This is a genomic window from Vibrio sp. 10N.286.45.E10 (assembly GCF_002874195.2).
GTDB classification, from domain to species: Bacteria; Pseudomonadota; Gammaproteobacteria; order Enterobacterales; family Vibrionaceae; genus Vibrio; species Vibrio crassostreae.
In genome coordinates, this window is record NZ_MCWD02000002.1 from 865,070 (window position 1) to 1,326,442 (window position 461,373).

The 461,373-nt window shown below is 43.8% G+C and carries 375 protein-coding genes, 19 pseudogenes and 1 riboswitch (2 of these 395 only partly in view); of the genes and pseudogenes, 233 read left to right on the forward strand and 161 right to left on the reverse strand.

Going from position 1 to position 461,373, the window contains the following annotated elements; genetic code table 11:
• Positions 1–39, reverse strand: partial view of an alkyl/aryl-sulfatase gene (locus tag BCU34_RS16915; protein WP_102432577.1) — the beginning only. 2,034 nt of this gene lie to the left of the window's left edge; the window shows 39 of its 2,073 coding nt (coding positions 1–39); its start codon is at positions 37–39; the stop codon falls past the left edge of the window.
• A 188-nt stretch (positions 40–227) separates the two neighbouring features.
• Here BCU34_RS16915 and BCU34_RS16920 point away from each other — a divergent pair, with 188 nt between their 5' ends.
• Positions 228–1,130, forward strand: a complete 903-nt coding sequence (locus BCU34_RS16920) for a LysR family transcriptional regulator (protein ID WP_048660913.1) — start codon at positions 228–230, stop codon at positions 1,128–1,130.
• On the opposite strand, the gene BCU34_RS16925 is transcribed toward BCU34_RS16920, so the two are convergent.
• Positions 1,127–2,005 carry a DMT family transporter gene (locus BCU34_RS16925; RefSeq protein WP_102480611.1) on the reverse strand — a complete coding sequence of 293 codons (879 nt, stop codon included), beginning with the start codon at positions 2,003–2,005 and terminating at the stop codon, positions 1,127–1,129. The genes BCU34_RS16920 and BCU34_RS16925 overlap by 4 nt on opposite strands.
• 230 nt (positions 2,006–2,235) lie before the next feature.
• Between BCU34_RS16925 and BCU34_RS16930 the strand changes: the two genes are divergently transcribed.
• Both BCU34_RS16930 and BCU34_RS16935 read left to right on the forward strand, forming a co-directional pair.
• Complete coding sequence (locus BCU34_RS16930) at positions 2,236–2,625, forward strand: VOC family protein (protein ID WP_048660915.1); 390 nt, start codon at positions 2,236–2,238, stop codon at positions 2,623–2,625.
• A 51-nt stretch (positions 2,626–2,676) separates the two neighbouring features.
• Positions 2,677–3,201, forward strand: coding sequence for a hypothetical protein (locus tag BCU34_RS16935; RefSeq protein WP_102480601.1), 525 nt, complete (start codon positions 2,677–2,679; stop codon positions 3,199–3,201).
• An 85-nt stretch (positions 3,202–3,286) separates the two neighbouring features.
• On the opposite strand, the pseudogene BCU34_RS16940 reads toward BCU34_RS16935, so the two are convergent.
• Positions 3,287–4,202 (reverse strand): annotated as a pseudogene (locus BCU34_RS16940) (DMT family transporter).
• 779 nt (positions 4,203–4,981) lie between these two features.
• Here BCU34_RS16940 and BCU34_RS16945 point away from each other — a divergent pair.
• The 8 genes from BCU34_RS16945 to BCU34_RS16980 all read left to right on the forward strand — a co-directional run bounded on the left by BCU34_RS16945 (position 4,982) and on the right by BCU34_RS16980 (position 17,343).
• Entirely contained in the window at positions 4,982–6,109 is a 1,128-nt protein-coding gene (locus BCU34_RS16945; RefSeq protein WP_102480548.1) for a hypothetical protein, read from the forward strand.
• 63 nt (positions 6,110–6,172) lie between these two features.
• Entirely contained in the window at positions 6,173–9,865 is a 3,693-nt protein-coding gene (locus BCU34_RS16950; protein ID WP_102480549.1) for an RHS repeat protein, read from the forward strand.
• Positions 9,855–10,985, forward strand: coding sequence for an RHS repeat-associated core domain-containing protein (locus BCU34_RS16955; RefSeq protein ID WP_102480550.1), 1,131 nt, complete (start codon positions 9,855–9,857; stop codon positions 10,983–10,985). Before BCU34_RS16950 ends, BCU34_RS16955 begins: the two co-directional genes overlap by 11 nt.
• Before the next feature lie 279 nt (positions 10,986–11,264).
• Positions 11,265–12,704, forward strand: a complete 1,440-nt coding sequence (locus BCU34_RS16960; protein ID WP_102480551.1) for a 6-phospho-beta-glucosidase — start codon at positions 11,265–11,267, stop codon at positions 12,702–12,704.
• A 95-nt stretch (positions 12,705–12,799) separates the two neighbouring features.
• The gene (locus tag BCU34_RS16965; protein ID WP_102480552.1) at positions 12,800–13,798 is read left to right on the forward strand and encodes a LacI family DNA-binding transcriptional regulator; all 999 of its coding nucleotides are present in this window, start codon (positions 12,800–12,802) and stop codon (positions 13,796–13,798) included.
• Between the two features lie 174 nt (positions 13,799–13,972).
• On the forward strand, positions 13,973–14,533 hold the full coding sequence (locus tag BCU34_RS16970) for a sugar O-acetyltransferase (protein WP_102480553.1): 561 nt from the start codon (positions 13,973–13,975) through the stop codon (positions 14,531–14,533).
• A 214-nt stretch (positions 14,534–14,747) separates the two neighbouring features.
• Positions 14,748–15,896: an S-(hydroxymethyl)glutathione dehydrogenase/class III alcohol dehydrogenase gene (locus BCU34_RS16975; protein WP_017631496.1), complete on the forward strand. Its 1,149-nt coding sequence runs from the start codon at positions 14,748–14,750 to the stop codon at positions 15,894–15,896.
• 166 nt (positions 15,897–16,062) lie between these two features.
• On the forward strand, positions 16,063–17,343 hold the full coding sequence (locus BCU34_RS16980) for a dicarboxylate/amino acid:cation symporter (RefSeq protein WP_102480554.1): 1,281 nt from the start codon (positions 16,063–16,065) through the stop codon (positions 17,341–17,343).
• 120 nt (positions 17,344–17,463) lie between these two features.
• Here the strand turns inward: BCU34_RS16980 and BCU34_RS16985 are convergent, their stop codons facing one another.
• Positions 17,464–18,030, reverse strand: a complete 567-nt coding sequence (locus tag BCU34_RS16985; RefSeq protein WP_102431537.1) for a dihydrofolate reductase family protein — start codon at positions 18,028–18,030, stop codon at positions 17,464–17,466.
• Between the two features lie 61 nt (positions 18,031–18,091).
• On the opposite strand from BCU34_RS16985, the gene BCU34_RS16990 reads away from it, so the two are divergent.
• Positions 18,092–18,661 (forward strand): TetR/AcrR family transcriptional regulator, encoded by a 570-nt coding sequence (locus tag BCU34_RS16990; protein WP_102480555.1) that lies wholly within the window; start codon positions 18,092–18,094, stop codon positions 18,659–18,661.
• Positions 18,662–18,866: 205 nt separating this feature from the next.
• Positions 18,867–20,399 (forward strand): phospholipase D family protein, encoded by a 1,533-nt coding sequence (locus BCU34_RS16995; RefSeq protein WP_102480556.1) that lies wholly within the window; start codon positions 18,867–18,869, stop codon positions 20,397–20,399.
• Positions 20,400–20,517: 118 nt separating this feature from the next.
• Here the strand turns inward: BCU34_RS16995 and nfsA are convergent, their stop codons facing one another.
• Positions 20,518–21,240, reverse strand: coding sequence for an oxygen-insensitive NADPH nitroreductase (gene nfsA / locus BCU34_RS17000; RefSeq protein ID WP_102480557.1), 723 nt, complete (start codon positions 21,238–21,240; stop codon positions 20,518–20,520).
• A gap of 279 nt (positions 21,241–21,519) precedes the next feature.
• Here nfsA and BCU34_RS17005 point away from each other — a divergent pair, with 279 nt between their 5' ends.
• The 5 genes from BCU34_RS17005 (at position 21,520) to BCU34_RS17025 (ending at position 26,995) form a co-directional block, all read left to right on the forward strand.
• On the forward strand, positions 21,520–22,764 hold the full coding sequence (locus BCU34_RS17005) for an NADH:flavin oxidoreductase/NADH oxidase family protein (protein ID WP_102480558.1): 1,245 nt from the start codon (positions 21,520–21,522) through the stop codon (positions 22,762–22,764).
• A 242-nt stretch (positions 22,765–23,006) separates the two neighbouring features.
• Positions 23,007–23,990, forward strand: a complete 984-nt coding sequence (locus BCU34_RS17010; protein ID WP_102480559.1) for an HAD family hydrolase — start codon at positions 23,007–23,009, stop codon at positions 23,988–23,990.
• 160 nt (positions 23,991–24,150) lie between these two features.
• A complete protein-coding gene (locus BCU34_RS17015; RefSeq protein ID WP_102431542.1) occupies positions 24,151–24,846 on the forward strand; it encodes an aspartate/glutamate racemase family protein in 696 nt (231 codons plus the stop codon).
• 361 nt (positions 24,847–25,207) lie between these two features.
• Positions 25,208–26,358 (forward strand): IS3 family transposase gene (locus tag BCU34_RS17020; protein WP_102480628.1). Its coding sequence is split into 2 segments (ribosomal slippage): positions 25,208–25,451 and positions 25,451–26,358, totalling 1,152 coding nucleotides; the frame shifts between segments, so codons are not numbered across the junction.
• A gap of 400 nt (positions 26,359–26,758) precedes the next feature.
• Positions 26,759–26,995, forward strand: coding sequence for a YdcH family protein (locus tag BCU34_RS17025; RefSeq protein WP_012600119.1), 237 nt, complete (start codon positions 26,759–26,761; stop codon positions 26,993–26,995).
• A 269-nt stretch (positions 26,996–27,264) separates the two neighbouring features.
• Here BCU34_RS17025 and glpD read toward each other — a convergent pair whose 3' ends face one another.
• From glpD to BCU34_RS17050, 5 genes are all read right to left on the reverse strand, one after another.
• Positions 27,265–28,824: a glycerol-3-phosphate dehydrogenase gene (gene glpD / locus BCU34_RS17030; RefSeq protein WP_048669081.1), complete on the reverse strand. Its 1,560-nt coding sequence runs from the start codon at positions 28,822–28,824 to the stop codon at positions 27,265–27,267.
• 270 nt (positions 28,825–29,094) lie between these two features.
• The gene (locus BCU34_RS17035) at positions 29,095–29,880 is read right to left on the reverse strand and encodes a DeoR/GlpR family transcriptional regulator (RefSeq protein WP_004732237.1); all 786 of its coding nucleotides are present in this window, start codon (positions 29,878–29,880) and stop codon (positions 29,095–29,097) included.
• Between the two features lie 275 nt (positions 29,881–30,155).
• Complete coding sequence (glpK, locus tag BCU34_RS17040) at positions 30,156–31,676, reverse strand: glycerol kinase GlpK (RefSeq protein ID WP_102478795.1); 1,521 nt, start codon at positions 31,674–31,676, stop codon at positions 30,156–30,158.
• A gap of 59 nt (positions 31,677–31,735) precedes the next feature.
• Positions 31,736–32,590, reverse strand: a complete 855-nt coding sequence (locus BCU34_RS17045) for an MIP/aquaporin family protein (RefSeq protein ID WP_102478794.1) — start codon at positions 32,588–32,590, stop codon at positions 31,736–31,738.
• Between the two features lie 450 nt (positions 32,591–33,040).
• Positions 33,041–33,472 (reverse strand): PACE efflux transporter, encoded by a 432-nt coding sequence (locus tag BCU34_RS17050; RefSeq protein WP_055319949.1) that lies wholly within the window; start codon positions 33,470–33,472, stop codon positions 33,041–33,043.
• 111 nt (positions 33,473–33,583) lie between these two features.
• Here BCU34_RS17050 and BCU34_RS17055 point away from each other — a divergent pair, with 111 nt between their 5' ends.
• Positions 33,584–34,471 carry a LysR family transcriptional regulator gene (locus tag BCU34_RS17055; protein WP_102478793.1) on the forward strand — a complete coding sequence of 296 codons (888 nt, stop codon included), beginning with the start codon at positions 33,584–33,586 and terminating at the stop codon, positions 34,469–34,471.
• A gap of 92 nt (positions 34,472–34,563) precedes the next feature.
• Here the strand turns inward: BCU34_RS17055 and arsB are convergent, their stop codons facing one another.
• The 3 genes from arsB to BCU34_RS17070 form a co-directional block, all read right to left on the reverse strand.
• The gene (arsB, locus tag BCU34_RS17060) at positions 34,564–35,619 is read right to left on the reverse strand and encodes an ACR3 family arsenite efflux transporter (RefSeq protein ID WP_102478792.1); all 1,056 of its coding nucleotides are present in this window, start codon (positions 35,617–35,619) and stop codon (positions 34,564–34,566) included.
• Between the two features lie 102 nt (positions 35,620–35,721).
• A complete protein-coding gene (locus BCU34_RS17065) occupies positions 35,722–36,063 on the reverse strand; it encodes an ArsR/SmtB family transcription factor (RefSeq protein ID WP_060980666.1) in 342 nt (113 codons plus the stop codon).
• A 134-nt stretch (positions 36,064–36,197) separates the two neighbouring features.
• Positions 36,198–36,722 (reverse strand): HPP family protein, encoded by a 525-nt coding sequence (locus BCU34_RS17070; RefSeq protein WP_102478791.1) that lies wholly within the window; start codon positions 36,720–36,722, stop codon positions 36,198–36,200.
• Positions 36,723–36,860: 138 nt separating this feature from the next.
• On the opposite strand from BCU34_RS17070, the gene BCU34_RS17075 reads away from it, so the two are divergent.
• The 4 genes from BCU34_RS17075 (at position 36,861) to BCU34_RS17090 (ending at position 40,375) form a co-directional block, all read left to right on the forward strand.
• Positions 36,861–37,433, forward strand: coding sequence for a TetR/AcrR family transcriptional regulator (locus BCU34_RS17075; protein ID WP_102478790.1), 573 nt, complete (start codon positions 36,861–36,863; stop codon positions 37,431–37,433).
• A gap of 78 nt (positions 37,434–37,511) precedes the next feature.
• Entirely contained in the window at positions 37,512–38,309 is a 798-nt protein-coding gene (locus BCU34_RS17080) for a Cof-type HAD-IIB family hydrolase (protein ID WP_102478789.1), read from the forward strand.
• Between the two features lie 190 nt (positions 38,310–38,499).
• Positions 38,500–39,147 carry a DsbA family oxidoreductase gene (locus BCU34_RS17085; RefSeq protein ID WP_102478796.1) on the forward strand — a complete coding sequence of 216 codons (648 nt, stop codon included), beginning with the start codon at positions 38,500–38,502 and terminating at the stop codon, positions 39,145–39,147.
• A 34-nt stretch (positions 39,148–39,181) separates the two neighbouring features.
• Entirely contained in the window at positions 39,182–40,375 is a 1,194-nt protein-coding gene (locus BCU34_RS17090; RefSeq protein ID WP_102478788.1) for a winged helix-turn-helix domain-containing protein, read from the forward strand.
• A gap of 27 nt (positions 40,376–40,402) precedes the next feature.
• Here BCU34_RS17090 and BCU34_RS17095 read toward each other — a convergent pair whose 3' ends face one another.
• Entirely contained in the window at positions 40,403–41,269 is an 867-nt protein-coding gene (locus tag BCU34_RS17095) for a LysR substrate-binding domain-containing protein (protein ID WP_102478787.1), read from the reverse strand.
• Positions 41,270–41,375: 106 nt separating this feature from the next.
• Here BCU34_RS17095 and BCU34_RS17100 point away from each other — a divergent pair, with 106 nt between their 5' ends.
• The 4 genes from BCU34_RS17100 (at position 41,376) to BCU34_RS17115 (ending at position 43,570) form a co-directional block, all read left to right on the forward strand.
• A complete protein-coding gene (locus BCU34_RS17100; protein ID WP_017072302.1) occupies positions 41,376–41,699 on the forward strand; it encodes a putative quinol monooxygenase in 324 nt (107 codons plus the stop codon).
• 3 nt (positions 41,700–41,702) lie between these two features.
• On the forward strand, positions 41,703–42,677 hold the full coding sequence (locus tag BCU34_RS17105; protein ID WP_102478786.1) for a Gfo/Idh/MocA family protein: 975 nt from the start codon (positions 41,703–41,705) through the stop codon (positions 42,675–42,677).
• Positions 42,678–42,875: 198 nt separating this feature from the next.
• Positions 42,876–43,214 (forward strand): Fis family transcriptional regulator, encoded by a 339-nt coding sequence (locus BCU34_RS17110; protein WP_102478785.1) that lies wholly within the window; start codon positions 42,876–42,878, stop codon positions 43,212–43,214.
• A gap of 53 nt (positions 43,215–43,267) precedes the next feature.
• A complete protein-coding gene (locus BCU34_RS17115; protein WP_240698013.1) occupies positions 43,268–43,570 on the forward strand; it encodes a hypothetical protein in 303 nt (100 codons plus the stop codon).
• A gap of 169 nt (positions 43,571–43,739) precedes the next feature.
• On the opposite strand, the gene BCU34_RS17120 is transcribed toward BCU34_RS17115, so the two are convergent.
• Positions 43,740–44,639, reverse strand: a complete 900-nt coding sequence (locus tag BCU34_RS17120; RefSeq protein ID WP_102431785.1) for an AraC family transcriptional regulator — start codon at positions 44,637–44,639, stop codon at positions 43,740–43,742.
• 455 nt (positions 44,640–45,094) lie between these two features.
• Between BCU34_RS17120 and BCU34_RS17125 the strand changes: the two genes are divergently transcribed.
• The gene (locus BCU34_RS17125) at positions 45,095–47,326 is read left to right on the forward strand and encodes a hypothetical protein (protein WP_102478784.1); all 2,232 of its coding nucleotides are present in this window, start codon (positions 45,095–45,097) and stop codon (positions 47,324–47,326) included.
• Between the two features lie 43 nt (positions 47,327–47,369).
• Here BCU34_RS17125 and BCU34_RS17130 read toward each other — a convergent pair whose 3' ends face one another.
• On the reverse strand, positions 47,370–47,831 hold the full coding sequence (locus BCU34_RS17130; RefSeq protein WP_102478783.1) for a hypothetical protein: 462 nt from the start codon (positions 47,829–47,831) through the stop codon (positions 47,370–47,372).
• Between the two features lie 180 nt (positions 47,832–48,011).
• Complete coding sequence (locus BCU34_RS17135) at positions 48,012–48,770, reverse strand: DeoR/GlpR family DNA-binding transcription regulator (protein WP_102479567.1); 759 nt, start codon at positions 48,768–48,770, stop codon at positions 48,012–48,014.
• Between the two features lie 280 nt (positions 48,771–49,050).
• On the opposite strand from BCU34_RS17135, the gene ltnD reads away from it, so the two are divergent.
• From ltnD to BCU34_RS17185, 10 genes are all read left to right on the forward strand, one after another.
• Positions 49,051–49,965 carry an L-threonate dehydrogenase gene (ltnD, locus tag BCU34_RS17140; protein ID WP_102479566.1) on the forward strand — a complete coding sequence of 305 codons (915 nt, stop codon included), beginning with the start codon at positions 49,051–49,053 and terminating at the stop codon, positions 49,963–49,965.
• 2 nt (positions 49,966–49,967) lie between these two features.
• A complete protein-coding gene (gene otnK, locus BCU34_RS17145) occupies positions 49,968–51,224 on the forward strand; it encodes a 3-oxo-tetronate kinase (protein ID WP_102479564.1) in 1,257 nt (418 codons plus the stop codon).
• An 11-nt stretch (positions 51,225–51,235) separates the two neighbouring features.
• Complete coding sequence (locus BCU34_RS17150) at positions 51,236–51,883, forward strand: aldolase (RefSeq protein ID WP_170960800.1); 648 nt, start codon at positions 51,236–51,238, stop codon at positions 51,881–51,883.
• On the forward strand, positions 51,883–52,659 hold the full coding sequence (otnI, locus tag BCU34_RS17155) for a 2-oxo-tetronate isomerase (protein WP_102479562.1): 777 nt from the start codon (positions 51,883–51,885) through the stop codon (positions 52,657–52,659). Before BCU34_RS17150 ends, otnI begins: the two co-directional genes overlap by 1 nt.
• A gap of 159 nt (positions 52,660–52,818) precedes the next feature.
• The gene (locus tag BCU34_RS17160) at positions 52,819–54,273 is read left to right on the forward strand and encodes a GntP family permease (protein ID WP_102479560.1); all 1,455 of its coding nucleotides are present in this window, start codon (positions 52,819–52,821) and stop codon (positions 54,271–54,273) included.
• Positions 54,274–54,386: 113 nt separating this feature from the next.
• Positions 54,387–55,556: a glycerate kinase gene (locus tag BCU34_RS17165; RefSeq protein ID WP_048660974.1), complete on the forward strand. Its 1,170-nt coding sequence runs from the start codon at positions 54,387–54,389 to the stop codon at positions 55,554–55,556.
• A gap of 199 nt (positions 55,557–55,755) precedes the next feature.
• Complete coding sequence (locus BCU34_RS17170) at positions 55,756–57,207, forward strand: catalase (RefSeq protein ID WP_102479558.1); 1,452 nt, start codon at positions 55,756–55,758, stop codon at positions 57,205–57,207.
• Positions 57,208–57,411: 204 nt separating this feature from the next.
• Positions 57,412–58,284 carry a patatin family protein gene (locus tag BCU34_RS17175; protein ID WP_102479556.1) on the forward strand — a complete coding sequence of 291 codons (873 nt, stop codon included), beginning with the start codon at positions 57,412–57,414 and terminating at the stop codon, positions 58,282–58,284.
• A gap of 233 nt (positions 58,285–58,517) precedes the next feature.
• Positions 58,518–59,003, forward strand: a complete 486-nt coding sequence (locus BCU34_RS17180; RefSeq protein ID WP_102479679.1) for a LacI family DNA-binding transcriptional regulator — start codon at positions 58,518–58,520, stop codon at positions 59,001–59,003.
• Positions 59,004–59,005: 2 nt separating this feature from the next.
• Entirely contained in the window at positions 59,006–59,518 is a 513-nt protein-coding gene (locus BCU34_RS17185) for a substrate-binding domain-containing protein (protein WP_102479678.1), read from the forward strand.
• Between the two features lie 114 nt (positions 59,519–59,632).
• On the opposite strand, the gene BCU34_RS17190 is transcribed toward BCU34_RS17185, so the two are convergent.
• The 3 genes and pseudogenes from BCU34_RS17190 to BCU34_RS17200 all read right to left on the reverse strand — a co-directional run bounded on the left by BCU34_RS17190 (position 59,633) and on the right by BCU34_RS17200 (position 65,099).
• Positions 59,633–60,850 (reverse strand): carbohydrate porin, encoded by a 1,218-nt coding sequence (locus tag BCU34_RS17190; RefSeq protein WP_108145194.1) that lies wholly within the window; start codon positions 60,848–60,850, stop codon positions 59,633–59,635.
• Between the two features lie 28 nt (positions 60,851–60,878).
• Positions 60,879–62,005: pseudogene (locus tag BCU34_RS17195) on the reverse strand (ISAs1 family transposase).
• 529 nt (positions 62,006–62,534) lie between these two features.
• A pseudogene (locus BCU34_RS17200) lies at positions 62,535–65,099 on the reverse strand (glycoside hydrolase family 3 N-terminal domain-containing protein).
• Positions 65,100–65,653: 554 nt separating this feature from the next.
• Here BCU34_RS17200 and BCU34_RS17205 point away from each other — a divergent pair.
• The 5 genes from BCU34_RS17205 to BCU34_RS17225 all read left to right on the forward strand — a co-directional run bounded on the left by BCU34_RS17205 (position 65,654) and on the right by BCU34_RS17225 (position 72,096).
• On the forward strand, positions 65,654–67,783 hold the full coding sequence (locus BCU34_RS17205; protein ID WP_102478812.1) for an ADP-ribosylglycohydrolase family protein: 2,130 nt from the start codon (positions 65,654–65,656) through the stop codon (positions 67,781–67,783).
• A 43-nt stretch (positions 67,784–67,826) separates the two neighbouring features.
• The gene (locus BCU34_RS17210) at positions 67,827–69,077 is read left to right on the forward strand and encodes an ABC transporter substrate-binding protein (RefSeq protein WP_102431448.1); all 1,251 of its coding nucleotides are present in this window, start codon (positions 67,827–67,829) and stop codon (positions 69,075–69,077) included.
• Between the two features lie 84 nt (positions 69,078–69,161).
• Positions 69,162–70,262, forward strand: coding sequence for an ABC transporter ATP-binding protein (locus BCU34_RS17215; protein WP_102431447.1), 1,101 nt, complete (start codon positions 69,162–69,164; stop codon positions 70,260–70,262).
• A gap of 2 nt (positions 70,263–70,264) precedes the next feature.
• The gene (locus BCU34_RS17220) at positions 70,265–71,257 is read left to right on the forward strand and encodes a carbohydrate ABC transporter permease (RefSeq protein ID WP_102431446.1); all 993 of its coding nucleotides are present in this window, start codon (positions 70,265–70,267) and stop codon (positions 71,255–71,257) included.
• A gap of 2 nt (positions 71,258–71,259) precedes the next feature.
• Positions 71,260–72,096 carry a carbohydrate ABC transporter permease gene (locus tag BCU34_RS17225; RefSeq protein ID WP_060980646.1) on the forward strand — a complete coding sequence of 279 codons (837 nt, stop codon included), beginning with the start codon at positions 71,260–71,262 and terminating at the stop codon, positions 72,094–72,096.
• Between the two features lie 291 nt (positions 72,097–72,387).
• Here the strand turns inward: BCU34_RS17225 and BCU34_RS17230 are convergent, their stop codons facing one another.
• The 3 genes from BCU34_RS17230 to BCU34_RS17240 form a co-directional block, all read right to left on the reverse strand.
• A complete protein-coding gene (locus tag BCU34_RS17230) occupies positions 72,388–73,380 on the reverse strand; it encodes a 2-hydroxyacid dehydrogenase (protein WP_102478811.1) in 993 nt (330 codons plus the stop codon).
• A gap of 222 nt (positions 73,381–73,602) precedes the next feature.
• Entirely contained in the window at positions 73,603–73,935 is a 333-nt protein-coding gene (locus BCU34_RS17235; RefSeq protein ID WP_102478810.1) for a DUF1971 domain-containing protein, read from the reverse strand.
• A gap of 62 nt (positions 73,936–73,997) precedes the next feature.
• Positions 73,998–74,801 (reverse strand): ferredoxin--NADP reductase, encoded by an 804-nt coding sequence (locus BCU34_RS17240; protein ID WP_102478809.1) that lies wholly within the window; start codon positions 74,799–74,801, stop codon positions 73,998–74,000.
• Positions 74,802–75,140: 339 nt separating this feature from the next.
• Between BCU34_RS17240 and BCU34_RS17245 the strand changes: the two genes are divergently transcribed.
• Positions 75,141–76,076, forward strand: a complete 936-nt coding sequence (locus BCU34_RS17245; protein WP_102478808.1) for an acyltransferase — start codon at positions 75,141–75,143, stop codon at positions 76,074–76,076.
• 163 nt (positions 76,077–76,239) lie between these two features.
• Here BCU34_RS17245 and BCU34_RS17250 read toward each other — a convergent pair whose 3' ends face one another.
• The 3 genes from BCU34_RS17250 to glgX all read right to left on the reverse strand — a co-directional run bounded on the left by BCU34_RS17250 (position 76,240) and on the right by glgX (position 81,068).
• Positions 76,240–76,962, reverse strand: coding sequence for a tRNA (adenine(22)-N(1))-methyltransferase (locus BCU34_RS17250; protein WP_102478807.1), 723 nt, complete (start codon positions 76,960–76,962; stop codon positions 76,240–76,242).
• A gap of 141 nt (positions 76,963–77,103) precedes the next feature.
• Entirely contained in the window at positions 77,104–78,846 is a 1,743-nt protein-coding gene (locus tag BCU34_RS17255; RefSeq protein WP_102478806.1) for a diguanylate cyclase, read from the reverse strand.
• Positions 78,847–79,094: 248 nt separating this feature from the next.
• Positions 79,095–81,068, reverse strand: a complete 1,974-nt coding sequence (glgX, locus tag BCU34_RS17260) for a glycogen debranching protein GlgX (RefSeq protein ID WP_102478860.1) — start codon at positions 81,066–81,068, stop codon at positions 79,095–79,097.
• Between the two features lie 434 nt (positions 81,069–81,502).
• On the opposite strand from glgX, the gene lamB reads away from it, so the two are divergent.
• From lamB to BCU34_RS17275, 3 genes and pseudogenes are all read left to right on the forward strand, one after another.
• Positions 81,503–82,711, forward strand: a complete 1,209-nt coding sequence (lamB, locus tag BCU34_RS17265) for a maltoporin LamB (protein WP_102478861.1) — start codon at positions 81,503–81,505, stop codon at positions 82,709–82,711.
• Between the two features lie 161 nt (positions 82,712–82,872).
• On the forward strand, positions 82,873–83,703 hold the full coding sequence (locus BCU34_RS17270) for a MalM family protein (protein WP_017078578.1): 831 nt from the start codon (positions 82,873–82,875) through the stop codon (positions 83,701–83,703).
• A gap of 432 nt (positions 83,704–84,135) precedes the next feature.
• A pseudogene (locus BCU34_RS17275) lies at positions 84,136–85,263 on the forward strand (ISAs1 family transposase).
• Between the two features lie 76 nt (positions 85,264–85,339).
• Here the strand turns inward: BCU34_RS17275 and BCU34_RS17280 are convergent.
• Together BCU34_RS17280 and pulA are read right to left on the reverse strand one after the other, a co-directional pair.
• Positions 85,340–85,462 (reverse strand): hypothetical protein, encoded by a 123-nt coding sequence (locus BCU34_RS17280; protein WP_258186884.1) that lies wholly within the window; start codon positions 85,460–85,462, stop codon positions 85,340–85,342.
• Between the two features lie 142 nt (positions 85,463–85,604).
• Positions 85,605–89,246: a pullulanase-type alpha-1,6-glucosidase gene (pulA, locus tag BCU34_RS17285; protein ID WP_102478430.1), complete on the reverse strand. Its 3,642-nt coding sequence runs from the start codon at positions 89,244–89,246 to the stop codon at positions 85,605–85,607.
• Positions 89,247–89,868: 622 nt separating this feature from the next.
• Here pulA and BCU34_RS17290 point away from each other — a divergent pair.
• Entirely contained in the window at positions 89,869–90,258 is a 390-nt protein-coding gene (locus BCU34_RS17290; protein WP_102478461.1) for a DUF1294 domain-containing protein, read from the forward strand.
• 52 nt (positions 90,259–90,310) lie between these two features.
• Here the strand turns inward: BCU34_RS17290 and BCU34_RS17295 are convergent, their stop codons facing one another.
• Positions 90,311–90,895 (reverse strand): LysE family translocator, encoded by a 585-nt coding sequence (locus tag BCU34_RS17295; protein ID WP_065675799.1) that lies wholly within the window; start codon positions 90,893–90,895, stop codon positions 90,311–90,313.
• Positions 90,896–91,036: 141 nt separating this feature from the next.
• Between BCU34_RS17295 and BCU34_RS17300 the strand changes: the two genes are divergently transcribed.
• Together BCU34_RS17300 and BCU34_RS17305 are read left to right on the forward strand one after the other, a co-directional pair.
• Complete coding sequence (locus tag BCU34_RS17300; protein ID WP_102432059.1) at positions 91,037–91,477, forward strand: Lrp/AsnC family transcriptional regulator; 441 nt, start codon at positions 91,037–91,039, stop codon at positions 91,475–91,477.
• Positions 91,478–91,503: 26 nt separating this feature from the next.
• A complete protein-coding gene (locus BCU34_RS17305; protein WP_004732134.1) occupies positions 91,504–92,433 on the forward strand; it encodes a LysR family transcriptional regulator in 930 nt (309 codons plus the stop codon).
• Positions 92,434–92,588: 155 nt separating this feature from the next.
• Here the strand turns inward: BCU34_RS17305 and BCU34_RS17310 are convergent, their stop codons facing one another.
• The 5 genes from BCU34_RS17310 to dsrO form a co-directional block, all read right to left on the reverse strand.
• Positions 92,589–93,650: a c-type cytochrome gene (locus BCU34_RS17310; protein WP_102478686.1), complete on the reverse strand. Its 1,062-nt coding sequence runs from the start codon at positions 93,648–93,650 to the stop codon at positions 92,589–92,591.
• 9 nt (positions 93,651–93,659) lie between these two features.
• Positions 93,660–94,301 carry a c-type cytochrome gene (locus BCU34_RS17315; RefSeq protein ID WP_048660998.1) on the reverse strand — a complete coding sequence of 214 codons (642 nt, stop codon included), beginning with the start codon at positions 94,299–94,301 and terminating at the stop codon, positions 93,660–93,662.
• Positions 94,302–94,754: 453 nt separating this feature from the next.
• Positions 94,755–97,847, reverse strand: coding sequence for a tetrathionate reductase subunit A (locus tag BCU34_RS17320; protein ID WP_102478687.1), 3,093 nt, complete (start codon positions 97,845–97,847; stop codon positions 94,755–94,757).
• Between the two features lie 14 nt (positions 97,848–97,861).
• The gene (gene nrfD / locus BCU34_RS17325) at positions 97,862–99,010 is read right to left on the reverse strand and encodes an NrfD/PsrC family molybdoenzyme membrane anchor subunit (protein WP_102478688.1); all 1,149 of its coding nucleotides are present in this window, start codon (positions 99,008–99,010) and stop codon (positions 97,862–97,864) included.
• Entirely contained in the window at positions 99,007–99,843 is an 837-nt protein-coding gene (dsrO, locus tag BCU34_RS17330; RefSeq protein ID WP_102279811.1) for a sulfate reduction electron transfer complex DsrMKJOP subunit DsrO, read from the reverse strand. The genes nrfD and dsrO overlap by 4 nt, the downstream gene beginning before the upstream one ends.
• A gap of 209 nt (positions 99,844–100,052) precedes the next feature.
• Between dsrO and BCU34_RS17335 the strand changes: the two genes are divergently transcribed.
• The 3 genes from BCU34_RS17335 (at position 100,053) to BCU34_RS17345 (ending at position 104,047) form a co-directional block, all read left to right on the forward strand.
• Positions 100,053–101,915 carry a sensor histidine kinase gene (locus BCU34_RS17335; RefSeq protein WP_102478689.1) on the forward strand — a complete coding sequence of 621 codons (1,863 nt, stop codon included), beginning with the start codon at positions 100,053–100,055 and terminating at the stop codon, positions 101,913–101,915.
• An 11-nt stretch (positions 101,916–101,926) separates the two neighbouring features.
• Complete coding sequence (locus BCU34_RS17340; RefSeq protein ID WP_048662442.1) at positions 101,927–102,529, forward strand: response regulator transcription factor; 603 nt, start codon at positions 101,927–101,929, stop codon at positions 102,527–102,529.
• A gap of 306 nt (positions 102,530–102,835) precedes the next feature.
• On the forward strand, positions 102,836–104,047 hold the full coding sequence (locus tag BCU34_RS17345) for a tetratricopeptide repeat protein (protein WP_048661004.1): 1,212 nt from the start codon (positions 102,836–102,838) through the stop codon (positions 104,045–104,047).
• A gap of 181 nt (positions 104,048–104,228) precedes the next feature.
• Here BCU34_RS17345 and sstT read toward each other — a convergent pair whose 3' ends face one another.
• From sstT to malT, 7 genes are all read right to left on the reverse strand, one after another.
• Positions 104,229–105,443 (reverse strand): serine/threonine transporter SstT, encoded by a 1,215-nt coding sequence (gene sstT, locus BCU34_RS17350; RefSeq protein WP_048661005.1) that lies wholly within the window; start codon positions 105,441–105,443, stop codon positions 104,229–104,231.
• A 389-nt stretch (positions 105,444–105,832) separates the two neighbouring features.
• Positions 105,833–106,897 (reverse strand): ribosome small subunit-dependent GTPase A, encoded by a 1,065-nt coding sequence (gene rsgA, locus BCU34_RS17355; RefSeq protein ID WP_102478690.1) that lies wholly within the window; start codon positions 106,895–106,897, stop codon positions 105,833–105,835.
• 525 nt (positions 106,898–107,422) lie between these two features.
• Positions 107,423–107,881, reverse strand: a complete 459-nt coding sequence (locus BCU34_RS17360; RefSeq protein ID WP_048661007.1) for a copper chaperone PCu(A)C — start codon at positions 107,879–107,881, stop codon at positions 107,423–107,425.
• Positions 107,882–107,966: 85 nt separating this feature from the next.
• Positions 107,967–108,563 carry an SCO family protein gene (locus BCU34_RS17365; protein ID WP_102478691.1) on the reverse strand — a complete coding sequence of 199 codons (597 nt, stop codon included), beginning with the start codon at positions 108,561–108,563 and terminating at the stop codon, positions 107,967–107,969.
• The gene (locus BCU34_RS17370) at positions 108,560–109,000 is read right to left on the reverse strand and encodes a hypothetical protein (protein ID WP_048661009.1); all 441 of its coding nucleotides are present in this window, start codon (positions 108,998–109,000) and stop codon (positions 108,560–108,562) included. Before BCU34_RS17370 ends, BCU34_RS17365 begins: the two co-directional genes overlap by 4 nt.
• A 196-nt stretch (positions 109,001–109,196) precedes the next feature.
• On the reverse strand, positions 109,197–110,117 hold the full coding sequence (locus BCU34_RS17375; protein WP_048662439.1) for a DUF368 domain-containing protein: 921 nt from the start codon (positions 110,115–110,117) through the stop codon (positions 109,197–109,199).
• Between the two features lie 555 nt (positions 110,118–110,672).
• On the reverse strand, positions 110,673–113,381 hold the full coding sequence (gene malT / locus BCU34_RS17380; protein WP_048662438.1) for an HTH-type transcriptional regulator MalT: 2,709 nt from the start codon (positions 113,379–113,381) through the stop codon (positions 110,673–110,675).
• Positions 113,382–113,948: 567 nt separating this feature from the next.
• On the opposite strand from malT, the gene BCU34_RS17385 reads away from it, so the two are divergent.
• From BCU34_RS17385 to glgB, 3 genes are all read left to right on the forward strand, one after another.
• A complete protein-coding gene (locus BCU34_RS17385) occupies positions 113,949–116,402 on the forward strand; it encodes a glycogen/starch/alpha-glucan phosphorylase (protein ID WP_102432069.1) in 2,454 nt (817 codons plus the stop codon).
• A 175-nt stretch (positions 116,403–116,577) separates the two neighbouring features.
• Positions 116,578–118,758: a 4-alpha-glucanotransferase gene (gene malQ, locus BCU34_RS17390; RefSeq protein ID WP_102478692.1), complete on the forward strand. Its 2,181-nt coding sequence runs from the start codon at positions 116,578–116,580 to the stop codon at positions 118,756–118,758.
• Positions 118,759–118,933: 175 nt separating this feature from the next.
• Positions 118,934–121,114: a 1,4-alpha-glucan branching protein GlgB gene (glgB, locus tag BCU34_RS17395; RefSeq protein WP_048661013.1), complete on the forward strand. Its 2,181-nt coding sequence runs from the start codon at positions 118,934–118,936 to the stop codon at positions 121,112–121,114.
• Between the two features lie 62 nt (positions 121,115–121,176).
• On the opposite strand, the gene BCU34_RS17400 is transcribed toward glgB, so the two are convergent.
• The 6 genes from BCU34_RS17400 to BCU34_RS17425 all read right to left on the reverse strand — a co-directional run bounded on the left by BCU34_RS17400 (position 121,177) and on the right by BCU34_RS17425 (position 126,790).
• Positions 121,177–121,653, reverse strand: coding sequence for a hypothetical protein (locus BCU34_RS17400; protein ID WP_048662435.1), 477 nt, complete (start codon positions 121,651–121,653; stop codon positions 121,177–121,179).
• Positions 121,654–121,875: 222 nt separating this feature from the next.
• Positions 121,876–122,715 carry an energy-coupling factor transporter transmembrane component T family protein gene (locus tag BCU34_RS17405; RefSeq protein ID WP_048661015.1) on the reverse strand — a complete coding sequence of 280 codons (840 nt, stop codon included), beginning with the start codon at positions 122,713–122,715 and terminating at the stop codon, positions 121,876–121,878.
• Entirely contained in the window at positions 122,712–124,406 is a 1,695-nt protein-coding gene (locus BCU34_RS17410) for an ABC transporter ATP-binding protein (RefSeq protein ID WP_102478693.1), read from the reverse strand. The genes BCU34_RS17405 and BCU34_RS17410 overlap by 4 nt, the downstream gene beginning before the upstream one ends.
• A gap of 6 nt (positions 124,407–124,412) precedes the next feature.
• A complete protein-coding gene (locus BCU34_RS17415; protein WP_004732085.1) occupies positions 124,413–124,961 on the reverse strand; it encodes an ECF-type riboflavin transporter substrate-binding protein in 549 nt (182 codons plus the stop codon).
• Positions 124,962–125,264: 303 nt separating this feature from the next.
• Positions 125,265–126,395 carry an HlyD family secretion protein gene (locus BCU34_RS17420; protein ID WP_057623594.1) on the reverse strand — a complete coding sequence of 377 codons (1,131 nt, stop codon included), beginning with the start codon at positions 126,393–126,395 and terminating at the stop codon, positions 125,265–125,267.
• On the reverse strand, positions 126,395–126,790 hold the full coding sequence (locus BCU34_RS17425) for a DUF3302 domain-containing protein (RefSeq protein WP_048662431.1): 396 nt from the start codon (positions 126,788–126,790) through the stop codon (positions 126,395–126,397). Before BCU34_RS17425 ends, BCU34_RS17420 begins: the two co-directional genes overlap by 1 nt.
• A 250-nt stretch (positions 126,791–127,040) precedes the next feature.
• Between BCU34_RS17425 and BCU34_RS17430 the strand changes: the two genes are divergently transcribed.
• Positions 127,041–127,943: a DMT family transporter gene (locus BCU34_RS17430; protein WP_102478694.1), complete on the forward strand. Its 903-nt coding sequence runs from the start codon at positions 127,041–127,043 to the stop codon at positions 127,941–127,943.
• 49 nt (positions 127,944–127,992) lie between these two features.
• Here the strand turns inward: BCU34_RS17430 and BCU34_RS17435 are convergent, their stop codons facing one another.
• The 4 genes from BCU34_RS17435 to deoD all read right to left on the reverse strand — a co-directional run bounded on the left by BCU34_RS17435 (position 127,993) and on the right by deoD (position 133,491).
• Entirely contained in the window at positions 127,993–129,573 is a 1,581-nt protein-coding gene (locus tag BCU34_RS17435; RefSeq protein WP_102432075.1) for a GGDEF domain-containing protein, read from the reverse strand.
• Positions 129,573–131,042 (reverse strand): hypothetical protein, encoded by a 1,470-nt coding sequence (locus tag BCU34_RS17440; RefSeq protein ID WP_102478695.1) that lies wholly within the window; start codon positions 131,040–131,042, stop codon positions 129,573–129,575. Before BCU34_RS17440 ends, BCU34_RS17435 begins: the two co-directional genes overlap by 1 nt.
• Before the next feature lie 186 nt (positions 131,043–131,228).
• Positions 131,229–132,698: a lactate dehydrogenase gene (locus BCU34_RS17445; RefSeq protein WP_048661020.1), complete on the reverse strand. Its 1,470-nt coding sequence runs from the start codon at positions 132,696–132,698 to the stop codon at positions 131,229–131,231.
• A gap of 82 nt (positions 132,699–132,780) precedes the next feature.
• A complete protein-coding gene (deoD, locus tag BCU34_RS17450; protein ID WP_048661021.1) occupies positions 132,781–133,491 on the reverse strand; it encodes a purine-nucleoside phosphorylase in 711 nt (236 codons plus the stop codon).
• A 346-nt stretch (positions 133,492–133,837) separates the two neighbouring features.
• On the opposite strand from deoD, the gene BCU34_RS17455 reads away from it, so the two are divergent.
• The gene (locus BCU34_RS17455; protein WP_102478696.1) at positions 133,838–134,812 is read left to right on the forward strand and encodes a L,D-transpeptidase family protein; all 975 of its coding nucleotides are present in this window, start codon (positions 133,838–133,840) and stop codon (positions 134,810–134,812) included.
• Positions 134,813–134,989: 177 nt separating this feature from the next.
• Here BCU34_RS17455 and BCU34_RS17460 read toward each other — a convergent pair whose 3' ends face one another.
• The gene (locus tag BCU34_RS17460; RefSeq protein WP_017061882.1) at positions 134,990–135,256 is read right to left on the reverse strand and encodes an Lpp/OprI family alanine-zipper lipoprotein; all 267 of its coding nucleotides are present in this window, start codon (positions 135,254–135,256) and stop codon (positions 134,990–134,992) included.
• 361 nt (positions 135,257–135,617) lie between these two features.
• Here BCU34_RS17460 and BCU34_RS17465 point away from each other — a divergent pair, with 361 nt between their 5' ends.
• Positions 135,618–136,949, forward strand: coding sequence for a DEAD/DEAH box helicase (locus BCU34_RS17465; RefSeq protein ID WP_102478697.1), 1,332 nt, complete (start codon positions 135,618–135,620; stop codon positions 136,947–136,949).
• Between the two features lie 153 nt (positions 136,950–137,102).
• Here BCU34_RS17465 and BCU34_RS17470 read toward each other — a convergent pair whose 3' ends face one another.
• Positions 137,103–138,353, reverse strand: a complete 1,251-nt coding sequence (locus BCU34_RS17470) for an SGNH/GDSL hydrolase family protein (protein ID WP_102478698.1) — start codon at positions 138,351–138,353, stop codon at positions 137,103–137,105.
• A 425-nt stretch (positions 138,354–138,778) separates the two neighbouring features.
• Here BCU34_RS17470 and BCU34_RS17475 point away from each other — a divergent pair, with 425 nt between their 5' ends.
• The 7 genes from BCU34_RS17475 (at position 138,779) to BCU34_RS17505 (ending at position 149,460) form a co-directional block, all read left to right on the forward strand.
• The gene (locus tag BCU34_RS17475) at positions 138,779–139,720 is read left to right on the forward strand and encodes a lipase family alpha/beta hydrolase (protein WP_102432078.1); all 942 of its coding nucleotides are present in this window, start codon (positions 138,779–138,781) and stop codon (positions 139,718–139,720) included.
• Positions 139,721–139,758: 38 nt separating this feature from the next.
• A complete protein-coding gene (locus BCU34_RS17480; protein ID WP_017070049.1) occupies positions 139,759–140,652 on the forward strand; it encodes a lipase secretion chaperone in 894 nt (297 codons plus the stop codon).
• 258 nt (positions 140,653–140,910) lie between these two features.
• Positions 140,911–142,932, forward strand: a complete 2,022-nt coding sequence (locus BCU34_RS17485; RefSeq protein ID WP_102479024.1) for a prolyl oligopeptidase family serine peptidase — start codon at positions 140,911–140,913, stop codon at positions 142,930–142,932.
• A complete protein-coding gene (locus BCU34_RS17490) occupies positions 142,933–145,074 on the forward strand; it encodes a TonB-dependent hemoglobin/transferrin/lactoferrin family receptor (protein ID WP_102479023.1) in 2,142 nt (713 codons plus the stop codon).
• 9 nt (positions 145,075–145,083) lie between these two features.
• Positions 145,084–147,411 carry a proprotein convertase P-domain-containing protein gene (locus tag BCU34_RS17495; RefSeq protein ID WP_017070046.1) on the forward strand — a complete coding sequence of 776 codons (2,328 nt, stop codon included), beginning with the start codon at positions 145,084–145,086 and terminating at the stop codon, positions 147,409–147,411.
• 4 nt (positions 147,412–147,415) lie between these two features.
• A complete protein-coding gene (locus BCU34_RS17500; protein WP_017070045.1) occupies positions 147,416–148,900 on the forward strand; it encodes a DUF1566 domain-containing protein in 1,485 nt (494 codons plus the stop codon).
• Between the two features lie 2 nt (positions 148,901–148,902).
• Positions 148,903–149,460 carry a DUF1566 domain-containing protein gene (locus BCU34_RS17505; protein WP_004732048.1) on the forward strand — a complete coding sequence of 186 codons (558 nt, stop codon included), beginning with the start codon at positions 148,903–148,905 and terminating at the stop codon, positions 149,458–149,460.
• A gap of 128 nt (positions 149,461–149,588) precedes the next feature.
• Here BCU34_RS17505 and BCU34_RS17510 read toward each other — a convergent pair whose 3' ends face one another.
• Positions 149,589–151,232: a methyl-accepting chemotaxis protein gene (locus tag BCU34_RS17510; protein ID WP_102479022.1), complete on the reverse strand. Its 1,644-nt coding sequence runs from the start codon at positions 151,230–151,232 to the stop codon at positions 149,589–149,591.
• 466 nt (positions 151,233–151,698) lie between these two features.
• Here BCU34_RS17510 and BCU34_RS17515 point away from each other — a divergent pair, with 466 nt between their 5' ends.
• From BCU34_RS17515 to BCU34_RS17535, 5 genes are all read left to right on the forward strand, one after another.
• Complete coding sequence (locus BCU34_RS17515; protein ID WP_057623610.1) at positions 151,699–152,520, forward strand: phosphate ABC transporter substrate-binding protein; 822 nt, start codon at positions 151,699–151,701, stop codon at positions 152,518–152,520.
• 111 nt (positions 152,521–152,631) lie between these two features.
• The gene (pstC, locus tag BCU34_RS17520) at positions 152,632–153,561 is read left to right on the forward strand and encodes a phosphate ABC transporter permease subunit PstC (RefSeq protein ID WP_019822958.1); all 930 of its coding nucleotides are present in this window, start codon (positions 152,632–152,634) and stop codon (positions 153,559–153,561) included.
• 15 nt (positions 153,562–153,576) lie between these two features.
• Positions 153,577–154,440 (forward strand): phosphate ABC transporter permease PstA, encoded by an 864-nt coding sequence (pstA, locus tag BCU34_RS17525; protein ID WP_048661034.1) that lies wholly within the window; start codon positions 153,577–153,579, stop codon positions 154,438–154,440.
• A gap of 90 nt (positions 154,441–154,530) precedes the next feature.
• Positions 154,531–155,280, forward strand: coding sequence for a phosphate ABC transporter ATP-binding protein PstB (pstB, locus tag BCU34_RS17530; protein WP_004732036.1), 750 nt, complete (start codon positions 154,531–154,533; stop codon positions 155,278–155,280).
• 336 nt (positions 155,281–155,616) lie between these two features.
• On the forward strand, positions 155,617–157,761 hold the full coding sequence (locus BCU34_RS17535; RefSeq protein ID WP_102479021.1) for a GGDEF domain-containing protein: 2,145 nt from the start codon (positions 155,617–155,619) through the stop codon (positions 157,759–157,761).
• 136 nt (positions 157,762–157,897) lie between these two features.
• On the opposite strand, the gene BCU34_RS17540 is transcribed toward BCU34_RS17535, so the two are convergent.
• Genes BCU34_RS17540 through BCU34_RS17565 form a run of 6 tightly spaced genes read right to left on the reverse strand, consistent with a single transcriptional unit; the run spans position 157,898 to position 164,900 of the window.
• Complete coding sequence (locus BCU34_RS17540; RefSeq protein ID WP_102479020.1) at positions 157,898–159,580, reverse strand: BatD family protein; 1,683 nt, start codon at positions 159,578–159,580, stop codon at positions 157,898–157,900.
• Positions 159,581–159,582: 2 nt separating this feature from the next.
• The gene (locus tag BCU34_RS17545) at positions 159,583–161,547 is read right to left on the reverse strand and encodes a vWA domain-containing protein (protein WP_108145154.1); all 1,965 of its coding nucleotides are present in this window, start codon (positions 161,545–161,547) and stop codon (positions 159,583–159,585) included.
• A complete protein-coding gene (locus BCU34_RS17550) occupies positions 161,540–162,532 on the reverse strand; it encodes a vWA domain-containing protein (protein WP_102479018.1) in 993 nt (330 codons plus the stop codon). Before BCU34_RS17550 ends, BCU34_RS17545 begins: the two co-directional genes overlap by 8 nt.
• Positions 162,525–163,010, reverse strand: a complete 486-nt coding sequence (locus tag BCU34_RS17555) for a DUF4381 domain-containing protein (RefSeq protein ID WP_102479017.1) — start codon at positions 163,008–163,010, stop codon at positions 162,525–162,527. Before BCU34_RS17555 ends, BCU34_RS17550 begins: the two co-directional genes overlap by 8 nt.
• Positions 163,007–163,933 (reverse strand): DUF58 domain-containing protein, encoded by a 927-nt coding sequence (locus BCU34_RS17560; RefSeq protein WP_102479016.1) that lies wholly within the window; start codon positions 163,931–163,933, stop codon positions 163,007–163,009. Before BCU34_RS17560 ends, BCU34_RS17555 begins: the two co-directional genes overlap by 4 nt.
• A gap of 10 nt (positions 163,934–163,943) precedes the next feature.
• Entirely contained in the window at positions 163,944–164,900 is a 957-nt protein-coding gene (locus BCU34_RS17565; protein ID WP_055319673.1) for an AAA family ATPase, read from the reverse strand.
• Between the two features lie 456 nt (positions 164,901–165,356).
• On the opposite strand from BCU34_RS17565, the gene BCU34_RS17570 reads away from it, so the two are divergent.
• Together BCU34_RS17570 and BCU34_RS17575 are read left to right on the forward strand one after the other, a co-directional pair.
• On the forward strand, positions 165,357–167,273 hold the full coding sequence (locus tag BCU34_RS17570) for a methyl-accepting chemotaxis protein (protein ID WP_102479015.1): 1,917 nt from the start codon (positions 165,357–165,359) through the stop codon (positions 167,271–167,273).
• Positions 167,274–167,482: 209 nt separating this feature from the next.
• A complete protein-coding gene (locus tag BCU34_RS17575) occupies positions 167,483–167,683 on the forward strand; it encodes a hypothetical protein (RefSeq protein ID WP_017065689.1) in 201 nt (66 codons plus the stop codon).
• Positions 167,684–167,906: 223 nt separating this feature from the next.
• Here BCU34_RS17575 and malK read toward each other — a convergent pair whose 3' ends face one another.
• Positions 167,907–169,019 (reverse strand): maltose/maltodextrin ABC transporter ATP-binding protein MalK, encoded by a 1,113-nt coding sequence (gene malK / locus BCU34_RS17580; protein WP_017060047.1) that lies wholly within the window; start codon positions 169,017–169,019, stop codon positions 167,907–167,909.
• A gap of 665 nt (positions 169,020–169,684) precedes the next feature.
• Between malK and malE the strand changes: the two genes are divergently transcribed.
• The 3 genes from malE (at position 169,685) to malG (ending at position 173,424) form a co-directional block, all read left to right on the forward strand.
• The gene (gene malE, locus BCU34_RS17585) at positions 169,685–170,869 is read left to right on the forward strand and encodes a maltose/maltodextrin ABC transporter substrate-binding protein MalE (protein WP_102478659.1); all 1,185 of its coding nucleotides are present in this window, start codon (positions 169,685–169,687) and stop codon (positions 170,867–170,869) included.
• Between the two features lie 81 nt (positions 170,870–170,950).
• Positions 170,951–172,522 (forward strand): maltose ABC transporter permease MalF, encoded by a 1,572-nt coding sequence (gene malF, locus BCU34_RS17590; RefSeq protein WP_017060049.1) that lies wholly within the window; start codon positions 170,951–170,953, stop codon positions 172,520–172,522.
• An 11-nt stretch (positions 172,523–172,533) separates the two neighbouring features.
• Positions 172,534–173,424 (forward strand): maltose ABC transporter permease MalG, encoded by an 891-nt coding sequence (gene malG, locus BCU34_RS17595; protein ID WP_019822930.1) that lies wholly within the window; start codon positions 172,534–172,536, stop codon positions 173,422–173,424.
• A 635-nt stretch (positions 173,425–174,059) separates the two neighbouring features.
• Here the strand turns inward: malG and BCU34_RS17600 are convergent.
• From BCU34_RS17600 to BCU34_RS17615, 4 genes are all read right to left on the reverse strand, one after another.
• Positions 174,060–174,332, reverse strand: coding sequence for a hypothetical protein (locus BCU34_RS17600; protein WP_048661044.1), 273 nt, complete (start codon positions 174,330–174,332; stop codon positions 174,060–174,062).
• Between the two features lie 233 nt (positions 174,333–174,565).
• Positions 174,566–175,069 carry an acyl-CoA thioesterase gene (locus BCU34_RS17605; RefSeq protein WP_019822926.1) on the reverse strand — a complete coding sequence of 168 codons (504 nt, stop codon included), beginning with the start codon at positions 175,067–175,069 and terminating at the stop codon, positions 174,566–174,568.
• Positions 175,070–175,476: 407 nt separating this feature from the next.
• A complete protein-coding gene (locus BCU34_RS17610) occupies positions 175,477–177,132 on the reverse strand; it encodes a peptide ABC transporter substrate-binding protein (protein ID WP_102478660.1) in 1,656 nt (551 codons plus the stop codon).
• Positions 177,133–177,325: 193 nt separating this feature from the next.
• Positions 177,326–178,219 carry a DMT family transporter gene (locus tag BCU34_RS17615; RefSeq protein WP_048661046.1) on the reverse strand — a complete coding sequence of 298 codons (894 nt, stop codon included), beginning with the start codon at positions 178,217–178,219 and terminating at the stop codon, positions 177,326–177,328.
• A 98-nt stretch (positions 178,220–178,317) separates the two neighbouring features.
• Between BCU34_RS17615 and BCU34_RS17620 the strand changes: the two genes are divergently transcribed.
• The gene (locus tag BCU34_RS17620; RefSeq protein WP_048661047.1) at positions 178,318–179,106 is read left to right on the forward strand and encodes an AraC family transcriptional regulator; all 789 of its coding nucleotides are present in this window, start codon (positions 178,318–178,320) and stop codon (positions 179,104–179,106) included.
• Between the two features lie 209 nt (positions 179,107–179,315).
• The gene (locus BCU34_RS17625; RefSeq protein WP_102478661.1) at positions 179,316–180,563 is read left to right on the forward strand and encodes a hypothetical protein; all 1,248 of its coding nucleotides are present in this window, start codon (positions 179,316–179,318) and stop codon (positions 180,561–180,563) included.
• A 150-nt stretch (positions 180,564–180,713) separates the two neighbouring features.
• Here BCU34_RS17625 and BCU34_RS17630 read toward each other — a convergent pair whose 3' ends face one another.
• Genes BCU34_RS17630 through BCU34_RS17640 form a run of 3 tightly spaced genes read right to left on the reverse strand, consistent with a single transcriptional unit; the run spans position 180,714 to position 185,088 of the window.
• Positions 180,714–181,847: a lipocalin-like domain-containing protein gene (locus BCU34_RS17630; protein WP_102478662.1), complete on the reverse strand. Its 1,134-nt coding sequence runs from the start codon at positions 181,845–181,847 to the stop codon at positions 180,714–180,716.
• Complete coding sequence (locus BCU34_RS17635) at positions 181,847–184,381, reverse strand: ABC transporter permease (protein WP_102478663.1); 2,535 nt, start codon at positions 184,379–184,381, stop codon at positions 181,847–181,849. The genes BCU34_RS17630 and BCU34_RS17635 overlap by 1 nt, the downstream gene beginning before the upstream one ends.
• Before the next feature lie 8 nt (positions 184,382–184,389).
• Positions 184,390–185,088 carry an ABC transporter ATP-binding protein gene (locus BCU34_RS17640; protein WP_102432324.1) on the reverse strand — a complete coding sequence of 233 codons (699 nt, stop codon included), beginning with the start codon at positions 185,086–185,088 and terminating at the stop codon, positions 184,390–184,392.
• 493 nt (positions 185,089–185,581) lie between these two features.
• Between BCU34_RS17640 and BCU34_RS17645 the strand changes: the two genes are divergently transcribed.
• The 3 genes from BCU34_RS17645 (at position 185,582) to BCU34_RS17655 (ending at position 188,922) form a co-directional block, all read left to right on the forward strand.
• Positions 185,582–186,322, forward strand: coding sequence for a zinc-dependent peptidase (locus tag BCU34_RS17645; RefSeq protein ID WP_108145153.1), 741 nt, complete (start codon positions 185,582–185,584; stop codon positions 186,320–186,322).
• A gap of 340 nt (positions 186,323–186,662) precedes the next feature.
• Positions 186,663–187,151, forward strand: coding sequence for an ATP-binding protein (locus BCU34_RS17650; protein ID WP_102480577.1), 489 nt, complete (start codon positions 186,663–186,665; stop codon positions 187,149–187,151).
• A 250-nt stretch (positions 187,152–187,401) separates the two neighbouring features.
• Positions 187,402–188,922: an ISNCY family transposase gene (locus BCU34_RS17655; RefSeq protein WP_082040340.1), complete on the forward strand. Its 1,521-nt coding sequence runs from the start codon at positions 187,402–187,404 to the stop codon at positions 188,920–188,922.
• A 213-nt stretch (positions 188,923–189,135) separates the two neighbouring features.
• Here the strand turns inward: BCU34_RS17655 and BCU34_RS17660 are convergent, their stop codons facing one another.
• Positions 189,136–191,040, reverse strand: coding sequence for a bifunctional metallophosphatase/5'-nucleotidase (locus BCU34_RS17660; protein ID WP_102479255.1), 1,905 nt, complete (start codon positions 191,038–191,040; stop codon positions 189,136–189,138).
• 371 nt (positions 191,041–191,411) lie between these two features.
• Between BCU34_RS17660 and BCU34_RS17665 the strand changes: the two genes are divergently transcribed.
• From BCU34_RS17665 to BCU34_RS17675, 3 genes are all read left to right on the forward strand, one after another.
• Complete coding sequence (locus BCU34_RS17665) at positions 191,412–192,254, forward strand: ABC transporter ATP-binding protein (protein ID WP_102479254.1); 843 nt, start codon at positions 191,412–191,414, stop codon at positions 192,252–192,254.
• Positions 192,251–193,213: an ABC transporter substrate-binding protein gene (locus BCU34_RS17670; RefSeq protein ID WP_102479253.1), complete on the forward strand. Its 963-nt coding sequence runs from the start codon at positions 192,251–192,253 to the stop codon at positions 193,211–193,213. The genes BCU34_RS17665 and BCU34_RS17670 overlap by 4 nt, the downstream gene beginning before the upstream one ends.
• A gap of 101 nt (positions 193,214–193,314) precedes the next feature.
• Positions 193,315–194,262 (forward strand): FecCD family ABC transporter permease, encoded by a 948-nt coding sequence (locus BCU34_RS17675; protein WP_065678472.1) that lies wholly within the window; start codon positions 193,315–193,317, stop codon positions 194,260–194,262.
• A 20-nt stretch (positions 194,263–194,282) separates the two neighbouring features.
• On the opposite strand, the gene BCU34_RS17680 is transcribed toward BCU34_RS17675, so the two are convergent.
• Positions 194,283–195,272 (reverse strand): zinc-dependent alcohol dehydrogenase family protein, encoded by a 990-nt coding sequence (locus tag BCU34_RS17680; RefSeq protein ID WP_102479252.1) that lies wholly within the window; start codon positions 195,270–195,272, stop codon positions 194,283–194,285.
• A gap of 19 nt (positions 195,273–195,291) precedes the next feature.
• Positions 195,292–196,080, reverse strand: a complete 789-nt coding sequence (locus tag BCU34_RS17685; protein ID WP_102479251.1) for a phytanoyl-CoA dioxygenase family protein — start codon at positions 196,078–196,080, stop codon at positions 195,292–195,294.
• A gap of 285 nt (positions 196,081–196,365) precedes the next feature.
• Here BCU34_RS17685 and BCU34_RS17690 point away from each other — a divergent pair, with 285 nt between their 5' ends.
• Positions 196,366–197,553 carry a GGDEF domain-containing protein gene (locus BCU34_RS17690; RefSeq protein WP_102479504.1) on the forward strand — a complete coding sequence of 396 codons (1,188 nt, stop codon included), beginning with the start codon at positions 196,366–196,368 and terminating at the stop codon, positions 197,551–197,553.
• Between the two features lie 53 nt (positions 197,554–197,606).
• Here the strand turns inward: BCU34_RS17690 and BCU34_RS17695 are convergent, their stop codons facing one another.
• The 3 genes from BCU34_RS17695 to BCU34_RS17705 all read right to left on the reverse strand — a co-directional run bounded on the left by BCU34_RS17695 (position 197,607) and on the right by BCU34_RS17705 (position 200,364).
• Positions 197,607–197,852, reverse strand: a complete 246-nt coding sequence (locus BCU34_RS17695; protein ID WP_102479505.1) for a hypothetical protein — start codon at positions 197,850–197,852, stop codon at positions 197,607–197,609.
• A gap of 175 nt (positions 197,853–198,027) precedes the next feature.
• Positions 198,028–198,909, reverse strand: coding sequence for a DMT family transporter (locus tag BCU34_RS17700; RefSeq protein ID WP_102432336.1), 882 nt, complete (start codon positions 198,907–198,909; stop codon positions 198,028–198,030).
• Between the two features lie 123 nt (positions 198,910–199,032).
• Positions 199,033–200,364 carry an MFS transporter gene (locus BCU34_RS17705; protein WP_102479787.1) on the reverse strand — a complete coding sequence of 444 codons (1,332 nt, stop codon included), beginning with the start codon at positions 200,362–200,364 and terminating at the stop codon, positions 199,033–199,035.
• Between the two features lie 351 nt (positions 200,365–200,715).
• On the opposite strand from BCU34_RS17705, the gene BCU34_RS17710 reads away from it, so the two are divergent.
• Positions 200,716–201,429, forward strand: coding sequence for an AraC family transcriptional regulator (locus BCU34_RS17710; protein ID WP_102479331.1), 714 nt, complete (start codon positions 200,716–200,718; stop codon positions 201,427–201,429).
• A 100-nt stretch (positions 201,430–201,529) separates the two neighbouring features.
• On the forward strand, positions 201,530–202,723 hold the full coding sequence (locus BCU34_RS17715; protein ID WP_170960870.1) for an MFS transporter: 1,194 nt from the start codon (positions 201,530–201,532) through the stop codon (positions 202,721–202,723).
• Between the two features lie 142 nt (positions 202,724–202,865).
• Here BCU34_RS17715 and BCU34_RS17720 read toward each other — a convergent pair whose 3' ends face one another.
• Positions 202,866–205,472, reverse strand: coding sequence for a quorum-sensing autoinducer 1 sensor kinase/phosphatase LuxN (locus BCU34_RS17720; RefSeq protein ID WP_102479329.1), 2,607 nt, complete (start codon positions 205,470–205,472; stop codon positions 202,866–202,868).
• Entirely contained in the window at positions 205,465–206,676 is a 1,212-nt protein-coding gene (locus tag BCU34_RS17725) for an acyl-homoserine-lactone synthase (RefSeq protein WP_102432340.1), read from the reverse strand. Before BCU34_RS17725 ends, BCU34_RS17720 begins: the two co-directional genes overlap by 8 nt.
• A gap of 439 nt (positions 206,677–207,115) precedes the next feature.
• Between BCU34_RS17725 and BCU34_RS17730 the strand changes: the two genes are divergently transcribed.
• Entirely contained in the window at positions 207,116–209,575 is a 2,460-nt protein-coding gene (locus BCU34_RS17730) for a M9 family metallopeptidase (RefSeq protein WP_102479328.1), read from the forward strand.
• 250 nt (positions 209,576–209,825) lie between these two features.
• Positions 209,826–210,218: a cystatin domain-containing protein gene (locus BCU34_RS17735; protein WP_102479327.1), complete on the forward strand. Its 393-nt coding sequence runs from the start codon at positions 209,826–209,828 to the stop codon at positions 210,216–210,218.
• 104 nt (positions 210,219–210,322) lie between these two features.
• On the opposite strand, the gene BCU34_RS17740 is transcribed toward BCU34_RS17735, so the two are convergent.
• A complete protein-coding gene (locus tag BCU34_RS17740) occupies positions 210,323–210,901 on the reverse strand; it encodes a hypothetical protein (RefSeq protein ID WP_102479326.1) in 579 nt (192 codons plus the stop codon).
• 212 nt (positions 210,902–211,113) lie between these two features.
• Positions 211,114–212,712, reverse strand: a complete 1,599-nt coding sequence (locus BCU34_RS17745; protein ID WP_102432344.1) for an isocitrate lyase — start codon at positions 212,710–212,712, stop codon at positions 211,114–211,116.
• Between the two features lie 130 nt (positions 212,713–212,842).
• On the opposite strand from BCU34_RS17745, the gene BCU34_RS17750 reads away from it, so the two are divergent.
• Positions 212,843–213,796 (forward strand): LysR family transcriptional regulator, encoded by a 954-nt coding sequence (locus tag BCU34_RS17750; RefSeq protein ID WP_019825141.1) that lies wholly within the window; start codon positions 212,843–212,845, stop codon positions 213,794–213,796.
• Positions 213,797–213,913: 117 nt separating this feature from the next.
• Positions 213,914–216,097: a malate synthase G gene (locus BCU34_RS17755; RefSeq protein WP_102479325.1), complete on the forward strand. Its 2,184-nt coding sequence runs from the start codon at positions 213,914–213,916 to the stop codon at positions 216,095–216,097.
• Positions 216,098–216,307: 210 nt separating this feature from the next.
• Here the strand turns inward: BCU34_RS17755 and BCU34_RS17760 are convergent, their stop codons facing one another.
• Together BCU34_RS17760 and BCU34_RS17765 are read right to left on the reverse strand one after the other, a co-directional pair.
• The gene (locus BCU34_RS17760; protein WP_102479324.1) at positions 216,308–217,735 is read right to left on the reverse strand and encodes an NAD-dependent succinate-semialdehyde dehydrogenase; all 1,428 of its coding nucleotides are present in this window, start codon (positions 217,733–217,735) and stop codon (positions 216,308–216,310) included.
• A 245-nt stretch (positions 217,736–217,980) separates the two neighbouring features.
• The gene (locus BCU34_RS17765) at positions 217,981–218,769 is read right to left on the reverse strand and encodes an IclR family transcriptional regulator (protein ID WP_065676756.1); all 789 of its coding nucleotides are present in this window, start codon (positions 218,767–218,769) and stop codon (positions 217,981–217,983) included.
• Positions 218,770–218,923: 154 nt separating this feature from the next.
• On the opposite strand from BCU34_RS17765, the gene pta reads away from it, so the two are divergent.
• Both pta and BCU34_RS17775 read left to right on the forward strand, forming a co-directional pair.
• The gene (gene pta, locus BCU34_RS17770; protein WP_102480626.1) at positions 218,924–220,024 is read left to right on the forward strand and encodes a phosphate acetyltransferase; all 1,101 of its coding nucleotides are present in this window, start codon (positions 218,924–218,926) and stop codon (positions 220,022–220,024) included.
• Positions 220,025–220,080: 56 nt separating this feature from the next.
• Positions 220,081–220,848 carry a sulfite exporter TauE/SafE family protein gene (locus tag BCU34_RS17775; protein WP_065676758.1) on the forward strand — a complete coding sequence of 256 codons (768 nt, stop codon included), beginning with the start codon at positions 220,081–220,083 and terminating at the stop codon, positions 220,846–220,848.
• Between the two features lie 67 nt (positions 220,849–220,915).
• Here the strand turns inward: BCU34_RS17775 and BCU34_RS17780 are convergent, their stop codons facing one another.
• Positions 220,916–222,634 carry a cobaltochelatase CobT-related protein gene (locus BCU34_RS17780; RefSeq protein ID WP_102398400.1) on the reverse strand — a complete coding sequence of 573 codons (1,719 nt, stop codon included), beginning with the start codon at positions 222,632–222,634 and terminating at the stop codon, positions 220,916–220,918.
• Positions 222,635–222,637: 3 nt separating this feature from the next.
• Entirely contained in the window at positions 222,638–223,618 is a 981-nt protein-coding gene (locus tag BCU34_RS17785; protein ID WP_102480627.1) for an AAA family ATPase, read from the reverse strand.
• Positions 223,619–223,882: 264 nt separating this feature from the next.
• On the opposite strand from BCU34_RS17785, the gene xsc reads away from it, so the two are divergent.
• The 10 genes from xsc to BCU34_RS17835 all read left to right on the forward strand — a co-directional run bounded on the left by xsc (position 223,883) and on the right by BCU34_RS17835 (position 236,163).
• Entirely contained in the window at positions 223,883–225,694 is a 1,812-nt protein-coding gene (gene xsc / locus BCU34_RS17790) for a sulfoacetaldehyde acetyltransferase (protein WP_017057935.1), read from the forward strand.
• A 429-nt stretch (positions 225,695–226,123) separates the two neighbouring features.
• Positions 226,124–226,930, forward strand: coding sequence for an FRG domain-containing protein (locus tag BCU34_RS17795; RefSeq protein ID WP_102393922.1), 807 nt, complete (start codon positions 226,124–226,126; stop codon positions 226,928–226,930).
• Positions 226,931–227,192: 262 nt separating this feature from the next.
• Positions 227,193–227,630, forward strand: a complete 438-nt coding sequence (locus BCU34_RS17800) for a nuclear transport factor 2 family protein (RefSeq protein ID WP_102478629.1) — start codon at positions 227,193–227,195, stop codon at positions 227,628–227,630.
• Between the two features lie 48 nt (positions 227,631–227,678).
• On the forward strand, positions 227,679–229,127 hold the full coding sequence (locus BCU34_RS17805) for an NAD(P)/FAD-dependent oxidoreductase (protein WP_102478628.1): 1,449 nt from the start codon (positions 227,679–227,681) through the stop codon (positions 229,125–229,127).
• Between the two features lie 117 nt (positions 229,128–229,244).
• Entirely contained in the window at positions 229,245–230,246 is a 1,002-nt protein-coding gene (locus BCU34_RS17810) for a TRAP transporter substrate-binding protein (protein WP_048609745.1), read from the forward strand.
• A gap of 163 nt (positions 230,247–230,409) precedes the next feature.
• On the forward strand, positions 230,410–230,952 hold the full coding sequence (locus BCU34_RS17815; protein ID WP_017097758.1) for a TRAP transporter small permease: 543 nt from the start codon (positions 230,410–230,412) through the stop codon (positions 230,950–230,952).
• 37 nt (positions 230,953–230,989) lie between these two features.
• Entirely contained in the window at positions 230,990–232,330 is a 1,341-nt protein-coding gene (locus BCU34_RS17820) for a TRAP transporter large permease (protein ID WP_017057942.1), read from the forward strand.
• Positions 232,331–232,341: 11 nt separating this feature from the next.
• Positions 232,342–233,262: a cache domain-containing protein gene (locus BCU34_RS17825; protein WP_102433061.1), complete on the forward strand. Its 921-nt coding sequence runs from the start codon at positions 232,342–232,344 to the stop codon at positions 233,260–233,262.
• A 235-nt stretch (positions 233,263–233,497) separates the two neighbouring features.
• A complete protein-coding gene (locus tag BCU34_RS17830) occupies positions 233,498–234,070 on the forward strand; it encodes a malate synthase (RefSeq protein WP_108145124.1) in 573 nt (190 codons plus the stop codon).
• Between the two features lie 485 nt (positions 234,071–234,555).
• A complete protein-coding gene (locus BCU34_RS17835) occupies positions 234,556–236,163 on the forward strand; it encodes a BCCT family transporter (protein WP_102479190.1) in 1,608 nt (535 codons plus the stop codon).
• A gap of 208 nt (positions 236,164–236,371) precedes the next feature.
• On the opposite strand, the gene BCU34_RS17840 is transcribed toward BCU34_RS17835, so the two are convergent.
• The gene (locus tag BCU34_RS17840) at positions 236,372–237,298 is read right to left on the reverse strand and encodes a M14 family metallocarboxypeptidase (protein WP_102433063.1); all 927 of its coding nucleotides are present in this window, start codon (positions 237,296–237,298) and stop codon (positions 236,372–236,374) included.
• A 174-nt stretch (positions 237,299–237,472) separates the two neighbouring features.
• Here BCU34_RS17840 and BCU34_RS17845 point away from each other — a divergent pair, with 174 nt between their 5' ends.
• Positions 237,473–238,378 (forward strand): DUF808 domain-containing protein, encoded by a 906-nt coding sequence (locus tag BCU34_RS17845; protein WP_102433064.1) that lies wholly within the window; start codon positions 237,473–237,475, stop codon positions 238,376–238,378.
• A gap of 152 nt (positions 238,379–238,530) precedes the next feature.
• Here BCU34_RS17845 and pyrC read toward each other — a convergent pair whose 3' ends face one another.
• Positions 238,531–239,559 (reverse strand): dihydroorotase, encoded by a 1,029-nt coding sequence (gene pyrC, locus BCU34_RS17850; protein WP_050632884.1) that lies wholly within the window; start codon positions 239,557–239,559, stop codon positions 238,531–238,533.
• 192 nt (positions 239,560–239,751) lie between these two features.
• Positions 239,752–239,910, reverse strand: a complete 159-nt coding sequence (locus tag BCU34_RS17855; RefSeq protein ID WP_004731890.1) for a YqaE/Pmp3 family membrane protein — start codon at positions 239,908–239,910, stop codon at positions 239,752–239,754.
• 217 nt (positions 239,911–240,127) lie between these two features.
• On the opposite strand from BCU34_RS17855, the gene BCU34_RS17860 reads away from it, so the two are divergent.
• Positions 240,128–241,984: a hybrid-cluster NAD(P)-dependent oxidoreductase gene (locus BCU34_RS17860; RefSeq protein ID WP_102433065.1), complete on the forward strand. Its 1,857-nt coding sequence runs from the start codon at positions 240,128–240,130 to the stop codon at positions 241,982–241,984.
• Positions 241,985–242,070: 86 nt separating this feature from the next.
• Here the strand turns inward: BCU34_RS17860 and nadE are convergent, their stop codons facing one another.
• Entirely contained in the window at positions 242,071–242,901 is an 831-nt protein-coding gene (gene nadE, locus BCU34_RS17865; RefSeq protein ID WP_055319374.1) for an ammonia-dependent NAD(+) synthetase, read from the reverse strand.
• 109 nt (positions 242,902–243,010) lie between these two features.
• Here nadE and BCU34_RS17870 point away from each other — a divergent pair, with 109 nt between their 5' ends.
• Positions 243,011–243,532: a nicotinate-nicotinamide nucleotide adenylyltransferase gene (locus BCU34_RS17870; protein WP_048662378.1), complete on the forward strand. Its 522-nt coding sequence runs from the start codon at positions 243,011–243,013 to the stop codon at positions 243,530–243,532.
• Between the two features lie 22 nt (positions 243,533–243,554).
• Positions 243,555–244,043, forward strand: a complete 489-nt coding sequence (locus BCU34_RS17875) for a hypothetical protein (protein ID WP_048661091.1) — start codon at positions 243,555–243,557, stop codon at positions 244,041–244,043.
• A 133-nt stretch (positions 244,044–244,176) separates the two neighbouring features.
• Here the strand turns inward: BCU34_RS17875 and BCU34_RS17880 are convergent, their stop codons facing one another.
• Positions 244,177–244,803 carry a hypothetical protein gene (locus tag BCU34_RS17880; protein ID WP_048661092.1) on the reverse strand — a complete coding sequence of 209 codons (627 nt, stop codon included), beginning with the start codon at positions 244,801–244,803 and terminating at the stop codon, positions 244,177–244,179.
• Between the two features lie 175 nt (positions 244,804–244,978).
• Here BCU34_RS17880 and BCU34_RS17885 point away from each other — a divergent pair, with 175 nt between their 5' ends.
• On the forward strand, positions 244,979–246,085 hold the full coding sequence (locus tag BCU34_RS17885) for a 1-acyl-sn-glycerol-3-phosphate acyltransferase (protein WP_102433118.1): 1,107 nt from the start codon (positions 244,979–244,981) through the stop codon (positions 246,083–246,085).
• A gap of 102 nt (positions 246,086–246,187) precedes the next feature.
• Here BCU34_RS17885 and BCU34_RS17890 read toward each other — a convergent pair whose 3' ends face one another.
• Positions 246,188–246,787, reverse strand: a complete 600-nt coding sequence (locus BCU34_RS17890; protein ID WP_048662376.1) for a hypothetical protein — start codon at positions 246,785–246,787, stop codon at positions 246,188–246,190.
• Between the two features lie 101 nt (positions 246,788–246,888).
• Here BCU34_RS17890 and BCU34_RS17895 point away from each other — a divergent pair, with 101 nt between their 5' ends.
• Complete coding sequence (locus tag BCU34_RS17895) at positions 246,889–247,191, forward strand: YnjH family protein (protein ID WP_102478883.1); 303 nt, start codon at positions 246,889–246,891, stop codon at positions 247,189–247,191.
• A 36-nt stretch (positions 247,192–247,227) separates the two neighbouring features.
• Here BCU34_RS17895 and BCU34_RS17900 read toward each other — a convergent pair whose 3' ends face one another.
• Positions 247,228–247,527 (reverse strand): YfcZ/YiiS family protein, encoded by a 300-nt coding sequence (locus BCU34_RS17900; protein ID WP_017062761.1) that lies wholly within the window; start codon positions 247,525–247,527, stop codon positions 247,228–247,230.
• 530 nt (positions 247,528–248,057) lie between these two features.
• On the opposite strand from BCU34_RS17900, the gene BCU34_RS17905 reads away from it, so the two are divergent.
• Positions 248,058–248,519, forward strand: a complete 462-nt coding sequence (locus tag BCU34_RS17905; protein WP_102433067.1) for a TetR/AcrR family transcriptional regulator — start codon at positions 248,058–248,060, stop codon at positions 248,517–248,519.
• Between the two features lie 395 nt (positions 248,520–248,914).
• On the opposite strand, the gene BCU34_RS17910 is transcribed toward BCU34_RS17905, so the two are convergent.
• The 6 genes from BCU34_RS17910 to BCU34_RS17935 form a co-directional block, all read right to left on the reverse strand.
• Positions 248,915–249,697 carry a heme ABC transporter ATP-binding protein gene (locus BCU34_RS17910; RefSeq protein WP_048661095.1) on the reverse strand — a complete coding sequence of 261 codons (783 nt, stop codon included), beginning with the start codon at positions 249,695–249,697 and terminating at the stop codon, positions 248,915–248,917.
• The gene (locus BCU34_RS17915) at positions 249,697–250,734 is read right to left on the reverse strand and encodes a FecCD family ABC transporter permease (protein ID WP_102433068.1); all 1,038 of its coding nucleotides are present in this window, start codon (positions 250,732–250,734) and stop codon (positions 249,697–249,699) included. The genes BCU34_RS17910 and BCU34_RS17915 overlap by 1 nt, the downstream gene beginning before the upstream one ends.
• A gap of 104 nt (positions 250,735–250,838) precedes the next feature.
• Entirely contained in the window at positions 250,839–251,729 is an 891-nt protein-coding gene (locus BCU34_RS17920; protein ID WP_102529956.1) for a heme/hemin ABC transporter substrate-binding protein, read from the reverse strand.
• A gap of 150 nt (positions 251,730–251,879) precedes the next feature.
• On the reverse strand, positions 251,880–252,293 hold the full coding sequence (locus tag BCU34_RS17925) for an ExbD/TolR family protein (RefSeq protein WP_102433070.1): 414 nt from the start codon (positions 252,291–252,293) through the stop codon (positions 251,880–251,882).
• Positions 252,290–252,991, reverse strand: a complete 702-nt coding sequence (locus BCU34_RS17930) for a MotA/TolQ/ExbB proton channel family protein (RefSeq protein WP_048662370.1) — start codon at positions 252,989–252,991, stop codon at positions 252,290–252,292. Before BCU34_RS17930 ends, BCU34_RS17925 begins: the two co-directional genes overlap by 4 nt.
• 2 nt (positions 252,992–252,993) lie before the next feature.
• The gene (locus BCU34_RS17935; RefSeq protein WP_102433072.1) at positions 252,994–253,806 is read right to left on the reverse strand and encodes an energy transducer TonB; all 813 of its coding nucleotides are present in this window, start codon (positions 253,804–253,806) and stop codon (positions 252,994–252,996) included.
• A 161-nt stretch (positions 253,807–253,967) separates the two neighbouring features.
• On the opposite strand from BCU34_RS17935, the gene hutW reads away from it, so the two are divergent.
• From hutW to BCU34_RS17955, 4 genes are all read left to right on the forward strand, one after another.
• Positions 253,968–255,377, forward strand: a complete 1,410-nt coding sequence (gene hutW, locus BCU34_RS17940; protein WP_102479250.1) for a heme anaerobic degradation radical SAM methyltransferase ChuW/HutW — start codon at positions 253,968–253,970, stop codon at positions 255,375–255,377.
• Positions 255,378–255,701: 324 nt separating this feature from the next.
• A complete protein-coding gene (gene hutX / locus BCU34_RS17945) occupies positions 255,702–256,223 on the forward strand; it encodes a heme utilization cystosolic carrier protein HutX (RefSeq protein ID WP_102433074.1) in 522 nt (173 codons plus the stop codon).
• Positions 256,224–256,364: 141 nt separating this feature from the next.
• On the forward strand, positions 256,365–256,895 hold the full coding sequence (gene hutZ / locus BCU34_RS17950) for a heme utilization protein HutZ (protein WP_048661102.1): 531 nt from the start codon (positions 256,365–256,367) through the stop codon (positions 256,893–256,895).
• A gap of 162 nt (positions 256,896–257,057) precedes the next feature.
• Entirely contained in the window at positions 257,058–257,618 is a 561-nt protein-coding gene (locus tag BCU34_RS17955) for an ATP:cob(I)alamin adenosyltransferase (RefSeq protein ID WP_102479770.1), read from the forward strand.
• A 92-nt stretch (positions 257,619–257,710) separates the two neighbouring features.
• On the opposite strand, the gene BCU34_RS17960 is transcribed toward BCU34_RS17955, so the two are convergent.
• Positions 257,711–258,625, reverse strand: coding sequence for a chemotaxis protein (locus tag BCU34_RS17960; protein ID WP_048662365.1), 915 nt, complete (start codon positions 258,623–258,625; stop codon positions 257,711–257,713).
• A 281-nt stretch (positions 258,626–258,906) separates the two neighbouring features.
• On the opposite strand from BCU34_RS17960, the gene ppiC reads away from it, so the two are divergent.
• A complete protein-coding gene (gene ppiC / locus BCU34_RS17965; RefSeq protein ID WP_258185064.1) occupies positions 258,907–259,188 on the forward strand; it encodes a peptidylprolyl isomerase PpiC in 282 nt (93 codons plus the stop codon).
• A gap of 282 nt (positions 259,189–259,470) precedes the next feature.
• Positions 259,471–260,877 carry an alpha-amylase family glycosyl hydrolase gene (locus tag BCU34_RS17970; RefSeq protein ID WP_102478955.1) on the forward strand — a complete coding sequence of 469 codons (1,407 nt, stop codon included), beginning with the start codon at positions 259,471–259,473 and terminating at the stop codon, positions 260,875–260,877.
• 112 nt (positions 260,878–260,989) lie between these two features.
• On the opposite strand, the gene BCU34_RS17975 is transcribed toward BCU34_RS17970, so the two are convergent.
• The 4 genes from BCU34_RS17975 to BCU34_RS17990 all read right to left on the reverse strand — a co-directional run bounded on the left by BCU34_RS17975 (position 260,990) and on the right by BCU34_RS17990 (position 266,201).
• Positions 260,990–262,861, reverse strand: coding sequence for a methyl-accepting chemotaxis protein (locus BCU34_RS17975; protein WP_102529955.1), 1,872 nt, complete (start codon positions 262,859–262,861; stop codon positions 260,990–260,992).
• A gap of 432 nt (positions 262,862–263,293) precedes the next feature.
• Complete coding sequence (locus BCU34_RS17980; protein WP_048661111.1) at positions 263,294–264,664, reverse strand: YjiH family protein; 1,371 nt, start codon at positions 264,662–264,664, stop codon at positions 263,294–263,296.
• 229 nt (positions 264,665–264,893) lie between these two features.
• Positions 264,894–265,568 carry a YoaK family protein gene (locus tag BCU34_RS17985; protein WP_048661112.1) on the reverse strand — a complete coding sequence of 225 codons (675 nt, stop codon included), beginning with the start codon at positions 265,566–265,568 and terminating at the stop codon, positions 264,894–264,896.
• Between the two features lie 150 nt (positions 265,569–265,718).
• On the reverse strand, positions 265,719–266,201 hold the full coding sequence (locus BCU34_RS17990) for a GFA family protein (RefSeq protein ID WP_170960871.1): 483 nt from the start codon (positions 266,199–266,201) through the stop codon (positions 265,719–265,721).
• A 32-nt stretch (positions 266,202–266,233) separates the two neighbouring features.
• Here BCU34_RS17990 and BCU34_RS17995 point away from each other — a divergent pair, with 32 nt between their 5' ends.
• From BCU34_RS17995 to BCU34_RS18005, 3 genes are all read left to right on the forward strand, one after another.
• Positions 266,234–266,887, forward strand: a complete 654-nt coding sequence (locus BCU34_RS17995) for a hypothetical protein (RefSeq protein WP_102480734.1) — start codon at positions 266,234–266,236, stop codon at positions 266,885–266,887.
• Between the two features lie 126 nt (positions 266,888–267,013).
• Positions 267,014–267,313, forward strand: a complete 300-nt coding sequence (locus BCU34_RS18000; RefSeq protein ID WP_017630092.1) for an isoamylase early set domain-containing protein — start codon at positions 267,014–267,016, stop codon at positions 267,311–267,313.
• 277 nt (positions 267,314–267,590) lie between these two features.
• Positions 267,591–268,883 carry a peptidoglycan DD-metalloendopeptidase family protein gene (locus BCU34_RS18005; RefSeq protein WP_048661114.1) on the forward strand — a complete coding sequence of 431 codons (1,293 nt, stop codon included), beginning with the start codon at positions 267,591–267,593 and terminating at the stop codon, positions 268,881–268,883.
• A 132-nt stretch (positions 268,884–269,015) separates the two neighbouring features.
• Here the strand turns inward: BCU34_RS18005 and BCU34_RS18010 are convergent, their stop codons facing one another.
• On the reverse strand, positions 269,016–270,860 hold the full coding sequence (locus BCU34_RS18010) for a putative bifunctional diguanylate cyclase/phosphodiesterase (protein WP_102480733.1): 1,845 nt from the start codon (positions 270,858–270,860) through the stop codon (positions 269,016–269,018).
• 161 nt (positions 270,861–271,021) lie between these two features.
• Positions 271,022–271,918, reverse strand: coding sequence for a LysR family transcriptional regulator (locus BCU34_RS18015; protein ID WP_048662361.1), 897 nt, complete (start codon positions 271,916–271,918; stop codon positions 271,022–271,024).
• 108 nt (positions 271,919–272,026) lie between these two features.
• Here BCU34_RS18015 and BCU34_RS18020 point away from each other — a divergent pair, with 108 nt between their 5' ends.
• From BCU34_RS18020 to BCU34_RS18030, 3 genes are all read left to right on the forward strand, one after another.
• The gene (locus tag BCU34_RS18020) at positions 272,027–273,232 is read left to right on the forward strand and encodes a multidrug effflux MFS transporter (protein WP_102480732.1); all 1,206 of its coding nucleotides are present in this window, start codon (positions 272,027–272,029) and stop codon (positions 273,230–273,232) included.
• A 100-nt stretch (positions 273,233–273,332) separates the two neighbouring features.
• Positions 273,333–273,683 carry a hypothetical protein gene (locus tag BCU34_RS18025; protein ID WP_017057980.1) on the forward strand — a complete coding sequence of 117 codons (351 nt, stop codon included), beginning with the start codon at positions 273,333–273,335 and terminating at the stop codon, positions 273,681–273,683.
• Positions 273,684–273,968: 285 nt separating this feature from the next.
• Positions 273,969–274,103: a hypothetical protein gene (locus BCU34_RS18030; protein ID WP_004737777.1), complete on the forward strand. Its 135-nt coding sequence runs from the start codon at positions 273,969–273,971 to the stop codon at positions 274,101–274,103.
• Positions 274,104–274,256: 153 nt separating this feature from the next.
• Here BCU34_RS18030 and BCU34_RS18035 read toward each other — a convergent pair whose 3' ends face one another.
• From BCU34_RS18035 to BCU34_RS18045, 3 genes are all read right to left on the reverse strand, one after another.
• Entirely contained in the window at positions 274,257–274,874 is a 618-nt protein-coding gene (locus tag BCU34_RS18035) for a glutaredoxin domain-containing protein (RefSeq protein WP_017062739.1), read from the reverse strand.
• Between the two features lie 69 nt (positions 274,875–274,943).
• Positions 274,944–275,825, reverse strand: coding sequence for a DMT family transporter (locus tag BCU34_RS18040; protein WP_102480731.1), 882 nt, complete (start codon positions 275,823–275,825; stop codon positions 274,944–274,946).
• 155 nt (positions 275,826–275,980) lie between these two features.
• Complete coding sequence (locus tag BCU34_RS18045) at positions 275,981–276,973, reverse strand: porin (RefSeq protein WP_102480730.1); 993 nt, start codon at positions 276,971–276,973, stop codon at positions 275,981–275,983.
• A gap of 377 nt (positions 276,974–277,350) precedes the next feature.
• Between BCU34_RS18045 and BCU34_RS18050 the strand changes: the two genes are divergently transcribed.
• Positions 277,351–278,370 (forward strand): succinylglutamate desuccinylase/aspartoacylase family protein, encoded by a 1,020-nt coding sequence (locus BCU34_RS18050; RefSeq protein ID WP_102433086.1) that lies wholly within the window; start codon positions 277,351–277,353, stop codon positions 278,368–278,370.
• 316 nt (positions 278,371–278,686) lie between these two features.
• On the opposite strand, the gene BCU34_RS18055 is transcribed toward BCU34_RS18050, so the two are convergent.
• From BCU34_RS18055 to BCU34_RS18065, 3 genes are all read right to left on the reverse strand, one after another.
• Complete coding sequence (locus tag BCU34_RS18055) at positions 278,687–279,406, reverse strand: DsbA family protein (RefSeq protein ID WP_102480729.1); 720 nt, start codon at positions 279,404–279,406, stop codon at positions 278,687–278,689.
• A 111-nt stretch (positions 279,407–279,517) separates the two neighbouring features.
• On the reverse strand, positions 279,518–280,087 hold the full coding sequence (locus BCU34_RS18060) for a protein disulfide oxidoreductase (protein ID WP_102480728.1): 570 nt from the start codon (positions 280,085–280,087) through the stop codon (positions 279,518–279,520).
• 3 nt (positions 280,088–280,090) lie between these two features.
• Positions 280,091–282,154: a protein-disulfide reductase DsbD family protein gene (locus BCU34_RS18065; protein ID WP_102480736.1), complete on the reverse strand. Its 2,064-nt coding sequence runs from the start codon at positions 282,152–282,154 to the stop codon at positions 280,091–280,093.
• A 195-nt stretch (positions 282,155–282,349) separates the two neighbouring features.
• Between BCU34_RS18065 and BCU34_RS18070 the strand changes: the two genes are divergently transcribed.
• Positions 282,350–282,499: a hypothetical protein gene (locus tag BCU34_RS18070; protein WP_170960869.1), complete on the forward strand. Its 150-nt coding sequence runs from the start codon at positions 282,350–282,352 to the stop codon at positions 282,497–282,499.
• 553 nt (positions 282,500–283,052) lie between these two features.
• Here BCU34_RS18070 and BCU34_RS18075 read toward each other — a convergent pair.
• Positions 283,053–283,301: a hypothetical protein gene (locus BCU34_RS18075; protein WP_017077416.1), complete on the reverse strand. Its 249-nt coding sequence runs from the start codon at positions 283,299–283,301 to the stop codon at positions 283,053–283,055.
• Between the two features lie 252 nt (positions 283,302–283,553).
• On the opposite strand from BCU34_RS18075, the gene BCU34_RS18080 reads away from it, so the two are divergent.
• Positions 283,554–285,158, forward strand: coding sequence for a mechanosensitive ion channel family protein (locus tag BCU34_RS18080; RefSeq protein ID WP_102480727.1), 1,605 nt, complete (start codon positions 283,554–283,556; stop codon positions 285,156–285,158).
• Between the two features lie 182 nt (positions 285,159–285,340).
• Entirely contained in the window at positions 285,341–286,174 is an 834-nt protein-coding gene (locus tag BCU34_RS18085; protein WP_102480726.1) for a RecX family transcriptional regulator, read from the forward strand.
• A gap of 128 nt (positions 286,175–286,302) precedes the next feature.
• Here the strand turns inward: BCU34_RS18085 and BCU34_RS18090 are convergent, their stop codons facing one another.
• The gene (locus BCU34_RS18090; RefSeq protein WP_102480725.1) at positions 286,303–287,097 is read right to left on the reverse strand and encodes a response regulator transcription factor; all 795 of its coding nucleotides are present in this window, start codon (positions 287,095–287,097) and stop codon (positions 286,303–286,305) included.
• Between the two features lie 304 nt (positions 287,098–287,401).
• Here BCU34_RS18090 and BCU34_RS18095 point away from each other — a divergent pair, with 304 nt between their 5' ends.
• The 3 genes from BCU34_RS18095 to BCU34_RS18105 all read left to right on the forward strand — a co-directional run bounded on the left by BCU34_RS18095 (position 287,402) and on the right by BCU34_RS18105 (position 289,941).
• The gene (locus BCU34_RS18095; protein WP_375071355.1) at positions 287,402–288,274 is read left to right on the forward strand and encodes a DUF3187 family protein; all 873 of its coding nucleotides are present in this window, start codon (positions 287,402–287,404) and stop codon (positions 288,272–288,274) included.
• Between the two features lie 156 nt (positions 288,275–288,430).
• Positions 288,431–289,465 (forward strand): porin, encoded by a 1,035-nt coding sequence (locus tag BCU34_RS18100; RefSeq protein ID WP_102480724.1) that lies wholly within the window; start codon positions 288,431–288,433, stop codon positions 289,463–289,465.
• 164 nt (positions 289,466–289,629) lie between these two features.
• A complete protein-coding gene (locus tag BCU34_RS18105) occupies positions 289,630–289,941 on the forward strand; it encodes a hypothetical protein (RefSeq protein WP_102480723.1) in 312 nt (103 codons plus the stop codon).
• A gap of 92 nt (positions 289,942–290,033) precedes the next feature.
• Here BCU34_RS18105 and BCU34_RS18110 read toward each other — a convergent pair whose 3' ends face one another.
• Positions 290,034–291,881 carry a M3 family metallopeptidase gene (locus tag BCU34_RS18110; RefSeq protein WP_102480722.1) on the reverse strand — a complete coding sequence of 616 codons (1,848 nt, stop codon included), beginning with the start codon at positions 291,879–291,881 and terminating at the stop codon, positions 290,034–290,036.
• Between the two features lie 254 nt (positions 291,882–292,135).
• On the opposite strand from BCU34_RS18110, the pseudogene BCU34_RS18115 reads away from it, so the two are divergent.
• From BCU34_RS18115 to dbpA, 8 genes and pseudogenes are all read left to right on the forward strand, one after another.
• A pseudogene (locus BCU34_RS18115) lies at positions 292,136–293,110 on the forward strand (RTX toxin); the annotation flags it as partial.
• Positions 293,097–294,266 (forward strand): annotated as a pseudogene (locus tag BCU34_RS18120) (HlyD family type I secretion periplasmic adaptor subunit); the annotation flags it as partial. The pseudogenes BCU34_RS18115 and BCU34_RS18120, both read left to right, overlap by 14 nt.
• A 34-nt stretch (positions 294,267–294,300) precedes the next feature.
• Positions 294,301–295,614: pseudogene (locus BCU34_RS18125) on the forward strand (TolC family outer membrane protein).
• Positions 295,614–296,252 carry an OmpA family protein gene (locus BCU34_RS18130; RefSeq protein ID WP_102480721.1) on the forward strand — a complete coding sequence of 213 codons (639 nt, stop codon included), beginning with the start codon at positions 295,614–295,616 and terminating at the stop codon, positions 296,250–296,252. Before BCU34_RS18125 ends, BCU34_RS18130 begins: the two are co-directional and overlap by 1 nt.
• Before the next feature lie 54 nt (positions 296,253–296,306).
• A complete protein-coding gene (locus BCU34_RS18135; protein ID WP_102480720.1) occupies positions 296,307–297,203 on the forward strand; it encodes a PstS family phosphate ABC transporter substrate-binding protein in 897 nt (298 codons plus the stop codon).
• 210 nt (positions 297,204–297,413) lie between these two features.
• Complete coding sequence (locus BCU34_RS18140) at positions 297,414–298,001, forward strand: hypothetical protein (protein WP_102480719.1); 588 nt, start codon at positions 297,414–297,416, stop codon at positions 297,999–298,001.
• A gap of 217 nt (positions 298,002–298,218) precedes the next feature.
• Complete coding sequence (locus BCU34_RS18145; protein WP_102480718.1) at positions 298,219–299,127, forward strand: aldo/keto reductase; 909 nt, start codon at positions 298,219–298,221, stop codon at positions 299,125–299,127.
• A 148-nt stretch (positions 299,128–299,275) separates the two neighbouring features.
• A complete protein-coding gene (gene dbpA / locus BCU34_RS18150; protein WP_017064348.1) occupies positions 299,276–300,655 on the forward strand; it encodes an ATP-dependent RNA helicase DbpA in 1,380 nt (459 codons plus the stop codon).
• 140 nt (positions 300,656–300,795) lie between these two features.
• On the opposite strand, the gene BCU34_RS18155 is transcribed toward dbpA, so the two are convergent.
• Positions 300,796–300,969, reverse strand: coding sequence for an RNA helicase (locus BCU34_RS18155; RefSeq protein ID WP_102480717.1), 174 nt, complete (start codon positions 300,967–300,969; stop codon positions 300,796–300,798).
• A 282-nt stretch (positions 300,970–301,251) separates the two neighbouring features.
• Here BCU34_RS18155 and BCU34_RS18160 point away from each other — a divergent pair, with 282 nt between their 5' ends.
• Positions 301,252–302,088: a DUF6279 family lipoprotein gene (locus BCU34_RS18160; RefSeq protein WP_102480716.1), complete on the forward strand. Its 837-nt coding sequence runs from the start codon at positions 301,252–301,254 to the stop codon at positions 302,086–302,088.
• An 85-nt stretch (positions 302,089–302,173) separates the two neighbouring features.
• Here BCU34_RS18160 and BCU34_RS18165 read toward each other — a convergent pair whose 3' ends face one another.
• The 3 genes from BCU34_RS18165 to BCU34_RS18175 form a co-directional block, all read right to left on the reverse strand.
• Entirely contained in the window at positions 302,174–302,797 is a 624-nt protein-coding gene (locus tag BCU34_RS18165; protein ID WP_102480715.1) for a PolC-type DNA polymerase III, read from the reverse strand.
• A gap of 67 nt (positions 302,798–302,864) precedes the next feature.
• Complete coding sequence (locus tag BCU34_RS18170; RefSeq protein ID WP_102480714.1) at positions 302,865–303,269, reverse strand: PPC domain-containing DNA-binding protein; 405 nt, start codon at positions 303,267–303,269, stop codon at positions 302,865–302,867.
• A gap of 116 nt (positions 303,270–303,385) precedes the next feature.
• Entirely contained in the window at positions 303,386–304,591 is a 1,206-nt protein-coding gene (locus tag BCU34_RS18175; protein WP_102480713.1) for a DEAD/DEAH box helicase, read from the reverse strand.
• Positions 304,592–305,024: 433 nt separating this feature from the next.
• Between BCU34_RS18175 and BCU34_RS18180 the strand changes: the two are divergent.
• From BCU34_RS18180 to BCU34_RS18190, 3 genes and pseudogenes are all read left to right on the forward strand, one after another.
• Positions 305,025–305,114 (forward strand): annotated as a pseudogene (locus BCU34_RS18180) (5,6-dimethylbenzimidazole synthase); the annotation flags it as partial.
• A 186-nt stretch (positions 305,115–305,300) separates the two neighbouring features.
• A complete protein-coding gene (locus BCU34_RS18185) occupies positions 305,301–306,749 on the forward strand; it encodes an ABC transporter substrate-binding protein (protein ID WP_102479277.1) in 1,449 nt (482 codons plus the stop codon).
• Between the two features lie 196 nt (positions 306,750–306,945).
• Positions 306,946–308,406, forward strand: a complete 1,461-nt coding sequence (locus BCU34_RS18190) for a hypothetical protein (protein ID WP_102479276.1) — start codon at positions 306,946–306,948, stop codon at positions 308,404–308,406.
• A 120-nt stretch (positions 308,407–308,526) separates the two neighbouring features.
• Here BCU34_RS18190 and BCU34_RS18195 read toward each other — a convergent pair whose 3' ends face one another.
• Complete coding sequence (locus tag BCU34_RS18195; protein ID WP_102479275.1) at positions 308,527–310,158, reverse strand: NAD(P)/FAD-dependent oxidoreductase; 1,632 nt, start codon at positions 310,156–310,158, stop codon at positions 308,527–308,529.
• A gap of 255 nt (positions 310,159–310,413) precedes the next feature.
• Here BCU34_RS18195 and fdxA point away from each other — a divergent pair, with 255 nt between their 5' ends.
• On the forward strand, positions 310,414–310,737 hold the full coding sequence (gene fdxA, locus BCU34_RS18200; RefSeq protein WP_017631334.1) for a ferredoxin FdxA: 324 nt from the start codon (positions 310,414–310,416) through the stop codon (positions 310,735–310,737).
• Positions 310,738–311,254: 517 nt separating this feature from the next.
• Here fdxA and BCU34_RS18205 read toward each other — a convergent pair.
• The 3 genes from BCU34_RS18205 to BCU34_RS18215 form a co-directional block, all read right to left on the reverse strand.
• Entirely contained in the window at positions 311,255–311,989 is a 735-nt protein-coding gene (locus tag BCU34_RS18205; RefSeq protein WP_102479274.1) for an RNA methyltransferase, read from the reverse strand.
• Between the two features lie 176 nt (positions 311,990–312,165).
• Complete coding sequence (locus BCU34_RS18210) at positions 312,166–313,218, reverse strand: aldo/keto reductase (protein ID WP_102479273.1); 1,053 nt, start codon at positions 313,216–313,218, stop codon at positions 312,166–312,168.
• A 333-nt stretch (positions 313,219–313,551) separates the two neighbouring features.
• Positions 313,552–313,698 carry a hypothetical protein gene (locus tag BCU34_RS18215; RefSeq protein WP_181360368.1) on the reverse strand — a complete coding sequence of 49 codons (147 nt, stop codon included), beginning with the start codon at positions 313,696–313,698 and terminating at the stop codon, positions 313,552–313,554.
• Positions 313,699–314,014: 316 nt separating this feature from the next.
• On the opposite strand from BCU34_RS18215, the gene pepT reads away from it, so the two are divergent.
• From pepT to BCU34_RS18230, 3 genes are all read left to right on the forward strand, one after another.
• Entirely contained in the window at positions 314,015–315,244 is a 1,230-nt protein-coding gene (gene pepT, locus BCU34_RS18220; protein ID WP_102479272.1) for a peptidase T, read from the forward strand.
• Positions 315,245–315,323: 79 nt separating this feature from the next.
• The gene (locus tag BCU34_RS18225; protein WP_102479271.1) at positions 315,324–315,791 is read left to right on the forward strand and encodes a DM13 domain-containing protein; all 468 of its coding nucleotides are present in this window, start codon (positions 315,324–315,326) and stop codon (positions 315,789–315,791) included.
• Between the two features lie 401 nt (positions 315,792–316,192).
• Positions 316,193–317,035 (forward strand): mechanosensitive ion channel family protein, encoded by an 843-nt coding sequence (locus tag BCU34_RS18230; protein WP_102479270.1) that lies wholly within the window; start codon positions 316,193–316,195, stop codon positions 317,033–317,035.
• A gap of 120 nt (positions 317,036–317,155) precedes the next feature.
• Here BCU34_RS18230 and BCU34_RS18235 read toward each other — a convergent pair whose 3' ends face one another.
• On the reverse strand, positions 317,156–317,599 hold the full coding sequence (locus BCU34_RS18235; protein WP_102479269.1) for a dCMP deaminase family protein: 444 nt from the start codon (positions 317,597–317,599) through the stop codon (positions 317,156–317,158).
• Positions 317,600–317,858: 259 nt separating this feature from the next.
• Between BCU34_RS18235 and BCU34_RS18240 the strand changes: the two genes are divergently transcribed.
• From BCU34_RS18240 to BCU34_RS18250, 3 genes are all read left to right on the forward strand, one after another.
• The gene (locus BCU34_RS18240) at positions 317,859–318,995 is read left to right on the forward strand and encodes an efflux RND transporter periplasmic adaptor subunit (RefSeq protein ID WP_102479268.1); all 1,137 of its coding nucleotides are present in this window, start codon (positions 317,859–317,861) and stop codon (positions 318,993–318,995) included.
• 11 nt (positions 318,996–319,006) lie between these two features.
• A complete protein-coding gene (locus BCU34_RS18245) occupies positions 319,007–322,159 on the forward strand; it encodes an efflux RND transporter permease subunit (RefSeq protein ID WP_102479267.1) in 3,153 nt (1,050 codons plus the stop codon).
• Between the two features lie 333 nt (positions 322,160–322,492).
• On the forward strand, positions 322,493–323,179 hold the full coding sequence (locus tag BCU34_RS18250) for a MaoC family dehydratase (protein ID WP_102433109.1): 687 nt from the start codon (positions 322,493–322,495) through the stop codon (positions 323,177–323,179).
• Positions 323,180–323,270: 91 nt separating this feature from the next.
• Here BCU34_RS18250 and BCU34_RS18255 read toward each other — a convergent pair whose 3' ends face one another.
• On the reverse strand, positions 323,271–324,086 hold the full coding sequence (locus BCU34_RS18255) for a phosphate ABC transporter substrate-binding protein (RefSeq protein WP_102479266.1): 816 nt from the start codon (positions 324,084–324,086) through the stop codon (positions 323,271–323,273).
• A gap of 253 nt (positions 324,087–324,339) precedes the next feature.
• Between BCU34_RS18255 and BCU34_RS18260 the strand changes: the two genes are divergently transcribed.
• A complete protein-coding gene (locus BCU34_RS18260; RefSeq protein ID WP_057623680.1) occupies positions 324,340–324,702 on the forward strand; it encodes a DUF3024 domain-containing protein in 363 nt (120 codons plus the stop codon).
• 112 nt (positions 324,703–324,814) lie between these two features.
• On the opposite strand, the gene BCU34_RS18265 is transcribed toward BCU34_RS18260, so the two are convergent.
• Both BCU34_RS18265 and rnb read right to left on the reverse strand, forming a co-directional pair.
• Complete coding sequence (locus tag BCU34_RS18265) at positions 324,815–325,645, reverse strand: helix-turn-helix domain-containing protein (RefSeq protein ID WP_057623678.1); 831 nt, start codon at positions 325,643–325,645, stop codon at positions 324,815–324,817.
• A gap of 179 nt (positions 325,646–325,824) precedes the next feature.
• Positions 325,825–327,831 (reverse strand): exoribonuclease II, encoded by a 2,007-nt coding sequence (gene rnb / locus BCU34_RS18270; RefSeq protein WP_102479265.1) that lies wholly within the window; start codon positions 327,829–327,831, stop codon positions 325,825–325,827.
• Positions 327,832–328,139: 308 nt separating this feature from the next.
• Between rnb and BCU34_RS18275 the strand changes: the two genes are divergently transcribed.
• Positions 328,140–330,212 (forward strand): DEAD/DEAH box helicase, encoded by a 2,073-nt coding sequence (locus tag BCU34_RS18275; protein WP_102479264.1) that lies wholly within the window; start codon positions 328,140–328,142, stop codon positions 330,210–330,212.
• Positions 330,213–330,898: 686 nt separating this feature from the next.
• Positions 330,899–332,092: an acetate/propionate family kinase gene (locus BCU34_RS18280; RefSeq protein ID WP_048669127.1), complete on the forward strand. Its 1,194-nt coding sequence runs from the start codon at positions 330,899–330,901 to the stop codon at positions 332,090–332,092.
• A gap of 469 nt (positions 332,093–332,561) precedes the next feature.
• Here BCU34_RS18280 and BCU34_RS18285 read toward each other — a convergent pair whose 3' ends face one another.
• Positions 332,562–333,692, reverse strand: a complete 1,131-nt coding sequence (locus BCU34_RS18285; protein ID WP_102479263.1) for a fumarylacetoacetate hydrolase family protein — start codon at positions 333,690–333,692, stop codon at positions 332,562–332,564.
• Positions 333,693–333,795: 103 nt separating this feature from the next.
• Here BCU34_RS18285 and BCU34_RS18290 point away from each other — a divergent pair, with 103 nt between their 5' ends.
• From BCU34_RS18290 to BCU34_RS18300, 3 genes are all read left to right on the forward strand, one after another.
• Entirely contained in the window at positions 333,796–334,458 is a 663-nt protein-coding gene (locus BCU34_RS18290) for a response regulator transcription factor (RefSeq protein ID WP_102479262.1), read from the forward strand.
• Positions 334,448–335,662 carry a sensor histidine kinase gene (locus BCU34_RS18295; RefSeq protein WP_102479261.1) on the forward strand — a complete coding sequence of 405 codons (1,215 nt, stop codon included), beginning with the start codon at positions 334,448–334,450 and terminating at the stop codon, positions 335,660–335,662. Before BCU34_RS18290 ends, BCU34_RS18295 begins: the two co-directional genes overlap by 11 nt.
• A gap of 82 nt (positions 335,663–335,744) precedes the next feature.
• Positions 335,745–336,785 carry a DUF2860 family protein gene (locus BCU34_RS18300; RefSeq protein WP_102479260.1) on the forward strand — a complete coding sequence of 347 codons (1,041 nt, stop codon included), beginning with the start codon at positions 335,745–335,747 and terminating at the stop codon, positions 336,783–336,785.
• A gap of 519 nt (positions 336,786–337,304) precedes the next feature.
• Here BCU34_RS18300 and BCU34_RS18305 read toward each other — a convergent pair.
• On the reverse strand, positions 337,305–337,520 hold the full coding sequence (locus tag BCU34_RS18305) for a hypothetical protein (protein ID WP_050648117.1): 216 nt from the start codon (positions 337,518–337,520) through the stop codon (positions 337,305–337,307).
• Positions 337,521–337,691: 171 nt separating this feature from the next.
• Between BCU34_RS18305 and BCU34_RS18310 the strand changes: the two genes are divergently transcribed.
• A complete protein-coding gene (locus tag BCU34_RS18310) occupies positions 337,692–338,741 on the forward strand; it encodes a cysteine synthase A (RefSeq protein WP_102479279.1) in 1,050 nt (349 codons plus the stop codon).
• 78 nt (positions 338,742–338,819) lie between these two features.
• On the opposite strand, the pseudogene BCU34_RS18315 reads toward BCU34_RS18310, so the two are convergent.
• Positions 338,820–339,128: pseudogene (locus BCU34_RS18315) on the reverse strand (cupin domain-containing protein); the annotation flags it as partial.
• Between the two features lie 5 nt (positions 339,129–339,133).
• On the opposite strand from BCU34_RS18315, the pseudogene BCU34_RS18320 reads away from it, so the two are divergent.
• The 7 genes and pseudogenes from BCU34_RS18320 to BCU34_RS18350 form a co-directional block, all read left to right on the forward strand.
• Positions 339,134–339,253, forward strand: a pseudogene (locus BCU34_RS18320) (benzoate/H(+) symporter BenE family transporter); the annotation flags it as partial.
• A 17-nt stretch (positions 339,254–339,270) separates the two neighbouring features.
• A complete protein-coding gene (locus tag BCU34_RS18325) occupies positions 339,271–339,567 on the forward strand; it encodes a hypothetical protein (RefSeq protein WP_102479259.1) in 297 nt (98 codons plus the stop codon).
• Between the two features lie 192 nt (positions 339,568–339,759).
• Positions 339,760–339,930, forward strand: a complete 171-nt coding sequence (locus tag BCU34_RS18330; protein ID WP_157933149.1) for a hypothetical protein — start codon at positions 339,760–339,762, stop codon at positions 339,928–339,930.
• A gap of 157 nt (positions 339,931–340,087) precedes the next feature.
• Positions 340,088–340,261: a hypothetical protein gene (locus BCU34_RS18335; RefSeq protein WP_240698021.1), complete on the forward strand. Its 174-nt coding sequence runs from the start codon at positions 340,088–340,090 to the stop codon at positions 340,259–340,261.
• Positions 340,262–340,272: 11 nt separating this feature from the next.
• Positions 340,273–340,479, forward strand: a complete 207-nt coding sequence (locus BCU34_RS18340; protein WP_241910223.1) for a hypothetical protein — start codon at positions 340,273–340,275, stop codon at positions 340,477–340,479.
• Positions 340,430–340,819 (forward strand): amidohydrolase family protein, encoded by a 390-nt coding sequence (locus BCU34_RS18345; protein ID WP_240698023.1) that lies wholly within the window; start codon positions 340,430–340,432, stop codon positions 340,817–340,819. Before BCU34_RS18340 ends, BCU34_RS18345 begins: the two co-directional genes overlap by 50 nt.
• A gap of 544 nt (positions 340,820–341,363) precedes the next feature.
• Positions 341,364–341,750 (forward strand): hypothetical protein, encoded by a 387-nt coding sequence (locus tag BCU34_RS18350; RefSeq protein ID WP_102479258.1) that lies wholly within the window; start codon positions 341,364–341,366, stop codon positions 341,748–341,750.
• Between the two features lie 104 nt (positions 341,751–341,854).
• Here BCU34_RS18350 and BCU34_RS18355 read toward each other — a convergent pair whose 3' ends face one another.
• The gene (locus BCU34_RS18355; protein WP_102479278.1) at positions 341,855–342,787 is read right to left on the reverse strand and encodes a LysR family transcriptional regulator; all 933 of its coding nucleotides are present in this window, start codon (positions 342,785–342,787) and stop codon (positions 341,855–341,857) included.
• A 199-nt stretch (positions 342,788–342,986) separates the two neighbouring features.
• On the opposite strand from BCU34_RS18355, the gene BCU34_RS18360 reads away from it, so the two are divergent.
• Entirely contained in the window at positions 342,987–344,006 is a 1,020-nt protein-coding gene (locus BCU34_RS18360; RefSeq protein ID WP_102479257.1) for a zinc-binding alcohol dehydrogenase family protein, read from the forward strand.
• Between the two features lie 77 nt (positions 344,007–344,083).
• On the opposite strand, the gene BCU34_RS18365 is transcribed toward BCU34_RS18360, so the two are convergent.
• The 7 genes from BCU34_RS18365 to BCU34_RS18395 all read right to left on the reverse strand — a co-directional run bounded on the left by BCU34_RS18365 (position 344,084) and on the right by BCU34_RS18395 (position 352,585).
• Positions 344,084–344,719: a CIA30 family protein gene (locus tag BCU34_RS18365; protein ID WP_102479256.1), complete on the reverse strand. Its 636-nt coding sequence runs from the start codon at positions 344,717–344,719 to the stop codon at positions 344,084–344,086.
• Between the two features lie 47 nt (positions 344,720–344,766).
• Positions 344,767–345,033 carry a DUF3081 domain-containing protein gene (locus tag BCU34_RS18370; RefSeq protein WP_102432967.1) on the reverse strand — a complete coding sequence of 89 codons (267 nt, stop codon included), beginning with the start codon at positions 345,031–345,033 and terminating at the stop codon, positions 344,767–344,769.
• A 276-nt stretch (positions 345,034–345,309) separates the two neighbouring features.
• A complete protein-coding gene (locus BCU34_RS18375; RefSeq protein WP_102479728.1) occupies positions 345,310–346,512 on the reverse strand; it encodes a type III PLP-dependent enzyme in 1,203 nt (400 codons plus the stop codon).
• Entirely contained in the window at positions 346,505–348,370 is a 1,866-nt protein-coding gene (locus BCU34_RS18380; RefSeq protein WP_102479727.1) for an IucA/IucC family protein, read from the reverse strand. The genes BCU34_RS18375 and BCU34_RS18380 overlap by 8 nt, the downstream gene beginning before the upstream one ends.
• On the reverse strand, positions 348,342–349,559 hold the full coding sequence (locus BCU34_RS18385; protein ID WP_102479726.1) for an MFS transporter: 1,218 nt from the start codon (positions 349,557–349,559) through the stop codon (positions 348,342–348,344). The genes BCU34_RS18380 and BCU34_RS18385 overlap by 29 nt, the downstream gene beginning before the upstream one ends.
• A gap of 6 nt (positions 349,560–349,565) precedes the next feature.
• Positions 349,566–351,377 carry an IucA/IucC family protein gene (locus tag BCU34_RS18390; RefSeq protein ID WP_102479725.1) on the reverse strand — a complete coding sequence of 604 codons (1,812 nt, stop codon included), beginning with the start codon at positions 351,375–351,377 and terminating at the stop codon, positions 349,566–349,568.
• Positions 351,374–352,585: an ATP-grasp domain-containing protein gene (locus BCU34_RS18395; RefSeq protein WP_102479724.1), complete on the reverse strand. Its 1,212-nt coding sequence runs from the start codon at positions 352,583–352,585 to the stop codon at positions 351,374–351,376. Before BCU34_RS18395 ends, BCU34_RS18390 begins: the two co-directional genes overlap by 4 nt.
• A 238-nt stretch (positions 352,586–352,823) precedes the next feature.
• Here BCU34_RS18395 and BCU34_RS18400 point away from each other — a divergent pair, with 238 nt between their 5' ends.
• The 6 genes from BCU34_RS18400 (at position 352,824) to fecE (ending at position 361,011) form a co-directional block, all read left to right on the forward strand.
• The gene (locus tag BCU34_RS18400) at positions 352,824–354,860 is read left to right on the forward strand and encodes a TonB-dependent receptor (protein ID WP_102479666.1); all 2,037 of its coding nucleotides are present in this window, start codon (positions 352,824–352,826) and stop codon (positions 354,858–354,860) included.
• Positions 354,861–355,047: 187 nt separating this feature from the next.
• A complete protein-coding gene (locus BCU34_RS18405) occupies positions 355,048–357,177 on the forward strand; it encodes a TonB-dependent receptor family protein (RefSeq protein WP_102479667.1) in 2,130 nt (709 codons plus the stop codon).
• Between the two features lie 87 nt (positions 357,178–357,264).
• A complete protein-coding gene (locus BCU34_RS18410; protein WP_102479668.1) occupies positions 357,265–358,242 on the forward strand; it encodes a Fe(3+) dicitrate ABC transporter substrate-binding protein in 978 nt (325 codons plus the stop codon).
• Entirely contained in the window at positions 358,239–359,273 is a 1,035-nt protein-coding gene (locus BCU34_RS18415; protein WP_102479669.1) for a FecCD family ABC transporter permease, read from the forward strand. The genes BCU34_RS18410 and BCU34_RS18415 overlap by 4 nt, the downstream gene beginning before the upstream one ends.
• Complete coding sequence (locus BCU34_RS18420) at positions 359,273–360,244, forward strand: FecCD family ABC transporter permease (protein ID WP_102297544.1); 972 nt, start codon at positions 359,273–359,275, stop codon at positions 360,242–360,244. Before BCU34_RS18415 ends, BCU34_RS18420 begins: the two co-directional genes overlap by 1 nt.
• Before the next feature lie 2 nt (positions 360,245–360,246).
• Entirely contained in the window at positions 360,247–361,011 is a 765-nt protein-coding gene (gene fecE, locus BCU34_RS18425) for a Fe(3+) dicitrate ABC transporter ATP-binding protein FecE (protein ID WP_102479670.1), read from the forward strand.
• Positions 361,012–361,211: 200 nt separating this feature from the next.
• On the opposite strand, the gene BCU34_RS18430 is transcribed toward fecE, so the two are convergent.
• The gene (locus tag BCU34_RS18430; protein ID WP_102479671.1) at positions 361,212–361,832 is read right to left on the reverse strand and encodes a heme-binding beta-barrel domain-containing protein; all 621 of its coding nucleotides are present in this window, start codon (positions 361,830–361,832) and stop codon (positions 361,212–361,214) included.
• A gap of 400 nt (positions 361,833–362,232) precedes the next feature.
• Here BCU34_RS18430 and BCU34_RS18435 point away from each other — a divergent pair, with 400 nt between their 5' ends.
• Entirely contained in the window at positions 362,233–362,652 is a 420-nt protein-coding gene (locus tag BCU34_RS18435; protein ID WP_048669141.1) for a VOC family protein, read from the forward strand.
• Between the two features lie 99 nt (positions 362,653–362,751).
• On the opposite strand, the gene BCU34_RS18440 is transcribed toward BCU34_RS18435, so the two are convergent.
• Positions 362,752–363,651 (reverse strand): DMT family transporter, encoded by a 900-nt coding sequence (locus tag BCU34_RS18440; RefSeq protein ID WP_102479672.1) that lies wholly within the window; start codon positions 363,649–363,651, stop codon positions 362,752–362,754.
• A 267-nt stretch (positions 363,652–363,918) separates the two neighbouring features.
• Between BCU34_RS18440 and BCU34_RS18445 the strand changes: the two genes are divergently transcribed.
• The gene (locus tag BCU34_RS18445; protein WP_102479673.1) at positions 363,919–365,319 is read left to right on the forward strand and encodes an alpha-amylase family protein; all 1,401 of its coding nucleotides are present in this window, start codon (positions 363,919–363,921) and stop codon (positions 365,317–365,319) included.
• A 96-nt stretch (positions 365,320–365,415) separates the two neighbouring features.
• Here the strand turns inward: BCU34_RS18445 and BCU34_RS18450 are convergent, their stop codons facing one another.
• Complete coding sequence (locus tag BCU34_RS18450; RefSeq protein ID WP_102479674.1) at positions 365,416–366,366, reverse strand: LysR family transcriptional regulator; 951 nt, start codon at positions 366,364–366,366, stop codon at positions 365,416–365,418.
• A gap of 100 nt (positions 366,367–366,466) precedes the next feature.
• On the opposite strand from BCU34_RS18450, the gene BCU34_RS18455 reads away from it, so the two are divergent.
• Complete coding sequence (locus BCU34_RS18455) at positions 366,467–367,819, forward strand: MATE family efflux transporter (RefSeq protein ID WP_102479675.1); 1,353 nt, start codon at positions 366,467–366,469, stop codon at positions 367,817–367,819.
• Between the two features lie 160 nt (positions 367,820–367,979).
• Here BCU34_RS18455 and BCU34_RS18460 read toward each other — a convergent pair whose 3' ends face one another.
• On the reverse strand, positions 367,980–368,417 hold the full coding sequence (locus BCU34_RS18460) for a Spy/CpxP family protein refolding chaperone (RefSeq protein ID WP_102479676.1): 438 nt from the start codon (positions 368,415–368,417) through the stop codon (positions 367,980–367,982).
• Between the two features lie 215 nt (positions 368,418–368,632).
• On the opposite strand from BCU34_RS18460, the gene BCU34_RS18465 reads away from it, so the two are divergent.
• The 7 genes and pseudogenes from BCU34_RS18465 to BCU34_RS18495 all read left to right on the forward strand — a co-directional run.
• Positions 368,633–368,878 carry a hypothetical protein gene (locus BCU34_RS18465; protein WP_017630837.1) on the forward strand — a complete coding sequence of 82 codons (246 nt, stop codon included), beginning with the start codon at positions 368,633–368,635 and terminating at the stop codon, positions 368,876–368,878.
• 307 nt (positions 368,879–369,185) lie between these two features.
• Positions 369,186–370,190 (forward strand): response regulator, encoded by a 1,005-nt coding sequence (locus BCU34_RS18470; RefSeq protein ID WP_076654939.1) that lies wholly within the window; start codon positions 369,186–369,188, stop codon positions 370,188–370,190.
• Between the two features lies 1 nt (position 370,191).
• A complete protein-coding gene (locus BCU34_RS18475) occupies positions 370,192–370,629 on the forward strand; it encodes a PAS domain-containing protein (protein ID WP_048606084.1) in 438 nt (145 codons plus the stop codon).
• A gap of 865 nt (positions 370,630–371,494) precedes the next feature.
• Complete coding sequence (locus tag BCU34_RS18480; RefSeq protein WP_048659894.1) at positions 371,495–372,538, forward strand: GMP reductase; 1,044 nt, start codon at positions 371,495–371,497, stop codon at positions 372,536–372,538.
• 156 nt (positions 372,539–372,694) lie between these two features.
• Positions 372,695–372,787: pseudogene (locus tag BCU34_RS18485) on the forward strand (IS66 family insertion sequence element accessory protein TnpB); the annotation flags it as partial.
• Positions 372,784–373,137 (forward strand): IS66 family insertion sequence element accessory protein TnpB, encoded by a 354-nt coding sequence (gene tnpB, locus BCU34_RS18490; protein WP_102479677.1) that lies wholly within the window; start codon positions 372,784–372,786, stop codon positions 373,135–373,137. The pseudogene BCU34_RS18485 and the gene tnpB, both read left to right, overlap by 4 nt.
• A gap of 59 nt (positions 373,138–373,196) precedes the next feature.
• Positions 373,197–373,352 (forward strand): annotated as a pseudogene (locus BCU34_RS18495) (IS66 family transposase); the annotation flags it as partial.
• Between the two features lie 60 nt (positions 373,353–373,412).
• Here BCU34_RS18495 and BCU34_RS18500 read toward each other — a convergent pair.
• From BCU34_RS18500 to BCU34_RS18530, 7 genes and pseudogenes are all read right to left on the reverse strand, one after another.
• The gene (locus tag BCU34_RS18500; RefSeq protein WP_413286274.1) at positions 373,413–374,960 is read right to left on the reverse strand and encodes an Ig-like domain-containing protein; all 1,548 of its coding nucleotides are present in this window, start codon (positions 374,958–374,960) and stop codon (positions 373,413–373,415) included.
• A 104-nt stretch (positions 374,961–375,064) separates the two neighbouring features.
• Entirely contained in the window at positions 375,065–376,261 is a 1,197-nt protein-coding gene (locus tag BCU34_RS18505; protein ID WP_413286275.1) for a hypothetical protein, read from the reverse strand.
• A gap of 186 nt (positions 376,262–376,447) precedes the next feature.
• Positions 376,448–377,323, reverse strand: a complete 876-nt coding sequence (locus tag BCU34_RS18510; RefSeq protein WP_108145246.1) for a hypothetical protein — start codon at positions 377,321–377,323, stop codon at positions 376,448–376,450.
• Between the two features lie 161 nt (positions 377,324–377,484).
• Positions 377,485–377,991: a hypothetical protein gene (locus tag BCU34_RS18515; protein ID WP_108145255.1), complete on the reverse strand. Its 507-nt coding sequence runs from the start codon at positions 377,989–377,991 to the stop codon at positions 377,485–377,487.
• Positions 377,976–378,713, reverse strand: coding sequence for a winged helix-turn-helix domain-containing protein (locus BCU34_RS18520; RefSeq protein ID WP_102480124.1), 738 nt, complete (start codon positions 378,711–378,713; stop codon positions 377,976–377,978). The genes BCU34_RS18515 and BCU34_RS18520 overlap by 16 nt, the downstream gene beginning before the upstream one ends.
• Positions 378,714–378,945: 232 nt before the next feature.
• Positions 378,946–380,124, reverse strand: a pseudogene (locus BCU34_RS18525) (IS3 family transposase).
• Positions 380,125–380,217: 93 nt separating this feature from the next.
• Complete coding sequence (locus BCU34_RS18530) at positions 380,218–381,039, reverse strand: EAL domain-containing protein (protein WP_102479861.1); 822 nt, start codon at positions 381,037–381,039, stop codon at positions 380,218–380,220.
• Between the two features lie 473 nt (positions 381,040–381,512).
• On the opposite strand from BCU34_RS18530, the pseudogene BCU34_RS18535 reads away from it, so the two are divergent.
• From BCU34_RS18535 to BCU34_RS18595, 13 genes and pseudogenes are all read left to right on the forward strand, one after another.
• Positions 381,513–382,915: pseudogene (locus BCU34_RS18535) on the forward strand (IS4 family transposase).
• A gap of 166 nt (positions 382,916–383,081) precedes the next feature.
• Positions 383,082–385,919 (forward strand): Ig-like domain-containing protein, encoded by a 2,838-nt coding sequence (locus tag BCU34_RS18540; protein WP_413286276.1) that lies wholly within the window; start codon positions 383,082–383,084, stop codon positions 385,917–385,919.
• 241 nt (positions 385,920–386,160) lie between these two features.
• Positions 386,161–386,898, forward strand: coding sequence for a winged helix-turn-helix domain-containing protein (locus BCU34_RS18545; protein WP_102480124.1), 738 nt, complete (start codon positions 386,161–386,163; stop codon positions 386,896–386,898).
• On the forward strand, positions 386,883–387,389 hold the full coding sequence (locus tag BCU34_RS18550; protein ID WP_108145255.1) for a hypothetical protein: 507 nt from the start codon (positions 386,883–386,885) through the stop codon (positions 387,387–387,389). The genes BCU34_RS18545 and BCU34_RS18550 overlap by 16 nt, the downstream gene beginning before the upstream one ends.
• 161 nt (positions 387,390–387,550) lie before the next feature.
• Complete coding sequence (locus BCU34_RS18555; protein ID WP_108145269.1) at positions 387,551–388,426, forward strand: hypothetical protein; 876 nt, start codon at positions 387,551–387,553, stop codon at positions 388,424–388,426.
• 186 nt (positions 388,427–388,612) lie between these two features.
• Positions 388,613–391,441 carry an Ig-like domain-containing protein gene (locus tag BCU34_RS18560; RefSeq protein WP_413286277.1) on the forward strand — a complete coding sequence of 943 codons (2,829 nt, stop codon included), beginning with the start codon at positions 388,613–388,615 and terminating at the stop codon, positions 391,439–391,441.
• Positions 391,442–391,524: 83 nt separating this feature from the next.
• Positions 391,525–392,310 carry an RNA-directed DNA polymerase gene (locus tag BCU34_RS18565; protein ID WP_157937356.1) on the forward strand — a complete coding sequence of 262 codons (786 nt, stop codon included), beginning with the start codon at positions 391,525–391,527 and terminating at the stop codon, positions 392,308–392,310.
• 128 nt (positions 392,311–392,438) lie between these two features.
• Positions 392,439–393,047 carry a hypothetical protein gene (locus tag BCU34_RS18570; protein WP_102480224.1) on the forward strand — a complete coding sequence of 203 codons (609 nt, stop codon included), beginning with the start codon at positions 392,439–392,441 and terminating at the stop codon, positions 393,045–393,047.
• Positions 393,048–393,103: 56 nt separating this feature from the next.
• On the forward strand, positions 393,104–393,631 hold the full coding sequence (locus BCU34_RS18575; protein ID WP_102480231.1) for a hypothetical protein: 528 nt from the start codon (positions 393,104–393,106) through the stop codon (positions 393,629–393,631).
• A 17-nt stretch (positions 393,632–393,648) separates the two neighbouring features.
• Positions 393,649–396,384, forward strand: coding sequence for a TcfC E-set like domain-containing protein (locus BCU34_RS18580; RefSeq protein WP_108145217.1), 2,736 nt, complete (start codon positions 393,649–393,651; stop codon positions 396,382–396,384).
• Positions 396,385–396,388: 4 nt separating this feature from the next.
• Positions 396,389–397,087, forward strand: coding sequence for a pilus assembly protein (locus BCU34_RS18585; RefSeq protein ID WP_181360377.1), 699 nt, complete (start codon positions 396,389–396,391; stop codon positions 397,085–397,087).
• Positions 397,068–398,111 carry a hypothetical protein gene (locus BCU34_RS18590; RefSeq protein WP_102479783.1) on the forward strand — a complete coding sequence of 348 codons (1,044 nt, stop codon included), beginning with the start codon at positions 397,068–397,070 and terminating at the stop codon, positions 398,109–398,111. Before BCU34_RS18585 ends, BCU34_RS18590 begins: the two co-directional genes overlap by 20 nt.
• On the forward strand, positions 398,059–398,841 hold the full coding sequence (locus BCU34_RS18595) for a LysM peptidoglycan-binding domain-containing protein (protein WP_102479782.1): 783 nt from the start codon (positions 398,059–398,061) through the stop codon (positions 398,839–398,841). The genes BCU34_RS18590 and BCU34_RS18595 overlap by 53 nt, the downstream gene beginning before the upstream one ends.
• Positions 398,842–399,626: 785 nt before the next feature.
• Here BCU34_RS18595 and BCU34_RS18600 read toward each other — a convergent pair.
• On the reverse strand, positions 399,627–399,827 hold the full coding sequence (locus BCU34_RS18600; RefSeq protein ID WP_102479781.1) for a hypothetical protein: 201 nt from the start codon (positions 399,825–399,827) through the stop codon (positions 399,627–399,629).
• A gap of 611 nt (positions 399,828–400,438) precedes the next feature.
• Between BCU34_RS18600 and BCU34_RS18605 the strand changes: the two genes are divergently transcribed.
• Positions 400,439–400,774, forward strand: a complete 336-nt coding sequence (locus tag BCU34_RS18605) for an EF-hand domain-containing protein (RefSeq protein WP_108145216.1) — start codon at positions 400,439–400,441, stop codon at positions 400,772–400,774.
• Positions 400,775–400,793: 19 nt separating this feature from the next.
• On the opposite strand, the pseudogene BCU34_RS18610 reads toward BCU34_RS18605, so the two are convergent.
• Positions 400,794–402,172: pseudogene (locus BCU34_RS18610) on the reverse strand (IS4 family transposase); the annotation flags it as partial.
• Positions 402,173–402,309: 137 nt separating this feature from the next.
• On the opposite strand from BCU34_RS18610, the gene BCU34_RS18615 reads away from it, so the two are divergent.
• From BCU34_RS18615 to BCU34_RS18650, 8 genes are all read left to right on the forward strand, one after another.
• Entirely contained in the window at positions 402,310–402,462 is a 153-nt protein-coding gene (locus BCU34_RS18615) for a hypothetical protein (protein ID WP_157937358.1), read from the forward strand.
• Positions 402,463–402,629: 167 nt separating this feature from the next.
• Positions 402,630–402,953: a hypothetical protein gene (locus BCU34_RS18620; RefSeq protein ID WP_102480547.1), complete on the forward strand. Its 324-nt coding sequence runs from the start codon at positions 402,630–402,632 to the stop codon at positions 402,951–402,953.
• A 940-nt stretch (positions 402,954–403,893) separates the two neighbouring features.
• On the forward strand, positions 403,894–405,084 hold the full coding sequence (locus BCU34_RS18625) for an acetyl-CoA C-acetyltransferase (protein ID WP_102479612.1): 1,191 nt from the start codon (positions 403,894–403,896) through the stop codon (positions 405,082–405,084).
• Between the two features lie 54 nt (positions 405,085–405,138).
• Complete coding sequence (locus BCU34_RS18630; RefSeq protein WP_102479610.1) at positions 405,139–406,053, forward strand: phosphate acyltransferase; 915 nt, start codon at positions 405,139–405,141, stop codon at positions 406,051–406,053.
• Complete coding sequence (gene buk, locus BCU34_RS18635; RefSeq protein ID WP_102479609.1) at positions 406,050–407,120, forward strand: butyrate kinase; 1,071 nt, start codon at positions 406,050–406,052, stop codon at positions 407,118–407,120. Before BCU34_RS18630 ends, buk begins: the two co-directional genes overlap by 4 nt.
• A 58-nt stretch (positions 407,121–407,178) precedes the next feature.
• Positions 407,179–407,928: an acetoacetate decarboxylase gene (locus BCU34_RS18640; protein WP_102479607.1), complete on the forward strand. Its 750-nt coding sequence runs from the start codon at positions 407,179–407,181 to the stop codon at positions 407,926–407,928.
• A gap of 178 nt (positions 407,929–408,106) precedes the next feature.
• Positions 408,107–410,047, forward strand: a complete 1,941-nt coding sequence (gene acs, locus BCU34_RS18645) for an acetate--CoA ligase (protein ID WP_108145145.1) — start codon at positions 408,107–408,109, stop codon at positions 410,045–410,047.
• A gap of 565 nt (positions 410,048–410,612) precedes the next feature.
• On the forward strand, positions 410,613–411,725 hold the full coding sequence (locus BCU34_RS18650; RefSeq protein WP_108145146.1) for a YdiY family protein: 1,113 nt from the start codon (positions 410,613–410,615) through the stop codon (positions 411,723–411,725).
• An 89-nt stretch (positions 411,726–411,814) separates the two neighbouring features.
• Here the strand turns inward: BCU34_RS18650 and BCU34_RS18655 are convergent, their stop codons facing one another.
• The 4 genes from BCU34_RS18655 to BCU34_RS18670 all read right to left on the reverse strand — a co-directional run bounded on the left by BCU34_RS18655 (position 411,815) and on the right by BCU34_RS18670 (position 414,847).
• Positions 411,815–412,375, reverse strand: a complete 561-nt coding sequence (locus BCU34_RS18655; protein WP_102479462.1) for a hypothetical protein — start codon at positions 412,373–412,375, stop codon at positions 411,815–411,817.
• 472 nt (positions 412,376–412,847) lie between these two features.
• Positions 412,848–413,165 carry a hypothetical protein gene (locus BCU34_RS18660; RefSeq protein WP_133148552.1) on the reverse strand — a complete coding sequence of 106 codons (318 nt, stop codon included), beginning with the start codon at positions 413,163–413,165 and terminating at the stop codon, positions 412,848–412,850.
• Between the two features lie 632 nt (positions 413,166–413,797).
• Positions 413,798–414,472, reverse strand: coding sequence for a glutathione S-transferase family protein (locus BCU34_RS18665; protein ID WP_102479297.1), 675 nt, complete (start codon positions 414,470–414,472; stop codon positions 413,798–413,800).
• A 69-nt stretch (positions 414,473–414,541) separates the two neighbouring features.
• A complete protein-coding gene (locus BCU34_RS18670; protein WP_102479296.1) occupies positions 414,542–414,847 on the reverse strand; it encodes a hypothetical protein in 306 nt (101 codons plus the stop codon).
• Between the two features lie 122 nt (positions 414,848–414,969).
• Here BCU34_RS18670 and BCU34_RS18675 point away from each other — a divergent pair, with 122 nt between their 5' ends.
• From BCU34_RS18675 to thiM, 9 genes are all read left to right on the forward strand, one after another.
• The gene (locus BCU34_RS18675; protein WP_102479295.1) at positions 414,970–416,067 is read left to right on the forward strand and encodes a YdcF family protein; all 1,098 of its coding nucleotides are present in this window, start codon (positions 414,970–414,972) and stop codon (positions 416,065–416,067) included.
• Between the two features lie 107 nt (positions 416,068–416,174).
• Complete coding sequence (locus BCU34_RS18680) at positions 416,175–416,426, forward strand: DUF2999 family protein (protein ID WP_004731647.1); 252 nt, start codon at positions 416,175–416,177, stop codon at positions 416,424–416,426.
• A gap of 420 nt (positions 416,427–416,846) precedes the next feature.
• A complete protein-coding gene (locus BCU34_RS18685) occupies positions 416,847–417,875 on the forward strand; it encodes a DUF4382 domain-containing protein (RefSeq protein ID WP_102479294.1) in 1,029 nt (342 codons plus the stop codon).
• 141 nt (positions 417,876–418,016) lie between these two features.
• Positions 418,017–418,128: riboswitch (TPP riboswitch) on the forward strand.
• A gap of 97 nt (positions 418,129–418,225) precedes the next feature.
• On the forward strand, positions 418,226–419,119 hold the full coding sequence (thiD, locus tag BCU34_RS18690; RefSeq protein ID WP_181360371.1) for a bifunctional hydroxymethylpyrimidine kinase/phosphomethylpyrimidine kinase: 894 nt from the start codon (positions 418,226–418,228) through the stop codon (positions 419,117–419,119).
• On the forward strand, positions 419,109–419,888 hold the full coding sequence (locus BCU34_RS18695) for an ABC transporter ATP-binding protein (protein ID WP_102479293.1): 780 nt from the start codon (positions 419,109–419,111) through the stop codon (positions 419,886–419,888). The genes thiD and BCU34_RS18695 overlap by 11 nt, the downstream gene beginning before the upstream one ends.
• Positions 419,881–420,696, forward strand: coding sequence for an ABC transporter permease (locus BCU34_RS18700; RefSeq protein WP_102479292.1), 816 nt, complete (start codon positions 419,881–419,883; stop codon positions 420,694–420,696). The genes BCU34_RS18695 and BCU34_RS18700 overlap by 8 nt, the downstream gene beginning before the upstream one ends.
• A 74-nt stretch (positions 420,697–420,770) precedes the next feature.
• The gene (locus tag BCU34_RS18705) at positions 420,771–421,727 is read left to right on the forward strand and encodes an ABC transporter substrate-binding protein (RefSeq protein WP_102479291.1); all 957 of its coding nucleotides are present in this window, start codon (positions 420,771–420,773) and stop codon (positions 421,725–421,727) included.
• An 8-nt stretch (positions 421,728–421,735) separates the two neighbouring features.
• Positions 421,736–422,416, forward strand: coding sequence for a thiaminase II (gene tenA / locus BCU34_RS18710; protein ID WP_102479290.1), 681 nt, complete (start codon positions 421,736–421,738; stop codon positions 422,414–422,416).
• Between the two features lie 29 nt (positions 422,417–422,445).
• Positions 422,446–423,231: a hydroxyethylthiazole kinase gene (gene thiM / locus BCU34_RS18715; RefSeq protein WP_102479289.1), complete on the forward strand. Its 786-nt coding sequence runs from the start codon at positions 422,446–422,448 to the stop codon at positions 423,229–423,231.
• Positions 423,232–423,392: 161 nt separating this feature from the next.
• On the opposite strand, the gene BCU34_RS18720 is transcribed toward thiM, so the two are convergent.
• The gene (locus BCU34_RS18720) at positions 423,393–425,336 is read right to left on the reverse strand and encodes a methyl-accepting chemotaxis protein (protein ID WP_102479288.1); all 1,944 of its coding nucleotides are present in this window, start codon (positions 425,334–425,336) and stop codon (positions 423,393–423,395) included.
• Between the two features lie 262 nt (positions 425,337–425,598).
• Between BCU34_RS18720 and thiE the strand changes: the two genes are divergently transcribed.
• Entirely contained in the window at positions 425,599–426,216 is a 618-nt protein-coding gene (gene thiE / locus BCU34_RS18725) for a thiamine phosphate synthase (protein ID WP_102479287.1), read from the forward strand.
• A gap of 119 nt (positions 426,217–426,335) precedes the next feature.
• Here thiE and BCU34_RS18730 read toward each other — a convergent pair whose 3' ends face one another.
• Together BCU34_RS18730 and BCU34_RS18735 are read right to left on the reverse strand one after the other, a co-directional pair.
• The gene (locus BCU34_RS18730; protein ID WP_048659932.1) at positions 426,336–426,680 is read right to left on the reverse strand and encodes a hypothetical protein; all 345 of its coding nucleotides are present in this window, start codon (positions 426,678–426,680) and stop codon (positions 426,336–426,338) included.
• 405 nt (positions 426,681–427,085) lie between these two features.
• Positions 427,086–427,988 (reverse strand): LysR family transcriptional regulator, encoded by a 903-nt coding sequence (locus BCU34_RS18735; protein ID WP_102479286.1) that lies wholly within the window; start codon positions 427,986–427,988, stop codon positions 427,086–427,088.
• Positions 427,989–428,126: 138 nt separating this feature from the next.
• Here BCU34_RS18735 and BCU34_RS18740 point away from each other — a divergent pair, with 138 nt between their 5' ends.
• From BCU34_RS18740 to BCU34_RS18750, 3 genes and pseudogenes are all read left to right on the forward strand, one after another.
• Positions 428,127–428,555: a PACE efflux transporter gene (locus BCU34_RS18740; RefSeq protein ID WP_102479285.1), complete on the forward strand. Its 429-nt coding sequence runs from the start codon at positions 428,127–428,129 to the stop codon at positions 428,553–428,555.
• Between the two features lie 182 nt (positions 428,556–428,737).
• Positions 428,738–429,364: pseudogene (locus BCU34_RS18745) on the forward strand (AraC family transcriptional regulator); the annotation flags it as partial.
• Position 429,365: 1 nt separating this feature from the next.
• Positions 429,366–429,914 (forward strand): annotated as a pseudogene (locus BCU34_RS18750) (potassium channel family protein); the annotation flags it as partial.
• A 111-nt stretch (positions 429,915–430,025) separates the two neighbouring features.
• On the opposite strand, the gene BCU34_RS18755 reads toward BCU34_RS18750, so the two are convergent.
• The gene (locus tag BCU34_RS18755; RefSeq protein WP_102432291.1) at positions 430,026–430,565 is read right to left on the reverse strand and encodes a DUF3332 family protein; all 540 of its coding nucleotides are present in this window, start codon (positions 430,563–430,565) and stop codon (positions 430,026–430,028) included.
• A 652-nt stretch (positions 430,566–431,217) separates the two neighbouring features.
• On the opposite strand from BCU34_RS18755, the gene BCU34_RS18760 reads away from it, so the two are divergent.
• Entirely contained in the window at positions 431,218–431,811 is a 594-nt protein-coding gene (locus BCU34_RS18760; RefSeq protein WP_102432290.1) for a hypothetical protein, read from the forward strand.
• 231 nt (positions 431,812–432,042) lie between these two features.
• Here BCU34_RS18760 and BCU34_RS18765 read toward each other — a convergent pair whose 3' ends face one another.
• On the reverse strand, positions 432,043–432,252 hold the full coding sequence (locus tag BCU34_RS18765) for a hypothetical protein (RefSeq protein WP_004731601.1): 210 nt from the start codon (positions 432,250–432,252) through the stop codon (positions 432,043–432,045).
• 930 nt (positions 432,253–433,182) lie between these two features.
• Here BCU34_RS18765 and BCU34_RS18770 point away from each other — a divergent pair.
• The 6 genes from BCU34_RS18770 to BCU34_RS18795 all read left to right on the forward strand — a co-directional run bounded on the left by BCU34_RS18770 (position 433,183) and on the right by BCU34_RS18795 (position 443,092).
• Positions 433,183–434,115, forward strand: a complete 933-nt coding sequence (locus tag BCU34_RS18770) for a siderophore ABC transporter substrate-binding protein (protein WP_102479756.1) — start codon at positions 433,183–433,185, stop codon at positions 434,113–434,115.
• 99 nt (positions 434,116–434,214) lie between these two features.
• Positions 434,215–435,168 (forward strand): ABC transporter permease, encoded by a 954-nt coding sequence (locus BCU34_RS18775; protein ID WP_102432288.1) that lies wholly within the window; start codon positions 434,215–434,217, stop codon positions 435,166–435,168.
• Positions 435,161–436,111 carry an iron chelate uptake ABC transporter family permease subunit gene (locus tag BCU34_RS18780; RefSeq protein ID WP_102432287.1) on the forward strand — a complete coding sequence of 317 codons (951 nt, stop codon included), beginning with the start codon at positions 435,161–435,163 and terminating at the stop codon, positions 436,109–436,111. Before BCU34_RS18775 ends, BCU34_RS18780 begins: the two co-directional genes overlap by 8 nt.
• 12 nt (positions 436,112–436,123) lie before the next feature.
• Positions 436,124–436,888: an ABC transporter ATP-binding protein gene (locus tag BCU34_RS18785; protein WP_102300158.1), complete on the forward strand. Its 765-nt coding sequence runs from the start codon at positions 436,124–436,126 to the stop codon at positions 436,886–436,888.
• A gap of 287 nt (positions 436,889–437,175) precedes the next feature.
• Positions 437,176–438,201 carry a two-component system response regulator gene (locus BCU34_RS18790; protein ID WP_102432286.1) on the forward strand — a complete coding sequence of 342 codons (1,026 nt, stop codon included), beginning with the start codon at positions 437,176–437,178 and terminating at the stop codon, positions 438,199–438,201.
• On the forward strand, positions 438,194–443,092 hold the full coding sequence (locus BCU34_RS18795) for a transporter substrate-binding domain-containing protein (protein WP_102478856.1): 4,899 nt from the start codon (positions 438,194–438,196) through the stop codon (positions 443,090–443,092). Before BCU34_RS18790 ends, BCU34_RS18795 begins: the two co-directional genes overlap by 8 nt.
• A 75-nt stretch (positions 443,093–443,167) precedes the next feature.
• Here the strand turns inward: BCU34_RS18795 and BCU34_RS18800 are convergent, their stop codons facing one another.
• Positions 443,168–444,058, reverse strand: coding sequence for a LysR family transcriptional regulator (locus BCU34_RS18800; protein ID WP_004738903.1), 891 nt, complete (start codon positions 444,056–444,058; stop codon positions 443,168–443,170).
• 261 nt (positions 444,059–444,319) lie between these two features.
• Between BCU34_RS18800 and BCU34_RS18805 the strand changes: the two genes are divergently transcribed.
• A complete protein-coding gene (locus BCU34_RS18805; protein ID WP_102478857.1) occupies positions 444,320–445,495 on the forward strand; it encodes an MFS transporter in 1,176 nt (391 codons plus the stop codon).
• A 247-nt stretch (positions 445,496–445,742) separates the two neighbouring features.
• Here the strand turns inward: BCU34_RS18805 and BCU34_RS18810 are convergent, their stop codons facing one another.
• Both BCU34_RS18810 and BCU34_RS18815 read right to left on the reverse strand, forming a co-directional pair.
• Positions 445,743–448,499, reverse strand: coding sequence for an immune inhibitor A domain-containing protein (locus BCU34_RS18810; RefSeq protein ID WP_102478858.1), 2,757 nt, complete (start codon positions 448,497–448,499; stop codon positions 445,743–445,745).
• 37 nt (positions 448,500–448,536) lie between these two features.
• The gene (locus tag BCU34_RS18815; RefSeq protein ID WP_102478859.1) at positions 448,537–448,836 is read right to left on the reverse strand and encodes a hypothetical protein; all 300 of its coding nucleotides are present in this window, start codon (positions 448,834–448,836) and stop codon (positions 448,537–448,539) included.
• A 207-nt stretch (positions 448,837–449,043) separates the two neighbouring features.
• Here BCU34_RS18815 and BCU34_RS18820 point away from each other — a divergent pair, with 207 nt between their 5' ends.
• Positions 449,044–449,301 carry a hypothetical protein gene (locus BCU34_RS18820; RefSeq protein WP_146163864.1) on the forward strand — a complete coding sequence of 86 codons (258 nt, stop codon included), beginning with the start codon at positions 449,044–449,046 and terminating at the stop codon, positions 449,299–449,301.
• A gap of 71 nt (positions 449,302–449,372) precedes the next feature.
• On the opposite strand, the gene BCU34_RS18825 is transcribed toward BCU34_RS18820, so the two are convergent.
• The gene (locus BCU34_RS18825) at positions 449,373–450,338 is read right to left on the reverse strand and encodes a hypothetical protein (protein WP_102479909.1); all 966 of its coding nucleotides are present in this window, start codon (positions 450,336–450,338) and stop codon (positions 449,373–449,375) included.
• A 153-nt stretch (positions 450,339–450,491) separates the two neighbouring features.
• Between BCU34_RS18825 and BCU34_RS18830 the strand changes: the two genes are divergently transcribed.
• The 3 genes and pseudogenes from BCU34_RS18830 to BCU34_RS18840 all read left to right on the forward strand — a co-directional run.
• Positions 450,492–450,959, forward strand: coding sequence for an Lrp/AsnC family transcriptional regulator (locus BCU34_RS18830; RefSeq protein ID WP_102479705.1), 468 nt, complete (start codon positions 450,492–450,494; stop codon positions 450,957–450,959).
• A gap of 165 nt (positions 450,960–451,124) precedes the next feature.
• Complete coding sequence (locus BCU34_RS18835) at positions 451,125–452,687, forward strand: methyl-accepting chemotaxis protein (RefSeq protein ID WP_102479706.1); 1,563 nt, start codon at positions 451,125–451,127, stop codon at positions 452,685–452,687.
• Positions 452,688–452,954: 267 nt separating this feature from the next.
• Positions 452,955–453,663: pseudogene (locus BCU34_RS18840) on the forward strand (ISAs1 family transposase); the annotation flags it as partial.
• Here the strand turns inward: BCU34_RS18840 and BCU34_RS18845 are convergent.
• Positions 453,637–454,552 (reverse strand): annotated as a pseudogene (locus BCU34_RS18845) (IS30 family transposase); the annotation flags it as partial. The pseudogenes BCU34_RS18840 and BCU34_RS18845 sit on opposite strands and share 27 nt — an antisense overlap.
• Before the next feature lie 430 nt (positions 454,553–454,982).
• On the opposite strand from BCU34_RS18845, the gene BCU34_RS18850 reads away from it, so the two are divergent.
• From BCU34_RS18850 to BCU34_RS18880, 7 genes are all read left to right on the forward strand, one after another.
• Positions 454,983–455,981, forward strand: coding sequence for a Tfp pilus assembly protein FimT/FimU (locus BCU34_RS18850; protein ID WP_102480507.1), 999 nt, complete (start codon positions 454,983–454,985; stop codon positions 455,979–455,981).
• Positions 455,982–456,020: 39 nt separating this feature from the next.
• Positions 456,021–456,458: a type II secretion system protein gene (locus BCU34_RS18855; RefSeq protein ID WP_102480506.1), complete on the forward strand. Its 438-nt coding sequence runs from the start codon at positions 456,021–456,023 to the stop codon at positions 456,456–456,458.
• A gap of 97 nt (positions 456,459–456,555) precedes the next feature.
• Positions 456,556–457,929 (forward strand): GspE/PulE family protein, encoded by a 1,374-nt coding sequence (locus BCU34_RS18860; RefSeq protein ID WP_108145147.1) that lies wholly within the window; start codon positions 456,556–456,558, stop codon positions 457,927–457,929.
• Positions 457,930–457,942: 13 nt separating this feature from the next.
• Positions 457,943–459,106, forward strand: coding sequence for a hypothetical protein (locus BCU34_RS18865; RefSeq protein WP_108145148.1), 1,164 nt, complete (start codon positions 457,943–457,945; stop codon positions 459,104–459,106).
• A gap of 1 nt (position 459,107) precedes the next feature.
• Positions 459,108–460,640, forward strand: coding sequence for a hypothetical protein (locus BCU34_RS18870; protein WP_108145149.1), 1,533 nt, complete (start codon positions 459,108–459,110; stop codon positions 460,638–460,640).
• A 10-nt stretch (positions 460,641–460,650) separates the two neighbouring features.
• Positions 460,651–461,340 carry a type II secretion system protein gene (locus BCU34_RS18875; protein ID WP_102480194.1) on the forward strand — a complete coding sequence of 230 codons (690 nt, stop codon included), beginning with the start codon at positions 460,651–460,653 and terminating at the stop codon, positions 461,338–461,340.
• On the forward strand, positions 461,327–461,373 hold the beginning of the coding sequence (locus BCU34_RS18880; RefSeq protein ID WP_108145150.1) for a hypothetical protein. Its footprint extends 1,066 nt past the window's final position; the window shows 47 of its 1,113 coding nt (coding positions 1–47); the start codon lies at positions 461,327–461,329; its stop codon lies beyond the right edge, outside the window. Before BCU34_RS18875 ends, BCU34_RS18880 begins: the two co-directional genes overlap by 14 nt.

A 461,373-nucleotide genomic window follows, 5' to 3' on the forward strand; every position in this document is an offset into this window, starting at 1 on the left:
GAACAGTGATGCATTTTTGAATGTGCGAGAAGTTTTCATAATAGCCTCTTCATTTCAGAATTTTGTTTCGTTGAGGCGATTATAGGAATAAGACATATAGCAAAAAATAAAGTAAGCTTTATTTAACACATCACGAACTGTTATGTGTTGTATGCTTAATAGTGACATATTGAAGCCGAAAGCTCGTCGTAGGCTCGATGCGACCACACCTGACATGGAGAGTGATTGTGAGTGATGTTGAAAAGTTAGACCTGAATTTGCTGAGCGTGTTTTTGGAAGTATACCGATTAAAGTCGATTACCTTAGCATCGGAATCACTGGGTATGACTCAGCCAGGAGTGAGTGGTGCATTGAAGCGACTCCAATCTCAGCTTGATACTGACCTGTTTATTCGTGAAGGTCGAGGGATCATTCCGACTAACGCTGCGGTGCAACTGGCAAGCCGAGTAGAACCCGCACTCGAGGGGATAACCAGCGCAGTCAGTACTTTAAAGCAATTCGATAACCAGCAGCATCATGTATTCAGACTTCTAGTGAATGAGATCGGTTTAACCAAGCTTCAGCCCCTTGTCGAGCAAGATGAAACGCTGGGAAATATCTCAATCGAATTCAATATGGTGCCAAGCAATGAGGAAGATCTTCTGCAGAGTTTGAGCATGCAACAAGCCGACTTGGCGATCGATATTCACTACCCACAAGTGAATGGTTATATGAACCAGCAAGTGATCGAAGATGAGCTCGTATTGATCGCCAAGAAAGGGCACCCAAGGATTGATGGTTCGGTAACGGAAGAGCAGTACTATCATGAGAAACACATCACCTTCAGAATGCGTCGCTCTCGCCTCTATACCGCAGATTACTTTACAAAAAGCCCGATACAGCAACGAAAAGTCAGTTCCGAATGTGATTCATTGATGACGATGTGTGTGTTGGTCTCTGGTTCAGACTGTGTTGGTAGCACGTCTCGTGATTTTGCTAATCAGTTTGCGGAGCGATTCCAACTGCAAGTGCTCGACCAGCCTTTCGAGGTCTTGCCCATGAAGCAGTATATGATTTGGCATAAGAGAACCGATTTGAATCCTGCTCATCAGTGGTTGAGAAACAGGATTCAACAATACATGGCCGACTAACGAGCCGCTCTTGCTGCTCGTTTCTGTTTGGCGCCCTCTATCATCTTAGACGGCGTCATTCCGGTTACTAACATAGTACCAGTGATAACAAGAATTGAACCAACCACTGTGTTGATACCAATCGCTTCATCTAAGAAAAGGTTGCCCCATAAGATGCCAAAAACAGGAATCAAGAAGGTGACAGATAGAGCCGAAGGCGCACCAAGTTCATTGATGAGGTTGAAATAAAGTAGGTACGCTAACCCGGTACATACTGCACCCAATAAGATGACCGACATGGTAATGGTGAGATTGGGTGCTTCTCTCATCGGAATGAAGAACACAAATGGTAATACGATTAATACAGCCGCCCACATGCTGCCATGAGCATTATTGAATGCCTCAACTTTAGGTGCTTGTTTGGTATAGTTTGACGCTATTCCGTAACTAAAGGCCGCCATCACCGCAGCAAAAATAGGAAGTATAGCTTCTTGGCCAATATTCATCGCATCCCAGCCGACTAACACGCCAACTCCTGTTACTCCAATCCCAAGCCCTAGTAGAACTCTCGCCTCGAGTGTTGTTTTTGTCCATATCGCACCAATGATTGCCGCCCATATTGGCGCGGTTGAGTTCAAGATAGCAAGTGTCGAGGCGTTCAGTGTCTGTGCGGCATAAGCGAAAAACAAAAAAGGAAGCGCTGTATTGAACAAGCCAAGAATGAAAAAGTGCTTCGCATGGGCATTAAAAGAAAGCTTCCTTTTCAGGTAAAAAGAAACCAAGAGTAGAGTGACGGCAGCGCACAGCACTCGAGCTTCAATCAACACCGTTGGGCCCAATGGATTCGCGGCAATTCTCATGAAAAGGAACGAGCCTCCCCATATTGCAGCTAGCATGATCAGTTTTAAAAAGCTCACAGTGTAAATCTCGGATTGTGTAAAAACCCGACTATGGATCAAAGCTATGTATTACACAAACTTAGATGTTAATACTGTGCAGCTAATTGTTGTTATTTTGATAATTCAGCCGATCCTTAAATAGGAACATCTTTGATGAATTCTGTTCTGTTTATCCTTCCTTATTTGGCGAGTAATCTAGTGTCATACGTAAACATTAAGTGATAAAAATGAAGATCGAACATATCGCGATTTGGACCAAACAACTCGAAGTGTTGAAACGATTTTATGAAGACTATTTCGGCGCAACATCAAACTCAAAATATCACAACCCAACCAAAGGTTTCTCTTCATACTTCCTGTCTTTCGAAACTGGAAGTCGTTTAGAGATCATGGAAATGGATTCTGTGCCTGAATCGAAAGATGACATTTATGACCAGTTCACAGGCTTCATTCATATGGCGATTTCATTAGGCTCGGAACAAGCGGTTGATGAACTGACTCAGCGTTTGGTTGAAAACGGTTATGAGCGCTTAGACGGCCCAAGAAGAACAGGTGATGGCTATTATGAGAGTTGTGTGCTCGATCCTGATGGTAATCGCTTAGAACTTACCGTTTAATATAGAGACTTAATTGGGTTACTTATCTATTAACGGAACTGAGGTATTACAATGATGAAGCGTACTGTGACTTTCCTTTTTAGTCTTGGGCTTATGGGATGTACTACCTCAGAACCGGTCTATGAGCCAGAGACTGACTTTCAGCCTGAACCATTACAGCCAATAGGCTATCTCGGCTTTAAAGCTCACCAAGAGTGGGCCATTAAGTTCAATGACTGCACCGTTTATGATTTAACTGGCGCGCAGCCTTACCAATGGTTTGATCGCACTTCAGCCTCTATCAGTTGTTATACGTTTAAGCCAACCGATGCTATCGAGCCTCTGCTGGTTTACTCTAATGCTGATTTCAACAGCAATAAACTCACTCCAATTGACCGTTTTCAAGAGTTGCAGGTATCAGAATCAGGTTGGGGCAGCTTTCCTATTGTCTATGAGACAAGCGGCACTAATTGGCTGAAAGTCAAAGAGGGTTGGATTCATCTTACGCTCGCCGACCAGACACTCGTCCAGTTCTATCCGGGAACTCAAGATCAGTCTGCTAAATCACAACATGATCAGTATTTTGAGCACCATTAATAAACGCATGATCAATGCCCCTTGCTAAATGCGGTTTGGGGCATAAATAGGTAACCAGTTAACAGTTAGCCTGAACAATGGACTGTTAGTGTTTCCGCTTCACTTTGATGATAAACGGTAGGATGGCACTGAATAAAATCAAGCTCGCACCGATCAAAGCGAGTGAGTTTGGTAGTTCAGCAAACAAAAGATAGCCTAGAACCATTGAGTAGATCATTTGTGAGTATTCGACATTCGACACTACGTTCGCTTCTCCCCATTTGTAGGCCGTCACACCAAACCATTGACCAATAGACGAGATCACACCAACCAATATCAACAGCAGGAATTCAGAACCTGTTGGCCATTTCCACTCAATAATTGCCGGAACTAGAGCGACTGCGCCAACGAATATCGCTTGATAAGCCAACACCACGACCTTGGATTCTATATTAGTCATTTTTCTCACACAGATAACCGCTATCGCCGCACCTAACGCAGCAACCAACCCCGTCCCGATATAGAACAAAGACTCACTTTCTAACGTCGGTTGCACGACCAACATCACCCCAGTAAACCCATACCAATATGGTTGCCATTCGTGCCCAGCCTACGTTTTCTTGCAGGAACAGGCGGGAAATGACTGCCACAAACAACACCGTCATAAACCCTAACGCGGTCGCGTCGGCAAAGGGAATGTTACTCACGGTTAAGAAGCTAAAGTAGAGGGCGATGAACGCCCCGGTGACGCGCCACACATGCATCGACACCATCTTAGGATTGAGCATCGCATCCATGTTACTGACCATAGAAGGCATTAACAGAGTCACAAAAACAAGCTGACGAAACAGTAGAATTTGGAAGATGTCGATGGTTTGGCTTAACTCTCGCACGATCACACCCACTAAAATAGACAGCGCGTTCGAGATAAGCGCGAGTGCAATTCCTTTGGCTGGGTCGGATAGCGAATTAAAAAATGACAGCAGTGGTTGAGGCACTGCAAAGGAACGATTTATAGACATGACATACCTCGATGTAAATTGAGTATGAAGTCTAAAGCCTACACTGGTAGACGGGTCAAACAAGCTTTTCAAAATATTGAGAGGAATCATTAATAGAACTCATTAACTTGTCATTATTTATATTAATAGAAATCAGATGAAAACATAAAAATCTCGGTTAATAAATGAACATGTTCGTAATTCCACGGCAACTTTCATATTTTGACGTAATTAACGAGCTGGATAAATTCTGAGGGAATAAGCTGAATCATGAATATTCCCATTTTATTGATAAGGGTATTTATCTCGAATAGTTCTTGTTAATATAAAAACAATGTAAAATCAGTGATAGTATTGACAGTAAGGTAGTGTAACGATGCGAGTCACGACAAATAAATATGCTATTTTTACAAAAAAATAATTAAATTTATATTATTAGCGTGGTTGATAAATGAATAATCTTGATTTGATGTTGCATTTGTCAATTTAAGTGTTTGTTTATGTTTGGTATTGTTTTTCATTTTTTTCTGTTATGTGGTAGGTGTCATGAATGCTGGCTGATTTTACATTGATGAAGTGATTAATTAACTTGGCGCTATCCGTTTAATCAATTAGATGGTGTGTAAGTTATGGTTATTGGAAGAGTCAATGGCATTTACTTAATTTGATGGTGTGAATATTTAATAAGGCAAAGACCTTAGACGATTTAATTATCAAAAAAGTGTCATATCTAAAGATAACTGTGCTTTTTATTTAATTTCTTAACGAATAATGTTGAGGGTCAATTTATGAAGTTATCGATGAAGAAGTCATTGTTATTGGCAATGTCGGCGTGTGTTTTTTCGAATGTAAGTGTTGCTGCCATTAATAGTGATTATCATGTGACAGACGATGATTTAACGGCTGATCATAACGAAAGTAACGGTGTGCCGATGCCTTTTTACGCCAACGGGAGAATGCAATCAAAACTCAGTGTTTCCGTATCCTTTGCTGATAGTTTCGGCAGAGCTGTGACCGTGCCTAAGAGTGACTTGGAGGGAGCGGTTTCTTTTTACCTAAAGAACAGCGGGCAAGAATTAGGGAAAGACAAAGATTGTAGTTACGGAAGAGGCTGTTGGGGATATACATTAAATCCAAACGACTACTCGCACCAAATGGGCAGCAGTTATGGCTACTCTAAGACCCTTCCTACCTCTCGTGTTTCAGCAAGTGATACTAAACTAACCGCTTGGGTCTATAGCAACGAAGTCGCGCAATATCGTGAAGTGTGTATGAAGGTTAAGTTTGATGCCGGAAGCCAGTATGACAACAACTACTACGACAGCTGTGCATTTCCTAATGAAAGCAGTGCGTTCTACCAAAGCGTACAGCCTAAGTCTTACAGCGCAGCTGACTTTTCTGAGCTTGGGGAAGGCGAATTGGTGTGGGAAGAAGCTAACGCCGACGGGTTCTATTTTGATAAAGCAGAGATGCGTAACTTTTATGTGACGCCGAAAGATACGTCCGTTCAACTGGTTCAGGTTGCTATGGATAACTTTGACGAGTCAGATAGCGATAAAGTGTTCCTAAATGATGAATGGCTGGGCTGCTACTCAGATTGCCCAGACGATAATCGCTCTGTGAAAGGTTATATATTTGTTCCAGGTTCAGAGCGCAAAGTCTCTGACGAGTATGTCTGGAATAGTGCTGCTGGTGAAGGCCGAACTGCAGTGTGGCGTGTTAACCAACAGCTAAGATCAGTGACTCTTAGCAAGCTCTTATATTCGAACAACGGAACGTCAAACAACGATTCGCAAAAGGAGTACCGATTTACTGTATTTGACCAATACGGTAACAAGGGACCATTGAAGCTTATTTATCCTCAAAGTGAATTTACTGGTGGTGGTCAGAAGTGGGATTACACCCGTTGGACCCTAGTTAGCCAATAACACTCGAACAAAACAGAGTTAGCTCAACCATTTGAGCTAACTCATCCACTTTAGGGGAAATTTATGTCTAATTGGACTTCAAATGCTTTTAACTTTGATAGTTTTTGTTCGGGCGGTGTAGACCAAAGGACCAGAAGCTACTCATACCAAATCTTACTTGGCTCTCTTATTGGTAACTGGCTCAAGGGACCAAACCTCGATATCTCCATTCAATTCTCACCTTATTCAGCAGATAACCTTGGTTTTGGTAAAGGTTGGAAGTTAAATCTTCCGAGATACGATATTGAAAATAAACAACTCTATCTAGCCAACGGGCAATCTTATCGCGCTGAATTAAATGCCAATCTAGAAATGAGTATTCGTTACAAAAAGTTGCTCGATTTTTCGGTATCGTCTAGCGCGAATGGTTACGAAATTACCTATAAAAATGGCCGTACCGATCTTCTAGATAAAGATGGCGACATCATTAAGATCATTCAAAGTAATGGTCATGCACTCTATTTCTCTTGGCTCAATGTTGGCGAAAATAAGCGCTTGGAAAAAATTTGGGACGATAGAACAAACAAGCAAACAGCGCTGCTGTGGATTGAATATGTGAGCGCAGGTCGCGTCAATATTTTTACCAATCTTGGCAGTACCCACGAGGCCTTTTTTGGTCTTACGCTAAATAACAGTAAGCTGGTTAAGTGTGACTTACCTGAGCGCGCTGGTAGCTATAGCTTTGGTTATCTAAGCATTGGTACATACACGCTAATTGAGAAAGTGGTTCATCCTTGTGGTTTAACGGAAATACTGAGATACAAAGCCGACGGTATTCGAATCAATTCGATGACTTACTTACCTGCGGTGACGTCTCATGATGTGTTGACACTTAACTCTCCTGTTATTACGACAACCTATGACAGCATTGGTACCGACAGTCGTAATTTTATGGGCTACGGATCGCCCGGTGGTGAGTTGAGCGAGGGGCTTGATAATCTACTGGAGCGTGGCAGAGAGTACAGTTATCGCGTACAAAAAATTGAAAATGGCTCTATTGTTACTGCTCAAACCTACAATCAGTTCCACCTGCTTGTTGAAGAAGCTCGACATGTCGATGGTAACCTTGTTCATTTGAAAAGGTTGGACTATCCCGCCCTTGATAATCAAGAGTTTTCCGCTCAGCCGGCTCAGTACTCATTGATCAGCAAAGAGGAGCAAATTTGGTTCTCTGGAGCGGATAGCCAAGCTCAAAATAGATTCTGGGACTATGATGAATACGGCAACATGCTTAGATTTGTCGACGAGAATAGCATTACGGAACATTATGAATACTATGCTAAAAATGGTGAGATTGGCTGTCCGGCATCACCAACTGGCATGGTGAATTTCGTCAAATCTCGCACGTTAGACAATGGCTCAGAACAAAGAGTGATCGCATATCAATATGCTTCTCTAGAGGGGCTAAATGGTCAGCGAGACGTGGTTCTGAGCTTAGAAGAAGATACGCAACGTTACCAAACTCATTACGCCTATCAAACTGACCCTAGTGATACCTATTCATTTAGTCGACTGGCTTCGGTGCAAAATGACATCCTTCATCCTAATGGTGTCTATTCTGCTACTTCGCGCTATCAGTATGCATTGGATAATGATGTTCTTGAAGAACACGAAGAACTGACTTGTCATGATAATACGAAAACCAACCTTGTTGTTGGTCACTACCTTGATATTGGTGAGTTAGCGCGACATGTCGACTCTGACGGTGTCAGCTGTTCATTTACTTATGACACGCTTCGAAGAACCACAGAAGAGCGAATTGAAGGAAGTGCTTCCCGTTCGTACCAATATATTGTTGATACTGGTTTGAGCCGACAAACTCTGCTGTTAACTGACTGCAAAGGTAACTTGTGTGAGCAGAGCTGGGATGGTCAAGGACGAGAATTAGAAGCCAAGGTTGGCAACTCCGTCGTATGGACAAAAATGTACGATGCGTTTGGCAGGCTGCAAAGCAAGAGTACCTATGATGTGCTCCCTGATCGTAATTCCAGATCGGCACCTGTAGTGTTGACCGAGAGCTATGAATATGACGACTGGGGGCAGGTTAAATCGACACTGCTTGCGAACGGAAAGCGTCGCGTGGAATTTAACAACCTTGCATCGCGTAAGAAAACTCAGGGCATTGAAGGCTTAACCATGACGGTGAGCTCTCTGAATACTTGGGGTCTTGAAGACAAAAAAGAGCAGGGGATTCATAGCTGGGATTATGAGTATGATTCGTGGGGGAGACTGATCAAAGAAACCAACCCGCTTGCTCAATCTAAGCACTACCATTACGACCGTTTTGATCGCGTGATTCGCATGACTCAAGCGAACGGTGTCAATCACAATATCACCTACGCTGAGCATACCGACCAGTCACAGGTTGTAGATCTGAAGATAGGCGGGACAACAGTGGGGCAACGCGACATTGATGGCTTAGGACGTCAGCGATCACTACGACGCGGTGCGAGTACTCAAGCGGCGTTGAGTTGGTCCTACTCAGACAGCAGTAATATTCCTGAAACTGAAACTAGCTTGTCAGCGCCAGTGCGTCAGTTTACTCGCGATAGTCAGTTGGGTGTATTGAGTGCCAAGTCGTCTGATGGGCAGGTTGTTAACTATAGTCATGACCCAATATCCGGCTTGCAAACCGGGAGTCAAGATAGTGAAGGCAATCAAAGCACCATCACCTATTCGTCGAAGGGGTTGCCTGAAGTAGAGGTGAATGAAGGACAGATTCGTTACTACAGCTATTCGGATGGTGGGGTTATCGCTGCCGTTGATGGCGACACGGATACTCGACAGTATGGTTATGATGAACTCGGACGATTGGTGAAGCTGAGCGCAAACTCGACAACGGTTTATTACGAATATGACGAGTTTGATCGTGTGATTGTCGAAACCTTGGTGTCTGGCAATCAAACTCAAATCACCGAGCTTGAGTGGGATGAATACAGCCGTGAAGTGAACCGTGTTATTGCCTTGAACGACCATTATATCTTTGAACAATCGCAAGAATATAACGCGCTAGGCTTGCTCGAATCTCGTACCAAAGAGTGTGCGGCATTAGGTAATCTGACAGAAAGCTATACCTATGATGAGCTTGCTCAGCTTACTAAGGTTGAATTTTTTGGCGCGGGGCCTTTGAGTGATTGGGGACAGCCAATGACTTCAATTGAGTGGAGCTATGACGAGCTGGGTAACATGTTGACTCAGCGTACATTGACGGCTGAATCTGAAGATTTCGCTCGTTATTTTTACGAGTTGGATGACCCTTGCCGGTTGACCAGTATTGCTCACTCTCATCCACAACTGGATAGCCAAGTATCAATCGAGTACGACTTGAATGGCAACATGACTCAAGACGCGGATGGTCGAGTGCTCGAGTATGACAACTTTGACCGCCTACAGCGTGTGTTTGCCGACAATACCGAATGGTTATACCACTATGACAGCAACGACCGACTCTCGGCTCAGCAGTCTTCTTCGGAATCTCGCCACTTTAGTTATCTATGGGGTGACCTCTCAACAATAGAGGAAAATGGCAAGCTTACTCAGTATGTCTATCACGAAGGGGTCCCTATATGGTCTGAGGCAGGCTCGGATACAAACCTGTTAGCTACCGATCAAAATGGTTCGGTCATTGCCTCTAATACTTCAGGGAAAACGGGCTCGATGTACCGTTACTCTCCATATGGACAACGCGAGCAAGCGGGGAATGCAAATGAAGAATAAAGACTCGGTATTTATTACCCCACTTAATCGCCGTCAGTTTCTGATTAAAATTGGTCAAACTGCGGCCGTGGCTGGTGGCATATCCTTGCTACCAACTTCAGTTCGTTTAGCGATGGCGCAGTCGATGACAATCTCTCACTCAGACATTGGCTTCAATGGTGAGTGGCTGGACCCTGTATTGCAAGGTTATCACTTAGGTCAAGGCTATCGCGTCTACCAACCTAAGCTGATGCGTTTCAATGCACCAGACAGTTTGGCGCCTTTTAATGAGGGTGTGCATAACGCTTATGTGTATTGCCACAATGATCCTATCAACTTCACCGATCCAAGTGGCCACCTGAATATCAGCAAGATCTTGTTTGGTGCTTTTGGTGTGCTTGCTGGGCTAGTGGGCATTGCCTTGGCCGCGCCTACCGGCGGCTCAAGCTTGATGCTGGCGGCTGGCATCATCGGTGGCATTGCAGGAATGACCAGCGGTGCATTACAAATTGCTTCTGGTGTGATTGATGATGGGGACATTTCCCGCAAACTCGATATAGCGACGATTCCGTTCGATATTATTGGTGTGGTGAGTGGCGGATATTCGGCTTATAAGTCGGTTCAGAACTTACGTTGGGTAAGAGCTGGCGGTGCTCTGGAAGATGTTACACAGCCAGGCCTTGGTTCTCGCTTGATGAATAAAATCAGACCTTCGAGTGAGTACAACGTGGCATGGGCCAATAAAACGAATCCGGCTATGCGAATAGGAAGCTCAGAAGGGCAGGTGATTGCGACAAGAATGACTCAGGGAGGTAAGACCATGACATACACACCTCCTCCTATTCATGGCGGCTTCACAAAGATCCTCCTTGGGCAAGTAAAGGTTGGAGCTCGTGGTTATACTATCTATCAAGGCATAATGACGGCACGTTCGATTGGCAGTTTGGGCTGGTCTACGGTGAAAACGATACCTGGGCGATTAGATCAGGAAAAGTCATCAGCGGATAACATGGTAACCGAAGGTCGAAGTGTTAATCCTGCAGCGAAGAAGACTCAAATGTACGCGCTCGAAGAGACCAGACAGCGCATAAAATATGGTAATGAGGTTCAGCAGATGATCCGTCAGTTGCCATTGTCGTAGTCTGGTCGACTCTTTTCTTTAACAACGCAAAGCCAGCTCAACCCACGTAGAGCTGGCTTTTTTGCATCAGGTGTTGGCGTTTTTGAATGTTATTCATCGCTTAAGAGTGCTTTTTCAACCCCATCTTGTGATCAAAAAAAGATCAAAAAAACTCTTGTTGAAACCGGTTTCAGTGTGTATCTTTATTGTATCTTGAAATCGGTTTCAGAGTTGCGGCTTTTAAGTTTGTTACCTTAAACCTATCTATTTTCTAGCGAATAACTTGTAGCGAGTGATGGTATGAATAACGAATTTCCAAACGATTTTTTATGGGGTGGCGCGGTTGCGGCGCATCAGTTAGAAGGCGGCTGGGATGCGAATGGTAAAGGCGTGAGTGTGGTCGACGTATTAACGGCAGGTGCTCATGGTGTTCAGCGTCGAATCACCGATGGTGTGATCGACGGCGAAAACTACCCAAACCAAGTGGCGGTTGATTTCTACCATCGTTACAAAGAAGACATTAAGTTATTTGCTGAGATGGGCTTTAAGTGTTTCCGCACCAGTATTGCGTGGACACGTATTTTCCCAAATGGCGATGAAGCAGAACCGTGTGAAGCAGGCTTAGCGTTTTACGATGATCTGTTTGATGAGCTTCTGAAATACGATATCCAGCCAGTCGTGACGCTGAGCCACTTTGAAATGCCTTACCATCTAGCCAAAGAATACGGTGGCTGGATGAACCGTAAAGTGATCGATTTATTCGTTAAGTACTCAACCACTGTGATGGAGCGTTACCAGCACAAAGTGAAATACTGGATGACGTTCAACGAGATCAACAACCAGATGAACACCTCGGCAGATATCTTCGGTTGGTTATGCTCTGGCGTGAAGTTCCCACAATGTGAAAAGCCACAGGAAGCGATGTACCAAGCGGTTCACCACCAGTTTGTTGCGAGTGCATTAGTGGTTAAGAAAGGTCACGAAATCAACCCAGATCTTCAGATCGGCGCAATGTGTGCGATGGTGCCTTTCTACCCTCGTTCTTCAAAGCCAGAAGATATCATGGTGGCACAGCAAGCGATGCGTGACCGTTATTTCTTCTCGGATGTGATGGTTCGCGGTCACTACCCAAGCTACGCAAAACGCGATTGGGCTATTAAAGGCTTCAATATTGAAATGCAGCCTGAAGATGAGCAGATCTTAAAAGAAGGTAAAGCGGACTACCTTGGTTTTAGCTACTACATGTCAAACACCTTGGATTCCTCTTCTCACCAATCGACTGAAGAAGCAATGGACGGCGGCCATGAAAACTCGGTAGAGAACCCGTTCATTAAGTCGAGCGATTGGGGGTGGCCGATTGACCCAACAGGCCTGCGTTACTGTTTGGCGTCTCTTTATGAGCGTTATGAAGTGCCATTGTTCATCGTTGAAAACGGTTTTGGCGCTGTTGATACCATTGAAGAAGATGGCAGCATTAATGACGACTATCGCATCGCTTACCTTGGCGATCACATCAAAGAAATGAAAAAAGCCGTAGCGATTGATGGCGTTGATTTGATGGGTTACACCCCTTGGGGCTGTATCGACTTAGTGTCGTTCACCACCGGTGAGATGAAAAAGCGCTACGGATTCATTTACGTAGACAAGCACAATGACCAGTCAGGCTCTTTGGATCGCAAACGCAAGAAGTCGTTTGAGTGGTACAAAGACGTGATTGCATCTAACGGTGCCTCTATTTAGAATGCCTGCAATAAACGGCAGCGAGCGTTGCCGTTTCACTAAGCAATACAATTAGCTGGCTTAGGCCGGCTAATTTTTTATAGAAGGGTAAGCAAATGGTCACAATGCTTGATGTCGCGAACCGCGCAGGCGTATCTAAGTCGACCGTTTCTCGTGTCTTAAACGGCAAGAATATCGTGCGCCCAGATGTGGTGAAAAAGGTATTTGATGCGATTCAAGAAACGGGCTATCGACCAAACTTGTTAGCTCAGCAATTGGCGACCAAGAAGACCAACTTCATCGGCTTTGTTATCACCAATGAGTTGTTCAACGGCCCTTACTTTTCTTCCTTGATGTACCACGCGGCTTCATACAGTGAAAAGTCGAATCACCAATTGGTGATCACCGATGGTAAACACAGTGCTGAAGATGAGCGAAAAGCGATCAACTTCCTACTCGATATGAAATGCGCGGGCATCATCATCTATCCGCAATGTTTAACGGAAATCGAGATAGCGCAGATCATCGATAGCACCGATACTCCGATTCTGGTGCTTAACCGCGAAATGCCTTCGAAGCCTGAGCACGCGATCACCACCGATCATTATCAAAGTGCTTGTTTGATGGTTGAACACATTATTGAACAGGGCCATACAGATATTGCGGTCATTCGTGGTAAAGCTAGTTCATCGACCGATGAACAGCGTTTTAAAGCCTATCAAGATGTACTAACCAAGCACGGTGTTGCACTAGATGAAACCAAAGTCGTTCAGGGCGATTGGACGATGGAAAGTGGTTACCGTGCCGGGCGAGCTTTAGCGGAGAGCAAAGCAAGCTTCACTGCGATCTTGTCTGAAAACGATGACATGGCGATTGGCGCGATTAAGGCGTTAACAAAGCTGGGTTATTCATTGCCCAAAGACATCTCTATCGTCGGCTTTGATAACAGCAAAGTGGGTGAATTCCTCACACCAAGCTTAACCTCTGTCAGCGTACCGCTGGAGCAGATGATACAAAAGGCGATCCTGAAAATTGTTGGTGATGCTGAACAAGCTGAGGCCATCAACACTACCGGCAGTTTGGTGCTGCGCGATTCAGTTGCTCAGCGTATTTAAGCTCAATTAACAGAGAGTCGATTTCATATTTGGCCTACAAAAAGTGATGGGCTATACATCTCTGAAATCGTGCTAAAGCCTTGCTTACTCCGCTTTATTAGATATGCGATATTGCGTTCTTTGGTCGTTGAATTGACCATTTTTAGGTAAGTAGTGTGAAAAGAGGTAAGTAACGTGAAAACAGAAAAACAAAAAATGTTAGCTGGTGAGCCTTATTTAGCATGGGATGAGCAGCTGTACGCGGAGCGAATCGAGTGTCGTAAGGTATTGCAAAAACTTAATAACAGCATTCCAGATACCAATGAGTGGCGCACGGCAATTGATAAGCTGATTCCTGATTCTGAAGGTGCCTATTTAGAGCCGCCATTTCGTTGTGACTATGGCTCAAACATTAAGCTGGGTAAGAACTTCTATGCCAACTTTAACTGCGTATTTTTAGACGTGGCAGAGGTAACGATTGGCGACAATGTGTTGTTCGCGCCAAATGTTCAGGTGTTAACAGCAGGACACCCGCTAGACGTTAAAGGACGCGTTGAACAAGGTGTTGAGTTCGGTACACCAATTACTATTGGTGACAATGCTTGGATTGGTGCGGGCGTAATCATATGCCCAGGCGTGAACATTGGTAAGAACAGTGTGATTGGCGCTGGAAGTGTGGTGACTAAAGACATTCCAACCAATGTGGTTGCAGTGGGCAATCCATGTAAAGTGCTGAAATCGATCGATAACGACTAAGTTTACTGAATACTTCCATCATCTACATTAGAGCGATTCTCTATGTGTACGTGAGGGACTTAGCTTTCTCGATTCATTATTACCAATATGTAATAATCATTTCCAAAAATAGGGGATTATCAAAATTAATATCCCTACCTATACTAGCCCCAACAAAACGAGAGAGCGATAACAAACAAGCTCAACGTTGACTGACTAATATAGGAAATATCACATGACTATCGAAATCAAACCTGGTCAAACTCATATCCAATCTAAAGCTATGGTTGCTTGGAAAGCGGGTGAGCCGCTAAAGCGTGAAACCGTTGACGTTGAACTGCCAAAGGCTGGCGAAGTACTTGTTCGTATCGTTGCTACTGGTGTTTGTCACACTGACGCATTCACTCTTTCAGGTGACGATCCAGAAGGTATCTTCCCTTCTATCCTTGGTCACGAAGGTGGCGGTATCGTTGAAATGGTTGGCGAAGGCGTAACAAGCGTTGAAGTTGGCGACCACGTGATCCCACTTTACACAGCTGAGTGTGGCGAATGTAAATTCTGTAAGTCTGGTAAAACTAACCTTTGCCAAGCGGTTCGCGAAACTCAAGGTAAAGGCCTAATGCCAGATGGCACAAGCCGTTTCTCTATCAACGGTGAGCCAATCTTCCACTACATGGGTTGTTCTACTTTCTCTGAGTACACAGTACTTCCAGAAATCTCACTAGCGAAAGTAAACAAAGAAGCACCTCTTGAGGAAGTTTGTCTTCTAGGTTGTGGCGTAACCACAGGTATGGGTGCAGTACTGAACACAGCTAAAGTTGAAAAAGGCGACACAGTTGCTGTATTCGGCCTAGGCGGTATCGGTCTTTCTGCAATCATCGGTGCTCGTATGGCGGGTGCAAGCAAAATCATAGGTGTTGATATCAACGAGAGCAAATTCGAGCTAGCAAAACAACTTGGCGCTACTGATTGCATCAACCCAATGAACTACGACAAGCCAATCCAAGACGTTATCGTTGAGATGACAGACGGTGGTGTTGATTACTCATTCGAATGTATCGGTAACGTAAACGTGATGCGTCAAGCGCTTGAGTGTTGCCACAAAGGTTGGGGTGAATCAGTTGTGATTGGTGTTGCAGGTGCAGGCCAAGAGATCTCAACTCGTCCGTTCCAACTAGTAACAGGTCGTGTATGGCGTGGTTCTGCTTTCGGTGGTGTTAAAGGCCGCTCTGAGCTTCCAGAAATCGTAAACCGTTACATGGCGGGTGAGTTCGGACTACAAGAGTTCATCACTCACACTATGGGTCTTGAAGACGTAAACGAAGCATTCGAACTAATGCACAAAGGCGAGTCTATCCGTACTGTTCTACACATGGATAAATAGCCTTAAATCTTAAACCTCATCTGGTTTTCATAAAGTCCGTTAGATTGAATCTCTAACGGACTTTATTTTTTCCTAGGCACACTTTACCAAGGAATATTTTTATTAAAGGTTGTTCCCTTTAATAAAGGTATCTGAATTGTCCTACAGGGTTACTGGAATTGTCCTTATGTTGACTAAACTTCGCCACTCTTTACCTCTTCAGTTAATGTTAGCTGCTTTGCTTGCATGGCTTTTTGCACAACTTATTGCTTCAACCTCTGGCATTACCCAAACGGGGTGGTATCAGTTCTTAATGCTTGGCAAAACTACTTATATCGGCTTGCTAAAAATGGTCGTTGGCTTGGTAGTTTTATTCTCGCTATTGCAAGGTATAACAAGCATTGGTTCGATAACTCGATTGAAGCAAATTGGCCGAAATACCGTACTTTTCTATAGCTTCACGACGCTGATAGCCATCTCTTTGGGCTTGGGGGCTTCACTGTTGTTGCCTGCTTGGGAACCTTTAACCAGCGTTGCTGCGATTGGAGACGATGTTCAGCTTATCAGCGAAGATGCGGCAGGAGGAGCTGCTATTGCCAGCAAGCTGTTTAGCATGGCATTAGTGAACCCGGTAGCGGCATTAACCAATGGTAACTTGCTCGCGATTGTTGTGTTCTCATTCATGTTGGGTATTGCTCTGCTTTCTTCATTGCCAGAAAAACACCCGATTTTTGAGGTGCTTCATGGCTTGAACAAGAGCATCAATACCATTGTTGGTTGGATAATTCGTTTAGCTCCACTAGCGGTTTTCGCCATTGTCCTCGATTTTACCGTTCGTGGTGGTGAGTCACTGTTTGAGCAATTGGCACTGTTTGCTTTGCTCGTGTTTGTGCTGACTCTGATCCACGGAGCGATTGTCTTGCCGACTATTGCGAAGGTGATGACTGGGATTCGTCTCAGCACACTATTCAAAGGTATCTCGGCACCGATGGCGATGGCGTTCGCAACGTCATCAAGCTCCGCTACATTGCCTTTGGCGATGAAGAGTGCAGAAGAAAAGCTCGGTGTATCGCAAAGTACGAGTAGCATGGTGTTGCCACTTGGTGCAGTGATGAACATGGATGGTACGGCACTCTTCGAAGGGGTTGCTGCGATCTTCTTGGCTCAACTGTTTGGTGTGGATCTCACTACTTCTGGCTTGGTGATGATCTTCATTATGGCGATGGTCTCTTCTGTGGGAGCTCCGGGCATGCCATCTGGGTCTATGTCTGGCATGCAGCTGGTGTTATTGGCTGCTGGTATACCACTGGAAGCGATCGCGATTCTGCTCATAATTGAACGCCCGTTAGATACATTCCGTACGGCGGTAAACGTAGAAGGTGACATGATTGCTGCACTGGTCGTGGATAAATGGCAGAAACAACAAACAACAGTATCTGAGCCAACACTGAGCGAGTCTCCAGCTTAGCGAATATTCTTGTTTGATTAAAAAGCCCGTTCAGACATTATGAACGGGCTTTTTGTTGTTTGTTAATGTATGCAGTCATTCAGTGTTGATCGGTACATAACCTTTATGCGAACAACAGATTTAACACTTACGTAAGTAGTGAGTAGTGACGATCTCATCAAGGTAAGTCGTGACGTTTTTGAGCGTAAAGTCGAGAGGAGAGACTAAGTTACCAAATAGCGGAGATCCGCCACCAAGAACAACGGGAATCGTCGAGATGATCAGTTCATCAATCAGGTCTTCTTTCAGGAAGTTTTGAATGGTCACACCGCCATCAATATACAGGTTGTTAAAGCCTTTACCGTTCAGCTCTTCGATGATCTGAGTGAGCTCACCCTTTATCAAGAACACTTTACCTTCAACCTCTTTAGGTACTTCCGTCAACGTGTTACTCAATACATAAACAGGTTTTGTGTAAGGCCAATCAATACCGAAGCTCAGCACCATATCCATTGTGTTTCGGCCCATTACCAAAGCATCGATACGATCGATATGGGCGTTGTACCCCATGTCATCACCTTCTGGATTTGGGATGGCTTGTAGCCAATCTAGACCACCATTTTTGTCTGCAATGTAACCATCAAGACTCGCACCGATAAAGACAATATTTGACATTGTTAACTCCGAAATTGAACAGAAACTTGGCATTTACGCTGTATTAAATTAAAATATTCTACAGTGTAGAAATATAAATTTAAGAGGTGGTGTTATGACTGTCAAGGATCAAAAGCGAGGTCGACCAAAGAGTGGATCAAGCCAACTAAGTGCCGAAAAGATCTTAGATACGGCAAAGTGCATGATGCGGGAAGGTGGTAAAGTGCCGAGTATCAGAGGGTTAGCCACAGAGCTCGGCGTCGATGCGATGGCGATATACCATTACTTCAAAAACAAAAATGATCTATTGGAGTCGATCACTGTTTCATTAGTAGGTGAAGTGGCACAGCCTGAGCAAAACCAAGTGTGGCAAGAGAACCTTTATCAGCTTAGTGTGAGTTACTTGTCGGTATTGAATGACTACCGTGGGTTGCTAGAAACTCTACTAACGATGAAATCGCTTGGGCCTGTTGAGGTGTTTGGTGAACGCTTTGAAGCGGTGTTGAGTCCGCTGAACCTTACATCAGAACAAACCGAAGACGCCCTTCACTTGCTAGTGGACTATTTGCACGGTTATGCGCTTGCATTGAACTGTAACCCGGATAGAACAGAGATTACGGTTGAGGTGGTAAGAAAGCCTTTAGGCCTTTATTGTTTGGCTATCGAACAGTTGAGATCGCAGTAATTTCAGAGCAAAGGTGAGGGTTTCAGGGCGCGGTTTAGCTATGTGCTGCTCTCGATGGAGTACTGATGTTTCATTTATAGTGGATAATTACCTATAAATTTCAGGCTTTAGCAGTAATAATCAATGAATAGACCTGAACAGCTTGTGAGTCGCAAAGCTGTAGGGACAGTTTCTAAGATGTCACCGTGAAAAGGAAGTCAGACACATGCCTGTGCTCCAACGCATCAGTTTAACCTTAATTTTAGTCGCTATTCTTGGTGGCTGTTCTTCATTGCCAGAAGGCATCGACCATCCTGTAGAACCGTATACCTCTTATGGACCAAGCACTCTGTCGGTTTTAGCGGATGAATATCAACCAGAAGCATCAGAGCAGGCGACTACCGCCGTTCGTTTACAAGAGTCTGGTTGGGATGCATTGGCACAGCGTTTGGCGTTGGTTGAAAGTGCAGAACACACCATCGATATTCAATATTACATCTGGAACTCTGACGAATCGGGCAGTTACCTAGCCAGCCGTTTATTGGCAGCAGCCGAGCGTGGTGTGAAGGTTCGAGTGATGTTGGATGATATCAACCTCAACGAACGTGAAGGTTTGTTGTCAGCACTGGATGCGCACCCTAACGTCGAGATTCGTATCTTCAACCCAACGCCAACACGCCGTGGTTTCAGTAAGTGGCTAAGCTTCCTTGGCGATTTCTCTCGATTAAATCGTCGCATGCACAATAAATCGTTTACCGTGGATGGCACTTTGTCTGTGGTTGGTGGGCGCAATATTGGTGATGAATACTTTGACCTTTCCGATGAGATTAACTTCCGAGATCGTGATGTATTGGTCATGGGCTCAGTCGTCACCACTATCCAAACTAGCTTTATCGAATACTGGAACAGCCGATGGTCTTATCCAGTCGATATGTTGGGCGATGAAGAACAACCCGATATCTCAAAAATTGAGAATATTGCCGCTCCGCAATATCTGAATTACCCAGAGCTACCATTAGATCGTGAAGCGGCAGACAGCCTGCTAAAAAAGGCACTTGGTGAGATGACTTGGGTTAACGCGAGTTTCGCTTATGACCGACCCGTTCCAGTTGACTCAGATAATACCGATCAACCGAAAGCGACCGCAGTTCTGTTAGGTCAGCTAGCCAGTGAATCGAAGAAAGAGATCTTGCTAGAATCGGCTTACCTAGTATTTGATGACGGCCAATTAGAAGAGTGGCAAGTGTTGAACAAAAGCGGCGTCGAGACCAAAGCATTGACTAACTCAATGGCTTCTAATGATCTGGTGACCAATCACTCTGCTTACGCGGGCAGACGCTACGACATGTTAGAACATGGCATCGATTTGTTTGAGCTAAAACCAGATTCCAAGCTGTGTGAAGCATCGACTCAAGACGTGTCTAAATGTGCACCTGAGACAGCTTATGGTCTGCACGCTAAATCAGTGGTATTTGACCGCAGTATCGCGAGCATTGGCTCATTTAACTTCAATTTACGTTCTACCTACCTCAATACGGAATCGGTTTTGATCATCAAGAACAAAGGTATTGCTGAAACATTAGCGGACACTATTGAGCAAGCGATGAGTGAAGATAATAGCTGGCGCTTGGAACTGGAAGACGGTGATGTGTATTGGTATTCCGGTGAGCAAAGCTGGGACAGCGAACCTGAAACTGGCAAGTGGGAGAGAATGCAGTCTGGCTTTCTACAATTACTTCCGATAGAGAAATATCTGTAAGCTAGCGGCCTCCGGATTAATAAAATGTCAGCGTATCGTACGCTGACATTTTTGTTTGTGTTGCTAAAACGGGGCTCGCTCACCGGAATCTCTTTCTGTCTTCAGAGCGGCTTTTGCTCTATCGCTTAGTCAGCTCCTTGCTGTTTAGGTAAGGCAGGATATGCGGACGAGATTCGCCAGACAGCTTTTGAGTGATCTGCTGTGACCAACTGCTCTGCTTCTGATTACTTGAGCGATTCGCGTAGTAGCATTGCATTGAATCATCGTAGCGAGCAATTTCGTCTAAGCTCAACGGCTGGTATTGGTTCTCGTGCATCACCACATGAGCAGGAAGGCGAGGCTTAATCTCAGGTTGCTGTACCGGGTGACCTAAACACATCCCAAATAGCACGGCAGTGTGTAGTGGTAGCTCAAGTAGTTCATCGACTTGTTGAGCGCTGTTGCGCAAGCCTCCGATGTACACACCACCTAAGCCAAGAGACTCAGCAGCCAGCATGCAGTTTTGCGCCATGATGCCTGAATCGACCGCGCCAATCAGTGTCAGTTCAGTAAAGTCGGTTTTCACCTCAGGGTTGATTTGAGCGTGGCGTTGATAGTCGATGCAGAATACTAAAAACTCAGCCGCACTTTCAATGTAAGCTTGGTTGCCTGCGTATTCTGCTAGCAGCTTTCGCTTCTCTTTGTCTGTCACTCTCACAATAGAAACAGCCTGCAGTAAGCTTGATGATGACGCAGCGAGACCTGCCTGGACAATTAAATCGAGGTGCTCCTTCTCTATTGGTTGATCGGTATATTGACGAATGGAGCGGTGCCCCAGAATAGTTTCAATCGTGCTGTTCATAACTCTCAGACAGTCCTTGTGATGATGGTGTAGAGAATCACAATAACGACAATTACTATGAGCGTAAAGGGCGTTAGAGCCTTTCTGATTAGCGTAATGTTGTAGTGCTAGCTCCGATTTTTGAGCTCCTGTTGATAATTGATTCATGTCGGTTGTTATGCTGCTGGTTTTGATTGTTGAGCAGAAATTGCTTCGAAATAGGCGTTAAATGCTCAGAACTGTCAGATAAAATAGGGCATACTGGACGCAATATATAAACCCAAGAAAGTAACCACGCGCATGAATCCAATCTGCCTCAACGACCCTTTTTCTCTTCCTAATGGCCAAGTGATCAAAAATCGCCTGTTCAAATCGGCAATGAGTGAACAGCTAGGTGATAAACATCATAACCCTAAGCAAGGTTTAGTCACGCTTTACCAGCGTTGGGCTCAAGGAGGAATTGGCCTATCCATGACGGGCAACGTGATGGTCGATAGAGGTGCGCTTGGTGAACCTAAAAACGTGGTGTTGGATGAGCACAGTGATTTAAGCGTATTTCGTGAGTGGGCGAAGGCTGGAACACAGAATGGTTCGCAGATATGGATGCAACTGAATCACCCAGGTAAGCAAATTCCTAAATTCTTATGTGATAGCCCGGTTGCCCCTTCAGCTATCTCTTTAGAGCGCGGATTAGAAAAAGGCTTTAATACGCCACGAGCTCTGACTGAGAAGGAAATAATCGCAATCATTGATAAATTCGCGCTGAGTGCAAAGCTTGCAAAACAAGCGGGTTTTACTGGTGTACAGATTCACGGTGCTCATGGTTATCTGGTCAGTCAGTTTTTGTCTTCTAGACACAATCAACGCCAAGACAAATGGGGTGGATCACTTGAAAACAGACTTCGTTTTGTGCTTGAGGTTTATCGTGCGATTCGAAAAGAGGTCGGTGAAGATTTCCCTGTCGGAATTAAGCTCAACAGTGCTGACTTCATGAAAGGTGGCTTCACTGAAGAAGAGTCGATGCAGGTTGTGCAAACACTGAGTGATAACGGTATCGACCTGATTGAGATCTCTGGCGGCACCTATGAAAGTCCATCAATGATGGGTTCAAAGAGCAAAGCTGAATCAATCAAGTCCAGCACAGTAAAACGTGAAGCGTATTTTATGGATTACATGGTGAAGGCGAGAAAACTCGTGAGTACACCGCTGGTGGTCACGGGAGGTTTTCGAACCGCGCAAGCAATGAATGAAGCATTAAACACCTCGGCGACCGATTTTATTGGCATTGCGCGCACAATGGCGGTTGATCCTGATTTCCCTAACAAGTTAATTGAAAACCCTAGCCACGGCATGCCGCTAACGGTGCCAACCACAGGTAAACCCGCATTAGACAAAGTGGCGATGGTCGGGCTGGTTTGGTATGAACATCAGATGTGGCGCATTGCCTCTGGCAAGAACGCCGACCCAAAACTAAGCGCACTCGGTGTGGTGTTAAAAACAATTTTCAGCGCTGGTTGGCACGCTTTCAAAAAGCGCAGAGCGTAAGCAGTCATGGATTGTTAAAGCAGAGCTTTGAGGAATTGAAGTTCTGCTTTTTGTTTGTCTCTTTTAAAATCTTAATTCTCGAGAAATACGTCGTATAGCACTCTCGGTCAGTCCTTGTTGTGGCACTAATCTAATACCAACATGAGTATTGGTTATAGTGTTCATAAGTGGAAAATCAGAGTAGAACAACTAGGATGAATTGAATTAAACCCTACAAATAATTCAATAACATGGTAGTTGCTATGAAGAAAATAAACCTTTTGTCAGTTGCGATTTTATCTAGCCTCTCTTTCTCATCTTTTGCTAAGGATTGTGACCCCAATTTGTTGCCATCTTGGAAAGATAGCGAGAGTAAATCCGCCATCGTGGATTTTGTTGGGCAAACCACCAAAGCAGAGTCTGATACGTTCGTTGCGGCCCAAGATCGCATCGCTGTATTCGATAACGACGGTACGCTTTGGTCAGAAAAGCCTTATTACTTCCAGCTGGCCTTTGCACTAGATCGTGTAAAAGAGATGGCGCCTGAGCACCCTGAGTGGAAAACGGAAGCACCGTTTAAGTTTGTACTCGAAGATGATATTGAGAGAGTTCTGGGCAGTGGCGAAGAAGGTTTATTGAAAATCATCATGGCGACACACTCTGGTATGACAGTCGAAGACTACCAACAAGAGGTTAAGCAATGGTTGGCGGTAGAAAAAGACGAGCGCTTCAATAAAGCGTACACAGACCTAACTTACCAGCCAATGAAAGAGATGCTGACCTACCTGCAAGAGAATGACTTCAAAACTTACATTGTGTCGGGAGGTGGTGTTGACTTCATGAGAGTGTGGGCTCCTGAGGCTTACAATATCCCGTCAGAGCAGATCATCGGTAGCGCACTTAAATACAACTACAGCTATAACAACGGCAATCCGACCGTTACCAAAGATTCGTCCATTTTGACCATTGATGACAAAGCCGGAAAGGTCACCAATATTCAGCATATTATCGGTAAGAAACCTATTCTAGCGGTCGGTAACTCAGACGGTGACCAAGCTATGATGCAATGGGCAACCAGCCAACCCAACTCAATGGCGATGATTGTTCACCATACTGATGCTGAGCGAGAGTGGAAATATGATCGTGAGTCCCATGTGGGCAAGCTAGATAAAGCACTCGATGAAGCGAACTCTAGAGATGATTGGACGTTAATCGACATGAAATCCGATTGGTGTGAGGTGTATTAACGCTCATAAACATTCAGATAAAACAACAAAGGCTCGGATGGTTCATTCGAGCTTTTTTGCTAAATAGCGAAGGCTTCGTCTCATTTTCAGCAAGAACGTACTATAAATTTTTAACGCATGACGTTTTAATCGGGATAGTCAGAAATTAAAGGAATAAAAAATGAAAACGATCGGTTTGCTTGGTGGTATGAGTTGGGAATCGACCATGAGCTATTACAAATCCATTAACGAAGGTGTTAAAGCGACGCTGGGCGGGCTTAACTCTGCAAAGGTTTGTATGTACAGCGTGAACTTCAACGAGATTGAAAAGTTACAACACCAAGGCCGTTGGGCTGAGACGGCCGATATTTTAGCTGACGCGGCATTATCTGTTGAGAAAGGCGGCGCGGACTTCATTCTGATCTGTACCAATACCATGCATAAGGTTGTGCCTGAGATCGAAGAGAAGATCACGATTCCTATATTACATATCGCTGATACCACCGCGCAGAAGCTGCTTGAACAGAGCGTAAAGAAAGTCGGATTGCTCGGTACTGCTTTTACGATGGAACAAGATTTCTATAAAGGACGCCTGACTAACAAGTTCGGTATTGATGTTGTGATTCCAGATGAGAGTGACCGACAGAAAGTGCACAACATCATTTACCAAGAGCTGTGCCGAGGTGAAGTAAAAGAAGAATCTCGAGCTGTCTATCGTCAAATCATTGAGAAGCTAGGCCAACAAGGTGCAGAGGCCGTTATTCTGGGCTGTACTGAAATCGCCTTACTGATTCAGCAACAACATACTGATGCTCCTTTGTTTGATACTACAGCCATTCATGCAGAGGCGGCGGTGCGCTTGGCGACGAGTGATTAGCTTATAGCTCTTATTCTTAGCTCGATAACTGTCCTCTTTTTCACTCTTGTGCAATTTTTATTCATAGGAGTGAAAGTTTTTTGTACAAAAGCAGGTCTTTAATTAATGAAGCGATGCTTTATTCATTAACCAAGGCTTTATCGACAGGTAAGGCTTTAGTTAATAGCTGAGGTATCCGCGCTTTTTAAGCACTATGCTTTAGTCATGACTAAAAGAGGAATTATTATGAAATGGCTTATCTTATCTGTAACGCTATTATTCGTGGCAGGATGCCAATCTACGGGGTCTGAATCACAGGTTGATCTGCACCAGAAGTTTTGGACACTGAGTTAAGTGAGTACAATCACTAACGAGGTGAACAATGACAACTAAGAAAACACGAATCAAACATGCTCCTGAATTTAAATCCGAAGCACTTAAGTTGGCAGAGAAAGTCGGTGTCGCTGCTGCGGCACGACAGCTATCGTTGTATGAATCTCAAATTTATGGATGGCGTAAAGCCGTCAAAAAAGATGCGAAAATCAGCGATAGAGAAAGGGAACTCGCCACTGAAAATGCCAAACTCAAACGGTTATTGGCTGAGCAAGCTGAAGAGCTAGATATCGTAAAAAAGGCCGCCACCTACTTCGCGAAAAATCTAAAGTAGATTGCTATGAGTTTATGCTCGAACACCTTATGCAATATAGGATTGTCCGTATGGCTAAGGTGTTTGGGGTTTCTCGAAGTGGGTTTTATTATTGGATTGATAATCGCCATAAAGTCACTCAACGCAACGAGCACCGAAAGCAGCTTGACAGCAAAGTTCGAGAAGTCTTTGATGATAAAAAGGAACGCGACGGTGCAAGGCGTATTCAAAAAGAACTTGAGGCAAATGGTAATAAGCACGATGTAAAAACCATTGCCACGAGCATGAAGCGCCAGAGCTTAGTCGCGAAGGCAGCCCGTAAGTTTAAATGTACGACAGACAGCAAGCATAGGCTTCCTGTTGCCCCGAACTTGCTAGAGCAAGATTTTAATGCGACAGCACCAAACCAAAAATGGGCTGGAGATATTACCTATCTAGCGACAAGCGAAGGTTGGATGTATTTGGCGGTTGTTATCGACTTGTACTCACGGCAAGTAGTTGGTTGGTCAATGAGCACCAGAATGACCGCGACTCTGGTCTGTGATGCGCTATCAATGGCATTGTTCCGTAGAGGCATGCCCGAAGGGGTAATTATCCATAGTGATAGAGGTAGCCAATATTGTTCAAAAGATTACAGAGACTTAATCTCAGCCCATAATCTAAAACAAAGTATGAGTAGGAAGGGAAATTGCTGGGATAACGCCTGTGTTGAAAGCTTTTTCCACTCAATGAAAGTAGAAGCCGTTCAATACGAGCCGATAATGACGCGAGAAGAGATGCGCCAAGCACTTTTTGAATATATCGAAGTTGATTATAATCGAACAAGAAGGCACAGTGCCCTTGGGTATCTAAGTCCAGTTAACTTTGAAAAACAATATGTCGCTTAATGCGGTGTCCAGTCTAACTGGAGCAGATCAGGTTGGTGATGATATGAATCGAGTACATTCGGGTGGTTGTAGTAGCTAACCCCAATTTATGTAGCAAAATTTGTTAGCTATCGTTTATAACAACGACCAGTCTAAGGCCTCACGATCAAGTGAGGTTTTGTTTTATTCAAAGGCTATAAAAAACAACTTGGTGATATGGCATATCGTCAGTGGCAGATTTTGTTATTGAGAAAAACCTCAATCCAATACCATAGCTTTGTGGTGGAAGGTTGTAAATTTGTTAATTTGAATTGTTTAAATTCTAGGCTGTGTACTGGATCTCATTTGTCATTTGAGTCCCTTGCTAAGGTAAATAATGAATGTGTAATACCAATCACTTTACTCAACTTAAGAGGTTTCTATGCTAGGTGAAAATCACTCTCTTGTTCACGAATTTCCTGAAATGAAAGACAAAATTGCTGAGCTTGCTAAAACTGACGATGGCTTTGCAGCAGATATGAAGACATACGACAACCTTGATAAAGAGATTCGTAAACTAGAGCTGAAAGATTCACCCATTGATGACGGCTCGATGCACCAACTAAAACATGATCGTTCTGAGCTTAAAGATTCACTGCATGCTCGCTTAATTGCCTAGCTAGCGGGTTATTTTGCTGAATAGCTAAATTAAATAGTTAGTTAGCGAATTGCAGATTGAGATAATAAAAACTCCTTCGGGAGTTTTTTTGTTTCTGCACTCCAGTCCCTATCTGAACGCATAAGAATGTTTGGATACAAGAAACCTTAGATATAGGTAAACTCAATTAGCACTATGGTTTTGTAAATAGGGTATAAAAAAAGCTTAGCGCGGGGGACGCTAAGCTTCGTTGTTAAGTATGTTCTTGAACCATTTTTAGGCTGGTGGGGTTAGCCTACTTGAGAAAAGCTCACTACCTTACTTTGTAGTTTCTCTTTTAAGTAATCAGTCACTGCTTGCTGCTCTGATTCACTCATGTACAGGCCAAGCTTGGTTCTGCGCCACAAGATGTCTTCGTCAGTCATCGCCATCTCTTCATTGATCAAGTAATCGATTTCAACTTGATAAACGCCATGGGCTTCGCTTGAGAATTGGCTGCCAAGGTCAGCTTCGCTATTCGCACCTTCCAGTAGTTTCCACGTGTAAGTACCAAATTGAGTCACGTAGCGAAGCAATAGCGCTTCAGATGCCCAAGGGTATTTAGTGTGGATCATCTTCGCAAGCTGCTCTCTGCTGCAGCTAAAGTTACCGCCTGGAAGCGTGTTGTTGGCTGTCCAAGGCGCACCCATGTTGGTTAGGTGTGGTTCTAACTTCTTAAGTGCCGCTTCGCCGAGTTTACGATAAGTGGTCAACTTACCACCGAAGATCGAAAGCAGTGGTGCTTGATCAAGCTCTGCATCTAATTCCAGCGTGTAGTCACGAGTGATCGCTTGTGGTGAATCCGATTCGTCGTCACAAAGCGGTCTTACGCCACTGTATGTCCAAACCACATCTTCACGGCCAAGCTGTTTAACAAAGTGCTGGTTAACGATATCAATCAAGTAATCCACTTCAACATCATCAATTGCGACGTTACGCGGGTCGCCTTTGTATTCAAGGTCGGTAGTGCCGATGATCGAGAACTTATCTAGGTAAGGGATCATGAACACAATGCGATTGTCTTTGTTTTGCAGAATGTACGCTTGTGGTTCGTCATGAATGCGTGGCACAACAATGTGTGAGCCTTTGATCAGACGAATATTACGAGGCGAAGCCTGCTCTAATCCATCATCAAAGAACTGTTTAACCCAAGGGCCTGCAGCGTTTACGAGAGCTTTCGCTTTACGTTCAAAACGCTGGTTTGTCATTACGTCAAGGATCGTTACATGCCAGATACCGCCTTCACGGTGCGCTTTTTCAACTCGGCAGTAGTTACGTACTTCTGCGTTGTTCTCTTTTGCTGCCAACACGTTGAGCAATACCATGCGAGCATCATCAACCCAGCAATCTGAGTATTCGAAACCTGTCTTCATTTCTGGCTTCAGTAAACCTGATTTAGCCAAGTTCACCGTTTTACTTCCCGGAAGAGTGGTGCGTTTACCCAAGTTATCGTAAAGGAATAGGCCACAGCGGATCATCCAAGCTGGGCGTAAAAATGGTCGATGAGGTAAACGGAAACGCATTGGTTGAGCAACATGAGGTGCTTTTCTTAACAATACTTCGCGTTCTGCAAGCGCTTCCGAAACCAAACGAAACTCGTAATGTTCAAGGTAACGTAAGCCACCGTGGATCAGTTTTGAACTTGCAGATGAAGTAGCAGAAGCAAAATCATTTGCTTCGTATAAGCCAACGTTGAGACCGCGACCTGCTGCATCTGCCGCGATACCTGCACCATTGATGCCGCCGCCAATCACGATCAAGTCTAAAGTGGAAGATGTACTGTTGTTTGAATTATTTTGTTGAGCACTCATGATTTTGACCTCTTGCTGAGCGAACGAGCATTTTAGAACATAAGTGAATCCTATCTTAACTTTCGTTTGCGGTCATTTATTATTTTCGTTTATGCGCGTTTTATGTGATTTGCGCATAAAAAAACCTCTGCTTATGAATGCAGAGGTTCAAATAAAACTTATTCGAGCATAGAAGTGACACTGGTAGTGAGCAAGTTTTACTTTTTTAACTTTTCTATAAAGAATCGTGATTCATTTAAGAAAGTGGCGTCACTGAGCACTTATGTTGAGTTATTCGCTCACAGGACGAGCGGTATCGATCACTTCTAATGGTATTGCTGAATCTTTAAGGATGTTGAGAATCTCTTCCGGTGGTTGCTTATTAGTAAACACCATGTGCGCTTGAGAGATATTGCCGAGCTTAACCATCGCGTTACGACCAAACTTAGTGTGGTCGACGGCTAAGAAGATACTGCGGCTGTTTTCGATGATAGCTTGTTTCACACGAACTTCGTGGTAATCAAAATCGAGCAACGAGCCGTCAAAGTCGATGCCACTGATGCCCAAGATACCGAAATCGAGGCGGAACTGCTTCACGAAATCGAGTGTCGCTTCACCAACAATACCACCATCGCGGTTACGTACTTCACCGCCCGCCAAGATAACCTTGATCTCTGGGTTCGGTAGAAGGATGCTCGCAACATTGATGTTGTTGGTCACGACTCTCAATTGTTTGTGATTTTTGTTGAGTGCGCGGGCGACTGATTCTGGTGTAGTGCCGATATCAACGAACAGGGTTGCACCATCAGGGATGTGTTTAACCAGTTCATCGGCAATCACGTCTTTTTCGTTGAAGTTAAGCGCTTTACGCGTGTTATAAGAGGTGTTTTCCGAGCTTAAAGGAATGGTTGCACCACCGTGATAGCGACGGATTTTGTTGCTATCGGCCAGTTCATTGAGGTCTCGTCTGATGGTTTGTGGGCTGACATCGAACTTTTCAACGAGCTCTTCGGTACTCACATATCCTTGTGTTTTTACCAGATCTACAATCTGCTGGTGTCTTGGTATCTGCTTCACTTAACTTACCACTCCCTGCGCGCAAAGGGCTCTAGCGCGTCAAAATCGAAAATATAAACTCACGCTATTGTGCTCGAATTGATGAAAAGAGAGAAGTAATGATGGTAAGGAATCATGTCTAAACCGCAAAAACGCTGCTCAAAACATGGAATTTGAGCCTGAAACGCAAAAAAGAGCACAAAATAGTGCTCTTTTTAGTTTCGTTTTCTGAGGTTCGAACAATCTAATCGACTAAGAAGGGATTATTCGTGCTCCTCTGTTAACTCAAGCTTAGATTACTCTTCGTCGTCATCGTGCAGTTCAGACCAAACCTGTGCACACTTGATAGCACGTTTCCAACCTTTGTAACGGCGGTTACGCTTCTCTTCGTCGTGGTGTGGCATGAATGTGCGGTTAAGAACGGCTTTGTCTTGAAGCTCATCAATGCTGTCCCAGAAACCAACCGCTAGGCCAGCAAGGTAAGCGGCACCCAGAGCGGTTACTTCCGTTACTTCAGGACGGTGAACTTCAGTATCCAGTACATCTGATTGGAATTGCATTAGGAAGTTATTCGCTACTGCGCCGCCATCAACACGTAGTTTCGCTAGCTTGATGCCTGAGTCAGCTTGCATCGCGTCTAGTACGTCACGAGTTTGGTAAGCAATGCCTTCCAACGTAGCACGGATGATGTGGTTCGAGTTAACACCACGAGTTAGACCAACAATCGTACCGCGAGCGTAAGCATCCCAGTATGGTGCGCCTAGGCCAGTGAATGCAGGAACCACGTAAACGCCGTTTGAAGAGTCTACTTTGGTTGCGAAGTACTCAGAGTCTTCTGCGCCAGCCAGTAACTTCATCTCATCACGTAGCCATTGGATTGATGCACCGCCCATGAATACCGCACCTTCCAGTGCGTATGCAGGTTCACCTTTAGGGCCACATGCCAGTGTTGTTAGTAGGCCGTTTTTCGAGGTTACTTTCTCTTGGCCTGTGTTCATCAGAAGGAAACAACCTGTGCCGTACGTGTTCTTCGCTTGGCCAGCTTCTACACACATTTGACCGTAAAGTGCAGCTTGTTGGTCACCCGCAATACCCGCGATTGGGATACGAGTACCACCTTTACCACCAAGGTTCGTTTGACCGTACACTTCAGAAGAACGCTTCACTTCTGGCATCATTGATGAAGGGATACCCATCTCATCAAGTAGCTTTTGATCCCAGCATAGGTCGTTGATGTTAAATAACATAGTACGTGACGCGTTAGTGTAATCCGTAACGTGTACACGTCCTTGAGTCATCTTCCAAACCAACCAAGTATCAACCGTACCGAATAGCAATTTGCCTGCTTCAGCGTCTTCGCGAGCACCTTCAACGTTGTCTAGAATCCATTTTACTTTTGTACCTGAGAAATACGGGTCAAGGACTAAGCCAGTATTGTCACGTACGTAGTCTTCTAGGCCACGTGCTTTTAGGTCTTCACAGATGTCTGCTGTACGGCGACACTGCCATACGATTGCGTTATAAACAGGCTTGCCTGTCTCTTTGTTCCAAACAATGGTGGTTTCACGTTGGTTAGTGATACCAATGCCTGCTAGCTCATCGCTGCGGATGCCTGCTTTAGCAAGTGCTTCAACCAATGTAGAGCTTTGAGTCGCCCAGATTTCCATTGGATCGTGCTCAACCCAACCGGCTTTTGGATAAATCTGAGTAAATTCGCGTTGAGAAGAGCTTACGATGTTTGCATCGTGGTCGAGGATTACAGCGCGAGAGCTTGTGGTGCCTTGGTCTAGGGCAACAATGTATTTTTGCTCGGTCATGGTAAGAATCCTTTTTCTTTTGTTATTTATATTTTAGTAAATGTAGGGTCGCTTAGGAATTAAGCTTGAGCTTGTTCAGCTTCTTCTTCTGTCTCACATTGGTTTGGAATTGTGCAGCCTTGGCCTTCAATTGGTAGGTAAGCACCGATAACACGTGGGTACAACCAACCACCAAAACACGCACCCGCAATTGGAGCAAGGATTGGAACGATGAAGTAAGGAATATCTCGAGCACCGCTTAGTGCGAAATCCCAACCTGCAAAGTAAGCGAACAGTTTTGGTCCAAAGTCACGAGCAGGGTTCATTGCAAAACCAGTCAGTGGACCTAAAGAACCACCAATTACCGCGATAAGAATACCGATCAGTAGAGGGTTCATCGCACCGCGAGATGCGCCGTTGTTCTCATCACCTAACGCTAAGATGGCAAACATCAACACTGCAGTAATCACGAATTCCACAGCAAAAGCGCCGAAGAAAGAGAGTGAAGCGTGTGGGTAAGTCGAGAAGATACCAGCAGTTGATAGTGCGTCTTGGCTGCTACGAACGAAGTTATGTGCGATTTCGTAGTCAGTAAATAGGTTGCTGTACAGGCTGTAAACCAATGCTGCAGAGCAGAAAGCGCCAAGCAGTTGCGAAATGATGTAAGGCACCACTTTCGCTTTATCAAAGCCATGGAACATGGCCAGCGCGATGGTTACCGCCGGGTTAATGTGTGCGCCTGAAACGCCAGCAGTACAGTAAATTGCAATCGCAACACCGAAGCCCCAGATGATACTAACTTCCCATTGTCCGAATGTTGCGCCAGTTAATACCAGTGCAGCCACACAGCCAACGCCAAAGAAGATGAGCAGGCCTGTACCGATAAATTCAGCCAAGCATTGCCCAAATAAAGAAGGGTGTTTGTTTGTTGTCATGTTCGAGTCCTTTTTAGTTTTGCTTATCTAGCACGTGTATTGTGCATAAATTTGCGAACTCGAAAATAAACGAACATCAAAAATGAGCGTTTGAACATAAAATTGTTAATTAAAGTCACTTGAAATGTTAATCCGAACACTTTTGTTCGGAAAAGATGCTCGCATGAACGTCATTGCTCGAATTGATAGGTTGCGAAGCCGCTAAAACTACCTATATGTAAATGAATGCGCAACTGGTACGAGGAGTTTATGTTTGGATTTGTGATGCTGATTCGCGAGTGGTGGTTTATTAAACTTGGATCTTGTGGGCCTATCCTAGTTCTCAAATGTTGGAAAAGCGTTAACAAACAAGGATGTACTTAAGCTATGACAAAAAATGCCAGATCCATACTGAATCTGGCAATTCGCTTGGTCTATCGCTCAGTGATGATATTTGAGCGAATTGGTGACTTAATTGAGAGCGCTAACTTTTCCTTGTGTAACAAAGTAGTCTCTTACTGAATCGTACGCCCAGTTAAATCCGATAGCGTAGAGTACAAAGAAAATGACTAGGCCGATGTCCATAATCAATACGGTTAGAAAATCTAGCTTCAACACCCACATCAAGACTGGCAGCGTTACAGTCATTAAACCAAGTTCAAATCCCAATCCGTGTAAAACTCGTGTTTTCTTGGTTCGTTTTGTTCTGTCTGCCCCGAAGATTTTGTCGTAGCCGTAGTTGTAGACGTAGTTCCAAGCCATTGCTATTAGCGACATCGCAAGTGCTAACCCCGCCATTTCCCCAGCTCCATTACCAGTAATGTAGGTTGCTAGCCCCGCCATCATGATCAGTGCGAACACTTCAAATAGCACCATATGTAGAATTCGTTCTTTGTGTGACATGTATTTTCTCTTTCTGTTGAATCTATATTTGCTGTTTGAAAGGCATATTATCTTTAATTATGATTATAGAAAGATAGTAACTATCACTAATGGTGATAATAGGTTGGTGGCATGTATAACATTGAACAGCTTAAAATGTTCGTTTACGCAGTAGAGCTGGGTTCTTTCTCAGCAAGCGCTCGTCATTTGGGGAAGGTGCAATCGGCGGTAAGCCAAGGCATCAGCAATCTTGAAATAGATTTCAATGTAGAGTTATTTGATCGTTCGACTCGCAAACCTTCGCTGACGAAAGAAGGGGAGCAACTGTTTAAACAAGTGAAAGCAATCGTCCTTCAGGTTGAAGATCTCAATGCTTCCGTTAGTGCGATAGGAACTGGCGAAGAAGGGCTTATTAAAATCGCATTAGACGATTCCTTGTTGGTCCCTAATCTATCTAGAATCCTAAGTGAATTCAGCCAACATTTCCCTGCGACAGAGGTTGAGTTGATCGCTTGTACCACCACCGAAGTGAATCCCTTTGTAGTTGAAGAGAAGGCAGACCTTGGTTTGATGTTCACCAACTTGGCTTTTGATGTAGGTTCTGAACCTTGCTTTATTGGGCATTTGCCGTTTGTTGCTGTGTGTCACCCAAGCCACAAGCTAGCCAAAACAGGTGTCGCGAAATTGTCTGATTTGTTGCCACATCGTCAGCTCATGCTAAGGGGCGATAAAGGTAAGATGATGGATCAGTTTCCACTCATAGCGGGCAAAGTATGGTGGTCAAACAGTTTTATCGTCATCAAAGAAATGATCCTCGGTAGTGACGTCGGTTGGGCATACTTACCTAAACACCTTGTTGAAGAAGAGCTGAGTAAACAGCGCTTAGTTGAGGTGAACGTCTCATTTGACCACAAAACGTGGTCGCCTCCGGTTGATTTGGTTTTATCTAAAACACGCTCGAAGGGGCCTGCATTGCTATGGCTTGAACAAGCATTGAAAGGCCTATTAGACGAAACATAAGCTGGATGAGACTTAAATTGGATGAACTAGAATAAAGAAAAGGCTCACAAAGTAATTTGTGAGCCTTTCTGTTTAAAGCGATACTCGATTTTCTAGTTCGCAGATTTCACTGTTAGACCGTTGTAGTATTTGCCTTTCATCTTAAGTGCAACGTTCACTAGGTAAATCAATACTGGCACTTCAATCAGTGGACCGATAACGCCTGCAAACGCTTGGTCTGAATTGATACCGAATACTGAGATAGCAACGGCAATCGCTAGCTCGAAGTTGTTGCCTGTCGCTGTGAATGCGATTGATGCGTTCTTGTCGTACTCAATGCCCATCTTCTTGCCAATGAAGAAGCTGATGAAGAACATCGCTGTGAAGTAGATAGTCAGTGGAACAGCAATCAACAATACGTCCATTGGCAGTTCAACAATCATCTCGCCTTTTAGGCTGAACATCAGCACGATAGTCGCCAGTAGAGCAATCAGTGTGATTGGTGAGATACGTGGAATGAACACATCGTTGTACCACTGCTCACCTTTCATCGACACTAGGATCTTACGGCTTAAGAAGCCCGCTAGGAATGGTATACCTAGGTAGATAAGAACACTGTGTGCAATATCGATCATTGAGATATCAACCATCATGCCTTCGTAACCAAATACTGGTGGAAGAACGCTGATGAATAGCCACGCCATAAAGCTGTAGCTCACCACTTGGAATGCACTGTTTAGAGCAACTAATGCCGCACCGTATTCTTTGTTACCACCGCCGATGTCGTTCCAAACCAGAACCATTGCCACACAACGAGCAAGACCAATCAGAATCACACCGACCATGTAACCTGGGTGGTCGCCTAAGAATGTTAGCGCCAACACAAACATCAGAATTGGGCCGACAAACCAGTTCATGATCAAAGATAGTTTGATCGCTTTCTTATCTTTTACCACTGTGCCTAGCAGGTTGTAGTTAACCTTAGCCAGAGGTGGGTACATCATTAAGATAAGGCCAATTGCCAGTGGAATGTTGGTTGTGCCAACAGACATTGATTCGTTCCACTGTTCGATTTGTGGAAACAAGGTGCCAAGCAGTACACCAATGCCCATGGCGATGAAGATCCACAGCGTTAAGTAGCGATCGAGAAAACCTAATTTTGGTTTCATTATATTATCTCTTTGGTTGTTATCGTTAATCGTCGAAAAGCGATATTTAAAGGCAAAAAATACGCTTAGTTTATTGTGTTCGACAAACTAAGCGTGGTTAATCTATTTTAATATGGTGTCTATCAGCGACTCAAATTGCTGAATATTATCTCGATTAATTCGGTAGCACATCTTCGGTGGTATTGATTCAGCAGTGATGAAGCCTGAGGTTTTCAAGATTCTTAGGTGCTCTGATACGGTTGACTGAGCTAAACCTAATTCGCTAACCAAGTCACTGTTCAAACAGCCCCCCGATTTTTCTAACGTTGAAAGGATACTCAATATACGAACTCTTGCTGGGTGAGCGAGCGCTTTAGCCAGAGCGGCCATTTGTGTTTCAGCTTCGGCATCACCATGTCCGATTGGCAGAGCACAGCCACCAGTTGTAGGGCAAGTTTCGTTCATATTGATGTTTCGTTTTCTATAATCGTTAAAAGACGATTAATAGTAAGCCCATTTTATATAAGGGTCAATGTGATCTTTCAATTTGCTTCTAAATTTGATGTCAAAATCCATATTTATCATTGAAATTCAATGGACTAAGACTTGGATGAACCAAACCAGTATAACGGCCACTTTTGTTCTGAATAGCTGTTATTCAATAGCGCACCAATACCAACCAAAGCGATGCTGCCTACTAATACGGGAGTGAATAAGAACATCCAATCCACATGTGCGGTACCTGCCAAAGCTATCACAATCGGATTGGCGCCAGCGGGTGGGTGAACCGCTCGACAGTATTGCATTAGCATGATGGATGAGCCGACAGCGATAGCCATAGTCAAATAAGAATCCCCAAAGCCATATAACGCGATTAAGCCCACAGCAGCTGAAATAAAGTGTCCCGCAATGACGTTTCTAGGTTGAGCTAACGGCGATGTTGGCACCGCAAACAGCAGTACGCTCGTCGCACCAAATGGAGCCATTAACCACGGGAACCCAGAACTTTCGGCTAATAGACACAAGGTCAAGATACCGAGCGTACCGCCAATAAAACCTTTAATAAGCTGGCTAATGCTTGCTTTCGGAGGAAGGGCTCCACCACCAGATAGTTTGTTGATCATAATCGTTTCCTCTTCGTTATCTCTTTTATATTAAGTGTACAGATCTGTACCATTTGATTTGGATGATACAGATCTGTACACTTCTTGCAATGATAAATTGAGCTCTACGATTTCAGAGCGATTTGAGGTTGATGAACGATGAGTAAAAAAGATTTGATTCTGGATGTAGCAGAGTCGTTGTTTAATCAGTTTGGTTATACCGCTGTTGGGGTGGATATGATCCGAGACGAAGCGGCGGTTTCCAAAACATCTATGTACCGCCATTTTGGCTCGAAAACCAAGCTGATTGAAGCTGTGTTAGAAAGGCGTCATCAGCGTTTCGAGTCGAGTTTAGAAGCGGCACTATTATCAACTTCTGGATTACAAAACCAACTGGATGCGCTGTTAGATTGGCATCTTGCGTGGTTTGAACAACCTGACTTCAAAGGCTGCATGTTCATGCACGCGCTAGCCGAATTTAAAGAGTCGGAAGATGACATTACGATGCTCTCGCGACAGCACAAGGTTTGGCTCAAAAACAGCATTCGTGATGTGGTAAGAGGTAATGAAGAAGTAGACACTGCAATACTCGAATTACGCAGTGAATCGGTTATGACTTTTATCGAAGGACTTATTGTAAGAGGTGAATTTGGTCAGCTTGATTCAAAGTCAGACTCAAACAGACAAGCCTACCGAAAAGCATTGCATTCACTGGCTATTCTAGCGATATAATCGAACGCAGAACCGTTACACAAGATAACGAAAAATCATAATTTACACTTTAATCTTTACTTATAGGTAAGCCCTGAAATGCCACAACAGAACATCAAATTTATCGCTGCTGATATGGACGGCACTCTGCTTAATGAACACGGAAAGTTAGACCCAGAATTCTTCAATCTTTATGAGCGACTAGAAGCTCAAGACATCATTTTTGCGGCGGCATCGGGTCGTCAGTACTACAGCTTGATGGAAACATTTTCTCCGCTAAAAGATCGCATGATGTTCGTTGCTGAAAATGGCACATTGGTGATGCACAAAGGGCAAGAGCTCTACAGCTGCTTACTTGATACTGATGCCATCAAAGAGATCATTAAAGAAGCGCGTGCTATTGAAGGTGCACACGTTGTACTTTGTGGTAAGAAGTCAGCATACATCGAAACCAAAGACGAACGTGCTTTAGCGGAGATCTCTAAGTACTACCATCGCCGTGCGCAAGTAGAAGACTTACTGGCGGTAGAAGACGATTTCATCAAGGTGGCTATCTGCCATTTTGACGGTTCACAAGAGAAAGTGAACCCAAGTATTAATGCCAAGTTTGGTGAGAACTACCAAGTGGTTGTCAGTGCAAAAATTTGGTTGGACGTGATGAACGCTGAAGCGTCGAAAGGTGCGGCGATTAAACATCTACAGAACACATTAGGTTTCACTTACGAGCAAACCATGAGTTTTGGTGATTACCTCAATGACTTGGAAATGCTAAAAGAGAGCTACCACTCTTACGCGATGGAAAACGCACATCCAAAGTTAAAAGAGATCGCACGTTTTGCTGCGCCAAGTAACGTTGATGCGGGTGTGTTCCAAGTGCTTGAGAAGTTGCTAGCGTAACGCTCTTAAGCTCCAACAGATTTTTATCAAAGCCAACTCGTGAACATGAGTTGGCTTTTTTGTTGGCTACAGGTGCTGTGACTGGTATTAGTTAAATTTGAACGATTGTTCAGGTTGTTGTAGTCTGAAGATAAATTGGATGCCTGCTTTTACTGCAGACATGCCTTATCAATGAGCATTTGGAATGACGATGAGCAAGAAACTTCAACTTGATATTATTTCTGACGTAATGTGCCCGTGGTGCGTGGTCGGTTACAAAAACTTAGAGCAAGCTATTGTTGAACTTGGCTTAGCGGAGCAAATTGAACTTGAATGGCAGCCGTTTGAGCTTAACCCTGATATGCCGCAAGAAGGTGAAAACCTGCGTGACCATATCATGAGAAAATACGGATCTAGCGCAGAAGAGAGTCAAAGTTCACGCGAACAGCTTGCGGCGCGTGGCAAAGCGGTTGGTTTCGATTTCAATTTCTATGACAGCATGAGAATGGTTAATTCACGTCACCTACATGTGCTGCTCGATTTCGCGTTGGCGCATGGCAAACAGACTGAGTTAAAGCTACGCTTCTTTACTGCTCATTTTTCAGAGCAGAAAGATCTGTCTGATCTTGAGGTTATCGCGCAAGAACTTGAAGTGGTTGGCTTAGACTCAACGAAGGCACTGAAGTGCCTAAAGAACATCGATAACTTGAAGCAAATTGAAGCGCAAGAGTTTGAATGGCAACGCATGGGCATCTCTGCGGTACCTACTGTGGTATTTAACCGCAAGAGTGCAGTCACTGGTGCGCAGACGGTCGAAACGTACAAGCAGATCCTTCAAGAGCTTATTGCTGAATCATAAGCCGATCATTGGTATCAATTAGAGTCTGAATTTCATGGAATCATTGTCACTCGCTCAAGCACAAAAAATTGTACTGCTTTCGCAAAAGCTGCCACCTAAAAAGCAATGTAATGGGGGCGCTTTGGCGAACACGCTGTCTGCGCTTGAAAACCTTGGCTATGTGCAAATTGATACCATTTCCGTGATTCAGCGAGCCCACCACCATACGTTGTGGAATCGCAATCAAGACTACCAACTGAATCACCTTGATAAGTTGTTAGAGCGTCGTGAAGTGTTTGAGTATTGGTCGCACGCCGCCGCGTATTTACCCATGCGAGATTATCGTTTCAGCTTGCATCGAAAGAATGGATTTACGAGCGGTAAGCTTAAGCATTGGTATAAAAAGGATGATGCACTGATGGCGCATGTTCTCAAACGTATTGAGAACGAAGGGCCATTAATGGCGAAAGACTTTGAGGGGGATAGACCAAACCCCAGCGGATGGGGCGGTAAACCTGCCAAACAGGCACTAGAAACTTTGTTTATGCAAGGTGACTTAATGGTGCCGAGCCGAGTGAACTTCCATAAGGTGTATGACCTTACCGAGCGAGTTTTGCCGAGTGGCATTGATACCTCAGAACCTACGGAACAAGAGTACATCGAGCATCTAATCACGCGTTATTTAGAAGCCAATGGTGTGGGAATAGCGTCGGAAATGAGCTATCTACTCAAGAACACTAAACCTCTGATTCAGAAAACACTCCAACAGATGCTTGAAGATAAGCAGGTTCTGAAAGTAGATATTCAAGGCTCTGGCTACTATGTCCTACCAGGTGCTTTTGATCTGCTGAATCTGCCGCTTTCTAGAACCAAGCTAAAGATACTGTCTCCGTTTGATAACCTGCTGATTCAACGAAAGCGAATGCAATCATTGTTCAACTTTGACTACCTCCTTGAGTGCTATGTGCCAGAGGCCAAGCGTCAGTTTGGTTACTTTAGTTTGCCGATTCTGTGGCAAGGTAATCTGGTGGCGCGAATGGATTGTAAGGTCGACAGGAAGACCCGTTTACTCAATATTCGTAACTTGGTTGTTGAAGATAGAGTTAAAACTCATGAGTCATTGATTCACGCTTTATGCGAAGAACTAAAGCACTTCATGGTGTTTAACCAATGTGATGAGATGATCGTCCATAACACCACACCTTACGATCTTGGCAAGCGCTTGATGAGCCATTGGCAAACAGTCTAGCGGTCTTTGTTGTTTAGAAGCGCTTAGTTACTCAGCAAACGCAGCTAACAAGAACTCGACAAAGGTTCTGTTCTTCAACGACAGTTGCTTGGTTTTGTAGAGCAAGTGAATCGGCTTTGGTAACGGCGCCATGCCGGGTAGGATTTCCAACAGCGCTCCACGTTTAATCTCTTTTGCGACTAAGATTGTCGGTTGCAACAACACGCCCACACCTTGTAGGGCGGCATATCGCAACACATCCCCATTATTCGACATCAAGCGCACACGTTCTTTGTTCGGTGTGGCGTGAGGGGCTTGAGGGGCTTGGCTGCTGTAACTGAACCCAAGCGACGGGTGCTGCGCCAAGTCTTCTAATACTCTGATCTCAGCATGTTGGTTAAGGTAATCGGGCGCCGCGCAATAACACATCTTATAGTCCCCTAAATACCTTGCGACCAAGCTTGAATCGGATAGGTCACCAATTCGCACAATCAAATCAATGTCGGATGAGTAAGGATCAACAAGATCATTATTCAACATCAGCTCAACGTTAATGGTTGGGTGATGTGCGAGAAACTTAGCTACGATAGGGGCAAGTACCTTGTTGCCGTAGGTGACGGGGCAGTTAATCTTTACCGTGCCTTGCGGCTGATTTTCCAAGGTTTGAATCAGGTTTTCAGCATTGCTGATATCTTCGAGAATTCGCTTACACTCACGATAGTAAAGCTGCCCTGAGTCGGTTAACGATTGCTTACGCGTGGTGCGGTGGATCAGCTGAGAGTTCAAACTGGTTTCTAAGGAATGGACATGCTTACTGATCATGGTCGCCGACAGGTTGAAGTGGTTTGCGGCGCTACGAAAGCTGCCCTGTTCCACTACGTAGACGAAGACTTTCATGCTGGTTAACTTATCCATTAAACACTCTTGGTTGATAAACAATAAACAAAAGGTGAGTTTATCAATTATTAGGGGTTAATTATATTAATGGCAAACCGATAATTAACTAAAATAAGAGCGTGAAATGCCTCAAATGAATGAAATCATCTTTGTTACTGCCGAACTTAAGATCAAAACCAACATAGAGCGAGCTGCTGCGATCGAAGCCATCGAACAGTTTTGTTTAGACATGCAAAGCGAACCGGGCTGCCTACAAGCGATTGCAACCTATGATCAAAGCCAAAGCGATCGTGTGATCTTGCTTGAACAATACGCAAACCGCGAGGCGATCAATCAGCACTTTGTGATGCCTCATACCCAAGCGTTTATTGAGCGTGGCATTACCGAGTTGGTTCAAGCATTCGAAACGCAACGTGGACCTATCAAAGCACAAGAGCAGGAGATCTAAGACATGAAATGGGGAATCCTAGGAACTAGCTTTATCTCAGGCGTAATGGCGGATGCGATCAAAGGCGATGCTCAAAGCGAGCTGTATGCCGTTGCTGGTCGTACTGAAAAAACACTAAACGAGTTTGCTGCCCAATACCAACCAACACGAACCTTCAACAGCTATGACGCCTTGATTGAAGATGAGTCAGTCGACATCATCTACATTGCTCTGCCAAACCATGTTCATCATGAGTATGTGATTAAAGCGGCTCAAAAAGGCAAAGCGATCTTGTGTGAAAAGTCTCTGTCGGTTGATATGGAAAAAACCGAGCAAGCTCTGCGAGCGGTAAAAGCATCTGGCGTGTTCTTCGCAGAAGGTTTGATGTATCTAAATCACCCGCTTATCGCTAAGCTTCATCAAGAATTAGCGACAGGTGAGATTGGTGAAGTGCGCTCAATTCAGGGTTCATACGTTGCTGCGATTGACCAGTTCGTTAACCCTGCGAGCAAAGGCGCGTTGTACAACTTAGGTTGTTACCCAATGTCACTGATTCACTCTGTCGCGCAACACCAGTTTGGTGAGAGTGTGTTTGATGACGTGCAGATTTCAGCCATTGGCCGACGTGGTCAAGATGGTAACATCTGCGAGTCATCGGCGATGATGCGCTTCAACGACCACTTCACAGCGCAAATCCATACTGCAGAAGACCACGGTTTAAAGCATGGCTTTACGATTTTAGGCAGTAAAGGCTGTATCATTCTCGACACCAACCCATGGTTACCGACCGAAGACAACACATTCACGGTTGAGATCTACGAAACATCGACACGTGAAGTAAAAGTCGAAGCGCAAGGCGATGGCTTCCATTATCAAGCGCGCAATATCCGCCAAGCAGTTGAGCGAGGTGACACACAACTTGCAGCACCCATGGCGACTCATCAAGACTCTCGCGTAATCATGAAGTTACTGACGGATTGGGAACAAGCGGCGAGCTAGTTTCTTTGCTAATTCCTGTACACGCCTCATACTTGGTAGCTTTGTAAGCTATCAAGCATGAGGTGTTTCTCTAATCCTTCTCGCCCATTATCCTCAATAAATACTTTGCATTTGAAACAGTCGCAGTGTCCAATATCGGTTGAGACTACATTGATCGAAAAACCTTATTTTTAAGATGTTAAATAGGAAGTTTGCTGTATGCGTAAATCAGATAAGAAGATCGAAAATCAGATCAGAGACGTGCTAACTGACGTGTGTGAAGACACGCTAAAAGGCTTCGATGGTTTTTTGTGGGTGACTCACTCGGTCAACTTCTCTTCATTTCCGCAAAGTTTGAAAATCGTCTGTGTATTCGATACCAATCAGGATAGAGCGAATTTCTTAAATGGCGAAGGTCAACAGAGTGTCTCTGAGTCTATTCAACAAGCGTTCAATCAAGTTGGAATTGCATTAAAGAATATCGACAAGCATGTTAGCTACGATACGCAGGAAAATTGCGACCGCGACCATCAAGGAAAGTGGAACAAGAGGCTTTAGTGCTCTTGCTTCTTTAGAATCCCTCAACTGTGTCGTGATAAAAAGGTCGTGAAATGAATAAAGCTCAAATATCGCTTAACAAGAACACACTGCTAGGTGTGTTCGAGCAATTTTTGATACTAGCTCTGTGGCTGCTAGTAGGAAGTGTCGTTTGGTCTGTTTGGTTTATGTGGGGGATTAACGTTGTCCCCTTTGACGATCCTTACCTCTCTGATACTGAGTATCAACGTCTCATTAAGCAAGAAACTCAGCTGATCAATATCGGCTTATGGGTAGGTAAGCTCTATACCGCGTGTGCGGTGATGTTTTTTATTGTACGCGTTAGGAAAGTGCTTCGAGCCTCAAGCGATGGATGAAATCCGTTTGGGTTATGACATTACTGGTATCTACTAGTATTTGTTCTCATTGATTGACTAAAAATCTACGAAACGAGATGTCGCTATCCATAAACTTAATTAATCAACAAAGCCGTTGGCAAGCGAACCGAAGAGAAGAAAGCCTACGCGAGGTAGGCTTTGATTGTCGTTATTTAATTGCGGTACAGAAGCTGACGTCTGAATGTTGAGTTTGCGGATCGTAGCTGTGGTAAAGCTCAAAACAAGGTCGATCGTCTGTTTCAATACCGGACTCAATGACGTTACTCATTAAATCATCCCACGCTTTGGCATATTGGCCGATTTCGGTAATCGTTTGTCTCATCACCGCATATTGCCCGCCGGGAAAGTCCTTCAGTTCGATACCGCTGGGTACTTCCACATCTTCAGGGACCATTAAACAAATGTCTGTTCGGCACTTATCTGTCGGTGTAATTTCTGGATTGTCATGATAAATGAACATACAGGTATTGCCTGATAACCCTTTAATTTCTGCCCATTGATAAAGACGACCGCTTGGCTCTTCATACCCTTGTCCATAGGGACCTGTTACTCGCACATACGCCAGTTTTGATGGTTCGAATTGTTGTGTTTTCATTGTCATGCTCCATGTTGAAAGTTCGGAGTCAGTATATGAATTGCCGACGACTGCATCGGTTCCATTCTTGCGCAACGTGTGTCCAATCTTGCTATTTCGAGTTAACTCACCGAAAGCTTGGTAGTCTTCACAATCACGAAAGGCACTAGGCGTCATACCAAAGTGTTGCTTGAAGGCTTTGGCAAAGCTTTGAGACGATGAGAATCCATAATCCAATGCAATATTAATAATAGGTTGTTTGGATTTGAAGAGATCGTTGGCTGCCGCTTCAAGTCTCAGCCGTCTGGTGAAATCAGCAAGCGTCTCGCCTTGAACGGCCTTAAAAGTACGATGAAAATGGTAGGGTGAAAAGTTGGCTAATGCCGCGACTTCGATCAGGTTAAGCGGATCGTTAAAGTGCTTCTCTAAATAGCGTATAACGGGAACAAGCCGCTTATGATAGTCAACGTACATCTCTTTATTTACCACTCTCTGTTGTCATCGTTCTTGTTTAGATGACCGAGACTAGCCTATCCAAATTGAGTTTCAACAGTGTGGCGTTGAAACTGAGATTCGATGCAGCAAATCTCAGCCCGTTCTGAGCTTTAAGTTCTGATAATCTTCTGTCTTCCAAACTGCTTTATTCTCATTTTGAGAAAATCTGAGCTGATTTTTCGTTAGCCGGAGATACTTGGTTTCCAAATAAAATTAAAATCACAAAAATTTATCTTTTCCTTAATATCTTGATTTTTAATCGACATTTTCTCGTTTTCCTTACCACCGATGAAACAAGACAGACGAGCACTTGAACAATTCAGCAATGTAGTCGATACTTTTTTCGTATTTTGATTCCTAAATTGACACGTAAGTTGGCTGACTTTTCGTCTTGTGATTTAAGGCATGACAGTATCGATTAGGAAATATGATTCATGAAAACCTACACTTCTGGGCTGCTCGCATTCATACCGTCATGTTTAATCGCTGGCTACGCTTTTGCTGTTGGTATAGCAGTTGTGCTGCCAGGGCAACATGAAGCTGGTGTTGATCTTTCGGGCTCCCCACTATCTGCGAATGCTGTCATTGATTGGGAAATTACCAACAGTGATATTGTCTTCGGTGCCTATGCCGACAAAGCCGACAATGAGCGGGCTACGACAATTGGTTATATGTACAACCAAGTCATGGCGATGAACTCGGGTTGGTTGGAGAACGATCTCCGTAACCAAGCTGAGGTAGAAGGCCTCAATTTCGAAGATTATTTCCTACACTTTTCTGAAGATACTGTCATTGCCGAAGTTGATAATACTCACGGTGAAAACACTCTACTAAATCGCAAGCCCATGATCGTCGGTTATACCTCAGGTGAAGATCATGCTGGATTTTGGCTGTATCAAGAGCCTCCATGGGATGCCGATGTGTTTGAGAATTTTGAACAGGGCGGGGCTTTGTACGTCTATCATGCCGAGCAGTTCGAACGGCTGACCTTCAATTTCTCACAGTTTGCTGGCAGCGGAGAACTCTGGATTGAATACCCAACGGTTATTGATTCTCGCGGAATGGTGTCTCGGTGGGAAAGGCTTGATATTAAGAAAGACAGAACCCTCAATATGACCAAAAACCAGTCTGTGATTTGGAACCTACCTAATGATTGGGTGAGAGCGACAACTCATGATGGGAGCGGTGCGAGTTATGGTGGCGGCCAGTATTTTGGTTCAACCTTTTTGAGAGATGGTGGGCGCTTATACGTTGTGAGAGTTCGTTGGCAAAGTGAGAACGCTGACGACAGGCCGCGTTTAAAAGAAGTAGAACTCAAAAACAGTTTTCCAACCGTCAAATTAACCGATGCCCCGAGCACAACACCGGATGGCGATGCTATCAGCCAATGGCGCAAAATCCGCGGTTTTGATGTGTCTGCAGACCTAGATGGCGATAACTACTTGTCGCCGAGCGAGTATCGAAATCGAACTAATAAGAACGCGACAGCGCGTTTTCGTTGGGAATCAAGAGTGGTGCCATTTGGTCGAATGTGGAGCGCTAATTCATCTTGGTCGTTAACGAACGTCGCAAACACGGATTATCTATCTGCTATTCATCGCTACTATAAGCAAAGCTGGGAAAGCCAAGGTTTGAATGGTGCGTACAACGACGACACAAATAAACTCATTGGTTCGAACCAGTTCTATGTTCATTCTGGCGGGCATGTTCAAGAGTTAGGAGCAGTTGCGGGTTCGAATCAAGCAGACGATCTCTACAAACAACAATTTTCAGCGTTTCTGAAAAATCTATCTGCTTTAGAAAGTGATGCGTCGATTGGGTTGAACATCGGAACCGCGAACTTGCTGGGTCGAAATGGACAGTCTCATCTTAGCGAGGCGGGATCTCTGTATTTACGAGAGCACTACATTTTTCCGTCTACTGGGTTTAGTGGTTACTCGGGGATCTCTAAATTCTGGGATAATTCTGCGCTCGCCTATAATGGGCAAAGTGTTATCTTTCAGGCGACAACGCGTTATGGACGAGTTCAATATCTTGGAAATAGTGAAGATAACTGGAAGCAAGACCAATACTCGACCCTAGCGATTTATCACCTCAATCGACACGCTCAACATAGCTACTTTAATCAGTGGAACAATGGTTACGTTTATGGAAGTGGTAACACGACTGCAGATACTTTCTGGCAAAGTGGTGTCCCTAAAAACATCGCCTATCAACCAAGTTCGTTATTGGCTGTTGATTTGGGAGAGCCGAGTCATCATATCCCACAAGGCTTTGAGCCGATTCCTTTGATGCTATCGACAATGACACCTCAACCCGCTGACTACACCATCGTTGGCGATTCCTCGATGAATGAAATGGTGCATGCTGATCTGCCCCATGGAATGACTCACGTTCTACCGACGTTCACGTACTTTATATATCAATCTGATAATCAGGTGGTCGCTGGTGGTCCTGAGGACATGGTGTTAGCGAGAGAGTTCGATAAGGGTCGAGTGTTGTACCGTACAGATTTCCACGGTAAGAACGCGAGCTTTTATGAGACAGAGAAGCTGACGGTTGTATTGGACGTACCGATGAAGCCTGTCGATGCAAACGGCAACATCGGAGAATATGTCACGCAAATAGAAATAGGTGGCTATGAAGGGCTGTTCTTACTTTATTAAAACCAATGCGAATGAGCACTCTCGAATCAGAGCAGACTAGAGCTTAGGTTCGGGATATCAGCTTATTCTTTTTACACTGCTTAAACTCTTTGGCGATCCACGATTGCTCGTTTAATCCATTGTCGATTAAAGCAAAAAGGTAGCCATCGACTTTGCTTGAAGCCGCAGGATATTCTTGAAAAGCGTGCTTAGGGTAGCCGGGGTAATCCGTTTCGTATTGAGCGTCTAACTCCTTACCGAGTTGACGCCATTTTACAAATAACTCTGAAGAGGACGTTTCAACCTTATATTGGCCTAAAATACGTTGGTGATGGGTTAGCGCCACTTTAGCGCAGTGGTTGATCTGTACGACTTTTTGTATCAATTCAACTTGTTCTTCACTCATGGTTTTCGCCAGTACATTCTCTTGTTCGATACGCGTCATTCGCTCACCAAACGTTTCAGCATGGGTGGGAAACACAAAAGTAAGCGGTAAAGCTAATATCAAAAGGCGCTTGTTGAACATAACCAAACTCGTTAAAAGGATTCGTGGCTATTATGCCGTCCGCTGATAATATTATTAATGAATATAGAAACTTAATTGTAAGAATTATTTTTATCGAGTGGATAAATAGATGGTTTTGGAGTTTTGGTATTCAGGCTCTGAATGTTTGATTGGTGAGCCTGAAGCTGATGGGGGGAACAGTTACGAGTTAATGACCTTAATACCTTTATCTTGAAGCTCATCAATCACACTACTCGAAAGATCAATATCGGTGATCACGCCATCAAGCGCACTTAAATCTAAGGCGTGGAAAGTAGCGATGCGCCCGTATTTGGTTGAGTCTGAAATCAGATAGTTTGAATGAGCTGCTTGAACAATGGCTTGTTTGACTAATACCTTATTTTCACAAGGTGTCGAGAGCCCTTTTAGATTCCAAGATGAAGAAGAGATAAACGCAATATCAATATTCATCCCTGCTAAGAACTCCGCTACTTTGCCCCCAATACTCGATTGATTTTCACGGTCAATCTTACCACCAGTATGGTAAATCTCAGATTGTGTACTGTTCATTAGGTACGCGGCAATCGCGAAGTCATTGGTGATGATAAGCAGATCATCTCGCCCTGCAAGTTGGTGGGCGATCTCCAAAGAGGTGGTTCCGGCGTCTAAGTAGATAGTCGAATACTCAGGAACTAATTGAGCAGCTAGTTGACCTATTTGAGCTTTTTCGTTTGCTTGCTGTTCTACCTTGATGTCGTGTGACAATTCACTGTGAAGTGCTTTAGTCAGCTGAACGCCACCCGAAACTGAAATCACTTTCCCTGATGTCTCTAGCTTTACGATATCTCGACGAATGGTCATATGAGACACCTCTAGGTGCTCAACAAGCTCAGAAATACTGATCACTTCTTGATGTGATAATAGTGACAAAATGGTTCTCTGACGTTCTGCTGGAATCATGATTCTTCTTCTATGTTCTTATTTTTCATTATCCTATCAACCTTTCGTTGTTTTGTGAATATCTGTGAATATCTGTTGTGATATAGCAGTAAGAACTGTGATTGTTGCGGAAATTACCATTATCTAATGCCTCGAAAGGGGTAAATCACCCATGCATGTTAACTTTTGTTAAAAGTGTGACTTGTCACTAAGTCGCATTCGGTTGCTTCACATATAATCACAAACATAAACAATAGTTAACAAATTTAAAATTCAATAATTACGTGAAAGGCATCTTGTTATGAGTGAAGTTCAATCTGTTGGTGTTATCGGTTTAGGTTCAATGGGCATGGGCGCAGCTAAGTCATGTGTGCGTGCAGGGCTTGATGTATATGGTTTCGATTTGAATCCGCAAGCGCTTGAAACCTTGTGTGAATATGGTGCAAAAGCGGTATCGACGAATGCGGTTGAGTTTGCAGACAAACTTGATTCTGTTTTGGTACTCGTTGTGAATGCTGCTCAAGTTAACACGGTACTGTTTAAGACTGGTCTTGCGGCGGCACTAAGACCTAACACGCCAGTTATGGTCTCGGCAACGATCTCAGCAGAAGACGCGAAACAAATCGAAGCTCAGCTTGCTGAACATGATCTTGTGATGCTTGACGCACCTGTTTCAGGTGGTGCAGTAAAAGCAGAAGCAGGTGAAATGACTATCATGGCTTCAGGTGCGATTACTACATTCGAGGCATTGGCTCCTGTACTCGATGCGACGGCGGCAAAAGTTTACAACATCGGTGAAGCTATTGGCCTTGGTGCGACTGTAAAGATCATCCACCAATTACTTGCAGGTGTTCACATTGCTGCAGGCGCTGAAGCAATGGCATTAGCAGCTCGCGCGAATATCCCTCTAGATCTGATGTACGACGTTGTGACTAACGCAGCGGGTAACTCGTGGATGTTCGAGAATCGTATGAAGCACGTTGTTGATGGTGATTACTCTCCAAAATCTATGGTCGATATCTTCGTAAAAGACTTGAACTTGGTATCGGATACCGCTCAAGACCTAAAATTCCCGCTTCCACTATCAAGTGCAGCACTGAATATGTTTTTAACTGCGAGTAATGCTGGCTTTGGTCAAGAAGACGATAGCGCAGTAATCAAAGTGTTCCAAGGCATTGACCTACCGGGTGTTAATACACCAAAAGTGGAGAAGTAATCATGTTATTAGGTGTTATTGCAGACGATTTTACAGGTGCAACAGACATTGCTGGTTTCTTGGTTGAAAACGGGATGCGCACTATTCAATTGAACGGCATTCCGAAGGGTGACTTTGATGCTTCAGCGGATGCGGTCGTGATCAGCCTTAAATCTCGCTCTTGCCCGGTAGATGAAGCGGTAACCGATTCGGTGACTGCGCTTAAATGGCTCCAATCTCAAGGCTGCCAACAGTTTTACTTCAAATATTGCTCGACGTTCGACAGCACAGCTGAGGGCAATATCGGTCCCGTAACCGATGCACTTTTGGCTGAGCTTGGCGAATCTTTCACTGTGGTTTGTCCTGCATTGCCCGTTAATGGTCGCACGGTTTACAACGGTCACTTGTTTGTTTTTGGTGAGCTATTAAGTGATTCAGGCATGCGTAATCACCCGGTTACACCGATGACAGATTCCAGTGTCGTTCGAATGATGGATGCACAATCAGAGGGTGTTTCTGGCTTGGTTAACTTCCAAACCATTGAACAAGGCTCTGATGCAGTCACCGCTCGTTTTGATGAATTAAAAGCTCAAGGCAACCGTTATGCGGTCGTTGATGCTTTTAACGCAGAACACTTGGTGACGTTAGGCCAAGCCGCTAAATCTCTGAAGTTAATCACAGGTGGTTCAGGCTTAGCAGCGGGCATAGCAAAAAACTGGATTGAACATCTTGCTGACCAAAGCGACGCAAAAAACGCAGGTAGCCCAATAAAAGCGCCAACGGTTGTGTTCTCGGGTTCTTGCTCGGTAATGACTAATCAACAAGTTACAGCTTACAAGCAACTCGCTCCTCATTTCGCTATCGACGTGAAGGCATGCTTAACCAACGATCAATACGCCAATGAAGTATTCGATTGGGTGATGACTAACAACCAAGGTGAGCTTGCTCCTTTGGTGTATGCAACCGCGGATGCGGCTGCACTGAAAGCCATTCAAGAAGAATACGGTGCACAAGCTTCAAGCCATGCCGTAGAGCAATTTTTTAGCCAGTTAGCTATCAAGCTACAACAACATGGCGTGAAAAATTTCATCGTTGCTGGTGGTGAAACCTCAGGTGTTGTGACGCAAAGTTTAGCGGTTAAAGGTTTTCATATCGGTCCTCAAATCGCACCGGGTGTGCCTTGGGTTAAGTCGGTTGAAGGTGAGCTTTCATTAGCACTTAAATCGGGCAACTTTGGTGACGAGAATTTCTTCGCTAAAGCGCAATCATTCTTTTCATAAGCGAGATTCAGATGAGTAAAGTTTTGATGAACGAGCAGCAGTTAAGAGAGCAAATGGTAACGCTCGCTCGTTCGATGTTCGAACGAGGTTACGCTACAGGCGGTGCGGGTAATCTCTCTATCAAATTACCTAATGGGCATTTTTTGGCAACACCAACCGGCTCTTCATTTGGTCGCCTTGTCGCTGAGGAATTGTCGGTTGTTGATATTGATGGCAACCATATATCAGGTAAAAAACCGTCAAAAGAAGCCGCGTTTCACCTAGCGATTTATAGAAACAACGCAGAGTGCAATGCGATTGTGCACCTGCATTCAACATACCTGACTGCACTTTCATGCCTTGAAGGGTTGGATCGCAACAACGCGATTAAGGCGTTTACGCCGTACTTTGTGATGCGAATTGGTGAACTACCTGTGATTCCTTACTTGCGCCCAGGAGATCCTCAGATCGCTGAAGAGCTTGCAAAGCGAGCTGGCGACTACCGAGCCTTTTTGTTGGCGAATCATGGTCCAGTAGTAACAGGCACTGACTTTGTCGATGCCGTGGACAATGCAGAAGAGTTAGAAGAGACCGCCAAGTTAGCGTTTTTACTGAACGACAAAGACATCCGTTACCTCACTGATGAAGAAGTGATGGATCTAAAAGGGAGAGGCAAATAATGTCTAAATTCGCAGCAAACCTAACCATGCTATTTACAGAAGTGCCATTTTTGGAGCGTTTTGAGAAAGCACACCAAGCTGGTTTTAAAGCGGTGGAATACTTATTCCCTTACGCGTTTGAAGCTGAAGAACTGGCAGAAAAAATGCAGAAATTTGGTTTTGAACAGGCGCTTTTCAATATGCCCCCAGGTGATTGGGATGCAGGTGAACGTGGCTTTGCAGCGATTCCCGGCCGTGAAGAAGAGTTTAAAGCCAGCGTTGATACGGCACTTATGTACGCTAAAGCCCTGAACTGCAAGAAAATTCACGCGATGTCGGGTCTACATGATGCGAATTTCACGAGACAGCAACACGTTGAAACCTTTATCTCAAACATTCGTTTTGCCGCAGATAAGTTTGCTGAGCAAGACATTGAATTGATGATTGAACCGCTGAATAGCCGTGATGTTCCTAATTACTTCGTAGCTCACCAACGTGATGCTGTCGAACTGATTAAGTTGGTCGATAGGTCAAATGTGAAGCTGCAACTTGACCTGTACCACGCACAAATCATGGATGGCGATTTAAGTACTTTGATTCGTGAGGTTGCCGCTTATACCGGTCATATCCAAATTGCTTCTGTACCAGAAAGACATGAACCATCGGAAGGCGAACTGAACTACCCACACTTATTTAGTGTTTTGGATGATTCGGGTTATCAAGGTTGGATTGGCTGTGAATACACCCCAAAAAATACAACTGAAGCCGGTTTGGAATGGGTTAAACCCTATTTATAGAAGCAGCCAGCTTGAGCCTTTAAGGCAGATTTGAACTCGTAAAAATAAGATAAAGCGGCCCAAAATAAAAGTCGCTGCACAATAAAGTGCTGCGGGCGGTACTCCTATGCCTCTCGCATGCAAACCCTACACAACAAATAGTACAAAAAGGAAAATACAATGGATGGAGCACTGATAGGCATCGTAATTGGCATTTTAGCCATGATGGGTATGATCATTAAAACGAGAATCCCGGTGGCACTTGCTATGATTATTGCCAGTATCATCATGGGTCTGTTTGCTGGAATGGCACCAACAGAGCTGATCAACGCAATTAAAGCTGGCTTTGGTGGCGTACTTGGCGGGATTGGTTTGATTATCGCGTTTGGCGTGATCATGGGCGCGTGTTTTGAGCGTTCTGGAGCCGCTGTTCGAATGGCAAAAACGTTTGTAAAGCTGTGTGGTAAAGGTCGCGAAGACTTAGCACTAGGTTTTACAGGTGTACTTGTCGCTATTCCGGTTTTCTGTGATTCTGCGTATATCATTTTGCATTCTCTTGTTCGCGCAATTTCACGTGACACTGGTAAGTCAGCGGTTGGCCTAGGTGTGACTTTAGCGCTTGGCCTACTGATCACTCACGCACTTGTACCACCAACTCCGGGTCCAGTTGCAGTAGCCGGTATTCTTGGCGTTGACCTCGGTGAGTACATGCTTTGGGGTTTGATGGTTTCTATCCCTATGATGTTGCTTTCTATGATTTACATTCGCCGCGTGGGCAATGAATACTACCGTGTACCAAACGGTGAAACATGGATTACTAACCAAGCTGATTGGGCAAACCTAGAAAAAGTAAAAGAGACGGATGACAAAGAACTGCCAAGTAACTTCTTATCATTTGGTCCAATCCTTCTTCCAATCGCCTTTATCCTAATCAACACACTTGTTGGTCAGGGTGACAGCGCAATACACACTGTGATCTCTTTAATTGGTAATCCTGTAGTTGCAGTTGGTATTGGTGTTCTTATGGCGCTATACGGTCTTACTCGCCATATTGAGCGTAAAGACATGGTTAGCTCTATGGATGATGCTCTGTCTACTACGGGGCTAATTCTTGTAGTGACTGGTTGTGGTGGCGCAATGGGGGCCGTACTTAAAGCATCAGGTGCTGGTCCTCAAGTAGCAGAAGCGATTGCAAGCAGCGGTATTCCTCCATTATTAGTTCCGCTAGCCATCGCATCAATGCTTCGCTTAATCCAAGGTTCAGCAACGGCATCTATGATGGTTGCAGCAACGATGACGCTGCCATTGGTCGAAACGTTAGGTCTAGACCCAGTATTCGTAGCACTTGCATGTGCGGTAGGCCCGGTTGGCTTCTCTCATTTGAACGATTCGTACTTCCACATCATCAACCGTACGCTAGGGATTACTGAACTAGCAGACCAAATCAAGATCTGGTCTGTGTCTTCAACTATCGCATGGGCGATTGGTGCAAGCATCATCATGGTTCTAAACTTGGTGTTTGGTAAAGGCGGTACACTGATTGATCCATTGATTCCAATTGCAGTTTTAGCAGCAGTATTTATCTGGCTAAAAAGCAAAGAGAAATCACAAGTAAAGGCAGCTGTTACTAACTAATACCGCTTACCTTTATATACTGCCCCTATTGCTTGATTGGCTTGCTAATCTGACATAGGGGCATTTTTGGATCGACAGCCTATCAAAATTATTATTTCCTTGGATTTATCAGTATGAAAATTGTTATTGCACCAGACTCGTTTAAAGAATCTTTATCGGCGGTATCGGTGGCGGCGTGTATTGAAAAGGGTTTTCGTGAAATCTTTCCTGACGCTGACTATGTGACTTTACCTCTGGCTGATGGTGGTGAGGGTACGGTAGATGTGTTGTTGCAAGGTTTAGCAGGACAGAAGCGAACCTACCAAGTAGAAGGGCCGTTGGGTGAACTTGTAAACGCGGAGTGGGCGATACTTGAGCCATCCGCAAGCAATCAGAAAAAAACTGCACTGATTGAGATTGCTGCCGCATCAGGCTTGGATTTGTTAACACCAGAGCAGCGTGATCCATTGGTAGCCTCTTCATTTGGTACAGGTCAGCTCATTTTAGAAGCGATGCAGCAGGGCGCTCAAACGATCATTCTTGGCTTGGGTGGCAGTGCGACCAATGATGGTGGTGCAGGAATTGTACAAGCGTTAGGTGGTAGATTGCTTGATCGTGCAGGGCAAGAACTCAGCCGAGGTGGCGCTGCGCTAGCGGATTTAGCATCTATCGATCTTACCGACCTAGATTCACGCTGTGCTGATATCGAATTGATTGTGGCGTGCGATGTCGATAATCCACTGTGTGGTGATAATGGTGCCAGCCATATCTTCGGCCCACAAAAAGGAGCGACACCTGACCAAGTTGTGATGCTTGATACTGCGCTTGCGAACTTTGCTCAAGTTGCTGAGATGCAGGGTTGTGCTAGTGGCGATGAACCTGTTCACAAGCGCATTGGTTATGGCGCGGCTGGTGGTACGCCGATGGGACTTGGTTTGCTATTCAATATGCAGATTAAACAGGGCATTGAGATGGTACTCGATGTTTTACAAGCCGATGAAGTATTGAAAGGCGCAGACCTTGTGATTACCGGCGAAGGTCAGATGGACAATCAAACCCTGCAAGGAAAAACGCCTTATGGCATTGCTAAACGTGCGAGCTTGCAAGGCATTCCGACGATAGGGATTGCAGGATCTTTGGGCACTGAAGTCGAAGCCTTATATGGTGAAATGAGCAGCTTGTTCGGAACAGTGCGATCTCCTCAGTCACTCGAGCAAGTACTACGAGAAGCTGAATTGAACCTAACCAGAACGGCGAGGAACATTGCATCAACTCTGAGGTTAGGCCATGCCATTTTTAACTAAAGCGAAGTTATACATAGGCTTATTCGCAATGAAGTTCAATAGGTTTTATAGATAACAACGATAAATATAAACGATTATATTTTCTGCCAACTCAGGTCTATTCTTTATCCATATTGTTTTAGTGGTTTTTAAAGTATTGAATCCACTTAAATCTAAGATGTGGCAACGATGCGATATCTTTAACCTTAAGGAATAGACCATGAGTAAAAAACTGACCACAGCTGCGGGTTGTCCTGTCGCTCATAACCAGAATGTTCAAACGGCGGGCAAACGTGGCCCTCAACTGCTGCAAGATGTTTGGTTTTTAGAGAAATTGGCGCACTTTGATCGTGAAGTGATTCCGGAGCGCCGTATGCACGCGAAAGGTTCTGGTGCCTACGGGACATTTACTGTTACGCATGACATCACCAAATATACTAAGGCAAAGCTGTTTTCTGAAGTAGGTAAAAAGACCGACTTGTTTGCCCGTTTTACGACAGTCGCCGGCGAGCGTGGCGCGGCCGATGCTGAGCGTGATATTCGCGGCTTTGCATTGAAGTTTTATACTGAAGAAGGTAACTGGGATATGGTAGGTAACAACACGCCAGTATTCTTCCTTCGTGATCCTCTTAAGTTCCCAGATCTAAACCACGCGGTGAAACGTGACCCACGCACCAACATGCGCAGCGCGAAGAACAACTGGGATTTCTGGACCTCTCTACCTGAAGCGCTTCACCAAATCACGATTGTGATGAGTGATCGTGGTATCCCTGCGACTTACCGTCATATGCACGGTTTTGGTAGTCATACATTCAGCTTTATCAACTCTGATAATGAACGCTTCTGGGTTAAGTTCCACTTCAAATCTCAGCAAGGTATTAAGAACTTGTCTGATGCAGAAGCGGCACAAGTGATCGGCGATGACCGTGAAAGTCACCAGCGCGACTTGTTAGACAGTATTGACAACCAAGACTTCCCTAAATGGACGTTGAAAGTGCAAGTGATGCCAGAAGCGGATGCAGCGACAGTGCCATACAACCCGTTCGATTTGACTAAGATTTGGCCACACGCGGATTACCCGTTAATTGAGGTGGGTGAGTTTGAATTGAACCGTAACCCGCAAAACTTCTTCGCTGAAGTTGAACAGTCGGCATTCAACCCTGCCAACGTGGTTCCGGGTATCAGCTTCTCACCAGACAAGATGCTGCAAGGTCGTTTGTTTGCTTATGGTGATGCGCAGCGTTACCGTTTGGGTGTTAACCATCAGCATATCCCAGTGAACGCACCTCGTTGCCCAGTACACAGCTACCACCGTGATGGTGCGATGCGTGTTGATGGTAATTTCGGTAGCACATTGGGTTATGAGCCAAACAACGAAGGTCAATGGGCTGAGCAACCTGATTTCGCTGAACCAGCATTGAACCTAGATGGCGCAGCGGCGCACTGGGATCACCGCGAAGATGAAGATTACTTCTCGCAACCGGGAGACCTATTCCGTCTGATGACACCAGAAAAACAAGCGATTCTGTTTGATAACACAGCTCGTAACCTAGGCGGCGTACCTAAAGAGATTCAACTGCGTCATCTAAGACACTGTTACAAAGCCGACCCGGCATACGGCGAAGGCATTGGTAAACTGCTTGAAATCGATGTAAGCGAGTTTAATTCGTAATCGATAATGTAATTGGTTAATCAATAGGCCGTTGAGTGATGCACTCACGGCCTTTTTTGATCCTATGGCTTAATAAGCTATTGAATCTTAGTTGATATTTAATGATAGCTTTTGCCTATTAAATTAATAAACTCAGCCCATTATCTTTGTAAGAGTGATCGAATTATTCTACGACCATCAGTTTATAAAGTAGAAGAGTTTGAGATGAGTAACAGCGCATTAATCGTTGAAGGTGGGGCAATGAGAGGCATCTTCGCTGCCGGAGTGTTGGACGCCTTTATGGAAGACGATTTCCGTCCTTATGATTTTGCTATTGGCGTATCTGCGGGTGTGTCCAACCTAGTTGGTTACTTATCTCAAGCACCAAAACGCAGTTACAACGTGATCACCACGATGGCGACCGATAAAACCTTCTTCAACCCAGCTCGTTTTGCCAAGGGGGGTAACTTGGTGGACGTGAAGTGGCTATGGAATGAATCAAACCAACGCTACCCGCTTGATTGTGGAGAGATGTTTTCAAGTATCCCACTGATTGCCGCTGTGACGAATGTGGATACAGGCAGTGCCGATTACTATCATATTAAGCCTGAAAACCTGTCTAATGTGGTTGAAGCAACAACGGCTTTACCTATCGCTTATCGTGAAACTCCGTGCTTCTCTGGCGGTTGTTATACAGATGGTGGTGTCGCCGACTCGATTCCAGTTCGCGAAGCTTATCGCCGTGGCGCGCGCGATATTACCGTGATTCTTTCTCACCCACTTAGCTACCGAATGAAGCCGCAGAAGTATCAGTGGATGCTGAAAAAACTGTTAAAGAAATTCCCAAACATTGCGGAGTCGATGGCGGTGCGTGCTGAAAACTACAACCAGTCTTTGGAGTTCATTCGTAACCCTCCAAAAGATGCGACCATTAAAGTGATAGCGCCGCCAGAAGCGTTCGCGGTTAAGCGATTAACCATGGATCAAACTGTTCTGGACGCAGGTTATCATATGGGCGTGAAGGCAGGTGCGGAGCATCTGGCCATTCGCAAAGGCGTTTATGGTTTGGATTCCGAGGATTGTCATTTCTGCGTTTAGCTGCCGCGTCGATTAAGTTATAAATAATCGACTTTTTATCATTGGCATTGCGATAATCCTTATTAAGCATTTATATGGTTTATGACTTTATTTGTTTTATAAAATCAATAAAGTCATTTATTTGTCAGAGAACTATATTTTGTGATTTTGGATTGGATTTTATGGAGTGAATATTAATATGATCTATAACGATTAGTGTGTTGGTACTAATGATTTATTAGGGGTATGAAAATATGGGAAAAGTAACATCTAGAATGATAGCTACGCACGCTAACGTTTCACCTAGTACTGTTTCGAGATATCTTAATCGCAGTTCATTTATTGAAAAGGAAAAAGTTCAGGCTATTGAAAATGCAATGAGTGAACTTGGATATGAACAAAAGAAACCTCATACTCAAGCCGCGGCTCGAACAATGGTTATTGGTGTGCTTTCACCTAGTTACGATAGCAATCACGTAACCAGTATATTTTCAGGAATGAATCGAGCGGTATCAAAACATGTTTATCGAATTAATGTAGAAGTGAGTAATTACGACATTGATCGTGAGCGTCGAATCCTTAAAGATATGGTTGCTAAAAAAGTGGATGGCATGATCGTTATTGGCTCATTTCTAAGCGAGAAGGAAATAAGTCAGTTATTAAAAGGTGCTCCAACATTAATCTTTGGAACACCGGCATTATCGACAAATAATCATGGCAAAAAAAGTTACCGCAATTAAGCATGGATAATGAACTGGGAGCCTATTTAGCTGTAAACCATTTGATTCAAAAAGGTCATCGAAATATCGTACATCTTAGAGGGCCGAAAGATAACAGCGATGCAGATGCTCGTTACTCTGGTTTTGTTAGGGCAATGGAAAGTGCAGGGCTATCAGTGGAGCATGATTTAGTCACTTGGGGTGATTTTGACTCAGAAAAAAGTAGCCAAGCTGTTCGTCAACTTGTCTCTAATAGTCATGAGTTCACAGCAATATTTGCTTGTAATGATGAAAGTGCATTTGGTGCCATGCACGGTCTCTATCGAGAGGGACTATACGTACCTAAAGATGTGGCTCTAATAGGGTATGATGATATGCCACTTTCAAGTTATACCGTCCCACCGCTTACCACTGTTCGGTTACCTTTTGAGAAAATGGGCGAGTTATCCATAGCATACATATTGGATCTGATATCAGGTAATAAACCGAAATATAAGATGCCAACAATGCAGCTTATTATTCGAGAGTCCACCTAGACTGAATATTTTAGACTTTGGCAGAGATAAAAAGGCAGCTACTTAGAAAAGTAGCTGCCTTTTCTTTTTAATATGCCCTATGGACTAGGCAGAAAATCAAGATGTGGTTACTTATTACCACCAAGCTTCAAACTGAGCGCCGAAGCTAACAGAGTCGAACTTGTCGTTTGCTACGGAAGAGTGCTCGCCAAAAGAGACTTCGCTCCAATGCGTGTCTTTCTCTGCGTATGTTACGTATAAGCGGATATGAGGTACATCACCAAAATGGAATTTTTGAGAAAGTGTCGCTTTAGCTGATGTATTTGTACCATCATAAGTCTTTGATTTTGCTTGTTGGTAACCAAGTTCTACCTCAGTTTGAGTGAACGAGCTCCAGTTGTAGCGTGGGCGAATACCCGCATTGAACCATTCTTTGCCATCTTTGTTATCAAAGTCCATGTCAATGTCTTCGAATGCAATAGAATAGCCAGCGCTCCACTTGTCGTTGAATGTGTAGTTACCGTGGTTAAACAGTCGAACACTGCTGCCAGGTGCTTCAACGTTAACGATCTGAGTTCCAGACCAACCAGCAACACCAATACCGTCGGTATATTGCAACGTTAAGATGTTATCAAAACCCGCAAAGTTACCGCGGTGAGAAGCCGTTAACATGTAACCGGTCGTTTGAGCGTTCGTGACGGTCTCTTTTAAAACTTCATCATCAACGACACTAGCAAGGTTAACACCAAGTGCTAGCTTACCGCCCGGTACTTCGATGTTATGAACACGCAGCTCTGGAAGGTGGACAGCGGTAATGAATCGCTCATCTTCTGCTGGTGTATCACCGGGGTTTGTCATCTCGCCGTTGTTGTAGTTATAAGTGACATCCATCAACATACCTGGCAATTCGATGTCACGAAGACCAAAGCCACGGCCGTAGTTATCCCAATACTCGTAATCTAGCATGTCATCAGCAATAGAACGTGGGTAGAGTTTACCCGCCCACATACTTGTTACGTCGCTGCCGAACACACCGTGCAGTTGTCCCCAAACTTGCATCACATCGAAAGAGTCAGAGATGCCACCACCAAACTCTTGAACATCATGCCAAGAACCTATCATGACGCCAATTTCTCCGCGTTGACTACCTTCAGAGAAAAGATCTGATTTAAGACCAAACTCTAGCCAATCGTCTTCGTTACCTAAGCGATATTTACCCGCGGCACCTTCAGCGGATATGTAATCAGGGTGACCATTTCCGTTACTGCTGTTTGGTGAAATATGAGCACCAGCACGCATGTAACCAAAGAAATCAATATCAGAGGTTGCCATTGCACTTGATGTGAAAAGCATTGCACCACCAGGGCGTCCGCATGAATGGTTAAGATTTAGCCATCGATGTAAATCCAGCCATAAGAACTTGTTCCAAGTAGGCAGGCTTCATCATACACCGCTTCTGTTTCATCGGTACGCTAATCTTGGTTGACTCAGCTCTGAGCATGTTCAGTGCCATATGTCTTAATCCCGCCATGTTTTCAGCAGCATTTTCTCTATAAATCTGACAAGCATCTTCACCCATACTGACATCTAAAATCCAATGCATGGATTCAATGCCCCAGTGGGCACGGATAGCCTCTCTTGCCTGCTCTGAGGTCAGTTCTGCTGAACTAATGTAGTAACGATACTCCAACTCTGGAGCCTTGCCTTTTGTTGCTCGGTAGTTTTCGACCATCACAATACTGGTTAACCTATCCCAAGTGGAGAAGTCACCCTCCAACTCACGAGCACTCAGGATATGACAAGTACGCGCTTCAATCCGGCCCTTCTGCTTCTCAACTTGATACCTATCCCAGTCAATCGGATCTCGCCGGCGTGAGGAGAAGGCGGACTGAATCGAGGCCGCTAACTTGCCTTGATTACCCTTAACCGATAATAAGTAATCACCGCCTTTGCTCGTGATAGCCTTTGCTATCTTAGTCTGGCAGGCCATCGCATCAATCGTCACGATAGCACCTCGTAAGTCGAGCATCTGGAGGAGTGCAGGTATCGCTGTGATTTCATTACTCTTAGCATCGGTTTTTAGCTGACCTAATACGAGTTGATTAGCACAGGAATAAGCACTCACCATGTGAATGGTGCTTTGCCTGTCGTTTCTGTCATAGGAACCCCGTAAAGTTTTGCCGTCAATGGCTACCACTTCACCACCAGTTAACTTGTGCACTGCTTTCATCCAGGCTAGAAAGCAATCTCGAACTCTGCCGGGTCGATGTTTGAAATCAGACGAGCAAAGGTATCATCAACCGGCACACCTTTTTCGAATAAACCATGTTTAAGAAACCATTCATGGTGTCCGAGAACATACTCGCGAATATCAGTCCAGCCTTGACCTCCGGCTATTACGGCACAAATTGAACCAAATAAAATGTCGAACAGAGGATAGTCTACTTTTGCGCTTTGTCGTTCGTCTCGAATGATGCTGAAATACGTTTTGATGGTATCTAAATTCATGGGTGCTCCTCAAAAGAGGAGAATAAGATCACAACCAACCCATCAGGTCAACGTTAGTCAACCATTGGGCGAAAAATGTTCATGATCTTGCCCTGATTGCACCACAAGCTAAGGTTATTTTAGTTGGTTTAAATTTCATTTTATACCTATATTTATTAAAGGACTAATTAAGAAAATATTTTATTAATTATTGTCAGTGTTTAAGCCTGTTTTTTTATCGGCTAACCCTACTGATTGGATGGAAGTATTCTATATTTTGTTATAGGTAGTTTAATGTGAGGAGAATAGAGTTTTTAAAATGGCTTTATATTTACCATATCAAAATGGTTCATGGTTAACTTTATGTTTTTATTGTAATAAATTAAATCTCCCTTGCTTGGTTTCATGACTGTTTCTCTATGTGAGATGAGGGTCAATATATTTATTGAACTGTTTTTTCTATTTTTTTTGTCAAGGAAAATAAAAGCCCACGTATTTTTGTGGGCTTTTTTTTAATTATAAAAAATTACATGTGACAGAAGTTAAATTATTAGGCATTCCATGAGATATTTGCAAGGACAACATTAAGCTTACCTTTTGTATACAGCATAAATGGTGTATCTAAATATCGTAAGTCAACACCTTGGTCGATAAAGGCCTGACAAGGAACAGAGACTTTAATAAAATCATCGCTTTCAATTAATAGCTCAGTAATATCAACAGATGCGACTCCAATTGGCTCTTCGTTCTTAGTCCATTTCTGTAGTGACAATTTAACAGGCTCGGTTGGTGCCTCTTTTACTTTAATTTCAAAGGTAATTGACCCGTTACGATATTGAGAGAAATCTTCTACCGAACCGTCTCCGACTTGGATATACGTCGCGCCAAATTGCTCATTAAAGTTGACCTTAATCGCATCTTGTTGCTGTTCATAGTTATAGGGTTCGGTGTTAATCGCTTCAATCGCCATTGGGTTGTTTCTTGAAACTTCAGAACCGATCCAATGTCCGAGGTCTGAGATTTTTAAGTTGTAGTCGCCAATGTTTGAACGAACCCCGTACAGATGCTTAGATTCAGTTGCCGTTTCTGTTTGGTTTACAACATCAATATCCAGTTCAATGTTATCAAGGTCGCGTGTTTGCTTACGATCAGTATAGTTAAGGCCGTATCCGTATTCGAACAGTGGAGCGTGTTCACCGTTTGGATCTTGCTCGTTCTCTGGGCAAACATAGTTAGGTATGTGCTGTGGAATGCGGTTAACTGTCACACTGCGCTTTTTGTTTGGCCAAGAGTATGAAAGTTGACCAACAAAGTCATAACGAATATTGTCATTTTCATCACGAATGAGGACATCGGTGATACCCATGCCTTCGCTACCAGGAAGGAAAGCGGCTACGAATGCTTCTGATTGAGCGATTTCTTCGTTGAGGTAAAGAGGACGACCACTAAAGAAAATGCTAATGACTTTAACGCCCTGCTTATTTAATTTAGCGACTTTCTCGCAATCCGATCTATAGCTGCGTTTGAGCTTTGAAAACTCCAGCGATTGCCACGCTTTGATATCTCCCATCATTTCAGCGTAAGGATCTTCGCCAAACACAACGACAGCGACATCACCTGCTTTAATATCTGAACTTAAATCTAGGTCAAAGGTTACGTTCTCTGTTCCAAGTTCAGCTTCAAGTGCCATTTTAACGGTTGTTGCACCAGGGAAATCGTCGAGTGTATTTTCATCCCCTTGCCAGGTTAGGTTCCAACCACCGGATTGTTTTTGTAAATCGTTAGCAGCGCTGCCGGTTAGAATGATTTTCTGGTCACGAGATAGAGGAAGAATATCATTGTTGTTTTTAAGCAAGACAAGAGATTTACGCACAGACTCACGGGCAATCTTACGGTGAGATTGAGCACCAAGTTGCGCTTGTTTTCCAGCAAATTGGCGTAGGCTAGGGCGAGGCTTATTCCATAATCCAGCACGCATTTTCACACGCAGAATGCGGGTAACGGCATCGTCAATACGAGCCATAGAAATAACGCCGCTATTTACTGCTGACAAGGTTGATTTTATTACCCCTTTCCAGTGTTCACGAACTGGAACCATAAGAACATCATTTCCCGCATTAATCGCGTAAACGGCGTCAGTATCGGTACACTTACTTACCTCTGCATGGCCGTTCCAATCGGTAACAATTAGGCCATCAAAGCCCATTTTTTCTTTAAGTACGTCGGTAAGCAGGTACTTACTTCCGTGAATTTTTAGGTTGTATTCTTCACCTTGTTCAGGTGAATGGTCATAGTTCGCATTATCTTCCCAGCTATTGAAAGAAGACATGACCACCTGTGCACCTGCTTCTAGGCCACTAAAGTAACCCATCGCATGGATGTTGATCAGGAGCTCTTCACTGTAGCCATTTACACCACGATCGATACCTGTGCGTGTACCACCGTCACCGACAAAGTGCTTAACGTTTGAAAGAACACGTTCCTCGCTTTTTAATTGCTCCGCGTCACCTTGTAAGCCCTGTACCATTTTCGCGGCATACTCGAAGGTCACTGCAGGATCTTCAGATTAACCTTCATAAACGCGGCCCCAACGATAATCACGTGGTGTTGCTACGGTTGGTGCAAATGTCCAATCAAGGCCGGTTGCTACAACTTCACGAGCGGTTACTTCACCAATACTATGGATTAGTTCAGGATCTCGAGCACATCCCAATCCGATGTTATGAGGAAAGACTGTTGACCCGAATACGTTGTTGTGACCATGAACCGCATCGGTTGCCCATACAAAAGGTATTCTAAAGCCACGACCTTCAAACATTTTTTCTGTTGCTTCCCAGAACGTATCTGCGCAATCAGCCCAATCTTGAGCAGAAGCATGTTTGTTTTCGTTTGGCCAAGCGCCGCCACCGTTAAGAATCGAACCGAGTTTATATTCGTACACTTCTTCAGGTGTCACTTCACGCAGGTTAGGTTGGATCATCTGTCCAACTTTTTCTTCTAGTGTCATTTGTTGAAGAATTTCAATTATTTTATCTTCAATAATAGGATCTTTCTTAATAGCTGATTCAATCGTTGGCCAATCCTTAAAATAAGGAAGACTATTTTTAATTGTCATTATAAACACCTAAATAATATAAATTGATGGATTTCTAATACGGCGGATACTACCTTTGAAATTCCTCTTTTGTTTGTGATCGTGATCTTGTTCTTATGACTCAAGGTTTTATATTACTCAAAACTAAATTCGGTACACATTTTAGTATGATTCCATGAATTGTTTTTATGCTATCAATATTTTGTTATATAAATTCAGTGATTTATTGTGAAATTTATTATTCTTCTAGTACGAGGTTAGCGATGGTGGATAATTGCGAGTGATGTGAATTATGAAGTTGTATGAATTTTATTCAAATATAGGCCGTATTAGCGTGACGTAAATCGTTTTCAACCAATAATGCGTGAAATCATTCAGTTTTAATTGATTTTAATTGTTATTTATCAGTTGTTTACTGTGAATTGTTTTTTGATGGTGTAAATGGCTCGAGAATAAATTTTAGTGCTTGGATCACAATTTATAGAGGTATAACTCTGTATCATCCGCATCAGATGAGAAGTTCTTTATTGCTTCCTTAAATATAAAGTAACAATAATATTAATAGCGTTGGAGGTATGATGTATAGCAAAGGTTTATACCGTAAAATATATTCTGGAATACTAGGTAAGATTGTCGGTGTATATGTTGGAAGGCCTTTCGAGGGTTGGGGTTATAGTCAAATAAGTAAAACCTTTGGCGATATCAATTGCTATGTAAACGAAGAAGTCAATCACCCTTTGATTTGTAGCGATGATGATATTACCGGTACATTTATGTTCACTCATGCTCTAGAAGATCATTTATTTCGTAAGGACTTCTCTTCAGTACATATCGGTCAAACTTGGTTAGATATCCTGATCAAAGGGAAAACCGTTCTTTGGTGGGGCGGGTATGGTCAATCAACTGAGCATACAGCTTGGCAAAATCTAAAAAATGGTATTCCAGCCCCAAAAAGTGGTTCAATCAAAACGAACGGACAAACAGTCGCGGAGCAAATTGGCGCTCAAATCTTCATTGACGGTTGGGGAATGCTTAACCCAAATATGCCGGATAGAGCAGCAAATATGGCTCGTGAAGCTGGTTTAGTTAGCCACGATGGTGCTTCGGTTGACGCTGCAGTTGTTATTGCTGTGATCGAATCCTTAGCATTTAACGAAACGAATCTAGATACATTGATTGATTCGGCACTGAGTCATATTAGCCAAGACAGTATCATCCCAAAAGTCATTGCAGATGTGCGCCAATGGCACAGTGAAAACCCACAGGATTGGCGCTACGCTTTTACTCAACTTCGCGAAAAGTATGGCTACGATAAATTTGACGGTACATGCCATGTTGTTCCTAATCATGGATTGATCATCCTTTCTCTACTTTATGGACAAGACAACTTCCACAAAGCGATGATGATTGTTAATACCGCAGGGTGGGATACAGACTGTAATGCAGCAAACGTTGGTTGTATTAACGGCATTCGTTTAGACCTAGACAGTATTAATGACGGTTATGACTGGCGTGGTCCTGTTGCTGATCGTATCTTGTTACCTACAGCTCACATTCATGAACATATTTCAGATGCGCTGCGTGAAGCAGACAAAATGATGGAATTGGTTGTCCGCTGGCATACCGGTGAAACACTACCGAAAAAACCGCGTTTCCACTTCTCTCTTCCGGGCGCAGTCCAAGGCTTCCAATTAGACAGCAAACATAACCATGTAAGAACAGCGGCACTGTCTAATCCAGATAGTGCATTGACGATTGATTACAAAAATCTGATTTCCGGTGTTCCACTGAAAGTCAAAACAGCCACGCATACAGACAAAGAATGCAAGGTTAACGAATCATCTTACCATGTTGTTGGCAGCCCAACGCTTTACCCTGGTCAAGATGTTGTCGCGGAACTTGAACTTACAAAAGAAGCAAATGCTGACGTTGATATTCGTTTGTTTATCGAAATGTACGATACAGCGCTAAACATCACGACAGTTTCAAGCGAGTTTGTGCGATTAAATGCTGGTGAGCGAAATAGCCTTCAATGGGCGATTCCTCAGGCTAACTTCAAGATGATTGCGAATATTGGCATCGAGATTACCGGTACTATAGAAAGCTCGCAACACGGTCAAATCAAGCTTCACTCTCTAGACTGGACAGGTACGCCGACTCAGACGATTGGTTTTGATAATACGCCGCACCATGAAATTTGGGAAAGTAGTTTCATTAATACGATGGACACCAAAATCAAGTTTGATAATCAAGACATCTACCGTTTCGTAAATGATGACATCACAGACCCTGGTGTATTCGCATTTGGTAGCCAAGATTTTGAAGACTATGAACTGAGCATTCGCTTGGTACCGCAAACAAAAAATGCGTTTGGTCCTATCGTTCGCTACCTCGGCCTCACACGTTATTACCGAATAGAACTGACAAAAGATGACACCGCGATTTTGATGCATGAATCATTTGGTGAATCTCGTATTATCGCTGTCGCCCCGTTTGAGTGGCAACCGCATAATGCTTATGAGTTTAAGGTCAAGGCTGTAGATGACCATTTTGAATGTTCAATAAATGGTGTTGATACCTTTAGTGTTAAAGACGCAGCGATGCCAGAGACATTCAAATGCGGTGGAATTGGGTTCTATAACTCATTAGGCCCTGTTCACTTTACTGATATGAAGATTATTTCTGTTGACGCTCTTAATAGCTAATACGGTGTTAAAGCCGAATACTCTACAAACAATAAGGATAGGTATGAAAAAGTTACAATTAAGCACTGTATCTGGCGTTATCGCTGCGGCTCTATTTTCTACGGCTGCGCTTGCTGGAGAGCAAGTGACACTTAATGTCGCTGCATTTGCAAACTATGACCAAGTTGTTCGCTTGATTACGCCTGATTTTGAAAAACAATATCCGAACATCAAAATTAACCTACGATCGCTGTCGTTCCAAGATCACCACACCGCTCTGACAACATCACTGTCTACAGGCGCTAACGTACCTGATGTTGCTGCACTAGAAGTGGGCTTCATTGGTCGTTTAGCAAATGCTGGTGGCTTAGAAGATCTAAACCAAGCCCCTTATAATGCGGGTAGTTTCGCCGAGAGATTCTCACCATTTACTGTACCACTAGGTAAAAATAACCGCGGTGAGCAAGTGGCTATTCCTGTGGATATTGGTCCGGGCACGATTTTTTACCGTTCTGATGTGTTGGAATCAGCAGGAATTAGCGCTGAAGAGATGCTGAAAGATTGGGATAGCTTTGTCGAAATGGGCAAAAAGCTAAAAGAGAACAACGGCAGCTACATTGTTGATAATGCTTCGACAGCAATGAAAATTGTACTACGAAGCGGTTTAGACGAAGGTCAGTCCGTTTATTTTGGTGAAGACAATAAGATCTTAGTTGAAAGTGACCGTTTCAAAGAAGCGTTCCGTGTCGGCAAAGAGCTGTTTGATAACGACTTGTCTGCAGAAGTAAACCAGTGGAGTACCGAGTGGAACGAAGGTCTGCGCCGTGGTGATATCGCGACTCAAATGTTCGGGTCTTGGTTTGTTGGACACATTCGTGACTTTATCTCGCCTGATACTGATTATTGGCGTACTGCGCAACTACCAGGTGGCACTTACGCAAGCTGGGGTGGAACATTCTTATCAATTCCAGCACGAGCTGAGCATAAAGAAGAAGCGTGGACATTCATTAAGTACATGTCTGATCGCGTTGAAACTCAGGTTGCAGCACTAGAGTTCGGTACATTCCCTTCTTCTGTTGAAGCGCAACAAGCGCCTGAAATGAACGAAGAGATGACCATTCTTGGTAATCAGAAAGCGCGCTTGATCTGGCGTGAATCGGCAGAGCGTATTCCTGCTATTTCAGCTCACCGTCACGACCCAATTGCAGAGCGCATTATTGATGATGCATTTGAAAAAGTGATTAACCATAACGTCGATATCGATAAAGCGTTGTCAGATGCAGCTAAATTGATTAAGCGTCGCGCTCGTCGTTAATTTAAAAATAAATAAACTTTGCGGCTACGACTCTTGTAGCCGCGTTTCTCGCTAGCAAGTTCCACTTTTCTAAAGGTACAAATAATGAGTTCCGTTACTTTCGAAAACGTAAAAAAAGCGTACGGTCAAACGCAAGTAGTTAAGCAATTCGATCTTCATATCGATAATGGTGAGTTTGTGGTTTTTCTTGGCCCATCTGGTTGCGGAAAATCAACGACACTTCGTATGCTTGCTGGTCTAGAAGACATTACTTCAGGCGATATTCGAATTGGTGATCGTTTGGTGAATGATCTTCATCCAAAAGATCGCGACACTGCGATGGTGTTCCAAAGCTACGCGCTGTATCCGCACATGACAGTGGAAAAAAACATCGGTTTCCCAATGAAAATGGCCGGTGTTAAAAAAGAAGTCATCGCTGAACACGTTAAAGAAGTAGCTGAATCGTTAGAGCTTACCCCTTTGTTGAAGCGCTACCCAAAAGCACTCTCTGGTGGTCAACGCCAGCGTGTTGCTATGGGGCGTGCAATGGTTCGAGTGCCATCGGTATTCTTGTTTGATGAACCACTGTCTAACCTTGATACTAAACTTCGTGGAACCATGCGTGCTGAGATTAAAGCAATGCATAAGAAGATTAAAACTACGACACTGTATGTTACTCACGATCAGGTTGAAGCAATGAGCTTAGCTGACCGAGTCGTTATCTTAAAAGATGGTTATGTTTCGCAAGTAGGTACACCAAAAGAAATCTTTGAATCGCCTTGCAGTAAATTTGTGGCGACATTCATTGGCGCGCCAGAGATGAACATTCTTTCTGCACGAGCAACGTCATCAGATGACACGATTGTGACAGTGGGTGAGCAAACCGTTACGTTAAATAAAACACACGATTTGCCAACATTTGATATCGAATATGGTATTCGCCCAAGTGATTTCTATCTAAATCGTCAAACGGTTCAGTCTGACAATATTGGTACCTTAACAGTCACCGTTAATATGGTTGAGCTTCTGGGTTCAAATTACCACCTTCACTGTTCTTTGGACGGACAAAATATTCTGGCGGAAGTTGAATCTCCAACGGGCTTAGAAGAGTTAGAAAATCAGCAAATCGAACTTTACTTCGACCTAAACCGTACACACCTGTTTGACCTAGAAGGTCTTACAATTACTGGCACTGCGCAGGGGTAATTATGTCTGACGCTATTATAACTAAAAGTGAGCCTGTACAAACTGTCTCTCGGATAGAGAAGCTAAAGGCCAATAGCCACAAGTGGATACCGTACGTATTCATCAGCCCATTCTTTATCGTATTTGCAATTTTTGGTTTATTCCCAATGTTGTTCTCTCTGTTTCTATCGTTCCACTACTGGGAGCCAGCAGCAGGATTTGGTGCAATGGAGTGGGTAGGGCTTGAGAACTACATCTTTACTCTTGGTGATGATTGGTTCCATACATCTCTATACAACACGTTTTGGATGGCACTTGCTTCGGGTATTCCACAGCACTTAGTGGCGATTCCTTTAGCATTCTTTATCCATACCGCTTTCAAGCGTGGTCGTAATACCATCATGGGTTTGTATTTCTTGCCATACATTACTTCGACGGTAGCGGTAGCGATGATCTTTACTACGCTATTCTCTCGTGACTATGGCTTGATCAACATGATGTTGACCTCTATCGGTACGATCAGCATTGGTGACTTCCAACCGTTTGCGATCTTATTCCCAACGGAAAATATTGACTGGAATCAGCCTGAATACACTAAGACGATGGTGTCGTTTGTTGTTTTCTGGCGCTATGTTGGTTGGAATACCATTTTGTACTTATCAGCAATGCAGACAATTCCTAAAGATCTTTATGAAGCAGCAACGATTGATGGGGCAACCAAGCTTAAGCAGTTCTTCTACATTACGCTGCCTATGCTTAAGCCAATGATGTTCTTTGCAGTTACGCTTTCCATTATCGGTAGCCTACAGATCTTTGAAGAACCATTCATTATTACCGATGGTACTGGTGGTATCGACCAAGCTGCAAAATCGGCCGCGATGCACATGTACATCACTGCATTCCAAGAGGGTGATTTTGGTACAGCGTCAGCAATATCTTGGTTCTTATTCTTAATAATTGCGGCCCTTACGTGGGGTAATAACAAAATCTTTGCTGATAAAGAGAGCGAGAGCTAATCATGAAAATCAAATTTACACTTAGTGAGCTTGTCGCGTACGGATTTGTCATAATGGGCGCGTTGATGATGCTGATACCGTTTTACTTTATCTTCATCTTTGCGACTCACGATAACCAAGCGATTCTTTCTGTCCCACCGCCAATGTGGTTTGGTGATCAGCTGGGCGTGAACCTTAACGCTCTGATCGGTTATCTTCCGCACTTTTGGAAGAATTTAGGTTGGTCATTCTACATCGCACTGATTACGACGATATTGAATCTACTGTTCTGTTCATTGGCAGGTTATGCGTTCGCAATGTTCGAGTTTAAACATAAGAACCGTCTGTTCGTGTTTGTAATGGCTACGATGATGCTGCCAGCGTTCTTAAGTATGATTCCTACCGCTTTGATCATGTCTTGGTTAGGCTGGATGAACACACCAAAAGCGCTATATATTCCAATGGCGGTGGGTGCGATGGGGATCTTCCTTATGCGTCAATACATCAGCTCTGCAATTCCAAGAGAGTTGATTGAAGCGGCTCGTATGGATGGGTGTGGTGAATTCTCGATTTTCTTCAGAATCATTATTCCTTTGATCACACCAGCATTGGGAACATTAGGTCTGGTGACATTCATTGGCCAATGGAACAACTTTATGGGCCCACTTGTTGTTATGAACGACATGGAGATGTTCACGCTTCCACTAGCCCTTCGTTCACTGCAAGGCAGTACGGCGCTTATCCCTTACGGCGCGATGTTTACTGGTATTGCGGTCGCGGTTTTACCATTGATGATCTTGTTTGCTATCAGTTCTCGACAGCTGATTGCAGGTCTAACGTCCGGTGCTGTCAAAGGCTAGAAGTTCAGTTTTGATTTGGAGTAACAATATAGACTTAAGTACAAAACTTGTTCTGTTTATTATCAATAGACTATAAATAGGTGAGATTTTTTACTATCTGAATAATGTCATTACAACGACTTTTCAGTTGAAAAAGCACTGTGAAGCGCTACCAAATGATTGGTTTTATCATCAGAAGGTCAAGACATTTGAAGACAGTGAACTAAGACGTATTAAATAGACGAAAGAGCCACGCGAGTTCATTTTTTGGGCTAGCGTGGCTTCATATTTAATCTAAGAGCAACTCAGCTATTAAACCAGTTCATTGCCGCTGGTGTTGCCTGCAAAGAAAGCATCAACGCTGGTTAGGGTTGTATTGGCGATGTTGAACAGAGCATCTTTGGTTAAGAAAGCTTGGTGACCTGTGAACAGCACGTTGTGACAAGCAGATAGGCGACGGAATACGTCATCGACAATCACATCGTTAGACTTGTCTTGGAAGAACAGCTCTTTCTCGTTGTCGTAAACATCAAGGCCAAGCGCGCCAATCTTACTCTGCTTAAGCGCTTCAATAGCTGCAGTTGAATCTAGCAGTTCACCGCGACTAGTGTTGACGATCATCACGCCATTTTTCATTTTCTCAAATGCAGTCGCATCTAATAGATGGTAGTTTTCTTTACTCATAGGGCAGTGCAAAGAAATCACGTCAGAATCTTGATAAAGCTCATCCAGTTCAACGTATTTAGCACCTAGTTCAACGGCTAATGGGTTTGGATATGGGTCGTAGCACAAGATGTTCATCCCCAAACCTTTCAGGATTCGCATAGTTGCTAGACCAATCTTCCCTGAACCAATCACACCAACGGTTTTACCGTGGAAGTTAAAGCCTACCAAGCCTTCAAGGGAGAAGTTCGCATCACGAGTACGTTGGTATGCCTTGTGCAGCTTACGGTTCAAACACATCATCATGCCAACCGTGTGTTCTGCTACTGATTCTGGTGAATAAGCCGGAACGCGCACCACTTGCAGGCCAAACTCTTTGGCTGCGTCTAGGTCGACTTTATCGAAGCCCGCACAGCGCATCGCAATCAGCTTAGTGCCGCCTTGTGCAAGAATCTCTAACACGTCTCGCGATAGGTCGTCGTTTACAAATGCACACACCACTTCGTTGTCGTGCGCCATTTTTGCCGTGGTTGTAGTGAGGCGAAAATCATGGAAATGAAACTCAGCGTTGAGATCGCCTTTCGCAAGGTTGAATGATTTTTCGTCGTATGATTTTGAGCTAAAAAAAGCAATGTTGAGCATGGCTTCCTCTCTTACCTAAAAAATGAATACCCCAATTATGTTTATTTGATAAGGGGTTAAAATTAACAACTCTGTTCAGTGTGCTAGAGTTTTTTTCTCTTGTCTATCAACATTAGTCATTGTAATTACTATGGTTATTTGGTCTTTTGTCGTAATTTACTGAACATTAAAAATCACATTACGATGTCGCTTGCTTATAAGTTCATCAATACTGAGCAGATCTTACTTTCGGGTGTTGAACATCTTCTTAGTCTCTTTTTCTGACCAGAAGTTAATGTTGAATTGCGCGTCGTCACTCAGTTCTACTCGGTGCCAATATTGAGGCGGACTTGTAGCAAATTGTCCTGCGTTGATGACAACGGTGACTTCTGGTTCTGTCGCATCCGCGTTTGCAAAACCATGGTAGGTAACCGTGCCTTCCATAACACATAATTGACCGAATACACCCTCAGCAGTGTTGTGGTGACTAATTAACGCGGCAGGTACGTTGTCTTTAGTGAAAAACGGTGTTGAACGTTGGATTTTCCAGTGTGACGGAATACGTAAATGACTCATATAAAACCTCTTATCTGACTGTTCTTTGAAATAGATACTTCGGTGTTTTAGGTGGCCTATCTTTACCAGTAATTTTCACTGCTGAATTGACCAGGCTTTCTCCGTAGATGCTTTTCGAAACCTAAACTTGTTAGTGCGTCACTTGTGTCTCGAACCATTTGCGGATTGCCGCAAAGGTAGAAGAAACTGCGGGTTTGATTGAAAGCGACAGACGCGGCTTGCTCAAGATCGCCTCCAAGTAACAAACTTGGGATTCGTCCGCGCAAAGTTCCGGTAACTGATTCTCTAGAAATAATTGGCACATATTTAAGTTTTCCTTGAAAGTGATCGACGAGTTGAGTGATACGGTCTCGATAAGTCAGGTCTTGTTCTGTTCTTACGGCATGAACCAATACAAGGTTGTTGAATGACGCGGCTTTTTCTGAAGCCAATCCATTCTGCTGTTGGATCTGCATGCTTTCGAGCATTGAGATAAATGGGCCAATCGCGGTTCCGGTTGAAAGCATCCATAGATCGTCGACGTTCTCTGGGATCTCATCCAATGTCATAAAGCCGCTTGGGTCTTTGCCGACAAAGATGTCATCGCCTGCCTTCAATTCATGAAGCTGGGGCGAGAGCTGACCGTTTTGATCCTTAATAATCAAAAACTCTAGATGCTGATGACCTTGCTCATGTTCCGGCGCATTGACCATTGAATAAGCACGTCTCACGAACTCATCTTCACTATTTAGCAAACCGAGCTTAGTAAACTGACCTGCCTGATAAGGGGAGACAGGAGCACTGACTTGGAGTGAGAACAATTGTTCTGTCCACTCTGTCTTGTGTAGGACTTTTCCGGTTACCAAACCATGAGGAATATCTGTCATATCATCACCTTTATGAAGAGAAGTTATCTCATTAAGGATACTCAACTATTTACATTTTGGAGTTGCATGTACCATGCCAATAATGAGAATGCTTATCAATACTGACTTGATGGCTGGAATTGATTGTTTTTGTGTCAAAAAGACCCTTTTATAAATTGGTCCAAATGACTCATGTGTGTGTTTGTTGTGTGCGTGGTGCGTTGTTTTGGGGGATTTAGAGCCGAGCTTTCGCAAAGTCCGAAGAGTGGTTTGACCCCTGAAGTATTGCACTAATAACTAAAGAGAATAATTTATAGATGCGTATAATGGCGGCTTTCGATCTCAATATAGCCGTGTTTTATGCTTGATAATCTTCGTATGGCCTTGAACGTACTGTTCGTGACCATCAATACTGCAATGACTGCGTTTACCGTGAGTTTCTTTGGCCTCATCAAACTGATTCTGCCAATCTCTGTTGTACAGAAGTCGTGTACTCGTTTAGCTAACTTCACATTTTGGTGCTGGGCTTCGCTCAACCTTTGGATGTTGAACGTGAACAACGACATCGAGTGGCAAGTGGAAGGCGGGGAAGATATCTCGACCAAACAGTGGTATTTGATGATGTCGAATCATCTGAGTTGGGCGGATATCGTGATCTTGTCTTCTATCTTGAAAGACAAAATGCCGATGACTAAGTTCTTCCTTAAGCATGAACTGCTGTACGTCCCATTTGTTGGGTTGGCATGTTGGGGGCTAGATATGCCCTTTATGAGACGCCATTCTCGTGAGTTTTTGCTGCGTAACCCAGAGCGTCGTAATGATGACTTCGATGCAATCAACAAAGCGTGTACTAAGTTCAAACTTGCACCGACAACCTTGGTGAACTTTGTTGAAGGGACTCGTGCCAACCACGACAAACTAGCGACAGTCAAAACACCTTATCGTCACTTACTCAAGCCTAAAACCGGCGGTGTGGCGTTTGCTCTATCGGCAATGGGTCCAATCTTAGATGGTATCGTCGATGTTACTTTGGCTTATCCGGAAAACCAGACTTCTCCATTTGAAGATATGCTGAAAGGCAAAATGACCAAGGTAGTCGTGCGTATTAAACTGCATGCAATGGATGAGAACGTGAATGGTAACTACTTTGAAGATAAGGCATTTAAACGTCGCTTCCACAGTTGGTTGAACAATACGTGGAAAGAGAAAGACGACTATCTTGATACAGTTTATGGTGTTGATACGCCCTCTGAGGTTGAAACGACTGGTGAGCCTGATGCGGTTCATAAGAAATAAGAGCAGTAAGCTTAAACCAAATTGATAGCATTAAAAAAGCCGATAGTTCATTGAACTGTCGGCTTTTTTATTTAATCGGCTTTACTAACGGTAAGCGATAAAGTTAGTACTTACTATAATCTAGTGGTAGTAAAATCAATGCTATATGCAGAACAGGTGAGGACTAAATCGCTTGGTATGCATCAATGATGTGCTTCACTTCGCTGGGTTTACCTTGCTGCTCTTGGCCTTGATGAATGCGAAGATAATGCTGCAATGTTTTGGCTTTGTATTGCTGTGATACCTTCATTTGTTCATCACAACTTGGTGTCCAGATCTTGTCACCTACGTTTGATATCTCGCTAATGTTTTGGCTATTTTCTGAATCACCTTGGTTATTACTCACCAATAACACCTCGTAGTAACGACGGTTCTCTTCGAGCAACATTTCATCAATAAGACCAAAATTGAGCGCCTTTAAATGGCTTCTCAACTCGAATTGCTGATGCACCGGACAAAGCAAGAAATCGATCGCTTTGTTTGGGTGTTGACGATGAATGTCATCGACGAGTTTCTGAGTGAGATCGCCACCGACGCCTGCAATAATAACTAGGTGTTTGCCAGTATGTTTCTCAAGCGGAATAGCGGCGACATCCATGCAGTAGACTTGCCATTGACTGGTAACCGTTTGTTCAGCTTTATTATCTTGTGGAAAGTAGTGCGCTAGCTTGTCTTCAAGTTCACTCATTAGAGACGGGACAATATCGACAAAGTGAATCTGAGGTGCTTTATTATCCGACAACAGTTGAACACCCAAAAAGCCATGATCACAGCAACAGTCCCAAATATGCTGGTAGTCATTGCTGACAAGGGAGTGGAGAGTTTGCAGTCGGTTACTTAGCTTCATAAGATTCGTGTCGTTAGAAAAGGGGATATTGTCTTATCGAAGGCGCATTGTAATGACTTTCTAGAAAAACAAAAGCACCTTGAATTTGGAACCCTAGGTGCTTTGTCGTGTGTGATAATCTACAGGCTTGTTGGAATGCGTTTAAGATGCTTTGGCAACGGCTCTGATGTGGCTTTCCACTCGGTTCTTACCAAGTTGTTGCGCGATAAGCTTTGCCTGTTCCGCTAGCGCTAAAGCTGAGTCTGTTTCGCCTTCTATTTGTGAGTACCCCACGCTAACCCCTAGCGATAAGGTGATATCTGGAGTGACGATGGTTTTCTCCGCGATTCCGACTCGGCACTGGTCTAGCTGGAATTTGGCATCTTTCACATCATTGGCTTTGAACAATACCGCGAACTCCTTTCCTCCAACACGCGCCAAGCAAAGTCCTTTCGGTTTCGGGAAGTAATAACGTATCGATTCTGCAGTCAGCTTGATCATCTTGTCACCGACTGCTTCACCGTAGGCACGGTTTACGTGGTCGAAGTTATCGATATCAAGCAGAGCAACATAGGTATCGGGCTCGCTCGCGTAGTTTTCGATGGCGATACTGAAACTGCTCTTATTGTCTAACTGCGTCATCAGATCTTTGCTACTCAATTGATGTTGAAGCAGTAAGTTCGACAAAGAGACCTCAGTGTAATCCCGGATCATTCGCAGAATACTCTGGCTGATCGGTAAGTTTGCGTTTACGTACAACACTGCGATCAACTGCTTACGAGAGTGCAAAGGAATACAGTAATGACGTTGGTGTATTTTGAGTTTACACGCTAATGGGTCGGCGTATTTTCCGCTTCTGTAAGCCATGGTGTCCGGTGTAAATCGCTCTGCAAGGGCTTTGTCACAATGTACCGTTGACTTGTTTCCGTGATAGTCGATGGTACTGAATGCGTGGTTCTCAGGCTGATAGAGACAGAATTGAATGCCTTTTTGGTAGGTGAAGCTGTCCAGTATGGATCTTAACTCTCGCTTAAAGCTTACAAGGTCATCGACTTTATTCAGTTGTGACAAGGACACATTCAAACGATAAGCCAGATAGTTTGCGCCAATCCACAATAGAAGCAGTGAACCAAGTACCAAGCCAGTTAACGTAAATTGGTGTGAGCTGGTTAAGATATCATGGCGATCGGTGCCTGCGATGAATACCCAGTTCAAGCTGTTGTCAGCGTCAAATACCGATATTTTGAAGTTATCTTGATAGTAATATTCGTGCTTACCAACGGTTTCACCTTGTGAGAGTTGATGGCTGATACCTGCGTGATAGCTGACTGATTTAGATCCGATACGCTTTGGGTCTGGGTGGAAGACCAGTCGTTCTGTTGCTCGGTCAACTACAAACACATAGCCGTGATTAAGCGTTTTTAAGTCTCTTAATCCTTGTGTGGTGTGTAAAAGGTCAAACTCAATCCATATTTCTTCATTCAATCTTTCCGCTGTATGTTTAACTGCGAACACCCAACGACCATCTGCTTTTTGGTAAATCGAAGAGATGTAGAAATCCTCAACCACACTGTCTATTGAGTTCCATTTTATGGAATCGATTTGTTCATGGGAAAGAGGTAATCCACGACTTGATATATATTGTTGGGATTGTGGTTGGTATCGAACGATATCGGAGAAGTTTGGCGTTCTTTTTAGAATATTATCGCTCAATTCTCTGAATTTTTTATCACCGATTGGAGCCGTTTTAGGTAGGCCTAGACTGGTTTCTAAAAAATAGAGCTTGCCGAATGTCGCTTCGATGTTGGAACGAATAGTGGAGCTTGCGATACGAATGTTTGACGATGATTGTTCAGTTGCTGCTGTTTCTACTTTTTCAAGCTGAGCCACAGCTAGATAGAGCATCCCTCCAGTTAATAAAATAATGTATGGTTTAAAAAGCCGAATTAATGTTTTAGGTAAAGCCATGATATCCAAAGACGTTATAGATTCATTTTTATAGTACGGCCATACTAAACAGTTTTCGTAATCACATCAATGCAAATGATTCCATATAAATGAATGCGTTTTGTGATATTAGGCTAACAAAAAAGCCAGTCATAAATATAACTGGCTTCTATGGTTTTCGGTGTTTTATTACGTTGGCTTAACTTTTAACTTAACTCAGTTTTGCCTGGCGAATAATGCAAAATCGCCATCGAAGTTGGCGACAATAACATTTCACCTTCAGCATGACCTGGTTTTACATTTCGTAGGTTAGTATCGCAGATCTTCACCCAGTTTTGATCACGATCACTAGGTAAAGAAAAACGTGCTGGTGCGTTGGTTTGGTTGATCAGATAAATCAACTCGTCACCATTTTTACCAATGCCTAAATGCAGCGCAACTGAGCTTAAACGGTTCCAATCATCATGCTCCATCAGAGTGCCATCGACACGGCTCCAGAAGATGCGGTTAGAATTACGTTTTTCGCCACTGAATGCCTTAATAAATGGCACCATGTATTGCTGACGAGCAGAAATCATTTCCGATAGCCAAGTCTTGAAGTATGTCTTGCGCTCAGAGTCTTCCCAGTTTAGCCAGCTGGTTACGCCATCTTGGCAGTAAGCGTTGTTGTTACCTTTTTGAGTATGAGATAACACATCGGCCGTCAAAATATGCGGAATACCAAAAGCAAACAGCAAGCTCGCCATGAAGTTGCGTTTCTGCTTTTCACGTGTCGCGATCACTAACAGGTTTTCGGTTTCACCTTCAACACCGTAGTTTTCAGAGCGGTTGTCACCGTGTCCATCGCGGTTGTTCTCACCATTCTCTTCGTTGTGCTTATGCTTGTAAGAAACAAGATCTTGCATGGTGAAGCCATCGTGATAAGTGATGTAGTTGACGGTTAATTTGTACGGCCAGTGCGCAGCGCTATAGATGTCACGTGAACCCATCAAGCGAGTTGCAAACTCTTTCAGGTAGCCTTGATCGCCACGCCAGAAGCTACGAGTGATGTCTCTAAGCTTGTCATTACATTCATTCCAACCTAGCGGGAAATTACCTACTTGATAACCATTAGGTCCAATATCCCATGGTTCTGCGATTAGCTTGGTTTCTTTCAGTACAGGATCTTGAGCAACGGCTTTAAAGAAAGCAGCCTCAGGGTTGTAGTTGTCACCTTCGCGCCCCAGTGTTGCTGCTAAATCAAAACGGAAGCCATCGACTTGGAACTCATTTACCCAGTAACGAAGCGTATCCATGACTAAGTTGAGTGCCGGTTGGTGGGTGAGGTCGACCGTATTACCGCAGCCTGTGAAGTTCGCGTAATGACAACCATGTTTAATGTAGTAGCGGCTATCTAGCGCTTTGAGGTTGAAGGTTGTACCCCCTTCACCACCTTCAGCTGTGTGGTTGTATACGACGTCAAGGATGACCTCGATACCATTGCGGTGCAGTTCACGAATCGCGGTTTTGAGCTCAGTAACCGCGTCTTTTTCTGCATAGCGAGGGTCTGGCACCATGAACAGATATGGGTTGTAACCCCAATAGTTTACTTTCCCCATATCCAATAGGTGGGGTTCATGCATACACGCAGCAATAGGTAAAAGTTGTAGAGAATTGATATTTTGCTGTTTATAGAACGCAAGCATTTCAGGGCTAACTAACCCTAAGTAACGTCCTTTAGTATTGGTCGCTACTTCAGGGTGAAGTTGAGATAGGCCTTTTACATGGGTTTCAAAAAGAACGGTCTCTTCGCGGCTAATGCGTGGTTTTTCCACGCCTTGCCAATCGAAAGTGTCATCAATAACAACACATTTCGCCATAGCAAAGCTCTTCTCATTGGTATACGGCGTGACGTAATCGAGCGGTTCGCTGATTGCTTTGGCATACGGGTCTGAAAGTAGGATTGGCCCATTGTCCGTTTCTGCAATGAAACCGTATTTTTGCCCCGCTTTTATACCATCAATAAAAACATATCTGATATCAGCGTATTCATTTTCCAACTTATAAGTGGTGAATTCATCGTTCTCGTCAAAAAGAGCAAGAGAGAGGGATTTACAGTCAGGAGAATAAATTGAGAAGTTACAGCCAGTGTTTCCTAGCGTTGCGCCTAGTGGATAAGGGCGAGCGAGCGTTCTAGTCATTGCTTGATTTCTTGTTCGTTTATCAACATCAGTGAACTATAAGTAAAAAGCTTTGTCACAGTAAGGTCAAGCAACTTCATAGAATAATTATTGTTAAAAAAATAATTTACCGATTAGGTTCAAATTATATATTTGAAGTAGATCTCACTTAAGGTGAATAATTAGATCTGTGTGCTGTCTACTCCTCCTAGATTAAGTGATCCACCTCTTTAAAACGCCGTTCTGTATATTTTCTACTCCCCTCTAGTCCCCCTTAATTAACTTAGGGGTGGAGGAAGTCAAACTTGTCATCCCCTCTTAATATTGACCCCGTTGAAACGAATCAGGGGAAACCCTAAACCTCTCTATCTTACGACTACCATTACTGCCTTTGGTTGCCGCAAGAGAGCAAAAATATAAAAACCTAAAATAAATCGTCCTTAATGGAGTTAAGAATGAAAAAAGTAAGTTTGATTGCTGCTGCAGTGGCAACTACATTAGCTGCTGGCTCTGCGTTCGCTGTAGATTTTAATGGCTACATGCGTGCTGGTACTGGTATTAGCGGAAATGATGGTGGTGACGTTTCATTCATGAAGAATGGTATTGGCCGTCTAGGTAATGAAAACGACAACTACTCTGAGTTTGGCTTGGCTGAAGAACTAAAAACTGGTGAGCAAACTTGGCGTTTAGAGTCAATGATTGCTTCTGGTGCTGATGGCGCAAATGGTTGGGAAGACGGTGACTTTAACGTTGCTCAGTTCGCTGTTAAAGCAACTGGCGTGTTATCTTTTGATGAAGAAGCGACTCTTTGGGCTGGTAAAACATACTACCAACGTAAAGATATTCACATCACTGACTTCTACTTCCTAAATACATCAGGTACTGGTGGTGGTATTGAAAATATTTCAGTTGGTAACCAAAAACTTTCTTTAGCAATTATTCAAGATGGCGAAGATGAGAACGGTGCTGGTTACATGGCTGATGCTCGCCTAGCGAATATCGGTTTATGGGAAGATGCTAGTTTAGAGCTTGGTGTTGTTTACAACTTCGGTACTGAAAACAAGAATGGCAAATACGATGGTGATGATGGTCTACTTGCTACAGGTATTATCCACCAAAACATGAGCAATGGTTTTAACCAAACAGTTGTTCAGCTAGGTACTGCTGGTTACGGCGTTCAAATGGCTAACTTCTGGGGTTCTGGTGCTTACTATGATCGCTCTGGTGCTCAAGATGATGGTTTTGGTTACCGTATTCTTAACTGGGGTGTAATGAACCTAGGCGAATCTTGGGAAATGGGTCACCAACTTGCATACCTAGCAGGTTCAGACCTAGGTGTTGATAAGCATGATTCAAGCCAATACTCTATCGTGGCTCGTCCAATGTATAAGTGGAACGACACAATGCGTACTATCTTCGAAGCTGGCTATAACGCTGGTGAAGTAGACAACGTTGACTTTGGTGGCGCTAAATTTACTGTTGCTCAAGCATGGGCAATGGGTGACAGCTTCTGGGCTCGTCCTGAAATCCGTGTATACGGTAGCTACCTAATGGATCTAGAAGGTGATTCATTCGGCGAAGTGAAAGATGCGAGCGGAGATGTAACAGCTAAAGGTGCTGACAACGACTTCGTTGTTGGTATCCAAGTTGAAGCTTGGTGGTAAGCCACTTAGCTTAAAATCCTAAACTGTCCTAATTCATAGCCGGCTTGCGTCGGCTATTTTTTTAAGGAATGTACGATTAAGTTGATCGTTCCCTAGGTGAATAGTTCTCTTTGTGGTAATTAAAGTTAGTAAATTTCTTAAAAAAATAAAAAGGAAGGGTTATGTATTTTAAAGCTCTGATGTTGAGTGGCTGTGTTGCATTGGCCGGTTGCCAATCTGCACAAGTAGTCGAGCAAGTGCAAGTGGCACAGGCTGAACAAGTTAACTCGATTACTGGTCTTCAATTTGCCCCGATGAAGCTTCCAAGCTCGGCAATTTTTGATGTGACACCAAATAGCCAAGTATTAAACTATCAAGGAATAAACAGCCCTGTAGTAGCGATTGAACTGCCTGCAGATCGCGGTGAGTACTCGATTAATATCACGAGCATTATCGGCGATACAGCGTTTGTTCCTAATGCGGTTATCTATGACGAAAACGGTAGTGAGCTAGAGCGTTACGGTAAAGAGAGTTTCGAGTACGCTAAACCAAGACTACACTTGGGGAACCGTCTCGTTGCTGAGAACGATTTTTACCCACCGACAACAGCAAAATCAGTTTATTTAGTTATCTATACAGATCAAGCTGATATTGGTGATTTTACTGATGTGATCCATCCTGCTCGTTTAGATGCGGAAGGTCGTGGTAACTATTTACCTGAAGTGAAAGATATCCCGATTCCAAATGCTAACGTTGGTAAGATAGAAGTAACAATCGATAAAGCGAGCTTCTTTTCTATTGGTTCATCGAGCAGCGAATCTAACGCTAAACCAGCCGCTGCGACTAAGATCGATACCATTCAACCTGAAACGCAAACCTACTATCACAATGCGATTCAAACGGCTGTAACTGAAGACAATATTCCTAAAGCTCTGAGCTTATTAGATGAAGCAAAAGCACTAGGTATTGAAGGCGCGCAAGAAGTATTTGTAAAAGCCGTCAATAAAAAGTAGTCGAATAGTTTGTAAATACTGATTGATATAAAGAGAAGGGCTCCTAGTAGGGAGCCTTTTTTATTGATTGTAATAAATTAAAAGTAATACTCATGTTAACCAGAATATTTGAATGTAAATAATCTCAGGCTTACACATAATAACCAATAACCAATAACCAATAGCTAATATAAATGGGCGTAATTCGTTGTTTATAGTTTTGATTTACTAACTACTAAAAAACACTCTCGTCTATTTTACTCTTGTCAAATAGCTGAATACGAGCTCTATTGACGAATCGCTATTTCATCTAGTGACCTAAAGTCGGCCTCCTAAACTTTACGTACACTGGAATTATCAGGGCAAGATCATGAACATTTTTCGCCCAATGGTTGACTAACGTTGACCTGATGGGTTGGTTGTGATCTTATTCTCCTCTTTTGAGGAGCACCCATGAATTTAGATACCATCAAAACGTATTTCAGCATCATTCGAGACGAACGACAAAGCGCAAAAAGTAGACTATCCTCTGTTCGACATTTTATTTGGTTCAATTTGTGCCGTAATAGCCGGAGGTCAAGGCTGGACTGATATTCGCGAGTATGTTCTCGGACACCATGAATGGTTTCTTAAACATGGTTTATTCGAAAAAGGTGTGCCGGTTGATGATACCTTTGCTCGTCTGATTTCAAACATCGACCCGGCAGAGTTCGAGATTGCTTTCTAGCCTGGATGAAAGCAGTGCACAAGTTAACTGGTGGTGAGGTGGTAGCCATTGACGGCAAAACTTTACGGGGTTCCTATGACAGAAACGACAGGCAAAGCACCATTCACATGGTGAGTGCTTATTCCTGTGCTAATCAACTCGTATTAGGTCAGCTAAAAACCGATGCTAAGAGTAATGAAATCACAGCGATACCTGCACTCCTCCAGATGCTCGACTTACGAGGTGCTATCGTGACGATTGATGCGATGGCCTGCCAGACTAAGATAGCAAAGGCTATCACGAGCAAAGGCGGTGATTACTTATTATCGGTTAAGGGTAATCAAGGCAAGTTAGCGGCCTCGATTCAGTCCGCCTTCTCCTCACGCCGGCGAGATCCGATTGACTGGGATAGGTATCAAGTTGAGAAGCAGAAGGGCCGGATTGAAGCGCGTACTTGTCATATCCTGAGTGCTCGTGAGTTGGAGGGTGACTTCTCCACTTGGGATAGGTTAACCAGTATTGTGATGGTCGAAAACTACCGAGCAACAAAAGGCAAGGCTCCAGAGTTGGAGTATCGTTACTACATTAGTTCAGCAGAACTGACCTCAGAGCAGGCAAGAGAGGCTATCCGTGCCCACTGGGGCATTGAATCCATGCATTGGATTTTAGATGTCAGTATGGGTGAAGATGCTTGTCAGATTTATAGAGAAAATGCTGCTGAAAACATGGCGGGATTAAGACATATGGCACTGAACATGCTCAGAGCTGAGTCAACCAAGATTAGCGTACCGATGAAACAGAAGCGGTGTATGATGAAGCCTGCCTACTTGGAACAAGTTCTTATGGCTGGATTTACATCGATGGCTAAATCTTAACCATTCATGCGGACGCCCTGCTGGAATTATACGTTCACACGACATCGTTATACGTTCACACGACATCGTTATACGTTCACACGACATCGTTATACTTTCTACCAAGAACCAAGAACCAAGAACCAAGAACCAAGAACCAAGAACCAAGAACCAAGAACCAAGAACCAAGAACCAAGGCGGTTTGTTTATCTCTTAACATTTATGTTAATCAAGGTCAGGGAAGGGGGGGACGTGTTGGGATTGGTGTTTGTTGAGCACAAAAAAAGGGAGACTGAGGTCTCCCAAAAGGCTAGCTTGCGCTGGTTTTATTATCTGTTTATTAGAATCGTAAGCTTTAAGGCTTAATTCTTGGTTACTGAAACGACCGCTTTTTCTACATTGTCATCCAGCTCATTAATCGCATTCAGAGTGAAGGTGTAGCTGCCAGCTTCTGCTACGCTTAGTTGGCAGTTACCATCACTACCTAGGTTGATTGACCCATTAGCAAGTTCAACGGAGTCACAACCAAAGTTAGGTGTTTTCCAGTCAGCATCTGCAAACTTGAAGCCATAGTTACCCGCTTCCAAGCTACCTGTTACTGAATAAACGCCGTTACTTACAAAGCTCATTGCCCAACCCTCAACAGGGTTCCAGCCATTCATATCACCACGTACATACACGGTAGTTTGACCGTATGGCGGAATGCTAGACACATCTTTATCAGAGTTATCAACTGGCAGACCGACACCTTGTGCATCACCTTGAGCTTGTACAAATACAGCGGTGGTTAGTGCCGGTACTGTGAAGGTCTCAGCGGCGAAGCTTGCACCTTTCACTGTATCATCAGCAGAGTTTTGTTGAACGTCATGAAGTGTAAAGCCTGTCGCTCCTGTGATTTTGAACGATTGAGATTCATTAGTTGAGTTTACAACTGCCACAATCGCATCATTTGCAGGGTCAAGATCGTCGCCCGCAGACACACCATCATCGATAGACATGACAATCAGGCCTTCGACTTGATCTTCGCCAACATTTCGGAAATCGACACGCTTCATGACTTCGTCTGCTGTATCTAAGCGGAACAGTTCACTTGAGCTACGGATTTTTAGTAGTTCTAGGAATTGCTGCTTAGTCAGTTCAATGTCGTCTGCGTCTGGTTTAGCAGTGCTGTCAGCAATGATAGTTTTGATCAGATCCCAGTTCGCACCATCTTTATCTTCACGTGGTAAGCCAACATTCCAGTTGTTGTCAGTACCGTCAAACATGACGCGGTTATACCAATCACCAGAGTCGTAAGAATCGCGCTGCATTGACTTAGAGCGCAACAGTTCAGAGCCCATATGGATGAATGGTATGCCTTGGCCTAACATGACGGTAGAGAGCGATACAGATTGCATGCGAGCACGCTCTGCAGAACTAGTACCTGCAGCGATCTTGTAAGCGTTGTTGTCCCACAGCGTTTGGTTATCGTGTTTTGAAACGTAAGAAATGTTCTCTGAAGGCATCTTAGTGTAACCAGCTGGCGCGCCGTTGTAATCAACGTTTTTACCCAGTTTGGTATCGCCTTTGTAATCAATCAGTACGTATTCTGCGAGGTTACCTGCCATACCTAAACGAACAAGGTCTTGGTTATGCAAACGACCATTAATCGAATCTTGATCAACTTTGGTTTCTTCGTTGGCAATCGCTGCGTTACCAAAGCCTTGGTTAAAGCGAAGTGGGTGGTTGCCTTCTGAATCGACGCCACCATCAAACGGGCTACCGCCACGAACAGCGTCACGTAATCGATCAGAGAATGTACCTATCTCTGTGCCTGCCATATTGATTTGGTTCGCTTGGTCGAAGCGTGCATTGTTAGCTACTTCACCAAAGTCCCACCCTTCACCGTAGAACAGTGTGTTCTCGTCGATTTTACGAACTTCAGCAAGAGCTTCTACCATTACGTCTTTTGGTTGGTGACCCATTAAGTCAAAACGGAAACCATCCACCTTGTAGTCGTCAGCCCACACCTTAAGTGAGTCGACCATTAACTTACCCATCATTAGGTTTTCGGTCGCAGTGTTGTCACAACAGGTCGAGTTTTCCACGCCACCTGTGTTCACATTAAGACGGTGGTAGTACCCAGGGACAATCTTATCCAGTACCGACTTATCGTTCACACCAGACGCATTGGTGTGGTTGTATACCACGTCCATGATCAGCTTGAGATCCATGTCGTGCGTGGCTTTCACCATTTGACGGAATTCTAGAATACGTTGAGAACCATTAGGATCGGTCGCGTAGCTGCCCTCTGGCACAGTGTAGTGGAATGGGTCGTAGCCCCAGTTGAAGCTGTCCAGCATGCGCAGGTCGTTCATTAATGCTTGCGCATCGCCTGTTGAAGGGTCATAACCATCGAGTACATCTTCGATGACTTTATTTTCGTCTTCGTTTCCACATAAGGCAGCAGTCGGTTTTACATCACACAGTTTGCCAACGGTGTCGGTGATATCGACGCGGCTTGCTTCATCTTCATCAACGGTAGCGATATCAAATGCTGGTAAGATATGCAGCGTGGTTAAACCTGCATCTTTCAAAGCTTGTAGGTGCTTGACCGACTCGCGATCTGCTTCTGTGAGAGCGAGGTATTTTCCATTTAGGCTAGGTGTGCCGAGCTTATCGCTGAAGCTGAAGTCACGAAGGTGTGATTCGTAAAGTACATGATCTTCATCTTTCTCTACCGTTGGACGCTCATATCCAACCCAACCTTCAGGCATTAATGCTGAATCATCAAGATCGATCACTTGAGAGTATGCTGAGTTTTTCGACAAACTGAGTGAGTAAGGGTCGGTTACTAGGCGAGTTTCAATGTTACCTGTGGTTGGATGGTAAACCTTCACTTGGTAGCGATAGTAACTGTTGACAGCGTTAGGTACCGCGTCAGTCGCCCAAATACCCGTCTCAGTGCTTTCCGTCATTGGGAACACTTGTGAACTTTGCAGATCTTCGCTGTACAAGACGAGTTCTACATCTTGCGCGGTTGGTGCCCAAAGCTTGAAGGTCGCTGCACTGCCTTCAACAATCGCGCCTAGTTCTTCACCCATTGCGTTACCAGCATCTTCGCTAGCAAATACCGCATCAAGCACACCTGGCTTTTGAACCTCAGTTGAAGAGATAACATCGCCATTGGCATTATAGGCAACAAAAATTATCTGAGATTTTAAGATGGTGCGTAATGTGTTGTCGTCAACGTCGATAGCAAGGGCAGGTAAGCTTGCAAGGTGGCGGAAACGCTCTTTCAATTCAGTAGAAAGCTCTCCGTCTTTGCTCAGTTCAATTGCAGTGCCACCCACGATTTCTTTGTCGTCGTTCATCGTGATGCTGTTATCGAGTGCGTAGAACAGCTTGACAGAATCGGCGTTACCAGCGGCTTCCCAAGCGATAGTGTCTGCGTCTAACCAATGCGCTTTTTGGCCATCAATATTCACTGGGCGCTCTGAAATTGGGTCGTAGTACAACTCGCTGCTGCCATGGAACCCGAATACGCCCTGTGAATCGCCAAGCTTGGTTAGCTCGATTTTAGAATTGGCACTACCAAACGCTTTTTCGTCGCCATTGTGTAAGATGAAGTTCATGCATTTATGTGGGTCAGAAGCATCTGGATCGACTTTCAACACATAATAAGCGCCGTAGGTATCACTGATACCATCAAATTCGTAAGGTGCTTCCCAGTTAGTACCCGTTTCGCTTAGCCCCATGCCTTTTAAGTCTGTGCTAGTACAGCCTTCGCCATTCCATAGGTGAAGCCCCCAACCGTCGTAAGTTGAGCCCGAAGTGCTCGCGGCTGCAACATCACGTTTGTAATACACAACGACTTCGTTTTCGCCTGCTTTGTATAAGCCATCGTTGCCTGCGTCTGTGTCATTGTCGCTATCACTGCCACAACCTGCGATCAAAGTAGCGGTGAATAGAGGTAAAATCGCTTTGGCCAAAGTCGAGCGCTTGAAGCTTCTCTTTTTGGTCATATTGAAGGTGTTTCGTAGAGATATAATTTTATTAATATTTATGTTGTTCACGTTTTGATATCCATATTTCACTTTTTATGAAGATAAATATCCTAGCTTTAACCAAGGTCAACTATTTGTGATGGCAATGTATAAAGTTATTTTTAATTCGTAATTATAAGAAACCTAGTGTCAATATCACGCTTTGTATTTGGTTAGTGCTGGATTAATTGGATCAATGACTCATATGTTCGGAATCAATAACCTAAGGCGTAGAGGATAGGAGTAGATAATAAGGATGAGAACTCATCCTTATTAATGTGAGACGAATACCACTTTTTTTGGCTCTTATTTTTCAATGGCAATAAAGTTTTATTTATTACCGTTTTTATTGCTACTATAGCTAATAATAACCCTATTAATTAGTGTGGAGTAACCACAAATATTTTGACACTAAAAATGGATTCACATAAGTGTGAAAATACTGTCATTTCTATTTTCAGATCCTTTCGATTACGATAGATCCAACGTGTGTTTAGGAAGAGGTTTCTTAGTAGACTAGCTCCGTGCTACTGAGCTCTTTCTATCAAAATCTACAGGGCGTAATTGCCACAATATGTGAGCTGTTACCCAAAAGGAGTTGATGTTGTCTTCATCTATTAAAATTGCTATCACCTATCTGATGTTGGTTGCGATATCTGTGTTGTTTGCAGAAAGTTCTAAAGCGCTGTTGGTGTGGTATTTGGTTATCGGATTGGTGACGTTTTTTGTGTACGCGAAAGACAAGCGAGCAGCGATCAATGGTAATTGGCGTGTTCCAGAGAAAACCTTGCATGTTTTTTCTGTAGCTGGTGGTTGGTTGGGGGCTTTGCTCGCACAAGACAAGCTGCGTCATAAAACGCAAAAGCAGCCGTTCAGAGCGATTTATTGGCTGACGGTGGCGATGAATATAGCAGTGTTTATATGGACGTTAACACCGAGTGGGCAGGCGATATTCGGTCGTTGGGTTAGTGAGGTTATTGGATACTTGTAATGAAATTGATGGTTAGTAATCACTTGCTAACCATCATATGGAAGCTATCTGGCTACAACATCGGAATCGTTGAGGCTAACAGCAACCCCGCCATGCCATAGTTGAAGCTTTTGATGCGGACTGGCGTTGTTAGCCAGTGTTGCAGTTGCTTGCCTGCTGCCGTCCAGAAAGTTACGGATGGCAAGTTAGCTAGTGTGAATATCGCTGCGATGATTGCAAGTTCCCACCATGAACTACCGCTGCTATAAACAGAAATGGCTGTCAGTGCCATTGACCAACCTTTCGGATTAACCCACTGAAAACTTGCCGCGCCAATGAAGGTCATCGGTTTATAAGCTTCAGTGCTTTTAGCTTTTCCACTCTTTGCTATTTTAATCGCTAGGTAAACCAAGTAAGCAAGGCTCAGGTATTTCAAGATTTGGTGCGTCACCGGGTATGCATTGAAAATCCCCATTAAGCCGAAGCCAACCAACAGCAACATAGCGGCAAACCCTAGAGCTATGCCAAGCATGTGTGGAATGGTACGAGCAAAGCCAACATTGGCACCTGATGTCATGAGCATGATGTTATTTGGACCCGGCGTGAAGGTCGAGACAAACGCAAACAAGGCAAGCGCGCTAAGTTGTTCTAAAGGCATTATGGTTCTCCAGCAATAAAATGAACGAAGTGACTGACCGGTCATGACTTTCACGTGTTGAGAAACATAGTAGGTGGAAAGTAAGGCAATTATGTGCTTTTATTTCATCTATTATCACTAAATGCACAATAATAAGTACCTATGGATAGATTTGACGAAAGGATATTGCAAGAGCTTAAATTGGACGGCAGAATCTCCAACATTGAGCTTTCAGAACGAATTGGTCTGTCGGCTTCAGCGACCTTAAGGCGAGTACAAGATCTTGAGCGTAAAGGGATCATTCAAGGTTACCGCGCGGTTCTTGATAATGGCTTAATGGGCATTGGTTTTATTGCCTACGTTTCGATTGGCTTATCTAGCCATAGCAAAGCGGCTCAGTTGGAATTTGAACAACATGTCAGCATGGAAAAAGAGGTGGTGGAATGTCACAACATCACTGGCGCTAACGAGTATTTGTTGAGAGTCGAAACCAAAGATCTGCCGGGATATAAGAAGTTTCATGCCGATGTACTTGGGGAATGTGCTCAGGTTCAATCCATAACGACTATGGTTGTGATGGATACCCCTAAAGATGAACGCTAATCGAGTTTTATTGCAGGAGAGGCGAAGTGCCCAATACTAATCAGTTGTTATTGTTCTTAGATGTGGTTCAACAAGGGTCGTTCACCAAAGCGGCAACCTTGCATGATATGGACAATTCATCACTCTCTAAACAGATAAAAAAGCTTGAGCAAGACTTAGGTGTTCAGTTGCTCAACCGCTCTACGCGCTCGTTCTCATTGACGTCGGCAGGGGAAGATATTTTAGCGCAAACCTATGTGCTGAAAGATACCATTAATCAGATCCAAGGCATTGCTGATTCATACCAGTCTGAACCCAAAGGTGTGTTACGAATTACATCTCCGATCTATTTTGGTCAGCAATACCTGCAACCTATCATCACTCAGTTTATGAGAAAGTACCCGGATGTTCAGATTGTCCTTTCACTGGACGATAAGATCGCCAATATCATCGCAGGCCAATTCGATATCGCCTTTCGCTTCAGCAAGCTTGTTGAATCGAATTTGATTGCGAAGAAGATTGCTGACAGTAACTTCATGTTGGTCGCGTCGAATGATTTTGTTAAGCAGCACGGTGAACCTAAGACACCACAAGATTTGCTAGCTTTGCCTGCGGTGATTTATACCAATGGCGATATGACGGTTGATCATCTGCGTATCAGTGAAGAGCCGCATGGCAATACTTTCCAAAGCCTGACGATTCGTGGCAACTATAAGGTGAGTGATGTTCGTACCATGGTGTCTTGTGTGAAAGATGGTCTAGGTTATGGCTTCCTTGATCAATCAAACCTGTATGCCTCAATGAAAGAACTTGGCTTGGTCACCTTGCTACCGGATTATCCGATTTCTACAATCGATACCGCGATTTATGCTGTCTATCCACACCGCAAACAGACCAAGCTGGTGAAAGAGTTCATCACTACGGTTCAAGACTATATTGGCTCTCCAACCATTTGGGAGAAGATGCAGCAAGGTTAGCTGCTTCTATGCCATATCAAATAAAAAAAGGAGCCAGAACTTCATACGAACTGGCTCCTTTTTACTCTCAGGCTATAACTGATTTACAATGTAAAGTGTAGCTATAGCTGGTGTGAACGGCTCTTTTCTCGAAAAGAGTCCCTCTTTAAGTGAAGCTAGTGATTATGAATCACTTCTTTGCCACTTGGATAAGCTTTTGTACCCAATACGTGGCCATCCACTTCTTTACCGTAGTAGCCCTGATGTTTGTGATAGCGTTCTGCATTATCAGCCACATCGCCCTTGTATCTCGGGTCTTGTGGGCGCTCATGGCTATTCACAAACGCGGCCACATCCCAAGCATCTTGAATCGAAAGCTGTTGGCTCTTTCCAAGCGGCATGTTTTCATAGATGAAGTAGGCAGCGGTGTTCACGCGGTGCATACCGGCGCCCCAGTTGAACGAATTCTCTCCCCAAAGTGGCGGTAGGTATGAGCGACCATCAGCTCCTTTAATTCCTTCACCATTTTGACCATGACAAGTTTGGCAGCTGGTTTGGTAAACCTTTTCACCACGCGCTATCGACGGCTCTTGTTCTGGGTTGGCAATCTTAGGGTAGCCACGACCTGCCAGCTTGCTGCGGTCATCAATTGGGTATTTGCTTAACAGCTCTTCAGGAAGAGGGAAGCTTTCCGCTTTACCACCGACTTGCAAATCTGCATCGCTGATCTCAGGAACTGGAGTGTCTTGCATGCCGTTTTTATCTAAGATGCCACCCATCGCCAACCAATATGAATAAGCCGTTAGCGCGACCATCTCTTTTGAGCCAACTGCTGGTGGCAAGCCATTCATTGAGTAAGTGAAACAACCTTGGATACGCTCTGCGTAGCTGTTTACCTTGTCGTTTTTCTTACGGTAAGCTGGGTAGGCCATGTAAGCTCCCCATAGAGGCGCTGCATTTGCCTTCATGCCCGCTTGCATGTGGCAGTTTACACAGTTTTGTTCATTGCCTACGAACGTCCCACGCATCTGCTGAGAATCGACAAACAGCGAGTAGCCCTGTTTGACCTTGTCACCAAATTCTCCGGCAGGAATATCAACCAAGTCGCGTGGCACCAGATACTTGTTATCTTGAGGCTTCTCGACAGCGGGCAGTTCGGTTTGGCGATCGGGCAACTCACCTTCGGCGTAAGCGATTCCAGAGGCAAGGGTTGCGGTAATTAAAAGTAATGTTTTCATGCGAGCCCTTTAGTATCGGAAAGATGCGAAGTAGTAAGACAGTTTTTTGATTTCATCGTCGGTTAACTTGCCTGCGATGTTGCCCATCATGTTCAAATCATCACCCTTACGAGTGCCGTTTTTCCAAGCGTTGAGCTGATTTTGAATGTAGTCGGCGTGCTGGCTCGCTAGGCGTGGAAATTTGTCTACACCCATACCACTTGGCCCATGACAGGTTGCACAAGCTGGAATGTTTCTATCCCAATCGCCTTGGAATACAAGCTTACGATAAGGATTATCAATATCAGCCTGTGAGCCGCGCTGTTCTAAATCGCTGAATTCGTATGACGGTAATGATGCAAAGTACTCTGCTACTTCACGACGAACGGTAGGATCAGACACACCATCCGCCATGCCCTTCATGATCGCGCTTTGACGCTCACCACTAGAGAATAGAACCAGTTGGTGTTCAAGGTAGTCAGCATTGAGCCCTGCTAGCATAGGGGCAATGTTGGGCATGCCTTTACCGTCAACTTGGTGGCATCCGCTACAGGTTTCTGCGGCTTCTGGCATTGGATTAGGCGCTGCTTGTGCAAAACCAGATAAAGAAAGGCTTCCCAGAGCTGCGATACAAAGCGTTAGTGTTTGAGTTTTAATTTTCAGCTTAGTCATGAGGCGTCGCTATTGGTTGTAGTGCACGCATTTTCGACATAATTGATTGTTCGCGCTATTGTGGATTTCCACATTAATTCACTTGGAACTTGAGATAAGCCTCACATTAATAACCTCAACCACCAGAATGGCATTGATGTGAATTTCGATAGGCGAATCAGGCTGCCGTTAACGAAATGCAAGGGAACTTCCATGTTCGCCTCGGTGTAACTGCTTGTTAAGGCTCTTTTATGGCACCGATCGTATAAGCATAGCTGCTTTATAGATCCGGGCTTAAAAAGTTGTGATGAAGAGAAGAAAAGAGAAGAAAAGAGAAGTGAAGAGTGTTTGGTTGTTGTGAATTGAATGCTGTCGATGTATTGACTGCTAAAAAAGCAGAGCAACCTCGAATGGCGAAGTTGCTCTGTTGTGTCCCTATTCCGGAATGACTAGGGATATATGTTGGATCACTGATTAGACTTTGTAGATCTTAGCCGGAAGCGCTTGTCTTGCTGCTGCTCCCACAACCCAATCTAACATCACGCCTTTGCCTTCTCTTGTCGGGTCAATCAAGCCTATATCATTGATGTTAACGCCATCGTTCGACTTCATCTTCAATGGTTGTTGTGTGTCACCAATCCAGTGTGCACGTTCACCGAGCTCTTTGTGTCCAAAGCCGTGTTCAAAGCCTAATGTGCCTTGTTTGATACCATCAATCACCATCGCCAACGCGTGTGTAGTTGAACTCGGTGTTTCAATGGCAAATATGTCGCCTGTTTTGATGCCAGCAGAAGAGGCGTCTTGCGGGTGAATGTAAACTGGGTTCACGCCTTTGATCGACTCCAAACGTGGTGACAAGTTAGATACTGCACTGTGAATGTTGGATTTAAAGTTGGTCAGAGTAAATGGCCACTCTTTGGTCGGGAATTGCTCTGCCAAAGGTGTGCCGTCTGCCAGCTTCTGTGGATACCATGTCGGGCAACCCATGTACTGTTCGCCACTGATGGTGTTGCGAGAGGTCCCCAGCTTTTCATTCCAGATAGCCAAAGGTTTGGTCCATTTGTATTTCATGGTTTCATTGGTGTAGGCATTGGTTGCGTCTTCGAAACGACCGCCACGCGCAAAGATATACGCCACTTTGAGCATCTCTTCTGGCTTAAGCGTTTTGTTCATCACAGGTACTAGGCGCTCTAGACCAGACCAAACGATATCTTCTGCATCTACATTAGGCACTCCGCCTTTAACGAACGCTAGATTAGCCGCAGAGCGCAGGTAGAAATCTTCCGCACTATTGATGCCGTGCCAGTTACCTTGACTGTCTTTAATTACGTTATCGCCAAAGCCACCCAAGCCAAGTGTTTTCGCCAGATCAATAAAGAAGTTCTCTAGGTTGATGGCACGTCCGTCCTGAGTGCGAGAAGTTTTAGGTTCAACAATCGGCCAACGAGCGGTGATCGCCTTAGTTGCAACGCCATGCCAAGGTGTTGCCATGCCCCAGCTTTCGTAGGTTACCGTGTCTGGCACTAGGTAATCTGATAGTGCTGTAGTTTCATTGATGAAGGCATCGATAGAGACGATCAAACCAAGCTGTTTTGGGTCCTTAAGCTTGTCGCCTAACAGGTTGTCTAAACCCGGTACGCCATAGAGTGGGTTCGCCATGTGGTTGATCCACGCTTTTGCGCGGTAAGGGTAGCCATCAATGGCTGCTGATAAATGCTCGGTTAAAAGCGGCGCTGAGATTGGGTACCACGGCGCGCGTGTCGGGTAAGGTGATTCACCTGCAGCAACGCGACGCTTGTATTCGCTGGTCTTGTGATATGGGAATTTGCTGCGAGACAAGAACACACCTTGAGGCTTAGTCTTACCCTTGAACTTGGTAAAGTCATAACGCGGGCCTGCAACAGAAGTTGGGTAGCCACCAGCTTTCGCCATCGCACCGCCTTTTGCATTGATGTTACCGATCAGCGCGTTCAGCATCAGAATAGAGAACGAGTTGTAGAAGCCGTTGGTGTGCATGTTGCCACCGTGAGTATCAACAACTGCTTTCGTTCCGTAGCTGGTGAAGCGTTTCGCTAGTGCAATAATTTGGTCTTGCGGGATTTCACACTGCTCACTGTAATAAGCAAGGTCGTATCTGAAGGCTTCTTCCTTCAATCTTTGTAGAGAAGACTTCACACGAACGGTTTGACCATCAATTTCTACGTCTTGATCGACGAACAGAGCCGCTTCATTCACCTGAATATGCGATGATAATAGTGACGTTGTCACATCTAGTGCGATAAATCCATCATCGTCAGACATCGGTTCGCCTGTTTCTAGCAAACCCACATCCGATGCGCGAAGCATACGCCCGTTTTGTGGGTGTGCTTCGTCACTGATTACAAGGTGTGAAGCATTACACCAATGCGTGGTGCCTGCTTTTTGCATCGCTTGCGCACTTGGGCGAGACAAGAAGTCGTGATTGTAGCGTTGGTTCTCGATGATCCATTGGATCATGCCCAGTACTAATGCTGAATCGGTGCCCGGTTTGATCGGTAGCCAGTTGTTGCGACCGCCCGCAGCAAGGCTTGAAGATCCTGCAGGAAGGCTTGGTGTCACTATGGTGTAGCTCAGTTTTCCGTTGGTACGAGCCTCAGCCAGTTGTCTTGCTTGGCGCTTAAACGGGTTACCCGCTTGAGCCGGAGACATACCGATGAAAAGAATGAACTCTGCGTTATTGAAGTCAGGCTTTAAGTGCGAGAATTTGTCTAGATCATTCATGATCGCACCTGAACCTGCACGGAACGCGTAGCCACAGTAAGAACCGTGATGGCCAAAGTTGCGAGTACCGTAGCTGTTAAATGCAAAACGCTTCAAGATGTCGTCACGGCCTTCATTACCGGCATTGGTCACAAGCAGTTGGTTGGCTTTTGGTCCGTATTCAGGGTTGTTCGGATCAAGTGGCGTTTCGATGTCGCGAATCGATCGTAAGCCTTCAACTTCACCTTCACCAAATAAGTCACCACCCTCGGTGATCTCAGAGATTAGTTGTTCGTAGCTGATTGGCTCCCACTTGCCTTCACCACGCTTACCAACGCGTTTGAGCGGTTGAGTGATTCGGTATGGGCTGTTTTGAATCTCTAACATGCCGTTACCGCGGGCGCAGGCTGTCGAGCGGTTATTGATACCTGATTCACCAGACAAACCAATGTAGGCGTCTTTTACAGGCGTTTTGAACGGGATCTGTTGGTCGCTTGATAGCGGGTGGTAAGGGTTGCCTGAGATGCGCAAAATCTCGTCATTGCGATTATCGATACGCACACGTAAGCCACACAATGTCCAGCAGCCAAAACACATTGATGGTGCAACGCGTTGGTTTGGATTCGGCGAAATCTTACCTTGCTCATCGACACTGTATTCCGTCTCGAGCGAGTTACCGTGATGGATGTGATTGGTTTTCTTGCCCGCGGTGCCATCGATAGCACCGTGAACCATGTGCTTTGTAGTTGTCGCATAACCTGCAGCAAAAGCTCCAACACCACCGGCAGCAAGGCCTGTTTTCAAAAATTGACGACGTTTGTTATCCATGATGATTCCTCAGACTACAAGCTATGTGAGCGGTTAAGTGGTGACGGTGTGTTTGGGTTTGGCTTAGATTCTGTCTTTTGTGCAGAGCCAGTTGTTCTTTTAGATCCAGTAGACACGATTTCAGAAGCGAACAGCGCAAGCGCTAACCAAAGGCCGCACATACCAATAATGCCAAGTAGCCCAGCGCTCCCCATCGGCAGTTCATAAGGGAATGGGCCTACATCAAAACGTGGAATGGTTTGAACTTCCATCATGGTGACCCAGCGTACCGCCCATGCTGAAATCATGGTCGCAAGTGCTACACAGATAATTCCTAGCTTGCTTTGCGATAAGCGTTGTAGGGGGAGAACTAAGATCATACACAGCAAAATGCTGGTGGTCATGATGCCTAGATTGATTCCCCAAGCGTTGTTCTCATAGAGATTGAAGTGACCATGGTTAGATGCCCAAATCGACGTAAGAATGATGGCAAGGCCACCTGTCAAGGTAATGGTTCTTTGTATCAGAGCTAGGTCTGTTGGTTTTAAGCTTGGTTTACTTGAAGGCAGCAGAGCCCAAATCAACAGCGTTAAACCCGTTGCAGCAAAGAATGCGGTCGTGAACCAAAGTAGTGGAGAAGCCGGTTGATGCCAAAGCGGTCGGCTCGCCAAAATTGCTATCTCTGCGCCTGTATAAAGCGCGATGCTTAGGCCCGAAATAGCCGTCACAGCAGCGAGCGTAATCATCAGCTTTGACGATATTTGCCATTGACCTAGCGTCAGCCAAGCCAAACGTTTTAGAAGTGGGTTTTCACTTTCCTTAAGCTGTGCGATGTCATCACGCAGGTAAACCCAAGCTGTCGCAACAGCCAGACCAGAGAACAAAGGTAGGAATAGAGAGCCTAATGACATCCATGACCAAGGCGTGATGTGAGCGTAGAAGTGCCAAGCACGTCCCGGTTGGTGTAAATCACCGGTTAATGCTGATGGCCCAACAATCGCGCCGATGGCCATCACAAGCACAAGGGCAGAACGGAATTGATGGCTGGTTGAGTTTTTGAATACAAGTGAAATCAAGAACAGAATAGCCGCTGCGTAAGCTGAACCAATGTAGAAGAAATATTGAACCGCCCACGGTAGCCAAGCGATCTCTTGAGCGGGGACTAACACCTCAGTGATATTCATGCTGTCTCTCCTTGTTTGCCTTGTGTCGCGATTGCCAATTCTTGTTTGCTAGAGGATGAGTTATCGATGGCGGCTGGATCATAAATCGCAGGTTGGCCTTCAATGTGGCTAACGAATCGCTCGTTCATGCCGATATAAAAAACATGGGGGTTGGTATTCTGCTCAGGCTTAAGCACCTTGATGTCGTCTTGGTTTTCATTGAGCAGACGGTTGATCTCGCTGTTTGGATCTTTAAGGTCACCGATGACACGCGCGCCACCGACACAAGTTTCTACACAAGCGGGCAGCAACCCATCTTCAAGGCGGTGTGCACAGAAGGTACATTTGTCGGCGGTAAGCGTGTCGTTGTTAATAAAACGAGCATCGTAAGGACAAGCTTGAACACAGTAAGCACAGGCTACGCAGCGTTCGTTGTCGACCATCACTATCCCATCTTCACGCTGGAAGGTCGCTTGAACAGGACAAACCTTGATGCAGGGTGCGTTGTCACAGTGATTACATAGGCGAGGTAACATGAATGATTTCACGTCTTGTTGAGCAGTCGAACCATCATCAAGGGAGACTTCATACTGTTTTACGGTGGTTCTGAACTGGCCGATTGGCGCTTGGTTTTCAACGCTGCAGCCAACAGTGCATGCCTGACAACCAACGCATTTACGTAAATCAATCGCCATCGCGTAGCGCTTGCCTACTTCGCCTTTGCGGTCAGGCTGGTTGTTATTGCGAATGGCTGTGCTCGCGACTGCGGTGTTGATTCCGGTAATGGGAATGAGCGCAGCGCCGGCGGAAACTTTACCGAATTGGCTGAGAAACCGTCTTTTCAATGAGTCCATAGAGGTACCTATAAATGGGTATTCGATCTGTTAGGCTCATTGTCAGTTTTTGACTGTTAACGGGGTATTGTGGATTTCCACATACCCAGATCAAAGTTGATCTAGAACAAATGTGGTTTTCGCTATCTAGCTGTTATGCTTTGTTTAAAAGCGTTTTAACGCATTGAGAAATCATTGAATAGGTAATCCGATTGAATAAAGAGATGTCCGTGACTGCTCGCAACCTCATCACATTCATCAGTATCTGCTGGCTGAGCTTAAGCGTAGGTGTTTGTGTCGCTGGTCAAACGGAACCTGTTTCAGTAGCGACAAATACGATTGAACCAGACCAGACGATTGAAGTGGGTGTTTTAGCCATCAGGGGTAAACTTGCAGCGCAACAACGTTGGCAACCAACAATGGACTGGTTGTCTGAGCGTATCCCGGGTAAACATTTTGTTCTCAAGCCTTTCAACTTGGAAGAGATGGCGGAAGCGGTAAAGAAGGTCGAGGTCGATTTTGTTGTCACTAATCCAGGTCAGGCGGTTCGCTTAGGGCGTCAGTATGACCTCTCTTGGATGGTGACCATGACTAGCCACAACTACAACGATCAAGGTGTGAGCAGCACGCGCAGTATCGGTTCGGCATTGGTGGTCAGAAGAATGTCCCCCTATATCTCGTTTGAACAGCTCGTCGGAAAACCAATTGCTGCGGTTTCTGAAAATGCGTTTGGCGGGTACCTCACCATGCGCTATCAAGTGATGCAGGAAGGGCTGAACCCCAACCAATTTTTCTCTAATACTCATTTCTTGGGCTTCCCGATTGATGCGAGTCTGTATCAGCTGCGAGATGGTCACATTGAAGCGGCAGTCGTCCCAGCCTGTTTGGTTGAAAACATGATCAGTGAAGGCTTGCTGGTGGCTGAACAATATCGTGTTATTGGCAACCAAGCACCGGAAGGGTTCCGATGCCAAGTGTCTACACCTCTGTATTCCAACTGGTCATTTGCCAAAACAGAGCGAGCCTCTTCAGCACTGGCTAAGCAAATGAGTCAGGTACTATTTGCGATGCCAAAAAACAGTGGGCCAGCGATTGCGGCGAATGCTTCCGGCTGGACATCACCCACAAGCTTATTGCCGATCGACAAGCTTTATCAGCAACTCGATATGCACCCACTACAACAACCTTGGTGGAAAGAAGCGTTAATCTGGCTGAAGTACAATCAGCAATGGGCATGGGCGTTTTTCTTGTTAGTCGTGTTCTTGAATGCTTACCACTTTTGGCTTGAGTACAAGTTCAGTCGCAGCAAAAAGCAGTTAGAAGCGACACTTAACAAGCTAAAGAGTAAGAGTGAACAGCTAGAGCATTCTCAACGCATCGCCGTCGTGGGTGAGTTGGGGAGCAGTCTAGCGCATGAGATCAATCAACCTTTGGCGGCGATTCGTAACTACAGCGAAGGCGGTTTATTACGGATTTCGAAGAACAAGCCACTCACCGATATTGAACCTGTCTTTGAGAAGATCCAATCGCAAGTGGATCGAGCAGACGCGATCATTCGGCGCCTAAGAAACATGATAAAGAAACGCTCATCAGAGAAGTCGCAGACTGACATCGAGCAGTTACTATCAGACACTATTGAATTGCTACAGTTCCGTTTACAACAGCACCAGATTACCGTTGAGCGTTACGTCGTAGGTAAGCCCATGGAGATGCATGTTGATTCGGTGGGGCTACAACAAGTGATTGTAAACCTGATCAACAATGCGACCGATGCGTGTAACGCCCAACAGCAGCGCGCGATGTCTGATATTGCTAACAAAAACTACGAGCCAGCGACAATTAAAGTGATTACCGAGTATCAACCCGATAAAATGATGTTGTCAGTTATCGATAATGGCACGGGATTAGATTTTACCGAGCATCAAGTGACTCAAGCTTTTGTGAGCAGCAAAGAAAACGGCTTGGGTCTAGGGCTTGCGATATGCCAAGACGTGATTGAAGACCACCGTGGTCAAATGAGCATTACGTCTCTCACTCCACATGGTTGTCATGTCGCGGTGACTTTACCTTTCTCTCTTTCAAATGATTCATGAGGAATCTTGTTATGTCTGAACTTCATCAAACGTTGCCGGTCTATGTGGTTGATGACGATGAGTCAATGCGTGATTCATTGGTGTTCTTACTGGAAGAGCATGATTTTACCGTATCAGCTTATGAAGATGGACCAAGCTTTTTGAATTCAGTGGATTTGAGTGCGCCGGGTTGCGTGGTATTAGACAGCCGAATGCCAGAGATGAGAGGGCAGCAAGTTCATGATCTGATGGTGAAAGCGCAGAGCCCGTTATCGGTTATCTATCTCACAGGGCATGGCGATGTGCCAATGGCCGTGGAAGCTCTGCAAGCCGGTGCGGTGAATTTTTTCCAAAAGCCAGTTAAAGGCAGTGAGTTGGCTGAGGCAATCAAACAAGGTTTGGACGCTTCTGAAAAACACTTACACCTGAACGTGTATCGCCAAGCGTACGCGTCGTTAACCGAGCGTGAGATAGACATCCTCAAACAAATTATCGACGGTAAGCGTAACCAGAAAATTGCCGATGAATTGTGCATTGCAATGAGAACTGTGGAAGTACACCGAGCGAGTTTGATGAAGAAGTTTTCTGCGAAAACAGTTGCTGAGTTAGCATACATTTATGGGCAGCTCACCTAACCATAGATGTAAGGTATTAGGGATGGGGAATCATTACTTTTACCACTGATTTTCTGATGACAGGTGGTCTTCATAAGTAATCGATATTGAAGCAAGATCACACCATTTATGGAGTACATAAGGATGGGTCTTAGGAGACTTTTTATCGCTATGTATTCCTGAGATACTGAACTAAGTTCATTTTAGGGCGGAACGTTTTAATAACGGCGCGTTTCCCTGTAATTCGAAACATTCACTATAGGTTGATAACTCCTCGACACCGAGGCTGATATCAGCCGAGTTAGGTTAAAATATTTTATGAGTACAATGGGAATCGCAATTGGTGCGACGGCTCTTTCGTTAATACTTGTCGCCGTGTGGCTGATCTCTTTATCGCTAAGAAAGCAGCGCTTGGAACAAGAACGTAAGGCTCGTGCTGTCGCTTACCGCAAAGCGATTGAAAAAGCGCGCATACAAGAGCAAAAAGAGCGTCACTTCAAAGCCGAAACCGGGCATGTACCGTCGATTCTGTACTTGGCGAAAGAAGCTGAACGTAACAATATTAAGGAAGCTCTGTATTGGTACGACAAAGCGGCGCAACTCGATAATATCAATGGCATGTACGGCATTGTACGCCTAAGCATGAAGCGCAAAGAAGACCTGATTTTAAGAGAGAAAGCCAACTTTTGGCAGCTAGCAATCTCTGCTTTAGACAATGACGTATCGGCGAAATTCGAGATGGGTAAAGCGCTCGTCTTTGGTCGTGGAACCGATAAGAACATCCCTAAAGGCTACACCTATATCGAAGAGTCTGCGGCTGGTGGTAATACCGAAGCTATGCTGTTTATCGGTGACTGGTGTCTCGATAAAGAAAACCCAGACTACTCTGCCGAAAGTTCGGTCGAGTGGTACCAAAAGGCCGCTGAAAAAAATAACCTAGACGGTAAGATTAAACTTGGTATGAGTTATTTGAACGGTGTGGGTGTTGAGCCTAACCATGGTGAGGCTGTTTACTGGTTTGAAACGGCCGCAGAAAAGAACAGTGCAGAAGCGATGTTTAGAGCTGGTGAGGCTTGGATCGACCATGGTGAACATGGCAACGCTATCGCGTATATCTGGCTATTTCTATCGGCCCACTTTGGTTACTCAGAAGCGAAGCATTTGCGGGATAAAGTAGGCGGGGAGCTTGGTGTGGATGCAGTCGTGGGCTTACAGGCTCTGACTAAGCCGATAATGACCAAGCTGACCCAAGAAGCAATAACTAAGCATTCGATTATTAAGGCGCTTAACAAGCTCTACAAACGCAATGTACCTGTTCCGAAGAAAGTGAAAGAAGTGCTCGATGAAGAAGGGAATGAGTTGAATGTAGAGGCGAGTCACATAGAGACTCAAGTGCCGGGTGCTCAAGAGGCTAATGTTGATTACAGCCAACAGGTAAACACCGAGCAGGCTGTAACAGATAAACCAGCGAGTCAGAATAGTGGCTCTTTAGACTTCAGTCAGTCTGCTGTTGAGTCTAACTGGAATCGAAATCAGTAAGTAGCGCTCATTAGCTGTGTTCGATTATCGATGGAGCAACTTGCGATTAGTCGACAATAGTTTTAGCTCTAATCGAGAAACTCAAGACAATAAAAAGGGAAGCTGATGCTTCCCTTTTTTTATGTGCTATTTGCTTTTAGAGCTTAGAGCTTAGAGCTGAAGCCGAATAGCTAGGAGCCGATTAAGCTTTGTTTTGTTCAGCTTTACATACAGCCGCAGTGAAGACTACGTCAGTTGAGCTGTTAAGCGCTGTTTCAGCTGAATCTTGAATCACACCAATGATGAAACCAACCGCTACAACCTGCATTGCTACATCGTTTGAGATGCCGAATAGGCCACAAGCTAGAGGAATCAGTAGTAGTGAACCACCGGCAACGCCTGAAGCGCCACATGCAGATACTGCAGCAACAAGGCTTAGTAGGATAGCAGTGAAGATATCAATCTCAATACCCATTGTGTGTACAGCTGCAAGCGTTAACACAGTGATGGTGATTGCAGCACCCGCCATGTTGATCGTTGCGCCTAGTGGGATAGATACAGAGTAAGTATCTTCGTCTAGGTTTAGTTTCTTACAAAGGTTCATGTTCACTGGGATGTTTGCAGCACTTGAACGAGTGAAGAATGCCGTTACACCAGATTCACGAATACATTGCAGTACTAGTGGGTATGGGTTCTGTTTTGTCTTTGCAAATACAAGCAATGGGTTAACCACAAGAGCAATGATCAGCATTGAGCTTAGTAGAACCGCTAGTAATTGACCGTAACTTGCTAGTGCATCGAAGCCCGTTGTTGCAAATGTTGTCGAAACAAGACCGAAGATACCGAATGGCGCAAGACGAATAATGAAGCGAACAATGTGTGAAACACTGTGGCTAAGGTCTTCGAAAACCGCTTTGGTTGTTGCAGATGCGTGGTGCAGTGCAAGACCTAGGCCGATTGCCCAAGCAAGAATACCGATGTAGTTCGCGTTCATTAGCGCGCTAACTGGATTATCTACAAGCTTGAATAGAAGAGTATGAAGAACCTCAGCAATACCTTGAGGAGGGTTAGCACCTTCAGCGCCAGCAACCAGTGTCAAAGTGGTTGGGAACATGAAGCTCAGTACTACAGCAGTAAGTGCCGCTGAGAACGTACCAATCAGGTAAAGCACAATGATTGGACGCATATGGGTATGCTGACCTTTCTTTTGGTTTGCGATAGAAGCTGCAACAAGAATGAATACTAAAATTGGGGCAACAGCTTTCAGAGCACCAACAAACAGACTACCTAGTAGGCCTGCATCTTGAGCTGCTGAAGGAGAAACCATGGCGAGAACGACACCGAAAACAATACCAGCAAGGATCTGTAGAACGAGATTTCCACGAGCGATGCGGGCGAGCATGTTGTGATTTTGCATAAAATACCTGCAATTGTTAATTTATTATAGTGATGTATCTTTTTATAAAGTTGTACCAAATCCGACTATACACTAGTGGAATGGGCGGTCATATTAGCGGGATCTTAGCGGGTGTCTAGGAATAGTTTACTTTTAGGGTGATTGTTTGCACTACGTGGTGTTTTTAGAGCTAAATGTTAAATAATTGTATTTCAATTGAGCTATAAATCTGCAGAACTGCATTTATTAGACCTAATATACTGTAAATTTGGAAATGTAAATACTTATAGATAAGAACATTGTGTGCATAAATAGTCGATTTACTACTAAATTGAAACAAAAGCCCCACGTGTTTAACACCGTGGGGCTTAATCGTTTAAATAAAGCGTATTTTGATTCACCGGATTGGTTTAGTCAGTCGCTTTTTTAATGTTTCGGCTTTCTGACTGTACGGTTTTGTACATCTTGGAAAGCTGTTTGCTGTTCGCGCGTTGCTCTGCCAATGAGGCGCCATTTCTGGCTTGCTCTCTCAATAACTTTTGATAGTTAGTAAATCGTCTTTCAGACAAATCACCATCCTCAATGGCTTTGCGTATCTTGCATCCCGGCTCGGATTCATGATGACAATCAGAGAAGCGACAATGCATGGCTAACTCTTCGACATCAGAAAAGGTTTCACTCACGCCTTCAGCGCAGTCTGCAAGTTGTAGCTCTCGCATTCCTGGAGTATCGAGTAGTAAACCACCCGATGTTAGCAAGTGGAGCGACCGTGATGTGGTTGTGTGACGGCCTTTACTGTCGTGGCGCCGAATGCCACCCGTAGCTTGTTGAGTTTCACCGAGCAATGAGTTTACTAGCGTAGATTTGCCCACACCGGATGAACCCATCAAAGCGACGGTTTTGCCTGTTTTACACCAAGGTGACAATACTTGAGTTGATTCTTGGTCTAAGCTGTTCACCGCTTCGATCATCAGCATAGAATCTAAGCTTTGCACTTGTTGTACTTTGTCTTGGTAGTCGTCACACAAGTCTTTCTTGGTGAGTACGATAACCGATTCAACCTGTGCTTCATTAGCGAGCGCTAGGTAGCGTTCGATACGGCTTAGGTTAAAGTCGTTATTTAACGAAACCACGATAAAAACCGTGTCGATGTTGGCCGAGATATATTGTTCTGCGACGCGACTGCCCGCTGCTTTGCGGCTGAAGAGTGATTGACGTTCTAGCAAGCGGTCGAATTGCAGTTCAGAGTTCAAGATTACCCAGTCGCCAACCGTCATTGCGGGTTGGTTTTGATTAATAGGTAGAACGATTTCGCCTTGTTCCGACGCCAGTGTATAGCCGCTGCGATGGTGCGCGGTAATACGAGCAATGACGGATTGGTCATAGTCTTCGAGTGTCAGTTGTTGTTGAAATACAGGTTGCCATCCAAGTTGTTGAAGTGACATTGGATGAGAAAATGCGTGTTGTGAATTCATGTTTATTTACCCAGACGTGCGAGCTTTCTTTTCTTGTGAGAGTATTAAAGTCTTATCAGTGCATTAAAGTCTTATGAGAGCATTAACATCTTGTGAGATCTCAGGTTATTGACGAGATCAACAAGTGTTGATGAAACCAAAAAGCGTTGATGAGTTCAAAAGCGTCGAGACGTCAAAAATGTTTTGAGCTTGGGTCGAATTCAAATAGATAGGACCCCGGATTTAGTCATGCGTTATTGAGCATGCAGGTATCGATCACTTATAGATCAATAGTAAACCGGGTAAAAGTGTGCGGTAGCCAGTAGATGGCTTGATGTTGGTCGTTCTAGATAAAAGTTTGCTTAACCAAACAAATTAACGCGTTACTTTTACTGCCAGTTTTAGTGTTTTCATTACAATCATCTTCTATTCTCCTTGGTTACTAATGTGTTCAGGCTTTGAATAAAAAGCGAGTTCAGTTTAGCAAAAAGCCACGATGGCGAGAAGTCATCGTGGCTTAATTTAGTTCATTGATTGTGAATCCGATTAGTGATGATCGTGATTCATCTTTTTCATGCCGCTCATTACTTTCTTAACTGGCGCTTCAAAGGTTTGCGTTTCACCGTTAGCGAAAGTCAGAGTCATCTCGATTTGCTCACCTTCTTTTAGACCATCTTTTAGGTCGAATAACATAATGTGCAGGCTGCCAGGCTTAAGTACCGCTTCACCATTCGCAGGGATTGTGATCTGTTGAACTTGGCGCATCTTCATTACGTCGCCATCAACGATAACATCATGAAGCTCTACCTTGCCTGCTGCGGGTGTAGTTGCAGAAACAATAGCGCGATCTTTATCGCTGTGGTTCATCAGGGTCGTGAATACTGCGCTGTTCACTGCTGAAGGTGGTGTCGCACGAGCGTACGCGTCATGAACCATGATGTCGCTTTTTGCATGAGCAAGAGGAGTGAGCAATAAGCCTGCTAGAGCAAGTGCTTTTAACTTCATGTTGTTGTCCTTATTGTTTTATGTTTTGGTCTGGGACCTGACTTTATGTTTGAACTTTATTCGTTAAGTTCTTTGTTTTTACGTTTTACTGCGTCAGCTTGTTGATAGCTTCAACAATTGGCGCAGGCGTCAACGTGTGCGGTACTTTAGTAATTAAGGTACCGTTGGGCTTTAAAAAGTAGAAATATGAGCTGTGGTCAAGTGTGTACTCCAGCTCTGAACCTTCAAGCTGTGTCTTTCTGAAAATAACACCGTATTTATGTGCCAAATTAGTGGTTACATCCAGTGGACCACTCATACCTTCAATCATTGGGTTGAAGTACTGCGCGTATTCGTATGAAGCTTCCGCGGCATCGCGCTCAGGGTCAAGAGAGACAAACATCGGGCGAATCTTCGCTTTTGCTTCGTCAGAGACTTGGTTAAGTGCACCAGCTAACATTGCTAGTGAGGTAGGGCAGACATCTGGGCAACGTGTGAAACCGAAGTAAACGATACGAATTCTGTCGTCGGTTTCGTCAAAGATTTCCGTTGGCTGGTTATCTTTACCAAAAAGGGTTGTTGCGGAGAATTCTTGCTTTGCAGCGTGCTGTTCTTGAGCTTCGTTTTGCCCATCAAGGTAGCTTTTGACACCAAAGCCAAGTACAAACGCTACCACTAATGCTAACGACCAATTCTTACTCATCGTGCCATCCTTATTGCAGGGTTTACGGTTTCAACACCATCGGTGAGTTCGCCAAGCCAAGTCATTTTATCCATGGTACACACAGGTAAAATTACATCACCTTCATAGGTATTGTTACCAATATTCTTTAATTGAAAACGTGCTGAGCCCATTTCCATTTCTAAGCCAGTGAGTGACAGCATTAATGTTTCAGATGCTGCGCCTTCCCAAACGACTTTGATTTTAGTCGGAACCAGAGGCTGTGCCGTCTCATGTTCAAGCGTCATAGCAACGGTGTCTTGCTCACACGATGTTGTTGAAAGCATGCAGTAGTCATCTAAGTTGACGTCAGGAGAGTGGCTCTCTACTACCGTTTTAAATTGCTCAACTGCCTGTGGTCCATAAAAGCCAGCGACCAGAGCAATACCAAGCGCAGCAACCTTTAATGCTGGATGCATGTCGTGTTCCAATTTGATTTTATAAGAACGGCGATGGTATCACACCACTCAATACGTGCTTGTATCAAAAAGCAATTTTGTGCGTAGGTAGATATAAAAAAGCGAAGCCAGTAGCTTCGCTTTGATTCAATTTACAAGGTGCATCGCTATCTAAGCTCGGCACCCTACATGCTAACTTGTGCACGATTGTTAGAGATTAGTCAGCATTGCGCTCAGCAAACTTTTCTAACCCCAGCACTAGCGCGATGGCCACCAACATCATGATCACCGATAAAGTGAGTTGAGAAGGTTGAGAAGTTACCGCTTCGAAATTGAACGGAGATAGGTTCTCTTGAATCAGCGGTACTTGCTCACCTTTCGAGTTGATGCGCCAGCTGATGGTCTCTTTCCACGGCCAGATTTTAGGCAGCGTACCGATCATCAAGCCTGTTAAGAATACTAATGTGAAATCGCGGAATGAGCGCAGTAGCCAAGAGAGTACGTGTGAGAAAGTCAGTAGACCAATCACACAACCACCTAGGAATAGGGCAAGTACATCGATTTGAAACGATTTAACAGCGCCAAGTACCGGGCCATACATGCCAATCAGTAACAGAATAAAGCTGCCTGAAATACCCGGTAAAATCATCGCGCAGATCGCAATCGCACCCGCAATCAAGATGTTGATGCTGGTTGGTTCCATCTGCAATGGCTTAAGCACGGTAATGCTATAAGCGAAGGCAACACCAAGCAGTAAAAAGACGAATCGAATCATATCGCGCTTTTCTACTTGCTTAAGAATATGGAAAACCGACACCAAGATCAGACCAAAGAAGAAAGACCATAGTGGAACAGGGTGCATGACTAATAACCAAGAAATCAGTTTGGCGAATGTTGCAATGCTGGTGAACACGCCCGCGAACAGTGAAATCAGGAAGAAACCGTTGATGTGGTTAAACGCAGCTTTGAAGCCTTCGCGTTTCCATAAGCCAAGTACACTAGGGTTAATTCTGCGAATGCTTTCTAGCAGCGTATCGTAGATACCGGTGATGAATGCGATGGTTCCGCCCGACACGCCAGGGACAACATCGGCAGCGCCCATTGCCATGCCTTTGAAAAAAGTACTTAAGTAGTTCATTGCTTCATAGAGTTGAGGATGATTTTGTGCAGTATACAAACTTTAGTGTAAAAAAAGTATGAATATGCTACTGGGTCGATGCTTTTATTACCTCTTTAATTGTAAGGTGATAAGTTGAAGTGAACTTTGGTCTAATATTTAAAATACAACCACTTAGTGATTTGTCATTAAGAGTATCTGTGAAACTGGTCTCTTATCGATATTGCATCTTGGTTGCATTATGCAAATGCACTTTGCAATTCGCATGTGAAAATCGCGGTTTTTATGCGATGCAGGGCTTATAAAACGCTAAATTAAAGTTGGCACGCTAACTGCATTGTATTAGTTGACCCTTCTTAAGCCGAGGGTCACCTAGCCAACTGACGTTGTTAGTGAACTTATGATTTGTTCACAAATATATAGAGCCAATCGCGATTATTGCGGTTGGCTATTTTTTTGCCTGTTGTTTGGCGATCTCTAGTTTTTATCGGTGACTTCCCATTCTCCAAGCGAAAAAAAAGCCAGCCACCATCGGTGACTAGCTTATGTTTTTCTCGAATCAATCTCGAACCCGTTTTAGTACCCCATCAACTGCAGCAAGTTCTCTGCTGTGCTTATCGCTTCTTTACGGTTAGCAATGTTGAGCTTTTGGTACAGATTACGGATGTGAGTCTTGATAGTGGTGCCTGCTACATCAAGCTCTTGAGCGATTTGCTCGTTACTGAAGCCGGAATAGATCAAGCCAAGTACTTGCCATTCACGCTGGGTGAGTGGGCTGGTACGCACCAGCTCAGGAATGTTCGGGTGATTAACCAGATTCTCTACAAAGTCTTCATCGAAGTGAACCGAGCGACTGCGTTGAGTTGTCGAGATATCTTTCATGATTTGTTGTGCTCGGTGACGTTCTAAATCACCCAAGCCTGGCTTGTTGCTCAACTTATCCAAGATATGCCCGATAGTACCACCGTCGACCAGGAAGTTACCGACCATACCGGTTTGGTTGGTCATGTGTAGGGCTTCTTCTAATAATACACGCGCACTGTCTTCATCGTTGATCTGGGTGCGTAATACCGCTTCAACGATCAAGTTTCTGTTGGTATCAGTAATCAGATGCGAACGCTGAGCTTCACTCTTTAAGAACGCCAAAGCTTCTTCTGCTTCTTCGTATTGCTCAAGGATGATGTGAGCACGCACGATGTTACGCCATTGAAGCTGACAGAAGTGGTTGCTTGCTGATTCAGGGCGAACAGCAACGCTCAACCAGTCACGGATTGCGTCTTTGTCGCCTTTCACTTGCCAGAATAAGATCAGAGACAGCGAGGCATTCGCAGTCCAATCTACGTGGTAAGTTGATTGACGTAACAAGTGCTGAATTTGGTCGATAAATTTCGACGCTTTATCTATCTCGCCGCGGCTCAATGAAATACGAGCCAACATAGAGTAGCTGTGCAGGTGTTTACTTGGAGAGTGGTGACCAAGGATATCTAACCCTTTGTAGCAACACTCTTCCGCTTCATCTAGTCGGTTCCAACACCAGAAGATCTGGGCGCGAACACGCAGCAAGAACTCATGCAAAGGCACGTATTGAAGCTGGTGCTCTTCAATCAATTTGAATGCACTGTCTTGTAGCTCAAATGCAGCTTGAACATAACCTTGAGCAATCAAGATTTCGCTTTGTTGCAGAATCGCCCACAGAGCCTGATGGTAAACCTGATACTGACGTGCCAGTTTTTCTGTTTGTTGCATCATCGGTAGCGCACGACTGAGGTTACCCATTACGTGATTCACTTCGCCAACAACCGAGGTTGCAACAATACGGCTACGATAAACAGTGGTGTTCAGTTGGCTCAACGAAAGCTCAGCCAGTTCTAACGCTTTTTCAGGTTCATTGCTGTTGATGGCAACTTGGGCGCGCAAGGCGTTGTATTGACCTTGCTGCTGAGTATCGAGTTCAATGTTTCGAGCTTGATATTGAGTCTCTGCCTCTTCCAACAAAGTACCCACTTGGTCATAACGGTGCTGACTTTGTGCAAGCCACGCGCGCAACATGGACAGTTTAGGCTCACTGTAAAGTTGATCCGTGGTTAGTTGCTTGATCGCCATCTCTAAAGATGAAAGCTCACCTTGGTTGAACATCGGCCAACCGTGTTCAGTCAGGATTTGAATGATCAGTTCTGGATCTTCAGCGCGCTGTGCGTGGCGTAGTGCTTGGTGTGGTGTGTTTTGCTTGATCCACGCTTTTGCCGCACTTCGATGCAGTTCTGCTTCCTGTTGAGGGATTCGAGCTTGACGCTCATGTGCGAGGAATTCACCAAATAAGTTATGGAAGCGATACCAGTTCTTTTCGCCTTCAAGTGGGTAGATGAACAAACCAAAACGGTTGAGTGATTCGATCATACCTAACGCATCTTCGCGCTGTGTAAGTGCACAAACAAGCTCATCGTTGAAGTGATCAAGCACAGAACATTGCATCAAGAATTGTCGGGTTTCTTTATCTAGCAGGTCGAATACTTCTTCAACCAAGTAGTCCCAAAGGTGGGCGTGGTTAAAGTGAGAAAACGACTCTGCGGATTGTGCAAGGGTGCGTTTTTGGTGCTGTGCTTGCAGCGCGATAAGTTGCAGAGCAGAAGGCCAACCCTCTACATAGTTACAGATACTGTCTGCGGTGATGTCATCAATGCCATCAGCAACACGTTGGTTGAAAAAACGTGTGGTTTCTTCGGTATCAAACGCCAACGAGTCATTACCCAATTCGATCATTAAATCACGAACGCGCAGGTTTGCTGTACCAAGTGGTGGTGTACCACGACTGGTTACAACTAGCGTTAGGTTGTCGGGCATGTGTTTAAGGAAGAAGCGCATTGCTTCGTGGATGTCGTCATTGTTGACCAAATGATAGTCATCCAACACTAGAAAACATTCGTGATGGAATTCCGACATTTCGGCGAACACTTCACTCAATAAAGAATGCAGCGATGAAAATTGTCGTTTTTCTGCTAGTTTTTGGGCATTCGGGCAGGCATTTTGAGTCGCTTTATTAAGCGATTGAAGTAGGTAGTTGATAAAGCGGAAGGCATCGTTGTCACTATCATCAATGCTGTACCAACCCACATTGGGTTTATCTACCAACCATTGTGCAGCCATGGTGGTTTTGCCGTAGCCCGCTGGAGAGCGGAACAACACAAGCTTATAGCAATCTGCGTTCTGAAGCAGATCGAGAACCCTAGGTCGTAGGATTGCATTATGTAAGCGGCCGGGACGAGTTAGTTTCGATGGGATCCACATGTCGAAGTTTTTCACCTATTCCGTGGCTATGTTCAGAATTATCCCAATCTATCGTTGAGTGCAATCCAATGACATTAGCCTAATTACTTAAGTCTTCGCTCATATTACGTGAAGCAAAACGGCACCGACTATGATCCTCCTCAGAAACCTTGCGCTTCTGCATGTTTTTGGGTGTCTACGCCCTTTATTTGAGACTTTGCTCACGTTGTTGGTTGGTTCGTGAATGTGACTTTGTTCTTCCCTACACGGGAATCTATGCAAAGGATGAGAGCTAGAAATTATTTTCGTGATCTGAAACTCAGATTTGATAATGACTGTAATCCGGTTAAATAAAAGTCACATCAATTGAAGTTAAGTTATCGAACGGGAGCTTGTGATCTTAGTCACTCCAACTTTTTGTTCGAAGTCAGAACATGAGAGTCAGATCACTAACCCTAAGTCGGTACGCCCCCTACGCCCTCCCATCTACTCCTAGTCAGTCGCGTTAGCGGGAGGATGTTTAGTTTATGGTGACCATGCACGATATGTCACAGATGAATTAGAACTATTAAAAGCGAGATTTCTGAAATGAAACCAACTCAGCAAAAAACTTTCGATAAAGTGTCGTTCCAAGAAAGCGTTAAGAAGCATTTATCTGCAACCTACGCAACAACGATTGAAAACGCGGATAGCCGCGCATGGTACCTAGCAATGGGTCGCGCATTAGCAGAACTCACAACATTCGACCTGCTAGAAACTGAAAACGATGAAAAAATTAAGAACGCGAAAAGCGTTAACTACCTTTCATTAGAGTTTTTGATTGGCCGTCTGACAGGTAATAACCTGATCAGCATGGGTCTATACGAACAGATCACTCATGCAATGGAAGAGCTAGGTCAAAACCTAACTGACCTTCTAGAAGAAGAACGCGACCCATCACTAGGTAATGGTGGTCTTGGTCGTCTAGCTGCTTGTTTCATGGATTCTTGTGCTGCTCAAGAATACCCAACAGTAGGCTACGGTCTTCACTACGAGTACGGTCTATTCAAACAATCTTTCCAAGACGGCCGCCAACAAGAAGCACCTGACGCGTGGCGCGGTGTTGAAGGTTACCCATGGGAAGTGGCTCGTCCAGAACTAGCACAACACATTGGTTTTTACGGTCATGTAGACGTTGAATTCATCGACGGTAAAGAAGTACGTACTTGGGTTCCAGGTATGGAAGTAAAAGCAATGCCTTGGGATCTACCTATCGTAGGTTACGAGTCAAACACGGTTTACCCGCTGCGTCTTTGGGAATGTCAGGCAATTGCACCATTCTCACTAGCAAGCTTTAACAACGGTGATTACTTCGAAGCGCAACACTCGCTAATCGATGCAGGTAACATCACGAAAGTTCTTTACCCGAACGACAACCACGAGAAAGGTAAGACTCTGCGTCTAATGCAGCAGTACTTCCACTCAGCAGCGTCTGTTCGCGATATTCTACGTCGTCACGAAGCAGCAGGTTTCTCTCTAGAAGAGCTGCCTAAGCAAGAAACGATTCAGCTTAATGATACGCACCCAACAATTGCGATTCCTGAGCTAATGCGCATCTTGATTGACGAGAAAGGCCTATCTTGGGATCAAGCATGGGAAATCAGCGCTCATACGTTCGCTTACACGAACCACACACTACTTCCTGAAGCTCTAGAGACTTGGTCTGAATCATTGATCAACCGTCTTCTTCCACGTCACATGGAAATCATTTTTGAAATCAACCACCGTTTCATGCAAGAAGTTCGCAAGATGTGGCCTGGTGACGGTGAGAAGCAAGCGAAGCTTTCTATCATCCAAGAAGGTTTCCACCGCATGGTTCGCATGGCAAACCTATGTGTGATTGGCTCTTACAAAGTAAACGGTGTAGCTGCGCTTCACTCACAACTGGTTAAGAAAGACTTGTTCCCTGAGTTTAACGAAATCTTCCCAGGTAAACTGACTAACGTAACGAACGGCATCACGCCACGTCGTTGGTTGAAGTTCTGTAACCCAGGCCTATCTAATCTAATCACAGGTAAGATTGGCTCTGAGTGGCCAGCAAAACTTGAGCAGCTTGAAGGCATCGCTCAGTTCGCAACAGACGCGAAATTCCAAAAAGAATTCATGGCTGTTAAGAAAGAAAACAAACAGCGTCTTGCTGATTGGGTTCAAGAGAACATGGGTATCGAGCTAGATACTAACGCTATCTTTGATGTTCAAATCAAGCGTCTTCACGAATACAAGCGTCAGCACCTAGATTTGCTACACATTCTATCTCTGTACCACCGTATTCTTAACGAACCTGGTTTCGAGTGTGAGCCACGCGTATGTTTCTTCGCAGCGAAAGCAGCTCCGGGTTACCACCTAGCGAAAGAGATCATCTTCGCGGTTAACAAGATTGCAGAGAAGATCAATAACGACCCTCGCATTGGCAACAAATTGAAAGTGGTATTCATTCCTGACTACCGTGTAAGCATGGCTGAAATCATCATCCCTGCAGCAGACGTTTCTCAGCAAATCTCACTAGCTGGTAAAGAAGCATCAGGTACGGGCAACATGAAGATGGCTCTAAACGGCGCGCTAACTATCGGTACGATGGATGGTGCAAACGTTGAGATTCGTGAAGAAGTGGGCGATGAAAACATCTACATCTTCGGCCTAGACGTTGACGGTGTTCAAGCACTGAAAGCTCAGGGCTACAACCCATACGACTACTACAATGCAGACCCACTACTGAAAGCATCTCTAGACCTTCTGACTGGCGATGAGTTTACACCGGGTCAACCAGGCCTTCTACGTGCAACGTTTGATAGCCTGCTAGACGGTGGTGACCCTTACCTATGTCTTGCTGACTTCGCATCTTACGTGAAAGCGCACGAAGACATGGGTACGCAATACAAAGACCAAGCAGGTTGGGCTAAGAAAGCGATTCTTAACACCGCATTGGTTGGTAAGTTCACATCAGACCGCTCTATCCGCGACTACGTGAACAACATCTGGAAACTTGAAGCGGTTAACCGTTAATACTTCCAAAGTAGCCAAGGCAGTTTCTGCCTTGGCTCAATTAGCTTGTGAGCAAACAGATGGCTTATCCGATAGCAATGCTTACAAACTGATTGTCACAAGCTAATTGATTAGTAAGAAATTAAATTAACAACCCTACAAAATAGAAAGCGTCAGAACGTTTTCGGAGAGAGCGATGAAAGAACAGACCGTATTAAAACAAGTCGCAGAAATGGCAAACATTGCCGACAGTTACGTTAGTGCGTGGGGCGATGAAGCACAAGTATCAGACGAGACGATTACGTCTCTATTGGCTTCGTTGGGCTACGATACAAGCAGCGATGATGCACTGCTTAAGTCAGCAGAAAGAAAACACAAAAAAGATGTACTAGACCCAGTTCTTGTCTTGCGTGACGGTGAGCCAGTAGAAGTGGCGCTTAATCTAGGTGTAAGTGCTCGTGAAAGTGAGTTCAGCTGGCGCTTAGAAACCGAGCAAGGAGAGGTACTTGAAGGCTATCTTCAATCTCAAGTCGTTCGTGATGAGCGTGCTGAGGGTGGCCCTTTAGTGTTTGCATTGCCAAGTGATTTGGCATGGGGTTATCACAAGCTAATTGTGAGCCGTAAGCGCCGTAAGAAGCCTTACGAGATGACACTGATTATTACGCCAAAAGCGTGTTTCAAGCAGTCACCAATCGAGCAAGGCAAAAAGCTGTGGGGACCAAGTGTTCAACTTTACACACTAAGAACTCAGCACAACTGGGGTATTGGTGATTTCGGTGACCTAAAACAGCTTGTTGCTGATATCGCTTCTCGCGGCGGTGATTTCGTTGGTCTAAACCCAATCCACTCATTGTTCCCTGCGAACCCTGAAGGCGCGAGCCCATACAGCCCGTCTTCTCGTCGCTGGTTGAACATCCTATACATTGATGTGAGTTCAGTACCTGAATTCGCACTAAGTGCAGAAGCACAACAAACGGTAGGCAGCGCAGAGTTCCAGCAGCGTCTACAAAAAGCGCGTGAAGCACACTGGGTAAACTACACTGAAGTGTCTGAGCTGAAGATGAGCATCTTGCCTTTGCTATTTGCAGAGTTTAAGACTCGTCATTTAGACAAGAACAGTGACCGTGCACAAGCGTTCTTAGCCTTCGTAGAAGAGGGTGGCGACAGCCTAATGCATCAAGCCGCGTTTGATGCTCTACATGGTGAACTACACGCTGAAGATTCTGGCATGTGGGGATGGCCGGTATTCCCTGAGAAGTACCGTACATTCGACAGCCCAGCGACACAGAAGTACATCAAAGAGAACCTAGAAAACGTTCATCTGTACATGTACCTACAATGGCTAGCAGATTGCCAGATCAACGATGCACAGTCTCTTGCTGAAGAGAAAGGTATGGCTGTTGGCCTGTACCGTGACTTAGCGGTAGGTGTTGCAGATTCGGGCAGCGAAACTTGGGCTGACGAAGGCAACCTAGTGATGGATGCGAGCATTGGTGCTCCACCTGATATTCTTGGTCCTCTAGGCCAAAACTGGGGCTTACCACCACTGAACCCAGAAGTGCTTCAAGAAACAAGCTACGATGCTTACATCAAGCTACTTCGTGCGAACATGAAACATTGTGGTGCACTGCGTATTGACCACGTTTTAGGTCTACTGCGTTTGTGGTGGATTCCAAAGGGTGAAAACGCAACCAAAGGCGCTTACATCTACTACCCAGTACAAGACATGCTGTCGATTCTTGCGCTCGAATCTCACCGTTACCAATGTAGCGTTATCGGTGAAGATTTAGGCACGGTGCCTGATGAGATTGTAGACATTCTAGCAGATGCTGGCGTGCACTCTTACAAAGTGTTCTTCTTTGAAACATCAGAAGAAGACGGTGGTTTCATCTCACCGAAACACTATGCACCACAATCAATGGCGGCACTGTGTACGCACGATATGCCAACATTACGTGGCTTCTGGCACTGTGATGACTTGAAGATGGGCCAAGAGATTGGTTTATACCCAGATGCAGCACAGCTAGAAACTCTGTTCGATGACCGTCTTGAGTGCAAACAAGGTATCTTAGACTCAGTGGCATGGCATGGTTTCCTACCTGAAGGTGTGGGTCGCGATGCAAGCAAAGTACCGATGGATTCTTACCTTGCTGAAGCTCTTCAACTGCACGTAGCAGCTGGTGGTTCAACACTATTGAGTGTTCAGCTGGAAGATTGGTTAGAGATGGATAAGCCGGTAAACATTCCTGGCACGGTCGATGAGTATCCTAACTGGCGTCGTAAACTATCAATGAACTTGGACGAAATCTTTGCTCATGAAGGCGTTAATCGTATCGCTTCTAAGCTAACTGACGTTCGAGAAAAAGCAGGTAAGTAATGACGTTGAGTGACTTGAAATTAGGTGGTTTTTTGCTTACGCCGTACGAAACTACAACCTTGGTCACTCAATAATGAATGCTCATCTGGTAGAATAAACCGTCGTTATATTGCCCGCACTAATAGCGGGCATTTTTGTATTATATTTTTTGGATGTTTGGTTAGGGAGAAACGTTTTGGAACTAAGTTCGATTTCAAAGCAAAAACAAATATATACCCAACTATCACAGGCTTGCTTCACAGACCCATTTGCGTTTTTAGGTCCATACTTACCTTCTGATCAAGGTGCATTACGTGTATGGATTCCTGGAGCAGATAAAGTCGAGTTGATTGTTGGAAAGGAACCTCGTATTGAGTTATCGCGAGAGGGTGAAAGTGGTTTCATTCTTAAGCAAGAGAGAGATTTGCGTTTCACTCACTATAAGCTTGCGGTTGATTGGGCTGGAGTAGAACAGATCATCGATGATCCGTACCAGTACCACGATCTGTACGCGAGCTACGAAGATCTTCACACACCGAAAGATATGTACCATCACATGGGGGCTCAGTTTATTACGCTAGAGCGTGATGGACAGACGATTGCAGGTACTCGTTTCTTGGTGTATGCACCGCACGCAACAGCGGCAAGCTTGATAGGTAACTTCAACGCTTGGGATGGTCGCCGCCACCCAATGCAACGCTTAGATTACGGTATGTGGGGCCTATTCATTCCTGAACTGGAAGAGGGCGCTCAATACAAGTTTGAATTAAAAGGACCCAATGGCGAAGGCTTACCGCATAAAGCCGACCCATGGGGTTTTTACTCAGAGCAATACCCATCATTTTCTTCTGTGACTTACGATCACGCTCGTTACGAGTGGCAAGATACTAAGTGGCAGAATCGTCCAGTGACGCAAAAGCGTAAAGAAGCGCTTTCGTTCTATGAACTGCACGCGGGTTCTTGGAAGCGTAACGCTGAAGGTGAGTTCTTAAATTATCGCGAGCTTGCGGCAGAGCTGATCCCATACCTAACAGATCTTGGCTACACGCACGTTGAGCTAATGCCAGTTTCAGAGCACCCATTCTACGGTTCTTGGGGCTATCAGCCAGTAGGTCTATTTGCACCGACTAGCCGTTTTGGTTCTCCAGATGATTTCAAATACTTCGTCGATCAATGTCACCAAGCGGGTCTTGGTGTTGTTCTGGATTGGGTTCCTGCTCACTTCCCAAGTGATGATCACGGCCTAGCAAACTTCGACGGTACGCCATTGTTCCATGATCCAGATCCACGTCGTGGTTGGCACCAAGATTGGAACTCGTACATTTACGATTTAGGCAAAGAGCATGTACGTCGCTTCTTAGTTTCTAACGCATTGTACTGGTTCGAGCAATTCCACATTGATGGCATTCGTGTTGATGCAGTCGCTTCGATGCTTTACCTCGATTACTCGCGCAGCCATGATCAATGGATTCCGAACGCAGACGGCGGCAACGAAAACTACGATGCTATCGCTACGCTTAAGTGGATGAACGAAGAAGTATACAAGCACTTCCCGAATGCGATGACAATTGCTGAAGAGTCTACCGCTTTCCCGGGTGTTTCAGCACCGACCTTTATGGGCGGCTTAGGTTTCGGCTTTAAGTGGAACATGGGTTGGATGCACGATAGCTTGTCTTACATCCAAGAAGATCCAATCAACCGTAAATATCACCACGATACGATTACCTTCCCGTTAGTTTACGCTCACAGTGAGAACTACGTATTGTCTCTGTCTCACGATGAGGTGGTTTACGGTAAGGGCTCTATCCACAACAAGATGCCTGGTGATGAATGGCAGCAAACGGCAAACCTTCGTGCTTATATGGGTTACATGTATGCTCAGCCGGGTAAGAAGCTGAATTTCATGGGTGCAGAATTTGGTCAGACGGCCGAATGGAACCATGATGACCAATTGCAATGGTTCTTGTTAGATTATGATCGTCATCAAGGTGTTCAGCGTTTAACGAAAGACCTGAATAATCTGTACCGCTCTGAAGCTGCAATGCACGATCTTGATTTTGACCCGAAAGGCTTTGAGTGGCGTCTACAGGACTCTGCTGAAGCGAGCATTCTTGCACATGAGCGCATCAGTGAATCTGGTGAGCGTGTATTAGTTGTCTCTAACTTTACACCCGTTCCTCACGAGCATTTCCGCTTAGGTGTTCCTGCAAAAGGTGAGTACTCACTACTGTTGAATACAGACTCAACTGATTATGCGGGCAGTGGTTTTGAAGTGAAGCAGACAGCTGAGATTGAATCGGTAGAAAGCGAAGGTCTAGACACTTCGATTGAGCTGCGTTTACCGCCACTTTCAACAATATTCTATAAGTTGAAATAAGCGCTAGCTTAAAATAAGACGGGAGCCGAAAGGCTCCCATTTTTTTGTTGTCAGTTGCTGTTTTACGCTGGAGTTCTACTAAAATTGGTGAGTTGTAGTAGTGAGCGTCCAATGACCACTTCAATGATCGCCCTTGCATCAGCCCCGAACCTTTCAGTCATCTTTTGGCGAAATTCACCATCAACTTGTAAGTTGAACTCTTCTGGAACACAGTTTTGCGATGCATGGAAAAACATTAGTTTGATAGAGTGTCTAAAAGGTTTTTCAGTAAGTGCGCTTTGCCAAGAGCGATAAAACGTCTCCTGATCTGAAAAGTCTAATGACTTCATCATAATAGCTAATACGTGTTCATGTAAGACAGTTCTTACTGCACGTGTTGAAGGATAGTACCCTTGCAACGTAGTTAAACTAATGCCGATTTCTTGAGCAATCCTTGCATAAGTTAGCGCTTCATGTCCTTCTGCTAGAAAAAGATTTAATACGATTTCATCGTAGTTTTTTTGATTTTCTATTTTCTGAGCTTGGGTAATTCGAGCCATTACAAATCTCTATTGAGTGTAACATTCTGTAAACACATATATTAATAGTTTCTGATAGAGATCTCAAAGCCTAGAGGTAATAAAAACGTCAGTTTATCGTCAAAATTCGATAGATATAGATCGTTCGCTTGAATTTCAACCAGCTCTAAGTCCATATAAAAACACCGCTCTATTGAGCGGTGTGTTATCTAAAGTCTTTGTTTATATTGCTAATTCAGAAAGCTAGAACGGATACCAAAATAACTGCGGCTCTAGAATGCGTTTCGCAATGGCTAACACCACGATAAAAGCGATGACACTCAAACAAACAAAGTCGATACGTTTCAAAGGTGCATAGCTATACCAAGTGCGAGATTTATGTCGTCCGAAACCGCGCAGTGTCATCGCATTTGAGATCTCATCTGCTCTATCCAAGCTTGAAAAAATCAATGGCCCTAACACTTTAGCAACATTTTTGATGCGAGTAATGAGTGGTGCTTTCTTGGAAAGTTCTACTCCACGAGCCTGTTGAGCGTGCATGATATTGATGAAGTCCTTCTTAACCTCAGGCAAGTAACGCAGGGTTAAACTCACCGCATAAGCAATTTTGTAAGGAACTCCGATACGGTTGAGACTCGCTGCAAACTCAGTTGGATGCGTTGTGAAGACAAAAATCAACGCTATCGGGAACATGCTCATGTACTTGAGCGTGACAGTGACTAAGTAAAACAAAGTCTCTTGGCTCAACGAGTAGTTACCCGGTAATGTCAGCAATAAGGTTTCGCTGCCGATGAGCTCTGTACCTTGCTGCGGAGCAAGCAGGTACATGAACAAAGCATTTAGGCTCAGAACACTTGCAGTACCAATCAATAGCGGCTTGTAAACACGAACAGGAACTTGAGTCAGCTTTAATAGATATAAGCCAGTCAGGATCAAAACAACGATGAGTCTAAGATCGAACGTTGTAAGAACAACGGTTACCCAAGCTAAAAACAGTGCAAACTTGGTGATGCCATTGAGAGCGTGTAGCGGTGATTTGGTATCAATGTAATTGATGCCGAATTTTACTTTTGATGCATTCATTGAGCACTTCTCTCGTAGTCGATGAAGTACTGCATAAATGCATTGGTGTCGTCGATTTTCATCATGGTCGCGAGTTCATAAATGCTGGTGGTACAAAGATTTGCGCGTTCTAACAGCGAAGGCTGACTGAATACTTCTGTCATCGCGGCATTGGCAATCAGCTTGCTGTCTGCAATCACGATTGAACGTGTGGTGTACTCTAGAACCAGGTGCATGTCGTGTGAGATGATTACAACAGTAATACCCAAATCACGATTAAGCTTTTGGATGAACGCCAGCATCGATGTGTAGTTACGGTAGTCTTGACCTGCAGTCGGTTCATCCAAGATAAGAAGCTCAGGCTCCAGTACTAGGATAGAAGCGATGGTTACACGTTTTTTCTGACCGTAGCTCAGTGCTTCGATCGGCCAGTGGCGGAACTTACTCAGCCCACACAGCTCAAGAACATGCTCTACTTTTTCTGTGATCAGCTCTTCTGCAATGTTGCGGTTACGAAGACCAAAAGCAACCTCGTCAAAAATCATATGATGCGAGATCATATGATTTGGGTTCTGCATCACGACACCGACTTTCTGGCTTCTTTCAAAGATAGAAAGTTCAGATAGGTCTTCACCATTTAGATAGGAAGAGCCTGAATCGGCATCGATCACACCCATGATGAGTTTAGTGATGGTTGATTTACCCGAACCGTTTTTGCCCAGAATCGAAACAAACTCACCTTTGCCAATCTTGAAGCTGACATCTTCGAGTGCGTTCTTCTCGCCGTCATAAGAATAAGTCAGACCATGAACTTCGAGTAAAGGTGGGTACTGCTTCTCTGCTACCGGGGCTGGGCGCTCAGCAAACCAAGCTTGAACAGCAGGGCGGAACCTTTTGTAGTCTAAAGCTTTGAGGTTTGACAGCTTGTCTTCGCTGGTTAGTGGGGCTTTCGCCGCCTTAAGCGCCGACAAGTAAAGCGGTTCACGAATACCGTGTGTATCAAGTAATTCAGAAGCCAAGATTTCATCGGGTGTCGTGTCAGCGACGATTTCACCGCGTTCCATTAAGATCACGCGGTCGATATCGCGATGTAGGACATCCTCGAGGCGGTGCTCGATAATCACGATGGTCTTGTTGGTTTCTTTATGCAGCTGGTCGATGATCTCAATCGTTGCCTTACCCGTTTTAGGGTCAAGGCTTGCTAGAGGCTCATCAAACAACAAGATATCAACGTCGTCAACTAAGATGCCCGCTAATGATACTCGCTGCTTTTGACCACCAGAAAGGTCATGAGGTGAACGCTCAAGCATGCCCGCTAGGTCGACCATTTTTGCAGTCGACTTAACTAACGGGTACATATCAATGTTCGACATCAACTGGTTTTCGAGTGCGAAAGCGATATCTTCACCGATACTTAAACCCACAAACTGGCTGTCAGTATCTTGTAATACCGTGCCGACTTGCTCGGTATAATCGTGCATCGAAAACTCAGAGGTATTCTTGCCGTTTATCTCTAAAGAGCCCGTTACCTCACCTTTGATTGCATGAGGTATCAAACCATTGAGACACTGACCTAGGGTAGATTTACCACTACCACTTGGTCCAATAATGACGATTTTCTCTCCTTTCTCTATCCTTAGATTGATATTTTTTAGCGTCGGTTTATCCAGCGACTCATATCTAAAAGAGAAGTTCGAAAATGCTATAGTCATTATCGCTTATGCCTCAGTCAGGTTGCGGCTTTGTTTGTTGCGTTTAGCGACTGATTTTAGGATCAGGAAGCCCACAACAGCGATCAGAACGGTGTTACCCGCTGCGATGATAGACAGTTGAGTGAAGACTTTAGTAAACGGTTCTGCGTATAGGATGGTGTCTAGGAACGCAGAGCAGCCATAGCCTACAACGTTACCTGCAAGGGCCAGTATCACGAACAATACAAAATCTTTCATTGGCAGTTCGCCTTGTTGAAGACGGTTCTTAGTCATCATAGGGAACAAGCCGATAACCATGCCTACTATACCTGAGCCTAAAACCCAAGTTAACCACACGCCCCAACCTGCGAACAGATCCGTAACCCAGTGACCGATAAAGCCAACTAAGAAGCCAACAATTGGGCCGAACAAAACAGAAAATAGTGCTAGGACTGCCATCGCTGGTTTCAATGTCGTGTTCGCAAACACTGGAACACCAAACATAGGTAAACCACCAATGCCGTACAGTGCCGCGCCAATGGCAATAACGACCACTGTTTTAGCTGAAAAGTTCATAGATAACCTCGAATACTGAAAGATAAAGCTGAATAAAGAACGAATATTCGCCATTATTAATATGCGTCTCAATGAGAACGTTTTTTGGGCAAATATAAAAAATAAGGCGCGCATTATACAGTAGAACCCTTTCATAAGGGAAGGTAAGTGTCTAGATGTCTAAAATTCCATCTGAACACTTAAATATCGTGTAAAAAGCGCAATTTTACGGTTAATCAAGCAACAAAAAAGCCAGAGCAGGGTCTGGCTTTTTCATTCGTCTTAACAATGTGTTAAGCGGCTTCGTCGCATATCTACGACCGTTTAGTGGTCTAGGTATAGATAGTTTTGCCAACTCTTCATACGAATAAGCACCTTACGCATGATAGATACGTGAGTGAAGCTGTCAGAATAAACCGAAACCTCAACCGCAGTACCCATAGGTAGATGGTATTCAGATAGGTCATCTGTGATGGTTAACTTAACAAACACGCGACCACTGGTACGCAGAGCATCAGTACCTAGTAAAGCACCTCGAGCTTGGAATTGGCTCTCACCAATCGCAGGCAATACTTCATCAATACGGCCTTTAAACACTTTGCCTGGTAGAGCTCTGAATAAGAACTCAGCTTCGAACCCTGGTTGCAGACGCTGCAATGAGTTTTGTCTAAAAGCAGCGGTGTAGAACTGAGCTTCGGTGTGAACAAATGTCATCACTGGAGCCAGTGGAAGTGGCACGGCCATGACACCTGGGCGAAGGGCAAGTTGCGTCACATAACCATCTGTTGGCGCACGAACGATAGTTTGGTCTAAGTCAAATTGGGCTTTACGTAAATCGGCAAGTAAACCTGCAACGGCTGTGTTCTCGCCACCAATTTCTGAGTTGAGTGCGATTTGAGCTTGTTGTTGATTCGCCTCTGCAACTTTCACTGCAGCTTCTGCACCTTTGTACGCTTGTCGACGAGTATCGAGTTGTTGCTCGGTAAATGCGCCACTTTCGAACCCACGTTTGTATCGAGAGAATTCACGCTGTGCTTTGTCTCTTTCTGCAATTGCTTTTATTTTGGCGGCTTCAGCCTCTCCCACTTGAGACTCTAAGCCTAGAGCGCCTTGGCTCGCTTCTTTGACTTGCGCTTCCAGTTTTGCAACGGCCGCTTCAAAAGGGATAGGGTCGATCTTGAAAAGGATATCGCCTTTCTGAAGAGGCTTATTCGCTTCAACAGGAACTTCAATTACTTTGCCGCGCACACCAGAAACAATCGGTGTTGTTGAGTAAACTTGGTTACCGATTTGCGTGAACGGATGGTTGTAGTTCATCAATAGAATCAAAGTACCTATGAGTACGACCCCACCAAGTACCGCAGTTGGAACCGTCCACTTGTTTAGAGGGATATTGAATACTTTGAAAATCGTAATACAAAGTGCCGCGTAGGTCATTATCAGCAGTAAATCCATTACTTAGCCTCCTGATCTTGAACGTTGGTGGTCTCTTTCTCTGTGCTGTTTTGCACAGTAGCCGCTTGTTTGAGTTGGGCAATTTCGTCCTGAAGTGTGCTCACTTGGTCGATTAGAGAGTCGACACGGTGATGAATGTCGTGTTGTTCTTCTTCAAGCTTAGCGAAGCCCCAGCCACGATCTTTGCGCCACAACGTAGCCCAAATCCAAAGGAACGGCCAAATAGTGTGTAAAGTGAATAGGCTAACCCAGCCTGAGACGTGAATGGCATCTTGATGAGGGTGGTTGCGTTCTTTCGCAATTTCATAGGGAATATCGTGAATAACGATGATGCCGTAAAAGATGACTAATGCTACGAAAATCAGTAGACCGAGTGCAAAGTAGTCTAAAAACATAACAGATCCTTGTAATGTTAGATGTTAAGTTATAAATATACTACGCTATCATCCAAGTAATTGTTATAAAAATGATTTACCAATTTGAAATAATATGTTGTCGCTTCTTATGTGACTCAAAGCATGGATGGATCTTATAAAATTCAATCGTATTTGAAGAGGCTATTTCGGCTTCTTTGTTGGTATTCAAGCTGACATGATGACAGTTCCGATTCTAAATGACGGGCATAACCACTAGGGACAAATACGGATGTATATAGGTGAATTGGCGGCCATTGGCGCTGCAATTGTGTGGGCGTGTGCGACATGGATTTATGGACAATTTGGACATCGCTTCTCTGCAATGCAACTGAATATTGTTAAGGGTGTAGTGGCATCTGGGATGATGTTGCTGGTAATGCCTCTTATCCCAATGCCGGATTTTGAGCTTAGTACCAACCATTTTCTGATATTGGCAATTTCAGGTGTAATTGGAATAGCGATCGGAGATAGCGCCTATTTTGCGGCATTGAAAAGAATCGGCGCCAATAAGACTCTACTATTGGAATCTTTGGCACCGCCTCTTTCTGGTGTATTAGCGTTGATGTTCCTTGGCGCTGTATTGACATTGCAAAGCTGGCTCGGTGTCGTGATTACAACACTAGCGGTGACCTTCGTCGTCTTCCAGCCATCAAAATCGGCGAGCGGTGATTCGAATGACAAAGCGGAGTGGGGTGGCATTGGTTATGGGCTTGTGGCGAGTGTTTGTCAGGCATCTGGTGTGGTTATTTCTCATTACGCGTTAGTGGCGGGTGACATTCCACCATTGTTAGGTGCTTTGATTCGCCTGACGATTGGCGTGTCTGTCGTAATGCTGATTATCCCTTTCGTTGAAAAGAAGCCTTATTCATCGATAAAAAGAGATTTATGGGAAATGACCAAGCTCGACAAACTTTGGTTATTAGGGGCGATCTTTGTTGGGACGTTTCTCGCCCTTTGGCTCCAGCAAGTGGCGCTGAAAAATGCTAACCCTGCGGTTGCACAAACATTGATAGCGACCAGCCCTGTCTTTATTTTGGTGATTTATGCGCTGAAAGGGGAAAAGGTGTCAAAGCAAAGTGTCATCGGCACACTTGTCGCCCTTGCGGGAATTTCTCTGTTCTTTTATCAATAAGGGGCAGGCTTTTAGTTACAGAGCTAAAGAGCTAAAGAGTGTCATGGCTCTACTCTGTACAGACTTGATTGCGGCCGTTGGCTTTAGCTCGGTATAGCGCTTTATCGGCACGGTAGAAGGTGCGTTGAGTATTCTCTCCGTCACGATGCAAAGTGATACCGATACTTACGGTCAAACCGCGCTCCCCAAGTATTTCATGCCATCCGAATTGGAAGATACGTTCTCGATAATTTTCAGAGTGCATTTCTGCCTTAGCGAGATCGCTGTTCTCTAGGATGACCAAAAACTCTTCTCCGCCAAATCGGACACAGGATGCACCTCTAAACTTGAAGTACGATCTAAGCTCTTGCGAGACGCTGACGATCGCTTTATCACCCACTAAGTGGCTTAGTTCATCATTGATAGACTTAAAGTGGTCAATATCGATAACCATCAATGCGAAAGAGGTGTCGTGCAGCAGCATGTCTTTCAGTTTCACATCTAACCAACGACGGTTGTGTAATCCTGTCAATGGATCGGTGAATACGTCTTGTTGAAGTTGAGCAACCGCATTCTTGTGTTGCTCAGTCGTCTCTTTTAGTTCTTTGTTTTCTTGTTCAGAGAGAATGAGTTTGAGTTGTAACTCAAAACGAGACAAGCGGCGTAGCTGGCTTGCACCGAGTTCACTGATCGGGATCTGCTTCATTAGATCGGTTTCAATTCGGTAGCCTTTTTTCTCATAGCTTAGCGCTTCTTGAAAACGTCCTTGATTCATACACACGTCACTCAGCGAATCGTAGAATCGCTTCGCAAGCACTGGCGACGAGTAGGCTTTCACACGTTTGTCTGTGCTCGACAAAATCATGCTCGCGTAGTCTTGCTTGCCAGTTGCACTTAGACAATGTGCTAGCTCTAGGCGAGTCATAGTCGAAAGCCAGCTTGCTTGAGTGCTGTTGGCTGGGTATTGAACCTTGGACAGACAGCGTAGCGCTTCATGATATTTTTTCTTAGCGCGCAGCACCTTTGCTTGGTAAAGCAATATTTGAGCTGTGAGTAACTTGTCACTCACCAAAATACTCAGTTCTTCGCACTCATTCAGTAAATCGCTGGCTGCAGTAATACGGTTGAGCAGAAGCAAGCTCGCCACCATATGCAGCTTGAATTTGAGGCGAAGTGAGCGACTGCTTATCGCATGGTCTATGCTGCTGATTTTTTGGTAATAACGAAGGGCTCTGTTGTGATCGCCATAGGAATCACACAGGTTCCCCATGCCTAAAATTGCTAGTACATACTCATCGATATGGCCGTGTTCAACCGCGATTGTCGATGAACTGATGAATTCATTGAGTGCTGACGTGTAATCACCAATTTCAACTAAGCGGTCACTTAGGCTGGTCTTGACTGTCAGAATGTCTTCAATATCGGCAGGAAGGTGGAGCAGATCGAGTGCTCGTCTCAACTCTTCGATACTGGTTTGATTTTGTTGTAACTCGGCACGGTATTCAGAGCTGATGATATAGCAGTGCGCTTGCTCTGTTTGCGTTGTCGAAACGTGCTGGCGAATGTGGTTCCAGAAGATGATCGCTTCTTCACCTGATACCGATGAAGGGTCTAAACCGGCGTCTGTGATCTTGCTTAATAGCGTTTCCATTATTCTATTACCTCAGCATCGTCTTCTTCTAATTGTTCAAGCGTAAACGGGAACGTCAAAATATCATTGAGGCTGACGGTCGGTCTTGAACCTTTTAATCCTTTTCTATGCCAAGGATAAATATCAAGCATGGTGCTGAGAGTTTGGAAGGTTTGCTCTGCGGCTTCGCCTTTTTCGGAAAGCATAAGAGCCACACGTTCAGCACTTAGCCTTGCAATGAAGTCATTCTGGTTACATAAAGCATGAGCAATCTCGGTACAGACATCTAAGTAATCAGTATCGACATGATGGAACATAATGATGCTGTGGTTTGAACGCTTAAGCTCTGTCTTAAAGAGGACCAGTTTTTCCCACCAAAAGGTTTCAGAGACAACGTAAGATAGGTGCTTTTCAGGATCGTATTCATGTTGGCCTCGAATACGATTAATCAGCTTTCGTGCCCTCTGTTCAAGCTGGCGTTTTGAACTGCGTGCTTTGTCCAAACCGACACGATTAGTTTGCTCTTTAAGCATGCCGATAGAATATTGACGGTACTTTTTAAAGGCGACTAATGCTGCTTTGAAATCCTGGTTTTCTTCTGCAACCAAGGACTGTTGGTAACAAATTTGGCTAAGCAATTCACCATTATCAAATTCATTGGCGGATTGTTCAGCGAGTCTCAGTAATTCTGCCGCTTGTTCTGGCCTTTTTCTCAGGAGATCCAATCGAGCTCGACTGATGTATGAATGCGCCTTCATCCAAACTAGGTTGTGTTCGACTGCCAGACTGTGCGCTTTGGCAGTGGCGCGCTCTGCGTCATCTAAGCGTTCAAGACCAAGTAGAGCAAGGCCTCGGAAGTCCCATACTTCTGCATGCCAAGTGTTATCTTTATGGTCTTTTAATGCTTCTTCTGCACCGTCTAGTACCGATAGCATTTCAACATAGTTGTTGAGCAGATAGTAATCCCACGCGAGCAGTATTCTGGCTTTGCCCTCTAACCAACCAATGCGGCTGTTGTTAGCCACTTTAACGGCAAGTTGGTGAGTAGAACGTGCAAGTTTATATTCGTGGGTCATTCGCCAAATATTGCCGAGACCAATGAGGCATTCAATTTGAATTTCGACTTCATCAACCAACGCAGATTGCTCTAAAGCATTGATCCAAAACTGTTGGGCGGAATAATATTTGGCTTGCCCCCAGAACTGGAGAGCGTGTAAATGGAGGATTTCAGGGAGAAAAAGGTCGGTATCTAATCGGCTTTGGCGCTTATAGGCTTCCTTGATGTGCTTTAAACCTTTCTGGTAATCCATCAGGTTCCAGCTACACCTTGCCATTAACATCAATGACTGGATGGCACCCTCTTCAAACAGAACTTGCTCTGATCTGACTAGGCACTGTTGAGCGATCTCTAGGATCACCGATGGCTCAGAGTCAACACGAGTTTTGAGTTTTTCTAATTCTGTTTCAAGAAGGTACTGATTTTTGTCCAAGACTTAGATCCATGATTATCGAACATATTGATAACACAATCATTATAAGAGTGTAATTTGAGATAAGCACCAATTATCTTTCTTAGAGCGTCAAAGGAACATCGATCTTTTCTAATTATGGGTGTTACCTCATGTTGTTGCTTTAAAATCAATGAGTTCCCGAATAATTATCTAGAGGCTTTGTTGCTATGAAAGTAGTTGCTTTAGAGTTAATGGCTGCTCTGCTACGCCCAAGCGTTGCGCTGCCGTGAGCCCTTGCTTATCTTGGTAGCACAGATTGTGCCAAGCTCTAAATATGTCGAGCAATGGAAGAATGCCCCCAGGACGAAGTTTACGTCTGGGCTCATTGATGAAGCTATCAAATAACAGCTGAAAGCGCTGTTGATAGAACTTAGTTTGTTGAATTGAGGCCGTGTTAAACCACTGTTTTGGTTCTGGATTGTTACCTGTTAGGTAGCAGATGCCTTTCTGATTATCACCTTGATTCGCAATAGCCCAACGATCTCGCCACCAACTCATATGAACGATGTCGATCTTTTCAAAACTTTGATCGTCTTGCCAGCCTGAATCTTCCTCTACATACATAAGGTCAATATTTTGACTCTGAATGCGCGGCAAACATACGCTTAAAGCGGCAGATCTTAGTAATGGATCTTGTGGCATATAGATGGCGACATGTTTGTCTTCATTACACATATCCAATACATGTAGGAAGTGAGCATAAGAGGTATAAGGCGGTCGAATTAGTGCGCCTTTTGAAGGGTAGCTAAATGTGGTGAGGTTACCCATAGGGTCCTCAACGTTACCTCTCGCAAGAATCACTTGGTACTGCTGTTCAATGCGCTCTTTTAGTTTGTCAGAGGGCTGAGGTAGTTCGAGATTCGCTTCTGAAGAGTGCTCTTTGGATACAAAGCGTGCAACATCATCATAAGGGTTGTGGTCGACATTCCCTGATGGCTCTTCATTTTGAGAGTAGTTAACGTGTTGGCAAAGGATGTAGCCAGAATGCGCCTCGCCAGTCGCTATCCAAACCACACCGTTGTTACTTTGTGGCTGTAGACGCTGGTAGTGAGATGCGAACTCGTAATCTTTCGCATGGTTAACCCATCGTGCATCGATCATCGCTAATTTACGACGACAACGGCTCGCGATATGGTCAACATGATCATAGAAAGTCTTTGGATTGATCTCTAATTTTCTACAGATTTCACGTACGGAATAGCCCATGAACAGTAAGCCCATGAGGTTTTCTTGAAATTGAAGTTTTTTATTGGATCCAGACCATTTATCAACGAAGGTTGATTGGCAGTCTTTGCATCGATAACGCTGCCTGTCGCCACTATAGCCGAAGGCATGATAAAGATGTTTGTGGGTATGAACCGATAAGCCGAAGTTATCGCAATCATCATTACGACAAGCAGGGAGCCCATCGCTGTGAAGTTGTCTTAGGCGATGAAGTTCGCTTAACACTTCACGATTGTTAAGTAAGGGGGGGAAAGCTCCACATTCACGACAAACCATCGCAGGACGCTTAGGGTTAGCGTGTTGCAAAACATACCGTTTTGCATCGCTCAAGCCAAAGTTGTCACACGCCAATGTTTTACAAAAGTTGAGTTGCAAACCATCCGCATCTTTTGGCAGCTTGTCGTTAGACACGATCTCCCCCTCGGGATTATTTGAGCAGCCAAGCGAGCTTGGCTGCGGGGTAACGCTTTTCAATGTATCTTTTATCAAGTCGTTAGATGTTGATTGCTGTCTCTAGAGCAACTTTCATCATGTCGTTGAAAGACTTTTGACGCTCTTCAGAGCTTAGTTTCTCGCCACGGATGATGTGGTCAGATACTGTTAGGATAGTCAATGCTTTAGCACCAAGGTCTGCAGCAACACCGTAGATACCAGCTGCTTCCATATCAACACCTAGGATGCCTAGTTTTTCCATTTTTTCGAAAAGGTCAGCTTCTGGAGTGTAGAAAAGGTCAGCAGAGAATACGTTACCAACTTTAACTGGAACTTCTTGTGCACGTGCTTGGTTTACTGCTTCTTCTAGAAGGCCGAAATCAGCGATAGCCGCGAAGTCGTGGTTGTTGAAACGAATACGGTTTACTTTTGAGTCAGTAGAAGCACCCATACCGATAACAACGTCCATTAGTTTAACGTCGTCACGTACTGCGCCACAGCTACCTACACGAATAACGTTTTTCACACCGTACTCAGCGATAAGCTCGTGTACGTAGATGCAGCATGATGGGATACCCATACCGTGGCCCATTACAGAAACTTTCTTACCTTTGTAAGTGCCTGTGTAGCCAAACATGTTGCGAACGTCACAAACTTGCTTCACGTCATCAAGGAATGTTTCTGCAATGTATTTTGCGCGAAGCGGGTCGCCCGGCATAAGTACTGTTTCTGCGAAATCACCAGCTTGAGCATTAATATGAGGTGTAGCCATGGTCGTTCTCCAAAGTTTAAACGGTAATTATAGGAACAGGATTTAATCAATTACCGATTCTGTTGAATTGAATTCGTTTTGTTGAGGCAATATTAGCGAGTTAGAACGTGGCTCCATGAGACTTTAGTCACAAAATAGGTCTGTCATTATAGTTTTATTAATATTGATAACCAAATATGTTGAAAGCGTAAAGGCAATCGATTTTGTATGGGTAAATTGCAAGCCAATGAGAGGAAAAGGCCCACATATAAACTTGTTGCCTATCAGTTTCGAGACAACAATACGTTGTAGAGACGTTTGATCAGCGATAATCTAAACTTTGATAAAAGACAAACCAAGGATTTGTATGTCGTATTGCGCTAACTCGACGCCTTTGCAGTCAATGAAAACCCGACTACACAGGGCAGCATCGCTTGTTGTAAGAACTACTTTGCTTGCCAGTGGAATAGCTTCATCGTGGGTGTCTGCTGCAACCTTTGAATTGCCACCAACAGAAAGCCGTATTGTTGGCAGAATACAGCAGCATGAAGTGGTGGCGGGCGAAACCTTGGCCATCATTGCCAAGCAATACGATATTGGTTTCCTCTCTTTAATGGCAGCCAACAAAGGAGTGGATCCTTTTCTTCCCGCGGAAGGCTATGTGTTAAGCATTCCAAGCCGCTTGATTTTGCCTGACACCCCAAGAAAGGGGATTGTCATCAATCTTGCTGAGTTAAGGTTGTATTACTTTGAGCCTGAGAAAAATCAGGTGCATGTTTTCCCTGTCGGCATCGGTCGAGTGGGGCGTGATACTCCCGAGATGATCACCAAGATAAGCCAAAAAAGACCGAATCCAACATGGACGCCACCAAATTCAATCCGCAACGAGTATCTTGAAAAGGGCATTGAATTACCGAGAGTGGTTCCTGCCGGGCCGGAAAATCCATTGGGAGAGTACGCTTTGAGGCTTGCTTATGGCGCTGGCGACTATTTGATCCATGGTACAAACAAAGATTTCGGGATAGGTTTACGAGTTAGCTCTGGTTGTATCCGAATGGAACCTAAAGACATTGAGTGGCTGTTTGAGCAAGTGAACCGTGGTGAACAGGTCACCATTATCAATGAGCCGATTAAGGTGTCATTAGAGCCTGATAGAAGTGTGTTTGTAGAAGCGCACGAGCCATTAACTCGAAGTGATGGTTCAAAGAAATCATTACAGATCCCTGTGGAACTAAAATGGTGGCTTGAAGACGCAGAACTGCCAAATTCAAAGGCGAAAGCGGTTATCTTTGCTCAAAACGGCGTACCTGTAGAGATAGCACCACCTGTGATTGAGTTTTAATTCGATTGCCTCTTCTGCAACAAGGGGCGGTTTCCCTTTCTCTACTCGAATTAGTCCCTTCTACTCAAGTTAGTATCGCCCAAAAAAAAAGCACCACATCCGTTAAGAGGTGGTGCTGTCCATATACTGCTTTTGCGACTTATTTAAACTACAGCTTAATCGCACTTAGATCTCAAACTACTTAGTGTACGACTCAGCGATGTTGTCGATACGTTCGTTAGCACGATCCGCTTCTTCTTTTGCTGCCATAGCGGCTGCTTCTGCTTCTTGTGCCTTCATTTCTGCGGCTGCTTTGTCACTCTTAAGTGCTTCAACTTCGCTAGTAAGTTGAGCAACTTGGTTAGTTAGTTGATCCATTTCTGACACTGCAGCTTCTTCTGGCTCTGAAGAACAACCGGCTAAAATGAAAACTGAGGCTGCAGCTGCGATTAACGTCTTATTCATAAGAACTCCTTGCTTATTTATCATCAAAAGATGCGCTATACATTCTCTATCATATAGTCGCTTCATTAATGATTGTAGCGACTAATTTTTTAACTGCAAAAACAATAAATAAAGAAATTGCTAAATTTTTGAGGTAATTAGCTGAGCATCACGTTCTGTCTCACTTATGAGATGAAGGGTTTAGAGGCGACTGTAATGTGTTCTTGGAGAGCCATCCCTTTGTTGGCAATGCATACAATGTTCTAGCTAGAGATAGATTAAAGGATAAATTTACTGTGATCTCTATCCTTATAAAGTACTTTCGCGGTATCATGTCACGTTAAATTAATTTTATTCAATACCATCATGACTGGAGAGTCCTTTGCACTTTAAAGATTTAGGCTTAGATAACCGCTTACTGAAGAACTTAAAACATTACGACTTCAAGAAGGCGACAGAGATCCAATCAAAAGCGATCCCTGTTGCTATTGCTGGTAAGGATCTATTGGCTTCATCAAAAACGGGATCAGGAAAAACATTGGCGTTTGTGTTGCCAATGATACATAAGGCTTTAAAAACAAAAGCGTTTTCTGCTAAAGATCCTCGTGGTGTAATTTTGGCTCCTACTCGTGAGCTGGCTAAGCAAGTTTATGGTGAACTGCGTAGCATGCTTGGTGGTTTATCTTACGAAGCGGCGCTTATCTTGGGTGGCGAAAACTTTAACGACCAAGTTAAAGCACTGCGTAAGTACCCTCGTTTTATCGTTGCAACTCCAGGTCGTCTTGCTGACCACTTAGAACATCGTTCATTGTTCCTAGATGGTGTTGAAACGCTAATCCTTGATGAAGCAGACCGTATGCTTGACCTGGGTTTCGCTCCAGAACTTCGTCGCATTGCTAATGCTGCTAAACACCGTCGTCGTCAGACACTAATGTTCTCTGCAACGTTAGATCACGCTGAAGTAAACGGCATTGCCAATGAAATGCTAGATGCGCCTAAGCGTATCTCTGTTGGTGTTTCTAACGAGCAGCATTTAGATATCACTCAGAAATTCTACCTATGTGATCACCTCGATCACAAAGAAGCGATTCTAGACCGTGTACTAGAAGAAGCTGAATACCGTCAGGTAATGATCTTCACTGCAACTCGTGCTGATACCGATCGTCTAACAGATAAGTTGAACGAGAAGAAGCTTAAAGCGGTTGCACTGAGTGGTAACCTAAACCAAACGCAACGTAATGCTATTATGAGCCAGTTTGAGCGTGCGGTTTACAAAATCTTGGTAACAACCGATGTTGCTTCTCGTGGTATCGATATTCCAAACGTGAGCCACGTTATTAACTTTGATATGCCGAAGCACACCGAAGAGTATGTTCACCGTGTTGGTCGTACTGGCCGTGCAGGTAACAAAGGCGATGCAATCTCTTTGGTTGGTCCAAAAGACTGGGACAGCTTCAAGCGTGTTGAGCTTTACCTTCAACAAGATCTAACTTTCTCAGTGCTTGAAGGCCTAAAAGGTAAGTTCAAAGGCATCAAGCCTCGTAAACCAGCCTGCAAGAAGGGCGGTCCAGCTAAGAAAGCGGGCAAACCTCAAGCGAAGAAGACAGCGAAGAAGCCAGTTAAACGTGATAAGAGCTTCCACCAAAATGTGGCAGTGGGTGACACAGTGTTTATCCCTAAGAAGAAAGTTGCGCCAAAAACTGACGATGAGTAACCAACTCGCGTGAGCCAAAAGCTAACGTAAATAAAAACCGCCAATATTAGGCGGTTTTTTTGTGTCTGTACCTTGTCTATTTCTCGTCTCCCTTTATCTTGCCCTATGCTCATTTAACTTCTGAAAAGCTTGAAAGGACACCTATCCTTGCATCTATTCAAAGTCGAAGGTCGAAAATGAAGATATGAGAATATTATCCGCTAGATATTTATGGATTGCGGTAGTTGGGTGCGTCACGCCCCAAAACACATAGCGGTCTGAACCATAGGTTGCGCATTCGTTAGTTAAGCTATGGCGATATAAGTAATCGGAAGCTGAATGGCGCTGAATATCTAAACATGCATCTGTGGCGTTCTGAAATCCATGTTGCTGCGGGTTTTCAGTAATGTGGTTAAACAGATCATGAGCATTGAAAAGTACGACATTGACCCCCCTAGCTTGGTAATACTCAGCTTGCTCTTTGATGAAGAGGTTAAACTCAATTATTTTGCTATGCACAATAGAAATTTCATCTTCTGTCGAGTATTTAAATTGTGGAGCTTTTGTGGCGTCAGGGAGAGTGAAGAGCAAAATGTTTTGAGCACCACTTCCCGTTAAACGAATTAGAGCGCTGCTGAAATCAGCTTTTACATCAGCCACCGATCGTTCGTAATTCATAAAGTCGTTAAGGCCGAACTCCAAAGTAAATAACGAGTTTTCTGGACGGTAATTCTTCGCGGCTTCCATGTATTTCAGGTACGACGTGACTTGGTCATAAACTCCTTTGAGGACTCCATACTGATTTGTGCCTGCCGCCCCACCAACTGCCCAGTTATACAGAGGTATGTTTTTCTCTCTAGCTAGGTACTCTGTCCAGACTAAGCCATTTGAGAAGTGACCTAAGAACCATGAGTTGGCATTCGGAAGAACCCATTGCGAACCGTTGAATAAGTTTCCAGTATCAGAAAGGCTATCCCCAAATGTGATGATTCGATTAATTTTATTGTCTTGGAGTTCTTCGTCATTGGTCCATATTGAGTGGTTGTAGGAGAACCGACTGTCTGCTGCAAAATAAGTGATGTCGGCGGCATCATGCTGGATGTCTAGTGTCTCTTCGCAACGTTGTTCTATTTCTGATTGTGGTGTTCCACTAAAGAACATGTTTTTATACGATGAGGGCGACCACCAATATCCATCGATAGTGTAGTAATTGCCATCTTCGTTTCTTGCCCATTTCCAATCAGTTGCAACTGAGTCATTCGATATGTCGGTTCGGTACCAGCATCTGATATATGATCGTGTATCAAGCATCTGCCCTTGTGCTACTTCGTCAGGAATTGTTGCATCTAGAGGCATTGATGTATCGGCGATAGCTGATGCAATTAGAGGCATTGTCAATGTAAATACCAAGATCATTTTCTTCATTTTAGAGTACTCATTTAGCAAAGTAAGTAAGGTTAATTACTTTATTATTAATAATAAGAATAAATATCATTTAGGCAATGTATTGAATATTACTCATTGTTGCGTCAATAACTCATATGAAGCACGTATAATAAGTGTTACATAGATCCAACTTTCAACGGTTTTGCGTTCATTAATTTTTATCTGGGCGAGAGTCCATACCTACTTTATTCACATTTACTATTAATAGTTATCTCACTTAATTATTATTAATCAATTGATTACTTGTTTTATCGTTTATTGTGACTTTGGTTGAGCAATGTTCATCACTACTGTTTAATTCCAGTTCAATCTCACAAATATCGAGTCCCTACTTTCTGTTTTATAAAATCATCAACTACGGTTCTTTTACTCATCAGAGGTCTAATCTGTTTAAGGAAAGAGCATTGAAAAAGATATTAATTTGGACGATAGCTTGTCTATCCAGTTTTGGTGCCTATGCAGGAACGAGCGCATCGGCATTAGAAGTCAGCGGATACACTGAAACGAAATATCCCATTGTGTTGGTACATGGCTTGTTTGGCTTCGATACATTGGCGGGCGTCGACTATTTTTATGGCGTACCGGAATCTCTGACAAAAGATGGCGCGAGTGTATACGTCGCTCAGGTTTCTGCGACCAACAGCTCTGAAGTTCGTGGCGAGCAGTTGCTAGCTCAAGTTGAAACACTTTTAGCGGCAACCGGAGCGAGTAAGGTGAACCTAGTTGGTCACAGCCACGGCGGACCAACAGCGCGCTATGTGGCTTCAGTTCGTCCTGATCTGGTAGCCTCAGTGACAAGCATTGGTGGCGTCCATAAAGGATCTAAAGTTGCCGATCTCGTGCGTGGAAGCGTATCAGAAGGCTCAGCTGCGGAAGGTATCGCGGTTAAGTTGGCTGGTGGATTGACGACACTGATTAACCTTTTATCTGGTGGAACGGATCTAGACCAAGACGGACTCGCTTCTCTTGAAGCGTTGACCACTGAAGGTTCGCTTGCATTCAACCAGTTTTACCCTGAAGGCGTTCCGACGTCTGCGTGTGGTGATGGTGAATGGCAAGCAAACAACGGTGTTTATTACTATTCATGGACAGGATCTTCCACTTTTACCAACCTTCTGGATCCTACCGACGGAGCGATGACAATCCTTGGTTTAGCTTTTAATGAACCTAATGACGGGTTAGTGGGAGCATGTAGCGCGCATTTGGGCAAAGTGATTGGTGATGATTACAAAATGAACCACCTAGACGAGATTAATGGGTTGTTGGGTATTCATCATCTCTTTGAGACTGATCCAGTGACGTTATATCGCCAACACGCGAATCGATTGAAGTTGGCTGGTCTGTAAGTCGCGCTGCCCAAAGTTAAGATCATAAGGAAAATATAATGAAAAAGACCGCCATTTTGTCGATAACCACGATAGCCCTGATGAGCACAGCGGCGGTCTTTTTATATCTAAAGAAGGAAGAGGTAAGTTCATATAATAACAACGAACAAAGCGCTTCTTCATTGAAGGTTAGCTCTCAACAAGATACCGAAATCGATAGTGCGTCAGCCAAAGACATGATGGAATATTTCGTGTCAGGCAATACAGAATTAACCCTCGAAGAGATTCGTGACAATGTGGCAAATCACCACGAGCAATCACAAGCAGCGGTGGTCGATGAAGCATTGTTCGCAAAGTATCTTGAGTACAAGTCGGCACTGACAACATTGGATGTTCAATTCGACACCACCTCAATATCCGCAGAGGACTTACGCGCACTGAATCAAGCTCTGCTTGACCTTCAAACTCAATTTTTCAGTGAGAGCGAGATAAGTATCCTGTTTACCCATGACAACAGAATGAGGGAAATTGCTTTAGAAAAGTTACTTCTGAAACAAGAAGGGCTAGACGAGCCGGAATATCAGCAAAGGCTTGAGTCTTATCTATCTGAGCAACCTGATTATGTTCAGTCGAGTCACCAGAATCAGGTGTTACTCCAACAACTCTCTAGCTCTGAAGGTCTCGATGAACAGGGTAAATACTTAAAGAGAAGCGAACTTGTTGGTGAAGAAGCAACCCAAAGACTTGAAGCACTTGATAAACAAAGAGCGGCCTTTGAAGACTCTTTTGAGGTCTACTTGGCAGAACGAAATGATGTTTTGAAAGATTCATTCCTATCAGAAACCGAACAACAAGAGAAGATTGCGCAACTTAGGACTGAACATTTCCCACCAGAACAGCTTAGAAGGGTAGAAGCGATTGAAAGAATTCGAGCTAATGAAACTAAACAGTAAAGTCATTTAGTTTCATTAAGTAAACGATTGCTTATTCTGTAATATGGTAAATCATTGCTTATAATCAAAACTATCAACTGGTTTTCTTCTTCTGAATAAACATAAATATTCCATAGTAATACAAGACCAATTCATAATTAATTGACGTATCTATCGTAATTAATATCACATATTTGTGTAAATGATAATTGATCTCATTATCGTTTAGGTGCAGTATACGCAAAATTTGTTAAATTAGCGTATGGATTTGTTGGGTTTATGAAAGTGTTTGTGTTGTTAGCTTTTACTCTTTTACTGACGGGGACGGTTAGTGCTTCCGATCAGTTCTCTTGGCTTAGAGATGATTCCCGTAGCGCGAACAACGTACTCAACTATCTTAATCAACAAAATAATAAAACTCGGCAGTATCAAGAACGTATTCGGTTATTGAGTGAATCCTTGCAAGAGAATTGGCAGGGCAACCGCCCAGAGAGAGCTGACAAACCATGGCTTGAAATCGGTGGGTATGAGTATGCGATCCTCAATCACAATGGTGAAAGAGTTTTATTGTCCCGATTGGTTGGGAATGAAGAATCAACGCAGCTACATAACCTTGACGATCGATCTACCGATCTTGATTACTATCAGTTAGCTGGCTGGGCATTAAACTCAACAAGAACACAGCTTGCGATCGCCGAAGATGTCACAGGATCAGAACAGTTCCGAGTCAGTGTTGTTGATCTTAAAACTCGTCAAGTTACCCCAATCGCGCGGAATGTAGACAGTACGCTTACGTGGTCGAAAGACGATCAATCTCTGTATTTGGTTCAACTTGAGCAACAAACTTCGAGACCTTATGCGCTAACGCAATACTTCTTAGACCAGTCAGAACCAAATCAATTAATTGAAGAACCAGATTCTGCGTGGTTACTGTCGTTCTACCTTTCAAGTGATAAGCAATTTGCTGTTGTTCAGGCAAACAGTGAGGATTCAAGTGAGCAACGTCTCTTAAATCTTGATACCGGCGAAATCTCTAAACCTCTTTTACCTCGCAGAACTGGCGTGGAGTACTACGTTGATGTTGTTGGCTCTCGTTTATTCTCGAACAGTAACCATGCTCGTAAGGGATTTGCTTTTTACTCGGTAGCGCTTAATCAAGCATCAAAAATAGATAATTGGAATGCTGTTTTTGAACCGAGTGATGAATCTAGAATCAGTAACTTTCATCTGTTTGAGTCGGGGCCTGTGATCATCACCCAGACTGGTGCGTCTCAATTTTTACAATTCTTCGATAACGACGGACGTCATCGTTCAAGACAGCTGATAGCAGAACCTGGTCAAGTTGCTTGGGTAAGCCAAGTAGGTGACTACCAAAGTAACAAACTGCACATTCGAAGCATGTCTTTAACTCAGCCAGCGAAGTGGGAGCGGCTGAATACTGACACTCTAAAACGAGAGCTCTTCTCTCAAGATCACTACCCTGAATATCAAAAATCTAACTATTATTCCGAGCAAGTCATCGTCAACTCTGGCGGGGTAACGATCCCAGTAACTTTGGCGTATCGCAAGGATAAGCTCACGAAGGATACACCTCTGTTTTTGTACGGGTACGGGGCCTACGGAATGACGATGAAGCCTTACTTTATGCCCCAAATCATTAGCCTACTTGATGAGGGCGTGATTTATGCAATTGCACATGTTCGCGGTGGCGGCTTTTATGGTGACGCTTGGTACCAAGCAGGAAAAGGGGTCAAAAAAGAGAATGCTATCTCGGATTTCATTGCTGTAGCTCGAGATTTGACGACATACGATCAAGGTAGACGCCCAATTTACGCTATGGGTGGAAGCGCTGGTGGCACTCTTGTTGCCGCAGCATTAAATCAGGCTCCTGACTTGTTTAATGGTGCAGTCCTTAAAGTCCCCTTTGTCGATGTCGTGAACAGCATGTCTGATTCTGTAATACCTCTAACGGCTCAGCAGTATGGTGAGTGGGGCAATCCAAATATTGCCGATGAATTGAAGGTAATGCAGCAATACGACCCTTATCTGAATCTTAGCGAACAAAACTACCCACCAATATTGATTCAGGTTGGCCTCAATGACCGCCGAGTTCCCTATTGGGAAGGAGCTAAGTATTACGCAAAACTTAGCGAACTAACGACCGGGAGCGGGCCTTATTTATTGTCGACAAACTTTACTCAAGGGCACTCGGCAGACAGGCGACGATCGCAATCGCAACAAGCGTTTGAGTACGCATTTCTTTTATCACTTATCCCAAAAGACATTAAAGCGGAGCAGTAAATGAAGCTTTCCCCCTTATCAGCGGCAGTCCTGAGTGTACTTGCTGCCAACCTCGTGCACGCCGAATCTGAGGTTTATCACTTTGAAGAAGTGATCGTAACAGCGAATAAAATAGAACAGCGACTATCCGAAGTCGCTGGGTCAGTGGCTGTGATCACTGGTGAAGAACTAGAGAAAAAGGGTGCAACAGAGCTTTATGATGCAATAAAGAGCGAGCCGGGAGTTAGTGTTTCTGGGGAAGCGGGGCGACCTCAAAACATCACTATCCGCGGAATGACAGGTAATCGTATCTTGATAGTGAAAGACGGAATCAAGTCTGCTGATGGCTTTGGTGCCAATGACATCAATGACAAGATTGGACGTAACTCGTTTGATATGTCTAACCTAGAAAGTATTGAGGTTATAAAAGGGGCTAGTTCGTCTGTATTTGGCTCAGGTGCTATTGGTGGTGTGGTGGTGGTTCGGACTAAAAAGCCGGGGGACTATCTCGAGGAAAAAGATTTCTATAGTGATGTCTCTGCAACCTATACCAGTATCAGTAATAAATACAAAGGCGCAACAAACCTCGCCTTCCGTTCGGGAAAATTCGAAAGCTTGGTTAATCTTTCTTATTGGGAAGGTGAAGAAACTCGAAATTTTGATGAAGACTTATATAACCGAGACATAGATGGTGTCGGTGGTGGTTACACCTTGAACTACTGGTCAAGTGATGCCTTGATGCTCAAAGGGAATGTTGAGTACTACAAAGAGAATCTAAGTCGAAAAGAAGGTACCTCTAAGATCCAAAAAGACGGTAAGTGGGACACTGAAGATTTTGACCAACAGTCTTATACGGAGACGTTTTCTGCGTATGCGGGTTTTGAGTATCTGCCCTTAAATTCTTGGTTTGAGGAATTAGATGCCAAGATATATTGGCGTGATATGACTAATGAGGATACCACGAATCGTTTGATGTCTCGAACCAACAACAACGTTTCCGAGCTTCGTAGAACGATTGATGTTCGTGGTTTCACGGATCAACTTCTTGGTACTAACGCCGATTTTATTAGCGCATTCCAACATCAAAACATGAGCCATACCTTGTCTTATGGCATGAGCATGGAAACCAACCTCCATGAGCGTCCAAGTCAATCTTCTGTTTTAGACTGGAACGGAGTGTCACTTAACGCGGATGTCCCTTTTGCTCCAGCTCGCTCGTACAACTTTGCTGCATTTGTTCGTGATGCGATTGAAATTGATCAGTGGACGGTGACGGGAGGTGCCCGTTTTGATTTACACCAGTTGAAGCCTGAGTCACAGAGAACGATCAATGGCTACGAAGTGAAGGAACAAAGCTCTAGCGAGTTCTCACCTAGCTTATCGGTGAGTTATCAGTTAACAGAATCACTCAACACATACCTTTCTTACAACCACGGCTTTAGAGCTCCGGGTTATGACAAAATTTATGGTTATCAAAACCATGACTTTGTCCCAATTACCCCATTTGTCATTGTGCCTAATATGGACCTAGAGGCCGAAACCAGTGATTCGTTTGAGCTAGGTAGTAAGTTTGATAATGGCCAAACTCAGTTATATGCCGCCGTTTTCTATCAGAAGTTCGATAATTTTATCGACGTTAAACAGATCACGTTTGTACCTGACTCAAATACAGGCAACTACTACAAGCAGTATCAAAACGTAAATGGAGTCGAGACGTACGGCATTGAAGCGTCAATTGCGCATCGTTTGAGTGACTTTTGGAGTGTGAGTACCAAAGTCGGTTTTGTTGATGGTGAAGATGAGGATGGAGAAAAAGTTCGCACATTAACCCCTTGGGAAGGCAATGCCGAGGTGACTTATGACGACAACATGTTCTCCGCTTACGCGATGGTTAATTGGGCTCAAGCTATGGATAGCGTACCTCAGTGTGAAGATGATTTAGGTATCGTTACTGACTGTGCGACCACCTCTGGCTGGGCAAGTGTCGACTTGGGAGTCAGTTACTCTTGGAACTTTGGTTTGGATGTTAGCGCCAATGTGATGAATCTATTCGACAAAGAATATATCCGATACCAAGACGTTGCGGGTATTGTGGACAGCAATAAAATTTACTCCACAGAACCTGGCCGCTACTTCACCGTTAACGCCAAGTATGCGTTTTAAGGAGGGTATATGAAAAAGAGTCTTCTATACCTCGCTTTGTTCTTGGTTTCAGCAGCCAGCAGCGCTGCCGAGTGGGATTACCCAATTGATAATACTGTTGTGACAACGCAACAGGAAGCCAAAGCCTATTTAGAACAAGCTTACCCTGAGGTTGGTACGTTTAGGTTTCGTTATCAAACTCAGTCTAAGTTGGGGCACCACTACAACTTCGATGTATTGATCGAAGGCGAGTACCAACAACAGAAGTCTGTGGTGTTATCAACCAACATAGACGAGCAGGTTTCGCGAGTCTTCAGGAGTCTGGAAAATACCGTATTACTCAATGGAATTCCGACAACGGCAGCTGAGCTTGAAGTTCCTCGTTTGCTAGAAGCTGAGCGAGCGCCAAGCTTAAGCAGCGGGCAAGTGGTTTCGACGCATGTAAATGTATTCAGTCCAGATTTGAGAACTATGGACAAAGCTGCACCACCAGAATCTTTACTTACCGATGTTAGCCAATACCCGAGTCTTCCACATTATGTACAAACTGATGTGGAGGTTTTGAACCACAGCGATGGTATCTACCTTACCAATGATCGTGTCTCTCAGGTTGATGCAGTTGCCTTATATTCGATTGATACTGACTCGGGTGCTGTAACGAATCGTGATGCTTCAAATTTCCTCGCAGCTGAAGGTGTCGCTAAGTTTACTGACCTAGCTGAACTACAAAATGTAGATTGGCAAGATACACGATTCCCGCAATTAATGGTTTTCGCTCACCTTGATCAATCTTTGCGTTATATCAGCAACTTGGGCTTCGATCTGTTTGAAGAGCCACTTGAGTTCGATGGCAGAGGTTTATCCGCAGATAACTCGACCTATTACTATGGCCCCAAAGCCGCTTTGTTTGGTATCGGTGGAGGATCTCCAGATGCATTAGATGGTGACGTAATTCTGCATGAGCTAGGGCATGGGATTCATTATCATATAGTAAAAGATTGGGCTTATGGTCATACCGGCGCAATCGGTGAAGGTTTTGGTGATTACTGGGCGGGTAGTTTTAGCTTTCGTACTCAATATGAAAATGCTCAAACTCGTGGACAAGAGTTCGAGATCGATACCGTCTTTAACTGGGATGGTTACTTCGGGGTCAGGAATACCACTCGTAGCCTATGGAACCAAAGAGCACGTTACTTTAGACAAGCGGAATATCGCCCTCATGAAAGCGTTGCGGGTGAGCTAGGTGATGAGCTTTGGTCAACGCCTTTATTCCAGGCTCTGAAAGCATCGGTTGAACAATATGGTGAGCACGCCTTTAAAGAGTTCGATTCAATCGTACTCGAATCTATGTACGGGGTTGGTCGCGGGTTGAAAATGCACGACCTAGCTGAGAGCACGCTGTTTGTGGCTCAAAAACTGTATCCAAATCGCGATTATGCCGAAATATTGAAGCAAAAATTTGATGTGCATGGGCTGGTAATAGAGCCGTTTAAGGTTGAAGTTGCTAGCCGCTATGTTGATCCAGAAAAAGCGCTAGCGATCGAGTTGTACCCCACGCTCAGACAGGCACAGGTCGACGGTCAGGTTAAAATATCGACATTAACACAGCCATTCGTTAGCGATCCGGTTAACCAACTGTTGATAGAGGCAAAACTTCCTACTGGTGAGGTTTGTGGTTCGTCAGTCACCATGAATACGAGCGTCGATTATCAATACAGCGACGCTTTGAAATCACAAAACTGGCAGCATGATTTGTCACTTGTTTATGGGCTACCTGTCCTCGAATCCGATATCAAAGAAGTGAACAGCTTCCTTCCTGACAGCAGATTGAGTTCAACAAATCAGCCGATCGTTGGGTTTAAAACATTTAATTTCACCCTAAATGGAGCGGTTCAAACAGCAGACGAAAATTTCGGAGTGTACCTAGAGATCGATCACCCTCGATTGAGTGATCTAGTGGTCACCTTGATTTCACCTAGAGGGACACGGATAGATTTACTGAACCATAAATCGACGCGATTTTCTGGCTTTGATGGTTACTTCACACTCAAGCATGACTCGGTTCTAGATTCGTATAAGGGGGAACCTATTAACGGATCTTGGCGCTTAGAAATTGCCGATTATGTGAATGGTGAAACTGGGCACTTAAAACGTTGGGGCCTTGGCACTATTTCAACATACGAATGTGGTGAAACAACCACTTCACCTCAAGAGCCAGCCGTTGCCAGTGGTTCCTCTGGTGGCTCAGCTTCACCCATATCAATTCTATTCATGTCCTTGCTCTCGTTCGGCAGGTCATTTGGTACGCGTAACTTGTCTCTAACGGCAAGGCTCTTTAAAAACAAAACAAGAAGATAACTCTATGAAACCTCAATTGACAATTTTGGCCATCTCTTTGGCTCTTGCTGGCTGCGGTGGTTCGGGCGGTTCCGATACCTCTGCTTCTGCAGCACCAACCTATACCGTGTCAGGTACAGTGACAGCACAGAATGTAGATTTGCAAAGTAAGGTCTGTGCAGACATAAATCAAAACTACATGTGTGATAGTGGAGAGCCAAGTTCGACGGCTAACGCGAATGGCGAATTTAGTATCACCAGCACTAAGAAGTCGATTTTATCGGTTCCTTTGTTAGCTCAGGTGGATACGGGGATTACAGCCAATAGCACGAGCAGCTCTGCATCTTCTTACGCTTATATTGCCGCTCCCGGTCTTCAAAAAAATACGGGAAACGAGATTAATGGTATCAGTTCACTATTGGCGGGTTATGTCGCAGACGGGTTAACGGTAGCTGAGGCAAACAACAAATTAAAAGCGCAGTTGGCGAAAAGTGGTATTACGATCTCTGGCGATATTCAAGACGATTTATCTGCGTCTGAACTCGCGAGTCTGGAACAAAATGTCGTATCAACAATTAAGGCGTTTAAGCACTCTAATCGTGCGTTCATGCTGGCTCAATTGAGTGCGAAATTTGATAAGAGTGCGGCCGATTATGTGGGTGGAGTACTAGATAATGACCAAGTTACTGCTTTTGCAAATTTCCTCGAAGGAGAGCTAAAAGCTGCGACAGCATTGAATGATACGGGTGTTTTACGCTATTTCTCAGATATTGATGACACACAAAATGTCGTTGAACCACAGAGTTCATTCCCAGGTCAAGATGCAGAATACGGCTTTGATAAAACAGAGCTGAATGCCAATACCGGTAATGGTTTCCAGTTCGCAAAGTTAGATTCAAATGGCCAGGTGCTTGCTGATGATGCAGCGGAGTGGTCTTGTGTTTTGGATCAACGCAGTGGCTTGATTTGGGAATCGAAAACGGATGATGAAAGCTCTATTCAACATAAAGATCGCATATTAGCGCTTGAGCTACCTGGACGAGTAACGCCTTACGATCAAGATGTTGATTTAGCGACGTGTAAAACGAAAGGTGATGCGGTATGTACCACTCAAGATTACGTTGAACATATCAATGCAATGAACTTATGCGGCAAGTCAGATTGGCGCTTGCCAACGTTCAATGAATTCTACAACGTGCTCGACTTCGGTGAGACCGAAACCAACTCGGATGGTGAAGTTTATGGTTTAACTTACAAGTACTTCCCACATCAAACCCTTGGTATTGACTATACGACTTACACTGGCTCGGTATGGACACAATCCATTACTTATAGTCAATATACAAACACTGCTGTTGAAGGTGGCTTCTATTATAACGAGATTGGAACCCAGGGCTCAGATAGAGGGGTTGTTGGTTCTATAGAGATCTATTCAGGTGATGTCGATTCTTCAGATAATTATGACTCGTACCAATTCCCAGTTCGCTTAGTTTCACTACAAGGTAAATAGATATGAAAAATTTACTCTCCATCACTTTAATGGCTCTGTTTTCTGCGGGTGCAATGGCACAAGAGTGCAGTTTAGATATGGAAAAATCGGCTCCGAGCACACGTTATGTTGCGAATGATAATGGGACGTTTAGTGATGAACTGACAGGGTTAACTTGGATGCGTTGCCAACTGGGTAAAACTTGGGATACGAAGACATTAGCTTGTAGTGGGCCTGCTGAAACGTATCACTGGCAGAGTGCTCTCTCTATGGTTGAATCAATCAATGATCAAAGTGGCAGTCATGCGTTGCATCAGTTCGGTGGTAAAAAAGAGTGGCGCATGCCAAACATCAAAGAGTTAGTGTCACTAAAAGAAGTGGCTTGCCACTCTCCAGCAATGAGTCACAAGGTGTTTGGTGATACATTTAACGTTGAAGCTGGAAACTTAGCCGTTTATATATGGAGTTCAACTCCTGCGAGTGATGGTCAGAGCGTAATGACGTTTGATTCGATTAATGGTGAGGTTTACCAGTACAACGCCGCACAATATAAATTTAGCGTCTTATTAGTTGCAGAATGATTTAGTTCTTAATGCGTAAATAGAAAGGCCGTGGTTTTCCACGGCCTTTTAGGTTTTGGTATATAGGTCTTAACTTAAGTCTTAGACCTAGACCTAGACCTTAGACCTTGAAGCCTACACCTTAAACCCTATACCTTAAAATAATCCAACTGCTGCTTTTGCTGCTCGGCTAGGTTAGATAGCTCGTGGCTCGCTGCTGCGGCTTGAGTAATACCGGTTACGTTTTGGCTTACTAGGCTGTAGATGTTTGAGATATTACGGTTGATGTCTGCTGTCACTTGGCTTTGTTCTTCTGCGGCAGAGGCAACTTGAGTGTTAATTTCTGTCATGTCGGTTACTGAGTTAGCAATACCAGAAAGTGCTGCGCTCACCTCGCCTGAGAGTGTTTGGTTGTGCTCTAGCATAGCTAATGAACTGCTCATGCTCTCGTTAGCGTTGCCAGATTGAACCTGCAAACCTTCAATAATGGTTTGGATCTCTTTAGTTGAATCTTGTGTGCGTGCCGCTAGCATTCGAACTTCATCAGCAACAACCGCGAAACCACGGCCACTTTCACCTGCGCGAGCCGCTTCGATTGCCGCGTTAAGCGCAAGCAGGTTAGTTTGTTCAGAGATGCTTTGAATCACCTCAATCACTTTGCCAATCTGTTCAGAGTGCTCTTTTAGCGTGCCCACAACATTTGCAGCTTCGCTTAGCTGAATCGCCATCTGTTCGTTAGCTTTGTTGCTTTCATTAAACAAGCTCATGCTGTGTGTTGCCATTTCGTCGGCTTGCTTAGACGCTGAGTCAGCTTGTACTGCGTTCTCATTAACGTGCGATGCGGTGCTTTCTAGTTGGTTTACAGCAGAAGCGACTTGCTCCACTTCTTGCTTCTCTTGGTCTGAGTTAACGCTGGATTGTGTCATTACAGCCGCTAGCTCTGTCGACGCAGAAGCCACTTCAATACTGATTCGAGATAGTGAACTTACGGTGTCGCGCAATTGCTCAACGGATTTGTTTACGTCTTGGGCAAGGCGAGATATTTCGTTGTCGCCATGCTCTTCCGCTTTTACTAGCAGGTTACCTTTTGCTACTTCGCGCATGGTTTCTTGGATATTGCTAAGCGGCTTAACAATGATGCCAGCTAGCGTCCAGCTGATGACTAATGCGATTGAAAGAATCACTAACAGTGCGATGGTTGCGGTATTGAGTGTGCTGGTGTGTTGCTGGCCATTGATGTCCACTTCTTGAGTGGCAATACGGTTCAGTTGCTTTGAGAGGAGGTTGATAGCTTGCACCATTTCGTTACCCGCGTGACGATATTGGTCGATTGCGATCTGATAGCGGTTATCAAAGTCAGAAGGTAGCGCTGCGCTGCCATGTTTTGCTCTTAATAGAGGAAGCATAGTGGTGCGAGAAAAATCGACATAGTGATTCATCGCTTTGCTCATTGCGGCTACTTCATCTTGCATGCCTGGCACTGTGTCTAATGAGTTCAGTAGGCGAGTATTTTGGTCGCGTTTTTGGTTTAGTGTTTCAACCAGTGTTTTTACGTCATCAGCATTGAATAGGCTGTAGATCGCTTTGATGCGCATGCCATAGCTGTTGTCGACGATTTCACTGAGTTCTTCTTTATGTAGGATGAGTTGATCGGTTGCTGTTGATACATCTTTAAAAGCGTTTTCCAGTTTGTCACCACCGATGATGACACCCGTCAAAAGTAATACGACGGAAAAGAGTACTGGAATGAGAATTTGTATTTTTATCGATAAGCCACTGAGAAGTTGGCGCATGTAATGTCCCTCTTTGAATAAATAAATGAGCAGAAGCAATTGTTATTATTGTTATTAGCCAGTGATTCTAACTTCTGAGAATGACAATTCAATCAGTAATAGATTCGATTTTGATATATGCGATAGCTATTTCATAAATTATGATTATTTATTGTGCAAACAAGGCTTTAGCCATTTTTAAGATAGGGTTATTTAACACAGAACCCTGTGTGGTATTAGGTAATGAAAGGGATGGCGAGATATTGAGCGGTTTGGCTTAAATAGGTTGGAATGAATATTCAGTGCCTATAAGTGAGGCTAATTTATTACTTCAAGGTTATTTGGTAGGGGGAAAACAAGAAAATAAATTGTAGTTGTCATATAGGCTTCAATTAAGTGAAACACAACTGTCACATTCAGATTCTAAAGTGGGCACCGTTCAAGCAAAACAACATTACGGCAATAACGCCACTAAAGGAAATTTGTGATGAAAAAGACAGTTATCGGTGCAATCGCACTACTAGGCGCTCTAACAGTGAATACAGCTTCAGCTAAAGAAACTATCTCTGTAGTTGGCTCTAACAGTGCTTCTCCACTGGTTGAAGTTTTTGCAGAAACCTACATGAATAAAGGCGAACCAGTGTTCATCGAAATTCAAGCACCGGGTTCTTCTGCAGGCATCAAAGCAGCAAAAAATGGAAGTGCTGACCTTGGTATCTCTTCTCGTGACCTAAAAGAAGAAGAGAAAACAGCTGACCTGAAAGAGCTCGTTATCGCTCGTGACGGTATCGCAGTTGTTGTTAACCCAAATAACGAAGTATCTGCTCTTACAGCTGAGCAAATCACTTCAATCTACAAAGGCGACATCACTAACTGGAAAGATGTTGGTGGTGCAGACAAGCCAATCGTAGCAATCACTCGTGATACTGCATCTGGTACACGTGGTGCATTCGAAGACATCATGAAACTTAAGAAGAAGATTGGCGACAAGAAAGTATCGGCTATCTCTCAACGTGCTCAAGTTGCAAACGGTAACGGCGCACTTAAAGTTTCTGTAGCAAGCAACCCATACGCTATCGGCTTTATCTCTCTAGGTACAGTTGACGAATCTGTTCAAGCTCTAACTATCGACGGCGCTGCTGCGACTGTAGACAACGTTAAGAACGGTTCTTACAAAGTTGCTCGTCCTTTCCTAGTTCTTTACAAAGCAGGCGCTCCAACAGCTGAAACTCAACAATTCCTAGATTGGATGGTTGCAGATGAAGCTCAAGCTATCGCTGACAAAAAAGGCTACATCACAGTTAACTAATCTTAACTGACCAACACTTAATTATTGCTCAGCCTAACTTAGGCTGAGCCTTTTCTTTCAACTTTGTCTATTTCGAGCTCTTGTTGAGCCACAAAGTTTGAGATTTTATATATGACCATCGCAAATAGTGAAAAGCTTATGAATACTGAAGCGACTCAAATCAACAAGCCAAGTCTACGTGCTAAGAAGCGCATCGACTGGAGAGAAAGAATCTTCCACGGCTTGTTCTTATCGAGTGCTGTAATCGGCATCGTATCACTAGCCGTTATCGCTTACTTTATCGTTGCAGAGAGTATCCCTGCATTCCAAGAGGCGGGTGTTTCTGGCATCGTTCTGGGTGTTGACTGGTTACCTCCAGCTCTATTCGGTGTTGCAACCATGATCGTTGCCTCGATCGTTTCGACACTTGGAGCTGTAGTTGTTGGTGTGCCAGTTGGTGTATTAACCGCTATTTTTATTGCTGAGATTGCTCCAAAGCGTCTGGCAGATATTATTCGACCAGCAGTTGAGCTTCTAGCTGGTATCCCGTCGGTAGTTTACGGCTTCTTCGGTCTGGTAATTATCGTTCCAATGATTCAGAACATTTTCCAAGTACCAGCCGGTAATACTATCCTGGCAGGTATCATTGTTCTGGGTATCATGATTCTTCCTACCGTTATCACGGTTTCTGAAACTTCGATTCGTGCTGTACCTCGTACATACAAAGAAGGTTCACTTGCACTGGGCGCTTCGAAAATCTACACAATTTTTAAGCTACTCGTTCCTGCTGCACGTTCAGGCATTATGACTGGTGTGATTTTGGGTATCGGTCGCGCACTTGGCGAAACGATGGCAATCATCATGGTTATGGGTAACGCGCCAGCAATGCCAGAAGGTATTTTGGATTCGGCTCGTACGCTAACAGCAAACATTGCAATTGAAATGTCTTACGCAAGTGGCGTTCACGCTAACGCACTGTACGCAACAGGTGTTGTACTTCTAGTGTTCATCATGATGTTAAATGGTGCTCTACTTTATCTTAACCGTGAAAAAGCGAAGTAGGCGAGGATAAGTAATATGGATCGCGTAAAATTAAAGCAAGCACGTCAAATCAAAGATAACATCTTAAAAGGTTTTATCTGGGCAGCTGCGGCTGTAACCGTTGGTTTCTTATTCTGGATTATTTGGTACATCCTATCGAACGGTCTGCAATACGTAGATTGGAACTTCATCACTGACGATTACACTCGTACTGGTGAAGAGCGTGGTATTTTCCCAATGATCATCGCCACGATCTACATGGTAATTGCATCGATTGCAGTCGCAGCGCCACTGGGCATCATGACGGCAATCTACCTAACAGAATATGCGAAAGTAGGTAGCCGTTTGGTGAAAGTGATTCGATTCTGTACTGAGTCGCTCGCTGGTATTCCATCGATTATCTTCGGTCTGTTCGGTATGACCTTCTTTGTTTCGATCCTTGGCCTTGGCTTCTCGATTCTATCGGGTGCATTAACGCTAAGTATCTTGATTCTTCCTGTAATCATTCGTACTACAGAAGAAGCATTGATGGCAGTACCACAAACTTACCGTGAAGGCTCATACGGCCTTGGCGCTTCAAAAATCTACACTATCTGGCGTTTGATCTTACCAAGCGCAATGCCAGGTATCTTAACTTCGGTCATTCTTAGTATTGGTCGTGTAATTGGCGAATCAGCACCTGTATTTTTAACAGCAGGTATGGTGGCACGTGTTCCTGAGTCGGTATTCGATTCTGGCCGTACACTAACGGTTCACCTATATAAGCTGACAACAGAGCTATTTACTATCGATGAGTGGAACCAAGCCTACGGCACGGCGACAGTCCTAATCGTATTGGTTCTCTTGATCAACATGGTTACAAAACTGATTGCAAGACGCTTCAACACGGCAACTTACTAAGCTGATTAGCAGGCTCAACAATAAAGAGAGCCTCCGTGATAAAGAAAGCATCAAGCTAGACACGAATTTAAGAATTTAGAGATTACGACAATGAACAAATTTGATATTGAGAACCTAGATCTGTTTTACGGCGACAACCAAGCGCTTAAATCTATCAACCTGCCAATTCCAACTCGTCAGGTTACGGCACTGATTGGCCCATCTGGTTGTGGTAAGTCAACGCTACTACGTTGCTTGAACCGCATGAATGACCTAATTGAAGGCGTTACTATCAAAGGTAAGCTGGATATGGATGGCACAAACATCTACGGCAATATTGATGTGGCTGACCTACGTATCCGCGTCGGCATGGTATTCCAAAAACCAAACCCATTCCCAATGAGCATCTACGAGAACGTGGCTTACGGGCTACGTGCTCAAGGTATCAAAGACAAAAAGCACATTGACGAAGTAGTAGAAAGCTCACTGCGCAGTGCGGCACTTTGGGACGAAGTAAAAGACCGTCTTAAAGCACACGCATTTGGCTTGTCTGGTGGTCAGCAACAGCGTCTATGTATCGCTCGTACCATTGCAATGGAACCGGATGTAATCCTAATGGATGAACCAACATCGGCTCTAGACCCAATCGCGACGCATAAGATTGAAGAATTGATGGAAGATCTGAAGAAAGACTTCACTATCGTTATCGTAACGCACTCAATGCAGCAAGCGCGTCGTATTTCAGACCGTACTGCTTTCTTCCTAATGGGAGAGCTTGTAGAGCACAACGAAACGAGTGTTATCTTTAGCGAGCCAAAAGATGATCGTACTAAAGGTTACGTAAACGGTGACTTTGGTTAATTGATTATTCAAGTGCTGTGTTTGGCCTTTTAGCGAAATCAGCACGCTAACTGATACGCAGGTTAGATAATCGAATAGATCGACAGAATTATCACTATAACTATAAGCGATGGAAGTTTTGCCCCACTTTAGGTGGGGCTTTTTTATGCCTTTAAAAAAGTCCCAATGTCGATGAAATTTTGGGCAGGAAATCCCATTTTTGTAGTCCTTCTCATGCTTGTGATAATGTAAAAAGTGAAATTGCGACCCGCTTAACATCTCATTTTTAGTTACATTGATTGCATATCAAGGCTTCTGTATTTTTGCTGTATTCTCAATAGCCAATGGACGGAAGCTGTGCCTGTAAAAGCCTTTGCAAAACAAATATCTGCTACGCGTGATCACCGTTTATTGGCAGAGTCTCTTTTTGACTACTTGACTAAGATGCTTACTCCAAAAGGGATTGGGATATTTGCAGAACCGATACCAGAAGTCGATTCGTTCCCCTTGTTTTCTTATGGAGAGCTAACGTCTCTGGCAAATTATCCTGCTACGTTTTGGCCTTGGGTTTCTCAATTCGATACCGCAGATGGTGTGCTCCCAATGTCTATCAACACTTGTAAGTGGGAACACATGAAAGTGTTAGGTGGAGAGTCATTCATCATGATGCTCGACAACGCGCCTGCCTGTAGAACTTATTTAATTGTTCAAAATTGCAATGCTCAACATATCAACCAAACCTTCGACCAAGATCTTGATGTTCTTCAACTTGCAGCAGCCCGCTGGCAATGCATTCGTGCAGAAAAGAACGCTGCGCTGGAGATCAAACACCGCGACACGCGTGAAGCGCAGTACCTTGATGAAATAAAGCTTCGTGAACTGTTTGTGGAGAATATGAAACTGGTTCATCAGGTGGCATTAGAGCTTTCTAATCCTGACTCTTTGGATGCCTTGTATAAAGCCTCGGTTGAGGCGGTTCGTGATCGGTTAGGATTTGATCGTGCGATCTTCATGCTATTGGATATGAAAAAGCGCTGTTTTAGCGGGACATACGGCACTGATGAGTCCGGTAAGACAAACAGTGAGCACCATACTCAATATGATTTACACCAGCTTGAAGCTGAATATATTGAAGCTTTGTCTGACAATCACACCAACCTCATTGTTATCGAGCAAGCCCCGCTCTACACGGAAGGAAAAGTGGTCGGGCAGGGGTGGAATGGAATGCTCATCTTACGTGAAGGTGATAAACCCGTCGGATGGATTGCGATGGATAACTACATTCACCGTTCACCCATCACCAATTATCAAAAGCAGATGCTTGAATCCTTTGGCTCTCTGCTTTCTCAGATCTACATTCGCAAACGCCAAGAACAAAATATACGCATGTTGCACTCAAGTATGGTGGAGCTATCTCGCTGCGATACTGTCAGTGAAGTGTGTAAATCGGCGGTGAGCTTTGCGATTCAGCATTTAGGCATCGACCGACTGGCGGTTTTCCTCACCGATAAAAATTGCAGTTACATGCAAGGCACGTGGGGCACGGACATAAAAGGCGATATTGTCGATGAGTCCTATTATCGCTCTGAGCTGGTAGAGCGAGACATCGTAGCCGCAGCTCGTGCTTGCCCTAATCAAGTGGCGTTTGAAGAATCAGTCCCTATTTATCACGACTTCAATATTGTCGGAGTCGGTTGGACGGCCATGACTATGCTCACCACAAACACGAGTGAACCGATTGCGTTTATCGCAGCTGATAACTTGTTAACTCGCAGTCCCTTAACTTCACAGCTTCGCGAAGTGATTCGTATATTTGCCTCTAGCCTTGCAGAGGTATTGCAAAGAACCATGGCTCAAGAGGAGCTGAAAAAGCTCAATGAAACGCTTGAACAAGAGGTCAGCAAACGCACTCAAGAGCTTGAAAGAGCCAATGAACAGTTGGATATTATTTCTAAATTAGACCCTCTAACACGTCTTGGAAACCGTCGTATGCTGTCGCAGGTCTTAGAAGATTTGAACTGCGACGATCAAGGTGCTTTTGCCACACAACATGAAATTACATTTGGGCTTATACTTGTCGATTTAGATCATTTTGGCTTGTACAACAGTGTTTATGGTCATACAGAGGGTGACGCTGCTCTGCGAACCATCGGCAAGATACTTAATGCTCATGTTCATAGCGATAAGGAAACTTTCTGTCGTATTGGTGGTGAAGAGTTTATGTTGTTGATGATCGGCACTCATCACTCTGAAACTAAACAGCGTGCAGAGTCGATCAGAAAATGCATTGAAGAGGCGAAGATCCTTCATTGTGAAAGCAGCACCAGCCAGTATTTAACTGCATCTGTTGGTTACGCGTCGATAACCTCAGACCAGCATCAATTCGATTTCGACTTGCTGTATGGCAAGGCAGACAAAGCTTTGTATCAAGCCAAAGACTCAGGGCGAAATCGAATTGTCTCTGCTCTAAAGCGAAGAAAGGTTGCGACGCCACTGACTTAGTGTGGCATTTATTTTTTCATCTCTTAAAAACGACTGATGCCGTGATGATCACAATGTGGTCATCACGGCTTCGTTTTTTTTGTTTACTTAGATTCTCTGCTTAACTAGCGTTCTGCTTATTTAGATGGCTGGTTAATTAAAGCCTTTCTAACGTGCTCTTATGAGCTTTGTTCGAGATGCGTTTTGGCTTCTTAACCGCTTTGATTGCTAGAGCTGGATCCCATGACTGACTTGGTGATCCAGTTTCAGCATAGAGGCTTTGGTTGAGCTTGGTTAGCTCCGCTTCAATTGCTTCTAACGTTTCACCACTCAAGCTTGAGTTTTCTGTTTTCCATTGCTCAAACAAGGTTCTCGTCATCACCCCATCTTTCGCTTTCAGCGCGGTAATCAGCGCTTCGGCTGTATCGGATTGATGTTCATCTTGGCGCTTTGGTTTTACTGTTGTGCCGCGGCGTGACCAGAAGTAGAAAGCAACTGTAGAACTGATTAACCACAAGGCAGCGAACAGCGCGGTTAGGTAAGGCCATATGCCAGGGGTATCAACGGTAACAATCGTCGGGCTGGCTTGTTTGGTTGGTGTTTCTGTCAGAGGCGGCGGCGTGCTTGAGATCGCGCGATCACTTGCCTGAACCGACAACTCAAGTCCAAGAGCTTTACTGGTCTTTTGTGATTGCGAATCGGTGTTAAACCAAGTTTGAGAAACATCAGGCAGAGAGATGCTTCCAGATTCCTTAGGGATTAGAACCTGTTTATACACAACGATAGCATTACCGGATTGGGTAGTGCCAAATTGCGGTTTCTCTTCATAAACACGTACCGATTTAGGGTAGGTGATCTTCAGTTTTGGCAGTTGATGCTGGGTCAAGTTGCTGGCTGTCATTGTGATGGTACGAGTTAACGAATCACCTGCTTCCATTTCAATATTCTGCTTCTCGCCACCTAAAGTATTGCTATCTGTCAGCTCGTTGCCTTGGCTATCTGACCATTTCTGAATCAACTTGAAGTTCGATGTTGGTAACCACTCACCTTGATAGCCTTTTGGTACCGGATTTACTGTGACATCTAAGGTTTCAACAGGCGTGTCGAGCTGGAAAAGACGCGTTGTGCTTGAGTTGTTGGTTGAGTAAACAACTGCACCAGTTAACTTTGGCCCTTGAAGCTGAAATTGTCCTGCTTGCTGTGACGATATATGGAAAGATTGCTGAACAACGGTGACTTCTTGTCCGTTGATAACATCTTGAAATTGCTTAGACTCTCCAATCGGCTCAACGTCTAATTTTGCTGAACTTGGTGGTGCAATTTTAGGATCTTGCAGCCTTCTAGGATCAGCCTTAATGATGAGCTTTACATCAAGCTCCGCGACCTCTTGAGGGTATAGTGAGTCTTTACTCAGATTAAGTTGAAACACGGCCATGTCACTCTGCTTTGGAGCTGCTTTATTAACCGAAACGTTGATAGTGATAGGCTTCGTTTTAGCCCCTTCAATATCAAAGCTAGGAATATCTAATCGGCCTAATCGAAGTGGGGCAAGGGTAATATTCCATTCGCTAGACACAGTGCGGCTACCATTTACGATTCGCATCGACGACCCAAAGCTTGGGGTGCCGACGTAGAAATCCTTCTGAAGGGGGGCGAGATCTAAAGCGTCGGACGATACTTTTTCATCGGTCGCCACTCTAAGTAGGAAGACTTCATCTTTGGTAACACTGTTTTGCGAAACACTCGCAACAGCGGCTGCTGCTAATACAGAATGTGACGAGAAAACACCGATTAGCAGTGTCAGTAGTATTGATAAAAATGGCTTGTTTAAAAATCGCATGGTTACCACTTTTTGTTTTGGTTGTTAGGAGCACTTTTTTGTCGTGCTTGTAGAATCATTTGCGCTTTAAGCAGTTGGCTCGGATCACGGGCGCTTTCTACTTGTTCAAGTTTTCGCATATCAGGATCGCTCGACATAGGTTGACCTGATACTTGTGCTGAAGTTTGTTGAGTGTTGTTATCACTGTCTTCCTTAGCAGCCTCTTGAGCTTGAGCTGTCTGAGATGCAGAGTCATCTTTGTCTTGTGACGGCCTACCTGCTTGAGCCGCTTTGTTTTGTTGCACAGCTTGCTTGTCGTTTTCTTCATCCATCTTGGAATCAGAGCGGTTATCAGCTTGGCTTTGGTCAGTATTCTGAGCTTGGTTTTCACTTTGATCTTGTTTGTTGCTTTGATCTTGGTTGCCGCTTTGACTTTGCGACTTCCCATTGTCAGTAGAGCTTTGTTGTTGATCCTGCGAGCTTTTCGAAGAATCATTTTGCTGACCTTGCTGACCTTGCTGACCTTGCTGACCTTGCTGACCTTGCTGACCTTGCTGACCTTGGTCTTTCTGATCTTTGGATTCAGAATCACCTTGCTGTTGCTGTTGCTGTTGCTGTTGCTGTTGCTGTTGCTGTTGCTGTTGCTGTTGCTGTTGCTTCTGAGCTTGTTCGACAATCTCTAGGTTCTTCTTCGCATAAGCATGTTCAGGGTTGCTTTCGAGAATGCGTTGATACTCTTTTATCGCTTGGTCGTACTTACCTTGCTTTGCTTGTGCATTGGCGAGGTTGTAGCGAGCATCTTCGCCGGAAAGGCTTTGTAGCGTCTGTTCGGCCGCTTCGAAATCACCGGCTTTGTATTGCGCAATGCCTTTCCATTCTTGCTGTTCGAACTGTTCTGCGGCTTGTTGAAAGTCCTCATCTTGATATAACTGATAACCCACCTGATCATCGGTTTTCCAAGGATTCGCAAACGCAGAATTCGGCTGGCTGAACGATACAAGCACAGCTAGGCCACACCAAATAACCCCTTTTCGAAATAGCCCAAGGGCAGGAAGTAACAAAAACGGCAATAACCAGAAACCGTTGTTCACTCTGGTATTGAGCGAGTTATTGGTTTTAGTCACTTCTGATGTTGTAGCAATTCGATCGAGATAACTTGCGATGTGTTCAACGTCTGAGTTATCAAATTGTACCTCAGTGAATGTGCCGCCAGAGCGACGAGTCAGGTCGCGCATATTGTCTAAGTTGGTTTTCGCAACCACGGTTTGTCCGGAGTCAGTCTGTAACATCGAACCTGTAGGTAATGAGATCGGCGCGCCGCTTTTCGTACCTACAGCCAAGACTGATAACGTCCAATTACTACCAGAGAGTAGTGAGTCGATATCTTTCTTCTCTTGACCATCAATATCATCAGCAATCAGTACCAGATCGCCTTGGTAGATATGAGCGCGAGTCATCATCTCAATCGCGAGCTTAACTGCCGATGCTGCATTGCCGCCTTGGAAGGGCATGATATCTGGTGATAGGTTGGGTACGAGGTTCTTGATGGTGTTGATGTCTGACGTTAGCGGACTGATGGTGTAAGCATCTCCGGCGTATGCCACCATTCCTGTTAGGCCTTCTTTCCATAACGAAAGCAGATCCAGAGCCTTGTATCGCGCCTGTGTTAAACGGTTCGGTTTAATGTCAGTGGCATACATAGACATCGACATATCCATGATCACAACTCGTGCCTCCGTTTTTTCAAAGCTTGGCTGTTCATTTTTTTCAAAGCTTGGACCGGCCAATGCGATGACACCGACCAACCACCAAACACCGAAATAAGTGCTGCGGTTTTTCGAGGGTTTGTTCGATTCAGGAGCCAAATAACGTGCGATGTGTGACGCCAATAACCCTTGCTTGGATTGTCTCTTGCTAAGCCACCAAATAGCGGGCAGCACGGCAAGAGCCAAGAACCAATATGGGTAGATAAAAGTAAAGTTAGACATTGTTTCTCCTAATGGCTAACAGCATAAATGCGAAGAACATTGCCGCAGACAGAGGCCACACAAACCACTCTTGTTGTGGTCGCCATATCTTAGTGGCGTTCGTCACGGGTTCTAACTGGTTGATGGTGTCGTAAATCGTTGCTAGCTCTTTGCTGTCACGCGCACGGAAGTACTGACCGCCAGTGCGTTTGGCAATTTCCATTAGGGTGCGTTCATCCAAATCTTGAGCAGTATTGACCTTACGAGTCATGAAGAACTCTTTGACCATCATTTCACCCGCACCGACACCCACGGTGTAAATCGTCGCGTTGTACTTCTTAGCAATATCGGCAGCTTCAAGTGGATCTAATACGCCCGCGGTATTGCTGCCGTCACTGAGTAGAATCATTACACGCTGAGGGGCATAGCTATCGACAAAGGTTTTGGTGGCAAGGCCGATACCATCACCGATCGCAGTTTGAGTACCGATAAGCTTTAACACCGCTTGATTGAGCTGTTGTGAAAGCGTGTCTCTGTCTAACGTCAGTGGCGTCTGCAAGTAGGCGTGATCAGCAAATAGCACCAATCCGACTCGGTCGCCTTTTCGTCGTTCAATAAAGTCACTCAATACATGTTTTACCGCAGATAAGCGATCGATGTATTCGCCATTGAATTGCATGTCTTCTTGACTCATCGAGTAGGAGAGGTCGACAACCAACATCAAATCACGGTGTTTCGGCTGAAACTCAACCGGTTCACCGTACCAAACTGGACGTGCCATGGCCGTTACCAATAAAAGCCAGATGATGACTGACAAGGCTTTGGGTAAGCGACTGCTCGGTGTTTTGGTATTGCTGTCCTCGGGCAAAAACGGAAGCCTTAGGGCATTGTTCGATTCCGCCTTAGGAGAGAACAAGTAAACGAGAACCGGTAGTGGCGCGAGCAAAAACATCCACCACCAAACGAATTCAATATTTAGTAAGCTCGTGTTTAAAAGATCAGTCATAACGACCTCGCTTTGGAGGAAGGGCTTTACGAAGCCAGGTTTCGCAGTCATTAACCAATTGCTGTTGAGCCTTTTTCTGTTCGTCGTTCATTAGGGCTGCATTTTGATAGAGCGCTTGCTGCCACTGGGATTGTTTTGCTACAAATAACGGCTTCGCTAATTGCGCATCTAAAAAAGCCAACCAATCATCACCAGATAAGCCTGCCACTTTGTCGCGTGGAAAATAGCTCAATGCAGCCTGACGAACGATGTCTTGAGCTGCGCTCGGAGACAAGGTATTTGAAGGCTGACTGTTACGAAAGCAAGCAAGTGCTTCGTTCTTCGCGTATTGGTTCTTTTGTCTGCGTTTTATAATGAAAAATACTAAGGCGATCACAACAATGGCCGTGATAATCACAGCCCACCACCCCCATGCCAAAGGCCACCATGACGGTGCGCTTGGTGTAATAATAGGGCTCAAGTCGAGAGGTTGATTCATGACTGAACTCCTGACACTTGGCTCATTAACGATTGCGCACAAGACAATGAACTGTATGGGATCGCCAGAGAAAGGCTCATTTGCATCAGTTGTTGTTGCTTCTGATCAAATGCGTGACTGAGCTTTTCCTTTTCCCTGTTTGATGAAAAGTTAAACCATTGGGTTTTATTGCCATCGGTGATCTGTTTTGAACCTTTGAATGAAGTAACACCTTGTTCTAATGGGTCGTAAAAATGCACTAAGCGAACTCGATTATGTCGACGTATTTGATTGATAAGTGAGTAATTACTTTCGTTATAACGGACAAAGTCACTGAGCATAATGATATCGCTGCCTTTCGGGCAAAGCTGATGCAGAGACTTCAGCCCATGCTCTAAGGTTGTGTCGCTGTGATTGTCTTGGTTGGTCAGCGCTGCGTTATTGATTTCTATGACTTTTTGTAAAATACGCAGCGGAGCATGGTTGCTAGCACTTGGTTTAATCTCAATGATCTCTTGGCCAGTATCTATCACTGCGCCAATCCGGTCTTTTTGAGCGACGGTTAACCAACAAAGTTGGCTGGCAAAGTGTGCGAGTTGAACCGATTTAAGCAATAAGGTTGAGCCGAAAATCATACTGCTCGACAGATCTAAGAACAAAATCACAGGCTGTTCTCTTTCTTCTGAAAACAGTTTGGTATGCGCCTTGCCTGTTCTCGCCGTGACGCGCCAATCAATGCTACGGATGTCGTCGCCCGCCTGATATTGACGAACCTCAGAGAAATTCATCCCGCGACCTTTACGATTGCTCTCGTGTTGCCCGTTTAGTTGCGACCACAGGCTCTTGGCTGGAGGCAACCAGCGAACAGACTGCGCTTTGTATTGCAGCAGTTCGTCCAGATTTAACGTGACACCGTCACTATTGTTGGGTAATTGATTATTCATGCGCGTATTCCTATGCGCTACCAACCAACGAGATAAGGTGTGCGATCACTTGGTTTGCAGTGACCCCTTCAGCTTGTGCGTGGTAGCTACGAAGCAGGCGGTGGCGCAATACAGGGAATGCCATCGCTTGAACATCTTGTGGAGTAACATAGTCGCGGCCAGCAAGCCAAGCGTGAGCGCGAGCACAACGGTCTAACGCGATGGTTGCACGCGGGCTAACACCCATGTCTAACCATTGATCAAGTTGGTCGCTGTATTGTTTAGGTTGGCGAGTCGCCATTACCAGTCTGATTATGTACTGCTCAATGGTGTCTGCCATGTGAATGTTGAGCACTTCTTGGCGAGCTTCGAAGATAGTTTGCTGAGATACCTCTTGTGGCTGAACAGATTCGTTGCCTTGAGCTTCACCGCGGTTGAGTCGCAGGATCTCAAGCTCACTCTCCATATCTGGGTATTCAACTTCAAGGTGAAGTAAGAAACGGTCTAGTTGGGCTTCTGGCAGTGGGTATGTGCCTTCTTGCTCAATCGGGTTCTGTGTTGCCATCACCAAAAACAGTTCAGGTAGCGCATAGGTTTTTCGACCGGCAGTGACTTGTTTTTCTGCCATCGCTTCCAACATAGCCGCTTGAACTTTCGCCGGAGCACGGTTGATCTCATCTGCTAGAATAAGCGAGTTGAAAATTGGGCCTGATTGGAAAGTGAACTCCCCTGTCTCTGGTCGGAAAATATCGGTACCAGTCAAGTCAGCAGGCAGTAAGTCTGGCGTAAATTGAATGCGGTGGAAATCCCCTTCAACGCAATCAGCCAGTGATTTTACGGCGCGGGTTTTTGCCAACCCCGGAGGCCCTTCAACGAGGATATGACCATCCGCTAAAAGGGCGATCATCAGTTGCTTAACGAGCTCTTTTTGACCAATAATTTGAGACTCTAGATAGTTTTGAAGGACTTCGAAATTTGTTTTGTGCATTTTGGACTCTCTGGGTATCCATTTGATTTTTATTTTGAGTATTGGTCACTGATTACTAGGAAAAAGTTCCAGTACATTTGCGTAATTTATTTTTTCAAAATTGGAAATATTAACAAGTGTTTAGCTAAAAACATCGTTAGGTTGTGATTATTACCATATCAATTGGTTTTTATATACAAAAGCTCGACGGTGGAGAGTGGTTTGAGTTCGGTTAGATCTGAGGGCTGAGAGCTAAAAATCGACTCTCGACAATGCGGTGTTTGTATAGTTAATTCATGTTTAATGTGAATGTTTTTAAATGTTACATCACATTTGCAATTTTTTGAGAGAAAAGTCTCTAGTTTTATTAGTTGTGGCCGATACATCACTCAGATTGTGCATTGCTTGTTGGAGTGCACTAAAAAAGTCCTGTTCAGGGTACATAAATAAAGAGCGATTCTTTTTAAAGGTCCAAATATGTTGAAAACTAACTCTCTGAGTATTAAGCAAAAGGTTGTACTTGGAATTACTTTTGCGGTTCTGGCTTCTACGGTCATCGTCGGTGCGATGGCGCAACAACAAGCAAGAGATGTATTGAGCCATCGATTGGTTGATATCGAGCTTCCTGGAATGCTTGAGCGAATCAACGGTGAAATTGATCGTGAAGTCTCTCAGCTGTTGTTGGCAGCGGAGCAAATTGCTTCGAATGAATTCATTTCTGACGCTATCGATTCGACTGAACGTGATGCGGATATTGAGAATAAGCTAGTTAAACAACTGAATAACGTGCGTAACCAATACCAGTTAAACGATGCGTCGGTTGCCAACCGTGAAACAGCTTACTACTGGAACCAAAATGGTTTCCTGCGTCAGTTAAACCAACAGCAAGATGGTTGGTTCTTTGGCTTTACGCAATCTGGACAGCCGACTATGGTGAGCATGTTCCAAGAAGCTAATGGCGAAGTGAAGATGTTTGCTAACTACCAACAGCCTTCAGGTTTGGCGATGTCAGGTCTATCAAAATCGATGGATGACATGGTTAACCTACTCAATGGTTTTAAGATTGAGAATACAGGCTTCGTATTCTTAACCGATAGCCAAGGTGATGTTCAAATTCACCGTGAACGTTCACGCAGCGATTCTTCACTTCAACAACTTTACGGCCCTCAAGCCAGTCAGCTACTGAATAAGTCAGGCTTCAACTTGATTACCACTGAAAGCCAAGGCCAAGAGCTGTTCGTTGCGAGTTTATACGTGTCGTCGATGGACTGGTTTGTCATTGGTGTGGTACCAACAGGCGAAGTATTTGCTGAGCTAGATGAGACGGCACAAAAGATGCTGATCATGACGGCGGTTGTGGCATTAGCGTTTATCCTAATGGGTGTAGTACTGGCGAACAGTATTACTCAGCCGATTAAACTTTTGGCTAAGCGTTTCGGCGACCTAGGTGAAGGCGATGGTGACCTTGCGCAGCGTATCGAAGTGAAAGGCAATGATGAAATCGCTCAGCTTTCAAAAGGCTTCAATGGGTTCATTGAAAAGATTCACGAGTCGATGAAAGAGGTGTGTTCGACAAGCCAAGCGCTTCAAGTGGCAGCAGAGAGTGTTTCTAATAAAGCACATATCACCCATGACAACAGCCAAGAGCAACGTGATCAAACCCTTCAAGTGGTTGCTGCCATTAACCAAATGGGTATGACCATCAGCGAGATTGCATCGAACGCGGCAACCGCAGCTGAAACGGCAACACAAGCTTCGGGTAATACTGAAGTTGGCCGCTCTGTGGTTAACAAAGCAAAAGATGCGATTAGCCGTTTGGCGCAAGACATCGAAAGCACCGGGCAGGTAGTAGAGCAACTGGCTTCTACTACTCAAGATATTGGCTCTATTCTGGGTGTTATCCGTGATATTTCTGAGCAAACCAACTTACTTGCATTGAACGCTGCGATTGAAGCTGCGCGTGCCGGTGAGCAAGGTCGTGGGTTTGCAGTCGTTGCGGATGAAGTTCGTAACCTAGCAAGTCGTACTGCGGATTCAACGGAAGAAATTCAGAAGATGATCAACCAACTGCAAAGCGATGCGAAAGATGCGGTAACGGCAATGAGTGCAGGTAAGGTTATTACCCTTGAGGGTGTATCTGCATCGGATGAAGCGGTAGACGTATTGGGTGGTATCTCAGACCGTATCGTTGATATTACTGACCGTAACACGCAAGTTGCTACGGCAACGGAAGAGCAATCGACCGTGGTTCACACCATCAACCAGAACATTGAAGAGATCAACGCAATCAATGAAGTGACAACCGGTACTGCTGAGCAACTTGCAGAGGCGAGCCAAGAGCTTCGTGACTTGTCTTCTCGTCTAGATAAGATGGTTGGTTCGTTTAAGCTTTAACCCTTTCAAGCTGTAACATGGCTTAGATAGCGGCATAGACTAAGAGCTGGATTCATTTAATCATGAATCCAGCTCTTTTTATTTTGTGGTTTTGTTTCTTTCTAACTGACCTTAGCTTGATCTGGTTTCGGGCTTTGCTTTCAATCAACCTAGCATCACAGAGCGGAAATGAGTAAAATCTGATTAGGTTTAATATTTAGGTAAGTATCATGAGCGATTTTGAAAAAGAACTAGAGCAGATGACTCAAGAGATGGGCGATGAGCCTGAGGTAAAACTACCATCACTTGAAGAGCAAAAAGCAATTGTTGCTGAGTTCAAGCGATTAGAAGCGGAAGGCAAACTGACACCTGAAGTGTTAGAAAAGCATTTTGGCCAGTTCAATAAAACAAGTGATACGCCAATTCACTAAGTTTCAATTGAGCAAGCCTATATCTTTATCGGTTAGATAGGATGGCTTTTAGCTCAAACAGACAAAGGTCTAGTATTCGCTAGGCCTTTTTTGTTTTTATGCTGAACAGACAACGCGCGATCTGTTTAATGAAAGTAAAACTAGTCGTCTTAAATGAAAAATCCCCCTTACAAGGTAAGAGGGATTCGATATGGGCAAGTTATATCCTAAAAAGACGAACTGATTAGTCTGTGCCGTATTCTTTGTACAAACGACGACATGCGCGGCCATCGCTGTGGAACAGGTGACAACGGTGTGCTGGAATACCAATCGCCAACTTGTCACCTGATTCGATTTTCAACGTGTCTGGCTGGCGATAGATAACATCAGCATCAGCACTTTCAAGGTTTAGGTAAACCTGAGTTTCGTTACCTAGTTTCTCTACCATCATCACGTCAGCTTCAATCGTCGCGTCACCTGATTCAGCAGACATCAAGTGTTCAGGGCGAATACCCAGAGACATACGATCGCCAGCATTAACTGTCGTCCCGTCAACAGGAATCCAGAAAGTCATGCCATTAGAAAGTTGTACCAACACGCGTTCTGCTTCAGCTTGCTCGATGTGAACTGACATGAAGTTCATCTTCGGCGAGCCAATAAAGCCCGCAACGAAACGGTTTTGAGGGTAGTGGTAAAGGTCAAGCGGCTTACCGACTTGAGATACATAACCACCATCAAGAACAACGATCTTATCCGCCATTGTCATCGCTTCCACTTGGTCGTGGGTAACGTAGATCATCGTGCAACCAAGTTGACGTTGTAGCTTAGTGATTTGTGAACGCATTTGAACACGCAGCGCAGCATCTAGGTTAGATAGAGGCTCATCCAGTAGGAATACGTTAGGTTGAGAAACTAGAGTACGACCAATCGCAACACGTTGACGTTGACCACCAGAAAGTGCTTTAGGTTGACGCTCAAGAAGGTGACCAAGCTGAAGGATTTCTGCAGCATGCTCAACACGCTTGTCGATTTCAGCTTTGTTTGCGTTTGCTAACTTAAGGCCGAAAGACATGTTGTCGTATAGGTTAAGGTGAGGGTAAAGCGCGTAAGATTGGAATACCATACCTACGCCACGCTTTGATGGCTCAACGTCGTTCATGCGTTGGTCGCCAATGTACAAATCACCAGACGTAATGTCCTCTAGACCTGCGATACAGCGTAATAGCGTCGATTTACCACAACCTGATGGTCCAACGAATACTACGAACTCACCTTCGTTGATGTCTAAGGTTACGTCCTTAGAAATCTGTACATCACCATATGATTTATAAACGTTTTTTAACGTGACACTCGCCATCTAGCTTGTCCTCGATCGATCAAATTTTAAGTTTTACTGCTTATCATTATAAGAAATTTTTGGGTCAGCAGTAACTGTAGGAATGGGTAAGTATTGAGTGAGTAAGAAAAAAGTGGGTGAGACTTGGCTTCTTTAACCAAGCCCACCCGTCATAGCCAAACTGATGTCCATTTCCCCCACATCCAGCTAAACCTCCCCCGTGATTCAATCACAGATTTAGCTCGATGCTAATAATAAGACACCAGCGAGCAGTGAAGCCAACTAAATGAATAATGCGTCAACGCATAACACTTGCCGGTAAAGGGTTCTTACTATCCACTCTTGGATGACTGCAGTTTCGGTGAATTAGCGTAAGGGTACATCCTCCTAATGGAAAATTAACTAGGGGGAGTAGGAGGGGAGGAGTAGATAAATGGGGTTATCCTCAATTGGCGATCCAGTTCAAATAAATCCACCACATAACGGTGATGTTGATCACGATGACTATACGTTTTGTGATTTCAGTCTCTAATCTGACCGGATGGCGATCACGAATTTAAGCCATAATAGCTAGGGCGTAGTGGCTAGGATGATGAGCTATGGTCTGTTTTCTCAGATCATAACCTCCGAAAACTGGCTCGTCTTGGTAGATGTGCCCTACGTATAAATATAAAAAGGATATTCACATGAAAAACGCTCTAAGCGCTGTAGCTCTAGGTACAATAGTTGCTCTGTGTTCTTTTGGTGCAAATGCTGCTATCGAAGAAGGACAACTAACAATCTGGGTAGGTGGTGACAAAGCTTATGAAGGCATGGCTGAAGTAGGTAAACGCTTCGAAGAAGATACTGGTGTTAAAGTAACCGTTGCTTTCCCTGATAAGCTAGAAGAGAAATTCCCTCAAGTAGCAGCAGCTGGCGATGGCCCAGACATGATCTTCTACGCTCATGACCGTTTTGGCGGCTATGCAGAAGCAGGGCTTCTTGTTGATATCAAACCTTCTAAAGAAACTAAAGAAGGTATCGTAGACTTCGCATGGGACGCTGTTTCATACGAAGGTAAAACAATCGCATACCCTGTAGCGGTTGAGTCAGTTTCACTAATCTACAACAAAGCACTTGTTCCTAACCCTCCTAAGTCTTGGGAAGAAATCCCAGCACTTGATGCTGAACTTAAAAAAGATGGCAAAAAAGCGATCATGTGGCCTCTACGTGGCGGCGCTTACTTCACATGGCCTCTACTTGCAGCTGACGGCGGTTACGCATTCAAACAGACTGCAGAAGGTTACGACATTAAAGATGCGGGCGTAGCGACTGACGGTGTTCAGAAGTCTCTAGGTTTCATCGAGAAGATGGTACAAGACAAAGTTATCTCTGCAGACATGGATTACTCAGTTGCTGAGTCTGAATTTGTTGCGGGTAATGTTGCAATGACAATTAACGGCCCTTGGGGTTGGGAAAACATCAAGAAAGCTGGCGTAGATTACGGCGTAACAACGTTACCTAAATTCAACGGTAAAGCGTCTAAACCTTTCGTTGGTGTATGGGCGGGTGGTATCAGCACTGCTTCTCCAAACCGCGACCTAGCTGTTGAGTTCATGGAAAACTACCTACTAACTGATGAAGGTATGAAGAGCCTAAACGACGACAAGCCACTAGGTGCAGTTGCTCTTAACTCTTTCCAACGTCAACTAGACAGCGATACTCGTATTGCAGCAACAATGGACAACGCGATGAACGGTGAAATCATGCCTAACATCCCTCAGTTCACAACATTCTGGTACAGCATGGAAGAAGCGATCGGCAACGTAGTTGACGGCCGTCAATCAGTAGACCAAGCACTAAAAGCTGCTGAAGGTCGCATGACTAAGTAACAACCAAGCACTACCTTTTAAGGAGGGGGTAACCTCTCCTTACTTTTCTATTTTTTATCTATATCGCTAGCAGGTTCCTCTATGCAGTCAGTTCAAGGTACAGATGCTATCCCAGCACCATCAAGCCTTCCAGGCAGTAAAAGCGTCTTCATCAAATGGGGGTTGCTTGGTAGCGTTGGCTTAATAAACGGCTACGCTACAATTCTAATGTATTCTCGCGGTGAGCTCGCTTTTGCGCTGCTTACAGTGATCTTAACGGCTTTGGCACTTTACATTTTTGGTAGTAAGAAAACTTACGCCCACCGTTATATTTACCCAGGTATTGCCGGAATGATCTTGTTCATTCTTTTCCCATTGGCATACACCGTAGGGCTTGCGTTTACTAACTACAGCGCGAAAAACCAGCTTTCTCTTGAGCGTACTCAAACCGTTCTTTTAGACCGTTCTTTCCAAAGCGGTGAGAGCTACCCATTCACTTTGTACAAGACAGATGATGGTCACCAGATCGTCGTAAAAGATGGCGACCAACTGTTAGCGACTGACGTATTTTCTCTAGACAATATGACAGAAACCGAGATGGACTTATCTGTTATCGAGTCTGCGCAAGGTGAAAAAGAGAAGATCAAAGCGATCATCCAAAACCGAGCAGCGATCAGTGGTGTTGATTTCAATCTACCGGACGGTGGTGACATCCGCATGAGTGGCTTACGTAAGTTTGCTTCTGTTGCTCCGCTTTACACCCTTCAAGACGATGAAGAAACGTTAATCAACAATGAAACGGGTGAAGTTCTCAAGCCAAATATGGATGTGGGTTTCTACCAGCCTGTTGATGCAAACGGTGAGTTTACGGGTAATACCATCTCTCCCGGTTTCGTGGTTAGCATTGGTACACATAACTTTGAGCGTGTATGGAAAGATGATGGCATTAAAGAACCATTTATCAGCATCTTTATTTGGACGGTTATCTTCTCGGTATGTACCGTAGCGTTCACGCTAGTTATCGGTCTTGTACTGGCTAACATCGTGCAATGGGAAGAGTTGAAAGGTCGTTCTATTTATCGTGTTCTACTGATTCTGCCTTACGCCGTCCCTGCGTTTATCTCGATTCTTATCTTTAAGGGTTTATTCAACCAAAGCTTTGGTGAGATCAACATGGTGCTAGAGAATATCTTCGGCTTAAGCCCTAACTGGTTCTCAGACCCGATTCTTGCGAAAACCATGGTGTTGATGGTTAACACATGGCTCGGTTTCCCTTACATGATGATTCTATGTATGGGTCTGCTTAAAGCGATTCCTGATGATTTATACGAAGCGTCAGCAATCGATGGTGCGAACTTCTTGGATAACTTTAAGCGCATTACGTTCCCATTGATGATTAAACCGCTTACACCGCTATTGATTGCAGCGTTTGCCTTTAACTTCAACAACTTCGTAATGATTCAACTATTGACGAACGGTGGCCCGAACATGATTGGTACTTCTGAGCCAGCGGGTTACACAGACTTGCTTGTAAGCTACACATACCGAATTGCATTCGAAGGCGGCGGCGGTCAAGACTTCGGTCTAGCAAGTGCTATCGCAACGCTTATCTTCCTATTGGTTGGTGCACTAGCGTTACTAAACCTTCGTTTCACTAAACTGTCTCAAGATTAAGGAGCACGACAATGGCTATGGTACAAGGTAAAGGCCTTAAATACCGAGTGTGGGCAACACATGCAGTGTTGTGGTGCTTCTTGGCAATGATTATCTTCCCACTACTGATGATCATCGCGATCTCGTTCCGTGAAGGTAACTTCGCAACCGGTAGTTTGATTCCAGATAACCCGTCATTGGAACACTGGAAGCTAGCATTAGGTATGTCAGTGACGAACGCAGATGGCTCGGTAACGTCACCTCCGTTCCCAGTACTGACTTGGTTGTGGAACTCGATCAAAGTGGCGGGTGTTACATCGATTTTAATCGTGGCACTGTCAACGACATCGGCTTACGCATTTGCTCGTATGCGCTTCAAAGGTAAAGAAACTATCCTGAAAGCGATGATGATTTTCCAAATGTTCCCAGCAGTACTGGCTCTAGTAGCAATCTACGCGCTGTTTGACAAACTTGGTCAATACATTCCGTTCTTAGGCTTGAACACACACGGTGGTCTAATCTTCTCTTACCTAGGTGGTATTGCACTGCACGTATGGACGATTAAGGGTTACTTTGAAACGATTGATAACTCTCTGGAAGAGGCAGCAGCCCTTGATGGTGCAACGCCTTGGCAAGCATTCAGACTGGTTCTACTACCGTTGTCTGTGCCAATCCTAGCGGTTGTGTTTATCCTGTCATTTATCGCAACAGTTGGTGAAGTACCAGTAGCATCTATACTACTTACAGATGTGAACTCTTATACGCTAGCAGTAGGTATGCAGCAGTACTTATACCCTCAGAACTACCTATGGGGTGACTTTGCGGCAGCGGCTGTACTATCAGCACTTCCGATTACTATCGTGTTCTTACTTGCTCAACGTTGGTTAGTTGGCGGTTTGACGGCAGGTGGTGTAAAAGGATAAGCTGTACTCTATAAGAAAGAAAAAGAGCGACCGTTAGGTCGCTCTATATTGGCATTTTTATTACATCATTTGGTTTGGCCGCCGATCAGTAATAAAAATAACCCTCAGGTTACGCATAGCTGGCTACTAATCAGGTTCCTTACGCTATTAATGATTAGTGGTTTTTGTAACTCTAACCCAGGTATTTACTTGGGTTTTTTTATGCCCGCTACTTTTTTTTGTCTTTGTGTCTGCTTTACTCGTCAACTCTTGTACCCATCACCGTTATTGTGCTGATAAGCGCTTTAATATTAAAAGCTTCGAGTCACTTCTCTCCTACACCTTTCTTGACTCATTCCTCTTACTTGAAGGCGTGAACGAGTCTCACAAATCAGACACTCAGTATAAGGGGCTGTTGATCTATTGATATATTGCTAATAATCCAATGCGTGATACTTCAATGATTTGTATGCAACAAATGATGAAATTGCACAGAAAGTGCATATAGAAACGGGATGTGGCTGTGAGTTTTAAATGGTTATAACTCAGGGATATGAAACTACACTGGAGTTATAGTTGAGAGCTAATGATCAAAACGCCGGGATGGATGAACATAGAATGGGTAGCTACAGAATGTGGATAATGAGTTCTAGCTGCTAGAACTCTTTGCTTGAAGGTGCGCAACCTAAATGCTGCAGTAATACATAGATGCTCTCTTGATCGAGTGCGACACGACGAAACAGATCCGCAAACGTTGGGTCGCCGCCGAAGCACGTCTGGATATAGTGGTTGATTTCATTGCTGTCGTAGCCTTCGACATACAAAGTTCTAACCCATTGATACTCAACAGCCTTCAAATTGTTCAGTGTAGATTCGCTAAGAGTGGGGCGTGTGACGCTCAAGTGTGGCTCCGGGAAATTTAAGTACATCCATTATGATTGGCGGTATTTAATCAGAGCAAAATGACGACTTTATTACAGTCAAAATAAATCAGTGAACAAGTACCGATTCATTGCCACCTTTGGCTGGGTATCACGCTCTTATTGTCTGTATTGGGTGTGCAGCGGATTTGGCTGTGTAGAGCACGAAGGTATCAAATAGATCAATGCCAAGCAGGTGCTTGGCATTGTAATAGGGTTTGCAGGGGAGGAGCTGGTGGACCTTACTTAAGGTACTTCACGTGAGCTTCCATCTCTTCACCAATCTGTTTTCGCATGTTCATTAGGCGAATAGCCGAATCTCGTAATTCGATGTCTTCTGGCGTCTCTGGTATCCACTCTGGCACTTTAGTCGGGTTACCATTCTCATCGACAGCGACCATAATAACGATACAGTGAGTTGTTAGGCGGTTATTGAGCTCTTTAGGGTCGCTGGCTTGCACGTCGATAGCGATATGCATTGAAGATGAACCTGTATAGATGACCTTTGCACTTACTTCCACAAGGTTGCCTACGTGAATTGGAGCAACGAATCGAATTCCGCCTGCATAAGCTGTTATACAGTATTTACCGCTCCACCCTGCGGAACAAGCGTAGGCTGCTAAATCGATCCACTTCATTGCTGCCCCACCATGAACTTTACCACCAAAGTTCACATCCCCGGGTTCAGCTAAAAAACGCAGAGTAACGTCTCGTTTGCCATCTTGTCGGCTATTGCTACTGCTCATCTATCTTCCTTCATTATTATTTTGCTGCATAACATGCTTGTTACTTACTAATAACAATATACTTAAGATGACATAAGTTAAAGCGGATAATCTCACGGTTAAGACAATTTTTTTCAAACAGATGATCAGTTGATGAATATCGGTGTTTAAAGGTGTATGAGGCGAATGGCAAACATGGATGAAGTCATAGCAAGCAAAAGATTAGAAATACTGATTAAGTCACTAGATAGGTCGATTACAAAAAAAACACCTAGCGCAATGCTAGGTGTTTCTAAGCCGTGTGGTACTCATGTCGGTACCTTTTTTGTGTTAGCCAACTAACCGCTGTTGATTTGGTTTAGTTAAAGTGACTGTATCTTAGTTACTACTAAAGTGGTAGCTATTATTGTTTTCTTATCAGCTCACTTTTACTGTTTTACAAAGTATAGATCCTTCGCGTAGATATTTCCTTTCGGATTATTGTTTGGGAAGCCCTTTAGTGTATTTCGCACTAATCGTGTGTGGTTGTAATGATATAAAGGCATAACTGCTGCAGAATCGTTGAGTAACGACTCAGCATGCTGATATAAAGCAAAGCGTTTAGACTGATCTTCCGTTTTACTCGCTTGCTGTAAGAGCTCATCATAATCTGGATTACAGTAGCCACTCTCATTTGCTGTGTGGTCACAAGTGAAGGCTTCTAACAGTGCAGAAGGCTCTGGATAGTCACCAAATGCCCATGAGCGAGCCAGCTGATAGTCGCCACTCCCTTTCGCTGCAACATAGGCTTTCCATTCCATGTTCTCCAACTCAATTTTTACGCCAAGTGGCTTCCACATCGATGCAATCGCGATCGCTATCTTTTTATGATTCTCACTGGTGTTGTACGTAAGGGTAAACTTGAGAGGCTTGTTTTCGTTGTATCCCGCTTCTTCAAGTAGAGCTTTGGCTTTGGTTAAACGCTGCTCGCTGTCTAGAGAATTGAATTCGGATAAAGGCGCTGTGTAGTCAGGAATATTATTCGGCGTCACGCTGTATGCTTCTGGCTCACCTTGACCTGTAACTTTCTCGACCAGAATCTCACGATTGACGGCCATGCGCAGTGCTTGGCGTACTCTGACGTCATCAAACGGCGCTTGACGTGTATTGAATGAATAGACGTAAGAGCCTAGTAGAGCTTGCGCTTTGATCTGCTCAGGGCTTTCTTGGATTAATTTCTGGTAGTACTCAAGCTGAACGCGATTGGTCATATCAATTTCACCCGCTTGATAACGGATAAGCTCAGCATTTTGAGATGATAAGCCCAAATAGGTCACCTTGTTGATGATTGTCGATGTGTTATCCCAATAATTTGGATTCCTCTCGACTTCAACGTATTCGTTTGGCACCCATTTACTCAAAGTGTAAGCACCGTTGGTCGCGATATTTTCTGCGCGAGTCCATTGGTCGCCTTTCTCTTGAACCAACTCAGCAGGCAAAGGGAAAAAGGTCTTGATGCTCATTAAACTCATAAAGTAGGGCGTAGGTTTTGAAAGTGAAATCTCAACCGTGCGCTCATCTAATGCTTTGATGCCAAGCTTAGTGGGCTCTATATCTCCTGATAGAATCTCGCTAGCGTTCACTATGTTAGCCGTAGAAAAAACAAAACCCGTGTTATTACCTGTTTTCGGAGACACTGCGCGCTGCCAACCAAACACAAAATCAGACGCTGTGACTGGATCGCCATTTGACCATTTGAGGTTCTCTTTCAATACAAACGTCACGGTTTTGCCGTCTTTGCTGATAGACCATTCTTTGGCTTGCCCTGGGATGATTTGCCCGTCACTGTTTTCAATCACAAAGCCTTCAAACATATCATTGACGATGATGTCACCGGGCATGCCTGAATTTACGAAGCTAGGATCTAGTGTGTTGGGCTCTGCACCGTTGCCGCGTACAAAATGTTGTTCCTCAGCTAATAGTTCTTCAGCTAATGGTGCATTAGTATTAGCAGGAGCAGGAGCAGGAGCAGTGGCAGCAAAGCTTGAAGCAGATGACAAAGCAAGTAGAGACGAGATGATCACAGGGATCGTTGGTTGAGTCATTGTAATTCCTTTTACAACTTAAACAGTACTCAATGCATTAAACCTGAGTCGGTAACATGTTGCAACCACAATGAACGCGTATTAAAAGCATTTGAAAGACTTGTGAATAAAACAACAGTGCCTACTTCGGAGTAGGCACAGTAAGAAAAGTGAGTTTGAATATTTGCCCTAAAGTGAGCGTTGGATGATGCGTTTAGCTTTGTTGAGGGAGAGGAGCCTCAAGCCTTGGTTTTCTTTTAATTTGAGCGAGAATGACACCTGAAATCACCATCACACCGCCAATGATGTGGAACTGGTTAATTTCTTCGCCAAGCCATGTCGCAGCTAATACGATCGCAACAACCGGAAGCAAGTTCATGAACATCGCGCTTGAGTCAGCACCAATGGTGTCAATCGCTTTCACCCACATCCAAGGTGCTAAAATCGAAGCGGCAACTGCGGCGTAAGCAATCAATGGGATCGCTTGTTGCGGTGGTAAAAGTTGTTCGCTGGTAAGCCAAAGTGGCGTAAGCATCGCGACAGCAAACAGACCCTGAATGTAAATCACCACCCAGCTACTGATTGGCATTTTCCAGCGTTTCAAGAGCACACAGTAAGAAGCATAAACAAAGGCCGCAATCAGCATATAGCCATCGCCTTGGGTCAATTCTTGATGGATGAAGAACAAAGGATCGCCTTTACCTAACATCAGAGCTAAGCCTGACAGTGACAACACACCACCCACAATACTCAAACTAGAAATGGACTTATGCAACAAAGGAACGCTCAGAAATACACTGATCAACGGGACTAAAGACGTGATCAATGCCATGTTTGAAGCGGTTGTGGTTAAGCCTGCGTAGTAACCTAGAGATTGGTTCAACACCATGCCCAAAAAGCCGAGGAACGCTAATTTCGATAGGTTTGGCTTAATGACAGCCCACTGCTTCATCACCGGGCGAATACAGAAAGGCGTGAGAATTAACATCGCAAAAAACCAGCGGTAAAAACTCATCGCGCTAGGTTCTATGGTGCTTGCAGCAAGCTTGTTGACGATTGCATTGGCGCCCCAGATACAGACTGTAAAAAATGGTAAGAGATAATGCATGTGAATTCCGTCGCAAATGAGTTGATGCGGCTAGTTTGACAGGTCGTTATACTTACAAGTATCTTTAGAAAGACATCAGGCGCGATAGGAAGACAAGTTTGAAAAAACAGTCCAGAAACCTTCATCCATCCTTATCAATTGATAAGGCACCATCCAACGTATTTATGAATTTTGAAGCGTTTCTTTCGAACACTGAAACTCGAGTTCATAGCCACTCATGGGGACAGGTCCAGTTGATCAGTGGCGGTATATTAGAGATGGAAGCGGAAAGCACCCGATTTCTAGCGCCACCACATTTGGCGATTTGGGTACCGGCCGGGGTGATGCATTGCAGTTATAACCGTAAGCCTTTGGACTACTGTTCGCTAAATATCGCCCCAGAGCTAACGCAACATCTGCCAGAAAAAACCAGTCTTATAAAGATCACGCCGATTGTGTCTTCGATCATCGATGACTTTCGCGAGCGTGGAATAAATGTTGCGGAAACAGAACAAGATCAAAGGCTTGTCCAGGTACTGCTTGACCAACTTGCGCAACGTGAGGTTGAACACCACTTTTTACCTTCGACCGACAATAAGTACCTAGCGCCTATATTGGCATCTGTTGAAGAAAACCCAACAGACGAAGTGACGCTGAAAGATTGGGCTGAACGTGTTCACACCACGGAAAGAACTCTTTCTCGCCACTGCCAGACGGAGCTTGGAATGAGCTTTACAGAGTGGCGATTGCGTGTCCGCTATCTGTACTCGATGGACTTGTTAAGAAACGGCCAATCGGTCAAAGAGGTCGCTCTTACATTGGGTTATAACCAAGCAAGCCCATTTATCACCATGTTCAAACGTTACGCGAACCAAACGCCAGAACAGTACAAGAACCGTTTGTTGTGATTGGTTTCTTTTGCCAAACGTGTCAATAATCGGCTACTTCTCTTTTTATATTTAAGTTTTTGTTATTAATAGATTAAATTAGGTCTCGGTAGCGGATATACACGTCTATTTCTTCAATGGTTTGAATTTGGTTATATAGGCATTTAGTTTTTTTTTCGTATTTGAGTGATTATTTATATAATCACTTGCTCAAAATTCCGAGGAAAAATTTGAAGTTTATTATCCCAACCATATCAGTATTAGTTGTAACACTTTCAGCATGCGGTGGTGGTAGCGATAGCGCTGCGCCACCACCTCAAAAGACTAAAACCGTAGTGCCTCAAATGTCCATAACCCCGGCATTAGGCAGTGTAGCTGATCCAAAAGATGATGTTGCAAAAAACCTTTATAGTAGCCCTGTAATGTATTCAGCTAATGCTATAGGCAGTACCGATATCAAAGAATGTATTAAGGCTCTGAACCTATTTAATATTTACAGTATTGGTTGGGATGATGAGTTCAATAAAGGGTTATCTGCTAAGCAAGAAAAAGATCTCAAAGGTTTCTATGGTGTTTATGGTGCAAACGGGATTGTAGATTACTCAGCTGGTACCACCGAAGCTATCGAAGCAAAAGATTGGATCAGCTACTTCTACTACGATGCAAACTTTCAAGATTGCGAAGCGCGTCGTTACAAGTCCTATGCCAAAGTAAATAAAGTAGGACAAGACATTACCGAGCTTAGTTACAAGTACAGTGTTGATGAAGATGCGACTACAAATACACCTCAACAAAATATAAGTAACTATACGGCTTGGCAAAGTGACGCTGCGAAAAACACAGTGGTTGGTTTAGTGACCAACATTACAACAGGTAGCATTCAACATAAGCAGCAACTGAAAAGCTTCACATCCGACAGTGGGCGTTCTGTTGATAACGTCAGTTTCAGCAAGATGTTTAGAAATAGCTATTTTTTAGAGTCTTATAATAATGGCGAAGTCGAATATCAAGTGGTTGGCGGTAAGGTGATTGATAGATATGCAAAACCAAACCTGTCAGATCCAGAAACCTACTATGCCGTTAACTTAATTTCGGCGTATTTCCCAGGTATTGGCACCAGAATCAACTGGTGTGTTCGAGGGAGCCAGTTCGTATCAAATAAAGAGACGCCAATCAGCGAAGCGCAATACAACAGTATTATTGAAAAGGGTGATTTAGGTGCAGCTTATTGCGACCCATTTGATACGAACATCAGCCAAGTTCGTTATTACGATACGAAAGGAAGTAAAGTCTCAGACAGTTCTGCAATTGCACTTGAATTAAATAACAAGTTGGCACAAGGCACTATTGTTAAAGACAAGTTGGATCAACGAGTAGCCAATAAGAAGTTGTACTTAGGAAAAACACACAGTGAATATTTCCAAGAGTCCTCTTTGGCGAATCAAGTCGATCAAATCAAAGCCGATTTAACAAAATAGATTTGCTACCGGAGCTTAAGCTCTTATCTGATTAAAGAAACCATAGCCGAACGCAGAAGCCTAACTGTGCTCGGCTACTTTTCGTACCATCCATTTCTTTTTATAAATGAACCGCTCGCATATGAGGTTGGTTTGTATCATGCCTTTGGCTTAATACCCAGTTAACTCCATATAGCCAGATCCAGAATGAGAACCTTTAATCACGATTGGCCCCTCCCAATAGGGAACCGATAGTGGCATTTTCGCATTTGGATTAAGCGCCGAAACAGTCAGTTTAATTTGTTGCGTCGGAATCGAAATTTGCCACTCTGTTGGGTAGTCACGTCCATCGATTTCCGTTTGCTTGATGGCGGTTAAGTTGATGTCTTGCTGTGAAATCGCGATGCCGGAGCCATCTTGATTCATCAACCTCGCATGGGAGTAACTGGCTTTGCCTGTTGTTGAGTTGCGAAGTTGAAACACCACCAAGCTGGTTTCATCACTCAGCCTTAGCGCAAACCAATCCCAACCTTGTTGCGAGTCGAGTAAAAATTGCGAGCTCCATTCTCTGTCTATCCAACCTGTACCGGAAACCTGATGGGTGACTCCATCAATGGTTACCTCGCCTGATACATCGATGAATGGTTGGCTGTAGTAGTAGGAAGCCACTTTGCCATCGCTACTTTTAGTGCTGTAGCCTTGTTCGCCTTGCTTTTGATAAGGCGCGTTGTTGGTTAACTTAAGCGAGTATCCAAATTGATCCGAGTTAGCGACTAATGTCGCTGGGAACAGGTCATCGGTCGTCGACGTCCATTGCCAATCATCGAGATAAACACGAAACGGCGAACTGCCTACACCTGCTAGTTCAGCTTGATCGCGAGACCACTTTTCATCGGCGTAGTGCTTGTCTTTAGTGGTGACAGCACTGTGCGCCATGTAGATTTGCTGGCTTTGCCACGTGGTTTTCTTAGCGCCATTGCCACTTTCTTGTGGTGCAGCCGCGAAGCGGAACTGTGTCCACTGCACGCCTAAAGTGTTGCCGTCTTCATCAATTAAGTTTGCGGTTAAGTACCACCATTCATGACGAAAATCTGGGTGTGCTTGATGGTCGGCAGGGAAGGTGATGTCGATACCTTTTACTACCGGCGTGAATTGCTCAGCCTCTTTTTGTGTTTCATCGTCGGTTTGTGTTTCTGCGCCAAGTATCGAACCCATATTTTGAGCTGATGGTTGAGTGGACTCCTCACACCCTAAAAGGAACAAGATGCCTAGTGTGAGAACGAAAACTCTTATTGCTCGATTCATCACAACACCTCGCTCTGTAAACTGGATACAACGGGTTTGCTGACCAAACGCCACAGTGGAATCAAGGTCGCAAACACAGCCACTAAAATGGTGATGGCTGCGATGCTGAATGCGTCACTCCAATTCCATACATAATTTAAACTCCAACCAAAGGCGCGCAGGGTAACGATGTCCGTCAACACATAACCGACCATAGCGCCGAGTGGTAAGGCGATAACCAGAGTGAAGGCGACCAGAACAACGATTTGCCCGACCACCATCGCCATCAATTTTTTCCGACTAACACCGAGCGCATACAGCCTTGCAATGGCGGCTTTGCGTGCATCGAGCAACATGAAACAGGCGCAGAACAACCCTATCACCGCCACCATTAATGTGACGCCATTAAGCGCCCGAGTGATGGCAAAAGTTTGTGAGAAGATATCCAAAGCGATCGATTTGATCTGTGCTTGATCGTAAAGCTGACTTGGGTGCAGATTGAGTTGTTGGCGTAGCTGTTCGTACACCACTTGTGGGTCGCCAGAAACTTTGATTCCCAAGCTGGTGGGTAAGTCAGTAAATCCGTTTTCGAGCCATAAATTAGGTGCAAGTAACACTTCCCCATTGGGTGAGCCGTAATCGTGGAAAATGGCCCCTACGATGAGTGTTTTGTCTTGGATCGCGTCGAGCTTGAGTTGGTTTCCAAGGGACAAGCCGAGCTTCACCGCAGTGGGTTCGCTGATCGCCACTAATTCACCTTGGTAAAAGCGCGTCCAGAAGTCATCAAGATAGGATTGGAACACCATGGTTTGCTCTAATGTGTCCTTGTCTTTAGTGCCGAGCAAAGTCGGTAAGCCCTGTAAGTTATCATCGACGTAGTATTGCTTATAAACGGCTTCAACATTTTCAAACTGCTCTAACGAGCGCTCCACATTTGCGATTTCACCTTGGGCAGGGCTAACGTAAATATCGGCATGTAAGCGCTGTTCAAGCCATTGCTTTAACGTGAATTCAAAGCTGCCGACTAAGGTGTTCATCCCCACATTGGCGGTGACGGCGAGAAGCAACGCCATCATGGCAAGAGAAAGAGGGGAGATAAGTTCACGTAGCTCAGCAAACAGATATTGTATTAACCCCGATTGGGTGTGTTTTTCGCTCCAGTTCGCTAGCACGCTGAGTGTTTTGGGCAGGTACAAAGGAATCGACACCACTAACACACCGAGCCATGCCATGGTGAAGCGATGATGTTCGCTCAACCATAACCCTGCTAACGCGACAATGGTTAATACTGACCCGATAACAAACAGCTGATTTTCGTTAGAAGCTTCCGGCGCTTGATAGAAACCGCCATGGGAAGAGAGGGGTTGTCGCACCTGCTGTTTAAAGTGCTGCCAACACGCGACAAGCGTTGCGGCCAGCGTGAGCAGCAGTGCTTGCACTAACCATTGCCACTGCCATGTGCCGGGAAGCAGTGTCGCACCATAAAGTTGCTCAAGCGTTATCGCGACGGTGGGATGTAGCCAATGGCTGAGTTGAATGCCGAAAATGAAACCAAGCGACGCGCCCAGTGTGACTAAAAGAGTTAGCTCTACTAACAGAGCTGAAAACACGATGCTTGGAGCTATGCCGGCTTGTTGAATTTGCACCAACAGCCGATTGCGTTTCAGCAAACTGTACTTCACGCCATTGTAAGCGATGAACAGGCCAACCAAAAACGCTAACAAACTCATGGCGGTGAGGTTAAGGTGAAAGCTATCGGTAATTGAACCGAGATCCGTGCTTTGGTTGTTGGGTATCCATTGCCCTTGCTTGCCAATAAGGCTTTGCCATTTATCCTGAGTATTGCTGTTCTTGTCGCTCTTCGTGTCAAAAATAGCGATATAGCTCAGTTGCCCTTGCTTGTTAAGCAGTTGCTGAGCGAACCCAATATCCATCAACATTCGGCTACCGAGCTGCCATTCATCTGGCAGTACCACGACTTTGGTGAGCACTTCATCCAAAGTGAGTGTGTCTACTTCTCCCAAGTTCTGGTGTTGCGACTGGCTCATCATCACAATGGGTTCACCCGATAAGAGTTGCGGCAAAGGTAAGGCATTGTCGAACAGGGAAATGTGTGGCTCTTTGGTTTGAGTATTGCTTTTTTCGTCGATGCGAGAGTGGCGAGCTCTTGAAGTGAGGGCGGCGATTAGCTCACTGCCTTGAACTGACCAGCGTCGGCCTTGTTGGTCTCTTACTCGTCCTTCAATCACGGGCAGCGCTGTGCTTAATCCACTTTGTCTTAAGCTGAAGTAGAGCGATTCCGGCAAATAGTTTTGCCCTGCTGGTGGAATGATAAGGTTTTGAGCTTGGGCGCTAAGTTGCTCGGTCGATTCTGCATAACTGCGTTTGGCATTGAGGTTGATGGCTTGCACTGCGACAAACAAGGTGACCGCAAGCACAATGCCGATCAGAATCGCTGCCGCTTGCAGTGGCGATTGACGATAGTGTGCCGCGAATAAATTTAGAGTCAGTCTGGTATGGGTGAGCTGGCTATGAGCGAAGCCAGTTTGCTTCATTGAATGACTCACAACGCTGCTGCTCTTGGGGTTAGATCTGCGTTCCTTAAACAACCATCATCTAATACCAATTTTGTCTGCATAAAGCTGGCGCATTCCGGGCTGTGCGTAACCAAAAGCACGGCAGTGTTGCCTTGTGTAGTGATTTCACTCAGCAGCTTCATTACCTCAATGCCTGCTTTGTGGTCGAGGTTGCCTGTGGGTTCGTCGGCAAGCAGTAGCTTAGGTTTATGGGCTAACGCGCGCGCAATAGCGACTCGTTGTTGCTGACCGCCAGAGAGTGCGGATACGTGTCTTCCGAGTAGCTCGCTGATGCCCAATGCGTCAACTAAGTAATCGCACCAGTCGCTCCACTTCTGTTGATTTAAATGAAGAGGGAAGGCGATGTTTTGTTTTACGTTGAGTGGGGTCAATAAGTTGAACTGTTGAAAGATCACGCCCAATTTTTGATGGCGGAATCGGCTCCACTGTGGATCTTTCCAATTTGATGTATTCTCGCTATCGAGCCACAACTCGCCACCAGATAGAGGTGCAAACCCCGCAATGATGTTAAGCAGAGTACTCTTTCCACTGCCACTCGCCCCTGTCAAAGCCACGCTTGCCCCTGTCGCCAAAGCGAAGTCGACATTGTCCAACACGCTATGAGTGTCTTTACCATCAACAAAGCTTTTGCTGGCATGTGTGAGTGTGACAATTGGGCTTTCCATTTCCTTTCCTCATAACCAAAACTAACCATCAAAAGGTGTCGTTACTTGTGGCAATTACCGAATCGACAAGCTCTATAAAACTGTAGACAATAATTTAAAACATTAGAGCGATTTATATCGAATTATTAATAACTTGTACTTCGAAAAGAGGGAAATAGATCAGTGTGGGGAGGGATAAGGATGTTAGTGGGAGTTTTGAGCCACCTCGGATGCTTTTAGATTTTTCGTCAGATGGTTGGTGATCTCGTTTAAGTGAAATAAATCATGGCTCAAATTATTAAACGTTGTATTTATGAAAGTGGTGAGGGTTGGTGCTGTTTTGCTAGCTTGTTTCTGCCCCAAAACGTTTCAGAAATAATTATAACTCATACTAGGCATAGCGAAACTTAGCTGAGTTTTATTCATGCCTGTGATGTGCTCAAAGACAATTGGTCAATTTGAGTTTTATAATCGTGGTCAATAAAAAATTCATCTCGTTATTAGGAAAAACAACATGTTTTTAGGTAAAAGTCGGAACAAAAAAACAAAGAAACAGTTTGAAAATGTTCACGATATCTTGTTGTCTTCTATGGCGCTATATCCATATTTTTCAGTAGATCAGCAACTATTCATCTGCCATTTTGTTAACGAGTTCTACAACAATAAAACAGTGTTGGTTAGCCCAGATATTACAATTGAAAACCAAGAACTTTTACTGGTGCTAATCGCAGCCAACGCGTCTTTGGTTGGAGGGGCGCAGCGAACAAACTACTTTTCGTCGGTAAAATGGGTTCACATTTGCTCTGACGACTTGCAAGTTGACGGGGATGCGTATGAGACTTCTACTGTGCGGTTGAACGCATTTCCTTGTTTAAAGGAATCATCCGATATTATTGATGGGAGAAATCTGATTGTTCACGAGTTTGCTCATATTCTCGACCATATATATGGCTTATCAGGTAGTACCCCTGCGTTGCGCAAAGGCTACGAGGTCTATCTAGGCAATACTGCAGTACAACAAGAATATCTTGTTCCAGATTGTGCGACATCACCAAGTGAGATCGCTGACCATATCTTCACTCATGATGATACTTTACTTCGAACACATGAAGAGTACTTTGCAGTACTATCTGAGTTATTTTTTACCAATCCTGCGGCCATTCATGAGAACAGCCTTGAGCTATATAGTGATCTAGTTGGTATCTATGGTTTAAACATGGTGGATATATTGAGTGTCCGTGAGCAGGTCGTGTAAATGAACAGAATTTTTTCAAGCGACTTGCTTACTGGGGTTGGTAACACAAAAATGCCCCGTTATGGTTTAGCCGTATCAGCAAGTTTTCTCCAGCCAGTATGAAATACATTACTTTTACTAATGAAACTTTGTCAGGTAGTACTAAAAAGAAGAATAGATAGAAACCTTCGGTACTTCTCAATCATCATTAAAATTCTCTCAATAACTATCTGTTTTAATAAAGCTTTTGTGTTAGATTGATCTTAAAGAGATCTGTTAGATGAAAATTGTCAGGTATGAATTTGGGAATGATTCCATCTAATAAGCGTTAGATTTACTATCAACCAAAGGTGGTTATAAATTGGGAAATAACAATAAGGCGAAAGTCACGTTACTAATTGGCAAGGTAGCCTGTGGGAAGACAACTTTCGCTCGCAATCAACAAAAGTCTGATGGGACAGTTTTTTTATCTGTAGACGAGTTACACCTCTCACTTTTTGGTGAGAACCCTACACGTGAAGAGCTTGATAGCTCACACGCAGGCGCTAGAGCTTACCTTAAAGGTATCGCTTTGACATTTTTAGAAAATGACATTGATGTAAATTTGGATTGGGGTTTTTGGTCAAGATCATCTAGAGTGGAAACCCAGCGTTACTTTCGTGAATTAGGGTATGAGGTTTCTCAAATATTTTTTGATATCCCATTAAGTATTAGGCTTCAGCGAAATCAAAAGCGAAACAACGGTAGTGATATTCATTCTTTCAAAATTGAAGAAAAAGATATATCGCTGTTTGATAGTTTCTTTGAGGAGCCAAGTGCAGATGAAGAGTTTACAGTAGTGCGTAAGTAAATTTAACAAGTGTTTAAGGTTTCAAGGTACTTTTTCTAATCTGAATGAAACGGTTTAGAGCAGTACACCTAAAACGTTTTTGTCCAACTATGAGTTAGCCTTTACAGCTCATTCATGTGATCACCAAGCGATTCTGTCGTACCTTAATTACCAAGCGACTTTGTCATTACAATAACTACCGAGGGAAAATGTCGGGACTGATTTAGCTTACTTTTTAAAGTAATCAAATGAGCTTTAAAGGGTGCTAAGGATGTTCTATATGGATTCAAAATCACAGTTTACTGTCGATATCATTAGTAAAGTCATTGATGGCAAAATTACTATCAATAGTGCCACGCAATTACTGCAAAAATCACGAAGAACCGTTGAACGTTACTTGAGTCGCTATCGCAAGGAAGGCATTCGGTTCGTGGTTCATGGTAACACTGGTCGTGCTCCCATCAATAAAATCCCTGAGTCACTCAAGAAGGAGGTTCAAGCCCTCATTCAAACCAAGTACTACGACTTTAATCTTCAACATCTCTCGGAGCTTTTGAGCAAAAATGAAGGACTGTCGATTAAGCGTGAAACGTTGCGTTCTTGGGCTCATGACATTCACCATGTGAAGCGTTCTAAACGCCGTAGAAGTCGAGTAAGGAAGTATCGAGAGCGTATGCCGTTGCCTGGGCTTATGCTGCAAATGGATGGCAGCCCTCATCGCTGGTTTGGTGATGAGAAGTCTTGCTTGATTGCCATCATTGATGACGCTACTAGTGATATTCATGCGCAGTTCTTCCCTTCAGAGACCACCGAAGGCTGTATGAAGGTGATGCGAGCTTATATTGAAAAGCGAGGCATATTCAAAACTCTCTACGTGGATCGAGCAGGTATCTTTGGTGGGCCGAAACGCAGCAACTTCTCGCAAATGCAGCGAGCTTGTGATGAACTCGGTATCGAAATTATCTTCGCCAACTCACCTCAAGGGAAGGGACGAATCGAACGAGCCTTCGACACCTTCCAAGACCGCCTTGTCCCCGAACTGCGCCTCAATAACATCGCTGACATGGAGAGCGCAAACCGATACTTGCAAGAGGAGTTTATCCCCAAATACTGGGTGAATAATGTGATGGTTCAGGCGACTAAATCGAGCTCTGCGTTCAAGTCGTTGCCACCTGACCTAGACCTTAACAGCATCTGCGTACAGAAAGAATATCGAACGATACGACGTGACCACACGTTTAGCTTTGATAGCAAAATGTACGTTATCGACTCGCCAGTACGTTACTCCATAGAGAACCAAAAAGTAGAAATACGATGTCAGTTCGATGGTACCTTCTCTGCTTACTTCGGTCATCGACGGTTAGACATCACTGAGTTAGTAGAGCCACGTAAATGCAACGAATACGGCAAAGAGGTACAACGTAAAATAGAGGCTCTGGAGTTGGTTGCAGAGCTTGGTAGTGTCTCTAAAGCCGCTCGTATCTTAGGTTGCTCACGCCAAACCTTATATACCTATCAGCAAATAATGGAAGAGGAAGGGCCACTTGGCCTCAAACGGATTAATAAGCCACTGAAGCGCAGTAAAAACGCAATCCCAGAGAGCACCGAAGATAGGATTATCGAGTTGACGTTGCTCAACCCGCATAATACGTCGATACAAGTGATGAAACTACTCAAACAAGAAAACATTACCGTGAGTATCAGCACCATCCAGACTATATGGAAAAGAGAAAAGCTCAATACACGAGAGATGAGAATCAAGCAATCCCAATCAATGAGTATCGATGTGTGAGGCAGTTGAACGATATGAATACTAGAATATAAAGGCATGACAGAATCGGTTGGTACTTATCCCGTCATGTTCCCTCAGTAATGACACTTTACAGCTCATTCATCCAATATCAACCGTTTTACTCAGTACAGATGTGGTGTTGGAAGATGGGAACGACAACGACCTAACCACGCTCCAAGCGTTGTTAAGTCGTTATTGGTTTTAGGTCAGGGGTTAATTGAGTGCTTCGATCAGAGTGATTTCGCGTTTGATCTGCTTACTCTCTTGCTCAGTTGCCTGCGCCAGTTTCTTTTCGCGTGTGGTTATGGCTGCTTGTTTGGCTTCGTCAGATGTGAACATCAGTTCTTTTACGTTGATAGAAGTGATGTTTGTGTAGCGGCCATCGTCACTGGTCGGGATTGATATGGTTTCATCATTAATCAAAGACTTTACGATCTCTCGCTGTTCATTGTAGCGGCTCTCTAAACCAGAAAGAGCCCATCGCTGCTGAGTTTTACCTTCATACTGACCGTTCTTTTCTTCTTTAAGATACTTGATAGTCATGTTACGGATCGTGCCTGCTTCTTCTCCATACTCTTCCTCAGTATCAAAGAGTACAGTGAACGATTCGCCTTCTAGCACGCCGCCTTTCTTGGTGAGATGACCCATTCGATAGCTATTCATACCAATACGGATTTCGGTTTCATCAGTAACCGGTGTGCCATCTGCAAACGCGAGGTTGGTGATGCGGGTACCTGCAGGTTGAGTGAGGTCTATGGTATAAATCACGCCCGCGAAGAAGTCATTGGTCGAGTATTTTGAAGCTCTGCGCTCAGGGTTAAAGCTGTAGGTCACATCGCCAGGTTGCACTGAGTTGAAATAGCCCGCAGACCATTCCATATAGGTTCTTAACTCTTTGCCTGTCATCTGGTAGACAGTGATTTCGCCACCTGCGTATTGGTAGTTGTACGCGATGTCTTTGGCTTTGATTGGGCCAACATCGAGCTCTGCATTGTCGTTGTCTATTTGAAGTGCAATGACATTGGCTTTGGGTGCATAGAAGAAGCTCGCTTCTTGGTATAGCGCACTGATGCCTGTGTCTTGAACATGGACTTGAGGGATACCGCGGATTTCGTTTTCTGGGACTAAATCAACGCCGGTAAGCTGAGCGACAGGTCGATTCGCCATTTCTCGGAGTTGTTTGTGATAAGGCTGGTATAACTCGTCCATATTCTCGTCAGAATCTATACCTTTAATTTTATAGGTGAAGCTGTCTTTGTTGACGAGAGTGAATGTGCCATCGCGCTCTTCAAATTGAAGATCGATACGAGATAGGGCGCGGCCATATTTGTCGGGTTCAGTAATAATAACGCCATTCACAACGGCTTTATCGATGCGAGTGTGCATGTGGCCAGCGACGATGGCATCGAGCTCTGGGTTTGCATTGGCAATGTCGGTGACACCGGTGTCGGCAATGTCATTCTCGTTTTCAATCCCCATATGGGCAACCAATACGATGGCATCCACTTTATCATCAATCTCTTTGACGATTTTCTTCACTTCCAAGGTTGGATTAGTGAAAGTGACGCCTTCTAAACGGTTTGTACCTTGCGCAAAGACCTCCGTCATTGGGGTATCCATTCCTATGACACCGATCTTAATGCCACCGCGTTCTAGAATGGTGTAACCAGGCAAGAATGGGTTTCCGTTTTTGTTCTTGATGTTGCCACCGAGAGATTGCCCTTTAAATTGGGTAACGGCTCTGTTGAGGGTTTTAAGGCCAAAGTCGAATTCGTGGTTACCTAAAACCCACACATCGTATTTCATGTGATTAAAGCCAAGCATCATTGGATCAACGGGCTCGTCTTTGAAGGTTTCTACGAAGTTGCCTTGGATGGTGTCGCCAGCATCGACAAGGATAATGTTAGATTGCTCTTTTCGGATCTCACCAACCTTGGTCGCGATTTGGCTCAAGCTACCACGAGTGTTGAGTTTATCCGCCGCGTAATCCCACGCCATAAAATGACCATGAATATCTGAAGTACCCAGTATCGTGACATCGTGTATGTCGCCATCAGCTGCAAAGGTGGGAAAGGCTAGAGAGAGTAGGATGGCGCTTGATAGTATGTGTCTTTTCATAAGTATGTTCGCATCGTGGTTTTAAGTATGACGCTACCATATAGAATCGAGATTACCTTATGGGTGATCAGTGTCATATTTATAGTGATATAACTTACTGATGTTTCAAATAAATGTGATTCATGACCATCTCGTAACCACTTAAATTATGGAGAAACGCATTACAACTCTTTACTGCGTTCTCAATACTCAATTCCTTGAATCAAACTTTCTCAGTGAATCAATTTCCGTAAGCACTTCTGTCTTTGTTTAAGGTGATTGGGTTATCCCGCCATTCCCATTACTTCTTAGAGCGGTCTTAATATTTCTATTAATAACTATACCTTTAACTTATTGTTATGTTATATCATAACAATAAGTGTTGTTTTTGGATGTTCGGTGGGAATTTGAATAAACCTGTATTGTCTGTGCGCGGGCTCTGCGCTGATGGCTTGGCTAACTGGAGAGCCGTCTCCGACGTGACATTTGATGTGAACGACGGTGAATGCGTTGCCATCATTGGGCCTAATGGAAGTGGAAAGTCCAGTTTGCTGAAAGGCATTACAGGCGAATACAAAACCGTCGCGGGTGAGTTGATGTTGTCTGGTATTCCGCTTGGAAGCCTTGAGCGGCAGCAGATAGCCAAAAAAGTCGCGGTGGTTACTCAACATGAGCATGTTGATCCTCGTTTGAGTGTTGCTGAATATGTTGGCTTAGGCCGAACTCCTCATACATTTTGTTGTAGTGCAAAAGAGCACAAACGAGCGGTTCAGCAGGCGATGCAAGATGTTGGGCTGATTCACAAAAGCCAGCGGTGCTTTGGTGAGCTATCCGGTGGTGAACAACAACGTGCAAGTATTGCTCGCGCCTTCGCACAAGAGCCGCGACTTTTACTCTTAGATGAGCCTACAAACCACCTTGATCCTCTCGCTCGCCTTGAACTTCTGAGCCTAATTAAACAACGTGGCATTGCGTCTGTCGTGGTGCTGCACGATTTACCTTTGGTAGCGCCATTCGCCGACAAAGTCCTGTTGATGTCAGGCCAAAAAATGGTGGCGTTCTCAGCCCCAGAGGCGGTGATGCAGGACCGATACATGATCCCTGTTTTTGGATTGCGCGTTCTCACGTTCAATCATCCTAATCTATGCAGCACCATCCATCATTTTGAAGCTGCATCAACTTACTCAACTCACTTAACTCTCTCTAATCACTCTTTAATAGGAGCAGCCCAATGAAGTGGCCTGTAATTTCCAGTCTTTTGTTTCTTTTACCTTTCTCTTTTGCGCATGCGACAAGCACTCAATACCCAGTGACGGTTGATAACTGTGGGAGCCCACTGACCATTGAAAAGCGGCCCTCGCGTGTGGTTGTACACGACATCAATATGACCGAGATGGCGTTTGCTCTTGGTCTTCAAAAGGAGATGGTGGGCGTTACGGGCATTACTGGGTGGTACAAGATGTCGAGTTCGTTTGAAGAACGTTTAGGTGATATTCCTGAGCTCGCACCTAAGTATCCTTCATTAGAAACATTGATTGCTGCTGATGCTGACTTCTTTTTCGCTGGCTGGAATTATGGAATGAAAGTAGGTGGTGAAGTGACGCCTCAAACACTGAAGCCATACGGGATTGATACCTTAGTGCTCTCTGAAAGTTGCATTCATACCCAAGACCAAAAAGAAGGCGCGACAATGGATCTGCTTTATGGCGATATGAAAAAGTTAGGCGTTATTTTCGACAAGCAAGCAGAGGCCGAGGCTTTGGTGAAAAACTGGAAAGAGAGAGTTGAAAAAATAGCAGAAAAGCAAAAAGCATCAGGTAAGCCGAGCCCAAAAGTGTTCTTGTTTGATTCGGGTGAAGACAAGCCTTTCACCGCGGGTAAGTACGGAATGCCAAACGCAATGATTGAAGCTGCTGGTGGTCAAAATATCACAGGCAATATGGAAGCTAGTTGGGCTCGAACCTCTTGGGAGAATGTCGCTCGTGAAAACCCAGATGTGATTATCCTTCTGGATTACCAATCGGCGAGTGGTGCCGATTCGTTGCAACGTTTCCTCGAAGCCCATCCGTTAATGAAATACACCAATGCGGTCACTTCTGGTCGCTATGTCAAACTGCGTTATGAGCAACTCACCCCTGGGCCTGCCAATATCGATGCCATTGAGAAACTTGCAGAAGCGTTCGTTTCTGAGTGATCGGGAAGGTTGTTATATGAAACCTTGTTATTGATAAGAGTAGTAGTCCTTTGATTTTATTTGATAAATATCGGGCAGCATGGCTAACAGGTATCACTGCCATGCTGCTCGCCTTCATGATGAGTTTACAATTTGGCTCGGTTCCTTTGTCTTTCAAAGAAGTGCTCATAGGGTTGAGTTCTTTCACTGATCCAACGCCGGATATGACCAGTCGAATACTGATCGATCTAAGGTTACCTAGAGCATTGTTAGCGGTTATCGCGGGTGCAGGGCTGGCGATGGTTGGGGCGTTGCTTCAAACCTCGACACGAAATGATCTGGCGGATCCGTTTTTGTTTGGCTTGTCATCTGGCGCGTCTGCTGGTGCGGTGTTGGTGATCACCAAAGTGGGAGACGCTCTGGGTGTTTGGTCACTGCCACTGGCTGCATTCTCGGGTGGTATTGTGTCGGCGACCGCCGTTCTGATTCTGTTTTCGATGCAGAAGAAAAAGGGTAATGACAACTTGATCTTGTGTGGTTTGGCGATCTCATTTCTATTCGGAGCCATCACCAGTTTTTTGATTTATTCAGGCGACCAGAGAGCGGCGAGTTCGATTTTGTTCTGGACGATGGGAGGCTTAGGGCTCGCACGTTGGGATAATTTGATTTTTGCCTTGGCGGGCGTGTTGTGTCTTATCGCGTTAATTTTCAAGCGTTATCGCGAGCTCGATACTTTGTTGGTGAGTGAACAGACGACAAGCTCATTGGGGATCAATGTGCACCGCCTACAAAGCGAGATTTTTCTTTGTTGTGCGTTTTGCACTGCGTCGATTGTATCGATGACCGGAGTGGTCGGTTTTATTGGCTTGATGGTCCCCCACTTAGTACGACCATTTTCAGGCGTCACTCACAAGCGAGCTCTGCCTCTGGTTGCCTTGTGGGGCGCGGTACTTTTACTATTTGGGGATGTGATTAGCCGAACCATATTAGCGCCACAAGAACTGCCTGTAGGTATTGTTACAGCAGCGCTTGGCGGGTTGTTCGTTTTGTATCTTGTTTGGCGTAAATAGTGCGGCTAAATTCCACCAAACTACACAGGTAGTAAGACGATCTTGCCACCTAATCGTGTGGTTTTTGATTCAATGAGATCAATCGCGGTTTGCACTTCATCGAATGGCAGGTAGCGGTCGACGTCGAGCTGAATGTCGTTTGTGATGAAGTGATCTAGCATGGTCGTGAATTTATCACGGCGAACATCTTTACCTTCTGCTTCTTCCCAATAACGTAAAAAGAAGGTGCTGAAATCGATACCTTGGTTTTTCGCGTACTCAAAGAAGCGTGGTTCGTAAAAATCCAGAGACAGCGTCCCATAGTTGATAAAACGCCCATTATTGCCAAGGGTGTGAATAAGATCGGTTCCGGGTGAACCGCCAATTGCATCAAAGGCGACGGTTGGAGTTGGCAAGCCTAAGTCCTTAATTTTATTAACTAAATCATCGTTTGCATCCAATACCCAGCTTGTGGCTGTTGGGTATCGTTTCGGCTGTGATGTAACAACAATGATGTTGAAGCCGAGCGATGCTGATAACTGGGAGAAGATCTTACCGATGGCAGAGTTGCCTGCGTTGATGATCAACACATCTTCTTGGGTTAGCTTGGCTACTTCTGTCGTCAGTACCCACGCGGTGAGCGCATTTATATACAACTGGCAGGCGTAGCCATTATCTAGGTGCTGAGGAATGTGGAAGAGGTTGTCTGGTGATACATCGACATAGTTCTGCCATGTTCCACTGGTTGCCACAAGCACGCGCTGATTCACTGCTAATTCGGTATTGCTGGACTCTACAACCTTTCCCACCGCTTCAAACCCCGGTACTCTCGGCGGCTGGTGGCTGTGTTTGTACTGTCCAACACCATAAATCGACAACAGATCACTAGGGTTGATGTTAGTCGCTTCAATTTGTACTCGAACTTTATCTTTGTCTAGTGCCCCTAAAGCGACATGCTCTAGCTTTAGAGACTCTTTCGGCTGCCCGAAACGGAACTGGCTAATTCGGGTATTTTGCTTAGTGTCAGTCATAGTTCGGGCACCTTTGTGGTTATGAGTACTGCATCGACTTTAAGTGTAGCGTGTTCATAAACAATCTTGGATCAGCAATATTGCTTAGCATTGCTGGCGTTGGCAAGCAGTCGTCATCAACGTAGTCGATATAGTCTGCTGCCGAGTCAAAGATCAAAATATCCAAGGCTAAACGATCTAGCCCGTATAGACCTCGATGGATCATGTCCGCTGAAAACACCAATAAGTCGCCTGCGGCTAACGGTATCTGCTTGCCGCCAGAGATATCATCACTGCTCACTTTGCCGTTTTCTTCTTGTCGAACATTGTATTCTTCTTCATTGTCCCAGCGCTTGTGTGTTCCGGGGATAAGCTCCATACCGAGCTCATCAAAAAGGGGCACACGAAGATGCAGTACCTGGGTTTCCATGATGACTTTCATCTGGTCATCAATGTCGTAGTCGTATTGACAGTCGCGATGCCAGAAGTCTTTTTGTTGCGGGTTTACTGGGTTGAAGAACAGCTGTGTATTCATGAATGCCGGTTTGTTCGGAATCACCGCATCAACCACGTCCATCACTTGTTTTGAGCTGATGAAGTCGAAAAGCACGCTTCTATCGTCGGCAGGCAAATATTCGCTTCCCGTAATTAAAGACGAGTTAAATGCTTCTTCTTGATAGAATTCTTCGTTGTCTGCTTTCCATGATTCATGGAATTTCAGTACGACTTTTCTAAGCGATGTAATTTGAGCTTCATTGAAATAATTTCTGATAACAAAGTAACCATGTTCGTCGTAACGGTCACTTAATTGTTGGCTGTTTTCTACCACTGACTACCTTCGTTCCCACAGATTTCTTGGGCGCATAATGCCAGACAGTTGTCATTCAACCAAGTAACGAGTGCAGAAGCCTGTAGATTCAGTGATGCTATGAAGCCAAATGGGGGGGAGTTTTACATGCCTATCTATGTCATAGGCTCATGCGACAAAAGTCTCTGCATATGTGATCCATCCCTTAATTTACAAAATGTAAATATTCATATGGTGAATCTTTTTGTGGTTTACATGATTATTAAGAATGTTGCGATTTGGTTTGCGTATGGAAGATAGAAAATCATGGATGGTTTTTCGCTGGATATGAGAACACTTAATTTTATTATTATTTTGTTCTCTTTCATTTACTGTATTGGCTTATTGTTATTTCAATTCACTCAACAGCCAATTAAAGGGCTTTCTAGCTTTTCCTTTTCAATATTTGTTATTGGAACTGGACCGTTGATGTTGAGCCTAAGAGGGGAACTACCGGATTGGATCACTGTTATTGGTGCTAATATGGTCATTGCGCTTGGTTTTCATCTCGCTTTGTATAGTTTATGCCTGTTCCGAGAATACTCCTTAAAATGTACCTACTTCAGCAGTTTGATGATATTGGCTCTTCTGCTAGGTTTTATTCACTTCACGTACTATGAACCTTCCATCAAGGCTCGAATTATTCTCATTAGTTTCTATTTAGCCTTTGTCACTCTTTGCACTGCCTTTGTGGTGTTAAAGGGTCAACGTGATGACTTGAACTTAGCTACTCGGATGATGGCCTTATCATTTTTGATATATGGCGGGTTTATGGCTTTCCGGGTATTGGTGACGCTATTTTCTGCTGAGCTGCAGGATTTCATGACGGCCGCGCTGATTCATCAACTTGCCTTTTTAGTGAGTATTGTTCTTATCGTGTCGATGAGCTTCACAATGCTCTGGTTGATTAATGCAAGATTGCTTAGGTCTATTCATGATCTGTCTTACAGCGATCCTTTAACGGCACTTGGAAACCGCAGAGCATTAGATGAAATGGTTCCAGTTATCATGAAGCAGGCGGGGACTACTCCTGTCAGTGCCATTATGATGGATATTGATAATTTTAAGTCGATCAATGACCAACACGGACACATAGTGGGTGATCTCGTTATCAAGTCTTTTGCTGAAATGGTTCAAAGTGCAATCAAAACATCGCCTACAGCCAGTGCGTTCCGTTTTGGCGGAGACGAGATAATGATTTTATTGCCCAATGTTAATTTCCTACAAGCACAGGCTATTGCTTGCAAGTTGCGGTTGTCTATTTCAGAGATCTCAGCAGTGCAAGGAAATGAGATGTTTCTGACGTCGAGTTTCGGTGTTGCTCAGCTTCACCCGAATGAGAGTTGGAATGGGTTTGTTAGCCGAGCCGATAAAGCGTTGTATCAAGCGAAAACAAACGGTCGTAATATGACTTCAATTTGTCCTAGTCATATTAACGAACTCGTCACTGCCTGATGATGACAGGTCTTTATGCGTTAGTTTGACCCGCCACTATTTTGATAAAGCCATTATATTGTTGGCTGTGGCGCTGAGTCTGCTTTTTGGCTTTGCGTTAACGTCTGTGAGGCAGTGGCTTTAGTTTCTTCCGTAGACGTAAAATGTTTATCAGTTAGCGTCACGGTCATTCCTTCATGCTTCACTGTTGTGCTTGACGCTTCTAATTGGGCTTGGTTTGTTGTCGCGGGCTCTGCGAATGCCATCATTGAGGTTGTAAAAAAGATCGTTGTTAGTGCGATTTGAGTAAGGGTTTTCATTGGGCTGTATCCTATTGGGTAATGATTAATAGCTGATACGTGCACTATAAAAATTATGTGGAGGCCGTTCTTATCATTTTACGCCACCGTAATATTTATGCGGTGGGTGAATATTTCACTGGGGTATGATTTCCAGTCCTCTTTGACCCAACGTCCAAGTATGGCGACGTTCAAATCACTGCCACATCACCAATACCGCTGCGATAGAGAGTAAGATGAGTGCAACAATGTCTTTGCGAGCAATACTTTGCCCCAACCAGAAGTAAGAGATTAACACCATAAAGACCACCTCAACTTGTCCCAACGTTTTCACATAAGGCACGGCTTGAAGTGACATTGCACTAAACCAGCCAAGAGAACCGATCACACTGGCTAGGCTTGTCATCACCACCAATCTCGACTTCTTGAATATCTGGTGTAACGTGTCGCGTTCTCTGAAAAAGAGGTACGTACAGATAATCACTGTTTGAAGAGAAATAACTAGGAACAGCACCCACGCTGCACTATGAGGGAAGGGAAGGCCGATGTTCAAGCTGGCTTCTCGAACCCAAAGAGACGTTAAAGCAAACGCGGTACTGCAAGCCATACCTAACAAAAACACTTTGGGGGAAAGGCTTCGCCAACCTGAAGCGCTACTCATGATGAGCACGCCCAAGGTGCCAATTAATACGCCTACCCAGCCTGTAACGGTCAACGCTGTGCCAAAAAATAACACGGAAAGCACAGCAGAAACCGGAGCTTCACACTTGGCAAGTCCAGCACCAATCGCATAGTTTTCGAGCTTAAATAGCATCACCATCAAGCCTGTTGCAAGGATCTGCATGATTGCCGCAGCAACTATGTAGAAAACAAACTCACCGGAAAAATTAGGCGCGGAGACTGGCTGCCATTGGTACAGCGAATAGAGATAAATAAGTGCGATTGGGCCAGCCCAAATAAAACGAGCCAGCGTAACGCCAGCCACACTCATTGTGCCCGCTAGTTTGCTTTGAAAGGCATTGCGCCAAGATTGGCTGAAGGCAGCAAGCAGGGTAAAGGCGATCCAACTAAAAGACATGACGCTTCCATGTGTGATGTAATTTGATGGTGATACTAACAAAAAATCACATGACAAGAAGTGTCATGATCTGTTTATAGCCACAGGCTCACCTTTATTCTCTATTCAGTATTAGAGCGCTCTTCAGAAGATCGGCTGTTTCTTGTTTTTGAAATAAAACAACGCGTTGATTAACACGAACAGTAAGGCGAAGTAATAGCAGAATGAAGAGAGCGATGCTAAGAAGGCGAGGTTCTGTTCTATTTCTTGCTCGGTGTAATTATTAGAGACCAATTTGTAGTAGTAAGCGTACAAGATCCCGATCAGCCCGTATCCGAGGTTAAACATCAAACCTTTGAAACTAAGAACGGTGGCTCGGTTATGTGACTCGGTCTTTTTGTTTAGGTGGTAGCTGATGAAAATGTTCATCGTCATGATGATAAAGATAAGCACCAGCGCAGGAACTACCCCATAGATGGACCAACCTAAACTGATCCAATAGTAGGTCGCGATACTTGCTAAGCCCATGACAATAATAAAGGTTTTTGGCTCGATACTTTCTGCCAACCTCCGGCTTTGCCCCGCTAAAATGATTTTTAGCAGACTGATTCCCGCGCCAATAAAACCAAAATAAATAATAGGAATATCGATAGCGAGATAGTATTGGCTGTTCATGGTTAAGAACATGCGTGAAGTGTGTTCGAACAAGCTGTAATAGAGCAAGATGAACAGCACGTAAGGCGTAGCAAGTACCCACTTACCTGTATCAGCCGTTAACTTGAGGCTGGCGATGGTCGTTGCTAATTTGCTCTGATCGCTTGGCATCACCTTCTTTTCTTCACGCATGTTTATCGCGGCATAAATTGCGAGTAACGCGACCAAGAGAGTCGCGAACACAGGGATTCGCATCAGGTCTTTGGTGCTTTCTGGCTCGGCTAGCCCAAGGAAATGAAAGATGTTCGCCATGAAGTTCACGTCGTACATCGCAGCGCCGATCAAGGTGACAAAGATACCGACACTAGAAGCGATACGGAGCTGGATTTGTAACACTCGCGGCCACAACTCTTCATTGCCTTGTTCTTTTAAGGTGTCGTAAGCCAATGCCTCATCTGCACCACTTGCCAATGCCATTGCTAACCCACTGAGTATTCGGTTGACCAAAAATACCATGAACACCAAGTTAGCGTCTCCGGTCGGTACGAGTGCGATCATGGCTATCTCTATGAACATCACAATCGAAGACAACACTACAAGCTGTTTGCGACCTAAGGTATCGGCGAATGCCCCAGATGGAACTTCTGCAAGTACGATGGTCGCCGCCCAAACTACGTTTAGCATGGCAAACTGAGAGAGGGTTAGTCCGTAATCTAAATAGAGTAGGGTGAATATAGGGTAATAAAAACGCGCAAAGTAGCTGCTTCTAAACATTAAGAAGTAGCGGACATTGGGAATTTTAAGAATCTCTTTGAGCGTCATGATAATTTCAGTAATTTAGATAATACATTCTTATGTATAACCCTTTTACTCTTTTAAATCATGGAATTGTTGCATTCTTCAATATCTTTTTGATTTATCGAGAATCTGTTGAATGGGTAAGGCTTGCGGCGTTATGCTTTTATAAGGAAAAATCATACCGGAGAGTGCTTGGTGCTCAATCATTGTCGCGTAATCGACAGTTATTGGCGTGAAACCCTAAATAGTTCTGTTTATTAAGAGATAGATTGAGTTAACGGGAATTAGAAAACTTAAAGAGATAGATGGAATATCTACTTAAGATTGAGCCTATACTTAAAGCTTATCAATAAGATAAAGGATGAAATAATTAATTTGGACGACTATCAAGTCATTGTTAAGCATCATGAATCGCACTACTCAGGCGAGGTACATACTCATGATTATGCTCATTTAGCTTTTATACACCAAGGCTGCCAAATTCTATCAACTGACCAGCACAGTTTACTCTCTATGCCCGGCTCTTTAATTTATATTCCCGCAGGCGTACCACATCGTGCTGACTTTCTAAAGCAATCACATGTTTCCTTACTTCGCCTACCCCAAGCTGCAACTCCTAATATCACTAAAATATGCATATTGGACGTATCACCCATCGTTGCTCAGCTATTCAGTGTTTGGGAAAATGGAGGACCAGAACAAAAGCTCGTGACTCACTATGTGCACGTTCTAGTCGACCAATGCATCCTTTGTAAGCCAACCAATAACCCCCTAATTGCAAAGGGAGGGATGGACAGACGACTGCTATTGGTAATTGAAGCATTATCAAACAAACCTAACATCAAAATGTCTATCTCAGATTTATCTAAGCAAACAGGGGCTTCCGTTCGTACCTTAAACCGACTTTTTTTGTCGAGTTTCAAAGCATCTTTTCGAGATATCCGACAAAAGGTGGTGATGGAACGTGCTGAAAAAATGATGGCAAAAGGCATTAGCGCAACTGACATTGCATTCGAACTTGAGTACTCAAGCCTGTCTTCATTCTCCACTGCATTTAAAGAACATCAGAAAAAAGCACCCCAGAATTAAACTTGGCGCAATTTGTAAACACAGTGTCGTTTTACCCAAAACCTTAACGTGAGGATCTATTTAACATGACGCTCTGTTCTTAACGTTTATGGGAAAACGAGTGTCCAAAATAACCAATATATTTATCAGCATTTTAATGGCATCGAGCTATTTTTTTGCGTCGAGCATGTATACGCCAAGCTTTCCAGATATACAAAGTGAACTCCACACCTCTGAGGCGCTAGTACAACAGACGTTAAGTCTGTTTTTTATCGCTTTAGCATGCAGCCAGCTTATCTGTGGGCCGTTATCCGAGCGGTATGGGCGAAAGCCCGTTGCTATTCTTTCATCTGCGATTTTTGTCGTTGGTTCAATGACTTGTCTCATGGCTGATAACATAGATATTCTGTTACTGGGTAGGATCATCCAAGGTTTAGGGGTTGGTGGCCTTTACCTGCTCTGCCGAACAATACTCCAAGACGCCTTCGAAAAAACGGAACTCATGGGGATACTTGCTTGGTATGGGATTCTTTTTATGAGCCTACCCGGTTTAACGCTGATTTTAGGGGGATACCTGACTCAACACTTTGGTTGGCAAGGTAATTTTGTCTTCATGGCATCTTTATCGATCGCAACACTATTGATTATCACATTTATGAAACGTGAAACGATCAGCCAGAAGAACCCTGATGCAATTAAGCTTAAACAGATACTAAAAGACTATGCTTTCATCACATCGAACGTAACGTTTCTGTGTTATTTGGCAATGATGTTCAGCGGGACGAGTTGCCTACTGCTTTTCCAAGTAACGGGTTCTTTTGTTGCTCAGAATCAATTTGATTTAACGGCCGCAGATTACGGAATTGGGTCAATGGTTTTGATAGCGAGTAGCGTTGCATCAAGATTAATTTGGAACCAGTTTCTGAAGAATCGTATCAGCGAAAATATGACTCTAGTTTATGGGAGCCTGATTCAAATTGTAGGCTGTGCTTTTATTACTCTTAGCCTTTTCGTACATAGCTACTCACTAGTGTTACTCGGGTTTTCATTGATGGCGTTTGGCTCTGCATTTTTACTTGCGATAGCTGGTGTTTCTGCATTGTATTTGTTTCCTAATCACAAGGGGCAGGTTGGTGCTATCTACGGTGCTTTGCAGATGGTTGGAGCATTTGGTTTTACGTTTTGTTTATCGTTCGTTCCGGCCAATCACGAGGTAATGGTTCTGAGCAGCTGGGTATTGTCACTGATGAGCAGTGCCGCAATTATTGTCATGTACATGTGCCAGCGAAAAACGTTGGAAATGCCTGTCGCTTAATCAAGTTTGATTCAGAAAAGTCATCGAATTGATAATTTAGGCTGTTAATTTTGCTAACAAAAAAATCCCCTCAAGGTACGCTCTGAAGGGATTTTTTATTAACCAATAATGCAGTTGTTAGCCATTACCTGCTTGCCATTAGCTATTCATTTTCTGTTTCCTTAGAAGCATTAGACGTTGTGCCTTTTTTCAACCAATTATCAAGCACGTGTTGCAGTGCATTCAAAGAGGTTGGTTTCTCTAGGCGACCATCCATCAACTTGCTGATCATATCTAACTCGTGCTGTCCTGATTCGCCAGATAAAGCAATGATTGGCGTTTGAGGAGAACGTGCCTTGATGATTTGGCTTGCGTCAAAACCATTCATTATTGGCATTTGTACGTCCATTAAGATCAAATCGACCTTATGTGTTTTGAACTGCTCGACGGCATTCTCACCGTTTTTGGCCTGTAAGCTATTTACGCCAAGTCGACTCAGGTACATTTGAACAAGTGTGCGTTGTACTTCTTTATCATCGACGATAAGTACGGTTGGAGCCAAATGATTTCCTGGCTTTAATGTACTTGTTGGTTCTGAATTTTGCGTTGCCGCTTGGTTATCTGGCTTAGCTTCTACGTTGGTTTTGTTTTCAGTTGTGGTTTGATTACTTTTCCAATCATTGAAGTAAGGCGTACGAAGTGCGTCTGCTTTGGGTGCATTGGGTACCACAGGGAAGTACAGGTGGAACTCAGTAAACTCCCCAAGCTTAGAGTGGCATTCAACCCGGCCGCCAAATGAACGCATCACTCGTTGGCAATAGCCAAGCCCTAGGCCACTACCACCGCTTTTTTGGTAAGAGAAGAAGTCATCAAAAATCTTATGCGTAATGGCTTCATCAATGCCGGGACCGGTATCTCTGAATATTAGAACGTTCTCGTAAGATCCTGTGTTGGTGCTGATCTCAATTTGGCTTTCTGGGTAAGAATCAAAGTAGTAGATTGCATTGCGTATCAGGTTGAAAATGACGAAGTTGAATAAGGTTTCGTTCAGCTTTGCTACAAAATCAGCGTGTTGTGGTAAACGAATGCGTTCAATGATCTTTTCATTCTCAAAACCATAGTGGCTTACGGCTTGATCCACGGCTTTGTGGATAGAGGTCATCGTCACAGGACCGTTTTCCGGCGTACTGTCACTGACTTCGCGCAGGATGATATCAATCAGTTGCCGCCCGCGTTGAATCGCCGCTTGGCCATTCTCAATATCCTTTAGGATTTGTTTAGCTGGGGCTTGGTTATCTATGTGCTGCTTTAACACCTCAAAATGCAGCTGCACTTGAGCAAGAGGGTTACGCATTTCGTGTGCGATAGAATTAGCAAGGGCGCGACTTTGGCGAATGCGTCTATCGGCTTCAATGGTGCTTTGTACACGAGTTAACAAGGTTTGCAGGGCAGAGATCTCTTCGTTAGAGAACATCTGATCGTTGCTCTTGTGTGACGACACCAATAAGTGCGTGACCGATTTCCCCTGACCAAATAAAGGCATCACCAAGGCGGTGTCGTTTGAACTCATCTTGTCATACAGGGCTTTTATTGAGCGCTTGGCTGGTGCGGTGTAATCAAGCTCCTGAGAAAGTTCGTCAAACACTAAAACAGACTTGTTGGTAGACAGATAATCTTCGTAGAAAGTTTCGTTGTAGTTGCTGTTCACCAGACGCAGCTTGTCTTCTGGAATCTGCAGTAGGCTACCTAATCGACGCATTGCATCATCAATCGACAGCTTGAAATCGTCTTCTAGTGAGAGGATCTGCTGTACTGGCGTTTTCTTGTTTCCGTAGACAAAGAAGGAAGCGTAGTGGCTCACTCGTTTGTAGAGAACATGCCAAGTGATGCCGATAATCGCACAGATTGGGATAGCAACGAGCCATTGACTGTTGTCTGTTAGCGGGATAAATATCGCGCCAAAAGGGATCACCAAAATAGCACAGACCAACAGCGCATTTAGGCTCATGTACGCAAGGTATTTCACGCTGTAGAAGCGCGAGGTCAGCAGGGCATAGCCAACGAACAACATTTCACTGATCGACAAAGCTGGTGGCAGCCAAGTGAGCGAGAAATCACGCAAGAAGTAGGTCATGCCTAGGTGGATTGTCGCAGTGGACAGCATGAATACTAAGATACCTGCGATCATGTAGTTGGTTTTGGCTAAGGTCAGCTTACTACTGTTGGCGCGCATGGCCACGAGGTTGAGTAGTGTTAGGACAACAAAACTTATCATCCCAATGAAGAAGTAAGGTGTTTGAGGGCCGAACTCAATCACGAACTGGCTTGGGCCTGCAATGGTGACGTGTTCAACGGTTAACCCCGGACTTAAATTGATAAAGAAGGAGTAGACGGTTAAGGTGACGAAAATGGCTTGTTGCCATGCGTGAACCTTACCATTGCGTTGTTCGGCGGCGAGCTTACACGAGAAGTAATAGGCAAAGGCAAACGCAAAGAAAGAGGCGAGGTTGGCAAACTTTGCGGCGAACACGGCGGCCGGGGCCCCAAGTTCCGGTAATAAATCGGTATGGAAATAAGCGTTACTGCTGATCCACGCAACAATGCAGATCGAATACGCGATGTAAGGGGCATGGTGTGTCCCCGCAATCACTTCGTTCTTTTGTTTCAGGCGATAGCAGTAATAGAACAACCACATGACAACCACAGCCACGGTTGCAAGCAGTGTGATTGCTTTTGCATAGATGATCGCCTCTAGGCCGAAATCAAACATGTTCATCCTTTCTTACCGAGCTCGATTTTTCTAATGACTTTCGGCTTTCTCGCACTGCGCGTTTGTAGCTGCGAAAATCGACATTATTGAACGCTTTTACCATTATCTCGAAATTCCAGAACCCACGATAAATTGTTGTGCCATCATTATTTAATTCGCAATACCCAGAATGGAAGTATGCTTTAGAATCAATGGTTTGATAAAACTGAAGCATGAAAGGTTGCTCGATAATAGTAAAACCGATTTTGTAGCCTATTTGATGTAATACACTCATCAGCTCTTTTTGAGCAAGGTAGAGGAAATAGAGTTTTTGTTGGGTATTACCACTGACTGTCAGACGCAGCACTTCACACAGGGCATTCTTATCGGACAATTGTAACTGGAATTGTTGGTCAAATTCTGGGAGAGAGTAACATTTTGACAGTGTAGGCGGTGTCAAAAGTTGTAACCCTGCGAGTTCAGCGTAGCCGTAATTGGGTAAACAGTATTGCCATTGCTCATTGCTGAACGGCGGTGCGTAACTTAGCCAAGTATCATTCTTAGACCAGTCTTGAATCAGCGCAGAGGAAACCAGTGTTGGAAAGGCTTCATCGACTGGATGTTTGAGCAGAATAAAATGCTTACCTGCCTGAGAAAGGTGTAATAAAGGCAGCATCTCAAACCATTTTTCACCCTTGATGAACACCTCAAGATTGCTCAAAGCAATGGCATCGCTGATGGACATTCCTTGTGGGTGGCTCGGTGTTTGTACCACAAGCGGATCATCTTCTATTCGTTCAATGATTGCACCATAGTAAGCGCTGTCTTTGATAGGGAGTTCAGTGTGAGAGGGCGCACTTGCGTCCAACGGTGATTTTGCTTTGATGGCTGCAATTTCACATTCACACCAAAAATCTAACCAATGCATGTAACACTGACTTGCGGCCGCTTCTAACAGTGCCATCTCTTTCGACAAGGAACTTGGATAGCGTTGAATAAGCTCGCGATAGTCCATCAGTTCAAATAAAACTGAGAGGCTTTTGTGTTGATGTTCGGGGAAGAACGATTCCAATAGTCGTCGACGATAGTCTGTGACGGTTTGGAAAAGAGCGATACGTTCTTGTGGCTGATAAGCGTTGATCGTGAGCTCGATCAGCGCTTGTTGTTTCTTTTCGATAGACAGACTGCTAGCCAATAGTGAGTCTAAAGACGACGTTAATTTCATGGTGTGAACCTAGCCTAGGTTTATATAATTATTTTTATTTGATTTGCACCAGTCAACTCGACACGGATTTATAGTAAGTATTTGAAATAAAGTTACTTTGATGAACAAACGTAACTCTAATTGTGTCTATTGTTTTTAAAAACAAGTTGCATAATCGAGCGCAAGTTTACTACTTGTGCTGACCCTTAACAATATGGGTTAGTCATGTACGAATTAATTAATGATTCCCTAAATTAGAGTGCTCTCAATCACTTATATGGTTTGATCATGTGTGGAAGTTAATTTATTCAATCTGAGAATATCTTTTTGAATTTATAAATTGGTCCTGAGTGTTTATTTTTTGAACCAAGCTCATAAATCATACGCAACTCAATTCACCTTATAGATTGTAAGGAATATAACAGCGTGCTCAATTATATAATTAACTAATGAGTGTGGTATGTCTCATCTCCGTCTATTTCCACGTCATCGCTTGGCGATCGCTTGTATGCTTGCCAGTGCGTCCAGTTTCTCTTTTGCTCAAAATCAGTGTGAGGTGCTTGATCTTCAACAGGCGTCCAATCTTGCACTCGCTGTCTCTTCGGCAAACAACAGTTGCTACAGTTCTTGGTTCTCTGCATCGAATAATTCACTAGATAATATCTATAGCGAAGCAAACCTAAGCCGCATTCAAGTTGCACTGAACTCAGAAATAACTCGTTACCGAGGTGAAGCTGAACAAGCCCGTAAACTTGAAAACCTTGGTGAGTTTGTTCGTGCCGCTTATTACGTTCGCTATAACGCGCAAGCGCAAGACTTCAGCGAAGCGTTGAGTCAGCGTTTTGCTCAGTCGACGATTGCTTTCTTAGCTAACCCTGATGCGTTAGATCAAGGTCGTGAGCAGGTGGGTGCATTGAAAAGCCTGACGCTAATGGTCGATAACGTTAAACAATTGCCACTGACAATGGATGCGCAACTTGCGGCATTACGTCACTTCAACCAAGAAACGGCGCAAGACTCACAATGGGTCGATGGGTTAAACAATCTGTTTCGAGCAATGGCAGGGCACGCAGCTAGAGATGACTTCTACGATTACATGGCGAGCCATACCCAGCATATCGACACGCTTGCAGCATTCGCCCGTGATAACACGTGGGCTTTAGATACTGATGCGAGCTTCCTTGTTTATAACGCCGTGCGTGAAATTGGTCGTTTGCTGGCAAGCCCAGATAAATTAACGAAAGACAAAGCGCTGCGTTTTATGCGGCAAGTGATGGTACAAAACCCACTTGGCAGTGAGCATGACAAGCTTTGGTTAGCGGCGGTTGAGATGATGGGGTATTACGCGCCAGACGGCTTGAATGGATTGGATCTAGAGCAAGCAAAACGTGATTTAGCAATGCGTGTACTTCCCAATCGTCATGAGTGCCAAGGGCCTGCGATTATTCGCTCTCAAGATTTAACGCAAGCACAATCAATTGAAGCATGTGATGTACTCGCGGCAAAAGAGGCGGACTTTCATCAAGTTGCGAACACAGGCCAACAACCTGTCGCCGACGATAATAACGAGCGAGTTGAAGTCGCGGTGTTTGACAGTAAAGGTAGCTACACCGATTACTCTGCATTCTTGTTTGGAAATACCACCGACAACGGAGGTCAGTATTTAGAAGGTAACCCTGCCGAAGTGGGTAACGTGGCGCGTTTCGTCGCTTACCGTTACGCTAACGGCGATGACCTTTCAATTCTCAATTTAGAGCATGAGTACACTCACTATCTCGATGCGCGCTTTAACCAATACGGCTCCTTTAGCGACAACTTGGCACATGGTCACGTTGTGTGGTGGCTAGAAGGTTTTGCTGAGTTCATGCATTACAAGCAAGGTTACGATGCCGCTGTTGGTTTGATTAGCAGCGGGAAGATGAGTTTATCGGACGTGCTTGCGACCACCTACTCTCATGATTCCAACCGTATCTATCGATGGGGTTACTTGGCGGTGCGCTTTATGATGGAAGAACATCCTCAAGAAGTGCAGAGCTTGTTGGCACTGTCTCGTGCTGGCAAATTTTCAGAATGGGCGCAACAAGTGAAAGTGCTTGGCCAGCAATACAATGGTGAGTTTGATCGTTGGCTAGACACTGTTTCAAGTGAACCAACAGAGCCTACTGATCCCACAGAACCGACTGACCCCACAAATCCGACAGACCAAGCCATAGTGCTTGCAGCAAACCAAGGTGTAGTGTTGAACGGCGAGGCGTACAGTGAGCAGCTGTTCTACGTCGATGTACCTGAGAACACCACGCATTTTGAGGTTTCGATTGAAGGTCATGCTTCAGGTCAAAGCCAAGGTGATGCTGATCTTTACATGAGCTACAACAAAGAAGCGCATTACTATGATTTTGAATTCAGCCAATACGGAAATGGAAGTAATGAGATGGTGACGTTTGAACCAAAGTCATCGGGTTTCATCAAACCGGGTCGTTACTACATGAGTATTGCAGGACGCACCGATTTCAATGACGTAACACTGTTGGCATCACTAGAGACAGAAGCGCCAACGCCGCCATCACAAGAACAAGATGATTTAACGCCAATAATACTGGAATCAGGTCAGCCTCAAATACTCACCGTGCACCAACGACGTTATGCGGCGGTTTATGTTCCACAGGGCGTGCAAGAGGTAAGAGTATGGTTGAATGATAAGAGTGACGTTGCTGAGAGTGGACAGTCGAATGCTGGCAACGTTGATCTATTTGCAAGTCGTTCATACTGGCCTACTTCAGGGCAACACGATTATGCCTCTAATTACCGTGGTAGCAATGAGTACCTGCAAATCCCTGTAACAGAAGAAGGCTATGTGCATTTCTTACTGAGTGCTGAACAGCATGGGGATGATGTCGAGATGTTGGTGTTCTTTCACTAGCAAAACAGGCAGCAATTAAAAAGCACTAACGAAAACGCCACCTAATCTAAATGATCTAAATATCAATTGAATAGACGGGTAAAAAGCCGGGCAGTAGTGTCCGGCTTTGTTTTTCTGACAGTGCTCTGTATTTATAGAGTAGTTACACCATAATCTCTGATGAAGTAATGACATTTAAGGTCTAAGCTTGCCTACATATGAAACATTATTGCGAGTATTCCCTCGTGAATGATTGAGGTAGAGAGAATTTATGAAGAAAGTACGATTAACATCATTACTTGGAATTGCAACCTTGTTTAGTGTCGCTGCGTTAGCTGGGTGTAGTCAGAAATCTGAGGTACCAATTCAGCCACAAGAGAATGCGAACCCTATCTGTAGCACTAAAAACCTAACTGGTGGTTGGTCGCAAAGCGATGTCACACCAGAAGCTAAGCAAGCTTTAGACGCAGTTCTTGGCCAAATGAACACTTCAGCTGAGCTTAAGCAGATCTTGAGTGTTCGAACTCAAGTCGTGGCGGGTTTGAACTATGCTATTGAGTTTGAGATGGATAATGGTGAAGTGTGGAACACCATCGTTTACCGTTCTCTACAAGGTGACATCGAAATGACACGACCTGCACAGAAAGGTCGTTTGTGTTCATAATCTAGAGGCTTCTGTACCTTGTGAGATAGGCTTGATAGCAAATAAAAATGGCTCCGTATCGGGAGCCGTTTTGGTTTTTAAGAAGACTGATTTATTGAACGCTTTTAATCGGCCAGTTCGGGCTCAGCTAACTCTTGAACACAAGCACGGCTGATGTCTTCATCAATATAAGCCATTCCCAGCTTGTTTAAGTAATCCATACGATCAGCGGTGCGAAGTTCAATGTCAGGGCCTGAGATGTTGTTTTCTTGATAAACCTTAGCCATGTGAGTCATGAAATGCTCGCCCACACTCATCATTAACAGGCTCATCGCACCCACGTCCGGTCTTACTTTGGCACGCTGTTTTTCAGACAGGTTTACCGCTAACACGATAGGTTGTTCTTCTCCTTCGAAACGAACACTACGCTCACGAACGGTTTGTTGCGCCCAGTAATACGCCAGTTCTTTGCTCTGGGTGAGAAACACTGGTTCAACCGATTCGGTGTAGTTATTGCCGATGGTCGCCATGGTTTTTGAAGCCGCTTCGTTGAGGGCTTTGTCTCCAGAGCGCTTTAGTCCTTGGCCTTGAATAGAAGCGAGTAAAGCTGAAGATGTACCGTGATACCAAGTATCACCCGTCGCGAAACCATTTTCTGATAGCAGCGTTTTTGCATCTTGTAGGTGTTTAGGTATTGAAGTCATAGGCACTCTCAATCAAAAGAAATATCAACAAACAGGAATCTCAAAAAACTTGAATACAGTTAGCTTAAACAGAAGTTGTTTGGTTAACCGTGGTGTGGAACACAAATCTGAGGCTTTGAGATAAAGCTGGCAGTAGTAGCTTTATCTCAAAGCCTTCCCCCGGATCTTACCTAAGTAAGAGAGAAGGACGAGGGAGGCTTTCGTGTTAGCGATTAATCAAATTGGTTCGATGTATTCGCTTCACCTGCTGCTTTTAGTGCGTTCTCACCAGCAAAGTACTCTTTGTGGTCATCACCCATATCTGAACCAGACATGTTTTGGTGTTTAACACATGCGATGCCTTGGCGGATTTCTTTACGTTGAACGTTCGCAACGTAGCCCAACATGCCTTGGTCGCCGAAGTACTCTTTCGCAAGGTTGTCAGTAGACAGCGCTGCAGTGTGGTAAGTAGGCAGTGTAATCAAGTGGTGGAAAATACCCGCTTCACGAGACGCGTCTGCTTGGAATGTGCGAATCTTCTCGTCAGCGCTTGCAGACAGTTCTGATTCGTCGTATTCCGCGCTCATTAGGTTTGCACGGTCGTAAGCTGATACATCCTTACCTTCTGCTACCATCGCATCGTAAGCTTGCTGACGGAAGTTTAGCGTCCAGTTGAATGATGGAGAGTTGTTGTAAACAAGTTTCGCATTAGGGTGTACTTCACGTACGCCATCCATCATCTCTTTGATTTGACCGATGTGTGGTTTCTCAGTCTCAATCCAAAGAAGGTCAGCACCTGCGTTGATTGCTTCAATACAGTCGAATACACAGCGGTCTTCACCTGTACCTTCGCGGAATTGGTATAGGCCTGAAGGTAGACGCTTAGGTCGAACTAGTTTGCCGTCACGGTTGAAGCAAACATCGCCTTCAGCCATATCAGCAACATCAATTTCTTCAACATCTAGGTATGAGTTGTAGATGTCACCTTGGTCGCCAGGCTCTTTCACTACTGCGATTTCTTTTGTTAAACCAGCGCCTTGTGAATCGGTACGAGCAACAATGATGCCGTTGTCGATGCCTAGTTCAAGGAAGGCGTAACGAAGTGCGCGAAGTTTTGCGTGGAAGTCAGCATGTGGAACCGTTACTTTGCCGTCTTGGTGACCGCATTGCTTCTCATCGGCAACTTGGTTTTCAATTTGTAGACAACATGCGCCCGCTTCAATCATCTGCTTAGCCATTAGGTAGGTCGCTTCTGCGTTACCGAAACCTGCATCGATATCTGCAATGATTGGCACCACGTGTGTTACGTGATTGTCGATTTTGTCTTGGATAAGGTCTTGTTGGTTAACATCGCCCGCTTCACGTGCAGCGTCTAGCTCACGGAATAAACCACCCAGTTCACGTGCATCAGCTTGGCGCAGGAATGTGTATAGTTCTTCTACTAGGCCTGCAACCGATGTTTTTTCATGCATTGATTGGTCTGGAAGTGGACCAAAGTCTGAGCGAAGTGCAGCAACCATCCAACCAGAAAGGTATAGGTAGCGGCGATCTGTCTTGCCATCAAAGTGCTTCTTAATAGAAATCAGCTTTTGTTGACCGATAAAACCATGCCAGCAACCTAAAGACTGAGTGTATTGAGAGCTGTCTTTATCGTAAGCCTCCATATCCGCACGCATGATATCTGCCGTGTATTGCGCGATATCTAGACCTGTTTTGAATTTGTTTTGAGCTCGCATACGAGCAGCAGATTCAGCATTGATTGCATCCCATGGAGCACCTGCAGCGCTTTTTGCAACTTCTATCATTTCGATATCTTGTGTAATTTGCGACATAACTATTCCTTAGTTTCACGTGGGGTATGGTTGCCAAATTGGCTTGGATTAAAACTTTGCTATGGACAAAGAATAACCACGCATGTGATAATTTTGTTAATTTATAGTTATTATATTCGGTATTTTTCTTATGAATATTGCTCGTATAGACCTTAATTTGCTTGTGTATTTAGACATGTTGCTACGTGAAAGAAACGTTACACGAGCGGCAAATCAATTAGGAATAACTCAACCAGCCATGAGTAATGGACTGCGCCGATTGCGTGATCTGTTTGAAGATCCACTATTGGTGAGAACCAGTGAAGGGATGGTGCCGACCGAGCGAGCGCAAAAGTTGCAACCGCTGATTAGAAACATCTTGGCGAATGTAGAAAAGACACTCCAGCCGACCACAGAGTTTAATGCAGAAGACAGTGAACGCGTGTTTCGTATCATGGCGAGTGACTACGCTGAATCGACCATTATTCAACCTCTTCTGAAAAGGTTAAGTGAGATAGCACCGAAAATACGACTGGATATCATGACGCCAAGTGACGTGAGTTATCAGGATGTAGAGCAAGGTACTGTTGATATAATCATCAACCGTTTTGACGACATCCCACAGTCGTTTCACCAGATGAGCCTTTGGCACGACGGGTTCTCTTGCCTATTTAGCTGTGATAATCCAATTGCCGATAACTTTGATATTTTGTCTTATTTAAAGGCGCAACATATCTGGGTAAGTAAGACGGGGATGGGAACCGGAGTGGGAATCAACCCCAGTGAAGCACAAAAGCTCGGTTGGATAGATGAAGCGTTAATGCGCATTGGTAAAACCCGTAATATCACGGTATTTACTCGACACTACCTGTCGGCGATTCTTTTCGCACAACAGAAGAACTTGATCCTTACTATTCCTACTAAAGCGGCGCAATTGCAGCGCAACAACCCTAATTTGTTAATCAAACCAGCCCCATTTGCTATTGAACCTTTTGAAGTAAAGATGGCGTGGAGCCCCTTGTTACAAACCAATCCAGACCACCAGTGGATGCGTCGCTTGATCAAAAGTGTCGCCAATGAAATCGAAAGTGGTGTGACGGGATAACACAGTTTTTGTGGTATTTCTTTTGTGAATATCCAATATAAGCGGCATAAATTAGCTAAATTTTCGTCAGTTACGTAAATTTATTTAGTAGTCAGCGGTTAATTTGAGAGAGATTTTATGAGCAGTCGTATTCAACAGGGAAGCTTGAGCATTGATAGCACCCTCTACCAATTAATTAATGAGCAGGTCATTCCTGGAGCAGGCATTGTCGCAGAGGACTTTTGGCAATCTTTCGCAGCCATCCTTAAAGATCTGGCACCAAAGAACCGTGCTCTGCTTATCAAGCGTGAAGATCTTCAACATCAAATTGATGTGTGGCACCAAGAGCGTGCGGGTCAAACACTCGACGCAGCAGAGTACAAACAGTTCCTACAACAGATTGGCTACCTCGTACCTGAAGGCGAAGACTTCCAAGTCACTACTGCAAGCGTAGAGCCTGAAATTGCAACACAAGCTGGGCCGCAGCTTGTGGTGCCTATTATGAACGCGCGATTTGCACTTAACGCAGCAAACGCGCGTTGGGGCAGTTTATACGATGCGCTTTACGGCACCGATGTTATCAGCGAAAGCGACGGTGCAGAGAAAGGTGGAAGCTTTAACCCTGTACGCGGTGCTAAAGTGGTGAGCTACGCTCGAGGTTTCCTTGATGACGCTGCACCACTAAACGGTGTCTCTCATAAAGACGTGACCAAATACAGCATCAGTAACGCTAGCGTCGGCAATAAGCTGATAGCGACACTCGATAACGGTGAAGAAGTCACTCTCATAGATAGCAACCAGTTCATTGGCTATCAAGGTGACGCAAGTTCACCTTCGTGCATTCTTCTTAAACACAATAACCTTCATATCGAAATTCAAATCGACCCGAGTGCGCCGATTGGCAGCGTCGATGTGGCGGGTATTAAAGATGTACTGGTGGAATCGGCACTGACCACGATTATGGATTGCGAAGATTCGGTCGCTGCAGTTGACGGTGAAGACAAAGCATTGGCTTACCGAAACTGGTTAGGTTTAATGAAGGGTGACCTTCAAGAGTCGCTAGAGAAAAACGGTAAAACCATTGTTCGTAATCTTAACCCCGATCGTCAATACACCAGTGTGACGGGTGGTGAAATCTCACTTAAAGGTCGCAGCATGTTGTTCATACGCAATGTGGGCCACCTAATGACTAACCCTGCGATTATTGATGCTGAAGGTAATGAAGTGCCTGAAGGTATCATGGATGGCATGGTTACCTCGCTCATCGCGATGCACGATTTAAAGGGTAATAGCCCTTACCAAAACTCGACCGCGAACAGCATCAATATTGTAAAACCTAAAATGCATGGCCCTGAAGAAGTGGCTTTCACCAATGAGTTGTTTGGTCGCATTGAGGATGCACTAGGTTTAGAACGCTTCACCATTAAAGTCGGCATTATGGACGAAGAGCGTCGTACCTCTGTGAACTTGAAAGAGTGTATTCGCGCAGCCAAAGACCGTGTCGTGTTTATCAACACAGGTTTCCTAGATCGAACGGGTGATGAGATCCACACTAGTATGGAAGCGGGTCCGTTTGCTCCTAAAACACAGCTTAAAACCATGACTTGGATTGGCGCATACGAAGATCAAAACGTTGATCTTGGCTTAGCTTGTGGCCTGCAAGGTAAAGCCCAGATTGGTAAAGGTATGTGGCCAGAACCAGATAACATGGCGAAGATGATGGACGCGAAAATTGGACACCCACAAGCCGGTGCCAATACCGCTTGGGTTCCTTCTCCAACTGCGGCGACTCTGCATGCCTTGCACTATCACAAGGTGAGTGTTCCTAGCCGTCAGAAAGAGCTTCGTGAGCGTGTGAGAGCAAATGTTGACGATATTCTTACTATCCCATTGTTAGGCAATCAAAAGCTGACTGCTCAAGATATCCAAAACGAACTGGACAACAATACGCAAGGTATTCTTGGTTACGTAGTTCGTTGGATTGACCAAGGCGTAGGTTGTTCGAAAGTGCCTGATATTAACGATGTGGGATTAATGGAAGACCGTGCAACGCTGCGAATTTCAAGTCAACACATCGCTAACTGGTTACGTCACGGCATTTGCGAGGAAGCCCAAGTAATGAAAACCATGAAGCGCATGGCAGCAGTGGTTGATGAACAAAATGCAGGGGATCCAAGCTACCAAAATATGGCGCCTGATTTTGAAAACAGCATTGCGTTTTCAGCAGCGTGCCAGTTGGTATTTGAAGGCTGTGCTCAGCCGAGTGGTTATACCGAGCCAGTGCTGCACGCGATGCGTCTAAAGCTGAAAGCGCAGGAATAGCGAAGCAACCGAATAACAAAAACAGAGAATGTAAAATACTAAAAAAAGAAACCCCCTTTAACCGAGCCCAAGGTGCCGCGCTTTTATAGCGCGGCTTTTTTTGATTCATTTTTGTGGTGGGAAGGGGGGAGAGTGGGCTAGGTTAGTGCTCACTAAGATTTAAGTGCTTCTGAATCTTGGTTAACGCCGAAACCTACTTGCTACTAAAACCTAGTTACTACCAAAACATAAGTATTTAATGTCCATGTACTCATCGATGCCTTCTTTAGCACCTTCACGGCCAATACCTGATTGTTTAACGCCACCAAAAGGCGCGACCTCGGTTGAGATTAGGCCATCATTAATACCGACCATACCGTATTCAAGTGCTTCTGCTACCTGCCATACGCGGTGGATATTCTGGCTGTAGAAGTAAGACGCCAAACCATAAATAGTATCGTTCGCCATCTCGATGAGTTCCTCGTCTGTGTCGAATTTCATCACAGGTGCGACTGGGCCAAAGATCTCTTGTTGAACAATGTCCATACTGTGTTTCACATCTTTAAGAATGACAGGCTGAAGGAAAAGCCCATCAAGCTCTTGAGTTTGTGTCACAGGTGTTGCGCCTTGCTCTACCGCTCGGTCTATTAATGCTTGGATGTTGTTCTTGGCATTCTGGCTGACAACAGGGCCAATGGTTACACCTTCATCTAAGCCGTTACCAACCTTAAGTTGTTGAACGGCTTGATCAAATTTAGCCACGAACTCATCGTACACTTTACTGTGAACATAGAATCGGTTTGCACAAACACAAGTTTGGCCAGCGTTGCGGAATTTCGAGACCATTGCGCCTTGAACCGCAGCGTCGATGTCTGCATCGTCAAACACAATAAAAGGTGCATTGCCGCCGAGTTCCATAGAGGTACGCTTGATGCCTTTTGCGGCTTGAGCCATCAAAATACTGCCGACACGGGTAGAGCCTGTAAAAGAGATCTTTTTGATTAATGGGTGCGATGTGAATAACTCACCAATCTGTTCTGGGCTATCACCTAATACGACTTGGAGTAAATCCTTAGGAATACCCGCTTGGTAAGCCAGTTCGACCACAGCAAATGCGGAAAGCGGTGTCTCATCTGAAGGTTTCACGACAAAGCTACAACCGGCAGCTAATGCAGGCGCTGCTTTACGAGTGATCATTGCAACAGGGAAGTTCCATGGCGTAATGGCACACGCGACTCCGATAGGTTGCTTGATAGTCACCAAGCGTTTGCCTGCGACTGTGCTAGGAATGGAGTCACCATAAGTGCGCTTGGCTTCTTCTGCGAACCACTCAATGAAGCTCGCACCATATACCACTTCACCTGCCGCTTCTGCTAACGGTTTACCCTGTTCAATCGTCATGATTCGAGCAAGGTCTTCTTTATTCTCAATGATTAGCTGGTGCCAACGGTGCAGTGATGCAGCTCGAGATTTAGCTGGAACCTTTGCCCACTCTTTCTGCGCTACATTAGCTCGTTCAATCGCGCTTGCTAACTCTGTTTCTGATGATACCGGTGCGTGTCCGATGAGTTCACCCGTTGCTGGATTTGTGACTGCAACTGCGTTGTTCGCTTCTGTCACCATAAAAGAGAGTAAGTGCTGGTTCTTAATGTTTAGCATCGTGATTCCTTTGTTGTGATTACTTTAGACGTGTTGCTGATATGCGGGTTGGTGAGTGTTCAGATCATTTCGACCAAATGTTCATTAGTCGCAGATTGTGGTCGTTAATTCGATAGTTTTGAAGTCCTTGTTTGTGAAAGCATTGTTTACCAAAGCAAGGTACACAAAATCATTGTTTATTAAATTCGAGTTTTCGAAATCCATGATCAGCTAAATCATGGACTTCGAAATCTTTTAAGAAAAGTCTATTGCTGACTCCAATTATCAGCTTCGATTTTCGCTAGCGCTTTTGCAGCTTTTTGTAGAGCAGGTAGGAACTTGATCGCTTCGTCCGGCTTTACTCGAATCACAGGTGCTTGGATTGCTAAGCCGAGATTAGATTGGCCGGTTGGCGATGGAATGAGTACCGCAATACACACCAAACCAGGTAGAAACTCTTCATCATCAATCGCAAAGCCTTGGATCTTCGCTTCTTCGATGTCTTGCTCTAACACTGAGTAGTCGGTGATGGTTTTGACTGTGTACTGAGTCAGTGGCACGTTTTCAATCAGTCTTCTGCGCTGTGATTTCGACATATGAGCCAAAAACAGTTTACCTGTCGCAGAGCAGTGAACAGGAACGCGAGAGCCAGGCTGCAGGTGGAAGCGAAGTGGTGCTTCGGTCTCTGCGCGGTCAAGGTAGATGATCTCACCGCTCGATAGTGCGGTTAGGTTGCAGCTCTCGCCGACTTCTGCTCGAAGGTTTTCAAGAATTGTGCGTCTTGCGCTGTGCATGGTGCTGTTGAACAGTAGGTTTTCAGCCAGCTTTCTGAGTCGAATGCCAGAGCTGTAATGCTTTTCATCACCGTCTCTTTGAATGATGCCTGCGGATTCTAATTGTTGCAGCATACGGTGCAAAGTGGGTTTCGGCAGTCCGGTTTCTTCGACGAGCCCTTGAAGGGAAATAAACTCGTCTTTTTGCGCTATCACCTCTAATAGTGCAAAAAGTCGGAGAGTGGGCGTATCTCCTTGAACTTGTGGTGTTTCTGTTTGCATACAGTGATTCATCCTTGCGATATGTCTATTTGTAAGAGTGTACATACCAAATTAATATTCTTCAATTATCTGAATAAAATTTGACCTTTTTTATTATTTCAATAATATAAATATAAATTATGGAACAATTAATCTCAATAAATGGAATTTTAAAATGAAAGCAATTGAACGGATTATTGATAAGGCGCACCTAGATCGTAAGCGTGTGGTTTTGAGCGAAGCTGAAGATCCTCGTGTACTCAAAGCGGCACGATTAGCGATAGATAAACAACTCGCTTATATCACGCTAATAGGGGATGAAAAGGCGATTATCGAAGCCGCTCAGTTGCATCATATTAACCTCGCGGGCATTCATATTGTTTCACCACAAACATCGGCACTTAAAGCCGTGTTGGCTGAACGTCTGTATGAGCTCAGAAAAGCCAAAGGCATGACTTATCAAGATGCATTGGAGAAGGTTACAGACCCACTGATTTTTGCCAATTTGATGGTGAGAGAAGGGCTGGTCGACGGCACGGTTAATGGCGCGGTTTATACCACGTCAGATGTGGTGCGAGCTGCGCTGCAGATCATTGGGCCAGCACCAGACAGCGAATTGGTATCGAGCTTCTTTTTAATGATGTTGTGCGAGCCTTTCCACAATCTCAAAGGTGGCATGATTTTCAGTGATTGTGGTTTGGTGATTAACCCCAATGAAACCGAGCTTGCATCGATAGCAGTGGCCGCATCAAATAGTGCTCAAACGCTGTTAATGGAAGAACCTAAAGTGGCAATGCTGTCGTTTTCTACCAATGGCAGTGCCAAGCATGAATCGGTCGATAAGGTGCGTAATGCCGCCCAGTTAGTGAAGCAACGTTGCCCCGGAATTGCGGTTGATCAGGATGTTCAACTCGACGCGGCGATTGTCACTGAAATTGCGGCGAAAAAGTTGCCCGATTCCGAGGTTAAAGGAGAATCTAACGTGCTGATATTCCCAAACTTAGAAGCTGGCAATATCGGTTACAAGCTTGCTGAAAGGCTAGGAGGCGCGGTCGCGATTGGTCCTTTGTTGCAAGGGTTGAATCAACCAGCCAATGACCTATCCAGAGGTTGTAGTGCCGAAGATATCTTTAATGTAATCGCGGTGACTGCTGTGCAAGCACAACAAGGCAAAACTGCAAATGCAACGACGGATGTTGACGCTGATGCTCAAGAAGCTCCAGAAGATCAAAAAGCTAAAGAAAGAACTGAATCGGAATTTGAGTTTAGGTACTAGGCTCAAACTTAAAGCCCGCACTCACATTAAGTAAAAACACCTAATTAGGATTGCTAATGGAGTTACCTGTTTTACTCGCCATTCTTGCCACCATTGCGGTCGGTACCTATTTCCAAACCGTCACAGGGTTTGGGCTTGGCATTATCGTGATTGGTCTAACGGTCAGCCTTAATTTGGTTTCGTTGCCCGTAATTGCTGCCGTGGTTAGCATTGTGACTTTGTTTAATTGTGTGGTCGCGTTGATGGGCAAGCCTCTGCTTGGGGAACTCAAAATTCTGGTGGTGTTAGTGATCGGTATTATCCCCGGCGTGTCGTTGGGAGTGTTTTTACTGGACGAGTTGAGTGAGTCGGCGACGCATATCCTGCGAGGGCTATTGGGGGCAATGGTGTTATTCGCAGGTCTGAGCTTTATGTTCAAACCTAAAACCAGAAAAGACCGCTCGGCCACGGTATCCTTCTTGGTGTCTGGCTTTAGTTCTGGTTTAGCGGGCGGGTTGTTTGGGATGGCGGGGCCACCGATTGTTTATCACCTTTATCGGCAGCCTTTTACACTCGATCTGGTACGAAGTACATTGCTGATGGTGTTCGCTTGTACGTCGATGTCCCGTACCGTCAATGTCTACGCAGCAGGTGACATGGAAGCGAGCATATTGTGGTTATCCGCTATTGCTGTTCCCTTGGTAGCGCTTGTTACTATGTTTGCTCGGCGCTTTCCCCCACCGCTTTCGAATGACCAACTCAGAAAGCTGGTATTTATGGTGTTGATGTTGATTGGTGGGTATTTGATGGCTGTCTCTGCATGGTCGTTGTTTGGCTCTTCGTAAAACCACTTTCGACAAAGGAGGCTAGCGGTTTGCTAGCCGGTACGTCACTGCTCACGGTTTACATCTCTTAACGCTTCAATATCTCAAAGATACTCCTAGATAACCCAAACAAGCAGCTCTCCTGGACATCTAAAGTAATGTTACTGCGGTAGTACGGGCTTAAATCGACGCCCATCCCCACGCCATGAATTTCGATACCGTTTTTGGTCGACTCGCGCTCAATCACTTGTTTGAGATGGTTATCCAAATAGAACTGATCATTGGCTGTGCTGGTGGCGGTATCCATCGGACAGCCGTCTGAGACCACAATCAACACCTTTCGCTGTGCGCTATGCTGTTGCAAGCGTTGGCTAGCGAACTGAACCGCTTCGCCATCAATCCCTTCTTTAAAGATGTCTGCTTTTCGAAGACTCGCAATGCCAAGGCGAGAGCGTCTCCAATGCGCATCAAAATCCTTAAACACGATATGTCGAACTTCGTTTAAACGACCTGGGTGTTTCGGTTGACCTTGCTTGAGCCACTGTCGATAAACCTTGCCACCATTCCAGTTATTAGTGGTGAAGCCGATAATTTCAAAAGGGATATTGGCTAGCCCAACCGATTTGAGAATCGTATCCATCAGTAGACTCAGTTTGTGACTGTGTTTTTGCATTGAACCTGAGCAGTCCATCAAAAATGTGATGGCACATTGATGAGATGCGCCAACCTCTGGCTGATAAAAGACAGTGCGATCCAATGGCGAAGTGATGAGCTTAGTGAGAGTAGTGGCGTTGACGATGCCTTCTTCTAAATGATCCTGACGTCGGTTCCTTTGTGGCGTGGCAACAAAGCTGGTGAGTATAGCGGCCAAGCGGCGAGTGTTTACTTGTCTCGCCATGATGTCATCGGTGAGCTTTTGTCTCAGTTCGAGTAATAGATCGCGCCTGACGAGTTTGTCTGCCGCTATCACTTGGTCAAATTCTGAATTAAAGACCTGATAATTCGCGCCCGACAGTTCAAACACCTTGCTACTGCCTGTGATGTCGGCATCGATGTCTTCATCTTGAATGTCACCATCAACGATAAGTGCCAGTTGCGCGAGGATCTTGATGTCTGCTTCAACGGTAGGTGTCGGCGAGTTGTTACTCTCTTGTTCTTGGTTGATGAGTTCTTGCGCTAAAGAGGCCAGTTCATTGGCGCAGTGAGCAAACTGTAGCTGGTCGGCTCGATGTTCCTTTAAGCGCTTTAGGCTGCTTCCGAAAATAGACACGATGCCCGCACGTGTCGATTCAATGGTTTCGGCAATTAGTTCCGAAACTGGGACACTGGTTAAGCGGGTGTGGATGATTTGCATCAGCGTGAACAGTAACATCCCAATTCGTGATTCAGTAAAGCCATTTTGATGGTACTGATCGCTCCAATACGCAAAGTTGAATTGGATGCTAGTGGTCACGCCTTTTAGATAAGGCGGGACTTGAGATTCAATCCGTACCTGTTCGCAGAAGTCGTAAAGCAGACGTTCGACTTCGTTTTTCGGTCGCAATGAATAATGGAGGTCAGTGTCTGAAAGCAATAGTCGTAGTGCCGATGAATCGATCTTGCCTTGCATCGAAAGCTTGCTGTTTTTCAACTCATGGCGAGAAACAAAGGTGAGATCGTTAGTATGTGCAGACTGATAATAGCAGGGGCTATTGCCGTTATAGAGACGCTCTCCCCGATAATTCAGGTCCAGCTCACCACTGATCGCTCTAGCGACAGACACACCAAGGTCGAGGATCTTTTTCTGCTGAGAAGAAACATTGGCCATGGTTTACGGCTCCGACTGCGCATAACTCTGAGTAGGCATTTCTAGCGCCTCACCAAAGCAGCGGAAATAATATTCGCTCACCAGCTCTTTCTCTTCATCTTCACAACGGTTGAGGAATGAAAGCCTAAATGCAGTCGCTACGTTATCGAATATTCGAATGTTTTCAGCCCATGTAATCACGGTTCTCGGAGACATTACCGTTGACAGATCGCCCGCTCTAAAACCATTTCGCGTTAAACCAGCGGTGGCGATCATTTTCTCAACCAACTGCTGACCACTTTCATTGTTCAGCTCTGGGCGCTTGGATAACACGATCTTAGTTTCATGTTGCGGATCTAAATAGTTAAGCGTGGCGATGATGTTCCATCGGTCAAGCTGGCTATGGTTAAGAACCTGAGTACCGGAATACAACCCCGAGAAATTACCCAACCCCAGTGTGTTACAGGTTGCAAATAGGCGAAAAGAAGGGTGAGGCGTGATCACTCGGTTTTGCTCCAAAGAGGTGTATTTGCCGTCTTGCTCTAAGAGTTGTTGAATCACAAACATTACATCAGGTCGTCCTGCATCGTATTCGTCTAATACCAGAGCGATGGGTTGCTGGATACTTTGCGGAAGAATGCCTTCTTTAAACTCTGTCACCTGCATTCCATCTTTAATGACGATGCTGTCCTTTCCTATGAAATCCAATCGGCTTAAGTGTCCGTCTAGGTTGATCCTCAAACACGGCCAGTTCAATCTCGCAGCAATTTGTTCAATGTGGGAAGACTTGCCTGTTCCGTGTGTACCTTGTATCAACGTGCGGCGATTAGAGGTGAAACCCGCCAATATCGCTAGTGTTACTTCCGGATCAAAACAGTAGTTAGGATCGACCTTGGGTACATACTCGCCAGCATGTTCAAACCCCAATACGGTTAGGTTACTGTCGATGCCAAAACACTCTCTCACATTTACTGGTTGCGTTGGTATCAATTCCGCATCATTCATTTTTCTTCCCTCTCAATAGCTTCCATGACTGCCTCGATGGGCGATATGTCATCGATTATTAACAGCTCACTCTAAGTTAACGGCACTTTTTGTACGAAAAACTATCAATAATGTGATCCAGTTTTATTAATTAGAATGAATTGTTCCAATTTAATATAAAAAGTTGACGCGCAAAAAATCTACTACTAAGGTGAAAATGAATTCGAAAAAGAGACAATTCATTCCGAAAAATGAAATTTTGGTTAACTCAAGGAGAATGGAAGAATGAGTGAGCAAGAAAAACGTACGGTTGTTTCCGGCACAGTAACAATGACACCATCAGAAGCGTTCGTTGAAACTATGGTTGCTAATGATGTTACCGACATGTTCGGCATCATGGGGTCAGCATTTATGGACGCAATGGATATCTTTGCTCCTGCTGGCATTCGATTGGTCCCAGTGGTACACGAGCAAGGTGCTGCTCACATGGCAGATGGTTACTCTCGTGTATCTGGTCGCCATGGCGTGGTTATCGGGCAAAATGGCCCGGGTATTAGTAACTGTGTGACTGCGATTGCAGCGGCGTTCTGGGCACATAGCCCGGTCGTAATTGTGACGCCAGAGACAGGCACTAAAACAATGGGCTTAGGTGGTTTCCAAGAGTGTAACCAGCTTCCAATGTTCCAAGAGTTCACTAAGTATCAAGGACACGTAACGCACCCAGACCGTATGGCGGAATACACGGGTCGATGTTTTGACCGCGCGATGAGTGAAATGGGTCCGACTCAACTGAATATTCCTCGTGACTACTTCTACGGTGAAACTCAAACCGAGATCCCTAAACCTGCGCGTTTAGACCGTGGTCCAGGTGGTGAGAAATCTCTAAATGAAGCGGCAGACCTGATTGCTGAAGCGAAATTCCCAGTCATCATTTCTGGTGGCGGCGTGGTAATGGCAGATGCAGTTCAAGAGTGTGCAGCGTTGGCGGAAAGACTAGGCGCACCCGTAGTGAACAGCTACCTACATAATGACTCTTTCCCTGCGAGTCACCCATTATGGTGTGGTCCTTTAGGCTACCAAGGTTCGAAAGCAGCAATGAAATTGATGGCTCAAGCGGATGTGGTTATCGCTTTGGGTACACGTCTTGGTCCATTTGGTACCTTGCCTCAACATGGCATGGACTACTGGCCGAAGAACGCGAAAATCATTCAGATTGACGCCGACAACAAGATGCTTGGCCTCGTTAAGAAGATCTCTGTTGGTATCTGTGGCGATGCGAAAGCAGCTGCGGTTGCTCTATCTGAAAGATTGGAAGGCCGTGCACTGTTGTGTGATGACAATAAAGGCGCTCGTCAAGATACAGTAGCAACAGAGAAAGCACTGTGGGAAAAAGAGCTTGATGAGTGGACACACGAACGTGACTCGTTCAGCTTGGATATGATTGAAGAAAACTCTCACGAGACTCCGTTCTCTGGTGGCGAATATCTACACCCACGCCAAGTATTGCGTGAGCTAGAAAAAGCGATGCCTGAAGACGTAATGGTCTCGACGGACATCGGTAACATCAACTCAGTGGCAAACAGCTACTTACGCTTTGAAAAACCACGTAGCTTCTTTGCTGCAATGAGTTTCGGTAACTGTGGTTATGCGTTCCCGACCATCATTGGTGCGAAAGCAGCGGCACCTCATCGTCCAGCTATCTCCTATGCAGGTGACGGCGCATGGGGCATGAGCTTGATGGAGACCATGACATGTGTTCGTCATAACATTCCTGTGACAGCCGTGGTATTCCACAACCGTCAATGGGGTGCAGAGAAGAAGAATCAAGTCGACTTCTACAACCGACGCTTTGTTGCTGGTGAACTGGACAACCAAAGCTTTGCGGAAATCGCACGAGCAATGGGCGCTGAAGGTATCACGGTTGATAAGCTAGAAGATGTAGGTCCAACTCTACAGAAAGCCATCGACATGCAAATGAACGAAGGCAAAACAACCATCATTGAAATCATGTGTACTCAGGAATTGGGCGACCCGTTCCGCCGAGATGCACTATCAACGCCGGTTCGTTTCCTAGATAAGTACAAAGACTACGTATAAGTCATAGGAAGTTTGCCCGGCCAAAACAGTCTCATGAACGCTAGATAAAGCGTTATCGAGAATGTGGTCGGGCAAACAAATTAGGATTCAAAACTAGCGATTAATTGCAAATTGGATGATGAAACAGAATGGCTCAACGAGCGAGTTGTTTTCAAAGATTCTTAATAGTACTGATATCTAAGTATTGGGTCATATATTTCTATTATTTCGCTATAAATATTAGAGCCCTAATGAAACAACCAAGAAGAATAGGTGCGCGGTTTCAGTAATAGAGACTTATTAATAATTATTATGAGTAACTTTTAAATAGTAATTATCGATAAGTCGATAGAGTTCTTAGACTTTAGTATGTGTGTTTTATTATATGTCAGTTTTTAACGAATAAATTTCAATTTAGTTATTTATATTATCGAGTGGTTGGAATCAAATATGAACAATAAACGTTATATCAGCACACTCGAAGAACTGTATGAAATAATTGATTCATTAATGACTGAATGCAGTGACCAACTTGGTTTGATGTATAACGTTTGTGATTATGAAAATAATAATCTAATGCCAAGTTTAGGCCGTTCCAATCGTAAGAACATACGCCGTGTCGAACAAGAGTTGCTTTCAACTGTGAGAGTTTACGGTGGTCACTCGCTGAACTCACACGACATAAATGACTGGTTATTGATGTGTTTAGCCAAGAAGCAGGGCTTTCCCACCCGTTTACTGGAATGGACCGATAACCTGTTAAATGCGCTTTGGTCGGTGTGTCACAGCCAAAGTAAAGACTGCATAAATATAATTAAAGCTATTGATTATCATCGGGTTATTGTTTTTAGCTCGCCGTGTGATCTCAACAAAACTCAGATATTTAATGTGGCGGATTGCGATCAGCAAGAGCCACGCAAGGACAAGTGGTATTCCATTCACCCATTTAAGGAAGGTGGCAATGATGCCATTCAGCCTTTGTACGATGAGAAAGAATATTCAAACGGTCTAGTGTCCGTTCATATTCTTCCATCAGTGAAAGTAAACCTGATAAAGGAGTTAATATCCATGAATGTTTTAAATGAACCGACAGAGTATGTCGAAGAGAAACTAACGGATTTAAAAAACGAAGCACATGCAGATAACAACCAAGTCATAAATAAAGGTGACGGCAATATTGAATTGCAAGTTAATACTCATGATCGTCAACTTGAACAGTATGGTCGAAAGTATCATCAAGACTTTGATTTCGACTAAAGGCTAACACGTTCTAATTTAATTATACCTCTTATTTCGTCAGTGAAAAGTTGATTAAATAAAATTAGAACACTAATTAATTTATAAAAAGATGAAATCTGTGAGCTTAGAGATTGTTTATAACCTAACTCGAAGTTAGAGTGATGAACCTTGTTATCAAGTTGTTAAATTTTCACAAATCTAGTTTAAACACTCTAATAAAAAAGTGGCGCAAAGCTACTGAAATTTAAACCAATAACGAAAACATAAAGGATTCTGGAATATGAATATGCAAACCAATGCGGCGACATTCGTGCTGGAAAACCAAGTCGATACCGCCTTTTTACAGTCTTTCAGTGATGCGTGGAATAACCATGATATTGAAGCACTCATGTCTTTCATGACAGAAGACTGTGTATTCCACACGGTGGCAGGAGAAGGCTTGCTTGGAAACACTATCGAAGGGTACGAAGCGGTTCGAAATAGCTTTGAATTGGTTTGGCAGAACTTTCCAGATGCGGCTTGGAGCGACCCTGTCCACTTTGTATGCGGTGACCGTGCTGTGAGTGAATCAACGTTTTCTGCGACGAACCCGGATGGCCGCGTCATCGAAGCTCGTATGGTTGATGTGTTTACCCTGAAAGATGGAAAAATCAGCGTAAAAAATGCCTTCCGTAAAACACGACCTCATTTGACTCCCAGCAATACTCCCAAGAGCTAGACACGAAATCGCAACCCGTTCACGTGTTATGACTAGGAGAGTCGAATTATGAGTTTAGTAATGGAACAACCGGCAGCCGATGTGCCGCCAAAGGTGAAAAGCACCCAAGCAAAAGACAAATACGATCCAAAATACGATCCACTTAAAGACAAGAGCCCAGGTCACGGTAAGGAATACGCCCCGACTTATTGGGTAGATACCGCAGGCGCACCACCTGAAGATGATGGCCCAATCACGTCAGACATGGATGTCGATGTGGCGATTATCGGTTCAGGCTACACAGGCCTGAGTACCGCGATACACCTTGCTGAAATGTACGGCATTAAAGCGACTGTGATTGAAGCTAACCGTATGAGTTGGGGCTGCAGTACCCGAAATGGTGGCCAAGCACAGTGTGCTTCTGGGCGTTTGAAGCGTTCTCAGTGGATTGAACGCTGGGGCCTAGAAACCGCGCTAAAAATGCACCGCGAGTGTGTGGATGGCATGGAAACGTTCAAGTCACTGATCAAAGACATCGATTGTGACCCACAACCGGGCGGCCACTTATATGTGGCTCATCGTCCAAAAGTGATGGCAACACTCGAGAAAGAAGCCAAGTTGCTGCGTGACACGTTCGATTACGATGCGCAGATCTTAGATGCGGAAACCGTAAAGCGTGATTACGTTGGCGACCAAGAAGCGGCTGGCGCGATGCATGAACCCGAAGGGATTGGTATTCATGCAGGGAAACTGGCGTTTGGTTACCTAAGAAAGGCGCGAGCTCTCGGCGTGAAAGTTCACCCTTCGAGTCCAGTTATGGGTTGGGAAACTCGTGGCGGTGTGCATTACCTGAAAACGCCTGGTGGTGTGGTGAAGGCGCGTTCTGTTGGTGTTTGTACGGGTGGGTATACCAGCCAAGGTTTGCATTCCGAGCTTAAGAATCGCCTTCTGCCAGTGCTTTCTAACTCGATGGTGACACGTCCTTTAACTCAAGACGAGATCGCTGCGTGTAACTTCAAAACCAATCAAGTGATTACTGATACTCGAATTCTGCGCCACTACTACCGTTTGTTACCGGATAACCGAGTACAGATTGGTACACGCAGTGCCATCAGTGGCAAGAACGCGCCTGAAAAGAAATATGAAGACATGCTGAGAGCGGATCTTACTCGAAAATTCCCGTCTCTCGATCAGATAAAAATCGATTATTCATTGTGGGGTTGGGTGGATGTTAGCCACGACATGATGCCGAGAATCTATCAGCCGAATCCAAAGCAATCGATTTTCTACGCACTGGGTTATGGCGGCAATGGCGTGATGTATTCCGCTCAAGCAGGTAAACGCCTTGCTCAATGGATAGCAGGTGAAGGTCACAAGCTCGACCTACCAATATTTGAATCAAAACTTCCGTTCCCCAACGTGAGGGAAGTGGTGGAATCAGAGATGTTTGCACCGTTTCGAAGAATGGGGCAGCGGTTCCTTTATCAGTGGTATTCGTTAAAGGATGAAAGGCTGTAACTACCCGAACATTGTTTCCAAAATAGGGAAATAGAACTACGACCAGGAAAGTTGTACCAGGTCACCTTGTGAGCAAAGTACAGGCAGGAAGTCTGTACGATAGGAAAGGTTAAGACTATGAAATTGATTAAAAATAAAATTATTGCTGGTGTCACCATTGTAGCAACAGCGGTGTTATCTCATACCGCGGCAGCAGCGAATTTTAAAATGGCTATCGGCGATGCTGCTGGTGGTACGCAGTGGGAATTAGCGACCTCATTCTCTGAACTGATGGAGCAAAAAACAGACGGTAAAGTGAAAATCGATCTGTTTCCGAACGGCCAATTAGGCAATGAGCAAGACACCGTAAACGATGCTGCAATAGGTCTTCTCGACTTCTCTGTACTGGCGATTAACAACGTGACGCCTTTCTCTCCAACTGTTGGTCTATTGACCATGCCCTATGTGATTCAAAGCGCAGAAGAAGCGGTACTACTGACTCAAGGGCAAGTAGGTCAAGACTTAGTCGATAACACGATTCGTGATGCTGGTGTTCGTATTGTCGGTTGGGCTTATTCTGGCTTTAGGGTTTTGACTAACTCGAAAAAGCCCGTCGCTTCACCAGAAGATTTGAAAGGGCTCGTGATTCGTGTACCTCGTAACGAAATCATGATCGCGTCTTACCAAGCATGGGGTGTAAACCCAACGCCAATGGCGTGGTCTGAGACTTTCACCGGCCTGCAACAAGGCGTGGTAGATGGACAAGATAACCCTTACATCACAGTTCACGCGATGAAGTTCAACGAAGTACAAAAGTACGTGACCAACATTCGCTACATTTTCTCTCTAGAACCTCTAATCGTGAGTGAAACGGTCTTCCAACAACAGACACCTGAAATGCAAAAAATCATTCTGGAAGCGGGTCAGGAAGCAACAGAGCACAGCTTTGCTTATCTAGAAAATACGGAAAACAAGATTCGCGAAGAGCTACAAGCGAAAGGCATGGTATTCACAGACCCAGCAGACAACGAGCAAGAGTGGATCAACAAAGTGACTAAGTCAGTTTGGCCTAAGTTCTACTCAAGCATTGGGGGCAAAGACAAGCTAGACGACGTTCTTGAGTTACTAGGTAGAAAGTAACGATTAGATTCGCCCTATCTGCTGTTCTCCGCTACTTAATCACCTAGCGGTAGAACAGTGAGATAGGGCATTTACATGGCTGTACTCGTTGATCTGTTCTGTACCTGATCTTTTAGGACCGTGAGCGACTGGTTGTCATGTGAAAATCAACATTGGAGGTTATATGTCAGTCGCTAAAACAATAAAAAAACACCTGAACAACATTGAGGAATATACCTGTTGTTTGTTGCTTGCAAGCTTTGTCCTATTGCTGTTTACACAAATTATTACTCGTCAGTTTTTTGATTACTCTATCCCTTGGGGTGATGAAGTGGCGACCTACATGTTCGTTTGGTTTGCCTATCTAGGGGCTGTTGTTGCGGCCAAGATGTCGGCGCACAACCGAGTGAGCTTTCACTTTAAATTCTTTCCGCCAATCGTACAGACCGTGAGTGAAACCATCGCTGACTTCCTATGGCTCTGTTTCAACGGCTACTTCGTTTACCTCAGCTACGACTTCGTGTTCAACAAAATGAATCTGTTTTGGAAGTCTCAAACCACAGGTATCCCGATGAAGTACTTCTACATGATTTTACCTATCGCGTTTTCACTGATGATGATTCGAATTATCTGGAACAACTATGAGCGTTTATTTAAAGGCGCAACCAACGAAGATCCAGAAGTCAAAGAGCTGCGCAAAATGACGGCACAAAAGTCCGCGCAATAGTCATCACAGAGAATAGTCGTAATAGAGAGATGTAATAATGGAATCCTATTTAACTCTAATTTTATTTGGTGGCTTTTTAACGCTGTTAATCCTAGGCGCACCAATCACAGTATCACTGGCCGGCGCTTCGATGGCGGCCTATATGTTGCTCGACAAAAATCCCATCGCTTTAGTACAAATCGCGTTTACCTCGGTGGGCAACTTCCCACTAATGGCACTGCCAGCCTTTGTTCTTGCGGGTGCATTAATGGAGGCGGCGGGTATCTCCAAACGTCTGGTGGATATCGCAGAAAGCTTAGCTGGCCCCGTAACAGGCGGCCTTGGTGCGGCAACAGTAATGGCGTGTCTTTTCTTTGGTGCTATCTCGGGTTCAGGTCCGGCAACCACCGCAGCAGTAGGCATGTTAATGGTGCCTGCGATGGTTAAACGTGATTACGATAAGAGCTACGCTTCGGCCGTAACGGCTGCATCCGGAGGCTTGGGCATTATCATCCCGCCATCCATTCCTTTGGTTATCTTTGGTATCTCGGCAATGGGCTTAATGGCGCCACCAGAAGCCATTGCTCAACACGGCCAGTTTGCTTCCTTATCGATTCCAAAACTGTTTGTCGCTGGGGTTGTGCCGGGTTTCATTATGGCGTCGACACTAGTAGTCACTAACTATTTTATTGCTAAGCGTGAAGGCTATAAAGGGCTGACCGAAACGTGGTCGTTTGGCGATGTAAGGCACTACTTGCGCCGCGGATTATGGTCGATATTAGCGCCGTTCTTAATTCTTGGCGGTATCTACAGTGGCATGTTCACACCAACAGAATCAGCGGTTGTTGCGATATTCTATTCGTTGTTTGTGGGGCTTTTCATTCACCGAGAACTGTCGTTTAAAAGTGTGATGAAATCTCTGTCGACCACGACATGGATCACTGGGCGTGTGTTGTTGATCCTCTTTGCCGCTACCGTGTTTGGACGTTTGTTGATCGAGCAAAAGATCCCAGTAGTGGTGGCGGAATCGCTACTTAGTTTCACCGATAACATGTACATGGTGTGGGCGCTAACCATTACCTTGTTGTTGTTCATCGGCATGTTCATGGAAACCTTAGCGGCGATCATGATCATCGTGCCAGTGTTACTACCAATCATGTACATGCTAGGTGCTGATCCTACTCACGTGGGCATTGTGGTGGTGTGTACCTTATCGATAGGTTTTGCAACGCCGCCACTTGGAGAGAATATCTTTGTCGCCTCGGGCATAGGGGGCTCAACGGTTGAGCAGATCACCGCGAAGATCCATCCCTTTGTACTTGCTTCTGTTGTGGGTGTTTTCGTTATCGCTTTCTTCCCACAAATTACGCTTTGGCTACCGTCCTTAGTCGGCTATTAGGAGAGAGAACCATGAATTTATCCAGAATCATCCTCATTGGTTGTGCCGTTTTTGCTGTAGTGAGTGGCATTGGTTTACGTGCCGAACATTCTGAAACAGAGAAAGAAGCCAAGCCTGTAAACGTGCTCGATATTTCTGAACCACACGTTGTCAGTGATGCAGAAAGAAGAGCCAAAACTCTCCTTGCTAAAGCGGTAGTGCATGTTCAAAAGGATGGCGATGAAAGCGTTAAAGACTTTATGAGTGACCCTGAATATATCGATGGGGAGCTATATGTGTTTGCTTTGGGCATCGATGGCCAATTCCTTGCCAGCGGTGGCTCGTCAATGGTGCTGGTGGGCGACAGTGTTTTAGATACGCAAGACGTTTACGGCAATCCTTTTTTCCGAGAAATGATCACCAAAGCGGTACACAACGGTTTTGGTGAAGTGAAGTATCACTGGACGAATCCGACTGATCGTATGGGTGAACCGAAAACGACTTTCTTTGAGCGTGTGGGCGATGTGATTGTCGCTGTGGGTTATTACCCAGAACGTTCGAGTGCTGCTGAGGCTAAGAGTTTATTGGCGAGAGCGATGACCGCGATAGTGGAGTCAGAACAAGAGAGTTTAACGGAGTTCAATGACGCCGAAGGAAGTTTTGTAGAAGGAGACTTATATGTGTTTGTGATGGATATGAGCTCTGGGAAACTGCTGGCGCACGGGGTTTCTCCTGAGCTTGTCGGGCGTTCACACAACGAAATTCTAAGCCCTGACGATAAGCCAATTCTCACGGAGATGTTGAACCTTGCGAAAGAAAACGGCCGAGGTGTTTACACCTACCGATGGTTAAACCCGCTGTCGAGCAAAGTAGAAACCAAGCATACTTACTATCGAGTAATCGACAATAAGTTGGTTGGAGTGGGTTATTACACAAATTCAAACAACACGTAAACGTGTTTCTACTGAACCCTCAATCCAGTGAAATAAAGGGCTGGGGGCTCGAAATACTGGTTTGTGTAAAAAAGCGATTTAGTAAAATTCACAGTGTGTAATTTTTGTTGTGAAATTGTTTCAAAAATACAAGTAGTATGAAAAACATGGAAACCACACAGTAAAGAACAATTTTGAAAAGGGTCTATTGGGATGTTTGACCTAAATGAATTTAAAGCCGTACGAGGGATAGACTATGAATATGCTGACACTAGACAAAACAGAACTTCACAGAAACCATTCAACATTTATTGCTGAAGCTGTCTTTGCCGTCGAGATGGTGAAAGCAGACAAGCAACTCGAAAAACAAAAAATGGCGAAACAGCTGCTTGATACTCTATTTCCTCTAGAGACTGGTTCACATGAAGATGTAGTGAGCTACGAGATTGATTACCGACATGTTCAGGTTTATTTCAAAAACGGTGAACACACCGGCCTGAAACGCGCTAAGCATTTTGTAGCTTACACCGGTGACAAGTCTAAGCCTTCAGCAATCCTATTCCGCGATGAAAGCGGTACACACGTTGAAGTGACAATCGGCGCTCGTAAAGGCACAGGCCGTCTGGAGTTAGTTGATATTCAAGATGTCCAATTAGAGACGTGCACCACGTTTGGCCAAACTGAGGCTAGCCGTTCTTCAGGTATTCGTCACTGGGTGAGCTTAGTAAAAGGCGATGAAAGCGGCCGCCCGAATGCATCAAGTGAAGACAAAGAGTTCACGGCGAAGAATGGCGAAGACTACAACCTAGGTTTTTGCTTCGCGATCTAATGTGCTGTCTTTGAAATGTGAAGTGCTGCTCTGCTAATCGCAGCACTGACATCCTAACACTGATTTCTCTTTTACCTTTGGTAATTTCCCCGCCCCTATAGCGGGGCTTTTTTGTTAGAGCTATAAATAAATTGGGTGGTTAGTAAAATTATCTGTAGAAACTTTGAATGATATTTTACGGTGCGTTATTTTAATTTAATGCGCTGTATTTAAAGGTTTTTATTTGTTTATTTTATTCTGTTTTTATTGTCTCAACTATCATGGTTGACGGTGCTTTGGGTGACTATTGAGCAAAAACTCAGTCAAAATACTTCGTGCTGTGCTATTATGCGCGTCCTGGGATTGAGCCAGTAAGTCCATTTATCACCTTGCTCGGTGGTTTTTATCACGTTTTATTTTTGTGAAATGGCGAGCCAATCAAGTAGTAGTTGGATATGGAGAGCGTCCTTATATTCGTTGATTCGGATATGCGAACATCATAATTTATGAGTTTTAAATCAAAAAAATACAGTATTGATTCTACTGACTATCAAGTTGGTCAAGATAACGTCAGTAAATGGGGCATGGATGTCCATAACACAGTCTTCATAGCCTCAGTAGGCTTATCTCTTCTCTTTATCATCACTCTTCTTGCTCTTCCTCCTGCAGATGCCAAAGCTGCGATTGATTCTATCAAGGGTGCTGTTTTATCTAAGTTTGACTTCCTCTTTATGTGGGGAGCCAACATCATGTTAGTTTTTGCCGTTATTCTTGCATTCTCACCTTTGGGTAAAGTTCGCTTAGGTGGCGAAGACGCGACTGCGGATTATTCAATGTCATCTTGGATTGCGATGCTATTCGCAGCAGGCATGGGTATTGGACTTATTTTCTGGGGTGTTGCAGAGCCAACGGCGTTCTTCACCAACTGGTTCGGAACGCCACTCGATGCAGAACCTTTCACAGAAGCTGGCCGTGAATTGGCACTGGGTGCGACCGTATTCCACTGGGGTTTCCATGCTTGGGCTATCTATGGCATGACGGCACTTTGTCTTGCGTATTTTGTTTACAACAAAGGCTTACCGCTATCAATGCGTTCCGTGTTCTACCCAATTCTGGGTGAACGAGTATGGGGCAAAACCGGTGATGTGATCGACGTACTTACTGTACTGGTTACGTTGTTTGGTCTTGCGACCTCATTAGGCTTAGGTGGTACACAAGCAGCAAGTGGTATCAGCCACGTGTTTGGCTTGGAAAACAACATCTTCCTTCAGCAATCTATTATCGTTTTGATTATGGGCTTGGCGATCATCTCTGTTATGCGTGGTATGGACGGTGGTGTTAAGTTCCTTAGTAACTTGAACATGGTTATTGCGTTCGTATTCCTTGGTCTTATCGCTGTTCTGAACTTCACAACTGTGCTTGATTCTGTGGTGACTGCGGTAACGGGTTATGTGAAAAACATCGTTGCATTGAGCCAAAGTTCTGGTCGAGAAGACACAACATGGCTACATGGTTGGACTGTGTTCTACTGGGCATGGTGGGTTGCGTATGCACCATTCTTCGGTATGTTCGTAGCGCGTATTTCTAAAGGCCGTACGGTGCGTGAATTCCTACTTTGCGTACTGATTATCCCAACATTGGTAACATCGGCTTGGATGTCTATCTTTGGTGGCGTGGCTATCGAGCAAGTGATCAGTCATGTGGGGCAACTTGGCCTCGACCAAGGCATCACAGATGTATCTCTAAGCTTGTTCTACATGCTAGACGCATACCCGTTTGGTAGCATTCTATCTGTTATCGCTGTAGCACTGATCATCGTATTCTTCGTGACTACGCTAGACTCAGGTTCTATCGTTATCGATGGCATGACGGCGGGTGGTAAGCTTGAAGTACCAGTGAAACAGAAAGTGGTTTGGGCGGTTATCTCAGGCGCTATTGCAATGGTAATGCTGTGGATTGGTGGTACTCAATCTATTCAAGCTCTGCAATCGATCACGATCATTGCTGCACTGCCGTTTACGATCATTCTTCTTATTGGCTGTTTTAGCTTGTTGAAAGGTCTACTGACTGAAGTAGATAAAGGACAAGAAAACGTTAGTGAAACGACTAACTAAAGAACTCAAGCAGGGAGTTCATGAATGACTCCTGACTAAGCGTGATTTCAAAGCTCTCTTGCACAGTGTGCAAGGGAGCTTTTTTATGCCTGAGAAGAAATGGCAGGTAAGAGAAAGAGACAAAAAAAGAGCTAAAAGCGACTCGTCACTTGTGGCTCTTTTTTAGTTTTAGGGATTAGTTCTAAGGGACTAGCTACTAGCTATTGGCTTACGCGTTCAGTTCGTGCTGAATAACGTAATCCAAAGCACCGACTACCGCTGCAACCTGAGCGTCATTACACTCTTCGTCTGTCACTTTATCGCTGTCCGGGTAAACCTCTGTGGTTGTACCGTACTTACAGTCAGTCACACCGCCACATAAGCCAAGCTTCTTCATTGGGTAGTTAATCACACCATGTTGGGTAACTTCAGAACCAATGATCTTGCCGTCTGCATCTGCTGGCGCAATGTGCGTTACTTTTTCTACTGAAGCAATCACCGCCGCTTGGAATTCTGGCTGTGGATTTTCAGTATCGCCAACTGTGTAGAAGCCGTCTGGAATCATACCTTCAATGTACTCAATACCATCACGTGCTGCGAGTGCTGGTCGAAATTCTGTTTCGTCAGAATCTGTCGTTTCGTGTAGATCAACGTGAACCAAGACTTCTGGTAAAGAAGCGACTAACGCACGTAGGTTTGCTGATTCTTCTGCTGGCGTACCGTCATAGAAAGAGCGGTTTGGATCAACAGCATTTGGGTTCCAACGGTTAATCACTTCGTAACCCCAAGGGCTTACACAAGGTGCTACTACAATGTTGAAGTGCGCTACGTATTTCTCTGCTTGGGTCGCAGCAAATTTGATAGCGCCATGCACACCACTGGTTTCGTAACCGTGAACACCACCGGTTACCAGAATCGTCGGCTTTGACTCGTCCCAGTTTTTACTTTTGATTGCAAAAAGCGGGAAGCGAGCTTCATCGTAGCTCAATGCACCGTATTGCTCGATATCAAAGCGGTCTGCTAATGCTTGGATTTTTGGCACGACTTCTTGCTGGTATTCACGCTTAACGGTTCTTTGAGCGAACCATGCTTGACGTTCTGCTTCTTGCCATCTTTGTCCTGGCTTACCAATTGGGTAGGAGTATTCACTTTTCATCTATACTTCTTCTTTTATGTTCGCGAAAGATGAGGACAGACTAGTCCTGTCTAGCTGATCCGGCAATAGAAAACACAACTTGTGACTCTATTTTTTACAGACTCATAACTTTGACGAGTGAATTGATGGTGTTACATTTTATCAATTGTTTAATCCCTTAAAAGAGACCATAAAATGGCTGGAGCAAGTTTATTAACGCTACTGGATGACATTGCAACCGTATTGGATGATGTCGCACTGATGTCTAAGGTCGCAGCGAAAAAAACCGCTGGTGTGTTGGGGGATGATTTAGCGCTGAATGCCCAGCAGGTATCCGGTGTTTCTGCTGAGCGAGAAATCCCAGTGGTATGGGCGGTTGCCAAAGGCTCATTTAAAAACAAGCTGATTTTGGTGCCCGCGGCATTATTGATCAGTGCCTTTATTCCTTGGCTGATCATGCCTTTGCTTTTGATTGGTGGTCTGTTTCTTTGTTTTGAGGGCGCAGAGAAAATCTTAGAGAAGCTCTTTCCTCATGCTCATCATGATGATGAAAAGGGGGAAGATACGAGTACTGGTGAATCCATAGAGGAATACGAGAAGAGAAAGGTCGCTGGCGCGATTCGTACCGACTTCATCTTATCGGCGGAAATCATCGTGATAGCACTGGGTACTGTGACGGGTACAAGTATCCTTACTCAGATTCTTGTCGTGAGTTTGATTGCGGTAGTGATGACGATTGGTGTTTATGGCTTAGTGGCAGGGATCGTTAAGTTGGACGATTTAGGCTTCTATCTGCAGCGAACATCGAATGGAAGTACCATGAAAACTCAATTGGGTAACGGGCTAGTCGCGTTTGCGCCCAAGTTAATGAAGACGCTTGCTGTGGTCGGTACTGCAGCGATGTTCTTGGTTGGCGGTGGCATTGTGGTGCACAACGTTCCTGCGATTCATCACTTAATTGAGCCGATTATTATGGATTTTCGTGGACATACGATAGCGACAGCGGTGGTTCCAACTCTGTTGAACGGTGTTATCGGCGTCTTAGCTGGATTGATCGTCGTTGCTGTTTGGACTGTGATTGGAAAAATTCGCGGTAAGTAATCGCTCATTATTGATCTTAATAAAACCCTCTCTCCACGAGACGAAAAGGGGCACCATAATAATTATGGTGCCCCTTTTAATCTAATGGGTCGTGTTTAATTAACACCACGCTCTTATTTTGCAATATAAGCGCTTATTTACCGACTAAGCGTTTATTTTACAGACCAAGCAATCGTCTCGCCGCCACGGATTGGCACAACGATGTCTGAACCAAAAGGCATCGTTTCAGCAACGTTCCACTCTTCTTTAACAAGAGTGATGGTGTCCGTGTTACGTGGAATACCGTAGAAGTCAGGGCCGTTGTGGCTTGCAAACGCTTCTAGGTTCTCAATCTTACCTTCTAAGTCGAACACTTCTGCGTACAGTTCAACGGCAGCGTGCGCTGTGTAAGAACCCGCACAACCACATGCTGACTCTTTTGCGCCTTTTGCGTGTGGTGCAGAGTCTGTACCCAAGAAGAACTTCTTGCTGCCGCTTGTTGCCGCTTCGATAAGTGCTAACTGGTGAGTGTTGCGCTTCAGGATAGGAAGGCAGTAGAAGTGTGGCTTAATGCCGCCAACCAACATGTGGTTGCGGTTGTAAAGCAAGTGGTGAGCAGTAATGGTTGCCGCTACGTTGTCGTTCGCGTTTTTAACGAAGTTTGCAGCATCAGCAGTTGTGATGTGCTCTAGAACAATCTTCAGGTTAGGGAAGTCGTTCACAATCGGCGCTAGCACGGTGTCTAGGAATTGCTTCTCACGGTCAAAGATATCAACATCGTGAGTGGTTACTTCACCATGAACCAGTAGCAACATATCCACTTCTTGCATGGCTTCTAACACGTGGTAAATCTTTTGAGCCGAAGTTACACCTGAATCCGAGTTAGTCGTCGCGCCTGCTGGGTAAAGCTTTGCAGCGACTACTGCACCAGACTCTTTCGCTTTGCGAATTTCGTCAGGTGTTGTGTTGTCTGTCAGGTAAAGTGCCATTAGAGGCTGGAACTGCTCGCTTGGCTGCTCTGCCATGATGCGTTCACGGTAAGCAAGAGCCATTTCGGTATCGGTTACCGGTGGGATGGTATTTGGCATGATTAACGCTCGACCATTGTAGCGGCTGATATCGCGCACTGTATCTTTTAATACTTCGCCATCGCGTAGATGAACGTGCCAGTCGTCAGGACGAGTAATCGTAAGTTGTGTCATTGAAGGCTCCCACCATTTGAAGTGTTATGTAGTTGGAGCCTAAACTCGGCGAAATCTGTGAAAGCAATCGCTTACGTTTAGGCGACAGGATGATAGTGGAAAAGCACTTTCATTTCATCCTATTTTTAACTCTTCAGGGTTAGGAGCTTGTTTTTCTTCGTATTTTATTCGGTATTTAATTTTGAGGACGAGCTATCGAGTCGCCACCCAAAGCCCGTGGATCATTCCTGGCACCCAGAAGAAGAAGGTCAGGATGATGTTAATCAGCAGATCTTTACCTGCACCACGAGCGAAGAACACACCAACAGGCGGAAGCAGTACACATAAAATGATAATGACGAGTTTGTTCATGATAAATCCTTTTTATTCAATGAAAGTTCAATGCAGTAATTGTGTTCAAAGTATAGAACGTATGGAGAGTGTTACTGCATTGCTGCCTTAATGTATCAAGGTAGAAAGCTAAACATCTCAAGATAATAGCTTAGTATCAAGTGTTTAGTAGCTGCCAGTTTATCTATTTATAACCATTTGTTAGCATTGGGACAAACAACAAAACATTGGAATCGTTATGTCGCAGTCACCTCTAGATCGAAAGGCTTCAGAGCAAGCTCCTTCCTTATCTCAAATCAATGTGTTTCCGGTTAAATCAGTGGGCGGCATTGCGCTTTCTTCTGCTTGGGTTGAAAAACAAGGTCTCACTTTTGACAGACGTTTCATGCTGGCATTGGCTGACGGCTCAATGGTTACAGCGCGCAAGTACCCGAAGATGGTTAAGGTCTCTTCAAGTTTGCAGCCAGACGGTTTGATTTTTACTTATGAAGGTAAAGAGCCACTGCGTCTGAAATATGCAAACTTCAAGATGCAAGAAGCGCCTGCAACGGTGTGGAAAGACAGCTTCACGGCATACACGACATGTGATGAAGCAGATGATTGGTTCAGTGACGTGTTGGGTGTTCGTGTTGAGTTACTGTTCTCTGGCGAGCAATCAAATCGTGTCCGAGAAAAGCTTGGTCAGAATGTCAGTTTCGCTGACGGCTATCCAATGTTGGTGATTAGCCAAGCCTCTCTAGATGAGCTCAATCGCCGCAGTCCTGAAGTCCATTCGATGGATCAGTTCCGTACCAATTTTGTTGTATCCAATACCGAAGCCTTTGCTGAAGATGGTTGGAAGCGTATCCGTATCGGCGAGGTTGAATTCGAAGCGGTGAAACCTTGTGAGCGTTGTATCCTAACGACAGTAGATGTTGAGAGCGGCGAATTCAGAGCGACAAAAGAGCCTCTTAATACCTTCTCTACATTCAGAGCGAATGAGCGTGGTGGCGTATTCTTTGGTCAAAACCTTGTGGCAAAAAACGAGGGTTTGATTAAAGCGGGTGACGTGGTTGAAGTTCTCGAAACCAAAGAGAAAGAGCATTATGAAGACACTTGGGTCGAGTCTTTGCATTTAACCTGTGTTGAACGTGAAGAGATCGCTCGCGACTTTACAACGTTTTGGCTAGAACCAGCGAAAGAGAACCACTCACTACCAAGTTACCAGCCTGGGCAGCATCTACCGATTGAGATGGTGATTGATAGCGAGAAGGTTTCTCGTCGTTATACGTTATCTTCTAGCCCATCACGCGCAGGCCGTTTGGCGATTTCTGTGAAGCGAGTGGACGATGGTCAAATCTCTAACTGGTTAAATGATCACTTCCAAGTGGGTGATACTTTGGTTGCTCAAAATCCAGATGGTGCGTTCTACTTAGAAGCGAATCCAACTCACCCGTTATTGCTTTTGTCTGCAGGCAGCGGTATTACGCCAATGCTGTCGATGCTTCGCTACCTAGCCGACCATGGTCAAATTGATGACGTGGTTTTCTATCATCAATGCAGCAGCGAAGAAGACATCCCTTATCAAGCTGAGATTGACCAGATCGCCAAAGAGCACGAAGGCTTAAGTGTGATTTATTCATTGAGCCAACCAACGAAAGAGTGGGATGGTTTGTCTGGACGTTTGAGCGTGTCTCATGTCGCTAAAATTGAAGATCTACACAAGCGCCAAGCGTTCGTGTGTGGCCCTGACGGTTTTATGGATAATGCAAAGAAACTGCTGATTCAAATGGGGCTCAACCCTCAGCATTACCATCAAGAAGCGTTTGGTGTGGCTCAGTCTACCGAAGAGGCGGTGAAGCAGCTGCAGCTAAGTGTCAATGGCTACCTGTTTGAAGGTAATAACCAATCAACCCTGCTAGAGCAAGCTGAGTCGGCCGGTGTGTCTATTGCTTCAAGCTGCCGTGCTGGTTTCTGTGGCGCTTGTAAAGTGACCCTTGAGTCAGGGCAAGTTCATCAACCGGATGTACCAGCATTGCAAGAGCATGAACGTAATATGGGTCAGATACTGGCATGTTGCAGTGTGCCTCAAACCGATATCGAAGTTGTTGATTAATGGCTAATTAAGTCATTCCCTTCATAAAATAGAAAAGGCCGGAAGTTGAACTTCCGGCCTTTTTAATTTGAGATTAACTTAAAGCATTAATCGTAGATCGTCGGGATTGGTTGACGCTTGTGTTGTGTTGCTTTGTAGATGCCCACTAAGCGGTCAGACACGTCTTGAGGCACTTCTTTGCCTTCAAGGAAATCATCAATCTGATCGTAAGAAAGGTTCAAGGCTGCTTCATCGGCTTTTTGTGGATCAAGCTCTTCTAGATCAGCGGTTGGCACTTTTTTAACCAGTAGCTCTGGAGCGCCCAGTGTTGCTGCTAGTTCACGAACTTGACGCTTGTTCAGGCCAAATAAAGGCGCTAAATCACATGCACCGTCACCGTGTTTGGTGTAGAAGCCAGTGATGTTTTCTGCTGAATGGTCAGTACCAATCACAAGGCCGCCAACGTAACCTGCAATTTCGTATTGTGCGATCATGCGAGCGCGAGCTTTCACATTACCTTTCACAAAGTCGATTTTTGCTGAGTCTGTTGGTAGTAAGCCTGTACCTTCAAGCGCAACGTGAGATGCAGCGTGAAGCCCATCAACACCCGCTTTGATGTTTACAGAAACAGATTGAGAAGGCTGAATGAAAGACAGCGCAAGTTGCGCTTCGTCTTCATCTTTTTGTTCACCGTAAGGTAGGCGAACTGCGATGAATTGGTAGTCGTTGCTACCAGCAGTTTCATTAAGGCTATCAACGGCCATTTGTGCCAAGCGGCCACAGGTCGTTGAGTCTACACCGCCACTGATACCAAGGATCAGGGACTTGCAGCCAGACTGTTGAAGTTTCGTTTTGATAAAGTCCACACGACGAGTCACTTCGAAGTGAGGGTCAATTGAAGGTAGTACGCGCATTTCGTCACGAATTAACTGTTCCATTCGTATTCCTTTCCTGCAAGCAAATTAAAAATCTAGTGTTATCATACCTAAATCATTCGATTTAAAAACCTCTTTGCACAAGCTTAGAAAGAGAAGGCAGTAATTAATAATGGAAAAAATAGCCATTTTCGGTAGTGCGTTTAATCCGCCGAGCTTAGGGCATAAAAGTGTGATTGATTCACTGGCTCATTTCGACAAGATTCTTCTGGTTCCAAGTATTGCCCATGCTTGGGGAAAAGAGATGCTAGACTTTGATACGAGATGTCAGTTAGTTAACGCATTTATTAGTGATCTTTCACTGGATCAAGTGGAGCTTTCTTTGATCGAAAAGAGCCTATTTACCCCAGGTGAAAGCGTCACGACTTTTGCAGTGCTCAGTGAACTTCAAAAGTTACATCGTGACGCTGAACTGACGTTTGTGATTGGCCCAGATAACTTCTTTAAGTTCTCATCTTTCTATAAATCAGATGAGATTACCGAGCAGTGGTCTGTAATGGCTTGCCCTGAAAAAGTCAAAATTCGTAGTACAGACATTCGTAATGCGTTGATAAGTGGAAGCGATGTATCAAAACTGAGCACTAAGTCAGTTACAAAGATGTTGCAAGATAGTGGTCTGTATACAATAATGTAGATTCATTAATTCAAGAGGTCTGATGACTATGCTAAAGCGCGCGATACCAGCGACGTTGTTGATAACAGCATGCAGTATGCCTGCATACGCTGAATGTGACTTTTTTAGCTTAGATTCGATCATGCTGACTTCTAGTGACGATAATTGCTTGGACTTTTCTTCGAGTATCGAGTCTTTTGGCCAACGTATGATGGAAATCAGTGGGCTGAGCGATGATGAACCAGAAAGTACACCTGATTATTGGTCTGATTGGGTTCTTCAAAGTAAAGACGCACCACTACTGACACAAAGCATTGAATCAAACTATGTAGGTTTGGGGATGTGGTTTCCCGAAGATCTGGAAGACGAGCAGTATGATATGTCGACGGAAGAGTGGTTGATGAATCATGGTCTTCAACTCAGCATCGGTTTTGGTGAGAAAGTAGAAGGGCAGCCGCGTATGCGCTTTGATTATCGTTGGCATGACTCACGTGACGCCGACCTAATGATGCAGGTTGAATTGCCATTTTAGACAGGTAGTGACATAGATAGATTGCTATCTATGTAAAAACACTAAGAATTAAAAAAGCCGCAAAAACTCAGTTTTTGCGGCTTTTTAGTATCTGGCTTATTAGTTTAAATACCAACTCTCACTTACCGCCAAGCTATAAATCTTCACCAAAAACAAGCATACACAGTTGCTCGAACTCTTCCTCTTTACCTGAGAACAGATCATCAATCACAAGTGAACGTTTTTGGCCTGACTGCATACGTTTCTTTGCTTCTCGCATCACCATCACCAGAGTGTGCTCTTGTGGTAGGTTTGAATCATCAATGTTCCATTGATTGAATCGCTGAGAAAGCGCACTTTCGCAAAGCAGTGGTTTAAACGACAGCACTTCTTGCTTCAATACAGAAAGCATATCTTTAAACGCTTGTTCCGTATTATTGGCATTGGAAGCGCGAGCTTTGGTCTGCTCTAGCTTTTCTAATAGTGCCGAAGAGAGGTTAGTTTGCGTAATGTACCCCGCTTGTCTTGGGAATGAATCCGTCAAACGTACAGAAAAGTCGACACGGCTAATTTGAGTGTTTGGGAAGTAAGTCAACGAAGTTAAGCAGTCAAAGGGAATCCAAACGCTTTGGCCAGGTTCAACAGCGTACTCTTGCTTACCCAGTTTGATCAAAACCAAGCCACTTTGAACCGATACAAGGCTATGTTTTAGTACTTTCTTGCGTGGTGTGATCACCAAGTGTGAAAAGTAAGCCGATGTATATTCAATAGCGAAGTTCATAGATAGTACCTTAATTTTGGGGCGTCAAGATTACCGTTAATCTTAAAGAATGCCAACAATAACAGGGGATTTTCACTGTTTCTGGTCTGACCTTGTCAAAAGTATGGGCTCTGTAGCTGCGAGAAGTCAAAACAACGCGTAGAATGAGCCAGCTTTTTATTATATGAATGAAAAAATGACCTCTCCAACCGATCCATATGTTGATATTCGTCCTTACGGCGATGATGAAATTCCAGCGGCACTAAACCGTCTTATTAATGATGAAGAATTTATCAGTGCAATCTTGCACTATCGTTTTTCAAACCATGCGTCTTGGTTCAAAGCATTAATGAGCCCTATTTTACGTGTGTACTTAAAAATGAAGTGGAGCAAGCTGACCAGCGTTGAATCCATTCAAATTGAAGTGAAAAAGTACTTACGCGATACATTGGCTAAGACGACCCAAGGTGTGACATACACTGGCGTAGAGTCACTGGATGCGGATCAAGCTTACCTGTTTGTATCGAACCATCGTGACATTGCTATGGATCCTGCATTAGTAAACTACGCCCTGCATCAAAACAACCATCAGACTTGTCGTATCGCTATTGGTGATAACCTGCTGAAGAAACCATGTGCGACGGAGTTGATGCGTTTGAACAAGAGCTTCATCGTAAAGCGTTCTTTGAAAGGACCGCGTGAGATGATGAAAGCACTAGGGCAGCTGTCTTCTTACATTAAGCATTCTTTAGAAACGGGCAACTCAATCTGGATCGCTCAAAAGGAAGGTCGCGCTAAAGACGGTAACGATTTTACTGAGCCAGCAATCTTGAAAATGTTTCACGTTGAAGGACGTAAGCAAAAAATTGCTTTCCCTGAATATGTGAAGTCATTGAAGATCGTTCCTGTGGCTATTTCTTACGAGAACGACCCATGTGACACAGCTAAAGCGATAGAGCTTTTCGAAAAAGACGTAAACGGTAGTTACGAAAAGGGTGAGTTTGAAGATATCGAAAGTATCATTCAAGGCATCATCGGTAATAAAGGACGCGTTCACGTCGGCTTCGGTCAGGTTATCGACCAAGATTTTGATACGCCTGAAGCTCTTGCTGAAGAGATCGATCGTCAGATCCACGATAACTACAAGCTGTTCCCAGTTAACTTGCTAGCAGCGGAAAGAGAAGACGAGTCGATTACAGCTGCGGTTAAGCAAGAGTTTGAAGAGAAGTTATCGACTTTGCCACAAGGCGCTCGTCAATACTTGATCGATAGCTATGCGAACCCAGTGAAGAATATCGGCTAACGAGTGTTAGCAAACGAGTTCATTGATGGAACTGAAAAAGGAGCCTTAGGCTCCTTTTTTGTTGCTGACCATCTGCTTTTAAGACCTAAAGTTTGGGTTGAACTATCGAGCGACGGCGCCACCGAGTTCTAGGTTGGTTGGCCATGTGGTTACAGTGTTGCCGCCTAGATAGATGTTGCCTTTGACTGTCATGGTATCGGGAAACGTTGTGATCCCAGAACCACCTATATATAAGTCACCATCAATGATTATCCCGTTTGGTAGTTCTGTTAAAGGCGTACGAATCACGCTCAGATCGCCTTTCACTCTAAAGCCATTAGGTAGCCTCTGAAGTGGAGTATCAGTGAGGTTGATAAAACCACCCACTCTTACGCCTCTTGGCCAGCTGGTGATTTTGCTGCCAATTAAGTCGGCGTAGCCTTTTATCTTAATTCCAGTCGGAACTCGAGAGAGCTGGCTGTTAGAGCCTTTGAGGCTACCGTTAACTTCTAAGCCTTTAGGCAGGCGAGTGATCGCTGTGTTCTCTATATTTAGATTGCCATCAACAATTAACCCAGTGGGTAGTGATGTATAAGGCTTATTTCGTAGATATAAGTTTCCGTAATTGTCGAGATGGTTCAATATTTGATACTGATCGAGTGGTTCTGCAGTCACATTTGTTATGGTTAAAGAACCAATAATAAGTGCAATTATTCGGAGCATAACGAGCTTCTTATTACGATAGACGTTAACACTATAATGAAAAAATTATTCTCGCATAGTGTTTTACTCATTTGTTGGTAGGTAAATAGGAATCAGAGACAATGAAAGGTAAATCTATGATTCGAATAAAGCGTCAAATTCTGACAATTTTTGTGATTTTATCCGCGGTGCTTTGCTCAATATCAGCAAGTGCTAATAAAATAATATCAACGCCAGCAAAGGCGGCAGTCGTCGTCACTCAGAGTGGTTCACAGCAACGAGTTTGTTATTACAATGATAGGGCATATAGTGTCGGTGCTATCGTTGAGGTGTCGGGTGTTGTGATTAAATGTGCGGCTGAAAATGACTTTGAGACTAATGGTGCTCTAGGTTGGGTTGAAATAATAAAAAAAGACGAGCAATAAACTCGTCTTTTAATAGTGTGCGTGTAAGTGCTTATATTAGCGAGCTAGAGAGCGAGTCTTAAGTTCGAAAATAATCTTTTCAGCGCTTACTTCAAATTTAAAGCGTGCATGCAATTCTGTGCTTTCTTCAGTCATCTCTGACGCTTCAAATTCAACATTGCTAGACACTTGCTTTGCTAACTCAACGTACTTAGCGAATTCAGCTTCAATAAGGGCTTTAGAGTTACCGTAAACTGTTACCTCAGCAACATCGTCGCCTTCTTTGATGATGAACCCGATTTCGCCCGCGCAGCCGCAAGCTTCACATACGTCGTTGTTACCAATATCTTGGCTCATAAATAATCCTCTTACAAAATCTGAGGTTATTCTAACGAGCAATTTGAACTGTATCTACAAAAATTAAAATCTTTGAACTAATTTGCATTGGTATGCTATGTTGTTTGTTACGGGGTTAAATGAATATGTACATTCGCGCCGACAAATATGTATGTGATCTATCTCATGTTTTGTTGAAAAGCAGTGTCATTAATTTGTTAGAATATCATTCAGTTAGTTGCGTCGTGACTAATTTTATAAGACTATCTATTGCTTGATAGGTATTTATACAATGAATTTATTGTTGGGTATTTGATATTCTAAGTAGTTATTTTAGATTAACCACTTAGAGCGGTAAGGTTACTTTCGAAGAATAATTAGACAAAGTGCCCAAAGAGGCAGCACTGTAAAGTTGTTTATGCGAAGTACTGGTGGGTATTTTAATGGAAATACTTGCGAAAAAATGCCTTGCTCACATAATGCTGATAACAATTTTCATTCTGACTTCATTTGATTGAGTTAGATGGATTTACAAAGAGAAGAGCCTGAATATGCCAAAGCGTAGTAAAGAAGATACAGAAATCACAATCCAGAAGATCATGGATGCCGTTGTAGACCAGTTACTAAGGTTGGGTTACGACAAGATGTCATACACGACGTTGAGTCAACAAACAGGCGTTTCTCGTACAGGTATTAGTCATCACTTTCCAAAGAAAACGGATTTTACTGCTGCTCTAGACGGTCGTATTTTCAAGATGTTCATGGAACACATTGACTTCGAAAATGGCCTTGACGCATTTTCAGCTAGCTGGGTTGCAGCACTTGAAGACGCTGAGTTCCTAGCAATCTTACGTTTACTTTTCCATCATATCGTTACTGCTGAGAGCGCTCATGAGTTCGCTGCAAACGGTATTGATCGTCTATACAAGCTGACTGAAACTCAGTTTGGCGATTCTAGCGGTAAAGAACTTGAGTGGTTGATTGGTAAATCATTGATTCGAATGAGCCAATAATCAATACACAATGAAAGAAGCTCCTACGGGGGCTTTTTTTGTGCCTGCAATTTCATTTATCTCGCTCTTTTTCTCTTGCTCTCACACCGTTGCCGCTAACTGTATTTAGTTCCAAATGAAGTTATTTCTTTTCTTTTTAAATGCTTACGTTTGCCTCTTATATTCAATCTTAGTTGCAAAAAACTAAGCAACACTAACTGATACTGTTTATTTCTAGAGCCTCAAACGCTCGGAGTGAGACGTTGTGGGGTTCATTGCTATGGTTGCTAATAAAATTGAGTTTCAGGCGAGAGAGAGGCTATGAGCCAATAAAAAGCCTCGAGAAAATCGAGGCTTAGAATGACTTAACTGTTATTAGGAACGAATACTCAAAATGAGTGGGTTCTAAATCGAGTCTATTGGGCGGGGTGAACCTGAGGGAAGCTCATGGTTGGGTGCTTTTCTACTATACTTTTGTAGCCGTATACATCCTCAATCATTGAAGGTTGAAGTGCCTCCCAAGGGCTGCCATCACATACCAAGCTACCGTCTTTTAATACTACGAGTCGATCAGAATATTGAGCGGCTAGGTTTAGGTCGTGCAGAACCACGATAACGGCGGCATTGTGGTTGTCGGCTAGCTCTCTCGCGATCTTTAAGGTGTTGTGCTGGTGGGCAAGATCCAGTGCTGATGTGGGTTCATCAAGCATCAAGATACATTGATCGCCAGAGTGGTGGAGTTGAGTTAATACTCGAGCCAAGTGAACTCGCTGTTTTTCACCGCCAGATAGCGAAGGGTAGAGTCTTTCACTTAGGTGAGTCACATCAGCAACATCCATTTTTTGGCTAGCAATGCTGGTCAGCTTCTTGTTGGATTCTTGCAGAGGTATACCACCAAGCTCAACAACTTCATGTGCCAAAAAAGGGAAGGTCAAGGTACTGTGTTGAGGAAGCATAGCCAAATGTTTCGCCAACTTGCGTGAAGGCCACTTGTCTTTGACATGTCCAAAATACTGGATATCACCCGTGCTCGATATCTCCTGACATAAAGCTTTCAGCAGCGTGCTTTTTCCTGCGCCGTTTGGCCCAAGCAATGTGGTTACCTTTCCTGCTTCAATCTCAATAGAAACGCCATCTAATATCACTTTGCTGCCGAACTTCACTTCGATGTCGGTTGCTTTTAACGCTGCAGGAAACATTAAAGGATTCTCCCTTTCTGTTGGAATAGTAGATACAAGAAGAATGGAGCGCCGATGATAGCTGTGACAATACCCACTGGCAGCTCTGCTGGTGCCAGTACAACGCGTGAGAACATGTCTGCGGCTGTTAACAACAATGCGCCTAGTACCGCAGATAGTGGTAGAAGAACTCGGTGGTCAGGCCCTGCCAACATACGACCTAAATGAGGTATCACTAGGCCAATAAAACCAATCATGCCAGACAGGCTCACCGTGATACCAACGCCTGCGGCAGTCAGTAGAATCAGCTGTCGTTTCAGTTTTTGAACTGGAATGCCTAGGTGTTGCGCTTCTGATTCACCTAAGAGTAAGGCATTCAAAGACATTGCTTGGCGGTAAAAAACGACAAACAGACCAACGAGAGTAACTGCAGCGAGCAAGATACCCGACCACTTGGCACCTGCCAGAGAACCCATCGACCATAGCGACAGGTCACGTAGCATTTGATCATCTGCGATGAAGTTTAAGAAGCCAATCCCTGCACCTGAAAGTGCGCTGATCGCCACACCTGCTAATAGCATGATAGTTACTGAGGTGCCGAATTTGCCAGTACCAAGTTTGTAAACCAGCAATGTGGTTAGAGCGCCGCCCAAAAAGGCAAACACAGGCACTGCGGCAAAGTTCATGAATGCCGGGTATTGAAGTGAAAGCTCAGAAAACAAAACAATAGCTAGCGCTGCCCCTAAGGCCGCACCCGCAGATACGCCAATGATGCCAGGCTCGGCAAGTGGGTTTCGAAATAACCCCTGCATGACCGCGCCACATAAGGCGAGGATTGCACCAATCAACATGCACAAAATGGTTCTAGGTAAGCGGATCTCTTGGATCACTAAGTTGATGTGGGGGGCTAAGTCATTGTTTCGGTTAATTAAGCTTGTAGCGCTGTCCGCCAAGCTGATGTTCATTGGCCCAACAGTGATTGAGTACAGCGCGACAAAGGCTAGGGTTGCACCTAGGCCTAACATCGATGTTTTCAGTGGGACAGATCGTAACAACATAAAGGGCCTCAATATCTATCGCTAACTTTAATTCCTTGTACCAACAACGTGAGTCTGTGGATAAAGGGAAGTGGGATAGCGATAGCAGAAATAGGGTAGTCGAGTTATAGCGGATAGATAAGTGCGTTTAGTCGTTTCGCTTCTGAAAGGCTTTCCAGACCAAGTCCGCCCACTAAAGCGCTGCCATTAACCGTGATGATTTGCTTGTTCATACCTGCAGGAGTTGCCGCTAACATAGGCAACGATTTAAGGATGGCGTCAGCTCCGCCCATTTTTTGGTAGCTACGACCACTGACTAGGATCACATCTGGTTGCATTTCTACCAGTGATTCCATCGATAGTGGCTTGTATGACGTAAGGCTTTGAGCGGCAGGGTTCACACCGCCAGCCAATTCAATGATCGCGTTTGGTGAAGTCTCACCACCGGCAACGTTCGCAGGACGACCTTCATGCAGCAATAAGAAAAGCACCTTCTTCGCTTCGTTGCTTGGTACTTGGTTCGCTTTCAGTGCAGCAATCTTCTGATTTACTTCAGCTTTAACTTGCTGTGACTGTGCTTCGGTATCGGTAATCTTGGCGATTTGGTCGATGCGCTTTAATAACCCTTCAACATTTGCTTCGGTATTGACGATTTCTACATCGACCCCTGCCGATTTTAATTGAGAGATCGCGTTGTCTGGTCCCATTTCATCAGAACCAATCAGTGTGGTTGGCTCTAGGGCAAGTAAACCTTCCGCAGACAGGTTTCTGTGGTAGCCAATCTTTGGTAGGTTTTCAGACTGAGGGAAGCGACTGGTTACATCAATACCCACCAACTGTTCTTCTGCGCCAAGGGCTAAAACTAATTCTGTAACGGCACTGCCAGCACTTATGATGCGAGGTTGTTCAGCGTCGTTGGCCATTGTGGGTGATGCGCTAAGTGCCAGGCTGATTGCTGCTAATGAAAGGAAGAGTGTCTTGGTCTTTAATTTATTGAGCACGTTTAAGTTGTTCATAATATTTATCTTTATATTTTCTTCTTGTATCGCGAAGATACTCAGTGAGCAGTCCGTTCGCATTGTGAGTTCGAATCGATAGAGAGGTTTAGTTCTGGCTTTTTAGTCTCACCAATCAATAGCTAAACCTTCTGAAAATTGAGTGTTGTTCTAGCCATCGTCAGTGAGCAATTGAGTCGCTGGTATTCCGTTCTCTTGAAGGAATGAAAGCAACTTCACTAGGTTCTCCACGTTGGCAGCTTTATCTGCGCCAATGATGATCGGCTTTTTATCCGCAGAACCTGTCTCTTCTAACAAGGCTATCTTGAAATTTTCCCAGTCGATGTACTCTTGGCCGTTAATCGCCCAGTAGGGTTCGTGGTCTAAAATATTGACACTAATCGAATCTTTGTGGACTTCAGAAACGTTTTTGACATCCGAGCTTGGCAGCTCAACTTCTAGCGATTCCAGCTTTACCGATGCAGTAAGCAATAGGAAAACCATCACGATAAAAATGATGTCGAGTAACGGCGTTAAGTCAGGAGCCAGGCTCTGTGTGTTCGATGAGTGGGGCGTTTTAATCATGCTTGGCTCACATCACCGATAGAGGTTTTGTTGTCAGGCTTACCTTGAGTATCATCGGATTGATTCGTTTGAATCGACATGCCTTCTAGCCACACATTCACATAGTTCAGAGTATGTTCTAACTGAGCAAGCACTCGGTCAGCCCAAAGGCCTAATAGTTGTGCACCTGAAATAGCAGGAAGTGCAATCATCAAGCCTGCGGCAGTCGTTCTCATTGCTAATCCAAGACCGTCTGCCAAATCATTGGGCGTGATGCTGCCTGTTGTCGCGGCAACACCTTTGAACATTTCAATAAGGCCAAGTACCGTGCCAAGCAAGCCGATGAGTGGGCTGATCACGCCGATCAAACCAAGCAGTCTTAAACCTGCATGAAGCTGGTGGCGTTTTTCTTGTAGCCAAATGCCAGCAGCATCTTCACGCAACCCTTTTGAGAAAGAGTGGTGAGCAAGCAACATTGACACGCCCTTGTACAGTAGCGGGCGTTTATCTGAAATCGACTGAGCAAGCGCTTCAATCTCTTTACTGTTGGTTGGTGAGATTTGGTTTAGCTCACGACGAATGGCTCGTTTGCCCACACCAATGCTGAGCATGACTTGGAATACACGCTCTGCGATGATCATTGCTGTTAGTGCTGAACAGATAAGAAGAGGCCAAGTCATTAAGCCCAGCTGATCTTGTAAGTAACTGATTTGTTGCATGATTAATCCAACCTAAAACGAACAGGTATTTGTACTCGGTGAGCAATCGCTCGACCATTGACAGTATGAGGTGAGAATTTCCATTGTTTAATGGCGTCTAAAGCGGCGTTATCGAGCATTAGTGCGCCTGATGAGTTTACTAATGCTTGTTTAATTTGTTTGCCTTCTGCGTCTAACCAGATCTCATAAGTTGCAACACCTTCAACGCCACGACGTCTGGCTTGGCGAGGATAATTCGGCGGTGTAGGGCGTGCAGAAAAAGAAGGCTTAGTGATTAGCACTGGCTCTTGGTTTGATACGCCTTGGTTTACTTCCTGAGGTTGGTTGGCAGACTCGTCCATATTCTTATCGACTTTCTTGTCGGCCAACTTCTCTGCTTGAGTGGCTGGTTTCAGCTCTGGGTGTTCTCTTTTAACTACCTTTTTCTCAGTCACTGGTTTCTTTTGAACTAGCTTTTTCTCGACGACCTTCTTCTCAATTACTTTTTTCTCAACTTTCTTTGACTGAGGCTTATTGGTGAGTGCTTTTTTCTTTGGGGTTGGCTTAGCTTGCTTTGGCTCAACCGTTTTTGGTTCGACTGGTTTAGGTTCGGCTTGCGAGACTGTTTCTTTTACTGGCTCTGGTTCAACAGGTTCTGTGATTGTTTTTTGCTGAGCTTGTGAAGGAATGCTCTTAGGAGTGAAGTTGATCGATACCGTGCTCGATTGGCTACCTGCAGGCATCGCAAATACTTTGGATTCTTGAGCGACAAACAACAACGCTGCATGAATCACTAACGATGCTCCGCCTGCAATAACATATCTAGGAACGTTCACAGTCAATCCTTTACCAAATCAAAATTCTGTATCGGATTATTGCTTAGAATCTAAATAAGATCAATTATCAATTGCATTATCATTTGCGTGTATCTATGCTTCTCTCAGTTTTTAGCGAATAGTCTTCCAGGCTTTGCTATGTAAGTGTTTAGAGAGATTATATGAGTCTTGATATTTATAAATTTGACGAATCAATCTTGGGTGTTTCTAGCCCTGATCCGCTTCGTTTTGCGTTTGCCAAAAAGCATTCTGCACACGCCGGAGGAAGTTCAATTCCGGTCGACCCCAGTAAGAAGTTAGAACTCTTTGATGAACTGATGCTAAGCGAATGGGAAAAACAGGATAAACGTTGCCTGTATATCCACATTCCTTTCTGCCGTGTGCGCTGTACGTTCTGTAACTTCTTCCAAAATGCTGCAAGCCGAAAATTAGTGGATGAGTACTTCGATGCTCTGATGGTTGAGTTAAAGCAGAAAGCCAAAACGCCTTGGGCTCAGTCTGGATTATTTCATGCTGTTTATATCGGCGGGGGAACCCCAACCGATTTATCGCCTAAACAAGTCGAGTTATTAGGCAAGGCTATCCGCCAACACTTCCCACTCGCCAATGATGTGGAAATGACCTTAGAAGGGCGCATCAATCGATTTGGCGACGAGATGTTTGATCGTGCGCTTGAAGGTGGCTTCAATCGTTTCTCATTCGGTATTCAAAGTTTCAATACTCAAGTTCGACGCAGTGCTAAACGCCTAGATGACCGAGAGGTTGTGCTAGAACGTATCAGTTCACTAAGCCGTACTGAGCAAGCACCAATCGTTCTTGATTTGCTATACGGATTACCACACCAATCTATGGAAGTGTTCCAACAAGATTTAGAAGACTACATGTCTACTGGCGCACACGGCATTGACCTCTACCAACTGATTGTTGCGGGCAATGCACCTATGCTTAATCTTGTTGAGAAAGGAAAAATCCCACCGCCTGCGAATACGCCAGATAAGGCGAGTATGTACTTGGCGGGTGTGGAGTTCATGGCAAAAAATAAGGTCAAGCAACTGAGCGTAAACCACTGGACTCGTGATAACCGCGAACGCAGCATTTACAACAGCTTAGCGAAAACTTATGCCGAGGTTCTACCCATTGGTTGTGGCGCTGGTGGCAACATCGGCGGTCATGGTGTGATGCAGCATCGAACTTTAGACAGCTACATGGAGTCTATAAAGCAAGGTCAATTACCTATTGCCATGATGACGAAACAAAGCTCATTAGAGCCTATCTTCTCAACATTAAAGGCAGGTTTCGATTCTGGTGTTGTTAGAAGAAGTACGTTGCCGACCTTTATGGGACAAGACACGTTCGATTACTTGAAGCCTCTGTTCTCACATTGGGAAAAGAATGGCTTGGTTGAGCTTTCGGAAGATTATCTGAGCCTGACTGTTGCTGGCAGCTTCTGGGCAGTAAGCCTCGCTCAGAGTGTGATTCAAGTGCTTAACGCTGAATATCAAGCGATGCACCCAGCGCCGAAAGCGTCAGGTTCGGGCGTTCACCCGCATGCAAGCTTGAAGCACGCTTAATATCGAATTTTAAATTTATACCTAGGGCGTGTTGACCTTTCGAGGTTAAATTTTGTTCGAGATAAAAGCGTTTTAATCGCGGCGAGGGGGAAGTAGCCTAGTCATTCTAAGCAAATCTCCCTCAACAAAGAGTAGAACGCTTTTAGCCGAACCCTTCGGGCAGCGTTTGCTGGTCATTTCTACTACGTTATTGGCTTCTCATGTAGGCTAACTACACATCAAAGCCTCTGCCTTGTATAAATGCCCAGCAACTCGCTGCAAAAATCAGCTCGAGAGATCAACACGCCCTAATGTCAATTACTCGTTTATACGGAAATATATTCAATGACAGATACAACATTAGAAATGACAGAAACTCTAGAACAACGTGTCGCTCGCATTCTAGAAGAAGAACCAAAACTGCTTCCTACTGCGATTGCTGAGAAGCTAGGTGTTTCAGAAGTTGAAGTGGTAGCTGCTTTTCCAAACGACATGGCAGTGATGCTAGATGGCAGCCGTGCTCAAGAAATTCTAGAAGGATTAGTGGGTTGGGGCCCTGTGACCACAATCGTGCATTCATTCGGCTCAATCTTTGAAGTAAAAGCGCCGTTCCCTAAAGGTAAAGTAGCGCGTGGTTACTACAATCTGATGGGCAAAGAAGGCGAGCTTCATGGTCACCTGAAACTCGACAATGTCAAACAGATCGGTTTAGTGAGCAAAGCGTTCATGGGTCGTGAAAGTCATTACTTCGGTTTCTTCAGTGAAACGGGCGAGAATATTTTTAAGATTTACCTAGGCCGCAACGAAAAGCGTGAGCTGATTGCCGACCAAGTAGAACGCTTCAAAGCGCTAAAAGAACAAGCTTAAGCACAGTTAACGGCAAGCTTAACTAAGGTTGCCAACTGGCTTAAACAAGACATCAATGCTCGAGGATCGTTTAGTTCGCTAATGATCGCTCAACCTCGGGCAAAAATAATAAATCAGAGAAAGTGAATAAAGGAATTACCCATGGAACAGCAAGTAAAACAAGAACGTCTACAAGGTCGCCTAGGTCCAGAAATTAAAGAGTTTCGCCAAGAGCGCCGTACCCTTCAACTTGCAACGGTTGATGAAGAAGGCCGCCCAAACGTAAGTTACGCACCTTTCGTTCAGAACCAAGAAGGTTACTTTGTTCTAATTTCTGATATCGCTCGTCATGCTCGTAACTTGAAAGCAAACCCTCAAGTGTCTTTGATGATGATTGAAGACGAAGAGAGCTCGAAGCAGCTTTACGCACGTAAGCGTCTAACGTTTGATGCGCAAGCGAGCGTTGTAGAACGTGAAACGGAGCTTTGGACTCAAGTTATCGGCCAGATGCAAGAGCGTTTCGGCGAGATCATCGATGGTTTGAGCCAGCTTCAAGATTTCTCTCTGTTCAACCTTAAAGCAGATAACGGACTGTTCGTGAAAGGTTTTGGTCAAGCATATCAAGTATCAGGCGACGATTTGGTGGATTTCGTTCACCTGCAAGAAGGCCACAAAAAAGTGTCTAACGAGTAATCTCGTTTAACCTACTTCTTCAGGAGCCCTCCAATGTGAGGGCTTTTTGCTATCTCATTATCAAGCAGGGAAACTGCGGGTCTTTTAGCTAATAAACTCAGACTCAATCAAAGAGTTTGGTATATTGGCGTTTGATGATTATTTATGTGTAAGGATCGGTACGTGAAACCAGTAAGTCGAGATTGGGACGAGTTCTGTTACCCATTTATCTATGAAGACAGTCCTATCTGTGATTTTGAGATTTTGTCGGATGAACTTTGTTGCCGAGTTGGGCTGGTGTTGTCTTTAGAGCTAGAGCCTCAGGTTCGCGAGATCCTGCAACGCTTGCAGCCAAACATCTATCACTTGAATGGCTCTGTGCGCGGTAAGCTTGCCATCACCGAATTTGAATTGGTCGAGCTCAAGCAAGACTATCACCGTGTCCGTGAGCAGCTAGAAGGTGGTTTTAAAGGCTTTGTTTTACCCGGTGGGCACCGAGTGTCTAGCGAGCTTCACTTGTGTCGTTGTCAGGCTAAAAAGGTCGTGCGAGCGCTAGTCAGTATTGAGCATCATGAAAGCAAAAAGTCACCAGACCCGATTCTTTTTAAATACGCAAACCTAGTCGCGAACACTCTCTATGCGTTGGCCTCTTTTACCAATCATGTCAATGAAGTCGAGGAAGTGGAATTTGTGAGTAAGAGCTATTCTATGCCAAAGAAGTCTATGCCAGAAAACAAAGACTAACGGTTGGCTCTATTCTCATTCAGGTTGGAATAAATAACAGACAAAGAAGCTAAACAACGAGTTGATACTTGGTTTAGCTTCTAAAACAGAGCCTAAGCAGCCGTAGAGGCGTCGTTTAATACTTTTGCGCCGCGTAACATGGCTTCGATTAATTCGCCCGCGTTAAACTTCTCAAGCGCTTCATGTGCCCCCACCTGATTGGCACGGTCAACACAGATTTCACTGGACAATGATGTGTGCAAAATACAGTAAGCATGACTCAATGCGCTGTCGTTCTGCACTTCAAACGCAAGCTCATAACCATCTAAACCTGGCATCTCGATATCACTCACCAGAAGGTCAATGGCATTGCCAGCGCTGGCTTGGCGTCGCATTAGGTCGATGGCGTCTAAGCCGTTGTTACAAATGCTGTAAGGGATGTTGATGCTGTCTAAGGCATCAGATAACTGTTTACGCGCAATCAAAGAGTCATCCACCAATAAGATGTTCAATGCTTTGAGGCGTTCTCTCTCTACATCGGTCAGCATCGGGATATGCGCATTTTCATAATCTGGGTAGATCTTAGAAAGCAGCAGTTCCACGTCGAGCATTTGTACAATACGGTCTTCAAAACGCGTAATACCCGTTACAAAAACATTGCGACCCACACTGGTGGGTGGAGATTCAATACTCTTCCAGTCGCATTCAATGATCTTATCAATCGAACGAACCAAGAACGCCACAACGGTTCTTAAACAGTCGGTGACGATGAGTACGCAATCTTGGTATTCAGCGGGTGTTATCGGACGGAAGCCAATCGCAGCGGACATATCAATCACAGGAACCGTAAGGTCGCGGATAGTCACTGTACCAATCACGTGATGATGAGAGTAGGGGATCTGAGTCATCGGCTGAAAAGGGACGATCTCTCTGACCTTAAGCGTGCCAATCGCAAAACTTTGAGTGAGGGATAACTTGAACATCAACATTCCCTGTGACTGACTCGCTTTACTGATCGGTTTGGCCATAAGTGGCTCCTACTTAATACGCGCTTAATTTATAAGGATTAATTTAAAGGGAAATGGAAGCCGCAGCAAGTCGCGATGCGGTTTTTAGTGGCCTTTAAGGCAGTTGTTTTCGCTTATAGAGTGAAGAATAGCGGTTCTTGGGTTAAAATCACGCTAAACGCTGGCTGTCGATGGATTTATGTCGATAAGCCGTTAGCGGCAAACAGATTTACAACAGTCAGTTCATTAGCGATGTTCAAAGCAACCGTCGAAAGTAAACTGGCAGCAACAAACTGAGAATTATCATGGCAAGAACAGCAGCAGCGCTTCATATTTTGGTGAAGCATAAAGAACTAGCAGAAGACATCATGACGCAGCTTAAAAAGGGCGCTAAATTTCAAACGCTAGCGAAGAAACATTCAACCTGTCCATCAGGTAAAAAGGGCGGCGACCTAGGCGAGTTCAAAAAAGGTCAAATGGTGCCTCAGTTTGATAAGGTTTGTTTCTCTGGCGAGACGCTAGTACCACACCTTGTGAAAACAAAATTTGGTTGGCATGTGGTTAAGGTTCTTTACAGAACTTAGCAATAAATATGTGATAGATTGAATAAAAGGAGCGTATATACGCTCCTTTTTTGTGACTTTTTTGCGCGTTTTAAAGCAATACGGTTGAGTGTTCATCCCGGACGTTATGCGATAATTAGCGCTACGCCCTTAACTATCCGCCGTGACTAATCGTTGGGAGGAGGAGGGTTTTTAATGAGTAACTCATATAATAAATGCCATTCTTAAGGAAATTTATGCAGCTTTGCCTTTTAGCCTTTGCCTTTTCTAAAAAGCTGTAAACGAGTTTGGTAGGAGAACACCATGGAGAGTTCAGCTATGTTAAGCAACCCAGCGACAGATGTCATATTGCATGCCTTTGACTGGTGCTACGCTGACGTAATGAAGAACGCCCCACTGATCCAAGAGTTGGGTTATAAATCTGTTTTAGTTTCACCAGCAATGAAGTCATTACGTGGTCCTAAAGGCTGCGATCGAGATTCTGGTACTCAATGGTGGCAACGCTATCAGCCGCAAGACTATCGTGTGATTGATAATCAGTTGGGTGACACACAAGATTTTAAAGCGATGGTCGACACGTTAAAGCAACATGGGCTTCGTACCTATGTAGACGTCGTGTTTAACCACATGGCCAACGAATCGGGCATCCGCGGCGATTTAACGTACCCCAACCAGCAAGACATGACGTCTTATCAAAAAGATGCTGACTATTACGAATCGATCCGCTTGTTTGGTGATCTTTCTAAGCCTTTATTTGATGAAAACGACTTCGTGGAAGCGTTTGGTATCAAGAACTGGAAAGACACTTGGGAAGTGCAAAACGGACGTATTACCGGTGGCGCTAGCGATCCTGGCCTGCCAACGCTGTTGGATAACGATAATGTGGTTGCGCAACAGCGAGCGTATCTAAAAGCCTTGAAAGCGATTGGTGTGAAAGGATTTCGCATTGATGCGGCAAAGCACATGACACTAGCACACCTACGTAAGGTGTGGACTGATGACATCTGCGAAGAAATGCACATCTTCGGTGAGATCATTACCGATGGCGGTGCGACAGAAGAAGAGTATGAGCTTTTCCTTGAGCCATACCTTAAACACACTCGTTTAGGGGCGTACGATTTCCCGTTGTTCAACACCATCTTCAAAGCATTTGAAGAGCAGGGCAGCTTTAAGTCTTTGATTAACCCTTACTGTTTTGGTCAAGCTCTGTCGAACATGCGAGCTATCACGTTTGCAGTCACTCATGATATTCCAAACAACGAGGTGTTTTTGGAGCATGTGATGGAGGAAGTGGACGAGCGATTGGCTCATGCTTTCATTCTTGGTCGAGATGGCGGTGTGCCACTGGTTTACAGTGAATTAAGCACTAGCGGTATTTTAGATGAGAATGGTCAGCCTCGTTGGCTTAACGATTGGCAAGCACCTTACATGAAAACCATGATTCAATTTCATAACCATGTTCATGGCGAAGCGATGCGTGTGGTTGAAGCGAATGATGATTTGCTGGTGTTTGTTCGTGGTGATAAAGGCATTGTGGTGATCAACAAGTCGAAACGAAGCAAAACAGCCTCATTAAATTGGACTGGTGCAGTGACCGATTTATTGTCTGGAAAAGTGTTCGACTGTGTTGGTAAGGACTTAACTATTAAGGTTGAACCCAACCAGTGCATGATGTTGACGACGAACGAATTGAAGCCTGTCATGAGTTAACTCGGATAGGCTAGAAAGAGAAGCCCCGCTTACTGGTAATCAGTAAGCGGGGCTTTTTATTTGAAGCTGTTTATTAGTTACTAAACAGAGTGCTAGTTTAACGGTAAGACGGTTAAACCGTAAACTTGTTCAATAGCTCGTCTTGTTGGCGAACATTGTCCGTTTGAACCTGCATTGCTGTGTTCGCTTCTTGAGCCGCGTTTGACACTTGTGTTGAAAGGTCTTTGATCTTAACTGTGTTGTTATTGATCTCTTCCGCTACCAAGCTCTGCTCTTCTGCTGCTGAAGCAATCTGAATGTTCATATCTGAGATGCGTTGAATCGCGTCACGGATGCGGTCAAGTGAAGAGTTGGCTTGCTGAGCGCGTTCAACGGCGTCAGTTGCGGTATCTTTACTTTGGTTCATCGCGTTCGATACCGAACTTGCACCCGCTTGGAGCTGCTCAATCATGTTGCGGATTTCAGTGGTCGATTCTTGAGTACGCTGCGCCAGTGTACGAACTTCATCGGCTACGACTGCGAAACCACGGCCTGATTCACCAGCACGAGCCGCTTCTATCGCTGCGTTCAATGCCAGTAGGTTGGTTTGGTCTGCAATATCATTGATTACCTTGAGAATCGTTTCGATGTTTGCTGTTGCTGATTCAAGTACTTGTACTTCAGCAACTGCTTGGTCGATGCGCTCAGATAGGTTATCAATCGCTTGAGTGGTGTCACTAACTACAGAAGTGCCGTCTAGCGTTGCTTCGTCAGCTTCACGAGCAGCCGCCGCCGCACCTTGAGCATTGTTGGCGACTTCTGTTGCCGTAACTGCCATCTCGTTCATTGCGGTTGCTAGTTGTTCAAGCTCTTGTAGTTGCGTATTCATCGCGTTTGCTGATTCGCCTGCACCTTTAACGGTGATTTCAGTGCCACGCTTAATCTCAACACCAATCGCTTTCGATTGAATGATTTGATTTTGCAGGTTTTCAGTAAAGGTGTTGAAGCCTTTCGCCAGATCAGAGAACTCTTGGTCGGTATTGGTATCTAGGCGCTTAGTTAGGTCGCCTTGTCCGCTCGCGACATCTTGAATTGCTTGGTTAAGCGCATCAAGTGGACGCATTAATACACGAATCAGAACAGTCAGGGCGATGATGCTAAGAATAACGGCAATCAATGAATAGATCATTGAGCTGTTTTTCAAGTCTTCAACGGTTTGGTAAGCGATCTCTTCGTCAAGGATGGCACCTATGTACCAATCTTCACTCAGAATGTGCGTGAAATTAACCAAGAACATTTTACCATCGACTTCAATTTCCTGAGAGCCTTCACGAATAGTCGCTTGAGGCATGTAGCTTGAAAGCGATTCACCGTTGTTTTTCGCATTCGGGTGAGCAATCGTGGTGCCGTCAGCAGTGACTAGGAATAGGTAACCCGCGTCAAACAAGTTTACTTGGTTGACTAAGGTCGCAAGGTTGGTCAGTTCTAGGTCGTAGAACATACCTGCAGTAAAGCGGCCGTTGTCTTTAACTGGCGTACCTACTGAGATGATGACTTTTTTGCTTGATGCATCCACGTAAGGAGCGGTCACGACTAAACTGTTTTTGGATTTAGCATCAATGTACCAAGGACGGATTCGCGGGTCGTAATCTGGACCTGCATCCCAACCATCGTCATTCTCAATAACGAAACCGTTTGCTTCATAACCAAAACCAACCGCTAGGAAGCTGTTTTTAAGCTTTGGCTTTTCTAAGATTTCTTTAACGTAAGCGCGATCTTCAGGGTTGATCTCGATGACTTCAGTCGTCGATTGAGCCAAGGCTTTCTTGGCGTTCATCTCTGATTCGACGGTGTTTTTAACGCCGGAGACCATCTCTTTTAGGCTCGCATTGACGTGGTTTTCTACAGCGCTTCTTACGGTGTAAAGTTGTTGTATTGAAAGCAATGATACTGTCACTAGCAGCAAGGCTGATGATGCAGCAACCACCTTATGGCTAAATTTCATTGAGTTTTCCCCTTCTTACAGGCTTTGCGAAGACTAAAGTTAATTGTGTTTTTGTAATTATATATATCGACTAGATTGAATTTTACTTGAATGTAATTTCACAAAATAGACTACAAAAATACAACAAGCTAAACAATACAAAATTCACTAAATCACATATTGGTTACTTTTAGTATTTGGTTCAATGGGTTGAAGAATTGATCTGTCTGGAGGTGGAAGAAATTAATAATGTATTAATTTTGTGTTTATGTATGTAGTTCTCGATTTAAAAGAGGCCGGGGTAAAATTGATATGAAATCGAGTGATATGCCAGCTTTATATATTTCTGAGGTTTTGAGTTGACGTGTGAATGTATTCCGTACAAAAAAAAGCCCCACAAAAGTGAGGCTTATAATTCTTTCTGCTTATTTACTTATATAAGTAGCATCTAATTTAGAATATTAGGTGAGCTACACCAGCGATAACTGGAAGCGTAATTAACGTACGCAGAATAAAGATAATAAACAGTTCCAAGATGTTCACTGGGATCTTACTGCCTAGAAGTAGAGCGCCTACTTCGGACATGTAGATTAGTTGAGTTACCGACATTGCTGCAATAACAAAGCGAGTCATCTCGTTGTCAATAGAAGCTGCAAGGATAGCTGGGATAAACATATCCGCAAAACCAACAACAATAGTCTCCGATGCAGCAACGGCTTCAGGTACACCAAGTAACTCTAGGAATGGAATGAAAGGCTGGCCTAGGAACGAGAATACAGAAGTGTATTCCGCAATCACCAACGCCATGGTACCTAGACCCATAACCACAGGCAGTACACCAAAGACCATATCTACAGCATTGCGAACGCCTTCGCCAAATACAGATTTAGCCGACTTCACTTGTGATGCTTTGTTTACCGCTAGCTCAAGACCCCAAGAGAATGTTGAGTGACCCGCTGGGATTGCATCAGCGTCTTTGTGCGGCTTGCTACCGTCAATGAAGGTGTCTTTCTTCATGCTTAGTGGTGGAAGACGAGGGATGATTACCGCTGCCACAATACCCGCTAGACAGATTGCTGCGTAGAAAGGTAGGAACAAGTGCTCTAACTCTACTTGTGCAATTACCACAAGGCTAAATGTAATCGATACTGCCGAGAAAGTCGTACCAACAACTGCAGCTTCACGCTGAGTGTAGAACTTCTTCTCGTACTGTTTGCTGGTAAGAAGGATCCCAACGCTGCCATCACCTAACCAAGAAGCCATACAGTCGATAGCACTACGACCTGGTAGGTTGAAGATAGGGCGCATGATTTTACTTAATAGGGTGCCAAACAGCTCTAACAAACCGAAGTTAAGCAGCAGTGGCAGTAGTAAGCCAGCAAAAATAAATACTGAAAATAGAGTCGGTAGTAGCCCTTCTAAAACTAAGCCACCAGTGTTCTCTTCCCAAATAAATTCAGGGCCGACTTGGAAGAACGCCATGAACGCGGCTGCACCGCCAATTAAACGAACTAACAACCATAGTGGAGACGGGTTGAAAAGACCGTTTAAGAATGAATTCGATGTAATGAATGCAGGCTTGAAAATGGTGCTTAAAACGGAAGCTACAGACATGAAGGCAACGATTGCAGTGATAATAGCAACTAGAGACTCACCGAAAACCGCTTGAATTGATTTGGCTAGAATAGCGACAGGGATCGTTAGATCACCTTGGTAGCTGATTGGTGCCATGAAAAGGAATAAACCAATCAGAGATGGGATTAAGAAAACCCAGAAACTGCCTTTAGATTTCTCTGGTTGAGCAGTATTCGTGTTGTTAGACATGTTAATTGTTCTCGTATTTCTACATGTAAAAAAGCCACATCCTTGGCGTTTTTATTCTCTAAACATCCGTATTTTCTCACTGGCTGCAAGATTACCCAGTATTGATATCGCTTGCAATACTATTCATCAAATATCGTTAACTATTCACACTGGTTATTCTGCAACTCATTAAGAGTTTAGAATAAAGTGTTGCGAATGTTACGTAGTTTGAGGATATATTGCCAGATATTTATAAATTGATTGGAGTTTCAGTTCGATAAGTCAGGTAGAACCAGTAGCTAAGTGCGATAATGAAGGCGAAAGAGGCAGGGAAGGCCAGTGCCAAAATTTCGAAGCGTTGGAACAGACAAGCGCCACTTAAGCCGCCAAATAGGAAGCCAACGACAATGAACATCAGCAGTTTGGCCTTACGGCGGTCAAAAGGCATTCCTTTTAAGCGAGCGCCAATCATGATCCCAAGATCGGTAATGATCCCACTCATGTGTGTTGTTCGAATGATCGCCCCGCTGTAAGTGGTGATCATCGCGTTCTGCAGACCACACGCGGCTGAAGCGAAATACTGGCCTGAAGTGTAGCCTTGCAACAGTGCCCACAGCGCTAAGAACAGTAATCCACCCTCTATACATAAAGCAACACCGTAACGGCGGCCTAGCTTCAGGGCTTGGTTTTCAATAAAGAACCCACTGAAAGCTGCACCTAACATAAAGCTCATGATCACCAATAGAAGGTGCACAGATGCCGAAGTTGGGGTGAGTAGGCTGCTGCCGAGTAAAGACATGGTGCCCGAGATGTGGGAAATGGCTTGATGCTGGAAACCAAGTAACCCAATAGCATTTACGCTACCAGCAAGGCCTGCTAACAGTAAGGCGCCGTATTCAACCCAGCGAGGTAGCTTAGAAATCATGTGGTTCACCCTGGGTTAGAAAGAGGAGCAGATTATAACGCTAGCGAAAAGATACGCTAGCGTTGTGGGGCGTTGATATTTGATCTTAGGCAACAGTATTGCAGTTTGCTCTAATACTGTTGCTATATAAAGATAACGGTCAATAGCGAACTAGTTGTAATGGCTCATTTGGTGGTCGAACTTAACCCATCCATGTTTGCGTTCTTCATAAACCGAAAAGCTTGGCAGTGGGAAGTCTTGCTCTTTAAATAATCCGAGCGGGACGATATAAAAATCGGCGGCGGCAACCGACTGCAAAAGCATGGTGGTGCCACACTTGGGGCAAAACTGATAGGTGACTTCATTACCTGTATCGCTAATGCGTGAGAAAGAGGTCACTTCACCGCTGAGTGTGATTTGCTCCATTGGAAACCGAGCCTGAACACCGAATACACTTCCGGTGCGTTTCTGACACTCATAGCAATGACACATAGAGGTGCGTTGAGGTTCGCCTCGGCATACTAGGTTGACTGCTCCACAGCGGCATTCGCAACTTCTGATATTTCTATCTTTAATATGATTGATATCCATCCATGCTCCACTTCTGGTTAACCCTGTATTGATAATTATACTAAAGCCCTTTATGGTCTGCACAACTGGATGAAAACAAAAGAATATAATTGCTCATGAAAAAGAAAATCTTACCTATTCCTCTGATTCTACTGATTCCAATTGTCATGTTGTTTGTGGTGATAGTAGCGGGTATTTATCGCTTTAGCTTAAGTGATGAAGAGATCTTGGCGAAGTTTCCTTCTTCTCAAGTGAGTTATGACCCAGTTGTAGAAAACGTTTTTGATTTGAAGACGACCAACCCATGGACAATTAAAGTTCCAGAAACTAACGCCTACGCTTTTATCAACGAAGTCGATGAACCTAGAGCAATCGCGTTTGGACGCTATGACTCAGGGGTTGAGCGCGGTGTGATAACGGTAGACACCAATAACCTTTCAGCTGTCACGCTGGGTAAAGCGAGTTTCTTTGTCGCGCCGATGTGGATATCTAACCAAGGCAGTGGTGTATTCTATTACCTTGGTTTGTTTAAACATGATCAGCAACGAAGCCGTGTCGTGTTAGTTGACCAGCTTTTCTTAGGCGATCGCGTGCAAATTCAGACTTTGGATGTCACTCAGCAGCCACATTCGCAATCACAGAAAAAACTCACAGGGGAAGGTTTTATCGGCTTTACTCAGCATTCTGAGGAACAATCCTTTGCAGAAGCCCCTTCTGAAAAGGTGTTGATGAGCTTTTCTTTTGATACGCAATCAATTGGTAAGCAATAGCGTTTTCGTTTGTGCAAGGATTTGTTGTTTATGTGAGCCAAATTACATATTATCTTAATAAGATGAATGAAATTTAGACACTTTTTTATGCTTGTGTCTGCTTACTTTTACAAATGGAGCTTGCGAATGATTAATAAACGTTTTTTTAAGACGAAAGATGAAGTGGAAGTGACCTTCGAGCTAGAAGCTCAAGAAGCGAACTCTGTATCGATTGTTGCTGACTTCCTTGACTGGAAAGCTACCCCAATGAAAAAACTGGCGAAAGGGAAGGTTTACAAGTTTAAAACTCGTCTACCTAAAGATGGCGAGTTTCAATTCCGCTACCTAGTTGACGATCAACAATGGGTAAACGATTCGAATGCCGACCGTTATATACCAAATGAATTTGGTGAAGACAACTGCCTAGTGTCGACGGTTAACGCTTAACCACTTTATAATAATTAGCAACTAATTCGCTTCGTGTATTAATTAGTCGAAACGGAATAACGCCAACCTATCGAAAGCAGAAATTAGCCGTTTCTGCTTTTTTATTTTCAAATTTAGCGGTTAATTTTATTTCTCGTTAAATGGTACTACATCTACGGCAACTCAATGACTTAAGCTGTATTGGGCAGATTCACATCATATTATGACAATGCATTGATGATTTATGCGTTTGAAAAGCATATCCTATGCCTTTATATCGTAGAAAGACCTGTTTACCGTGTATTCAAAAATATTTTCCTCTCCGTTTGCCGAGCTTTCACCTGTAAAAAAAGTAGCAATTTTAGGACTGCCGCTTATTGCAGCGATTGGAGTTGCTCTGCAATCTTCACAATCAAATTTGACGAAAACGATCGAGCTTGATCTACCAGACTCAACCGTTATTGAGTCAATTCTGTCACCTTCTTCTGTTACCGTTATTGAGCCGCCGACATTTGAGTATCAAATTCAATCTGGTGATAACTTGAGTAGCATCTTCACGCAACTTGGATTTTCTTATAAATCGATGATGAGCGTGATGGAAACCGATTTGAACTTCCTTGCTTTAGATACGCTTCGTCCGGGTAATACATTACGCTTTTGGCGTGATGAAGCGACCAGCGACCTTTCTAAAATGGAACTTCAATTTAGCGTCGCGGACAAAGTGGTTTATCGACTGCTTGATGACGGCAGCTACGAATTCGAAGACATCTCTATTCCGGGTGAATGGAAGCAAAAGCCTTTAGTCGGTGATATTCAAGGCAGTTTTTCGATGTCAGCGAACAAGGTTGGTCTCAACAGTCTTGAGATTGACCATATTGTGACGCTTCTTAAAGACAAGTTGAACTTTAGCCGAGATCTGCGCGCTGGCGATCAGTTTGAAGTGCTTCAAAAAGCTCAATATGTTGATGGTGTTGCAACCGGCAAACGTGAAATTGAAGCGATTAAAATCATGAATCGTAACCGCGTTGTTTCTGCGTACTTACATACTGATGGGCAATATTACGATGCCAATGGCGATAGCTTACAACGTGCTTTCCAACGTTACCCTGTGAGCAGTGGTTGGCGTCAAAGTTCTCAGTTTAATCCTAAGCGATTACACCCTGTGACAGGCCGAATTTCACCGCACAACGGTACAGATTTCGCGACGCCAGTTGGTACGCCGGTTCAAGCAACGGGTGACGGTAAAGTAATTATGACGCGTAAGCACCCATATGCTGGTAACTACGTGGTAATTCAGCATGGCAGCACATACAAAACACGTTACTTACATTTGAGTAAAATCCTCGTACGTAAAGGGCAAACGGTATCTCGTGGGCAGCGTATTGGTTTGTCTGGTAAAACTGGCCGAGTGACAGGCGCGCATTTGCACTATGAGCTGATTGAACGTGGTCGTCCTGTCAATGCAATGACAGCAAATATCCCGATGGCAGATTCTGTGCCTAAAAAGGAAAAAGCGACGTTTGTAGCTGCAAGAGATGAAGCTGACAAGCTGTTAAAGGTCGCTTTAGAAGCCCAACCTAATAACAGCTAGTTAAGCTCTTTGAGATAACCCTGAATAAGGCTGTTATTTATCAAGCAGCTAATTAAAACCGCGAGAGCATCACTCGGAGTAGAGTCATGTTCTCGCGGTTTTTTGATCCTAGTTCAATTAAAGGGGAGCGCTTTAAGTCAAAGCCTCCGAATGAGTAACATAACTGACGATAGCTTCAGGTCGCATTGGTGGCGAGTAGAGGTATCCTTGGATCTTGTCACATCCCATTGCGTGCAGCTTTTCTAATTGCTCACGCTTCTCTACGCCTTCCGCAACCAATGACACATCGAGCCTATGAGCAAGCTGGATAATCAGCCAAACAACGCTCTCTGAGGTTGAGTTGGTTAACAAATTACGGATAAAGGTGGCATCAATTTTAATGCAATCTATAGGGTAGCTGTGAATGTAATTCAAACTGGAGTAACCCGTACCGAAATCATCGAGCGCAATGGTGAAGCCTTGTCCTCTAAGGAAGTTAAGTGCCGATTTTGTCTCTTGGGTTGGGGATAACAGGACCGTTTCGGTTAACTCAATAACAAACTCATCAGCTTTAAAGTGATGTTGTTCAATGGTTCGAGTCAGATAGGAAATATAGCGCTTAGAGTCGGTAAGCTCATGAGCAGAACAGTTTATCCCAAGCTTAACCTTGTAACCTAAGCCTTGTTCTAATGCGGTTTTCGCGCGGCACACTAATTCAATAATACGCTCACCAAGCTCGACAATTAGCCCAGACTCTTCAGCCACTTGAATGAACTCTACTGGCGATATGTCACCGTGTCTGGCGGTCTTCCAGCGAGTCAGTACCTCGAAATATTCCCATTGCGTCTCGCCTTGGCCCACAATGGGTTGCACAACTACGTACATTCCATTGCTATCGGGGATATAGCTTTGTGAAATCGGATTTTCCAGTTCACTTCGCAGCGCAGCGACTAGCTCGGTTTTTCTTTGGTAGCGAACTCTTAAGTGAGTGTCATAACATTGGATATGGGTATCTTGGCTGTGTTTGCACTCTTTAAGCGCCAAACTGGTGTTGAAAATGATTTGCTCAACGTCCTTGTTATCCCCATCTGAGCGGGCAATGCCGATACTAACGTCGAAATCGATTTTGATATCAACGTTACTATAACCTTGCTTTATCTTGTCCAGTATTTGCTCGCAAACGGCTATCGGGTCTGAATGATAGGTAATGAAAGCGAACTCATTGCCAGCAGTCCGGAAAGTCAGGTTGCTTTCAGGCAAGGTTCGACGCAAAGTCTCTGCTACATATTGGAGAACCTTATCGCCAATATAGTTGCCGTGCATGTCATTGATGGCCTTGAAGCTATTGATGTCGAGCAGAGCGAGTGAGAATGGAGTGACGCTCTGTTGAGTGATCGACTCTAGGGTATCCGATAAACAGCTTCGGTTTAGTAACCCCGTTAAACTGTCGTGTGACACTTCGTAACTGAGTTGATTCACCAGTTGCTCAGAACGGTCGTTGAACCACATTTCACGCAAGGTGTGGATGATGATATCGGCGAATAATTGGTGGTGTTTTATCACGGCTTGTTGTTGGTCTGGACTAAGAGGCGAGCTAAACGTAGAGAACAACACGCCCATCACTTCACCACTTTGGGTACGAGTAGGAATAGCGATCGAGTTCTGCGAGGTTACTTCCTGCCTAAATGCTGATGTCGGTAATGACTGGACGACGTACTGAGCGAAAGAGCAATCTGGGTGTCTTTGATTAACCGCTTGCTGGTAGATATGCCCATGACGAGCATTGATTTTGTCGTGCAGTACATGGTCCGAATGAGCAATTACCAGAGGAACAACTTGGTCTGGAAAGTATTTTTTCTCAATGATACTGGTGTATTGAGTACCAAAGGCTTGGTGCAAAGTAAGTACAGCCGACTCTAAAAGGTCGATACCTTCCAACTTCAGTAAACGTCCGATGCGCTCAGTGTCTATCATGCTGTTGTGCGTATGTTGAGTCATAGTCACCATCCCTAGTTAACCAGATTCAGTGTATAAGCCGTATGTGTATGCTCTTGTTTGTACGATCTTGTAACTGCGCAGTATTAAGTTTTACTATCAATATGCGTCTAGTTTATTATTGGTCGTGTTGTATAACTTTTCAAATTAAAATGTGACTTATTTCACAGAGCCTGAGTGCTGCGCTCTTTGTCCAATCTATCTTTCAAATGGTCCAAAAACAGCTTGGTTCGTGTATGTGAGTAGTCAAGCTTAGGGTAGTACGCGTAAACCATCACTTCGTCGGCTGTTATATTTGGTAATACTGGAACCAGTGTCCCTTGTTTAAGATCCTCTTTGATCATTGCTTTGATGGTTAACAGTACGCCCATTCCTCGCTTCGCGGCATGAAACAAAGCCTCAGGGTTGGTGGTCGCAAAGTTACCGTTCAAAGTGATGCGTTGTCCTTTAGTTAGTGTGACTTCACGGGTTGGACGCTCTCCCCAGATCAAGGAGTTGTGTTGTTCTAAGTCCTGTTCGCTTGTGGGGTAACCATGTTTGGCCAGATAACTCGGCGCAGCATAGAAACTGGCCTTGTGTTCAAACAGCGGTGTCTTCTTGAAGCTTAACGAGTTGAGTTGTTCCAGTTCACGACTGATCACCAGATCTAAGCCCAGTTCTGGTAATTGTCCTGGAGTGGTCGTGATCAGCTGCACCTTAATGTCTGGATACTTTTCTAAGAAGTCGTCCATGTATTGCACGAGAAACTTAGAGCCAACCGCAATTGTCGCACCTATCTTTAATAAGCCTGCAGGGGTTTGGTTAACCGAGCGAGTCTCATCAATAATGGACTGCCAATTGTCGAGCTGATCTTTGGCTCTCAGGTAAAAGAGCGCACCGGCTTCGGTTTGGCTAATTGAGCGTGTGGTGCGCTTTAAAAGTTGAGTGCCAATGCGCTCTTCCAACCAGTTTACTCTTTTGCTGATCGCTGAGCTGGTGGTATTGAGTTTACGTGCAGCGCCATTGAAACTGCCTTCTTCTACAACTCTAACGTAGCTTTTTACGTTGAGAATCCAATCCATATTATTTCCTGTTAGGACTTAATTAAATTCCAATTTGGTTAATTATCAATTACTGGTTTTGAATATAGACTTATATCATGAACAAATATCAAACGAATAGGGAATTTTTTGAACCAATCGACCTTTAAAAAAACGCCATTACTGTTAGCGATGATGATCATTGCGACGGGACAAGTGGGTGTAAGCATCTACTTGCCATCACTGCCGCTCATTGCTGCTGACTTAAGTGTCACTCAAGTTGATGTGCAGCTTCTTGTAACGCTATTTTTAGTAGGCTTTGGTTTATCTCAGCTATTTTACGGACCGATGTCCGATGCAGTGGGAAGAAGACCTATTTTCTTGTTAGGTCAGGGTGTTTATTTGATTGGTACTGTTGTTTGTGTCGTGTTTTCTGACAGCATGCTGGCACTAGAGGTTGGCCGTTTGTTGCAAGGTTTAGGAGCGGGTAGTGCTTCGGTTCTCGGACGAAGTGTGCTCCGCGACAGTTATGATGGCCCTCAACTAACCAAAGCGTTGTCTTATATCTCGATCACCGCTTCGATCATGCCAATCATTGCGCCTGTATTTGGTGGTTGGATTTCATTTCACCTCGGTTGGCAAGCGGTATTCCTGTTTGTTCTGATGTACTTATTGGCGATATTTACGCTAGGTTACTTTGTTCTTCATGAAACTTTGCCATACGGAAAGAGTCGCTTTGATGCCTGCCAAGTGGTGAAGAACTACGGACGTTTGTTGACCAATCGCCAAGTGTTAACTAGCGCCAGTTACAACTGGATGAGCTATATGGCGAGTTTGGTTTCGTTGTCGTTGTTTCCATTCTTAATGCAAGAGCAATTGGGGCTGACCGCCGCTGAATATGGCTCATTGATGATTGTTCCTTCGGCGGGCTTACTGATAGGTAGCGTCGCTTTAAACATGCTCAATCGTAGGTTTAGTACGTCCCAACTGATGAGCCTAGCTATTTTGATTATCTTGGCGTCGGGAACTTGGCTTCTTACTCATGAATTATCCATTTTTAACTTAGTTTGGGCGTTTACTTGGTTGGCGATAGCACAAGGGATTTCGTTCCCTCTATCGATCAGCATGTTATTAGAGCCTCATAAGAAGCAAGCGGGCGCCGTCTCTGCGTTGTCAGGCTCAATTCAGATGTGTTTGGCGGGTTTACTCGGTGGGTATTTAGTAGAGAGTTGGGTGACGACTCATCTACAGTTAGGCGCGTTCTACCTCATTATTGGTGCAGCTATGGGGGGAGTGCTTTGGTCTTCAACCAAAATGAACAAAAAAGGCGATACTGTTGAAATGGAATATAGCTAAATGCCAAATTCACTATCGTCTAACGCACCATCGTTAATACGTTGTATTTGTGCTGATGGTTTTCTACAATGCTTCGGTCCATTGAATAGGTAAAAACAAAATGCAGCAAAATGAATTTGAAGTACTGGTAAAAGCTATCTGCGCGCTAGATGGCCTGCCTCAAGCGCTTGAGCTATTGAAATCCAATGAGGATACAGAAGTCGCAGAGGCTGCTGCATCACTGACTGGTCAATTTGCACTAGCTGAAGTGGAAGGCGAAAAGCGTATTTACCACGTGACGCTTCAAGAAAATGAACAAGGCGAAGAGCAAGAGTACATCGAACATGTCATGAATGAAGGCGATGACTTAATCAAATTTGCAGCTTGGTTCTTTGAAACGATGTTTGAATTGAAGCAAAAAGACACATACCAAATTGCCGGTAAAACTTACAGACAGCCAAAGCGCAGCTAGGTTTCTCAGTAAAGTATTTTAGAAAGCAGCTCTCTTGAGCTGCTTTTTTTATGACTGTCTAGACCAATGTTTTGGATTGTTCATAGGGATAGAGCATTAAGGCCAAACCGGGCTTCACGTTAACTCATTGATATACTGATATAATCCCGGTCTGCGCAAAGACAAAAACAGGCTTACTGCAACTGCATTGATTATTTTGCAATAAAGTGTGATTTGGATCTTGTTTTTGAGCGTTTTAAGTGTAAAATCCGCGCTAAAGAAAGTTGATTAAGTGCGGAGATAAGCATGAATTACGAACTAGGCCACGCATACTTGGGTCAAATGGCAGCAAAAAACATGATGCACGAAGCAATGTACGGCAAGTCAAAGCCTAAAAAAGCATCATTTATCAAGCGAATGATGAAGAAAATGGCTAAATAAGCATTTTCAGAAACGGAATTTTAAAAGGCCTTAAACTCGATGAAGTTTAAGGCCTTTTTCGTTTTAGCGACTGGTGAAAGGTATCGCTTTGTTTTGTTGTGGATGGACACAAAAAACACAAATTACGCTTCTGGCTAATGGCTATTAATTAATTCAGCCTGCAGATTGATTGGACAGGTCGACCACATTATTAGGAATGCTATCTAAGCCATTCTCTTTCATCCATGCTTCCAAGTTATCAGCCCCGCCGATGTACTTACCATCAAGCCAGATTTGAGGAACGGTGACCGGTGTTTTCTCACCGATGTGCGCTTTTACCTCTGGAATCATGCGATACAAAGCTGCGCTGTCTTTTACGACATCGTGGTATTGGTATTCGACACCCGCTTCATCAAGCATTTTCTTCGCCTTAACGCAGAATGGGCAGGTTGCTTTACCATAAACAATATTGCCTTTTAGGCTGTCTCTTTTGGTCCACTCTTTAATGACCGATTGAATCAGAACACCGCGATTTAGAGCTTCACCTTGGCTAACAACTTTGCCTTCAACAACAAGAATAGGCGCATGCCAAGAACCAAGTTTTAGCGGTTCCCACCAGTGAGATAACCAATCTTTCACTTCTAGTTCGACATCAACGTCAGCCAATTCATTCTCAAAAGTGTCCTTAAGAATGTCTTTGGTAAGGGTACATTCTCCACATGGGATATTTACTTTAAATGGACCCCAGCTGCCTGCCCAACGGTATAGTGTAATCTTGACTGGTTTCTTCATGGTTACGACCTCGCTTAAAATTCTCTTATCAATATAGAACGGACAGTAGAACTATTTATTTCATCGACTCTAAACTTTCGCCGGTTTTTTTGTTTCCCAATGGGTAATGAACGCAACTGACGCAATGATAATCGCAGCCCCTAGCCATAAACGACCTGGTGGAACCCAACTGAATACCAGCCAACCAGCCAAGACATTTAGAGGTAATTTCGCGTGATCAAACGGTTGAACGAAAGAGGCATCTGCCACCGAGTATGCTTTTACAATAGCCCACTGAGCCAGTGCTGTCATAATACCGATAACGATTAAGATAGCCCAAATAGTTCCGCCACTTGGCATTTGCCAATCAGGAACGGCCAGCAAGATGTTAAATGGCGTAATCAATAGCAGAAGGTAAACCACCATGGTGGAAGGGCTGTCTTGTGAAGAAAGCTTTTTCACCATCAGTGAGTAGCATGCCCAAAAGAAAGCCGCACCAACGGGTAACAACGTCGCCCAGCTAAAGTCTTCAGCCCATGGCTCTAGAATCACCATAGCACCTGCGAAGCCTGCTAAGGTTGCACCCCAACGAGCTGCGCCCACTTTCTCTTTTAGGAAAAGACCAGAACCTATGGTTGCAAACAGTGGCGAAGTCATAAGAAGGGCTATGCCTTGCCAAATCGGCACAGGGTAAGCCAGCGCCCAAATCCAAAGTTGGATACCAATAACCGATAGGAAGACACGGAATACGTGTAGCTTGAGATTATCAGTTTTTAGTGCTCGTCGAATTCCCAATGTTTTTAGATAAGGAAGAATAGCGAACAATGCAATTGAATACTGAATGACGGCAACGGTAGTAGAAGTCAGTCCGAAATGAATGCTAGCGATTTGAGTTAGGCTGTTGATCAAAGCAAAGGCTAAACCAGCGGTTAGCATCCAGCTAGCGCCTTGGATCGGATGGTGTTGTGACATGATGCTTCTAATTATTTGATGTGGTTCACCTATGATACGGATTTAACACCACTTAACCAGAAAAAGCATTGATGAAGTTAGTCAGAATATTTGAATATGAAAAAAGGTTGAGCGATTGCCCAACCTTTTTAGTCTTCATCTAAAGTAAATTTAGATTAGAAGTCGTAGCGTACACCTAGGCGAAGTGTGTCTTCACCTTGAGTCGTTAGGCCTGTAGTTACGTCTTTCACTTCATCTAATCCGTTGATGTAGTATGCAAGGTATGTACGGAAGTTGCTGTTCAGCTTGTAGTAACCTGCTAGTTCAATACCGTCAACAGAATCTGCTGTAGAACCGTTTGCCGCTTCATTTTCCTGATATGTGTAAACCACGGCAGCAGAGATCTGACTAGTAAATTTGTACTGCGCAGCGAATTCCATTGCGGTAAACGACTCATCCTGAATTAGAACAGCTTTATCGTTCAGATCGCCTGCTGAGTATGTTGCTGCAAGGTAAAGGTTATCTAGAGAATATGCTAGACCTGCTAGGATTTGGTCTGCACTACCGTTACCTGCACCTAGGTCTTCACCAGAGTACGCTAAACCAAGATCTAGACCAAATGGTAGGGAGTAAACACCAGAAATGCCGTAGCCGTCAGAGTCTTTTTCGCTATTTGCTTGGTAAGTCGCTTCTAATTGAAGTGCGTCAAAGCCACCGCGGTATGCAATTACGCTATCTTCTTTGTCGGAAGCTGCATCGATTACTTGCTGAACACCAGAGAACTCAGTGATATCCGTAAAGTCAGATACGATGACTGAAGCCATGTCTTGGCGGCCGACAGAAAGTGCTTGGCCATCGAAATCAACACCAGCGTACATGTAACGGTTTTTGAACTCACTGTCACCAGTGCTTTGCTCTGCTTCGTAGAAACCAAATGCTGTTACAGTATCTGTAAGTTCTGTTTTACCACCAAGGTTTAAACGGAAACGAGTTTTATCTTCCATTGTACCTTCAACTTCAGCACCGCCTGAACCAATGAAATCACCTCGGAATTCCGCACGCCCACCAATTTTAAGTTCTGTACCATCAGAGCTGTAAACTGTTGCTGCTAGAGAAGAACCTGAAACTAGTGCTGCTACCACTGCAGAAGCTAGAACTGCCTTTTTCATAATCACTTACCTTGTATTTTAAAATCCGTGAGCAATGCGCTCTCCGTTTCGATATGAAGCTAATTTAGAGCAGATAAATTAAGCTTTCATTTCCATAAAATTACATTTCCGTGAATAGGGAACTTATTTAGGCGTTGATTTTATTGCACTTCTATTTCATTTGGCTGAGAGGTTTTTGAATGATTATCTAAATTGGAAGTTTTAGAACAGCTATCTGTACGAGTTTTACTTTGAAAGAGATGAGGAAGTTATGAGTGAGTTCTATGGGCCGAACTGCAGCTGTTAAATCGATTAACTGCTTGTACTGGTTAAGATATCCTCTATGATGCAAAAACTTACAAGAGAATAGATTGTGCTCAACAAGATGGAGTGGTTGGATGAAAACAGAGTACTTAGGCGATGTTTTACAAGGTAGGCAGGTTATTGGCTCCTTGAATGTTGAAGACTTACAGGTAGGAGAGCATCAGTTTTGGTTTCAAGTGACCAGTGATGGACTCGGACAACCTAAAAACATGCCAGTTTCTGTTTTCAAAGGCAGCCAAGATGGTCCTAAGTTGATGATCACGGCCGGTATTCATGGCGATGAACTGAACGGTGTATTGGCTGCTCAGCAAATTATCAGAGACTTAGTCGGTAAAACTCTCAAAGGCACAGTAACCATTGTGCCCACAGTGAATCTGTCTGGTTTGCTAAACCATAGCCGTGACTTTATTTCTTCGGATCCGGGTTCTTGTCCTGCCAATCTCAATCGACTCTTTCCGGGTGATGAGAATGGTTTAGCGGCGGAACGCTTTGTTTCGTCTTTGTGGGAGCGTTTGCTTAAGCATAATGCCACCTTCGCCGTTGACCTCCACACTCAAACTCGTGGCGCAGTCTACCCACTTTATGTATTTGCTGATTATCGCATAGAGCAATGTTTGGATATGGCGAGGCTGATGCAACCCGATTGTGTGCTTAATGATCCTGGCGATCCTGGGATTCTTGAAACGGTTTGGAATCGCAGTGGTATACCGAGCATCACTGTCGAAGTAGGGATGGGTAAGTTTACTCAACCTGACATGATTCAAAGAGCGGTAGACGGTGTTTTGAACATGCTTTCCTATTATGAAATGCTTGAGGTCGATGGACAAGATCCGTTAGAAGTAAAGCAACTGCCAAGCATGGATTGGATTGAAGGCAACAACGTCGTGTCTATTCGTGCTGATATTGGTGGTTTTGTTCTGCCTCAGGTCGAGCTTTTGCAAAGCGTGGAGCAAGGTGATTTGTTAGCCATCCAATATGATGCTTTTGGTAATGAATGCCGCCGTTATCACGCACCGTCTGCTGGACGTGTCCTTAGCTATAACGTGGATGCGTTAAGGGAACCGGGTGCACTTGTTTGTCGCTTGCTAAGTTAGGGGGGCAGTCGGTTGGACGTTTCCGTATTAATACAGCGTGTCACCATCTAAAACACGCAAAAAAAGACCGAGCAGGGCTCGGTCAAAGGACAGTTGTCTAGAGTAAGCACGTCTTGGACTCATCGAGAAAACTGCTTTTAGAGTAGCGAGGCTAGATTAAGAATCTATTGCAAGATAGTGACACTTCGACTGCTTTTCTGTTTCAAAAATAATATTGAAAACATTATCTTAAGCTCATGAAAAAGCCGACTGCGAGTTACGCTAGTCGGCTTTTTATTCTCTTTTCGTTCGAATCTTTATCTCTATCTAAACTTGATTAAAAAGCATCATCCACAATATCTTTTAGTCGTTCGTAAGGCACATAGCCCGGTAGAACCTGATCGTTCATCATCATCGTTGGCGTTCCTGTTAAACCCAGAGCGCTAAAGGTTTGATGGTTGGTCATTAGCGTGTTCTTTTGTTCATCTGTAGTGTCCAACTGGGCTTCTGTTCCCGTTTTCTTCGCCACAGCTTGTAGTGAAGATTTTGTGTGGCTACCGCTTTTTGCCATCAATAATCTATTAACCTCAGGGAACGCTTCTGGCTTGTCTTGCCATACTTTCATCGCATATAAAGCGGCATTGGTGTTGAGGTCGTCGACTTGCTGCTGTTTAAATGATAAGTACACATTGATCACTTTAATGTCGCTATTTTCAGAGACTAATTGAGCCAAACCTTTCTCTAAGCGCTTACAGTAAGGACAGTTATAGTCGGTGAAATTGATGATTACCGACTTGCCATCCGGGTTTCCTGTTATTGGATGAGCGTCATTGTTGTATAACCAATCATGGCTTTCTGCTTGGGCTTTCTTTGCTTGAGCTTGGCCCGCTACATATTGCTCTAAGCTGGTGTGTAGGCCTGAAATAGTTGAAGGATTCTCTTTCAGAAACTGGTTAATTTCCTCAAGTTGTTGGGTTTGTTCTTTGCTTAGTTCTGCGAAGGCGTTGGTGCTCATTAGTGAGCCTAAAATTAGTGTGCTTATCAGAAGCTTTTTCATGTTATTTATCTCGAATTCTTAGTAATGGTGAGCGATAATTTGGTGGCGCTCGCACTAGTGTTCTTTGTTTAGTGGATTTGAAACGACTTACTTGCCCTGTTTTCCAATAGGCTAGGCAAAGTAAGTTCTCAACCACAGCCCTATAGGAGAAGTAACGCCTGTCGCGATACTGCTTATCTCTCCATCTTTAATGATGACAATGCTGGGTGTGACATTGACTCCCCAACTTCTGCTGATCGATCCAGAGAGATCATTGATCACAGGGAAGTCATACTCTTTCGCCTCTAAGTAACGCTGAACACGTTCGTCTGGGCCAGATGACAGAGCGACCGAAACCACCTGATGGGAATCACTGAAGCTATTGACGGTTGGGCTTACAAATTTGCAGGCGCCACACCAAGTCGCCCAAAAATAGACAATGACTGGCTTACCATTTTTGCTTAGCTCGATAACATCAATATCTTCGCCTTGGAGCGATTGACCCACAATTGGAATCGCGTCGCCCTGAGGCATGCTTCTGCTGTGATAAAAGTCCATCGCAAATGAAACCACGCCAACGATCAATATCATTGAAACCAGTTCCTTTCCCCACTTCTTAAGACGACTTGGCTTTTTGGTATCACCCTTTACAGCGCTGTCTTCAGTCGTGCTAGATTTATCTTTATTGTTGGGAGTCTTCATCCATTATCTCGCAGCGTCGATGGCTTTAACGACAGTGTCACTGTCGAGAATGACAGGCAGTGGAATACCGCTTCTATAGCTTGGGCCGTAGACGATATTAAATGGCACACCAAATCGACCATTACTTTGTAGGTATTGAGTGACACTTTCACTTGGTGTTGTCCAATCGCCTTTCATCAAAACAATGTCTTCTTGCTGCAGGTGGCTGTAGACAGGGTCTTGGAGAATGACGCCGATCTTGTTGGCCTTACAGGTAATACACCACTCAGCGGTCACATCGACAAATACCGTTTTGCCTTGCTCAACCAATTGAGGGATTTGTTTTGCATCTAGCTTTTGCCAATCGAGATCGTCAACAATCGGTGTCGCCCAGTTATCAGCGGTGACACTACCGACGATCAATGCAGCACCAAACACCAAGGTTGTGGTTGCGACAATAGGAATAAGGACCTTGCGGCCCAACTTACGGCCAATCCAAATCAATACTGTAATCACGATAAACAGTGACAAGAGGATCGTCGGGAATTTACCAATGAATGGGCTCATTAGGCTTGTTAACCATAGACTGGTAATGAACATCATTAAGCCAAATACCAGCTTAACTCTGAACATCCATGCCCCAGGCTTTGGAAGCAGTTTTGTAAGACTCGGGAACAGCGCGAAAATCAACCAAGGTGCACTCATACCGATGCCGAGTGCGATAAAGATAGCCCACAACTCTTGGTAGCTTGCCCCAAGTGCATAAGCAACTGCGGTTCCTAAGAACGGAGCACTACACGGCGTTGCCAACAGCGTCGCAAACATGCCTTGAATAAAGTGGCCTGAATGTGAGTCATCGCCTTTGGTTGCCATCCAAGTGTTTAAACCTGATGGTAGTCTGAATTCGAATAATCCAAGTAGATTAATCGAGAACAGCAAAGTGATGATCAGCATGAACCCGATGAACCAAACATTTTGGAACTGGATTCCCCAACCAATCGCATTGCCACCCATTTTTAGAACGGTCATGCCAAGGGCTAGGAGTGCAAATGATGTAATGACACCTGACGCAGAAGCTAAGAATGAGAGTCGGATATGACGATTAGATGCGCCTTGATTTTGGATGATGCTGTTTAGCTTCATTCCTAATACAGGCAGCACACACGGCATGATATTGAGGATTAAACCACCAATCAAAGCAAAGCCGATCATTGCAAGAAAACCGTTGTTACTTGCTTGATAAGCAATAGGTTCTGAGCCGACTTGAGCGGTCATCTCTTCGGCAAAATTAGTGTCTGAAACGGTGACACTAACGGTGCGATCCGTTAAGTCGACTTCGCCTATCCAGTTGCTGACGTCAAATACCGCGGTCATCGTATTGCCGGTGATGTGGACGCTTGGTTGAGCAAAGAAATCATCGATGACTTCTTTTCCATCGATCAACACCATCGGCTTATCCCAGCCTTCGTTACTGGTTAGTTGAGTGACCAGTTGTTGCTTGCTTTTGTCCCAAAATAGACCGTTCACTGAAGTCCGGTTCGCTTCTCTTGGAGATTGGCTCATGCCTTGGTTGAACAAGAACATCGCCTCTTCATCGAACTGCAATTGCTGCGTGTCGATAGGGAGTTCGATGTCATAGTCAGTCAAAACACAAATATTGGTGCACGACGGGAACGAGAGAGAAGCCCTAAATACAGCAGGTTGCGTTTTGTCTTTCAACGTTAGGGTGACAGGAAAGCTTACGTGCTTTTTGTAGCCCAGCGTCATTACGTCAAGTTGTTCATAGTATTTAGGGATCGGCCAATGCCAATCTACAGACTCTATATTAGTCGAATCAGACCAGTCCCAGCTTGGCGGAATGCCACCTTCACCTGGGCTGCGCCAATAGGTTTTCCAGTCACCGTCGAGTGTAACGTCCAATACAGTTTGAACGGTACCGCCGTTATCCGACTGTTCACCCGTCGACATCATTCGCATCTTAACTGGCGGATGCTCAGGCACGCTTATCCAGCCCGTGGTTTGAGCCAGAGCGGTAAATGACGTCATGACTAAGATTGCAGTGACGAAAGCTTTTGCGCATGTACGCATGCAGAATGCCAACGAATCGACAAACTTAGTTAGTAGTGTGTTGTACACAAATGTATCTCCAAAAAATAAATAAAAGGGTGGAATAGCCCGGTTATTTACTCTTTAAATATACAGTGCTTTAGGTGTAAGCGGTGTTTTGTAGGTCGAGAAGAGCGGTGATTCTCCCCGGATAATCTCGAGATGTGCGGAGATAAGTTGAATGCAACAGAAATCATCAGAACGAAAGGGATCAGCCAGCCCGTTTTAGGTGCGGCAAAGGTCAGCATTTTTGAACTTAGACTACACGAGCTTGAATTGGGTGACGTTAACATTTTAGATGCTTCTGAACCAAAAACGCTGGCATAGAGCTCAGACATTTTATCGAAAGATGCGACGATTGCTTGTGGGTGGCTAGTTTCTGCACCTACAAGTATTGATTGTCCAATTAAGGAAGCTGAAGAGGTTACTTTGTTTGCAGACAGCGTACTCGCCAGGCAAGTTAAGATAACCAGTCCGGTAAGGAGAAGTGCCCAAAGCGATTGCTTTTGTTGGCGATTCTGTGTGGGTAAGAAAAGTAGTGATGTGTTCAGCAAATTAGTCGGTAATCAAATCAGTTAGTTGTTAAAGCGAGCTCATTGAATTGTGGCTAGCTTAGATAAGTTCTCTTCGCGCCACAAGTCATAAAATGGTTAAAGTGAAACTATGTATAAATGCGGGAAACCGCAGATACACGATAAACGACGCATAAACCCCAATTCACGCGAATACGACATAGGGCTCTGGTTAAAGTTCACAATAATCGGTAGTTATAACTAATTTATTCTGTATCGATTTGTTTATTCACGATGAGGCGATACAAAAAGCCCAACAGATCTTAGAGGAACTTATTGGGCTTAATCGTTGGTTTTATTGGAAAGGCTTAGTGAGTGCGGCGAGGGCCATTACGTACCAAGTCTTTACCATTTTCGAAAACTTCTTTGGTGATCCAGCGAGCGAGCAGAACTTTGTGGCTGCTGTTGAATACAGCAACGAAGTGACGACCATCTGAATTATTGGTTGCCATGCCTACACCTTCAACGCCTTCAAGACCCAAACCGCCAGCTTCCACTGAGATTAGGAACTTTTCTAGTTCTTCTAAGGAATCGATAATATCAAGTTCGTTGTTCATTTCTATGCTCTCTTACTGTTAGCTAACATCGGATTTAAGGCGTTTTTGTGCATGTGCTTAAGTGACGATATTGGCTGTTGTTCTTTGTTGGTTGCGTACTCTACAGGTCATAAGAGGGGATTGGAACTCTCAAATATTAGATACGTACTGATATTTTGCGAATTTTTAACACAACATACGTTTAAATGCTTGTTATCCATATTCTTTTTACTACTATTTAAGGGGTCAATTTGGACATTCATAGGAATTAACATGATAAAGGTTTGGCGTTGTCTATTTTTAATGTTGGCGTTTGTTGCATCAGGGAGTTTTGCACAAAGTGTCGATAAAATAGCAGAAGTACAAGACCAGCTAATGCTGGACCTAACAACATTAGAAACAGCGCACGATGCTGAGAAGCCGTTTCTAGAAGATATATTAAGACGAAAGAACCAAGCACTACGTGAAGAGATTTTTTCACAGCTATCGTCCGATAAAAAGGAAGGGCTTGATGTCACTCTTGCTCAGCAGGTTGAACTCTTACAAAAATTGCTGTCATTGAATGAAGTTAAAATCGTTTCAATGAGCAAAGAAAACCGTTCCGCTGAAGGTGATGCTAAAAAACGCCTTGAATTACGCATTCAAAAACGAATCGGAATGATGGATGTCTATTATCAGCAGCTTGCTAAGACATTAGATTGGTCGAAAGAGCGTGAAGTTGATGTTGCGGTTCCTGAAGGTGAGCTCAAAACGGCACTTGTTTCTCGTTCTCAATATCTTACTAATGCAATTCTATACACGGATACACAACGTCAAGATTTAGAACGTCGGTTATCTTATGTAAGTGAAGAAGAGAAAGCGACGATTAAAACTGAGCTTGAACGCTTCAGTGAGCGAACCAGTGTCATGGTGGCGAGCTTAGAAGAAACCATCACGCTAATGGAACCGTTTGGCGTTGATGTGACTTCTTACAAGCGTGTGTTACTAGCAACGACAGGCGATATTAACGCTGATGTGTTGGATGTTGATGTTGCGTTGGATCTGTTGGATGGTTGGCTTCGTTCATTCAGTTCATGGGCGTTTGAAAACACCCCTTCATTTATCGTTAAACTCGCTCTGTTTCTCGGTATTTTATACGTAACTCGCCTTATTGCTAACGTGGCTCGTAAGACCGTTCGTAAGAGTGTTTCGCACTCTAAAATGGACTTTAGCGTATTGATGCAGGAGTTCTTCGTATCCATCGCATCTAAAGCGGTCGTGTTTATTGGTTTACTTATCGCTCTGTCTCAAATTGGGATTGAGCTAGCGCCACTATTAACCGGTTTCGGTGTGGCGGGTGTCATTATTGGTTTCGCATTGCAAGACACACTATCTAACTTTGCGTCAGGTTTGATGATCTTGATCTATCGTCCTTATGATGTGGGCGACATGGTTAAAGTGGCCGGCGTTCAAGGCACAGTAAAAGACATGAGCTTAGTGTCGACGACCATTCAAACCATCGATAACCAACGCTTGGTGATCCCGAACAACAAGATTTGGGGTGACGTGATCAACAACATCACTGCAGAACGTGTGAGACGTGTTGATATGGTCTTCGGCATTGGTTACTCAGATGATATCGATAAAGCGAAAGCGGTATTGAACGACATCATTCTTGCGCACCCTCTAGTACTGAAAAAACCGGAGCATATGATCAAGCTTCATACCTTGAATACGTCTTCTGTTGATTTTGTCGTCAGACCTTGGGTTAAGACCGATGACTATTGGGATGTGTATTGGGATGTGACGGAAACCGTGAAGAAACGCTTCGATGAAGAAGGTATCACGATCCCATTCCCTCAGCGTGATGTACATGTTTACAATCACGAAGAGAGCTAATCCAAAAAGAATTAAGTACGGCTTAAGGTCGATTTCTTCTTAATGTGAAATTAAATGGACGCTGAATAGCGTCCATTTTTATTGGCTGTCAGTTTAAATTGAGCTTCATTCTTTTATGTCACTTCACCCACCTTAGAATTACGTTATGATGGGGTAGGCTTAGTTTGGACAGTTGAAATCGAATGGATGATTCACAGCAAAAAACAAATACTAGAAATACAACGGTAAGAAAAGCGACCCGAATTGAAAGCGTCATGAACTCTGCGATGTGGCATTTAACTCAGCGAGATATGACGGAAAGCGAGTTGATTGCGAAGCTCAAAGTGAAAACCGATAATCAAGAGTGGATTGATGAAACTTTGGGTACCCTGAAAGGCTTTGGGTATCTCAAGTCTGACCAAGTGTTTGCAGAACAATTTGTGGAACAAGCGTTCTCGGGAGAATTTGGTTCTCGATATATTGTCGAAAAACTGAAGAAGAAGGGCCTGACGGACTCAGTGATTTCTGATGCTATCCATAAGGTGTCCTTTGAAAAATCTATTGATGAACAAACTATCTTGATAGACCGAATCAACCATTACTACACAAGCTTTACCATGAGTCGTGAAAAGCTGGTTGCGACGCTGCAAAAGCGTGGTTTTAGCTATCAGCAAGTAAAAGTTGCGATTGACCAGCACTCACAAGCGCATGAACTAAAAAGTAATATTCAAATCAAGGCTGAGAAAGCCGATTTGGAGAAGGAAGTACTCAAGTACGCTCGTAAGGGCAAAGGCTTGACCGCGATTCAGCAAGAGCTCAGACAGCGAAAAATCGACACGACTGAATTGCCACAATTGGTCGACCGATTAATTAACGAAGAGCAGCTAGATTTTTACTCTTCTTGTTTAGAACAGTTGCAGAAGAAATCTTATGATCTTGAGGATCACAAAGAGCGTTCAAAGGCCTATGCGATGTTGAGCCGTAAAGGTTTCTCTTCGGACGAGATCAAGTTCGCTTTGAGTGAAGGTAACGAGTAGCGGGTGCTATTGAGTTCAGGCATACGTAACGGGATAAGTATCTAGCCTCAAAACACCGTAGCTTCAGACATACCCGTTCAAATATGTAGTAGCTTCAGATAGATAGTTAAAGGCATCTAACACTTTTTTTAGCGTGTCGCATGCATGCTTTCTGCAATACCTAGCCCATTACGCAACGCGAATTGAAGAAGGTCATTGTGGTTGTTCAAATCGAGTAATCCAAGCATTCTGTACTTATGTGACTCTATAGTTCGAGGGCTTAGGTGGAGCTGTTCCGCACATTCTTTCGCACTTAGGCCTTGGGCAATAAGTGCCAAAACCTTGGTCTGTTTTTTCGTCAGCAATAACAGTTTGTCACTGTCGTCTTCTAAACGGTTCTCAGTTTGTTTCAGTGTTCTTGCTAAGGTCGAATGTTGCCAGTAACAAAGCCAAATTTCACAGACCAACTTTAGGCGTTTGATATCTTCTAGGTCGAAGTTGGTATCAGTGTCATGGAAGTTGGTGAAAGATAGTGCTCCCCAACGTTGATTAAAGAGCTGTAGAGGTATGATGCAGTGCCATCGGCCGCCTTCTTTATACAGTTGCTTTAATACGTAATTCTGAGTGTTCTTAAGCTCGTCTTTCGAGAATGCGAGATAAGTTTCGTTGGTCTTTAGCAACTTCAAATAATCAAGATAGTTGCCACCAATGAGGTTCTGTTTATTGACCTGTGGGATGTGTTTTTTGGATACGGAGAATGTTTTGCCATCTTCGACCAAAACCATTGAATTTGGGTAAAGTGTCAAACGATCAATGCCAAACCAATCAAGCACATCAAAGCTTGCTTCTGACCAAGTGGCTTGAAAACACTTAGGATCACTATTGATGAGGGTTGAGGATTGCTTCATCAATAACTGTTCAAAACTTAGGTTAGTAGCAGACACATCTTTCCTTTAGCAATATATTCATCAGATTAATATCCCGAAGACTATGCGTTCGTAAAGCACAGTGCAAGATAAGATGTTTACATTTTCGAGTGGTTCTAATTTTCGTTTTTTTATAACTCTTTAATCTAAATGTTAGGATGATAAGCGGTAGATCTACTGCATTAATTGAACGGTGTTTTTTAATAAAATCGGGCATTTATACAACCGAGTAAACACTGTGATAAGTTTAAGGGCGTTACTGAGTATTTCAGTCTCGATACTGACTTTTTTTCATCCTACTGTGAGCGCGAACGCATCCCCAATGTTTGTGTATGCGCAGTCACCTATTCATTCAAATGTGCTTTCAACACAACTTCGTTCTGCTCAGCCCAAAAGGGTGGGGACTATTGAGTTCAAGTCCTCTTATACCCAAGCCAGTATATGGGCACACACGAGTGCGTATTCGCTCGACTACTACCAAAACCAGTCAAATATAGCAGTTCAATGGCAAGCATCTCCAATTTGGAAAACCGAGCTGGATTACCGAGTTGTGACTGCAAAAAATAATGGTTTAGACAGCTTTGTGATGGGTTTTCACGATCTGTTTGGTATTGGACAAAATGGCCGTGATGAAGTGGCTGAAGATCAGTTCACCATGGATTTTAATCATGCAGGGGTTCATGTGTCTGATTTTGAGGGGGATGATTTAACCAATGCGCTGACTTTTTACAATGAGCTTCTGTTGCATTCTAGAGGGTCGATGTCGCTATCTGCTGGTGGCTCTTTATTTTACAACAATGTAAGAAGTGGGCAGTTTGCGAGAACCAGTTTTGAGCAAGGTGTTCAGCTTAACTACAGCTATATCACCCCTAGGCACAGCGTTTTTTCAACCATTGGTGTTGTGCATCGAGATAGCGATGTGTATGTCGTTAGTCTTGAAAATTTCAGCGCAAGTTGGGCGATTGGGTATGAGTATCGGTTGAATCAACGCCATAGCTTATTGATTGAGTCTCTCAATTATCAAGGTTGGGCGAGCAATGACCCGGACTTTTCTGAACCTTCTAACGAGGTTGTTTTGGGTTATCGCTACCGCTTAAATCAACTCGTAGTCGAAGCGCTGATGATTGAAAACATCCGTAATATGGATAACAGCACCGATATCGGCTTTACACTCGGATTACGTTTTTCAATATAAACGACACATTAATATATTCTTATTTCATGAAATTCACCAAAGCTATAAAATTTTCAGTAAATTTACGGTATATCAATAACCTGTTTTTTTGAACAATAGCGCCACTCCAAAAGGCCGGACTAACAAGGCCGAATCAATATATAGGTAGTGGTTATCATGAAAAAGACATTAGTAGCACTTGCGATTGCGAGCATTTCAAGTTCAGCTTTCGCTGTAAGCACAAGCAGCCAAAACAGCCAAAACGAAGATATGTTTGCATTCGATTCAATGCACAAAGATCAATTCTCAGTATCAGGCTCTTTCGGTGTTGGTGGTTACTACGACACGGGCTCTAAAGCTTTTTACGATGACTGGGCTACAGGCCTTACTCTTGCAGTTAACTACCGTAACAACCGTATTGTTGGTTATTTCGAAACTGACTTGATGGTGAACTACACGACAGACAACAACGTATCTGCGAACGACGCAGCAACAGCTGGTTGGACAAACGGTATCGATACTGGTCCAGCAACAGACGTAGACAAAGCATGGTTAGGTTTTGACACTGGCTACGGTATTGCTTCATTTGGTTGGGAAAACGATACGGCTCTAGATAAAGTCGATGGCGCTGGCGACACTACTTACGAGTTTGGTGCTTCAGCTGGTGATGCTTCTGACGGCTTCAATGTTGTTAAATTCCAAGGCGCAACAGACGGTATTGCTTACGGTATTTCTTACTTTGAAACAGGTGACGATCATAATGATGCGGATAAAGGCATTAACGGTTACATCGGTTTAGAGCAAGAAGTGTTCAACCTATACGCAGGTTATGAAGCTCGTGATGACGATGCTGATTACGAAGTTTATACAGTGACAGGTAACGTTAAGGTTGGTGCTCTTAAACTAGGTATGAACTCTTGGATTGAAGAGAGTGATTCTGCTAAGAACACCGGTTACTACGTTTCGGGTGGTTACACAGTTTCTGAAGATCTAACAATTGCAGCGGGTTATGCGTCTAGCAGCAATGAACTTGATGGCCAAGCCGATGTAGATGCTTCTTACATCAACATCGCGGCAATGTACCGTATTGCTGACAACGCTGACATGGGTATTGATATCAAGCAAGACCTGGATGGTTACCGTGTAGGCAAAACTAGTGCGCAATACGATGAAGAAACTCACGTATTCGCAGCAGCTTACTACTACTTCTAAGAACTTGAACTCTTAGATCTTCTAAGAAATTTGATGGTAATGGTGTAATAGCTTGCCCGGTCGTTACACTATGTTCTCTTCTTTTCGCAGTTTAAGCATCCACAAATCGACATGTGGTATGCCACTCAAGTGTTACGAGTGGAATTATTATTTGGAGAAATGTAATGGTTGAAAGCATTACTGCCAAGGGTGTTATTTACGGAAATGATACCCTGTTTACGTGTAAATCGAATCGTAATGGATTATTTGAATTGGCGCGTAAACATGGAAGAGTCGCAGGTACTCGCCCACAAGATCTCAAGAATAAGGTTTATGCTGAATCTCTTGATGAAGCTTGGAATCTACTCAAAACAGAGAAGTTTTATATTGTTTTGACGGGGCAAGTATTTGGCATTCATCGAAAATCATTGCGAAGTGTTGATTCTGTTGATGTTGAGTTTAATACTGAAACTTGCTCGACATGTGTCACGGCATAGATCCAAAGCTGAATATAAAAAGGACGATAAATTATCGTCCTTTTTTCGTTTGGCTTTTTGGTTTAACCTTGATTACAGATGCTCAGCACCCGCTATCGACCGTATTGCTCGACGATGAACTGCTCAAACTCATCACACATCTGATGGTTTGATTTATCATTATTCGCCAACTCGGTTGCCCCATCAACGATCGATATCTTCGCATTCAAATCAGCGACTGGTGCACGTTCTCTTGTCGACAGTTGTTTGATTTTTTGCTCTTCAATAGCCCATGCTTCCTCTGGCGATAAGTTGCACTCGTCAGCGAGATATTTGGCATTAAAACCTTCCCCAGTCAGGCTTTCGATTGTCCCATTATGATTCACGCTATTGCCTTGATGCCAATAGTGTTTAGCTAACAAAGGGCCTATTTCTGGGTTATCCGTTAAGTAGCCAAACTTGTCAGTGAAATAGGCACGAGTTTGATACACAGCCATATGAGCCAGCAGGTAACCTTGATACGCGCAAGACGCTTCATCCGACAACAGATGTGGGATCGCCATTAATGGGCGAGGGCTACAAGCCAATCCAAGAATCGTTTTCTCACTATTACGAGCAAGAGCAGTGATCTTTTCAGGTGTCAGGTCTTCATCCGCCAATTCGTAAAGTGCTCGCTCGAAATACGGAACTACAAGAATGCTGCGCTCTTGGTAGGCTCTAAACGGCTGTTTGTTATCAATAATGGCTTTGATCAACTCATCAGGTACTGCTTGGCCATCGACATTAAGCGCGTACTGTTTGAGCCAGTCTGCGTCATTCAACAAGCTGTCACAGAACATGGATTGCGTTTCGGCATAAGCCATCGAGGTTGGTGCAAACTCTTGAGAGAAACACGGCGCATTCATTTTCACGTTAGCAAAATGTGCAGCATGACCACCCTCGTGAAATAGTGTGTTGATTCCATCATAGCCGCTGCCAACTTGATCGGGCTTAGCGTTACTTGTGAAGTTGACTTGAGCTGGCACCCAAGTGTCTTGGTCATAGAACGAAGGAATAGGCCCGTGACAAAAACCATTTGGGTATTTGCCTTTGCGATCAAGCAGATCCAACTTCAGTGTGGCTTGAGAGTATTCGATATTTAAGCGACCAAAAGATTCAACCCAGCGTCTTAATGACTTTGAGAAAGGGACATAAGGATCGAGGTCATTCATCACGTCACCAGCAAAAGAGTAGGTGAAGTTATGGCCTTCGAGGGCACTCTGACCTTTTTGCTCTGCTAGGTTCTTCAAGCTTTGTTGGTGACTATCATGGGTACGTGCTTCAAAGTCATCCAGAATCGTGAACAGTTGCTCTGTCGTCATCTGTTCAGTTTTAATGACTGAATAATCAAAAAATGTTTTGAAACCAAGAGATTGGGCAAACTTATTACGTTTTTTGATGAGTTCAATAAAGCCATTTACAAGCAGCCATTGCTCTAGACCCAACAAGGCTTGGTGTGCTGAACGTCTAACTTGCTCGTTGCTATTACTTCTCACGGCTGAGCCTAGAACAGGAAGTGAGCCTTCGGTTTCTTGCCCTGCTTCATTAACGTAAGTCATCACATGATTCTGTTTTTTCTCAAACAGTTCAGCCTCAAACTTTATGAGATCTGCTTTAAGCTTCTGTGACTGATCAGACTCAATAGCGTGAGATCTAAAGGTCGCTAACCAACCATTTAGCCCAGTTAAGGTGCTCTCTTTTTCTTGAGGATCTTGAATCTGGTCGATGGTATTTAGTTGGGTTTCGATAGCCTTTATCTGTTCAGCAGCGCTTAGAAACTCGGTCCACTGAGTCTGAGCGAGGGTTGAACCATCATGATCGTCACTGATGCCCATATAGGTATCCCAAAAGAAGTCTTCTTTCGCTTTGTGAGTCGCAAGATACTTATGATTCAGTTGGTTGAGGTAGTTGGTTGCAGTCATGAGATTCCTTGAAAATTAACCAGTAATTTCAACATTATGACACATTCATTGAATGTATTTTGTGACGATAGATATAACTGAATGCAAGTCACAGCATATCGGTTTACTTTACAGCGTATCAGTGGTAATTAATTAACTGTTAATTATTTGTTGTTTGCTAGTATTAATGAGAGAAAGTTCGCTGATTTCTCCCGCCTTTTATTGAGTAAATTGTTGTTCTCAAGGCAAGCGTTTTTGTAAGGAAGAGGTTTAGGATGGATCCTATTTTATATATCGAAGTCGGTGGTGTGGTGTGGCAAGTCTTTCCTGATGGTACTTGGCTACTATTACCCGCTACGCAGCCAAAAGTTGAAGGCGTGCAAGTTGTCAGCATTGAACCTCAGAACTTGGACCAGACTCAACCTCTGACAGAGCCGCAAATAGAAGCGGTAGAACAACAGCTGGAAGAGGTTGTTCAATAGCTTGTAAACAACATTGAACGCTCACCAGAACAGCCGGGTGCTTCAAACGATCAACCTAGCGCTAGCGCCTCTTTTATTGCTTATGTACGCTCTACACTAGACGAAACCCTGGCAGAAGCCGGTTTTGATACTCGACCAACAGAATATTTTGAAGACGACACAGCTTCCAATAAAGGCAACCTCGATATACTTTTACCTAGTGCCGCGTTAACCGTAGATATTTTAGATGGTGGGGACGGCTACGAAAATCAGTTTGAAGTACCAGGTGTCACGATCACCGGTACCGCTGTTGATGTTCGAGACGGGCGTACTGTTCTTCTAACGATCACTGACATTAATGGTAATACGGTAACCACAACGGCAACCACAAGCGATGAAACCTATGTTGTAAACGGCGTTGATCTCTCTTCATTGGCTGAAGGAGACCTGAAGGTTGATGCGGTGATTGCTGATGAGTTTGGGAACAGCATTGCGGCCAACGACTCTACAATCAAAGACACTCTAGCCACAATCGATGTCGACTTTGATGGTTTTGGTGACGAGTTTTACAATCAATTCGAAATCTCGAACGGAGTACTAGTCGGTACAGTTGCCAATGTTGAAGATGGCCAGACGATTAGCATTTCAATCACCGATAGCCAAGGTCTCACACAAGAATATACAACGACAGTAGCCGGTGGCACATGGACTCTCACCCTCCAAGATTACTCAAGTTTTGCGGAAGGGGAGCTGACGGTTATTACGAACACTATAGATATCGGTGCAAACTATTCAGAGTTTAGAAGGCGGACTGGTTCAAGAGATCATGGTGCGATAAGGGCAATCTGTTGTGAAAGGGTAACCTCTAGCTAAGTTAGAAGACACACGTTTTAAGGCGGCGTTTTTAGAGTCGGCTCAACAAGCAGATACGTTACTGGCTCAGCAATTAAGATTAAAGGCTGAGCTGTCGACGGTCGTTTTAAATAACGATGCGAAAGAGTGGTATGAGCGAGTGGTCATAGTGCCTCAAGACATTGCGGTTGATGTATCAAGCCACCCTGCGTTAATGAATGCGAAGGCGAACTACCGAGAGCGTCTAGGGCAGTTGAAGTCTGAACTGGAAGAGGCGGCACTTCGTATCGAGCAACAAGACCAAGCGCGTGTTGATACGCTCAATAATATCCAGACTCTCGAAAGCAGCCTAGAGATTGTAATTCACGAGCGCAACATGTTGAAAGATGTGGTAGCGAGCGGTGCTGTTGCAGAAGTGGAACTACTTAAACTCAACCGTGATGTAGTCAAACTAAAAGGTGATATTGCTAGCTCAAAAGTAGCAGCGCAGAAGCAGATAGCCGCTTATTCAGAGTCGATAGCGGATCATCGAAGTATCGCCTTAGATTTTCGTACTAAAGTTCAAGGCCAGTTGAATGAAGTAGCGAGTAAGATAGCTCAACTGAACGAAAGCCAACAGGCGATCGCTGACCAACTTAAGCGTACCGAAATTGTCGCGCCCGTTGATGGTACAGTCAAAGAGATCTTTGTGCGTACCATTGGTGGTGTAGTCCGTCCCGGCGAGCCGATCATTGAGATCATCCCCTCAAACAGTGACCTAATTGTTGAAGCAAGAATCTCTCCGCAAGATATCGCGTTTGTTCATAGCGGGCTGGGTGCGACAGTGAAATTCACGGCCTATGATTTCGTCATTTATGGTGGACTTAAAGGCGAGGTGATTTACGTGAGTGCCGACGCCTTACAAACGGAAGACGGAAACGCCTATTATCGAGCCCATATTCAGTTAAACGAAGACCAGCAACAAAACTCTGCCTTTAGTATTATTCCTGGGATGCAAGTCGCGGTTGATATATTAACCGGAGAGAAAACAGTATTGAGTTATTGGTTAAAACCTATTTTACGAGCTAAGGAAAATTCACTTCGTGAACGATGAAGTGCGTTAAAGCATAAATATAAAAGGAAGTGTAATGCATTCAAAATTCTTACTCTCTTCTTGCTTACTAATGAGTGGACTGTCTCAAGCAGCTTCATTAGAAGAGTCCGTGGCCTTTGCCATCGACTATAGCCCAGAGATATTGGCGCAGTACTCCCGATACCAATCGGTGGTCAGAGACGGAGACGCGGCGAGTGGTTTGTATATGCCACAAGTCAATCTGTACGCGGCGGCAGGTTATGAAGAGACGCGCTACAACAGTGGCAGCAAACTCGATACAGATGATCGAGGCCTAACGAGAACAGAAATTGGCGTTAAAGTTTCTCAGTTACTATTCGATGGTTTTAAAACGACGTCGAATGTTGACCGACTGACGTTCGAAGCCGAGGCTGAGCGTTTAACTCTGATTTCACGAGCTGAAAATGTGTCGTTAGATGTGGTTAGAAATTACCTTGATATTCTTAAGGCAGAGACGCTTTTGGAGCTTTCTAAACGTAACGTAAAAGAGCACTAAGAAATCTATCAAGATATCCAAGAAAAAAAGAGCAAAGGTCTGAGCAGTAACTCGGATCTGGCTCAGATCTCTGCTCGTGTTGCGACAGCGCAATCTTCACTCATTGCTGCTCAGAACAATCTGTTTGATTTGCAAACCCAGTACCTACGCTTAGTGGGTAAACCAGCTGTGAACTTAGTTTATCCCCGTTTTGATTACGCTCTATTACCAAGCTCAGCACAGGTCGCACTTGAACAAGCTGTCGAGAATCACCCAGAAATCAAAGCCTCTTTGTTTGATATCGACGCCGCTCGTAAAGAGATGCGTAGAGAGAAAGGGGATTACTACCCAGAGCTTAAACTGGAGCTTCATGCTAACAAGAATGACAACGTATCTAACCCACCAGGTGGTGTTGATGAAGACGCTCGACTGATGCTGACGATGGATTATGACCTGTTTAATGGCTTCTCTACCGACTCCAGAGTTGAATCGTCAGCATGGCGAGTTGAAGAGGCAAGGGCAATCCGATTAAGAACAGAGCGTGAGGTTAGAGAAGGCACACAGTTGGCTTGGAATGCATACAAGATGCTTGAGCAGCAGAAATCCCTACTTCAACAGAACGTGGATGCAGCGAAAATTGCAGAGCTTGGTTATATCCAACAATTCAATGTTGGCAGACGAAGCCTACTTGATGTACTCGATGCGAAGGTCGAGGTGTTCTTAGCTAGACGAAACTTCATTAGCACCGAATATGATCAAACGTTAGCGGCATACCGCGTATTGAATGCGATGGGGATGTTGACGTATGCGTTGAGGATCGAACATCCAGAAGAGTGGCAAGGGGAGAACAAGTAATGAAATATTTTAAACTCGCACTACTTAGTTCTATTTTGCTTATGGGCTGTGCAGAAACGCCCGACACCACAATGACACGCCATCAAATTGATGACTTAGCAGATAATGACCGAGACGGCGTGATTAACCAGCGAGATCTATGTGCCGATACGCCAGAAGGTGTAACGGTAGACATTAAAGGATGTGCCAATTGGAAAATTGTCGAAGACGTTGAAGTATTAAGTGTGGCATTTGATTTTGATAAGTATGACCTTAAACCTGATCATACCGCTGTATTAAATGAGTTGGTGCGTTTACTAGGAGAGCAGCCTGATGCATCAGTGACCTTAGTTGGAGATACAAGTTCAGAAGGCACTAACGCTTACAACAAGGCTCTGGCGAAGAAAAGAACTGGAGTGATTCGCGACGCATTGATTGATAGAGGTATCAATGCGTCGCGAATCTTCGAACAAGAGTTTACTCAGATAACCAGCTTAACTCAGCATCTTCACAAGCGTAAGCGCAGAATGATTGCGGTGATTAAGACAGAGAGCATGGAAGTGAATCCATCTTGGAACATTTTTACTTCAGAAATGCAGCTCGATAGTAATAGCGATGTTGAGTCTAAAACGTCGATTGATCCAGTAGGAGGCCAGTAATGAAATATCTATCTAATAAACCGGGCTTACTGCTTACTGCTTACTGCTGTACCTATGTTGTTCTCGGCATTGACGTTTGCGAATGATGCTAGTGACATTGGTTTGGTCGCGATTGAGCCTAATATGCAAGGGCTTGTTGAAGATCTGCTTAAGAGCCAAGAGATCGACTTAGAAATCTTGTTGAGTGACAGCGTCCCAGAACAGATGATCATGCTGCGCTCGCGTGTTGGTATCACTTCCCAAAAGTGGACAGACAAAGAGATGGCAAGGTTTGACATGCGTTACGGTTATAGGCCGACAGAGCTGATGTTCACCGCCGATGTCATAGCGATTCTAGCCAATGAAAATAACCCTGCAACATCCATCAGTGTCGCTGAACTTATCGATGTGTTTGGTTGCTCTAACGATCCTAAACATCCCAAATGGTCACCAAGCAGTGATATCCGTAACGGTGAAAGTCTAGATACTCATATGCTGCCCTTCGCCATTGATCATAACCTGAAGGGGCATACCACCTTTTCAAGTTGGGTCGAGTGTAGAACGGAAGGAGAATACGCCCATACTCAGTTCTTAGCGGATTTACCTGATCTGATTAATAAGATTGAAGACGAAGATGCCGCTATTGGTTACACCGTTTACTCAGACCAAATCTCGGACTTGAAATGGTTGAGCGTGGTTGATAACCTAGGTGTGAACTACGATCTAAACAAGGAAACGATCCTCTCTGGTCGTTACCCGTTAGCAACGGTTTATTACATGTACTTGAATATTCCAGCGCATCGCAAAGGCTTTACTGAGCAAGAGAAGTTCTTTGTTGGGCTTACCTTGTCACAAGATCATCAAGGGGTGTTGAACCAATACGGTTTCATCAGTTTGCCGCCGGAAGCTATTCAACGTAATAAAGTGAGATTGTCGCTTGAAGAACCTGCTATTGAAGGTGGGTACAAGTAGTGGGTACGGTGTGTTGTAACTGTGATAAGAGAGTGATATTCTCTCTTTCGTAATGGTTCTCAACGTGACGGATTACGTTATTCGGTGATGAATTTATCTAGCGGGCATGTATGCCCGTTTTTTCTCGCCTAAAATTTGCGACTCGAGCAGTTGTTTGTCGATTGGTCACGTATAATGGACACTTCATATAGCGCTAAATAAGCCCAGTCGATGAAAATCTTTCAAGTTCTAATCTTGCCTCTAATGCTGTCCCTAAATGCTATTTCATTTTCAGCGCAAGCAACCGAAAGCTGGTGGTTGCGAACTGTGTTCAACACAAGTTCTGTTCAGCCAAGTTCTCAAAACTATATCAACGATATCGATCTTATGGATTGTGGTGATATAGAAGGCACTCTGCTTTGTAGCGAACAAACCAAATATTACGATCTGGATGTTTATGTTGAACTGGAGTTAGGTGAATCAAGTATTGAAGTGGTTCGCTTAGGCTTGCCATATTCAAACTTAAGTTACACAAAGCTTCAGGCTTACCTTCGCCAAGATGGCTTTGCTCTGAGTTCAATTCGTATTGGGGAAGATGAGTTCGATGTCGTCACTCAACTCGAACACGCAAAACGTGAAGGCATTGGTTTTAATGAGGTAGATAAGCAGCTCGTTGAATTTATCAATGCGCCACACCATTCATCCGATCAAGTGAGTTTATGGAACGTTCCTGGCTCATCTTCTGCTAGTTCGTCTTCTCCTTGGGTCCAGTTACAGAGTGATGGTGATAACTTAATGGTTGAACTAAATCGCTTTTAATTGCTCAAATTTATAGATGCTTTCGTTATTTACTAAGCTAAATCAGCCTTTCAGGAGGGCGGCTCGCGGGCAGACGGCAAGTTATAATTCATTTAAGTGTTCATTTTTCTGCAGCTCTCACATTTTTAGTAAGCGTTTGCCTTTGCCATTTGTTATACGTTGAGCCTTCGGTAAAACGAGCTTAGGATACGTTCAGTATTGATAAAGGAGACAACCCATGGTTGCAAAAGTAACGATAGCGCCACAAGGCCCAGAACTTTCTGAGTTGGTGCAAGGATACTGGCGTATAGCAGAATGGGGTATGACCCCGCAACAACGCCTGACTTTCCTGAAGCAACACATTGATCTTGGTATCACAACAGTTGATCACGCGGATATTTACGGTAACTACCAATGTGAAAAGTTATTTGGTGAGGCATTGGCGCTTGAACCAAGCCTTCGTGATGATATTCAAATCGTCACCAAGTGCGATATTAACCTATGTGGTGACCACACTCCTGATCGTAAGATCAATCACTATGACACCAGCGCGCAGCATATTTACCAATCAGTAAATAACTCGCTAGAGCGTTTAGGTGTTAACGATATCGACGTATTGTTGATTCACCGCCCAGACGTATTGATGGATGCAGATGAAGTAGCAGAAGCGTTCGCAGAGCTACACAAAGTAGGTAAAGTTAAGCACTTCGGTGTTTCTAACTTTTCACCGCGTCAGTTCGAACTGCTTCAATCTCGCCTTGGTAAGCCGTTAGTGACCAACCAAGTTGAAATCAACCCATTGAACTTCGAAGTGGCTCATGATGGCACGCTAGATCAACTGCAGATGAACCGCATTCGCCCGATGGCGTGGTCTTGCCTTGGTGGTGGTAGTATCTTCAGTGGTGACTCAGCACAATCGATTCGCGTTCGTGATGAACTAGAAGCGATTCGCTTAGAAGTCTGTGCAGACAGCATTGATCAAGTGATCTACGCATGGGTACGCCGTTTACCATCTAATCCAATTGCGATTATTGGCTCAGGTAAGATTGAACGTGTGCAGACTGCCGTTGATTCACTGAAAATTGAGCTGACTCGCGAGCAGTGGTACCGCGTATGGGTTGCATCCAAAGGTCACGGTGTGCCATAGAAAGTAATTCGTATAGAAGCAAAAGCCAGCTAACAAAGCTGGCTTTTTTGTGTTCGCTTAACATGTTTCTGCAAAACTGTGATTAAGGTGGAATAATTTTCAAAAACACTCATAATGCACTCTGTTTTTCACCAGTTGGATATTTCCATTGAGCACTTCAAAATTCTCTTCAATCGCCCTTAAACCAGAGCTTCTAAATACGTTAGATTCTCTTGGTTATACTGAAATGACGCCGATCCAAGCGTTAAGTCTTCCTACTATCCTAAATGGCAAGGACGTTATCGGTCAGGGTAAAACGGGTTCAGGTAAAACAGCTGCTTTTGGTTTAGGTGTGCTGCAGAACCTACGCGTTAAGCGTTTCCGTGTTCAGTCTTTAGTGTTATGTCCGACTCGTGAGCTTGCAGACCAAGTCGCAAAAGAGATCCGTACTCTTGCTCGTGGTATTCACAATATTAAAGTGCTGACACTTTGTGGCGGTATGCCAATGGGCCCACAGATTGGCTCACTAGAGCATGGCGCACACATTCTTGTGGGCACTCCGGGTCGTATTCTTGACCACCTAGAGAAAGGCCGCATCGACCTGTCTGAGCTGAACACACTTGTGTTAGATGAAGCCGATCGCATGCTAGAAATGGGTTTCCAAGACGCTTTGGATGCAGTGATTGAAGCGGCGCCAAAAGAACGCCAAACTCTGCTATTCAGTGCCACTTTCCCTAAACAGATCAAATCTGTTGCAGACCGCATCATGCGCAACCCAGAAATGGTGAAGGTTGAATCAACACACGATCATTCAAGCATCCAACAACACTTCTACAAGTTAGAAGGTTCTGAAGCTCGTGATGACGCTCTAGAGTTGCTACTACTTCATCACCAACCGGAATCTGCGGTTGTGTTCTGTAACACTAAGAAAGAGGTGCAGAACGTAAACGATGAGCTGAGTCACCGTGGTTTCAGCGTTATCGAACTTCATGGCGACATGGAGCAGCGTGAACGTGACCAAGCTTTGGTTCAGTTTTCAAACAAAACGATCTCTATTCTAGTGGCGACAGACGTTGCGGCACGTGGTCTTGATGTAGATAACCTAGACGCTGTATTTAACTTTGAATTGTCTCGCGACCCTGAAGTTCACGTACACCGCATTGGTCGTACTGGCCGTGCAGGAAGCAAAGGTGTCGCTATCAGCTTCTTTAGTGAGAAAGAGATGTACCGTGTGGCTCAAATTGATGAGTACATGGATATGCCGATTGAGCCATCTGAGCTTCCAGCAAAACCCATTGCTAAGCCGTACTACTCAAACATGGTAACCATTCAGATTGATGGCGGTAAGAAAGCTAAGCTTCGTGCTGGTGATATTCTTGGTGCATTGACTGGTCAAGGTGGTATTGATGGTAAATCAGTAGGTAAGATCAATCTATTCGCAATGCGTGCTTATGTAGCGGTAGAGAGATCTGTCGCTAAGAAAGCACTGAACAAAATCGAATCAGGTAAAATGAAGGGTCGTCAATTCCGCGCCCGAATCCTGAAGTAGTTCGAGACTGAAGCCCTTTGCTGCGATATGTCTAATTAACGACATTGCTAATTAACGACATTGCAGTAAAGGGTGTTCTACAAAATGTCACTCAAGTTTCTTCTTTTAGGTTTATCGACCTAGTCCTATATATCAAAGCATTATTCATCGGGTCTTATCGAATAAAGATCGTTGATATGTTTTCCTTCGTTAACATACCAATTCATCGCTTCCTGTCGATTGTGAACGAATATCGTGATTGTGGTTATTGAACCATCGTCAAAATAACAAAGCTCATATTCTAAATCGCTTGGATGATCAGGAATAGCGGCCATAGCTTGCCTCCCAAATATCAATCATTTGAAAATACGCTAACCCGTTTCTTTTATAGGGTTCGTATTACGTCAAATGAGTAATAAAAATCAAGTTACATCACTGCCGTTAATTGTTTTTAGTTTAATCATTTGCCTAAATAGACGGTTTAGCAAGGTGAAGTCTCAAATTATCGAAAGTTTTTACGATCAGCTGCTTTTATAGCTAATGTTATAAGATCAAGGGTGAATCTGATAAACCTGTTTACAGGTTCGTTGATCAGTAAAGGGTTGTGAGAGGGTGAAATGAGAAAATGCCGTTGGTTAGTGATATTGGTGTGCTTTCTATTTGCTGGGTGTGGGACGAAATTCGCCTATAACAATATCAGTTGGTTTGCGGTCAGCTATATCGAAGACTTTGTTTCGTTATCCAATAGCCAAGAGTCCGAGCTAGAAGCCCGCCTAGACTTATTACAAGCTTGGCATAAAGAAACTCAACTACCTCTGTATATTTCTCAATTAGAAGCGATTCAAAGTATTGCTCGTGCCGATATGAATTCTGCGTTTATCATCGACCAAAGTGAGAAAATTAAGAATCATATTCGTGCGATCGTTAATAAGTTTGCGCCCGATGTTTACGCGTTAAGTATGCAACTTAGCCCTAAGCAAGATAGCGAGTTCTTAAAAAACTTTAGAGAAAAGCAGCAAGACTATTACGAAGAAAGATTGTCGTTGAATGACGAAGATTCCAGAGAACGATATCGAAATCGAATAGAAGAGAGGCTAGAGCGGTGGCTAGGATCGGTATCGAAAGAACAAAAACAGATTATTTATACTTGGTCTCAAGAGTGGATAAATACCAACGATAACTGGCGCCAATATCAAAATAATACCTACCAAGATCTCACAACACTGATGGAAAAGAAGGCCGACCTACATATCGCTCAGCCGATTATTATGAATTTGCTTCTAAATAACGAAGCTTATTATCCAGACGAATTGGAATCTAAGCTTAATAAGAATATGCAGACATCAGCCAAATTTTTGGTGGAGATCGCCGCAATCAGCAGTGATAAGCAATGGTCTTATTTCATGAATGAATTAGAGAGTCTCAAATCAACGCTGGTGACGCTGCAGGAGTAGGGTACAAGTAAGCTTCGTTAATAACTAAAAAAGCTGATCGTGTTAAACCCATCAGCCTTTCAGTCATTATCGTATGGTTAGGGTTTTAACCTCGATTATTCATCAACAGTTTTGGGATAGAGCCTTTCGCTGTCTTCGATATTTTCTGCATCAGTTGGAAGCTTGGTTGTTGAATGCCGTGGTCGCTTTGTAGTCCATCAATCATCAATAACCACAGTCTAGCTGTCATTTCTGAATCGGCTAACGCTCTGTGGAAAGTTCCGTCGTTGTCGATATTCTTGAAACGCACAAGGTCGCCTAACTTATGAGTTGGCGCGTCTTGGATTAGACGACGAGCAATCAGCATTGAGCAGGCAAACTGTCCATTGTAGCCTCGGTTAATGTTATCTAACTCTGCATCAAGAAAGCGCTTATCAAATGAGGCATTATGAGCGACTAGTTGGCTGCCTTGGATGAAGTCTGCAAACTCATCCATCACTTCTCCACAGCTTGCAGCTGTGCTTAACATACGGTTACTGATTCCGGTATAACCTTCAATGAATCCACTAACACGAAACCCAGGGTTCATGAGTTGTTGGAAGGTGTCGACGACTTCGCCGTTAACGAGTTTCACCGCACCGATTTCAATCGCTCGGTCACCCATATTTGGTGATAAGCCTGTGGTTTCGAAATCGAGAACGATAACGGAGTCTGCGGAGTTTGGAGCCATCGTGTTTCCTAATTGCTATTGGGTGGTATCGCTTTATATGAGGCGTTTGGTGCTGTTATTAATTAAGTTATTGCGTATTACTGCTGATAGTGAGCTCAGTGTAACCCGTCGAATCATCATGCTCTCTGTGGAAGGTCAAAGTATCGTAGCGGTGAACAATCAATTCAGCCGTGGTTGCGATAATCGTTCCCTCGAGTAGATGCCCGCCAATCACATCGCCATTCTCATCAGCAACGGATATATGAATGTGCTGATGGTTAGGCGTTAACGTTGCCATCACAGAGACTATTTCGAACGGAGCTTGGAATAGCTTGGTGTTGTTCGCATTAGCTAAACGAATATTGAGTTGAGAGACGCAACCGACACAAGACGCGATAGAGCCGGCAGAGATGTTGTGTGTGGTCACTAATCTTTGGAGCTCAAGCTTTAGGTCTTGGCCGCGGGTTAATCTCGTTGCGATAGGAGTAATCATCTCAATACCTCTGTTTATCTTTATCCGTATATCAAAGAACAAAACGAAGCCACATGGGGCTTCGTTTAAGTAATACGTCGGCTAACATGTTATCGCTGCTAGTTAAGCTTTGATCGTTATTTGCCTTCTTTCTCTTGCTGTTCTCTTTTCTTCTTAGGAACGAAGTTCAGCACTGAAATAGGCACTTCTTTACGTGGTTCGAAACCTTCCATTACACGGCGCTCAATTAGGTGACCAAGGCGCTTTTCAATAATGCACAGGTTTTTGAAGTTATCTTTCGATAGGAAAGAGATTGCTTCGCCAGATGCATCAGCACGGCCAGTACGTCCAATACGGTGAACGTAGTCGTCTGCTGGGAAAGGCAGGTCATAGTTCACTACGCGGCTTAGGTTATCGATATCGATACCACGAGCAGCAACGCCAGTCGCTACCAAGTACTTTAGGCGACCTTTCTTAAAGTCAGCCAAGATCTTTTCACGAATTGCTTGGCTACGGCCACTGTGGAAAGCTTCTGCCTGAATGCCACGCTTTTCAAGTTGAGCCACTAACTTAGCCGCGCCATGTTTAGTTTCGATAAAGATAAGCGCTTGATCCCAATTACCTTCGGTAATCATGTGGCTCAATAGTGCTGACTTACGGTCTTTATCTACCGTTACCAACCATTGCTCAATGTTCGCTTTAGATGCGTCAGTCTTGGCAATCGAAATCTCTTCCGCTTCACTGATTGCACTTTTCGCTAGCGCACGCACTGGTGTTGAAAGCGTTGCTGAGAACAGCAGGTTTTGGATGTCTTGTGGTAGACGTGCGATGATCTTGTTGATGTCTTCAATGAAACCCATGTCCAGCATGCGGTCTGCTTCATCAAGAACTAATACTTCAACTTCATCAAAGTGAACGGCACGTTGTCCATACATGTCGATCAAACGACCTGGTGTTGCAACTAGAATATCAACACCTTCAATTAAGCGGTCTTTCTGGTGTTGGTAAGATACGCCACCGTACATCGCTAGTGATGTTAGGTTTAAGAACTTCGCGTACTTAGTGATGTTCTGTTCAACCTGTACTGCCAGCTCACGCGTTGGCGTCAGGATAACGGCGCGGATACGTTTTTTACGCTGCGTTTCACCTTTGCTTAGCACTTCTAAGATAGGGAGAACAAAGCTCGCAGTTTTACCTGTACCTGTTTGTGCTGCCGCAATAAGGTTCTTACCAGAAAGAACAATCGGAATTGCTTTTTCTTGAATAGAGGTTGGCTTTTCATAGCCTTGTTTTGCAACGGCTTTAACAATAGGTGAGCTTAATCCAAGCTTGGAAAATGGCATAAGTTTCTCGGTATGATTTGGCTAAATAGCGATGGAAAGGTTTAACAATCTTATACAAGGATAAGATTAATGGCGGCATTCTACCATGTTGCTTGTGTACTACTAGGGCATGTTGATCTTTCGAGCTGATTTTTGCAGCGAGTTGCTGGGTATTTATACAAGGCAGAGGCGTCGATGTGTAACTAGCCTACATGAGAAGCCGATAACGTAGTAGAAATGACCAGCAAACGCTGCCCGAAGGGTTCGGCTAAAAGCGTTTTACTCTTTGTTGAGGGAGATTTGCTTAGAATTACTAGGCTACTTCTCCCTCGCCGCGATTAAAACGCTTTTATCTCGAACAAAATTTAACCACGAAAGGTCAACACGCCCTAGCAACATAGACACTTTAGTTGGATAATACTGGCTCAATAAGACGACGATCAGACAGGGATGTATGGAAATTACGCCGAATGAACGCGATGCAGTATATAAAACGATTTTTTCTCGCCGAGATGTTCGTGGACAGTTTCTACCAGAAGAGATGTGAATTCAGCGATTCATGAAGGTAAGTGGAATCCAAATAAAGCGGAGTTATTCAAGGCTTTGATGTCCTAGTAATGTATTGATATTAAATACCAAAGCTCGTTACCGATATTTCAGTATAAAGTTGAATTTATAAACCCGCACTGATATTAATGACACTTGATTAACCGCTCCAGCTTGGAATCCAATGAACGACGCTAACTTACGTAGACTTCAGCAGCTTATTGCAAAGTATGAAATAGGTGTAGAGTACAATCTCACGATTGATGACCTAGAGCACTCGATGTCGACGTCTCGTAGAAACACCTCTATCGTTCTTAAATGTTTGTCTGAATATCACTGGATTTGTTGGATACCGTCGAAAGGAAGAGGCAAGCTTAGCCAATTTAGAATATTGGTCAGCTTCTCCGAAGCATTAGAACAAGTGTTAGCGCTTCAGTTAGAGCAAGGCCGCTTTAACGTTATTCCCCGACTTCTAGAAAGCTATGGTGTTGCTGCAATAAAGGCGCTGACGTTAGCGACTGAAAAACATAGTCTGTTCAATCAACAACATGACCATTTGTTGATCACGCAATATCCGTGGGTTGATAACCTTGAGCCTGCAAATACATACCGAACCGCTGAACATCATATCCTAAGAAGTCTCTACAATACTCTGTTGGTTCAAGATCATGAGGGGAGGCCTCAAGCTAGCCTTGCACACCATTGGAAGATGGAAGGGCGCTTGCTGCATTTTTGGTTGAGGCCGAATGTGTTGTTTCATGATGGTGATATTTTAACAGCTAAAGATGTTGCTCAATGCTTGTTGCGGTTAAAAAATATTGATGGTCCGGTGCAGTCGTTATTTGAACAGGTCAGTGATGTTCAAGTTGTGGGTGATAAACAACTGACTATTGAGCTGACACACGCAAACCCAATGTTTCTCTATGCATTGAGCAGCCCACACGCGTCCATTTATCGTTGCAAGCGTACTTATTTTTCGAGTGGCCGCAGTGCCTATATCGGAACAGGTCCTTTCTCATTAGTTGATTGGAGCAAAGAACGCTTGGTTCTTAAACGTCACCGAGGTTACTTTTCTCAAAATGCCTTGTTAGAACAGATAACACTCACGGACATCGAAGGCTTAAATGATCATACCCTGAGTTTTAATAAACCGGGCACTGTTGTGTTAACTCAACCTAGAATGACGATTCCTTTACTTCAAGATATGGCTGACTGGCTACAACAAACTATTACAAAGACTGGTGTCACTATTGAAGTTGTAGAGCTTCCCAACATCAGTGATCCTAGCTCCATGAGTGAGTTGGCAGACCTGTTATTCATTGAAGAAGTTATCGAACAGCCAAAAGAGTATGGCCTTTACGATTGGCTACTTGCCTCGTCTGGACTCAGATTTATTTTTAACAGTGCCGAGATGAAGGCGCATTGTAAGAGAGTTCGATCAGCCGCGAGTGGCGAAAACCCAATCAACGAGTTGAAAGAGATTGAACAGTCGCTTTATCAACAGAAGTTACTTTGCCCGTTATTTCATGGGAAAGAGAAGGTATTTAACAGTGTTGAAGTTCATGGTGTAGAGATAAACCAAACCGGCTATAGTGATTTTTATAAGCTTTGGATATCTTCAAGCGAGAAGTAATTAATCCTTTCTAAATCCATTGCCCATCTTTTAGTTTCTGTTCAAAATGAAAACATGCACGAATTTGCTATCACCCTTTCGTGTTTCTTTTTGATACCAATCGTTACTATGACTCAGCATGACTATCAAAGTCACTTTCGGTCATCCCCCCAATGACAGTCCCAATCATTAATCTATTTCATTAGGATCTAATCGAATGAAACTTAAGTTTATTTCTATCGCACTTATGGCTGGTGGCCTTACTGCTTGTGGCGGAGGAGGCGGCGGTAGCAATACAAGTGCTCCTGCTCCTCAAACGAAAACCTTACAAGGTGTCGCCATTGACGGATATATTTCCGGGGCGACCGCGTTTCTAGATATCAATTATAATGGCGTATTAGATGAGGGAGAGCCGAGTAGTATCACGGACGATGAGGGCAGTTATCAGCTTTCTTTAACGGGTTCTAATTCTGACTGTATGAATTATGCACCAATTGTAGTAAACGTGCCGGTTGGCGCAATAGATGCGGACAGCCCTAACACGCCAATCACTGAACCTTATCAATTAGTATTTCCCCCGGTCATGACGGTGAGTTCCGATCAGGAGATTAAGTCTACAACACCGCTGACAACCGTTTTATGGAATGAAATTCAAGCCGACTTGTATAAAGGTGGCTTAAACAGTTGTTCAGCTTTAAAGCAAGCCGTAAACACCCAAAATAGCATTATCCAAAATGTGAAAGATCATGACTTCCGAATTGCGAACCGATACAACATCGCAGTGGAGGATTTGTATGGTGATTTCGTTAAAGATCAAAATACTGAGCTCTATGAGTTAGCGCAGAAGATGATGCCGGCGATTAAAAAGTCGTATCAAGAGACGAAAGAGATTCAAAAAGAGAACCCAAAAGCCCAGCAAGCTTATGTTGATTATTACTGGGAGCATTGGGATTACACTAAGAAGAACGAAATTAATAAGTGGTATAAAGTTAAAACAGTGATGACCGCTGACAAGCTGATTGTTATTGAACATGAAGTGTCCGCTGACTTGCAGACCGAACTGTCGTTAAATAAGCATATTGAGCGTAATAGCCAAAAGAAAAATGGTTTGGAATATGATAAAGAAGCTTGGTTCTCATTGGATAGTGATGGAACGGAATATTCATGTTCGGTGCAAGAGACGATCAAGCAACAGGTTTTGCCTAACTCACTCGCGACCTTTGGTGTGTTGAACCGTGGTTGGTCTAAACAACCTGATTGGGACAGTTGTTCACGTCAAAATGTCGGTGCTGGATTCATGCAAACCTTGTCGGCAGATCTTGTCGGTGACTACAAAGATCAGTTTACCCAAGTACAAGCGAAATTTAATTTTGAGAATAACGCACCACACCCAGAGTGGGTTAATCTAGGTGATTCATTGGATAGTGTATCGCGCAGTGATTTCGATGCGCTTAATTACCTATCGGTAGATTTTGATGACAACAGTTCTTACGGTTCTGACAGCTGGAACAGACATAAGTATGCGTACATTGAAAATACACCGTTTGATTACACTCAGACGATAACGTCTAAATATTCTCAAGGTAACTGGACTAAAGGTTATTATTACCAAAATGGAACAAGTCGATTTGAGTGTTCAGATGATGGTGTGAATTGGTCAAAAGAAAGCTGCGAGTAAGGTTACTCGAGTGAGCACTTAACACCGATAAATTGTTCCTAATAAAAAATCCAGTGTCGACAAAACACTGGATTTTTAGTTTTAATTGATCGCAATCTAGCTTTGCTTTATTGAACGTGCTTAAGCGATCTCAATTTTCTCAGCTTGGTTCTGCTCTACCATTGATAGTGCTAGCGCTTCTGCAGCCTTAATCCCATCAATACCAGCAGACAGGATGCCGCCCGCGTAGCCTGCACCTTCACCTGCAGGGAAGAAGCCCTTAAGGTTGATGCTTTGGAAGTCTTTGCCACGTTTGATACATACAGGGGAAGACGTACGAGTTTCAACACCTGTTAGTAGACCGTCTGGCGTAGAGAAGCCTTTGATCTTCTTCTCAAATGCAGGGATTGCTTCACGAATCGCTTCGATAGCAAAATCAGGCAGCGCTTTTGAAATGTCAGTCAGGTGGATACCCGGAGTGAACGACGGTTGTACTTCACCGATTGCACTTGGATCGCGACCTTTCAAGAAGTCACCGATTTTCTGAGCAGGGGCATCGTAGTTTTCGCCACCAAGAACGTAAGCTCCGCTTTCTAGTTCACGTTGTAAACGGATACCAGCCAATGCATCACCTGGGTAGTCACGCTCAGGGTCGATACCTACAACGATTGCGCTGTTTGCGTTACGTTCTGCACGAGAGTATTGGCTCATGCCGTTAGTTACTACGCGGCCTTCTTCAGACGTTGCAGCTACTACAGTACCGCCTGGGCACATACAGAAACTGTATACAGTGCGGCCATTCTTACAGTGGTGAACCAGTTTGTAGTCCGCAGCACCTAGGATTGGGTTGCCTGCGTTCTTACCGAAACGAGCTTCATCGATCATCGATTGCTTGTGTTCGATACGGAAACCCACAGAGAAAGGCTTCGCTTCCATGTAAACGCCACGATCGTACAGCATTTCAAACGTGTCACGAGCACTGTGGCCAACAGCCAATACCACGTGACGAGATTTAATCTCTTCACCGTTAGAAAGCGTTAGGCCAGTGATTTGACCATCTTCCATATGAATGTCGTCAACACGAGTGCTGAAACGGATTTCACCGCCGAGTTCAATGATAGAAGCGCGCATCTTTTCGATCATGGTAACCAGTTTAAAGGTACCGATGTGCGGCTTACTCACGTAAAGGATTTCTTCTGGTGCGCCAGCTGCAACGAACTCTTCGATTACTTTACGGCCGTAGTGTTTTGGATCTTTAACTTGGCTGTAAAGCTTACCGTCAGAGAATGTGCCTGCACCGCCTTCACCAAACTGCACGTTTGATTCGGTGTTCAGTGTACGCTTACGCCAGAAACCAAAGGTATCTTTGGTACGTTCACGAACTTCTTTACCACGCTCGACGATGATTGGGTTGAAGCCCATTTGAGCAAGCACAAGGCCAGCGAATAGACCACAAGGGCCAAAACCGATAACCACAGGGCGCTCAGTTTGGTTCTCAACCGCTTTAGCAACAAACTTGTACTCCATATCAGGAGTGACTTTTACGTGTGGGTCGCTAATGAATTGTTCCAACAACTCTGCTTCGTTTTCAACGAGAACGTCAAGCGTGTAGATAAGTAAGATCTTTGATTTCTTACGAGCATCGTAGCCACGTTTAAAGATATTAAAAGAGAGTACCTGATCAGAGTTAATACCAAGTTTCGCTTCAATAGCGTCTTGAATAGCAGACTCTTCGTGGTCTAGTGGGAGTTTAATTTCGGTTAAACGTATCATTTCGATGTCTCGTTTTTATAGGTGTCTTAGCTAGATCGTATTCTGAATACAGAGCTTGGATGAAAACACTGATGTTCAAAGTAGCGATAAGCTCACAATGGCGCGCATTTTACGAGAAATTGATTTATCTGTCATAATAATTTAGAAACAAGGAGCAAATAGGCATGATATTAGAGCCGTATGATGTTGAATTTTGCTTTGGGATGAGTATTATCCCCATTCTTCAATTTTGACTAACTTATAGAGCAGAGCATCATGGCATTTGTCGTAGGCGATAATTGTATTCAATGTAAATACACAGACTGTGTGGCCGTGTGTCCCGCAGATGCGTTCCATGAAGGCCCCAATTTCATGGTAATTAACCCAATCGAATGTATTGATTGTGGTTTATGTGTACCTGAATGTGATGCTCAAGCAATCTTCCAAGAGGATGAGTTGCCAGAAGATCAAAAGATCTTTATCGAAGTGAATGCTGAACTTGCAGAAATCTGGCCGGTACAAACGGAAGTAAAAGCACCAATGGATGACGCTGAAAAGTGGAATGGTGTGTCTGATAAGTTGGCAATGCTAGAAAAGTAATTCTGCTACTTGAAATAAACCTTCCCAAAAAAGATCCCCAACTCAGTCGTCCCTCCTTCTTGAGGATGACGGCTGATGATTCAGTTAACTATTGACCTACTTGCAAACGTTATATTTCAAAATCTACTTGATGCTTTGTGCGGTGAGAGCTGGTGGTTGGTTTTGTCTCTACCTCTAAGTTACGTCATTCCCTACAGCGAGGGACGAGCAAGATAGGGAACCTTGCTCTTTGTATTCGCTAATTCTGGCTAGTCGTATATTCTTGATTCTATTAACTATGTTGACGATTAAGCTCAGTTAAATTTCGTCATTCCCTACTGCGAGGGACGAGCAAGATAGGGAATCTTGCTCTTTGTATCCGCTAATTCTGGCTAGTCGTATATTCTTGATTCTATTAACTATGTTGACGATGAAGCTCAGTTGAATTTCGTCATTCCCTACTGCGAGGGACGAGCAAGATAGGGAATCTTGCTCTTTGTATCCGCTAATTCTAACTAGCTGTTTAATCTTGAATTGACTAGCTATGCTGACGACGCATGTTATCGAGGATGATACCTGTCGCCATTGCTACATTTAGTGACTCTGCTCCACCGAATGCTGGAATCGTAATTTTATCTGTCACGTATTTAGCGGCGTGTTCACGGATACCGTGAGACTCGCTGCCCATCAGCAAAATGCCATTTGCAGTAAACTCAGTCCTATGAACACTTTCGCCTTCTAAAAACGCGCCGTAAACCGGCAGGTTCGCTTGCTCTAAGTAAGCAGGTAAGTCTGTTTGGCTTACGTGTACTCGGCCAAAGCTGCCCATAGTCGCGCTGATCGTTTTAGGGTTGTATGGGTCTGCGCAATCGCTGCTCGCAACGATATGTTTAATGCCATACCAGTCAGCTACACGAATAATCGTACCTAGGTTGCCAGGGTCTGACACACCATCCAGCGCAATCATTAAGCCGGTAGCTTCTGGTAATTCAACCTTTGGAATCTCAACCACCGCAATTGCGGCATTGTTACTCACCAAGGTGCTCGCTTTGGTTAGATCGTCTAGCGAGGCTTCAACACAATCAAACTCAATCAATGATGCGTGATTTTCAGATAGGAAATCAGCAGTAGCAAAGACGTTCTTCACGACTAATTCACTATTGAACAGCTCAAGAACGTTCTTTTCACCTTGAACTAGAAACAGGCCGTGGGCTTTACGTTGTTTCTTTTGGCCCAAAGCACGAAGGAGTTTTAATTGGTTTTTTGAAATCATGTTTTTATCCTAGATATAAGCCCGCGCATTATAGAGCAAAGGTTGGATAACCAAAAGCGTGATAACTCAATGCGATCCATATAAAAAGCAAAAGCGATCCACTTAAAAAAGAAAAGCGCACTAAATAGTGCGCTCTTATGGAGATTTACTTACCTAAGTATCGCTGAACTGACAGCTTAATACGGAGCAGGATAGCGCTTAAAGACGGTATTGATATCGGTTAAGATCTCTTTTGATAACGGTTTACTGAAAGCGGCTACGTTCTCTTTTAGCTGCTCCATAGTGGTTGCACCAATGATGGTGGAAGTCACCCCATCAACTTGATTACACCAAGCTAATGCCAGTTGGCTCGGAGTGAACCCGTGAGCATTCGCCACTTCAACATAGCCTTTAACCGCTTCATTGGCAGATTCAGTGTCGCGGAAAATGCCTTTACGTTGCATGTAAGTCCAACGGCTGCCTTCTGGCCTTGCGCCATCGATGTACTTTCCACTCAACATGCCTGCAGCCAAAGGTGACCATGGCAGGTAAGCGACATCTTCATGCACACAGTTCTCAATCAAATATGGCCAATCTTTTGCGTGCAGTAAGTTGAATTCATTCTGAATCGAAACCATACGTGGTAAATCGTGTTTCTTGCTCAGCTTGAGGTATGTGTTGATGCCCCAAGTGGAGTCGTCTGAAAGCCCGATATGGCGAATTTTACCCGCTTTAATGCAGCTTGCCAGAGCTTGTAGGATCTCTAACATTTCAGCTTCATGCTGCTTTCGGTCAATATCACTGAATCGAATGTGATTTGGGAAATGCTTACCAAAATGAGGCGTTGTGCGATTTGGCCAATGAAGCTGGTAAAGGTCAATATAGTCTGTTTGTAGGCGTTTTAATGATGCATCAATTGCTGCGATCACGGCTTCACCGGTTATAGGGCCTCCATCTCGAATCCAAGGAAGTCCAGGCCCGGCAATTTTGCTCGCAATGATCAACTCTTGGCGGCGCTGTGGGTTACGCGATAACCAGTTACCGATAATCGCTTCTGTTTTGCCGTAGGTATCTGGAGACGGTGGAACTGCGTACATTTCTGCAGTATCGATAAAGTTAATACCTTGGCTTAATGCGTATTCGATCTGTTGGTCGGCTTGCTGTTGTGTATTTTGCAGCCCCCAAGTCATGCTGCCAAGGCAGATACGGGAAACGGGAATTTGACTACTTCCTAGTTTTGAATATTCCATTGAATTCGGGGTTCCTGTGGTTTGGTTCTCGGATACTCGCATTATAGTTTTGAAAAGAGGGCGAGTGAGGAATGAAAACGAATATGAATTATTAGCACAAAATGACACGATAAGGTATGGCATCAGGGAGTTTAGTGAGTCATTTCTCCGCGCACTAAGCTTCCTGCGTCATGTATCGAAATGCGCTTTTGAAAAGTTATGATGCAAAATGGTGAGTGAATTTAATGGTTAAAGTAGGAAGGAGAAAAATACATCGCGAATAAAAAAGCTCTACAGGATAGAGCGTAGAGCTTTTTTATAGGGGGTTCTGAATAGCGCTAGGTATTAATTGAGTTACGAGGTCGCGTTTGTATCTAACCCACCCTGGGTTTGCGCCTGTCTTAGAGCTTCCTGCCTTTGAATTTCTTTCTCAGTTAATACTGGTTGAAGTTTTTCCTCAGAGGCTTGAGGAGAGAAAATGAAATATTTATTAATCGTCATAACAGTGTCTCCGTGTAACGTATGACAGATACTGCCTTAAGGATAAATTGTGATCATCATCCACTTTGTACTTTTTTTAGGCTGAGCGCGGAGGGCGTAGAATGCGTACAAAGCGTTCGCTTATCATCCATATGCAATGTTGAACTGACGAAACCCTCTGAATTCAAGTATAGGAAGCTCATCTAATTTCGCACAATAATGATTTAGAGCAATTACATACATGGTCAGGGGCGTAAGATGAAAAGCCTCGAGACTGACTCAGCGCCCTAACCATTAAGTCAGTAAATCAATTACTTAATCCATGGTGAGATGAATTATGGAAAAGCTTGTAGAACGTTTTCTGAATTACGTTACTTTTGATACTAAATCCGATCCTTCTAATCAGCAGTGCCCAAGTTCACCGGGTCAAATCACCTTTGCTGAAGCCTTAAAGTCAGAATTGATCGCATTAGAACTAGCTGATATTTCTTTGGACGAAAATGGGTATTTGATGGCGAAGCTGCCGTCGAATGTCGATTACCCTGTGCCAGCCATTGGTTTTGTTGCCCACATGGATACCGCTCCTGACGCTTCAGGTGCGAACGTGAAACCACAAGTGATTAAAGATTATCGAGGTGGAACGATTGAATTAGGTGAAAGTGGCGAGTGTTTAAATCCTAGCCAATATCCAGACCTTGATTCTTTACATGGTCATGACCTTATTACGACTGACGGCACGACTCTGCTTGGTGCCGACAACAAAGCGGGCATCGCTGAAATAATCAGCGCGATTGCTTACCTGAAAGCGAACCCAGACATTAAACACGGTGACATTTGCATTGGTTTCACGCCAGATGAAGAGATTGGTCGTGGTGCGAACTTGTTTGACGTTGAGAAGTTTGGTGCCGAGTGGGCGTATACCATTGATGGTGGCCCAGTAGGGGAGTTGGAATTTGAGAACTTCAATGCCACGAGCGCTGATGTTATCTGTCATGGAGTGAACGTTCACCCAGGTACCGCAAAAGGTAAAATGGTGAATTCGATGAATATTGCGGCGCAATTCCAACTGATGATGCCAGCGCAAGAGACACCAGAGTGCACCGAAGGTTATGAAGGTTTTTATCATCTGAAATCGGCTGAAATGGGCGTGGCTCGATCTGAGTTAGGTTACATCATCCGTGATTTTGAACGTGTAGGTGTGGAAGCTCGTAAGGCATTTATGCAACAGAAAGTGGACGAGCTGAATGAGCGTCTTGAGAAAGGCCATGTTGAGTTGGTACTAACCGATAGTTACTTCAACATGAAAGAGATGGTTGAACCGCATCAACATATTATCGAATTGGCGAAGCAAGCGATGATTGAGTGCGATGTTGAGCCAATGATAAAGCCTATCCGCGGCGGTACTGACGGAGCTCGTTTATCTTTCATGGGGCTACCATGTCCGAATATCTTTACTGGCGGTTACAACTTCCACGGTATTCATGAGTTCATAACGATTCAAGGCATGGAGCAAGCGGTAAAAGTGATTGTCGAATTGTCTCAACGTACGGCAACACATTACCAATAATAGAGCATCAGAGCGTTATATCTCTTTGTATTTTTGAGAGTATTCAATAATACTCTCTTTAAGCATAAGGGAGTACGCGATGAAAAAGTTAGTTTTACTTTGCACCCACTTAGTCGTGGGTGCTTTTGGTTTTGGGCTTGGTGTCTATGCACTACCTATTTTGATTGAGCCCGATTCTCCTTCCTCAAGTTCTGTTGAAGCAATCAGTCAGCAGGCTATCTATACCGGAGAGTTCACCAAAGACCGCCAAGACAGTGATTTCTTACATTGGGGCGAGGGTATCGTCTCGGTGTCTGAAAGTGCGATAGCTTTTGAAGGTGAGTTGGCGCCGGGGCCTGATTATAAGGTTTACCTCTCGCCTAAGTTTATTGAAACCGAGCAAGCTTTCCATGACAGCAAGAACGAGTTACTGAGAGTCGGAGATGTGAAAACATTCGACCGTTTTATGGTTGAGCTTCCCGAAGATACTGATCTTAATCGATTTAATACTGTTGTGATTTGGTGTGAAACTTTTGGCCAATTTATTACTTCTGCGAAGATAAAATGATAGCCTTCTAGGGCGTGTTGAACTTTCGAGCTGATTTTTGCAGCGAGTTGCTGGGTATTTATACAAGGCAGAGGCGTCGATGTGTAGCTAGCCTACATGAGAAGCCGATAACGTAGTAAAAATGACCAGCAAACGCTGCCCGAAGGGTTCGGCTAAAAGCGTTTTACTCTTTGTTGAGTGAGATTTGCTTAGAATGACTAGGCTGCTTCTCACTCGCCGCGATTAAAACGCTTTTATCTCGAACAAAATTTAACCGCGAAAGGTCAACACGCCCTATAGTTAATACCAGAATGAACCCGAGCGCTCAGGAGTTGAGCGCTTTTTCATAGCACTGATATTGGCGGCTTTCTTGTAAAGCTAATCGTTGTAAAGCTAACCGTTGTAATGCTAAGGAATAAGTAATGGAAAAGTTGTGGCAAGTAATCGATTTCCTACTCGCTCATAAGTTTATTTTTAGTGCGTTGATTATCACTGTTATTTTAATCATTCGCCGAATCACCTTATCTCAAATAAGAGGTGATGTTGCTTTCCTTAGCGAAGACCAACGTAACTGGATGTCACGAACCAAAAACGGCACATTCGCGATTATCGTTGTGACGTTATTTGTGTTGTGGAAATCCGAAATCAGTGAGTTTGCGCTGTCAGTCACGGCCATTGCTGTTGCTATAGTCGTCGCATCTAAAGAGATCATTTTGTGTTTCACAGGTTCTATTCAGCGTGCGAGTTCTCGCTCATTTAGAATTGGCGACTGGATCGAAGTGGGTAAAATCAGCGGTGAGGTGATTGAGCACAATTTGATGGCTACTGTGATTCAAGAAATCGATTTATATCATGGGCAATATCACTTCACGGGCAAGACCGCCACGCTGCCTAATAGCATGTTCTTCACTTATCCGGTAAAGAACCTCAACTTCATGAAGCGCTATGTCTATCACAATTTTTTTGTGACGGTGAAAGACTTTGTAAACCTATACCCTATGGTACCGGGTCTTATTGTGAAAATTGAAGAGCATTGTGAAGAGTTTATCGATGTTGCCCGCCGTTACAACGGTGTGATCGAAAAGCATGCTGGCGTTGACCTTCCGGGTTCTGAGCCTCACATCCATATCACAAGCAGTTCGACGGGGGAGCAAGAAGTGCACTTTATGATCTTCTGTCCGACCGAAAAAGCGATTCATTTAGAGCAAGACATTCGTAAAGATTTTATGGAAGCGTACGCGGAAGCATTCCCAACGAGCGCTTAGTTTGCTCATCACTCCATAGCGACTAAATTATAGCGTCCAAACTATCAGTTCAAACAAAAGAAAGCCGAGAGCGATACTATCGACTCTCGGCTTTTTTGTATCCGAAATTCAGCTTAGATGTTAGCCCAAGTCAGCGAGTGGTAACCAATCAACTTGTACACCAGCTTGCTCAAACATATCTTGGCTAACTTTAATCTTGTCGCCCCAGCGAGAAAGGAAATCTTCGCTTTGCTCTGGGCAATGTACCGCTGAAATACCTGTTTGGATGATTTTTGCAGCACAGTTTGGACAAGGGAAGTGGGTTACCCAGATTTCGCAGCTGTCCAAATCACGTTTAGCGAATAAAATTGCATTTTCTTCAGCGTGAAGCGTCTTGAGGTACTTCATCTCTCTGTCATCAGTATCCGCACTATCAGACACGCCATGTGGGTAGCCATTAAAACCAACGGAAACAATACGGTTGTGCTTAGTGATTACGGCGCCGACTTGAGTTGAAGGATCTTTACTCCAAGAACCGACCAATTCCGCCATTTGATAGAAACGTTTAGCCCATTTTGAAATCATGAGAATTCCTTAACAATTAAATGTGAATGCTTATCTGTCTGACAATACATTATGTTAGACAATATCCATAGAGAACAAAAGCTGAGAGATTGATTTACTTAGGAATTGTAGCGTGTTTGTAATTACTTTATAAGCACTTAGTTTCAATTAACATATTGATACACTTTTGCGAGTTATAATTGATATTCCTCGGACATTTGAAGCAATTGTGTTACGTAACTTTTATGCTGTTCAATTTCTCATAAGTGACGGTATAACCATGCGTAAAAAGTTAATCCTTACGGCTCTTGCAAGCTCTCTTATTCTTGCTGGATGTGGGCAAGATGCTCAAAATGCCAAGCAAGCGCCTTTACCTCTCGTAGCTGTACAGGATGTTAGCGTCGTTTCTCACCAACAAAGTAAGTCGTACATTGGTCGTATTGAAGCCGTTGAAGATACGGCTATCACAGCGCAGGTTTCTGGCTATCTACAAAACCGTCATTTCAATGAGGGCCAAATGGTCGAAAAGGGCCAATTGCTTTACTCCATTGAGCCATCTTCATTTGAAGCTGAAGTTGCAAGTGCAAAAGCATCAGTTGCTCAAGCAAACGCGAACCTTAAGAAAGCCGAACTTGATTTTAATCGTGGTAAGAATCTTCTCCCTAAGGGCAGTATTTCTCAGTCGGAATTTGATGCATTGACCGCAAACTTATTAGGCTCTCAAGCACAACTTGAAGCAAGTCAAGCTCAGTTAAATGCTGCGAATGTTCAGTTGTCTCATACTAAAATTATTGCGCCTTTCTCTGGACGCATCAGTGACACCAAAGTCAGTAAAGGTGACCTGGTTTCACCGTCTTCAGGTGTACTGACGACTTTGGTTAGTTTAGATCCAATCCATGCATCGTTCAGCATTAGTGAGCGTGAGCGTATTGAGCTGGGTATGGACCGTATTGAAGGTGACGGCAGCAGCGACTCTGCAGGTGTTGAAGTTCAGATCATGCTTGAAAATGGTGAAGCGTTTGAACACCTAGGTCAGCTTGATTTCTTGGGCAATCGTATCAATCTCAATACGGGTACTATCGCGATGCGCGCAATCGCTGATAATCCGAATCAGCGATTACTTCCAGGTCAACACGTTCGTGTAGATCTACGTGAAAAGCAATCTATTGACGTTGTGACTATCCCACGCCGCGCGGTTCAAACCGATCTGGAAGGTGACTTTGTGATGGTGCTGGTTGAAGGTGAAACTGCACCAGTCGCTGAGCGCAGAAACATCGAGATGGGGCGCCAGGTTGAAGGTGGTGTGATTGTTCATTCTGGATTAGAGAAGAACGACGCAGTAATCACTCAAGGCTTACAGCGTGTGCGTAATGGTATGTCTGTTCGTATTCAACCTTCTGCTGAACAAGCTGAGTAAGGGGGCTATTTATGTTGAGTCGTTTCTTTATTCAAAGGCCTAAGTTTGCCCTTGTAATATCCATTATATTAACGCTGGCAGGTGCGATTTCTCTTGCTATCTTACCAGTAGCTGAATATCCAAAAATTAGCCCACCGTCGGTAAGTGTGTCGGCATTCTACACGGGCGCAAGTGCTGAAGTTGTGGAACAGGCAATAGCCGACCCCATCGAAACATCGGTGAATGGCGTAGAAGATATGATCTACATGTCTTCTAAAAGTGCTAACGATGGTTCATATAACCTTAACGTAACCTTTGATGTTGGTACCGATGCCGATATGGCTCAAGTCAACGTTCAGAACCGAGTTTCCCAGATCGAATCGAAGCTTCCACAAGAAGTGAGAATGGTTGGTGTCACCGTTAAGAAGCGCTCTCCTGACCTCTTGATGGTATTGAACTTCTATTCACCAAACGGTGAGTTCGATGATCAGTTCCTAATCAACTACGTTAACTTAAACATTAAAGACCAACTGGCTCGTGTGAAGGGTATTAGTGAAGTTAATGTATTAGGTGGTGGTGAATACGCGATGCGTGTTTGGTTAGACCCTGAGAAAATGGCTAACCTCAATATCACTACCTCTGACGTGAATCGTGCGTTGGCGGAACAGAACGTTCAAGTCGCTGCTGGTCGTATTGGTGCTGCACCTTATAACAACGCACAAGAAGTACAGTTCAACTTGGTAACAAAAGGCCGACTAGAAACGGCTGATGAGTTTGAAAATGTTGTTCTTCGTGCAACTCAAGATGGTTCAACGGTTTACCTAAAAGACATTGCACGTGTTGAGCTTGGTAAAAAGTTCTACGATGGTAATGGTAAATACCGTGGTCAAGATGCTTCGATCGTAACGCTGTCACTTCAGTCAGACGCTAACGCGCTGGAAAGTGGTAAAGCAGTCATGGCGATGCTGGATAATCTAAGCAAAAACTTCCCTGAAGGCGTTGCTTACGAGGCGAGTTATGACACCACACTATTCGTTGCAGAGTCGATCAAAGGCGTAGTAAAAACGCTAATTGAAGCGATCTTACTGGTTATCGCGGTAACGTATCTGTTCTTAGGTAGCGCCCGTGCGACCTTGATTCCGGTGGTTGCAATTCCAGTATCTTTGATTGGTACGTTTGCAGTCATGCAGATGACCGGTTTTACCATCAACACGGTAACCTTGTTTGGTTTGATATTGGCGATTGGTATTGTAGTAGATGATGCGATCTTGGTTATCGAGAACGTCGATACTACGATGGCCAAAGACCCAACTATTTCGCCACGTAAAGCAACGCTCATCGCGATGAAAGAAGTGACGGGTCCGATTGTTACCTCAACCTTGGTTCTGTTAGCGGTATTCATCCCAGTAGCGATGCTGCCAGGTATTACCGGCATCATGTATCGTCAGTTCGCCCTGACTATTTGTATCGCCGTTGTTATCTCTTCGATTAACGCACTAACGTTGTCACCAGCATTGTGTTCACTGGTTCTTAAACAGGGCGGTGGTAACACAGCACGTTGGTACCAAGCGTTTAACCGTGGTCTTGAATCAGTAACCAACAAATACGGTCAAATTGCAGGCTTCCTTGTGAAAAAGGGTGTTCTACTATTTACCTTCTTTGTTGTGGCACTAGCAGCGGTAACTTACTTCGCGAAAACCACGTCTACGGCGTTTGTACCTCAAGAAGATAAGGGCATCTTGCTGGTCAATGTGCAGCTTCCTGATGCGGCATCACTGTCTCGTACCGAGGATGTGACTAAGCAATTATTAGAGATGGTTGAGCAAGAGCCGGGTGTTGATGGCGTGACGCTGGTCAACGGCTACGCATTCATGACGGGCGCTTCTGCATCGAATGGTGCGTCGATGTTCATCAAACTCCACGATTGGGATATGCGTAACGCACTGGACGGTCAGCATTCGGCGCAAGCTATTTCTCAGCGTATTAATGGTCGAGCAGCGACAGAACTGCCTCAAGCGATTGTATTTGCAATGGGACCTCCAGCAGTTCCGGGTATGGGTGCAGCGTCTGGTTTTGAGTTTGTTCTCGAAGATACATTAGGCCGTAGCCGTACTGACCTAGCGATGGTTATGAATGACGTGATTGCTGAGGCGACCAAACAGCCTGAGATTTCACATACATTCAGTACCTTCCGTGCAAACGTGCCTCACTACTATGTCGATATTGACCGTGAGAAAGCGCAGCAACTAGGTATTCCGCTGTCGGAAATCTTCCAAACACTACAAGGCAACCTTGGTTCGTTGTACGTGAATGATTTCACCATGTTTGGTAAGAACTTCCGCGTAACCATGCAAGCAGACAGTGAACACCGTAGCAGCATGGATGATCTACAACGATTCCACGTGCGTTCGTCTAATGGTGAGATGATCCCGCTAAGTACATTAGTTACTTACGATCAGATCTTCGAACCAGATGTAGCATGGCGTTACAACATGTACCGCAGTGCAGTGATCCAAGGCCAACCTGCGCCGGGTTACTCAAGTGGTGATGCGATTGCGGCAATGGAACGTGTCGCGGCTGACGTGCTGCCTCAGGGCTACCAGTACGAATGGACCGGCATGGCTTACCAAGAAGTACTCGCAGGTAACCAAGCGATCTTCGCGTTCGCATTGGCACTGATCTTCATCTACTTGTTCATGGTGGCTCAATACGAGAGTTGGACCATACCGATTGCGATTATCTTAGTAGTACCGGTCGCAACCTTAGGTTCCTTCTTGGCGTTGAACCTAACAGGCACACCGCTGAACCTATATGCACAGATTGGTTTAGTTCTCTTGATAGCCTTGGCCGCGAAGAACGCAATCTTGATTGTAGAATTCGCGAAAGTTGAGCGTGAAGAGAAAGACGCACCAATCGAAGATGCGGCAGTGAAGGGCGGTACGCTACGTTTCCGTGCTGTGAACATGACGTCTTGGTCGTTCATCTTGGGTATTTTCCCGCTTATCTTCGCTGCGGGCGCAGGTCATGTGAGTCAGAACTCTCTGGGTATTTCACTGATTGGCGGCCTGTTATGTGTGTTACTGGCGGGTACGTTCTTAATCCCTGGCTTCTACGCATTCGTTCAGCGTAAACGTGAGAAAGCACACGGCGGTAATACCAAGTTGGTCCCGCTTGATGATGAGTAGGGAACTGATCGTCCTGTAGGGTTAATCCCTTACAAGACCAACCTTCGGAAAATTAATTCCTTATAAAAACTGAGGCTTAGCATTGCGCTAAGCCTTTTTTATTCCACTTATGAATAAAAACGCTTTTTATATAAGCAAATATTTATTATGTGATGGAGCTAACACTCTAATTTGGGTTTTGTAATAAAATGATGTTTTATTGGTAAGTGTCTGTTTATTCTAAAAATAGAAAGGTTCAGCTAACGGGTGTATGCTCGAAAACATTTGCACAATAGTGTGAAGTGTTTCAAAATTACGAAGTTATATTGAAATTTTTTGTGCATTGAGGTTCTTATGAAAGTCATTGATTTATTTAAACACCGAGGCGATAGCGTGTCTTCGCAACACTCAGAGTTTATGCAATGGATGTCTCCAGCTCTTAGAGATTACTGGGGCGACTTTCTTAATCGCACGCAAAATAGCCATTTCTTTGCGTGGGTTCGTGATCACCACAAACCTGCTGTCAATGAAGATGCACCAGAGATGCCGGTGGAGCAACCGATCGTACTTAAGCCAGAAGCACAACTTGTGTTTGATGAGCTTAATCAGCAGATCGGTGAAGTCATCCATACTGGCGACTGGATCAATGTAAGTCAAGACCGTATCAACCAGTTCGGCCTTGTGACTGAAGATATGCAGTGGATCCACACCGAGCCTGAAAAAGCGGAAATAGACTCTCCGTTCAAAACAACCATCGCACATGGTTTTTTGACTTTATCTCTGCTTCCTCGATTGACTGACAGCGTTGATCCTGACAAGTCTCAATTCCCAACAGCGAAGATGGTTGTAAACATTGGTCTTAACCAAGTACGCTTTCCATATCCTGTAAAATCGGGCAGTAACGTTCGTGCTAAAAGTACGCTAACAAAAGTAACGCCAATCAAGAAAGGCCTAGAGATAGAGCGCGAAATCCGCGTAGAAATCGAAGGTATTCGCCGTCCTGGTGCTGTTATCGTTTCGGTGATTCAACTTCACTTCTAAGTGGTTTGTAAAGAAGTGATTTATAAAGATTCAAAAAAAGAGAGAGCATAGTGCTCTCTCTTTTTGTTTACATTAGATAAAACTATCTCACTTACTTAATGCGAGTGTAGCCGTATTCCTCAATAAGGTCTTGGCCTTGTTTGGATTTCACGAACTTGATGAAGTCTTTGCTCTCGTCAGAAACAGAGTCTGTCTTATGCAGCAATAAGAATGGGCGAGCCAGTTCATAGCTGTGGTTTGCGATGTTCTTAGATGTCGGCTCTACACCTTCAAAAGTGATGGCCTTGATAGAACGGTCGATCGAACCAACAGAGATAAAACCAATCGCGTGCGGGTTATGGTTAACTATCGTTTTAACCATACTATTGCTGTTTACAACCAAGTTATTTGGGTTGATGTCAGACACTAAACGGTCGTTAATGATCTTTGTTAAACCAAGCAAGCTTTCGAAGCTGTAGCGTGAACCTGAAGACGCTTCGCGAGTCACCACTGCAATAGGCTGATCTGCGCCGCCCACAGTTTTCCAGTTAGTGATTTTACCTTTGTAGATGTCGAATAGCTGTTCGCGTGTAACGTTGCTTACAGCGTTTGAGCGGTTAGTTACAACAGCTAGGCCATCAAAAGCAATCGGGAACACTTTCAGCTTGTCGTTCTGTTCGCGGTCGGTCAAATAACGTGAGCTCATACCGATATCAGAGACACCTTTATTAACCATGGTAATACCCGCGGTAGAACCAATGCCCTGAACGGCAATGTAGTTATCAGGGTGAGTCTTGTTGTACTCCTCAGCTAATACATCCATCACTCGTGATACTGAAGTGGAGCCCGAAATAGTGGTTTCTTGTGCAAAAGCAGCATGAGAAGACAGGGCTAAGGATAAAAGAGAGGCAAGCGCGACTCGTAACATAAACAACTCCTAGTTAATAACATTTGCCGCATATCATAGGTCGGTTATATGACACTTTTGTGAAATTCTATACGCTTGATTTATAGCTGTTAGCTTGATGAGTGAGAGTTTTCTGGGTTTACGAAAGCAGGATTCGTTTCTGGGAGCTGGGCGGGTATTTTGTTTGCGCTTGTTCGCTAAAATGTTTGTTGAGTCCTAAGCTAAGTAGAGGAATTCACTACTTAGAAGTTTCTATGAAGTTACAAGGGGTGTTATGTCCGTCATTCATATCGAACTGAATCGTCTTTTAATTGGTGCTGAGAGGCTCTGTACATCTCGAAATCGCAGTTTACCTGTCGAGCTAGGCAAATCCCTATATGAAGAGTGTGAGGGTGGTGTGCTGTTTTCTCAGGCGCATTACCTGCTCGACTCATCTCATAGCGATTATACAAACGAGATTGCCTGCGTGACTTTTGATGAGTCGTTATCTTGTTGGTTAGTGATGGTGCCACTTGAAGGTGATGTTGAAACCGACTCTGTAAATTGGGGTCCGTATCCGTACCTGCCTAAATCAAAGGATCTTGATGTTATCTTGGCTGAGATAGAAAAAGACCCTAAATCGTATTTCTGGTCATAGTCACTCAGTGTTTACGTTGCTGGTGGCGTGCTCCCAAAGCTAAACAGCTTAGCCTCAAAGCCAAATAGCTTGCATCAGCTACCAGCTCACATATCACATCAATCTATTTACTTCAAACTTCCGGTTTAATGCTTTGTTGTTGAGCTTGTGCAATTAACGAACGGAAGTCTTTTGGTGTCTTACCATGATAAGTTTTGAAGGCAGTACTAAAGTGAGCAGCACTTTTAAAACCGGATTCATAGGCTATTTGAGTGATCGACTTGCTCGAGGTTCTTAGCTGTGTAGCCGCATGAGCAATACGCTTTATTTTCAGAAGGTTTGAGAACGACAAGTCTTCAGCAGATAAGCGGCGTTTAAGCGTTGCGGGTGACATTCCCATATAACTGGCTAGTGTATCTAAAGAGATATTATTTTCGATGTTTTGTTCGATGTAATGAATGACCTTTTGTGTCACGGTTAATCTAGAAGCTCGAGCAATAATGACTAATAAAGCTGGATGCTGTTCTACCATTAGCGACAACAAGCCTAAGCCAAGTTGAGTGAGTGCGTAGTCATTCTGAGGCGAAGAACTAACAAGTGACATGATGAGCTCTTTCAACTGGCAGATCTCGGTGTCGGTTTGATTGAACTTTATGTACTTGTCTGGAATTCTTGTGGATTCTAGATCGCTGAATTGGTTGATAAACTTCTGAAAAATAGCCAAATCGAAATCTAAGCAGGTTGCGCTAAATTCGCCATTTTCAGTGTTAACTGTGATGTCTTTAATCTGACCAGAATTGTAAAGTGTGAAATCGCCCGCTTGTAACGAGGCTTCAGTGCCATTGGGTAGCACGAACGAAATGCTGCCCTTCGATACCATGAAGATACCGTTTTTAGAGGCAGGATAACGTTCTCGTCTCCTGGGAATGAAGTTTCTGAATTGAGTAACTGTAATTGATGACATAGTGCGCTTCTTTGACGTTGTAAATTGATTGCTTATTGATTGTTTTTTTAAGTATTGTTTAAGCATGAGACATTTACAAAAAAGGCGCTAATAATTAGCGCCTTTAGAAGTGAACCTTTGAACCTTTGAAGCTTTTAACCTTGAAAGCTCTAACCTTACAAGCCTAACCTTTAAAGGTTTTAAGCTTCAGTTTCGTTTGTCGTTTCAGGCTCGCTAGGCAAGTCCGCAAATACTTGAGTAGGTTTTGCTACTAAGTTGCGGTTTTCCTGATTAACTTCGGAGAGAACTACTTCTAAAACGTCTCCCAGTTTGTATACCATTTCTTTATCGATAGATACAGTACCCATATCTCCGTTGCACTCTATTCTTTCTTTATTATCAAGAATGAGAGAACCAGGGATAAATGCAGCAGCACCATTTTCAAGTAAACGTACACGCATACCTGCACGGTTAATATCGAAGATCTCTGCTTGGAAGCGAGTTTCTTCCGCTGGAGCATTCGCTAGAGTACGAGCATACAACCAATCGCCAACATTACGCTCAGCCATACCGTGGTGACGGCGGTGTAGGGCAAGTTCATCACCAATGGTTTCATCTGGTGTTTGAATTGGCGCTCTACCTAGGATGTGCGCTTTTAGCATACGGTGGTTAATCATGTCGCCGTATTTACGAATTGGAGAAGTCCAAGTTGCGTAAATATCTAAACCCATCGCGTAGTGTGGTGCTGGCTCATTGCTGATCTCGCTGTACGCTTGGAATTTACGAATACGGTTGTCGTAGTAGCTGTTGTCTAAAGAGCCCAACCAACGACGCAGAGTAGCAAAACCTTCTAGAGAAACGATTTGCTCTTCAGTGAACGGTGTTTCCGCTTGCGGGTTTACCAGTTCAAGAACGTCAGATACTTTCTCAGCCTTGAAACCAGAGTGGCAGTTAAACACACCTTGGTTGAAGCTTTCTTTGAGTACTCGGCCCGCACAGATGTTCGCGCTGATCATTGATTCTTCAACCAGTTTGTTTGCGCTACGACGCATGTCAGCGTGGATAGCGACAACATCGTTATCTTCGCTAAGTTCAAAGCGGTAGTCAGGGCGATCTGGGAATACAACAGCGTTTGCTGAGCGCCATGCTGAACGTGCTTGAGCGAATTGGTGAAGATCAGAAACAATCGCAGCAATCTCTTCTGATGGTTGCCATTTTTCTGATGCACCTGTTTCTAGCCAGTCTGATACGTTGTCGTAAGCAAGACGGGCATGAGATTTGATGTTTGCAGCGAAGAAGTTAATGTCATCACCGATAACACCATCTTTAGATACCGTTACTGTGCAGCAAAGTGCAGGACGAACTTCATTCTCGATCAGTGAACATAGGTTGTCAGCAAGATCACGAGGCAACATCGGGATGTTACGACCAGGAAGGTAGATAGTGAACCCGCGCTCGCGTGCTACTTTATCCATCGCATCATCTGGAGAGATGTAAGCCGTTGGATCAGCAATTGCGATAGTCAGTTCAAAATCACCGTTCTCTTTCTTCTTCGCGTAAAGCGCATCGTCCATATCTTTTGTGCTTTCACCATCGATAGTCACAAAAGGGACGTGCGTCATGTCTACACGTTCAAGATCGGCGTCATCGTTGATTAGCCAGTTGTCGATACCTTCAGGCTCGCTGTTTGGTAGGTCGTTTTGTGCCAGCGTTACCCACCAAGGTGCAATCTTGTCGTCAGCGTCTGTGATTTTCTCAGAGATCTGAGCCAAGAAGCCATTGTCACCTTTTAATGGGTGTTGAACGATATGAGCAACAACCCAGTCACCTTCTTTAAGCGTTTCAGGGTTTAGGCCCTTCTTTGCTTTCGCTTTAAGTTGCAGTTTTTTCAGTTGCGGGTGATCAGGAACAACGTTCAATCGGCCTTTGAAAAGCTTAACTCGCGCAATAAAGCGAGTAAGACCTTGTTCAACCAATTCCTCAGGCTCTGCTACTTCGCGTTCTTTCTCGGTGCGAATGATGGCAATCACCTTGTCACCGTGAACACATTTTTTCATGTACGGAGGCGGGATAAAGAAGCTTGTTTTGCTATCAACTTCGAGAAAACCAAAACCTTTTTCAGTGGCTTTGATAGTACCTTCCTTTTTAGGGAGGGTTTCTTGGATTTGCTGCTTGAGCTGAGCGAGTAGAGGATTATCTTGAAACATCTTACTTTTATCTAACGAGAACAATTGAGCACACTATAATCATTGCGAGGCTCGATTACTACTTAAAGCCGAAGTGAGCGTAAATTAATTGCCCTCTTATTTAAGTCTACCAATTTGGTCGAACTCTATTGCCTTGACGAGATATCCATCAAGTTTTGACGATATGATAGCCAGTATTGATAGAAAACCGAAAAATATGTGATGTATTTCAATTTTTTCTGGCTTTTTTTATGCATTTAGGGAATAATCCGCCTCCCTTAGACGTCCCTAATGGCTTGAAGTGTTTTATTACTGCTTCGTAACTCTGAATGGAATCAGTATCTGATTGGATCAGTATTGGAATTGATAGAGCTCCCGGGACCTTTTGTTTACTTATATATAGTGGGATCCCAATGTCCGAATCTGTAATTCAATTTAATGAATTAGCCCTAAACGATAACATTCTTTCAGCTCTTGATAGCATGGGTTTCGTTTCTCCGACTCCAATCCAAGCAGCAGCTATTCCTCTTCTTCTTGAAGGCCGTGACGCACTAGGTAAAGCACAGACTGGTACTGGTAAAACAGCAGCATTCTCTCTGCCTTTACTTAACAAAATCAACCTAAACCAACACAAACCACAAGCAATCATCATGGCTCCTACTCGTGAGCTAGCGATCCAAGTTGCTGCGGAAATCAAAAACCTTGGCCGTGATATCAAAGGTCTTAAGGTTATTGAAATCTACGGTGGTGCTTCAATTGTTGACCAAATGCGTGCTCTAAGCCGCGGTGCTCACATTGTTGTTGGTACTCCAGGTCGTGTTAAAGACTTACTAACTCGTGACCGTCTACACCTAGATGAAGCACACACATTTGTTCTTGATGAAGCAGATGAAATGCTAAAAATGGGTTTCGTTGATGACGTTACTTGGATCCTAGAGCAAGCTCCAGAATCTGCACAACGTGTACTTTTCTCTGCAACTATGCCTCCAATGGTTAAGACTATTGTTGACCGTTACCTACGTAACCCGGCTAAAGTTGACGTTGCTGGTACTAACCACACAGTTGATAAAGTAGCGCAGAACTTCTGGGTTGTTAAAGGCGTAGAAAAAGACGAAGCAATGTCTCGTCTTCTAGAAACTGAAGAAACTGACGCATCAATCGTATTCGTACGTACTCGTCAAGATACTGAGCGTCTAGCTGATTGGCTATCTGCACGTGGCTTCAAAGCTGCTGCACTGCACGGTGATATTCCTCAGTCTCTACGTGAGCGCACTGTTGACCACATCAAACAAGGTGTTATCGACATTCTAGTTGCAACTGACGTTGTAGCACGTGGTCTTGATGTTCCACGTATCACTCACGTATTCAACTACGACATCCCATTCGATGTTGAATCTTACATCCACCGTATCGGTCGTACTGGCCGTGCTGGACGTAAAGGTAAAGCGATCCTACTAGTTCGCACTAACCAAATTCGCATGCTTCGCACTATCGAGCGCGTAACTAAGTCATCTATGGAAGAAATCCAACTTCCTCTACGTGACCAAGTTGCTGCAGCACGTGTTGCTAAGCTTGGCGCTGAACTTGAAACAGAGAAAGAAAGCAAAGCTCTAGAAAACTTTGCAGGTCTTATCTCTACTCTTCAAGAGTCTCTAGAAGTTGATGCTGCTACTCTAGCTGCAATGCTTCTTAAGCGTCAGCAAGGTAAGAGCCCACTATTCTACGTTGGCGAAGACCCAATGATCGCTGCTATTGAGCGTGACAAGAACCGTCGTAAAGAGCGTCGTGAGGACCGTGAAAATGGTCGTGGCGATCGCAACTTCAATACGCAAGATTGGGATACTTACCAACTACAAGTTGGCCGTGAGCAAGGCGTTCAGGTTAAAGACATCGTTGGCGCACTAGCAAACGAACTTGGCCTAACTAAAGGTTCTATCGGTGCTATCAAGCTAGACCAAGGTTCTACTTACGTTCAACTGCCAAAAGCAATGAACTCTGAAACTGCTGGTAAGCTAAGCAAACTACGTATTCGTCAAAAAGAAGCTGGCGCTGTTGTTGTTGATTTCAACGACTTCCGTGAGCCTCGTCGTGGCGGCGGCGGTCGTGATGGCAACCGTGGCGGCGGTCGTGGCGGTCGTGATGGTGGCGGCTACCGTGGTAACCGTGATGGTAACCGCGAAGGTGGCAACCGTGAAGGCGGTCGTGGTGGATACCGTGGCAACCGTGACGGAAACCGCGATGGCAACCGTGAAGGCGGCCGTGATGGCGAGCGTCGTTTCGACCGTAACCGTGGTGGTGATCACCGTGGTAACTTCCGTGGCGAACGTGGCCATGGTAACGGCAATGGCAATGGCAATGGCGGTGGTAACCGTGGTCGTCGTCCAGAGCGCAACGAAGGTTAATCAACCCGTCGCTTAGACGCTTAGTCTAGACACTGAATTTAAAAGCCGAGCGTAATGCTCGGCTTTTTTGTGCCTGCTATTTGAACTTAAGCTTTGGTTGGCTCGATATATGTAGTCAGCTTACTTCAACTAAGCTTCACGCCTAAACTTAGCTGTATCGCGTTCTAAGTCTATACAACGAGAACGTGCTACAAGATACTAAAACAAAGAGTGAAGGCTATCTCAGCGACGTTACAGTGCATCTATTCGAAGGGTTGTGCTCGAAGGCAATCAAAAGAAGATCGGCTCTGTCGTTCATTATTCTCAACACACCTGTGATATTTTTGATGTAAGCACTGAGAAATCGAGTAAAAAGTTATCGGTAATGATAAGCAGACGAAAGGGAAGGGTGGTTGTTTTCTAGGCGGATTGACTGCATCTGTTCGAGTCGCTCTAATTAACTCAATCAAGTTAAAAATAACGTGAGCATTCGTTTGCGTCACCTGTTCGCTAACTTTATTATTCAACTATTTTTTAATTTCGCTCTCGAAATAAATGGTTTAATGACTAAGATCAACTTAATTGTGTTCATTTAGTGATTTTTTCAAAACAAAAGTTGAAAGATTCAAAAATTATTGAATAATGGGCTTAACTAAAATTGAAGTAAATACTTCATCCAATTCGTACTGAAACAGGATCCATATCCAATGTCTAATTCGTTTGTTCTGGTTATTAACTCGGGTAGTTCATCCCTAAAATTTGCTGTCATTGATTCTGTTTCTGGTGAAGCAGTATTGAGTGGCCTAGGGGAGTGTTTTGGTCTTGAAGATGCTCGCATGAGCTGGAAATATCAAGGCGAGAAAACTGAAATTGCCATTCAAGGTGAGGGTAACCACCACAAAATTGCCATTGGCAAACTAGTTGGCCTGATGGAAGATCTAGGCTTCACTGCTGATATCGTTGCTATCGGTCACCGTATCGTTCACGGCGGTGAGAAGTTCACTCAAACCGTTCGTATTACTGAAGAAGTAACGAACGAAATTGAAAGTCTATCTGACCTAGCTCCACTTCATAACCCTGCAGGTGCTATCGGCATCCGTGCTGCGATTGAAGCTTTCCCTTCTCTACCTCAATTTGCTGTATTTGATACGGCTTTCCACCAAACAATGCCACAACGTGCATTCACTGGTGCAATCGCAAAAGAACTATACACAGACTTTGGTGTTCGTCGTTACGGCTTCCACGGTACGAGCCACTACTTTGTTAGTCGTGAAGCTGCGAAAATGGTAAACAAGCCAGTTGAAGAAGCGAGTTTCATCTCTGTTCACCTAGGTAACGGTGCGTCTGTATGTGCTATCAAAGACGGTAACAGTGTTGATACATCAATGGGCTTCACACCGCTTTCTGGCCTTATGATGGGCACACGTTGTGGCGACTTAGACCCGGGCATCATCGAGTACCTACTTAAGAAAGGTTGGTCACAAGAGCAAGTCTTCAACTCTCTAAACAAGGAGTCTGGCTTCCTTGGCGTGTCTGGCCTTACGAGCGATGCTCGTGGCATCTTAGAAGCAATGGAAGAGGGCCATGAAGGCGCTAAGCTTGCATTTGAGGTGTTTACTTACCGTGTAGCTAAATACGTTGCTTCTTACCTTGCAACGCTAGACTCTTTAGATGGCATCATCTTCACTGGTGGTATCGGTGAGAACTCTCTACCAATTCGTCGTGAGATCCTAAGCAACCTTAAGATTTTAGGTTTTGTTGAAGATGTAGCGGGTAACGAAGCGGCTCGCTTTGGTGCTGAAGGCATCATCGCTAAGTCTGAAATGCTAGACGCAGTAGCTATGGTTATCCCAACCAACGAAGAGTTCGTGATTGCTCAACAGTCGGTAGAGCTTCTGTAATAGATTCTAAGAAAATCAGATAATGAAAAGCGAGCCCAAGTGGCTCGCTTTTTTGTTTTAAATGTTGCATAGGCTTATAGCTAAATACCTAAACCGAAAGCAGCCATCGTTAGATGCTTTGTTGTCTGGGAATCACTTTCAGACTCTTCTAGACAGCTAGCCAATCGTGACTTACTTCTGCCTAGAAATGTGTTATACCTTTTGCTTATTTCTATCTTGTTTATGGGTTTATACCCAACAAAAATTTTCTGATGCCACAACTGTCAAAGTAATTAGGCGCAGAGCGATCTAAATCGCTGGCAGCTCTAGAACTACCACGTCCTCAGATGTGCTAATACTGTCTGTATTCGTGTTAATTTGTTCACCAGAAGTTTTATTGATACACGCGCCCAATTAATCAGGCACGTGTACTTATGGAGTTCAGAAAACAATGAGCAAACTAAGATTAAAGTGTCGTTAGTTTGGGTGTCTAGTTGATAATATCGACGTCTATGCTTCCCAAATAGGTGCCGGTGAGCTGCACCTTATCGCCAGCTTGCAAGTAACTTTTGTTATCAAAGCTTTCCTCGATGTATTGCTCCAAAATATAGTCTACAGGGCCTGAATCTAAGAATGAAAAGGTTGCGAACCACTTGATGGATTTGGATATTCTGTAACCCCATCCTGGAGTGTTGTAAACGACACCCGCTGGGGTACCTGTCACGAGATTTTGGTTTGGGTTAATCCCTTGTTGACCGAATAACGTGACGTCTTGACCTTGATATCGCCAGATAGGCTGCTCACCCTTTTCTAGAATCATTTCAATCAGAGATTTGGGTTCACGAATCATTTCAGAGGCAGCGGTTTGTTGGCGCTGCTCACCATTGACATAGGTGGTTAGCGACACGCTCTTTAAGAAGGAGTTCCAATCTTTGGGAACCACAATGTAAGGTCCGGTTGGGAAGCGTGATTGTCCACTTTTCGCATCACTAAATCCATGACCTGATGTAACGTTGTCGACATCAATCTTCCGCAACAGCTCCGCTCTGTCAGTAAAGTCACCACATACAAATAGCCCCGCATAACCATCGCTTTGTTTAGGGCTAACTATAGGTTTAACCCACCTCATACACAGCTCTACCTCGTAATCCAGAAGTACATTCTTTTGGTAGCGGATCTTAGTGTGGTTTGGTGTTGGCTTGGAAAACTTAGGAAATAGGAAGACTTCGTCAATATCTGCTTCTTCTCCGTGCTCTAAGTAGTTAGTGCCTGCTGCGATATGCTCAGATCCTTGCCCGCCTGCTGCGAGTAGTTGTTTGTAGTCTAGGGGTGTGACTGGGAGGTCGTAATGTACGTCAGACAAAGTGCTATAGCCGTATCGGTCGATAAAGCTTAGTGCTTCGCTCGGGTAATAGTCAAAATGTTCACTTAGATTGATCGCTTTTACACTTTTTCCCGTAGATTCAGTGACTAAATACGTATGGGTTTGACCTGATGGGTCGAGTGCTTGTGCGAGTGTAAGGGCAACGTCAGAGGGCGCGATTTCCGTCGAATGAGCATAATTGATTGACGACAAAGCGAATAGTGCTGTGAAACTGATTAGTTTTGGTGATACTTTCATTTTAACTCTCCGTTTGGTTGATGTGATCACATTACGCTTGCCAATGTCACAATTACGTCACCAATCTTCGAGCTAATACAGTAGTCATTGAAAAGGAAATTACATGAGAATACTTGTCGCGGAAGACAACCACGCAACCGCAGCTAATTTAGGTGATTATTTAGAGCTCTTTGGTCACGATATTGACTTTGCGTATAATGGGCAGGCCGCTATTCAATTGTTAGATGAGTCGCGATTTGATCTGATAATATTGGATATTATGATGCCAGTAATGAACGGCTTAACGGCTTGTAGTGCTATTCGTGCGGGTCGTCACGCTGATATACCCATTATCTTTTTGACTGCGAGAGATACACTTGAGGATAAATTAGCAGGCTTCAAAGCCGGCGCTGATGACTACTTGGTGAAGCCGTTTGAGTTACAAGAGTTGCACGCTAGAGTCGAAGCACTCGAGGCGAGAAATCAACGACGCTTAAGTCCAGAGTTTCGATACGGCGCTTTGGTTTACGATGTCGGTACCGATACTGTCACGGCTAATGATGAAACACTTGCTCTAGACCCAACTCAAAAACGTATCGTTTGCTTACTCATAAAAAAAGCCCCCAAACTCGTCGATAATCAAGACATTGCGTATGAAATCTGGAAAGGCGATGAGCCCGAAGAAACGAGCGCATTACGCACTCAAATATACCGCCTGAGAAAGGCATTGCCAGAAGGGATACTCGTTACAGAGCGTGGTAGAGGGTATCGACTTAATGCTGTTTAATGTGAAACGCTCATTGAGACAATGGTACTTTGGTCGCCTTAGGCATCAAGTTTTTACCGTAATGTCGGCATTGATGTTGCTGGTGGTCATTGCGATAGGAGTGATTGCGTGGGCGGCTACTGAAATAGCCGCCGACAGTTTTATTAACCAACGCGTAAAGTTACTACAACAACAATGGATACAAACATCCTTAATGGCCGGCGAGTGGACTAGCCCGGAAGATAATTTCCTTGCCGTCTACCAATTTGAAGATGATAACAAACCGAGTTTTCTTGAAGGCATAACAAACTTAGGGATAGAAGAATTTGAGCTTAGCGATGCTCATACGGTGACTTTTATGTCACCGTTTCAACAACAGTGGCTTCACTTTGTCTATTACCCTGAACTGGATCCTCAAATGGTCGCTTACGGCGAAGGAGTGATGGCTTATGTTGGGTACATGATGGTCGTTGTGTTTGCTTTAGGACTGGTTGCTGCTCACTTACTGTCAGGTTATTTTATCGGTCCAATTGACCTTTTGGTCCATCAAATTCAACATCCATCTGATAACATTAATGATAGTGCCATTTCGTCGCGCAAAGATGAAATAGGGGCACTGTATCGGACTTATCGACAAGCCTATTCTAGGATTCAATTCTTTTTGAAGCGAGAGCAACAGTTTACTCGCTTTGCCAGCCATGAATTACGAACGCCGGTCAATGTGATTCTCGGCGCGACCGATCTTCTACAAATCGCAGAAGTTAATGATAAAAAACGGCAAATAATTAGTCGTATTCAAGTCGCAAACAAAGAGATGGATAACTTGATCAATACCTTTTTGTTACTTGGCAGGGAAGAAAAGGGGATCCAGCCTAAAAAGTCACTACAGGCAGTCATTAACGAAACGATCGAGCAGCATCACTTTTTGCTCTCTGGTCGAAGTATCCAACTAGAACAAGTTTTGCGCTCGGATGTTGAAGTAGAAAGTTACTTTGCAAAGGTCATTGTCGCGAACCTTATCCGTAATGCGATGAGTTATACCGATTGCTATGTATCCATCCATTTAAAAGGGCGGCGACTTGTGATTGGAAATGATGTTAGGGAACACGATGGGCAAGGCTTTGGTCATGGAGATGAAATTATTTCGGCGGTCTGTAAGAGTGCCAACTGGCGCTATCATTTGTCGGTGACATCTCACAAAGCTAAAGCTGTGGTTTATTTTTAAATAAGTTAATCGGTGAGTTGTGACTTTGTTGTGACACAAGTCTAAGTAGAGTCTGACTATCAAAGCACATAAGGATAGTACGATGATTCACTCAAACTTGTTAGTTCACCCAGTTTTATTTACGCCTTCGTTGAGTTCTATGCAGAGAAACAAGGTGACCATGTCATTCTCACTAAAAGGTTACCTTAAGCTGTTAGCAGTTGGATGCGTGTTGGCTAGTTCTACAGTGTATGCAGAAGAACACAGCACTGTTGGCTTTCATGGTAGTGTCAGTCTTTTTACGGGGGTAGATGGTACTAACTCGGTGATGGATACCGAGTCCCAAGCTAAAATTACTGACTATTCAGGTTCTCAAGAACGGCAGAATGAAGCGGTTGTTATTCCGTTTTGGGATCTTAACTATCGTTTTGATGATTCAAATGAAGTGTATTTTAAAACCGATATTGTTGGAATGGCGAGCGACTTTTACACGCAAGCTGGATATCGTCATTATTTGACTGACGGCTCAAATATAGCGATTGGTGTGGTGCCGGGGTTGTTGGAGAAAGAAGTCTGGAAAAACCCATATCAGTTGCAATCAGATAGAACGACGACAAACGCTGCTGTGCAAGGTCTTGTTTTGAATTATGACCGAGTTTTGGGTTCAGATTGGTCTCTTGAATTAGCTCGCGGGAAGTATTCTTTAGACCAAGAAGACAGCCTAGCAGCGCTCGATAGAAATTCGAATCTTAGCTATGTCGAACTAAATTACATGACTGACTTAAGTGAATCATGGGGAGTCGAGTGGTTGATCAATTATCTAGATGTTGATGCCTCTGGCTCGGCATTAAAGAGCCAGCGTATTAGTACCGAAGCTGAATTTCAACTAAGAAACGGGCGACACATTACAATGCTAGCGGGCAGCGTTGGACTTCAAAAATTTGATGACACAAACCCTCTCTGGAAGCGAACTCGAGAAGATACGAAGTTAGGTGTGTCAGCGACATACATATATGCGATGCCATTTGATTGGAAGAATACACTTTTCATTGCGAGAGGTGGGTGGGACATCACTGACGCTAATATTGATTTCTATGACCATGATGAATACTTGGTGACTTTAGGAATGCAATATCAATTCTGAAAAGCCAACGTATTGAAAGTGGATAAATGGCACTGATGCTTCTTCAGTTTCATTTACCTTTTTTTTGATTTCGATGGGAAAGGTTAGTCACGGCATTTGACACTTTCATTGCGAATTAAGACTTACTTCAATTTATTGGCCATGACGAGGTCAGGATGCCGAGCAGCCCGGTGTCGTGGATGGGTGAGTTTGAATACTAGATTGTAGGCTTTGTTGTAATAGAAGTAATTCGTTAAATGCTAATTTAGAAAAATCACTGTCATGCTTCTGTCCAACTCCGTGTTAGTAGGTGCAATACTAATAGGTTGCCAACCAACGAAGAGTTCGTGATTGCTCAACAGTCGGTAGAACTTCTGTAATAGATTCTAAGAAAATCAGATAATGAAAAGCGAGCCCAAGTGGCTCGCTTTTTGGTGTCTAGTTAAGGTGCGTCTGAATGTTTTAGCAGGGGCTATAGCCTACAAGGCGCTTGTCAAACACCTTTAGAACAGAGTTTCTGGTGCTCCGGAATCGCTTAGGTTATTTAGTCCCTGAGCGGTAGTTTGGATCTGTCCAGCATCTAGGTAACTCTTCACCTGACATAAACATCAGTTCGGACTTTTTAAAAATCTCAGGGTCTTGCTGCTCTTCACCAGCTTGAAACCGACCTTCGATACTGTCCTGGAATAAGTTGGTTAATTTGGTCATTTCAGTAACATCTACGAGGTCACCGCTCTTTTTCTCTTTTAGAAATATCTTATTTACCCTCAATCTAATCGATCACCCCTAATTATAATTGTTATTTGGAAAATGAAAGTGTTTTCAATTCCGGCACTTCTTGACTAAGCAGGTCTCAGAGCTACGCTTATGATCATCGACAAACCAATCGAAGAACAAACCTATCCTCAACAAATAAACGGAGTCGCGATGTCATCTGCCCATATTGCAAACAATCTCAGCGAACTGATTGGCGATACCGATCTTGTTAGAATCAACAGTCTTTCAGAGATATCAGGTTGTGAGATTCTTCTTAAGTGCGAACACCAGAACCCGGGTGGTTCGATTAAAGATAGAGCAGCTCTTCAGCTTGTTAAGGATGCCGTAGAAGCTGGCAAGCTTAAGCCTGGGATGACAATCGTTGAAGGTACCGCAGGAAATACGGGGATCGGCCTTGCTCTAGTGGCTAAATCTCTCGGTTACAAAATGTTGGTGGTGATGCCAAAAGGACAGGCACAAGAGAAAGAGCGTATGATCTCGCTTTATAACGCTGAGCTGTTATTGGTCGACCCTTGTCCGTTTGCAAACCCTGAACACTTTTACCACACGGCCAAGCGGATTGGCGTTGAAAATGAGAATTATTGGTGGGCAGATCAGTTCGAAAATCTCAGTAATTATCGAGCGCACTATTTAAATACGGGACCGGAGATCTGGCAGCAAACACAAGGTAATGTTGATGCTCTAGTTTCAGTGGTGGGGACGGGGGGAACCATTGCTGGAAATTCACACTATCTATCTGAGCAGCAACCCAATCTCGAAACTTGGTTAGTCGACCCAAATGGGTCCGGCATTTATTCATTTCTACGTAATGGACACTATCAATCAACGGGAAGCTCGTTCACGGAAGGCATAGGGATCATGCGGACGGTTGAAAATTTCAGGCAGGCAAAAATCAATCGTGCAATCACTCTGCCCGATCAGGATTTAGTTACAATATCTCGCCTTGTTGCGGAGCATGACGGTATTCTTCTAGGAAGCAGTTCGTCATTGAACGTAGCTGGGGCGCTATACGCTGCGGCTAGAATGGGGGAAGGGAAAACCATCGTTACATTTAGCTGTGACCTTGCTGAGCGCTCGTATTCGAAGCTGCACAACGAAGTTTTTCTGAAAGAAAAAGAGATACAGCTCAATAAAGAAAACCTCTCTCAACTATGGGCTCGTTATCAAGCCGAAGATGGCAGCATGGTCGTCAACGTATAGTCTTTCAAAAGTAATACTGGTCAGTGGTTTGACAGCTCTTTCGTTAGCGCTAAACATCCGTTGGCGGTAAATCTGGCACTATTTAGGGTAGTGAATCACATTATGAAATACGGCATTACCTTCACCGATATTTTTGTAGCCATGGTTCTGGTTAGCATTGAAGCGAACGGCTTGTCCTGCGTGTAGCGTATGCCACTCTCCATCAAACATCACGGCCAGCTCTCCCGATATGCATAAGATGTGCTCGGTGACGCCTGCGTTATGTGGTGCGGATTCATGCTGGTAATCGGGTGCTAGGGTGAGTTCGAATATTTCAAACCCTAGTGCTTCCTCAAAAGGAAACAACTAACTGACGAAAAAGCCAATGTTGTATTCTTCATGTCTTAGGTACCACGTTGATGAATTGCCTTTCCTTATCAATGGCAGACAATCACTACCGAGAACCCGCACTGCTTACTTTCTTATTCACGGTGTCTGGTACTAATTTACTGGGAATCGGCAGTACATTTTTTTTGGGAGGGGGCATCAAATGGCGGGGTCTGTCGCCGGTATATTTAGTGTTGAAGCCAAAAAAGATACAACCGGATTGGAGTACAACCCAGGAGCGGTACATGGTAAGTGCCGTATGCCTTTGTCTGAGAAAATGAGCGCAGAGTTAGATTTCGGTTTAGCGTATGAATCTATGGGGGACAACTATCTTGTTAGCCACGAGTTTTATGTAGGATACATGGGAGAGTCTGGCCTAGAGCCGTATCTGATGCTCGAAGATATGGAAAATGAAGCGAGTTACGATGTGATCCTTGGTTTCTATTATCGTTTTGATTAGAAACAGTAAAGACTATTCAAAAGCGAGCCCAAGTGGCTCGCTTTTTTACTGAGTAGATTCATTCAACTATATCGAGGGCAAATAATAAAAATGACAATAGATGAAAATTTGTTTTATAGCGTGGATTGTCAATAAACGGACGATGAATAAGCTTTATAAAGACTACATTACTAATTAATAAGGAATGCAGTGATGAGTTTTTATTTTAAATTGTTCGTTGTGATTATGATGGCGGCATTATTGAGTTTGTTCATTATCTTAGAGCTATCGACCTTTACTTTTAACCCCGAGATTGAGTATGAGTACCCAATCGGCAGTTTTGAAGTTCATTCCTTTTTTGAACAGCACTGGCACTCCTTATAGCTAAAAACTCATATAAATCATAATCTTTACCTTTTTTTAGATCGCTATTTTATTTCATCATTTTATTTCACTTTTAAATTCTCGAAACGAAATCCAGGTTAAGACAAGTTGAAGACGAACAAAAATACAATACACCTTACACATTTGGAGTTTAACAATGAGAACTAAAACAGCTCTTAAGCCTGGTGTTCAATACAATGAAGAAACCGTCCTATACACCGGCCATTTTATTACAATGAATGCAGATATTCCAAAGGCTTCGGCAACCGTTGTACGAGGTGGGAAAATACTATTCACAGGTACGATAGAGCAGGCTGGAAAAGCGAGTTGATGGTTAAATCTATGGGGTTAGATCCATTATTGATGGCAGATGACACGGTTGTGAATCGTTATTTCTTAGATTCAGTGATTGGTGACTCTCCAGTGTTTTTTATGCACGCAAGCTGCCACCTTGCTGGTCTGAATACATTAGCGCTTGAAAAGTCAGGCTTTAGCTTAGATGACAACCTTGAATTTGTATTATGCGAAAACGGTCGCTTTTCAGTGTGACGATGGTGTAACTCAGGTTAATCCGCTGTTTATGATGTGGGGGGCAATGAATCGCAAGTGTATTTTTTCTGGCAATGTGTACGGTGAGGAGGAGTGCTTACCCGCAGAACAAGCTCTCCATGCGGTTACACTAGGTGCTGCTTACTTAATGGGGCATGAGGACAATAAGGGCTCGATTTGTGGAGGGAAATTAGCTGATTTTGCTGTGTTAGGCGCAAACCCATTAGAGACACCCAAGCTAGAAATCAAAAACATTCGCGTAAATGCAACAGTGTTAGGTGGCGATGTTACCGTGCATCAGAATGCAACAACGTCAGTGAAAGAACCAGAAATGGCTTAATCATAAAAATAGACTTTCACGTAACTCCAAAGAGCACGCCAGTGCTCTTTTTTTATGCCGGTCAAAGGTATTGATGCCTTGATCGAATTGAACCTTCCCCCATAATGCTAACGGAGCTCCTACGAGTGATTGATCGAGTATGCAAAAGGGAAAATCGAAAGCTAAAACCTCGAACTGGAGACAATAGAAACGCGTACCTTGTAAGTATGGGGAGGTTACTTTTGGGGTTGAAGATACAGAACGAAGCTTTGGTCGCTACAGGAAGGGAGCTTAACTTTACCTACCGCTACTATTTCTTAAATACTGATGTGTAAACTCCAACGGGTTGTCGCTTTATCTGGAGCGGTTCGTATTTAGCTTTGTTGTGAGTTTGTGATACGGATAGGTCGACTAGAAAAAGCATTTTTGTTACGTCATCTCATTAATTTGTTTACTCTTAGTACAAATAACTAGCGGCTATTCTGCCTCCAATGTTGATTGAGATAGTAATTTGCTACAAAACGCGCATAATCTCGCTATACAACATTTAAAGAAGAATTTACCTATGACTACCTTTCAATACTACTTTCACCAACTGCCTTGCTTCGACTGTAAAAAAACGACAGTAAGTACTGATCTTGGTTGGTTAACGCCTGCGATGAAAGATGATGCTATCGCACAAGTGACAGCGACACTTGCACAAGGCGAGGTTACACCCGATCTTTCAGCAGACGTTGTTTGCACGAAAGAAGAAGCTCGCGAGTACTTACTGCTTAACTTCTTTGGTTATTCAGAAGAAGAGTTAGAAAGTGGAATCGAAGCGGATGATGAAAAAGAAGTGGCAGACGAAATCGCAGAGCTAGCAGAAGAAGGTAAAGATACCATCACCTTCGAACATGAGATTGCTCTTCAGTGCTGTGCTGACTGTGACGTTGAAGACGAGTCAAACTAAGCTCTCGTATTAGACGACACATCTATCAATATGGTGTGATGTTCAAATGATGAAAGGCGTTAGTGGCTTAAAAGTTCACTAACGCCTTTTTTATCTCTAGGTCGCTAAGACTTTTGAGTATCTATAATGCCTTGCTCGCTCAGTTGCGAAAGGATCTCTGCGGTCTTCTCTCTGAATAAATCTCTCAGTAGACGCACAGTAGGAGTGATGGACTGACGACTTGGACACACTAACCACAACTCGGTAGGTGTCGGCTTAAATTCAGGCATAATTTTAATAACTTCACCTGAAAGCAGATGAGGTGACATGTCTAGACAAGATTTTATTGCCACTCCTTTACTTGCGATACACCAAAGTCTTACAAGGTCTGCGTCGTTGGAAGCGCGATTTCCTTTTAGTTTCACTTTATGATCTTGAGCACCATCGTTAAACACCCACTCGTCTTGCAACATGTCGTGGAGTTGATAAAGCAAACCATTGTGCTGAGCTAAGTCACTCGGATGTTTTGGTGTTCCCATTTCAGCCAAGTATTCAGGGGCCGCACACAATATTCTGGGTACATCACAGATTTTAAAGCCATACATATTGGCATCGGTCGGGGAGCCATAACGCAACGCAATATCGACGGAATCTCGGTAGAAGTCGATATTGCTATCGCTGATGCTAGTACGAAGCGTCACCTTTGGGTATTCAAGCAAGAACTCATCTAACCAAGGTGTGATTAGGTTGCGTCCTAGATCCGATGAAAGCGCAATTCGAATTTCACCGTCAAGAATACCGAGCTCTTCGCGCATGTTGAGCTTTGCTTGCTCCAACATCTTTAAGGCTTGTTCGCATTCCGGTAAATAACGCTCGCCTGCAGAAGAGAGCCTTAGGTGGCGCGTGGTTCTTACAAATAACTCAGCACCGAGTGCTGCTTCAACACGTTTTACTGCTGCACTTGCTGTGGCAGTGCGCATATCTAGGTTGGTGGCTGCAGCGGTGATACTGCGAAACTCCGCCACTTTCAAAATGACCTGTAAGTCTTCAAGAAGCATTTCGTTTCCCTGTTCTGAACCTTGAGTCGGTTGTTCGGTTACCCATAAATTAGGCATTTTCAAATTGCTAATCTTAGTATTTTTCCTGCGCATATACATCTTATTATCAAAAATCATTTGATAATAATTCAAATATTAGGCTGTTTATCTAAAGCGAGAATTCTCTAAGATTCAATTATCGAATTTAAGGAGAAGTATCATGTCATTAACAATGAAAGCAATCGGATTTACTCAATCACTTGCGATTACAGAACAAGACAGTTTATTTGAGTTTGAAACGAGTCTTCCAGAACTAAAAAATAATGACTTGCTGGTAAAAGTGAGCGCGACTTCTATCAACCCTGCTGACGCAAAAATTCGTATTCGTAATGCCAAAGACAAAACTCTTGAGCTGCCAAAAGTGTTGGGCTATGACGCAGTCGGTGAAGTTGTTGGCAAAGGTGCTGACGTTGAAGGCTTCAAAGTCGGTGACCGTGTGTACTATGCGGGTGACGTAACACGCATGGGTGCTAACGCAGAATACCAAGTTGTGGACTACCGTATTACCGCTAAAGCGCCGAAGAGCCTTTCTGATGAAGCTGCAGCCGTTATGCCACTAGCAACGCTTACGGCATGGGAAGCGTTGTTTGACCGCCTGCGAGTTCGTCCTGAAGAGAAAAAATCTATCCTGATCATTGGTGGAGCGGGCGGTGTTGGTTCAATTACAATTCAACTGGCTAAGCAACTGACCAACCTCAATGTTATCGCTACAGCTTCAAGACCTGAAACGGAACAGTGGGTAAGGGATATGGGGGCGGACTATGTGGTGAACCACCGTAATCTTGTTGAGTCAGTGAGAGAGCAAGGCATTCAGCATGTCGACTACATCTTCAATGTCGCTGATACCAAAGGGCACTGGGAATCGATGGTTGAGCTGATTGCACCGCAAGGCATGATCAGTTCGATTGTTGAATTTGATGGTGGCATTGACTTATCGGCGCTGCAAGGTAAATCAGCAGGCTTTGTTTGGGAACTGATGTTTACACGTTCACTGTTTAACACTGAAGATATCCAGAAGCAGCAAGACATCCTATTCCAAGCCGCGAATCTGATTGATGCGGGCCGTATTAAAACGACGCTTACCACGACCCTAAATGGTTTTAGTGTGGATACAATCAAAGATGCACACCAACGTATTGAAAGCAGTGCCTCGATTGGTAAAACGGCCATCAAATACTAATCGTTGACGGTTTAAATAGAAGAAGCCCGTGATATCTGATTGCTAGTCAAAAGGTATCACGGGCTTTTGTTTGCGGATTAGTCAGCTTCTGGTGATGTGATAGGTTGCGATGTTTTGAAGTGAAACTGTATTAGGTCCAGCTCAAAAGGAGAGGGCTGCTTGTCTGCAATCAAAAAGCCGATTTGTTTGATGTCTTGTGCCTTAAGTTCCGGCGCATCGCTCAGTAGCCGACCTCTGAACACCGCTTGAAAATCATGGAAGTGGAACACCTTGCTAAATTGCTCTCCCTTAATGGTATCGAAATCGTGTTTGTATTGAACGCGATGACCGTCCTTCGATGTTGTGAACCTCAGTTGGTAGGTGCGTCCATCACCAACGAATATTAGCTCTGCACTATCTATTTCATAGGCAGGTGATTCAATGGAGCGCTTTATGGAACTGAATCCACCATTATTTTCTAACGATAGCTCTCCCCTAAATCGACTCATATTATCAAGATAAATGAGCTCGCCTGTTGAGATGCCACCCATTACATTGTCGTTGGTCACTGTCCAGTTTTGATGCTCACTCGCTTGTGTAAAGTCGATCATGTTTGTCCCTGTTGCATCTGCCTTAAGAATTAACGAATGTAGGCTGAGTAGAAGGAGTAAAGGTGTGGTTAGCCTAAGGGGTAACCGCTTTTTACAATGGGTTCCGTTCATCATTTTCTCCACTGCTTCCTCGTAGGCTATGCGTTATTCGCTCGATCGCGATGCATAGTTTAAGGAGAGGGTTCAGTTTCAAGCATAGCTAAACAACGCTTGATGAAGTCTTCATAGTTCGATGCTTTGTCGTATTCGATCTTCAATGAGCCGTGGAACATCAGGGTCACGGTAACGTCTCGGTAGTTTAACCAACAGGTGTAACCATCGTAATCATGCCAAGCTACCATCTCGCCCAATTGATATTTGCTATCCAATTGCTTGCCCGAGGAGCGAATGCAATCGAACACTCTGAGAAACTCTAAAATGGTGATTCTGTTGTCCATGTACCATTCCCTCTACGCAGTCGATGAAAAATGCTAAGTGCTTGTATTTAAATTAACTACGGTTTGGTTCTGCATTGCGATCACTGTGGGGATTCGGTTACTCAATCGCCGTAGTTGTTTGGTAAAAGAGTAAGATAAACATAAGAAAGGCGTTAGTAGACCTGAGTTTACTAACGCCTTTTTCATTTAGTATCTTGCTTATTTAGCGCCTTTATCTGGCTCTATGGATCTTCAACTCAAACCGTCAGTTAGAAATCATCGAGCACTGCGCGATACCTAGAAATAATGAAACACTGGAGGTTCATGCATTAAGAAGTTTTGATGCGAGATGTTCCAAGCGTAAGCGCCTGCTAGAGTGAAAACCACATAGTCACCGATATCTACCTGCTCGATATGTTGATTTCGTGCCATAACATCTTTTGGAGTGCAAAGTTGTCCAACCAACGTGGCTTTAGCATGGTTTATCGAATGTGAAATGGTGGGTTGTTGATTACTTTTCACGATAGCAAAAGGGTGGTCATGGTCTTGTGCGGCCGGTGTACGGAAATGATGTGTTCCACCACGAGCAATCACGAAGTTCTCACCAAGGTTTTGCTTAATATCCAGTACTTCCATCATGTAATAGCCGCACGGTGCCGAGATATAGCGGCCACATTCAAAACGTAGCTTCCAGTCTTGCATATGTTCTTTAGCAATCAAGAACTCCAATTTGTCGCAGAACTCCATCCAAGGAAAGTGTTGCTGCGGGTTTTGGTAATTGATTCCCATACCTCCACCTAGATTGATGATCAGCTCGTCGAGTGAGAATGTCTTTTGCCACTCTTTGACGACTTGAAAATAACGTTGCATCAGGGCGAGGTGGCGAACAGCGTTAAGTTGATGTGACATCAAGTGAAAATGGAATCCCTTTAACTTTATCAAGGGAAAGTCGCGTAGATACATTAAGGCGTTACTTAATTCACTCTCATCTAGGCCAAACGGAGTCGGCTTTCCCCCCATGGCTAACTTGCTCAGTGTAATGTCACCAATGTCGATGTTCATACGCAAGAAGATCGAAGCGGGCTGATTCAACCTCAGAGTTAAAGCACCAATGCGTTGTAACTCAGTGAGGCTCTCTACATGAATTGCATCGATATCGAGTGTAATCGCTTGCTCTAACTCACTTGGCATTTTCCCCGGACCACCAAAGATCAGTGGTTTATTGAGTTGTTGCTGGTGGAGGTGAGTAAGTTCTCCGCCTGATGCTGCTTCGAAACCATCAACATAAGGAGCTAAAGTACGTAATATCGGCGCTGAAGGGTTCGCTTTCGCGGCGTAAAAGAGCTCTACGTTTTTCGGCAATACATGGAGCATCTGCTTAACGTGCTGCTCCAATGCGTGGAGATCATAAAGATAAGCACATAATGGTTGCGTTTGTTGTTCTGCTAGTTGATGGATCTCTTGGTGGATGCTTGTAGGGAGTTGAGGCGAATTAAGCATGGTGAACTCCTTTTGAATGAATTGGCCAAGGTGCAGCAACTTGAGTGTACCCAGACTCTTTATCGGCATTTTGCATCAAACGTGTTGTGAAGTTATTTTTGCTTGGGAAGTGGCCATCGTTAATCAATGCTAACAGTTCGGGTTGCTGACCATTGATCGACTGCCAGCGGACGATTGCGTCTTTTAAAGTGCCCCATAACGTATTCTCAAGTGCTGAGTCCCCTTCAGCGATAAAGAAAATAGCCTCGCTAACATTGTTAATGAAGGTGCAGTAACCTATGCGGTTCCAACCTTGCTCACGGCTGTAGTACACCGATTGACGAGCTCGCTCTGAAAGTTGTTGAAGTGTCTCTGATGGCCAAAATTCGGGTAGCAACTTGGTGCCTTCTAAGTCTCGAATCCATACACAGCATGGCATGTCTTTTTCAAAACCAATCAGCGTGTTTTGTAGATGAGGTTCAAACGCAACTCCGTGTTTGAAGTAGTAGTTAAAGACACCAGGAATCAAACAATGCAGATAGCGTTCAAACCACAGCGTGGCGACATCTGCATATTGGCTTTGTGTTGTTTGCGCTTTGTGTTTGAGTTGAGTGGCGATGCAACTATTCCCGTCTGTGTCGTAAGCAAAGAGTGCTCCTGCTAGCGTTGGCTGCAAAATATCGGTTTCACTTAAACTGAAATTCTCTCGATATAAGATACCAAATGATTCTCGAGCCTTAATAACATCCGCATGTTCTTGGTCAGCCACAGATTCTAGATTCAATGTGGTGGCGTAGGGTTCTGTCATTACCTTGAATACTGGATTACGTAGTTGCTCGCTTTCTTTGATTGGATGAAGAATTGAGGTTAATTGAACGGCACTATCGAGTTCATACCATGCGTTTTTACGTACACAGTTGGTTAAACGTACATTGATCGAGAACTTAGCAAACCAATCCATATCCGGGTGATACAGAGTGCGCACAGATGAAGTGGGTAAGAGTTTTTCACCACCTAATCCAAGCGGGGTGATCTTGCCTTGTTCAATGGCTGTCTTGACCACTGGGTTTTGCAAAAGCGTGTAACTTTCCCAAGGGTGGCAAGGGTAAAGCATGGTAGTTGCTGAATTGTTCTCGTCAGGTGCAAGTTGTTCAAGCATGGTAATCGGTGAGGTTCGGTCATCTGAACTCAAGACGTCGAGCAAAGCAGTATCCACCTTAAACCAATAGAGAGGAACTTTCGCGCCAACCTCAGGGGAGCACGCTAGCAGATCATCGATACTGACACCAGATCGACTCTTTGGTGTTGGATGAAAAGTATGTCCCCAAAGTAACGATTGCTCTGATGCGATAAACGCATTGTGATGCTGAGGTGAGCTGCTTGAGTTTAGGAACTGCTCGGTGATCAACAAACTATTTTCCATTTGCTCGATCAACTCGTGATTGAATGGAATCGTTAGCACTTGTTTTAGGTAATTGAGTAGAAATGTCAGGGTTTGCGTTGCGTCCAGCTTACACCAAGCTGCACCGGGCATTTTGGCCCAAGGTGTATCGCTGAGTTTCACTTTCCCCAGCTTACTGGTGTACTCAATGGGTAAAATCATCAGACCATTTTTCTGAGGTTGATTTTGGTGAGGTAGGTGAACAGCCACGCGCTGGTGAGCACTGTAGTTTCTTTTCAAAGTTTGAGGCAGAGAGGCAGAACTGTAGCGCCAATTAACCTGCTTCTTTGGTATCGCGTATTCACGTAGGTAACAGTTCACCACGCCCATGATGGTATTGAGTTGGGCTTTTTCTCGGTTTAGCAGTACTTTTTTATGATTTTGAAGAACTTGGTCTTCAGCGGAATATTCACTTGGAGATAATTGAGTCTGTAACATGTTGATGTCCAAATTTTGAATGGATGGTCAGCGCGATAGCAGTAATGCCACTGACCAACATAGAAAGTATGAAAGGAACCTCAAGCCAGCCCAAGCTTGATATGAAAGACGCGCTCAATCCAGCCGCAACGCCACCCCATTTAGACATGGCATCAAAGCGCGAAAATACTTTGCCGCTTTGTCGTCGATCAATTTGGTTTGCTAACACTTGATGCAAGCCGTGATAACAGCAAACCATGCCAAGCCCGAAAACAATACGAGCAATAATCAATACTTCTTGATAAGAAGTGAGATGCATTACGGCACTGAGTGAAAGCAAACCAAAGCCTAGCCATAAAGTACGCTGCGCTTGATTGCGTTCAAGCTGGTGGCGATCAACCCATTCTGAGAACAGATGAACTTTCCCTGCAAAGAGCAGATAAACACCATGTGGGAGGGCATATAAAAACCCAATCCACGCTTGGCTTGTCACTCCATATTGCTGCACATAAGGCGAGAAATAGGGGAACGTGACGACCATGGCGAAAGCAAAGCTGAACTGCGCGCCAAACACCCAATAAAGCGCATTTAACGAGTTGGATTGGCTGTGTTGAGCTTTATCCGATGCCTGATCTTTTACTATCCCCTTAGATTTCGCTAAGTCATCAATGGGTAATGTTAAGGTGATCACTAGCGCGAATAGCGGCAAAGCGGACAGCCACAGATACGCGTTCAGCGGGTTTGTTTCCGATAAACTCCAGCCAAGCCCAATCGGAGCAACAATTAGCGCCAGACGGGCAGAAAGCTGAGTTTTATTGAGTGATTTACCGAGTGCTTTCGCATCGTTGATTTGGCTGGATAAGTAGCTGTTTGAGGCGGCCATGGTGCCACCAAAGGTTCCTTGAATGATAAGACCAAACACAAACATTGCGAGGTTATCGGCTAAGCCACACAGCGCGAAGCCTGCTGCAAGCCCGAGTTGAGCACGCAATAGAGATCGACGTCTGCCATATTTATCAGCAAACTGACCCCAAAAGCGCGCCGCAACGGCAGTGCAAAAGGTGGGCAAAATGAACAGTACCCCCGCCCAATCCGAAGTAATGTTTGCGTCCAGTGTTGACAATACCATCGGCAAAAACAGCGGCATTCCTAAGGCTGCAAACGCGGCGATAAAGTGGCTTAAAAGCACGCAATAGATGAGTTTGGTCATGATGGGTTAACTCACGCTCTGCTTGATGTTTTCAAGGTAAACGTGTTGTGCTTCTTCGCTGGTTAGCAATAAGAAGTTCGGTGCTGACAAACCATAAAATTTATTGATATCGCTTGCGCCAGACGCCTCTTTAGACAATAAGCTACCTGAGCTCAATAGATACTTAGCGTATAGGTTGGGTGACTCAAACAACATCTCGTTTGCGAGCTTGGTGTTGTGTCCTTGTTTGTCCAACTGGTTAAGTTGTTGGGAGAGGCTATTGGCGACTACTTCATACAGATAAGCTGACGTGGCGATTCCTTTCGTCGCCATTGCTTCCACAATTGCGGCAATGTCTAGCTGCAAAGTAATGGTGGTAAACATCTGACCAAGAGCAAGCTCATTGTCTACTGTGATGCGTTGATCTAAAAGGTGATCGCATTTTACAGGCGATTGTTGCTCAAACGTTTGGAAACGCTCTGGCCAAATACGCGCTGCATCGTTGTCTTTCATGGCTAAGGTCATCTGGCCTTGCTCGTCGAATGCGATGATGGCGTTCTGTTGGTTAGACTCCAAAGCGATACCGTAACGAATCCACAATGTAAGGTGTACTTTGCAAAGCAGATCAACGTAATCTTTAAACCAAGTCAGCGTATCTTGCTGATAATACTGTTCGGCGAGGTGTTCCAAGAACAAACGTCCATCAGGCATTGGGCTAGCAAGGGCAGCCACAGGCACCAGTGCTTTGTCTTGGAAGTAGCTCAGCGGGTATTCACGCACAATATAAGCAAAGGTCTTATCGTCTCCCACATGGCCGCCATGTTTCTCATTACAATGGAAAAGCGTGCCGTGTAAGTCTTGATCTGTTTGCTCTAAGTGCGTCAATAAACGTTCAAACCAATGCCCATCATAGAGCGTGGATGGTTTGATTAGGCGAATGTTTTTAGTACCCAAAGATCGCATGATCAGTGGCACTTTAATGTGGATCTGCGGTGCTTGATTCACGACAACAGTACGCACTGACAGGGTAGGAATCACCTCAAGATAAGCAACCGGCGCTTTGATAACACCGTCAGGAAGTCCATCAAGACTCCTTAGTGTTAATGGATGTGCGGGGAATAACTCATGGCTAAGAGCAAAGTCGGCGGGCAGACCCACTTGCTCCATCATCGGCCAACATTCCGGCTGCGGACTGGTCAATGTAACGAGTGATTTCTCGATTGCGAGCCAACGAAGTTCAAAGCTTTGTGCAAATTCTGGCGCGAATTGCTCTAGATCGTGATCGCTTAAACCGAACTTAGCACGTGCTGTCGGGTAGTAAGGGTGGTCAAGATAGGATGCGATTTGATCGGCACGCAATAGCTTTTGCTCCCAACGCTCTAGTTGAGATATCGGCAGCATGAGTGATTCGGATTGCTGACTGAAGGCGCCATCACACAATCCTTTGTGTTTTTCTGCGCATTCGAGTTCTTGCAAATAACCATCTAATAACGAATGCGAGCTTTCATGAGCACTTGCTTTCAATAACTCGATCCAATCTTGATAGTGCTGCTGGTTTTCAACTAAACCATTTCTCTCGATAAACCAACCATCACCTTTCGAGCCATCTGGTTGGCCGTATACCCAACGCTGCATGTAATAGCTCGGAGTAACGGGCAGGTAGAGTGTAAAGTCTGAACCTGAAAAAGTGGCCCAAATTTGATTACGAGGATAAGAAGATAGTTTGAGTCTACTCGGGTGCTGAGATTTAAATTGGCTTTGAGAAACTAATCCGAACAAATCTTCACGCAAACAAGTATCGACTAAGCGTTGAGTGAGGTATAACGCGTTTTCATTCATGCTGTTACCTCGTTTGTTGCTGTTAGGTGGAAGCGAGAGATTGCCTGTTGTAGCGCGGGTTCTAGAGTTTGGCCAGAAGGAGAAACGACCGAAATTCTCGCTAAGTAATCCTTGTTGGAATAACTTTGTTGGAACGTCTCACCAACCTTTTTAAGCACTTGCTGCTGAACAACAATATCGCCCTCTTGGTGAATGAAAGAGGTTGATGATCCTTCAATCAAACCGCTTTGTTGGGCCACTACATAGTGCACATGGGCGCTACCATCAATACTAAATGTAGGATCAAGCTTGTGACCCAAGTGAAGATTTAAGATGGTATGGAACCAATTCCCGCCACTGAGGTTATCAAGCAAGAACTCTCGTCCATCACCAATACTTCGATAGTTGATCTCGACCAGTACCGGCCCCGAATCTGTGATGATGAACTCGCTATGACAGACACCAAACCCCACCCCAAATGTTTGAAGCTGACGTATACATTCTTCTTGGTAGTGAACGCTGTTAATACCATTCCAACTCGCAGCGGTTTCGATGAAGTAAGGGGGGGCAGAGAGTTCTACATCAAACCCACCAAGCGCGACCAAATTGTCTCCGTCACCAATAGTTTCGACAGTAATAAGTGGACCTTGCAAAAACGCCTCAACCAAGATGGGAGTAGTAGGGTGCTTTTGCCAAAACGTATCGCAATAGTTATCCAGCTCAGCCGCAGAATCGCAGCGCTGCACGTCTAAACTAGCCACGCCTTCCTTGGGCTTCGCAACGACAGGAAAATCGAAATCGAATACAGGAGCACTCTCTCGACTTAACAAAACACTTTGAGTATTAGGTAACGATTTTTCGTTGAGAACCTGACGAGTTAAGTATTTGTTTTTCGCCTTGAGCGTCACATTCCAATCTTTAGCTGGTAGGCCAAAGAACTGTGCACAGATTGCGGTTGAGGTTTGTAGGTGGTCGCTGTTGCTGAACACAGCATGAGGTTCTAGATCTTGCTCTGTAATGATTTCAATGAGTTCAAGAGGGTTGAACACATCGCATTCTAGAATTTCATCGGGATTAAAGCGGTCATCTTCATTCGCCAGTTTTAAGTGGTTGAGTTTGTGGTCTGTGATCAAAACGACGTGGAGACCCATCGCTTTTGCTGTCGGCACGAAGCCGTGAGTGATCGCATCATTCACGACGTGACTCACGATAATAATCGTAGATTTCATGGGCTTTTCCTAATTTTCTAACGTTGTTGTTACCTACTCACACATGACTTCCAAGCGGTCTCTTTCAAGGTTTAAGAAAGAGTGTTTTGTTATCACTTTGTTTTTATTGATTATTTTATCACTACGCTTGTTGCATAAGGGAAACAAATATAGATCATAAAATTTATATTGCAAACACAAATGATATTTGTTTTCATTCGTATTGTTGTGATTTTATAAACTAAAACGGAATTAGAAAATGAATATTAGATTGGCCTTATCCCCCCTCGCTTTGGCTATTGGAGGTGCCTTAACCGCAGTGGCTACCGTGTCAAATGTAATGGCAGCAGAAGACGTCGCGGTAGATGAAACCCTGCAAGTTATTGGTCACCAGTACGAAGGTTACGCAGAGCATATGCCGCAGTCGGGTACCAAAACGGATGTTGAATGGTTGGATGTACCGCAGGCAGTATCGGTGGTCACAAAGACGGAAATGCAAGACCGTGGAGCTGTACGTTTGGTGGATGCTCTTGACGGTGTTGCAGGGGTTAACAACACCTTGGGTGAGGGAAGCCGAGACCAATTTGTGATTCGTGGTTTTGATGCTCTCAACGACATGTACCGTGACGGCATGCGTGATGACGGAACGCTTCAATCGTACCGAAGCCTAGCGAATATCGAACGTGTCGAAGTGGTAAAAGGCCCTGCGGGCGCACTTTATGGCCGAGGTTCAGCGGGCGGTATCATCAACTTGGTCACCAAGCGTGCTAACGGTGATAATTTCACACACGTCAATGGCAGTGTTGGCAGCAACAATCTGTTTGTTGGCCAGGTTGACAGCTCGATGGCGATTACTGACAAAGTCAGTGGCCGTATCAACGTGGAAAGTCGACAGTCGGATTCCTATGTAGACCACGTCGACTCGAATGACTTCTTTATCGCACCAACCATTCGTGTATTACCAGCGGATGGTCACACAATTGATCTCGATGTCGAATATGCTCACCAAGAGTTGGTGCCATATCGTGGTGTTCCATCAAAGAATGGTAAGCCGGTCGATGTCTCTGAAAGCACGTTTTACGGTGGCACGAACGACTATCAAGAGTCAGACAGCATTCGTGTTGGCGTCAATTATGAATGGCTTTTGAATAGTGAATGGGCATGGACAAACCGCGCAGCATACAATCATATCGAACTTGAGCAAAAGGGTACACGCCAAGGAACGGTAACAGGGAATGAAGTTTCTCAAACCGTGAACAATTTTGGCTACGATCCTCGTACCACGACGACTCTTCAATCTGAGCTAGTTTGGGAAACTGATTCGAATCAAATGATGATCGGTGCGGATTATAATCAGATCAATATCGACTTAACGCTCGCAAGCGATAAAACCTTACCCCCGAAAGACATCTATAACCCTGTAGCAGGCCCAACACCGAATCCGGGCTTCAAACCTTTCCGTGATAACACGACAACGACCACTGGCATCTACATTCAAGACGTTTATACCTTTGGTGATCTTTCAGTGATCGGCAATGTGCGTTACGACTCGATGGAGCTTGAGCAACAAAAAGCGGGCTCAGCAAAAGAGAATCTAGACGATGACAAAGTGAGCTACCGTGGTGGTTTGGTCTACCGTCTCAACAATGATATGTCAGTGTATGCAAGCTTAGCTCGATCATGGCAACTGCCTTACTCGGGTATTTATATCAATCCTAAATTGGCTGAATTCTTCCATACCGATTTAAAAGAAGTGGGCGCCAAAGCTTACTTACTAGATAGCGCCTTGATGTTGAATGCCGCAATCTTCCAAATTGATCAAGAGCAACCAGAAACCAATATAGAAGGGGATGTTGTCAACAAGATTGAAGCTCGCCACCAAGGTATTGAGTTAGAAGCTCGAGGTCAGTTTACAGAGAAGTGGGACATTTCTGTCGGTTACAGCTACCTGGATGCAGAAAACAAAGAGACAGGCAAAAAGCCAAACGACGTGTCTGATCACTTGTTCTCACTTTGGAGTACTTACCAGCTAGACGATAACTGGCGTTTGGGTGGTGGTGTGAAATACGTAGGCGACCGTTACGCGGGTAATGATGAAGCGGTAGCGCTGGGTGACTACACCACGGTTGACTTGATGGCAGCATACACCGCGGGTCGTCACAAAGTTCAAGCAAATGCTTACAACGTGCTGAATGAGAAATACATTCTTGGTGCAACTAACGGCACGTCTGGTACTAACCAGATTGGTTACGGAGCGCCGGCCGAATTCATGCTCAGCTACGGCTATCAGTTTTAAAAGCTAATGCAGTTCTAAGAGTTAGTTCATTTCTAATAACTCTTTCTACTCTAAATCGATTGTTTTGTTCGCTACGAATGAGTGAACAGTTGGCCTTATTTTTAGGCCATTTAGCCCATAGGGTCAAAGCGCCGATATCAGTGTAAACACGGCCTTTGACCCTAACCTGCCTACTTAGGAGATTTTCATGCCTTACCAGAATTTGGATGGTAAACCCTGTACTCAATCACATCAGAAGTTGCGTCTAAGTGCCCTTGCAATGGCCATCGCTTCAGTGACTTCCATGGGCGCATTTGCCGCGTCTGATCCTCAAACGACGACCATGGAAACGGTTGTCGTGACGGGCAGCTTGATCGGTAATTCAGAACTTGAGGATGTAAAAGAGTATCCGGGAGCTCGTACTGTTCTAACTAATGAACAAATTAAAAAGACTGGCGCACTATCGATTGATTCGGCCTTCCAAAGTGTACCGGGTATTAAGGTTCAAGACGAAACGGGCACGGGCGTTTTGCCTAACATCTCAGTGCGTGGTTTGAAAGCGAGTCGCAGTGGCCACGCTCAATTCCTCATGGATGGTGTACCACTGACTCTTGCGCCGTATGGTCATACCGGACAATCAATTTTCCCTGCAACGCTGTCGATGCTTGATCGAATAGACATTGTTCGTGGTGGCGCTGCTGTGCAGTACGGGCCAAACAACGTCGGTGGCGTGATCAATTTGGTGACTAAGCCTATTCCAAATGAGTGGCAAACGGAAATCAGTAATCGCTTTACTGTATTCGAGGATGGCGATACGCCGCTCAACGACTTTTACCTGCGTACGGGTGGCTGGTTAACCGATACGCTGGCACTTCAAGTTGAGGGGAACTTCTTAAAAGGGGAAAGCTTCCGTGAGCACTCCGACACCGATGTCAAAAACTTCCAAGCGAAACTGCAATGGTTACTGAGCGATACTCAAGAGCTACAAGCTTTCGTTCAACGTTATGATGCTGCCACCCAAATGCCGGGTGCTTTACCGCCAGATGATTACGAAAAAGATCGTACTCAGTCGAAGCGTCCATACGATGAATATCAAGGCACTTCAACGCGTTGGAGCCTGAAGTACCTGCATGATTTGAATCTTGCAGATAGCGCCGAATTAGAAATACTGACATTTGGCCACCGTTCTGAGCGTTTCTTCCAATGGGGCTTTAACAGCGCTGGCGGTCACTGGGCGGACCCGGCATTGCCGTCAACCGATATTCGTACGTCACCACGTGAATTTGCTGTTTATGGTGTTGAACCTAAACTCGCGATGTATTTTGACGGAAATACCGTAACGCAAAACGTGATTGTTGGGGCACGCTATGTCAACGAAGACATCGATTACAAGCTGACTCAAACGCCAATTGCTGGTGGTGCTACAACAACCCCACGTGACTGGCATTTAGATACTGACGCTTTTGCTGGTTACATCAGTAATGAAATCGGTTTGTTTAATGACGTACTGAAAGTTACGCCGGGTATTCGTTACGAATCGATTGATATGACGTTTGATGATCTGGGTACAGCACAGAGCACAGACAACAAAGTGACGGAATGGCTGCCGGGCTTAACCGTGGCATACCATCTGACAGAGCAATGGGTTGGTTATACCAATGCACAGAAATCTTTGCGTGCACCACAAATCGCTTACATCCGAGGCAAAGGTGAAGAGGGCAGTGAGCTAGCGTGGAACTACGAGTTGGGTGCTCGCTACAACCAAGATTCAACCAGCTTTAACATCGCACTTTACCGCATTGATTTTGAAGATCAGCTGCAATGGCAAAGTGCTACCCAAACTTTCGATAACATTGGTAAAACCCTTCACCAAGGTGTTGAACTCTCTGGTCGTTATATTCCTCAAGTGATGCAAGCTTTGAGTTTGGGCGCTGGCTATAACTACTTAGATGCAACGTTAGAGGAAGAGGGTGCAAACAAAGGTAATCAACTTCCTTATACGTCTAAACATCAATTTAGTTGGGATGCGACTTACGCCTTTAGCAAGGTAGATACGACTCTGTCTGGTTACTACTTCAGCGAGTCTTATTCTGACAATGCGAATACAAGTGCCGAAGATGCAACGGGCGCGACAGGTAAAGTGCCTGCCTACATGGTCTGGAACTTTAACCTAGGTTCGGATTTGTATAAGGATGAAAACAGTAAGCTGCGCATGAACCTCGCGGTGAACAACTTGTTTGATGAAGACTATTACTTCCGCGGTATTGATACCAGTCCAGTTGGTCGTTATCCGTCCCCAGGACGTTCTTACACTTTGGATCTGAATTATCAATTCTAATACGTAATTTATTGAAAGTAATAATGAATAAAAGTCGCCAATACTCTTGGCGGCTTTCACGGTTCTAGCGTTTAAGGAAAATTAAATATGGAAAACAGCTCTCGCCTTTTGTTTTCGAATCCATTTCAGTTGCCGAATGGACTGCTGTCATTTAATAGGCCGTTTTTATTCAGCAGGATAGCGATAACCTTAGCTTTGCTGATTTTAAGTTTGTTGTCATTCTCCAGTTCATCACAAACCAGGGTCATACAAGATGAGCAGGGTCAGTTTGAGATAGCGATTACTCCGCAGCGTATTGTGGTGTTGGAGTTCTCATTTGTAGATGCGTTAGCTGCGGTGGGTGTTTCTCCAGTTGGTGTTGCCGATGACAATGATGCTTCGCGAGTGATTCCGGCGGTGCGTGAATTGGTTCAACCATGGGAATCAGTTGGCATGCGTTCTCAGCCTAGCCTAGAAGCCATTGCGGTATTAAAGCCTGACCTGATCATTGCAGATGCAGAGCGTCATCGTACTGTCTATCAAGATCTACAACGCATCGCACCAACGCTGCTGCTCAAAAGCCGCGGCGAGACGTATCAAGAGAATTTGGAATCTGCGCTCAAAATTGGCATCGCTCTCGACAAGCAATCGTCAATGGAACAACGAATTCAACAACATCAACACGCCATGGCCGAATTCAAAAGTCATTTCTCGCTCAAACAAACCGTCCAGTTCGCTGTCGTGTCGGATAAAGGTATGTGGTTACATAGCCCTGCATCTTACGCAGGGGGCGTGCTCACCACATTAGGCATTGCGAGCCCTATTGTGAAGCCAACAGAGAAGGCATATTTACCAACCAGCTTTGAGTTGTTGTTGAAAACCAATCCGGATTGGTTGCTCCTTGGCGCTTACTCTCATCCAAATATTGTTGATGATTGGCAGAAAAATCCGTTATTCAATGTACTAACCTCTGCAAAAAAACAGCAAGTTGTAGAAGTGTCACCAGCACTTTGGTCATTGAATCGAGGTATGTTAGCGGCAGAACAAATGGCGAAAAATCTTGAGCAGATCTTGGATCCATCATGAGTACGATGTTGTTCTCTAAAAGTAAGCGATTCTGGCCAATACTGTCGTGGCGAGTCACGTTATTTACTGCATTAGTGTCATTTTTGGCACTTTCTGGTTACGCGGCCTCTATGACCGGGTGGTCTAATTTCTCTTTAACATTGAGTGACTTGATTAACTACTGGTTTGCGTTTGATGAAAACAATATGACTCATCAAATATTGGCGACACTTAGAGCACCAAGAGCTTATGCGGGGCTATTGATTGGTGCGAGTTTGTCTGTCGCTGGGTTATTGATGCAAGGATTAACGCGTAACTCACTGGCGTCTCCATCGATTCTTGGCATTAACGCTGGCGCAGCCTGTTTTATGGCGTTAGCTGCGATAGGTATACCGGTAGTTAGTGAGCTGAATCCAATCCTCAATGCGGTTCTTGGCGCGTTGCTAAGCGGCGGTGCTGTGATGCTTCTGGGCGGCTTTTTCTCCGCACGTTCTCATCCGTTACGTTTGGTTCTTGCGGGTATCGCCATTACGGCGTTATTGCTCGGACTGACACGAGCGGCGCTGATCCTTGCTGACGATATGGCTTATAGCGTCTTGCATTGGCTTACTGGCTCACTGTCTAGTGTGGATGATGGGCAATGGCAACAGCTTTGGCCGCCTGCGGTGATTGGTTTGGTGTTGGCAATGAGCCTTGCTCGCAATCTCAACTTGCTGGCACTTGGCGAAGAAGTTGCCGTGGGGTTGGGCAGTAACATCAGGCTTACTCGCCTCGCTAGTGGGCTGACGATCGTGTTGCTTGCCGGAGCAAGCGTCGCTATCGCAGGGCCTATTGGTTTTGTGGGACTGTTAGTGCCTCATTTGGTTCGACCTATGGTTGGGCACAATTACCATTTACTGATTCCTATTTCCGCATTGGCTGGTGCAGCATTAGTCTCTTGGTCAGATGCATTATCACGAGCGATTGCTTTCCCGACTGAAACACCCGTTGGTGTTATTACTGCTTTGCTCGGGACACCTTGTTTTATTTTGATTGCGACGAGGAGATCTTAATGCACCATCACACTAAGATTGTTTTGTTATCAGGGATTCTCATATTAGTGGCATCTGTTGGTTTGTTTGTCGGCGCAGCGTCACTTTCTATTCCTCAAGTCATCGAACATTTGGTCGCGTTTTCCAGTGACGACTTTGTTATCCATCAGTATCGGCTACCACGTATGTTGCTCGCGATAAGCGTGGGCGCAGGGTTAGGGCTTTCTGGGGTATTAGTGCAAGGCGTGATACGTAATCCGTTAGCATCGCCTGACCTTATGGGTATTAGCGCTGGGGCTGGCCTTGCTGCGACAGCGAGTTTAGTTTGGTTTCCCAATGCACCAGTCAGTGTGCTTCCTGTTGTAGCTATGTTCGGTGGGGTATTGGCTGCAGGGCTGATTGCTGTATTGGCATGGTGGTCGAGGCCAACACCCGCCAAATTGGCGCTGATTGGTATTGCGGTGAGTGCGTTTCTAGCTAGTTGTATCGACTTCTTGCTGGTTACCAATCCGATCGAGATCAACACGGCCATGGTGTGGCTTACTGGCAGCCTTTGGGGGCGAAACTGGCAGCAAGTTCCCTTTATTTGGAGCGTACTGCTCTTGTTGTTACCTATGGCATTATGGCTTGCTTGGCGATTAGATGTGATGGGGCTTGGCGAGGAAAGTGCGACCACATTGGGTACTAAGCCAAAACAGATTCAGGCTCTTGCGTTATTGGCCGCTGTTTTGCTTGCCAGTGTTAGCGTTTCTGTTGCTGGAACGATCAGTTTTGTGGGTTTATTGGCACCTCACTTAGCACGCTTGTTGTTTGGGCATAATCATAAGTTGTTAATCCCAGCATCTGCACTGGTGGGGGCAATTCTGGTTACCAGCGCTGATGGGTTAGCTAGAGGTCTACAACCACCTATTGAATTGCCAGCAGGCGTTCTCACGTCAGTGATTGGCGCGCCTTATTTCATCTTTCTTCTCTATCGTTATCGAGGTTGGTAACTATGCTTAAAACGCAGAATCTTTCCGTCGCGTACGGCAAACAAACGATCATACCAAACCTGTCGGTTTCTATCCCTAAGGGAAAAATCACCGCCTTGATAGGACCTAACGGGTGCGGTAAATCCACCTTGTTAAAGACGTTAGTAAGAATTAACAAGCCAGTGGCTGGAGAGGTGTTGTTTGAAGACAAACCGCTATCAAGCTATGGCGATAAAACGCTCGCTCGTTCGTTGTCACTTCTTCCGCAAATCTTGGTCAGCCCTGAGGGGATCACGGTCAGAAAATTGGTCGAATATGGCCGTTCGCCTTATGTCTCTCATTGGGGAAGGTTAGGGCAGGATGATCAAAGGATTGTCGAGCAAGCAATGCGAGATACAGGTGTGCTCGAGTTTGCTGATAAGCCTGTTGAGTCACTGTCTGGTGGGCAGCGTCAAAGAGCATGGATTGCGATGGTAATTGCACAAGATACGGAAGTAGTGATGTTGGACGAACCGACTACATACCTTGATATGTCTCATCAAGTGGAGTTAATGAACCTGATGCAACAGATGAATGCTAAAGGAAAAACGGTGGTTGTGGTGTTGCATGACCTAAATCAAGCGAGTCGTTACTGCGACCATCTAGTGGTTTTGGAAAAGGGATGCTTAATTGCAGAGGGCTCGCCTGATGAGGTGATGACAGAAACCATGCTCAGTAACGTATTTGATCTTAAAGCGAGCGTGTTTCGAGACCCTATTTCAAATACACCAATGTGTGTCGCGATTTAGGAAATAGTAGGTGACTAAAGTTATGAATATGCGATTGATACCAATCGTAGTAAATAACTGGTTTCCTTAGCGGGTTCAAAATCTCGATAACTTCGTTAGGACTTTTGATTGTGGAATACCTAAATACTGATTGTTATTATCTTTAAATAAACTCAATCAATAACGCCTTTCACAGAGCTGTGAAAGGCGTTTTTTTAGTTTTACTTCACTTTAACTAGAGTACTTGAATCTGTATGAGCAAATGCGCTGTCGTAGATCTCTAAGCCTGTTGTTTGAGAGTACGTCAGCGTGTCGTCTGAAATACTAATGTTCATTGTGAATCCTGTGGTGGTTGCGTTGTCCGTCATGTATTCAGACTCAGCGATGCCACGTTTAGACGCAACTAACGTCATTGTATCGCCAGCAGGGCCTTCTGCGGTGACACATGTGGTGCGAGGTACGCAGTAAGAGTTGTAGACGACCTGATTTTTTTGGTCGTAGATGAAGTAACCACGTTGATCGTGGAATTTAGAGTCGTCGGCCTTTCTGAATACTTCTTGCTTGTAGTACAGAGCAACCAGATATTGGTCGCTGGCGTTGGTTGCATCTGCCGCAACCTCAAACGTCATCACTTCATAAAATGGTGTTACCGCGGGGCCACCTGCACCCACCTCTGTACCTTCTTGACCTGGAGATATATCAACACCACCAGTTTCGACTGATTTCCATGTGCCGACTAATTTTGCGAGTGGACCAAAATCCATACCATTGATTGTGCTGTGGTCGGCTATTGCTGGAGCCGAGATTGCTGCTGCGATACCAAGTGCTAATAATTTTTTCACTTTAACTTCCTTTTTTATTAATTGTCTGACCGCAATGAAAGTAAGGTTATTGTGAGACTCGTTTATTAACCCAGATCAGTGTTGTTGGCTAATATGAAATCGAATTGTAACTTGATGTATCAGTCAATAAGGGGATATTAATGTGTGTATATATTGAGCAAGAAGAAGTGGTTGGCTCGTCTAATCTCTGCCATACATCAAGGGTTTGCTGACTCTTGAGGTTGAGTTCAATCGCATTAGATTAGGTCGTCTAAACTTAAAGTTTGTATGTAGTCAAAGTAGAACAATTTGGGCTCTAAAGACGTTCTCGAAATAAATGCAAATTAGTGCTTTACCTCAACTTAACTTGAGGTATTAGGATATGCAACGTTGCTTACGAGAATACTTTAAGGAGAGAAGAATGATCCAACTTGAACATGTAAATTTAGTGGTAAAAGACATCCCAGAAATGCTGGTTTTCTACAAAGCGGCATTCCCTCATTGGTATGTCCGTGACGAGGGAAAAGGGGAGTGGTCGGGTAAGCCACGTAACTGGCTGCATTTTGGCGATGAGTACCAATACATAGCAATAAGTGATCACGGCGAAGGTGAAAATAGAGACTTAGCAGGGCACTCTGTCGGCCTCGCGCATTTTGCTTATGTAACCAATAACATTGAAAGCGTCACTCAACGTCTTATTGATGCGGGTTTTCCGATTGCCAAACCCGGTGCCGAAGAACCTTATCGCAAGAACGTCTACTTTGTGGATCCGGCGGGTTTTGAAATCGAGTTCGTTGAATACCTGAGCGATGACCCCAAGCTGCGCAATGCTACAAGTTAGTAGAATGATAGTAGGGTAGAAAGTACTTAAAGGGCATTGTGGGATATTCCGCAATGCCCTTTTTAGATCAATTGACTAGCTGAGGTTTAGTTTGGTTATTTACTTAGCCTTAAACGGCACCAACAGTTGTTTGCCAAACACATTAATCAGCGCGCCAGTCACAATCAGGCCACCACCTAGGTAAGTCCAAACTGATGGGATTTCATTGAAGATCCACACGCCTAGCAGTGCCGAGAATACGATCTGAACGTAAGAGTAAGCCGAAGCTTTGCCCGCCGCTTGAGTTTGCATCGCTTTGGTCAAACCGTATTGGCCTATCTGTGTGAAAATTCCGACCAGAACTAGCATTATGGTTAAGAATAAGCTAGGCCACACAAAGTCGTTCCAGATAAGGGCGGTCGATATTGGCAGGGCAACCAGCGGGAAGTAGAAGATGATCACCGAGCTATCCTCAGTTTGGCTAAGCTTTCTTACAATCACATAAGCAATTGAGCTACCAAATGCACCGCATAACGCCACCATAATGCTGAATAGCGGTAACTCACTGCTCGCGCCGCTGTTCATGCTTGGCTGTACCATTACTAATAGTCCCACTAGGCAGAACGCAATGCAGATCATGGTCGATTTTTGGACGCGCTCTTTCAAAAATAACACGCCAAGTAGGGCGGTAAATACAGGGTGAACGTATTGTAGAATGGTCGCTTCTGCTAATGGCAAGGCGGTCACAGCGTAGTAAACACACATTAAGGCTGCTGTGCCAACTGCGCCTCGAACAAACAACAAAGGTTTGTTATTTCCCCAGATCGAAATGCCTTTTCGCTTAACGTCGATATAACTGATGATCAAAGACACCAGAGCCCTTGCTGCAACAATTTCGAATACAGGTATGCCGTAGTTGCTGATGTATTTCACACACGCAGACATCAGTGCGAATCCAAAAGCAGAGAGGATCATGAATCTAACCCCAACAGGGATCATTGAAAAAGAGAAAGAGGGCATAAAAATATCAATCGGTTGAGGGAACAGGAATCATAACTTAGTTTAGAAGAGCCGACCAAAGTCTTTGTCCTACTCTGGTCAACTTGATTCAATTAATTCTCATTTCATATCGATTCGTTTTTATCTCACATAAGATCGGCTACAACTCAATTTTATAAAATAGACATCAACAGAAGGTGACGCTAATTCAACTCTGATTTATCCGTCGTTTAAATTACCTTTCTTAGTCATATCATTCTCGTGAATTTATAATAAGAGATATGTTCTATGAAACCAATAAACACCCTACTCATATCCACGCTCGCGCTTTGCTCTTTTAGTTCAGCTACTTATGCAGACACCATTTTGCATGCTTTCAATTGGAAGTATTCAGACGTAACGGCCAACGCTAATCAAATTGCTCAAGCCGGTTATAAAAAAGTACTGGTTGCTCCGGCAATGAAATCTAGCGGCAGCCAATGGTGGGCGCGTTACCAGCCTCAAGACCTTCGTACCATTGATTCACCTCTCGGCAACAAACAAGATTTAGCCGCAATGATTACCGCACTCAAAGGTGTGGGTGTTGATGTTTATGCCGATGTGGTGCTGAACCATATGGCGAATGAAAGCTGGAAGCGAAGTGACTTGGATTATCCGGGAACCGAAGTGCTAAACGATTATGCGAGCCGTTCAAGCTACTATGCTGACCAGACTCTGTTTGGCAACCTAGCGCAAGGCTTTGTTTCTGCTAACGATTTCCATGCCGCAGGCTGTATTTCAGATTGGAACGATCCCGGTCATGTTCAATATTGGCGTTTGTGTGGGGCTGATGGCGATGTAGGTTTGCCTGATCTCGACCCAAATAACTGGGTGGTTTCACAGCAGCGTTTATATCTGAAAGCGCTAAAGGATATGGGCATCAAAGGCTTCCGCATTGATGCAGTGAAACACATGAGCCAGTACCAAATCGACCAAGTGTTCACGCCTGAAATTACAGCGAACATGCATGTATTCGGTGAAGTGATCACCAGTGGCGGGGCAGGAAACAGCGGCTATGAGTCCTTCTTAGCACCTTACTTAAACAATACCAATCACTCTGCGTACGATTTCCCTTTGTTTGCGTCGATTCGAGCTGCATTTTCTATGGGCGGTGGCTTGAACCAATTGCATGATCCAAAAGCGTACGGCCAAGCACTCGATGACAACCGTTCAATTACTTTTGCTATCACACATGATATACCAACCAATGATGGCTTCCGTTACCAAATTATGGACCCACAAGACGAGCAGCTTGCTTACGCTTACATCCTTGGCAAAGATGGCGGCACGCCGTTGATCTACAGTGATGATCTACCGGATTCTGAAGATAAGGATAACGGTCGTTGGGGCAATGTTTGGAATAGTTCGAGTATGAAGAATATGCTGAGTTTCCATAACGCAATGCAAGGAAAATCAATGACGATGATTTCGAGCGACCAATGTACTTTGCTGTTTAAGCGTGGCAAAGAAGGCGTTGTTGGTATTAACAAGTGTGGCGAAACGCGTGGAGTGACGGTTGATACTTACCAACATGAGTTTAATTGGCATGTTCAATATAAAGACGTATTAAGCAGCGCGACAGAAACCATTTCTTCTCGTTACCATACGTTCAATCTACCACCGCGCAGCGCACGTATGTTTAAGCTTTAATGCTTATTCTATAGATCGAACACCACTGTTAAAAATCATAAGCCGCAGCACGTGCTGTGGCTTATTCGTATCTGAGTTTAAGGTCTATCGCTCTTGTTAATCGGTAATTACACCAAACCAATGGTTCTGATGAGATAGTGCTTTCAGTAACTCGATCTCTTTTGCTGTCTCTTCCCTAAGCCATTCAATAAGGTCGTTGATAATAGGCGTGTGAGTACGTTGGTGCATGAAGTAAGTCCAAGCACTGTGTTGGATCTTTGCATTCTTAGGGCAGTACAAGAAGCCTCGTTGGAGATCTTGTTGAACTAACAATAGATCCGTGACCGTCACCCCTTCACCCGATAAACAAGCACTGAGTGCCATATCTAACGATAAGAAGCTGGTATTTCTGACGGGTTTCTTCGGTGGGAATTCAACATCGGCCAACCACACTTTCCAGTCGTGATGATCTAAGGTCGGGTGCAGCCGTGGCATAGTTAAGATCGAATCGAGGTCTGTGTCTTTGGTGGTTAAACTGGTAGAACACACTGGTGCCATAAACTCTTCCCGCAAGAAGGTGATGTCTGGTGCTTTGTCATAGCGTTTTTTGAAGCGCGTGTGGAAGATCAGTAGGTCATATTCGCTGCTGTTGATTGATTCGTCTTCTTCAATCACAGGAACTATGACGATCTCATAATCTTGATAACGCTCGTTTAATTCCCGTACTTTAGATATCAATACCCGCGTAGCGAAACTCAGAGTCGCTTTGATCACGATACGCTTTTGTTTTGGCTCACTCCAAGAGGTGATAACAGCTTCGATATTGCCGTAGCTTTCTCGTAAAGCCACATACAAATCATGACCTTGTACCGTTAATTCTATGGCTCGATGCTTACGAATAACCAGTGATGCGTTTAACTCATCTTCAAGCAGTTTGATCTGTCGGCTTATCGCACTTTGTGTCACATGCAGCTCTTCGGCGGCCAGAGTAAAGCTCATCAGCCTTGCAGCCGCTTCGAAGGCTTTTAAGCCATTATGTGAGGATGGCAAGCTAGGATATGGGGTCATAATTCGTTCGCATGAGTTTATGGAATGTTAGAGTCGCAAATTTATCAATTGAACGCTAGCCTCATCGATCGTATTTTGGGCGAAATTAACTGAGGCGCTCATGAAAAAAATACTCACTCTTGCATTCCCTTTGATCATTTCACAGCTGATCTCCATGGCTTTAGTCCTTACTGATGTTTGGATGATGTCGCGAATCAGCGTGTCAGCCCTTGCTGCTGGTGGCTTAGGTGCCTCTATTTACTTCTTCATCTTTATTATTGCGAGTAGCACAGTCGGTTGTGTCGCAAACCTGATCGCAATTGCTTATGGTCAGCGTGTAGCACGCCCAGAGTTTGGTAATACTCAAATTAGATTGGCCGTGAAAGGCGCAACCATGTTGGCGTTCGTGCTCAGCGTGACCTTAATGGCGAGCTTCTGGTTTGCTCCGTTGGTATTAGAAGCAGCAAAACAGCCGCCAGAAGTGATCACTTTAGCGAAGGAATATGTGCATGCTTTGAAGTGGGTGATGTTGCCTTCGCTGATCTTGTTGGTGCTGCGTGGCTTAACCAGTGCGTTTGGGAATGTGCGTTCTATTCTGGTGATGTCGATTATCACAGTTATTTTGAATGTACCAGTCAGCTACTTCCTAACTTTCCAATTAGACATGGGCTTAACGGGCTTAGGTTTAGGCACGGCTATCGCGGCATTCATCGTGATGGTTGGATACACGGTTTGGGTATTCAAGCGCGACGAGTTTAAGCAGTTCGCCCCTTGGCTTAATACCGAAGAGTACTCAATTAAGCTGATGAGCCCGTTGTTGTTAATGGGTCTACCTATCGGCTTGGCGGCCTTACTTGAGCACGGCTTAATTTATGGCGGCACCTTAATGGCGGGAACGATCAGTATTGCTTCTCTAGCTCTGCACCAAATCTTACTGCAATGCCTAAGCTTTACTTGGAACTTCAACTTCGGTTTCTCGCAAGCTGCGGCGATTTTAGTTGGTCGTGATTTTGGTGCGGGTAACTACGAAGGGATCAAAAGAACCTCGATTCAAAGCTTTATGTTGGTGTCGGTGTTGAGTGTAGCGCTGTCTGCCGTGTTCATTATATGGCCTGAAATGATCGCTTCTATCTTCAAGCTGGACGATGGCACGGGTGCGATGACCTCACTGTTGGCGTCAGTTATTTGGGTTGTGGCGTTGTGCTTTATTGTAGATGCTTGGCAACTACTGGCGATTAACCTGCTAAGAGGGATGAAGATTGTCTCTATGCCAACCGTTATGACAGCCATTGGTTATTGGGTATTTGGCCTACCTGCAGCTTGGTATTTGATGCCTAAGTTCGAATTGGCAGGGATCTGGGGCGGAATCGGTGTTGGTTTAGGCGTGACAGGTATTTTGCTGCTGATTCATTTGATGGTCGTTCTAAACAAGAGCAGCAAGACACCAGACTTAGATTGTTCAGCTTACTCTTAAGTTAGTTGATAACGAAAAGCCGCAGTCATCAAACGACTGCGGCTGTTGTTTATCTAAATTGATTCTTGGGGGAGTGAATCAATATCAATATCAGGGGCAGCTTTTTTCTGCCAGGTGACTTATTACCAGATTACTTTCTACCAAATTACTCTCTACCAAACTATTTTCCACCAGAGAGCGCTGACTTCATCATCGTCTTAAATTGCTCTTTCTGCTTTTCAGTTAACACATTATAAATGTTGTTTTTAAGACGCATCTCTTGCATCACCATCGACTTCTCGGTTGCTTGAACTGTATCAATGATCTTCTCCATCTCGGCTTCATTGAAATCAGGTTGAGTCACAAGGCTGATCTGTTTCTTCTTGAGTTCTATCGCACTATCCATGTCAATCTGTGTTCTATCAGATTGATAGTCTTCAATAAGGGAGATGACTTCCGCATGTTGTTCTTCGCTTAGGTTTAAAGAAGCAATAACCATTTGCAGTGGGCTCACTGCTGGTTGTGGCGGCTGTTGTGGTGATGAAGCACTCACAAACGGAGCGGTAACAAGTAGAGCTGAAGCAGTTAATACACAAAGTGACTTTTTCAGTGATTTCATTGAGTTTCTCCTGTTAGTGGAAACATGAGTATAGGTGAGTAAGCTGAACTCGATATGAACACGCTGTTCAGTTTAGTTCGGCTACTAACTACGTTGAGCTAAGTGCTGCGTCTAGGTAAGCCGTTAAGCGCTTTAGACCTTGGTCTTACAGAAACCGAGCTAAAAGGTGACTAGAATGACTTAAGTCGCTCACCGTTTTATCAAGGAATACACAAATGGAAGTTGGATTGTTCTGGGCTGAAAAAGGGATGTTAGTGCTTGGCGCACTGTTTGTTTTGACGAGCATGATGCAGTACGGAAGGCGCAGTAGCGACTGGAAAGGCGTGATTACTATGTTCTACAAACGTATCCCAATGAATATTGCGGAATACAAATGGTACCGTCTGGGTATCGCGTTGTTGGTTTTTGCCGTGATCATCCGCTTTGCATTGTTGATTTTATGGCCTACCTATCAGTTCTAGCTCTTCACACTGTTTCTCTTATCATGGTTATATAAAGCCAATAAATGCATGAGCAAAGCGAGCCTTAATAAACTGACTTATTAAGGCTGCCATTAAATAAAAATAGTGCTGTTACTCCATAGTAAAGAGTGGTTATTACCTTTGTAGCATATTGTTTTTCATGAAGAATAATCCGAAATAATAGCTTACCCACTTGTTTCATCATTCTTACTAATAATCTGCACATAAATCCATTCACCCCGTACCTGATACCATAATGTTCTGTTACACTCATTCGAATTAGCTTTAATTTGTCAGTGGTGCATTTATGTCGTTCCCAGTTCTTATATGTGATGATTCTGCGTTAGCAAGGAAGCAGATGGCTCGATCACTGCCTAGTTCTCTAAATGCAGATATAACTTTTGCTGTTCATGGGCTTAATGCACTTGAAGAGTTAGCTCAAAACCAGTTCAAACTGATGTTCCTCGACCTCACCATGCCGGAATTAGATGGCTATGGCACATTGGAAGAGATGCAACGTTTAGGTGATACAACACCTGTTGTGGTTGTTTCTGGTGATATCCAACCAAAAGCGCAACAGAAGGTGATGGATCTCGGCGCTAAAGCATTTTTGCAAAAACCGATCGATAAAGAAGCGTTAAAAGCGATTTTACGTGAGCATGTTGAGCCGCCAAAACAGCCTCAACTCGTTATCCCTGCTGCTTTAGAGCTGCCAATACTGCGCCGTCGCGATATTTATATGGAAGTCGCGAACGTAGCGATAGGCCGTGCAGCTGATGCACTGGCTCGTCACTTTAATGTGTTCGTTCATTTACCATTACCAAACGTGAATATCTTCGAAGTGAGTGAATTGCACATGGCACTTCGTGACCTAGCCGACAACGACCAAGTGTCGGGTGTTTGCCAAGGCTTCAGCGGAGAAGGCATCGCAGGTGAAGCACTAGTATTACTGAGTGATTCTAGCGTAAGCGACCTTAAGAAGCTCATGAAGGTGCCAACAGAAAGCGAGCAGCTAGAAGAGCTAGAGTTGTTGATGGATGTATCGAATATTCTCGTTGGCTCATTCCTTAACGGGTTAGGGGAGCAATCTGAAGTTCGTTTCTTCCAGAGTTCGCCTGTTCTGCTTGGGCAACATATTTCGATCGATTCGGTCATCGAAAATACCAGCGGCTCGTTCAAAAAGACCATGACTTTCGAAGTCAGCTACAACATCGATGGCACTTCCATCCGTTGTGACCTTCTGTTTATGTTTGTTGATGAGTCTCTGCCTCTTCTAGACAACAAATTGGCCTACCTAATGGAGGAGTTTTAATATGCTAAATCTTCCTGCTGAATTTGAACAGTTCCACTGGATGGTGGACATGGTTCAAAACGTTGATATGGGGCTGGTGGTTATTAACCGTGATTTTCAGGTACAAGTCTGGAATGGTTTCATGACTCACCATAGCGGTAAGCAATCGCATGATGCTATTGGTAAGTCTATCTTTGAACTGTTCCCTGAAATTCCAGAAGAGTGGTTTAGGCTGAAAACCAAGCCAGTCTACGACCTAGGCTGTCGCAGCTTTATTACATGGCAACAAAGGCCTTATCTGTTTAAGTGCCGTAATGTTCGCCCTGTAACTCAACAAGCCGACTTTATGTACCAGAACGTGACGCTAAACCCGATGCGCTCGCCAACAGGGCAAGTCACCTCATTGTTCCTGTCTATTCAGGATGCGACTGCAGAAGCGTTGGTCTCTCAAAAGAACTAGATCTTTCTATTCGCCAAACAACGCTTTCCTATATGCATATTAGCATCAGTCTAATCAGTGAATAAAAATGGCTAAGGTTAATCACCTTAGCCATTTTTTCTTTCTATTCTTCAAATCTTATCTTTTCCCCAGCTTTTAACGTCAACTAATCCTTTTTCACTAAGCACTTTTCAGATTGTTCCAGGCTAAATGAACGAAAGAGGGAGTAACGAAACGCGCTTTGGGAACGGCAATGCTACGGGGGTAATAGAAATTGGATTTATAAAGTTCGAGGCTGGAGGCGCTATTTAACAGAGTGTGTGGGCTGAATTATCAAACCCAAGTGAGTATTGGCCTCTAGATTGAGTGTTTATCACTCTACTTTTCCTAGTTGATGCTAACCAACCGCACCATGAGTTTGTCGAATTTGGTCGAAAACAGAAAAAATTAGGGAAAAAATCGAATTTATTTAAGAAAAAAAGCATTTTTTTGTTGGAGAAAAGTGTGATTTTTATGTGAATTCGAGGCACTTTCTTCACATATTTGCTTATTGAAGGTGATATTGTGTGAAAAGGGGAGGAAAACGATTGCGCAATAAATCGACAGCGTTTGCGTGATTGATTAGCTAAGTTATTAATTAGTAAGAATTTAGTAGGAAGGTGCTACTTGGGAGGTTTTTCCAGATATGGAATCTTTGAGAGGATAGCATAAAAAAAAATGAAATATCAGACTTGCTGTTACTAAATCACGACCTATAATGCTGAAAACCGGAGCGTCTGCCAACGCTCCGGTTTTTTTGTGTCCGAAGAAAAGTAAACTCGTCTGCCAACGGTTTTACTACGCATTTCGCGAGAGACACATAATTTTATGAATCAAGGAAAACACCATGCGTATCGAACAAGAACTTAAGTTAGGTTTCAAAGATGTACTCTTCCGTCCGAAGCGTTCTACCCTTAAAAGCCGTTCTCAAGTTGAATTAACCCGCGATTTTACATTCAAGCATAGCGGTCGTCAATGGTCTGGTACTCCAGTAATTGCAGCTAACATGGATTCGGTAGCAAGCTTTGAAATGGCAGCTGCTCTAGCAGAGCACGGTGTTATGACTGCAGTACACAAGCACTACACAGTAGAGCAGTGGGCTGAGTTCGCTAAAACAGCAGACAAGAAAACACTGAACAACGTATTTGTTTCAACAGGTACATCTGAAGCTGAGTTTGAGAAGACTAAGCAAATCATGGCGCTTAGCGAAGACTTCGTATTTATCTGTATTGATATCGCTAACGGCTACTCAGAGCACCTAGTTGAATACGTACAAAAAGTACGTGCAGAATTCCCGAACAAAGTTATCTCTGCTGGTAACGTTGTAACAGGAGACATGGTTGAAGAGCTAATCCTAGCAGGCGCAGACATCGTTAAGGTTGGTATCGGCCCTGGTTCGGTTTGTACTACTCGTGTTAAAACAGGTGTAGGTTATCCTCAACTTTCTGCAATCATCGAATGTGGCGACGCAGCACACGGCCTTGGCGGCATGATCATCGGTGACGGTGGCTGTTCATGTGCGGGTGACGTATCTAAAGCGTTTGGCGGCGGTGCTGACTTCGTAATGCTAGGCGGTATGCTAGCTGGTCACTCTGAGTCAGGCGGTGAAGTAGTAGAGCAAGACGGTAAGCAATACATGAAGTTCTACGGCATGTCTTCACAGTCGGCTATGGACAAGCACTCAGGTGGTGTTGCTAAGTACCGTGCTGCAGAAGGTAAAACTGTTTTACTTCCGTTCCGTGGTTCAGTTCACAACACAATTTCTGACATCCTTGGTGGTGTACGTTCAACTTGTACATACGTAGGTGCAGCAAAGCTTAAAGAGCTAACTAAGCGTACAACTTTCATCCGTGTACAAGAGCAAGAGAACAACGTATTCGGTAAAGAGTAATCTGAACGAGTTCGAATAGTGCTGAAACATCCATAAATTGATATTTACAACCATATATTGATTTTTGGTACAGCCATAATTTGATATTGCCTCTTCATGGTCTAAACTTGTGTAAGTTTACGACAAAATCGTGAAGAGGCAATATTATGTCTGCTCTATATGACACTTCTCGTAAACGATATTGAGCTGAGTATTCCCCAAGGCACGCCAGCGACTTATCTTGCTGAACTCATTGGAGCATTGTCATGAAACGCATGCTCAGCGCCCCAGAGATTTACCTGTATCGTGAAAGCGTCGATTTTAGAAAGTCTATAAACGGACTTGCCACGATCATCGAAAGTGATACTGATTTACCTTTGGGCAGCGGTGCTCTGTTTCTGTTTACCAATAAACAGCGCGACAAAATCAAAGTGCTGTACTGGGATAAAACAGGCTTTGCCCTCTGGTATAAACGTCTCGAAAAAGCCAAGTACAAGTGGCCTTCAAAAGAGAAAAACCAGGTGTTTACTCTCTCTCAGTTCGAGCTTGATAGGCTGCTTTCTGGCTTTACTATTATCGGCCACAAACCCGTTAGAATAAACGATTTTACAATGACTTAATCGATAATAAAGCCTTATGCACCAAGCGTTAATCGCATGATTTTAGTATAATAAATGCCATGAAAAAGACGCCAAGTATCAACCCAGAAAGTCAAGATATCGCCGAGCTGCAAGCAATGGTAGCCGCTCTGATGTCGGAGAAAAATGAGTGGAAACAAGAGCGCCAATCGCTGCTTGAACAACTCAAGCTCGCCTTCGACCGTCACAAGCGAAAGCCGCTGAACGACCTGTAGAGTGTTTCAACAAAAAAGGGCACCCTAATGGTGCCCTATGCTTTATGAGTTATTTTTTGGGGCCAAACATATTATGTTGCGGTAGTTGTCTGAATTTATAAACCACCCGTCTTGGTGTGTGTGTGAGTACGATTGTATAACTTCTACTTCCCCTACTGCACCTTCATCGTACCTCTTCCAATCCTGTTCTTCTGCAGTTTCGTCTGTGACTAATGTTGTTAGAAAATGCTGCTGGGCGTGATACAAACCTATATCTTCACATTCATCTCCGCATCTTCCTCCTACTCCGAATTGCCTATTTATGGCTACCATCTCACTATCTACATCATTTGACGAATGTTGCCAGCCCGCGTAGAACAGTGCTTTACCACCTTGATCACCAGTGTGCCCCCCCCGCGGAAAACCCATGTCGTCGAACCAATCCACCGTTTCGTAGGGCGAAATTGGGCCGTAATGATCTGTACTGGGCGGCTCGAAGCCTCGTTCCTGACATGCTGTATGTACATCTGCGTCGGAGTAGGCTGTCCCATCTGCTTTTCGTGGCAACTGGACGTACACTCTTCCTGACTTCCCTACAATTTGTGGAATCCCTGTAAAGAATTGTGGGGTGGTGATCGTCTGCCCGTACGCTGTAACTTCGACGTCGTAGGTTATGTTTTCTTGTGGGACCTTCTCATTGTCGTCAGCGTTGTCGTACTTAATAGTCTGAGTTAGGGAGTGCTCTGATCCTTCTGTTGGGGTGTAGGCGTCTGTTGTTAATTCTTTACTTCCGTTTGCTGTAAAGACTGCAGGTCCCTTAATTTTTAGCGTTACCTCGTTCGGGGTGTCTCTCTCATCATGCACTACAACGGTTACAGAGTTTGGGTGGTGAGGGTCGAGTGCGTAATTCCCTGATTCACCATGAACAGATTCTAATCGACCATTCGAGAAGGTCATATCCAGTGATTGGGTGTCTTGGGACCCATCGGGGCGAATATATGTTGCATCCACTATGTATGGGTATTCTTCCTCTCCTTGTACGTCAGTCGACACCGATACGGTTTGCTTTCCATCACTATTCGTTGATTCACTCGATAATGTGAAAGTCAAGTGATCTAAATTTTGGTAATCAATCTTTTGTCCAGCCACTGGAGCCCCGGTGGCGTCTTTCAAAGATGACTCAAAAACGTTCACTCCACTCATTGGTTGGTTATCCGTTACCGCGGTAAGTTGCAGGTCCGCCGTGTTAGGGTTACCCGTAAACTGTAGCTGCACAGATCGTGGTGTGACCGTGCTGCCTTCTAAGTTGGTTGTAAAGGTGACCTGCTCAGATATCGCATCCACTACGTTAAAGCTTGCGTGTCCGTTTGCGTCGGTTTTAAGGGAAGTACTTACCAGGTTCGCACTTCCTGTAACTTCGGCCTCCACTGTTATGCCTTCCAGAGGTTCACCATTGAAAGTAGCCTGAACTGCGACACTTGCTTGATCTTCTCCATCACCAATCGCTACCAATTTGGAATTGGCACTGTCTATACGGTAGCCACCTTCACCTACACATGTGACATATTGCCCCCCTGCATTTGGGGTTTCGCTTGTTTGGCCTGACTTCAAGCTAACAATGGACGCCGAACCACTGTCAAGCGCCCAATAGTCAATCTCGACTGGCCACCCATCGTACACGGCAGGCCCAATACCTCCAATATTGGCTAATGCCGCTAGCTCTCGGCGGTTGGAAGCCTTCCACTTGCTTTACACAAGTCTTTTGCTTGTTGGAAGTTAAATGTCGCTACATTTGCATTGTTAGCACCTACGTCAATGTGAGTACTGGTGTAAGTCACGCCTTGGGCGTCCGCTTCAGATTTAACCAGCGGTGCGAAGTAATATTTCATCTCTAAGGGAAGATTTCCCCAATTCGGGGCGGCTTCTGAGTCATATACTTCTATCCGCAACATGCCTGAGGCATAACCGCCGTAATGGTCAGAAACTCCATATGATACAAAGTGTTCACCTACTTTTGTTGTTTCAAACCTTAGCTTGAGGTTATTCATATCTTCAGTATCTAAAGGTGAAACCGCAGCGTTCCAAGAATCAACATAAATCAATTGAAGTGAGTCGCCGTCTTCGTCAGAAACATAAGTCGATAAATCGATAATCACCTCTTCGTTAGCATTGACTCTTGATCCATTTGGATCATTCGAATAGTCGATGTTCGGTGCGATAGGGGCGCTGTTCGCAGACGTTGATACAGAAATCGCAATATTTCCTAATTTGACCTCACTGCCATTACTGTAAGAGTAAATAATTTTTGCAAAGCCAGAGTCTTCTGTGGGTGTGTAGGTAATGGTTTGATTAGTATCATCTGCCGTTGCCTCACCTTCACCAATGAGCGTGACGTCTTGATCCATCGTGTAACCTTCAGGTACTTCCGTTACAAAGTTAGGATCGTTTTTCAGATCAATAACCAGAGTTTCACCCACAAGTGTCGTTTCTGAAATAGGCGTAAAGAGCGCTACTTCATTATCAACACTTTTCTGCGCGACCGAAATGGCATACGCAGACGCTCTCTGGTCAGGAACGGCTGAGTTTGTTGCATCGTATTTATATACGCAAACACCGACAAAGTCATCGAAGCTTACCGAATAACCTGTAGAATCGACTGAGATATCTTGACATGACTCGAGATCGGTTAATGGGCTAACAGAGCTGACAATGTTATTCCCTTTCTGAGAGGACGAGTGTATTTTCCCCTCAAGTAACACATGAGAAGAGGACATATTTCGTGATAAATTGACCGTATTTTCAGCACTTAAAGTCGACGTCCCCTCACTTGGGGGAGGAAGCTGCCCACTATTTCCAGGAGACGTGCTACCGTCATCAGATGCTCCATTACAACCGGTTACTAGCGCAATCATAAGTGCCACTATCGATTTTCTAGCTTTGTATCTTGAATTAATGAACATTAGCAATTCACTCTCATTAATTTTTGCATAATAATTATCCTTGTGTTTTTATATATCAATTATGATGTTGTCATAAAAGACTAGCCGACTAGACTAGTAATAAATTTTACAAACGTATTATTAACTACCTAAAATGTACTAATTTATATCTTTATAAGTTCCATATGATTCCTTCAGCAAAGAAAACGCGAATGGATTCGTTATTGCTCTCATAAAATCCATCTTGAGTAAATAAACATTGCCAATAGCATTATCTTCTTTATTAGCTGATAATAGCTTCCCCCCCAAGCTCTCAATTAATTTTAGAAAACCCATGCCTCTTGCAATTACATAAAAATCTTCAATTTTCTCATGATGATAACAAATATGGTTTAGAAGCAGCCCTACTAATATTTTGTAATGCTCTCTATTAGAGTAATAGCCAATATTAAAAACGACTGATTTCTTATCGAAGTCAATATTTACGTTATGGCCAAATATCGCTTTCAAATAATTAATATCATGATTAATCGATAGATGTGATATGACTTTGTCTCTACTACGCAATGAACAGAAAGTCACATTATTTTCATCTAGTCGATTTAAAACTGGAAGGGCGCGGTTATAAGACAAAGTAGATTCATAAAACCCTGGTAATAAACACTGCAGCTTAGACCAGTTAACTTTCTCGATAGAGGGTTTCAATCTTGAGTCGGATGCTTCTTTATAAGTCAGTATGCTGTGATACGAAGACTCAACATTATTGAAAAGTGATTCGTAAACTTTGAGCTGTGAACGGGAAACAGCAGGTGCAATAATGTGTTCTAGATTAGGGTAAAAGCTGAAGTCGAAACAACGTACTAGTAACAGTTGCTTTTCGAGAGTGGGAATTGTTCGTCCATTTACCCAACGACTGAGCGTAACTGGATCCAACTTGTCGAACGATGAACTAAACAATTGCAACTTAGCGATGATGGATTTAGAACTAAAGTCGTTATCGTTTAGCTTGGTTTTTAGATATGATGAAAATGGCATAGGTCAAAGTCACGAGGTCAAATGATTCCCCTAATTCTGCGACTTGACGCATAGAAGTTACAGTGAATCCCTATAATTCACACAAATGCCATCCTAAATCACACACAAACTTAAGTATAAAAAAATATAAATTTAGGTTTTATGGTAGATGAAAACCTAACTTAGACTGACGTAGGGAAAAGAGTCAACATAGGTCCCCCCGCATGAGAAGAAATCAGAACAAGTCTTCCCTTGTAATAGTTAACAATGTAGCTCTGATCCAATGCGATTCTTGCGTAATAATCAATTCTATCGACAAGCGTTTGGTCGTCTGGATAGCCTATTATAGAATGAGAATCATCTATCCTCATATCAATGTATTCCCCTTGCCTCACCCAACTTCCCATAAACTCCTGTGTAACCGACTCTTTCAATCCATTCTTGTAATCGGTCTCTGCAGTAATAGATGCCGTAAACTTTCCATCGGAGAAATACAATAGTGTAAACTTAGCTTTAACCAAGTGGAATTTGGCGTTTTCTTTGGTCCCTATGTCTACATTTTGACTCAGTATCACCTCATCAATTTCCCATAAAGGCCCCGTAATATCATATTTAGAGTAATATACTATAAAACTTAACATTGCTGCGATTATATCTAGAGTTAGAATTATATTTATAATAAACCGCATTTATAATGTTCCTTATTAAAAACCTTGGATAGAATTAACCTAAACGTTATCTGCCTTTTATTAGGCTCTTCATAGAATGCAGTCAAAGATAAGAAGTCTTCCGTTGTTGAGTAAATAGCAACAGTATCAGCATCAAAGAGGTTCAATTCTGATATACACTTGCTAAATATCGGCAGTAGTTTTTTATCAACAGGGTGGTGTTTTGATTGAACTACGTTCAAACTGGAGTCAACTAAGTCAATACCAACAACTTTAGAAAAAGGTGAGTCTTCAGGGCTTTTAATATAATATGAAAAAAAATTAATTAAAAACGCGAGCATAACAATACTTAGCAAAACCAAAACAACTACTGGTGCTCGTTCTTTTCTATTACCCCCTTTACTGATGAGCTCGACGTTAGCGTCGAATAAATAGCCCTTTTTGGGAATCGTCTTTATCACATCAACTTGAGGTGCCACTATCTTAAGACTTCTTCTCAATTTAGACACAGCCTGCCTAACACTTGTGACATCAACCTCTACCTGCCTTTGTTTTCTCCAAACTTCTTCAAGAAGCTGCTCTACTGACAGATACGTTCCACTGACGATCAATTCCATAAGAATGTCACTAGAGTTATCTCCAATATCATATTTGATAGTTTGTTTTCTATTGAAGCTCTCATACCTATATATACACTTACCATGGGGATCAAAAGCAATACAATCCGCTATTAAATAAATCAAACTCACTCCATTAAACTCCAACTGATAATTGAACGCAAAAAACGAAAGAAGAACGCGACAAATCTCCTTTTGAACTCATTCAGCGAACGAGTCATTATACAAAAAATGCAACAAAGATGTTTAATATGTCAGAGAGAGTTACCATCTCACTAAAATCTTGGGGTTATGAACGTATCTCGAAACGAGATCTAGAGTGTTTGACCCGTCCTGATATGGGTTGACACTTGATTGACTAAAACGCTCGATGTATTTCATCGGGCGTTTTGTATTTTAGAGTTGTGTGAGGCCTATATTCATTATAGATTTTTACTGATTCAGCGACCATTTTCTTTGCTTCATCTAAATCATTAGGCTTATTCAACAGATACTCCATCTTCAGTATTCCGTTGATCCTCTCTGCCAACGCATTCTGATAACAGTCATAGCCATCAGTCATTGAGCAAGATACACCATACTGTCGATGCAACTCTTGGTATTCAACAGAGCAGTACTGAACACCTCGATCTGAGTGATGGACAAGCTCACCTGTATTCTTCCGCTCTTTCAACGCGTTTAAAAAGGCCTGCTTGACCGTGCGAGCTTTCATATCATCACTTATGTGATAGCCCACGATTTTTCTTGAGTAAGCGTCCGTCACTAAACTGAGATAAGTACTACCACGCCGCGTTGATAGATAAGTAATATCGGCAACCCATAATTGCTCTGGTCTTTCCGGTATTAAGCCTTCTTTGATTCGATTTGGATGGCAGTAAAAGCGATGATTACTGTTTGTGGTTCGATGGTAAGCCCTTCGATTCTGTACTAATAATCGATTCACTCTCAGCAGAGAGAATAAGCGGTCTCGCCCGATTTCAATATCGTTCTGAGCAAGTGAATACTTGATCTTACGAGCCCCTATTCGAGGGTGCATCATCCTTTGCTCCTTCACAAAACCGAGCACTGATTCATCTTTCTTTGTCTGATGAATTTCTGCAACACAGCGCTTGTAGAAAGCTTGTCGTGTAATACCTATGAAGTGACAAGCTTTAGTAACGGTCAACTTTCTGACCGTTTTTTCCTTAATAACTCGGCCTTGCGCTTCTTTGAAATTCGGACTCCGAAATCTCGATCCATGACTTTTACAACCGCTTCAAAGAACTCAGCTTTGAGCTGAGTTTCTTCTAATTGCTGCTCGAGTTCTTTGATTCGTTGCTCTGGGGTTTGAGTTGAGGAAGAGTTTGACATAGTCGCTCCTAACGCTCTCGATTGGACCAATCTAGTTGACCATGTTTGCGAAGGTAGAGCGACCTTGGATCCCATAACATTCTAGAGCTTGCTTATAAGTCATTTCGCCTTTTTCAACTTGGCTTACGACTGCCAATTTAAAGGCAAGAGAATAATCTCGTTGAGTACGTCTACTTCTTGTTTTCATGACACTCTCCAATTTCATGTTGGAAATGTGTCAACCATATTTAGGACGGTACAGTTGAGAGAAATGAGCCCACAATGAATTCGTATCAAACGCTCACAAATTGTCTGGCCTTCCGAAATAGAACCCTTGGCAAAGTTGGATTCCTTCACCCACGACAAAATCGAGATCTTTCGCGTGTTCAACCCCTTCAGCAACAACACTCAAATTGAACCTTTTCCTGATCGACTCTATTAACAACCAAACATCTCTGTTGTTGTTCGGTTCCTGCACAATTTTCTTATCGATCTTCAGAATATCGGGCATAAAACGAGAGACAACAGCTTCGTCGATGTGAAACCCTTCACCAAAATCATCGATAGCGATAAGAACTCCATGACATTGAAGGCTCTTGATATTGTAGGCTAACATTCTTCCAGATCTGCTTTTCGGTTTTGGGTATGGTTCACCTTCAGGTAATTCAACAACTAACTTAATCTTGCGTTCAGATAACCTAGTTATTAGTTCTTCCAAATCATCACAAATTCTATAGTTGCACATATGAACCATAGTGACGTTTATCGACAGATAACGGATACTTCCAGGTAGCTGACTACATACGCTCACGATTTCTTTGCATAGAGCCAACGTAAATTCACGTGAATTTCCATTTAATGATATTTGTTTTAAAGTGGTCTCTATATTGCTTCCTGACTGTACTCTAGACAATACTTCCATAGCTATAACTGTATTTATTTCGAGATCGAAAATAGGCTGGAAGACTACAGAAAACAGCACCTCTTCCCGATTAACTTGCATAGAAAATGGCATTTGATATCTTAAACTGTTTTGAATGCCAACAATATAACTATTGATAAAAACATAATCATTAGCATTGATACCAATAAATACCAACGATAGTGCTAACACCAAGTTCATTTTTCACACAAATATTTTCAAACCCCTCAAAATTAGCATAAAACCCCTTACTTAGCACCACGCGTGCCAACAAAAATGACACAAACATCGATAATGTTGAATTTAAAATTACAGCTATATTGAGATTAATGAACACTTCAACCAAACGATTAAATATCGTAATAGTAGAAATACGAACGATGAACAAAACTCAACACATCAGATGCGTCGACTCCCAAATTCGGCATTTGTTTACACAATGCAAACAGCAATCTGGCTTCAAACAAATGAGGGTCCATACATTACATTGAAGTAAAGTACATGATTTATCCTCACACAAATGGTATTACCGCCTAGAGGCTGACTCTTATACACAAATTGGCAACTAGGGATCGACCTAGCAGGCGATTTGAGAAATCATAGACTATCACTAACCTCAATATCTTTAATAGCATGCTCCACTCATTCACAATACAACCGACTGGGCTCAAGCCATGTTCGGTACCGCCCAGATTGGGGATAATCGTAGAACTCAGCGCTTAGTCGATATTACCAGTCGATTCGCTGACAATACAGGTCACTCAGCGGCTTTCGCTTGTGACGGTCAGGCAGTTTGGTTGAAGGCACCTACCGTTTTATTCGTAACGAGAAGATAGACGCAAGCGCTTTTCGTCGCGCCGCCTTTGATGCAACCGCCGCACTAGCTGTTCCCCGTGATGAAGTCTGGCTGATGGAAGACACAACCTCTTTGAGTTTCAGACATGGCGTTGCGACGAAGCTGGGTAAACTCGGCAAAGTCACCGATAAGTCACGTGGTTGGTGGGTTCACAATAGCTTTATTATTGATGCCGCTACCGGGTACTCTCTCGGTCTTGTCCATCAAGAGTGGTGGATGCGACCGGACGAAGCCGATGACACAACAGAACCTGAAAGCGGGAAATGGGCTGCGGCCTCAGCCAGCGTTCGTCGCCGTTTTGGCGACCAAATGCACAAGGTGATCACAGTTTGCGATCGCGAGGCTGATATCTTTGCTTACCTGCAAGAGAAAAACGAGGTGCAAGAACGTTTCGTGGTTCGCGCAAAGCACCACAGGAGCATTGAGCAGGCTGATCTTAAGTTATTCCCACACCTTGCAGCTCAACCTGAGCTTGGACGTTATCAAATTGATATTCCACAAAAAGGCATGCTCGACAGCAAAGGAGCGCGCAAGAATCGCAAAGCAAGAACGGCTGAGTTTTCGCTGCACACTGCACCTGTCACCTTTAGTCAAGGAGGGCAGAAAGTCATGCTCAATGCGGTCTTTGCCCAAGAGCAAAGTACGGCAAATGAAGAGGCGAGATTATCGTGGCTCCTGCTGACCAGTGAGCCCTTAGAAACTTATAAACAAGCCATGAAAATCATCCACATCTACTCGCAGCGTTGGCGTGTAGAGGATTACCACAAAGCTTGGAAAACCGGTGCAGGCGCAGAGCGTCAACGCATGGCTGAGCCTGAAAACCTTGAGCGTATGATCTCGATCTTAGCCTTTGTCGCTGTCAGGCTAATGCAACTGCGTGAAAGCCTGACTCTAGCAGTTCAACTCAAGGCTCGCGGTCTAAAAGAGCAAGCCGAAGCGATTGAGTTACAGCCCTGTACAAACGTGCTCACACAAGATGAGTGGCGCATTCTCTATCTTAACGCTAACAAGAGAGGTGGCCGCTACCCTAAAAAACCACCTAGTGAAGTTCCTACGCTTAAATGGGCATACGGAGCCATTTCCAAACTTGGCGGCTTCTACGATTCTAAGCGAACAGGTATTGCTAGCTGGGCAACCATGTGGCTTGGCTGGGACAAACTGCAGGATATGCTCAGTGGATACTATTTGAGCAAGGAAACGACTGAGTTGATGGGTTTTTAAGCTGAAATGTGATCAAGAGACAGAGTCTAGTCTGCTAGTCTTTTATGACAACATCATAATTGATATATAAAAACACAAGGATAATTATTATGCAAAAATTAATGAGAGTGAATTGCTAATGTTCATTAATTCAAGATACAAAGCTAGAAAATCGATAGTGGCACTTATGATTGCGCTAGTAACCGGTTGTAATGGAGCATCTGATGACGGTAGCACGTCTCCTGGAAATAGTGGGCAGCTTCCTCCCCCAAGTGAGGGGACGTCGACTTTAAGTGCTGAAAATACGGTCAATTTATCACGAAATATGTCCTCTTCTCATGTGTTACTTGAGGGGAAAATACACTCGTCCTCTCAGAAAGGGAATAACATTGTCAGCTCTGTTAGCCCATTAACCGATCTCGAGTCATGTCAAGATATCTCAGTCGATTCTACAGGTTATTCGGTGAGCTTCGACGACTTTGTAGGTGTTTGCGTATATAAGTACGATGCAACAAACTCAGCCGTTCCTGACCAGAGAGCGTCTGCGTATGCCATTTCGGTCGCGCAGAAAAGTGTTGATAATGAAGTAGCGCTCTTTACGCCTATTTCAGAAACGACACTCGTGGGTGAAACCCTGGTTATTGATCTGAAAAGCGACCCTAATTTTGTTATTCAAGTACCAGATGGTTACACCATGGATAAGGAACTTACCCTTATCGGCGAAGGTGAGGCAACGGCAGATGATACTAATCAAACCATTACCTACACACCCACAGAAGACTCTGGCTTTGCAAAAATTATTTACTCTTACAGTAATGGCAGTGAGGTCAAATTAGGAAATATTGCGATTTCTGTATCAACGTCTGCGAACAGCGCCCCTATCGCACCGAACATCGACTATTCGAATGATCCAAATGGATCAAGAGTCAATGCTAACGAAGAGGTGATTATCGATTTATCGACTTATGTTTCTGACGAAGACGGCGACTCACTTCAATTGATTTATGTTGATTCTTGGAACGCTGCGGTTTCACCTTTAGATACTGAAGATATGAATAACCTCAAGCTAAGGTTTGAAGCAACAAAAGTAGGTGAACACTTTGTATCATATGTAGTTTCTGACCATTACGGTGGTTATGCCTCAGGCATGTTACGGATAGAAGTATATGACTCAGAAGCCGCCCCGAATTGGGGAAATCTTCCCTTAGAGATGAAATATTACTTCGCACCGCTGGTTAAATCTGAAGCGGACGCCCAAGGCGTGACTTACACCAGTACTCACATTGACGTAGGTGCTAACAATGCAAATGTAGCGACATTTAACTTCCAACAAGCAAAAGACTTGTGTAAAGCAAGTGGAAGGCTTCCAACCGCCGAAGAGCTAGCGGCATTAGCCAATATTGGAGGTATTGGGCCTGCCGTGTACGATGGGTGGCCAGTCGAGATTGACTATTGGGCGCTTGACAGTGGTTCGGCGTCCATTGTTAGCTTGAAGTCAGGCCAAACAAGCGAAACCCCAAATGCAGGGGGGCAATATGTCACATGTGTAGGTGAAGGTGGCTACCGTATAGACAGTGCCAATTCCAAATTGGTAGCGATTGGTGATGGAGAAGATCAAGCAAATGTCGCAGTTCAGGCTACTTTCAATGGTGAACCTCTGGAAGGCATAACAGTGGAGGCCGAAGTTACAGGAAGTGCGAACCTGGTAAGTACTTCCCTTAAAACCGACGCAAACGGACACGCAAGCTTTAACGTAGTGGATGCGATATCTGAGCAGGTCACCTTTACAACCAACTTAGAAGGCAGCACGGTCACACCACGATCTGTGCAGCTACAGTTTACGGGTAACCCTAACACGGCGGACCTGCAACTTACCGCGGTAACGGATAACCAACCAATGAGTGGAGTGAACGTTTTTGAGTCATCTTTGAAAGACGCCACCGGGGCTCCAGTGGCTGGACAAAAGATTGATTACCAAAATTTAGATCACTTGACTTTCACATTATCGAGTGAATCAACGAATAGTGATGGAAAGCAAACCGTATCGGTGTCGACTGACGTACAAGGAGAGGAAGAATACCCATACATAGTGGATGCAACATATATTCGCCCCGATGGGTCCCAAGACACCCAATCACTGGATATGACCTTCTCGAATGGTCGATTAGAATCTGTTTATGGTGAATCAGGGAATTACGCACTCGACCCTCACCACCCAAACTCTGTAACCGTTGTAGTGCATGATGAGAGAGACACCCCGAACGAGGTAACGCTAAAAATTAAGGGACCTGCAGTCTTTACAGCAAACGGAAGTAAAGAATTAACAACAGACGCCTACACCCCAACAGAAGGATCAGAGCACTCCCTAACTCAGACTATTAAGTACGACAACGCTGACGACAATGAGAAGGTCCCACAAGAAAACATAACCTACGACGTCGAAGTTACAGCGTACGGGCAGACGATCACCACCCCACAATTCTTTACAGGGATTCCACAAATTGTAGGAAAGTCAGGAAGAGTGTATGTCCAGTTGCCACGAAAAGGAAACAATAGACCCTATACCCCCGATGAAGTAATCACAGCATGTCAGGAACGAGGCTTCGAGGCGCCCAGTACAGATCATTACGGTCCAATAGCAGGAGATGTCCAAACGGAATGGTTCGGCGATATCGATTTTGCGGCGGAAGGAACAGAAAAACAAGACCAAGGAGCCAAAGCCTTGTTCGAAGCAGGATGGCAACACACCGCGGCACTCAGAGGTGTGATTGAGGGATCAACAATAAGGATGTTCGGCGTGGGAGGGGTGTGCGGTTCGGAATGCAAAGACATTGGTCCCACAAATAATCATAGAAAATATTTAGCAGGATGGGTGAAGGTAGAGTCGGCGGAACATGAAGGCTGGGACATTGAAGACGAAGGAGCAAAAGAAGACGTAGAAGTGACGGAGTCAGTGGCGGACATAAACAACCACCCCCCCAGTCGCTACTTAAACAACATTATATGTTTGGCCCCAAAACAGTAGCTCATAAAGCATAGGGCACCAATATGATGCCCTTTTTTGTTGAAACACTCTAGATCTCGTTTCGAGATACGTTCATAACCCCAAGATTTTAGTGAGATGGTAACTCTCTCTGACATATTAAACATCTTTGTTGCATTTTTTGTATAATGACTCGTTCGCTGAATGAGTTCAAAAGGAGATTTGTCGCGTTCTTCTTTCGTTTTTTGCGTTCAATTATCAGTTGGAGTTTAATGGAGTGAGTTTGATTTATTTAATAGCGGATTGTATTGCTTTTGATCCCCATGGTAAGTGTATATATAGGTATGAGAGCTTCAATAGAAAACAAACTATCAAATATGATATTGGAGATAACTCTAGTGACATTCTTATGGAATTGATCGTCAGTGGAACGTATCTGTCAGTAGAGCAGCTTCTTGAAGAAGTTTGGAGAAAACAAAGGCAGGTAGAGGTTGATGTCACAAGTGTTAGGCAGGCTGTGTCTAAATTGAGAAGAAGTCTTAAGATAGTGGCACCTCAAGTTGATGTGATAAAGACGATTCCCAAAAAGGGCTATTTATTCGACGCTAACGTCGAGCTCATCAGTAAAGGGGGTAATAGAAAAGAACGAGCACCAGTAGTTGTTTTGGTTTTGCTAAGTATTGTTATGCTCGCGTTTTTAATTAATTTTTTTTCATATTATATTAAAAGCCCTGAAGACTCACCTTTTTCTAAAGTTGTTGGTATTGACTTAGTTGACTCCAGTTTGAACGTAGTTCAATCAAAACACCACCCTGTTGATAAAAAACTACTGCCGATATTTAGCAAGTGTATATCAGAATTGAACCTCTTTGATGCTGATACTGTTGCTATTTACTCAACAACGGAAGACTTCTTATCTTTGACTGCATTCTATGAAGAGCCTAATAAAAGGCAGATAACGTTTAGGTTAATTCTATCCAAGGTTTTTAATAAGGAACATTATAAATGCGGTTTATTATAAATATAATTCTAACTCTAGATATAATCGCAGCAATGTTAAGTTTTATAGTATATTACTCTAAATATGATATTACGGGGCCTTTATGGGAAATTGATGAGGTGATACTGAGTCAAAATGTAGACATAGGGACCAAAGAAAACGCCAAATTCCACTTGGTTAAAGCTAAGTTTACACTATTGTATTTCTCCGATGGAAAGTTTACGGCATCTATTACTGCAGAGACCGATTACAAGAATGGATTGAAAGAGTCGGTTACACAGGAGTTTATGGGAAGTTGGGTGAGGCAAGGGGAATACATTGATATGAGGATAGATGATTCTCATTCTATAATAGGCTATCCAGACGACCAAACGCTTGTCGATAGAATTGATTATTACGCAAGAATCGCATTGGATCAGAGCTACATTGTTAACTATTACAAGGGAAGACTTGTTCTGATTTCTTCTCATGCGGGGGGACCTATGTTGACTCTTTTCCCTACGTCAGTCTAAGTTAGGTTTTCATCCACCATAAAACCTAAATTTATATTTTTTTATACTTAAGTTTGTGTGTGATTTAGGATGGCATTTGTGTGAATTATAGGAATTCACTGTAACTTCTATGCGTCAAGTCGCAGAATTAGGGGAATCATTTGACCTCGTGACTTTGACCTATGCCATTTTCATCATATCTAAAAACCAAGCTAAACGATAACGACTTTAGTTCTAAATCCATCATCGCTAAGTTGCAATTGTTTAGTTCATCGTTCGACAAGTTGGATCCAGTTACGCTCAGTCGTTGGGTAAACGGACGAACAATTCCCACTCTCGAAAAGCAACTGTTAGTAGTACGTTGTTTCGACTCCAGCTTTTACCCTAATCTAGAACACATTATTGCACCTGCTGTTTCCCGTTCACAGCTCAAAGTTTACGAATCACTTTTCAATAATGTTGAGTCTTCGTATCACAGCATACTGACTTATAAAGAAGCATCCGACTCAAGATTGAAACCCTCTATCGAGAAAGTTAACTGGTCTAAGCTGCAGTGTTTATTACCAGGGTTTTATGAATCTACTTTGTCTTATAACCGCGCCCTTCCAGTTTTAAATCGACTAGATGAAAATAATGTGACTTTCTGTTCATTGCGTAGTAGAGACAAAGTCATATCACATCTATCGATTAGTCATGATATTAATTATTTGAAAGCGATATTTGGCCATAACGTAAATATTGACTTCGATAAAGAATCAGTCGTTTTTAATATTGGCTATTACTCTAATAGAGAGCATTACAAAATATTAGTAGGGCTGCTTCTAAACCATATTTGTTATCATCATGAGAAAATTGAAGATTTTTATGTAATTGCAAGAGGCATGGGTTTTCTAAAATTAATTGAGAGCTTTGGGGGGAAGCTATTATCAGCTAATAAAGAAGATAATGCTATTGGCAATGTTTATTTACTCAAGATGGATTTTATGAGAGCAATAACGAATCCATTCGCGTTTTCTTTGCTGAAGGAATCATATGGAACTTATAAAGATATAAATTAGTACATTTTAGGTAGTTAATAATACGTTTGTAAAATTTATTACTAGTCTAGTCGGCTAGTCTTTTATGACAACATCATAATTGATATATAAAAACACAAGGATAATTATTATGCAAAAATTAATGAGAGTGAATTGCTAATGTTCATTAATTCAAGATACAAAGCTAGAAAATCGATAGTGGCACTTATGATTGCGCTAGTAACCGGTTGTAATGGAGCATCTGATGACGGTAGCACGTCTCCTGGAAATAGTGGGCAGCTTCCTCCCCCAAGTGAGGGGACGTCGACTTTAAGTGCTGAAAATACGGTCAATTTATCACGAAATATGTCCTCTTCTCATGTGTTACTTGAGGGGAAAATACACTCGTCCTCTCAGAAAGGGAATAACATTGTCAGCTCTGTTAGCCCATTAACCGATCTCGAGTCATGTCAAGATATCTCAGTCGATTCTACAGGTTATTCGGTAAGCTTCGATGACTTTGTCGGTGTTTGCGTATATAAGTACGATGCAACAAACTCAGCCGTTCCTGACCAGAGAGCGTCTGCGTATGCCATTTCGGTCGCGCAGAAAAGTGTTGATAATGAAGTAGCGCTCTTTACGCCTATTTCAGAAACGACACTTGTGGGTGAAACTCTGGTTATTGATCTGAAAAACGATCCTAACTTTGTAACGGAAGTACCTGAAGGTTACACGATGGATCAAGACGTCACGCTCATTGGTGAAGGTGAGGCAACGGCAGATGATACTAATCAAACCATTACCTACACACCCACAGAAGACTCTGGCTTTGCAAAAATTATTTACTCTTACAGTAATGGCAGTGAGGTCAAATTAGGAAATATTGCGATTTCTGTATCAACGTCTGCGAACAGCGCCCCTATCGCACCGAACATCGACTATTCGAATGATCCAAATGGATCAAGAGTCAATGCTAACGAAGGGGTGATTATCGATTTATCGACTTATGTTTCTGACGAAGACGGCGACTCACTTGAATTGATTTATGTTGATTCTTGGAACGCTGCGGTTTCACCTTTAGATACTGAAGATATGAATAACCTCAAGCTAAGGTTTGAAACAACAAAAGTAGGTGAACACTTTGTATCATATGGAGTTTCTGACCATTACGGTGGTTATGCCTCAGGCATGTTACGGATAGAAGTATATGACTCAGAAGCCGCCCCGAATTGGGGAAATCTTCCCTTAGAGATGAAATATTACTTCGCACCGCTGGTTAAATCTGAAGCGGACGCCCAAGGCGTGACTTACACCAGTACTCACATTGACGTAGGTGCTAACAATGCAAATGTAGCGACATTTAACTTCCAACAAGCAAAAGACTTGTGTAAAGCAAGTGGAAGGCTTCCAACCGCCGAAGAGCTAGCGGCATTAGCCAATATTGGAGGTATTGGGCCTGCCGTGTACGATGGGTGGCCAGTCGAGATTGACTATTGGGCGCTTGACAGTGGTTCGGCGTCCATTGTTAGCTTGAAGTCAGGCCAAACAAGCGAAACCCCAAATGCAGGGGGGCAATATGTCACATGTGTAGGTGAAGGTGGCTACCGTATAGACAGTGCCAATTCCAAATTGGTAGCGATTGGTGATGGAGAAGATCAAGCAAGTGTCGCAGTTCAGGCTACTTTCAATGGTGAACCTCTGGAAGGCATAACAGTGGAGGCCGAAGTTACAGGAAGTGCGAACCTGGTAAGTACTTCCCTTAAAACCGACGCAAACGGACACGCAAGCTTTAACGTAGTGGATGCGATATCTGAGCAGGTCACCTTTACAACCAACTTAGAAGGCAGCACGGTCACACCACGATCTGTGCAGCTACAGTTTACGGGTAACCCTAACACGGCGGACCTGCAACTTACCGCGGTAACGGATAACCAACCAATGAGTGGAGTGAACGTTTTTGAGTCATCTTTGAAAGACGCCACCGGGGCTCCAGTGGCTGGACAAAAGATTGATTACCAAAATTTAGATCACTTGACTTTCACATTATCGAGTGAATCAACGAATAGTGATGGAAAGCAAACCGTATCGGTGTCGACTGACGTACAAGGAGAGGAAGAATACCCATACATAGTGGATGCAACATATATTCGCCCCGATGGGTCCCAAGACACCCAATCACTGGATATGACCTTCTCGAATGGTCGATTAGAATCTGTTCATGGTGAATCAGGGAATTACGCACTCGACCCTCACCACCCAAACTCTGTAACCGTTGTAGTGCATGATGAGAGAGACACCCCGAACGAGGTAACGCTAAAAATTAAGGGACCTGCAGTCTTTACAGCAAACGGAAGTAAAGAATTAACAACAGACGCCTACACCCCAACAGAAGGATCAGAGCACTCCCTAACTCAGACTATTAAGTACGACAACGCTGACGACAATGAGAAGGTCCCACAAGAAAACATAACCTACGACGTCGAAGTTACAGCGTACGGGCAGACGATCACCACCCCACAATTCTTTACAGGGATGCCTCCACAAATTGTAGGGAAGTCAGGAAGAGTGTACGTCCAGTTGCCACGAAAAGCAGATGGGACAGCCTACTCCTACGGAGATGTATATACAGCATGTCAGGACCGAGGCTTCGAGCCGCCCAGTACAGATCATTACGGCCTGATAGGATCGTATGACACGAGCTGGTACGACGACATAGGGTTTGAAACCGGGGGTGAAGGCGCACAGGGAGCGAAAGCCTTGTTCGACGCGGGGTGGCAACACAACTCTTGGGACAAACAGGATCTAACGAGGATGTTCGGCATGGGAGGAAGGTGCAATGGAGAATGCCGTGACATTGACTATCTACGCAGAACAACATACCTTGAAGCGAGGGTTACGCCAAAGTCGGAAGAGGAGCAAGGATGGGAAGAGAAAGACGAAGGAGCAAGAGAGGGTGTAGAAGTTGATGTAACGCGGTCTGAAGCGGCAGCCCTGTACGATGTAACAGGGAGTAACAACCTCAACGTGATATGTTTGGTCCCAAAAAATAACTCATAAAGCATAGGGCACCATTAGGGTGCCCTTTTATTTAGCATTCCAAGAACATTGAACTTTTAATGTTGTTAAATGGTGAAAGAACAATGATCGAACAAGTGATTAATAATCTAGATGTGGCCTACCGTAAAATTTATCAAAGTAAATGCAAAACAAATGAGGGTAATGATTTGTGGCATCTTGCTCATGATTGGGGCAATCAAAGGGCGGAAATAAGTGATATGTTGCGACGGGAGTCATATCACTTTAGCCCCGTTCGTAGTTATGAGTACAAAGACAACAAGTACCTCTATACGTTTAGAACTGTAGACGCTTTGGTGATCAAAGCCATCGCGTTAACGTTAATTGAAGTATTGCCGAGATCTCCTTTATGTCATTCATACAAAGGGCATGGCGGTGTGAAGCAGGCCCTATCAAGAGCACAGGTATGTGAGGGCACATACCTATTAAAGACAGATGTACAAGACTATTACGCCTCGATAGATCATTTTATTTTATTAGAAAAACTTTCTGCTTATACAACTCCGGATTTGTTACGCCTAATATACAGAGCATTAAAATGTCTGAATATGCATTTAATATCGATTGAAAAAGGTTTACCTCGGGGATCTGCCATGTCACACGTATTAGGTAATTTCTATTTACATGAGTTGGATATGATTTTTTCTCAACGCTGGACAACACAGCGTTACATTCGATATATGGACGATATTCTGGTGGTAACAAACTCTAAAGGTGCATTGAGAAGAGCTAATAAAACGATTAAGAAAACGTTAACTGAACTTAATCTAAAATGCTCATATAAGAAAAGCTATATAGGGCAGTTGTATGACGACAAGGAGTTGTTATTTCTTGGTGAAAATTTGAATTAGCATGCTTTGTTGTTATTTGTTTGGCTGGTGCTAATTGACTGTTTTTTCTACATGTATAATTCTTCTGTGTTCAGCAGTCTGTTGAAGCGTTTAATTTTTATATTTAATACATATACAAGAGTTTAATAATGAAAAAGTTAATTTTAGTTAGTCTTATCTCATCATTTGTTTCAGCTGCTGCTTTTGCAGGCCCAGGTGGTAATGCAGGCCCAGCACCAGACGAAGGTAGTGTTGATACAACAAGTGCGACACTAACTTGGGAAGCGGACGTTCCTGTAATTATCCCAGGCGCATGGGTTACTTTTACAGGTGAAGGCGGTTCGATGACGTTGACCTCTGGTGATCTGAATGTAGAAGCCGATGGTTCATTCGCTGCATCACCAATCAAGCTAGAGCTTCATACTTATGATGAACCAACAAACACTCCAGGAGAACTTATTCAAGTTGGTCAAGACCAATTTAATGGAATGAATGTTGACAGTATTAATTACTCGGTAACTGCGCCTACATTTTCTAGCCTAAAGGGTACAGATGTTTCAAACGTAGTTGCAAAAGTTAGCATGGATGACCAGGAAGTTGCTTTTGATGCAAAAATCCCATCGACTAGCTCTGAGACATCTTGGACAGTAGCGGGTAACGATGTAGCCTCAATGGTAGGTGGCGATACAATTACAGCTACAACGGTTGTTCGAGCTGATGTTGCATTTACTTCTGGTGGTGATGCCCCAGAAGTTTAATCTTAGATATATGTATAGGGCTGGGAAACCAGCCCTTAATTTTTTGGAAAGTATAAATGACACCAGCCTTAAAGTTGAATATTTATCTACTGTTGATATTTTTCTGTTCCACTACGATGGCGGAAACCTCTCAAACTAAAGTTCTTCAGCTAAATGCACACATCGATAATGAAGATTTCTTTTCATATCAGGTTACAAAGTTTGGGTTTGATGAATCTCAGCTTCTCGTTAATTACAATCGTTTTACAGAGAGTTTTTATTCGGATTCAACCGACCTTATCTTGGAAACGGATATTCCAGTAGGCTTTTCAGCGGGTTTTGAGTTAGTTGCAAAAAATCTTTCGAGCGTTTGCGAAAACGCTGCTGGAGAGATTGTTCAGAAAGACTTTGCAACCTATTGGATTGATGGGGAGGAGCTATTTCAGGATGCTCCTCTTCACTTCGATAGTTTTAACAACGCTAGCCGACTTTATCTTAACGATAATCGAGAGTTTACTGTGAACTTTGAAGCTTTACCAAATTTCGATGTCAGTAAGGCATATTGTAAAGGCGCTGCAACATTGCTTGTCTCGTTGGATTTTTAAGGATTTGTGAAGTAGCTATGGTGATTTTAAGAAAAAACCTCTATCATTGTATCCTTTTAAGTATAGCAGTATCTCAAAATGTACACGCTCAATTTATACCCAAGGAGTTTAAACACTTTTATGACTTTGAAGAAAATAAAATAATGTTATTTTTACCTAATGATTCGAACTTTGAATCACTAGGGTATTCTAATTATTACGGTGTAAATAATATAGAGGATGAACAAAGCTTACGTGTGGCAATTCTTAATTCTGGAATAAAAGAAAAATTTGTTGATGAAGTTATTAGTGCTATAACAGCTGGTAAAAACATAGAAAATGATGGTGGTGTAAGAACTGATTTCTCTTTTGAAAAAAAGACAATGAACGTTAAAGTGCCGGCAGAATATCTAGATGAAGGCCGAAGAGAATTACGTTACACAAGCCTTGAACCTGACACTCAAGCTTTAATTGTCGGAAATCATTTGTTTGCAAGTTATTATGGACAAGATAGTAGCGCCACGCTCAACTCAGATCTTACGATGGGTCTCGGGAATGGGTATGTCTCTAGTGATTTTACACTTTCAGGTGCGAGCAACCAAGAAGCATCGCTAGATAGTAACGCTATATTTTATGAGCATAACATTAACTCTATTGCGTTTCGAGTTGGATATGATGCTTATGGCGTTGAAAAGAACAACTCGACATCTAACTTAGATTACTCCAATACAAAAGATAACTATTACATTAGCGTTTCTTCAAGTGATAATCTATTTATTTCTGATGACGAACAATCAAAGAAAGTTTATTTCGATATCAAAGGCTCTGGTACAGTTGATGTGTTACGTGACGGCCGTACTATTTACACACAGTCTTTTTTAAAAGGGCAACACAGTATCAGTTATAAACACTTACCCCGAGGAAATTACAATGTAGAGTTGGTGATTCGCGCTGACGGTTACTCGGAGGAAAGGATTGTTCGTAGAATCAATAATAATATCTCACAAACATCTCATAATGGTTACGACTACAATGTCACGGCAAGAGAGTCGACATACGATACTGGAGAGTATGGTGATCAGAGTTCAGAAGAGAGTCTCGTGTATGGTGATGCGTCTTTTACCCAGTCGTTATTTCATGATTCTTTGATGCTTGGTGTTAGTACTCAATCAGATGGTGAGGACTTTGGTTTTGGTGCTCTTGCTAATTATGCGAGTGATTGGTTGGATGCAAGTGCCTATTATAATGAGATAGATGACGGCCATTTTTATAACGGTTCTCTTAGTGTTGTTGGTCTTAGCTTTGATTACCAAAACTACAACGGAAGTAAGAAAAATCGAGTCTCTGATATTTCCCCATTACTAAAGGCGATTTACGGGGCGCAGTCTTTTGACCAAACGACAATTTCTTATTCTCTGCCGATCTTGTCTTCAAGTCTCAGTTTTTACGGTAGCCGAGTTCGCTATGACAGTTTGGGTGCCAATAGTGGGTTTGAAAGTCAGAACTTAGCTATAAACTATAACACTATGATTTTTAGAAACTTACAATTAAATTTAGGTTTTAGCCGTTCGCTAAATGACAATTTTAATCAAGCTGTTGATATTGATGATATTTATTCCATAAGTATGACTATTCCTCTTGGCGATAACCATACGACATATTCTTCTGGTATCGACTCATCAAGTCGCACTGGACAAAGGTTAGTTAATAGTTTGGCATATGATAAGGAAGACATAGCTCTGCTAGACGGTGTTGATACAAGTGGTAATGCAGCGATTAATAACTATATCGACGGGCCGCAATCGGAAGTTTCGTTGAATGGCCGAATCAATATGTCAAACAATACATTTAATTCGAGTGCTTACGCGAATATCTCGAATAATTCTAACACAAATTTATCGATTAACGCTGACTCTACATCGGTGATTACGAAAGACGGAATCTATCAAACAAAAGAAAATAGTAAGTCTTACATAATTGTCGAAAGTGAAGCTAGAGGTGGAAATACTAATAAGGACGAAGAAGATTTTGGCGTTCTTGATACCCAAATAAACTCCGGATACCATACCAGTATTCCAATTGACTCTAAAACGAGAATTGTAGGGTTAAATGACTTTTCTACTTATAATTTTCAGGTTGATAGTGAAATAAGCGGTTATAAGAGTAGTAAAAATAATCATGACACCCGAAGTAAAATGTTCACTTACCCTGGGACCGTTCATAAAGTTTCTAATAAAGTGGAACCAATTGTCACTTTCCTTAGTTACTTTGAAGATTTTAACAATAACCCGTTAAATGATGTTAAGTGTATTGGTGACGGTTGTGTTTCTGTCGGTCGTGTGGGTGATGGCATTTATTCAATTTCATTAATTAAAGACAAGCCTTTTAAAGTGGCTTCGAGTGGAGAGTTCTGCTTTGTTGACCCTGAAGCTATAGATAATAATGGCGTTATGACAAAGTGTTTTCCTAAGATTGAAACACTTGATAATGGCATGCAACTTGTGTCTTCAGGTTTAGGGGACAAAAAAGATAGTATCTATTATTTGGGAGTATTAGACGGTGAAATACCAAATAGCATTCTAGAAGAATCCCAAAAAGAAAAAATTGAGTATATTCAATATAATTTCGCTAATAATATTCATTTGTTTGCTAAGAGCGATGTCGATTTAAACGAGAATGAATCATTCGACATCGTAAGTAAGCAAGTTTTTGATGACATACAGAACTATGTTAGAACTCCTGGTAACAGTGATTTTTTTGCTAAAAATAGGTAAGGCTATGTACAAATATATATTTTTTCTTTTTACTGTATTTTTCAGTTGTCAGAGCATGGCAGTCGCGGTAAGTAGTTTATTTGAAATTGCAGATAAAGACACACACATCGCTGATATTAAAGTTGAGAATAATGATAAACAAGATATGTTTATCAATATGGAGATGCTTAAGGTGCGCTATGTTGATGGAAAAAAAGTAATCGAAAAATTAGATCGAAAAAACTTTGATGACTGGACGTTTAGTGTATCTCCGTCTCAAGTGATTCTTGAGCCAGGTGAAAGAAAGACGATTAGGATGATGAATCATTGCGAAGACGCTTGCGATTTCAAGGAAGATCAGGTTTATGCGGTTGATATCACTCCCGTGCCTTATTACGAAGGAAAAAAGTCAGCTGTTGCAGTTGCTTTTGGTTACCGTACCTACTTCTTAGATCCGGTTAACACCGATAATGTTGAACTCGATTACGATTTAAAGAGAATCGACAAAGATACATTCGTGTTCACAAACCGTAGTAACACAATGTTAAATGCAGTTCTTAATACGTGTAAAAGAGAATATTCGTCCAATTGTATATTTGAGCACCGACTGCTACCTAATTCTACTCGAGAATTTACTTTCCCTAAAGGCAGTGACGACGGAAGTAAACAAACTTTTTCGGTTATAAATGCGAATGAGGAAATAAATGAACAGGTTATTTTATAATTTAACAGTCGCATGTTTTCTCCTAACATCTTCTTTCGTTCAAGCATCAACGATTTACGCAAAGATCACCGGTGACGTGGTTGAATGGAGTGGTGCAACCTTGAATAGTGGGGAAATTCAGCCTTTACAATGGCAGCCCAGTGAAAAATTCAACATGCTTCCAATAGCACGTTGGAGCCCAGGGTTTTATCAGAATAGCCAGAAGGAACTTACGTTCACTTCGATGACTGGCGCTAAGTTGAGCACTTCGTTTAAGCATACTGGTATCGATTTTAGAACCTCTAATAAGTTTGTTCAAACATCCGAGGTGATTGGTAACGCACAACGGTGTCAGGAGCAATCGATAGCCGGTGGTGATATCCGGTTACGATCAAATTCGTCATGTGGGGCTGACTTTATTCTTGATCAAGGAGGGAAGTTCAGGCCGTTCGACTTTTACCGACCGAGCTTCGAGTTACCGTCGCTATTATCCGATTTCATGCAGTCAAAGCTACCTGCAGGTAAATATATTGCGACGTTCAATGAACCTGTAGCTTATTACCTTATATATGAGGAAAACCAGATTGAGTCTTATCAAATCTACCAAGATCAAGTACAAATAGTCATTGATTATCAGCCATCTTTTTTGGAGTCAGTTCAATTGTTAGGGGATGGGAAGTTTGATGTTAGCTATGACACTGATAATCACACTGCTGAAGGAAAGGCACGTTACCGAGTTCACGTTAACGGGTATATTACTCCAGGCATCAAGATGTCGTTTAAATCTTCTGGACTTGAAGACGATTTTTCTCTTGTTGACCAGAAATCTAACTCGAAGATCCCTTACGATTTGGTTTGTGAAGCTTGTGTGGACAAACAGGTTATCAAAGATGGAGTGATGGACAAAGATTTCGCAAAAATTGGTTTTGAAGGGCAAAACTTGGGCTTCGATTTAGATTTCAGTTTTAATAATTTACACTACGGAGACGTCGATGAAGGAGATTATTCTGATGCAGTTACCGTCATTTTTGAGATCGATATCTAGCACGTCGTCTTTAACTTTTTCTTTAGTGCTGCTTTCTTTCTCTTCTTTCGCACAGTCGAATGATATCGCCATTCGTGCGGGAGTAGGGCTTTACAACGAAGTTGATAATTCTAGTTCGGTTTCCGAAAATTTGTCTAGCAATTTTGTAGTTGGTACACAATTACCAATAAATGATTTTTGGAGTGTTAGTTTAGACGGCTTCTTCTTTGAAAATATTGCAAGTAGCGCTTACGTCGGTACGACCGTAGATTATACAGCTCAGATGAGTGATGATTTTGAGTTGTATGGACGTCTTGGGGTGGATTTTGTTAATGGGGAAACGATTCCCAAGGCTGGTCTTGGTATTGAGAAACGTATCAATAATACGCTCGGGTTAACTATGGAAACAATAGCAAGAGATACGGATCGCTTTGCTGACTATCAATTTATTATTGGGGCAAAGTTCAGTTTCCCAACAGATAACGTAATTGAAACCCCAGCAGATGAGGGTATGCCAGATATTTACACCCAAGAACCAGAAGAAAAAGTAATAGTAAAAGAGTTAGATCAAGTTAGAGAAGAGAACGAGCACGCTAAGCGTCCTCCAAAGTACTATAGAGTTATTAAAGGAGACACGCTTTGGGGTATCTCGCTACGTAAAGGCATAGCCTTGAATAGGTTAATACACTTAAATGAAACAGTGATTGAGAACCCCGATCTTATTTATCCAGGAGATATACTAAAACTCTAAATGTAATGACGTCAGATTAGCTACTTTCGAGCAATTTCTATTCAATAGTTGTGGTAAACCTAAAAGGCAAGAGAGTAGCTTACTTTCTTGCCTTTTTATGTATGGAATACTAGGAGTATGAACAAATTTGGTTAATCGATCGAATTCAGAACCTTAATTGTAGGGTACGATAGTTTGGGGTTGGAGGAGCAAATGAAAATATCTAATTTCAGATGCATTAAGTCACATTTGTTTGTTTTACAACCAATTTACCAGCGAAATATTACAGAGGGCTTCTATCCTGATTAGATTTTAGTTGTGAATTGATCTAAAACGCAAGGGTCTTGCTCTAAATTTAGGTAGTCCCAAAACAGTAATAACCTACCTCATAAACTAATGATTTACAGCTAGCGCAGCGGGAGGCCCCATGCGGGCTTTATTATATAAAGATAAATGGGTATTAGGTCTAAGGGAAATTTATTGGAATTTGTTAAGCAATTGTTGATCTACGTGGTTGGGCGAGGACAAACCCTAGAGAATAAAGTCGTAATAGATGATAACTACTTAGGTTTTTGAATTATCGATGAATTAATGTTTACAGTCGTAAAAATGAGCGAAGAGCACGGTGTTTTGGGGGAGTCGTATATAGGGAAATTTGTGCTAGACGTTACAGTTTTTTCGATACAGGAGTGATTGGTAAAGGAAATAATGGATTTTTTCTCTATATTTCGAGAGTATGGTTTATACATTTATGTGACGAATTGGAATCTAAGATATCGCTAAATAAATAGCAATATCTTATTGGTTTATTCTTGTTTATTATCTAACTTATTATATGTTTGTTCCGCTAAACAGCCATCACATACTTTTCGTGTTTGTTTTCTTTTTAAAAAACCATTTGAGTGGTTACTACTGAAAGAATAGAGAATTAAGTCTTCCAATCTGTCTGCCTTAGATAAAACTTTACGTCGTTTTCTATCGGGGTCTATAAGTTTCAATTTGTCCATGTTAACTCCTACTACAACAAATTACTTCGATAAAATTATTACACTTCTATCGTTGGTTTTGTTAGCAGGGGTCATCTTGTTGCATATCCATTATGCTAACTGGTAAGGGCTGTTATCAGTTTATTTTGTACGTATTGGAAGATATTATTTATAAGGGTTCATTAACAAGGTAGGATATCTTTCAGTCTGGGTAGGTGTATTAAGTATAGTCGTATTATTGTGTCGTTAAAGCCTCGATATTACTTAAAATATGAAGTTGTTAATGGTTGATAGGTCTATTGGTACATTTTTTAAAAAAAGCCCAGTTCAAAAGATACTGGGCTACAAAATGCTCTTGACGAACACTAAATAACAAAACACATCACACACTTTTTACAATGTGCAGAGAATCTATCATATTGGTTAAATAATGGTATTGATTTTTGTTTTTGATATCAATGTTGAGAGGGGGGTTCACATTTGTTCATTTTTGGAAATGAGGTGTAATTGTGAAATGAGGCGTCCTTTCACAAAAAATAGTATTATATGAAATACTTCTGTGTACGACTGCGTTAATTTGATAGTGTTGTTTTGTTGGAGCCCATTCAACAAATAAAAAGTAAGGTAAACAAATGACATCTACTGACAATACTAATAAAGCAATCCAATTGGTAAACAAACGACTTTCTATTCGCGACGCTAACAGCGACGGTAAAGTAAATCTGGAAGAGTTGAAAGAATTCTATGTTAATGACGAGCAATTAAATTGCTATTTTTCAAAAAAAGAGTTGAATGAAATGGCAGGTGAATATTTTACTGAATTAGACAGAAATGGAGATGGTTATATCAAAATGTCTGAGAATTCTGAAGCAATTAAATGTTTGGAACTTGCCAATACTCGCCCATCAATTCGTGATAGAAATGGAGATGGTGTTGTGACACTGTCTCTTGATCACATTTCAGCTTAAAACCCATCAACTCAGTCGTTTCCTTGCTCAAATAGTATCCACTGAGCATATCCTGCAGTTTGTCCCAGCCAAGCCACATGGTTGCCCAGCTAGCAATACCTGTTCGCTTAGAATCGTAGAAGCCGCCAAGTTTGGAAATGGCTCCGTATGCCCATTTAAGCGTAGGAACTTCACTAGGTAGTTTTTTAGGGTAGCGGCCACCTCTCTTGTTAGCGTTAAGATAGAGAATGCGCCACTCATCTTGTGTGAGCACGTTTGTACAGGGCTGTAACTCAATCGCTTCGGCTTGCTCTTTTAGACCGCGAGCCTTGAGTTGAACTGCTAGAGTCAGGCTTTCACGCAGTTGCATTAACCTGACAGCGACAAAGGCTAAGATCGAGATCATACGCTCAAGGTTTTCAGGCTCAGCCATGCGTTGACGCTCTGCGCCTGCACCGGTTTTCCAAGCTTTGTGGTAATCCTCTACACGCCAACGCTGCGAGTAGATGTGGATGATTTTCATGGCTTGTTTATAAGTTTCTAAGGGCTCACTGGTCAGCAGGAGCCACGATAATCTCGCCTCTTCATTTGCCGTACTTTGCTCTTGGGCAAAGACCGCATTGAGCATGACTTTCTGCCCTCCTTGACTAAAGGTGACAGGTGCAGTGTGCAGCGAAAACTCAGCCGTTCTTGCTTTGCGATTCTTGCGCGCTCCTTTGCTGTCGAGCATGCCTTTTTGTGGAATATCAATTTGATAACGTCCAAGCTCAGGTTGAGCGGCAAGGTGTGGGAATAACTTAAGATCAGCCTGCTCAATGCTCCTGTGGTGCTTTGCGCGAACCACGAAACGTTCTTGCACCTCGTTTTTCTCTTGCAGGTAAGCAAAGATATCAGCCTCGCGATCGCAAACTGTGATCACCTTGTGCATTTGGTCGCCAAAACGGCGACGAACGCTGGCTGAGGCCGCAGCCCATTTGCCGCTTTCAGGTTCTGTTGTGTCATCGGCTTCGTCCGGTCGCATCCACCACTCTTGATGGACAAGACCGAGAGAGTACCCGGTAGCGGCATCAATAATAAAGCTATTGTGAACCCACCAACCACGTGACTTATCGGTGACTTTGCCGAGTTTACCCAGCTTCGTCGCAACGCCATGTCTGAAACTCAAAGAGGTTGTGTCTTCCATCAACCAGACTTCATCACGGGGAACAGCTAGTGCGGCGGTTGCATCAAAGGCGGCGCGACGAAAAGCGCTTGCGTCTATCTTCTCGTTACGAATAAAACGGTAGGTGCCTTCAACCAAACTGCCTGACCGTCACAAGCGAAAGCCGCTGAGTGACCTGTATTGTCAGCGAATCGACTGGTAATATCGACTAAGCGCTGAGTTCTACGATTATCCCCAATCTGGGCGGTACCGAACATGGCTTGAGCCCAGTCGGTTGTATTGTGAATGAGTGGAGCATGCTATTAAAGATATTGAGGTTAGTGATAGTCTATGATTTCTCAAATCGCCTGCTAGGTCGATCCCTAGTTGCCAATTTGTGTATAAGAGTCAGGTTGTGACATTGGTAGAATTGGAACAGTTTTATGTTAATGATGAACAACTTAGTCTTTATTTTTCTGAAACAGAGTTGATTGATATGGCGCGTGAATACTTCGAAAAATTAGACATAAACAAGGATGGTGTAATTAGACAAGTAGAAATGATTTAGAGTCAGAATTGGCGTGCAATTAATTGTACGCCTTTAGAAATGGGATTTTATTTCGAGACGTTTATTCAATTGGCTAATTAAAATTTTGGAACTATACGATATGTTTTATATTGTTCAGTTTCAAACCTTTCCCTATATGGGCTATTGTAAATAATCGGAGTAATACCATGAATGAAATAAAAAATAATGAGACCAAAACAAGCACTATTAAGCCAGGAGAAACTATCGAACTTTGGCATAAGGATACGCCAATAATTCCAGAAGTGGGTTATAATACCCATATTAATAATGTCGGCGATACATCAATTAAGGCGATTTATCAGTGGAAGCCACCTTTGGGCAGTCACTGGAAAGAAGTGAAGGATCAAACGTTTCTCCCTGGCGAAGACGGGGTTTTTCATTATAATGGTCAATCTTTTTACCACCAAAGGGTTGTGGTACAAAACTTAAGTAATTCAGTCTCTGCGAAGCTTGAATGGAATATAATCTAATCAACAGTTGGAAATTAGAGTTGGATTCTATGTGATAATAGATAGGGTATATCTTCGAGTCTTATTAAGTGGTTACTTATTAGTAGGTGTTCGGTTTATACCCTATTACCATTTTTTACCTTCAAATTTTTTTGATCCCTGAGTTTAAAACCATATGAATATCCCTCATTTCGAGATGCTTGGTATTTCTCTAAATTTAAATTTCTTTATTTTTAAGACAGTTCTGGCAATATCCGCGCCCCGAATTTGGTTAATGGTAATTATTTATTTAAGCTATTTCTATATTAACTGTATTTTATGGCTTAAACCCAACCTATTAATCCAAGGTTTAATCCCTTTTGATATTAAACTATAACATTCCTAGATTAACATGGTTAATTTGTTTTGTAATCTATATGGCAGTTGGTATTAATCGAAAATATATCCAAATGGGGTTGGACTTCCCGGAGGTATTTGGAGGAATAAGCTCTATCTCAAGTGATAGTTCCCGCAATTTTCTATAAATATTGATTATTTATCCAGTCAATATTGGGGTCAAAAGTTGTCATTAAAATGTCAATTTTGTGTTTTTGTTAATTAATTTTAGTGGGGTTATGGAAATTTGGTATTTATGACCTTTAAAAAGTATTCAATAAAATTAAACTGGATGCATATTAATCTGTTGTTATAAGTCGTGTAATTTTATTTAGATTGGAGGTATCAATGGTTAAATTACAATCATCAAATTGGGAAATGGCAATACAGATATACATGTTTCATTTGAATATGACCAGGGAACAAGCCTGTTTAGCGTTAGGTATTAGCGACCCAGACAAGTCGAAAGATCTCGGAAAAGCATGTTCAACATTAACTAGTGCCAACCAAGAGTGAGGCAGTCAAGCTTTGATTCGTAAGGTGGCTGTTAGATTGTCTTTTTATTATAAATATTGATAGGTGTTTCATGGTAGTAAGTAATGATGTTTATGTTGTCGCTGCATCGAGAACCGCAATAGGTTCGTTTGGGGGGAGCCTTTCAAAGCTTCCCGCTATGGTTTTGGGCGCTAGAGTGATTGAGGCGATGCTTGTTAAGCAGGGAATTGCTCCTTGTGAGATCGATGAAGTTATTATAGGTCAGGCGCTCGCAGCTGGTTGCGGTCAAAACCCGGCTCGTCAAACGGCAATGGCGGCAGGTATTCCTGATGTTGTATCCGCGTTTACGATCAATAAAGTTTGCGGCTCTGGACTTAAAGCTTTGCAGTTGGCTTTTCAGGCTATTAAATGTGGAGATGCGGAGTTAGTGGTTGCAGGTGGTCAAGAAAATATGAGTCAGGCACCGCATATTCTTGCTAACTCACGAAATGGGGTAAAGATGGGTAATTGGCTCGCAGAAGACACCATGATTAAAGATGGGTTATGGGACGCATTCAACAATTACCACATGGGTATAACTGCTGAGAACATCGCTAAAAAATACAATATTTCACGCGAAGAGCAAGATAAATTTGCTTATCAATCTCAAATGAAAGCGGCGAAAGCTTTAGAAACGAACCGTTTAGAAGATGAAATTGTCCCAATAGCAGTCTCTCGTAAACGCCAAGACCCGTTAATTTTTAGGCACGATGAGTATCCTCGTCCAGAAACCACCTTAGAAGCTTTGTTCAAGCTTACGCCTGCCTTTGATAAAGAAGGGACGGTCACGGCCGGCAATGCTTCCGGTATTAACGATGGCGCAGCGATGGTTATTCTCGCTTCTGAACAGAAAGTAAAACAGTTAGGTTTATCGGCAATGGCGCGTCTGGTGAACTTTTCGACCGCCGGCGTTGAACCTGCACTTATGGGGACTGGACCGATCGAAGCGTCACGTAGAGTTTTAGATAGTTCCGACTGGCATATTGATGAACTCGATCTCATTGAGTCCAATGAAGCATTTGCTGCTCAGGCTATTGCCGTCAATAAAGAAATGCAATGGGACCCTTGTAAAGTCAACGTTAATGGTGGATCGATTGCATTTGGACATCCGATTGGAGCTTCCGGTGCTCGCATTTTTGTCACTTTAGTGAATGAGCTAAAACGCCAACAACTTAAAAAGGGGCTTGCGACACTGTGTATTGGTGGTGGTATGGGGATTGCTGCGACCGTTGAGATGCTTTAGTAGCGCTAAAAAATTTATTAAACGAGATGAAAAATCTCACTTAAGGTAAATATTATGTTGAAATCACTTGAAACGTTCGTCGAAATAGCTAAAGGCAAACCAGTAAAAAAAATTGCAGTGGCAGCTGCTGAAGATCGTACAACTCTAAAAGCACTGAAGCTTATTACTGAACAAAAAATCGGGGAGCCAATTCTAGTTGGTGACAGAGAACAGATTTTGAAAATTTCTGAAGACGTTGATTTTGATGTTCGCGGATTTGAAGTTATCGATGAAAGGAACAAAAGCAAAGCATGTCAAATAGCTGTTGCTTTGGTAAAAGAAGGCAAAGCAGATGTTTTAACTCGCGGTGCACTGGGTACTCCAGAATACCTAAGACCTATATTGCATCGCGAAACAGGGCTTAAGAAAGCTAAATTGGTTTCTCAAGCTGGCTTTGTTCATATACCTACTTATCACAAGGTTTTTGCTTTCACCGACTCTGGCATAAACATAGCTCCAGATGTAAATGAAAAAGCGCAGATGATTCAGCAATGCGTCGACGTGTTTCATTCTGTTGGTGTCGACAAACCAAAAGTTGCAATTATTTCTGCTACTGAAGGTGTAAAAACAGCGATGCCTTCAACGATCGATGCTGCAATCCTGACTCAAATGAATCGTCGTGGAGCTATCAAAGGCTGTACGGTCGATGGACCCTTATCTATCGATTTAGCGTTCAGCAAAGAGTCTGTCGTGCATAAGGGCTTGGATACTGACATTGGGGGCGATGTTGATTTGATCTTGCTTCCTGATATCAATGCTGCCAACACTTTCTATAAAACCAGCACTTTCTTAGGTGGAGCCAAAGCTGCTAGCTTTATTATCGGCACCGTTGCTCCTGTAGATTTCCCGTCTCGTTCTGATTCTGTTGAAACCAAATATTACGCTATGGCCTGTGCTATCGCGCAATGTGCAGAGAGAGCAGTCAAATGAAAATACTCGCAATCAACCCTGGTGGTATGTCGACTAAAATCGCTGTTTACGATGATGAGTCTCTTCTCTTTAGCAAATCTATTGATCATTCAGTAGCTGATATGGGGGCATTTCAGACGATAATAGACCAGAAAGAGTATCGTAAGGGTTTTATTCTACAAGCACTCAAAGATAATGGCATTGCTTTAGATCAAATTGATCAGTTTGTTGGTCGAGGAGGAATGGTGCGAAATCTTCAAAGTGGTGTTTATCGCATTAATGACCAGTATTTACAAGACGCAATGATTGGCTTGAACGGCCAGCACGCATCTAATCTAGGCGGTATTTTGGCCTATGAACTAGCAAAACAAGTCGATATCAACAAGGACGCGTATACGGTTGATCCGGTAATGGTCGATGAGTATGACGATATCGCTCGGATATCAGGGATGTCTGATATTTCACGTGTACGCAGCTTTCACGCGTTGAATCATAAGGCAGTAGCACGCCGTTATGCTAAACAACATAATACGGCTTATGACAAGCTTAACCTTATCGTTGCTCATTTAGGGAGCGGGATCAGTGTTGGCGCCCATAAATCGGGTCGAATTGTCGATGTGAATTCCGCACTAGGAGGGGACGGTCCTATGAGCCCTGAGCGCAGTGGTGGGATCCCTCCTCTTGCCCTTATAGATATGTGTTTCTCCGGCGACTATACCTATCAAGAGGTTTATAAAAAGCTTATCGGTGAGGGAGGGGTTTACAGCTATCTTGAAAGTAAAGATATGCTTGAAGTCGAGCACCGTCATAGAGGGGGAGATATCAACGCGACTCAAATACTCAAGGCTATGGCGTATCAAATCGCAAAAGAAATTGGTGCTTGTGCGGCTGTCCTGTCGGGTGACGTCGATGCGATTATCTTAACAGGTAGCTTAGCGTATTGTGGGCCTTTGATTGACTGGATTGGTGAGCGAACACATTTTATCGACGCTCATTTGATTGTGTATCCAGGAGAAGATGAAATGCAAGCGTTATCTCAGGGTGTTAAAGATGCTCTGCTTGGCGTACGAGAAATTTTGGATTATTAACACTTTAATTTAAGCGCTGTACTTAGTCGTGCAGTGCTTTTTGTCATTGGAGGTAGTCATGACACACAACACTTCATTTCCCTTTGGAATGCCGGTCCAACAAGGTAATCCTGCCTATACAGTAGCGCCTAATCGTTTTGTTAATCGTGAGTATTTTATCATCACTTACGAAACGGAACCTGAAGCATTAGAGCGTGTTTTGCCACCCGGACTTGAAGCCCCTCATGCAATAGTGAAGTATGAGTTTATGCGTATGCCTGACTCGTCAGGTTTTGGCTGCTTTCAAGAGTCTGGCCAAGTGATTCCAATAACATTTGAAGGGAAGCCCGGGTCATATGTTCATTCTATGTTTCTTGATTGTCACCCTCCGATTGCTGCAGGGCGTGAAATTTGGGGGTTTCCTAAAAAGTTGGGTTCTCCAAATTTAGAGGTGGACGGAGACACGCTATTAGGAACTTTAGATTATGGGAAAATTCGTATCGCTATGGGAACTATGGGTTTCAAATACCAAGAGCTTGATAAAGCACGGGTGCAGGAAGAGCTTGGAGGGCCCAATTTTCTTGTGAAATCTATCCCTGACGTCAATGGAAGTCCCGCCATTTGTCAACTTGTTCGTTATTACATGACGGATATCAACGTTAAATGGGCATATATGGGGCCGGGAGCACTTGAGCTTCATGCCCACGCAATGGCACCCGTTAACGCTCTACCTGTAAAGCGTGTTATTTCTGCCAGCCACTTTGTCGCCGATTTGACACTACCCTATGGCGAAGTTGTCATTGATTACCTCGAAAATGCAGTTTTGTAAGTTGAAATTATAGTATCCCCTAGTATTGAGGCATTTGATTTTTAGTCTTTAAGTCAGCGGTCGAGTTCCGCTCAAGGGGAGCGAAATGCAAGTATCAGTTTACTCTAAGTAATAGAACTGCCCAGTCTATCATGTATCAAAAATTATATTCGGTCATACAAAAGTGTGAGGAGTACCTATGAATTCAGAATACGTTTACCCAGTAAAAGAGCATATTAAACTCAATAGTCATGCAGACAATGACAGTTATCTAGCCATGTACCAACAATCAGTGGCAACGCCAACGAAATTCTGGGGGGAGCATGGCAAAATAGTGGACTGGATCAAACCATTCACTCAGGTTCAAAATACTTCATTTGAAGCTGAACAAATAGATATTCGTTGGTTTGAGGACGGCACGCTTAATGTCTCGGCTAACTGTATTGATCGCCACCTAGCAGAGCGAGGAGATGAAGTAGCCATTGTTTGGGAAGGTGATGATCCGGCAGATAATAAAGCCCTTACTTTCAACGAACTACACAAAGAAGTGTGTCAGTTCTCTAACGTTTTAAAAGACCAAGGTATACGAAAAGGTGATGTGGTGTGTGTTTACATGCCGATGGTGCTTGAAGCTGCTATCGCGATGCTTGCCTGTACACGAGTAGGGGCTATTCATACAGTCGTATTTGCAGGGTTCTCACCAGACGCATTAGCAGGTCGTATTATCGATTCAGATGCGAAAATGGTCATTACTGCAGACGAAGGTTTGCGTGGGGGCCGTGTAGTACCATTGAAGAAGAATGTGGATGAAGCACTCACTAATTTGGAAGTGACAAACATTGAGAAAGTGATAGTAGTAAAACGTATCGGCAGTAATATCCATTGGAGCGAGTCTCGTGATGTTTGGTGGCACGAAGCGATGGCGGTTGTTTCAGACGTTTGTCCACCAGAGGAGATGAAAGCCGAAGATCCATTATTTATTCTCTATACATCAGGATCAACAGGTAAACCCAAAGGTGTATTACACACTACCGGTGGTTACTTAGTTTATGTAACTATGACCTTTAAATACGTATTCGATTACCAGAAAGGTGAGACTTTTTGGTGTACTGCGGATATAGGTTGGATTACGGGTCACTCTTACTTAATTTACGGACCACTTTCCAATGGTGCAAAAACACTTTTGTTTGAAGGTGTCCCCAATTATCCAACGACAACTCGTATGAGCGAAATCGTCGATAAGCATCAAGTCAATATTCTTTATACCGCACCAACAGCGATTCGAGCACTGATGGCAAAAGGTTATGAAGCCGTTGCTGGTACTTCTCGCTCAAGCCTCCGGATCATGGGTTCCGTCGGTGAGCCAATCAACCCAGAAGCGTGGAGGTGGTATTATAAGGTTGTTGGCAACGAAAAATCTCCTATCGTTGATACTTGGTGGCAAACTGAAACTGGTGGTATTTTAATCGCACCGTTACCCGGCGCAACTGATCTAAAGCCTGGTTCAGCAACCCGACCATTTTTTGGTGTGCGACCTGCACTTGTTGATAGCGAAGGTAACCTCATACAAGGGAGTCCAGCGGAAGGTAAGCTCGTTATTTTAGATTCTTGGCCTGGTCAGATCCGCACGGTTTATGGAGACCATAAGCGTTTTGAACAAACGTACTTCTCGGCATTTCAAGGTATGTATTTTACTGGTGATGGCGCTCGTCGTGACAAAGACGGTTATTACTGGATAACAGGTCGTGTTGATGATGTATTGAACGTATCGGGCCACCGGATGGGGACGGCTGAGATTGAATCGGCGCTGGTTGCACATCATAAGGTTGCAGAGGCTGCAGTCGTGGGGATTCCTCATTCTCTCAAAGGTCAGGCCGTTTACGCTTACGTAATACTAAATGATGATGAGGCTTCCTCATTAGAACTGAAGAAAGAATTAAAAAACTGGGTGCGCAAAGAGATTGGTCCTATCGCAACACCCGAAGTGGTTCATTGGACTGATTCTCTACCAAAAACGCGGTCTGGAAAGATCATGCGTCGAATTTTACGAGAGATCGCGACGGGAGATACTAGCAATTTGGGTGATATTACAACGTTAGCTGATCCAAGCGTTGTAGGTAAACTTACTGCAAAAAGTTAAGTGACCAGTGGTGAGTGTTCAGTTACATTGGACAATCTCTAAATCTACTATTGAGAGGGTTGCACAAGATTTTTAATGGAATGATAGCGATATAAGTTCAATGCGCACATATGTAGTCGTAGAAAATCTTCAAGAGGTAACTAATTGCGCTACGTTTATCTATGTATAAGAGCAAGAGAGCAACGTATACAGTTCCCGATGGCTACCCTCTCATTTTGAGGTTTCCTTTAAAATTGTATTAATATTGGTCTACTCGTTATTACACTGATCGTATCTACAAAATATCCTATCCCCAAAGGGTGGTTTCATTGATAGGTTACCTTGATTTAAATCTGCCTTTATTATCAATTAGAGTGATTATAATTAACTGTTGGGTTTATAGGGTTAACTCTTTATTATATCAGCAGTTAATTATCGAATTAAGGGTGAGGTAAAGCTTACGATATTCGTTACTTTGGTAACTGAAATAATGAAATTATGACATTAATTTGTTTTATGCCTAACATGATTCTTTATTTTAGATATATTATGATTGTTAATGTCAACATTCTCATTGAATATAAAAATGAAAATAAAAATATCTACCTTTTGTATTGCGTTAATTATGATTCATTGTAATGCCCTGGCCGCTGAAATTAATACAAATATTCTCAAGAGCCAGGTAGTCTATATAGATAAAAGCGATGATTGGTTAAAACTGAAATCAGGGGAAGTCATAAAAGGTGAGTTAGATGGTACTATTAAAAAAGATTCAAATTCTTATAGTCAAGAGATAGCTTTTGATAGTGATGACTTAGGTGACTTGGACATTGAACTTAAAGATATTTTAGTTCTTGAAACAGCTAGACTATTTACGATTAGAACGCTTAATGGAGAGACTTATGTCGGCTATTTATCCATTCGTGACAATAAATTATACTTACGGAATGGTTCTAATGAAAAATTATTCCCGGTTACAGAGGTTGTGTCTATCTATCTCGGTACTGAGAAAGACTCTGAACATTGGGATGCTAAAGTGACGTTTGGACTAGACATTAATAGTGGTAATAGTGATGAGTATTCTTTTCGGGGAGATGTTAAATCAGAACGAAATACAGTTGATTCGCGAATCAAGCTTAATGCTAGTCATATATCTTCCGAATATAATGATGAAAAAACAGCAAATAATACAAAAGTTGGTGGCTCCTATGATCTATATATTAATAATAGAATGTTTTTTAGACCGCTAGATTTGTTTGTACAGAGTGATGAATTTCAAAATTTGGATTATCAGATTAATGCTGCGATACAGCTTGGTTATTTTTTCGTCGCCAATTCGGAAATGGAATGGGATATGTCGCTTGGCCCTGGTTATCAGTATAGCCGATATTCCACGGTAGAGGCAGGAGAGTCTCTAAGCGCTAGCAGTAGCACCTTTAATCTTGAATCAAACCTGAAGCATGAAGTAACAAGAGATATCGATTTTATTCATCTCTATAAACTTAATTGGGCGAGTGAAAAAGCGGGTGGTATTCGCCAGGCTAATGAATTCGGTTTTGATATTGACCTGCTGGGAGATTTTGAGTTGAGTTTGGATGCAATATGGGAACATGTATCTAACCCCAAAGTGAACGCAGACAATGTTTTACCTGAGAAAGACGATTACAAACTTTATGTAGGTTTAACTTATGAGCTCTAATCACGCTCCGCGAAAATAGCTTGTTTAAAAAGCTGAAGTTCTACTTAGTCTTGAAGTAAAGCCGCCTTCTATAAGAAGGCGGTTTGTTTTTAAAGATCAGGAGCGCATGAATAATGAGTACTTTCAGAAGAGTCTTCAGTTAGTACACCATATTTGGCATCATCCGAAGTTTGGTTATTAAGATCATAATACCAATAGATAAACCAGCTTTTGCTAGGATCATTACTAAACAATAATTTTTGAGTTAATGCCATGTTTATTCCAAAACTATGGAATCCAAGACTATTAATTACGTTTACTGCACCTTCATCATTTTTATTTAAGAAGAACATAAGGTTCTCTACTTCCTCAGGCGTTGGTGGGTGATAATTCCCAGGTAGACTCTCGCAGTATTTAGCATTTGATAGGATGTTTTGGTTATTAGCATCTGATACCGTAGGTCCTAATATCCAACCTTTTGATAATCTTGGAGTATATTTATAGCTTTGATCTGCCTTGTTAAAGGATTCAGCATACTTACCATTTTCGTTTTCAATATAATCTATTCCATTGCCTACATCTACTCGATCATAATATGATGTATTACTGCTCGCAAAGGCTCCAGTACTAAAAGATAGCAAGATTGCTATAGCTAGGTGTTCTTTTTTCACAATATTTTCCAAGTATAAACACAACGAAATAACATCATAAATAGGAGTGAAATAATTAACATGATAAGTTATTTGTTTTGAGAGGGGATGCGACAGTAATTTATTTAAGTCTCTATCTCAGCTATTTTGGTTTTCAGCCCTAATTACTGTAGTAGGTGATCATTGTTCGGTTAGTTTTTTCCTGTATCTCTACTTATGTTAAATTCTCTTTTGATTTTTTCGAAGTTAAAAATGACATGAGTAGATCCTATCAAACTTACCACTAATTTGGGAGGTATTTGTAATTATATATTTTGGTTGGAAGGTGGTTTAGGTTTAACTAACTCTTATTGGAGACTTAGTAGAGTCGTACAGGTCTCTCTCTATTGATTGAAAGTAAAACTTAGTGTCCACCACAAGCATGGATAGGTTTAGAAGATGCACGTTAGTTATATGTATGATGGCAGGAAACGAAGGCCTATCACTAAAATGATTAAAAATCACGAAAAACGCTTTTGATTATGGGTAAATGCCAATTTAAATTGGCTTGATTTGAATCTGGTTTATAATGTGCTCGCCATTTATTCTGGTAGCTTCCTGCCACTTCTTGATAACAAAAAGGACAGCAATGGCGTTTTGCAGAAAAATGGGCTTTAGGAGTTTGTTCAAATTTTTTCTTGTGCTTTTTACAAATTATAATAATTGAAGACCGGCTGTTTACATACTGAACTAAAGAGTAATCATATCGGTCACCCCATTGCTTGATGGCTTTGCGAATAAACGTTTTGTTAGTACCTTTAGGTAACGGCATAAAAATACTTTAGTATGTAGTTTGAAAAATATAGACATTATAATAAAACATATTTCAATCTTTGTTTGTTAGCATTGATTAATTATTTATGGGAGAGGATGCATTCCTAAGCCTAAGCTATCAATTGAAGTTGACTAGGGCGGGTCTCTTTTAGTTTTCTTGGATGCAGTTTCCATAATCCTAAAATAGAATAACCAGCATTGAAGTATCAATGTATCTTATGTGTACTCCTAGTATACTTTAAATGAAAAACTCTAGTGGCAATTTGCCGGAAATTTAAGTTTATGAAAGGATTTAGTGGGTCGGCTAGGCTCTTATTAACAAGCTTATCGAGTCCACTAGTTGTTTAACATTTGTCTGTCTACTGAAGGCGCCACTAACCATGGGTTGTGTAAGTAACTTTCTTACCAAGAACCCTATACCAATTCTATCAATTTGCACAAATATCATTTTATGGTTGTTTTAAACAAAATCATCTTATGATTGTTTTATGTAAGTTGTTGATTTTAATTTAATTTTAAATATCACTTTATGGTTGCTTCAACAAGTTTGAAAATCAAGAGCCGCTTTTTAGCGGCTCTTTATGTTTGAGTTTTAGCTATCACTCAGTAGAGCGTTAACTTTCAAGTTGTCTACTTCGCATAATTCGAAGGAAACAGTGCTCGCTTCGCTTCTTCATCACGTTCGGTTTTAAATTCAACGTCTTTGCCAGTTTCGCGGGCGCGCAGTGCGGCTGGGCGAGTGTTGATTGCGTTAAACCAGCGTTTCAAATTCGGGTAAGGCTCTAAGCCTTCTTCACCAAGCACGAAAGGTGCTTTATCAATCCAACCCCATGCAGCGACATCGACGATGGTGTACTCATTTCCGACGATAAATTCACGACCTTCCATATGCTTTTCTAACACTTCGTAGTGACGTTGTGCTTCGCGTAGGTAGCGGTTCACAGCATAATCTAGGCCTGCTGGCGCAGCATGACGGAAGTGTACCGATTGACCGGAATATGGACCAAGGCCACTCGCGATAAACATCATCCAAGAGAGCAGTTCGGCTCTGTCTTCTGGCTGACCACCAAGCTTGCCGGTTTTTTCTGATAAGTATAGAAGGATAGCGTTAGAATCGAACACGCGTTGCCCATCGTCTTCAATCGCAGGTGTTTTCCCGTTTGGATTTATTAAGCGATATTCCGGAGTGTGTTGCTCGCCTTTTAAGGTATCAACAGGAACGAGTTCAAAATCTAGCCCTGTCTCTTCTAGAAACAGAGCGATCTTCATTGGGTTTGGTGTTTGGTGAAAATAGAACTTAAGCATGGGGTAACTCCTTGTATTGGTAACTCATTAAAACACCACTTGAACGATCGTTCAATGATTGATTTTGAATTATTTAAAAATCTGTTGATTCGTATTCCAAGTCAATGTGCTTGAGACTTCGTTATTTGAGTGACAGTTAGCATCAAGTGATTCGGTGTGTTGGATTTTAAGTCGTTGAAAAAATGAGCTTAAAGCTGCTTCTTTGATTCGTTGTTTTATGCGGAGTTTGGCTTTGTAATTGGTGGTTTTTGGCGGGATAGGGTGTATGAAATCTGCAGTCAGATATTCCAACACAACTGTTGAGTACTGCTTCAAACCAGAATTATCTGGATGCGCAGGCTTGCTGATAAGTTCAAAATCGTGATCTGTTGTCACACCTTATGCAACAAATGAATATAAACCTCGGAGATTCTGGTGTGGTTCACGGTTTTTTAATCTTGGGGGCTTACATTGGTGAGCAAATCTGATGTGAACACTTAACGACACAGGATCTTTCCATGAAAAAGAACATTATCGCCCTCGCTCTTGGTGGCATGCTCGCTTTTGGCGCAACACCTTATTCTTTTGCTGCTAACGATGGCGCAGTGCAGGCTTCTGCAGATTACACGCAGTTGGTGACTAAGCGACAAGTTGTCGACCAGCTACTTCTTGATGCGTTGCAGGCGTTTAAGTCTCCGGCAAGAGTTTCTCACGCGGGCTTCACGGCTAAAATGCCAAGCAACATGGAAATTGTGACTAACCGACTGCTAGAAGCTTACCAGCTGGAACCATACCGTACTGACTTGTTGATCTCGGCAGCGAACGCTCAGATCTACAACAAGAATGCAGAGCGCGCTATTGAGTTGTTTGAGCAAGCACTGACGGTTGCACCAGACGATGTTGACCTTCACGCTTACCTTGCGGTTTGGCAGCGATTTGAAGGCAATGAAAGTGAATCCAACAAACACATGGAGAAACTGGAAAGCCTGAACGAAGGTAAAGCAGAAGACATTAAAAGCATTTTTGCTACGGTCGACCGCGTGTTAGAAACACCGTTGAAAGAGTCTGCGGATAAAGGCTTACTTGATGATCATGGCGCTATCGTTACTCTAGGTTACGCGCTGAATCCAGACGGCTCAATGCATCAGATCTTAATTGAACGCCTTGAGACAACATTGGCGATGGCTAAAGCGAACCCAGATGCGATGATCGTGTTAACAGGTGGCGTGCCTAAAAACCATAAGACTGAAGGTAAGTTAATGGCGGATTGGCTTATCGAGAAAGGGGTAAGCAAAGATCGCATCATCGAAGAGAATTACGCGACCAGCACGGTTGGGAATGCCTTGTTCAGTAGCTATGCACTTGCTCGTCATGATATTAAGCACGCGACCATTATTAGCTCGGCAAGCCATGTTCGTCGTGGTCAAACTCTGTTTGAAATTGCTAGTTGGCAAACTGGTCCTCAGGGCATCACCTTTGATACGGTTTCTTACCCAGACAAGCCACTCGCAGATCTTAAGAAGGCGAGCAGTGGTGAGCTACTAGGTATCTACCGCGACGCTCTTAGAACGTATGGTATGTGGAGCTACCGCTCTTACCCACTAGAGTCTCGCTAGGCTTAGCGTTACTTCACAGTAGGCAAAGTATAAGTTGCTAGTACAATCGAGCACAGCTAGATGGTATGCTGTGCTCCTACTTAATTTAGTGTTTCAAAGGCAAAAAAATGAACCCGATTTTAGCAATGTTGAAAGAGAACAATATTAGCGACGAGCAGATCAGCGAGCTATTCAAAACGTTGACCGAGAACCCTCTTGCAGCAATGGCGACGATCAGCCAACTTGGTTTACCTCAAGACAAACTTCAAATGCTGATGGGTCAGGTAATGCAAAACCCTGCACTGATCAAAGAAGCAGTTGAAGAGCTTGGCCTAGATTTTTCTAAGGTTGAAGCGGCTAAAGAGCAACTTCAAAAATAAGTGAATTTGAATGAGCTAATATCGAATTAGCTTAATCCTCATTCAATAAAAAGGTCGTTTAAGTTCAGCAACAGGCTGTCTTAACGGCCTTTTTTGATCTTGGTGGTGATTTTTGACTTTGATTTGAGTACTTTCAACCATCCTCTCCGACCCTATACATACCGACCATTTCAATACAATTGACAGCAACCTTGCCAAATATGTGCGACTACTGACAATTTTCTTACTAGACTTAACTAACCTATGTGCGACCCGATATGTGCACCTTGATGAACAGAGTTTTTGGATGAAGAAAGCCCTAGATAATAGGGGTAACCGATTTTGCCATAAACGCGGTTTATCTATGAGTCACATTAAGGAAATGAATAAGAGGGTAAAAACTAAGCCCTTTATTGAGCAGTGATTTATAGGAAATTAGTTATGAAGTATTTAAAGGAAACCGCTTTAGCGAGCCTTGTGCTAGCTGGGCTTGTCGGTTGTGGCGGTGATTCAGGTTCATCAAGCAGCACGACACCCATTACCTTGAGCGTGAGTGATGCGCCTATTGATGATGTTAAAGACGTCACCGTGACATTCAGCAAGGTAGCTTTACTTCCTCAAGGGGGAGGTTCACCACTGATTTATGATGTGTATAAAACGGACGAAAACGGTAACTACGTTGATGAGAACGGCGATCCATTACCCGATGGTGCGGATCCTATTCCGTTAAGTGTTAATTTATTGGATTACCAAGGTAGCGATGCGCTTCCTTTGATTGAAAATGAGGTGGTTCCAGTAGGTAGTTATAAGTTGTGTGTGTTTGCCAATGATGGCGATCATCCAACAGATCCATCTTACGTGATAGAAAATGATGATACGAATCGAGAGTTAACGGTGAAAGGCGAAGGCGCGTGCCCGCAAGGTGTGGGTAAAGAAGACAACGCTGGCGTACTTTACTTTAATAACTCATTTAATGTGAACCAACAAAGTAATGATTTTGTTGTCGAGTTCGATCTACGACGCGGCCTAAAGAACAGTTCGACTTTCCCTGATTACACCATTCAAAGAACGTCTGTAAGCCTTATCAATACGGTTGAGACAGGAAACATTGAAGGTACTGTTGCCACCACAACTTTCGAAGCTTGTAATCCTACAGACGATAGCACGTTCGTTCAGTCGGTTTATCTGTATGAAGGCAACGTCGATAAAGCTGACATGGCTCCGATTGGCGGCAGCGATGAAGTGAAACCGATTACTTCAGCATCAGTGACAATGAATGAAGCACAGACTAACTATGAGTTCTCTCTGGGCTTCATTGATCCAGGTACTTACTCATTGGGTTATACCTGTACCGCACAGCATGACAGTGATGAAGATAATGCAGCGCCATTAGCTGCTGGGTTCGCAATATACGAAGCTCAAAACGGCGTGCAAGTAACCGTTGGTCAAGACAGCCAAGTGTCATTTTAGATTCCTGATGTGATTTACCATGCTAATAAATACGGCCTCCAATTTTGGGGCCGTTTTTGAATCTGCTGGTGATAATTCTAGGGTAAATCTTATAAATGAATAAAATCAGTATCTCAGTTGTGAGAGTGCTGTTACTATCGCTATCAATAGTCGGGGGGCATATATCTTATTTGGTACTTGCTGAGATCGTTAATCGAGACCCGTTGAACCTGATTCAGTTAACACTGGCGTAGGGAACTATAAGCACTCGATCTACGTCTGCAATCATGAAGACTTTTCATGAATCTAATGCGACTTCTTCTTCGATCGGTGTTCGTTCTCCTATGTCTTGTAAGATAGTAGGAGCGACAATGACACACAGTTCTATTTCAAAAGATTTAACGCCAAAAGCCTCAGTTTCACAGCACTCTGCTGATAGTTTGATTCGTACGAACATTCCGATTGTATTGACGATCGCTGGCTCAGACAGCGGTGGCGGTGCAGGTATCCAAGCTGATATTAAAGCTATGTCCGCTACAGGTAGTTTCGCTTGTTCGGTAATTACCGCTATCACATCTCAGAACACCCAAGGCGTGTCCGCCATTTTCCCAATCCCACTTGAGCATGTCGCTAGCCAACTAGATGCAGTGTTTACTGATTTGAATATCGTGGCAGTAAAAGTCGGTATGTTGGCGGATTCGCAAATCATTAAAGTTGTCGCTGACAAAATCAAACAATACCAACCTAAACACTTAGTGATCGACCCTGTAATGGTCGCAACAAGTGGCGACCTTCTCTTAGAAAACTCAGCCATTACTACGCTAAAGCAAGAACTGATTCCGCTGGCAGACATCATTACGCCTAACTTGCCAGAAGGCGCAGCACTAACGGGCAAAGCCGTGCCTGAAAGCGAAGCGGAAATGCAGGACATGATTGAAGACCTGCGCGCGTTAGGTGCAAAAGCGATACTGTTGAAAGGCGGTCATTTGGAGAAAGATGAAAACAGTAACGACTTACTGATTCTACCAACCACATCTGCTCTGATTAGCGCAAAGCGTTTTCCTACTAAAAACACCCATGGCACGGGCTGTACGCTCTCTTCTGCTATTGCTTCATTCTTAGCTCAAGGCAACACGCTTCCAGAGGCTGTTGACCTAGGTAAACAATACATTTCTCACGCAATTGCTCACGCTGACGAACTTCAAGTTGGTCAAGGTCATGGCCCGGTAAATCACTTCTTCGCTGGACACGGTAATGTCCGTTAATACGGTTGGTGTTCAACTCAGCAATACTTCCTTACGTTATAACGACAGCGAACACGCAACCTTATCGGGTCTTTCGCTTAGCTTAAACTCAGGTAAATGGACGGTGTTGCTCGGTCGAAGTGGCTGCGGAAAAACCACCGTATTGCGTTATCTGGCAGGCTTGCTGGACGACAAGGTGGAGTGGCAGGGCACATTAACAACCTCTGATGAACTGCCTCTAACCGATCGCATCGCTTACATGGCGCAGCAAGACTTGTTACTGCCATGGTTGTCGGTTATCGACAATGTGTGTTTGAGCCATCGCTTTCAAAATTCCGCCGACAAGCATCAAAGCAAAGTATCCAATAAACAAGCTCAAACTAACCAAGCATTGGAGTTGCTGGTTGCGGTTGGCTTGGCTGATTACGCGGATACTATGCCGGATCAGTTGTCTGGCGGTATGCGCCAACGTGTAGCTTTGGCTCGAACCTTAATGCAAGACAAGCCAGTTGTACTGATGGACGAACCTTTCTCTGCGCTGGATGCGGTAACAAGGCATAAGCTACAAAGCTTAGCGTGTGAACTGCTAAAAGGTAAAACCGTTGTGCTGATCACCCATGATCCACAAGAAGCGGTGCGTTTGGCGGACAACTTGTATGTGTTACAAGGCACACCTGCGAATGCTCAGTCTTTATCTGTGCCCGACACGGCCACACCAAGAGTGTTAGATGGTGAATGCGCTGAGTTACAACAAGCGATCTTAGATCAGTTGGAGCGTGATTATGAATGATCTAACACGTAGCGAAGCTGTGGCGAGTTCAACCAACACACCAGCTAGCACTATACATCCTCGTCAGATGAATCCTGTTATGCGTTTGGTTATCAGCAGTGCTGTGATTCTTGGTTTATGGCAAATGGTGGTGGTTATCTTTGAGATGCCAAGCTTCATTCTGCCAGCTCCTGCTGAAGTCTTCATCAAGCTAATTGAACGCTACGATGTGTTACTCAAGCACACTTGGGTGACCGCGCAAGAGATCTTACTTGGGCTGTTACTGGGTTTGTCTATGGGGCTATTTTTCGCCTTGCAGATGTTGATGTTTGACCCGTTGAAACGTTGGCTATTGCCTATCTTAATTGCCAGTCAAGCGATTCCTGTATTTGCTATCGCGCCAGTATTGATGCTGTGGCTTGGCTATGGCATCGCGTCAAAAGTGGTGATGGCAGCAATCATAATCTTCTTCCCTGTGACGACCTGTTGCTATGACGGCCTGCGTAATACACCTGCAGGTTATCTTGACCTCGCCAAGACCATGGGCGCATCGAAATGGCAATTGCTCCGCCATATCCAACTGCCTGCTGCACTGCCAACCCTGGCATCTGGCATTCGTGTGGCTGTGGTTATTGCTCCAATTGGCGCAGTAGTCGGCGAGTGGGTGGGTTCGAGTGAAGGGCTAGGTTACCTAATGCTACAAGCCAACGCGCGGATGATCATTGATGAGATGTTTGCTGCCTTGTTCATCTTGGCGGTGCTGTCTATCTCGCTCTACTTCGTTACAGACAAATTACTTAAAAAAGCTATCCCTTGGGAGAACCAATGATGGCTTGCTCAATAACACTTGTTTAATAAAGCTTCGCTCAACATAAGAATAATATTCAAAAGGAAAGGTTAACCGTGAAAAATACAAAATTTATAGGTGCAGTGGCACTGCTTGTTTCATTGGTTTCAGGTTATGCATTCGCGGATTCTGAACAAAAGAAGCTGACACTGATGTTGGATTGGTTTGTTAACCCGAACCATGGCCCGATTGTGATCGCTCAAGAGCGTGGTTACTTTGCTGACCAAGGCTTAGACATTGAAATTCAAGAACCAGCAGACCCAAGCTCACCAGCAAAATTGGTTGCGGCAGGTAAGGTCGATTTAGCGGTAACTTACCAACCAAGTTTAACCATGGATGTGGCAGCGGGCCTTCCTTTAGTTCGTGCATCAACCCTTATCGCGACGCCACTAAACACACTAATGGTATTGGATAACGGCAAGAACGATTCGCTAGCGGATCTGAAAGGCAAGAAGATTGGTATTGCGATTGCTGGTAACGAAGAAGCGACTATTGGCACCATGCTGGCTCAAGAAAACGTTGAGTTTACAGACGTGCAAACCATCAATGTTGGTTGGGCACTGTCGTCTTCATTGGCATCAGGGAAGGTAGATGCAATCTGGGGTGGCTTACGTAACTTCGAGACCAACCAGTTAGCTCTTGAAGGCTTTAAAGCAAAAGCATTCTTCCCAGAAGAGCACGGTGTGCCAACTTACGATGAGCTTATCTTTGTTGCGAACGCAAAGCAGCATGATGATGAAGCGATCAAAGCGTTCAACAAAGCATTGGAACAAGCAACCACTTACATTGTGAACCACCCACAAGAGTCATGGAGCGAGTTTGTTGCGTATTCACCTGATACGCTGAACAACGAGCTTAACCAACGCGCATGGAACGACACGCTGACTCGTTTTGCACTTCGCCCTTCAGCGGTTGACCTGAAACGTTACGACGATTACGCACAGTTCATGTTCGACAAAGGCATCATCAAATCACTACCGAAAGCCGCTGATTACGTACCGACTTTTGACTAAGGAATCTTATGAAATACCAAGACTTAATCCAAGCGTGTCAGCAAGATTGGCAAGACTACACCGAGCATGATTTTGTTAAAACGCTGGCTAACGGCACACTCGCTCAACCGTGTTTTCTGCATTATTTGAAGCAAGATTTTCTGTTCTTAAAACAGTATGCCCGTGCTTATGCGTTGGCGATTTACAAGGCTAAAACCTTGGCTGATATGCGCCGTGCGCTGCCAAGTGTTCATGCTCTGCTAGATTCTGAAATTTCTCATCATGTTACTTACTGTGGTCAGTGGGGTTTAGCGGAATCTGATTTGGAAAATGAACCTGAAGATTTCGGTACAGTCGCTTACACACGCTATGTTCTAGATGCGGGCATGACAGGTGATCTTGTCGACTTATATGCGGCACTGGCTCCATGTTCAATTGGTTACGCTGTGATTGGTAAAGCGCTGTTAGAAAGTAGCGATACTGTATTAGAAGGCAACCCATACGCAAGCTGGCTACAGCTTTACGGTGGTGAAGAGTTCCAAGCTGGCGTGGCAACGGGTGCAGAGTATTTCAATCAGCTGCTTGCTGAAATTGATATCAACAGCAAGCGCGGTCAGAACATCGTTCATATCTTCAAAACCGCAACGCGTATGGAAGTGGCTTTCTGGCAGCAAGGGCTGAACGCTCTTAATGATTCTCTAGCTGTTTAAAGCGACTTCTAACGAATAAGGATTAATCCATGCTAACTGAACAAATTATTCAATCGCTGCGTAATGTACGAGCGCAAAAACCGTTGGTTGTGAACATCACCAACTATGTAGTGATGAACAACACTGCCAATGCTTTATTAGCGATTGGCGCTTCTCCTATCATGGCGCATTCACAACAAGAACTGGCAGAGATGATGTCATTTTCTGGCGCGCTTGTGACTAACATTGGCACGTTAGACAGTGTTTGGACGCCAAGAATGCGCTTCGCGGTTGAACAAGCAAACACGAACAACAAGGTTGTGGTTCTTGACCCTGTGGGTTGTGGCGCAAGTATGCTGCGTACCGAGACTTCTCGTGAAATTGCACGCTTAGCCGATAAGCTAATCATTCGTGGTAACGCGTCTGAGATTATCGCGTTAGCGGGCGAGCAAGCGCAGAGCAAAGGCGTAGATGCGCTAGACAGCAGTGATGCTGCGTTAGGTGCTGCACAGTGCTTAGTCGCTGAATACGGCGCGAATGTCGTTATTTCTGGTGAAACGGATTACGTTGTCACGAAAGACAGTGTAGTGACGTTAAACAATGGGCATCCAATGATGCCGTATGTGACAGGCATGGGCTGTACCTTAACTGCATTGACGGGCGCGTTTGCTGCTGTTGGTGATGACAGTGGTGTGGCTGCTGCAGCGGTGTTGGGTGTGGTTGGCGAAATTGCTGCTGAGAAATCTCGTGGCCCGGGTAGCTTGCAAATGAACTTGCTTGATGAGCTGTATCAACTAGATGAAGAGACGCTGATTCAACGTCTGAAGATTCAGTAGATTCAATCCAAGTTCTAAGCTTGCTCATTATCTAATTTAAATTATCTCGTTTACTAAAAGGCCCCGACACATATGTGTTTGGGGCCTTTCTATTATTGCTTCAGAAGCGTGCTAATTATCTTGTCGAGCTAGCCATTTCGTTAGACTAGCAACAGGCTTTGTTAGGTTCTAAATCGATTCACTTGGCTCTCTAGGTGATGAGCAACCTCAGTTAAGTCGCTCGCTGCACCAGAAATACTGCTGACTGACTCTTGGTTGCTCTGCGCAATGGTATTAGCACCTTGCGCATTTTCTCCTAGTGACTTAGTCAGACAATCCTGCTCATCAACGGACACTGCAATTTGGCTATTGGCCTGATTCAAATCTTGGATGTGTTGATTAATCACATGCAAGTTCTGAGAAGCTTGTTGCGCTTGGGTTGAAGCATCCGAAACCGTGCTGTGGCTGACCTTAATGGATTCTAAGGCATCTTTAGCGCCACGTTGTAACGAGGTGATCAGCTCATCAATCTGGCTTGCAGAATCTTGAGTACGCTTAGCTAAGGTTCTTACTTCATCCGCTACGACGGCAAATCCACGACCTTGTTCACCCGCACGAGCAGCTTCAATAGCGGCATTCAATGCCAATAGGTTGGTTTGCTCTGAAACGCCTTTGATTACTTCAAGAATGGCACCAATGTTCATCGACTCTTTGTGTAGGTCAGTCACTTTCTGGCTGCTGACCTGCATGCTTTCATCGGCGCTGCCAATCTCATGCAGTGTTTTGTCTACTTCTTTGAGTCCCATCGCTACATTCTCGGTTGCTTGGTTGGCAACTTGAGAGGCGTGGTTAGCACTTGCAGCAATTTCTGACGTGCTGGACGCCAATTGATCAACGGCCGAAGAGATATTGACCATTTCACTGTTCAACTGTGTTGCGTTGGTCGAGCTGTTATTGGTCACTTGATTGAGTGATTCTGACATTTCGCCAATACGCACACTCGAGCGGTTTACTTGGCCAACGATATCGCGCAGAGATTCTATCGTGATCTCCATGTTGGTCAGCAGCTCGCCAATCTCATTTTTGCTCTCAATGTTCACTTCGACATTCAGGTTGCCTTGAGAAAGTTCGTTGGTGATTTGTTTAACCTGCGCGATGCCTTTGGTAATAGAGCGAGTCACCAACACGGCGCTCGTCATACCAATAACTAAGGCAACACCCGTCAGCAATATGATGATTTGAATCGAGCGCTTTTCACTGGCTTGTAGTACAGGCGTGAGTGCTTGCTTTTGTTGCTCGAGAATACTCTGAGCACCCGCGACCGCAATTGCTAAGCTGTCGCCAATAGAGGCGAGGGTAGCGGTTCTTTGAGTGTTCTCAATCATCTGTTGATGAACTTGCTCAAAGCCCTTTGCATACGCTTCGCGTTGGTTCGAGAAGTCTTCAATCAGCTCACTTTGATAAGGTGATGATTTGAGAGATTCAATGTCGCCTTCAATACCTGGTAGCGCGTATTCAAAGATATCTTTGCCCGCTTCATAGGTTTTGAGGTCGTTGTTGTTTGAGTAACTGAGCACCGTGATCTTGGCTGCGAGGAAGTTCTCCATCAACATACCCGCGTATAAGCTCGCGTTTGGATCATTGTTATTGTAAGACTCATACAACAAGCTCTGAGCTGCTTTCAGTGCGTTGGTTTCTCGTTTGACCATCTCAACGTTTACCAGTTGGTCAATGAGGCGTTCACTCTGCTTCATTGACCCATAAGCCACATCAAAGGCCGCAACGCTGTCTTGCACTAATTGCAGGCTAGTTAGGCTATCGGTTTTGATGGTGGATTGGATTAAGTTGTTGAGCAGATCATCAATCACGAGTTTACTTGATTGATAATTCGTTTCGTACTGTTCATCCAATGACTCTAAGTAACGTTCAGAAGCTAAACGCATCTGAAGAAAGTGCACTTGAATGTTGCCTGAGAGTGTCGCTTTATGGCTGAGTTCACTGTATTGACTGAAGCCGTTCGACAAGGTTTGGATACCTTTGTAACTCACAAAGCCTGAAATGACGAAAAAGAGCAAGCAGATGGCATAACCCAGCTTGATCTTGAGCGCTATAGAAAGGTGGCGCATAACTATCCCTATATTTACCTGATTCCTTCACAGCGGAGTATTTCATAAAACAGCGTTCTGGGCATGCTTGAAGTGAACACTTTGTGTAATAAGTAACGCTTTAGTTAAAAAACTCAGGTTTTTCGGTATGCTTTCAACGAGTTGCGTATCTGATGGTGCGTGTGTAATTGAGCTAATTTAGTATTAACTTCCATGCACATGATGCGATTTGTCGGTAAAATAATGCAACGTCAATTTTGAACATCGGCTCCAAAGGTACGATATGAACCCTTATAAGCTCTACTTAGTAACGGATGACCAACAAGATTTAGAAACGCTTAAATTTGTGGTTGAACAAGCGGTCGCTGGTGGTGTCACAATGGTTCAAGTAAGAGAAAAGCATGGGGATGTAAGAGCCTTTATTGAGCGAGCACAAGCAGTAAAATCGATTTTGGCTGGCTCAGGTGTACCGCTGATCATTAATGACCGAGTAGACGTTGCATTGGCTGTCGATGCCGATGGTCTGCATCTGGGTCAATCGGATATGCCTGCAGAGTTGGCGCGTCAGCTGATTGGTCCGGATAAAATTCTCGGGCTATCCATTGAAACTGAACAGCAGCTACAAGAAGCCGATAGTTTGCCGATCGATTACATTGGCCTCAGTGCGCTTTTTGCCACACCAACCAAGACTAATTTAAAGAAACATTGGGGTTATCAAGGCATTCAAATGGCTTTGGAGACAACCAGACTTCCGATTGTTGGGATTGGTGGCATCAACGAGTCGAACATCCCGCAGTTGGTTAACACAGGTATTCATGGGTTGGCTTTGGTGTCAGCGATATGTCACGCTGAAAGCCCAAAACAAGCGACTAAGGATTTGCTATTTCTAATGGGGGAGTGAAGGGGTTATAGACTAGAAAACAAATGGGGTTAGTCATCTGTTTTCTAGTGAAAGCGCCAGCACAAAGTAGTGCTTATAGATAGAGCATTTAAGGTGCTCTATCTAACATATAGTTTGGTCTACTGAATGCAAAGAGCAACCGTGCCGATGATCATAAGAACGATCGCAGCGTACCAACCGTATTGTGCGGTTTTATCAGCAACAAACACCTTAATGTAGTTGATCTCTTCATGCGCCATTGCGATGAAGTCCGTGTAGTTAATCGACAACTCACGGCTAGCTTCTTTCAAGTCTTGCTGAAGCTTGTTGAAAGACTCATCGATGAAGCCTTTTGTTTCCGAAGCAGACGGAGTAGCAGTTAACGCTAGGCTATTCCAAACCGCCATACGCGATTCATATTCGCTTTCACTGACACAATTAAGTACGCGTAAATCATACTCTCGTTTGTTACGCTCTTTACCCATTTTTTCAGGGCAAATATTTCTTAAAACGTTCACGACAAATTTTCCAAAAGGTTCATTTAGATATAGAAAAGCACTCGAAGAGCGCTCATAAACTGGGTGCGAATTAATATTCAAAAAGTGATCTATTTGAAACCGGCATAAGCGACTGCAAGGCAGGGCGTTTATCTGGGAGATTTGAAGTTGGGTCAGTGGTGTTAAAGAGCGATTTGGGTCTGCCTAAATTCATTTGAAAAGACAAACCCGTTGGGATCGCAGTGTAGTTAGGTCACTTTTGGACATCAACTAGGGTGTTCTATCCAGACGACAAAGATATTTATCGGCAAGATAAGCAGAAATGAGGTAGCAGTGGTGAGTTCCACGCCGATATTGAATCTCTGAACTGACGATGTTTGAAGATTAGGGAGCTTAGTTTGCTTGCCATTGATTGTATTGCAGTGAGTGCCCCTTAAGCTGCTCAATAAGGCTGGCAAGAACTGGACCATTGATGTGGCTACGAGAAACTAAACAACCCACTGGAGTAATCCAACCACCATGCTCGTGTGAGACAGGTAATGCCACAAGATTGCCTTTTTGAATGCCTTCCATCACCATCATTTCGGGCACATTTGCCCAACCCACGTTCTGCTCAACGAGATCAACAATGGTCTTGTGGTTGTTCGCATACCAAAGCATCGAACTAATACCGTAGGTGAACCACAATTCGCGCTGTTTTGAACTACGATGCACACATTGGCGATAGCGCTTGAGGTCTGAGTCTTGTACAACGGGCATGTGACTCAGTTCGTGAGTGGATGAACTAACGGTTAGGAAACGCGCTTGACCCAGCAAGAAGAAATCCATATCAACCTTAAGCTCACCGTCCGCGTAGATGATGCCAATCTGTGCTTTTCCGCGTCTTACTAGATCTTCAACATCAAAGGTTGAGGTGGTAATGATATCGAAGTGTGTGACTGGAAACTGATCGGCTAGTGAGCTGATTATCTTGATGAAATTTTTATCTATGATGCTTTCGTCAATGGCAATGATCAGTTCGTGCTCATCTTCCTGTGTCAGGGATTCTACTTTTTGATCGAAATACTTTTGCTGGTCAAGAATCGACTTAGCCACAGGCAATAGCGCTTTACCTGTATTGGTCAAAACGGGGATGTTTTTCTCTCGGTTAAACAGCTCTTGGTCGACGGCGATTTCTAGATTGGCGATCGACTGGCTGACGCCGGATTGAGCGCGTTTCAACTTGCGTGCGGCGGCAGAGAAAGAGCCACTTTCACACACTGTGACGAAGACTTTTAGTTGCTCAAAACTGTACATGCTATCTCTCGCTCAATACAAAATGGGTTATTCATGCTTAAATTATCACTAATCGTGATGGCTGTTAACTTTCTCTTATTGTTTCCGGTGACATAATCTCGGCTAATCCAACACGCATTAGATTATTTAGAGGAATGTATGAGTACCTTAGAAAGAGTGTTTCACTCTGTATTATTTGAAGTATTGGCTGTCACACTGTCAATTATAGGTTTAGCGATATTTACTGAGCACGATGTAAATGCCTTATCAGGAACCATGATAGTTGTTGCGACCATCGCGATGATTTGGAACTACTGTTTTAACCGTATTTTCGATCGTTATTTCACGGGTGAAAAATCCAAGCGTTCACTCAAGTTACGTGTTTTTCATGTAGTTCTATTTGAGGCTGGCTTGTTGATAGCGACGATCCCTGTGATGGCATACTTGCTTAATGTGGGGTTATGGCAGGCATTTTTGATGGATATCGGCGTGACCATTTTTATTACCATTTACGCGTTTGTGTTTAATCTGATTTACGATCATGTCCGAGCATTATGGGTACGCCGAGCGGATCTAGCCGTTCAGTAATCTACCAAGTCAGTAAACACGTGTTTAACTACTAACCGTTTGTTTATTCGTTATTTTGACAGAGACATTCGGTTAGTAGGCCTAGGTAACTCGTCGTTTGTTCTGCTATCTTAAAGAAGGTGATAATTAGAGTTCTTGAAAGAACAGATTAAGAGGAAAGGATGCCAAATACCTCTCAGATAATGACAGTGGTTGATAAGAAGGAAGTAGAGCTGTTTGCGGAACTGTTCAAACATATCGATGGTGAAATCTACACCTTGTTACGCAGTGCCAAAATCCCCAATGACATTCTCACCAGCAATGACCATTACGATTACCTCCCAGAGACCACCATAAAAAATGTGGTCAAGATTATGGGGGAGTCGGCGTCGAGAGAGGAGTTCTCGTTGTTTATGTGGAGCTTTTGCAAGCAAACTTATGTTCCAAGGTTTGTGGTTAAGCTAAGCCAGCAGGATTCATTGAAAAGTGCGTTAGACCAATTTGGTGAACAGTTAAAGTTGGTATCCAATGGGGCTCATGTCTATACCAAATACGCAGGTGGTAAGTGGTGGTTTGTTCGCGAGAAGCCATTTACGAACGCGCCTTGGTTTAAGTTCGCTGAATTGTTCTCTGTCATTTTCATAAACGAGCTACTTTCAGTATTAACGCAAGGACGTTGGAAGCCGTCTGAGGTTGGCATTCAAAGTGGCGATCTCGAATGTTTTCAATCTCTTCCACAAATGGGCACTGCTCAATTTTATACACAGAGACCCGTTACGGCCTTTGAAATTCCAGAAGAAATCATGCTTGCGCCGATTGTCTTGCCAAAGAATACTATTTCTCATCATCATTACTCTGGCGAGTTCAATTGTCGGTATTCATAAAGAGCGAGCCTTGTATCGCTCTTGGTATGGACTGTTATTGATTACGGCTTTAGTGTCTGGCGTTTTTTCGTTTTTGGAAGGCTATAACCTGTCGATAGTGACACTATCAGCGTTGGCTGTATTTTTGTTTTCACACATTTACTCGGCGTTAAAACAGGTGATGAAAGCAAAAACGGTGACGCCCAATCACATTATCGGGTCAATCTGTATCTACTTGTTATTAGGGTTTGCTTGGTCGACCATCTACTTGTTGATTTTAGAGATCTTCCCTAATGCATTTAATGGGTTAGAAGAGCAAATTTGGCTAACCAACTTGTTCAATGCGATGTACTTTAGCTTTATCACCTTGACCACGGTTGGCTATGGCGACATATCACCGGCCCTGCCTATTGCTCAATTCTTTGTGTTTATGGAATCCATTATCGGCAGCTTCTATTTGGCTATTATGGTGGCGAGTTTGGTGAGCATTCGACTTGCACAGTCTCAGTCCCAATAGAACACTTACAAATAATAGAGCACATACAAACAAGCCGGCAATCGCCGGGCTTCTTCTATTTTATGAGCTTCAAAGTCTCTTTAAGTCTGAACTCAGTGTGAGCTACAAACCTTAAGCTTCAGTGCCTTGAATCTTCTCTAATTCAGCGATAGTCGTTTGCGATACAAGTTGACTATCCATGTAATAGCTAACGTTTTGACCCTCTTTGATGCCCGTTAGAGTAGCCGTTTCACCAGATGTATAGACGATGTCCATTTGAACCGTATTCTCGTCGATCATAATCATCTCACCCGTTTCAATAGTGCGATTGTTTGAAATTGGGCCTACAGGGGCTTCTTTAAGGCTTGGGTCTAGCTCATCGTTTACTTTGAAGTGAGTATCTGTTTTTGTATCAAATACGTGTGGTGAACCGCTGATCGGGTTTTTACCTGTCCAGAATTCAAGTGAGTTGAATACGACATAGTCGGCTGCGGTTGTAATACCGTATACAGGCGCTAATAAGAAGTTTACACCTGCACGAGCATAGCGGTTATCGACAACTTCAACGTTAAATTTCATCACTTTCCCTGTTACGGCGTTACTGCCGATACAACCCGTTAGCGCAGAAGCCAAAACCGTTAGTCCTACAATTTTAAGTGCAATCTTTTTCATTTTAGTACCTGTATAAGTTAGAAGTCTGTTTTGTTGGAACAGGTGTAGTATGGTTTTTATTCGATTATCAGTTTTACCATTTAGCGCCACTGACAATATCAAATGTCCTCGAGTTTTTGGCATAAAGCTAGGTATAAAACTGGGCACAAAAAAAGCGCGACCTAATAGGGCGCGCTTTTGGGTATTTGGATAAGTCGTAATGAAAACAACGACTCCAATATAGAATTACTTCATCACATAAGAATAGGCCGATACGACAAGCCAACGGAAAAATTGAAATAAAAGGGTCGAGGCTCTAAAGGCAAACTTAGCGACTGATAACATTGCTTCTGCACCAATACTCACGCACTTATGCAAATCGGATTCTTTGAATTCTGAATAGGTCATGTGTTTTCTCACTTCTGGCTGTTATCTTTCATATGTAAGTAACGACTCCTGTCTGGCGATATACCCTGAGCGCGTAATGTACGAACTTTCCCCGAATGAGATTTACCATTTTATGCCAAGTAGTGTGAAAACTAGTCAAAAGATAACGAGTTGAGAGAAATTAAGTACGTACCTAGGTGTAACTGAGCAAGTTACCGAAAAAGCGAGGGTAATAGTGGTATGATCCCGGGCTCAGCACCATAAGTGATAAAGAATAGGAAACAGAATGACTCACCTTACCGAACAGCAAGAAGCTGCAATGGCGACGTTTAAGGAAAACTTACACCTGCCCAATGGTGGTTTTCATAAACTGATTATCGAGCTAAGTAAGGAATATCAGTTGCCTTTCCAAAAGGTGCGTGCGGTTTTAAAGAAAGCTCAAAAAGATGTGGAACGACAGATAAGAGAAGACTTTACCAACGTTGATGACACAGTACTGAGCCAAGCGAACTGGATAAATATCATTAAGTCGAAACTTGTTGAGTTAGCGGAAGAAAACCAAACGGTTATGGATAAGCTGCAACAAAACCTGAAGTATCAAAAAGTGTTGTCGGCAACCGAGGGTTCAATCGCAAGTGAAGACGAACGTGACGAGTTGATTGAAGAGTTGATTCAAGCTTATGAGAAAGAGGTATTCAAACCTTTACTGGCGATGCTGCATACAACAAAGCTGTATTGGAAGTTAATGCTGGTGGATGAGACATGTAAGATGAATGAAGAGAATCGTGAGAAATTCAGTGATTACCCTCAACACATGCAAGCTGCAGAACACTTATATACTCTTGATCAGAAGTTAAGGTCGATACCGTTAACTTATTAGTCCATGAATGCACTGATAATGACTCATTGGTGATTCAGAGTTCGATATAAGTTGGTTTCAATAGAAGCACGATAACCTAGCTAGCGTTAGCCGCGTGTGAAATGCAAAAAGGGCTAGGTTTCTGATCTGTTTTACTTCTACTCTATTTTGTTCTGCTAGAGCGAATTGAGGGTGACATCTTTTATATCTTTGGAGCTAGGCGATGTTTCTTTTTGTCGCCTTTGGGAAATGCTATAGGAGTGTGAAATGTCCTAGGGTGTTTCCGTTGCCTGAAACGATAGTTCCGATGCTTTCTCGTTCATTAAATTCAAAGTCGATGAGATAACTGTGATGTTGTAGCTTGGGCAATATGTGGCGGTGGAGTATATCGCTATTGAGCTGTCGAATCTCGGTGACCCATGAAATCTCTTCTTTGTGTAAGTCTATTTTAATCTTGAGCATTTATTACCTTTTAGTTTATTGACTGTTTTTTCGCGTGATAGTTGGTACCAATGGGTTTGTCGTGTTGTTCTGCGTGACATAACTGTGCCTTGTATTTATTACATTTGTATTTAAGTAGTCGCTCTATCTTGAATTCGCTAAAAAGAAAGCAAATGACGAATAGAACGGTAGTGGGATCTAATTGAGAAGCTATTGAATGACTATCTAGGTGAAAGCTGACGCAGAGATGGTGTAACGAGGGAATCGAGAACTGTCTATGTGGAACTTGGACTTACTTTAGCATTAACAGCTCTATAGATTAGAGCCAGGTGGCGAACTATACGCCTAGTTTTTAAAATTACAACCCTATTTTCAATTAAATTAAAAAATATTTTTGAGTGACTTATCATCGCTTACTGAAGGTTAAATGAGCGACGGTTAGGATATTTACTATGATATCTGACAGATTTTTGGCTTTGCGCCGCTTCGTCTTCTTTGTAATTAGTTCTTTTCATTGCTAGCTTGATTAATCTTAACATAAGCCTTTGTTATGTTTAGGCTTTACATTGTAAACTGTAAGTCGTAGCTTTTGGGTTAAGCGTTATGATTACAGAACAGTTGGTCACTTTTTACCATCAATTTTCCTCTCCAGATTAATGCTCATTTTCCTCTTCGCGTCTTTTTGTTATTTCTGATTCCTAATACTTCTCTTGACTACGCAAAACATGAATACTCACTTTTACGTTTCTGAATAATAAAGTTGTTGTGTCGCTAATTTAACGCAAATATAATTGATAATAATTCTCACTTGCGTTACAGGTTTGTCGTCGAAGCAATGACAGACTTTAAATTATCGTTATTTAGCCGTTGTGTAGGCCCCATGCTCACCTATGAGTCATCTGACTTTCATTGTCATGAGTGGTGGTTTGTCTCAATGGCAAAGGAAGAAACATGAAGAAAACAATCAATTCAGTTCGCCAGTTATTGAGCGGGCTTGCCATCGTTCTTGCATCATCATTCATGATGACCGCTCAAGCGGAAACCGTGACTATTGAACACGTGAAGGGCGTAGCGCAGTTTGATGAAGTGCCGCAACGAGTCGTGGTTCTTGGTTTTGGTAGCTTGGATGTGCTAGATAAAATTGGTGTCAAGCCAGTCGGCGCACCTCATAGCCTTATGCCTGATTACCTAGAGTCTTACAAAGCAACGACAGCAAACACTGGCTCGTTGAGCGAACCTGATTTTGAAGCTATCTACATGTTGAAGCCTGACGTTATCATTGCTGAAAACCGCATGCTAAAGGTCTACGACAAGTTGGCACAAATTGCTCCGACGATCATGTTCTCTATTGAGGGCGATAAGTACTGGGCTGACGCTCAAGAAAACTGGCGTGCACTAGGTCAACTGTTTGATAAACAAAATGAAGTTGAAGCGATCATCACAGAGACTCAAGATTCGATTGCAGCGGTAAACGATAAAGTAACGTCTGGCGAAACCACTGCGATGATGCTGATGAACAACGGCAATAACATTGCGATGTTCAACAAAGGTAGTCGCTTCTCAATCATCTTTGATGACTTCGGATACGTTGAATCAAAGAGTGCGACAGTGGTTCCAATTAAAGGTACACACGGTAACTTAATCTCGTTCGAATACATTGCCGATGCAAAACCTGAAGTACTTTATGTTCTCGACCGTGAAAAAGCGATTGGTAAGTCAGAAGGTCGCGCACAACAGCTGTTTGATAACCCATTAGTTGCGGCGACACCTGCAGCGCAGCAAGGCAACATCGTTTACCTTGATTCAAGTGCTTGGTATTTGGCGGGTGGTGGCGTGACAGCGATTCACAGAATGTTGGGTGATATTGAACGCACGATTCAATAGTCACCAATCATCAGATTTTCGGGCTTATAAGAACGTTCTTATAAGCCCTTTTTCACTTTTCATACGGACTCAAAGAGCCCTACCTTTAGTATTATTTCTATGTTGAAACCCATTGCCGCTGCTGTATTTCTTGTTGTGTTATGCGTTACGTCGTTGATGATTGGGGTCGCTGAAATCAGTTTTAGTGACTTCTTCAATGGTAACCAACATGCCAATTCCATTTATGTTGTTAGTCGGATACCTCGACTGTTCGCGATCGTGCTAGCTGGGGCGGGTTTAAGTGTTTCTGGCCTTATCATGCAGCAGATTGTTCAGAACAAGTTCGCTGCTCCTTCTACGATGGGCACGATTGATTGCGCCATGTTGGGTTACATCGTCGGTATTCTGGTGCTGGGTAATGCCGCTCAATGGAGCTACTTAGGCTTTATCTTTGCGTTTGCGGTGTTAGGCACCATGTTATTGGTTCGCTTCTTACAACACCTCAAGTTTAAGAATGCGGTGTTGGTGCCTTTAATTGGCATCATGTATGGCAACGTTGTCTCATCTCTAACAACCTTTATTGCTTACAAATACGATTTAGTACAAACCATGTCGGCATGGACGATGGCGAACTTTGCGAGTGTATTGCAAGGCAGCTATGAAATTCTTTACCTCGCGATTCCTGCATGTGTGTTGGCTTATTACTTTGCGAGTCAGTTCAGTGCGGCAAGTATTGGTGAAAGCTTCGCAAAAAACATCGGCCTCAATTATCAAAAGATCGTTTTCATTGGTGTTGCTCTTGTCGCGATCTGTGCATCTTCGGTGGTGATGATTGTTGGTGTTATCCCATTCCTTGGCCTTATCGTGCCGAATATCGTGTCGCTGATGATGGGTGATAACATGAAGAAGATTCTGCCTTGGACAGCCTACTGGGGTGTGATCTTGGTATTGGCTTGTGACTTGTTAGCGCGAATCGTTATCTTTCCTTATGAGATTCCAATCTCAATGGTCATCAGCATCTTTGGCGGCTTGATTTTTATTTACCTAATCATGAGAGACAAGTCGAATGCGTGATTCAGTAAAAATTGCGATTCTGGCTATCGCGTCTTTGTGTATGGCCACAGTATTTGTGGGGCAGGGACTTACTTGGGATAACTACGAGTTTTTCTTGTCTCTGCGATTACCTAAACTACTGTCGATTGTGTTGGCGGCGGTGGCGATTTCTGCATCGTCATTGGTTTTCCAAACCATCACGAATAATCGAATTCTAACCCCTTCCATCTTGGGCTTTGACAGCTTGTATTTGCTGGTTCAAACGGTTCTTTTGTTTGTGTTTGGCAGTGCTAGCTTCTGGGTGGTTGATTCAATCGCAAACTTTTCGATGTCTGTGACTGTGATGATCTTGTTCTCGTTTGCTCTGTTCCATTTCTACTTTAAGAGCAAGCGAAACAACGTATTCACACTGCTTCTGATAGGCATCGTGTGTGGCAGCGTGTTCTCGAGCTTGTCTAACTTCTTGGCGATGTTGATTGATCCGAACGAGTTTGCCGTGCTGCAAAATGTGATGTTCGCGAGCTTCAACAACGTGAAAGGTGAACTGGTTTACCTCAGCCTTATTCCATTGGGTTTGAGCTTGCTTGGCCTGTGGTTGTTAGCGCCTAAGCTTGATGTGCTTTGGCTTGGTGTCGATAACGCAACAAGCTTGGGCGTGAACACCAAGCGACTGACTCAAATTACCTTGGTGATTGTGTCAGTGATGGTCGCGGTATCGACGGCTTTGGTTGGCCCTGTGCTGTTCTTTGGATTAATCACCGTGAGCTTAGCTCGTCAGATATTCAAATCTTATCAACATCGCGTGCTTATCATTGCGAGCAGTTTGTTAGCGGTCGTTCTATTGGTTTCAGGCCAATGGTTTATCGAAAAAGTAATGGCGTTTGAAACCACTGTGAGCGTGGTCATTAACTTGGTCGGCGGTTTGTATTTTATGTTCTTGTTGTTACGCACCAGAATTCAGTAAAGGTAGTAAGTAGTGATTAAATTAACAGGTTTGAGTAAGAAGTATGGCAAGACACTTGTGGTGGATGATGCCAGTGCCATGTTCCCGAAAGGAGAAGTGACTTCTATCATTGGCCCAAATGGTGCGGGTAAAAGTACACTGCTTTCTATGGCGAGTCGCTTAACCGAAAGTGATGCCGGTGAAGTCATTATTGGCGACAAGCTACTGGCTGAATGGGATACCAAAGAGCTGGCAAAACACCTTGCTGTGTTAAGGCAGTCGAACAACATCAACATGCGATTTACGATTCGCGAATTGGTTTGTTTTGGCCGTTTCCCACATTCACAAGGTCGCTTGAAAGACGAAGACCATAAGATCGTCGACACTGCGCTCGAGCACCTTGGCATTACTGATATTCAAAACAAATACCTTGATGAGTTGAGTGGCGGTCAGCGTCAAATGGCGTTCATCGCAATGGTTGTGGCGCAAGATACGGACTATGTGTTCTTAGATGAGCCACTGAACAACCTAGATATTAAGCACTCTGTCGAAATCATGCAGACGCTGCGTCGTTTAGCGCATGAGTTTAACAAAGCGGTCGTTATTGTAATTCACGACATCAACTTTGCTTCATGCTACTCAGATAACATCGTCGCGATGAAAAAAGGCCAAGTGGTTAAGTCGGGTAAGGTCTCTGAAGTGGTTGAAAAGTCAGTGATGGAGTCTATCTACGAGATCCCATTTGAGATTCGCGAGTTCGATGGCGTTCGAATCTGTATGTATTACTCAGGTCGTTAGGCTACTGAATAATCAAAGCTGTTTGTTTTCTAACTGTTCAATAAAAGAGCTCCCCTATGAGGAGCTCTTTTCGTTTGGCTCATATGTTCAAGAGAGCATATTTTCTCTTGTGTTAGACATTAATTTCTGCCGAATTTTTGACATCAAACTAGACTCAAATCGTTAGTTTGACGTCACTCGAAGATCTACTCTTCATTTTTAACAATCATTTGTCATTTTCATGTTGAGTGGTGCGAAAACCCATCTACACTATGATTATAACTGTTTGATTTTTATACGAGGTGTCAATGAGTCGTAAACCTATAGTGTTAGTCGTAGATGACACCCCAAGTAACTTGGATGTGCTAACTGCAATTCTCAAAGATACTTACCAAGTAAAGGTCGCGATCAACGGTACTATCGGTATCAAAATAGCGAAGATGGTGCCACAGCCTGACTTAATTCTCCTTGATATCATGATGCCTGATATAGATGGTTACGAGGTATGCCGTCAACTGAAAGCTCAACCCAATACCGCGCATATACCGATTATATTTGTGACCGCCAAAATGGATCCTGAAGCTGAAGTGAAAGGGTTGTCTTTAGGTGCTGTTGATTATTTAACGAAACCCATTACCCCAGAAATCGCACTTCAGCGTGTAAAAACCCATATTTCTCTTTATGACCAACAACGCGCGTTGTTTAGTCAGGTAAAAGAGAAAACCCAAGAGATCAATCTAGGTAAGCTAGAGACGCTGAATATCTTGGGTAGGGCGGCTGAATTCAAAGACAATGAAACGGGCATGCACGTTATGCGCATGAGCCATTATTGCGAAATATTAGCCAAAGCCTTGGGCATGACAGACGAAGACGCGGAAACCTTGCGTGATGCTGCACCCATGCATGATATTGGCAAGATAGGTATCCCTGACAGTGTGTTACTTAAGCCGGGTAAATTAGACCCGGACGAGTGGGCCACCATGCAAAAACACGTCGAATACGGCGTAGAGATACTCGGCAGGCAGAGTGACTCTAAGTTGATGCGAATGGCCATTCAAGTCGCGCAATATCACCACGAAAAATGGGATGGCAGCGGCTACCCAAATCAAATAGCGGGCGAAGAGATTCCTCTGGTCGGGCGCATTGCTGCGGTTGCGGATGTATTTGATGCTTTGACAGCAGAAAGGCCTTATAAAAAGGCTTGGAGCGTTGATGAAGCGCTGGCCTTGTTTGAAGAGCAAAAGGGTAAACACTTTGACCCTAGGATAGTAGAGCTGTTATTTGAAAACTTACCTAAGATTTTAGCGATTAAAGAAAGATTTAAAGATGAGTAATCTGTTCATTCGGTTCTATGTATTCACATTATGGTTGCTGACTGGTCTAGTGTTTGCTAACACCGTTAGCGCCTCTGAAGTGACTGATGCAGAGCTAGAGGGTTGGTTAGACAACAAGCCTTCAGTGACTTTTATAGCCCTTACTAACCATTACCCATACTCGTTCCTTGACGACAACGGAAAAGTGTCGGGCATTATTAAAGACTGGGCACAGGATCTTGAAGAGCGGTTTGGCGTTCACGTGAGGTTTATTAGCGTAAGCTCGCGCAGTGAAGCCAAAGCCGCGCTCCTTGATGGTCGAGGTGATGTTTTTCCTTTCCAGCAGTTTGATCCCAGTGAAGGAAAGCGTTTTATTTCCAGCGACCCATATATCCCTTATCAGGTTGCTGTGATTGTCCCTATTGATAATAAACTCACCGTTAGTTTGGACCAAAACCATAAGCGCCGAATTGCTATGGTTAATGAAAACATTGACTTAAAAAAAGCGGGTGTTCAATTAAGTTCTATCGAGCGCGTCGATTTTGACAACGTTATCGATGCGGTCAGGGCGTTAGGTGAAGGTCAAGTTGAAGGGATTGTGGCCGAACCCATTACCACTATGGACCTTGCAAAGAAAGTGGGCGTTCATGACTTAGCTGTTAACTACGTGTTAGAGCATTGGAAAAGAATACAGGCCACTATGGTGGTTCGTAGCAGCGATGTAGAACTCCTAACTCTACTCAACAAACAGATAAATACTTTTGATGTTCACAAAGAGAACCAGATTTTATCTAAGTGGCTAGATGCGTCTCCTTATCGGGTTCCACTTAAAGGCGTGTTTGGCTTTGGTAATCCTCCTTACATGTATCCAGATAGTACCGCTGTTGGCTTGGAGCACGACATTATACAGCGCGCATTGAATGACATGGGCTACAAGTTAGGTGACGTTGTCACGCTTCCGCCGAGTGCCGCGAGGAAGGCCATTGATAATAATAACTCGATCTCTTTTGTCTCAGGCGTTCAGGCTGACGATCCGGATGCCCACTTTTTAAGTGATAGTGTTATTAACGTTGAATTCGTCCCTGTGTCGCTGGCAAGGCGCCAACTCAATCTTAAATCTCAGAAAGGCCTGTCTCTGGGTGCACTGTTGTTTGATGACACCTCCCCCATAAAAAACTCGATAGAGATGCTTTCTAAGGAAGTTGATATCGAACGAGTTGAAGATATCGGTACGTTAGAGTCTGCATTCGCACAGTTAAGAGCACAGAGCGTAGATGTCTTAATGGTCGAGAGGCGAGTACTGGAGTGGTTTATTACTAATACTCGCTTTATTGAAATGTCAGAGCTTCGATTACACGATGACTACCGAGTGGAGTATCCAATCTATGTCGATTTTAAGAGTGAAGAACTGAGAGACCGCTTTAACGCTGCGGTGGCCAACCTTAAGCAAGTCGATGATGGTTTAAACCAAATCATTGAGACTCATATCCAGAGTGACCTAAGCCAGGTTCTGAAGAAAGCGAGTATTATTGCTCAAATCTCGGCTTATTTTATCGTAAATGACCGCTTTGACGACTTGTCTGAGCTCTTTGAAGTATTTGATACAGACAGTTCATTTCAGGTGATCACAGCCCAAGCAGACAACAATAATCGCCCAATTAAAGCCTGGTACATAGGTAACCTAGTTGATGATTTTGGAGAGAAGCGCAATACCTCCCATTTTGCATCAGTGACCAAAGTCGCCAGCTACCGCACGAAAGGTGGTATTACTAATTCGGGCTCCATGACCTTTTACTTTGACACTCGATCTCAACAGCGAAACCATATTTACTTTCCAGATATAGAGCAGTTCAATTCGTTTGGTGAACCCGCTAAGCGGTATATTGCAGAGATATATCAAGCAAATAACTTAACGGGAGAGATCTTAAATTTAAGTGAAGAGGAGAGGGAGTGGCTTAAAAATAATCCAACGGTGCGAATCGGTATCGACCCTAATTCACTCCCGTATGAGGCTGTCTCTAGTACTGGGGAGTACATCGGTATGATTGATGATTACCTGGAACTCATCGGGCAGAAAACAGGCTTGAACATTGAGCATGTTGATGTTGCTAATTGGTCAGAGACTCGAAGTTTAGTTGATCATCAAGAAGTTGAACTCGTCTCTGCTGCGCAAGAAAATCGCTCGTTGGGAGAGAATGTCAAAGCGGTAAATAGCCTCTTCTCAAGCCGTTTGGCACTTGCATCAAGACGAGAGGTGAGCAGTCTGGTGCTCGATGAAGCGACAGGATGGAAAATTGGTATTTTAAGAAATGCAGCGAATACTGAGGCGATAGTAAAGAAGTATCCAAACGTTGAGTGGGTATTTGTTGATTCAACCGCAGAGGGGTTGAACTTGCTAGATGATCAAAGCTTAGACGGAATGATCGATACGGTCGATGTCTTAAACTATTTGATCGATTCATTTGGACACCGAGATATTGGGATTATCGGCCGACTCGACTTTTTCCTTTCACCGACCTTACATGTGATTAAATCGGAACCTCTTCTATTTTCTATTTTGAATAAAGCCATTGATAAGATCTCTGCAGAAGAGCATCAAAAGATATCAGCGAAGTGGGCAGCACCAAAAGCGATAGAAAGAGTTGACTATCATCTGGTTTACACCATCTCCGCTTTTTCGTTAGTGATTCTTTTGCTGATTGTCTTCTGGAACCGAAAACTCGCTAAGCAGATTAGCATAGCCAATCAAGCAACAGAGGCACTCAAAAAAGCACAAGACCAACTCTATAGCATGCTGAATAGTTCCCCAATTGCCGCTGCTGTGGTGTCTGATGAGCAATGTCGTTATGCGAATGACACAGCAAAACGCTTGTTTGGCGTTGAAAATAAGGAACTCTCGTCTATCGATGTAGTTGCTATTCATGATTCTCTCGAAGTTCGTGATGACATTCATAAAGAGCTCAAGCTAAACGGAAAAGTCGTGAACAAAGAGTTAGTGCTTAGAAAGTCAGATGGCACTCGTTTTGTCGCACTTGTTAGCTATTACTTGTTTGAGCTTGATGGTGAAATCGCAACGCTATTTTGGGCATTCGATATTTCTGAAATGAAGCGACTGAACGAGCAGTTGGCAGAGGAAAAAGAGAAAGCGAATCAGGCAAGTCAGGCGAAATCAGAGTTCTTGGCGAATATGAGTCATGAAATTAGAACGCCAATGAACGCCATTATTGGTCTGTCTTATTTAGCTATTGGGGAAATCTCTAACCCTACAGCCCGCAACTATATCGAAAAAGTGCACCGTTCAGGGCACTCTCTGTTAAGCATAATCAACGATATTTTAGACTTGTCCAAGATAGAAGCCGGGCAGTTGTTTATCGATAATATTCCATTTAATGCACTAACGACGTTTCAAGATGTGATTGAGTTGATGGAATCGAAAGCTGCTGAAAAGCAGCTCAACTTGTCGATGTCGGTTGACCCAGAACTCGATACGCCTTTACTCGGTGATCCACTCAGGTTGTTCCAAGTAATACTTAACCTTATTGGCAACGCGATTAAGTTTACGGAAAAAGGCAGTGTTTCTTTGACGGTCGATATTGTTCACTCAAACGAGCGTGAATTGACGATGAAGGTTTGCGTTGCGGATACCGGGATAGGCATTTCTGATGACAACCTTCATAAGCTATTTCAAGCATTTAGCCAAGCAGATACCACAACGACACGTCGATTTGGTGGAACAGGTTTAGGGCTCAATATCAGCCAAAAGCTCGTGAATGCAATGGGCAGCGAAATAACGGTTGAGAGTGAGTTTGGGCAAGGCAGTGAGTTTTCTTTCGTTGTAACCTTTGCACGAACGACCAATGAAGAGTTGGCTCAATTCAAAGCACAAGAGCTTCAACTGGATTATCAGATAGAGTTCAAAGGCCAGAAGATACTGCTGGTGGAGGATAATGAACTTAACCAAGATCTTGCGTTAGCCTTCTTTAGTCGAGCCAAGCTAGATGCCGACCTTGCTGAAAACGGCAAAGAGGCACTGGCATTAGCCAAGAACAACGACTACGACATGATCTTTATGGATCTACAGATGCCAATCATGGATGGTTTTGAGGCTACAAGGTTGATCCGTGAATTTAATACTACTGTGCCTATTATCGCGATGTCGGCCAACGTGTTTGCCGATGCGAAACAAAGAGCAAGAGACGCAGGCGTAACGGACTTTTTGGACAAGCCGATCATCATTGATAAAGCGACGTCTTTGATCTCTAAATACATCGTTCCTGAGGTGTTGATTGAAGGTAAAGCGCCTGAACTTGCTCCGGTTGATAAATCGGTTTCTGATAACTCTGACTTACCTATTTTCTCAAAAGCTCGATTTGAACAGCTCACCAATAACGATACAGCCTTGCAAAATAAGGTGTTAGTTAGGTTCTGCCAAGGGGCGCCATCGATGCTATCGGAAGCGTTCGATAACCTAGCGCAACAAGAGTGGGTAACGTTAGAGCGGAATCTACACACTCTAAAAAGTATGTCGGCTTCAATTGGCGGGCAGAGGCTCGCTGAATTACTCAGTGACTTTGAAAGCAGAGCTCACAATAAGGCTTGTGTAGAGCAAGATCTTGAGCAAAGCGAAGTTGGCTTAAGGGAGTTGATTGAAGCGGTCGAGCGTGATTTTGGTAAACCATGCGCAGCCACGGCAGAGAAAGGTGCAGATGATACACCGGACTCTTCTGAGTTCGATCCCAAGCAAATCTCTAAGCTGTTGTCTCTTCTCGAAGCTTACGATAACGAAGCGACGCAATACGTTTCGGAGTTACTCATTGAACACCCTGATTCGAGTGCTTTAAAAGAGATTCAGAGATTGCTAGAGAGTTACGATTTTGAAGGTGCCTCTGAGGTGCTCACAACTTTACAGTAGTGGCATTAGAAGCTTTTCCTAGTAATGAAAGCCTTTAACTATCTTGGTTAAAGGCTTTTTGATCTGCGCACTAACTTAATTGCTGACATTCTGTTTGATTAAATCAATCACGGTATTGTATCGGTGAGGGAGTTTGCGGTTTCGCTTTTGGACCAAGTACAGCGTTTCCTCAACTTCTATTTTTGGGGGCACGACGTGCAACTTATCTCTTTCAGCAAAATGTTCCACAGCACCAGCTGGCAGCACGGTAAACCCTAATCCTTTTGATACAGGCAGCAGTATCTGATGAAGTTGGTTGATATAGCCTGATTTCGGTATCTCATTAATGTTGATGTTCGCGAGTTCTTTATCACCACACAGGTCAAAGTACAAAGAGAGGTAATGCGCAGAATCTGGGTGAGCAATCAGACCAATCTCGTGAAGTGTTTGTGGCGTTATCTCAAGGTCGGCATGGCTGTGGTGCACGATAAGACACAATGCTTCTTTTCCGATAACTTGGCTTTGGTAGTAGCTGTCGTTCGGTGAGTGTCTTACGATACCGACATCGGTCGTGCCTTGAAGTAGGTCATTTAATATCTTTCGATTCGGTGCAGCCTCAAGATTAATGCTTAGGTCTGGGTGTTGCTGCTGCAGTTCAAGAAGTTTGGGATATAAGCGTAAAGAGAGTGAGCCTGAACAAGATAGGTGACACTGCCCAGAGTAAGGGTTATCAAAACTGAGCGACTCGAAAAGGTCTTCTTGGTCTTTCTCTAGTTTAAGTGCATAGCGATACATAATCCGACCTTGCTCGGTCAGCTCGAAGCTCTTATTTTCTCTCGAGAGCAGTTCACAGTCACATGCTTGCTCAAGCTTTTTGATGTGTTGGCTTACACCTGGTTGAGTCATGTACAACTTTTCAGCCGTTTGGGTGAAATGACCGACTTCTACCAGAGTCTTAAATGTGTTGAGCCAAAGTGGATTAATCATACTCGCCTCTTAATGCCGAAGTTTGTAAAACACGCCATAATGAATAACAGAAAATTATTATCCCCATTAAATGATAAATGCAAATCCAGAATGAATTGAAAATATAGGCAGAGATGCATTCGATATCGTTGAAGAACCAAAAGGAGATGGCTTTAAGGCAATACATTGGTAGCAGGTGAGTTTCATTTTTTGTAACAAAGTGTTGAGACTTTGTTGGTTATTTGGTCTAGTGATTAGCCGCGCTCATATTTAGGAACAAAGATGAATAGAAATGTTTGGCTACTGTCACTGTGTCAGGCCTTATTAATGACAGGGAATATCTTACTGATTTCCGTGATTGGATTGATAGGAAAACAGATTGCGCCCAGTGCCAGTATGATTACCTTACCAGTCGCGTTGCAGTTTTTGGGCTTGATGGCTGCCACCATTCCCGCTTCTTTGATTTCAGGTAAGTTAGGCCGAAAGCGAGGCTTTAGTATCGGTAATCTCGTCGGTATAACGGGGGCGAGTCTAGCAACTTACGCGTTATTGCAACAAAACTTCTATCTGTTTTGTTTTGCGACTTTTTTATTAGGTATCGGCATTGGCTTCGGAACGCTTTATCGCTTCGCGGCTATTGAAGTGTGTGATGAAAATGCACGACACCGCGCAATCTCGATTTCAATGGCTGGTGGTGTCCTTGCGGCGGTACTCGGGCCGAACTTAGCGATTATGTCTCAGCAATGGTCGCAAGATGGTCTGTACATTGGGGCTTTTGCTTCATTAATTGGCTTAAACATTTTGGCCCTCGTTATCTTACAAACCATTCAATTCCCTAAAGTGTCGTTTAGCAACCAGACACCAAAATCTGATCCTTTGAGTGCAATCGTCAAGGCTCCGAATTTTGTCGGAGCCGTCTTTGCAGCAATGGTTGCCTATGCGGTGATGAACATTCTGATGACGGCTACACCATTGGCAATGATTGGCTGTGGTTTCGACTTTACTAAAGCGGCGGGTGTGATTGAGTGGCACGTATTGGGTATGTTTGTCCCTGCCTTCTTTACTGGATCGCTCATCGAGAAATTTGGTTCAAGAATGATGATTTTGGCTGGCGGGATATTGTTTGTTTTTTGTATTGCTATCAATATCCATGGTGAGTCGATTTGGCACTTTAGAGCAGCCTTGGTTTTACTTGGGGTAGGCTGGAACTTTATGTTCATCGCGGCAACTGGTTTGTTCAGTCAATCTTATCAGCCCCAGAACAAAGCGAAGGCGCAAGCTTTCAATGAGTTTGTTGTATTTGGCTGTGTGACAGTGACTGCTTTGCTTTCTGGTTGGTTGGAATCGACAGCGGGTTGGCAAAAACTCAATATTTACGTACTACCTTTTGTGCTAGCCGTTATCTTATTATTTGCATTTAGCGCACGTAAATCACGTATTCAAAATCAGCCAGTGTGACGAGTTTTCATCTGTTTGGGTGAGATAGCCCCCTCATTAGAAGAGTACCTCTGCATAGCTTGTTCGAAGTCGAGACAAATAAAAAGCCCTACCAATGACGGTAGGGCTTTTGCTTACGGCTTAAATAATAACGTTTTCTTAAAACTGCTGTCCTGACTCATGCCACAGACAACAGTACTTAAGTTGGTTTATCAGTACGCACGTTATTGTCTACGTACTCATTTCAATGATTTGAGCTAGAGGCGACTTATAGGTCGACCATAATGGTCTTAGTCGTGATCCCGCCTTGGTCATCGATGATTCGTAGCTTCACTTCATGCTTTCCGTATGAAGGGAAGATAGAAGTGAATGTGCGACCTCGTTTCACTTTTCCATTTGGTAATGTCCACTCTGTATCGACAATTCGACCATCGCTGTCCGAACTTGTTGACCACATGGTGACCCAACGACCTAAGTGAATGTACTTCGCACTTGCTTCAGGAAGCGCGTTTGGAACCTCAACATTAACGATTGAGCTAAACGATGCGTTAGCACCTTTGTCGTCGACTACTGTTAGGCTGACTGTGTATTCGCCGGCTTCTTGGTATGTCCACGTTGGCGCGATTTCACTGCTTGTTACGCCGTTGCCGAAGTCCCATAGGTAGCTGATGATTTCGCCATCTTGATCCGAACTGAAGTTACGGGCTGATACGCTCAATCCATCCGTATTGAGTTCGAAGTTAGCCGTTGGCGCAATGTTGTGTTGGCTTACTTTCGATAGACGTACCACACCATATTCGTTGTCAGCGCTCTGGTTAACAATGTCTACCACCAAACCAAATTTAGTCAAAATACGACCTGAATCAGGAGCTTGTGGTGATGTGTAATCTTGATCATCAGAGAAGCTTGCTGTACCCACTAGGCTTGTGTCCTGAAGCACATCATTGTCACTGTTCACAAGACGCATTGGAGTATGGTCTTTCAGTGAGAACGCGGCATCTCGAACTTGATAACGTGTTTGAGCGACTTTTCCTGAGTTTTCCCAAATCATGGCATTTTGGTCGGCATCGACCACTCCCAACCAGCCTTCACCAGGGTGTTTGCCTACCCAGTTATCAGTGAGTGACTCATCGACATACCAAATGATCAGGCCTGGATCGAACGACATGAGTTGGCCCATGCGCTTGATATTCGCCAAACCTTCATCCACGTCCATATGACTACGCCATTGCAGTAGGTAGTAGTGTTGAGCTTGATGGAAGCCATTACTCAATTTGAAGCCATTAAGTGCAAAGCTAGAGTTATCTTCGCCGTCATCTATAGCAACCGTGTCACCGTCAACTATAAGGCTAAGGTTGTCTAGGTAGAAACCTTCCATGGCTAATCCGCCATCGGTGATGTACTCGAACGACAGTTCTACTTCTTGGCCTGCCCATTGAGAAACATCAAATTCAGCATCAATCCAACCGTCAGACTCGCCACCAACCGCTGGAACTAGGCCAGTATTGTATGGGTCATCCATAGAGGTGATGTTGCCAGCGATGGCTTGTCCGTTCACAAGGACACGAGCAAAGTCATAGTCTTTCTCGATTTGGTACCAAGTTTTGAAGGAAAGCACTGCAGAGTCGCCAGCCGGGATTTCCAACTTACGAGTCATGCTGTTTTTTAGGTCGTCGCCTTTTTGAGAGTGGAACGAGTACTCACCCTCGAACGGTTTCAAACCTTCGATTTGTTTCTCTGGAAGGTCGACCTTAATCATGTTCGGACGGTCGTTATCTGTCGTTTGGAACAAGGTGTAAATTTGTGGCTTGTCTTCTAGGTCATCAATTGATATTTGATCATCGTTAATCCAGCGACCACCAATCGACTTTTGTAAGAAGTGTTTTGCCCAAGAACTGAAAGCGGTCGGTTGTGTACCACCAATTTGACCAGCCCAACTGCCTGAAGACATGATAGACCAATAAGAGACAGGTTCACCTTTGCCTGTGTATTGCGTGTCGTACTCGTCTGGTAGACCTAAGTCATGGCCATATTCGTGCGCACAAACACCAGCTGCTGCATCGATCGGTTGAATCGTGTAATCAAATGCTGCGTACTGGCCATTAAAACGGTCTGGAAGCGAGCTCGAGGTGCCTTCTAGCACATGGGTGCGTCCAAGGTTGAATCGGTGAGACCAAATTGCATTAGGACCTAACACACCGCCACCGGCCTCTTCACCTACAGAGGCATGGAACACCATTAGGTGATCAATTACGCCATCTGGCTCACGGAAGTCTCCGTCACCATCGTAATCGTAACGATCTTCAATGTCGTAATCAGCAAGGTTGATACTAGGATCTTGAGCTAACTGGTTAAGGGCTTCACGCACCAGCTCTTGGGCGTTCAGATCATTGTCTGTAGTAGGGGAGTTACCGCCATAGAAAGCGGCAGGTTTAGAAGCACGATACCAACCTGCAGCCTGACCAGCCACACTATAACTGTCGCCTGATTCACTTTGATAATACTGGCGCATCGAGATTAAGTTTTCGCCATTTGGTCCAGTATAGCCAGTGTCAGAGAACAACAACTCTTGGTAGTGTTCAGGGTTGTAGCTCTCGTAGAGCATTTGGGTGTGTTCTTTGGTCAGTCTGTTGTCATCCCAGTTTAAGTCGGGAAAGTCGACAAGCAGCGCGAGCACTTTGTCTGTACGCTTAGTACCGACTTCAAGTGCAAAAACACTCGCTTTTTTAACGCCAGATTCTTTTTCGATGGCTTTGAGAATCTTGGCTCTCAGCTCCATGGCTTTTTTGCCGAACTGAGCATCACCTTTAAAACCAGAGTTAAGCTTATTTTTTAGGTAACGGTCCAGTGCATCATGTTTTACCGCGTCGGTTGCATCTTGGTCAACGAAGCCCTGTCTTACTAACATTTCTATTAGCTTGTCTTCATTAACAACACCAAGATCTATCGGTGTTTTGGCATAGCTACTGACGCTAAATAGAGTAAGCATTGCTGAAGCGAGCAATGTTTTTCTCATTATTTTCATTGTATTTCCTTTTTATATTTCCGTGTCGATATAAATATCAACTTCCTTCATCGGTGTTATTCACCGATATTGGTCTAATGCACTCTTTTGGTGCTTTATTTACCTGACGTTGGTTTGTTATGTCTTTATTTAAATCGAAATTTGGCTGATGGTTCTTATTTGCTTTGGCATTGAGATAGATACGCAAAGCTTCTTGGTTGTCCTCATAATTTAAGCCGGGACAGATAATGCCTTGTTCAATCAATGACTTCAGCAATGGCTCGTCATTCTCTATAGTGGAAGCCTGTGACAGTGAGGATAAGGACAGAACCATTAAGACCATTGTTTTATGTGACATTGTTATAATTAGCCATTTGTTTCGGTTATGTAACAAAATATATTTATAAAATTAACCAATCAAACTGTAAATTTTTACAAGTTATTGTCTATCCTATTTTCAACATTAAGAGTTAATATCAAACACCCTTAGATAATTACCTTATTATCAGTTATTTATTTTATTTTTGTGAATTTATAGTTGATTGTTTTAATATTAAGTATCAGTGTGAAATATATGGTTATTGTCTCTCGTGTTAATAGAAGTAAGGCTTTAGATAGTAATAGAAATACCGTTATACTTTGTGTTGATATAAGAATAGTGAATTTTATTGTCAGCCCAATGGTGGATTATTTGTGTTTAAATTATTTTCACTCGAATTATCACTATTTCTTCGACTGTGGAGAGGTGAAAGCGCTTATGGGAGCAATGTTACGCAAATTTTTAGTTAGTACGGCTGGTGGTAGTGGCGAACAAGTTGGCTAGTGAAAAAGCTGATGATTAAAGAGCCTGTGTGTCGGCTCTTTCGCTAAAAGGTTTACGGTGAGATTTCGTTGTTATGATTGCGAAACATCCCGATAAAAGTAACGCTCACAAATCGTCGGATTCATGCGTTTAATGGCGTTTGATATCAAAGCAACGATGAGAATAGAGAATACGATCCTTCCCCAAAATATGGTGTAGAAATCGGCTCCAATCAGCAAGATCAGCAAGGTATCTTCAATTAAGCTGTGAAGTAGGTTGAGCAACATGATTGCGGTAAATACATCTCTTGCGGAGATATGCCCTTTCTTTGCTTCATTGATCAATAGACCGCCACCAAATGAAAGGCCGAGTGTGATACCAATGATGGTTAGATTTGTAGCATCTTTGCTAATGCCTAGTAGTCTCAAAAAAGGTCGCAATAACATGGCCATTAGCTTCTCTATACCAAGAACCTTTAGCGTTTTAAGTAACAACAATAGGGCAGAGATGACCATTAATATCACTGCAAAGTTTTTCAGCTGTTCGATAGCCCAACCAATATAACTGCTATCTGAGGATACTTCTGGTTGCCATAAAACGGTTGCCGGATCGTTGAGTAAATCTCCGTAGTGATAACCGATATTCAGTAGCCATGCGAGTACTAAGCTGCCACCGACTCTAACCGACAAGGTGGCAAGCCAACTTACCCCTGCTTTTTTTGCGATAGCGCCTTCGATTGGTATCGAATGAGCGAGAAGCATCATGCTCCCTAACACAGAAGCTTGGGCGACAGTGAGGGGCGCATCAGAATTAATCAATATAATTAATCCTGCGTAAATATTGGTGAGTATTGTGGTAGCCCACACCAAGCCCATCTCTTTAGGTAAACCAACACTCTCCATAATTGGGCTTAACCACTCGCTGAGAATCACTATGCCACCGAGTTCTTCGACGACTCTGATGACGATGATGATGGGAACCATGATCCGAAAAAGAGTTGAGGTAACATCGAAAATCTCTTTTAAGAGTTCTTTAAAAAATTGATAAGTAGATTTCATTGATATGTCCATGTTGCGACTGTTTGATTTAAGAAGATCTTATCGTGATTGCTGTGATCGTAATTTCTAAATCTCGTTATAATTTCAGTTATAATTTTTTAATTACTTTGATATTGGAAATTATTACTCACAAATTGGTGGGTTTAAGAAATTATGGAAATTGATCGCATAGATAGAAGCATACTCATCCAGCTTCAAAAGAATAACCGTATTCCAAATTTAGCATTGGCTGAGCTTGTGGGTTTATCACCACCTGCGTGTTTAAAGCGTGTAAAACGTTTGAGAGAGGAGGGAGTGATCGTAGGCGATGTATCTATTATTAACCCTGAGCTTGCTGGTCATAAGATGACTTTGGTCGTGTCTGTCGAAATGGAGCGAGATAGAGGCGATATTTATCAAATTTTTCGCCATTCTATATCTAAGGCTGCAGAAGTGACGCAGTGTTATCAGATCTCAGGTAGCTATGATTTTATGCTTATTGTGACTGTTAAAGACATCCAAGCCTACGAGGATTTCGTTGAGCGAGTACTACGCAAAGATCTTAACATTCGTAAGTTCCACACTTCAGTATCGATGAGAACGGTGAAATTTAGCACTGAAGTGAAGTTAGAAGAGTCATGATAAGAGAAGGAGAATCAACAGTAACTGACGTCGATGTGAGCCAACTAGCTTAAATTCGTATAAATAGCAGGCATTTACACAAAATGTGAAGTTCACATTTTGTCATAACTTTAATAATTGTATATATTCCTCGCCTAAAATAATAATTAACAAAAGTTAATAACAATGATTGTCAGTTCATCTTCTCCATCTCGTGAAACGTTACTCAGCGAGCACGAACAACTCGTATCAACGACGGACCTTAAAGGCGTGATTACTTACAGTAATGATGCGTTTTGCCGTATCGCAGAGTACAGCCAACAAGAATTGCTAGGGCAACACCACAATATTGTGAGGCATGATGATATGCCTAAGGCTGCTTTTGCCGATATGTGGTTGAACCTTAAGCAGGGTAAAGCGTGGCGCGGTATCGTAAAAAACAGAACTAAATCCGGTGGTTTTTACTGGGTAGATGCTTATGTGACGCCAATTTACGATAATGGAAAGGTGAGCGGTTACCAATCTGTACGTGTGAAGCCTAAAAACGAATGGGTACAAGTCGCTGACAAAGCATACCAAGGTCTATTGAAGGCTGAGAAATCTGGTCGTCAATGGTCGCTGCAGATCAGTGATAGTGTTCGTTATGCCGTCTTGTTGGGCTCGCTGGCTGCACCGCTGATTTCAAACCTTGTCGAAGTAGGGCAAGTGTCCCAATGGCTTCTGAGTTTATTGCCTGTTTCTGCTCTTGCGCTGTTGTTCCGCCAAGAGCTCATCGACACTCCTCTACAGCTGAAAAAGCTGCAATTAAAGTTCGATAGTGTGAGTCGCCTTGTTTATTCAGGGAACAGCAAGTTTTCTGTGGCTGATTTCCACTTAAAACTGTTGTCTGCTCGGATACGTACCGTATTAGGCCGAATGACAGATTCAGCGAAGCCATTGCAAGATTTGGCTGATAATCTTAATGCCACGTCGTTTGAAGTGTCTGAAGCGCTAGATCAGCAAACAAAAGACATTCTGCAAGTACGTGAGGCTACTGAAGAGGTTGAATTAACCGCGAATGAAGTCTCATCTCGTACTGAAGAAGCGCATCAGATTGTCGATGTGACTCTAGAAACGTGTGCTGGTGCTAAAGAGAGTATTAACCAAACTCACCGCAACCTTGAAAACCTAGCTTCACAAGCAGAGAAAGCGACACAAACTACTTACCAACTGAGCGATCAAGCGCAAAGTGTCAGTAAGATAATGGAAGAGATTGGTGGTATCGCGGAGCAAACCAACCTGCTGGCGCTCAACGCAGCAATAGAAGCGGCGAGAGCGGGTGAGCAAGGTCGAGGCTTTGCCGTAGTAGCTGATGAAGTACGTGCGCTGTCTGGGCGCACCTCGAACGCGACAGTACAAATTAAAGAGAGCATTGAAACCATGCTCACAACCATTGAAGGTTGGCAGAAAGATATTCTGGCGAACAGAGAGCAGACCGATGCATGTGGTGATGTAGCTAAGGTGAGCGCAGAACGTTTATCTGAAGTTGAAAGCTTGATGCAATCTATGAACGAGTTGATGCAGTCGGTAGAAAACTCAGCCCATAAGCAACGCACTCTCTCGAGCGAGGTGAATCTTCACATGCAATCTATCGCGTCGACAGCAGAACAGAATTTGGTCGCAACACACTCAGTGAAGGATCATTCGACAGAGCTTAAAGAACAAGTAAATGAGTTCTATCAGTTAGCTAAACGTTTTGAAGAAAAGTAGCGACGTATTAAGTTTTAATCTCTATTAAAAATGTCAAACTTGAATAAAATGTATCTTTAAGCCTCAGTATTTAGTGAGGCTTTTTGTTGACTGCTGTACAAGATAAACGTAATGAGCGTGAAAGCGTAAAGAGAGTTCTTGTAAAAAACACTTGGCCATCGCCTCCTCATCCAGGGTGAGATCGACAACATTTTTCAATCAAAATCATGATCGATATGACGCTCACATTTAGTTGAGATCATATAATCACTTTTTAGGGAGAGCATAATGCACGTTGACCACTTCAAAGAAGATGTTCAAACGATTATCGACCAACGCCAAGGTGCAAAGGTCACATATCGCCTGTTTGAAGTCTTTTTGGGTTCGCTTTGTGCGGGTGATTGCGGGCGGCAAAGGTTGGTTTGATATTCGTGAATACATTCTCGGTCATCATGATTGCTTTAAGCGTAATGACGCGTTTTTGAATGGTATTCCTGCCGATGACACTGTAGCTCGTATTAACTCTACCGTTGAACCCGAGCCGTTCCATGATTGCTTCATTAACTGGATATCATCGATAGATACTCTCACCAAAGGTCAAGTAATTGCGATAGTTGGCAAAATACTTCGAGGCTCTTACAATCGTGAAGACAGGGCGACTAGCATTCATATGATTAGTGCTTATGCATCGTCAAATAATCTTTTTTGGGACAGCTAAAAACCGAAGGAAAAGTAATGAGATTACCGCGATCCCGGAATTGAAAAAAGACGCTCGATAGTAAGGGAACCCTCTTGACCATTGATGCAATGGTCTGTGAAACTAAGATTAACAAAGCCATTGTAGAGCAAGGTGGTGATTACTTGCTTGTCATAAAGAGCAACAAAGTAAACTGAGACAAGCAATAGAGATAGCGTTCTTATATCAATGATCAAACGTGGCTGGCAGCCTCTCTATTACACAGGGTGCGGTCGCGTAGAGTCTTGCCAATGCAATGTTTGATAGTTGCTTGAGGTCTAAACACTTTTTGGGGCGATAATTTATCCGTAATATTGCGAATTCAGTATCGCTGTCAGTTACCGATGTCAAGTCGGTCCTTTTTCAAATATTGCCATAAAGATCCCGTTAGTTTACTCATTGGCTCAACGCTCCCAAGAACTATAAGGATGGGCAAAGTACACATCAGTCTCCAACGCTTTTTCGTTGGTTTCGTGGTCTGCAAACTCTCTGCCGTAATGGTATGCACGTGTTCCTTATAAGGCATGAGTAGGTCTATGGTGTCTTTGGTGACATCATCTGCCGACTTCGATGATAATTTCTTGACCACGTAAAATCGTGTTGTAAGCTATAAAATTGTCATCATAGCACCAGTGCCATATTTACATAATACGGTGTCGATTGACCCATCACCAATCACTCCCTACAGTCAATGATGCTTGGCCTATCATCGATAGAAACAGCAATCTTGTTTGCCGGCGCTTTCTCTTTTCTACCGCGTCAATAACGCTTGTGACCTTAGCTCGAGTGGTAATATAACTTACCTCCCAAGCGTTTATCCTGCGAAACAAATCGGTAGAACTACTCATGGCTTAAAGCGGAACCGACTCTCGTTAATACTCTGGAAATCAGCAATAGACTCCAATCCGCTTCGAAAAGGTGGCGGATAAAATCAACACGCTCCTTTGGTATTCTGTATTTACACTCTGATGTGCGTTTTTGATTGAGAATACCTGAGCTTCGGTTGGACAATAATGACTACTTTTTTGCTGCCGCGTTTAAGCTCCCAATATATCACATAGCGATGGTACTGAACGGTTTTAGATATTTCAGAAACTGAAATTTACCGATCCAATAGAGCAGAAATATTGTATCTTTTTCCGTCTATCAACTACTGATAAGACATGGTAGTACTGCTTGTTTCTTTGGCGAAAAGAGCGTACCACTTTCAGTAGTTCGCTTCCTGTTATACACCTATCGTTTAATGTCGCACTTATTATCTGAAATAGGGCGTAAATTATGTATTAGAGAGAAAAGAACGAATACGTAATTCTCTTTTGCAGTGATTACAAACATAAATTGCTTTGAATAAGAGCAAACTATGTAGTGGATTACGCCGCAAGCGGCGCAAATATGGTTTTGGACAACAATACATACAAATCAAATTTAAGAAATATTTTGGAAAGGATACATTATAATAACCCTGATATATTGTAAGTAAATGTAAGTTAAATTGGCTTAATGTTGCTTACTTACTCGCTTGCTAGTTAGAACTTATGATTATTTTACAAACAATTTGTTCAAATAAAAGGAATTAAACAATGTTATTCAATAATGTTAAAAAGAAGCAAAAAGGTTATTCTTTACCACAAATGCTAACAGCAACCGCTGTTGGGGCTGTACTAACTGGTGTTGCGACAACCAATTACTGGTCAGCTGTTGACAAATCAAGAATTACTGCTGAATTTGAAACAATCGATCGGATTTCAGAAGCTGTTAACGTCGTTCTCGCAAGTGATGCCGGTGCTACAACTTATTTAACGGATAGCCATCGTAAGCTCCTGCAAGAATTAATCCCAGACACAGGAGGAGATGTGACTTATGCGATTCGTAGTACATGGAAGGGTGAAGACGATAATAATGGTAATCACCAGTATGCTTTATCTCTAGATCTGTATCCAAGACATACAGGTTCGAATGGTACTGAAAATGCAAGAATAAAAGATACCGGTTTTAATAAAAGGGTTAATAATGTTGACTATGTATTAGCGGAAGATTTTGTGGCATGGGATTCTGTTTCTCCGTCATTGTCTGGTGACGATCCCGATTCAAATGCAACATATGCTGTCGCTGTAGAGGGAGTTAAGGATGGTCTAAAAAACAATGCATATGTTGTATTGAAAAACCTTAATGGTAATTTGAGTGTAGTAGATGATTATACTGTTGTTGAATCGGATTTTAATAGTCTTCTACTTGTTGATTATGATACTAGTGCGTTCTCTCCTAAGCCAAACGGTATGCAAAAAATCGCCCTCCTGGGCATAGCTCTTGATAGCCAAATCGATGGTGGAGACGGTGGTTCAGATGGTAAAGTGCATTATGATGACACTTGTAATATACAGGGTGCTGATAAATGTTATATACATATTTACCTAGTTGATAGAGGTCTGTCATATAACGAATCATTGGAAAGCGGTATGAACGAATGGCACGATCAGAGGTTTATTACTCAATTTAAAAGTGAAGCGCCGAAAAGTGTGATCACCTCGGTCGGTCAAGTTCAGTCTACTGTTATCTTGGGTAGAAATGGCGATGGCTAATACAAAAATCTTATTCGCTCATACAATCCAAATTCCACAATGAAAGAAGAAAAAGGTTACTCGCTCCCACAGCTGCTAGTTTCTGTTGTGATAACTACACTATTATCAGCAGTTGCTAGCACTAACCTGTGGCCTGCTGTTGACGAAGCCAAGTTAAAGACACTGTCTAAATATATAGTCGATCTCTCAAATACAGTGTCAGGATATAGATTTGAATCTTTTTCGGGCATAGAGGACTCAAACTTAGATGGTGACTATCTTGATGACGCCATTAAATTAAACATAGTAAAAGCAATTCCAGTATCCGTGTTCAATGAATATTCTGAGCTTACCATCAAGGTGCACAGAGTTGTTGTTGATGGCTACCCCATTTTTTACTTGAGAATTAAAACGCGCAATGCTGTAGATGAAAAAATGATAGTTAAATTTGTATCAGAAAGTGGTTTGCGAAACTTTTTAGTAAACGATGAAAGTTAAATTATTTATTTAATAGCACAATTTTAATAAAAAAATAAATTAATTTTTCTTTAAAACTGTTTTGCAAGGTTATCTCATAAACGACGTAGGATATAGCATGTATTACACACCTCAATTTGAGGAAAAAATAAAAGAAGGAAAACTAATTACTAAACAAGAGTATGAGATGTTAAAGGACATTTCAGAAATTGAAAAAAAAAACATCATCGATGTGTTGATTAAGTATGAAATTAAGCCTGAAGAAGAAGTCATTGAGTATTTCATAAAGGAAAATGATTACTTTGTAGGTTTCGAAAGGAAGCCTGAAGTTCAATTGACTGTCTCTGATGATTTATCAATTCAGACTTCTATAGCAAGAAACCAAATTGTTTCAAGATTTGATAAAAACCAGGTCATAATATATACATCAAATGTCTATGACTTAGACGCTCTTGAGAAAACGAGGCAATATTATAAAAAAATTGGTTATTCAGGCAAATTCTATGCCATCACAAGAATGCAACTTGAAAAACTGAGATTTAAAAAATACGACCTGAATGTTCAATTTAAAAATCAGATAAAAGAATTTTCTAAAAACGGAGAGGTCTTTAATGAAAGAATAAAAGATGTTATATCATTAATTACAACATGGGCCATTCAAGATTCTGCCTCAGACATAATATTTAGAACAGAAAATAATGATAGTACATCTTGTGTATATTTTATAAAGAACAAAGTAAAGCAATATAGAGTTTCACTGAAAACAAGCTACATACAATCAGTAATAAAGTCTATCCAGCTAGAATCGGGTATGGACGCTTCTGCTTTGTTTGGCCATCAAGATGGTTCTTTGAACAAATCGATATTCAATGATGCTTATAATATTCAATTAAGGGTTAGCACAATTACTAATGTCCAAGGTCGTCAGATGGTAATTCGTGTTCTTAATAGTAGCAACAAAACCAAACTCTCTAAACTGGGTTTTGATAATGCATCTGAAAAATTAATTATGGATAGTATAACTGGTAAAAAAGGTATTGTGTTAATTGTTGGTTCGACAGGTTCAGGAAAAACAACTACATTATACGCTATGCTCGATAAATTCAATCCTAGAAGCAATAACATAATAACAATTGAAGATCCAGTTGAGATTAGGCGTAAGGATTTTAATCAAGTTCAGGTAAACGAACGGTCTGGTCAGACATTTGCAAAATCGATTAGGGCTTGCCTACGTCAAGCTCCTGATATTATTCTCATTGGTGAAATTCGTGATAGTGAGACGGCAGCAAGAGCGATAGAAGCTGCTAACACAGGTCATTTAGTGTTTTGTACGCTTCATACAAATAGTTTAAGCACAATAAATAACAGACTTATTGAACTTGGTGTGGGCAATTTGAGTTCCTTTAATAGTAACCTGAAACTTGCCATATTTCAGGAACTCATAAATACTGGCAATGGATTGAAACTTGAATATGATATTAAAATAGGTTAAATAGCGTTAATTCATGAAGATTGATAAAAATACACGTGTTTTAGTCCCTGATGGTTACAAGTCCCACATAGTAAAAAAACCAGACGGACTATCCAAAAAGGAGTTAAATAGCTTAATAAGAAAGAAAATAGAAGAGTATGACTTTTATGAAAAGCATTCAATTGTATACCTTAGTGATAAAGAGTTGCAAATTATCGAGCTAGATTTAAGGTGCTCAGTAGATTTTACTGAAAATAGAAACTTGACCCCTGTTTTCAGTATAGGAAAAAAAATAGCTCAACAATATAGAGACTGTGTCTGTATCGTATACTTACACGCCTATTCTTGTGTCGTTACAATTAAAGACGGATTTTTGAGACAATATAATAAGGTTGGTGACAATGTTTATGATGCTGAGATCTATATAAAGAGGTTGATAAAGTTTAATCTGTCTAATAATGAGTCATCAATCATACTGTCGGACATTATGATTGAATCACTTGACATAGAAAAAATTAAGATGAACGATGAGCTAATTTTTATAAAGAATAAGTATGAAAAATTGAAGTCATTTAGCAGAATATGTCAAGTTACGAATGCCTTAAACAAACAATTTGATCTAAATTTAATATTTTTCTTAGTTATTTCAATTTTTTCATCAGTCACGGCTTACAATACATATAATATAAAAAATGAGCTTGAGATGAAAATTAGAAATTTTGAAAACTCAATCGATGAAAAATTATCTGATCGCGATAGCGTCTTACAAGGCCGACTAGAGAAAATAGATGAAGTAACCAAGTTAACTAAATTTGAAGTAAGTAAATTTCAGACTTCTGTAGGTGAGCTGAAATCAGCAATAGAGTTCAATAGTATAAATTCGAAAAAAAAACACGAAAATTTGTTGGCATTGTTCTTCAAGAAATTTGAAAATATATCAGACACAGATAAGTTAGATAGCAAAAAAAGTCTGAATGTTAATAACACAACTACTCGCGATTTTAAAATTGAGCTAAAGATGATCATTGATGATGTTGCAATTATTAAGGTACAACATAAAAATCAAACAAAGCTACTTAGGTTAGGTGTTGGTCATACAATTAAGTTCAATAGCTATCTAACACTAAAGCTCGAAAGCTTTAATAGCCTTACTATAGATGATAAGTTAACAGAACAAGTGTACAGAGTAGCGATATAAGATGAAACATATAACTAATAATTGCAGGTCAATACTATTAATAGCTATAGTATCTTTGCTTTGTTCTGGTTGCTCCAACAGTGAGGTTTATCCAGATGACTATTTCGTTGACACAAAATTGATGTCAAAAAAAAATATGACAAGTGTGTTAAATGATGAATATTCGATTTTTAAAGATAATAATTTCCATAAAAATCGCTTTAGAATCACCTATAGGCTGCTTACGGAAAATAATGATCTTAATGAAATAAACACGGACACAAAAAATATTAATTTCGAGCTCAGGCAGTCTTCATTACAAGATGCAGTAGAATCCCTCTCGTTGATCCTTAATAAGGGTGTGGTTTATGAGCTAGTCGGAGATTCCGGAACACTTTTAGATAGCCAAGTTAGACACATAAAGCTTAATAATGACATCAAATCAGTAGTTAAAGCAATTGAAAAATCTCTGAATATAGATATAGAGATAAAAGATGGTATATTGATCGTAAGAGACTACATTAGACTTGAGGGAAAGTTTACCAATATAGAAAGCGATAATGTCAATGTGTACTCAAATGTAAAAAATAATTTGGGTAATCTGCTCGGCGTAGATTCTAAAATTTTTATTGACGAGTTGACGGGTACTTTTAGTATAACAGCTAATCCAAACAGCATTAGAAGGTTTGGAAATATTATTGAAAAGATTATCAATGAATCGACTTCTTCAGCGTGGTTAAGAATGAAGATTTACAAGATGAATAATCAAGCTATAAAAGAAATGGGCGCTAATGCAACGGTGGTTATAGACGGTTTAACGGCTTTTGCTGGCTCAGACATCGGCGCCGCTGATAAAACGTTAAGTGCATCGTGGAATAAACTGTTTTCAGGAAACCCTGAATTGGGCACGGCTACATCCATTGACACAGCATTTTCTGCCCTTGAAAAGGTCAAGATATTAAACTCGGTAGCCTCACCGAGTATCAACATCTTTAATGGAATAACAAGTGAGTTGAGTAATACTCGCCAGATAGGCTATTGGTTGCCCGGTGAGGTGACACGCGACTCGAGTACAAACAGCAATGTTAACTCTGTCACTCTACAGGAAGGTAGACCAGAATACCTCGAAGACGAAGCTGGTAGATACATAACGTTAACACCCAAAATTGACTATCTAAACAGAATGGTTCATTTGAATATCAATTATTCAAACAGTAGTGTTTATACAACAGACACGGTTAAATGGTCTCGTCAATTTTATGAACCTTCTCGTCCTGTGGATACCAATGTCGTTACTTTACAGAAACCTCTTAAATCTGTATCTAAATTCAATGCGCGAGTGATTTTATTCAATGGGAGTTACAGTTTAATCAGTGGGGATAAAAGTATGGATGTGGATGTTTTAGGTTCCGGCATGCCAAAAGAATTCAGTATTATGGATAAAACATTACTAGGAATGTCTAAAAATGAGCGTAACTTTTCCGATACTCTAATTGTTGCAAGAGTCGATTTTCCTAGTGAAGAAAGAGTCCAACATATCACAAAGGCTAAGTAACGGAACCCGTATGCATTTTCCAGCATTAATGATTTCACTTGTTATCATGGGCTTTATCTCATCTCAACAGTTGCAGGTGTCTGATTATTATTTTGATACAATCAAAGTTCAAAAGGAAATTAACAATATCGAGCTAATTAGGACTTCGATCATAGAACACTATAACAGAACGGGAGGTTTTCCGTCCGAACTGGGTGAACTAAAAACACCATCGGTTGGTGTCAACAATAATTGGGGGAAAGATGAGTTTGATAATGACATGGTTTTGATATCATCTATGTCTAATCAGCTCATCAGCATCGAATACAATAGTGAGGTTGTTGAAAAAGATGTCGTGGTTGCCATTATAAAAAAAGGCTTTAACGGTACTTTTGATAGCGTAACTACAAACGTAAAAATTACCATTCTTGGTGATGATGAATACTACGCTTTTACTGATTATATGATACTTACTACCGATAGGTTCAAAACAAAGAATAAGATCAAAATTTGTCAATCAGCATTAGATGCCTATAATCAAATGCAAGTAAATCCAAAATTAACAGACGTCAGTCAACTTTATGACAATAATTTAGGTGTTAAATTTATTGACCCAATAGACACCTACGACAGTTGGGGTAATAAATTTGTGGTTCAGAATAATGTGTGTGGTTCTGTAGGGGTTGACGGAGAACCAGGAGGTGATGATGATTTTACGTAAACTTCTTTTATCACTCTTTTTTATAACGTTCAT

Bases quoted from the DNA above. Each gene is read 5' to 3' on its own strand.
- BCU34_RS18550 (WP_108145255.1), top strand. From the start codon at position 386,883: ATGCGGTTTATTATAAATATAATTCTAACTCTAGATATAATCGCAGCA.
- BCU34_RS17075 (WP_102478790.1), top strand. From the start codon at position 36,861: ATGAGTAAAAAAGATTTGATTCTGGATGTAGCAGAGTCGTTGTTTAAT.
- BCU34_RS18030 (WP_004737777.1), top strand. From the start codon at position 273,969: ATGAATTACGAACTAGGCCACGCATACTTGGGTCAAATGGCAGCAAAA.
- BCU34_RS17810 (WP_048609745.1), top strand. From the start codon at position 229,245: ATGAAATTGATTAAAAATAAAATTATTGCTGGTGTCACCATTGTAGCA.
- BCU34_RS18475 (WP_048606084.1), top strand. From the start codon at position 370,192: ATGCTAAATCTTCCTGCTGAATTTGAACAGTTCCACTGGATGGTGGAC.
- BCU34_RS17805 (WP_102478628.1), top strand. From the start codon at position 227,679: ATGAGTTTAGTAATGGAACAACCGGCAGCCGATGTGCCGCCAAAGGTG.
- BCU34_RS18205 (WP_102479274.1), bottom strand. From the start codon at position 311,989: ATGATTTCAAAAAACCAATTAAAACTCCTTCGTGCTTTGGGCCAAAAG.
- BCU34_RS17920 (WP_102529956.1), bottom strand. From the start codon at position 251,729: ATGAACAACTTAAACGTGCTCAATAAATTAAAGACCAAGACACTCTTC.
- BCU34_RS17860 (WP_102433065.1), top strand. From the start codon at position 240,128: ATGTCGCAGTCACCTCTAGATCGAAAGGCTTCAGAGCAAGCTCCTTCC.
- sstT (WP_048661005.1), bottom strand. From the start codon at position 105,443: ATGCAAAATCACAACATGCTCGCCCGCATCGCTCGTGGAAATCTCGTT.
- BCU34_RS17540 (WP_102479020.1), bottom strand. From the start codon at position 159,580: ATGCGATTTTTAAACAAGCCATTTTTATCAATACTACTGACACTGCTA.
- otnI (WP_102479562.1), top strand. From the start codon at position 51,883: ATGTCTAAATTCGCAGCAAACCTAACCATGCTATTTACAGAAGTGCCA.
- BCU34_RS16965 (WP_102480552.1), top strand. From the start codon at position 12,800: ATGGTCACAATGCTTGATGTCGCGAACCGCGCAGGCGTATCTAAGTCG.
- BCU34_RS18130 (WP_102480721.1), top strand. From the start codon at position 295,614: ATGAAATATTTTAAACTCGCACTACTTAGTTCTATTTTGCTTATGGGC.
- BCU34_RS17435 (WP_102432075.1), bottom strand. From the start codon at position 129,573: ATGGAAACGCTATTAAGCAAGATCACAGACGCCGGTTTAGACCCTTCA.
- BCU34_RS17735 (WP_102479327.1), top strand. From the start codon at position 209,826: ATGAAGAAAGTACGATTAACATCATTACTTGGAATTGCAACCTTGTTT.
- BCU34_RS17605 (WP_019822926.1), bottom strand. From the start codon at position 175,069: ATGAGCAGTAGCAATAGCCGACAAGATGGCAAACGAGACGTTACTCTG.
- BCU34_RS16995 (WP_102480556.1), top strand. From the start codon at position 18,867: ATGCCTGTGCTCCAACGCATCAGTTTAACCTTAATTTTAGTCGCTATT.
- BCU34_RS17045 (WP_102478794.1), bottom strand. From the start codon at position 32,590: ATGACAACAAACAAACACCCTTCTTTATTTGGGCAATGCTTGGCTGAA.
- BCU34_RS18280 (WP_048669127.1), top strand. From the start codon at position 330,899: ATGTCTAATTCGTTTGTTCTGGTTATTAACTCGGGTAGTTCATCCCTA.
- BCU34_RS18755 (WP_102432291.1), bottom strand. From the start codon at position 430,565: ATGAAAAAGATTGCACTTAAAATTGTAGGACTAACGGTTTTGGCTTCT.
- BCU34_RS18235 (WP_102479269.1), bottom strand. From the start codon at position 317,599: ATGATTTCAAAATGGGCTAAACGTTTCTATCAAATGGCGGAATTGGTC.
- BCU34_RS18650 (WP_108145146.1), top strand. From the start codon at position 410,613: ATGAAAATAAAAATATCTACCTTTTGTATTGCGTTAATTATGATTCAT.
- BCU34_RS16950 (WP_102480549.1), top strand. From the start codon at position 6,173: ATGTCTAATTGGACTTCAAATGCTTTTAACTTTGATAGTTTTTGTTCG.
- BCU34_RS18160 (WP_102480716.1), top strand. From the start codon at position 301,252: ATGAGAAAATGCCGTTGGTTAGTGATATTGGTGTGCTTTCTATTTGCT.
- BCU34_RS18110 (WP_102480722.1), bottom strand. From the start codon at position 291,881: ATGACTGCAACCAACTACCTCAACCAACTGAATCATAAGTATCTTGCG.
- BCU34_RS18175 (WP_102480713.1), bottom strand. From the start codon at position 304,591: ATGCCATTTTCCAAGCTTGGATTAAGCTCACCTATTGTTAAAGCCGTT.
- BCU34_RS17845 (WP_102433064.1), top strand. From the start codon at position 237,473: ATGGCTGGAGCAAGTTTATTAACGCTACTGGATGACATTGCAACCGTA.
- BCU34_RS18245 (WP_102479267.1), top strand. From the start codon at position 319,007: ATGTTGAGTCGTTTCTTTATTCAAAGGCCTAAGTTTGCCCTTGTAATA.
- BCU34_RS18630 (WP_102479610.1), top strand. From the start codon at position 405,139: ATGTTGAAATCACTTGAAACGTTCGTCGAAATAGCTAAAGGCAAACCA.
- BCU34_RS16975 (WP_017631496.1), top strand. From the start codon at position 14,748: ATGACTATCGAAATCAAACCTGGTCAAACTCATATCCAATCTAAAGCT.
- BCU34_RS17550 (WP_102479018.1), bottom strand. From the start codon at position 162,532: ATGACTGATCTTTTAAACACGAGCTTACTAAATATTGAATTCGTTTGG.
- pulA (WP_102478430.1), bottom strand. From the start codon at position 89,246: ATGACCAAAAAGAGAAGCTTCAAGCGCTCGACTTTGGCCAAAGCGATT.
- BCU34_RS17915 (WP_102433068.1), bottom strand. From the start codon at position 250,734: ATGTTGTTACGATCTGTCCCACTGAAAACATCGATGTTAGGCCTAGGT.
- BCU34_RS18450 (WP_102479674.1), bottom strand. From the start codon at position 366,366: ATGACCCCATATCCTAGCTTGCCATCCTCACATAATGGCTTAAAAGCC.
- BCU34_RS17430 (WP_102478694.1), top strand. From the start codon at position 127,041: ATGTATATAGGTGAATTGGCGGCCATTGGCGCTGCAATTGTGTGGGCG.
- BCU34_RS17105 (WP_102478786.1), top strand. From the start codon at position 41,703: ATGAAATGGGGAATCCTAGGAACTAGCTTTATCTCAGGCGTAATGGCG.
- BCU34_RS17175 (WP_102479556.1), top strand. From the start codon at position 57,412: ATGAGTAACAGCGCATTAATCGTTGAAGGTGGGGCAATGAGAGGCATC.
- BCU34_RS17975 (WP_102529955.1), bottom strand. From the start codon at position 262,861: ATGAAATTTAGCCATAAGGTGGTTGCTGCATCATCAGCCTTGCTGCTA.
- BCU34_RS18795 (WP_102478856.1), top strand. From the start codon at position 438,194: ATGAGTAATCTGTTCATTCGGTTCTATGTATTCACATTATGGTTGCTG.
- BCU34_RS18695 (WP_102479293.1), top strand. From the start codon at position 419,109: ATGTCCGTTAATACGGTTGGTGTTCAACTCAGCAATACTTCCTTACGT.
- buk (WP_102479609.1), top strand. From the start codon at position 406,050: ATGAAAATACTCGCAATCAACCCTGGTGGTATGTCGACTAAAATCGCT.
- BCU34_RS18135 (WP_102480720.1), top strand. From the start codon at position 296,307: ATGTTGTTCTCGGCATTGACGTTTGCGAATGATGCTAGTGACATTGGT.
- BCU34_RS17875 (WP_048661091.1), top strand. From the start codon at position 243,555: ATGACTATGCTAAAGCGCGCGATACCAGCGACGTTGTTGATAACAGCA.
- BCU34_RS18810 (WP_102478858.1), bottom strand. From the start codon at position 448,499: ATGAAAATAATGAGAAAAACATTGCTCGCTTCAGCAATGCTTACTCTA.
- BCU34_RS17130 (WP_102478783.1), bottom strand. From the start codon at position 47,831: ATGTTCAACAAGCGCCTTTTGATATTAGCTTTACCGCTTACTTTTGTG.
- BCU34_RS18735 (WP_102479286.1), bottom strand. From the start codon at position 427,988: ATGTACAGTTTTGAGCAACTAAAAGTCTTCGTCACAGTGTGTGAAAGT.
- hutW (WP_102479250.1), top strand. From the start codon at position 253,968: ATGAGTCTTGATATTTATAAATTTGACGAATCAATCTTGGGTGTTTCT.
- BCU34_RS18310 (WP_102479279.1), top strand. From the start codon at position 337,692: ATGTCATCTGCCCATATTGCAAACAATCTCAGCGAACTGATTGGCGAT.
- BCU34_RS18740 (WP_102479285.1), top strand. From the start codon at position 428,127: ATGAGTACCTTAGAAAGAGTGTTTCACTCTGTATTATTTGAAGTATTG.
- BCU34_RS17610 (WP_102478660.1), bottom strand. From the start codon at position 177,132: ATGACTCAACCAACGATCCCTGTGATCATCTCGTCTCTACTTGCTTTG.
- malK (WP_017060047.1), bottom strand. From the start codon at position 169,019: ATGGCGAGTGTCACGTTAAAAAACGTTTATAAATCATATGGTGATGTA.
- BCU34_RS18530 (WP_102479861.1), bottom strand. From the start codon at position 381,039: ATGAACTTGGTGTTAGCACTATCGTTGGTATTTATTGGTATCAATGCT.
- BCU34_RS17575 (WP_017065689.1), top strand. From the start codon at position 167,483: ATGAGCGATTTTGAAAAAGAACTAGAGCAGATGACTCAAGAGATGGGC.
- BCU34_RS17985 (WP_048661112.1), bottom strand. From the start codon at position 265,568: ATGATTTCTAAGCTACCTCGCTGGGTTGAATACGGCGCCTTACTGTTA.
- BCU34_RS17170 (WP_102479558.1), top strand. From the start codon at position 55,756: ATGAGTAAAAAACTGACCACAGCTGCGGGTTGTCCTGTCGCTCATAAC.
- BCU34_RS18595 (WP_102479782.1), top strand. From the start codon at position 398,059: ATGAAGGAGATTATTCTGATGCAGTTACCGTCATTTTTGAGATCGATA.
- BCU34_RS18165 (WP_102480715.1), bottom strand. From the start codon at position 302,797: ATGGCTCCAAACTCCGCAGACTCCGTTATCGTTCTCGATTTCGAAACC.
- BCU34_RS18370 (WP_102432967.1), bottom strand. From the start codon at position 345,033: ATGGACAACAGAATCACCATTTTAGAGTTTCTCAGAGTGTTCGATTGC.
- BCU34_RS18760 (WP_102432290.1), top strand. From the start codon at position 431,218: ATGACTCACCTTACCGAACAGCAAGAAGCTGCAATGGCGACGTTTAAG.
- BCU34_RS17280 (WP_258186884.1), bottom strand. From the start codon at position 85,462: ATGTTAAGAGATAAACAAACCGCCTTGGTTCTTGGTTCTTGGTTCTTG.
- BCU34_RS18580 (WP_108145217.1), top strand. From the start codon at position 393,649: ATGGTGATTTTAAGAAAAAACCTCTATCATTGTATCCTTTTAAGTATA.
- BCU34_RS18815 (WP_102478859.1), bottom strand. From the start codon at position 448,836: ATGTCACATAAAACAATGGTCTTAATGGTTCTGTCCTTATCCTCACTG.
- BCU34_RS17470 (WP_102478698.1), bottom strand. From the start codon at position 138,353: ATGAAGAAAATGATCTTGGTATTTACATTGACAATGCCTCTAATTGCA.
- thiD (WP_181360371.1), top strand. From the start codon at position 418,226: ATGACACACAGTTCTATTTCAAAAGATTTAACGCCAAAAGCCTCAGTT.
- BCU34_RS18385 (WP_102479726.1), bottom strand. From the start codon at position 349,559: ATGACCAAACTCATCTATTGCGTGCTTTTAAGCCACTTTATCGCCGCG.
- malG (WP_019822930.1), top strand. From the start codon at position 172,534: ATGGCTATGGTACAAGGTAAAGGCCTTAAATACCGAGTGTGGGCAACA.
- BCU34_RS17765 (WP_065676756.1), bottom strand. From the start codon at position 218,769: ATGCAAACAGAAACACCACAAGTTCAAGGAGATACGCCCACTCTCCGA.
- BCU34_RS17315 (WP_048660998.1), bottom strand. From the start codon at position 94,301: ATGACTAAGCTGAAAATTAAAACTCAAACACTAACGCTTTGTATCGCA.
- BCU34_RS18225 (WP_102479271.1), top strand. From the start codon at position 315,324: ATGAAAAAGTTAGTTTTACTTTGCACCCACTTAGTCGTGGGTGCTTTT.
- BCU34_RS17255 (WP_102478806.1), bottom strand. From the start codon at position 78,846: ATGCTCTATCTAGCTGTGGCTCAGCTTGAAAAAGTAGAAACAGCAGCA.
- BCU34_RS18700 (WP_102479292.1), top strand. From the start codon at position 419,881: ATGAATGATCTAACACGTAGCGAAGCTGTGGCGAGTTCAACCAACACA.
- BCU34_RS17560 (WP_102479016.1), bottom strand. From the start codon at position 163,933: ATGAATAATCAATTACCCAACAATAGTGACGGTGTCACGTTAAATCTG.
- BCU34_RS17290 (WP_102478461.1), top strand. From the start codon at position 89,869: ATGTTGTCTTCATCTATTAAAATTGCTATCACCTATCTGATGTTGGTT.
- BCU34_RS17570 (WP_102479015.1), top strand. From the start codon at position 165,357: ATGTTGAAAACTAACTCTCTGAGTATTAAGCAAAAGGTTGTACTTGGA.
- BCU34_RS17135 (WP_102479567.1), bottom strand. From the start codon at position 48,770: ATGATTCCAGCAGAACGTCAGAGAACCATTTTGTCACTATTATCACAT.
- BCU34_RS18555 (WP_108145269.1), top strand. From the start codon at position 387,551: ATGCCATTTTCATCATATCTAAAAACCAAGCTAAACGATAACGACTTT.
- BCU34_RS18860 (WP_108145147.1), top strand. From the start codon at position 456,556: ATGTATTACACACCTCAATTTGAGGAAAAAATAAAAGAAGGAAAACTA.
- BCU34_RS18350 (WP_102479258.1), top strand. From the start codon at position 341,364: ATGACTACCTTTCAATACTACTTTCACCAACTGCCTTGCTTCGACTGT.
- BCU34_RS18400 (WP_102479666.1), top strand. From the start codon at position 352,824: ATGAATATTAGATTGGCCTTATCCCCCCTCGCTTTGGCTATTGGAGGT.
- BCU34_RS18075 (WP_017077416.1), bottom strand. From the start codon at position 283,301: ATGAACAACGAACTTGATATTATCGATTCCTTAGAAGAACTAGAAAAG.
- BCU34_RS18470 (WP_076654939.1), top strand. From the start codon at position 369,186: ATGTCGTTCCCAGTTCTTATATGTGATGATTCTGCGTTAGCAAGGAAG.
- BCU34_RS18875 (WP_102480194.1), top strand. From the start codon at position 460,651: ATGCATTTTCCAGCATTAATGATTTCACTTGTTATCATGGGCTTTATC.
- BCU34_RS17835 (WP_102479190.1), top strand. From the start codon at position 234,556: ATGAGTTTTAAATCAAAAAAATACAGTATTGATTCTACTGACTATCAA.
- pstA (WP_048661034.1), top strand. From the start codon at position 153,577: ATGGATCGCGTAAAATTAAAGCAAGCACGTCAAATCAAAGATAACATC.
- BCU34_RS17750 (WP_019825141.1), top strand. From the start codon at position 212,843: ATGAATATTGCTCGTATAGACCTTAATTTGCTTGTGTATTTAGACATG.
- BCU34_RS18680 (WP_004731647.1), top strand. From the start codon at position 416,175: ATGAACCCGATTTTAGCAATGTTGAAAGAGAACAATATTAGCGACGAG.
- BCU34_RS18340 (WP_241910223.1), top strand. From the start codon at position 340,273: ATGGGGTTAGATCCATTATTGATGGCAGATGACACGGTTGTGAATCGT.
- malQ (WP_102478692.1), top strand. From the start codon at position 116,578: ATGAAAGAACAGACCGTATTAAAACAAGTCGCAGAAATGGCAAACATT.
- BCU34_RS18570 (WP_102480224.1), top strand. From the start codon at position 392,439: ATGAAAAAGTTAATTTTAGTTAGTCTTATCTCATCATTTGTTTCAGCT.
- BCU34_RS17405 (WP_048661015.1), bottom strand. From the start codon at position 122,715: ATGAATGCATCAAAAGTAAAATTCGGCATCAATTACATTGATACCAAA.
- nfsA (WP_102480557.1), bottom strand. From the start codon at position 21,240: ATGAACAGCACGATTGAAACTATTCTGGGGCACCGCTCCATTCGTCAA.
- BCU34_RS18505 (WP_413286275.1), bottom strand. From the start codon at position 376,261: ATGATTGCGCTAGTAACCGGTTGTAATGGAGCATCTGATGACGGTAGC.
- BCU34_RS17190 (WP_108145194.1), bottom strand. From the start codon at position 60,850: ATGCTTTTCACATCAAGTGCAATGGCAACCTCTGATATTGATTTCTTT.
- BCU34_RS17905 (WP_102433067.1), top strand. From the start codon at position 248,058: ATGCCAAAGCGTAGTAAAGAAGATACAGAAATCACAATCCAGAAGATC.
- BCU34_RS17760 (WP_102479324.1), bottom strand. From the start codon at position 217,735: ATGCTAAACATTAAGAACCAGCACTTACTCTCTTTTATGGTGACAGAA.
- BCU34_RS17425 (WP_048662431.1), bottom strand. From the start codon at position 126,790: ATGTTTTTAGACTACTTTGCACTCGGTCTACTGATTTTCGTAGCATTA.
- xsc (WP_017057935.1), top strand. From the start codon at position 223,883: ATGAGTGAGCAAGAAAAACGTACGGTTGTTTCCGGCACAGTAACAATG.
- BCU34_RS17385 (WP_102432069.1), top strand. From the start codon at position 113,949: ATGAAACCAACTCAGCAAAAAACTTTCGATAAAGTGTCGTTCCAAGAA.
- BCU34_RS18155 (WP_102480717.1), bottom strand. From the start codon at position 300,969: ATGGCCGCTATTCCTGATCATCCAAGCGATTTAGAATATGAGCTTTGT.
- BCU34_RS18590 (WP_102479783.1), top strand. From the start codon at position 397,068: ATGAACAGGTTATTTTATAATTTAACAGTCGCATGTTTTCTCCTAACA.
- BCU34_RS16960 (WP_102480551.1), top strand. From the start codon at position 11,265: ATGAATAACGAATTTCCAAACGATTTTTTATGGGGTGGCGCGGTTGCG.
- BCU34_RS17680 (WP_102479252.1), bottom strand. From the start codon at position 195,272: ATGACTGACACTAAGCAAAATACCCGAATTAGCCAGTTCCGTTTCGGG.
- BCU34_RS18215 (WP_181360368.1), bottom strand. From the start codon at position 313,698: ATGACGATTAATAAATATTTCATTTTCTCTCCTCAAGCCTCTGAGGAA.
- BCU34_RS18360 (WP_102479257.1), top strand. From the start codon at position 342,987: ATGTCATTAACAATGAAAGCAATCGGATTTACTCAATCACTTGCGATT.
- BCU34_RS17070 (WP_102478791.1), bottom strand. From the start codon at position 36,722: ATGATCAACAAACTATCTGGTGGTGGAGCCCTTCCTCCGAAAGCAAGC.
- BCU34_RS16980 (WP_102480554.1), top strand. From the start codon at position 16,063: ATGTTGACTAAACTTCGCCACTCTTTACCTCTTCAGTTAATGTTAGCT.
- BCU34_RS18345 (WP_240698023.1), top strand. From the start codon at position 340,430: ATGACAACCTTGAATTTGTATTATGCGAAAACGGTCGCTTTTCAGTGT.
- BCU34_RS18285 (WP_102479263.1), bottom strand. From the start codon at position 333,692: ATGAAAGTATCACCAAAACTAATCAGTTTCACAGCACTATTCGCTTTG.
- BCU34_RS18045 (WP_102480730.1), bottom strand. From the start codon at position 276,973: ATGAAAAAGGCAGTTCTAGCTTCTGCAGTGGTAGCAGCACTAGTTTCA.
- BCU34_RS17050 (WP_055319949.1), bottom strand. From the start codon at position 33,472: ATGTCACACAAAGAACGAATTCTACATATGGTGCTATTTGAAGTGTTC.
- BCU34_RS18265 (WP_057623678.1), bottom strand. From the start codon at position 325,645: ATGTCATCAATTACAGTTACTCAATTCAGAAACTTCATTCCCAGGAGA.
- BCU34_RS17645 (WP_108145153.1), top strand. From the start codon at position 185,582: ATGTTTTTAGGTAAAAGTCGGAACAAAAAAACAAAGAAACAGTTTGAA.
- BCU34_RS17500 (WP_017070045.1), top strand. From the start codon at position 147,416: ATGAAACCTCAATTGACAATTTTGGCCATCTCTTTGGCTCTTGCTGGC.
- BCU34_RS17085 (WP_102478796.1), top strand. From the start codon at position 38,500: ATGAGCAAGAAACTTCAACTTGATATTATTTCTGACGTAATGTGCCCG.
- BCU34_RS17780 (WP_102398400.1), bottom strand. From the start codon at position 222,634: ATGGCCAATGTTTCTTCTCAGCAGAAAAAGATCCTCGACCTTGGTGTG.
- BCU34_RS18380 (WP_102479727.1), bottom strand. From the start codon at position 348,370: ATGTTACAGACTCAATTATCTCCAAGTGAATATTCCGCTGAAGACCAA.
- tnpB (WP_102479677.1), top strand. From the start codon at position 372,784: ATGAAACGCATGCTCAGCGCCCCAGAGATTTACCTGTATCGTGAAAGC.
- BCU34_RS17420 (WP_057623594.1), bottom strand. From the start codon at position 126,395: ATGGATTTACTGCTGATAATGACCTACGCGGCACTTTGTATTACGATT.
- BCU34_RS17930 (WP_048662370.1), bottom strand. From the start codon at position 252,991: ATGCAACAAATCAGTTACTTACAAGATCAGCTGGGCTTAATGACTTGG.
- BCU34_RS17795 (WP_102393922.1), top strand. From the start codon at position 226,124: ATGAACAATAAACGTTATATCAGCACACTCGAAGAACTGTATGAAATA.
- malF (WP_017060049.1), top strand. From the start codon at position 170,951: ATGCAGTCAGTTCAAGGTACAGATGCTATCCCAGCACCATCAAGCCTT.
- BCU34_RS17900 (WP_017062761.1), bottom strand. From the start codon at position 247,527: ATGAGCCAAGATATTGGTAACAACGACGTATGTGAAGCTTGCGGCTGC.
- thiE (WP_102479287.1), top strand. From the start codon at position 425,599: ATGAACCCTTATAAGCTCTACTTAGTAACGGATGACCAACAAGATTTA.
- BCU34_RS18055 (WP_102480729.1), bottom strand. From the start codon at position 279,406: ATGAAAAAGCTTCTGATAAGCACACTAATTTTAGGCTCACTAATGAGC.
- BCU34_RS17615 (WP_048661046.1), bottom strand. From the start codon at position 178,219: ATGCATTATCTCTTACCATTTTTTACAGTCTGTATCTGGGGCGCCAAT.
- arsB (WP_102478792.1), bottom strand. From the start codon at position 35,619: ATGAAACCAAAATTAGGTTTTCTCGATCGCTACTTAACGCTGTGGATC.
- BCU34_RS17505 (WP_004732048.1), top strand. From the start codon at position 148,903: ATGAAAAATTTACTCTCCATCACTTTAATGGCTCTGTTTTCTGCGGGT.
- BCU34_RS17655 (WP_082040340.1), top strand. From the start codon at position 187,402: ATGTTCTATATGGATTCAAAATCACAGTTTACTGTCGATATCATTAGT.
- BCU34_RS17375 (WP_048662439.1), bottom strand. From the start codon at position 110,117: ATGAACTACTTAAGTACTTTTTTCAAAGGCATGGCAATGGGCGCTGCC.
- glpK (WP_102478795.1), bottom strand. From the start codon at position 31,676: ATGACCGAGCAAAAATACATTGTTGCCCTAGACCAAGGCACCACAAGC.
- BCU34_RS18870 (WP_108145149.1), top strand. From the start codon at position 459,108: ATGAAACATATAACTAATAATTGCAGGTCAATACTATTAATAGCTATA.
- BCU34_RS17110 (WP_102478785.1), top strand. From the start codon at position 42,876: ATGCGTAAATCAGATAAGAAGATCGAAAATCAGATCAGAGACGTGCTA.
- BCU34_RS18195 (WP_102479275.1), bottom strand. From the start codon at position 310,158: ATGATACGTTTAACCGAAATTAAACTCCCACTAGACCACGAAGAGTCT.
- BCU34_RS18355 (WP_102479278.1), bottom strand. From the start codon at position 342,787: ATGCTTCTTGAAGACTTACAGGTCATTTTGAAAGTGGCGGAGTTTCGC.
- BCU34_RS18480 (WP_048659894.1), top strand. From the start codon at position 371,495: ATGCGTATCGAACAAGAACTTAAGTTAGGTTTCAAAGATGTACTCTTC.
- BCU34_RS17055 (WP_102478793.1), top strand. From the start codon at position 33,584: ATGTATAACATTGAACAGCTTAAAATGTTCGTTTACGCAGTAGAGCTG.
- BCU34_RS17025 (WP_012600119.1), top strand. From the start codon at position 26,759: ATGCTAGGTGAAAATCACTCTCTTGTTCACGAATTTCCTGAAATGAAA.
- BCU34_RS17720 (WP_102479329.1), bottom strand. From the start codon at position 205,472: ATGTTTGATTTCGGCCTAGAGGCGATCATCTATGCAAAAGCAATCACA.
- BCU34_RS17415 (WP_004732085.1), bottom strand. From the start codon at position 124,961: ATGAACTTTTCAGCTAAAACAGTGGTCGTTATTGCCATTGGCGCGGCA.
- fecE (WP_102479670.1), top strand. From the start codon at position 360,247: ATGCTTAAAACGCAGAATCTTTCCGTCGCGTACGGCAAACAAACGATC.
- BCU34_RS17565 (WP_055319673.1), bottom strand. From the start codon at position 164,900: ATGCACAAAACAAATTTCGAAGTCCTTCAAAACTATCTAGAGTCTCAA.
- deoD (WP_048661021.1), bottom strand. From the start codon at position 133,491: ATGGCTACACCTCATATTAATGCTCAAGCTGGTGATTTCGCAGAAACA.
- BCU34_RS17250 (WP_102478807.1), bottom strand. From the start codon at position 76,962: ATGAAGCTAAGTAACCGACTGCAAACTCTCCACTCCCTTGTCAGCAAT.
- pepT (WP_102479272.1), top strand. From the start codon at position 314,015: ATGGAAAAGCTTGTAGAACGTTTTCTGAATTACGTTACTTTTGATACT.
- BCU34_RS17370 (WP_048661009.1), bottom strand. From the start codon at position 109,000: ATGCATCCAGCATTAAAGGTTGCTGCGCTTGGTATTGCTCTGGTCGCT.
- BCU34_RS18105 (WP_102480723.1), top strand. From the start codon at position 289,630: ATGGTTGAAAGCATTACTGCCAAGGGTGTTATTTACGGAAATGATACC.
- BCU34_RS18255 (WP_102479266.1), bottom strand. From the start codon at position 324,086: ATGTTACGAGTCGCGCTTGCCTCTCTTTTATCCTTAGCCCTGTCTTCT.
- BCU34_RS17490 (WP_102479023.1), top strand. From the start codon at position 142,933: ATGAAGCTTTCCCCCTTATCAGCGGCAGTCCTGAGTGTACTTGCTGCC.
- BCU34_RS17340 (WP_048662442.1), top strand. From the start codon at position 101,927: ATGTCTGAACTTCATCAAACGTTGCCGGTCTATGTGGTTGATGACGAT.
- BCU34_RS18300 (WP_102479260.1), top strand. From the start codon at position 335,745: ATGATTCACTCAAACTTGTTAGTTCACCCAGTTTTATTTACGCCTTCG.
- BCU34_RS18665 (WP_102479297.1), bottom strand. From the start codon at position 414,472: ATGCTTAAGTTCTATTTTCACCAAACACCAAACCCAATGAAGATCGCT.
- BCU34_RS17670 (WP_102479253.1), top strand. From the start codon at position 192,251: ATGAAGTGGCCTGTAATTTCCAGTCTTTTGTTTCTTTTACCTTTCTCT.
- BCU34_RS17885 (WP_102433118.1), top strand. From the start codon at position 244,979: ATGACCTCTCCAACCGATCCATATGTTGATATTCGTCCTTACGGCGAT.
- BCU34_RS17090 (WP_102478788.1), top strand. From the start codon at position 39,182: ATGGAATCATTGTCACTCGCTCAAGCACAAAAAATTGTACTGCTTTCG.
- BCU34_RS17165 (WP_048660974.1), top strand. From the start codon at position 54,387: ATGAAAATTGTTATTGCACCAGACTCGTTTAAAGAATCTTTATCGGCG.
- BCU34_RS18395 (WP_102479724.1), bottom strand. From the start codon at position 352,585: ATGAAATCTACGATTATTATCGTGAGTCACGTCGTGAATGATGCGATC.
- BCU34_RS18605 (WP_108145216.1), top strand. From the start codon at position 400,439: ATGACATCTACTGACAATACTAATAAAGCAATCCAATTGGTAAACAAA.
- BCU34_RS18835 (WP_102479706.1), top strand. From the start codon at position 451,125: ATGATTGTCAGTTCATCTTCTCCATCTCGTGAAACGTTACTCAGCGAG.
- acs (WP_108145145.1), top strand. From the start codon at position 408,107: ATGAATTCAGAATACGTTTACCCAGTAAAAGAGCATATTAAACTCAAT.
- BCU34_RS17515 (WP_057623610.1), top strand. From the start codon at position 151,699: ATGAAAAAGACAGTTATCGGTGCAATCGCACTACTAGGCGCTCTAACA.
- BCU34_RS17005 (WP_102480558.1), top strand. From the start codon at position 21,520: ATGAATCCAATCTGCCTCAACGACCCTTTTTCTCTTCCTAATGGCCAA.
- BCU34_RS18295 (WP_102479261.1), top strand. From the start codon at position 334,448: ATGCTGTTTAATGTGAAACGCTCATTGAGACAATGGTACTTTGGTCGC.
- BCU34_RS18675 (WP_102479295.1), top strand. From the start codon at position 414,970: ATGAAAAAGAACATTATCGCCCTCGCTCTTGGTGGCATGCTCGCTTTT.
- ltnD (WP_102479566.1), top strand. From the start codon at position 49,051: ATGAGTGAAGTTCAATCTGTTGGTGTTATCGGTTTAGGTTCAATGGGC.
- nrfD (WP_102478688.1), bottom strand. From the start codon at position 99,010: ATGAATATCACTGAGGTGTTAGTCCCCGCTCAAGAGATCGCTTGGCTA.
- BCU34_RS18830 (WP_102479705.1), top strand. From the start codon at position 450,492: ATGGAAATTGATCGCATAGATAGAAGCATACTCATCCAGCTTCAAAAG.
- BCU34_RS17880 (WP_048661092.1), bottom strand. From the start codon at position 244,803: ATGAACTTCGCTATTGAATATACATCGGCTTACTTTTCACACTTGGTG.
- BCU34_RS17555 (WP_102479017.1), bottom strand. From the start codon at position 163,010: ATGAATCAACCTCTCGACTTGAGCCCTATTATTACACCAAGCGCACCG.
- BCU34_RS18420 (WP_102297544.1), top strand. From the start codon at position 359,273: ATGCACCATCACACTAAGATTGTTTTGTTATCAGGGATTCTCATATTA.
- BCU34_RS17010 (WP_102480559.1), top strand. From the start codon at position 23,007: ATGAAGAAAATAAACCTTTTGTCAGTTGCGATTTTATCTAGCCTCTCT.
- BCU34_RS18445 (WP_102479673.1), top strand. From the start codon at position 363,919: ATGAAACCAATAAACACCCTACTCATATCCACGCTCGCGCTTTGCTCT.
- BCU34_RS17630 (WP_102478662.1), bottom strand. From the start codon at position 181,847: ATGAATCGAGCAATAAGAGTTTTCGTTCTCACACTAGGCATCTTGTTC.
- BCU34_RS17600 (WP_048661044.1), bottom strand. From the start codon at position 174,332: ATGTACTTAAATTTCCCGGAGCCACACTTGAGCGTCACACGCCCCACT.
- BCU34_RS17665 (WP_102479254.1), top strand. From the start codon at position 191,412: ATGTTCGGTGGGAATTTGAATAAACCTGTATTGTCTGTGCGCGGGCTC.
- BCU34_RS18050 (WP_102433086.1), top strand. From the start codon at position 277,351: ATGAAAACAGAGTACTTAGGCGATGTTTTACAAGGTAGGCAGGTTATT.
- BCU34_RS18240 (WP_102479268.1), top strand. From the start codon at position 317,859: ATGCGTAAAAAGTTAATCCTTACGGCTCTTGCAAGCTCTCTTATTCTT.
- malE (WP_102478659.1), top strand. From the start codon at position 169,685: ATGAAAAACGCTCTAAGCGCTGTAGCTCTAGGTACAATAGTTGCTCTG.
- pstC (WP_019822958.1), top strand. From the start codon at position 152,632: ATGACCATCGCAAATAGTGAAAAGCTTATGAATACTGAAGCGACTCAA.
- BCU34_RS17785 (WP_102480627.1), bottom strand. From the start codon at position 223,618: ATGAATGATGCGGAATTGATACCAACGCAACCAGTAAATGTGAGAGAG.
- BCU34_RS17210 (WP_102431448.1), top strand. From the start codon at position 67,827: ATGAAAAAGTTACAATTAAGCACTGTATCTGGCGTTATCGCTGCGGCT.
- nadE (WP_055319374.1), bottom strand. From the start codon at position 242,901: ATGGAACAGTTAATTCGTGACGAAATGCGCGTACTACCTTCAATTGAC.
- BCU34_RS18000 (WP_017630092.1), top strand. From the start codon at position 267,014: ATGATTAATAAACGTTTTTTTAAGACGAAAGATGAAGTGGAAGTGACC.
- BCU34_RS17115 (WP_240698013.1), top strand. From the start codon at position 43,268: ATGAATAAAGCTCAAATATCGCTTAACAAGAACACACTGCTAGGTGTG.
- BCU34_RS17855 (WP_004731890.1), bottom strand. From the start codon at position 239,910: ATGAACAAACTCGTCATTATCATTTTATGTGTACTGCTTCCGCCTGTT.
- BCU34_RS18565 (WP_157937356.1), top strand. From the start codon at position 391,525: ATGATCGAACAAGTGATTAATAATCTAGATGTGGCCTACCGTAAAATT.
- BCU34_RS18800 (WP_004738903.1), bottom strand. From the start codon at position 444,058: ATGATTAATCCACTTTGGCTCAACACATTTAAGACTCTGGTAGAAGTC.
- BCU34_RS18065 (WP_102480736.1), bottom strand. From the start codon at position 282,154: ATGCGTACATGCGCAAAAGCTTTCGTCACTGCAATCTTAGTCATGACG.
- BCU34_RS18620 (WP_102480547.1), top strand. From the start codon at position 402,630: ATGAATGAAATAAAAAATAATGAGACCAAAACAAGCACTATTAAGCCA.
- BCU34_RS17660 (WP_102479255.1), bottom strand. From the start codon at position 191,040: ATGAAAAGACACATACTATCAAGCGCCATCCTACTCTCTCTAGCCTTT.
- BCU34_RS17220 (WP_102431446.1), top strand. From the start codon at position 70,265: ATGTCTGACGCTATTATAACTAAAAGTGAGCCTGTACAAACTGTCTCT.
- pta (WP_102480626.1), top strand. From the start codon at position 218,924: ATGAAAGCAATTGAACGGATTATTGATAAGGCGCACCTAGATCGTAAG.
- hutZ (WP_048661102.1), top strand. From the start codon at position 256,365: ATGGAACAGCAAGTAAAACAAGAACGTCTACAAGGTCGCCTAGGTCCA.
- BCU34_RS18335 (WP_240698021.1), top strand. From the start codon at position 340,088: ATGAGAACTAAAACAGCTCTTAAGCCTGGTGTTCAATACAATGAAGAA.
- BCU34_RS18095 (WP_375071355.1), top strand. From the start codon at position 287,402: ATGTTTGTGTATGCGCAGTCACCTATTCATTCAAATGTGCTTTCAACA.
- BCU34_RS18685 (WP_102479294.1), top strand. From the start codon at position 416,847: ATGAAGTATTTAAAGGAAACCGCTTTAGCGAGCCTTGTGCTAGCTGGG.
- BCU34_RS18325 (WP_102479259.1), top strand. From the start codon at position 339,271: ATGGCGGGGTCTGTCGCCGGTATATTTAGTGTTGAAGCCAAAAAAGAT.
- BCU34_RS17820 (WP_017057942.1), top strand. From the start codon at position 230,990: ATGGAATCCTATTTAACTCTAATTTTATTTGGTGGCTTTTTAACGCTG.
- BCU34_RS18080 (WP_102480727.1), top strand. From the start codon at position 283,554: ATGATAAAGGTTTGGCGTTGTCTATTTTTAATGTTGGCGTTTGTTGCA.
- BCU34_RS18730 (WP_048659932.1), bottom strand. From the start codon at position 426,680: ATGGGTAAAGAGCGTAACAAACGAGAGTATGATTTACGCGTACTTAAT.
- BCU34_RS18230 (WP_102479270.1), top strand. From the start codon at position 316,193: ATGGAAAAGTTGTGGCAAGTAATCGATTTCCTACTCGCTCATAAGTTT.
- BCU34_RS17345 (WP_048661004.1), top strand. From the start codon at position 102,836: ATGGGAATCGCAATTGGTGCGACGGCTCTTTCGTTAATACTTGTCGCC.
- BCU34_RS18390 (WP_102479725.1), bottom strand. From the start codon at position 351,377: ATGAATGAAAACGCGTTATACCTCACTCAACGCTTAGTCGATACTTGT.
- pstB (WP_004732036.1), top strand. From the start codon at position 154,531: ATGAACAAATTTGATATTGAGAACCTAGATCTGTTTTACGGCGACAAC.
- BCU34_RS17700 (WP_102432336.1), bottom strand. From the start codon at position 198,909: ATGTCTTTTAGTTGGATCGCCTTTACCCTGCTTGCTGCCTTCAGCCAA.
- BCU34_RS18290 (WP_102479262.1), top strand. From the start codon at position 333,796: ATGAGAATACTTGTCGCGGAAGACAACCACGCAACCGCAGCTAATTTA.
- BCU34_RS17705 (WP_102479787.1), bottom strand. From the start codon at position 200,364: ATGACGCTCAAAGAGATTCTTAAAATTCCCAATGTCCGCTACTTCTTA.
- BCU34_RS18440 (WP_102479672.1), bottom strand. From the start codon at position 363,651: ATGCCCTCTTTCTCTTTTTCAATGATCCCTGTTGGGGTTAGATTCATG.
- BCU34_RS17545 (WP_108145154.1), bottom strand. From the start codon at position 161,547: ATGTCTAACTTTACTTTTATCTACCCATATTGGTTCTTGGCTCTTGCC.
- BCU34_RS17675 (WP_065678472.1), top strand. From the start codon at position 193,315: ATGCTGCTCGCCTTCATGATGAGTTTACAATTTGGCTCGGTTCCTTTG.
- BCU34_RS17495 (WP_017070046.1), top strand. From the start codon at position 145,084: ATGAAAAAGAGTCTTCTATACCTCGCTTTGTTCTTGGTTTCAGCAGCC.
- BCU34_RS17815 (WP_017097758.1), top strand. From the start codon at position 230,410: ATGTCAGTCGCTAAAACAATAAAAAAACACCTGAACAACATTGAGGAA.
- BCU34_RS18260 (WP_057623680.1), top strand. From the start codon at position 324,340: ATGTCCGTCATTCATATCGAACTGAATCGTCTTTTAATTGGTGCTGAG.
- BCU34_RS17925 (WP_102433070.1), bottom strand. From the start codon at position 252,293: ATGATTAAAACGCCCCACTCATCGAACACACAGAGCCTGGCTCCTGAC.
- rnb (WP_102479265.1), bottom strand. From the start codon at position 327,831: ATGTTTCAAGATAATCCTCTACTCGCTCAGCTCAAGCAGCAAATCCAA.
- BCU34_RS17150 (WP_170960800.1), top strand. From the start codon at position 51,236: ATGAGTAAAGTTTTGATGAACGAGCAGCAGTTAAGAGAGCAAATGGTA.
- BCU34_RS16990 (WP_102480555.1), top strand. From the start codon at position 18,092: ATGACTGTCAAGGATCAAAAGCGAGGTCGACCAAAGAGTGGATCAAGC.
- BCU34_RS18465 (WP_017630837.1), top strand. From the start codon at position 368,633: ATGGAAGTTGGATTGTTCTGGGCTGAAAAAGGGATGTTAGTGCTTGGC.
- BCU34_RS17840 (WP_102433063.1), bottom strand. From the start codon at position 237,298: ATGAAAAGTGAATACTCCTACCCAATTGGTAAGCCAGGACAAAGATGG.
- dsrO (WP_102279811.1), bottom strand. From the start codon at position 99,843: ATGGACTCATTGAAAAGACGGTTTCTCAGCCAATTCGGTAAAGTTTCC.
- BCU34_RS18600 (WP_102479781.1), bottom strand. From the start codon at position 399,827: ATGGACAAATTGAAACTTATAGACCCCGATAGAAAACGACGTAAAGTT.
- fdxA (WP_017631334.1), top strand. From the start codon at position 310,414: ATGGCATTTGTCGTAGGCGATAATTGTATTCAATGTAAATACACAGAC.
- BCU34_RS17730 (WP_102479328.1), top strand. From the start codon at position 207,116: ATGTCTCATCTCCGTCTATTTCCACGTCATCGCTTGGCGATCGCTTGT.
- BCU34_RS16925 (WP_102480611.1), bottom strand. From the start codon at position 2,005: ATGCTAGCTGCAATATGGGGAGGCTCGTTCCTTTTCATGAGAATTGCC.
- BCU34_RS17185 (WP_102479678.1), top strand. From the start codon at position 59,006: ATGGATAATGAACTGGGAGCCTATTTAGCTGTAAACCATTTGATTCAA.
- BCU34_RS18780 (WP_102432287.1), top strand. From the start codon at position 435,161: ATGCGTGATTCAGTAAAAATTGCGATTCTGGCTATCGCGTCTTTGTGT.
- BCU34_RS17205 (WP_102478812.1), top strand. From the start codon at position 65,654: ATGATGTATAGCAAAGGTTTATACCGTAAAATATATTCTGGAATACTA.
- lamB (WP_102478861.1), top strand. From the start codon at position 81,503: ATGAAAAAAGTAAGTTTGATTGCTGCTGCAGTGGCAACTACATTAGCT.
- BCU34_RS17225 (WP_060980646.1), top strand. From the start codon at position 71,260: ATGAAAATCAAATTTACACTTAGTGAGCTTGTCGCGTACGGATTTGTC.
- BCU34_RS17755 (WP_102479325.1), top strand. From the start codon at position 213,914: ATGAGCAGTCGTATTCAACAGGGAAGCTTGAGCATTGATAGCACCCTC.
- BCU34_RS18210 (WP_102479273.1), bottom strand. From the start codon at position 313,218: ATGGAATATTCAAAACTAGGAAGTAGTCAAATTCCCGTTTCCCGTATC.
- BCU34_RS17690 (WP_102479504.1), top strand. From the start codon at position 196,366: ATGGATGGTTTTTCGCTGGATATGAGAACACTTAATTTTATTATTATT.
- BCU34_RS17895 (WP_102478883.1), top strand. From the start codon at position 246,889: ATGAAAGGTAAATCTATGATTCGAATAAAGCGTCAAATTCTGACAATT.
- tenA (WP_102479290.1), top strand. From the start codon at position 421,736: ATGAAATACCAAGACTTAATCCAAGCGTGTCAGCAAGATTGGCAAGAC.
- BCU34_RS18640 (WP_102479607.1), top strand. From the start codon at position 407,179: ATGACACACAACACTTCATTTCCCTTTGGAATGCCGGTCCAACAAGGT.
- BCU34_RS18085 (WP_102480726.1), top strand. From the start codon at position 285,341: ATGGATGATTCACAGCAAAAAACAAATACTAGAAATACAACGGTAAGA.
- BCU34_RS18435 (WP_048669141.1), top strand. From the start codon at position 362,233: ATGATCCAACTTGAACATGTAAATTTAGTGGTAAAAGACATCCCAGAA.
- BCU34_RS17410 (WP_102478693.1), bottom strand. From the start codon at position 124,406: ATGACTATAGCATTTTCGAACTTCTCTTTTAGATATGAGTCGCTGGAT.
- malT (WP_048662438.1), bottom strand. From the start codon at position 113,381: ATGTGGATCCCATCGAAACTAACTCGTCCCGGCCGCTTACATAATGCA.
- glgX (WP_102478860.1), bottom strand. From the start codon at position 81,068: ATGACTAGAACGCTCGCTCGCCCTTATCCACTAGGCGCAACGCTAGGA.
- BCU34_RS18010 (WP_102480733.1), bottom strand. From the start codon at position 270,860: ATGACTCAACATACGCACAACAGCATGATAGACACTGAGCGCATCGGA.
- otnK (WP_102479564.1), top strand. From the start codon at position 49,968: ATGTTATTAGGTGTTATTGCAGACGATTTTACAGGTGCAACAGACATT.
- BCU34_RS17400 (WP_048662435.1), bottom strand. From the start codon at position 121,653: ATGGCTCGAATTACCCAAGCTCAGAAAATAGAAAATCAAAAAAACTAC.
- BCU34_RS18015 (WP_048662361.1), bottom strand. From the start codon at position 271,918: ATGGATTGGATTCTCAACGTAAAAAGCTACGTTAGAGTTGTAGAAGAA.
- BCU34_RS17910 (WP_048661095.1), bottom strand. From the start codon at position 249,697: ATGTTTCCTGCAGCGTTAAAAGCAACCGACATCGAAGTGAAGTTCGGC.
- glpD (WP_048669081.1), bottom strand. From the start codon at position 28,824: ATGAGTGCTCAACAAAATAATTCAAACAACAGTACATCTTCCACTTTA.
- BCU34_RS17100 (WP_017072302.1), top strand. From the start codon at position 41,376: ATGCCTCAAATGAATGAAATCATCTTTGTTACTGCCGAACTTAAGATC.
- BCU34_RS18185 (WP_102479277.1), top strand. From the start codon at position 305,301: ATGAACGACGCTAACTTACGTAGACTTCAGCAGCTTATTGCAAAGTAT.
- BCU34_RS18190 (WP_102479276.1), top strand. From the start codon at position 306,946: ATGAAACTTAAGTTTATTTCTATCGCACTTATGGCTGGTGGCCTTACT.
- BCU34_RS18405 (WP_102479667.1), top strand. From the start codon at position 355,048: ATGCCTTACCAGAATTTGGATGGTAAACCCTGTACTCAATCACATCAG.
- BCU34_RS17485 (WP_102479024.1), top strand. From the start codon at position 140,911: ATGAAAGTGTTTGTGTTGTTAGCTTTTACTCTTTTACTGACGGGGACG.
- BCU34_RS17725 (WP_102432340.1), bottom strand. From the start codon at position 206,676: ATGAAATTAACGTCGTCTTTAGACTCACTATTGGCTAGCAGTCTGTCT.
- BCU34_RS18455 (WP_102479675.1), top strand. From the start codon at position 366,467: ATGAAAAAAATACTCACTCTTGCATTCCCTTTGATCATTTCACAGCTG.
- BCU34_RS17095 (WP_102478787.1), bottom strand. From the start codon at position 41,269: ATGGATAAGTTAACCAGCATGAAAGTCTTCGTCTACGTAGTGGAACAG.
- BCU34_RS17235 (WP_102478810.1), bottom strand. From the start codon at position 73,935: ATGAGTCATTTACGTATTCCGTCACACTGGAAAATCCAACGTTCAACA.
- BCU34_RS16935 (WP_102480601.1), top strand. From the start codon at position 2,677: ATGATGAAGCGTACTGTGACTTTCCTTTTTAGTCTTGGGCTTATGGGA.
- BCU34_RS18540 (WP_413286276.1), top strand. From the start codon at position 383,082: ATGATTGCGCTAGTAACCGGTTGTAATGGAGCATCTGATGACGGTAGC.
- BCU34_RS18770 (WP_102479756.1), top strand. From the start codon at position 433,183: ATGAAGAAAACAATCAATTCAGTTCGCCAGTTATTGAGCGGGCTTGCC.
- BCU34_RS17825 (WP_102433061.1), top strand. From the start codon at position 232,342: ATGAATTTATCCAGAATCATCCTCATTGGTTGTGCCGTTTTTGCTGTA.
- BCU34_RS17740 (WP_102479326.1), bottom strand. From the start codon at position 210,901: ATGACTTCAATACCTAAACACCTACAAGATGCAAAAACGCTGCTATCA.
- BCU34_RS18720 (WP_102479288.1), bottom strand. From the start codon at position 425,336: ATGCGCCACCTTTCTATAGCGCTCAAGATCAAGCTGGGTTATGCCATC.
- BCU34_RS17800 (WP_102478629.1), top strand. From the start codon at position 227,193: ATGAATATGCAAACCAATGCGGCGACATTCGTGCTGGAAAACCAAGTC.
- BCU34_RS17995 (WP_102480734.1), top strand. From the start codon at position 266,234: ATGAAAAAGAAAATCTTACCTATTCCTCTGATTCTACTGATTCCAATT.
- BCU34_RS17230 (WP_102478811.1), bottom strand. From the start codon at position 73,380: ATGCTCAACATTGCTTTTTTTAGCTCAAAATCATACGACGAAAAATCA.
- BCU34_RS17160 (WP_102479560.1), top strand. From the start codon at position 52,819: ATGGATGGAGCACTGATAGGCATCGTAATTGGCATTTTAGCCATGATG.
- BCU34_RS18250 (WP_102433109.1), top strand. From the start codon at position 322,493: ATGAAAGTCATTGATTTATTTAAACACCGAGGCGATAGCGTGTCTTCG.
- BCU34_RS17970 (WP_102478955.1), top strand. From the start codon at position 259,471: ATGGAGAGTTCAGCTATGTTAAGCAACCCAGCGACAGATGTCATATTG.
- BCU34_RS16930 (WP_048660915.1), top strand. From the start codon at position 2,236: ATGAAGATCGAACATATCGCGATTTGGACCAAACAACTCGAAGTGTTG.
- BCU34_RS17460 (WP_017061882.1), bottom strand. From the start codon at position 135,256: ATGAATAAGACGTTAATCGCAGCTGCAGCCTCAGTTTTCATTTTAGCC.
- BCU34_RS18170 (WP_102480714.1), bottom strand. From the start codon at position 303,269: ATGATTACTCCTATCGCAACGAGATTAACCCGCGGCCAAGACCTAAAG.
- BCU34_RS17240 (WP_102478809.1), bottom strand. From the start codon at position 74,801: ATGACAGATATTCCTCATGGTTTGGTAACCGGAAAAGTCCTACACAAG.
- BCU34_RS18375 (WP_102479728.1), bottom strand. From the start codon at position 346,512: ATGCTTAATTCGCCTCAACTCCCTACAAGCATCCACCAAGAGATCCAT.
- BCU34_RS18825 (WP_102479909.1), bottom strand. From the start codon at position 450,338: ATGAAATCTACTTATCAATTTTTTAAAGAACTCTTAAAAGAGATTTTC.
- BCU34_RS18790 (WP_102432286.1), top strand. From the start codon at position 437,176: ATGAGTCGTAAACCTATAGTGTTAGTCGTAGATGACACCCCAAGTAAC.
- BCU34_RS16955 (WP_102480550.1), top strand. From the start codon at position 9,855: ATGAAGAATAAAGACTCGGTATTTATTACCCCACTTAATCGCCGTCAG.
- BCU34_RS17890 (WP_048662376.1), bottom strand. From the start codon at position 246,787: ATGCTCCGAATAATTGCACTTATTATTGGTTCTTTAACCATAACAAAT.
- BCU34_RS18625 (WP_102479612.1), top strand. From the start codon at position 403,894: ATGGTAGTAAGTAATGATGTTTATGTTGTCGCTGCATCGAGAACCGCA.
- thiM (WP_102479289.1), top strand. From the start codon at position 422,446: ATGCTAACTGAACAAATTATTCAATCGCTGCGTAATGTACGAGCGCAA.
- BCU34_RS18855 (WP_102480506.1), top strand. From the start codon at position 456,021: ATGAAAGAAGAAAAAGGTTACTCGCTCCCACAGCTGCTAGTTTCTGTT.
- BCU34_RS18775 (WP_102432288.1), top strand. From the start codon at position 434,215: ATGTTGAAACCCATTGCCGCTGCTGTATTTCTTGTTGTGTTATGCGTT.
- BCU34_RS17120 (WP_102431785.1), bottom strand. From the start codon at position 44,639: ATGTACGTTGACTATCATAAGCGGCTTGTTCCCGTTATACGCTATTTA.
- BCU34_RS17125 (WP_102478784.1), top strand. From the start codon at position 45,095: ATGAAAACCTACACTTCTGGGCTGCTCGCATTCATACCGTCATGTTTA.
- BCU34_RS18415 (WP_102479669.1), top strand. From the start codon at position 358,239: ATGAGTACGATGTTGTTCTCTAAAAGTAAGCGATTCTGGCCAATACTG.
- BCU34_RS18660 (WP_133148552.1), bottom strand. From the start codon at position 413,165: ATGCCGTTACCTAAAGGTACTAACAAAACGTTTATTCGCAAAGCCATC.
- BCU34_RS17245 (WP_102478808.1), top strand. From the start codon at position 75,141: ATGCTTGATAATCTTCGTATGGCCTTGAACGTACTGTTCGTGACCATC.
- BCU34_RS18865 (WP_108145148.1), top strand. From the start codon at position 457,943: ATGAAGATTGATAAAAATACACGTGTTTTAGTCCCTGATGGTTACAAG.
- BCU34_RS17300 (WP_102432059.1), top strand. From the start codon at position 91,037: ATGGATAGATTTGACGAAAGGATATTGCAAGAGCTTAAATTGGACGGC.
- BCU34_RS17775 (WP_065676758.1), top strand. From the start codon at position 220,081: ATGGAGTTACCTGTTTTACTCGCCATTCTTGCCACCATTGCGGTCGGT.
- BCU34_RS17270 (WP_017078578.1), top strand. From the start codon at position 82,873: ATGTATTTTAAAGCTCTGATGTTGAGTGGCTGTGTTGCATTGGCCGGT.
- BCU34_RS17295 (WP_065675799.1), bottom strand. From the start codon at position 90,895: ATGCCTTTAGAACAACTTAGCGCGCTTGCCTTGTTTGCGTTTGTCTCG.
- BCU34_RS17695 (WP_102479505.1), bottom strand. From the start codon at position 197,852: ATGAAAACCCTTACTCAAATCGCACTAACAACGATCTTTTTTACAACC.
- BCU34_RS18585 (WP_181360377.1), top strand. From the start codon at position 396,389: ATGTACAAATATATATTTTTTCTTTTTACTGTATTTTTCAGTTGTCAG.
- BCU34_RS17510 (WP_102479022.1), bottom strand. From the start codon at position 151,232: ATGCGCCAACTTCTCAGTGGCTTATCGATAAAAATACAAATTCTCATT.
- BCU34_RS18040 (WP_102480731.1), bottom strand. From the start codon at position 275,825: ATGTCACAACACCATCCGATCCAAGGCGCTAGCTGGATGCTAACCGCT.
- rsgA (WP_102478690.1), bottom strand. From the start codon at position 106,897: ATGAATTCACAACACGCATTTTCTCATCCAATGTCACTTCAACAACTT.
- BCU34_RS17640 (WP_102432324.1), bottom strand. From the start codon at position 185,088: ATGGAAAGCCCAATTGTCACACTCACACATGCCAGCAAAAGCTTTGTT.
- BCU34_RS17870 (WP_048662378.1), top strand. From the start codon at position 243,011: ATGGAAAAAATAGCCATTTTCGGTAGTGCGTTTAATCCGCCGAGCTTA.
- BCU34_RS18510 (WP_108145246.1), bottom strand. From the start codon at position 377,323: ATGCCATTTTCATCATATCTAAAAACCAAGCTAAACGATAACGACTTT.
- BCU34_RS17745 (WP_102432344.1), bottom strand. From the start codon at position 212,712: ATGTCGCAAATTACACAAGATATCGAAATGATAGAAGTTGCAAAAAGC.
- BCU34_RS17310 (WP_102478686.1), bottom strand. From the start codon at position 93,650: ATGAAAACATTACTTTTAATTACCGCAACCCTTGCCTCTGGAATCGCT.
- BCU34_RS18035 (WP_017062739.1), bottom strand. From the start codon at position 274,874: ATGAAGAAACCAGTCAAGATTACACTATACCGTTGGGCAGGCAGCTGG.
- hutX (WP_102433074.1), top strand. From the start codon at position 255,702: ATGACAGATACAACATTAGAAATGACAGAAACTCTAGAACAACGTGTC.
- BCU34_RS16945 (WP_102480548.1), top strand. From the start codon at position 4,982: ATGAAGAAGTCATTGTTATTGGCAATGTCGGCGTGTGTTTTTTCGAAT.
- BCU34_RS18560 (WP_413286277.1), top strand. From the start codon at position 388,613: ATGATTGCGCTAGTAACCGGTTGTAATGGAGCATCTGATGACGGTAGC.
- BCU34_RS18805 (WP_102478857.1), top strand. From the start codon at position 444,320: ATGAATAGAAATGTTTGGCTACTGTCACTGTGTCAGGCCTTATTAATG.
- BCU34_RS17065 (WP_060980666.1), bottom strand. From the start codon at position 36,063: ATGAACGAAACTTGCCCTACAACTGGTGGCTGTGCTCTGCCAATCGGA.
- BCU34_RS17455 (WP_102478696.1), top strand. From the start codon at position 133,838: ATGTCGTATTGCGCTAACTCGACGCCTTTGCAGTCAATGAAAACCCGA.
- BCU34_RS17320 (WP_102478687.1), bottom strand. From the start codon at position 97,847: ATGGATAACAAACGTCGTCAATTTTTGAAAACAGGCCTTGCTGCCGGT.
- BCU34_RS18765 (WP_004731601.1), bottom strand. From the start codon at position 432,252: ATGCTCAAGATTAAAATAGACTTACACAAAGAAGAGATTTCATGGGTC.
- BCU34_RS18145 (WP_102480718.1), top strand. From the start codon at position 298,219: ATGGTTGCAAAAGTAACGATAGCGCCACAAGGCCCAGAACTTTCTGAG.
- pyrC (WP_050632884.1), bottom strand. From the start codon at position 239,559: ATGACACAACTTACGATTACTCGTCCTGACGACTGGCACGTTCATCTA.
- BCU34_RS18140 (WP_102480719.1), top strand. From the start codon at position 297,414: ATGAAAATCTTTCAAGTTCTAATCTTGCCTCTAATGCTGTCCCTAAAT.
- BCU34_RS18575 (WP_102480231.1), top strand. From the start codon at position 393,104: ATGACACCAGCCTTAAAGTTGAATATTTATCTACTGTTGATATTTTTC.
- BCU34_RS18275 (WP_102479264.1), top strand. From the start codon at position 328,140: ATGGAATCAGTATCTGATTGGATCAGTATTGGAATTGATAGAGCTCCC.
- BCU34_RS17635 (WP_102478663.1), bottom strand. From the start codon at position 184,381: ATGAAGCAAACTGGCTTCGCTCATAGCCAGCTCACCCATACCAGACTG.
- BCU34_RS17980 (WP_048661111.1), bottom strand. From the start codon at position 264,664: ATGTCTAACAACACGAATACTGCTCAACCAGAGAAATCTAAAGGCAGT.
- BCU34_RS17180 (WP_102479679.1), top strand. From the start codon at position 58,518: ATGGGAAAAGTAACATCTAGAATGATAGCTACGCACGCTAACGTTTCA.
- BCU34_RS17360 (WP_048661007.1), bottom strand. From the start codon at position 107,881: ATGAAGTTAAAAGCACTTGCTCTAGCAGGCTTATTGCTCACTCCTCTT.
- BCU34_RS18025 (WP_017057980.1), top strand. From the start codon at position 273,333: ATGCAGCAAAATGAATTTGAAGTACTGGTAAAAGCTATCTGCGCGCTA.
- BCU34_RS17080 (WP_102478789.1), top strand. From the start codon at position 37,512: ATGCCACAACAGAACATCAAATTTATCGCTGCTGATATGGACGGCACT.
- BCU34_RS18460 (WP_102479676.1), bottom strand. From the start codon at position 368,417: ATGAAATCACTGAAAAAGTCACTTTGTGTATTAACTGCTTCAGCTCTA.
- BCU34_RS17480 (WP_017070049.1), top strand. From the start codon at position 139,759: ATGAAAAAGACCGCCATTTTGTCGATAACCACGATAGCCCTGATGAGC.
- BCU34_RS18060 (WP_102480728.1), bottom strand. From the start codon at position 280,087: ATGAAGACTCCCAACAATAAAGATAAATCTAGCACGACTGAAGACAGC.
- BCU34_RS17830 (WP_108145124.1), top strand. From the start codon at position 233,498: ATGAATATGCTGACACTAGACAAAACAGAACTTCACAGAAACCATTCA.
- BCU34_RS18410 (WP_102479668.1), top strand. From the start codon at position 357,265: ATGGAAAACAGCTCTCGCCTTTTGTTTTCGAATCCATTTCAGTTGCCG.
- BCU34_RS17215 (WP_102431447.1), top strand. From the start codon at position 69,162: ATGAGTTCCGTTACTTTCGAAAACGTAAAAAAAGCGTACGGTCAAACG.
- BCU34_RS17015 (WP_102431542.1), top strand. From the start codon at position 24,151: ATGAAAACGATCGGTTTGCTTGGTGGTATGAGTTGGGAATCGACCATG.
- BCU34_RS18515 (WP_108145255.1), bottom strand. From the start codon at position 377,991: ATGCGGTTTATTATAAATATAATTCTAACTCTAGATATAATCGCAGCA.
- BCU34_RS16985 (WP_102431537.1), bottom strand. From the start codon at position 18,030: ATGCCAAGTTTCTGTTCAATTTCGGAGTTAACAATGTCAAATATTGTC.
- BCU34_RS17365 (WP_102478691.1), bottom strand. From the start codon at position 108,563: ATGAGTAAGAATTGGTCGTTAGCATTAGTGGTAGCGTTTGTACTTGGC.
- BCU34_RS18850 (WP_102480507.1), top strand. From the start codon at position 454,983: ATGTTATTCAATAATGTTAAAAAGAAGCAAAAAGGTTATTCTTTACCA.
- BCU34_RS17960 (WP_048662365.1), bottom strand. From the start codon at position 258,625: ATGGCCAAACCGATCAGTAAAGCGAGTCAGTCACAGGGAATGTTGATG.
- BCU34_RS18100 (WP_102480724.1), top strand. From the start codon at position 288,431: ATGAAAAAGACATTAGTAGCACTTGCGATTGCGAGCATTTCAAGTTCA.
- BCU34_RS18330 (WP_157933149.1), top strand. From the start codon at position 339,760: ATGAGTTTTTATTTTAAATTGTTCGTTGTGATTATGATGGCGGCATTA.